Genomic DNA, 340,274 nt, shown 5'->3' on the forward strand with positions numbered 1-340,274 from the left:
CAACCCCCAGGAGCCGAAACTGAATTACTCAGTCCAACTCCCGGGGGTCAGTTCACCGCGAGGCATCCGTTGCGTGCGACCGGCCGCGCTGTCAACGCCTCGACGACCGCCCGACCCCCCGCCCAGGATGGGGGACGGGCCGCGGCCCGCGACCCGACCGCCCAGCGCACTGGAGGATGACATGACCGACGGCCCCATCGAGGAAGGCGCCACCGAGGCGACGCGCGAGGAGAAGATCCGCGGCATCCTCGCGCAGGTGCAGGAGGACGTGCGCATGGGTCACGCGGACGACGAGGAGGAGCTCCTGCGGCAGCGTCTCGGCGAGGCGGGCATCGGGGTCACCGAGGAGCAGCTGCGGCTCTACCTCGAGTGAGCCGCTCGAGCGCCGCCACCCGCCACCGCCACCGGGATCAGACGCCGACGTTCGCGTTGTCGCGGAAGAGATTGCCCGGGTCGACCTCGCGCTTGATCGCACGAAGCCGCTCGAGCGTCGCCGCGGGGAATGCGTGCGCGAGCAGCTCCGGACCCTGCTCGGTCTCGAAGCTCACATACGCGCCCGTCGAGTGCGGGGCGATGAGCGCGTCCCACTGCTCGCTCGTGCGCATCGCCCTGGTGCCGAACGCCGAGATCGAGAACTCGGCGTCACGGTGGGCGAACGCGGTCGCCTCCGCGGGCACGTCGTGCACCGCGCCGCCGACCGTACGCACCGAGAAGAAGTACGTCGCCCCCGAGTCGAGGAATCGCGCCGCGTCGGCCGCGAACTCGGGCGTGATGCGTCCGACCATGCCGGATCGGGTGAGGGGCTCGCCCTGCGCCGAGTGCGTCTGGTCGCTCGAGTTCGAGATCACCGCGCGATAGGTCGTCATGCGCACGTCCTGGTCGACGAGGTGCGCCGCGGCGGCGAGCGGCTGCAGACGCTCGATGACGACGTCGGGGTCGGCCGAGTCGATCATCGCCATGACCTGCGCGTAGCGGGGCTGTCCCGGACGGGCCCCGCCGATCAGCAGGAAGCTCGTGACGTCGCGTGGCGCGTCCACCATCCAGTCGCCCCAGGCCCGCAGGAACGCTGCCGTGTCACTCGCGTCGAACACGAGCTGCGCCCAGCCGACCTCGCCGACCTCGTCGACCTCGAACTCGAACGCCGTCGCGATGCCCATGTTGCCGCCTGCCCCGCGCATGGCCCAGAACAGATCGGGTCGCTCGTCGGCGCTCGCCCGCACGATCGAACCGTCGGCCAGCACGACCTCGACCGCGCGGAGATGGTCGATGGTGAGGCCGTGCTCGCGCACGAGCCATCCGATCCCGCCCGCGGTCGCGAGCCCGCCGACCCCGACGCCGCCGTAGTCGCCCGAGCTCAGCGCCCAGCCGTGCGGCTCGAGGAACGCGGCGACCTCCTTCCAGCGCGCGCCGGGTTCGATGCGGACCAGCCGCGCGCGCTCGTCGAGCACCGTCATCCCGCGGAGGCGCGAGAGGTCGATCACGAGCCCGCCGTCGTTCGTCGACCGCCCGCTGATGCCGTGGCCGCCGCTGCGGACGCCGAGCGGCACGTGCGTGTGGGTGCGCGCGAACGCGACCGCCTCGGCGACCTCGGCCGCGTCGGCCGGCCGGAGCACGAGGCCGGGCGTGCCGCCCCGCAGGTAGTTCGAACGCACCCGGGCGAACGCGGCGTCGCCCGGTTCGATCGCCTCGGCCGCGAGCGACGCGGGCACGGCGTCATAGTCGATGCCCTCGCGCCGCTTCGCGAGTGCGAGGCTCGATCGGGGTGCGCGCACCGGCGGCGCGCCCGTACCCACCTCGCGCTCGACCGCGTCGCGCAGCGCGGGCGCCACCTCGGCGGCGAACCGCTGCATCGTCGACGGGTCGTCGCTGGCCAGGATGAACGTGTCGACGCCGTCCTCGACCGCGAGCGGCAGCAGCTGCTCGACCCACTGCTCGGGCGGACCGTCGAGCATGCCGCCGCGGCGCGGGGCGAACCGGCCGCCGACGTTCAGCAGCCGGCGGATCTCGGCCGGGTTGCGGCCCGCCCGCACCGCGGCCTCGTCGATGACCGCGGCCGAGCGCGCGTACTCCCCCTCCTGCACGTACGCGAGGGAGGGCAGCCAGCCGTCGCCCGCGCGGCCGATGAGCCGCAGCATGCGCGGCTTGAGCGCGCCGATCCAGATCGGGATGTCGTGCGCGGGCGCCGGCCCCCGCTTCGCGCCGTCGACCCGGTGGTACTCGCCTTCGACCACGAACCGCTCTCGATTGCCGGCGTCCCACGTGCCGCGGATGATCTCAATGGCCTCGGCGAGCGCGTCGACGGCCTGTCCCGGGGTGAGCTTCCGGCCGCCGATCGCCTCGATCGCGTCCCAGAAGCCGCCCGCACCGATCGACAGGTCGAAGCGCCCGCCCGAGAGCAGGTCGAGACTCGCGGCCGCGCGCGCGAGCACCGCGGGCGGCCGCTGCAGCGGCACGTTGAGCACGTTGCCGGCGACGTGGATGCGCTCGGTGGCAGCGGCCACCCAGGTGAGCAGCGTCCACGTGTCGTGGAAGCGCGGCTGGTACGGGTGGTCCTGGAAGGTGACGAGGTCGAAGCCGGCCGCCTCGGCGACCTGCGCCAGGCGCACCGGAGTCTGCGGCGGGTCGTTGGCGGGCGTGATGAAGGTGCCGAACTGCAGGGGGCGTCCGTAGTGCATCGTGCTCCGATCGTGGGGTGCCTCTGATCGTGGGGTGCCTCAATCCTGCGCCGGATGCCTCGCCAGCGCAGATGCGAGGTAAGCTACTTACTCGAAGTTAGTGAAATGACGGTCCCAGATGTCCGGAGCGCACGCGTCCATCGACGAGCTCGCCCGGCACCGCAGCAGCACCCGCCTCCACGAGCTCGGACAGATCGACGAAGAAGCGTGCCGCAGGTTCACGGCGTCCGTCGAGTTCGCGGGCCGCAAGTGGAACGCGGCCATCCTGCTCGCCGGCGTGCGCGGCGCCCGCCGATTCTCGGAGTATCGCGCGCACATCGCGGGCATCTCCGACCGGCTGCTCGCCGCACGCCTGCGCGAGCTCGAGGGCGAAGGGCTCATCGAACGGCATGTGCGCGCAACGACCCCCGTCTCGGTCAGCTACACCCCGAGCTCACGCGCCATCCAGCTCATCGAGCTGCTGCAGCCGCTCGCCGAATGGGGACACGCGCAGGACACGGCCCGCGATCGCGCCGCATCGTCGGTCGAGTAGCGCGCGACGAAGTCGGGTCCCCCCGCTGGTCGAGTAGCGCGCGACGAACGAGCACGCGTATCGAGACCCGGTGAGGCGCCTCGAGAGCGGCCCACCGGGGTCTCGATACGCTCGCTGGCGCTCACTACTCGACCAACGGCGGGTCAGTGGGCGCGGTGGTCGACGAACTCGAGCCGCGGACCGCGGCGCGGACGGCCCGGCACGCGGGCGGCGAACAGCAATCGGATGACCCGGTAGCGGTGTCCCGCCCAGGGCGCGAGCACCTCGAGCATCTCGTCGTCGCTCATGTCTCGACCGGCGAGCGCGTGGCCGACATGGTTCGAGAGGTGGAAGTCGCCGACCGAGACCGCATCGGCGTCGCCCAGCGCGCGCTGGGCGACCTCGGCTGCGGTCCAGGGGCCGATGCCTGGGAAGAGCATGAGTCGCGCGGCCGCGGCCTCGGCCGGCATCCCGGCTGCGGCGTCGATCTTCGCGGCGAAGTGCGCCGCGTTCACGATCGTGCGTGCCCGCTTGGGGTCCACGTTCGCGCGATGCCACTCCCAGGTCGGCACCCTCGCCCAGGTCTCGGCGGCGGGCATGACGAACATGGGCCGCGGCACCGGCCCCGGCGCGGGGTCGCCGAACCGCTGCACGAGCCGACGCCAGGAGGCGTGCGCCTGCAGGGTGATGATCTTCTGCTCGAGGATGGCCGGCACGAGCGCCTCGAAGACGGCCGCCGTGCGCGGGATGCGCAGCCCAGGGTTGCGCCGGTGCGCGTCACGCAGCAGGTCGAGGCCGGGCTCGAACGTGGCCGGGTTGTCGCGGTCGCCCATCAGCTCGGGCGCCTGCGCCACGGCGAGCGCGGCACCGTCGCCCCACCCCTCGCAGCGCAGCACGCCCGGGTCGGGCTGCGTGAGCCGGATCGTCGCCGGGCCCGCGCTCGTGCGCGTGGTGCGCCACACGGCACCCGACGCGTCGGCGACATACGTGGGGTCGCCGGGCCCGCGGCGGAGGCTGCCGACGGTCTGGTGCAGATCGGTCGGATGCCTCGGCCGCCACTCGAGCGTGTGGGGGGCGTGCACCGGACAAGTGTGCACCGTACGGCCGACAGCGGGCTGTGCGCGCACCCGGGTACACCTGCTCCGAGGGCCGGTCAAGCCCCGTTCGGCGCCGGTCCCGGTTCCCTAGCGTGAGGCGGGCAACAGCACACTGAGGGGGCACATGTGACGATCTCGGCACCGGGAGCCGTTCGAACCGACGAGCGTTGGCCCATGCGGCCGCCCGAGGCACGGGGGGAGGTGAGCGAGCTCGTGCTGCAACGGCTGCTCGGCACGTCCGCGGCCGAGCTGGACCCGGCTGTCGCGGCTTCCGCTGCACGCCGCTCGTCGAGCATGCTCGAGGACGACGACGTGCAGCTCGCGCTGTTCCTGCTGTACGAGCTGCACTACGGCGGCATCGCCGGTGTCGCGGACGAACTCGAGTGGGAGCCGGGCGTGCTCGCCTTCCGGCGTGAGCTCGAGCGGGCGTACGAGGCCGAGCTGCGCGAGCTGATCCCGCAGCCGCACGCGACGCGTGACGTCCCCGAGGCGCTCGTCGCCCTCGTCGAGGCAGCCGACGATGGACCCGGGCTGTCGACCTGGGTCGAGCGCGACGCGACCGCCGAGCAGGTCCGCGAGGTCATGGTGCACCGTTCGATCTACACCCTCAAAGAGGCGGACCCGCACAGCTGGGCCATCCCTCGGCTGCACGGCCGGGCGAAGGCCGCACTGGTCGAGATCCAGGCCGACGAGTACGGCGGCGGCCGGCCCGACCGGCTGCACGCCGAGGTGTTCGCCAAGACCATGCGGACGATGGGGCTCGACGACCGGTACGGCGCGTACGCCGACCACGTTCCCGCACTGGTGTACTCCTCGATGAACCTGATGTCGATGTTCGGCCTGCACCGCCGCCTGCGCGGCGCGATCGCCGGCCACCTCGCCGCGTACGAGATGACCTCGTCGATCCCGTGCAAGGCGTACGCCGCGGGGCTGCGCCGGCTGGGGTTCGACGACGACGCGGTGGACTACTTCGACGAGCACGTCGAAGCCGACGCGGTGCACGAGCAGATCGCGGCGCGCGACCTCGGCGGCGGCCTCGCCGACGACGAGCCCGCACTCGCGGACGACGTGCTCTTCGGGGCATCCGCCTGCCTGACCGTCGACGGTCGCCTCTGGGGCAGCATCCGCTCGGCCTTCGAAGCCGGAGGCACCGCGCTGCGGAAGCCCGTGCCCGCCGCCGGGGAGGCGACGCCATGACGCGCGCGGAGGCGCCATCGGTGTTCGCGTGCCCGAACGGGCCGCTCATCGTGCGCGGCGAGGTCGAGATCCTCGACGAGCAGGGCGAGCCGGTCGATCCGCACCGGAAGACGGTCGCGCTCTGCCGGTGCGGGGCGTCCGCGATCCGCCCGTTCTGCGACGGCAGCCACAAGGTCATCGGATTCCGCACCATCCGGCCGGAGCGCACACCCGCGGTGGTGTTCGACACACCGGCATGAGCACGGGCGCGGCCCGTGCGCACGACTTCCTCGCGGCGCACGAACGGCAGCTCGCCGAGGACCTCATGCGCTGGGTGGCGATCCCGTCGGTCGCGGGCGACCCCGATCTCACCAAGGCGGTCACCTGGTCGGCGGCCGAGCTCGCCGCGCGCTGCCGCGAGGCCGGGTTCCCGCTCGTCGAGCTCTGGGCGCAGGGTGATGGGCACGCGGTCTTCGCCGAGTGGGTGACGGATGCCTCGCTGCCCACGGTGTTCGTCTACAGCCACCACGACGTGCGCGCGGTGAAGCACGAGCTGTGGCGTGAGACGGACCCGTTCACGCCCGTGGAACGCGGCGGTCGGGTGTTCGGCCGGGGCACCTCCGACGCCAAGGGCCAGGTGCTCGCGCACCTCTGGGGGCTGCGCGCGCACCTGGCGGCCACCGGGCGCGACGCGCCCGCGGTCAACCTGAGGTGGCTCATCGAGGGCGAGGAGGAGCTCGGATCGCCGAACCTCGCGGCGCTCCTCGACGAGCATCGCGACCGGATCGGCGGTGACCTCGTCGTGTTCACGGACACGATGCTGCTCGACGCCGACCATCCCGCGGTCAGCCTGTCGATCCGGGGCATGGTCGGCGCGACCCTGACCGTGTTCGGGCCTCAGCACGACGTGCACAGCGGTGCCGTGTCGGGCGCCGCACCCGACCCGACGCTCATCCTCGCCCGGACGCTCGCGGCGCTGTGCGGTGAGGACGGCCGGGTCACGCTCCCGGGGTTCTATGACGACGTGGAGCCGCATGAGGACCTGCGCGCGGAGCTCGCGGAGCTCCCCTTCGACGAGGCCGACTGGGTCGAACGCTCGCGGACCGACCGTATCGTCGGCGAGCCCGGGTACACGGTGCCCGAACGCCTCTGGATCCGCCCCGCGCTCGACGTCATCGAGATCCGCGCGGGCGACGTCGACGGCCGGCCGCGCGCGGTCATCCCGAGGTCGGCCACCGCATCGATCAGCGTCCGGCTGGTCGACGCGCAACGGCCCGAGAAGGTGGCGAACCAGCTCGACCGGTGGCTCGCCGAGCGGATGCCTCGCGACCAGTGGTCGCTCGAGGTGACCCTCGACACCGCGGGCCCGCCGTACCGAACCCCGCACGATCATCCCGCGGTGATCGCGCTCGCCGAGGCCATGGCGGAGGCGTGGGACGTGCCGGTCGCCGCGGTGGGTCGCATGGGCAACGGCGGCGGCGGCCCGGCCGACCTGCTCGCGCGCGTGGTCGGCGCGCCCGTCGTGTTCTTCGGCACGGGGCTCGTCGAGGACCACTGGCACGCGCCGGACGAGAGCGTGAGCCTCGAGATGCTCCGCAAGGGCGCCGCGTCCATCGCGGCCTGGCTCCCGAGGCTCGCCGAAGCGCTGCCCGCCCGGAGGTGAGGATCACGGCCACCACACGTTGGCGTGGACCCTGGTGCACACCATGGTGAGCCGGATCGCATCATCGCCGACCAGCCAGTTCCTCGCCGTGCCCCAGATCGCCGAGGCGGCGCCCTCGGGCCAGATCTGGTGGCCCGTATACCAGGCGTCGATCTTCCAGCTGCTGCGGACCATCTCGACGCCTTGCCCGATGTTCCACCCTTGCACGCCGGCACCCGCGTCGAGGTAGGGATGCGAGTCGGGGCATGCGGCACGCCACCCGGTCTCTTGATGCGCCGGGATGGTGCGGTCGAAGACGACCTGATAGTACCGATCCCCCGCGGTCCAGGCGTCGCCCTCGGCGGCACCGGCCGGTGCCGCCGAGGCGAGCACGGTGGTGAGCATGCCTCCGATGGCGGCCAGCACCACACCGGATCGGACCTGATCACGCACAGTCATAGTTTTAACATATCAGTACTTCGGAGGCGGCGAGCGGATCGCCCGCGCTACCGTGCGGCACGTGCGGTGTCAACGCGCTGTCGCGCGGCCGGCGGCCTTGCTTGGCTACCTCCGACGGCCGCACGGGCGAGGGGGCGGCCCGATCCGCGAGCGAGAGGCAGTGGCATGAGCGATCCCACCCCGAACGGGCGAGACCGCCGGCGACCGGAGTTCCGGCCGCGACGCGCGATCGTCACCGGAGCCGACTCGGGGATCGGCGAGGCGACTGCGGTGGCGCTCGCGCATGCGGGCATGGATGTAGGCATCACGTGGCACTCGGACGAGGAGGGCGCGAAGGACACGGCCCGCAAAGTGGAGGCCGCCGGGCGCCGCGCCGCGCTCGCTCGGCTCGACACCGCCGACCTCGAACAGTGCGCCGAGGTCGTCGACCGGCTGGTCGCCGATCTCGGCGGGCTCGACGTGTGCGTGGACAACGCGGGGCGAGGCATCCAGAAGCCGTTCCTCGACCTCACGCTGCAGGACTGGCGATCGGTGGTCGCGGTCGACCTCGACGGTGCGTTCCGCTGCATCCAGCGCGCGGCCCGCCATCTCGTCGACGGCGCGGCCGGCGGCCGGATCATCGCGGTCACGAGCGTGCACGAGCACCAGCCGATGGTGGGATCGTCCGCGTACGACGCCGCCAAGCACGGGCTCGGCGGGCTGGTGAAGTCGGTCGCGCTCGAGCTCGCGCCGCACGGCATCACGGTCAACGCGGTCGCGCCCGGCGAGATCGCGACCCCCATGACCGGCAATGAGGACGTCGACCCGCACACCGTCGACCGGCCCGGCATCCCGGCGGGGCGCCCCGGCGATGCACGCGAGGTCGCGGCGGTGATCGCATTCCTCGCGTCGCCGGCGGCGGCCTACGTGACCGGCGCCTCGATCGTCGTCGACGGTGGGATGCTGCAGATGGGGCCGCAGGCCGGTGCCGCCATCATGTCGGATGACTGGCGCTCGCTCGGCTGACGCGGCAAGCTTCGGATTTCACCGCGCACGGGTGGTTGTTCGCAACTTTATTGCGCGTCGAGCACAAACATCGCGCGTACTTTGCGTTTCTGGTGTGCTGTGCGACGCTGACGGGAACCGCCTGCATCGAGGAAGAGGACCACTGTGACCGTCACGGACCACGCCGCCGATCACGCCACGGACCACGCCGACGGCGATCCCAGCGCCCCGAGCCGGCCCGGTCATCCCGACCGGGAGCATCCGCCCGCGCGCATGCACGAGGTGACCGACGAGAACACGCACCTCGTCGACCTCGTGCTCGACTACTCCCGCCGCCGCATGCTCGACCCCGACACGCCACTCGACCGCCCCCTCCCCCCGATCGAGCTCGCCAGGCTCGCCGGGCGAACGATCCACGAAGAGGGCATCGGCGCCGAGCGCGCGGTCTCGGTGTTCGAGCACGTGCTTGCGCCCGCCTGCATCACGACCGACCACCCGCAGTACCTGTCGTTCATCCCGACCGCGCCGACCAAGGCCGCGATCGCGTTCGACCTCGTGGTGTCGGCGAGCGCGCTCTATGCGGGCTCGTGGCTCGAGGGCGCGGGCGCCGTGCACGCCGAGAACGAGGTGCTGACGTGGCTCGCGAACGAGTTCGGCCTGCCGGCCGGCGCCGGCGGCGTGTTCGTGCAGGGCGGCACGCTGGGCAACCTCTCCGCGCTCGTCGCCGCGCGCGAGGCCGCACGGCTCTCGGCCACCGAGGCTGGACGTGAGCATCCGCCGCGGTGGAAGGTCGTGTGCAGCGCCGAGGCGCACTCCTCGGTCGCGTCGGCGGCCCGGGTCATGGACGTCGACATCGTCACGGTCGCGCCGGACGCGGGCGGCGTGCTCCACGGCGACGCGGTGCGCGAGGCGCTCGACCAGCACGGAGCATCCGTCTTCGCGGTCGTCGCGACCGCCGGATCGACGAACTTCGGCATCGTCGACGACCTCGCCTCGATCGCCGTGCTCAAGGCCGACCACGAGTTCTGGCTGCACGTCGACGGCGCCTACGGCCTCTCGGCCATGCTGTCGCCGCTCGCCCGCGACCGGTTCGCGGGCGTCGAGCACGCCGACTCCGTGATCGTCGACCCCCACAAGTGGCTGTTCGCCCCGTTCGACGCGTGCGCGCTCATCTACCGCGACCCCGAGGCCGGACGCCGCGCGCACACCCAGCACGCCGAGTACCTCGACACGCTCACCGAGGCGAGCGAGTGGAGCCCGTCCGACTACGCCGCGCACCTCACCAGGCGAGCGCGCGGCCTGCCGCTCTGGTTCTCGCTCGCGACGTACGGTGCGGCCGCGTATCGCGAGGCGATCAGCGCGTCGATCCGGCTCGCCGCCGACATCGCCGACGAGATCGCACGCCGCCCGGGCCTCACGCTCGTGCGCGATCCGCAGCTCTCGATCGTGGTGTTCGAACGCGACGGATGGGCCAAGGCCGACTACGACGCGTGGTCGCGCCGGCTGCTCGACGAGCAGCGCGCGTTCGTCGTGCCGAGCTCGCACGCGGGACGCCCGAACACCCGGTTCGCGGTCATGAACCCGCGCACCACGTTCGAGCAGCTGACCGCCATCCTCGACACCATGGCGTGACGCCGCGCCCCACCCGACCCCGACCGCCCATCCCGTGCGTCCCCCACTTCCCCGATCTTTCCGCCGTCCGCGCCCTCCCCGCCCGATTCCTTGCGCAGGAAGCCAGGGACGCCACGCCGGCCCCGGCACGACCCTCGCGGCGTGTTGCCGAACTGTTCCTGAGCAAGGAATCCGGCCAGGACCGGGTGGCGCGGCGCGGCACGCGGCGCGGCCGACCGAGGCACGCGTGCGGGCGGAGCCGACCGCCCGGTTACGCTTGAGCCGTGCGGAATGAGCGGAGCGCCCGGGTCGCGCGCGGCAGCGCGATCGCGCTGTTCGCGACGTTCACGGCCTCGCTCGCGCACACACTCGGCGGCGGCATGCCGCCCGGCCTGCTCACCCTCGCGCTCGCGCTCGCGTTCTCGGTGCCGTTCGCGGTCGTCGCGGTCGGCCGCCGAACCGGCCTCGCACGCGCCGGGGTCGCGGCGCTCGGCGCGCAGCTCGCGCTGCACGCGCTCTACTCGCTGGGCACGACCGGCGCGACCGCGACGGCGTTGACGGATGCCTCGGGGCGGGCGCTCTCCCCCCACGCCCATGCGCATCACCACGTCCCGGCCGGCCTGCCGGCCTCCGGCGATGCCGCGACCGCCCTCGCCGTCCCGGGCGGGGAGGCGGCAGCGGGCGCCGTCGCGCATGCCGCCCACCCCGGCGTCTGGATGGTCGTCACCCACGCGGCCGCCGCCGTGCTCACGATCGCGTTCATCGCCGGCGCCGACCGGGTGCTGGCGGCCGTCGCGGCGTCGGCCCGAGGCATCCGTGTCGCCCTCGTGCTCACCCGTGCGCCGCTCGCGATCCGGCGCGCCCCCGCGCGCCCCGCGCCCGTCGGCGTTCGCCCGATCCGTGCCGCACGTGACCGGCATCTGCTCGCCACGCCCCGGCGCGGCCCTCCCGTGGTGATCGCGGCCGCCTGAGCGGCCACGCCGACCATCATCACCCCGCGCGGGCACGCCCGCGACCGGCGCCGCACTGCCGCGCCCGCACCGCGTGCCCGCGCACCATCCGAGAGCAGACGACATGACCACGCGCACTCGCGCCATCCACACCTCGCCCCGCAGCCACCGCGCCCGCCGCATGGGCCTCACCGCCACCGCCGCGCTCGGCGCGGGCGCCCTCCTCGCGCTCGGCGCACCGCTCGCCGCGTCCGCACACGTGGGCGTCGACCCGTCGAGCACCGCCGAGGGCTCGTACACCGTGCTGAGCTTCAGCGTCCCGCACGGCTGCGGCGCGAGCCCCACCACGAAGCTCACGTTCACCATGCCCGAGGGCGTCAACCGGGTCACCCCGACCGTCAACCCGAACTGGACGATCGAGAAGGTCGTCGAGGAGCTGCCCGAGCCGCTCCAGGACTCGCACGGCGCGAACCTCGTCGACCGCGACGCGCAGGTGGTCTACACGGCGGTCACGCCGCTGCCGGACGGGCTGCGCGACGTCATCGAGCTGTCGCTGCAGCTGCCGGCCGACACCGCGGGCGACACGCTCGTCTTCCCGGTGCTCCAGGAGTGCGTCGAGGGCTCGACCGACTGGAACGAGGTCGCGGAGGAGGGTGAGGCGGAGCCCGCGAGCCCGGCGCCGTCGATCGTCGTGACGGCGGCGACCGGCGACGCGCACGGGCACGGTGCCGCCGACACCGCTTCGGCCGGCGAGCACGGCGGCGGGGCGCACGGCGACGGTGAGCCGGGCGACGCCGGGTCCAGCGACGCCGCGCCGGACACGGGCGACGACCCGGTCGCGCGCTGGCTCGGCATCGGCGGCCTCGTCGTCGGAGCGGCGGGCGTCGTGTTCGCCGCCATCGCCTGGCGCCGCCCCGCCAAGCGCTGACCCGCGGCGGGCTGGCCCGCGGCGGGGCCCGCCTGCCCGCCCGATGCGCAACGGATGCCTCATCGCACACGCCTGCGATGAGGCATCCGTCGTCCCGGCGCCCTGCGCACGCTGGCCCGCTCCCCGCCCGCCACGCTGCGCACGCTCCGGTGTGCGCTTCCCGCCCGCCGCCCCGCACGCCCCGGCACGTTCTCCACCCCCGCCCCGGCACACCCCGGCCGCGCCCCACCCTCCGCCCCAGCGCGTTGGAGGTCGAAAAGTGTGTTGGAGGCCGAACCGGACGGCCCTCCATCACACTTTTCGACCTCCATCACACTTCTGGGGGCGGCGGGGCGGCGGGGCGGCGGGGCGGCGGGGCGGCGGGGCAGAGGGAATCGCCCCGCGTCAATGGGGCTCGCGCGTGTGGAGGGCGGGCTACGGTGGCGCTATGCGGCAGTCGGTGCTGATCGGCGGAGGGTCGCCGAGCCGGGGGATGCGCGCGCGGTGGGGAGTCCTCCTCGTGGCGGCGAGCGCGAGCCTCGCGCTCGCGGGCTGCGCGCCGGTCGCGCAGACGATGACGGATGCCGCGGCGCAGGGCCGCTCCGCCGTGGAGACCGCGAGCCTCGCGCTCGAGCTGGAACAGGACGGCCGGTCGATCTTCGGCGTCAGCTCGACGGCGTTCGACGATGCGCAACGCGAGCTCAGCGACGCCGCCACCACGGTCGACGAGGCGGATGTCTCGACCGAGGCCGACCGCGCGCTCCGCGCAGAGACCGCCGATGCGCTGCGCCTCGGGCTCGACGCGGTGAACGCCGCGCGCGAGAGCATGCGAGGCGTCACGGACCCCGATGCGGCCCTGCGGGAGCTCGACGAGGCATCCGCCCGGCTGGGTGCGCTCGTCGATGCGGGAGCCGGCGGATGAGCGCCGGGCAGGCCGGCGAGCCCGGCGCAAGCGCGGCGGGTCGGGCCAGCGGGCCGGGCCGTTCCAGCGGGCCAGGGGCGATGCCGGGTGCGTCCGGCAGCCTCGGCGATGCCAGCCGTCCCGGCGGGCCGGGCGCGACGCCGGGCGGGTCCGGCCGCCACGGCACGGCCGGCCGTTCGAACGCGCCGGGTACGACGCCAGGCGGGTCCGCCAGCCTTGGCCAGGCCACGGGCACGCCGGGCGGCAGGTCCGGCAGGAAGTCCGGCGGCAAGTCCGGCAGCCTCGGCGAGCCCGCGGGCACGTCGGGCGGGAAGTCCGGCGGCACGTCCGGCGGGAAGTCGGGCGGCAAGTCCGGCATCGCGAGCCTGTTCGCGGTCGCGCTCGGGATCCTGACCGCCATCGGCGGGTTCGTCGACATCGGCGACCTCGTGACGAACGCGGTGGTCGGCTCACGGTTCGGGCTCGGGCTCGTCTGGGTCGTGATCGTCGGGGTGATCGGCATCTGCGTGTACGCGCAGATGGCGGGACGCGTCGCGGCGGTGAGCGGCCGGGCGACGTTCGAGATCATCCGCGAACGGCTCGGGCCGCGCGCGGCCCTGGCGAACCTCACGGGGTCGTTCTTCATTAATCTGCTGACGGTCTGCGCCGAGATCGGCGGCATCGCGCTCACGCTGCAGCTCGCGTCGAGCCTGCCGCCGGCGCTCTGGATCCCGCTCGCCGCGTTCGGGGTGTGGATCGCGGTCTGGCGGGCGAAGTTCTCGTTCCTCGAGAACATCACGGGTCTCCTCGGGCTGTCGCTGACGGTGTTCGTGGTCGCGCTGTTCATGCGGCAGCCCGACTGGGGCGCGCTCGGCGGGCAGCTCGTGCCGCACGTGCCGCAGGGCGAGACGACCTGGACCTACCTCTTCTACGCGGTCGCGCTGTTCGGCGCCGCGATGACGCCGTACGAGGTCTTCTTCTTCTCGTCGGGCGCGATCGAGGATGGCTGGACCAAGAAGGATCTCGCACAGTCGAGAGCGAACGTGCTCGTCGGATTCCCGCTCGGCGGGCTGCTCTCGATCTCGATCGCCGCGTGCGCGGCCGTCGTGCTGCTGCCGCGCGACATCGAGGTCACGAGCCTCTCGCAGGTCGTGCTGCCGGTCGCCGACGCGGGCGGCGTGCTGCTGCTCTGCTTCGTGCTGGTCGGCGTGCTCGCGGCGACGTTCGGGGCCGCGCTCGAGACCACGCTGTCGTCGGGATATACGCTTGCGCAGTTCTTCGGCTGGTCGTGGGGCAAGTTCCGGCGGCCGGCGGATGCCTCGCGCTTCCACCTGTCGATGATCGTGTGCCTCATCGTGGCCGCCGGCATCCTCGCGACCGGCGTCGATCCGATCGCGGTGACGGAGTTCTCGGTCGTCTTCTCGGCTGTCGCGCTCCCCCTCACCTACCTGCCGATCCTGCTCATCGCCAACGATCGCCAGTACATGGGCGAGCATGTGAACGGCCGCGGCATGAACGCCATCGCGCTCGTGTATCTGGTGATCATCCTCGTCGCGTCGCTCGCGGCGATCCCGCTCATGATCGCGACGGGGGCGGGCGCATGAGTCCTCGGAATCGCGGGTGGGCGAACGGGCGCGGGGCCGATGAGCACGGGCGCGGGGCCGATGCGCGCGGGGCCCGCACGGAGCATCCGGCCGCCGGCCAGGTGCTCGATGCCGTGCTGCACCTGCTCGACCGGCAGGTGCTCGATCGCGATGGCACACCCATCACGACGGTCGACGACGTCGAGCTCACCGACATCGCGTTCGGCGAGCCGATCGACCACGACGCGGCGCCACCCGTGATCACGGACATCCTGACGGGCCCGGTGCTCGCGACGCGCATCTTCGGTGGCCGGCCGCCGGCGTCGCGGTGGGAGCGCATCCCCTGGCGTCTGGTCGCCGAGGTCGGCATCGTGGTGCGGCTGGGCAGCGTGGGCACCGGGCTCGATGCGGCGTGGACCGAGCGGTGGGTGCGCGACCGGATCATCCGCCGCATTCCAGGAGGTCGTCATGATCCTGGGTGACCTGCTCGGCCTGCCCGTGCGCGACGCGCGCGGCGAGCGGCTCGGCCACGTGATCGACGTGCGGTTCGTTATCGACGGCGTGCCTCGGGTGCCGCTCGCCGACGCGCGGCTCGCCGGCTTCGTCGTGTCCCCGCGGACGAAGTCGTCGTACTGGGGGTATGAACGGACCGAGGAGACGCGACCGGCGCTGATCGCGCGCTACCTGGCGTGGCGGCACCGCGGCACGTTCCTGGTGCCGTGGTCGTCGGTCGCGCGCCTCGAGACCGACGCCGTGCACCTGCTCGCCGATCACGAGGAGCTCGACCCGGCGCTGTGAGCAGCCCGCAGGTCGAGGAGCGAGCCCAGCGAGCGTATCGAGACCGGGTGAGTCGGTCTCGATACGCGTGCTCCTTCGTCGCTCGCTACTCGACCAGCGGAGGGGCGGCCAGGGGGCACCGTCGCTCGCTGCTCGACCGCGCGGGTCAGCGGGGGGCGAGGGCGGCGTCGAAGAGGGCGCGGGCGCGCGCCGCGACGGCGCGACGATCGGACTCGTCGGTGCGCGAGGTGAGGCCCGCGAGCATGGTGACGACGAGCAGGAGGTCGGAGGTCTCGATCTGTTCGCCCACGCGGCCCGCGGTGCGGCCGCGTTCGAGCGCGAGGTCGGCGATGCGTTCGAGCCGGGCGCCGAGGTGGGTGACCCGCTCATCGTCGCGATTCAGCCAGATCAGGTCGATGAGCGCGGTCGAGACGACCGCCTGCTCGGTGAGCGCGTCGAGCAGATCGTCGAGGGTCGCGTCGGGCGCGGCGACGGATGCCTCGAGGTGGTCGAGGTTCTCGTCGAACACCGCGAGCGCGAGCGACAACCGGTCGGGGAAGTGCCGGTACAGGCTGCCCTGCCCCACGCCCGCGCGCTTCGCGACCGCGTTGAACGGCGCCTGGAGGCCGTCGGCGGCGAACACCTCGCGTGCGGCCGCGATGAGTGCGCGGCGGTTCGCGGGCCCGGCGCTCGGCCCTCGGTTGGCCTTGCGGCCCGCCGATGCGGTCTTCCCCGGATCAGGCACGGGTGCTAGCGTACTACCGGACACCGATGTCCGGAGCTGCACCGCAGCCTCCACCGGCACAGAGAGGCATCCGCATGAGCGACCCGAAGACCCTCACCGGCGACGACTCGATCAAGACCTGGCTCGAACATCCCGTCGGCGGCCCGATCATCCGGGAGCTGCTCGCCCAGGCCGGCCAGAGCCCCGACGTGCTGCGACCCGTGAGCCGGCTCGCGCTCAAACGGCTCGTGAAGCTCAGCAAAGGCCAGTTCAGCCAGGAGATGGTGGACCAGCTCGTCGCGCGCGCCGCGGCGGGCGACGTCCCGGCCGGCGCAGGCGCCGCCGAAGCACCTGAGCCCGCGACCGAGGCGCCCGAGGGCACCGCCGTCGGCACGCCGGCCGCGGTGCCGGTGGCCGAGTGGACCGAGCGCATCGACCAGGGCCGGTTCGCCGGCACGACGACGATCGTGACCGGCGCGGGATCCGGCATCGGCCGGGCGACGGCCTCGAGGATCGCGCGCGAGGGCGGCCGCGTCATCGCGGTGGATGTCTCGCAGGAACGCCTCGACGAGTTCGCGTCCGAACACGCGGGGGCGGAGATCGTCACGCTCGTGGCCGACATCACCGACGACGCCAAGGTCGCCGAGATCGTGGCCGCGGCGGGCGGCCGCATCGACGGGCTCGCGAACATCGCCGGGATCATGGACGACATGACGCCGATCGGCGAGCTCAGCGACGCCGTGTGGAAGCGCGTGTTCGCCGTGAACGTCGACGGCACCATGAAGCTCATGCGCGCGGTCGTGCCCGTCATGCTCGCACAGGGCAAGGGCTCGATCGTGAACACCGCCTCGGAGGCCGCACTCCGCGGCTCCGCCGCGGGCGTCGCCTACACCGCCTCGAAGCACGCCGTCGTCGGGCTCACGAAGTCCACGGCATTCATGTACGGTCCGAGCGGCCTGCGCGTGAACGCGGTCGCGCCCGGCCCGACGATCACGAACATCGAGGCGACGTTCGCGTCGCCGCTCGGCGCCGAGCGCGTGCGTCAGGCGATGGCGATCCTGCCTGACGCGGCCGAGGCCGAGGCGCTCGCCGCGTCGATCACGTTCCTGCTCTCCGACGACGGCGTGAACGTCAACGGCGTCGTGCTCGCATCGGACGGCGGGTGGTCCGCGACGTAGCCGTTGGTCGAGTAGCGCAGCGTATCGAGTCCGGCACGGTGTCGGAGGTCCGTGCCATGCTGGGCGCATGTGCGGAAGATTCGTCGTCTCGCAGAAGGTCACCGATCTGACCGAGGTCTTCGACGCCGAAGACGACTTCCCCGACTGGGAGCCGCGATTCAGCCTCGCGCCGACCGACACCGTGCCCATCGTGCGTGAGCGCGCGAAGTCCGACACGGGCGAGTTCGTGCGGCGTCTCGAGCCCGCGGTGTGGAACTTCCATCCATCGTTCATGCGCGAGTCCAAACGCCCGCAGTTCAACACGCGCATCGAGACGGTCGCGACGAACGGGCTCTGGAAGGGCGCCTTCGCGTCCGGCCGGTGCATCGTGCCCATGCGCGGCTACTACGAGTGGACGGGCGAGCCCGGCTCGAAGCGTGCGCACTTCCTGCACGGACCGGACGAGCTGCTCGCCGCAGCGGGCATCGCGACGGCCCGCAAGCTCGACGACGGCTCGTGGCAGGTGTCGACCTCGATCATCACGCGCGAGGCGCGCGATGCGAGCGGCGAGATCCACGACCGCATGCCGGTCTACCTGCCACTCGACGAGATCGACCACTATCTCGACCCCACGAAGCTCGACGCGGGCGGCATGGCCGCGATGGTCGAGTTCCTGCACGAGGCATCCGACCGGGTCGCCCCGACCATCAGCGAGTACGAGGTCGACCCGCGCGTGAACAACCAGCGCCGCATCGACCCGCAGGATCCCACCCTCATCGAGCCGCTCGAGTCGTAGCGCGATGACCGTGCGCGCCATGCTGTTCGACATCGACGGGACCCTCGTCGACTCCAACTACCTGCACGTCGAAGCGTGGCAGCACGCGTTCGCCGAGCTGGGCGCGCCGACCGACGCGTGGCGCATCCACCGGGCCATCGGCGAGGACTCGGCACACCTGCTGCGATCGCTCGTCGGCGAGCGCGACGAAGCCTGGAACGCGCGCGCCCGAGCGCTGCACGCCGCGTTCTACGACGACCTTGCGCCGCGGTTGCGCGCGCTCCCGGGCGCGCGCGACCTGCTGCGAGCCGTGACCGAACGCGAGCTCCGGGCGGTGCTCGCGACCTCGGCACCCGAGGAGGAGTTCGCGCTGCTCCGGCGCACGCTCGATGCCGATCGCTGGATCTACGCACACACCTCGGCCGACGACGTCGACACGGCCAAGCCCGACCCCGAGGTCGTCGCCGTCGCACTCGACCGCGCCGGGGCGGAACCGGCTGAGGCGGTGTTCGTCGGCGACTCGACCTGGGACATGATCGCGGCCGGGCGCGCAGGCGTGCGCGCGTACGGCGTGCGCTCGGGCGGCGTCTCCGACAGCGAGCTGGTCGCCGCGGGCGCCGCCGCGGTGTACGACGACCCGGCCGACCTGCTCGAACACCTCGACGAGATCATCCGCTGATCGCCTGGGCGCGGGCCGGCGGGCCGCCCCGGTTCAGTGCTCGGCGCGCTGCGCCGCGCTCACGGCGCGGACCGCGTCACGGAGGTGCTCAAGCGCCGGCAATGCCGCGACCAGCGCCTCCCGTTCCCCCGATGAGAGCTCACGCGCAGCCTCGGCGAGACGCTTCGCGCTCGCCCGGTCGAACCGCGCGAGCCGTCGGACCGCGCGTTTCGAGGCCTGCACGTCGACGTACCGCCGATTCGTCTCGGCGACATGGCGCGTGATCAGCCCGTCGGCCTCGAGCGCCTTCAGCAGGTTGCTGACCGCCGGCCGGCTCAGGCCGAGCTCCGAGGCGAGCTCACCGGGGGGTCGCACCGCTCCCGGCGGGAGCGCGCGCAGCAGCTCGACCTGCGAATCGGGCAGCTCGGGCAGCCGCACATCGGTTCGAGCAAGCCGCACGAGCGCACGCCTGAGGGGCAGGATCGCACCGCTCAGGCGTGCAACGGCTTCGGCATCCAACGCGTCGGGTGCGTGGCGGGCCGGTTCGGGTTCGTGTTGGGCGGTCACGGGCGCCTCCCTACCTTCGCCCCCAGTTATCTCCCCAAAACCGTGCCGCGTCAAGAGCGCGTCACGACGCTGTGCGGGACTCGTGTGGTCGGCGTGCGAGGTTCCGACCGAGCAGGATGCCCAGGACGATCATCGTCACCGCCAGCGCACCGTGCAGCCAGTTGTCGGCGCTGTTCAGTGGCACGAAGTTGGCCGGGTGGTCTCCACTCAGGAACAGCCCGTACACGAGCAATGCGGCATAGACGACACCACCCCAGATGAGGTAGTTCTTCGAGGCGGCGAAGCCGGTGGCGGCCGCGAGCCCGACGAGGCCGTAGAGCAGGTGCACGATGTTGTGCAGGATCGACACTTGGAACACCCCGAGCAGCAGCGCCTGGGACTCGTGTCCCGCGAACTGGATCGTCTCGAGCTGCACGGTGAGACCCGGGATGAACCCGGCGATGCCGACGACGAGGAACACGATGCCGTAGACGAGGGCGACCTTCTGGACGGCGGTCTCCGCGTAGCGGGTGCGTCCGTCGGAACGAGCAGTGCTGTGCATGGCGACCTCCCGGTCAGGGTGAGTGCTCGGGGGGATAGTCGGGCGGCTCGGGCACGATGTGCAGGCCGGTCGAGCCGTTGGCCGTCTCCGCGAGCCGGTCGAGCCAGGCGCGGTTGATAGCCGGCGTCCGGCTTCCGTAGAACTTGTACACGATGGATGCGGCGGGGTGCACCCAGATGATGGTGCGCCCGTCGCCCGTGGAGACGTCGTCCTTCCAGGTGAAGTGGAAGGACTCGCCGCGGCGCAGCTTCGACCCGATGACGAGCTGCAGATGCGCGAGAACCCGGTCCTCGAAGTCCACGCGAACGGTGGAGTCGTAGACGAACTTCCCCATCACCGGACCCCCCTTCCGGTTGTCCCGATGCCGCCATTGTCGTCCCCCCGGGACAGTCCGCAACCCCCTTGCAGACCACCCGTCCGCGCGCAGGATCGGGTCCATGAGACGCCTGCACTACACCGGCGGTCACCTGATCACCGCCGACGCCGTCTGCAAGGCGACGCTGCGCTACGCTCGCGCGCTCGCCGAGGAGCGCACCTCGGACGTCGTCTCGATCCCGGTCCTGGGTGAGGGCGGCACCATCGCCAGCGCGCACCTGCTCCTGGGCCCCGCGAGCCAGCTCTATTCGGTTCCGGTCGGCGACGCGATCGACGAGTTCCCGGCATCGGGCGTCGTCGCCGAGCTCGAACGACGCACCCATCGGCTGCAACCGTCGCGGCCCGAGTGGCCGGATGAGATGGAGGACGTCCCCTCGGTCGACGACTTCATCTGAGGCGGCGGTGCGCCCCCTCAGCCCGCGACGTGGCTTTCGTCGTGCGGGGCACCGACGGGCTTCGACTCGGGCGAGCCGCGCTGCCTGAGGAAGATCGACAGCGCGATCATGCTGCCCACGGCGAGGAACTCCGACTGCCAGTTCTGCAGCGTGCGGTTCCAGAAGTCGGCCGACACCAGGTATTCGGCCCAGGTGGCCGCGGCCTGGCCGTGGTCGGCTTGGTCCTGGTTGTAGACGACGACGCCGGCGAGCGATTGCGCGAGCCACGACAGCACGAAGATCGTGCCCATGACGATCAGGAGCGAGTTCGAGAACAGCGTGTGCCGGAGCCCGCGCACCCTCGCCCACTTGGGCGAGTCCGGGCGTGCATGCTCTACTCGGACTGCCAGTTCTCGGCCACGTCGACGACGAAGTCGGACGAGGTGACGAACTGACCCCACGTCGTCGGAAGCAGCCCGTGCGCGAGCTGCTCCTCGTTGAAGACCGCGAGCCCGGCGAACGACTGGCCGAGCAGCGCGAGGGCGAAGATCACGCCGAACGCGATGCTGAGCCCGTGCTGCCTGAGCGCTCCGCGACGCATCCGGATCACCGCCCCAGCGCGACGATCGCGAACATGTAGATGAGGCCGCCGGCGATGACCGCCAGCCAGCCGGTGAACACCACTCGCATGGCCCGCCCCCGATCCGCGCCCTGCTCCCCCAGCGGGGCCCTCGACTCATCGTGGCGCGGGCGGCGCGTCCTCAGCAGGGGCTTGCGTCGCGGGCCCGATCACGGCAGCGACGAGGCGCTCGGCGAGTCCGGGCGACACGGCCGCGCGGGTCAGGACGCGGAAGACGAGCGCGCCGACGAGCGCCTCGATGATCTCGGGGATGGGTGCGTCGGCCCGCAGGTCGGATGCCTCGACGGCGGCTTCGAGCCTCGTGACGAGTGCCGAGCCCGCGAAGATGCTCTCGTCGAGCCGGCGCCCGACCTCGGCGTTCTCGCTCGCGGCGGCGACCAGCGAGCGCAGCAGGGCCTCGTTCCGCTCGTCGCCGATGAACCCGAGCACCTCGTCGAGCCAGGTCGTGAGGTCGGCGCGCACGTCCCCGGTGTCCGGCGGCAGGAATCGGTCCGGCATGAGCATGCCCTCGAGCAGGCACTCGGCGACGAGCGCGCCCTTCGACGGCCACCACCGGTAGATGGTCTGTTTGCCCACGCCGGCCTCGGCCGCGATGCCCTCCATCGTGAGGTGGTCGTAGCCGCGCTCGGCGAACTGGTGCACCGTTGCGTGCAGGATGGCGAGCCGCGCCGTCTCGCTCCGCGCCGCCCCGCGCCGTCCCTCCGCCATCCTCACATCCTATGTTCAGTCAACGAGACGATCCGTTGCGTATTCTTGTGCGCGGATCGCGGAGAAGCCCGGATCTCGGAGAGGACTGACGTGGCGGAACTGCTCTATCGACTCGGCACCTTCGCGGCGCGGCGCGCCTGGACCGTGATCGTCGCGTGGATCGGCATCCTCGCGATCGCGGGCATCGGCTTCGCGATCGGGTTCAAGGGGCTCGCCACGAGCTTCGACATCCCCGGCACCGCCTCCGGCGAGGTCACCGAAGAGCTCCAGGAACGGCTCCCCGATTTCAGCGGGGCATCCGGCACCGTCGTCTTCGAGACGACCGACGGCTCGGAGCTGACCGCCGACCAGCGCGCCGCGATCTCCGACCTCGTCGCCTCCGGCGACGACCTGCCCGACGTGGCGACCCTCGTCGACCCGTTCGAAGCCGATGCCGAGCGCGCCGCCCGCGAGCAGGAGCTGGCCGACGGCGCACAGCAGCTCGACGACGGCCGCGCCCAGCTCGACGCGGGCCAGGCCCAGCTCGACGCGGCGACCGCGCAGCTCGACGCGGGCCAAGCCCAGCTCGACGCCGCCCGTCAGCAGGCCGAGTCGGCGGGCGCCCCCGCCGCAGCGCTCGCGCCGCTCGACGCGCAGCAGGCGCAGCTCGACGCCGGTCGCGCCGAGCTCGCGGCCCAGCAGGCCACGCTCGACGCGAGCCGTGACGAGCTCGAGTCAGGCGCCGCGCAGCTCGAACAGGGCGAGGAGCTGCTCGGGCTCGCCGCCGGCATCGGCGTCGTCTCGGAGGACGGCTCGACCGCGCTCGTCAACGTCGCCTTCACCGAGCCGCGACTCGAGCTCCCCGAGGAGTCCAAGCAGGCCGTCATCGAGCACTTCGAGTCCGAGTCGATCGAGGGCGTCGAGGTGTCGTTCTCGACCGACATCGCGCAGGGCGTGCCGTCGCTGATCGGCATCGGCGAGATCGTCGGCGTCATCTTCGCCGCCGTCGTGCTGCTCGTCATGCTCGGCTCGATCCTCGCGGCATCGCTGCCGATCATGACCGCGCTCGTCGGCGTCGCGATCGCCGCACTCGGCAGCCTCGCCTTCTCGGGCGTCGTGCAGATGGCGTCCGTGACCCCGATCCTCGGCGTGATGCTCGGACTCGCGGTCGGCATCGACTACTCGCTGTTCATCATCAACCGCCATCGCAAGCAACTGCTGGAGGGCGCCGACGTGCACGAGTCGGTCGGCCTCGCGAACGGCACCGCCGGCAACGCCGTGGTGTTCGCCGGCACGACGGTGATCGTGGCCCTGCTCGCGCTCAACGTGACCGGCGTGCCGTTCCTCGGCCTGATGGGCACGGTCGGCGCCATCGGCGTGGCCATTGCGGTGCTCATCGCGGTCAGTCTCACGCCCGCCCTGCTCGGCCTCATCGGCGTGCGCGTGCTCGGCACGCGCGCTCGCGCGCGCATCGGCGAGGTGCACCACGAGGACACCAAGGCCAAGCCCATGTCGACCTGGCGGGCGGTGGTCACGGTCCTCGCGACCGCAGCCGCGCTGCTCACGATCGCGATCCCCGCGCTCTCGATGCGCGTCGGCCTGCCCGACGGTTCCTCGGAGCCGCACGAGTCGGCGTCGTATCAGGCCTTCGCGACCACGGAGGCGGCGTTCGGCGCGGGCGCCACGGGCCCGCTGCTCGTCACCGCGGCGCTCCCCGAGGGACTCGACGACGACGCCGTGCTCGAGACGCAGCTCGAGGTCGCGCAGACGATCTTCGACCAGGAGCACGTCACGGCCGTCGCGCCGATCGCGGTCTCCGACGACCACCGCCTCGCCGCATTCCAGGTGGTGCCCACCGAGGGCCCGAACAGCCCGTCGACCGAGCAGCTCGTCCGGGATCTCCGCGACCTGCCGGCGATCGACGGCGACATCACGCTCGGCGTCGCGGGCCAGGCCTCGATCAACATCGACATCTCCGAGAACCTGCTCGACGTGCTGCCGCTCTACCTCGCGGTCGTCGTGGGCCTGTCGCTGCTGATCATGATCCTGGTCTTCCGGTCGATCCTGGTGCCGCTCATCGCGACCGGCGGGTTCATCCTGTCGCTGTTCGCGACGTACGGCGCGACCGTCGCGCTGTTCCAATGGGGGTGGCTCGCCGAGCCGCTCGGCATCCAGACCGGGCCGATCCTGAGCTTCCTGCCCGTGATCCTCGTCGGCATCCTGTTCGGGCTCGCGATGGACTACCAGCTGTTCCTCGCCTCGGGCATGCGCGAGGCCTACGTGCACGGGGCTCCGGCACGACTCGCGGTCGTGCGCGGCTTCCGCGCCGGGCGTTCGGTCGTGATCGCCGCGGGACTCATCATGATCTCGGTGTTCGGCGGCTTCATCTTCGCCGAGTCGACCATGATCCGGTCGATCGGCTTCGGACTCGCGTTCGGCGTGCTGGTCGACGCGTTCGTGGTGCGCATGCTACTGATGCCCGCGGTCATGCACCTCCTCGGCCGCTCGGCCTGGTGGATCCCCAGGTGGCTCGACCGCATCATGCCGAACGTCGACGTCGAGGGCGCCGCCCTCGAGCGCCGCCACCACGCGACGCCGGTCGCCGAGCGCGAGCCGGCAGCGACGCACTAGCGAGCAGGCGGATGCCTCGCGGCCGGCGCCGGCCACGAGGCATCCGTCGTCTTGGTCTCGGCTCGATCAGCCGCGGCGGCCCGCCCGCTCCGCGAATCGGTCGAGCGCCTGCAAGACCTGCGGCGCGCGCCAGACCTGCCCGAGCTTGTGCTCGTTCTTCGGTTTCAGGATCCCGCGCTCGACGAGCCGACGGAGATGCGGATAGATGTTCGTCACGCCGATGCCGAGGTCTCGGGCGGCGACCGCCGCGGTGAAGACGGGTTGGCGAGACGCGTATCGGATCACGGCGTCCAGTTGAGACCCCGACCGCGGCGTCAGCTCGGCGAGCCAGCGCTCGTGCAATGCTCCGAGCTCGCCGAGGAGTTGAGTGGCGTTCGCGATGGCGTCCTCAACGGCGAGCGCGACCTGCTCGACGATCGGATCGACGTCGCCCGCGCGGTAGGACGTCAACGCGGCGTGATACGCGCTGACATCCGCGAGCAAGCCCGCGGAGACGGGCACGACCACCGCGCGCGTCACGTCTTTGTTGCGCAGCATCGCCTGGACGAGTGCCCGCCCCGTTCGCCCGTTCCCGTCGGTGAACGGATGAATCGTCTCGAACTGCGCGTGCGCGATCGCGGTCTGGATGAGGATCGGCAGGTCGTTGCGGCGGGCGAAGGCCATCACATCGTCCATCAGGGCCGGCACGCGTTCGAACGATGGAGCGACGAACTCGGCACCGATGGGAGTTCGGCCGTTCGTGCCGATCCAGACGGGCTCTGTTCGGAAGGCCCCGGGGGTGTGATTGCTCCCGGCCATCAGGACCCGGTGCATCTCGAGCACCGACGCGACGTCGAGGTCGGCCGCGAGCGCCAGCGCCGATCGCATCGCCTTGGTGTTGCCGACGATCTCGTTCGCGTTCCGTTGCGAGACCCGCTCGCCCATCGCGTCCGCGAGCTCGGCCGTCAGGATGGCGCGAGCGCTCGCCGTCAGGTGCTCGATCTGCGAGGAGGCGGCGGCCTCGGAGCGGAGCAGCAGCGGCGCGAAGCCGACCATCTGCTCACCGAATCCGGCATCGAAGCGCACGAGCGCGTTCTCCGCCGAGGCCGCGAGCGCGGCCACCGCTGAACTCGGCTTCGGTTCGAGGCCCCGGATGTCGGGCGGGACGGCGGCTTGGTACGTGCGCGTCCCGCTCACCTCTTCGCGGTCGTCACGGGCGGACGCGCCGAGATGCCGGCTCCGCCACTCGAGCGATTCCTGCGCGATGGAGGGCCATGAGGAGACGGGTGACGCTTCGCTCATGTCCGTCCCTCCAGGTTTCAGAACGCTTCTGGAGCATTTTATGAGAAACGGCGAGTTTTCATAAAATGCTCGCCGCGGATTATGAAAATCTGCACCAGGCCGCTCGCCCGGCCGCTTGCTCAGGAAGAAGCGACGGCGACGCGGCGCGGCGCAGCGCGCCGCGCCGGCGATCGGTGAGTTCTTCCTGAGCAGGGAATCGCGGCGGACGTGGCATGCGGTCAGGCGAGGCCCGCGCGGCGGGCGAGCACGGCGGCCTCCATACGGGAGGCGGCCGCGAGCTTCGCGAGCACGCGGGAGACGTGCGTCTTCGCGGTGGCCTCGCTGATGCCCAGTTCGCGGGCGAGCTCGGCGTTCGAGCGGCCCCGGCCGAGGGCTGAGAGCACGTCACGTTCGCGGTCGGTGAGCGAGTCGAGCCCGGGCACCGGCTCGGGGCCGGCCGGATCGGGAGTCGAGGCGAAACGGTCGAGCAGGCGCCTGGTGACCTCGGGCGCGAGCGCGCCCTCGCCGCGGGCGACCGCGAGCACGGCCTCGCGCATCGCGGGTCCGCTCGCGGACTTGAGCAGGAAGCCGGCCGCACCGGCGCGGACCGCGCCGAAGACCACCTCATCGAGGTCGAACGAGGTGAGCACGAGCACGTCGGCGAGCCCGTCGGCCACGATGGCCCTCGTCGCCTCGATGCCGTCGGTGCCCGGCATGCGCACGTCCATCAGCACCACGTCGGGGCGCAAGGCACGCGCGTTGCGGATCGCCGCAGCGCCGTCGGCCGCCTCACCCACCACCTCGATGCCGTCCCCGTCGAGCAGCAACCGGAGCCCCGCCCGGATCGCGGCGTGATCGTCGGCGAGCAGCACGCGCACGCTCGTGGGCTGCTCAGTCACGACATGCTCCTCGGCACGCGGGCGCGCACGAGCCATCCGTCGCCCGCGGGCCCCGCCTCGAGCACGCCGCCGAGCCGTTCGGCGCGCTCGCGCATGAGGTCGATCCCGTGGCCGGTGCCGCGCGACCCGGCCTGCCGCCGGCCTCCGGTCGAGGTCACCGTCACCTCGACCGCGTCGGATGCGTCGTCGAACCGGATCTCGACCTCGGAGCCCGGGGTGTGCCGAGCCGCGTTCGTGAGGCTCTCGCCGACGACGCGCGCGAGCGCCTGGTCGACCGCGGTCGGCACGACCGGCACGTGACCGACGAGCGAGGCGCGCACCCCGTCGGCGCCCGCGACGAGCTCGGGCAGCTCGGCGAGCCTCGGCGGGGCCACGAGCGGGTCGTCGCCCGTGCGCAGCACGACGATCATGGACCGCATCTCGTCGAGGCCCGCGACGCTCGCCGCGCGCACCGCGCGGAGGGCCGCACGGTCACGCTCACCGGACTCCGCCGCGAGCGCCGCCTCCGCGTTGATCGCGATGGCCGACAGGTTGCCCGCGATGACATCGTGCAGGTCACGCGCCATGCGCTCGCGCTCCTCGCGCACCGCCTCGTCGCGCTCCAGGGCGATCAGCCGCTCGGCATCGCGAGCCCGCGCCTCCGACACCGCGGCGAGCTCGCGGCTGCGCCGCACCGACATGCCCCACCAGTACGGTGTGCCGAGCAGCACGAAGGCCTGCAGCGCGAAGAACACGCTGTTCCTCAGGTCGTTGCCGGCCAGCATCGGTGCGATGAGCGCGGCCGCGACCACCAGCACGATGACGGCGAGCAGCACCCGCACCCGGCGTGGAGCGCCGTACAGGACCGCCGAATACAGCAGGTCGAAGAACACGAGCAGCATGCCGAGGCTGCCGCCCAGCACGCCGTCGGCGAGGAACAGCGCCGAACCCACGGCGAGCGCGGTGAACGGCAGCCGCCGCTTCACGAGCATGGCCGCCGACCCGAGCAGGATGGGCAGCAGGTGCCAGAGCGGGTCGATCGCCTGGACCCAGGGCGCATCGATCCAGAGGCCGCTGATGCCGAGCAGGGTCAGGCCGACCCCGGCGACCGCGGTGCCGAGCGCGGCGAACGCGTCGGGGTGGGCACGGTACGCACGCGCCGCACGCGCTCCAAGCCCATCCGCCGCCATGCCTCTCATCCCAGCACATCGCCGAGGGCGCGCGCTCCGTCGAACGATGTACGTCGCCCACGACGTTCGCCCGACGCGCAGCGCACGCTCGCGTACCGACGCTGGAACCATGACCATCGAACTCGGCCTCACGCTGGCTGCGCTCGCGCTCGTCGACAGCCTCAGCATCGGCACGCTGCTCATCCCCCTGTTCTTCCTCGTCGCGCCCGGCCGGGTGCGCGCGGGCCGCGTGCTGCTCTACCTGGGCACCATCGCGGTGTTCTACTTCGCGGTGGGCATCGCGCTCACCGCGGGCGCCGGCGTGATCGTCGAGGGCGCCGCGGGCGCGCTCGAGACTCCGGCGGCGCGCTGGCTGCAGCTCGTCATCGGCGGCGCGCTGCTCGCCGGCAGCTTCTTCATCGGCCGGAAGCAGCCGGCGGAGTCCCCGGCAGTGCGCGCGCGAGCCGCCGGCACGCGCGCGACGGTGAGTGACGCGAGGGTCGCCGCCACGTCGGGTGGCGAGACGGTCGGGCGCGAGACGGCCGGCGGCGAGACAGTCGGCGGCGGGTCGGATGACTCGGGCGCGACGCCGGCCGGACCGCGACGCCCCGGCCGGCTCGCGCGGTGGCGTGAGCGTGCGATGGGCGACGGCCCGCCCGCGATCGTCGTCGGCCTCGCGCTCGGCGCCGGGCTCATCGAGCTCGCGACGATGCTGCCGTACCTGGGTGCGGTCGGCATGATCACGGCCGCGGGACTTCCGCCCGAGGTGTGGATCGGCGTGCTCGCCGCCTACTGCGCGGTCATGATCGCGCCCGCGCTCGTCCTGCTCGCGGGTCGCGTCCTGGCACGGCGCCTCGTCGAACCCCCGCTCCGCCGCCTGGCGGGATGGCTCGAGCGGAACTCGGCGGAGAACACGGCGTGGATCGTCGGGATCGTGGGGTTCCTGGTCGCGCGGGATGCGGCGACGCAGCTCGGGCTCTTCTGATCGGGCTGCTGACCGGGCGCGGCTGCGACGAGGCATCCGTGGGTCTCGGTCCCGCTTCGCGGGGTCTCGATACGCTTCGCTACTCGACCAGCGGCGGGGCTGCGGTGACGCGATCGAGGAATGCGACCGTCTGCTCGAGCGCGGTGTGCGCCTCCTCGAACTGTGCGAGGTGGAACTGGTACTCGTGCGGCAGCGCGGGCTCGTGGTGCTCCGCCCAGAAGAGCGCCGTCACGTCGACGCCCGCCGCCGTGAGCGCGCGATGCATGGGCACCGACTGCAGCCAGGTGAGGCCGTCGCCGTTGCCACCAGTGATGAACGTCGCGGGGAAGTCCGCGGTCACGAACTCGAGGCTCGACATGAGGGTCGACTGGGCAGTGTCGGACCAGTTCTGCTCGCCCGTGTAGGCCCAGAGCGCGGTCTTGAACCCCCATCCGGCGAGGCCGCCGAGGTCGGCCATGCCCTGCAGGTCGTAGACGCCGCAGTTCAAGACGATTCCCGCGAGCTGGCTCGGCTCGATGGCGGGTTCGATGCCCGCGAGCGTCTCGTAGTCGGGATTGGTGATGAGCACGGCGAGCTGGCTCGCGAGCTGCGACCCCGCCGAGTCGCCGGCGAGCACGAGCCGGCCGGGATCGATGCCGAGCTCGTCGGCATGCTCGACGAGGTAGCCGAGCGCCTCGTTCAGCTGCCGGACCGCGGTCGGGTAGGTGGCTTCGGGCCCGACCGTGTAGTTCAGCCCGACGGTCGTGTACCCCTCGTTGGCGAGGATACGCAGGTAGGGGTCGACGTTCGCCTTCGAGCCCGAGATCCAGGCGCCGCCGTGCACCCAGACCACGGTCGGCAGCGGCTCGGTGCCCGCGCCGGGGCTGAACACGTCGAGCGTCGTGTCGGCGCCCGCCGACCCATCGGAGTACTGCACGTCGAGGTGCTCCGCGAGCGGGGTGTCGGGGACGTACGGCGTCATCTCCTCGACGGTCTGCGCGCCGCCCCGCTCGAACACGGCACGGATGAGCATCGCCGACGGCCACGGCGTCGACCGCAGGACGATCGCGACGACGACCGTGCCGAACACGATGATCGCGGCCGTCCAGCCGAGGCGGCGGCGGCCCCGTTCGGAGAGCCGGAGCCGGTGCCACCAGCGATGGCGCGTGCGGTTCTGCTCTCCGTCGGCCGAAGCGGTCACCGATGGTCCTCTCCCCTTGAAACGACAGACCGGCCTGAAACGACAGACCGGCCTCAGTTTGGCATGGCGGCGAACGGCCGGGTCCGCAACCCGGGCGGATGTCGCGGGCCGAGCGCATACTCGGACAGAGCCGGCATTTCGGATCAGAGCGGGAGGTGCGCGATGAGCGCGTGGACCGATGACGAGCTGCACCGGATCGGCGAGGCCGAGGAACTCCAGGTCGCGTCGTACCGAGCGGACGGATCGCTGCGACCGTACGTGACCATCTGGGTCGTGCGATCGGGCGACGACCTGTACGTGCGCTCGGCGTACGGCCCCGAGAACGGCTGGTTCCGCCGCGCGAAGGCGAGCCGCACCGGCCGAGTCCGGGCGGGCGGTGTCGAACGCGACGTCGCGTTCGTCGACGCCGACCCCGAGACGCACGCCGCACTCGACGCGGCCTACGAGGAGAAGTACCGTGCGCATCCGCCGCGGGTGGTGCAGACCGTGGTCGGCCCCGACGTCGTGGAGACCACATTCCGGCTCGCACCGGCCGACACCGCCTGACCCGGGCACGGGCCGGCGAAGCCCGGCTAGACGATGATGACGGGCTCGCCGTACGCGGCGAGCCTGTCGTCCAGCGCAGCCCAGAGCAGGAGGTGGGTGTCGAGCAGGAAGATCATTCCTCGCCCTCGAACGTCAGCCGGCCTTCGCAATGGCGATCAGGCCGGCCGGATGCCGGTCGCGCGCCGAGACGTAGATCTCACCGAGCTCCGGGTTCACCGAGACGCCGTAGACCTTGTTGCCGAACTCGTGGGCGCTCAACCGCTCGACGAGCGAGAGATCGGCGGTCGAGTACAGCGAGACGCCGCTGGCGTTGAACGTCGTCGACTGGTGGCCGGCGATGAGCAGTCCGGCCTCGGGATCGACGGCGAGCGAACGCAGGTCGGCGGACGCCATCGGGATGCTGCCGGTCAGCTCGAGCGTCGTGCCGTCGAGCACGCGCACACCCTCGGTCGAGCCGTCGCTGTCCGCGGTCCCCACGTACAGGCGGTTCGCGACGCCGTCCCACGCGATGCCGTGCGAGCGCCATGGCGAGCCCACGGTCGGCGTCATCGTGATCGGCGCCCCCGTCGTGGCATCCATCACCTCGACGCCGCCGTTCCGCGTCGCCCCGAAGACGCGCTTGCCCTCGAGATCGACGTCGAGACCGCGCACGTTCGCCTGGAAGGCGAACGGGCCACGCTTCAGCGCCCCGGTCGCGGCATCCATGACCAGCCAGTTCGCCGCGTACGCGACGTAGAGCTCACCGGATGCCTCGTCGAGGGCGACATCGCGCACGCCCTCGTCGGCGGCGGTCGGTGCCGGAACGTCGAGCGTCCGGACGAGCTCGTCGGTCGCGGGGTCGATCTCCCAGACCCGCGCCGGCCGCATCTCGTTGCCGACGAACAGGTGCCCGGACCGCGTGTCCACGACCGAGCCGACCGGGCGGTCGTCGGCCTCGGGCACGTCCGTGGCCGACGCGATCACGCCGAGCGGGCGAGCCGCCCATACGGGTGTGCCCGGGTCGGTCGGGTCCGTGGGATCCGTCGGGTCCGTGGGGTCGTCGAGCACCCGGACGCTGACCGTCACCGCAGCGCCGACGAGCTCCTCACCGGGCGGGTTGAGCCGGAAGTCGCGGTTCGAGACGAAGACCCGCTGACGTTCCTCGTCGACCGCGATGCCGTACCCGTCCTTGCCGTAGGCCGGGTCGGCGAAGTCGCCGAGCGTCGTGCCGGTCGAGAGGTCATGCACCGAGAAGCCGCCGGAGCCGGCGGTCGTGCCCGTGTACCCGACGTAGAGCAGCCCGTTCGTGGAGTCGATGTCGACCTGGCGCGGGTTGGGACGAGTCGCCTTGCCCCAGAGCTTCGCGTAGCCGTCGGTCGCGTCGAACGCCTCGATGTTGACGACGTCGGTCAGGTCGTGGAATTTCGTGCTCACGACCGTGCCGGAGGCGGGGTCCGCCGCGACGTAGTACGCATCGGCCGTGCCGTTGATGACACCCAGCGAGGCGCCCGTCTCGGCGTCGAGGACCTCGATGCCGCGCGACGGGATCGCGCCGTAGACGACACCCGCCTCGGGATCGACGTCGATCGAACGGTTCGACTCGATGAACGCGTACGGCCCGCGCACGACCTGACCGAACGTGTCGTCCGCGATCGAGACGACCACCCAGTTCCGGTTCTGCTGACCGACGTAGAGCAGGTCGCGCTCATCGTCGATACCCAGATCCCGGATGTTCTCGGGCAGCGCCATCTCACGCAGCACCGTGTCGGTCTCGGGATCCATCTCGAAGATCTTCCGGCTGTTCTGGTCGCCCAGGTACAGCACGTCACGTGACTGCGAGTACGCCACACCCGCCGCGAGGTTCGCGTTCTGCTCGTTCACCGAGGAGAGATGCCCCGCCGATTCGTAGGCGAGCTCCTCGGGCAGGACGCGCTCGCTCACGGTCACGGCCGCACCGACGAGCTCCTCACCGGGCGGGTTGAGCCGGAAGTCGCGGTTCGAGACGAAGACCCGCTGACGTTCCTCGTCGACCGCGATGCCGTACCCGTCCTTGCCGTAGGCCGGGTCGGCGAAGTCGCCGAGCGTCGTGCCGGTCGAGAGGTCATGCACCGAGAAGCCGCCGGAGCCGGCGGTCGTGCCCGTGTACCCGACGTAGAGCAGCCCGTTCGTGGAGTCGATGTCGACCTGGCGCGGGTTGGGACGAGTCGCCTTGCCCCAGAGCTTCGCGTAGCCGTCGGTCGCGTCGAACGCCTCGATGTTGACGACGTCGGTCAGGTCGTGGAATTTCGTGCTCACGACCGTGCCGGAGGCGGGGTCCGCCGCGACGTAGTACGCATCGGCCGTGCCGTTGATGACACCCAGCGAGGCGCCCGTCTCGGCGTCGAGGACCTCGATGCCGCGCGACGGGATCGCGCCGTAGACGACACCCGCCTCGGGATCGACGTCGATCGAACGGTTCGACTCGATGAACGCGTACGGCCCGCGCACGACCTGACCGAACGTGTCGTCCGCGATCGAGACGACCACCCAGTTCCGGTTCTGCTGACCGACGTAGAGCAGGTCGCGCTCATCGTCGATACCCAGATCCCGGATGTTCTCGGGCAGCGCCATCTCACGCAGCACCGTGTCGGTCTCGGGATCCATCTCGAAGATCTTCTGACTGTTCTGGTCGCCCAGGTACAGCACGTCGCGCGACTCCGAGTACGCCACACCCGCCGCGAGCCGGGCGTTCGACTGATTGACCGAGCCGAGCGACTTCACGACCTCGTAGTCGACCTCGCCGGTCGGCGTCTCGGGGCCCTCCGGGTCGTTCGGGTCGGGGTCGGGGTTGCCGCCGCAGCCGAGGCACGGCTGCACGGGACCCGGGTCGATCTCCTGCGGATCGACGCCATCGGTCACGAGCTTGCCCGAGGCATCCTTCGTGATGGTGACGCCGTCGAAGAACTCCCCGTCGGCCGTACGCGACTCGTACCGGAGGGTGCCGTCGGTGACGTCGACCAGCTGGTAGAACTGCTTGCCGCCGTCGAGCCGGCGCAGGTGGGCGTCGTTCTCGTTCCAGAGACGCGGACCGTACTCGTACAGCTTGACGCTCGCGCTCGAGCCGACGTACACCGGGCCGGTCGAGCTGAGCTCGGGGTCCGCGCCCGCAGGCAGGTTCTGCTCCGAGGCGAGCGTGTTGCCGCGGCCGTACGCGTGATCGTGGCCCTGCAGCACCAGGTCGACGTTGTACTGCTCGAGGATCGGGCCCCAGACCGTGCGGATGCCGAGGTTGTTGCGGCCCTCGTCGAGCGAGTACACCGGGTGGTGGAACAGCACGACGGTCCACGTGTTGGGGTTGTCGGCGAGCACCGCCTCGAGCCACTCGGCCTGGATCGACAGGCCCTCCTCGGAGGTGATGTTGCTGTTCAGGGAGATGAAGCGGACCCCCTCACGGTCGGTGAAGTAGACCGTGCCGGCGAGCTCCTCGTAGACGCCGCCCTCGCCCGACGGCCCATTGGCCGGGTACGGCAGCTGGGCGCGCCAGGTGCGCGAGAGTCCGCCGTCGTACTCGTGGTTGCCCGGCGTCGTGATGAGGTTCTGCGTGCCGAGCGAGTAGGAGAACGCGTCGAAGACCTCACCCCACTGGGCATCCGAGTTCGCGTCGTCGACGAGATCGCCGATCTGCACGACGACGTCGGCGTTCGGACGGTCGCGGAAGGCGTTGCGGAGGACTCGCGAGCCGTCGCTCAGGATGCCGTTCTGAATGTCGCCCAGGAAGATGAACGACGTGCTGCGGTCGGTCGCGCTCGCCGTCGCGAAGTCCTGCCACTCCGAGAAGTTCGTGCCGTCGCCGACGCGGTACATGTACTCCGTCCCGGCCTGCAGGCCGGTGATGGTGGCGGAGTGCAGGTTCTGCTCGTACCCGAGGTCGGTCGTCACGGAGGTGAAGGTCGCCTCCGCCTCGAGCACGCCCGACGGATACGGAGCCGGCGTCAGCGTGCGGTACTGCACCAGTCCGCGGTCGGTGTCGGCCGTCGTGCGCCAGGTCACCGTCTGCTGCGTGGTCGGGTCCGCGGCGGGCGTGAGCACGATCCGGTCCGGCAGGACCGACGGCGCCCAGCGTTCGGCGGGAGCGACCGGGGCGGCGACGGCCGCCGGCGCGGGAGCGGTCAGGATGCCTCCGCCGAGCAGCACGGCGCCGGCGAGCGCGCCCGCCGCGACGCGCCACGGCGCTCGCCGCCGGGTACGGGTGCTGGTCATCGGGATACGGCCTTTCGGGGGTTCGGTTCGGAAGGATGGGCGTCTCATGCGGCCTGACCGCCTCGACGCGTACGGACGACGAACGTGATGCCGGCCGCGGCGAGCAGCGCGCCGAGCGCGGCGAGGCCGCCACCGGCCCACCCGGTGTCGGCGAGTCCGCCGGCCGGTGACGGACCTGCAGGCCGGGTCACCAGGAGGGCGGCGCGCGCGATCGCACCTGAGCCGAGGCCCTCGACGACGATCTCGTGCTCACCTGGCACGGTGTCTCGGGGGATCCGCACCGTCGCCGTGAGCGCACCGGATGCATCCGCGCTCACCACCGCGAGTTGCGCGGGCTCGGAGTGCAGTTCGATCGACACGCGCTCCCCCGCCTCGAAGCCGGCACCACGAAGGGACAGCTCGGCGCCGGGTGCCGCCTGACCGGTGGACAAGGTCACGGTCGCTGCGGCCGGATCGGTCCCGGGGTCGGTTCCCGGGTCGGTCCCGGGATCGGTGCCCGGGTCGGTGCCGGGATCGGTGCCCGGGTCGGTGCCGGGATCGGTGCCGGGATCGGTGCCCGGGTCGGTGCCAGGGTCGGTTCCCGGGTCCGTGCCGGGATCGGTGCCCGGGTCCGTGCCGGGGTCGGTCTCGAAGCCCCAGCGTGTGGATCCCGGCCCGGAGGGCCACGCGTCGTCATCGCTGACGAGCTTCTCGCCCGAGGCATCCTTCTCGATCGTGAAGGCGTCGAAGAGCGCGCCGTCGACGGTGCGCGCCTCGACGTGCAGCTCGTCCGCGGTGACATCGACCGTCTGGAACAGCTGGACATCGCGGCCGACCACGCGCAGGTTCGCCTCGTTCGCGGTCCAGTTGTTCGCCTCGGCGGGGTCGGGCACGTACATCTTCGGCCCGGCGACGGAGACGAGGTAGACCGGGCCGGTGTGGCTGGTCTCGGCGTCGGCGCCTTCCGGCAGCTCCGCCTCGTTGGCGAGCAGGTTGCCTCGGCCGTACGCGTGATCGTGCCCCTGCACGACGAGGTCGACGTCGTACTGCTCGAACAGCGGCAGCCAGGCCTCGCGAAGCGCGGCGTTGTCCCGGCCGGACGTCACCGAGAAGATCGGGTGGTGGAACTCGACGACCGTCCACCGGTTCGGGTTCTCGGCGAGCATGCCCTCGAGCCACTCCGTCTGGGCGGCGAGGCTCGCCGGGTCGAAGCCCTGCGTGCTGTTGAGGGTGATGAAACGCACGCCCTGGTAGTCGACGGCGTACACCGTCTCGCCGAGGCCCGCGCCCTCCGGACCGTTGGCGGGGTACTCGAACTGGGCGTCCCAGTGCTCGGAGAGCTCGGGGCCCGGGTAGTACTCGTGGTTGCCGGTCGCGGCGATGACGTTCAGGTACTGGTTCGAGAACGCGGCGGCCTCATGCCACTCGCCCCATTCGGCGTCCGAGGTCTCGGTGTCGATGAGGTCGCCCGCGTGCACCACCGCACGGGCGTACGGTCGCGCCTCGAACGCCGCGCGGAAGGCGCGGGAGGTGTAGGCCTTGTTGTCGTTCTGCGCGTCGCCCTGGACGAGGAAGCTGAAGTTGCCGACCTCGTCCGCCGCGGTCGTGAACTCGAGCCACTCGCTCCAGGTCTCGCCGTCGCCGACGCGGTACAGGTACGTGGAGCCGGGCTCGAGCCCGTCGATCGTCGCCGAGTGGTGAGCGATCTCGTAGCCGTAGTTCGACTCGAAGCCGGTGGTCGTCGCCTCGACCGTGCGCGCCGCGCCGGGATCGACCGGATCGACGGTCAGGGCGGTGAGCTGGACGCGCGGCGCGGTGACGTCGCTCGCGGTCCGCCAGCTCACGCTCTGGCTCGTCATGGGCGTCGCCGTGGGAGTCAGGATGACCCGGTCGGGCACCGCGGAGGGAACGAAGACCGTCGCCGGCGACACCGCCGGCGGGTTGAGGCCGCCAGCGGCGACGGCGATCCCGCCGCCGAGGCAGGTGAGGCCGAGCACGGCGACCAGGCCGCCGGCGGCGAGCGCGGTTCCGCGCGCGAGGAACGTGGTTCGGAGCTTGCTCGCCATCGCGCGGCAGCACCTTTCGTCGGATGAACGGGGGTGGGGGGACGCGATCCGGAGCGAAGCAGCCGTATGCGCCGATGCGAACGTATCGATGACGGTCACGGCACGCCGGCCGCATCCGCGAACGGTCATCGACACTTCACCGGACGCGCCGGGCGTTCATCAGCCGGACACCCGCGGGCGCCCCCGTCCGCGCCGTGGACACCCCGCCCGACCGGCGGACCCGAGGGAACCTCGCTCTATCGGGGCGCCCTGTACACGACTACGATCCGGTGCTGTCCTGAGGTTCCGGCACGTTCGGAGGGTCGCCATGACCGCAGCAGCCGCACCCAGCACACCTCGAGCGCAGCTCCGGCGGGTCATCGCCCCGCTCGCGCTCGCGCAGTTCATCTGCAGCTTCGCCGGCTCGAACATGAACGTGATGATCAACGACATGAGCCGGGACCTCGACACGACCGTGCAGGGCATCCAGGTCAGCATCACGCTCTTCCTGCTCACCATGGCGGCGCTCATGATCCCGTGCGGCAAGCTCACCGACCTGTTCGGACGGAAGCGGCTCTTCATGCTGGGGCTCGCCGTGTACGGCCTCGGCGCACTCGTGAGCGCCGTGGCGCCCGGTCTCGGCGTGCTCATCATCGGCAACTCGATCCTCGAGGGCGTCGGCACGGCCCTGCTCATCCCGCCCGTCTACATCCTCACGACCGTGCTGCTGCCGGACATCCCCACGCGGGCTCTGGCGTTCGGCATCATCAGCGGCATGGGCGGCGTGGGCGCCGCAGCCGGGCCGCTCATCGGCGGGCTCATCGCGACGAGCATCAGCTGGCGAGCGGCGTTCGTGTTCCAGGCGCTCATCATCGTGGTGATCCTGCTGCTCAGCCGAAACCTCGAGGATCCGATCCCCGCCGACCCGAAGCGCCCGTTCGACACCGTCGGTGCAGTGCTGTCGGCGGCGGGCCTGATCGTCCTCGTGCTCGGCATCCTCGCGGCCGACAACAGCCTCGCGCTCATGGCGATCGGGCTCGTCGGCGGCGCCGCACTGCTCGCGGTGTTCTTCTGGTGGGTGGGCCGGCGGCAGCGGCACGGCAAGGAGGCCCTGCTCTCGCTCGAGCTCTTCCGCAACCGGACGTCGAACTTCGCACTGGTCACGCAGAACGTGCAGTGGCTCGTGCTCATGGGCTCGTCGTTCGTGGTGTCCGCGTACCTCCAGGTCGTGCACGGGTACAACGCGATCGAGACTGGGGTCATCTTCACCGCGGCGACCGTCGGACTGCTGCTCACCTCGGTGGCCGCCGGGCGGCTCGCGCGCACGTTCGCGCAGCGCACGCTGATCCTGGCCGGATTCGTGCTCACCGTCGGCGGCGTCGGCGTGCTGCTCTGGCTCGCCACGGCGAGCACGTCGGCCTGGTCGTACGCCCCGGGGCTCTTCCTGCTCGGCTCGGGCATCGGGCTCATGCTGACCCCGTCGGTCAACGTCGTGCAGTCGGCGTTCCCCGAACGGCTGCAGGGCGAGATCTCCGGCCTCTCGCGCAGCGTCTCGAACCTGGGGTCGTCGCTCGGCATGGCGATCGCCGGCACCATCCTCGTGGTCAACATCGCCGACGGCAGCCGCGCCTACGGCGACGCCATGATCTGGCTCGCCGCGATCAGCGTCATCGGTCTGATCGCCGCGCTCCTCCTGCCGCGCAAGGTCACCGCGGCGACGGACTGAGCCCCGAGGCATCCGCACCGCCCGCATCGCCCGCATCGCCCGCATCGCCCGCATCGCCCGCATCGCCCGCATCCGAAGAAAGGACGACACCATGGAGGACTTCCCCGAGATCGCCGACCACGGCATGATCGGCGACCTGCAATCGATCGCCCTCGTCTCGACGGATGGCACGATCGACTGGTTCTGCGCCCCGCGTTTCGACTCGCCGTCGGTCTTCGCGTCTCTGCTCGACCGCGAGCGCGGCGGGTTCTTCCGTATTCGAGCCGTGGGCGAGGGTGTGCGCGTCAAGCAGATGTACTTCCCCGACACCGCGGTGCTGATCACGCGCTTCATGAGCGACGACGGCGTCGGCGAGGTCATCGACTTCATGCCCGTCGCCGACGACCCGACGGTCGCCACCCCGAATCGGGTGATCGCGAGAGGCATCCGTGTCGTGCGTGGCGAGCTGACCTTCCGGATCGAGTGCCGCCCGCGTTTCGACTACGGGCGGCGGGCGCACACCGCGACCGTGACCGGTCACGGCGTGCGCTTCGAGGCGGGCGACCTGCACGCCGCCCTGCACGGGCTGCGACCCGACGCGCTCGACGGCGCCGACGTCGACGAGACGATCACCATGTCCGCGGGCGAGATCCGGCGCTTCGCGTTCGAGACCGAGCCGGCCGGGGCACCGCGCGAGCTCAGCGAGAACGAGGGGTCGGCCCGGTTCGCCGAGACGGTGGCGTTCTGGCGCGCCTGGCTCGCGCGCGGCACCTACCGCGGCCGGTGGCGCGAGGCGGTCGAACGGTCGGCCATGGTCCTGAAGCTGCTGCAGTACGCGCCGACCGGGGCGCTCGTGGCCGCGCCGACCGCGGCCCTGCCCGAGCAGCTCGGCGGCGTCCGCAACTGGGACTACCGGTTCACCTGGATCCGCGACTCGTCGTTCTCGGTGTACTCGCTGCTCGCGCTGGGGTACGTCGGCGAGGCCATCGCCTTCACCCGATGGATGGGCGATCGGGTGCTCGAACAGGCCGGCGACGGCTCGGGACCGTTGAAGATCATGTACCGCATCGACGGTTCCTCCGATCTCGAGGAGCTCACGCTCGACCACTTCGAGGGGTACGCGGGCTCACGTCCGGTGCACGTCGGCAACGGCGCAGCCGACCAGCTCCAGCTCGACATCTACGGTGAGGCCCTGGATGCCATCGCGATCGTCGACCGCGTGGCACCGCTCGGGCACCCCGGCTGGACCCAGCTGCTCGACATCCTCGACTGGCTCGCCGACCACTGGGACCAGCCCGACGAGGGCGTCTGGGAGACGCGCGGTGGCCGCCAAGCGTTCACGTACGGTCGCATCATGTGCTGGGTCGCGTTCGACCGGGCGATCAAGATGGCGCAGGAACGAGGGCGACCCGCACCCCTCGAACGCTGGATGGCCGCCCGGAACGCCATCTACGAGCAGGTGTTCACGCAGTGCTGGAACCCGAAGCGGCGCGCGTTCACGCAGCACCCCGACACCGAGGTCGTCGACGCCATCACGCTGCTCATGCCGCTCGTCGGCATGATCTCGCCGCACGATCCGATGTGGGTGTCGACGCTCGAGGCGATCGGTGAGGAGCTCGTGACCGACAGCCTCGTCTACCGGTACAACCCGTCGGCCTCGCCCGATGGACTGCCCGGCGAGGAGGGCACGTTCTCGCTGTGCACGTTCTTCTACGTCATGGCGCTCACCGACGCCGGCCGCCTCAACGAGGCCGAGTACGCCTTCGAGAAGATGCTGACGTACGGCAACCACGTCGGGCTGTACGCCGAGGAGATCAACCCGAACGGGTTGCAGCTCGGCAACTTCCCGCAGGCGTTCACGCACCTGGCGCTCATCAGAGCCGCCATCGACCTCGACACCGCGCTCGACCGCCGCGCGACGCATCCGGTCACCGCCGACATCGAGCAGTTCGCGCGAGCCGTCCGGCACGCCGCCGAGGCGACCGGTGGCGGCCAGCACGCGGCGGGCGCGTGAGCCGGAGCAGCCGGCTCAGCGCGGGCAGCCGGCTCAGCGCGACGGCGGCTCGGGCTCGCGGGCCTCGCCGACCGGGTGGTCGGGCACCTGAGCGCCCTGCGCCTCGAGCGCGCGGATGAGGGTGGCCGAGTCGTAGGGGCCGACGTGGCGGCGCGAGCCGATGAAGAACGTCGGCGTGGAGTGCAGGTCCATCATCTCGGCGTCGAGCTGGTCGTCCTCGACCCGGCGGACGACCTTGGGCGAGTGCAGGTCCTCGACGAATCGCTCGACGTCGAGACCCAGATCGCGTGCGTACTCGACGAGGTCGTCGGTCTGCAGCTCGCGCTGATTGGCGAAGAGCACGTGCCCCATCTCGAAGTACTTGCCCTGCCGGCCGGCGGCCTCGGCCGCCTGCGCGGCCTCCTTGGCGTGCGGATGCACCGACTCGAGCGGCAGATGCCGCCAGACGTAGCGGATGTCGTCGCCGAAGTGGGCGCGGACCGCGTCGATCGAGCCCGTGGCCCGGCTGCAGAACGGGCACTCGTAGTCGCCGTACTCGACGATCGTGTACGGCGCGTCCGGCCGGCCGCGCACGTGGTCGCGCTCGAGGTCGACGGGTCGGGCGAGCACGGCGCCGACCGCCACGGGCGGCGACAGCCGGTCGGCGACCACGAAGATGACCCAGCCGAGCGCGAACGCGATGACGGATGCCCCGAGCACGCCCACTCTCGCGAGGTCCTGCTGCTCGGGGTCGGGCAGGGCGATCGTCACGATGAACAGCGAGATGGTGAACCCGATGCCGGACAGCGCCGCACCGCCGGCGATGCGGGGCATCCCGAGACCCGGCGCGAGCCGCCCCTTGCCCATCGCCCGGATGAGCGCGGTCGCCCCGGCGATGCCGATGAACTTGCCCACCACGAGGCCCGCGACGACGCCCCAGGTGAGGGGCGAGCCCAACGCGGCGCCGAGCGTCTCGGGGTCGAGGTGGACGCCCGCGTTCGCGAGTGCGAAGAGCGGCAGGACCAGGAACGAGATGTACGGACCCCATGCGGCCTGCAGCCGGTCGTTGATCGACAGCGACTCGCGCAGACTCCGCGCGACCGCGGACGCGTACTTGGTGTTGGGCGATTCTCGGAACGCCTGGGTGAGCTCGGCGGTGCGTTCGACGTCGGTGCGTCTCGGCGGGAAGACGGGGATGAGCAGGGCGACCGCGACGCCCGCGAGCGTCGGGTGGATGCCGGCCTGGGCCACGGCGATCCAGAGCGCGATGCCGAGCACGGCGTACGCGATGCCCCGGCCGGCTCGGAGGAAACGGACGAGCGCGAGCGCGACCATGAGCACGGCGGCGATGACGAGCGGCAGCGGGTCGATGCCCGAGTTGTAGAAGACGCCGATCGCGAGCAGCGCGCCGACGTCGTCGACGACCGCGAGGGTGAGCAGGAATGTGCGCAGGCGCGCGGGGAACTTGGGTCCGATGATCGCGAGCGCACCGAGCAGGAACGCCGTGTCGGTCGAGATGACGACGCCCCAGGCCTGCGCCTCGCCGGTCGAGAACGTGAAGGCGACGAAGATCAGCGCCGGCACGATGAGCCCCGCGATCGCCGCGACGACCGGGACGATCGCGCGTGAACGATCGGTGAGGTCGCCGATCGTGAACTCCCGTTTGACCTCGAGCCCGACGACGAAGAAGAACAGCGTCATGATCGCGTCGTTCACGACCTGATGCAGCGACGCGCTCAGCTGGAGGTCGCCGAGCCCGATCTCGAGGTGCAGCTCCCAGAACGCCTCGTACGTCCAGCCCCACGGCGAGTTCGCCCACAGGATCGCGAGCAGCGTGAAGATGAGCAGCAGCGCCGCGGCCGGGCGATCACCGGATCCGAGGTGCTTCGCCTTGCGTACGCTGCGCTCGTGCGTCGTGGCGGAGGGGGCGCTCACGGATCACAGCTTAGGGGCCCTCAGGTTTCCGTTGGGTGACGAGTTTCAGCCTTCGAGGAGCAGGGACGAGACCAGCTCGTCGCGTCGCGAACGGATGTCTTCGGCGGCCCGCGTGCTGCCGTCGATCTCGCCCGGAAGCGAATCGGGGATCGACACCGCGGTCCAGACGGCGCCCGGGCCGAGTTGCGAACGGCACTGCGAGATCACCCCGTCGAAGACGACCGGGAATGAGACGTCGTCGAACTTGCCGGTGCGCGCGAGGACCGCCGCGTAGTCCACGACGGCGAGCGCGACCTCGTCGGTCGTCTCCAGCCGGTTTCCCTGGAACAACAAGATGTGCATGGATGCCTCCGCTTCGATGCTGCTCCGCGCTGCCGCGCTGCCGCGCGCGACCGCGGCGATGGACTGCCCAGCGAAGCCGAGGTGGCGTTCCGGTCAGACCTTGCGGATGCTCAACGCCTGCCAGCCCTCGGGTACCTGGGCGCGCGCCGCTTCGGTGGCGGTCGCCTCGTCGACGCCGTCGGCCTCGATGACCCGCACCTCGTGGGTGCTCGGATTCGTCGCAATGATCGTGACGAGCATGCGATGAGCGTAGGCGCCGCCACCGACGGCGGCCACCCACCGTCACGTGCACACGTCACACGACGACGCGAGCGGACCGAGGGCCCATGGCACGAACTCGTGACAGGGCGAGAGCCGGTCGTAGAGGGCTGATGACCGGCTCCCTGGGGGGTCCTGAACGTTTCTCTACGGCAGTGGCTCCTCTCCTCGATGGCTGGTGCGCCACCGTAGGCACCTCACCGCGGCGGATCCTAAGGGGTTGACAGGTCGCCGACGAGAAGTCAGCTGCTCGTCGCGGTCACTTCTCCAGGAAGGCGATGAGCGCCCGGTTCCACTCGTCGGGGTGGCTCACGTTCACCCCGTGCGGCGCGCCCGGGATCACGACGAGCTCGCTGCCCGGGATCGCCGCGTGCGTGCGCGCACCCGACCCCTCGACCGGGACGATCTCATCGCTGCCTCCGTGCAGCACGAGCGTCGGCACCGAGACGTTGGCCAGATCGCCGCGGAAGTCGGTCGTGCCGAACGCGGCCTGACAGGCCAGCGCCGCCGCTTTGCTGGCCTGCCTGCAGAGTCTGAGCGCGTCCTGTCGTTGCGCCTCGGTGACCTCGAGCACGCCGTCGACCGAGAAGAAGGCCGTCGTGAACCCGTCGTAGAAGGCCTCCTCGTCGCCCGTGAGCTGCGCGGCCATCTTCGCCGCCTCGGACGGGTCGAGGGGTCCGTCGGGGTTGTCCTCGGTGTGCAGCAGATAGGGCGGCACCGCCGACGCGAACACGGCGCTGCGGATGCGCTCGGGCCCGTATTTCGTGAAGGTCCTGGCCACCTCGCCGCCACCCATCGAGAACCCGACGAGGGTGACGTCGTCGAGGTCGAGCTCGGTCAGGAGGGTGTGCAGGTCCTCGGTGAGGGCGTCGTAGCTGTAGCCGGTGAGCGGCTTGTCGCTGCGACCGAACCCGCGTCGGTCGTACGTGATGACCCGGTAGCCGGCGGCCTCGAGGGCCGGCACCTGCGCGGCGAACGCCTCGCCCGACATCGGCCAGCCGTGGATCAGGACCACCGGGCGACCCGGGCCGCCCGTGTCGTCGACGTGCAGGTTCGTGTCCTTGAACAGCCCGTGGTGAGCGGTGATCTCGGTCATGTGCGTCCCATCTCGTGTGCGGTTCGACGTGTTCGTCGTGTTCGTCGTGTTCGACGGTACGCGGCCGATCCGCCGGCGCCACCGGGTTGCATTGCCAGGGGGTGCGGCGTGTACGCGGGACGACCATCGTGCGCAAGTCTGCTGCGGCGGCGTGCGGCCGAGCGGATGATGTGCGCGTGAACGTCTTCCTAGTCATCGCACTGCTGCTCGTGGTCGGCGGAGCCGCCGCCGCGGGGACGGTCTGGGTGCTCGAGCGGGCTCGCCGGATCGAGCCGGGGCGCGGAGACAAGGTCGAGCTGATCGGCATCGCGTGCGCGATCGCGGGGCTGCCGCTGCTCGCGGTCTCGCTCATCTATGCATTCGCGTGAGGCCGCTGAGCACGGCGGACCGGCGCTTGCCCGCCGAGGCGCTGCGCCCGCGGGCTCGCCGGGGCATACTTGCTCTGACGGCGGATGGTCCGCCGGGGGTGGACGCGGAGGGGTTCGGATGGCGTTCCGCAGCCTGCACACGCTCGAGACGTGGCTCGAGGAGTTCGGCACGCTGGGCTACCCGATCGGCGCTGAGATCAAGGTCATGCAGCAGGACGGCGCGAGCGGTGCGAACACCGGCCTCGTCGGGGTGACCCTGACCAGTGCCTCGACCGACACCTACATCCAGCCCGAGGCGGTCGGATCGTCGAGGTGGGTCGTCACGTTCGAGCCGCGCGACAGCGCCGTGGTGCTCGACCCGGCCGGCCTGCTGCACCTGTCATCCGAGCTCGCGACCATCTCCGCCCTGTGCGCCTTCCTGCAGGCCAAGTCGGCCGAGTTCGCCGGCGAAGACCTGGTCTGACCCCCGCGCGAGCGCGGCCGTCAGCCCTGCCCGGCGGAAGCATGAGCCGCGCCGGTGGTCGTCGTGGTGAGCGCGGACAGCGCCGACGCGAAGTCGGCCATCGCACGCGGGTCGCCGGCGTCGATCGCGGCGCTGAAGTCCCGATCGAATCGGGTGAGCGCGGACCACGGCTCGCCGGTGAGGTCGACGGCCACCGAGAGGCGGTTGACCCGGCGGTCCTGGGCATCGACCTCGCGCCGGACCGCCCCGCGTTCGGCGAGCCGGTCGACGAGGGTCGTCACTCCGGCCGAGGTGATGCCGAGGTAGTCCCGGAGCATGCTGGGCCTCGTGCCCGGATGATCGGCGATGAAGAGCAGCGCCCTCGCGTCGAGCTCACCGATCTGGAGCTCTTTACGAGCGGTGATGAGCGCGGCGGTCCTCGCCTGCATGTACTGCTGCAGAGCGGCCGCCAGCCCGGGTTCGGAGGATGCGTCGGCGCTCATGGAGACATCCTCTCGCGTTGACCGGGGCCGGGGCGAGCCTACCTCAGAAATTTAGCTAATTTCGCGAATTGTTAGAATTTTTAGCTAATCAGGCGTACCGTTGTCGGGGAGGGGACACCGAGCACCGACGATTCCGCTCACCGACCGCCGCGCTCACGCGTGGTTTCCCGCGAAGGAGTCACCATGGGAACGCTCTATTACGGCACCGGCTCGCACCCGGTCGAGATCGACGACCGACTGCTCGCGTATCTCAAGGTCGTGATCGCCGTGAAGCTGCGCCGCAACGAAGCCTTCACCCTGACCTGGAAGCACGGACCGGAGGCGGCGCCCGGTCGTTCGATGATCTGGCTCCAGCCCTCCATCCCCCTGCGCTTCGTCTTCGACGGCGAAGCCGCCGATCCGCTCAGCCGCGCCTACCTGGACGCCCTCGTCCAGCAGGCGAACTCCACGTCAGGGGTCACGGTCGACCTCGGCGATCCCGGAGCGGTGCCGGTCGCGCCCGCGAGACCCGCGCCGGTGCGCGAGCTGTCCGACGTGGCCTGAGCGCCACGCCGCGCCGCCGACCGCTCACCGCACGTCAACCGTCCGTTCACCGACGACCCCCGAGCCGGTCACCGCCGCCCGATTGCCTTGCCGAGACCCCCGTTCGCGCGTGTTCCCGCGCGCCTCATCTCGCAAGGAGTCTCGTGCATTCCCATGCCCTCTTCCGGCGCCGGACCGGCGCCGCGGCGCTCGCCGCGGCCGTCATCGCCGGCCTGATCGCCCTCCCGGCGCCGGCGTCCGCGGCCGATGAGGCCGATGCATCCGCCGCGGCCTCGAACCGGACCCTCGTCGACACCGCGTCGACCGACTGGCGCTACCACGACGCGCCCGCCGACCCCGCCGGCGACGGCCCGATCTACGCCTGGGCGGCCGCCGGCTACGACGACACGTCGTGGAAGCAGGCCAAGGGATCCTTCGGCGCGATCCGCGGCGCGCACGCACAGGTCGGCGGCAACGACGTCAACACGCTGCTCACGCAGTACAAGCCGGGCACCTCGACCAACGTCGAGACCTTCTTCTTCCGCACCGACGTCGCGATCACCGCCGACGAGATCGAGGCGGCCGAGGGCCTCGAGGCGACCGTCCGGTTCGACGACGCCCTCGCGGTGTTCGTCAACGGCGAGCGAGTCGTCGGATACGTCGACGAGCGCTTCGACGAGGCCCAGGGCAACATGCAGTACGTGGGCGACGGCGGCGGCTCGCCGATCGTGCGGTCGTTCACGATCGACCCCGCACTGCTGATCGAGGGCCACAACACGATCGCGGTCGCGCTCTACCAGGACCGCGCCTCGAGCTCGGACATCTACTTCGACTTCGAGGAGCTCGAGCTCGTCACGGGCGAGGGCTCCGGCGGGCCCGCGCCGCAGGACCCGGCGCGCGTCATCTCGACCGAGGCCACCGACTGGCGCTACCAGGACACGGGCGCCGACCCGGCCGGCACCGGCGAGCTCTTCTCGTGGACCGGCGCCGACTACGACGACTCGTCGTGGCCGACGGCCAAGGCCTCCTTCGGCGCGCTCCGCGGCGCGAAGGACCCGGTGAGCGGCAACGCCGTCAACACCCTGCTCACCCAGTACAAGCCGGGCACCTCGACGAACATCGAGACGTTCTTCTTCCGCACCGACATCGAGCTCACCGAGCAGCAGGTCGAAGACGGCATCCGGCTGCGCGGCACGGTGCGCTACGACGACGCCCTCGGCGTCTGGGTGAACGGCGAGAAGGTCGCCGGATTCCTCGACGACGACTTCGACCCCACCCTCGGCAACCTGCAGTACCTCGGCGCGAGCAACGGCTCGCCCGTCGTGAGCAGCCTCACGATCGACAACGAGGTGCTGCAGGCCGGCGAGAACACGGTCGCCGTCGCGCTGTACCAGGACCGCGCCTCGAGCTCGGACATCTTCTTCGACTTCGAGCAGCTCGACGTGATCCCGCCGCTCGACCCGAACGCCCCGATCACCGTGAGCGACGTCATCCTGAACGTCGGCGCGACCGAGGCCGAGCGCAATGTCGCCTGGTACGCGAGCCTTCCGGGCGCCGCGCGCGTCGAGATCGCGCCCGCCGCCGCCATGGCCGGCGACACCTTCCCCACGGACGGTGTGACCGCGTTCGAGTCGACGAGCGGCGAAGCCGCCGACGGCCAGTTCTGGCACCACGCCACCATCCCCGCACTCGCCGAGGACTCGGCGTACGTCTACCGCGTCGGCAACGAGCGGGGCTGGTCGCCCGTGTACGGCTTCGAGACCGCGGCCTTCGACGGCGACTTCGACTTCCTGTACGTCGGCGACGCCCAGATCGGGGCATCGGGCAACGCGACGCGCGACGCCGAGGGCTGGCTGGCCACGACCGAGCTCGCGAGCGAGATGTTCCCGGCCTCCGAGTTCCTGCTCTCGGGCGGCGACCAGGTCGAGCACGCGGGCGACGAGGACCAGTACACCGGATTCCTCGCACCCGAGCTTGTCCGTGAGATCCCCGTCGCGACGGTGAACGGCAACCACGACGTGGGCAGCACGGCGTACAACACGCACTTCAACATGCCGAACCTCGACCTGACCTACGGCGCTCCTGGATCGGCGAGCCAGTCCGGCGGCAACCACTGGTTCATCTACAAGGACGTGCTCGTCATCACGCTGAACTCGAACAACCGCGACAACGCGCGGCACGCCGAGTACGTGGAGAAGATCGTCGCCGAGCAGGGCGCGAACGCGACGTGGCGCGTCGTGACGTTCCACCACTCGATCTACAGCGTCGCGAACCACTCGCTCAGCGCCGACATCGTCGAGCGCCGCGAGCAGCTCTCGCCCGTGTTCACGGCCAACGACATCGACCTGGTGCTCATGGGCCACGACCACGTGTACACGCGCAGCTACCTCATGGACGGCCGCACCCCGGTGCAGGAGGTCGACACGAACGCCGAGCTCCACCCTCAGGCGGGCCAGGTGCTGTACCTGACGGGCAACTCCTCGAGCGGCAGCAAGTACTACAGCATCCGCGACACGGTCGACTTCGGCTACGACGCGGTCGCGCTGCAGGAGCGCGTGCCGAGCTTCATGAACATCGAGGTGACCGACGACGCGCTCACGGCGACGACCTACCGCACCACCGACCGCGGGGTCGTCGACCGCGTCGTGCTCCACCAGGTGGTCGAGCCCGACACTACGGCGCCGGTGCTGACCGTGCCCGAGACGACCGAGCTGACCGTCGGCGACGCGTTCGACGCGATGGCCGGCGTCTCGGCGATCGACGCCGTCGACGGCGACCTCACCGCCGGCATCACCGTGACGGGCACGGTCGACACGTCGGTCGCGGGCGTCACGACGCTCACCTACTCGGTGACGGATGCCTCGGGCAACACCGCGACCGCGACGCGCGTCGTGACCGTGGTCGAAGCATCCGTCGAGCCCGAGCCGGAGCCCGAGCCGGAGCCGCAGCCCGAGCCGGAGCCCGCGCCGATCGTGCCGGTGCCCGGCGACGCCCTGCCGGCGGAGCTGAAGACGCTCGAGGCGCTCGACGTGGATCGTGCCTCCGGCACGATCTCGGTGCGGGCCGGGGAGCAGTTCGTCGGCGAGCCGCTGACGTTCTTCGTCTACTCGGAGCCGCGGCAGCTCGCGACCGTGACGCCGGCGGCGGGCGGCGTGGTCACGATCGCGCTCCCGGCCGACCTCGCGGCCGGCACCCACCGCCTCGCGGCCTACACGGCCGACGGCCAGGTGACGCAGTGGCTCGAGTTCGCGTGGCCCGCAGCCGCGGGGACCGACCCCGGGGCCGGGGCAGGCACCGGAACCGGTGCGGACACCGGCGGCAACGGCGGCAACGCCGGTTCGGGGCTGGCCGACACCGGGTTCGACGCACCGGTGCTCCCGGCGCTCGCCGCCCTGCTCACCCTGCTGCTCGGCGCGGCCCTCATGATCCGCCGCCGCGCAGCACGCGCCTAGCGGTCACCTCCCATGGACGGCCCGGGCGGAGCGCACGCTCCCCCGGGCCGTCGGCGTTCGCCACGTCGGCCGGCCCGTCATGCTGGTGTGATGACCGACGCAGCCGACTCGCGCACGCCCAACGCCCCGATCGACGAGACGGACGGCCTCCGGCTGTGGAATGAGTACCGGGCCGCGCGGCCCGATCGGGCGGTCGACCCGGAGCCGCCGTCGATCGAGCGGTTCGGCGACCATGCGGAGCTGACCGACGAGCTGCTCGGGCTCGTGCTCGACGGCACCAAGACCGCCACGGCGTCGCTGGTCGCCGAGTTCGCACTCGAGGGTCAGCCGCTCCCCCGCATCGGGAGCCACTGGATCGCGTGCGATTCCGCCGGCCAGCCGCGGGTCGTGCTGCGAAGCACCGAGCTGCGTATCGGCCCGTTCACGAGCGTCGACGAGCGCTTCGCATACGACGAGGGCGAGGACGACCGCACGCTCGCCTCCTGGCGCGAAGGCCACCGACGCTATTGGACCCGAGTGGGCGACGCGCTCGGCTTCGAGTGGACCGAACGCCACGACATCGTCTTCGAACGCTTCGAGGTCGCCTGGCGCGCCGATTCCAGCACCCGGTGATGTCGTCCCGCCGGTAGGTGCCGATGCGATACACGGCGTGCGCGGGTACTCGCGGATACCGCCCGTGCACCGTGGTCGCGAAGGCGATCCACCGATGTCGGTGGGTACGTGGATACTGGTGCGCATGACGAACTCACCGCTCGACCGGCTGCACGCCGAGGTGGCTGAGCTCGCCGCCGAATGGGCGGCGGCGCTGCCCGCGTTCGGTGCGGCGTCCGCGGGTGGTGCGGGTGATGCGGGTGATGCGGGCGCAGCACGCAGAGCGGATGCCCCCGGCGCAGCCGGCGGGGCCGGCGCGGCCGGCAGGGTGGATGGCGGTCGGGCGGCTGGTGGTGTGCGCGGCGTCGACGTCGGCGCGGGTGGAAGTGGTGGGGGTCTGGGGTTCGAGGAGCTGAGTGGTCCGGGGCTGGTACGGGTGATCGAGCGGGCGGCGCAGGTCAAACGGATCGTGGACGCGTTCCTCGCCCATGCCAGCGCCGAGGTCGTGCGGCGGTCGGTGCCGGAGCTCGGTGCGGGCGGTTTGGCGAAACAGCACGGGCATGCCAGCCCGGTCCGGTTGATCGAGGCCGCGACCGGCGGTGCGGCTGGTGAAGCGGCCCGGCTGGTCGCGGTCGGTGAAGCGATCCAGGAACGGGAGTCGTTCACCGGGACGGTGCCGGCGAAGTTCCCGCACGTGCGCGCCGCGCTCGATACCGGGCGGTTGAGTGTGGATGCGGCGAACCTGATCACCGGGATGCTCCGCAGGGTCGAACTCCGCGCCGACCCCGACCGGGTGGGGTCGTACGAGCAGCGACTGGTCGAGATCGCGGCCGGGCAGCCATTGTCGCTCGTGCGACGCGCGGTCACCACCGCGCACGCCCAACTCGACACCGACAGCCTCGGCCCCGCCGATGAACGGTTGCACGCTGAGCGGTCGCTGACGTTCCGGGAAGACCCCGACGGCGTGTTCCACCTGCGGGGCCGGCTCGACCCGATCACCGCCGCACCGATCAAGGCCGCACTCGACGCGATGGTCAGCGACGCCCTCCGCCAACGCGGCTCCGGCCACACCACCACCATCACCGACGCCGGAATCGGCACCGGCACCGCGGTGGCTGCGGGTGGTGCCGGTGGTGCGGCTGCGACCGGTGGCGCAAGTGCTGCAGGTGGTGCGGCGGCCTCGGTCACACGCGCGAGTGCGACCGCGTTCGGTTCCGCCACGACCACTGGCACGGGCGCTGAGGCTGGGGCTGGGGCTGGCGTCGTTGCGGGGGCTGGGGCTGCGGCGAGGGCTGGGGCCGGAGCCGGAGCCGGGGCTGGGAGCGATACCGGGTCCGAGGGTGTGGGGCCGGTGGTTGAGGATCGGCGGTCGATCCCGCAGATCCGGGCCGACGCGCTCGCCGAACTCGCGAGGCACGCCCTGGGCTGCACCACCGCACCCGGATCCGTGCCCACCACCACGATCGTGGTCCGCATGAACCTCGACAACCTCCAAGACGAACTCGGTGTGGCCGAGATCGACGGCGTGGATCGGCCCATCGCGGCGAGCACGGTACGCAAGCTCGCCGCCGACGCCGAACTCATCCCCGCTGTCCTCGGCAGCGACAGCGTCCCGCTGGACCTCGGGCGCGGCACCCGACTGTTCAGCCGACACCAGCGGATGGCGTTGATGGAACGCGACGGCGGCTGCGCATCCTGCGGAGCGAACATCACCTACGCCCACGCCCACCACATCCGATGGTGGAGTCGGAGCGGCGCGACCGACCTGGCCAACGGAGTCATGCTCTGCTCGAACTGCCACCACCAGATCCACGACCACGGCTGGCAAGTCCGCATCGACAGGACAGACCGCCGCGGCCAGGTGTGGTTCATCCCACCCCCACACCTCGACCCCAACCAAACCCCACGACTCGGCGGCACAGCCCGCTTCAACCCACAACCCGAGCCAGAACCAGAACCCAGGCCCGCAACCGTCTTCCCGCGCCGCGACCGGAAGACAGGCTCGGAGACAAGAGTCGGACGCAGGCTCCCACGGCGCGGGCCACCGAGGCAGCAACACCAACACCAACACCAAGAGGAAGCAGACGCGCTTCAGGCGAGGGAGCCGAGCCAGATGCCGAGGAGGGCGAGTACGGTGCAGGCGACGAGGTTGCCCAGACCGTAGCCGAGGGCGGCGCCGTAGCGGCGTTCCTGAGCGAGGCGGACCGTCTCGACGCTCGCGGTGCTGAACGTCGTGTAGCCGCCCAGCAGGCCGACACCGACGATCGCGGTCACCTCCGGCGCGAGCCATCCGTTGCCCGCGATACCCGTCAGCAGACCGAGCGCGAACGATCCCGTGAGATTGATGAGCGCCGTGGCGACCGGGAACGCGCGCCGGCTCGACCCGGTGACGATGCCGCCGAGCACGAACCGCAGGGCGGCACCGACACCGCCCGCCGCCGCGACGGCGAGGAACAGCCAGGGCGTCACGCCGCCGCTCCCCGTCGGCGACCGATGACCCCGCCGGCGGCGATGCCGGCGACGCTCGCGACAGCCCCGAGCAGCACGGTGCCGAACGCATACGCCATCGCCCACCACGGCAGCCCGGCGGACGTCAGCTCGGCAGTCGCCGTCGCGAGTGCACTGTAGGTCGTGAACCCGCCGAGCACGCCCGTGCCGACGAACAGCCGCGCGCCGAGCCGTCGCCCGGTGTCCGGTCCCGAGCGCGCCAGCGTCTCGAGCAGCACTCCGAGCACGAAGGCGCCGACGACGTTGACGCCGAACGTGGCCACCGGGAACGCCTCGACCTCGGGCATGAGCAGCGTGACCCCGGCGCGCAGCGCGGTGCCGACCGTGCCACCGAACGCGACCAGGCCGACGTAGCGCCACTGCCGGTGCGCAGGTCGCGGGTCGCGCTCGGGCACGCGCCCCGTCCCATCGACCTGTGCCATCCGGTTAGCCTGTCACACCCGGAACCGTGGACCGAGGGCCGCACGAGCGCCGCTGAATCACGCGAACGGTCGCAGATGGTGAGTGTTGCCCCAGCGGACCCGCCATCTGCGATGGTGCGCTGGCGTGGGCAGCGCGAGCTGGGGATGGACGGATGCCCCGGTATCGCGCGCGCCGAGCAAGCCGACTGCGCGGAACACGTCGAAGCTCGCGACGGGCTCCCCCCTCTGGGTGCTGATCCAGCCCGGGTGGCCGCCGGCGTCGAGCCTGGCGAAGAGGTCCTCGAAGTCCACCCGTGCGCTACTCGACCGAGTGGCGCTACTCGACCGAGGGGCGCTACTCGATCGGCAGCGCCGCGCGGGGCACGTAGCGCATGGCGACGATGCCGTCGCCGAGGTCGTCGCGGCCCGCGGGCTCGAGGTCGAGCGGGGTCGTCAGACCCTCGAGCAGGTATGGGCCGCGGCCGGCGACGCGCGGGTGCACCACGAACTCGTACTCGTCGATCAAGCCGAGCTCGGCGAGCGCGGTCGGGAGGGCCACACCTCCGACGTAGAGCTCGTCGCCCGGCAGCTCCTTGAGCCGCCGCACGGCCTCACCGAGGTCGCCGCTGATGAGCTCGGCGTTCCAGTCGACCTGTTCGAGCGTGCTCGACACGACGTACTTCTTCGCCCCGTCGATCGTGCTCGCGAACGGCCGGGTCCAATCGGGCATGGCCTCGGACACCGGTGGCCGCCACGCCTCCTCCATCATCCGGTAGGTCACGCGCCCCAGGATCAGTGCATCGGCACGCGCCAGCGTGGCCGTCGCGTGCCGGTGCACGGCCTCGTTCCCGGTGCTCGCGCGATGATCCACGCAGCCGTCGAGCATGACGTTGATCGTGTACCTGAGCCGCCGCATGCCCGCAGCGTATCGCCGGACCGGGTCGGCGAACAGTCCCGGTCGACTCGGCGGGGCCTGGCGTGCGAGGCGCGCCCTCGCCAGACTGGTCGCGTGGCCGCACGCCCGACCCCCTGGGTACTGCACGTCGACCTCGACCAGTTCATCGCCGCGGTCGAGGTGCTTCGGCGCCCCGAGCTCGCGGGGAAGCCGGTGATCGTCGGCGGGCGCGGCGATCCGACCGAGCGCGCGGTCGTGTCGACCGCGTCGTACGAGGCGCGAGAGTTCGGCGTCGGGTCGGGCATGCCGCTGCGGATCGCCGCCCGCAAGGTGCCCGACGCGGTGATCCTGCCCGTCGACCACGACGCCTACACCGAGGCATCCGGCCGGGTGATGGCGACGCTGCGCGCCCAGCCGGGCGCGACCGTACAGGTGCTCGGCTGGGACGAGGCGTTCGTCGGGGTCGCGACCGACGACCCCGAACGCGACGCCCGGGCGCTCCAGCGCGACGTGCTCGAGCGGACCCGGCTGCACTGCAGCGTCGGCATCGGCGACACGCTCGTGCGGGCCAAGGTCGCGACCGGGTTCGGCAAACCGCGAGGCGTGTTCCGGCTCACGCGCGAGAACTGGCTCGACGTCATGGGCGAGCGTCCGACGATCGCGCTGTGGGGCGTCGGCGCGAAGGTGTCGAAGCGGCTCGCCGCGCTCGGCATCCGCACGGTCGCCGAGCTCGCGGCCGCGCCCGACGACGAGCTCGTCACGGAATTCGGTCCCCGCATGGGACCCTGGTATGCCGAGCTCGGACGCGGCGACGGAGCATCCGTCGTCGATGACACGCCCTGGGTGGCTCGCGGCCACAGCCGCGAGACGACCTACCAGCAGGATCTCACCGAGCCCGCGCAGGTCGAGTCGGCGCTGCGGCTGCTCGCCGAGGCGGTGCTGGCGGATGTCTCGGCCGAAGGCCGCCCCGTCGTCGGCCTCAACCTCAAGGTGCGGTACGCGCCGTTCATCACGAAGACGTTCAGCCGGAAGGTGCCGGCGACCTCGGACGGCGACGACGTCCTCGCCTGGTTCCTCGGCCTGGCGGCCGACCGCATCGAGCCGGGCCGCCCGATCCGCCTGCTCGGACTGAGAGCCGAGATGGCCATGCCCGACACCGGCGACGACGCAAGCCCCTGACGCCGTGGCCGAGGCGGCCTACGCTGACCGACGACCGCGGAGCAGCGAGCTGCGAGGAGGAGCGACATGACCGACACTTCAGACCGCGACGAACGGGACTTCGCCGACGACGACGCCGAACAGGCGCGCCTGCGCGCCGAGCATGACCGCGAGCTCGGCGTCGATCCGTTCTTCGAGGGCGCGGACATCACCGAGAGCGACGGCCCCGATCTCGAAGCGGGCGATGACCTCGACACGGGCGGCGGCCACCGCACGCCGCGCTGAGCACGCCGCGCTGAGCGGGCTCGGGTAGCGTCGGGCGCGTGGACGACGCGCTGCACCACCCGATCGTGGTCGACTTCCCGCTGCGCGGCGAGGGGTGGATGGCCGTCACGACGCCCGCGCACCGGGTGCCGAGTCACGGCACCGATCAGCTCGGGCAGCGGTACGCGTTCGACTTCGTGCGCGTCGACGACCGGCCGGGCGTGCACGTGCATCCGGCGAGCGCGTGGCGCACGGAGACGATCGGTGGCCGCACGCGCGAGTGCTACGCGTGGGGGCAACCCGTCCATGCGCCGTTCGACGCCGAAGTGGTCACGGCGTCTGATGGGATGGCCGAACGCGAGTGGGTCAATCCCGCGCGCGAGCTTTTCCGCGCGATGCGCACTGCCGCGACGTTCACGCCCGAGAAGCTGCCGGATGTCCTCGGCAACCACGTGGTGCTCAGGGCGACGGATGTCTCCGCGACGCGCGGCGGCGACCGCTCGGCCGGTGACGTGTTCGCGGGGTTCGCGCACCTCGCACCCGGCACCGTCGCCGTGACGGCCGGGCAGCGGCTGCGCGCTGGAGATCTGCTCGGACGCGTCGGCCACACCGGCAACTCGACGTCGCCGCACCTGCACTTCCAGCTCATGGACTCGGCCGACGTGCTCAACGCGAACGGTCTGCCCTGCGCGTTTCGCGGCTACGAGGTCGCGCGCGGCGGCGCGTGGCATCCGGTCGTCGACGGCGTGCCCGGGCGTCGCGAGCGGATCCGCTCGACCGGGCCCGCGAGCGGTCGCGCGTCACAATCGCCCCGCTGACCCCGTCTCCATTGGTACGGCGGCGGTGCCCGGCGCCGCCGCGTTGGAGGTCGAAAAGTGGGTCGGAACTCGCCCCTGCACGCCTTCCATCCCACTCGTCGGCTCGCATCACACTTTCGTGAGCGGTGGTGGGGGTGCGCAGCCGGGAGGGTGGCTGGGTGGTGGCGGAGCTGCCGCCTCCATCGAAAGTCGGGTCCTGCGGCCCACGCCCGGCCGGCGGCGCGGGCCGGGCGGTCGGCCGTGACAGAGTTGGGGGCGACCCCCAAAGAGAGTGAGTGCCAATGGAAACGCTGCGTGACGTCGTCGTCCTGCTCCACATCGTCGGATTCGCGATCACGTTCGGAGCGTGGGTCACCGAGGCGGCGACCCGGCGGTTCCGCACCAACCGCCTCATGGATCTCGGCCTCCTCATCTCCCTCGTCACGGGTCTCGCGCTCGCGGCACCGTGGCCGGCCGGCATCGAGCTCGACTACGCCAAGATCGGCGTGAAGTTCGCGATCCTGATCGCGCTCGGGGCGCTGATCGGCATCGGGAACGCGCGCCAGCGCAAGACGGGTGAGCGCGCGCCGACGGGCATCTTCTGGGCGATCGGCATCCTCTCGCTGGCGAACGCCGGCATCGCCGTCATCTGGTAGCGGCGGCGCCCGGTAGCCGCGGCGCCCGGTAGCCGCGGCGCCCGGTCGCGGCGTCGGCGGCTCGCGCCGTCATCTGGTGGTGACCGGGAGCAGGCGGCGAGAGGATGGGGGGATGACGCCCCAGCGCGAGTTGACCGAGCTCCTCGGTGTGACGCACCCCGTGGTCCTCGGGCCGTTCGGCGGTGCCTCGTCGGTGCCGCTGACCGCGGCCGTGAGCGAGCTCGGCGGTCTGGGGTCGTTCGGCCTCTACGGGTACGACGGCGACCGGATCCGCGAGGTCGGCGCGGCGCTCCGGGAGGCGACGGCCCGGCCGTTCGCCCTGAACCTGTGGCTGCCCATGCCCGAGCCCGCCCGTGATGGCGCGGCGGGGTTCGCGGAGGCGGCTGAGGCGGCGCGCCCCTTGTTCGAGGCGGTCGGGGCCGAGGTCCCCGCACGGCCGCCGGCTGAGCTGCTGCCGTCGTTCGAAGAGCAGTGGGAGGCGGTCGTGGCGGTGCGGCCGGCGGTCGCGAGCTTCATCTTCGGGGTGCCGCCGGCGCACGTGATCCGGGAGTGCCGCGACGCCGGCATCCGGGTGATCGGGTCGGCGACCACGCCGGCCGAGGCTCGCGCGCTGGCCGAGGCGGGTGTGGATGCGATCGTGGCCGCCGGGTTCGAGGCCGCGGGCCACCGGCCGTCGTTCCTCCACGAGGCCGAACGCTCGCTCGTCGGGACCTTCTCGCTCGTCCCGCAGGTGGTCGATGCGGTGGACGTGCCCGTGATCGCGACGGGTGGCATCGCGGACCGGCGCGGCGTGGCCGCGGCGGTCGCGCTGGGCGCGGCCGGCGTCCAGGCCGGCACCGCGTTCCTGCGCACCACGGAGTCGGCGATCGGCGACGCGTACCGGGCGGCGATCGCGGGCACCCCGCCGGATGCGACGGTGCTGACGCGCGCGATGAGCGGACGTCTCGCCCGCGGTGCTCGCAATGCGGCCGTCGCCCACCTCGAGGCGGCGGCCGCGATCGCCCCGTTCCCACTCCAGAACTGGCTGACCGGGCGATTCCGCACGCCCGCTGGGAAGGCAGGACGCGCCGACCTGCAATCGGTCTGGATGGGCCAGTCCGCCGCGCTCGCGGTGCACGATCGCGCCGCCGACGTGTTCGCCGAGCTCGTCGCCGGCCTTCCGGCCTGACCCAGCCCCCGCCGGTCGAGTAGCGCGCGAGGAACGAGCACGCGTATCGAGACCCCCCGCGAGGTGCGTTCGGGGCGAGCACCCGCCCTATCCGGAGACCTATATCCTCTTGGTGATGACCGTGTCGCGCCGAAGCCTGCTCGCGGTCATCGCGGTGGGTGCGGTGGGCGCCCTGGCCGCCTGCGAGACATCCGCCCCTCGAGCCGCGCCCGCGGACACTCCCGGCCCGATCCGTACCCGCCCCCGCCCCTCGGCTCCCGCACCGCCCACCCCCGTGGCAGCCGGAGCGCATCCCGCTCCGGCGCACCCCCAGCCCGACCCGGCCGCGGTCGCCGCGCACCACGCCGGCGCACGCCCGACGGCCTGGGGCACGGCGCTGCACGGCGTCCGTCCTTCGCTGCACGTCCCGTTCGAGGCCGACGGGCGCGCCCGGGTGGCGTGGACCTTCGACGCGTGCGGCGGGTCGGGCGGGGACGGCGTCGACCACGCGCTCCTCGACGGCCTCCGCGCGGCCGCGATCCCCGCGACGCTCTTCCTCAACGCGCGGTGGATCGACCGCCATCCGGGGCTCACGGCCGAGCTCGCCGCGGATCCGCTGTTCGCGCTCGCCAATCACGGCACCCGGCATCTGCCGCTGTCGGTGGACGGCGCGGAGGCCTACGGCATCCGAGGCACGGGCAGCGTCGAGGAGGCCGTCGGCGAGGTCTGGGGCAATCACGAGCTGCTCACCGAGGTGACCGGTGCGTCGCCCCGCTACTTCAGGTCGGGCACGGCGCACTACGACGATGTGGCCGTGCAGCTCGTCCACGATCTCGGCGAGCTTCCGATCGGCTTCACCGTCAACGGCGACGGCGGAGCCACCTATGATGCGGCCACGGTGCACGCCGAGCTGCTGCGGGCGAACCCGGGCGACATCGTCATCGCGCACATGAACCAGCCGCAGAGCGGCACCGCGCAGGGCGCGGTCTCGGCGGCGGCGGTCCTCAGGGATCGCGGCGTCGCGCTCGTGCATCTCGACCTGTAGCGCGAGGTCGGTCGCGGCGCGGTCAGGTCAGATTCCGGATGCCTCGGCGGACCGCTTCGCGGCAGCTGCGCGGCCCGGGTATGGCGAGACCCGGCGGCCCGCCTGCGTGAGCCCAGGTCGACATCACGCGGACCGGCTGCCGGACTCGGTTCGCGACGGGTGCTACTTCGCCACGGCCCCCGCTGAGGCATCCGTCTCGGCTGAGGCATCCGTCTCCGTCGATGCATCCGTCTCGGCCGAGGCATCCGTCGCCGTCGACCCGACCCGGCGCGGGTCGTGCGACCGCGCGACCCGGCGCCAGACCAGACCGCCGACGAGGATCACGACGATCCAGGAGAGCACGCCGGCGAGGCCGGCGAGCGGCTCGCTGCCCGTCAGGGCGGACACGAGCGGCGAGGTGCCGTCCCAGAGGCCGTGCAGCACGGCGACGCCGACGTAGGTGCCGATGACGCCGAAGGTGAGCCGGTACCGGCCGGTCTTCGACGCCGCGAAGAAGATGGCGGCGCCGAGCAGCGAGCTCCAGAGCACATGCCCGACCGGCTCGAACACGGCGCGCTGGATCGCGACCCAGCCGGCGGTGAACACGGGGTGCTCGCCGCCGTAGTTGCCGGCGATGTAGCCGATGGTCTCGAGCACCGAGAAGCCGACGCCGACCGCGCCGCCGACGAAGAGCCCGTTCCGCAGGGTCTTCGCGACGCGCCAGCCGAGGACGACCACGATCACGCCCTTCGAGAACTCCTCGACGAAGCCCGCGCCGAGCAGCGAGACCACGCCGTCGGGGCTGTCGCCCGGGTGCGGCTGCGGGATGAGAGCGACGAGGCTGTCGAGCGTGCCGCCCAGCGCGACCGCGAGGAACCCGCCGAACACGGCGATCACGATCAGGCGGCTCGGCCGGAGCGAGTCGCTCGGCAGGAGGCGGTGCGCCATCGCCCAGAGCACGGTCGCGGGCACGACGGCCGCGCCGAGCACGATCCAGACGTAGATGAGCACGCCGTTGTGGAGGAGGTGCAGCGGCACGAGGCCGATGTAGGCCCAGAGCGCGATGCCGCCGAGCAGCACCCAGAGGGTGCGGCTGCCGCGGTGCGAGATCTTCGCGGGCTTGGCGTGCCCGTGGCGCTTCGAGTGCCCGTGGTGCTCGGCGTGCGCCGAGTGCTTCGACTGCGCGGCGTCCGCAGTCGCATCGGCGGACTTCGTCGCCTCGGATGACGCGCTGACCATCGGTGTGTGCTCCCCGTTCGTGTGGATAAATCAGCTGACGATGGCAGGTCGCCCGCAACGACTCCTAATCACACGTATGGAAATACTCACCCCGCCGGCGGGCCGAATCCGTCGCGTGACGGATGCCTCGCCCGCCGGGCCCACGTAGCGTCGGCCCCGACGAGGAAGGAGCTCGAAATGTCCACGAACACCGACGCCCCCGCGCAGATCGCCGTCTGGCTCTTCGTCAGCGCGACCTTCGCCTTCGCCGCGACCTCGCTCTACCCGGAGGCGCCGATGTGGCTTCGCACCGCGTTCACGATTCTCGGGTTCGTTCTCGTGATCCTCGGCGGCGTGCGGCTCGGCCGCGAGCTGGGCGCGCGCCGGCGCCCGGCCGCGCCGACCCGCGGAGACGGCGACGCGGCCGACGGCTGACGGCTCACGGCTGCCGGCTGACGCAGCCGGCGCTCGGCTACTCGCCCGGCCGCCCGATGCTCAGCCAGCCGCCCGCGCCGCCCTGGCTGCGACCGCCCTGGCTGCGACCGCCGCCCGTGCCGGCGGCACCTCCGGCTTCCCCACGACGCATGGCCTCGATCTGCCGGTCGATGTCCGCCTGGGCCGAGACCGCGGCGAGCTGCCGCTCGATGTCCGCATCGGGGGCCGCCGTCAGGTCGGTCAGGGCGCCGCTCGCGAGGAGCTCGTCGGTCGCCGCGGCACGCGCCTGCATCTGCGCGACACGATCGCGGGCGCGATCGAGGCTCGAGCCGACGTCCTGGATCGAGGAGCTGAGCCCCGAGACCGCCTCGTTGGCCCGCACCTGCGCCTCGGACGCGGTGTAGGTGGCCTTGATGGTCTCCTTCTCGATCCGGAAGGCCGCGACCTGGTCGGTCAGACGCCGCTCCCGATCCTGCAGTTGCGCGGTCTGACGATCGAGCGCGGCGAACTGCTGCTGCAGGGTGGCGACCTGCCCCTCTATCATCGCGCGTCGTTCGAGCGCCGCGCGCGCCAGATCCTCGCGCCCCTGGGCCAGCGCTTCGGCCGCCTGCGTACCGAGACGCGGGTAGCGGGCGCCCATCTCCTCACCCTGCAGCTCGATGCGCTTCTTGGCGGTCGCGACCTCCGCGACCGCCTGGCGCACCTGCTGCAGCAGCTTGACCTGCTGGTCGTAACTGTCATCGAGGGTTTCGCGCGGGTCTTCGAGATGGTCGAGCGCCTTCGAGGTCTTGGCTCGGAAGATCGTCCGCATCCTCGACGCGTTGCCGTTGCTCATGGTCGGTTCCCCTTCTGTCGGGCTCTCGCACGGTGGGCGCGGCCTACGCCCGCCCCGTCGTCCCGGCGCGACCATCGCGTCGGTTGAGTCGCTGCAGCTCATCGATGCCGACGTGCAGCGCCGCCACCTCGCGGTCCAGGTCGGCGCCGAGCTCCGAGAGCGCGTCGTCGGAGGTGCCCGAGAGGCCGGAGGCGACCGCGTTCCGCACGCGGCGCACGAGCAGCTCGACCTGCTCGACGCGCACCCTCGCGGCCGGCAGCTCCTCGGCGAGCACGTTCGCGTCGGTCTCGCTCTCCATGAGCCGCAGCTGCAGGTCGAGTACGGATGCCTCGTGGCCGACGCGTCGGAACAACCGCGGCAGCTCGCCGCTGGGGCCGGCTCCGAGCGCGGCGAGGCCGACGGCCGCGCGCCCGCTGCGCACGGTCTCGTCGAGTCGCACCCGGAGCGCGAGCACGGTGCGCTGCGGTCCCCTCGCGACGCGCGCCCTCGCGCGCAGCGTCGCGCCGCCGACGGCCGGGCTCCGCCGGATCCGGCGCACCACGGATCTGAGGATGAGCACGACCCCCACGACCACGCCGATCGAGAGCAGCACGATGACGCCGAGCATGATCAGCACGAACTCGATACCGGTCACGGGGCACCACCCTCTCGGGATGCGACGGGCCACGTCGCTTCGCGCACGCGATATAACGCGTGTGCCGGTCAAGATACCCCTGATCGCGACGCTCCGGCACCCCCCGCGGCGACTTTCAGGCCAGACTCCGGGCGAGCCGTCCGTGCCCCGGCCGACGCGGCCGGCACGTCAGCCGACGTGCTGGCCTCGGAGGGCGTCGAGCAGGGCCGCGGGTGTCTGCGGGTCCGCGAGGGAGACGGCGAACTGCGTGTCCGACGTGGTGGTGACCACGAGGCCGGGGCCGGTGCGGAGCACGATGGCTGAGCGGCCCGGCATGATGCGATATCCCCACCCGCCCCATTCGCCAGGGCGGAGCTCGGTCGCCTGTGCGGAGCGCACCCGGTCGAGCGGGATGCGCTTGAGCGGGATCCCGAGCACGAGCGAGGTCACCCGGAGTCCGCGCCAGTCGACGCTGACCCGCAGGCGGATGAAGCTCGCGACGAGGACGAGCGCGACGGCCATGATGAGCAGGCCGAACGTCGCGCCCCCGGCTTCGCCGGCCACGAGCATCGGGACGTAGATGACCCCGGCGAGCACGACGAGGACGAGGCTCGCCCAGACGAAGATGTTGGCGGTGATCGTCCGGCTCCAGGCCCCGACCTCGGTGCTGCCGAGCTCGATCGGCTCGACCGGCTCAGCCGGCTCGGCGACCTCGAGGTGCGCGCGCGGTGCGACCGCGTACGGAATCGCACCGTAGAGGGCGCAGGCCAGGAAGGCGATGATCCATGGTCCGAGCACGGCGTCCTCGGCCGCGCCGGCCTGGATCGTGAGCCAGGTCGGCACGAGCCAGATCGTGACCGCGAGCCCCGCGGGCATCCCGATCCAGCACAGCGCGGCACGCTTCGCGCGCGCCGGCACCCGCTGGATCATCGCGGTGACGATGGCCGCGATCGCGGCGGCGCCGGTGACGCCGAGGGCGAACCAGAAGACGCCCATCGTGGGCAGGGTGTCGTCGGCGGCACCCGCATCCGACCAGTGCGAGGCCACCCGCTCGGGCAGCACGTCCTGCCAGGCGAGGAACGAGCCGAGCACCGCGACCGCCGGAAGCACGAGCAGCGCGACGGCGACGATCCAGCGCGTGCGGGCTCCGGCGTTCAGCACGCGCGCTCCACGAGCCCCGCGATCTCGCGCGGCGAGAGTCCGAGCTTCCGGGCCTCGACGGCCAGCTGTGCCGCCAGCTCGTTCACGCGCACCATCGCGCCGGTCGCCTCCGGGCGCACCCACGCGCCCCGTCCTTGCCGCATCTCGATGAGTCCTTCCTCGCGCAGGCGTGCATACGCCCGCAGCACCGTGTGCATGTTGACGTGCAACGCCCGGGCGAGCTCCCGCGCTGCCGGGAGCCGTTCACCCGGAGCGAGCTCGCCGGAGACCACACCGCCGCGCACCTGCGTCGCGATCTGGTCCGCGAGCGACAACGTGGAGGCGGAGTCGACGCGGAACAGCATGTTCGCAATGGTAGTAGAACAATGTGCGCGCCGGGCGCGCACGACTCGGCGCGCGCACCACACTCGACGAGCTGAGCGGATACCCCGGGGCATCCGCTCAGCTCGTGGACTCATCGCCCGACGTGGGCGACCGACTCAGCCGTCGAGCGCCTGCCAGCGGTTGAGGAACGTCGCGAGCTCCTCGCGCGACGACGTCGCACCCGGCCGGAACGTGTCCTTCACGGTCGTGAGCCGCTCGGCCGCGAGCCACTCGATGGCCCTGAAGTACGTCGACCCCACCGCGACATCGCTGAACGTCGCCGTCGCCGGAGCTGTGAACGACGGCGCCGATCCCCGGAACAGGAACGCCGCGAGGTGCTGGCGCTTGAGCGTGTCATCCGGACCGAACGAGCCGTTGCCGTACCCGAAGGCGACCCCGATGCTCGCGAGGTACTCGACCGCGGTGTACGCGGGGTGGTCGGCCGGAACGTCGGCGAACGTGGGCGCGGCGGGCGCCTCGAACGCCGGCGAGCCGGCGAGCCGGTACAGCGCGATCGCGGTCGTGGCCCGCGTCGCGGGCGCCTTCGGGTCGAAGCGCACGATGCCGTCGTCCCCGCGGACCCCGTCGATGACCCCGGCCGCACCGGCCCAGCGCACGTTCTCGGTGTGGCCGCCCGCGGTCAGGTCCGCGAACCTGGGCAGCACCGCGGCGGTCGCCTCCGACGTGGCCGACGCCGGCTCGGCCCCGGCGCGGGTCCCCGTGACGGTGACCGCGAGCGTCGCGCCCGCGAGGTCGTCGGCCGGCGTGAACTCGGCAGCCGTGGCGTCGGCGATGGGCGAGCCGTCGGCGAGCCACTGGTAGGCGAGCTCCGTGCCGTCGCCCCAGTCGCCGGCGGTGGCCGTGAGCGGCTGGCCGACCTGCGCGACGCCGTCGACCGTGGGTGTCGGCGCGGGCTCGGGCTCCGGCTCGGGTGCCGTGCGGGTCATGACCGCGTTGATGCCGGTGAACGCGCCGCCGTTCGGCGCCTCGAGCACGGTCGCGGTCTCCTGCGTCGGGGCGTTCTCCCAGTACTGCGTGACGTAGGGCTCGGCCGCGTCGCTCGTGTCCTCGAACTTGACGACGTAGTCGCCCGGCGGCAGGCCGCCCATGCCGAACGCGATGTCATCGCCGGCCCCGCCGAACAGCTCGGGTCGTGCCCAGACGCCCGGCGCGCGCTCGTAGAGCACCTGCGCGTACGCGCCGGTCGCGGGTCCGCCGTGCTCATCGATCACGGAGCCCGAGATGCTCACCCCGGGTGCGGTCTGCACGTCGACCCCCGTCGCGGCCTGCTCGGCCGAGACATCCACGACCGTCGCCTCGTCGCCGAAGTAGACGCCGCCGTGATAGGTCGTCGCCCACTGGCCGCTCGAGGAGCCGTACGAGACGACCGTGTACTCGCCGGGGGCGAGACCCGAGACCTCGTAGCCACCGGCCGCGTCCGAGCGGTCCGAGGTGACGCGCTGCCACGCGCCGGCCGAGTCCATGCGGAGCACGTCGAGGTAGGCCTCAGCCGCCGGCGCGCTGCCGTCCTCCGTGAGCTCGGTCAGCGTGCCCGAGAGGGCTCCGCCGGCGGTGAGGTTCGCGTCGATGCCGTCGACCAGGTCGCCGGGCTGCACCGCGAGCCGGGTCGCCGCGGCCTTCTCGCTCGCCTCCTGCCAGTACTGCTGCGCCCAGCCGCCCTCGAAGTCCGCGAACTCGACGACGTAGTCGCCGGCCTCGAGACCCCCGAGCCGGTACGTGCCGTCGGCGGCGGTCTCGGCGGTGACGGGCTCGACCCATCGATCCGACGATCCGTCGTACGTCGCGGTCACCGTGAGCCCCTCGACCGGTGCGCCGTCTCCGGCGACCGCGCCCTCGATGACACCACCCGCGTTCAGCTCGAAGTCGGCCGCGAACGACTGCCCGGCGGCGAGGTCGACGCGCGTGGCCGCCGCAGGGTCGTACGCGTCCTGCCAGTACTCGTCGACGAGCTCGGACTCGCTCCCCCAGCCGGGTCCGGCCTCGAACAGGTACTCGCCGGCGGGCAGGCCCGTGATCGTGTAGCTCCCGTCGGCGGCGACCGACGCGCCCCCGCGCGTCGAGGTCAGCTGATCCGAGAGGTAGGCGTAGACGTAGCCGCCCGCGACCGGCTCGCCGGCCTCGTCGATGACCCGGCCGGTCACGCTCGCGCCGACCTCGAGCGTGGGCTCGATGACCGCGGCCTCACCGGCCGTCACCGTGATGTCGGTCGCGCCCTCGAGCGCGTCGGCTCCCTCCCAGTACTCGGAGACGTACTGCGCCGTCGCCGCCTGCGGGTGGACCACGGCGCGGTACGTGCCGGGCTCGAGTCCCGCGATCGAGAAGCTGCCGTCGGCGGCGGTCCGGGCGTCGGTGCCGTCGGCCCAGAGCAGGTTCCAGCAGTCGCGCTGTGCGAACGGGTCGAAGTCGGGAGCGCAGTGGAAGAGCTGCACGAGCACGCCCTCGAGCGGGGCACCGGCCTCACCCGTCACGGTTCCGGCGATCGATCCGGTCGGCTCGGGCTCGGCCGCGAGCGCGGGCGAGCCGACGCCCGCGAGTCCGGCGGTCAGCGCGAACGCGCCGAGCGCCGCGAGGACCCGCCGCCGGCGCGGGGCCGGGGGCGATGGAGGCGTGAGGGAGTGCATGGGACGTCCTTCCGTACGAGTCGGGAATGGCACGCTCTTCACGCTATAAACGGAGAATCGTCTTCACCATGGGGAGGACTCCCCGTCTCAGCAGCCGATGAAGCCTGCAAGATTGGGTCATTCAGGCCTGCGAGATTTCGTCATTCGGTTGTGCGAGATTTGGTAGTTAAGACATGCGAAATTTGGTAGTTACGACCCGCGAGATTTGGTAGTTTAGACCAGTGTCCGACGCCGTCATTCCCATCCACGCTCGCCGAATCGAGACACTGCTCGGCGTTCTCGCGGCCGAGGAGCCGGTCATCGCGCTTCACGGCCCCCGTTCGGTCGGCAAGTCGACCGTGCTCAGGCGGTTCGCGGACGCGAATGGAGCGACGGTCATCGATCTCGACGATCCCGTGGTCAGGGACGCCGTCGCGGCAAGTCCTTCCATCGCGATCGACGCGGCCCCGCCGCTCTGCGTCGACGAATACCAGCACGTGCCTGATCTCCTCGACGCCCTCAAAGCACGCTTGAACCGCGATGGCGCGCAGCCCGGTACCGCGGTGCTCACCGGCTCCACTCGACAGGACGCGCTCCCGCGCACCGCGCAAGCACTCACGGGTCGGCTTCACAACCTGGTGATCTGGCCACTCTCGCAAGGTGAGCTCACTGGTACCCGTGAGGACCTCGTCACGAGCCTCCGTGACGCACCTGAGGCGACCGTCGCGCGTTGGCCCACCTCAGCGACCTCGCGAGGAGAGTACCTCGATCGGATCTGCGCGGGCGGGTTACCGCTCGCCGTGACGCGAGCCGAGCCGGCCCGAAACCGCTGGTTCGACGACTACATTCGCGCCTCGATTGAACGAGACGCGATGGAACTCGTACGGGTCCGAGAACGACATGTGCTCAACGATGTGCTCGGCCGGCTCGCGGGGCAGACCGCGCAAGTCCTCAATGTGAGCACCGCAGCGGCCGGTCTCGGCGTCGAACGCAAGACGGTCGAAGGGTACGTAAAGCTGCTCGAGGACCTCTTCCTGGTCACCCGCCTTCCCGCCTGGGGCAAGACGCTCAACGCCCGGGCGACCTCTCGCCCGAAGATTCATGTGGTCGATTCCGGCCTGGCGGCCCGGCTCCTGCGCCTCAGCCCGGCGAAGCTCGCTTCGCTCGACCCGACCGCACTCACCGAGTTCGGACATCTCCTCGAGACGTTCGTCGTGGGCGAGCTGCGCAAGCAGATCTCGTGGTTCGAAGAGCGGGTCATGAGCGGGCACTGGCGTCTCAGCGACGCGGACGAGATCGACTTCGTGATCGAGTTCGACGACGGAAGGGTGCTCGCGTTCGAGGTGAAGGCCGCCGAACGGGTCGCGGGCCGTGATTTCAAGGCCCTGCGCCTGCTGCGGGATGCGCTCGGATCACGCTTCATCGCGGGCATCGCCCTGAGCACCGGTCGCCGCTCATACAGCTACGAGGACCGCCTGCACGTCATGCCGATCGACCGTCTCTGGCGAACGAACGACCTGATGTCGGGTATGTCGATGGCGTGACGGGTGCCTGGCTCTCGCCGTCAAGCCCTGCCCGCATCCGCGGCGGCCGCCGTACGGTAGCGCCATGACCGGACGCGACGAACCCAACACGCAGGGCGATCCCGACGAGAACACCGAGGCGGACACCGCCTCCGGCGGTGCGCCCGAGCCGCCCGACACCACGGACGAGAACGACCGCCCCGTGGACAACCCTTCGGGCGGCTGAGGGTGGTGTGATGGAGGGGTGACTGCGCCCGAGAACGCCATTTCGCTCACCATCGCCGGAACACCCGATCTGCCCGGTGAGGTGCTGAAGTCGCTGTACCGCATCACCCGGCGCTCGACGGTCGAGCTGCGGCATGCGATCCGAGACGGCGAGCCCGTGTACGTCGCGGCACTGTTCGGCAACGACCACCTCGACGTCGTGCCGCGGCTCGAGAAGACCGCCGACTACCTCACCGGGCTGGGCCTCGGGTTCACGATCCACGAATGGCTCGACGGCGCACGCGAGGAGATCTCCGTCGAGACCATGCGCGCGATCATCGAGTCCGCGGACGGCAACGACGGTTAGTCCGGCTCCCGGTCGCCCGCTCGCGTCTCATCGCCCGGTCCGATGCGCACGCAGCAGCCGGGCGGGGCGGGCTCGAGCCACACCTCGCGATCCTCGTCGGCGCCGTCGGCGAGGCCCTGGACGAACGAGACGTTGGCCGCGCAGATGAGCGCGGTGTGGCGTGCGGCGAGCCGGTGGAACGGGCAGTTGGTCAGGCGCAGGCCGCCGTCGAGGTCGGGGGCGGGCTCGTATCCGAAGTCGTCGAGCACCTCGGTGAGCGATGGGGTCCCGTCGGCCAGCTCTCGACCCCTGGCGTGTGCGACGTCGGCCAGGCAGTCGCGGATCGGCGCACCGGTCCGGTCGGACACCTCGGCCGCCGTCGCGAGCAGATCGCCCGCGAGGTCGTAGCTGCGCGGTGGGATCGAGGCGCTCACCTCTTCGGCCGCCACCGAGTAGAACTTCGCCGGGCGGCCCGCCCCGGGTCCGCCGCGACCCGACCGGCGCGCGAAGCCCGTCGTGAGGACGCCGACGGCGACCAGGCGGTCGAGGTGGAACGCCACGGTCGACCGCGGCAGCCCGGTCTGCTCGGCCAGCTCGTCCCGGCCGAGCGGAGTCTCGCTCCGCCGGATCAGCCGGTAGAGCGTCAGCCGGCTCGGTTCGGCGAGCGCCGCGATGACCTCGGCATGATTCGCGGGCCCGGATGCTTCCATCTTCCGATTATCTCTAAAAATGTGGTTCTTGACAAAAGAATTCGAGCGGACGTACGCTCGCCTCAGATCGCTGGAGGCGGACATGTCATGGTCGAGTGAATCGGATGACGAACCCACCCTGAGGCTCGTGAACCCGCCCTCCGACGCCGCCGACGCGGCACGAGCCGGCGCCGCACCGGCTCGAGACGGCGGGGCCGCCGAAGCGGCGATCCGGCAGTTCCTCGGGGCGCTCGGGCGTGACCTCGCCGACCCGAACCTCACCGACACGCCCCGTCGTGTGGTCCAGGCGTTCGACGAACTGCTGAGCCGAGCACCGCTCGACCTGACCACGTTCCCGAACGACGAGGGCTACGGCGAGCTCGTGCTCGTCCGAGACATCCCCTTCGTCTCGCTGTGCGCGCATCACCTGCTGCCGTTCCGCGGCACCGTCCAGGTCGGATACCTGCCGACCGACCGCCTGCTCGGCCTCTCCAAGCTCGCCCGGGTGGTGGCGCACTTCGCACACGACCTGCAGCTGCAGGAACGGCTCACGGTGCAGATCGCCGACTTCCTCCAGGACGCGCTCGACGCCCGCGGCGTGGGCGTCGTCATCGAGGCCGAGCATCTGTGCATGTCGATCCGTGGCGTCCAGGCCGGCGGCGCGGTGACGCGCACCTCCCGGTTCACCGGCGCACTCGCCTCGACCGGACCAGCCCAGTTCGCCGGACCGGCGCACTTCGCCGGACCGGCGCAATTCGCCGGGACGCGGGCGATCTGACGACCCGATCGAAGGAGCAGCCGATGTCCACCTCGAATCCCGAGCACGTCGTCATCGTCGGTGCCGGCCTGGCCGGAGCGACCGCGGCGAAGACCCTCCGCGAGGAGGGCTTCGACCGAGGCATCCACCTGATCGGCGCCGAACGGCACGCCCCATACATCCGTCCGCCGCTGTCCAAGGGCTACCTCGCGGGGACCGAGGGTCGCGACTCGATCGACGTCGTGGACAGCGCCTGGTACCGCGAACACGACGTCGACCTGCAGACCGGCGCCCGCGTCGCGGCGCTGGACCGCGACAGCTCGCACGTGCGGCTCGAGTCGGGCGCGACGATCCGATACGACGCGCTGCTGCTCGCAACCGGGTCGACCCCGCGCCGCCTGCCGATTCCGGGCGCCGAGCTCGGGGGCGTCCACGTGCTGCGCACCGTGGACGACTGCGAGACCATCCGAGGCGTCATCGCCGAAGGCGGAACACGCGTCGTGCTGATCGGCTCGGGCTGGATCGGCATGGAGGTCGCCGCCACCGCACGCTCGCTCGGCAACGAGGTGACCGTGCTCGAACGCGACCCGGTTCCCCTCGCCGCGGCCCTCGGCGAGGAGCTCGGCCGGTACTTCGCCGACCTGCACCGCCGCAACGGTGTCAGCATCAGGCCGTCCGTCGCGGTCGACGCCATCGTCGGTGCGCACGGCACCGCCACCGGCGTGCGTATGGCGGACGGCGAGGTCGTGGCCGCCGACCTGGTGGTCGTCGGCGTCGGGGCCGTCCCCGCGATCGAGCTCGCCCGCGACGCCGGGCTCGCGGTCGATGGCGGCGTCCTGGTCGACGCCGCACTCCGCACGAGCGACCCGCGCATCTTCGCCGCGGGCGATATCGCCGCCGCCGAGCACCCGATCGCCGGCGTGCGACTGCGCAGCGAACACTGGGCGAACGCGCTCACGGGCGGTGCCGTGGCGGCACGGTCCATGCTCGGGCAAGCGGTCGTGCACGATGCGATCCCCTACTTCTATACCGACCAGTTCGACCTCGGCATGGAGTACGCCGGCTTCGCACCGCTGACCCGTGAGGCACGGATCGTGTACCGCGGTGACCCGTCGTCGGGCACCTTCGTCGCGTTCTGGATGCAGGGGCCGCGCGTCGTCGCGGGCATGAACGTGAACGTGTGGGACGTCAACGAGTCGATCCAGGCGCTGGTGCGGTCCGGCGCATCGGTCGACGAGCGGATGCTCCGCGACGAGTCCATCCCGCTGGACGACGTCGCCGACGTCGGCGAACTCGGAGAGGCACGGCCATGGACGCCGTCCGCGAGCTGAACGACGCAGGAGTCAGCATCTGGCTCGACGACCTCTCGCGCCCCCGCATCCGCTCGGGCGAGCTGAAGCATCTCGTCGGCCTCGGGCTGGGTGGGGTGACCACGAATCCGACGATCTTCGCCACCGCGTTCGCCGAGGGAGCCGACTATCGAGACCGGCTCGCCCGCCTCATCGAGGCCGGCGCGAGTGTCACGACCGCTGCCGTGACGCTCATGGCCGACGACTTGCGCGCGGCCTGCGATCTGCTCCGCCCCGTGCACGACCGGACCGGCGGCCTCGACGGCTGGGTCTCGATCGAGGTCAGCCCGACCGCGGCGCACGACGCGCGAGGCACGATCGCCGAGGCGCATCACCTGCGCGAGCTCGTCGGGCGCCCGAACGTCTTCGTGAAGATCCCGGCCACCACGGCCGGCATCGACGCGTTCGAGGCGTGCATCGCGGCCGGTCAGAGCATCAACGTGACCCTGATCTTCGGGCTCGACCGGTACCGCCAGGTGATCGACGCCTACCGAACGGGGCTGCAGCGGGCTCTCGCCGCAGGACTTCAGCTCAGGAGCATCCGCTCGGTGGCGTCGTTCTTCGTGTCGCGAGTCGACGTGGAGGTCGATCGCCGGCTCGCCTCGGCGACCGGCGACGGCACGGCCGATCTCGCGGGCCGGGCCGCGATCGCGAACGCGCGTCTCGCCTACGAGCTGTTCCAGCAGTCGCTGCGCGATCCGCGCTGGATCGAGCTCGCCGAGGCCGGCGCCCACGTGCAGCGCCCGCTCTGGGCGTCGACGGGCGTCAAGGATCCGAGTCTGCGCGACACCCGCTACGTCGAAACGCTCGTCGCTCCGGACACCGTGAGCACCATGCCGCAGAAGACGCTCGACGCCGTCCGCGACCACGGCGTCATCAGGCCCGGCGCCCTCGAGGACGGCATCGCCGACGCGCACGATGTGGCCGCGGCGCTCCAGGAGGTCGGCATCTCGCTCGAGGACGTCGCGACGACGCTGGAGGCGGCCGGGATCCGCACGTTCTCGGAATCGTGGGATCGCCTCATCGCCACCGCCGGGCGGCGGGATGGCGCGGCCGGTTGAGCTAGCCGACGTCAGGCCAATCACTGGTCAGGTACGCCTCCACGGCACGGTGCCGGAACGTGTACGGCTTGCCCCGATCGATGATCCCGCGAACCGAGTCGAGGCGCTGCGACGTCGGGCCTGCCGCAGTGGCCTTGTCGAAGCCCATGCCGGACGCGATGCGGGTCAGCGTCCGCTCACCCGGCGGCAGATCGGCCATCACCTGGACGAACTCGCGTTCTCGCCCAGGCAGCCTCGCGAGAATCCGTTCGACGTGGTTCGCGGCCTCCGACCTCGCGGCCTTCCAACCGTTCAAGACCTGCGACCGCGTGATGACGTCGCCCGTCCCGGCGTACCACGCGCGTTCTCCGGCGAGCTGGAACAGGAACGGCTCGCCGCGGCAGAGCTCGACGATCGCCGCCACCGCCTCCGGCTCCATGTGGATGCGGCTCAACACCCCGGCGCCCTCGTCCACCGGCCAGCCCTCGATGACGAACTGCTGCAGAGCGGTTGCCAGGTCGGCTTCTTCGAGCGCAGTGAGGGTGGTCGTCTTGAAGCGGCGCGCGAACGTCGCTCCCATATTCGCGCCGGCCAGGTCTGCGAAGTCGGGAAGACCCGTCAGATACACGGCGATCGGCAACGACCTGAGCACCCGGATGTTGCCGGGGGCCACGACCTCCTCCTCGTGCACGAGCGCGTCGCCGAGCGCGATCAGCAGTTGCGACAGTGCGTTCTTGTCGGTGATGTTCTGCACTTCGTCGACGTGGATCAGCACGACGGCGCCGTGTTTCATCGCCGCGCGACCGATCTCGACGAGCAGAGCGGTCAGCACGGTGAACGGCTCAGGACCGTCCTGCCGACGCATCGTCAGCGAGATTCCACTGACGGCGACGGCCTGCACGCTCTTCAGCGCGCTTCTGATCCGCTCTTCTCGCGCAGCGGCGAGGCCTGCGTCCTCGGCGAGCCTGAGCAGGGCGTCGGCGATCAGCTTCAATGGGTCGGCGCCCGACGGGATGCGCAGCTGCGGCGTCACCCAGTCCCCGGAGGCGGCCGCCTCACGGGCGATCCGCCGGACGAGCGTCGACTTTCCGAGCCCCGCCTCCCCGAGAATCGTCCGACCACGCTCGGGCAATCCCGCATTCCGACGAGGACGAACGATGTCGCGCCAATCGCTCAGTTGCTCGGTCCGGCCTGCCCAGACCGCCGGAACGCTGTCGGACCCAGGGCTGAATGGGCTATCGAGCGGGGTGCGCATCTTGATAACTTTATCAGGTTCCGTAGTCGGCGATAAAGTTATCACGAGCCTGCGTCCCGAGAACCCCGCCCGCAGCCGACAGAATCGGACCGGAGAAGTCGGGTGGATCGGCGCCTGCCTCGACGACAGTGGTCCTTCGAAGGGAGCGGTCATGATCGGGATCCTCAACCGGCTCGTCGACGAGATCGAGCAGCGCCTCGGCGAAGACCTCGACGTCGACGAGCTCGCCGCCTCGATGGGAACGACGGGCTATCACGCACGTCGCATGTTCTCGTCGCTGGCGGGCATGCCGGTGTCCGACTACGTGCGGCGGCGACGTATGACCGTCGCCGCCGCGGACGTCATCGGAGATGAGGATCTGCTCACGATCGCGGTGCGGTACGGGTACGGCTCGGTCGAAGCGTTCGGGCGAGCGTTCCGCGCCGTGCACGGCGCCCGTCACGGCGACGTCCGCCGGGACGGCGGCCCCCTTCGCAGTCAACCTCAACTCAGGTTCCGCCTGACCGTCGAAGGGAGCACCCCCGTGGATGCCCGAATCATCGAACGACCCGCCTTCCGTCTCATCGGCCACGCCGCACGCGTGCCGCTGATCCATGAGGGCGTCAACCCGCACATCCAGCGGCACATCACGTCGCTGCCCGTCTCCGAGCATGAGCGCCTCAAGCAGCTCAGCGACACCGAGCCGTCCGGACTGCTGCAGGTCAGCGCGGACGTCGACCCCGACTCGACCGAGGGCAGCGAGTTGACCTACCTGCACGGCGTGGCCGTCGAGGTCGCGTCAGTGCCTCCCGCCGACCTCGACGTCATCGACGTCGACGCGGGGCCGTGGGTGGTGTTCCGGACATCCGGCCCGCACCCTGCCGCCTTGCAGGGCGCGTATGCGGCGTCCGCGACGGACTGGTTCCCGTCGAACCCGTGGCGGCTCCGGCCTGGTCCGTCGATCGTCGCCGTGCTCGAGAAGTCACCGGATTTCAGCACCGCGACGTGCGAGCTCTGGTTCCCCGTCGAGCGCGCCTGAACCCGCGCGAGGCGTGGCACATCAGGGCACGACCGCTAGGAGCGCACCAGCCGTGCGATGGCCGCGCTGGCCTCCTTGATCTTCTGGTCGGCTTCGTCGCCGCCGGCGCGGGCCGCGTCGACCACGCAGTGCGTGAGGTGGTCGTCGAGGAGGCCGACGGCGACGGCGTCGAGGGCGCTCTTCAGCGCGCTGATCTGCGTGAGGATGTCGATGCAGTACTTCTCCTCGTCGACCATGCGAGAGATGCCGCGCGCCTGGCCTTCGATGCGTTTGAGCCGGTTGAGGTACCGCTCCTTGTCGGTGATGTATCCGTGGTGGGTGTGGTGCTCGTGCGTGTCGACGGTGGTCATGGGAGCGCTCCTTCGTGAGCAGAGGTTCAGGCGGTCGGGCGGGCGGTGCTGGCGAAGCCGCGGAGCCGGAGGCTGTTGCCGACGACGAACACGCTCGACAACGCCATCGCCGCGCCCGCGAGCATCGGGTTGAGCAGCCCGAGCGCCGCGACGGGTATGGCCGCGACGTTGTAGGCAAAGGCCCAGAATAGGTTGGACTTGATGGTGCCGAGCGTGCGGCGCGACAGGCGGATCGCGTCGACCGCACCGCGCAGGTCGCCGCGGACGAGCGTGAGGTCGGACGCCTCGATCGCGACATCCGTGCCCGAGCCCATGGCGAGACCGAGATCAGCCTGGGCGAGCGCGGGAGCGTCGTTGACGCCGTCACCGACCATCGCGACGACCTTGCCTTCCCGCTGAAGCCGAGCGACGACGTCGACCTTGTCGGCGGGGAGGACCTCGGCGATGACCTCGTCGATGCCGACCTCCGCCGCGATGCGCCGAGCGACGGTGTCGTTGTCGCCGGTCAGCAGCACCGGCGACAACCCGAGGGCTCTCATCTGGGAGACGGCCTCAGCGCTCGTGGGCCTGACCGTGTCGGCGACGACGAGGATGCCCCGCGCGGCACCGTCCCAGCCGACCGCGACCACGGTCTTGCCCTCGGCCTCGGCCCGGGCCTTGGCCGCAGCGGTCCCGGGAGTGAGCCGGAGCGCCCACTCGGCGAGCAGCGCTTCACGTCCGACCAGCACGGCGTGCCCGTCGACGACGCCCTGCACACCCTTCCCCTCCAGGTTGGTGAACCCTTCGACGTCGGGCAGGGTGCCGACCTCGGCGGCCGCGGCGGCCGCGATCGCCTGGGCGATGGGATGCTCCGACGCGTACTCGAGTGCGCCGGCCAACCGCAGCAGCTCGAGCCGGTCGGCGCCCGGCTCCACGATGACATCGGTCAGGGTCATCCGCCCGCTGGTGACGGTCCCCGTCTTGTCGAGCACGATCGTGTCGACCGTGCGGGTCGACTCGAGCACCTCGGGACCTTTGATCAGGATGCCGAGTTGCGCCCCCCGGCCGGTGCCGACCAGCAGCGCGGTCGGCGTGGCGAGGCCCAACGCACACGGGCACGCGATGACGAGGACGGCGACGGCGGCGGTGAAGGCGGCGGATGCGGGGAAGCCGGCTCCGAGCCAGGCGCCGAGGGTCGTGGCAGCGATGAGGATCACGATCGGCACGAACACGCCCGAGATCCGATCGGCGAGGCGCTGCACCTCGGCCTTCCCGGTCTGCGCGTCCTCGACGAGCTTCGCCATCTGCGCGAGCTGCGTGTCGGAGCCGACGCGCGTCGCGCGCACCACCAGCCGGCCGCCGGCGTTGACCGTGGCGCCCGTGACCGGGTCACCGGCGACGACCTCGACGGGCACCGACTCACCCGTGAGCATGGAGGCGTCGACGGCGGACGTCCCCGACACCACGACGGCGTCGGTCGCGATCTTCTCGCCGGGGCGCACGATGAACTCATCCCCCACCCGGAGGTCGTCGATCGGGATCTTGCCCTCGACGCCGTCGCGCAGCACCGACACGTCCTTCGCGCCCAGCTCGAGCAGCGCCCGCAGGGCGGCACCCGCCTGTCGCTTCGACCGCTTCTCGAAGTACCGTCCGGCGAGGATGAACACCGTGACGCCGGAGGCCACCTCGAGGTAGATGTTCGCCGAGCCGTCGGTGGGCGCGAGCGCGAACTCGAAGCCGTGGGTCATGCCCGGTGTGCCCGCGGTCCCGAAGAACAGGGCGTACAGCGACCAGGCGAACGCCGCGAGCGTGCCCATCGAGATGAGGGTGTCCATGGTCGCGGTGCCGTGACGGAGATTCGCCCACGCCGCCCGGTGAAACGGGAACGCGCCCCACACGACCACGGGTGCCGCGAGCGCGAGCGACGCCCACTGCCAATAGGTGAACTGCAGGGCCGGGATCATCGCCATCGCGATGACCGGGACCGAGAGCACGATCGACACGAGGAGCCGATCGCGCAGCGACGTCAGTTCCGGATCCGCGGCGCCGTCGGCGCCCGCCGGACCGTCGGCGTTCGTCTGCTTGGGGGCAGGGAGCACCGCGGTGTACCCGGTCTTCTCGACCTCGGCGATGAGCCGGGCGGGGTCATAGCCCAGCGGCACCGTCACCTTGGCCTTCTCGGTGGCGTAGTTGACCGTCGCCGCGACGCCGTCGAGCTTATTGAGCTTCTTCTCGATGCGCATGGCGCAGGATGCGCATGTCATCCCACCGATCTCGAGCTCGACGCTCGGCCCGGTCGGACTCGTCGCTTCCACCGTGCTCATCGTGCTCATCGTTCCTTCCATCGTCATCGCGCCGGGTCAGTGCCCGTGCGGCGCTTCCTCGTGCGGCGCTTCCTCGTGCGGTGCTTCGTGCGTCTTCGCGTCGTTCGACCCGTGGCCGGTCGCGTCGAGCACGAACTCGGCGGTGTGCACCTGCCCGCCGACCTGGAAGTCGAGGTAGAGCAGGTATCGGCCGGCGGTGGGGGCCTCCGCCATGAATGCGATCTCGGGCCCTGACGTGTCGCCCGGCTGCGGCTCGTCGCCGTCGGCGTGCACGTGCAGGTAGGCGAGGTCGCCGTCGCGGAGCGCGACGAGATGCCCGAACGCCCCGAGGTACGGCTCGAGGGCGGTGACGGGCTCGCCGTCGCGGCTGACCGAGATCGTCAGGTCGCTCATGCTGGCGGCGACCAGATCGCCGTCGATCGTCACGGTGTAGCCGTCGACCTCGTCGGTCTGCGTGACCTCGGCCGCGACGGGCCGATACTCGCCGGCCACCTGCACCGTGCGGGTCAGCGTCACGCCTTCGCCATCCCGGTCGCCGGGAGTGAAGTCGGCGTACAGGCGATACGTACCGGCGGCGTCCCACTCCCACGGAAGCGACCACGTGCCGGAGTCCGCTTCGAGTGCGGGGTGGACGTGCCGGAAGCCGGTGCCGTCGCTGCGGACGACGATGAGATGCAGGTCTTTCTCGTGAGCGACGGCGTACTCGGTGAGCGGCTCGCCCTGCGCCGTCATGATCTGAAAGCGCAGCTCGCCGGCTTGCCCGGTCACCGCTGGCGCGGTCACGGGCGAGAGGACGTAGCCGCCACTGGAGAGCGACACTCCCGCCGGAGCGCCAGAGGCGGTCGCCGTTCCCATGTTGGTGTTGCTCTCGTCCTTCATGGTCTCTCCCTCACTCGGGCCGCCCGCGGGGCCGCCCGACGGATCGCCGGGGACGGCCACGGCGGCAACGCCGAATGCGGCCGCGAACGCGACCACTGCCCCGGCGGAGAACAGGCCGAGCCGTCCCGCGGCGTTCATCAGACGCGAACGGCCGAGTAGCCGGCCTCGTCGACCGCCGCCAGGACGTCGGCATCGGCGACCGGCTGATCGGTGGTCACGACGAGCTTGCCGGTCTGCGCGCTCACCCGGATCTCCTGGACTCCTGCGACCTGACCGACCTCCTCGCGGACGGACATCTCGCAGTGACCGCACGTCATGCCCGTCACCTGGTACTCGGTCGTCGTCATTCCTGCTCCTTCGGTCGGTACCCCTACGGGGTATGTCCGTCCACCGTAACATATACCCCGATGGGGTATTCCCGCAGAGGGCGTTTCGCGCAGGACGAGACGGTACGAGTCGGCGGAAGCGGAGTGGCCCTCGCTCAGGCTCGGTCACGGTTCGGGCGTCGCCCACAGACCCGCGGGCGACTCGGCCACCGCGGCGAGCTCGTGAATCCACCGCTGGTTGAGGGCGGGCGATGCAGGCTCGGCGTAGACGATCTCGACGTGCGCGCGCTCAGTGATCCAAAAGGTCTCCGACCCGTCCCCGTCTTCGAGCGTCAGTGGAAACGGCTCGCCTCGCGCAAGCTTGTTCATGATCACGGGCTCGAGGTGAGCGAGAAGACGATCGTCCACCTCGACCACTCGTCCGGCGCCGTACCTCAGCTCACCCATGCGAGACCCTTCCCCTCCCGTGCACACTCTGCGTCTCGAGCGGGCCGACGAAAAGGGGGTTGCGTCTCCGCGTACTGCGTTGCACCGTCGTCTCACGAACGGATCAGCTGCGATCTCAAGGGCGACACGCGAAAGGAGTATCGTGCGTGCATGGGAACCCTGTTCTATGGAGAGACGGGCACCCCGATTCAGGTCGAGGATCGGACGTTGGCCCATCTGAAGGTCGCGATCATCACCAAACTGCGCCGCGGCGAGAGCTTCACACTGTCATGGGGTCGCACGGTCGACCATCCCGCCGGGCGTTCGACGATCTGGATGCATCCGACCATCCCGCTTCGGTTCATGTTCGACGAACTCGAGCGGCCGGACCTCAACCGGAGCTGGATCGACCAACTGATGCGCTCTGCGAACTCGACGGGTGGCATCCAACTCGTCGAAGAGGACATGACCGCGAAGCCCGCGGTGGACGAGAGAGAGGCATCGGCGACATGAACGACCGATCAGACGACCTGAAGTCCGACTCGGATCTCGCGATCGAGCGTGCTCTGGAGGCAGCGAATCTGCGTGCGGGCGATGCGCTCGGCACCTCGACCGGCGCAGTCCTCGACGATCGCGAACCTTCTGCGGTCGAGGCCGGTGACGTCAGCGCGGCGGTCGACGGCGACTGACCCTCAGTTCTGACGCAGGAGCTCGAGGAACTCGTCGGCCATGGCGAGCTGCTGTTCGAGCTTCGCGCGCCGGCTCACGGTCTCGTCCACGAAGTGCTGATACGAGGCCGCAATGGTGCCATCCGCGTGCCCTGCGCGACGGGCATCGATGATCTTCAACAGCTCGCTCATCTCTTCGAGCGAGAACCCGAGCGGCTTCATCCGACGGATGAGCATGAGCCGGTCGAAGTCCGACTCCGTGTACAGCCGGAACCCGCCCTCACTCCGCCCGGACGGCTTGAGGAGCCCGGTCTCGTCGTAGTGGCGGATGGTGCGCAGGGAGAGTCCGGTGCGTTCGGCGAGCTCGCCGATGTGCATGGTGGCGTCGCCGCTCATCCCGCTCCTCTCGAACTTCGCAAAACCTACCCTTACGTTAGGGTAGGGTTCTGAACGCCGGCTGATCAGCCGCACTGCCGTCTCACGGCCGCGCAATGGGGCGCCCCACGACACTCATCACCAGGCTCGTCGAGCCCCCCAACCCCGGGAGACCCTACATGGCTGCCGCCCAGAGCCCCGACACCACGCGGTATCGCGCGGAACCGTCAGTGCTCACCGCGCTTCGCACACCTCGAATCCTGACAAGGAGGTCCTCGCGGGCCTCGTCGTCGCGCTGGCGCTCATCCCCGAGGCGATCTCGTTCTCGATCATCGCGGGCGTCGACCCGCGGGTCGGGCTGTTCTCGTCGTTCGTCATGGCCGTCTCGATCGCGTTCCTCGGCGGCCGCCCCGCGATGATCAGCGCCGCGACCGGCGCGGTCGCGCTGGTCATCGCACCCGTGGCGCGCGAGTACGGCATGGACTACTTCATCGCCACCGTGATCCTCGCCGGAGTCTTCCAGCTCGCGCTCGGCGCACTCGGGGTGGCGAAACTCATGCGGTTCATTCCGCGCAGCGTCATGGTCGGCTTCGTCAACTCGCTCGCGATCCTGATCTTCACCGCCCAGATGCCGCACCTCATCGACGTGCCGTGGATGGTCTACCCGCTGGTGGCCGCCGGCCTCATCATCATGGTGCTCATGCCACGGGTGACCAAGGCCGTCCCCGCGCCGCTGGTCGCGATCGTGCTGGTCACCGCGGCGGTCGTCATCGCGGCGATCAACGTGCCGACCGTCGGCGACCAGGGTGAGCTGCCCAAGAGCCTGCCCGAGCTGTTCATCCCGAACGTGCCGCTCACGTGGGAGACGTTCACGATCATCGCCCCGTACGCGCTCGCGATGGCCCTGGTGGGTCTGCTCGAGTCGCTCATGACCGCGAAGCTCGTCGACGACGTCACCGACACCCACTCGAGGAAGACCCGTGAAGCGCTCGGCCAGGGCGCCGCGAACGTGCTCTCCGGGCTGTTCGGCGGCATGGGCGGCTGCGCCATGATCGGCCAGACCATGATCAACGTCAAGGTCTCCGGCGCGCGCACGAGGATCTCGACGTTCCTCGCCGGCGTGTTCCTCTTGATCCTCGTCGTCGTCCTCGGCGACCTCGTCGCGATCATCCCGATGGCCGCGCTGGTCGCGGTCATGATCATGGTCTCCGTCGCGACCTTCGACTGGCACTCGGTGCGCTGGTCGACGCTGAAGCGGATGCCGAAGAGCGAGACGACCGTGATGGTCGCCACCGTCGCGGTCGTGGTCGCCACGCACAATCTCGCGATCGGGGTGATCGTCGGCGTGATCGTCGCGATGGTCGCGTTCGCGCGTCGCGTCGCGCACTTCGCCACCGTCCAGCGCCGGGTCGAGCTCGACGAGCCCGTGCCCACCGCGTACTACACCGTGAACGGTGAGCTGTTCTTCGCCTCGTCGAACGACCTCACGACCCAGTTCGAGTACGCCGACGACCCCGACCGGATCGTGATCGACATGTCCGCCTCGCATGTCTGGGATGCCTCGACCGTCGCCGCCCTCGACGCGATCACCACCAAATACGAGCACCACGGCAAGCGTGCCGTCATCGTCGGCATGAACGAGGCCAGCACCGAACTGCACGGCCGGCTCGCCGGCACCCTCGGCGCCGGGCACTGAGCCCGGCCCGCACGAGGGCGCCGATGACGCGCCTCGATCGTCAGCCGACCGGCGTCGTGGCGAGCTCCCGAGCGCGACCGGCACGCTTCAGGGACTGCAACGCGACGGCGACGTCGGCGTGCTGCAGACCGGGAAGCCCGCCGATCGTCGACGAGATGAAGCCGTAGAGCGCGGCGTCCGACTCGAGCGCGACCTCGCCGCAGAGGTCGCGCTCCCCGGTGGTCGCCGAGATCATGAGCGTCGACGGATGCTCCGCCAGGAGCTCACCCGCGCGGCTCAGTTGCGTGGGGTTCACGCTCAGCGCCACGAACGCGTTGACGGGAAGTCCGATACGTTCGGGCTCGACGACGGTTCGCATGCGCAGCGCTCCCGCCGACATGAGGGACTCGACGCGTCGCCGCACCGTCACCGCGCTCGCGTCGCACCGTTCGGCCAGACGCTGCCAGCTGATGCGTCCGTCCTCACCGAGCGCCGCGGCGATCCGATGATCGAGGGCGTCCGTCTTGACCTGACGGTCCGGAAGCGGGTCGCTCCAGGGATCGAGGCGGTGCGCGCGCAGCTGCCCGACGACCTCGGCGGGCAACAGGTCCGGGAGCCAGCTGTGCGGCGTCGCGAACCGCCGGATCACCTGGTTGCTCCACACGGCGAGCACCCCGTCGAGGGCGGGCAGTCGCTCGAGGGTGATCGCGAGCAGATGGTCGTTCGAGGTGTAGCCGATCTCCGCGATGCAGTCCACGCTGCCCGTGACGAGCTTCACCGAACCGCACTCGGGCCACCCCGAGAGACGCTGCGCCGTTCGATGCGCCTCGCCGGGCCGGCAGCGTAGCCGGACGAACACCGAGCGCGTGCGGCCGGTCGCCTCGCCGTCGAGGACGCCGATGACGCGCACCGCGCCGGTGCTGAGCAAGCGCGCGACCCTCCGGCTCGCCGTGGCCTCCGACGTGAACACGGCATCGCTGATCTGCGCGTTCGTGGCACGCGGGTTGGCCAGGAGCGCCCCCGTGATGCGGCGATCGAGGTCATCCACGAACTGCACCTTACATTCATCAGCCTCGTTCCCAATGAAGTTTCCTTGCAACTTGAGCCGTCTCGACATCAAGATCGCTCGTCCCACGAAAGGATCGCTCGTACGGCCGGGCACTGGCGCCTCGCCGGATGCGCCGAGAGGCGCGTCGAACATGATTGGAGGAGTGACGCAGATGACCCGACTCACTAGGCCGCGGATCGCCGCATCGCTCGCGGCGATCGCCGCGCTTTCTCTCCTGGCCGGATGTACGGCGGGCGACTCCGACTCCGCCGGCGACGATCGCACCGTCGTCTTCTGGACCCCGCAGACGACTCCGGAGCGCCTTGCCGCGCAGGAGGAGATCGCCGCGGCGTTCACGGAGGCGAGCGGGATCGAGGTCGAAGTGGTGCCCATGGCCGGCGCCGACCAGGATCAGGCGCTCGTGACCGGCGCCGCGACCGGGGACGTCCCCGACGTCATCCTGCACGCGTCACCGCAGACGAGCGCGTGGACCTCGCAGGGCCTGCTCGACACCGCGGCCGCCACCCGGACCGTCGAGGAGCTCGGGATCGACACGTTCAACCAGAACGCGATCGACGCCGTCACCGTCGACGGCGAGATCGCCTCCGTCCCCTCAGACGGATGGACGCACGTCATCGCCTACCGCGCCGATCTGCTCGAGCAGGCCGGCGCCGAGGTGCCGACGAGTGTGACCGAGCTCGCCGACGTCGCGACCCAGGTCAAGGAGGAGCTGGGAATCACCGGCCTCGCGTTCGGGACCCAGGCCGGCACGGCCTCCGCGACCGAGGGCATCCAGTCCATCTTCCACAGCGCGGGCTGCGAGCTCGTGACCGACGGTGAGGTGACGATCGACTCCGATGCATGCGCTGACGCGGCCGAGCAGTTCCTGCGCCTACGCAACTCGTCGGTCGCCGGCGACTTCGACGTCACCAGCGCTCGCGCGGCGTACATGAACGGCGACGCGGCGATGCTGCTGTTCTCGACGCATATCCTCGATGAGCTGGCCGGCCTCGACGAGGCCACGCCGGCGACCTGCGCGGAGTGCGCGGACAACCCGGCCTTCCTCGCCGAGAACACCGAGTTCGTGACGGTGTTCGACGAGGAGAACCCGGCGCAGTTCGGGGCGATCCTCAGCTACGGCATCCCGACCGGCGCGAACACGGAGGCCGCACAGGAGTACATCGAGTACGTCCTGAGCACGGGGTACATCGACACCCTCGCCGTCGCCACCGAAGGCCGTGTCCCGCTGCGCAACGGCACCGCCGACAACCCCACGGAGTTCATCGACGCCTGGGGCGCGCAGGGCATCGGCCCGGCCCAGGAGCGCACCTCGGTCGACCTCTACGGCGAAGCGTTCGTCGAAGGCATCGCCGACGGCATCAACGCCGTCTCGCTGTGGGGCATGGGAACGCCCGACACCGTCCTGGCCGGCCTCGTGTCGAGCCAGGGGGTGCTCGCCGGGCAGATCGAACAGCTCTACAACGGGGCGTCGCCGGAAGAGGTCACCGCGGCGATGAAGGCCGCCGTCGAGGAGGTTCAGGCCGGCCTGTGAGTAGTGCAGCCATCCGTTCGCGCCGGGGGCGGGCGCTCACCCGCTCCCGACGCGACAACCGCAACGGGCTCCTGCTCACCGCCCCGACGTTCCTCGTCATCACGCTGGCCTCGCTCATCCCGCTCGTGCTCGTGGTGGTCTTCGCCTTCAGCGAGATCCGCCTGGTCGACATCCCGCAGCTCGGCACCGAGCCGATCGACTGGTCCCTCGACAACTTCCGCCGGGCGCTGTCGAACCCGTCGTTCTGGCAGGCGCTCGGCACCACGCTGCTGTACGCGTCGCTGACGATGGTCGGCTCGGTCGGCATCGGACTCGTGCTCGCCCTGGCCCTCCGCCGCCCGTTCCGGGGCCGGGGAGTCGTGCGCGCGCTGCTGCTGGTGCCGTACGTGCTGCCGATCATCGCCGCCGTCACGATCTGGCAGACCATGCTCAACCCCCAGTACGGGCTGGTGAACGCGGTCGGCCGGCAGTTCCTCGGCTGGGAGCAGCCGGTCGGGTTCCTGAACACCGCGACCACCGAGGTGTGGGGCATCCCGATCCCGCTCTCGTTGCTCGTCGTCGTCGTGTTCGAGATCTGGACCTCGGCGCCACTGTCGTTCCTGTTCATCACTGCTCGCCTCCAGGGCGTCTCGCCGAGCATCGAGGAGGCGGCGGCACTCGACGGGGCGAACGGGGCGCAGATCCTCACCCGCATCGTGATGCCCCAGCTGAAGGGCGTCATCCTGCTGCTGTGCCTGCTGCGGTTCATCTGGACCTTCCAGAGCTTCAGCGAGGTGTACCTGCTCACCGAGGGCGCCGGCGGCACCCAGGTCATGGCGCTGAAGGTCTACACCGAGCTGGTCACCCGCGCCGACATCGGGAGCGCCGCCGCATACGGGCTGCTCATGTCGGTCGTCCTGATCACCCTGCTCGCCGTGTACGTCGTGCTCTCACGGAGGAAGGTGGACGTCGAATGACCCGCCGGAGATCCCCCCTGCGGCCGAGACCCGCGGCCCGGGTCGTCCGAGTCGTCATCATCGTGCTCGCGCTGGTGTTCGCGCTCGGCCCGGTCCTGTACGGATTCCTGCTCTCGCTGCGCCCGTACTCGGCCGTCGTCCAGGATCCGCTCGATCTGATCCCGGCCCTCGACGAGATCGACCTCTCGGCGTACACGACCGCGATGCTCGATCCCTCGGAGGGCGGGTTCGGGCTCGGCCGCTTCGTGATCAACTCGCTCCTCGTCGCGGTGGGAACGGTGCTGCTGTCCATCCTCGTGTCGATTCTCGGCGCGTACGCCGCCGCGCGCCTGCGCTACCGGGGGCGCGGCGGGGTCAACGCCATCATCCTGGGCGTCTACCTCTTCCCCGGCATCGTGCTCTCGGTGCCCCTGTTCGTCCTGCTCGCGAAGGCCGGATTGACGGGCTCGCTGGTCGGGCTGTTCCTCGTCTACGTGGCCACGACGGTGCCGGTGTCCATCTACATGCTCCGCAACTACTTCCAGGCGCTCCCCGAGAGCGTCGAGGAGGCGGCGATCATGGACGGGGCGTCGCTGCCGCAGATGTTGCGCAGCGTCATCCTGCCCGTCGCGCTGCCCGGGGTGATCGCGACCGCGATCTACGTCTTCATGATCGCCTGGAACGAGTACTTCTACGCGCTGCTGTTCCTCGTGCAGGACCGGGCGCTGTGGACGGCACCGCTCGGCATTTCGCAGCTCAGCGACTTCAACGTGCCGGTCACCGTGCTCCTGGCGGGTGCGCTCGCCGTCACCGTCCCGGTGATCGTGCTGTTCTTCGTGGCGCAACGCTATCTCGTCGAAGGTCTCACTGCAGGAGCGGAGAAGTGATGCGACCGCAACGTCTGGTCATCATCGGGGCCGGTGGGCGAGGGCGCGACGCGTACGGTCGCTGGGCGCTCGACCACCCCGACCGGGCCCGCATCGTGGGCGTCGCCGACCTCTCGGCGATCCGCAGGGGTGCCCTCGCCGCCGAGGCGGGCGGCGCGGCCGAGTACGAAGACTGGCAGGACGCCGTGGCGGATCTTGGCCGCTTGCGGGCCGACGGCGTCGTCATCGCCGTGCCCGACGCGCTCCACGTCGACGTGGCCATCGCGGTCGCCGATGCCGGGCTGCCGTTCCTGCTCGAGAAGCCCGCGGCGCCCGACCTCGCCGAGCTCACGCGGCTCGCCGCCCACGTCCGGCAGGCCTCGTCGCGTCTCGCCGTGGGTCATGTGCTGCGCTTCACGCCGTTCTGGCGCAGCGTGAAACGGATCCTCGACTCTGGTGCGATCGGCCGTGCGATGACCCTCGAGGTGCGCGAGAACGTGGGCTTCTGGCATTTCGCGCACTCCTACGTCCGCGGCAACTGGCGGCGCAGCGCGAGCTCGGGCGCCATGGTGCTGACCAAGACGTCGCACGACCTCGACCTCATCCGGTGGCTCGCGGGCGACGCTCCCGACCGCGTCTACAGCATCGGCGAGCTGACCTGGTTCCGCCCCGAGAACGCGCCGCCCGGGGCACCCGGCTTCTGCCTCGACGGCTGCCCGGTCGCGGACAGCTGCCCGTTCTTCGCGCCCCGCTACTACGTCGACGCGCTCGCGGGCGTCTCGGGGCATCCGGTCCATCTGCTCGGCGGCGACCCCTCGCCGGAGGGCCGGCTCGCGGCCCTCCGGACCGGCGACTACGGTCGGTGCGTGTACCGCAGCGACAATGACGTCGCCGACCATCAGCAGACGACCATGATGTTCCCCGGCGGGCTGACCGCGACCTTGACAGCCTCGGCGTTCACCGCCGAGAACACGCGGAACGTCGTCATCACCGCATCCGCGGGTCAGCTCACCGGACACATGGAGAGTGGGGAGATCGTGGTCGATCTGTTCTCGCCGAGCGCGACGCTGCCGGACGGGCTTCCGGTGGCCGAGCACGAGGTCACGCGCAAGCCGCCGATGGGGCACGAGCGGCACACGCTGCGCGTGCGCCCGCCCGAGGACGACCTCGGCGACCATGCCGGCCACGCGGGCGGCGACGCAGGACTGATGTCGGCGTTCGTCGACGCGCTCGTCTCGGCGACCGTCGGAGAAGGCGAGCTCTCGTTCGACACCGCCCTCGACAGCCACCTGATCGCGTTCGCGGCCGAGCACTCGAGGGTGTCGGGGCACCCCATCGATTTCGCGTCGTGGGTCTCGCAGCTCGACATCGCCCCGACCGCCGACGCCGGCCGAGGGGCCGGCGCATGAGCGGCCCCGCGTTCGCCGATGCCGTCCGCGCGCTCATCTCGCGCTGCGGCGGTGACGCCGATCGAGTCGAGATCGTGCACCGCGCCGCGGAGCCGGGGGCCGCGGCGATCGGCTCCTTCGCGTCGCGCGGAGGCATCCTGACCCTCACCGGCACCGACGCCGTGGCTGCGGCGAGCGCGTTCGCGGCCTACCTGCGCCGGCACGGGCGACGCGTGACGTGGGAGGCGCCGGCGGTCGTGCCCCTCGGCGACTCGTGGCCCGACGCCCCCGAGACGACGCTGCGCACGGGGTTCGGCATCAGGTACCACCTGAATGTGGTCACCCACGGCTACTCCACACCGTTCTGGGACTGGGACCGCTGGGAGCGGGAGCTGGACTGGATGGCCCTGCACGGGGTGACCCATCCGCTCGTCCTCACGGCGTACGAGGTCGTCCTGCGCGAGGCGCTGGTCAGGTGCGGTGCCGACGCGCAGGAGGCGGACGACTGGATCGGCGGCGCACCGTTCGTGCCGTGGATGTCGATGGGCGGCATGCACGACTTCGGAGGTCCGCTCCCGGCACGGTGGGCTGAGCGCCGCGTGGAACTCGCCCGGCGGATCCTGCAGCGCGTCCGCGAGCTCGGCATGACGCCGGTGATCCCGGTCGCCGGCGGCCACGTCCCGGCCTCGCTCGCCGGACCCGATGGCGCCGAGATCGAGTGGCAGGGGTGGCGGACGCCCGTGCTCGATCCGGGTGGTGCCGCGTTCGCGCGGTTCGTCCGGACGTTCCTCGAGGTGCAGCAGGAGCTGCTGGGCGATCTCGGCGACGCGCCGGTGCTCGCGGTCGACCCGTACATCGAGTCGCTTCCGCCGAGCGGGGACGCCGAGGCGCTGGCGGCGGCCGGTGACGGCATCCACCTCGCGCTCACCGCCGTGCACCCGGAGGCGACGTGGTTGCTGCAGGGCTGGCCGTTCCACTACCACCGGCAGTTCTGGTCGCCTGAGCGCATCGAGGCGTACCTGTCACGGGTGCCGTTCGAGCGCCTCCTGCTCATCGATCTGTGGGGTGAGCATGCGCCGATGTGGCGCGATGGCATGCACGGCCGCCGTTGGATCTGGACCGCCGTGCACAACTTCGGGGGCCGGTTCGCGGTGTTCGGCGACGTCCGCGGCCTCGTCCGGGACCTCGACGAGCTGCGCGACGGCGCGCCCGAGCGATTGGAAGGGATCGGGCTCGCGCCCGAGGCGATCGAGAACAACGCGGTCTTCTACGAGCTGGCGGGCGACCTGGTCTGGGGCCACGTCGAGATCGACGAGTGGCTCGGCGAGTTCGCCGCCCAGCGGTACGGCGTCGACGACGAGGCCGCCCGCGAGGCGTGGCGCGTGCTGTCGAGGACGCTCTACGGCCCGGGTCGCACGCGCTCGATCCCCTCCCCCGTCATCGCGCGCCCCTGGCGGGCGACCGCGCCGTTCGCCGGTCAGCGTCTGGCCGGCGAGGCGCTGCCTGCCGAGCCGACCCGGATGTCAGCGAACATCGACGCCGAGAACGATCCATCGGTGCTGGGAGACCTGCCCGCGCTGGCGGGTGCCGCCCGGGCGCTGCTCGGGCTGCGCGACCGGGCCCCGCTCCGCGAGTCGCTCGAACGAGACGTCGTCGACCTGACCGGGCACATCCTCGCCCAGCGCATGCGGCTGCGCATCCGTGGCATCCTGACGGCGTATGCCGCCGGGGATGCCGCAGGCATCCGCGACCATGGCGCGCAGCTGACTGAGGACCTGCTCGAGCTCGACGGGCTGGTCGCGACCCGCTCCGACTCCCGCGCATCGACCTGGATCGCCGCGGCGCGGGCGTGGGGTGACACCGACGACGAAGCCGATGTGCTCGAGCGGGACGCCCGAAGTCTCGTCTCCGTGTGGGGACACCAGACGAGCGGGCTCCACGACTACTCGGGTCGCCACTGGTCGGGTCTCATCCGCGACCTCTACCTGCCCCGATGGACGGCCTGGGCCGACTGGCTCGCGGATGCGGCCGACCGCGACGCCGAACCCGATGAGGCCGTGCTGCAGGAGCGCATCGTCGCGATCGAGGAGTCCTGGCGAGCGGCGCGGGGCAGCGACGACGGATCGTCGATCGACCCGCTCGACGCCGCGGCGGGCATCCTGGATCGGATCGACCGGTGAGGAGCCCGCCGTGACCACGCGCCCGAACGTCCTGCTCATCGTGACCGACCAGCAGCGCTGGGACAGCCTGTCCTGCGAAGGCGGATACGTGCAGGCGGCGAATCTCGACCACATCGGGGCGGAGGGCACGCGCTTCCGCCGCGCGTACTCGGCCACACCGTCGTGCACGCCAGCGCGCGCGTCCCTCCTCACGGGCCGCGACCCGTGGAACACCGGCATCCTGGGCATGGGCGCCGGGCAACCGCCGCTCGCCGGGCTCACCGGCACGCTGCCCGAGCTCCTGGGCGAATCGGGCTACCAGACGCACGGCGTGGGCAAGATGCACTTCACTCCGCAACGGGCGAGGTTCGGGTTCGACGAGACCGTCATCGACGAGTCGCTGCGGGTGCAGGACGAGCGTTTCGTGTCGGACTACACCGCGTGGTTCGAGCAGCACGCGCCCGCCGACGTCCGGCAGGCCGACCACGGCATTGACGTCAACTCGTGGATGTCGCGACCGTTCCACGTCGCCGAGCACCTGCATCCGACGAACTGGACCGTGACGGAGTCCATCAGGTTCCTCGAGCGACGCGATCCGACGCGGCCGTTCTTCCTCATGACCTCGTTCGCCCGTCCGCACTCGCCGTACGATCCGCCGCCGTTCTACTACGAGCACTACGTCGCCCGCGGCCGGACGGGCGGTATCCCGGATGCCGCGGTGGGCGAGTGGGCGTCGATCCACGACGTGGACGATGACGACGCCGGCGATGTCAACGCCTGGCGCGGTCGGCGCAGTGACGACGAGGTGCGCGAGGCGCGGGCAGGCTACGCGGGACTCGTCCATCACATCGACCACCAGGTCGGCCGGCTCATGCGCGTCCTCCGCGACCGCAAGCTGGATGCCGACACGATGGTCGTGTTCGTGTCCGACCACGGCGACATGCTCGGCGACCACCACTTGTGGCGGAAGACATACGGCTACGAGGGGTCCGTGCACGTGCCGCTGCTCGTCCGGCTGCCCACCCGGATACGGCCGGCCGGCCGCGCCCGGACCGTCGACGAGCCGGTGTGCCTGCAGGACGTGATGCCGACGATCCTCGACGCCTGCGGCGTCGCCGTCCCGGCCGAGGTGGACGGGCGGAGCCTGCTTCCGCTCATCCGGCAGGACGGGGTGACGTGGCGCGACTGGGTGCACGGCGAGCACTCGACCTGCTACGACGCCTCTCAGGAGATGCAGTTCCTCACGGACGGCCGCTGGAAGTACATCTGGTTCCCCCGGAACGCCGCGGGGGCTCCGGCCGAGCAGCTGTTCGACCTCGAAGCCGACCCGTACGAACGCGTGGATCTCGCTGCGGACCCCGAGCACGGCGACGAGCTGCGGCGGTGGCGGGATCGGCTCGCCGACGAGCTCGCGCGCCGAGACGCCGGCCTCGTGGAGCATGGCGAACTCGTGCCGCAGCACGGCCGGCCGCCCCTCGTGTCGCCCGAGGCGGCGCAGCGCAGGGTGGGCATCGGGGCGTGAAGCGGGCCCGGCTGTCGCCGGGCCCGCGTTCCGCTCTCGTTCCGCTACTGCTGGTGCGCGCGGTGCCTGCGGCGCGCGATCAGCGCGGCCGCACCACCGAGCAGCAGGAGCACCAGGCCGATACCGAGGTACGGCAGCACATCAGCACCCGTGGCACCGAGCACCCCGGACGGCTGCGACGCGTTGTCGCTGCCGGGACCGGGGTCGCCCGGCGAGCCGGGTGTGCCGGGCTCGGTCGGCGTGCCGGGCTCCGTCGGCGTGCCGGGCTCGGTCGGCGTGCCGGGCTCGGTCGGCTGGGCGGGGACGACCGGGAGGCTCCAGGCGTTGACCCCGTCACCGGACTCGCCCGCCGACTCGGCGAACGAGGCCAGGACGAGCACGTCCTCACCGAGGGCTCCGTACGTCGTCTCATCGAGCGCGAGCTCGACGACTCCGGCACCCGCGCCCACCTCGGCCACGGTCGACGCGAGGAGGCGCCCGCCCATGTTCGGCGCCCACTGGGGCGCCGCGCCGTCGGACTCCGCGCACGCATCGAATCCGTCGGTGTCGCCGGGGCAGCTCGACGTCCAGACCGGGATGAACCGCGGGTCGCCCTTCCAGAGGAACATCCGGACGGTGCCGTCGGCCGCCGACTCGTAGGGCAGGCTCACCGCGGCGGCGTCGATCGAGACGTCACCGATGGTCAGCGCATCGCTCGGCTGCACACCCGACACCGTGCCACCCCTCACCGCGGACTGGTACACGGTCTGCGGCGACTCGACGCCCTGCAGGGCGGTGTCCGGAATGATCGCGGCGGGCGCCTCGGTCGACCGGTCGGCGGGCGGCTCGTACCCCGCGAGGTAGGCGTGTCCCCAGCGGTACGGCTCGGACTGCTGGCTGCCGAACGCGGACCAGGCGGTCCTCGTCTGGCCGATGAAGTCCTGCGTGTCCGAGTCGTACGGCGTCACGTTGAGGCCGAGGTACTGCGGGTCGACCTCGTTCTGGTCGAGGGTGCCCTGCGGGGTCGCCCCGGTCGGGCCGACCGCGGCGGGAAGATCCGCGAGCGGGATCTTCACCTCGATCTCGTAGGCGCCGCCCACGAACGCGCCGGCCTCGTCGCGCTTGACCTGGGCGGCGACCTTCACGCCGGGTGCGTTCGGCGCGTTCTCGACGGTGTCCGCGAGCGGCCCGGTCGAGAAGCCCTGGTGATTGTCCGCGTCACGCGACCAGCACGGCCCGTTCTCGCCGTTGCCGTTCGCCCCCTCGGCGTCATCCGTGAAGGGGAACATGCCGAGCTTGAACGTCGACGACGTGTCGATGGACTCACCGCGCGGGTCGAGCAGCAGCTCGACCGAGTCGACCAGCCAGTGCCCGAAGCACCGGTCGGGCGTCGCCGCAGCGCTCGCCACGTCGTCGACCACGCGGATGTGCGCGTAGAGGGCGTCGTCGAACCAGCCGAGGGTCGCGGTGCTGCCCGTGCCGCAGTCGACGCCGTCGGGCGCACACTCCGCGCCTTCCCATCGGGTGCCGATGCCGACCGCCGTGCCGGCGAGATCCGCACCCGAGCCGTCGACCACCGGGGCTGCGTCCAGTTCGGGGATCACGACGCTCGGCACCACGTACATGGTCATCGACTCTTCGGCCGTCCCCGCGGACGAGGTGGTCGTTGCGGTCACCGGCACGGTCCGGCTGCCCGGATCCGTGGGGTCGGTGTGCGTCACGATGAACTCGACGGTCGTCCGCTCGCCGGCGGCGAGCCCGGTGTACGGCTTCGCCGCCTCGTCGGCGACGAGACCGGCGGGCAGACCCAACGTGACGGTCCCGGACTGCGTGTCCGCGGAACGGTTGGTGACCTCGACCGGCACGGTCACGGACTCGCCCGCGCCGATGGTTCCGACGGCGTTCGAACGGCCGCCGACGAACACCTGGTTCGCCTGCGTCCACTCGTCGTACTCGGCCGCGGTCCCCCATCGCTCGAATCGGCCCTCGACCGGGGCGACGACCTCGACCCTGGTGTCGTTGTAGGCGGTGACGTCGCCACCGTCGAAGGTCGCCGCGAGCTTGTACCGCGTCGCGGCGGCGTCGGCGGCGGGCGTGATGGTGAAGGCCGCCTCGGTGGGCTCGCCGTCACCGATGCCGGTGACGCTCACCGGGTCGGAGACCGTCCAGCCCGCGGGGGCCACGAGAGAGACGTCGCCCCCGGCCAGCGCTCCGGCGCCGGACCGCAGCGCGACGGTGACCTCGAACGGCTCGCCCGCGGCCACGAAGTAGTCGGCGGGCTCGATCGCGACGGTCGAGCCGAGCGGCATCCCACCCGGGTCGGCGACGACGGCGCCGTACAGGACCGCGTCATCGTTCGCCGCTGCGTCCGCGCCGTTCGGCTGCATCGGCACGATCGACTGCGAGACGCCGTAGCGCTGGCACGTGGGGTCCCACAGCCTCTTCTGCATGACGCGCGCCTGCGTCGGGTGCGCGCGGCCGCCTTCGCGGCCGACCTGCGCCCACGTCTTCGCCGCGCCCGCCGGCTGACCGGCGAGGTTGCCCTCGGGCCAGGTGTACGGCGAGTCGTATCCCGTCCAGGTTCCGACGACGGTGAAGGGGTTCGCCGGGTCGGGCACGAAGCCGGTGTTGCAGTTGGGCTCGGCGATGCCGCCGGAGCCGGTCGTGAGTCCGCCGGCGAGGATCTTCTTGACCTGCCAGGGCTCGACCGCGCCCACGCCGGTGAGCTGCTCCGGGAAGCGTGCCGGGTCGGCGGCGGCGGCGGCCGCCTGCCAGACCATGCGGCCCTGTGCGTACTGGTGGTTGCCGTGCCCGACGGCGAGCGACGGGTTGCTCCCGACGAGGATCTCGGGCTGGGTCTCACGGATGATGCGCACCGTGCGGCGGAGCGTCTCCTCCTCGTCCCAGACCTGCGCGGTCAGCGGGGCCGAGGTGTTGTAGTAGAAGTCGACGCGGTCGAGGTTGAAGATGTCGACGGTGCCGGAACGGACGTGCGAGGTGCGGTCCTCGTTCTCGCGACGGAGGCCGAGGTCCGGCCCCGCCTCGGAACCGACCGAGTTCGAGCCGCCCTCGCCGCGCGTGGCCATGATGATGCCGCAGCGCACGCCATAGCGGTCGTGCCAGACGCCGCACGGCGTCGTGAACCCGGCGTCGTCGTCGGGGTGGGCCCAGATGCCCATGATGTCGATCTTCTCGCGCTCGGTCTGGGTGGCGACCGACGCCGGTCCCGCATCCCACCCTGGCTCGGCTTCCGCGGCGATGGCCGCGCCGGGCGCGATCAGCCCGGTGACGACGAGCACTGCCGCGAGCACCCCAGCGTGTCGCATCTTCATTCCGCCTCCTTGAGGTCGACGGCGCCCCCCGAAATGAGGTCACGCCGTACGTTTCGACCCAAGCTAGTGCGCAATTCGGTCACGAGCAAGCATTTCTGCGCAGCCGGTTCGATTAATATCGAGCGTTTTCGATCACGGCCGGATGCCTCGTGGGCTGCGCCGCACCGCGGCATCCGCCCGAAGCATCCGCCCGAGGCATCCGCCCCACCCAACCCAACTCAGGAACGACGGCGCGCCACGCGGCGCACGCACCCGCGACACGCCGAGCCGCCAGCCGAGGTTCCTGAGCACGAGCACCGGACACTCCGGCGCGCTCAGCACACCCGGCGGTCACGGCGCCGCCCGTCAGCGCCCCGCGGCCTCGGGCACCCGGGTCTGCCGGACGATGCGCACATCCGGTCGCACGGAGCGCTCGTCCAGCTCCGAAGCAGCGGCGGCGTCGACCAGCGCGAGCACGGACGGGTGCCGGTGCAACGCGGTCACGGGCACGGCCGAGGTCGGCTCGCGGGTCGCGAGGGCGGCCACCGCCTCGGCTTTGGCGGCGCCGGTCGCGACCAGCAGCGCCCGGCGCGATCGCAGGATCGTGCCGATGCCCTGAGTCATCGCGGTGCGTGGCACGGCCGCGAGATCGCCGTGGAAGAAGCGGGCGTTGTCGCGTCTGGTCTGCGCGGTCAGCTGTGCCACATGCGTGCCGCCGTCGAGCGGGGCGCCCGGCTCGTTGAACGCGATGTGCCCGTTGACGCCCACTCCGAGCAGCTGCAGGTCGATGCCGCCCGCGTCGGCGATCGCCGCGTCGTACTGTCCGGCGGCGGCCGAAAGGTCCTCCGCGTCGACGTCGGGCGCGTGCACACGCCCGGACGGGATTCCGACCCGATCGGTGATCGCGCGCCGGATGACGGCGGCGTAGCGCTCGGGGTGGTCCGTCGGGAGCCCCACGTATTCGTCGAGGATGAACACCCGGCTCGACGCCCACGGGCGGGGTTCGTCGGCGTGCCGGCGCGCGAGCTCGTCGTAGACGCGGTCCGGCGACGAGCCGGTCGCGAGGCCGAGCACGCAGGAGCCGCGGCGCACGACCGCGTCGATGGCGTCGGCGGCCGCCACGCCGACCGCCTCGGCGTCCGGCAGGACGTGCAGCTCGATCATTCGCGCACCGCTCCCTCGATCATGCCCTTGATGAAGTGCCGTTGCAGGAAGATGTAGAGCACCACGACGGGCAGCGCGACGAGCACCGCGCCCGCCGCGAGCAGCGCGGTCCCCTGCGTGTACTGCCCCTGGAAGAACGCCAGGCCCAGGGGCGCCGTCCGGACGTCCCCGTTCGGGGACATCACGAGCGGCACCAGGAACTCGTTCCAGGTCCACATGAAGGTCAGCAGCACGAGCGTGAGGATCGCCGGCCTGCCGATCGGCACGAGGATCTGCCACAGGATCCGGAAGGAGCCCGCGCCGTCGAGCCGAGCCGCCTCGATCATGGCACGGTTCGTCGTGCGGAAGTAGGTGCGCATCCAGTACGTGCCGAACGCGATCGACATGGCGATCTGCGGGAACGCCACGCCCCAGACGGTGTTCGTGAGGCCGACCGACCTGAAGTCGAAGTACAGCGGGACGATGATGGCCTCGGTGGGCACCATGATGCCGAGCAGGAAGATGTAGAAGAGCGGCGTCGCGAACCTGAATTTCATGGTGCCGAGCGCATACCCCGCGAGGATGGACGCCGTCACCGCGACCGCCACGACGATCGCCGCGACGATCACCGACGTGGTCATGTACTGCCCGAAGCGACCGATCTCCCACGCGTCGGGGAAGTTCTCCCAGTGGAAGATCCGACCCTCACGACCGACGGACGCGCTCTGCGGCCCGAAGGCCAGCGAGAGGATGACCCCGATGGGGCCGAGCACGACGAATGCGAACAGGATCAGGACGACGTAGTTCGCGCCCTTCTCGAGACCCGAGACCTTCACTTCTTGTCCCCGATCTGATTGACGACGAAGTTGATGGCGAACACGATGAGCGTCAGCGCGATGCCGACGGCGGTGGCCGCCCCGACCTCGCCCAGCTGGAACGCACGCCGGTACACCTCGTAGCTCGGGACCGTGGTCGACGTGCCGGGTCCGCCGCTCGTGGTCACGTAGATGAGGTCGAAGGTCTTCAGCGCCGCGACGATCGTGAGCGTCAGCGCGACCGTGATCTCACCGCGAACCGACGGCAACGTGATGGCGAAGAACTCGCGGAACGCGCCGGCGCCGTCGATGCGCGCCGCCTCGTAGAGCTCGCGCGGTACCCGGCTCATGCCGGCCATGAGCAGCACGGTCACGAGACCGAGCGAGACCCAGCTGCCGATGAGCCCCACGGCGGGCAGCGTGAAGGTGTAGTCGCCGAGCCATGGGCGCGTCCACGAGTCGAGGCCGACCATCCGGAGGAATCCGTTGAGCGGGCCGTCCGGTGCGTAGATCTGCCGCCAGGTGACGGCCACGACGACCATCGCGATGACCTGCGGCAGGAAGATGACGGTGCGGAAGAAGCCGAGCCCGCGTACCTGCGCGCGGGTGAGGACCGCCGCGAGCACCAGCCCGATGCACAACGGCAGCACGGCGTAGAAGAAGATCAGGATGAGCGCGTGACCGAACGCCTCACGCAGTTGCGGATCCTGCACGAGGGCGACGTAGTTGTCGAACCCGACGAACGTCGACGCCCCGAGCCCGTCCCACTCGAAGAACGAATACTGTGCCGCCCGGCCCAGCGGGAAGAGCATGAAGAGCCCGTAGAAGACGATCGCCGGCGCCAGGTAGGCCCACGGCAGCCAGGGTTTCGCCATCCGGCCGGAGCGCCGCGAGGCGCCCCGGCCGGTCGTGCTGGTGAGCGGATCAGCCATTCTGCGAGACGAACTCCGCATAGTCGGCCTCGAGCTGCTCGGTGAACGCGGTCGGGCTGAGCTGGCCGTCGAGCAGCCCCTGCAGCGCCTGTCCGAGCGTCTCGCCGAAGGTCGGCGTCGCGTAGTCGAGGTAGGGCAGCACGCTGCCGTTCTCCGTCACGTTGCCGAACTGGGTGAAGACATCGGCGAGCACGCCGGAGGCGGGCGCGAGCTCGGCCGTGCGGTTCACCGGGAGGTTGCCGGTCTCCGCGAGGATCTCCATCGCGTCATCGCTCGTGATGAAGTCGATGTACGCCGCGGCGACATCGGTGTTCTCGGCGGCCGACGTGATCGTGAAGGGCAGGCCGGTGCCACCGGTCGTCGCCGGCGATCCGGCATCCGTCGACGGCACGAAGAAGCCGACGTCCTCGCCCATCGCGTCCTCGAGGTCGGCCGCGAGCCACGAGCCGCCGATGAGGAAGACGCCGGTGCCATCGGCGAGCGCCTGCCAGGCGGCGTCGTAGTCGGTGCCGTTCACGCCCTCGTTGAAGTAGCCGTCGTTCACCCAGCCCTGCAGCGCCTCGGCGGCCGCCTCGTTCTCGGGCGTGCTCCAGCTCGCGCCGGGGTTGCCGAGACCGAGGTCGGTGATCACGCCGGCGTCGACGTAGTTGCCCTGCAGCGGGCCGAAGACGTGCCCGGCGGGCCACTGCTCGATGTTGCCGAGCTGCATAGGGGTCTCGCCCGCGGCCTTGGCCGCCGCGAGCGCGGCGTCGAAGGCCGCCCAGTCGGCCGGGACCTCGAGGCCGAGCGCGGCGAGCTTGGCCTTGGAGTAGAAGATGCCGACGACCTCGCCGACCTGAGGCAGGCCGTAGAGGTTGCCCTCGCCGAAGACGGTCGCGTCGTCGCTGTAGGTCGAATACTGCAGGATCGACGGCGAGTACCGGTCGAACCAGCCGTACAGGTCGGCGTAGTCGTCGAGCGGCCGGAGCTGGCCCGCCTCGACGAACGCGCCCATCGTGTTGCGGCCGTTGTTCGCCTGCACGACGTCCGGCGCGTCCTTGTCGGTGAGCGCGAGACGCAGCGTGGTGTTCAGGTCGTCGAACGCCTGCGAGTTGCGGTCGATGGTGACGTTCGGGTACTTCTCCTCGAACGCGGCGTTGAGCTGTTCCATCTGCTCGTTCTGGCCGCCGCGGACCTCCTGGTCCCAGACCGTCAGCGTGACGTCGCCGACGCCGGAGATGTCGGTGCTGATCTCACCGCCGGTCTCGGGGCGGTCGGCCTGGCCGGTGCCCGGGGCGCAGGCCGCGAGGCCCAGGAGGAGCGCGGCGCCGCCGGCGATGGCAGCGAACCGTGTGTGTCGGTGCATGGTGTCCCTTTCGGTTGTGCGTTGCAGGCTTCGGGTGCAGTCGAAGAGCGCAGCGTGGGTGGGGCGTGGTCAGTGGATGGGAAGCGGATGCGGGAATCGGAAGGTCGGTTCGGCTCGACGCGCCGGGCGCGGCGGCTCATCGGGGAGGATGTCGCCGAGGAAGCCGTAGCGACGCTGAAGTTCGCGGTCCCCGGTGGTCTGCGTGCGCTGCCACCAGTCGCCGATCTCCGCCCACCCCGGCGCCCCGAGGGAGCCACCGAGCTGTTGGACCGCGAGGCCCGAGCAGAGCGCGGAGAAGGCCAGACGCTGGTCGAGCGGCCAGTCGCGGAGCGTGCCGAGCACGAACGACGCCGCGAAGACGTCGCCCGCGCCGGTGGCGTCGAGGAGCTCGACGGGGACGGCGGGGACCTGCGCCTCTTCGCCGGTCGCGGAGTCGATCGCGACGGCGCCGTCGCCGCCGCACGTGACGACGACCAGCGGGACGCGCTCGGCGAGCCGTCGTGCCGCGGCCGCAGCGGAGTCGGTCCTCGTGTACGCGGTCGCCTCGCGCAGGTTCGGCGTGAACGCGTAGCAGGATGCGAGCGGGTCGAGGTCGTGCGGATCCCAGACGCCCGTGGAGTCCCAGCCGATGTCGGCGAAGATGCGGGTGCCGTGGTCGGCGGCGCGCTTCCACCACGCCGTGTCGAGCTCGCCGCGCATGCCGTTGAGATCGGCGATGCCCGCTCTGGCGCTGACCCCGTCGCGGAGCAGTTCGTCGGCCGGGACTGATCGCTCGCTGTCGTAGGTGATCATGCTGCGGTCGTCGTGCTCGGTGATCGACACCGTGAGGGCGGTGTTCACGCCCTCGAGTCGGCGAGCGGGGCCGAGGTCGACGCCCTCTTCGGTGAGCACGTCCCAGCACCATCGGCCGTAGGCGTCGTCGCCGAGCACCGCGGCGAGCGTGGGGCGGAGGCCCAGCCGGCCCGCCGCGACCGCGAGGTTGGCGATGCCGCCGGGGCTGGCGCCGAGCCCGCTCGTGCGCACCTCGGTCCCGGGCTGCGGGGTCGAGTCGAGCCCGGTGAAGATCAGGTCGAAGAAGACCTGCCCGGACAGCACGACATCGAACTCGGCGTCGGCTGGTTCGGTGTGCACGGCATTCCTCTCGGGGGCACTCGTCGGCGATGACTGCATTTGACAGAACATACTGCTAAATGATCGTTCGCGCGTCAAGCGTGCTCGAAGATGACTGATATGCTCGTGGACATGCTCACAGCGACGCGACAAGCCAGGATCCTGGATTCGCTCCGGGTCGACGGGGAAGTGACCGTCGAAGACCTCGCCGATCAGTTCGGCGTCTCGCTCTCCACCATCCGACGCGACCTGAACGCCCTCAGCGCCGAGGGACTGCTCCGTCGTGTTCGAGGCGGCGGCAGCATCGAGGCCGACAAGGTGCCGTTCAGCGACGTCCAGCGCCAGCAGCGCCCGGAGAAGTCGCGCATCGCCGTCCGCGCGGCCGAGCTCGTCGAGGACGGCGACGTCATCCTCATCGACATCGGGACCACGACCGCGCTGCTCGCGCGCGAGCTCCGCGGCCGGCGGATCACGGTGATCACCTCGAGCCTGGCCGTCATCGACGAGCTCCGAGACGACGACGCCGTCGAGCTCATCGTGCTCGGCGGCGTCGTGCGCGGCAACTACCACTCGATGGTCGGCGCGCTCACCGAGCAGGCGCTCGCACAGATCCGCGCGACCACGTGCTTCCTCGGCACGAGCGGTATCCGCCCCGACGGCACGATCGCCGACACGACGGGCATGGAGGTGCCGGTCAAGCGATCCATGATCGCGTCGTCGCAGCGCGCGGTCGTGCTCGCCGACGCGTCGAAGTTCCCGGGCGTCGGCCTGTTGAGTGTGTGCGGCCCGGAGGATCTCTGGGGCGTGGTGACGAATGAGGATGCAGACCCGGCGACGCTCGCCGTGCTGCGCGAGAACGACATCGAGGTGATGACGGCGTGAAACTGACCATCGTCGGAGGCGGCGGCTTCCGTGTGCCCCAGGTCTTCGAGGCGGTGTCCTCCGATGACGCCCCGGTGCGGATCGACGAACTGAGCCTCTTCGACGTCTCGGCCTCGCGGCTCGCGACCATCCGCTCGGTCATCGACCGGATGTCCGAGCAGACCAGGCACGTGCCGAAGCTCACCGTCACCGACGATCTCGCCGAGGCCCTCACGGGGGCGGACTTCGTCTTCAGCGCCGTGCGCATCGGCGGCACCGCGGGCCGCGTCGCCGACGAACGCACCGCGCTCGAGCTCGGCGTGCTCGGCCAGGAGACCGTCGGCCCCGGCGGTATCGCCTACGCGCTGCGAACCATCCCGTTCATGGTCAAGCTCGCCGAGGTGATCCGTGATGTCGCACCCGACGCCTGGGTGATCAACTTCACGAACCCCGCCGGCATGGTCACCGAGGCCATGCGGGCCGTGCTCGGCGACCGGGTGGTCGGCATCTGCGACACCCCCATCGGCCTCATGCGGCGCGCAGTCGCCGCCGCGACGGGTGACAGCTCGGCCGCGAACGCCGCCTCCCTGCACTTCGACTACGTCGGCCTGAACCATCTCGGGTGGCTGCGCAGCGTCGAGGTCGACGGCGTCGACCAGCTGCCGAAGCTGCTGCGCTCGGACACCGCCCTCACGACCATCGAAGAGGCGCGGCTGATGGGCTTCGACTGGGTGCGCGCCCTCGGGGCGCTGCCCAACGAGTACCTCTATTACTACTACTTCACGCGTGAGGCGACCGAACGCATCCGCTCGGCCGCGACCACGCGCGGTGAGTTCCTCGACCGCCAGCAGGCCGAGTTCTTCGCGGCCCCCGGCGCAGACCCGCTCGAGACCTGGCTGCGGACGCGCCACGAGCGCGAGTCGAGCTACATGGCCGAGAGTCGTGAGGTGAACGAGTCGCGGCACGCGACCGACGTCGACGGCGGCGGCTATCAGACGGTCGCGCTCGACCTCATGGCCGCGCTCGCGACCGGGCGCCCGTCGACCATGATCCTCAACGTGCGCAACGGCGACCTGGTCCCCGCGCTTCCCGCCGACTCGGTCGTCGAGGTCGGGTGCGTGGTCGACGGCGACGGCGTGCACCCGTGGCCGATCGCTCCCGTCGAGGGCGAGATGCTGGGGCTCATGGCGCAGGTGAAGTCGGCTGAGCGCCTCACGATCGAGGCGGCCAAGGTCGGCTCCAAGGACCTCGCCTGGCGCGCGTTCGCGGCGCATCCGCTGGTGGACTCGGTGAAGGTCGCCCGCGCGCTCGTCGACGGCTACAGCCAGCGCTTCGAATCCATCGGACGGCTTCTGGACTGACGGCGCACGCCGGGTGCCCGGCGGCTCGGGCGCCGGGTCGCCCGGGCGCCCGGCGGACTCCCCGGTGAGTAACATTGTCAGCACAAACTGACGGATGGAGTCGCGGGATGGGCCAAGCAGAGCACCGACTGCCTGACGAGCTCTTCCTCACCATCGACCGAGCGGGTCCGGTCCCCCTGTACTTCCAGATCGCGAAGTGCCTCGAACGGGCGATCACCGAAGGCAGCCTGCCCCCCGGTTCGCGCCTCGAGAACGAGCTCTCGCTCGCCGAGCGCCTCGGGTTCTCGCGGCCCACGATCCGGCGCGCGATCCAGGAGCTGGTCGACCGGGGTCTGCTCGTCCGCAGGCGGGGTGTCGGCACGCAGGTCGTGCACAGCCACGTGAACCGCAACGTCGAGCTCTCGAGCCTCTACGAGGACCTCGACGCCGACGCGCGCACACCGACCACGCGCGTGCTGTCCTCCGAGATCGTGCCGGCCGGCGAGCTCGCGGTCGAACAGCTCGGGGTCGAACCGGGCCGGCCGACCCTGCACATCAGACGGCTCCGGTATGCGGACGGCGTGCCGCTCGCGATCCTCGACAACATCCTCCCCGAGCCGTTCATCGCGTTCGACGAGCGTGCACTGACCGACCACGGCCTCTACCAGCTGCTCCGCTCGAGGGGCGTGACCCTGCGGGTCGCGAAGCAACGGATCGGCGCACGCCAGGCCACGGCCGAGGAGAGCCGGCTGCTCGACCTCGCCGAGGGCGCCGCGGTGCTCACCATGAGCCGCACCGCGTTCGACAACTCAGGACGCGCGGTCGAGTTCGGCCAGCACAGCTACCGTTCCGACCTGTACTCGTTCGAGGTCACGCTCGTCGATCGCTGAGCGAACGCAGAAACGCCAGCGACGCCCTGACGTCCTCGACCGGCCCGGTTCCCGCGGCCGGCTCGGCGGCGAGGATCGTGTCCTGTTCGAGCACGTACCATCCGTCGTAGCCGACGCCGTCGAGCGCGGCGACGATCGCCGCGACATCCACATCGCCGGCACCGAGCGGAACGTAGATGCCCTGCCGCACCGCCTCCGTGTAGGTCAGCTCGCCCGACCGCACCTGCTCGGCGAGGGCGGCCGAGACGTCCTTCGCGTGGACGTGCGCGATGCGATCGGCGTAGGTCTCCGCGAGCCACGCGGGATCGGTGCCGCCGATCAGCAGGTGCCCGGTGTCGAGGCAGATCGGCATGCTCGAGCCGTCGAGCACACGCAGCACCTCGTCGCGCCGCTCGATCAGCGTGCCGACGTGCGGATGCAGCGTGGGCCGGATGCCTCGTGACCGGGCCAGCTCGGCGACGCGGTCGAGATTCGCCAGCAGCGTGCGCCACTGCGCCTCGGTGAGCTCCGGACGCTCGTCGTAGCCGTCGGCGCCGGTCGCCGCGGCGAGCACGAGCGTGTCGCCGCCCGCCGCCTCGAACGCCTCCAGCTCTGCGGCGACGCCCGGAACCGGGTCGTGCCCGGGATCGTGCAGCACGACCGGCACGAAGGCGCCGACCGCCTGAAGGCCGGCCTCGCTGAGCACGCCGCTGCGCCGCGCAGGCTCCTCGGGAAGCCAGCCCTGGGGACCGAACTCGGTCGCGGTCATGCCGAGCTCGCGCATCTCGGCGAGCACCCGATCGGGTGCGAGCTGCACACCCCAGTCGGGCACTTCGCACACGCCCCAGCTGATCGGGGCACCGGCGATCCTCATCGCGTCTCCTCCTCCATACGCTGGCGTGCTGTACCGGACGACCGCACCTGCACCGGCTCGCCCGTCGCGGCGCTCTCCGACGCGGCATCGGCCAGGACGAGCGCCTCACGGCCGTCGAACAGGCCGGGCTGCGGCGCGGTGCCCGCCTGGATCGAGTCGATGAAGTGCGCGAGCTCGGCGCGGTACGCCTGCGCGTACCGATCGAGGAAGAAGGGCTGATACACCCCGGCGGCCGAGCCCGCTGCCGTGTTGGCGACCACCGACGTTCCCCGATGGTTCAGCGTCTCCAACGAGCCGAGCGGGCCGAACAGCTCGACCCGCTGGTCGTACCCGGCTGCGCTCGAGCGCGAGTTGATGATCGTCGCGATCGCGCCGTCCGCGGTCGTCAGCGTCGTGATCGCGCCGTCGAAGTCACCGAACTCGGCGAGCGCGGGATCGGCGCGCTGGCCGATCGCGCGCACCTCGACGATCTCGCCGCCGAGCGCACGCACGAGATCGAGGTCGTGGATCGCCATGTCGCGGAAGATCCCGCCGGACTGCGCCACGTAGCTGAGGGGCGGCGGCGCGGGGTCGCGGCTGATGATGGTCAGCTGTCGGACCGGTCCGATCTCGCCTGCGGCGGATCGAGCGCTGATCTCGGCGATGCCGGCGTCGAAGCGGCGGTTGAAGCCGACCATGACCCGGTGCTCGGAACCGCTGACGGCGGCGATGCACTCGTCGACGCGCGCGAGGTCGAGATCGACGGGCTTCTCGACCAGCACGGCCTTGCCGGCCGAGACGGCGGCGAGGATGTGGTCGACGTGGTACGGGGTCGGCGACCCGACGATGACGGCGTCGATGTCGTCGCCGAACGCCTCGGCGACCTCGGTCGTGGCGCGTGCCGCGTACCGCGCGGCCAAGCGTTCGGCGGCGCCGTCGACCGGGTCGGCGACGAGCGCGAGCCGGGCTTCGGGATGCGCCGCGATGCTCGCAGCGTGCACGGTTCCGATGCGGCCGGCGCCGATCAGGGCGAATGAGAGCACAGGTCAGCCTTTCTCGGTTGAGCTCGGCGCGTCGCCGAGGAGCGGTCGCTGCAGCACGCGCTGCTGCTCGTAGTCGGCCCGAGCGCGTCGCGTGCTGTCCAGGTCGGACACCTCGGCGACGGGGACATCCCACCAGCCGTTCCCGTCAGGGCCGTAGACCAGCGGGTCGCTCGCGACATGGATGACCGTGGTCCGGTCGGAGGCCTTCGCCGCGGCCATCGCCGCGGTGAGCCGGCCCGTGACGTCCGGGCCCGGCTCGACGTCGATGACGTCGACGCCGTAGCTCCGGGCGTTCGCCGCGAGGTCGATGGGCAGCACCTCGCCGTGTTCGAAGCTCTGGCTGGCCCGGTCGAACGAGCGGTACTTCGTGCCGAAGCGTTCCGACCCGACCGTCTCGGAGAGATGCCCGATCGACGCGTAGCCGTGGTTCTGGATGAGCACCACGATGAGCTTGATGCCCTCGGCGACCGCGGTGACCAGCTCCGAGTGCATCATGAGGTACGACCCGTCGCCGACCATGACGATCACGTCGCGGTCGGGCGCAGCGCGGCGGGCCCCGAGGCCGCCCGGGATCTCGTAGCCCATGCACGAGTAGGCGTACTCGACGTGGTAGCCGAGCGGGTCGCGGACGCGCCAGAGCTTATGCAGATCCCCGGGCAGCGAGCCCGCGGCCTGGACGACCACGTCGCGCGGATCGCTCGCGCGCTGCACGACGCCGATGATCTCGGGCTGGCCGGGCAGCTCGCGGCCGGTGGGTGCCAGTGAGGCATCCACCACCTCGTCCCACGCGGCCTTCCACCGGCGCACCTGTTCGGCGTACTCGGCCGGGATCCGGTACCGCTCCAGCTCGGCGGCGAGCGCGACGAGCGCTTCGCGCGCGTCGGCGACGACGGCGATCTGCGTGCCGTGCTTGTAGGCGTCGAACGCCGCGACATTGATGTTGACGAACCGCACATCCGGGTTCTGGAACGCGGTGCGGCTCGCGGTCGTGAAATCGCTGTACCGGGTACCGATGCCGATGACGACATCGGCCTCGGCCGCGGCACGGTTCGCCGCGGTGGTGCCGGTGGCGCCGACGGCACCGAGGTACTGCGGGTGGTCCCAGTCGAGCGCACCGCCGCCGGCCTGAGTCGTGCCGACGGGGATCCCGGTCGCCTCGACGAGGGCGCGCAGCTGCGTCTCGGCCGCCGAGTAGATCACGCCACCTCCGGCGATGATGAACGGATGCTTCGCGGCCGCGACGGCCGCGACCGCCCGCTCGAGCGCACCGCGCTCAGGAACGGGGCGGCGCAGATGCCACTCGCGCTCCTGCAGGAACTCGACGGGGACGTCGAGCGCTTCGGCCTGCACGTCCTCGGGGAGCGCGATGGTCACGGCGCCCGTCTCGGCCGGATCGGTGAGCACGCGCATCGCCGCGAGCGCGACCGAGTACAGCTGCTCGGGGCGCTGCACGCGGTCGAAGAACCGCGACAACGGGCGGAAGGCGTCGTTCACCGTGAGGCCGGTGTCGTGCGGCAGCTCGAGCTGTTGCAGGACGGGATCGGCGACGCGGGTCGCGAACGTGTCGCTCGGCAGCAGCAGTGCGGGCAGTCGGTTGGTGGTCGCGAGCGCCGCGCCGGTCAGCATGTTCGTCGCGCCGGGGCCGACAGATGCGGCGCTGGCCATCGTGCCGAGGCGGCGGCGCAGGCGTGCGTAGCCGACCGACTGGTGCACCATCGCCTGCTCGTTGCGGGCCTGGTGGTACGGCATGAGTCCGGGCTGCGTGGCGTTCAGCTGCATGAGCGCCTGTCCGACGCCCGCGACGTTGCCGTGCCCGAAGATGCCGAACGTGCCGGCGATCGTGCGCTCCCGATGGGCTCCGTCGACCGTCCACTGCCGGGCCAGGAACTCCACGAGCGCCTGGCTCACCGTCATCCGTCGTGTGGTCATGCCTGCCCCTTCCTGGGTGCTGCTCCGTACGGGAGCCGGGGGTCGATGTCCTGGTCGTCCCAGGTTCCGCGCACCCAGGCGTGCGCCGGGTGGTCGGAGATGTTCCAGACCCGCTCGGGGTCGGGGCCCGCCATCACATTGAGGTAGTAGAGGTCGTAGCCCGGGCTCGCCGCGCACGGACCGTGCCAGCCGTATGGGACCAGGGCGATGTCTCCCGGGCGCACCTCGACGAGGGTGTCGATCTCGCCGGCTTCCGACGAGGAGGTGCGCATGAGGCCGTACGGGTCGGCCTCGGGGGGCGCCTCGCGCCCCCGCTCGACCGCCGTCTCGAAGTAGTAGATCTCCTCGAGGCGGGACTCCGAGCCGGGCACGTGCACGTCGTGCTTGTGCGGCGGATACGAGGACCAGTTGTCAGCGGGGGTGAGCACCTCGCACACGATGAAGCGGTCGGCGTCGAGGAGGTCAGGGGTGCCGAAGTTGTGCACCTGCCGGCTCGACCGGCCCGCGCCCCTGAGCTCGACCGGCACCTCGTCGCGCGCGATGTGGCGCACGGGCTTCCGAACGGTGGCCGGCGCCTCGGCGACCGCGACGCGGCCGGGGCCGGTCAGGTCGGCGTGCGCACCGACGGGGAGATAGAGGACGTCGGTCGGGCCGTCGAAGACGGACTCCCGTCCGGCGAGCTCCACGGTCACCCACGCGCCGTCGCCGTCGAGGCCGGTCGCGCCGTCGCCGTCGAGCCGGTAGCGCACCGTGAACGAGCCGCGAAGCGGCACGATGAGCCGTTCGACGTCGCCCGCGGGCAGGGGAAGGGAGGTGCCGGCTTCGAGCTCGGCGACTCTGAGCCCCGTGTGCGCCCACCCGGGCGTCGAGGCATCCACCACCGACTCCCAGCCCTCGCGCGCGAGGGCGCCTCTCGGGAAGAACCAGTCGTCGGCCGGCGCGCGCGTCACGAGCGCGCCCCGTTCGGCTCGTCTGCGTGGTCCGGCCCGTGGACGATCGCGGCCGCCTGGTCGACCGCCGTGGCGACGTCGCCGTCGGCGGGGTAGAGCAGGGTGCGGCCCACCACGAGGCCGCGGACTCCGGGCAGCGTGAGCGCGTGCTCCCATCCGCGGTATGCGGCCTCGGGGTCGCCGTCGGGCTCGCCGCCGAGCAGCAGCGTCGGCAGGGTCGTGGCCGACATCACGCGCTCCATCTCGGGAACGACCGGCAGCTTCAACCAGGTGTACGCGGAGGACCGGCCGAGGCCGGAGGCGATCGCGACCGACCTGATGACCGCGTCGGCGGTCAGGTCGTTCACGACCCGCCCGTCGCGGCGACCACTGACGAACGGTTCGAGCATGATCGGCAGCTCCGCGCGTGCGGCCTCGTCGACCGCGCGGGCCGTCGCCTCGAGCGTGGCGAGCGTACCCGGGTCGTCGAGGTCGATGCGCAGGAGCGTCTTGGCGAAGTCGAGCCGGTCGCGGGTCATCGCCTCGACGTCGTAGGCGGTGAAGCGGTCGTCGAGCTCGAACGAGGCGCCGCGCAGCCCGCCGCGGTTCATCGAGCCGACGACGATCTTCCCGTCGAGTGCGCCGAGCAGCGCGAGGTCGTCGATGAGGTCGGGGGTCGCGAGCACGCCGTCGACGCCAGGGCGCGACAGCGCGAGCGCGAGCCGGTCGAGCAGGTCGTACCGGTCCGCCATGGCCATGGCGTCGGCGCCGACGCCGAGCGCACCACGGGCCGGGTGGTCGGCTGCGACGATGAAGAGGCGCCCGTCGCCTGAGAGCAACGGTCGGCGGATGCGTCGGCCGAGCGCCGCACGGATCTCACCGGGTCGTGCCGCCCTCACCTCGCGGAGGTGGGCGAAGGCGTCGTCGCCGAGGACGCGCTGCCGCTCAGCCGCGCGCACCGGCGGCCCCTTCGAGCACGGCGTCGACCTCGCTCGTGGTCGGCATCGCGGTCGAGCATTCGCGTCGGGAGGCGACGACCGCACCGGCCACATTGGCGAAGCGCAGGATCCGTTCGAGGCCCCAGCCTTCGAGCAGGCCGTGGCAGAACGCACCGCCGAACCCGTCGCCCGCGCCGAGCCCGTTCACCACGTCGACCGGGAAGGCGGGCACGACGACGGATTCGTCGCGCGTCTTCGCGAGCACCCCTTCGGGGCCCTGCTTGACGACCGCGAGCTCGACGCCGCGCTCGAGGAGCGCGTCGGCGGCCCGTTCGGGGTCGCGCTCACCGACGGCGATCTCGCACTCCTCGCGGTTCCCGATGGCGACCGTCACGAAGTCGAGCGCTCGGGCGACCTGCTCGGTCGCGTCAGCGGGTGACGCCCAGAACTCCCGCCGGTAGTCGAGGTCGAGGATGGTGTGCGGCCGACGGCCGCGCGCGGCCCAGGCCGCATGGTGTGCGCCGCGGCTCGGCTCTTCGGACAGCCCGGACACCGTCGCCCAGAAGATGCGGGCCGAGCGGATCGCGTCGAGGTCGAGGCTCTCGGCGGCGACGGTGAGGTCGGGCGCTTTGGGCTTGCGGTAGAAGTAGATCGGGAAGTCGTCGGGCGGGAAGATCTCGCAGAACGTCACCGGCGTGGCGTACTCGGTCGAGACGCCGACGTAGGCGTCGTCCACGCCGAGCCCCCGGAGCTCGCGTCGCAGGTAGCGCCCGAACGGGTCGTCGCCGACCGCCGAGACGAGCGCGGCCGACCGGCCGTGACGCGCGGCGGCGACCGTCACATTGGCGGCGCTGCCGCCGAGGTACTTGCCGAACGTCTCGACGTCCTCCAGCCCGAGGCCGTCCTGCAGGGGGTACAGATCCACCCCGAGCCGGCCGATCGCGATCAGATCCTTCGTCGCGGCCGCGTCGCTCATCGCTCTCCAGTGTCCTCGCCCGATGCCATCACGCTGCCACCCTAGCAAATGTCAGGACATTTGCACCTGCCCGAGTGGTCCACGTCAGGGCTGCGCGGCCGTTCGGGTCATCGACTCGAACGCAGCGGTGAACGCGTCGACGAATGCCCGGTCGTCGGCCAGGTCGCCGAACCAGTCGCGGTGTGCCAGGAAGCGCTGCGGATCTGCATCGGCGTCCGAGATCGCCGCAGCGACGAGGTCGTGATTGCGGTCGTCGAGCGAAGCCCCCGACGAGAGCACCTTCCGCGCGTGAGCCGCCCAGGCGGCGACGACGGCCGCCGCAGCGGGTGACGCCAGCCCCGCCGCGGACCGATCCCGGGCGACCGGGACCAGGAACTTCGGGATGCGGTCGCTCGCGTCCGTCGCGAGCCGGCGCAACGTGTCCCGGATGAACGGGTTCCCGAACCGTTCCATCAACTCCGACCGGTAGGCGGCCAGGTCGATGCCAGGGACCGCCGCGAGTGTCGGGGCGGCCTCGGCCCGCATGTACCGCTCGACGAGCTCGCGCACGTGTGGATCGGCTACGGCCTCGTGGACGTAGTCGTAGCCGGCGAGCAGGCCTGGGTACGCCATCGCCTGATGGCTGCCGTTCAACAGCCGCAGTTTCATTCGTTCGTACGGTTCGACGTCATCCACCACCTGGACGCCGACCTCTTCCCAGGCCGGTCGTCCGAGCGTGAACCGGTCCTCGATGACCCACTGCACGAAGGGCTCGCAGACCACGGGCCAGGCGTCGTCGATCCCGAACGCCGTGCGCACCAGCTCGCGTTCGGCGTCGGTCGTGACGGGCGTGATGCGGTCGACCATGCTGTTCGGGAAGGCCACCTCGTCGCGGATCCAGTTCGCGAACTCGGCGCCGTGCGCCAGGCCGGCGAACGCCACGAGCGCGCGACGCGCGACGTCGCCGTTTCCCAGGATGTTGTCGCATGAGACCACGGTGAATGGCGCGACGCCGCGCTCACGCCGCAGTTTGAGGCCGGCTGCGAGCACCCCGAACACCGTACGCGGTGAGCTCGAGGCGGCGTCGGCGACGATATCCGGGTTCGCGAGATCGAACTCGCCCGTGACGTCCGACGTGTGGTACCCACCCTCGGTGATGGTGAGCGAGACGATGCGGATCGTCGGCGAGGCGAGGGCCTCGAGCACCGCACGGGGGGAGTCGGGTGCGTGCAGATAGTCGATGATCGAGCCGATCCTGGTGCCCGCCATCGCTCCGTCGGCCGCCCGCTCGACCAGCGTGTAGGTGAAGTCCTGTGTGCGCAGCACCTCGCCCATTCGGGCGTCGCGGGCAAGGAGCCCGACGCCGACGATCCCCCAGTCGTCCGCTTCCCCGCGCCGGATGAGACGGTCGAGATACATCGCCTGGTGCGACCGGTGGAAGTTGCCGACGCCGAAGTGCAGGATGCCGGGCGTCACGCGACGGCGGTCGGGCGCGGGCAGCGCGCGGGCGGGCCCAGGGGCGGTGGTGGGCTGGTGCTCGCGGTCGGGCATCGCGCTCCTCGGATCGTGAATTGACAGGGACTCGGGTCCAGCGTACAAATGGTAAATCGTTTGTTCAAGCACAGATCGGCGTCAATGACGATGAACTTCGCCCCCCTCGGTTTCTTCGACCCACTCCCACGAGTGCTCGTCGCGGACGATTTCGACCACGGCGTGAGCGGATGGCTCGACCTCCGCCCGAACTTCGTCGCCCCCGGGTTCCGCGAGCATTCCGACGACATCGACCTGATCCACTGGGGCCCGACGATGCTCAGCTCGGCGACGTTCGCGTTCGGCGGCACGCACGGATCGGCGCAGGGCACGTACTCGCTCAAGATCTCCAGCCGCGCCGCAGCCGCTGCCCCCGACCAGCCGCCCGCTCCGGGGTCGATGGGGCTGTCGATCAAGCGCCTCGCGGTACCGGCGGACGTTCGCCGGCTGCGCGTCGAGACGCTCTTCGCCTACAAGGCCGAGCAGGATCGCCCCGGGCTGGGCGTCAACGACGTGCGCGCGTTCGGCATGTTCGTCGACCTCCAGGACGGCGAACACCGGTACATGCCGGGCGTCCGATACGTGAACGCGCTCGAAGGCCGACCCGTCAGGCGGTGGCAGTACTACAGCCGGACCGACGCCACCGACGCCGAGTGGAGCTACGGCGCCGACGGCTGGCACAAGGCGGGCATCGACCCGCAATGGTTCGGGCAGCGCTTCGCCGATGGCTCGACGGTCGCGACCTCGTGGTTCGACGACGGCGAGCAGCACCTGATCTACAACGAGTCCGACGACAAGCTCAACTGGACGCCGCTGTCGCTCACCGTCAACCTCGAGACCCGCAGCTACGAGGAGTTCCGCGTGGGCGGCCGGCGGTTCACCTTCCCCGCCGGTGCAGGCCCGACGCTCGCGCCGGCCTACAACGACATCGAGGGCCTGCTCAATCCGGTCTTCTTCGTGGAGGCCGACACCGCCCGGCGCGTGTCGCTCTTCCTCGACTCCGTGGTCATCTCGGCCGAGACGGGAGCACGGGCATGAAGCACTTCTCCACCTCCGTCGTCGAGTTGCGTCAGGACTTCGCCTCGGCCATCGAAACCCATCCCTTCGAGTGCGGATGGGCCGAGGAAGCCATCTTCTTCGTCGAAGTGCACGATGCGTCGCCGGGCACGACCATCACCCTCCGCGTCCAGCTGAGCCCCGACGGCATCCGCTGGCTCGACGAGGGCACGACGCTCGCCGTCGCCGACTCCGCATTCGTCCGGGTCACCCAGTTCGGCGGATTCCTCCGGCTCGTGGGAATCGCTACCACCGAGGACGGCCGGGAGACGCCCTGCGTGCTCTCCGTCCGGCTCGCCCTGAAAGGATAGGAAGAGAGAACGATGACGTTTCGAATCAACAAGGCCACGGTCGGCGCGACCGTCGGCACGGCGCTCGAGTGGTACGACTTCTCGCTCTATGCGACCGCCAGTGCATTGGTCTTTCCCGCCGTGTTCTTCCCGACACAGGACACGCTGACGGCGACGCTCGCGTCGTTCGCCACGTTCGCGGTGGGCTTCTTCGCCCGGCCGGTCGGCGGGGTGATCATCGGCAATCTCGGCGACCGGTACGGCCGCCGCCAGATGCTGTTCCTCACGCTGGTCCTCATGGGCATCTCGTCGACCCTGATCGGCCTGATTCCCGATGCGGCGACCATCGGCATCGCGGCGCCGATCCTGCTGATCGTGCTCCGTGTGCTGCAGGGCTTCGGTGCGGGCGGCGAGTATGCCGGCGCCACGTTGCTCGCAGCCGAGCACTCGTCCGACTCGTCGCGCGGATTGAACGCCGCGATCCCGGGCGCGGGCAACGCCGCGGGCGCCCTGCTGGCGACGGGTGTGCTGACCGTGCTGAACACGACGCTGCCCGAGGAGGCGTTCCTGAGCTGGGGCTGGCGCGTCGCATTCCTCGCGAGCATCCTGGTCTGCGTCGTCGGCATCATCATCCGGCTGAAGGTACCCGAGAGCCCGGAGTTCGCGGAGTCGAAGGCCCAGCGGGACGTTCCTCGGGTCGCGCTCACCGAGCTCTTCCGCTCAGCCGGCCGCCGGGTTCCGCTCGCCATGCTCGCGAGCATCGGGCCGAACGTCGCCAGCTACCTGCCGTCGGTGTACGCGCTCACGTACCTCGCGACGGTGGTCGGCGCGCCGGCCTGGATCGGCCTCACCGGCATCCTCATCGGCAATCTGCTCAAGCTGGTCACGATCCCGCTCGCGGGATGGATCTCCGACCGGGTCGGCCGCCGGCCGGTGTTCCTCGCGGGGGCCATCGGGGCGGCACTGCTGGTGTTCCCGTTCTTCTTCCTGCTGAACACGGGCACCCCCATCCTGGTGTGGATCGCGCTCGTGCTGATCTTCACGTTCTGCAACGACGCCATGCTCGCCGCGCAGTCCGGCTTCATGTCGGAGCTGTTCGATGTCCGGCACCGGTACACCGGCGTCACCTTCAGCCGCGAGATCACGGGCGCGCTCGTGGGCGGCACCCTGCCGTTCGTGGCGGCGGCGCTCACCTCGGCCGCCGACGGCGGCTTCTGGCTGGTCGCGCTGTACTGCACGCTGCTCATGGCGCTCGCCGCGATCGGCATGTTCTTCCTCCCGGAGACGCGGAAGCTCGTCGCCGACGCGTCGAAGACGGCCGCCGTCTCCGCATGAGCTCGTCGGGTCGGGGCGTCGGATTCGCCGACGCCCCGACCCGCCGTCATAGTTGAAGCATGGATGAATCGGCGGAACACGGGACACGAGGCTCCGTGTTCCGCCGATCCATCCGTCTCTCAGACGTCGCCGCCGACGCCAACGTCTCGGTCGCGCTGGTCTCCCGGGTGCTGAACGGCGATCCGAAGGCCCGGGCGACGGCCGAGACCAAGGCGCGCATCATCGAGGTAGCGAATCGGCTCGGCTACGTGCCGAACGTCGCGGCGAAGAGCCTGCGGAAGAGCAGGACCGGTCTGCTCGGCCTCGTCGTGCACGACCTCTCGAGCCCGATCTACCTGGAGCTGCTGCGCGGGGCGCGTGAGGCCGCGGCCGAGCGGAACTACTTCCTCGTGCTCGGCGACGTCGACGAGCTGCTGAGCGACGATGAGGCGTTCAACATCCTCGTCAACGGCAAACGCGTCGACGGGCTCGTCGTCCAGGGCGGCCACGGCGAGTTCGACCGCCGGGCCGTCGAGATCGCGCGCGCGCTTCCCACGGTCGTCGTGAACGCGCCGGCCGGCCCCGGCGAAGCCGGCATCTCCCATGTGTATCCGGATGAGCGCGCCGCCACCCGTCTGCTCACCGAGCACCTGCTCTCGCTCGGCCACACGCGGATCGGCCTGGTGTCGGGCCCGCGTGGATCGACGACGAATCTGCTCCGAGAAGCGGGGATGCGTTCGGCGCTGCACGAGGTCGGCTTCGAACTCCGCGAACAGGATTGCGTGTACGGCGAGTGGTCTGCCGACGGCGGCCGGGCAGGTGTCGGCGAGCTCGCCGGCCGGTGGGCCGGTGCGCCGGATCGCCCGACCGCACTCATTGCGGGCAATTCGCTCATCGGTATGGGCATCCTCGCCGGCGCTGCCGAGCTGGGCATCGCGGTGCCCCGTGACATCTCGGTCGCGGCCGTCCACGACACGTGGCTCAACGAGCACCTGGTTCCGGCGCTGACGACGGTCAGCCTGCCGCTGCATGAGATGGGCGTCGTCGCGGTTCGCCAGCTGCTGGCCGGATCGGACGAGGTCAGGGACATCCTGCTCGAGAACCCCCCGGTGCTCCACCCTCGCGCCTCGACCAGCGCCGAGGCCGCGGCACCGTCGGCGTAGCGATCGCCCGCGCCGGCACGCATCGACACACCTCGCCCCCTTGGTGCGCCGAACAGCCGATCGATGCCTGACCGTGCTGGATGAGCACGGCCCGGATCCGCTGCGCAGCCTCGAAGGCGGCCTGATCGTCGGGCATGCGCTCGACCGATCGGGCGGCCTCGGAAGAGGGTCGCGAATGGTCGCCCGACACGTTCGCGAACGACCATTCGCGACCCCACCCCGAGGCATCCGCAAAGATGAAGAAGACCCGGGTCGATGACCCGGCCGGACGTGCAGTTCCGATTACGCTTGCGTCGTGAAGCTTCACTCGAGGGCAAGATGAGCGGCTGCTCCGCCGGCTGCTCCGCCTGCTGCTCGGGCTGCGAGATGGGCTGATGTCTCCGCGGAAGGAACCCACCCCTCAGGTGTTGAGCATTCGGCCCTCGATCGGATCTGCGGAGTATCCGGCGCTCGCTGCGATCTGGCGTGGCGCCGTGGACGCGACGCACGACTTCCTTGCGGATGCGGATCGCGACGAGATCGAGGCCAGGTTGCAGTCCGACTACTTTCCGGCAGTCGTCATCTCAGTCGCAGAGCGTGACGGTCGACCGGTCGGATTCTCGGGCGTGCTCGACGGAACGCTGGAGATGCTGTTCGTCGATGCGAGGCAACGCGACAGCGGGATCGGCACAGCGCTTCTCACCCATGCGATCAGGGAACACGGCGTCACCACCGTCGATGTCAACGAGCAGAACGTCTCGGCTGCGGCCTTCTACGCTCACCGCGGATTCGAGGTCGTCGGTCGCAGCGAGACCGACGAGGCCGGTCGGCCGTACCCGTTGCTCCACATGAGGCTCAGCTCGCCGTCCTGACCACATTCCCGAAGCATCCGGAAAACGACGAAGGCCCCGATCTCTGAGATCGGGGCCTTCGAACCGCGGTGCGCAAGGGGGGAGTTGAACCCCCACGCCCTTTCGGGCACACGGACCTGAACCGTGCGCGTCTGCCTATTCCGCCACTTGCGCATACCGATTCGCACACTCAGGCGCGCATCAGCCAACCGAGACTAACATCTCGACTCGGGGATCGCCATTCGGCCCATCGTCCCCCAATCCTTCACCCTCCGGACTCGCACCAGGCGAGGCATCCGGAATACCATCGAAAACCTGGGTTCAGGTGCCCGGCCGACGTGCGATGAAAGGACCGCTCACGTGACCCACTCCCCCGCGACGCATGCGCCCGATCTGGGCGCGATCCGCGGCTGGCTGTTCGACCTCGATGGCGTGCTCACGCCGACCGCCGACGTCCACATGCACGCGTGGTCGCGCCTGTTCACGCCCGTGCTCGAGGCGGCGGGCGTCGCGCCGTACACCGACGCCGACTACTACGCCTACATCGACGGCAAGCCGCGCTACGACGGCGTGCGCTCGCTGCTCGCGAGCCGCGGCATCACCCTGCCCGAGGGCGATGTGACCGATGCGCCCGAGCTCGACACCGTGCACGGCCTCGGCAACCGCAAGAACGCCGCCTTCAACGCCACCCTCGCCGAAGAGGGCGTCGCCGCGTACCCGGCGAGCGTCGCGTTCCTCGACGCGGTCCAGGCGCGCGGATGCCTCGTGGCGGTCGTGTCGAGCTCGAAGAACGCGCCGTCCGTGCTGCTCGCCGCGGGGCTCGCCCCGCGGTTCGAGGTCGTCGTCGACGGTGCCGTGGCCGCGCGCGAGGGCATCCCCGGCAAGCCCGCGCCCGACACGTATCTCGCCGCGGCCGAGCGGCTCGGCCTCGACCCCGCGGTATGCGCGGTCGTCGAGGATGCCGAGTCGGGCGTGCGCGCGGGCGCTGCCGGCCCGTTCGGCGCGGTCGTCGGCGTCGACCGCGGGGCGGGCGCCGATGCGCTGCGCGCGCTGGGTGCCGACGTGGTCGTGCGGGAACTGGACGAGTTGATCCCCGCTCTCGGTCTCGATACGCGTCCTCCTTCGTCGGGCGCTACTCGACCAGCGGGAGACTCGTCGGGCGCTACTCGACCATCGGATGTACCAGCGGATGTTGAAGAGGAAGAGGCATGAAGTTCGCGGACACCGATCCCCTGAACCTGAGCCGATTCCCGAACGATGAGTGGGCGCTCGTCGAGACGGAGTTCGGGTTCGACGACCAGGGGCGCACCGAGACGCTGTTCGCCGTCGGCAACGGCTACCTCGGGTTGCGCGGCAATGTCGAGGAGGGCCGCGACGGGCATATGCACGGCACGTTCGTGAACGGCTTCCACGAGACGTGGCCGATCCGGCATGCCGAGGAGGCGTTCGGCTTCGCGCGCGTCGGCCAGACGATCGTGAACGCGCCCGACGCGAAGGTCATCCGCCTGTACGTCGACGACGAGCCGCTCGTCATGACGGAGGCGGAGATCCTGTCGTACGAGCGCCGGCTCGACTTCCGCACGGGCACGCTCAGCCGCTCGATCGAGTGGCGCACCCCGTCGGGCAAGCGCGTGCTGATTACGAGCCGGCGCATGACGAGCTTCACCGACCGGCATCTCGCGCTCATGGACTATGAGGTCGAGCTGCTCGACGCCGACGCGGCCATCACGATCTCGAGCCACATCCTGAACCGCCAGGACGGGCGCGACGAATACCGTTCGGGCGTCACCGAGGCGCCCGGCGAGTTCGACCCGCGGAAGGCCGAGACGTTCACCGAGCGGGTGCTGCAGCCGCGCGTGAAGCGGCACGGCGAAGGCCGCTACATGCTCGCCTACCAGACCACGAACTCGGGCATGGCGATCGCGGTCGGCGCGCAGCACTCGATCGAGACCGAGAACCCGTTCTCGGAGTCGGGTTCGATCGGCGACGACCTCGCGAAGCACATCTACAAGGTGCACGCGAGCCAGGGCGTGCCGATCCGCGTGACGAAGGCCGTGAGCTACCACACCGCCCGCAAAGTTCCGGCGCGCGAGCTCGTCGACCGCGCGGATCGCACGCTCGATCGCGCCGCGGAGCTCGGCGTGGCCGAGATCTTCGCGCAGCAGCGCGCGTGGCTCGACGACTACTGGACGAGGTCCGATGTCGAGGTGCCGGCTCAGGCGCAGCTGCAGCAGGCGATCCGCTGGAATCTGTTCCAGCTCGGCCAGGCGACCGCCCGCACCGACGGCGGCGGCGTGGCGGCGAAGGGCGTCTCGGGTTCGGGCTACGGCGGGCACTACTTCTGGGACTCCGAGATCTACGTGATGCCGTTCCTCAGCTACACCGCGCCGATCGTGGCGCGGAACGTGCTGCGGTTCCGGCAGAAGATGCTCGATGCGGCACGGGCGCGCGCCCTCGAGCTGAACCAGCTCGGCGCGCTGTTCCCGTGGCGCACGATCAACGGCCTCGAGTCCAGCGCGTACTACGCGGCGGGCACCGCGCAGTACCACATCGACGCCGACATCTCGTATGCGCTCATGCAGTATGTGCAGGCGACCGGCGACGAGGACTTCCTCGCGCGCGGCGCGATCGACATCCTGGTCGAGACGGCCCGGCTCTGGGAGGACCTCGGCTTCTGGCGTTCCAACGCGGACGACGTCTTCCACATCCACGGCGTGACCGGCCCCGACGAGTACACGACCGTCGTGAACGACAACCTGTACACGAACGTCATGGCCCGCGCGAACCTCGAGGCCGCCGCGAAGGCGGTCGACGAGCTGCAGGTGCACCAGCCCGACGAGTACCGTCGCCTGATCGAGCGGCTCGGCGTCACGCCGGCCGAGGTCGCGAGCTGGCGTCGGGCGGCCGCGCACATGCACATCCCGTTCGACGACAAGCTCGGCGTGCACCCGCAGGACGCGGCGTTCCTCGAGAAGGAGCTGTGGGACCTCGAGCACACGCCCGAGAACCGTCGCCCGCTGCTGCTGCACTATCACCCGCTGGTGATCTACCGCTTCCAGGTGCTGAAGCAGGCCGACGTCGTGCTCGCGCTGTTCCTGCAGGGCCACCGGTTCTCGATGGAGCAGAAGCTCGCCGACTTCGAGTACTACGACCCGCTGACGACGGGCGACTCGACGCTGTCGGCGGTCGTGCAGTCGATCATCGCGGCCGAGGTCGGCTACCACGAGCTCGCGCTCCGGTATTTCCGGGCCGCGCTGTTCGTCGACCTGGCCGATCTGCACCACAACGCCGCCGACGGCGTGCACGTCGCGTCGACGGGTGGCGTGTGGGCGGCGCTCGCGTTCGGCTTCGGCGGATTCCGCGACCACAACGGCCGGTTCACGTTCGACCCGCGGCTGCCCGACGGCTGGGAGTCGCTGACGTTCCGGGTGTCGCTGAAGGGCAGCCGGGTGCGCACGCGGGTCGAGCACGATGCGATCACGTTCACGGTCGAGACGGGCGATGGGGCGGATGTCTCGGTGCGCGGCCGCGCGGTCGAGATCCGGCCCGGGGCCGACGTGCGGGTACCGCTCGACGGGCAGGGTCCGCGCATCCTGGGCGCGCCGACCATGCGCGACGTCACGGGCATCAGGCGGGCCGACGGCACGCTGCTGACCGCGTCGATCCCGACCCTGTCACTCGACGTGGATGCGGCCGACTCGCCCATACCGGTCGACTGACGAGACTCGTTCTCAGCCCTTCGCGCTATTCTGTCGCGAAGTCATCACGGATATACCGATCGGGAGACACGTGGGCCTACTGGACAACTTCGAGAAGGGTCTCGAGCGCGCCGTCAACGGCGCGTTCGCGAAGACCTTCCGCTCGGGGCTGCAGCCGGTGGAGATCACCGCGGCACTCAAGCGCGAGATCGACACCAAGGCCGCCGTCGTGTCACGCGACCGCGTGCTGGTGCCCAACACGTTCACGGTGCGCATGGCACCGGAGGACCACGACCGGATGTCCCGCCTGGGCCCGGCGCTCATCGACGAGCTCGTCGACCTCGTGCAGAAGCATGCGGCGAGCCAGCGGTTCCAGTTCGCGGGCGGCATCTCGATCGCGTTGACGCCCGACGACAGCCTCTCGGTCGGCATGGTCCAGGTCGACTCGGCCAACACCAAGGGCGATGTGGCGTGGACGCCCGTGCTCGACGTGAACGGCCGGCGGTACCCCATCCTCAAGGGCCGCACGGTGATCGGCCGCGGCAGCGAGGCCGACGTCACGCTCGACGACACCGGCGCGTCGCGCCGCCACGCCGAGGTGCAGTGGGACGGCTCGCGCGCCCGCGTGCGCGACCTCGGTTCGACGAACGGCACCCAGCTGAACGGCTCGCCCGTGAAAGAGGCGGTGCTCGAGCCCGACTCGGTGATCACCATCGGCCGGTCGCGGATCGTGTTCCGGGTGCTGGCGCAGGCCAGCACCGAGACCGGGGGCCGGTCCGGTGGCGGGTCGCGCGGCGGCGACCTCGGCGGATTCTGGGGGCCGGCCTCGTGAGCGAACTGACCCTGCTCGTCCTCCAGCTCGGCTTCCTGCTGCTGCTGTGGGTCTTCGTCTTCTCCATCGTCTACGCGCTGCGCAGCGACCTCTTCGGTCAGCGGGTGCGCAAGTTCCCGGATGCCGCGACGGCGGCCGCCGCGCCGGCCCCCGCGCCGGCCGCGGCTGCTGCGCCGTCGGCGTTCCCGTCGTCGCAGGTCTCCTCGGCCCCGACCGAGGCCGTCAACCAGCCGCCCGTGGCATCCGACCACGCCTCGACCGACAACGCGACCCGCCTCGTGATCACGTCCGGCGCCAAGTCGGGCGCCGAGTTCCCGCTGGGCCGCGACGAGATCACCATCGGCCGTTCGAGCGACTCGGCGATCATCATCCGCGACGACTACACCTCGACCCACCACGCCCGGCTCATGCTGTGGAACGGCCGGTGGATGATCCAGGACCTCGACTCCACGAACGGTACGTTCCTCGACGGCTCCCGAGTGACCGTGCCGACGCCCGTTCCGCTCGGAGCCACGGTCAAAGTCGGAGCGACGACGTTCGAGCTGCGGCGGTAGCCGATGGCCTCGGTCAAAGCGAGCGCGGCCGTCTCGCATGTCGGACGGGTCCGCGCGAACAACCAGGACTCCGGGTATGCCGGTCGGCAGTTGTTCTTCGTCGCCGACGGCATGGGCGGGCACGCGGGTGGCGACGTGGCGAGCGCGATCGCGACGCACCGCATCGCCGAGTCCGACGTCGAGTATCCGAGCGCGGCGGAGGCGGCGTCCTCGCTCGAGGCCGCCCTGCTCGCCGCCAACCGCCGCATCACCGAGACCGTCGCCGACCATTCCGAGCTGACGGGCATGGGCACGACGGTCAGCGCGCTGCTCATCGACGGCGACCGGGCGGTCATCGCGCACATCGGCGACTCGCGAATCTATCTGCTGCGATCGGGTGAGCTCAGCCAGATCTCGACGGATCACACGTTCGTGCAGCGACTCGTCGACGCCGGCCGCATCACGGCCGAGGAGGCGATGGTGCACCCCCGCCGCTCGGTGCTCATGCGCGTGCTCGGCGACGTCGAGTCCTCGCCGGAGGTCGACACGATGGTGCTCGACACGAGGCCGGGCGACCGCTGGGTGCTCTGCTCCGACGGGCTCTCCGGCGTGGTGTCGTTCGACGAGCTGCACGAGCTGATCGCGGCCGACGCCGGCGCGAAGCAGATCGCCGACCGGCTCGTCAAGGCGTCGCTCGACGGCGGCGCACCCGACAACGTCACCGTGGTCGTCGTCGACATCGGCGAACCCGCCGCACCCGACACGCCGCCGCTCATCGTCGGATCCGCGGCCGCACCGCTGGCCTTCGGCCAGCCCGCGGAGCCCGCGCGCTCGCGCGGCATCTTCCTGACCCCGTTCCGCCCGCACCCGGTGCAGGAGACGCACTTCGAGCCCGACTCCGACGAGTTCTTCGACGAGCTCATCGAGGAGGACGCCAGACGCCGCAGGCGCCGCCGGTTCGTCTGGGGGTTCTGGATCGTGCTGCTGATCGGCGCGATCGTCGCCGCGTTCGTCCTCGGCTATCAGTGGACGCAGACCCGCTACTACGTGGGCGAGTCGAACGGCCGGGTGGCCGTGTACCAGGGCATCCAGCAAGACCTCGGGCCGATCTCGCTGCACGAGCTGCACAGCGAGACGAACATCGACGTCGCCGAGCTGCGCACCTACGACCAGCAGCGCGTGGCGCAGACGATCACGGCGGGCAGCCTCGCCGAGGCGCTGACCATCGTGCAGCGACTGGAGGAATCCCTTGAGTGACCGCGGACGAGGCCAGACCCCGCCGCGCGGCACCGCCGTGCGGTCGGATACGCCGCCCACGGGCGTGCGGCGTATCCGCCTGCCGCAGCGGCTGCGCAACCTCGAGGTGTGGCTGCTGCTCTTCGCGTGCGTGATCAACGCCGCCTCGATCACGCTCGTGCAGCTCGGCGCGCTCGGCACGATCGACACCCAGCTGATCCTGCTCGGCGTCGGCCTCTCGGTGCTCGTGTTCGGGCTGCACATCGCCATGCGGTTCGTCGCGCGCGACGCCGACCCGTTCCTGCTCCCGATCGCGACCGTGCTGAACGGGCTCGGCATCGCGATGATCTACCGCATCGACATCGCGAACGGCGACGCCGGCTGGGACAGCGCCGCGGTCCGGCAGATCGCGTGGAGCGCGATCGCGATCGTCTGCGCGATCGCGGCGATCCTCGTGATCCGCAACCACCGCGTGCTCTTCAGGTACACCTACGTCGCCGGCTTCGTCGCGATCGTGCTCCTGCTGCTCCCGCTCGTGCCCGGTCTCGGGCGCGAGGTCAGCGGCGCGCGGGTCTGGATCGGCTTCGGTGACTTCGCGACGTTCCAGCCGGGTGAGATCGCGAAGATCGCGCTCGCGGTGTTCTTCGCCGGATATCTCGTGCGCAACCGCGACTCGCTCTCCATGGTCGGCAAGCGGTTCCTCGGCATGCAGTTCCCCCGCGCGCGCGACCTCGGACCGCTGCTGATCGTCTGGGCGCTCTCGATGGCCGTGATCGTGTTCCAGCGCGACCTCGGCACGGCCCTGCTGTACTTCGGCCTGTTCCTCGTCATGCTGTACGTCGCGACGAGCCGGCTCTCGTGGGTCGTGCTCGGCCTCACCCTGTTCGTGGCGGGTGCGCTCATCGCGAGCCAAACCCTCGACTACGTGAACAACCGCTTCCAGAACTGGCTCGACCCGTTCGACCAGGAGCGGTACGGCGCCGCGTTCGGCGGGAGCTTCCAGCTCGTCCAAGGGCTGTTCGGCCTCGCGAACGGCGGCTTGATCGGCACCGGCTTGGGCGAGGGCCGCCCCGACATCACGCCGGTGCCGCAGAGCGACTACATCATCGCGTCGCTCGGCGAGGAGCTCGGCCTCGCCGGGATCTTCGCGATCCTCGGGCTGTACGTGCTGTTCGTGGCGCGCGGGTTCCGCATCGGGTTCGCCGGTCAGGACGACTTCGGCAAGCTGCTCGGCGTGGGCCTGTCGTTCACGCTCGCGCTGCAGGTGTTCATCGTCGTGGGCGGCGTCATGCGGGTCATCCCGCTGACCGGCCTGACGACCCCCTTCCTCGCGGCGGGCGGCTCGTCACTCGTGGCGAACTGGATCATCGTCGCGCTGCTCCTCCGGCTCTCCGACACGATCCGGAACCACCCGAGGCTGGTGATCGACGGATGAATCGCGAACTCAAGCGGGTCACCCTGGTCGTCCTGGTCATGTTCCTCACGCTCTTCGTCGCGTCGTCGATCATCCAGTACGCCCAGGCCGAGACGCTCGCGCAGGACCCGCGCAACTCCCGGACGCTCTACGAGAGCTACTCGGTCGAACGCGGCCCGATCCTCGTCGGCGGCGAGCCGATCGCCTTCTCGCAACCGTCCGACGACAACTACCAGTTCCAGCGCGTGTACGCGAACGGGCTGCTCTACGCGCCCGTGACCGGGTTCATCCCCGTCAACGGTGAGGCCACCGGCCTCGAGCGATCGATGAACTCGGTGCTCAGCGGTCAGTCGTCGAGCCAGTTCTTCGACTCGCTCAACCGGCTCATCTCCGGGCAGGACCCGATGGGGGCATCCGTCTCGGTCTCGATCGACCCGGTCGCGCAACAGGCCGCGTGGGACGCGCTCGGGGACTACACCGGCGCGGTCATCGTCACCGAGCCGGCCACCGGGCGCATCCTCGCGATGGTGACCAAGCCGACGTACGACCCGAACGCGCTCGCGGTGCACAGCGGTGCCGAGCTGCAGGCGAACTACGACGCACTCGTCGACGACCCGGGCAAGCCCCTCTTCAACCGGGCCACCGGCGGTGACATGAACCCGCCCGGGTCGGTGTTCAAGCTCGTCGTCACGGCCGCAGCCCTCGAGTCGGGCCAGTACACGCCAGAGAGCACCTTCCCGAACCCGGCGGCCTATACCCTTCCCGGGAGCAGCTCGGTCGTGCGCAACTCGAGCGGCGGCACGTGCGGCGGCGGCGAGGAGGTCACGCTCGCGGACGCGCTGCGACTGTCCTGCAACATCCCGTTCGCCGAGCTCGGCGTCCGACTCGGCGACGACGCCATCCGCGAGCAGGCCGAGAAGTTCGGCTTCAACTCCGAGTTCGAGATCCCGAACCTGACCGAGCCGAGCACCTACCCGCGCGCGCTCGACGACGCGCAGACCGCGCTCACCGCGTTCGGGCAGGGCGACGTGCGCGCGACCCCGCTGCAGATGGCGATGGTGTCCGCCGCGATCGCCAACGGCGGACGCGTGATGAACCCCGACCTCGTCGACGAGGTGACCGCACCCGACCTGAGCCCGCTCGAGCAGTTCGAGGCGTCCGAGTACGGGCGCGCGATCAGCGAGGAAACCGCCGCCACGATGGTCAGGATGATGGTCGACGGCGTCGAAAACGGGGCCGCGAGTAATGCAAGAATAGACGGCGTCAGCGTGGCCGGTAAGACGGGTACAGCGGAGAACGGCGAGAGCGATCCTTACACTCTCTGGTTCACCGGTTTTGCCCCCGCCGACGACCCTCAGTATGCGATCACGGTGCTCGTGGAGGATGGCGGGGGACAGGGTCAGGAGGGGTTCGGCAACGGTATCGCCGCACCCGTCGCACAACAGGTACTAGAGGCGGTGCTGAACAAATGAGACCGAGCGCGGGGCTCACCTTCGGAGGGCGCTACGAGCTGCAGTCCAGGATCGCCATCGGCGGCATGGGCGAGGTGTGGCAGGCGACCGACCTCGTCATCGGGCGACAGGTCGCGATCAAGATCCTCAAGGACGAGTACCTCGGCGACCCCGGCTTCCTCGAGCGCTTCCGCGCCGAGGCACGGCACGCGGCGCTCGTGAACCACGAGGGCATCGCGAACGTCTTCGACTACGGCGAGGAGGACGGCAGCGCCTACCTCGTCATGGAGCTCGTGCCCGGCGAGGCCCTGTCGACGATCCTCGAGCGCGAGCACGTGCTCTCGACCGACAAGGTGCTCGACATCGTGGCGCAGACCGCGGCGGCCCTGCAGGCCGCGCACGCGGCCGGCCTCGTGCACCGCGACATCAAGCCCGGCAACCTGCTCATCACACCCGACGGCCGGGTGAAGATCACCGACTTCGGCATCGCCCGCATCGCCGACCAGGTCCCGCTCACCGCGACCGGCCAGGTCATGGGCACCGTGCAGTACCTGTCGCCCGAGCAGGCGTCGGGCCACCCGGCGTCGCCCACGACCGACATCTACTCGCTCGGCATCGTCGCGTACGAGTGCCTCGCCGGGCGCCGCCCGTTCACGGGCGAGTCGCAGGTCGCGATCGCCATGGCGCAGATCAACGAGACGCCGCCCGACCTGCCGGTCACCGTCTCGGAGCCCGTGCGCAACCTCGTGTACGCGTGCATCGCGAAGAACCCGGCCGACCGGCCGCAGTCCGCGGCGCACCTCGCGCGCGCCGCGCAGGCCCTTCGACGCGGCGACGTGCAGGCGGCCACAGCCGCGGTGCCGGCCGTGCTCGGCGCGGCCGGGGCCACCGCGGCGACCATGCTCATGCCGTCGCAGCAGGGGCAGACCGCCGCGACCACGATCATGCCGAGCGCCGTCCCGAACGGCGAGGGCGAAGACGAGGCCGCCGAGGGCGAGGGCAAGAAGAAGCGCAGCCGCTGGACCTGGCCGCTCATCATCCTGATCGCGATCCTCGCGATCGTGCTGATCGGCACCATCATCGCGCTGCTCTCCAACCAGGGCGACACCCCCGACCCGAGCACGTCGCGCCCGGCGACGACGACCGCGCCGCCGGCCCCGAGCACCACCACGCCCCCGCCCACGACCGAGGCGCCGCAGACCATCCAGGTCGATCGCAACGCCTACCTGGGCATGAACATCGACCAGGCCGCGGCCGAGATCGAGGCGCTCGGCCTGCCGGTGAACCGGCAGGAGAGCGGCAAGGCGACCGAGGCTGGGCAGAACAACACCGTCAGCGACGTGAACCCGTCCGGCCCGGTCTCCCCCGGCACGACCATCACGCTGAGCTTCCTCGGTGCGCCCGACGCGCCGGCCGCGCCCTCCAGCGCGCCGACCGCGAACCCGACCACCGTCCCCGAGGGCGGCAGCGTCGCGGTGAGCTGGCCCGCGCAGACCTGCCCCGCCGGACCCGGGCTGAGCGGGTACCGCCTGATCGGGTCCGACGGGACGTCGCAGCCGATCGGTGCGCAGCAGACGAGCGCGAACCTCGCCCCGCAGACCGCCGGCGCGCTGCAGCTGACGTTCACCTACTTCTGCGGCCAGGTGGAGTCCCCCGCATCGCCCGCGACGACCGTGACCGTCACCGCGGGTGGCAACGGCGGCAACGGTGGCGGCGACGACGAGGAGTGACGACGCCCGAGATCCCCGCCCACCGACCCGAACCCGTTTCCGCGTGAAGACAGGAGCCGATGCACCGTGACTGATGAAGGACGTGTCCTCGCGGGCCGGTACCGCGTCGGCGCGCTCATCGGCCGCGGCGGGATGGCCGACGTGCACGTCGGGACCGACAGCCGGCTCGGCCGTCAGGTCGCGATCAAGATCCTGAAGCCGCAGCTCGCGACCGACCCGGCGTTCCGCATGCGGTTCCGTCAGGAGGCGCAGTCCGCGGCCCGCATGGCGCACCCGACGATCGTGCGCGTGTTCGACGCGGGTGAAGAGACCGTCGTCGACTCCAGCGGTCACGAGGTGCAGCTGCCCTTCATCGTCATGGAGCACGTCGACGGCCGGCTGCTGAAGGACATCGTGCACGAGGGGCCGCTCGAGCCGACCGCGGCCGTGCGCATCATCAACGGCGTGCTGACCGCGCTGGAGTACTCGCACCGGGCCGGCGTCGTGCACCGCGACATCAAGCCCGGCAACATCATGATCACCACCGCAGGCCAGGTGAAGGTCATGGACTTCGGGATCGCGCGCGCGGTCTCCGACTCGGCGACGACCGTCGCGCAGACGACCGCGATTCTCGGCACGGCCGCCTACTTCTCGCCCGAACAGGCGAAGGGCGAGACGGTCGACGCGCGCACCGACCTCTATTCGACCGGCGTCGTGCTCTTCGAGATGCTCACTGGTCGTCCGCCGTTCCGGGGCGACACGCCCGTCGCGGTCGCGTACCAGCACGTGAGCGAACGCCCGGTGAAGCCGAGCTCGATCAACTCGCGCGTCTCGCCCGCGCTCGACGCCGTCGTGCTGCACGCGCTCGACAAGGACCGGACCAGGCGGTACCAGTCCGCCGCCGAGTTCCGCGAAGAGGTCGACCTCGCCGCATCCGGGCGCCTTCCCGTGCGGCGCGAACCCGAAACCGCGACGGCGCTCTTCGGCAGCACCGCGACCGGATCGTTCTCCACGTCCGAGCTCGCCCTCCGCCAGCTCACCGACGACGACACGATGGTGCGCACCCAGCGTCGCCCGCCCGCGATCTGGATCTGGTCGGGCATCGTCGCGGTGATCGTCATCGTCGTCGCGGTCATGTACTGGGCGTTCAACCTGCAGCCGACCGACAGCGTGCCGTCGAACTCACGCGAGGTGCCCGTGCTCACGGGTCTGACGTACGAGCAGGCGGTCGATCAGCTGCAGCAGCTCACGCTGCCGGCGTCGCGCGTGGACGAGTCGCACGACACCGTCCCCGCGGGCGAGGTGATCCGCACCGATCCCCCCGCGGGCGAGATGGTCGCCACGTCGACGCCCATCACCGTGTACGTCTCGACTGGCAAGGTGCCCGTCGGCGTGCCCGACCTCACGAACATGCCGCTCGATCAAGCGAAGGCCGCCCTCGAGGCGGCAGGCCTCACGCCGGGAGTCGAGAACCGAGAAGGGTCCCCGCTCATTCCCGCCGACACGGTGCTCGGCACGTCGCCGGGCGCCGGCGAGCAGGTGCCCTCTGGCTCCTCGGTCGACCTGCGCATCTCGAGCGGCAACGTCACGCTGCCCGATCTCACCGGGCAGACCCTCGCGGCCGCGTCGGCGTACCTGCGCGCCGAAGACCTGCAGCTGAACCCGGTGCCCGAACCAGACCCGACGTGCGAAGAGCAGTCCGGGTCACCGGTCATCCGGCAGTCCCTGCCGCCGGGCGAGGTGCCGCAGAAGTCCGACGTCACCCTCGTCTACTGCTCGGGCTGACCCCGCTGGTCGAGGAGCGAGCGAGGAACGAGCACGCGTATCGAGACCCGGTGACCCGATCTCGAGACCGGCATGCGAGGTCTCGATACGCTCGCTGGCGCTCGCTACTCGACCAACGGGTCAGGCGGTCGCGCGCACGAGCGGGCTGAGCGAGCGGGACCGCTCGCGTGCTCCCGGCAGGCCGACGACCTCGAGCCAGTTGCCGAGCATGCGGTAGCCGCCCTCGGTCAGCACGGACTCGGGGTGGAACTGCACGCCGTAGATCGGGGCATCCTGATGCCGGAGCCCCATGATCACGCCGCCCTGCGTGCGGCTGGTGACCACCAGCTCGCCGGGCACGGTGCCGTCGACCACCGCGAGCGAGTGGTATCGCGTGGCGGTGAACGGCTGCGGCACACCCTCGTAGAACGGGCTGTCGTCGTGCTCGATGCGCGACGTCTTGCCGTGCATGAGCTCTTCGGCATTGGTCACGACCGCACCGAACGCCTCGGCGATGGCCTGGTGCCCGAGGCAGACACCGAGCAGCGGCTGCCCCGACGAGACGGCGGTCTCGACGATCGGGATCGACACGCCCGCGTCGGCGGGCTTGCCCGGCCCCGGTGAGATGAGCACGCCGTCGTAGTCGGCGATGCGTGCGGCGACGTCGGCGGTGGCGAACGAGTCGTTGCGCACGACCTCGGTCTCGGCACCGAGCTCTTGGAGGTAGCCGTTGAGCGTGTAGACGAAGCTGTCGTAGTTGTCGATGACGAGGACGCGGGTCATGTCTCCACCGTGACGTTGATCGGGTTCAGGATGCCGTCGACCCACGGGAACGCCCACGTGAACAGGGCGTAGACGGCCGCGGCGATCAGGATGAGCAGGAGCAGCAGCCGAAGCCACCACGGACCGGGGAGGACCCGCCAGAGTGCACCGTACATGTCATTGCCCCCAGGTCGCGACGGTCTCGGCGATCTCCGCCGGCGGGTTGGCTGCACCGGGCTGCCAGGACTCCAGCACGCCGTACGCGATGATGCGTTCGGCGGTCGACCAGAGCGGGTTGCAGCTCGTGAGCGTGATGATGCGGTCGGTCGGCTGCAGGTCCGGGTGGTGCGGCACTGGCGCGAGCACGTCGACGGTCTCGGGCGTCACGTACTCGAAGTCGCGGAAGCGGTACGTGTACCAGCCGTCTTTCGTCTGCACGTAGATCGCGTCGCCGAGCTGGAGCTGATCGATCTCGTGCATGCCGCCGCCGTAGGCGGAGCGGTGCGCGGCGATCGCGAAGTTGCCGACCGCGCCCGGCATGGCCGTGCCGGGATAGTGTCCGACGCCGAGCGTGAAGCTGTTCAGCACGTCGAGCCCGGTGCCCTCGGCGATATTCCGCTGCGAGCCCTCGCCGAAGCGCGGCACGTACATGACGGCGAACGTGTCGGCATTGCCGTAGGCCGTCGCGTCGACCACGGGCTCGCCCGGGTCCGGCGCGGCCGGCGGAGGCGGCGTATCACCGCGCTCCGCGCGGTCGTTCTCCATCCACTCGTTGCTGCGGTCGGATGCCGCGGTCGACTGCTGCCCCGCCATGATGGCGTCGTTCCACCAGAGCTGCCAGCCGAGGAAGAGCAGGATGAGGGCGCCGGCGGTGAGCAGCAGCTCCCCGAAGACACCGACCACGCTGACGCGGCGCCGGGGTCGCTCGGACCTTCGGCGGGCGCGACGCGACTCGGGGAGCGTCTCGGACATACGGGCGATTCTATCCGCGCGCGGTGACCGTTCTGCTGAGAATCGAACGCGCCGGAAGATGGCATGCTGGTGATGTGGGCGTACTGACCTATAACTTCATCCGCACGATCGAGATCGACGACCGTCCCCTCGCGCACCTGCGCAGTGTGATCTTCGCCAAGCTCCGGCGCGGCGAGTCGTTCTCGTACTCGTGGGAGAACCCCGTGGAACGCGGGAGCGGTCGAAGCTCGATCTGGTTCAGCCCGAACGTCGCCGTGACGTTCGAGTTCTTCGAGTCGCGCGAGATCCCGCTGAATCCGCACTGGATCCGCGCGCTGAGCAAGGCCGCGAACTCACCGGGCGGTCTGGTGCTCGTCCCAGAGCCCGAGGCGCCGGAGCGCGCGAAAGCCTAAGCCGGCGAACCGCCGGGGACCCGGGCGTCGGCATCGATCGGCTCGGGCACGATCACGAGGCCCGCGGCCGAGTTCGCGGCCTTCGTCAGCACCTGGACCCACGCCGCGTTGAGCCTGGGCGCACGGCCCCCGAAGTACTCGAACGCGATCGGGATGTGCGGTGCGAGCCAGATCGACGTGCGACCGAACGCGCTGCCGGACGATTCGGCCCACGTGAACGAGAAGCATTCGCCGCGACGGAGCTTGCTCCAGATCACGGACTGCAAGTGCGCGAGCACCCGGTCGTCGAACGAGACGGTGAGTTTGGAGTCGTACGTCAGGGTGCCCATCCCCAGCAGGATATCGCGCCCGCGGCAGGTCGTCCTGCGGGGCACCGGCGGCCCGCCGGCAGCCGAGGCCGCGGAGTATACGCCCGGATCCGCCCAAGTGTCCGATATTGTCAAGTACCCGAACTTGCTAGACCCTTGACAGGTGATGTTGGACGTTCCCCCGAATCCCGCCGACGAGCTCGCCGGTGAGCTCCGCCGCGCGTTCACCTCGGGCGAGCTGACCGCGTACTTCCAGCCGTTGTACGACCTCAAGACGCGCCACGTGGTGGCGCTCGAAGCGCTGTGCCGGTGGAACCACCCGGCACACGGCCTGCTGCTGCCCGACCGGTTCATCCAGGTGGCCGAGCATCACGGCCTGATCGCCGAGCTCGGGCACGTCATGCTCGTGGAGTCGGGCCGGCGGCTCGCGGAGTGGCACCGGCGGGGTCTCCGCGTCGGACTGTCGCTCAATGTGTCTCCGACCGAGCTGCGTCGCGAGTTCGCCGAGACCGTCCTCGACACGCTCGCCCGGCTCGAGCTGCCGCGCTGGGCGGTCACGATCGAGATCACCGAATCGCCCCGCCTGCAGGAGTCGCACGAGGAGCTGGAGACCTTGGACGCCCTGCTCGACGGCGGCGTCGGCGTCTCCATCGACGACTTCGGGGCCGGGCACACGTCGCTCGAGATCCTGCGGCGCCTGCGGTTCACCGAGGTGAAGATCGATCGGTCGCTCATGCACGACGACCGGCCGGCGACCGACGAGCTCGTCGGCGAATGCGTCGAGATCGCCCGTGAGCACGAAGCGTGCGTCGTCGCCGAAGGCGTCGAGACGGCCGAGCACTTCGCGCGTGCGTTGCGGTGGGGCTGCGACCGGGCGCAGGGCTTCTACTTCGCGCCGGCGCTGCCGGCCGAGCAGCTCGAGCCGATCCTCGCCGAGGCCTGAACCCGCGTCACCCGCGCCGGCGTTCGCCGGGGCATCCGTCGCCGTGCACGCGTGGCGGCCGTACGACGGCGCGGGTCAGAGCCCGAAGTCGTCGTCGACCTGCTCGGCGGACTTGGCGTCGGCATCGGCCGCGCCGTCGCCCACGTCGATCTGCGACCACGTGACCGGCATGCCCGGTGAGAAGAGGATGTCGATGCCGGGCCCGCCGCGCAGCGGCGGGATGTTGACGTACCCGCCTCCCTGGCGGATCGCCTCGAGGATCTGGCCCTTGAGTGCGGTCACGGGGTCGGGAAGGAAATAGTCGCGTCCGTCGACGGTCAGCCGGTGCACAATGCTCACCAGTCCAGGCTACCCCGCGTAGGATCGACGTGATGGGACACCTGCACTACGGCTCGCCGCCGACCTCGTTCGCACTGCCAGACCGGACGCTCGCACACATCGAGTTCGTGGTGCTCGCGAAGCTCCGCCGGAACGAGAGCTTCGCGCTCTCGATCGACGAGCCCTCGGGCGGTCGACAGCAGATCTGGATCAACACCGCCGCGACGCTGCGCTTCGAGTTCGAGGGGCCGGTGAGCGACATCAACCGGGTGTGGCTCGAAGAGCTCATCGACTCGGCCAACGCCGCGGCCGGCATGCGCATCACGCCCGAGCCCGAGCGCCCCGCCTGAGCCGGCGCCCCGCCTGAGCCGGCCCCGCGCCCCGGCCTTCAGGCCGAGACGCGGTTCCGACCGCCGCGCTTGGCGCGGTACATCGCGGCGTCCGCCGCCTCCAGCAGTCCGGCGCGCGGTGATCCCGGCTCCGCGATGACGAAGCCGCACGAGGCCGTGACGGTCAGCAGGACCCCGCCCACGACGATCGGATCCGCGACCGCCTGGACCATGCGCTCGGCGATCGCGCTCACGTCTTCGCCGAGGACCCCGTCGAGGAGCACGACGAACTCGTCGCCACCGAGGCGCACGACGACGTCCTGATCACGAGAGTGCGCCGTCAGGCGCTTGGCGACCTCGAGGATGACGGCGTCGCCGACGTCGTGGCCGTGCTCGTCGTTGACGCTCTTGAACTCGTCGAGATCGACGAACAGCAGGGCCTTGCCCTGCTCCCCCACGGGGCCGCGTGTCGCGAGCCGCTCGATCAGGTAGCGGCGATTGTGCAGTCCCGTGAGCGCATCGCGCATCGCGAGCTCGGCGAGCTGCGCCTCGGCTCGGCGCTGCAGCGCGATCTCGAGCTCGTGCCCGAGCTCTGCGGCTTCCTCCGGCACGGTGCCCCACGGCTCCGATCGGCCGCTGACCGTGCGCTCCCACGCCTCGAACGAGGTGCGCGGCGAGAGCTCGCTGGGGCGGTGCGCCATGCCGGGGTCGCCGAGCCAGCGGATCTCGCGTGACACCTCGCCGCGGACGAAGAGCAGCGCGTCGCCGGTGCCGGAGAGCTGGACGACGAGCAGGCCGGCGACGCCGGGCAAGAGCTGGGCGAGCTCGGGCCGGTCGGCGCTCACGCATTCGGACACGAGGGACTCGCCCTGGAGGCGATCCAGCACCCGCAGCAGATCGCCGACCGGCGGGACTCTGCCGCCGATCCGCGATATGCCGCCGATGCGGACGAGGACGCCGTCGGCGGGCACGAGGTCGAGCACCGTCTGCGACCCGCCGAGCAGTGCCGCCTGGATGTCGTCGGAGGCGTAGAGCGGTGCGAGCAGCGCGGCGCGGCGCTCGCGCACCTCGACCATGTGCTGCAGGCGCGCGATCTCACGCATCGAGGCGAGCTGCATCGAGACCTGCCCGGCGAGGACCTCGAGCGAGCGCCGGAGCAGCACGGGCAGTCGTCGCTCGGTCCGGTGCGCGCACGTGATCATGCCGACGAGCCGCCCGTTCTCGACGAGGCTGAGCGAGAACGTCGACGCCTGCCCCATGTTCTGCATGTACTGCAGGTGGTACGGGGACACGGCGCGCAGCTCGGCGTTCGAGAGGTCGATCGTGCGCGGGTCGCCCGAGATGGCGAGCAGCGGGATGCCCGGCTCCGTCGTGCTCGCGATCGCGCGCCCGAGCTTCGAGATGTACAGCGCGCGGGCCTGGGGCGGGATGTCGGATGACGGGAAGTGCAGCCCGAGATACGGTTCGAGGTCGGGGTGGCGGTCGTCGGCGACCACCTCGCCATGGCCGTCCTCGTGGAAGTGGTAGATCATGACCCGGTCGAAGCCCGTGATCTCCCGGATCAGCGTTGCGGCCCGCTCACGCAGCTCCGCGGCCGACGTCACCGACGACAGGCTCGTGATCGCCGAGACGACCGCGGTCCGTGCGTACTCGTTCCCCTCGGGCAGCGGCTCGATCTCCACGAGGGTGAGGTCGTCGACCCGGTGCACGATCGCGTCGCTGAGCACACCCTCCCAGGCCACGCGGACCGGGTCGATGGCGGCGCCCGTGCGCGCCGCGTATTCGAGCCCCGAGTCGGCGATCTCGGCGAACGGCCGACCGAGCCGGTCGCGCGCGTTCTCGCTCGCGACGACCACGACCTGGGTGGCGGCGTCGATGCCGAGCAGCGTGCCGTGCCCCTGGATCAGCCCGGGCGTTCGGATCGGCTCTTTGGCGCACTCTTCGAGCCGCCGTAGCTCGTCAGGATCGATGGCGAGTTCCGCCGGGTCCACAGGCGTCTCCGTCTGCCGGCCGAATCGGGGGAAGCCGGTCGATCCAGCTTAGGGCACCATCCTCCGCCCACAGCCGCCCGAACTGAACGGGAGTATCCGCTGTCGGCACGAAGCGCCCGCGAGCGGCCCGACTGGGCGGAGCGGGGCTGCTCGGCTAGAATCTCGGGCATGGCTCGTTCGAAGAACCCGAAACCCGCGCGCGAGGAGGTCGCCTCCAGCGAGGAGGCACCGAACCCGGTCTGGTACAAGCCGGTGATGTTCGGCTTCATGCTCCTCGGTCTCGCGTGGATCATCGTGTTCTACGTCAGCCAGGGCACCCTGCCCATCCAGGCCCTCGAGTCCTGGAACATCCTGATCGGCTTCGGCATCGCGTTCATCGGATTCCTGATGACGACCAGGTGGCGTTAGCGACGGGACGGCGAACGTTTCACGAACGGGCGGATGCTTCGGCATCCGCCCGTTCGTTTTCCCCAGTTCACCACACATGTGGAAAGCGGGAAGGCCCGGAATCTCAGGCCTTCCCGCAATGACACGGATGTGATTCTCCCCAGCGTGTGGAGAACCCTGTGGATAACTCGTCGGAACAGCTCGTCAGAACAGGTTGAGCACGTACCGGAGGCTCAGCACGATGAGCACCACGACGACGCCCGCGAGCAGCCCGATCTGCAGGCCCTGCTGATTCCGCTTCCGGGTCTCGACGAAGATGAATCCGACGAGCGCACCGACCACGAGGCCGCCGAGGTGCGCCTGCCACGCGATGTTCCAGCCGGGCACGAACCCGATGACGAGGTTGATGCCGAGCAGCACGAAGAGCTGGGTGGTCTGCCCGCCGAGCCTCCGCTGAATCACGAGGAACGCGCCCATGAGGCCGAAGATGGCTCCGGAGGCGCCAACGACCGGCACGTTCGGGTCGGCGAGCCAGAGCACGCCGACCGATCCGCCGAACCCGGCGATCAGATAGAGCGCGAGGAAGCGCCATCGCCCGAGCAGGCCTTCGAGCAGCTGTCCGAAGATCCACAGCGTGTACATGTTGAGCAGCACGTGGAAGGGCAGCGACGTCGAGTGCACGAACACCGTGGTCAGCATGCGCCACGGCTCGAGGTAGCCCGGGATCGAGTAGGCGCCGGCGTAGAACAGCCGTTCGGTGACCCCGAGACCGGGGATCAGCTGCAGCACGAAGACCGCGAGCGTGATGCCGATCAGCGTGTACGTGACGACCGGCGCTCCGCGCCGGCCGGCCGAGCGCATGCGGGTGAGCACCGCCGGCTTCGTGCGCGGCGCCGACGCGCGCTGCTCCTTCATGCACTCGGGGCAGATCACCCCGACGGCGCCGGGGGTCTGGCATTCACCGCAGATCGTGCGGCCGCACCGTTGGCAGAGCACGAAGCTCTGCCGATCGGGATGCCGGTAGCAGACCCCGTTCGAATCGCCGGCGGCGTCGCTCACGTGGCCGGTCAGCGGGACTCGACGGTCACACGCTCGATGACGATGTCCTCGAGCGGCTTGTCGCGTCCGTCGGTGGGTGCGGTGGCGAGCTTGTCGACGACGGCCTGGCTGGCCGCGTCGGTCACCTTGCCGAAGATCGTGTGCTTGCCCTGGAGCCAGGTCGTCGGCCCGACGGTGATGAAGAACTGCGAGCCGTTGGTCCCGCCGCCTGTGATGCGGTCGGGGCCGGCGTTGGCCATCGCGAGCACGTAGGGCTCGGTGAAGTCGAGCTCGGGGTTGATCTCGTCGTCGAACTGGTAGCCCGGCCCGCCGATGCCCTGACCGAGCGGGTCGCCGCCCTGGAGCATGAAGCCGGGGATGATGCGGTGGAAGATGATGCCGTCATAGAACGGCGCGGTCGACTTCTCACCCGTCGCGGGGTGCGTCCATTCGATGTCGCCGGTCGCGAGGCCGACGAAGTTCTTCACGGTCTTCGGCGCGTGGTTGCCGTAGAGCTCGACCTCGATGGGGCCGTGGTTGGTGTGCAGCGTGGCGACAGCGGTGGGAATCGGCATTCCCATATTGTGTCACGTGCGCGTTCGTCAACCGCCCCCCGCCATTCACGACTCCCACCTCGTTTCCAGACGGTTCGGTGGCAAGATGGAGGGACTCGCTGACAACGATGGAGGTCGGGATGAGCCTGTCACGCAAGCGCAAGAAGGAACTCAAGCGACTGCGCGCGAGTGCCGAAGAGCTCTGGGGCAACCAGCAGGTGGTCATCGACCACGCGAACCACGTCGCCCGCGAGGCGAGCCGCCAGCTCGGCCACCTCACGCGGGAAGAGGTCGTCCCGCGCGTGCGTACCGGCTACGAGGCCTACGTCCGGCCCGGCGTCGAGCAGGCGAAGGGCTACGCCCGGGCCGCGGGCGACACCGCCGAGCGGTCGCTCGGCACCGTGCTCGGCTCGCTGCTGTCGATCGGCGACCTCGCCAACGACGTGCGCGTGCGCCGTGCCGTCGGCCGCATCTCGCCGGCGGCGGTCGCCAAGGTCGAGAAGAAGAAGGGCCCCGGCTTCGGCTCGTACCTCGCCATCGGTGCGGGCATCGTGGCTGCGGCCGGCGTCGCCTACGCGGTCTGGCAGACGTTCCGCGCCGACGACGAGCTCTGGGTCGCCGATGACGAGCCCACGCCCTCGGGCGAGGCGAGCACCACCGCGCTGTAGGTCACCGCGCTGAGCGCGCTCAGCAGGCGACGACGTTGACCGCGAGACCGCCGCGGGAGGTCTCCTTGTACTTGTCGTGCATATCGGCGCCGGTCTCGCGCATGGTCGCGATCGCCTGATCGAGGGTCACATGATGCGTGCCGTCGCCGCGGAGGGCCATCCGTGCCGCATTGATCGCCTTCGTGCTGGCGATGGCGTTGCGTTCGATGCACGGGATCTGCACGAGCCCGCCGATCGGGTCGCAGGTCAGGCCGAGGTTGTGCTCGATGCCGATCTCGGCGGCGTTCTCGACCTGCGCCGGTGTCGCACCCAGCACCTCGGCGAGTCCCGCAGCCGCCATCGAACAGGCCGATCCGACCTCGCCCTGGCAGCCCACCTCGGCGCCTGAGATCGAGGCATTGGACTTGAAGAGGATGCCGATCGCGGCCGCGGTCAGCAGGAACCGGATGACCCCGTCGGCGTCGGCGCCGGGGATGAAGCGCGCGTAGTAGTGGAGCACCGCGGGGATGATGCCAGCTGCCCCGTTCGTCGGCGCCGTCACCACGCGTCCGCCCGAGGCGTTCTCCTCGTTGACGGCGAGCGCGAAGAGGTTCACCCACTCGAGCGCGTGCAGCGGGTCGTCGACCGGGCCGGCGTCTTCGCTCGATCGCAGGGCCGCGAACAGCCGGGGCGCACGGCGACGGACTTCGAGGCCGCCGGGCAGCACCCCGTCCGGCCGCGTGCAGCCGTTCTCGACGCACTCCTGCATGGCCGTCCAGATGCCGAGCAGCTCGGTACGCAGCTCGTCCTCGCTGCGAAGCGCGAGCTCGTTCCGCCACATCAGCTCGCTGATCGAGAGATCGTGGGCTGCGCAGAGGCGCAGCAGCTCCTCGGCACTGCTGAACGTGAACGGGACCGACGAATCGTCCGCACCGGCCGGCGCATCAAGTTCGGACTCGTCCACCACGAAGCCGCCGCCCACCGAATAGGAGGTGTGCTCGTGCAGCAGTTCGCCGGCCGCATCGCTCGCGGTGAAGGTCATCGCATTCGGATGGCCGGGAAGTGAGCGCCCGAGGTGCAGCGTGAGGTCTCGCGTCCAGTCGAATCGGATCTCGCGCGTCCCCGCGAGCCGGAGCAGGCCGTGATCACGCACCGAGGCGGCCCGCATCTGCGCTTGGTCGACGTCGACCGTCTCGGGCCGCTCGCCCAGCAGCCCGAGCACCACCGCGGTGTCGCTGCCATGACCGCGCCCGGTCGCGCCGAGCGAGCCGAAGAGCTCGACGTGCACGCGCGCGACCCGGTCGAGCACTCCGGTCGAGGCGAGCTCCAGCGCGAACGTGCGCGCGGCGCGCATCGGGCCGACCGTGTGCGACGAGGAGGGGCCGATCCCGATGGAGTACATGTCCAGCGCGCTCAGCATGGTCGCATCTTCCCCTTCATTGTGAAGCGGGTCTAACGTAACCACCGGTGTAGCGCGGGCGACAGGCCCGATCGCTCAAGTCGGCGTTCAGTTTTTCTTCAATAGAAGCTCAGTGTGCGTCCGGAGTGCGGTCGCCACCGCGTCGAGCTGCGCCGAATGCCGGCTGCTCGTGCGCCTGGCCAGGATGACTCCGCGCTCGCAGCGCGGTTCGATGGTCCGGGCCGCCACGTCGAATCGCGAATGACGGGTCTGCATGCCACTCACGAGCGCCACGCCGTCGAACGCCTCGACGAGCGCGAGGGTCACGGTGACATTGCTGCACCGGGCGACGATGTCGGGGACGAACCCGTAGCGTTCGCACAGCTGGTGCAGGTAGCTGTCGAACACCGACTGGCTGCCGTCGAGCACCCAGCGGGCGCTCTGCAGGTCCGCGATGCGGACGGTGGATCCCTCGACACCGGCTCGAGCGGCCGGCATGCAGAGCAGCAGCTCGTCGGTCGCGAGCAGCTCGGTGTCGACACCCGTCGAGTCCCACGGGTTGAGGTCGTCGATGACGGCGAGGTCGACGCTGCCGTCGCGCAGCGCGTTCAGACTCTGGCGGGGCTCCAGGTCGGAGATCTCGAGCGACAGCTCGGGGAAGCGCGCCCGGAGGTCGGCCACGACCGCGGGGACCACCGTCGCACAGAAGCTCGGAAACGCGCTGAGTCGCACCGTCCCCTGCAACGTGCTTCCGAACCGGCGCATGCTGACCGCGGCGGCCTCGGATACGGCAGCGATACGATCCGCGTGCCAGGTGAGCGCCGCGCCGGCCTCGGTCAGCGTGACCCGACGCCCTGCCCGGGCGATCAGCTCGACTCCCGCCTCGCGTTCGAGAATGGCGAGCTGCTGACTGACGGCCGACGTCGACATGAACAGGCTCTCAGCCGCTGCCGTCATGGTCTGGTGCCGCGCGAATGCGCGGAGAATCTCCAGCCTGCGCTGATCGAACACTTCGCCTCCGCATGGTCAGGCGCACGCGAGTGCGCACCGAGCGTTCACCGTACCCCGCGGCAGCCGAGGTCCACGAGTGAGTGGAACCGCTCAGCGTTCGCGGGAAATGGCGCGACACCGCATGTCGCGAAGTGTTCCACCCCGATCCGGAGGCATCCGCCCCCTACGCTGGCCCTGGCCCTGGCCGTGCGCGAGCCGCGCACGGCGGGCCGTCGGCGAAGGGAGCACGCATGCCGGTACGCCGACGCGCGCGCGTCGTCTGGACCGTCGCGATCTCGGTCACGGTCGTCGGACTGCTGGCCGCTGCGGCCGCGATCGTCGTGCCGTGGGTCATCGCCGAGACGGAGGCCCGGCCGGCCGACGGCCTCGAGGCGGTCGTGCTGGGCGCCGGCGACGAGGCGGTCGCGTTCACGCCCGCGAACGGATGGCTCGTGCATCCGCGATTCGCGTCCGACTCCACGATCGACCTGGTGGCCCCCGATCAGGCGCTCACGATCGAGCTCGAGCTCGTGCCCGACGCGCCGGATGCCGCGCTCGACCACCTCATCGAGGCCGCTGCGGACACGCCGGTCGGCGAGCACAGGGACGGCGGGGTGGATCCACGCACCGAGCGACTCGCCTCAGGGCTCGAGCTCCGCCACGTCCCGACCGAGCACGGACTGCTCGCCGTCGTCGCCGCGCCGTCGGGCAGCGTCGCCGTGACGGTTCGCGCGGGGCGCAGCGTCGAGCTCGCCGACTACCGGACGGCGCTCGCGGAGCTTCTCGAGACCGTGCGGGCCGACTGATGCGCCGGTACCCTCGCCCGGGGCATCCCGCGCGCGGCATCCGCCGCGTGGCATCCGCCCTGCTCGTCGCCGTGCTCGCCGGCGCGCTGGCCGCGTGCGCGATCCGGCCGAGCGACGCGGCGATCGGATCTTGGCGCCCGCCCGCCGCGGCGCCGCTGCCGGCGCTCAGCATCACCACGGAACCGCCGGCCGCCGCGCCCTGGCCGTATCCCGGCCAGCGGTTCCGGAACGACGAGGTCTCCATCCAGGCGCGCTTCGCGCTCCTGCCCGGAACGCACGCGTTCAATGATCGCGTCGACGAGCTCGTGCACGCCGCGGTCTCACAGGCCGAGACGCGGTCGGGCGGCACGTATCGCCCGCAGGTGTTCGAGCCCGGCGCGGGCCTCGGCGAGCGCGGCTGCGTCGACGGATCGGCCGGGTGGCCGGTCGAGGAGCTCCTCGTCGATCCGCGAACGGGTCCCGCCGACGGCACCGGGGTCGCTATCGTGTGCGAGGCCGTCGCGGCGTTCGGCTCGGTGGCGGCGCAGACGATCCGGACGGTCGTGGGGCCGTCGGCCGACGGCGCGGCATCCGACACCAGCGTCACCCTCTACGCGGATCTCGCGACCGGACGCGTGGTCGAGGGCCGCGAGCTCTGGGTCGCGGATGCGGCCCAGCGCATCTGGTCCGACGTCGTCGAGCGGATGCGTCGCGACGCCGGGGCCCTGAGCACGGCGCCGCTCGCCCAGCCCATCCCCGACCAGCTCGCCCTCGTCGACGCCGCACTCGCCCATCCGGTCGTCACTCCCGACGGCGGCATCGCGGTCCCCCTCCCGCCAGGCCTGACCGCGCCTGAGCTGATCGGGCTCGGTGTCGCGCCGACGACCGAGCCGGCCACCGTCGTGGTCGGCGGCGACCTGCTCACTGCCACGGCCTCCGAGACGGGGCTCGCGTTCGCCGGGATGGCCGGCGAACCGTTCGCGGGTTCGGCGGCGCGCCCCGCCGAGGGGGTCGACTGCACGCTCGTGGCCTGCGTCGCCCTGACCTATGACGACGGTCCGACCGGGCTGACCGGGCGCCTGCTCGACGATCTCGCCGAGCGCGGCGCGCCCGCCACGTTCTTCGTGCTGGGCGGCGCCGCCCGGTCCCGGGCCGAGGTGGTGCTCCGTGCGCTCGACGAGGGACACGAGATCGCGACGCACACCTGGAGCCATCCGCAGCTGCCGAAGCTCACGGCCGAAGAGATCGAGAAGGAGGTGCGGGGGTCCGCGAAGGCGATCAGCGACCTCACGGGCGTCCCGGTGACCATGTTCCGTCCGCCGTACGGCGAGGTCGACCAGGCGGTGCTGGATGCGGCGGGCCTGCCCGCCGTGCTGTGGGACGTCGACACGAACGACTGGCGCGGCCGGACGGTCGAGGAGCTGCACGCCACCGCTGTCGGCGGTTCCCGGCCGGGCAGCATCGTGCTGTTCCACGACACCACCGAGGCGTCGGTCGACGCCGCGGCCGGCATCGTCGACGGCCTCAGGGACCGCGGGTTCTCGCTCGTCACGGTGAGCCACCTGTTCGGCGGGCGGGTCCCGCCGGGCGCGCATCGAGCACGATGACGGATGCCTCGCTCAACCCCAATAATCATGCGTGCGCATACGCTGTTGCGCGAGCTGGGAAAACACCGATAGTGTCTCGTTCGGTCCGCTGAGTATCTGAGAGGAGTGATGACCGATGATTCGTTCACAGAACCCACACCACGGCCTCACCCTCCTCGGCGAGCACCTGACCGCTATCGCGGCCTGCTGACGCCCGAGCGTTCGCTCGGGGTCTCGCCGTTCGGCTGAGGAGCCGTCGGGCTGAAGCGCCGCCGGGCTGAAACGCCCCGTCTGCACGGGATCGGCGCTGACCGCCACTCCCCTGCCCCGCGGCATCCGATGCGTCGCCCTGCGACCCGACGATCGCCGCTCGCCGCCCTCCGTCACGCCCGCCTGCCCGGATTCGATCCGTCGCGCGCTCCGGCGGAGCATCCGTTCGATCACGCCACTCACCCGGGGCGCTGCAGCCTGCGCGCCCCACCCTCGAAGAAGAAGGAACCACCGTGAACACCACGATGACCGCACTCCCCGCGACCGCGGGGAGCACCGACCGCGTGCGACGACGAGCGCGCTTCGCGCGTGAGCGCCTCGCGATCCGCATCGGCCTGGCCCTGGTGGCCTGGGGCCGGCGGAACGATGAGCGCCTCACACACGAGGCCGTCGCGACCGCCCGCCGCAACGCCGCCACCGCCGCGGAACTGCGCGACACCACCTACACCGGTGTCGCCACGCTCACCCGGTCCAGCTGACGCGCATGAGCGCGACATCGGGACCCGTCACGAGTGGCCCTGTCCGAATCGGACGGGGCCACTCGCTCATCGCGCGTCAGGGCGACGCATCGGGTCCTCCGGCAGGAACACCGGCGGAAGGTCGTGCTGGTCGAGCACGAGCGAATGGTCACGGGCCGGCTCGCGCTCCTCGAACGTCGGCTGCGCGTGCTTCCGGCCGAGATACGTCGCCTCCCACTCGGCGAGCGCGGCGCGGTCAGCCGTACGACCGCCGGGGCGCGGCTTGCGGAACACCTTGAGGACCAGGCCGATCACGATGCCGCCCCACAGCACCGCGGCGAAGACGGGCAGCACGCGACCGACCGCCTCACCACCGACCGCGTAGGCCACGGCGAAGGCGACGACGGCGAGGGCGCCCAACGCGACCACCCATTTCATGTCGCACCTCCGCTCGCCGGACCGGGCCAGTGTAGACCCAGCGGCGACGCCGTGGAAACCGATCGGGTGCTTGCCCCCACCCGGGCACACCGCGGTCAGGCGGCCGGCGGCACGCCGTCGGCGGGCTCGGCGGAGTTCAGCCGCAGCGCGATGTCGACCAGGCCGACACGTGTCAGGTCGCGCACCTCGGCGAGGTCGAACCACCGCGCCTCATCGCTCGAGCCGCCCACTTCATTGCGCAGCTCCCCGCCGGTCACGTGCGCGCGGTAGACCACACGCATCGCATACAGGGGCGCCGCGGCGGTGTGCCGGCGCTCGGCGGGGATCACCATGGTGTCGATGCCGAGCAGGCGGTCGACGGATGCGTCGTAGCCGGTCTCCTCGAAGATCTCACGCCTGGCCGTGGCCACGGGATGCTCGTCTCCCTCGACACCGCCGCCCGGGAGGGTCCAGCCCGAACGACCGTGCTCGTTCCAGTGCGCGAGCAGAATCCGCTCACCGTCGATGATCACGCCGTACGCGGCGATGCGGATGTCCATCACGACACTGTACTCACCGCGGTGCGAACCTCACCGCCGTGCGCCGATCACGGCGCCGCGAGCTCGAGCGCTCTGAGACCGGCAAGGCTCACCATCGGGCGGTCGCCGCGCTCCACGACGACCACGAGCACCTCACCGCACGTCGCGCATCGCCCGACCGAACCCATCGCCGTGCGGTAGACCATGAGCTCGGCGACCGCGCCGCGCGCGCGACAGAACGCGCAGGACCCGAGCATCGCGGTGACGTCACCGCCGAACACCGCGGCCAGATCGCCCGCGAGTACGTTGCCGTCCAGATGCTGCATGCCGGGCCTCCCGATCATCATGCGCCTCCGAATCTCTCGGTACGGATTGCGTCCGGCGCGTGGCCGGCGGCGACGAGCCAGCGCGCCACGGTCTCGACGAACGGCGTCGGACCGCAGACGAAGACGCGTGGCGAGCGTTCGGCCGGCCACGTCAGGTCGGCGAGCAGCTCGGGCGTGAGCCGCCCCGGTTCGCGCGGCGATCCGGGCGGCGCCACACGCGTGAACACCACGTCGAGGTCGAGCCCGGCCGGGGGCGGCGTCGCCGCGAAGCCGGCGAGCTCATCGGCGAAGAAGACGTCGTCCGGGGTGCGCACCGAATAGAGCAGACGGAACGGCGTGGCATCCGCCGCACTCGCGTGCGCCATGGCCATCGCGAACAGCGGGACGATCCCCGACCCGCCCGCGATGAGCTGCACGGGTGCGAGCCCGGCGGCGGGCGAGCCCGCCGGAGCACCCGTCGGCGGCTGCCAGACGAAGTAGGCGCCGAGCGGGCCGTGCACCTCGAGCCGGTCGCCCGGGCGCAGGTCGCGCACCAGGAACGGCGACACCTCGCCCTCGGGCACCTCGGCGACCGCGAGCAGCACGCGCATGCCGGGGCCGGACGACGCGATCGAGTACGAGCGGCTCGCCTGGTACCCGTCATCGGCGGTCAGCCGCACATCGAGATGCGCTCCGGCCGCGTTGCCGGGCCAGGTCGGGATGTCGAGCACGATGCGGCGCGCCGTCGAAGTCTCATCGGCGACGGCCGCGACGGTCGCCGCGTGCCAGCCGGCCGGCGTCCGCCCGATCACCATGCGCGGAACCGCACGCGCGAGTCGGACGTCACCAGTAGCGCTCCTCGCGCCACGGATCGCCGTGCAGATGGTAGCCGTTCTGCTCCCAGAAGCCCGGGGCATCCGTCGGCATCATGGTGAGCCCGCGCAGCCACTTGGCGCTCTTCCAGAAGTAGAGGTGCGGCACGAGCAGGCGGGCCGGCCCGCCGTGCTCGGGATCGAGCGGCTCGCCGTCGGCCTCGAACGCGATCCACGCCTGGCCGTCAAGCAGCTCGTCGAGCGCCACATTGGTCGTGTACCCGCCATAGCTGTGCGCCATGACGTAGTCGAACGACGTCTCGATCTGCTCGAAGACCGTGTCGAGTGGCACCCCACGCCAGGCCATGCCGAGCTTCGACCAGTGCGTCACGCAGTGGATGTCGACCGTGATGTCCTCGACGCCGAGCGCCTGCATCTCGTCCCACGACCATTCGTGGTCGCCGGTCTCGGTGCGGACCGTGAAGCGCCACTCGTCGGTCGAGATGTCGGGCGTCGGACCGGCCGACAGCACGGGCCAGTCGCCGACCAGCGTCTGCCCCGGGGGTAACCGGTCATCCCGGTCACGTCCCCGGCCGGAGAACCCTCGCGTGACGAACGACATGGCGCACCCCTTCCGACTGGTGCACACGATACGACCGCACCGGTCGCGCTGTCACGTGTTCGCGTGCGGTCCGCGCGGGTTCTCCACAGTGCGCCGCCCTTCAGAGCGCGGCGTGCCGTGCGCCGCCTATCATCGGTTCGATGACGGTTCATGGGGTGCGCGAAGCGACACGCGACGACGAACTCGCCTGGATGCTCGGTGGCTCGCTGCTGGTCGGTGCCACGGTGCTTCCGCTCGTGCTGCAGCCCGTGGCCTTCGCGGTGGGCGGTTCATCCGTGCTTTGGGCCGCCATGCTCGCGGCGGCCCTGCTCATCCTCGCGTTCGGCGTTCGCGGAGCCGGGAGCATCACCGCACGGAGGCCGCTCGGCACGATCACCCTGACGGCGCTCGCCGTACTGAACGTGACCATGGCCGTCCTCTGGCTCACCCCAATGCTCGCGGCCGACCATCCGACCGCTGAGTACCTCGCGGTCACGGCGACCATCACGCAGGTCGACCTCGCGCTGCGCTTCGCTCTCGCACTGGTGGCCACCACCCAGATCGCCCGTGCCGGAGTCGTTCCGCGTCCTTGGAATCGGGCGCCGCTGTGGTGCCTGGCCGCCGTCACCGTCGCCTGGCTCATCCAGATCGTCGTGCGTCCCAGTGCGACGATGGACCCAGCGGCCCTCAGCTGGACGGTGACGCTCGGCGGCACGATCAGCAGCCTCGCCACGATCTTCCTCGGCGTGCTCGCGATCGCACTCGCCAATCGACACGCCGGAGCGCGCGGCGCGCGAACGGCGGGGGGCCTGGAGGCACACGCCCGCGCACACGACCGCTGAGCCGGGCTTGCGCGAGTGCACTCCGCGGCCGATACGCTCGCCGATGTGTGCACACGCATCTTCTGGAACACGAACGCGGTCGCGAAGACCGTCAGCCGGTGCCTGGACTGGGCCGTCGATGACGAGCCCGACCTCTGGTTCTTCCCGCGCGGGACGGCGCGGACCGGCGACGCCGGCGGCGGACCAGGACTGACGGATGTCTCGGGCACCGACACCGAACGCGTCGAGCACGCCCTGTCGTGGCAGAGCCGGTACTCGAGCGTCGGCGTGACCATGTGGCGGCTGGGCACGATCGACGGGCTCAACGAGCGCGGCCTGGCGGCACACACGCTCTATCTGAACCCGGAGGACGCCGAGTTCGAACCCGTCGACGACCGGCCGGCGGTCGCGCACATCCAGTGGGCGCAGTACGTGCTGGACCACTACGCGACCGTCGCCGAGGTCATCGCCGACCTCGACCGCGTGCGCATCGCGTCGCCGCGCATCCGCGGCGAGCTCATGGGCGCGCACCTCGCGATCGAGGATCCCACGGGCGACGCGGCGATCATCGAGCCCATCGGCGGACGGCTCGTCGTGCACCACGGCCCCCAGTACACGGTCATGAGCAATTCGCCGTCGCTCGATCAGCAGCTCGCGAACCTCGAACGGTACCGGCCGTTCGGCGGCGACCAATCCCCGCCCGGGGACATCTCCTCGCCCGACCGATTCGTGCGCGCCAACTACTTCCTGCGGTATCTGCCGGAGCCGGAGGACACCGCGCAGGCCGTGGCCGGCGTCTTCCAGCTCATCGAGAACGTCTCGGTGCCGTACGGCGCGCCGTACACCGATGGCAGCGTCTACCCCACCTGGTGGCACTCGGGCGCCGACCTCACCCACGGCGTCTACTACTTCGAGTCGACCCGGAGCCCGAGCGTGTTCTGGATCGACCTCGCCGGCCTGGCCGACCTCGCCGACACCGGCGAGGTCCTGCGACTCAACCCGCGCGACGTCTCACTCGTCGGCGACGAGACGACCCGCCTGAGGGAATCGGCCGCCTGATCACACGCCCTCGCTCCTTGCTCGTGGCTTCCCACAGCCAGGGCGGACCACGCCCCCGATGATCTACAATGAAGCACATGACCACCGTGGGAATCCGTGCGCTGAAGCAGAACGCCTCTGCCGTCGTCGCCGACGCGGCCGCCGGGGAGACGGTCACGATCACGGATCGTGGCCGACCGGTCGCACAGATCACGCCGATTCCGGCTTCACCGCTCGAGCGACTGCGCGCGTCCGGCGCAGCACGTCCGCCGCTGAGAGACATCAGAACGCTTCCGTCACCCGCACCGGGCCCGAGCATCTCGGCTGAACTCGCGGCGATGCGAGATGCCGAACGCTACTGATGGCCGCGTACTACGTCGATTCCTCAGCGCTCGTCAAACTCATCGTGCTCGAGAACGAGACGTCAGCCCTGCAGTCATGGATCGGCGAGTCTGATGCCGATCTGATCTCCTGCGATCTCGCACGCACAGAGGTGCTCCGCGCGACACGACGAGTCGGTGGCGACGTCGTCCTAGCGAAAGCCGTACTCGACTCGGTCGAACTCGTTGCGCTCGATCGGTCGATGTTCGACGCGGCCGGCCGCGTCGACCCCGAGATCCTTCGCACGCTGGACGCCGTACATCTCGTCGCAGCCCTCGCGCTGGGTGACGACCTTGCCGGCATGGTGACCTACGACGACCGGATGGCGTACGCCGCGATCACTCACGGGATCGCGACCCTCGCGCCGAGCTGACCGAACTCGTGGGCTGCACGATCGATCAGCCGTGACTCGCGGAGTATCCGTATTGCCTCGCCATACCAAAGGATCATCGCTGAGCGTTGGTATGGCTCGGCCCGGCCGTCGATCGACCAGGCCGTGGCTTCGGAGAGACCGAGGCGCCAGAGGCATCCGGACGTCGCAGTCGAACGCGAGCCGAGAAGCGCGCGCGACCCGAGAAGAGGAACTGTGGAGCCTGGGAGAATCGAACTCCCGACATCCTGCTTGCAAAGCAGGCGCTCTACCAACTGAGCTAAGGCCCCGCTGAGCGAATCGAATCGCCCGGGTGCTGGCGGACCAGCGTGTGGAGTTGTGCGTGGAGTGGGGATACGAGGACTTGAACCTCGGACCTCTTCGTTATCAGCGAAGCGCTCTAACCGCCTGAGCTATATCCCCGAATTTCGGCCGAAGGACAGCCTACCCGACCCGCCGCGATTCACCGAATCGAGGCCGGCCGGGCAGGCGACCGGCTAGTTGTTGGTGAAGCCGACGAGCAGGCCGCCGGTGATCTTCACGCTGAGGTTGTACAGCACGGCGATCACCGCGCCGAGCACGGTGGTCACGACGAGGTTGATCAGCGAGCCGACGACGGCGAAGCCCATCACGTTGCCGAGCGACAGGAACGACATCAGATCGGTGCCGCCGCCCGCGACGTCTTGCACGAGGCCGTTGACCAGGTTGAAGATGTCGGTCGAGTTCAGCACGGTCCAGATCAGGAACATCGCGACGATGTTGACGATCGCGAGGCACACGGCCACGAGGAACGACAGCTTCACCGTCGACCAGAAGTCGATGTAGACCAGGCGCAGGCGGACCTGCTTCGCCGGCGGCTTACGGTTCGACTTGCGGGCCAGCTTGTCGGCGACGCTACTCATGTATGGATCACTCCTCTTCCGCGGCGGTTACCGCATCGGGGTCGGTCCCCTCGGATTCGGCGACCTCCTCGACGAGGTTGCGCTCGGTGTTCTTGGCCACCGCGATGATTCGATCGTCGTTCGCGAACTTCGCGAACACAACCCCCATCGTGTCTCGGCCCTTCGCGGGCACTTCGGCGACGTCAGAGCGTACCACCTTGCCGCTGGCAAGAACCACGAGGACCTCGTCGCCGCTCGACGCGATGAGCGCGCCCGCGAGCTCGCCGCGCTCGTCGCTCAGCTTCGCGACCTTGATGCCCAGGCCGCCGCGCTGCTGCTTGCGGTACTCCTCGATGCGGGTGCGCTTCGCGTACCCGCCGTCGGTCACGGTGAACACGTAGGTATCGGTCGGGCTGAACCGCTGGCCGGATGCCTCGTCGGCACCGTTCTCGCCCGCAGACGCCGTCTCCGCCGGCGCCGCCTCGTCGGCGAGGGCGACGTCGACCGCGTCGGACGAGGCGACGACCGCGGCCTCGAGCAGCGAGTCGTCCCCGCGGAACGACATGCCCTTCACCCCCGACGTGGCCCGGCCCATAGGCCGGAGCGCCTCGTCGGTCGCCTCGAACCTGAGCGACATGCCCTTGCGCGACACGAGCAGGATCTCGTCCTGCTCGTCGGCGAGCATGGCCGAGACGAGCTCGTCGCCCTCGCGCAGGTTGATCGCGATGACGCCGCGCGAGCGGTTGGTGTCGTAGGCCGTGAGCTCGGTCTTCTTCACGAGCCCCTCGCGCGTCGCGAGCACGAGGTACTTCGCGACCTCGTAATCGCGGATGTCGAGGATCTCGGCGATCTGCTCGTCGGGCTGCAGCTCGAGCAGGTTGGCGACGTGCTGGCCCTTGGCGTCGCGGCCGCCCTCCTGCAGCTCGTACGTCTTCGCCCGGTACACCCGGCCCTGATTGGTGAAGAACAGCAGCCAATGATGCGTGGTCGTGACGAAGAAGTGGTCGACCACGTCGTCGGCGCGCAGCTGCGCGCCCTTCACACCGCGGCCGCCGCGGTGCTGCGACCGGTAGTTGTCGCTCCGCGTGCGCTTGACGTACCCGCCGCGCGTGACCGTCACGACCATCTCTTCCTCGGGGATGAGGTCTTCGATGGACATGTCGCCGTCGAAGCCCGGCAGGATGTGCGTGCGGCGCTCGTCGCCGAACCGGTCGGCGATGTCACGCAGCTCGTCGGCGATGATCGTGCGCTGGCGCGCCGGCGTCGCGAGGATGTCCTTGTAGTCGGCGATCTCGAGCTCGAGCTTCGCCGCGTCGTCCATGATCTTCTGGCGCTCGAGCGCGGCGAGGCGTCGCAGCTGCAGCTCGAGGATCGCCTTCGCCTGCAGCTCGTCGACGCCGAGCAGCTCCATGAGGCCCACGCGAGCCTCATCGGCGCTCGGCGAGCGGCGGATGAGCGCGATGACCTCGTCGAGGGCGTCGAGGGCCTTGAGGTAGCCGCGCAGGATGTGCGCGCGCGCCTCGGCCTCCTTGAGCCGGAACTCGGTGCGCCGCACGATGACGTCGATCTGGTGGTCGACCCAGTGCGAGATGAACCCGTCGATCGACAGCGTGCGCGGCACACCATCGACGATCGCGAGCATGTTCGCGCCGAAGTTCTCTTGCAGGCTGGTGTGCTTGTAGAGGTTGTTCAGCACGACCTTCGCGACCGCGTCGCGCTTCAACACGATGACGAGGCGCTGGCCGGTGCGGCCCGACGACTCGTCGCGGATGTCGGCGATGCCCGCGACCTTGCCGTCCTTCACCAGGTCGGCGATCTTGATCGCGAGGTTGTCGGGGTTCACCTGATAGGGCAGCTCGGTGACGACGAGCGAGGTGCGGCCCTCGATCTCCTCGACCGAGACGACCGCGCGCATCGTGATCGACCCGCGCCCCGTGCGGTACGCGTCTTGGATGCCCTTCGTGCCGAGGATCTGCGCGCCGGTCGGGAAGTCGGGGCCCTTGATGCGCTGCAGGAGAGCGACCTGCAGCTCCTCGCGCGTCGCCTCGGGGTGCTCGAGCGCCCACAGCGCGCCGTCGGCGACCTCGCGCAGGTTGTGCGGCGGGATGTTCGTCGCCATGCCGACCGCGATGCCGACCGAGCCGTTGACGAGCAGGTTCGGGAACCGGCTCGGCAGGACCGTCGGCTCCTGCGTGCGACCGTCGTAGTTGTCCTGGAAGTCGACGGTGTCTTCCTCGATGTCGCGCACCATCTCCAGAGCGAGCGGCGACATCTTGGTCTCGGTGTACCGGTGCGCAGCCGCGCCGTCATTCCCGGGCGAGCCGAAGTTGCCCTGCCCGAGCGCGAGCGGGTAGCGCAGCGACCACGGCTGCACGAGCCGCACGAGCGAGTCGTAGACCGCGCTGTCGCCGTGCGGGTGGAACTGTCCCATGACGTCGCCGATGACGCGCGTGCACTTCGAGAACGCCCGGTCGGGCCGGTACCCGCCGTCGTACATCGTGTAGATGACCCGGCGGTGCACGGGCTTCAGACCGTCGCGCACGTCGGGCAGCGCACGCCCGATGATGACGCTCATGGCGTAGTCGAGGTAGGACCGCTGCATCTCGAGCTGCAGATCCACCTGGTCGATCCGGCCGTGGATGCCGTAGTCCTCGGTGCCCGTCTCGTCTGTCATGTCGGGGATTCTCGTTTCCTGGAAAGGCTGGTCGCGATGAGGCCGGCTTCAGCCGGCCTTCGGCTGGTGAGCGGATGCCTCGGCCGAGGCATCCGCTCGCTAGATGTCGAGGAAGCGCACGTCTTTCGCGTTCTTCTGGATGAAGCTCCGGCGGCTCTCGACGTCGTCGCCCATGAGCGTGGTGAAGATCTCGTCGGCGGCCGCCGCGTCGTCCATCGTGACCTGCAGCAGCGTGCGCGTCTCGGGGTTCATGGTCGTGTCCCACAGCTCCTGGTGGTTCATCTCGCCGAGACCCTTGTAGCGCTGGATGCCGTTCTCCTTCGGGATCCGCTTGCCGGCCGCGAGGCCGGCGGCCATCAGCGCGTCGCGCTCCCGGTCGGAGTAGACGTACTCGTGGTCGGAGTTGGTCCACTTGAGCCGGTACAGCGGCGGCTGCGCGAGATACACGTAGCCCATCTCGATGAGCGGACGCATGTACCGGAACAGCAGCGTGAGCAGCAGCGTCGTGATGTGCTGGCCGTCGACGTCGGCGTCGGCCATGAGCACGACCTTGTGGTACCTGGCCTTCTCGGGATTGAAGTCCTCGCCGATGCCCGTGCCGAACGCCGTGATCATGGCCTGGATCTCGGAGTTGCCGAGCGCCCGGTCGAGCCGCGCCTTCTCGACGTTCAGGATCTTCCCGCGGAGCGGCAGGATGGCCTGGGTCTCGGGGTTTCGGCCGGTCTTCGCCGATCCGCCCGCCGAGTCGCCCTCGACGATGAAGATCTCCGAGATCGACGGGTCTTTACTCGTGCAGTCCGACAGCTTGCCCGGCATGCCCGTGGACTCGAGGAACCCCTTGCGCCGCGTGGCCTCACGCGCCTTCCGCGCGGCGACGCGCGCGGTCGCCGCCTGGATCGCCTTGCGGATGATCTCGCGCGCCTGCGTCGGGTTGCGGTCGAACCAGTCGCCGAGCTGATCGCCCGTGACGCGCTGCACGAACGACTTCGCCTCGGTGTTGCCGAGCTTGGTCTTCGTCTGGCCCTCGAACTGCGGCTCGGAGAGCTTGACCGAGATGACCGCCGTCAGCCCCTCGCGCACATCGTCGCCCGAGAGGTTGTCGTCCTTCTCCTTGAGGATGCCCTTCTCGCGCGCGTACCGGTTCACGAGCGTCGTGAGTGCCGCGCGGAAGCCCTCTTCGTGGGTGCCGCCCTCGTGCGTGTTGATCGTGTTGGCGTATGTGTGCACAGACTCGGTGTAGGCCGTCGTCCACTGCATGGCGACCTCGAGCGCGATCTTGCGGTCGCCGTCCTCGGACTCGAACGAGATGATCTCCTCGTTGACGAGATCGGACTTCTTCGCCTTGTTCAGGTACTCGACGTAGTCGACGAGGCCGCGCTCGTAGAGGAACGTGTCGGTGCGCGCGGCCTCGACCGTGGCATCCGTCTCGTTGTCCACATCGGCCGGGTCGGCCGGCTCGCCCGCGCGACGCTCGTCGGTGAGCGTGATGCGCAGCCCCTTGTTGAGGAACGCCATCTGCTGGAACCGGGTGCGCAGCGTCTCGTAGTCGAACTCGACGGTCTCGAAGATGTCGGGGCTCGGCCAGAACGTGATCGTCGTCCCGGTCTCCTCGCTCGCCTCGTCTTGCGACAGGGGCGCGTTGGGCACGCCGATGTTGAACGACTGACGCCACACGTGACCCTCGCGGCGCACCTCGGCCTCGAGCCGCGTCGACAGCGCGTTCACGACCGAGGAGCCGACGCCGTGCAGACCGCCGGACACCGCGTACCCGCCGCCGCCGAACTTCCCGCCCGCGTGCAGCACGGTGAGCACGACCTCGACGGTCGACCTGCCCTCGGTCTTGTGGATGCCCACGGGGATCCCGCGGCCGTTGTCGACGACGCGGACGCCGCCGTCGTGCAGGATCGTCACGTCGATCGCGTCGGCGTGACCCGCGAGCGCCTCGTCGACCGAGTTGTCGACGATCTCGTACACGAGGTGGTGGAGTCCACGTGGTCCGGTCGATCCGATGTACATGCCGGGCCGCTTGCGAACCGCTTCAAGGCCCTCGAGAACCTGGATCGCGTCGGCGCCGTATTCGGGCGCACCTGGGGCCTTCGTCGGTTCCGCTGTCATGGGTGAATCGGACTCCAAACCGTCGTTCTAGCGACGTTCGATCCTATCAAACCAAGCCCGGCCAACCGGGCTGAACGGCCCGTCAGACGAGAGTTCGTCACCCTCGCGACCGTTTTCGTCGTCTCAGCCGTAAGTATCGCGCGGACCGCGCCCTGGAACCGATCTGGGACCCCATTTCCACGTGGGGGCGTCCGGCCCCTGGAACCGGATCGTCTCGACGCCCGCGTTCGGGTACCGCTCGAGGATGCGCGCGACCAGCTGGGATCGCATCATGCGCAACTGCGTCGCCCACGCGGTCGATTCGCACCGGACCTGCAGCACGCCGCCCTCGATCGCGATCGGCTCGGAGTGCTCGGCCGTGTCCTCGCCGGCCACCTCGGCCCACGACGCCAGCAGATCGTGCTGCGAGAGCGGACCGCTCCAGCCGAGCTCGCTGGACAGGACGTCGATCGTGTCGCCGAGCGGTCTCGGATCGCGGCCGGGCGTGAACGGCTCACTGCCGGGACGGGGTTCGCGTCGGCGCGAGCGCACGCGGGGGCGGTCGGCGCCGAAGACCTCGCGGAAATGCTGGTAGACCCGCATGGGCTCGGACTGCTCAGCCACCGTCGGCCGCCCCCCCGCTCGCGCGGGCCTGCGGTGACACCGGCTCAGCCGGTGTCGGCGACGCCGCGGGTTCGGACTGCCCGGCCGGCACTGGCGGCTGGGCCGGCACAGGCGGCTCGGCCGGCTCGGCCGACGCCGCGGGTTCGACGATGCGACCGGCCTCGATGTGCACGATGGTCGCGGTGAGCGGCGCCGGGACGTCCTCGAGCACGGCCGCCGTGACCAGGACCTGCTCGAAGCCCGCGATCGCCGCAGCGAGTCGATCGCGCCGCAACCGATCGAGCTCGGCGAACACATCGTCGAGGACGAGCACGGGGTCGCCCGTCGACGAGTCCCGGCGGAGCAGCTCGGCCGACGCGAGCCGAAGCGCGAGCGCGAACGACCACGACTCGCCGTGGCTCGCGTAGCCCTTCGCCGGGAGTCCGTTGAGCAGCAACAGCACGTCGTCGCGGTGCGGGCCCGAGAGCGTGAGGCCGCGTTCGAGCTCACGACCCCGCAGCGCGCGGAGCGCCGCGGCGAACCGCTCGGCGGTCGGGCTGACGGATGCCTCGGCCGCCGGCGTTGCAGCACCGTCTCCGTCGGCGGCGGGGCCGCCGTCGGGATCGGCGCCGTCGGGATCCGCGCCGTCGATCGACAGCACGGGCCGCATCGACGGCGCGTGGTCGGCGTCGACGATGGACCGGTACGCCGCCGCCAGCGGCTCGGCGAGCTCGGCGACGAGCGCGAGCCGCTGGTCGATGAGCTCCGAGCCGAGTTCCACGAGACGTTCTTCCCAGATGTCGAGGGTGGGCAGCGCGTTCGCGGCAAGACCTCGCGCCCGTGCACTCTTCAGCAGCGTGTTCCGCTGCTTCAGCACACGCTCGTAGTCGCTCATGACGCCCGCGAGCCGGGGCGTACGCTGCACCAGCAGCTCGTCGAGCAGCCGCCGGCGCACCCCGGGCTCGCCGCGCACGATCGCCAGGTCCTCCGGGGCGAACAGCACCGAGTGCGCATACCGCGGAAGCTCGCGCGGCTTGACCGCCGAGCGATTGAGCTGCGCCCGGTTGGCTCCCTGGCGGTTCAGCTGCAGCTCGATCAGCAGCTGACGGTCGCCGTGCGCGAGCCGCGCACGGACGATCGCGGCATCGGCGCCTGCACGGATGAGCGCCTGATCGCCCGACACCCGGTGCGACCCGAGCGTCGCGAGATAGCCGATCGCCTCGACGAGGTTCGTCTTGCCCTGCCCGTTGCGGCCGACGAGCACCGTCGCACCCGGCCCGAGCTCGAGGTCGGCCGTCGCGTAGTTGCGATAGTCGGTCAGGGAGAGGCGGGCGACGTGCACGCGAACTCCTCTCTCGACCGGCCTGTCAACGCTACCCGGCCGCGCCGACATCGGCCCACCCGCCGGTCGACGCCCCGCTGGTCGAGCGTCCGCGCGACGGAGGAGCGCGCCACCCGCTGGTCGAGTAGCGAGCGAGGAACGAGCACGCGTATCGAGACCCGCGACCCCGTCCCGAGAGCGGTCCACCAGGTCTCGATACGCTCGCTGGCGCTCGCTACTCGACCGACGGTGAAGGCGTGCGGTCAGCGCAGGAGCAGGTTGGGCTGCAGCAGGTATCGGTAGGTGTCGCCGCCGGCCTGTTCACGCGAGGTCTGGCTCGTGATGAGCACCGGGCCCGGCTTGTTGGGGTTCTCGGTCTTCGTGAACGAGATGCGCACGAACTCGCTCGGGACCGCCGCGAGCCCGTCGAGCAGGAACTGCGGCTTGAGCGACACGACGGTCTCGTCGCCCGAGAGGATGGCGTCGATCGACTCGGAGGCCTGCGCCTGCTCGCTGCCGATCGCCTCGAGCGTGAGTCCCTCGGCGGTGAAGCTGTACCGGAGCGCCGCCTCACGCTCGAGCACGAGCGCCACGCGTCGCGTCGCCTCGATGAGCTCGGCCGTGTTCATGACCGCGTAGTTGTCGACGTTGTCGGGGAAGAGCCGGCGAACGGGTGGGAAGTTGCCCTTGATCAGCAGCGACGTGACCGTCTTCTTGTCGGCGCTGAACGCGATGAGCTCGCGATCGTCGCGGCTCGTGATCGCGACCTGGATCGTGCCGGAGTGCCCGAAGGTCTTGCCGACCTCTTGCAGCGTCCGGGCGGGCACGAGCGCGGCGAGTGTCTCGTCGGACGCGACGGCGCCGCCGTCCCACGCGATCTCGCGCACCGCGACGCGATACCGGTCGGTCGCGACCAGATTCAGGCTGTTCTCGCGGACCTCGAGCTGCACGCCCGTGATGACGGGCGTGACATCGTCACGGGACGCGGCGACCGCGACCTGTGCGACCGCACCCGCGAACTCGTCAGCCGGCACGACGCCCGACTGCTCGCCGATCTCGGGGATAGAGGGATATTCCTCGACCGGCATCGACAGCAGCGTGAAGTTCGCCGAGCCGCACGACACCGAGATGCGCGACTCCTCGGTCGCGATCCGCACGGGCGCGTTCGGAAGGCGGCCCGCGATCTCAGCGAGCAGCCGGCCGGAGACGAGCACGGTCCCCGGTTCTTCGACGTCGGCCTGGATCTCGGTCTGGCTGGAGACCTCGTAGTCGAACGAGGACAGGACGAGGCCGTCCTCGTTCGCCTGGATGAGCACGCCGGAGAGGATCGGGAGGGTCGTGCGCTGCGGCAGGAGTTTGACGGCGAAGGAGACGGCCTCACTGAAGACGTCGCGGTTGACCTGGAATCTCACGGTGCTCCCGTCGTGGAGGTGCTGATCGAACCCATGCTAGCGGCAGCGCTCCGGTTCGGTTCGGGTGTGATTCCGGCGCGGATCCGCTCAGGTTGCCGAGCGCCACATGAAATCACTTAAGTCTCTTAACGGCGTTAACCGTTGTGGAAACTGTGGATGGTGTTCGGAGATCGGCGGATCGACGCCGATCGCGGGCCCGTGGATCTGTGCACGGCGTGTGGAATCACGCATGCGCGCTCCGCTCCGAGGCATCCGTCATCGCGAGGTTGTGCACAGGCGCCAGCCGCTCGTCAACAGGCTCCAGGCGGTTGCTCGTTAACAATCCACAGCTTTTCCACACTTGTGGGGAACGGGCTGCCACGCGCCCGCAGGGGGCGTTTCGAGGCATCCGGACGCGCCGATCAGCGGAAGCGGGCGTTCTGCTTGATGCGCGCCGTGAGCTCGGTGACCTGGTTGTAGATCGAGCGGCGCTCCTTCATGAGCTCCGAGATCTTCTTGTTGGCGTACATGACCGTCGTGTGGTCGCGATTGCCGAACAGCTGCCCGATCTTCGGCAACGACAGGCTCGTGAGCTCACGGCAGAGGTACATGGCGATCTGCCGCGCCGTCGCCACCGCCTGCGAACGGCTCGACCCGTACAGGTCGTCGACCGTGAGCTTGAAGTAGTCCGCCGTCGCCGTGATGATGTCGACGGGAGCGATGACGTTGTCGCTGTCGTCGGTGATGAGGTCCTTCAGCACCGTCTGCACGAGCGGCATGTCGACCGGGGTGCGGTTCAGGCTCGCGAACGCCGTCACCCGGATCAGCGTGCCCTCGAGCTCGCGGATGTTGCTCGACACCTTCGACGCCATGTACTCGAGGATGTCGTCGGGCACCTGCAGACGCTCGGACTGCGCCTTCTTGCGGAGGATCGCGATGCGGGTCTCGAGGTCGGGCGCCTGCACGTCGGTGATCAGGCCCCACTCGAACCGGCTGCGCATGCGGTCCTCGAAGCCCGTCAGATGCTTCGGCGGCACATCGCTCGTGATCACGACCTGCTTGTTGTGATCGTGCAGGTTGTTGAACGTGTGGAAGAACGCTTCCTGCGTCTCCGCCTTGCCCTGCAAGAACTGGATGTCGTCGATGAGCAGGATGTCGACGTTGCGGTAGCGCTGCTGGAAGAGCGAGCCCCGGTTGTTCGCGATCGAGTTGATGAAGTCGTTCGTGAACTCTTCGGAGCTCACGTAGCGCACCCGGATGCCCGGGTACATGCTCATGGCGTAGTGACCGATGGCGTGCAGGAGGTGAGTCTTGCCCAGTCCGGAATCCCCGTAGATGAACAGCGGGTTATACGCCTTCGCAGGTGCCTCGGCGACCGCGACCGCCGCGGCATGCGCGAAACGGTTGGACTGGCCGATCACGAAGCTGTCGAACGAGTACTTCGGGTTCAGCCTGGCGTCGCGCGGACGGTCGGCGCCGGCCTGCTCGAACACCGCATGCGGGGTCTGGGGGAAGTCGGCCGCTTCCGGATAGTCGTCGCCGAACGCGCCCCCGGACGCATGCCCCGATCCCCCGCCGCCGGGGGTCTCGGGCAGGCGGGGCTCTTCGAGCTCGGGGTTCACGACGACGTAGAACGAGGTGACCGGGCTCGGGGACTCGATCACGCCCATCGCCTGGAGCAGCGGAACCCGCATGCGCTGGTTGAGCATGCTCGCGGTGAAATCGTTCGGCACCTCGAGGTAGAACGTGCCGGCGGCGATGCCCTTCGGCTCCACGAGGTTCAGGAACCCCTGCAGCATGGGGGTGATCGACTCGTCGCCCCCCAGCCGGTCCAGGACCGTCGCCCATGTCTCAGAGATGGGCTGTTCCGTCATCGTTCCCCGCAATCGTTCCGAACATTCCGCTGCATCGCCCGTCGATCCCGGCCATGGCCGTGGGCGTCACGAGGCAATTGTTCACAGTGTTATCCACGGCCTGTGGGCAGTCTGTTGGCAGATCCGCGGAAACCGCAGATTTGCGGGTGCCAGGCTGGGGATAACTGGTCTCAAACCGTAGCGAACCGAGGGCGGTCGCGACAAATGCCGATCGAGGGATCCAGCCGATTCGGGCGTGTCGTTCCACAGCCGATGCGCAGCCTCCTGCGATACTGTCGGACTCGATCCGCGTCCGAGCAGCGGCAGCGGGTTTGACCGCGCGCACGCGAGGCCGTAGGTTAAGTCAGTTGACCGCAGCCCAGCAGGGCACTGAAGTTTTCCCGCCGGCCGCACCTGTGACGCAGGTCGGAGTGGGATCTCGAACCGCCGGAGAAGAAGAATGAGCAAGCGTACCTTCCAGCCCAACAACCGCCGCCGGGCCAAGAAGCACGGCTTCCGCCTGCGTATGCGCACGCGCGCGGGTCGCGCGATCCTCTCGGCACGTCGCCGCAAGGGCCGCACCGAACTCTCCGCGTAAGTCTTCGGTGCTCGCCAAAGCCAACCGCATCACGAGCGCCGACGACTATCGCCGAGTCGTGCGCCGTGGTGCGAAGGTCGCCGGTGCCCACACCGTGAGCTACGTGCGCTCACGGGAGTCGGGCACCGACGCGCGCTTCGGCTTCATCGTCTCCAAGAAGGTCGGCACCGCCGTGCGGCGGAATCTGGTGCGTCGCCGGCTCAAGGCGGCCGGGCATGAGGTCATCGCCGACGGAGCGCGAGGATTCGACCTCGTCGTCCGCGCCCTGCCGTCTGCGGCCTCGGCCGAGTTCTCGTCGCTTCGAGACGAGGTCCGTCGTGCCGCGGTGCGCGGTGCTGCGCTTCCCCCGAGCCGTCCGGTCACCCCTCCCGAGGCGGCGGTCTCGAGGCGGAACGTTCGCGAAGAGGCATCCGGTGCGTGAATTCGTGAGCTTTCTGCTCCTGCTGCCGCGGAACGCGGCGGTGCTGGTGCTCCGGGCCTATCGGAAGCTGATCTCGCCGCTCTACGGCGACGTGTGCCGGTACTACCCCTCATGCTCCGCGTACGGGCTCGGTTCGGTGCAGCAACGAGGACTCGTCGTCGGGTCGGCCCTCACGCTGTGGCGCATCCTGCGATGCAATCCCTGGAGTCCAGGCGGGATCGACGACGTTCGCGCTGCGACTCATGAGCGTTACCGGATCACTCCGTTCGGTTGGGTGGTGCCCGCGGCATGGGCGCCGGCCGAGGCCGCACCCCTCCCCCAGTTCTCCGCCCACGTCCACCCCCGAAAGGCCTGAGCCCGCCAATGGACATCATCAGCATCATCCTCTGGCCCATCAAGTGGGTCATCGAGGTCATCCTCGTCGCGTTCCACTCGCTGTGGGACCTGATCGGACTCGACCCCGACGCCGGTGCGACCTGGGTGCTCTCGATCGTCGGCCTCGTCATCGTGGTGCGAGCCGCGCTCATCCCGATCTTCGTCCGGCAGATCAAGAGCCAGCGGCGCATGCTCGAGGTCGCACCGCAGCTGAAGAAGATCCAAGACAAGTACAAGGGCAAGAAGGACCAGTTCTCGCGCGAGGCGATGTCGCGCGAGACCATGGCGCTCTACAAGAAGACGGGCACCAACCCGCTCTCCTCCTGCCTCCCGCTGCTGCTGCAGATGCCGATCTTCTTCGGCCTGTTCTCGGTGCTCAACGATGCGCAGCACGACAAGGCCGGCGTCGGCCTGTTCACCCAGGACCTCGCGAACTCGTTCGCGAACGCCGAGTTCCTGGGTGCGCCGCTGAAGGGCACGTTCATCGGCGCCATCAACGGCGAGTACCCCTGGCAGGTCATGGTCGTCGCGGTCGTGATGATCGTGCTGATGACCGCTTCGCAGTTCATCACGCAGCTGCAGATCGTCTCCAAGAACATGTCGCCCGAGACCAAGGCGAGCCCCATGTTCCGGCAGCAGCGCATCCTGCTGTACCTGCTCCCCCTCGTGTTCGCGTTCTCGGGTGTCGCGTTCCCGATCGGCGTCATGTTCTACTGGCTCGTCTCCAACTTCTGGACGATGGGGCAGCAGTTCGTCGTCATCCGGAACATGCCGACGCCGGGCAGTGAGGCGGCGAAGGCGCGCGAGGCGCGACTCGCGAAGAAGGGCAAGCTCGTCGTCGAGCAGCCCGAGCAGCCGGCCGAAGAGATCAAGAAGCAGCCCACGCAGCGCCAGCAGCCCATCAGCAAGCAGCGCGCGAAGAAGCAGGGGAAGTAGCCATGACCGATGTGCAGCACGATGGTGAGCGCTCGCTCGCGCAGCTCGAAGAAGAGGGCGACATCGCCGCCGACTACATCGAGGAGCTGCTCGACATCTGCGATCTCGACGGCGACATCGACATCGATGCCCGCAACGGCCGCGCCTATGTCTCGGTGAACGCGAGCGACGGCGCGAACCTGACCGTGCTCTCGAAGCCCGAGACCGTGACCGCGCTCCAGGAGCTCGCGCGACTGGCCGTGCAGACGAAGACCGGGGCGTTCTCACGCCTCATCCTCGACATCGGTGGCTCACGCGACGCGCGGCGGAGTGAGCTGGGCGCGCTCGTCGCGCGCGCGGCCGAGCGTATCGATGCCGGTTCGGCGGAGGCCTCGCTTCCCCCGATGTCGTCCTACGAGCGCAAGCTCGTGCACGACCTGGTGGCGGAACGCGGCCTGCATTCGGAGTCTCGCGGTGAGGGCGCCGAGCGCTATACCGTGATCACCCGCGTCGGCTGAACGCGCGTTCGTTTCACGTGAAACCATGACCGATCGACTCGAACTCGAGCCGGAGCCCGAGGCTGCCGCGGCGCTCTTCGGCGAGCATCTCGCGAAGGGCCGTGCGTTCACCGAGGCGCTCGCGCGACACGGTGAAGAGCTCGGGCTCATCGGCCCATTGGAGCTGCCGCGCCTGTGGACGCGGCATGTGCTGAACTCGGCGCTCGTCGCGCCGCTGTTGCGGCCCGGTCGCGTGGGTGATGTCGGGTCGGGTGCCGGTCTGCCCGGCTTGGTCCTCGCGATTATTCGGCCGGATGTCTCGTTCTCGCTGATCGAGCCGATGGAACGCCGGGTGGCGTGGCTCGAGCGGCAGGTCGCCGAGCTCGAGCTCCCGAACGTCGAGGTGGTGCGAGCGCGTGCCGAAGACGCGAAGCTGCGCGGTCAACTCGACCAGGTCACGGCGCGTGCGGTGAGCGCGCTCCGCACGCTCATCCCGATCACCGCTCCCCTGCTCAAGCCAGGTGGTCAACTCGTCCTGATGAAGGGTGCGGGCGTCGACGGAGAGATCGGTTCGGCCGAGAAGGCCATGCGCAAGTTCCGGGTGCGAGATGGCGAGGTGCTCGTGCTGGGTGAAGGCCAGGTGAGCGAGGTCACGCGCGTCTTCCGCGCGACCGTCGGCTGAGTCCGACGGCGCAAGTGGGGTACGTCTCGCCCGGCGAGCGCGTGAAGACTCGCGAATTCGTCCGTTTCGCTTCGCTCAGCGTCATTCTGAGCGCTGAACGAGCGGGACCGATTCCACGAATTCGACACTCTCGGCGCACGCGCCGCCTGCATGCGAGGGCAGTTGTGCCTGCATCCGACATCGGCGGTACGCTCTCCGCGTGCGCATCGCGGTGTCGGGGACTCATGGGAGCGGCAAGAGCACCCTCATCGCCGACTTCGTCGAGAGGCACCCCGCACTTCGTGAGTGTGGCCGAACCGCACGAGTTCCTCGAGCGGGGAGCAGATGCCGAGCCGTCGAGTTTCGTGCGGCAATTCAGCGTGTCCACGGAGCTTGTCGCCGACGCGACGCTCGGCGGTGACGTCATCTTCGAACGGTCTCCACTGGACTTCGTCGCATATCTCACGAGTCTCGGGTCCCTTGGGCGCCCTTCACCGGCACCCTCGACGTTGGAAATGATGGTGGTCCGCGCCGGAGCGGCGCTTCGCGAGATCGATCTCTTGGTCGTCGTCGTGCTCGATCGCTACGTGCATCTGGCGCTCGACGAGGACGAGGACGCGGAGTTGCGAACCGAGATGAACGACCATCTCCTCGATCTCCTGAGCGATGTCCCGGGTGACGTGACGGTGCTGGAGATCGCGGGGCCGCGCGAACGGCGGACTCAGCAACTGAACGATGCGTATGAACGGATGAGTCCACCTTTCCGCCATGGTCGTTTCACGTGAAACGCGCGGGATCCGGCTGTTTCTGCGCGGTGCCGGGTATCGGACCGGTCCCGACGCGTTCTGCGCAACCCGCCTGGCCTGTACGTGCGGGGAAATGCCACCTTTCGCCCCAGCGTTTCACGTGAAACATGACGGGTATTGGCGCGGGCGCCTCCGCATTGTGGCGGGTGCGCGCGGTGCACCGCGAGGCGAAAGTCGATGTCGGGTCGGGCAGTTAGGCTGGTACTCCAAGTGGTGTCGGGTCGGTCATCCCGGCACCGATCGAGCAGACGAGTGCGGTTGGAGTCGGCATGGCGCAAGGCGGGGGTCGCGGATGGTTCCGCAGACGAACGCACTCCGACCCCGTCGAGCGCTCCGCCGAAGTCGACACGCCGGACACGGCCCCGTCCTCGGCCGATGGGGGGATCGAAGGAATCCCCGAACGTGATGCGTTCGCTGAGCTCGTGGTCGGTGGCGCGGGCCAGGGTTCGTCGGCGGCGGGTGACTCAGACGCTCGGGGCGAGCCGGGCGCCGTAGTGGCACCCGAAGCGCACTCCGCCCCTACTCCTCCGGCGGTGACAGCGCGGACCACGATCGATTGGGACGCCGCGACCGCGGCAGCGCTTGCGGACGACGGCGAAGAGGTCGCACCGACACCCGCGTCCAGCGCATCAGCCGATGGCTCGAGTGCGGGAAGCCGCATGATGCTGGACGAGATCATTCGCGAGATTGTCGGCGATGCTGCCGTGGAGACGGCGTCCTCGCTGCATCCGATCGCGACCGAGGCGGCCGGCCAGGTGCGAGCGCAACCCCAAGCACCCATTCTGAGCGAGCGCGGGGCGAGTCCGACGGATACGTCGATTGAGAGCACCCTCGCTGAGCAGGTTGCATCTGAGCCCGGCCTCGATCCCCAGTCCGCCCCCGCAGCTGAGGTCGCCCGCGAGTCCGAGCGCGAGCCCGCGTCCGTCCGCGAGCCCGCGTCCGTCCGCGAGCCCGCGTCCGTCCGCGAACCCGAATCCGAGCGCGAACCCGGCCCCTCCCCCGAACTCAAGACCCACGCCGCCCCGACGCCGGCGAGCGCAACGCGACCGGTCGCGCCCCCGCCGCTCGCGCCACCGACCTCTCCCGTTACCGTCTCGACGATCTCGTCCCACGCCACCCCTCAGACCTCGCCCACCCCCGACGATGTTTCACGTGAAACGCCGCCGCTCCACGGAGGAACTCCCCTGGCCGATGAACTCATGAACGAGACCCGACGCCGCATCGCGCTCGAGGAGGCCGTTCTCCCACTCCCCCAGACGACTCGAGTTTTCACGATCTCGAACCAGAAGGGCGGTGTCGGGAAGACCACGACGACCGTCAATCTCGCCGCGGCGCTCGCCCGCGCCGGCGCCAAGGTGCTCGTGATCGACATGGATCCCCAGGGCAACGCTTCGACGGCGCTGGGTGTCGATCACCGCTCGGAGCAGCAGAGCGTGTACGAGGTGCTGGTGCAGGACCTCCCGCTCGGGCCCATGATCCGGCCCTCGGCCGAGCACGAGCGGCTGGACTGCGTGCCCGCCACGATCCATCTCGCGGGTGCGGAGATCGAACTCGTCTCGCTCGTCGCCCGTGAACAGCGGCTCCGCCGCGCGCTCGACAGCCACCTCGCCTCGATGGACGAGCCGTACCATTACGTCTTGATCGACTGCCCGCCCTCGCTGGGCTTGCTGACCATCAATGCGTTCGTCGCCGCGCGCGAGGTGCTCATTCCGATCCAGTGCGAGTACTACGCCCTCGAAGGGCTCTCCCAGTTGCTCAGCAACATCGAGCTCATCGAGAAGCACCTCAACCCGAGCCTGCGGCTCTCGACGATCCTGCTGACGATGTACGACTCGCGGACGAATCTCGCCCAGCAGGTCGCCCAAGAGGTCCGCGAGCACTTCCCGGCGCAAACGCTCGGAACCATCATCCCCCGCTCAGTCCGCGTCTCGGAGGCGCCGAGCTACGGACAGAGCGTCATTTCGTACGACTACGGCTCGAGTGGATCGCTGTCGTATCGTGAAGCGGCCGCCGAGATCGCTCGTCGCGGCGCACCCGGCGAGGAGAAGAAGTAAATGGCAACCAAACGCACTGGCCTCGGGCGAGGGATCGGCGCGCTCATCCCGACCGGTGAGGATCGCGCCACCCGGCCGGTCGATGTGTTCTTCCCCGAGGTCGACCGGAGCGCGGCGGCCTCCGTCGCCGTTGCCGAGCAGCCCGCCGTCGAGGCGGACGAGCTCGTCACGGTACCCGGGGCACGGTTGGCGAGCCTCGACCCGAACGATATCGAGCCGAATGCGCAACAGCCGCGCAGCGTCTTCGATCCGGAGGACCTCGCCGAGCTCGTGCACAGCGTCCGGGAATTCGGTGTCCTGCAGCCGATCGTCGTTCGGCCCCACCCCGAGACACCCGGGAAGTACGAGCTCGTCATGGGCGAGCGCCGGCTTCGCGCGAGCAAGGCGGCTGGTCTCGACGCCATCCCGGCGGTGGTCAAGGACACCGCGAACGAGGCGATGCTCCGTGATGCCCTCCTCGAGAACCTCCACCGATCAGAGCTGAACCCTCTCGAAGAGGCCTCCGCCTACCAGCAGCTGCTCGGCGACTTCGGTATCACGCAGGAGGAGCTGGCGACCCGCATCGGCCGCTCGCGCCCGCAGATCTCCAACACGCTGCGTCTGTTGAAGCTGCCCGAGGCCGTCCAGCTTCGCGTGGCCGCGGGCGTGCTGACCGCGGGCCACGCCCGAGCCATCCTGATGATGCCAGACGCCGAGGCGATGCAGCGACTCGCTGACAAGATCGTCAACGAGGACCTCTCGGTGCGTCAGGCCGAGGCCATCGCGAGCGCCGAGCCCAAGCCGGGCAAGACCAAGCCCGCGGCCGGCAAGCGCCAGGAGTTCCTCGACGACCTCGCGGTCCGGCTCGGTGACCGGCTGAACACGCGCGTGAAGATCGCGCTCGGCGCTCGCAAGGGCTCGATCAGCATCGACTTCGCGACCGTACAGGACCTCCGCCGCATCCTCACCGACCTCGGCGAGGAGCTCGAGGGCGCCTGAACGGAACCGTGTCCCGGCTCGTGCCAGGCACACGTTCGCCCCGATGGAGCTCTGAGCTGGGGCATGCGTCCGGGTCTGAGCCGAAGAAAATACCCTCTGATCTGGGATAAGTCAGAACCAACGATCCAACGATCCAACTATCCACCGCGCCACAGGCCCACCAAACCACCGCCCTCCCCCGCGGATAGTGCACCACGATCCGAGTGGCCACACCGGGACTCGAGGCGCGCGTCGGTTAGGCGCATCTCGAGCACGCGCCGTCAGCCACGCGCCGTCAGCCACGCGCCGTGAGCCACGCGCACCAGCGAGGCTCAGTCGGCGTCCCCGGGCCCCCGGTCGGCAGCGACCAGCCGTGGCCCGTCAGCCGCGCGCTGCGGCCTGCCGGACGAGCGCGTCGTAGATCGCCGACGCGTCCTGCTCGGCTGCCTCGATCGCGAGCGGAACGAGCGACGTCTCGGTCAGCCCGGGGACGACGTTCGCCTCGAGGAACCACGGCGTACCCGACTGGTCGACGATGAAGTCCACGCGGGACAGATCGCGAAGCCCGAGCGTGCGATGGGCGGTGACGGCGGCCTCGGCGACCGCGGTGACCGCGGCGGTGTCGAGCCGGGCGGGCGCGAAGAAGGTCGTCTCACCCGCGTTGTAACGCGCCTGGAAGCTGTACACACCGTTCGTCGGCACGATCTCGACCGGCGGAAGCGCGGTCGGCCCGTCTCCAGAGTCGATGACCGTCACCGCGATCTCCGTGCCGAACACCCGTCGTTCGACGATGGCGACCTCGGCGTAGGTGAACGCCTCCACCATCGCGCGCGGCAGCTCCTCGGGCACGTCGACGATCGTGACGCCCTGCGCCGATCCTCCGGAACCAGGCTTGACCACGAGATCGCCCTGCAGCGCGGCGCGCACGACGCGCAGCACGCTCGAAGCACCGAGCTCCCGGAACGACTCGTGCGACAGCACGATCGAGTCCGGGACCGCGATGCCGGCGTCGCGCACGAGCGAGCTGGCGACCGGCTTCGACCAGGCACGACGCGCCGATGCCCCGGGCGAACCCACGGTCGGGACATCGAGCGCCGCGAGCAGGTCGAGCAGCGACCCGTCCTCGCCGCTCGAGCCATGCAGCGCGGGAAACAGCACGTCCGGTCGGTGCTCGGCGAGGAACGGAAGCAGACTCGCGTCGGGGTCGCGCAGGACGACACGGTGACCCGCGCGGACCAGTGCGTCGACGACGCGGCGCCCCGATCGCAGCGAGACATCGCGCTCGTGCGAGATGCCTCCCGCGAGCACGACGACGTCGAGTGCTCGGGCGGTGGTTTCACGTGAAACGTCGCCGCTTGCGGAGGCATCCGTCATCGAACCGGCCACCTCGGGCTCCGTAGCGTCCGTCTGCTCAGTGTTGCTCATGATCTGGGGCTCTCCGCTCATTCCGACTTCGCCGGGTGGGACGACCCGGTCACTTCAGATCCGATGGGGGCGCGGGCTCGATGCCCGGGGTGCTCGGCAATTGCAATGGGCCGGTGCCCGCGAACGTGTCGAGCAGGTCGAGCTCGCCGTTCACCACGGTCGCGAGCCGGCGCACGCCGAGCCGGATCGCGTCGGGTGTCGGGTAACAGAACGACAGACGCATCGCGTGACGACCCCGGCCGTCGGCGAAGAACGCGGTGCCGGGCGTGTAGGCCACGAGCTCGCGCACCGCCCTCGGCAGCATCTGCTTCGAGTCGAGCACATCGGGGAGGGTGACCCAGACGTAGAACCCGCCGTTCGGGTTCGTCCACGACAGCTGCGGCAGATACTCGTTCAGCGCGCCGATCATCGCGCCCTTGCGCTCGCGATAGACGCCGCGGAAGGTGTCGATCTGGCCGCGCCAGTCGGCGGTCGAGAGGTATTCGGAGACGACGAGCTGGCTGAACGACGACGGTGAGAGGATCGCCGACTCAGCGGCCAGGATCAGCTTCTCGCGGATGGCGTGCGGCGCGAGCGCCCAGCCCACCCGGAAGCCGGGCGCGAGGGTCTTCGAGAACGAGCCGAGGTAGATGACGCCCTCGGGGTCGAGCGCGCGCAGCGCGTTCGGTGCGGGCTCGTCGAAGTGCAGCAGCCCGTACGGGTTGTCCTCGAGCACGAGGATCTCGTTCTGGCGGCAGATCTCGAGGATCTCGGGCCGTCGTGCGGCCGAGAGCGTGACGCCGGCGGGATTGTGGAAGTTCGGGATGGTGTACAGGAACTTGATCCGGCGGCCCTGGCCCCGCAGGTGCGCGATCGTCTGCCGAAGCGCCTCCGGGATGAGCCCCTCGTCGTCCATCGCGACGTGCACGACCGACGCCTGATAGGAGCGGAACACGCCCATCGCGCCCACGTAGGAGGGCGCCTCGGCCAGTACGACATCGCCCGGGTCGAGGAAGAGTTTGGCGACGAAGTCGAGCGCCTGCTGCGAACCCGTCGACGTCACGACATCATCGACCGAGGCATCCCGGATGCCTTCGAGGCGCATCACGTCGAGGATGTGCTCGCGGAGCGCGGGCACGCCCGCTCCCCCGCCGTACTGCAGCGCGGTCGGCCCCTGTTCGCGCATGACGCGTTCCATGGACGACATCACGAGCTCCTGCGGGAGCGCGGAGACGTACGGCATGCCGCCGGCGAGCGAGACCACCTCGGGCCGCGACGCGACGGCGAACAGAGCTCGAACCTCGGATGCGGCGAAGCCGGCGGCTCGCTCGGCATAGTTCGCGTACCAGGGGTCGAGGTTGTTGCCGGTCCGCTGCGGGACGCCGTCGGTGGTCACATCACATCCATTCTGTCTCGGCTTCTCATGCTAGTCACCGCGTGGGGGCGGCCTCGGCGCATGACGGATGCCTCGTGCCGGGGCCATCCGTCGGTGCGCCTGTGCGCCAGACGCGAACGACCCGCCTGGCTGAGCCGGGCGGGTCGTTCGGTCTACGCTGCTGCCGGCTACGCGATGTAGGCGGCGAGGTCGGCCTCGAGGGCCGGCTTGGGCTTCGCGCCGACGACGGTCTTCACGACCTCGCCGGCCTGGAACACCTTGAACGCGGGGATCGCGGTGATCTGGTACTTCATCGCGAGGTTCGGGTTCTCGTCGACGTTGAGCTTCACGATGTCGAGCTTCTCGGCGTGCTCGGTCGCGATCTGGTCGAGGATCGGGCTCACCGCGCGGCACGGGCCGCACCACTCCGCCCAGAAGTCGACGACGACCGGCTTCTCGTTCTTGAGCACCTCCTGCTCGAAGGTGGCCTCGGTCACGGCACGTGCAGTCATTGCGTTCTCCTTTGGTGGACGAGTGGAAACGGTCGGTTGTCCGTGAGCGCGGGCGGCGCGTCAGCGCAGCGAGGCGAGCCGCTCGACGGCCTCGGCCTCGATCTCGGCCTCTTCGGGCGAGCTCGTGTCCGCGAGCGCGGCGAGGTAGTGCTCGGCGTCGAGCGCGGCGACCGTACCCGAGCCGGCCGCGGTGACGGCCTGACGGTAGTGCGGGTCGATGACGTCGCCCGCGGCGAACACGCCGGGCTCGGAGGTGCGCGACGAGCGCCCCTCGACCCAGATCGTGCCCTCGTGCGTGAGCTCGAGCTTGCCGTGCACGAGGTGGGTGCGCGGGTCGTTGCCGATCGCGACGAACAGGCCGTCGAGATCGAGCGCACGCACCTCATCGGAGACGGTGTCGCGCAGCGTCACGCCGGTGACCGCCTCGGTGCCGTGGATCTGCGTCACCTCGGCGTTCCAGATGAACTCGATCTTCTCGTTGTCGAACGCACGCTGCTGCATGATCTTCGAGGCCTTGAGCTGGTCGCGGCGGTGGATCACGTACACTTTGTCGGCGAACTTCGTGAGGAAGGTCGCCTCCTCCATGGCCGAGTCGCCGCCGCCCACGACCGCGATGGTCTTCTGCTTGAAGAAGAAGCCGTCGCACGTCGCGCACCACGAGAGCCCGTGGCCGGAGAGCACCTCTTCTTCGGGCAGACCCAGCTTGCGGTAGGCCGAACCGGTCGCGTAGACGATCGCGCTGGCCTCTTCGACGCCGCCGTTGCCGAGCTTGACCCGCTTGACCGGGCCGGCGAGCTCGAGCTCGACCACGTCGTCGTAGACGACCTCGGTGCCGAATCGCTCGGCCTGCTGCTGCATCTTGGCCATGAGGTCGGGGCCCATGATGCCCTCGGGGAAGCCCGGGAAGTTCTCGACCTCGGTGGTGTTCATCAGCTCACCGCCGATCTCGACCGAGCTGGCGATGAGCAGCGGCTTGAGCTCGGCACGCGCTGCATAGATCGCGGCGGTGAAGCCCGCAGGGCCGGACCCGATGATGATGATGTCGCGCAACCTGAACGCTCCCTTTGGCTTTCGTGCGTGCGGCACCCGGATTCCGGATGACACGCCATGGTCAACACAGTCTAGGTCTCGCCTATTCCGCCCCGCCTGAGCGTGACGCGAGGGTTGACGGATGCCTCGTGCCACCGCCCTGTGGAGGAACGCTGAGGCACCGCCCGCGGCCGGTCACTCGCGGCGGAGCCGGCGCACGAGCGGCTCGGCGAACCCGCGCAGCTCGGGCGAACGCAGCAGCCAGAGGCCCGCGAAGTACAGCACCGCCATGACCGCGCCGATGACGGCCATAGAGACGATCGCCGCGAAGATCCCGGAGAGGGCGAACCCGTCGGCGTCGGTGCCGCCGAGTGCGATGAGCAGCCCGATTCCGGCGGCGACCGGGACGACCAGTGCGGCGAGCGCGCGTACGAGCGCACGCGTGATGCGCCGCCCGTCCAGTGCCCCGAGCCGGCGTCGGAGCAGCACGAGGGCGACGATCAGCTGCACGGTGCCGGCGATGGTCGTCACGAGTGCGATGCCGAACACCACCTCGGAGGAGGGCAGCGCGATGCACGCGAGCGCGCCCGCGATGAACACCGACGCCTGCACGAGCGTGAAGAAGAACGGGGTCTTCGTGTCGTGCATGGAGTAGAAGGTGCGTTGCACGATGAACAGCACACTGAACCCCACGAGGCCGATCACGTACGCCATGATCACGTGTCCCATGGACCAGATCAGCGGCTCGACCGGTGTGAACACCCGCGCGAACGGGTAGGCGCAGACCATGAGCACCGCGGCCGCGACGAGCACGATCATCGTGATGCCGCGCACCGCGCTCGACAGGTCGGCTCGAACGCGATCGAGTGCGCCGACCGCCGCATGCTCGCTCATGCGGGTGAAGTACGCGGTCGCGATCGACACCGTGATGACCGAGTGCGGCAGCATGAAGATCAGCCATGCGGTCTGCTGCACCATGATCGACGCCTCGTCGGTCGAGTTGGCGGATACCCCGACCACCGAGGTCTCGACGAAGCCCGCGATCGTGCTGAGCAGGAGCATGCCGAAGGTCCAGCCGGCGAGTCCCGCCGTCGAGCGCAGGCCCACGCCCCGCCACCGGAAGTCAGGACGGTACCGCAGCCCGGCGCGGCGCCAGAAGACGAACAGGATGAGGGCCTGGGCCGCGACGCCGAGGGTGGCGCTGCCGGCGAGCAGGGCGATCATCGCCGGGCTCCAGTCGCCGGCCTCCCACGCCTTCCCGGTCGGATCGGCCCCGAACACCAGCGCGAACACGCCGAGCCCCGCCAGCGCGACCAGATTGTTCAGCACCGGCACCCAGGTGAACGGACCGAACACCCGCTTGGCGTTCAGCACCTCCCCCAACAACGAGTACATGCCGTAGAAGAAGATCTGCGGCAGGCACCAGTACCCGAAGGCGACGGCGAGCCAGAACACCTCGGGTTCCATGCGTGAGCCGATGAGCAGCGTCAGCAACGGGGTGAGCAGCGTGGCGATGGCCGCAGCACCGCCGAGGATCACGAGCCCGAGCGTGATGAGCTTGTTGATGTAGGCGGTGCCGCCGTCGGCGTGGGCGGCGGACCGCACGATCAGGGGTACGAGCACCGCGCTCAGCACTCCGCCGGCGACGACGACGCAGATCGTGTTGGGCAGCTGGTTCGCCGCGGCGAAGGCGTTCGCGCCGGCACCGCTCGCGCCGATCACCGCGGCGAGCAGCGCGGTCTTCACGAACCCGAGGATCCGGGAGACGATCGTGCCCGACGCCAGGAAGACGCTTGCGCGCCCGATGCGATCCTCAGCCATCGCGGCGGGGCCCCTCGGAGTCGATGTCGGTGGTGCCGTCGATACTCGCTGCATGCGGTTCAGAATACTGAGATCCACCGACATCGGCCGGCTGGGGCGGCTCGGCCGGGTCAGCCGGCTCGGCCGAGTCATCCGTCGGGTCACCGTCGGCCGGCTCGCGCGCGTCGGTCGCGCTCGCGTCCGCGGCGCGTTCGCGTCGCCGGCGGCGGATGTTCCGCCAGATGCCGACCCCGAAGAACACGACCACCACGACGCCCAAGATGAGCGCGCCGAGCCCCTCCCAGTCTGCCTGCACGTTCGCGGGGATCTGCACGGTCTGCCCGACCTTGACCCCATCGCGGGACCACAGCGACACCGAGAGCGTCACCTCGCCGTTGCCCACGCCCGCGGCGACGGGAACGATGACGTTGCTGCGGGAGTCGGCAGCGACCGTCGTCTCGACCCGCTCCTCGACGATCAGCCGGCCGTTGGAGGGCGCGACGTCGACGAAGACCGTCACAGGGTACGGCAGCAGGTTCTCGACCGTCGTCGGCACGCCGGTCTCGCTCGACAAGACATTCACGGGGCTGCTCTGCGCCACCGACACGGCGTCCACCGTCGCGGACTGGGTCGCGAGCCGCTCGCCGACCGCCGCCGACCATTCGGCGGGCTGCGGGATCCAGGCGACGTCGAACAGGGCGAGCAGCTGGCGTCGGGCGGGAGCGGTCAGCAGGGTCTCATCATCGAGCACGGTGGCGAACTCCTGCACCGCGGTCTCGCTCTCGAGCAGCCGGCTCAGCTGGCCCAGTCGCTCAGGGTTTTCGGGAGCGTCGACGAGTCCACGCTCGACCGGGGGCGCGCCGATCGCGTCAGAGAGGCTCGTCGGGTTCGACCATGGCCAGGAGGCGATGGCGTCGAGCGTCGCCGACACGCGCGCCGACTGCGTAGCGGCTCCGCGCTGGAACGTCGCGAGCAGCACTGCGTCGGTGGTGCCGGCCCGCATCGCGAGCTCGGCACCCAGACGCGACGCCGCTTCGCCCCACGCCACGTCGGAGCGGGCCGCGGCCGCCTCGCGAAGCGCATCGGTGAAGCGTGCATCGGCCATCACGGCGGACTCGCCGTCGACGGTCGAGGCGGCGTTCCGGTCGAGATCGCCCGCGTCGACGTTCGACGCGGAGAGGATGGTCGTGCTGTAGCCAGCGGCACGGAACGCCGCGAGGTCACCGGAAGCGACGGTCGCATCGGCAGGCCAGGCGAGGTCGGTGCGGGTGTAGGGCCACGCGAGAAGCTGCTCGGTGGTCGGCACCTGCGACGGCACGGCCGGCTCGGTCGGCTGGTCGGTCGCCGCCGGTGCGGCGTCCGTTCGGCGCTCATCCCCATCCTCGTCGCCGTCCGCAGACTGCTGGGCGATCCCGTCCGCGACCACGCCGTCGCTCTCGCCGTCATCGCCGTCGTCGCCGGTCTCCCCCGCGAAGTCGGCGGGATCGAGCACGTCGGTGAACGAGATCGGGGCCAGCGGCTCGAGCCCCAGCTGCGTCTGCGCCGCCAGGTCGGCGTCGGCGTAGGCGAGCGGGAACACCTCGTTCGAGACGCCCGCGAGCCGCTCCAGCCACGAGACCGCCGAGTCGGGAGCGCTGGTGCCCAGCGCTCGGATCGAGGCCACCAGGCGCGGATCGAGGGCGATGGCCACGGCCCGGTCGGCCACCGCGTCGAGCTGGCGGGTCAGCAGACCGGTCGGGCCGGTCCAGAGCTCGAGATCGTCGGCATCGATGAGTCCCTCGGTCTCCGCGGGAACGGTGAGGGCATACGCCATGGCGAGCTGGGGGCCCGGGCCGATCCCAGCCGACGTCGCGAACGCACCCGAGGTGATCGCGGTCGTCGCATCGTCTGCGGCGTACTCTGCGCCGAGTCCGATGACGGCGGCGCCCGCGGTATCGCCCAGGGCGCCCGCGGGCAGGGTGAACGAGACGACCTCGGAGACCCCGGCGGGCAGCGCGCGAGTCGCGACCTCGGCGACCTGCTCGGAAGGCGGTCGATCCCGCTCCTCGGCGGTGGCGGCGCCGATCCAGGCGTCGAGTGCGCTCTGATCGGCGATGGGAGCTGCGGCGCGCGTGAGCCGCACATGCCCGGCCGCGAGTGCGCCGCCAGTGCGGTTGTCGATCTCCACCTCGAGGGTGACGACCCCGGCGGGGTCGATCGTGGTTCCGATCGTCGGGGCGATGCTGAGGGCGACGACGGCGTCGGCCTCCGGCGCGGGAGCAGCGGCGGCGGTCGCGGTGCGTGCCGCCGAGGCATCCGTGCCCGTGATCGAGCCGAGCGCGTCGGGAAGGCCGCCCGCATTGGCGACCACCGGTGCGGCGAGTATCGCCGAGACGAGGCCGACGGCCGCAAGCCCGAGCCCGCGTCGGCCGGTGAAGTGTCGGCGGAGTCGACGCACGGGGGACGACTCGGCCAGCATGTTCGCGATTCTACGGCGTGGGGACTGAGCGGTCGCTCGACGACGCGGCGCCCGCCGAGCGTCGGACGACGTGCCCGCGGCCCGCCTAGCATTGGGGGCATGCACGACGTCGCCGCCGCCCTCGGCCGGCTTTCCGAGCTCGCGACCTCGCCGAGCGTGTCCCGGCTCGCAGCCGCATTCGACTCAGCAGGACACGAGCTCGCGCTCGTCGGCGGGCCGGTCCGCGACGCCTTCCTCGGGCGCGGCACCAACGACCTCGACTTCACGACGGACGCGAAGCCCGACGAGATCCTCGCGATCGTGAAGCCGATCGCCGACGCGCACTGGGACATCGGCCGCGCCTTCGGCACCATCGGCGCGAAGATCGCCGGCGAGACGGTCGAGATCACGACCTATCGCGCCGACCGCTACGACGGCGACTCACGCAAGCCCGAGGTGGTGTTCGGAGACTCGCTCGAGGGCGATCTGACCCGGCGTGACTTCACCGTGAACGCGATGGCGCTGCGATTGCCGCGTCTCGAGCTCGTCGATCCGTCGGGCGGCGTCGAAGACCTGATGGCGCGCGTGCTCCGGACCCCGTCGCGCCCCGAGGAGTCGTTCGGCGACGACCCGCTGCGGATGCTCCGGGCCGCGCGTTTCTCGGCACAGCTCGGGTTCGACGTCGACGAAGGCACGCGCGAGGCCATGTCGGCGCTTGCCGGTGAGATCGACCGGATCTCGGCCGAGCGCGTCCGCGACGAGCTGTCGAAGCTGCTGCTCACGGGCTCGCCCGTGCGAGGCCTCCGCCTGCTCGTCGACTCGGGCCTGGCAGACCGCGTCCTGCCCGAGGTGCCGGCGCTGCGACTCGAACGTGACGAACACCACCGGCATAAGGATGTGTACGAGCACAGCCTGACGGTGCTCGAGCAGGCCATCGACTACGAGACGTCGCGCGGGGTGCTCGACTCGCCCGACCTGATCGTGCGCCTCGCGGCGCTCCTGCACGACATCGGCAAGCCTGCGACGCGACGGCTCGAACGCGGCGGCGCGGTGACCTTCCACCACCATGACGTCGTCGGGGCGAAGCTGGCGAAGAAGCGGCTGCGCGCGCTGCGATTCGACAACGACACGATCGCGGCGGTCGCGCGCCTGATCGAGCTGCACCTGCGCTTCTTCGGCTACACCGAGGGCGCGTGGACCGACTCGGCCGTGCGCCGGTACGTGCGCGACGCGGGCGATCAGCTCGAGCGCCTGCACATCCTGTCGCGTGCCGACGTCACGACGCGCAACCGGCGGAAGGCCGACCACCTCGCCTTCGCCTACGACGACCTCGAGGAGCGCATCGCCGCGCTCGCCGAGGAGGAAGAGCTCGCCGCGGTCCGTCCCGAGCTCGACGGACAGCAGATCATGGCGCTGCTCGACGTACCGCCGGGCCCGGTCGTGGGTGAGGCGTACCGCTACCTGCTCGAGGTCCGCCTCGACGAAGGCCCGATCGGCGAGGACGCTGCGCGCGAGCGCCTCCTCGCCTGGTGGGCCTCCCGCGCCTGACCCGCCCGCCCACCCGCGGGTGTGACCGCTTCGCTCGAGTGTGACCGCCCGGACGATCACACTGGCACCGAAGGGCCACACTCGCGTTCCGCGCACTGCCGGTCGACCATCCCTCCACAGCGGAGCGCCTGGCGCTCGGAACTCCACATCTCTGGTGTGATGCCGCCTGGGCGATGCCGGCTCGCGCGACAGTTCGGCTCATGGATCAGCATCAGCAGCAGCACCGAATCCGACGTGTTCGGATCGAGCGCACCGCCCAGCTCGCGCTTCGCGGTGCATCGCCCCCCGGCCCCGAATATGTCCGTGCACGCCGCGGCCTCTATGTGGCTGCCGCGGATTGGCCGGCCGGTGACTTCGAGGCCACGCACTACGCGCGGATGCAGGCGGCGGAAGCTTCGATGCGAGCTCGGCCCGTGTTCTCACACACCTCCGCAGCGGTGATCTGGGGCATTCCGGTCGTGGGCCGCCTCGACGGGGTGCACGTGATGGCCGCGAGCTTGAGAGGCCGCCGGAGCCGACGAGGTATCGCCTGGCACAACCATGCCCTGAGGGAGGAGGAGATTTCAGAGTTCGGCGGGCACCTCGTGACGAGCCTCGAACGAACCCTTTGGGATCTCGCGACCTGGTGCCCGCGTCCGGCCGCGGTTGCGGCCCTCGACGCCGGAGTCCGACCGCGGCTCGAGACACCCCTCGGAGGTCCTGTCACCGGGATTCCGCTGAGGAGTTGATCGAGCGATTCACTGCTCGGCCACCCTCGAGAGGGAGCCGGATCGCGACGATGCTCGCGTCCTTCTGCGATGCGCGCGCCGAATCGCCCGGGGAGTCCGTGAGTCGCTGGAACCTGCATGCGCTCGGTTTCCCGCGTCCTGAACTGCAGGTTCCGTTTCGCCGCGACGACGGCGGTGCCGACATTGCCGATTTCGACTGGCCCGACCATGGGGTGTTCGGGGAGTTCGACGGCCGTGGGAAGTACCTCCGAGACGAGTACACCGGCGGCCGCTCGGCCGATGAGGTTGTCTGGAACGAGAAGCTTCGCGAAGACCGCATCAGGCTACATCGACCCCGTGCGGCGAGGTGGGACTGGTCGATCGCGATAAACCCGGACCGCCTCCGACGACGACTCGCCGCGGCCGGCCTCCCACTCGCACAGGATCGTCGAGTGTGACCACTCGGCGCCAGAGTTACCGCCGCACCGATCACATTCGCTCGTGGCGGTAACACTCGCCGGGGTGAGGGGTGGGTGGGTGGATGGATGGATGGGAGAGGGGTGGGTGGGGGGCGCGCGGGGCGTGGGTCGCGCCGGGGCCGGGGGTCGGGTAGACTACCAAGGTTGCCCGTGTGCCGCAGTCGCGGCCTCCACGAACGCAACGCACGACACCCTCCTGCTGCCGGGACCGACCCGGTGGCCGCTGAGTCCGAAGGAGGTGGGTACGTCATGCACCAATACGAGCTGATGGTCATCCTCGATCCCGAGATCGACGAGCGCACCGTTGCTCCCAGCCTGGACAAGTTCCTGAACGTCATCCGCAACGATGGCGGTTCGGTCGACAACGTCGACATCTGGGGACGTCGCCGGCTGGCCTACGAGATCAAGAAGAAGGCCGAGGGCATCTACGCCGTCGTCGACTTCACCGCGACCCCCGCGACCACCGCGGAGCTCGACCGCCAGCTGAACCTCAGCGAGGCCGTCATGCGCACCAAGGTGCTCCGCGCCGACGAGCACCTCGCGCAGGTCGCCGCGGCGAAGAAGGCCGACGAGGCGAAGGCAGCGAAGAAGGCTGCCGCCGCCGCGAAGAAGGACGCCTAAAGGCCATGGCCGGCGAGACCATCATCACTGTGGTGGGCAACCTCACCGCCGACCCCGAGCTGCGCTACACGCAGAACGGGCTCGCGGTCGCGAACTTCACGATCGCGTCCACGCCCCGCACGTTCGACCGCCAGGCGAACGAGTGGAAGGACGGCGAGGCCCTGTTCCTTCGCGCGAGCTGCTGGCGTGAGTTCGCCGAGCACGTCGCGGGTTCGCTGACGAAGGGCTCGCGCGTCATCGCGCAGGGTCGCCTCAAGCAGCGTTCCTACGAGACGAAGGAAGGCGAGAAGCGCACCAGCATGGAGCTCGAGATCGACGAGATCGGTCCCTCGCTCCGGTACGCGACCGCCCAGGTCACCCGCGCCCAGTCCAACCGCGGCGTCGGTGGCGGCGGTGGCGGCGGCTCCTACGGCGGCGGCGGCCAGTCCGACGACGCATGGGCGCCGAGCGCTCCCGCGCAGTCCGGCGGCTCGGGCGGCGGCGACGTGTGGAACACGCCAGGCACCAACTACGGCGACGACACGCCCTTCTAGGCCTCACGGCCCCGGGGCCTCACGGCCTCAGGACTGACGGCCCCAGGGCCGACGGCGATTGAGCGGATGCCTCGGACGAGACATCCCTCGCAACGAAACGTTTCTCAAGACAGGAAAGAACCATGGCTGGAAAGAGCAGCGGCGACCGCCGCAAGCCTCGCGGTGGCAAGGGCGCGAAGAACGCCGCCCCCGCGAAGTCCGTCAAGGTCGGCGTCATCGACTACAAGGATGTCGCGACCCTTCGGAAGTTCATCTCGGAGCGCGGGAAGATCCGTGCCCGTCGCATCACCGGTGTCTCCGTGCAGGAGCAGCGCCTCATCGCCCGCGCCGTGAAGAACGCGCGCGAGATGGCGCTCCTGCCCTACTCGGGCTCCGGCCGCTAAGGAGCACGAACATGGCAAAGGTCATTCTCACGCACGAAGTCACGGGTCTCGGTGAGGCCGGCGACGTGGTCGAGGTCAAGAACGGGTACGCCCGCAACTACCTCGTCCCGCAGGGTTTCGCGACCCCGTGGACCCGCGGCGGTCAGAAGCAGGTCGACCAGATCAAGGCCGCGCGTCAGTCGCGTGCGCTGCACTCCCTCGAGGACGCGCAGGCGCTGAAGGCGAAGCTCGAGGGCGGCAAGGTCAAGCTGACCGTCAAGGCCGGCCAGGGCGGCCGCCTCTTCGGCTCGGTCAAGACGGCGGATGTCGCGGCTGCGGTCGCGGCGGCCGGTCTCGGCGAGGTCGACAAGCGCAAGGTGGAGATCCCCACGCCGATCAAGGCGATCGGCGACCACGAGGCGACCGTGCGGCTGCACGACGACGTCTCGGCGACGATCACCCTGCAGGTGGTCGCGGCGAAGTAGTCTTCGCTCCACGAAGCGGCGACGGGCCTTCGGGTCCGTCGCCGCTTCGCGTGTCCGGCGCTCCGAGCGTCTGCGTTTCGTCGGTCGCTGGCCGGCCCCAAGCGTCGGAGGTTTTCCTCCGCATACACCTGCCGGACACCCGCGCGCAAGAGCATCGCTCGGGTTTTCCAGATGGTTGTGCACAGGTGGTTACACGGAATGAACCGAGAATCCAAGAAGTTTTCCCCCACAGGTGTGGAAACACAAAACTCCAGTTCAGCTCAGAATTCAAGCCGTGTAATTCACCGAATTTCCACAGTTCTCCACAGGGAGACTGCACATATTCCACGGCGTTTCGCGCAGTTTGTCCCCAGAGTTATCCACAGGCAGAGTTGTGTGTGGGCAGAAGCTTCCTTAGGGTGAATCCGCGCCTGGCGATCGCCCCCTCGCGGAGCCGTTCGAAGCCCCATGTCGGCCGTCCACGATAGGACTGACCACAGGGCCCAGACGTGCCCGCGTGTCCGAACACCCGCGTGTCCGAACACTCCTCGCGAAATCTCAGAAGGGCTTCAGTTGTCGATCGCTCACATCGGGATCGCCGAGCCGGCAGATGACGGCAACGCCCGCCGAGGGGAGCGCACGCCGCCGCACGACCTCCTCGCCGAGCAGAGCGCCCTCGGCGGCATGATGCTCTCGAAGGACGCCGTCGCCGACGTGATCGAGACCGTCCGCGGCGTCGACTTCTACGTGCCGAAGCACGAGGTCGTGTTCAACGCGATCCTCACGCTCTACTCGCACGGTGAGCCGACCGACGTCATCGCGGTCACCGACGAGCTGACGAAGTCGGGCGAGCTGCAGCGTGCGGGCGGCGTCGAGTACCTGCACACGCTGACGAGTCTTGTGCCGACCGCCGCCAACGCCGGGTACTACGCCTCGATCGTCGCCGAGCGCGCGTTGCTCCGCCGGCTGGTCGAGGCGGGCACCCGCATCGTGCAGATGGGGTACGCGGGCGAGGGCGAGGTCACCGAGCTCGTCAACAACGCCCAGGCCGAGATCTACGGCGTCACGGGCTCGGTCGAGACCGAGGATTACGTGCCGCTGACCGAGGCCGTCACACAGGCGATCGACGAGATCGAGGCCGCGAAGCACACCGACGGCAAGATGGTCGGCGTGCCGACGGGGTTCCACGATCTCGACGACCTCACAAACGGCTTCCACCCCGGGCAGATGATCATCGTGGCCGCGCGTCCCGCCATGGGAAAGTCGACGCTCGCGCTCGACTTCGCGCGTGCGGCATCCATCCACGCCGATCTGCCGACCATCGTGTTCTCGCTCGAGATGGGCAAGGCCGAGATCGCCATGCGGCTGCTCTCGGCCGAGGCATCCGTGCCCCTGCAGAACATGCGCAAGGGCACCGTCGACGGCCGCGACTGGACCACCATCGCCTCGACCCGTGGCCGCATCAACGATGCGCCGCTGTACCTCGACGACTCCCCCAACATGACGCTCGTCGAGATCCGCGCGAAGTGCCGTCGGCTCAAGCAGCGCGTCGGGCTCAAGATGGTCATCATCGACTACCTGCAGCTCATGACGAGCGGCAAGCGCGTCGAGAGCCGCCAGCAAGAGGTGTCCGAGTTCTCGCGTGCCCTGAAGCTGCTCGCGAAGGAGCTGCAGGTGCCGGTCATCGCGCTCTCGCAGCTGAACCGTGGCCCCGAGCAGCGCGCCGACAAGATGCCCGCCCTCTCCGACCTGCGTGAGTCGGGCTCGATCGAGCAGGACGCCGACATGGTGATCCTGCTGCACCGCGAGTCCGCCTACGAGCGTGACAGCCCGCGCGCGGGCGAGGCCGACCTCATCGTTGCCAAGCACCGAAACGGTCCGACGCGCACCATCACGGTCGCCTTCCACGGCCACTTCTCGCGCTTCGCCGACATGGTGCAGGGCTGACCCGGCCGGAGGCGATGTCGCCGGAGGCTCCGCTCCGGAAAGGTTCCTGAGCGCGGGCATAATGATCACGTGGGCAGTCGATTCGACGGTGACGCCGCGATCTCGGTGCGCCAACTTCTCGGGGTGCCGGCCCTGTCCCCGGCGACACTGCTCGCGGGGGAGGCAGGCCTCGACGCCGCGGTGACGTCGGTGCAGCTCGCTCCTGAGGGTCGGCGACGGTTCGCGATCGGCGAAGGCAGCGTCATCATCATCGACGGCGGCCGGATCAGTACCGACACCTATTTCCTCGATCTCGCTCTGCGCTGGTCGGCCGAGAGCCGTGCGTCGCTGGTGCTGGTCGCACGGCCCGGGAGCGAGGTGGGCCTTGCCCCTCGCCGGCTCTCCAAGCGGCTCGCGCTCCCGTTGGCGACCATCGACACCGACACGTTCGTGCTCGCCGACGTGCTGCGCACGGTCGTGACCGAGCCCGATCGCAAGCTCGCCGAACTCACGATCTCCGCGGTATCGGCCCTCAACCGCGTGAGTGCACGCGACGGCATCGAAGGTGCCCTGCGCGCGGTCGACGCGACGCTCGACGCGACCTCGTCGGTCGTCGGAATCGAAGGCGGAGTCATCGCGGGCGCCCAGCTCGTGGCTCCGCTCCCCGCTCGCGACCGACTCCACGTCTACACGATGACGACCGCCGAGCACGTGGCGCGCGCCGTCCAGCCCGTCACGCTCGCACTCAACGAGGCGCCGAGTTTCTGGCTCGTCACCGAGCGCAGCACCCCCACGGCGTACTGGCGGAAGGCCGCGGAACTTGTGCTGAAGGTCGCAAGCAGGTACATCGCGATCGCGCTCCTCACCGAGCGTCTGACACAGGAGCGCGATGCCCGGTACCGCCTGGGCGTGCTCGACACGATCATCGCGTCAGATCACATCGATGCCACCGTCGTGCATCAGGTCGGCGTGCTCGGCTGGCCCGTGGAGGGGTGGTGCTCGGCCGTGCACATCCAGCTCGGCGGAGATGCGGATCAGGTGCAGGTGCTCGCGCAGACGGCGGAAGTGCGCGCGGTGCTCCAGCGTGCTCGGCTCACCGGCGCCGTCATCGAACGCCCCGACGGGTGGACGACGTGGGGGTTTGACATCCTCGAGCCGAAGCCGGCCGCGTTCCGCGAACTCGCGCAGCGCCTGCGGCGAACGTTCGGAGAATACGTCGCACAGCGTGACGTGCCCCGCATCTCGATCGGGATCGGACGTCCGTACCACGGGCTCGCCGGATTGCGGACGAGTCTCGCCGAGGCGCGTGAAGCGGCGACGATCGCGCACGCCAGTGGTGCCAGGCTCGCCGTGCAGCACAGCGATGAGCTCGGGGTCGCGCGCATCCTGGTCGGTTGGTACACCTCGTCGGAGTTCGCTGAGTTCTCGCGGACGCTGCTGCGGCCGTTGCTCGAGCTCGAGGGCGGCGCTGAACTCGTCCGAACGCTCGAGGTCTTCTTGGACTCCGAGTCATCCCCCACGCTCACCGCCGATCTGCTCAGAGTCCACCGGAACACGATCATGAACCGACTGTCGAGGATCAAGGAGGCGCTCGCTGCCGACCTTCAGGACCCTGACGAGCGACTCGCGGTACAGCTCGCCTGTCGTGTGGTGAATCTCGGTGAACCGGACTGACGATGCGCACGCATGGGCTTTCTGCCCTGTTTGCGTCTCGTCTCTGGGCGATCCGCATCTACTAAGCGCTCTGCGCGCATCGTAGCTTCCTCTCAAGCTCGGGACGCCATGGTCCCGCAACCGAGAGGAACTCCATGTTGAACCCAGCGTTGCGCCGCATGTCGGCGCTGGCTGCCGGTGGTGTGCTCGCCGCAGCCGCCCTCACGGGATGTGCCATCACCCAGAGCGCCGGCCCGTCAGGCTCCGAGGACTCCCTGAAGATCGCGTTCCTGACCGCGAGTTCGGCCAACACCTGGCTCGCCGCCTCACTCGACGCGATGCAGGAGGAGGCCGAGGCCGAAGGCGTCGAGATCGTCGAGTTCGACGGGAAGTTCGAGCCAGGGCTCCAGCCTCGCCAGATTCAGGACGTCATCGCGGCCGGGACGTACGACGGCATCATCCTTGCGGCGATCGACGGCACGGGCGCGATCCCCGGCATCGAGGACGCTCTCGACGCCGGTCTCGAGGTCGTCATCCTCAATCAGGTCGTCGGCGACGCGCTGGACACCGCCGACCCCCAGGTCGAGGGTGTCGCCGCATCGGTCCTCGCTCCGCCGCAGGCCACCGGGGAACGCCTCGGAGAGCTCGCGCTCTCCGCGTGTGAAGGGACCGACCCCTGCCGCGTCGTCTACATGTACGGACTGCGCGGCACGCCCTACGACACCGCAGTGCGCACTGGGTTCGACAGCGTGATCGCCCAGCATCCCGCGATCGAGGTGATCGCCGAAGGCGAAGGCGGATTCCTCGGAACCGATGAGCCGCTCAAGGCGACACAGGACATCCTCCAGGCCCACCCTGGATTCGAGGTCTTCGTCGGCACGGGCGATCAGCACGTCCGGGGGGCCCTGCTGGCGTTCCAGGATGCCGGGGTCGACTCCGTCAAGACCATCGGAGTCGGCGCGTCGGAGCCGGCGATCGCGGCGATCGCCGACGGCACGTGGTTCGCGGATGTCGCGGGCGCTCCGAAGGACGAGGGCCGTGTCGCCTTCGCCGCGATCCTCGCCGCGATCCGCGACGGAGAGCACCTCGGCGGGATCGATGTCACCACCGAACTGCCGGATGGCGGACTCATCACGAGTGAGAACGTCGCCGACTTCAGGGCACAGTGGGCGGGTTGAGACGGTGACCGCCCTCGCCCCGCAGCTCTCGCTGGCCGGACTCTCGAAGTCCTTCGACGGAGCCCACGCGCTTCAGGACGTGTCCATCGAGATCCGTCCCGGCACGGTGCATGCGCTCATCGGAGAGAACGGGGCGGGGAAGTCCACCCTCGGCAAGATCGTGGCCGGCATCCATTCCGCGGATGCCGGCACGATCTCCGCCGATGGCGAGATCGTCCACTTCAGCTCTCCACGAGACGCGCTTCGCCACGGCATCACCATGGTGGCCCAGGAGATCGCGCTGGTCGGCACCCGCAGCGTCATCGAGAACGTGTACCTCGGATCGGAGCTCCACCGTGGGCCGTTCGTCCGCACCCGCGAGCTTCGCCGGGCGTACGAACGCCTCATCGATGAGGTCGGCATCCGACTGCCGGCGACCGCCCTCGTCGACGACCTGACGGTGGCCGATCAGCAGAAGGTCGAGATTCTCCGCGCGATCGCGCGACAGGCGAAGGTGATCGTGATGGATGAGCCGACGGCCCGCCTCGCGACCCACGAGGCCCTCGCACTCCGCTCGATCGTGAAGCGACTGCGCGATCGCGGAACCACCATCATCTACGTCTCCCATTTCCTCGAGGAGGTGCTCGACGTCTCGGACGAGATCACGATCCTCCGCGACGGAAGACGTGTCACCACCGGTCCCGCTCATGGACAGACGGCGACCGGACTGGTCGAGCAGATGATCGGCCGTTCCCTCGACTCGACGTTCCCTCCGAAGTCCCCACCCCCCGTCGAGGCAGCGGTGCGGCTGCGGGTCTCCGGTCTCGCGTCCCACGCGTTCGCAGGCGTCGATCTCGAGGTTCGCCGAGGCGAGATCGTTGCGATCACGGGCATGGTCGGATCCGGACGCAGCGAGGTGCTCCGAGCGATCTACGGTTCGGACCGCTCCCACGCCGGAACCGTCGAGCTCGACGGCGTCCCCCGCGATCGCCGCACACCCGGCCGTTCGATCCGTGCGGGCGTCTCCTTCGTCTCGGAGTCGCGCAAGACGGATGGGCTGATCCTCGACTTCGCCGTCCGCGACAACGTCTCGCTGCCGTCGCTCGCGCGATTCACTCGTGCCGGACTCGTGCGCCGCAAGGCGGAGGCGGCGGCCGTCGCCGAGACGACGAGTGCCGTCGGCGTGAAGCTCCAGGGGATCCTCGACACGGTCGGGACGCTCTCGGGAGGTAACCAGCAGAAGGTCATGTTCGCGAAGGCACTCCTCGGGGAGCCCGTCCTGCTCCTGGTGGACGAGCCGACGCGCGGGGTCGACGTCGGCGCGAAGCGCCAGATCTACGGCCTCCTCACGGAGCTCGCGCGTCGCGGCCTCGGCGTCCTCCTCGTCTCGTCCGAGATGGAGGAGGTCATCGGCCTCGCCCACCGGGTGGTCGTCATGCGCCGCGGTCGGCTCGCGGGGACGCTCGCCCACGACGAACTGACAGAACAGGGAATCGCGGCACTCGCCTTCGGCGAAGCCTCGACCCTCACCGACGAGGAGGTACACCCGTGAGCACGCTCGCTCCGGCCAAGCCCGGCAACTCCCGACTCACCGCGCTCACCCGATACGCGATCGTATGGGCGACCCTCGCACTGTTCGTGACGCTCGCCCTCACGACGCCGGGATTCTTCAGCGGGGCGAACCTGACCAACATCGTCCACCAGCAGGCCGCCCTGCTGATCGTCGTCGCGCCGCTCACCCTGACGCTGATCGCCGGAAGCTTCGACGTCAGTCTCTCCGCCATCTACGTCACGGCGCCACTCGTCGCGATCCAGGTGGGCAACGCGACCGGTTCTATCCCGCTGGCCGTCGTCGCCGGCATCGTGACCGGCATCCTGTGCGGAGTCCTCAACGGCGTGCTCGTCGTGGTGTTTCACATCAACTCGTTCCTTGCGACACTCGCCACGTCGTTCATCATCTTCGGGTTCGCCTACATCGCGAGCGAGCAGTCGATCTTGTCCCCCGCCGATCCCGCATTCCGTGAGCTCGCCACCACCCGCTGGTTGGGTGTCACGACCGCGACCTGGATGGCCGTCGGCGTCATCGCCGTCTTCTGGGTGATCCTGGCGCGCACACGCTACGGCCGCTATGTCTACGCAACGGGGGCCAACCGTGCGGCGGCGGAGCTCTCGGGCGTGCGCACGGGACTCATCATCGCCTCGACGTTCGTCGCGGTCGGTGCCGCGTCGGGATTCGCCGGCGTGGTGAACGCGTCCCAGAGCATGAGCGCACAGGCATCCGACAGCTTCACGTTCGTCTTCAGCGCGATCGCGGCCGTGGTGGTCGGCGGGACGTCGATCTCTGGCGGCTCAGGCGCCGTCTGGCGATCGGTCGTCGGCGCCGTGTTCATCGCCCTGCTCGGCAACGGGTTCAACCTCAATCAGGTCGACCCGATCCTTCAGCGCATCATCCTCGGCGTCGTGATCCTCCTCGCCGTCGGGATCGACGCAATGGGCCGGCACCGCCGGCAACACTGACCACGTCGAACCGAGAGCGGCCCCGACCCTCGAGGGATCGGGGCCCCTCGCACGCCAGGGAGGCAGTCAGGCGCGCGGCCCGACGCTCATGAGCGGCTCGACGGTGGCGCCGATGCCGACCCTCGCGTCAGTCAGACGAGTCGTCGAGGTGAGAACGCTGCGAGGGCCGCCTCGTCGCGGCCGCTGACGATCTCGGCGGCGAGCAGCTGGCCGGTGACCGGCGCGAGCGTCACGCCGAGCATCGCGTGACCGGTCGCGATCGACAACGTCTCCGACCCCGGCAGCCGTCCGATGAGCGGGAGTCCGTCAGGGGTCATGGGCCGGTCCGCGGCCCAGGGGGTCACGGCATCGGGGTCGAGGTCGGAGAAGGAGCGGCGGGCAGCGCGAAGGAGCTGCTCGGAGCGGTCGGTGCGGGTACGCCCCGGTGGGCCGAACTCCATGATCCCAGCGAACCGCAGCTTGGCGTCGAGCGGCGTCACAGCGACCTTGTCCTCGGGAAGGTAGATGGCATGACGTGGCGTGGCACCCGATGTCACCATGACGTCGATCCCGTAGCCACGCCCCGCCTGCACTGCGCTTCTCAGGCGGCGAATCCCGCGTATGCCCCCGCTCGCCGCCCCGGCCGCGACGATGACGTGGCGTGCGGCGAGCGTCTCGCCGTCGCTCAACGCGACGTCGGCGAAGCGACCGCGATCCTTCACTGAGGCGACGCGCGAGTGCGTCCGCACGTCGACCCCGAGCGACCTCACGCGCGCGGCGAGCGCGGATGCGAACGAGCCGGGGTCGATGTGCCGCTCGCGGTCGCACAGGATGCCGACCGCGAAGCGGTCGCGGAGGGCCGGCTCGAGCGCGGTGAGCTCCCCGCCTCGCACGACGCGCGGGGGCGGCGTGCCCCAGGTCTCCATGCGCTGAAGATCGGCGATGACCCTCGCCGCGGACGCCTCGGTGGTGAGCGCATAGAGTACGCCCGATCGGTGTTCCTCGAACTCCACGCCGTCCGCGCGTAGCCGATCGAACGCGTCGAACGTCCCGGCGTTCAGGGCGGCGAGTCGCTCGATTCCCTCGCGGTAGGGCCGTTCGCGGCATGCGGCGAGCATACGGACGAGGAACGCGATGTAGGCCGGGTCTGGTGAGACGGCGACGCCCAGCGGACTGTCGCCCCGCAGCAGCCATTTCAGTCCCAGGCGGATCGCTTGCGGCGACGGTACGGGCTCGCTCATGGAGGGGACCACCCAGCCGGCGTTGTGTGACGACGCTCCTCCGGCGGGCCCCGCTGCCGCTTCGAGCACGATGACGTCGCGGCCGAGCGACGCGAGGTGATAGGCGCAGGAGAGGCCGACGACGCCCCCGCCGATCACGACGTCACGTTTCGTGCTCACCACTCCACCGATCCGACGTCAGCGCCGCGGGCACGCCTGAGCAGCTCGTCGACGACGGCCGCATCCTGGATGCCTACACCCACGCTGCTGTAGACCGTGACCGTCCCGTGTTCGGCTCTCGCGGGGGCCCGTCCCGTGTAGATGTCGCCGATCTCGACGACGTCCTCCGCTGCGACGACGCCAGCGGCGATCGCGTCGGCGAGGTGTCCGCATTGCCGAATGGCGGTGTCCCGATGGTCCACGACCAGTCGCGCGCGCGAGAGGACCTCCCGGCCCACTTCGCGGCGATGAGGCGCGAAGGCCCCGATGCTGACGACGAGCGCGCCCGGTGACAGCCAGTCGCCGGCGACGACCGGGTCGAAGCTGTTCGTGCACAGGAAGGCGACGTCGGCGCCCTCGACGGCGAGTCGTGGGGAGGTCGGGACGACGATCTGCGCATCTCCCGTCTCGCGACGAAGCGACTCGCCGAGCGCGAGGGCACGGGAACGATCGGGCGACCATACGCGCACCTCCTGTGCTCCGAGATGCCGGAGCGCCGCGACGCCGTGACGCTCGCCCTGGATTCCGGAGCCGATGACCGCGACCCTACGGGGCCGGTCGACCAAGGCCCGCACCACGGCGACTGACGCCGCGACCGTCCGCAATGCCGTGAGTTCGTCGCCGTCGACGATGGCCACGGGGCGCCCCGTCTCGCCGTCCAGTGCGACGACGATCGAAGAGACGCTCGGCAGGCCGCGGGTCGCGTTCCCGGGCACCACGCTTCCGAACTTCGAGACCGCCGGCCCTCCGGCGCCCATGCGCGCGGCGTAGGAGAACACGACGCTGTTCGCGGCGCCGCGGAGGAGCACGCGCTCGCCGAGCTCAGCCCGGTCCTCGACCAGAGCGATGAAGCCCTGCTCCTGGGTGCGGACGACGTCCTCGAACGCGATCAGGCGGGCGATGTCGGAGGAGCGCAGGAGCAGGAGCGGAGATTCAGGCATGCGGTACTCCAATGATCTCGGTGCGATCGGGCGATTCGGTCCCATCCTGACCCGACCGACGACGGACGCGACTGTGCGCAACGCCCATACAAAACGCACCTCTGGGGCGCTCGGCCCAGTCAAGCGACTCGCCCGGGCGGCTAGCGTCAGTCGCATCAACCTCCTGAGGAAGGGCAGAACATGAGATTCATCGGCAAAGACGATCTCGATGACCTGACACTCGGTGCGACTCTGCTGGGCAACGGCGGAGGTGGCGATCCTTACCAGGCGCGCCTGATGGCGCTGCAGGCGATCGAGGACTTCGGTCCCATCCCGGTCGTCGAGCTCGACGAATTGAGCGATGACGCCCTGGTCGTCACCGTCGCAGTGCTCGGAGCACCCACCGTCATCATCGAGAAGATCCCGTCCGGCAAGCAGTACGTCGATGCCGTCAACGCACTCGGGTCCTACCTCGGAAAGCCGATCGCGGCGATTCTCCCCGTCGAGGTCGGCGGCATGAACACGCTCGTTCCCCTCATGGTCGCCGCCGAACTGGGTGTGCCGTGTGTGAACGCCGACGGCATGCGCCGGGCGTTCCCACAGATCGAGATGACCGTGTTCACGCTCGCGGGGCTGTCGGCATCCCCAATGGCCCTCGCCGACGAGCACGGCAATCAGGCGATCCTCGACACGACGACGAACCGCATGGGCGAGCGTCTCGTCCGCACCGCCGCCATGAACATGGGCCTGGCCAACGCCTTCGCCTCCTACCCGATGACGAAGTCGCAGGCTCAGACCGGCTCGATCCACGGGTCGATGACGTACTGCGCGGAGGTCGGCAGACGGCTCCGTGCCATTCAGGTCGGGACCGGCACGTGGGACGAGTTCTTCACATTCACCGAGGGCCGCACGATCTTCGAGGGGAAGATCGTCGACCTCGACCGTCGCACCACCACCGGCTTCGCCCGGGGCACCGTCGTGATCGAGGCGTTCGCCGATCAATCCCGCACCATGCGGATCGAGATCCAGAACGAGCTTCTGCTCGCCATCGAGGACGGCCGCACCGTGCTCACGCCTCCCGACCTCATCTGCATGCTCGATCACGAGACGGCCGAACCCATCACGACCGAACAACTCTCGTACGGTCAGCGCGTGCGGGTGCTCGGACTTCCGTGCGCGCCCGAATGGCACCGCCCCGGAATGCTCGATGTGGTCGGCCCGGCGGCGTTCGGCTACGACGTCGACTACGTCCCCTTCGAAGGAGTACGCGCATGAAGCTTCGCATCGGAATCGACGTCGGCGGCACCAACACGGACGCCGTCGTCGTCGACGAGCATGGCACCGTCGTCTCGGCGACGAAGTCCGCAACCACGCCCGACCCGTTCGACGGCATTCGCGAGTCGCTCTCGAAAGTGCTCGACGGCGTCGACTCGGCCGACATCGCACAGGCGATGCTCGGAACGACCCACCCGGCCAACGCCGTCATCCAGCGCAGGGACCTCGAGCGCGTCGGTGCGCTGCGCCTGGCCGCGCCCGCCTCGCTCGGCGTCCGCCCCGGCGCGGCATGGCCGGCGGATCTTCACGCCGCGATCATCGGACCGACTTCCATCATCCGTGGTGGGAACGAGTACGACGGAGGCGAGATCTCGCCGCTCGACGAGGATGCCGTCCGGGCGTTCGCGGCCGAGTGCGCCCGTGAAGTCGCCGCGATCTCGGTCTCGGCTCCGTTCTCGCCCGCAAGTCCCGACCACGAGCTGCGCGCTGCCGAGATCCTCGCTGAGGAGCTCGGCGCCGACTTCCCGGTGAGTCTCAGCCACAAGGTCGGCGCGCTCGGCCTCCTCGAGCGCGAGAACGCGACGATCCTCAATGCGTCTCTGCTCGGCGTCGCGCGGAATGTCGTCTCGGGGTTCCATGCCGCTCTCGCCGAGAACGGCCTCGACGTCGAGGCATTCCTGACGCAGAACGACGGCACGCTCATGTCCGCCGAAGAGGCCGTGCGCTTCCCAGTCCTCACCCTCGGTTCGGGCCCGACCAACTCCATGCGCGGCGCATGCTCGCTCGCGGGGCTCTCCGACGCCATGGTGATCGACATCGGCGGAACCTCGGCGGATGTCGGCATCCTGGTCGACGGATTCCCCCGCGAGTCGGCATCGGCCGTCGAGGTCGGCGGCGTCCGCACCAACTTCCGGATGCCCGACCTGATCTCGATCGGACTCGGCGGCGGGTCCGTCGTTCGCGGGACCGGTGCGGGTGTCACCGTCGGCCCCGATTCGGTGGGATACCGCGTGGTGACCGATGCGCTCGTGCGCGGCGGATCCACCCTCACGCTCTCGGACATCTCGAGCCGCGCCGGACGCCTCACCGGCTTCGGCGACGTCGACCTCGCGGCGCACGTCCCCGACGAGGTCGTCGCCCGGGCGCTGGCATGGGTCGACGAACAGATCGAGATCATGGTCGAGCGCATGAAGGCGAGCCGGCACATCCTCCCGCTCATCGCCGTGGGAGGCGGCTCGCACCTGGTCGCCGACCGTGTCGCCGGCGTGAGCGAGGTCGTGAGACCACCGCACCACGCCGTCGCCAACGCCTATGGCGCCGCGATCGCAGAGGCCTCGGGGAGCGTCGACCTCGTGTTCCGCTACGAAGAGCGCGGCCGTGAGGCGTGCCTCGAAGAGGCGCGGTGGGCTGCGATCGACGCGGCCGTCCGATCAGGCGCCGACCCGGCCACCGTACGCGTCACCTCACTCGTCGAGGTGCCCCTGACCTACGTCCCGGGTCAGGCATGCCGGGTCCAGGTCAAGGCCGCAGGAGCGCTGCTCAGATGACGATCGACCCCGACGGCCGGGAGATCTGGCTCGCCTACAACGCCGCCGAGAACGACCGCCACTTCGACCGCATGCTGGCGCTGGTGTCCCCGGACCTGACGGTGACGGTCAACGGCCGCCCGGCCGTGGCGTCGGCGGAGGAGGACGAGACGGCGATGCGGGCGCTGATCGCCGTATATCCGGACTACCGCCGCGAGGTCGAGGAAGTGATCGCGATCGATCACCGGGCGGTGGCACGCTGGCGGATGCGAGGCACGAGCAGCACCCGGTCCCAGTGGGACGACCTGGACGTCGCGGGATGCTCCGTGGTGACGTGTCGGGACGGCCGGATCGTCGATGCCGCGCTCTACTATGACGGCGCCGCCCTCGATCGAGTGCTCCACGAGGCGCGATCATGACCGCTCTGCCCGTCGCCGACAGCCACAATGATCTGCTGCTCGCCGTGCGGCATCTGCGCGAACGTGGACACGACGACCCGTTCGGCGCCGTCTGGCTGCCGCAGCTGCAAGCCGGAGGCGTGCGTGTCCAGGTGCTCCCGGTGTGCACCGAAGAGCAGTTCGTGGGTGAGGGGGCGCTGCGACGGGCTCTGCTCATGATCGAAGAGGCCCGAATCCTCGCCGATCGCCATTCGGATGCCGTCGCGATCGTCGAGACGGCGGCCGACCTGAACGACGCACTCGAGGGCGGTCGCATCGCCTTGGTGCTCGCGATCGAGGGCGCCGAGCCCGTCGGTCACAGCCTCGAGCTGCTCGCCACCTTCTACCGGGCGGGCGTGCGTATGGCGTCGCTGAGCTGGAACCGCCGCACGATGATGGCCGACGGCATCGCCGAGTCCGATACCGGCGGCCGCTTGACCTCGCTCGGCGCCGACGCGGTCCGATTCATGCAGCAGCTCGGCATGATCGTCGACGTATCTCACTTGTCCAAGGCGGGCTTCCACCACCTGGTGGAGGTCTCGGAGCGGCCCTTCGTGGCGTCCCACTCCTCCTGCGACGCGGTGCACGCGCATCCCCGCAATCTCGACGACGACCAATTGCGGGCCATCGCCGCCGCCGACGGACTCGTATGCGTCAACGCATTCGGTCCCTTCCTCGCCGAGGACGCCGAGATCGACGACTACCTCCGCCATGTGGAGCATGCGATCGGCGTCGTCGGCACAACACGGGTCGGCTTCGGCACGGACTTCATCGAAGACGTCGCGGAGACCGTCGACCCGATCTTCACGGGGCTGCTGATCGCTCCTGGTGACATCCCGCACACACGCGGCCTTCGGCGCCCTGCCGACTTCGTCGCCCTGACGACACGACTCTCCGAACGAGTTGGATCCGAACTGGCCCGGGCGGTCGCGTTCGAGAACCTGACGGCCTTCCTCCGCCGCGAGCTCCCGTAGCCCCGGCGCTGGTCGAGCTCGACCAGTGGATGCGCCGATCAGGTGGTCATCAGCATCCCGATGGCGGACACCGATCTCGAGGTCGCCGGACGTCGCTCCCGCATCGTTTGGACAACGGTTGCTGCACCGGGCAGCGAAATCCGGCCGTCGCGAGCCAGCATTGAGGGATGCGAAGGACCGCCGGACCGCGGCGGCGGGGCCAAGGTTGGGTCGCCGCCGGCGGCCTCGTCCTGCTCGGACTGTCGGGCTGTGCATTCCCGCCCGGCGTGTGCCCGGCGATCGGCTACCTCTCGAGTCTGGGAGTGGTCGTCGAGGGGCCGGCGGCAGCCGCGGTCGCCGAGCTCCAGGTCTGCTCGGAACAGGGCTGCGTCACGTCGGCCGCGGAGTCGCTGTCGACCGCCGCTCCCCTGTACACCGTGTCGCGCCTCGGCGAAGGCCGGTGGCGCGTGGATCTCGACCTCGATCTGCCGCGCGCGGTCAGCATCGAGGTCTTCGACGCCGACGGCACCTCGCTCGCCTCGACCGACGAGCAGCTCGACTGGCGCCGAATCGGCGGTTCGGCCGAGTGCGGCGGCCCGCACGAGACCGAGCCGGTCACGATCCGAGTCGGCTGATCCCTGACGACGAAGCCGAGACATCCGGAACCTTCTGCTATTCAGTGTTGCTATCTACCGGTACTCGTGCTTACTATGTACCGGTAATCAGTGATGCTGAGTAGATGAGGAGCCCGCGATGGGCAAGCAGGCAACGGAGATGCTGAAGGGCACGCTCGAAGGCATCGTCCTCGCGATCCTCAGCGCGAAGCCCACGTACGGCTACGAGATCACCGCGTGGCTCCGCGAGCAGGGCTTCACCGACATCGCCGAGGGCACCGTGTACGCGCTGCTCCTCAGGGTCGAGCAGCGCGGACTCGTCGACGTCGAGAAGGTCCCGTCCGAGAAGGGCCCGCCCCGCAAGGTGTTCTCGCTCAACGCCGCGGGCCGCGAGTACCTCGACGAGTTCTGGAGGACCTGGAGCTTCCTCGCCGACCGCATCGAACAGCTCCACCACGAACACCCCGACCACCAAGGAGAGCACTGACCATGGCCAGCAAGTGGATCGAAGCCCTGACCGGCTCGCTCGAGCAGAAGAAGCAGTTCCGCCAGGACAAGGCGCGCATCGACGGTCTCTCCGAGCCGTACGCCACCGGCGCGAAGGCGATGCACCGATACCTCATGTACTACGGCGGCATCGTCGACGGCGACACGCTGGTCACGATGTTCACCGACCTGGCGGACCTCTGGGAGCGCGCCGCCCTCGACGGGACGCCGGTCCGCGACCTCGTCGGCGAAGACCCGGTCGACTTCGTGGAGACCTTCGCCAAGGCGTACACGTCCAAGCAGTGGATCGACAAGGAGCGCGCACGTCTGATCGAGGCGATCGACGACGCCGAACGAAAGGAACGACCATGACCAGCGCAGCCACGCTCGAGCCGGCGATCCGCGTCCGGGGCATCGAGAAGTCCTTCCCCCAGAAGGCCGAGCCGCTCCGCGTGCTGCGCGGCGTCGACTTCGACGTCGACCGTGGCAGCATCTTCGCCCTGCTCGGCTCGAACGGCGCGGGCAAGACCACGCTCGTCCGCATCCTGTCGACCTTGCTCAATGCCGATGCCGGAACCGCGACGGTGCATGGCTTCGACGTCGCCGCCGACCCCGGCGACGTGCGCGAGTCGATCAGCCTGACGGGCCAGTTCGCCGCGGTCGACGAGGTGCTCACCGGACGCGAGAACCTCGTGCTCGTCGCGAAGCTCCGGCACCTCGATCACCCGGGCGCGATCGCCGACGACCTGCTCGCGCGCTTCGCGCTCACCGAGGCCGGCGGCCGCAAGGCGGCCACCTATTCGGGCGGCATGCGCCGTCGCCTCGACATCGCGATGAGCCTGATCGGCGACCCGCCCATCATCTTCCTGGACGAACCGACCACCGGCCTCGACCCGCAGGCGCGCATCGAGGTGTGGAACACGGTCAAGCAGCTCGCCGAGGGCGGCACCACCGTGCTGCTGACCACCCAGTACCTCGACGAGGCCGAGCAGCTCGCCGACCGGATCGCGATCCTGCACCGCGGCACCATCATCCAGAACGGCACACTCGCGGAGCTCAAGCAGCTCCTCCCGGCCGCGACGGTCGAGTACGTCGAGAAGCAGCCCACCCTCGAAGAGGTCTTCCTCGCGCTCATCGGCGACACGGCCGACACGGCCGATACGGCCGACACGGCAGAAACGGAACGATCATGACCACCCACGTCCTGGGCGACACCGGCGTCCTCACCGGCCGCTCGCTGCGGCACATCCTCCGTAGCCCCGACACGATCATCACCACGGCGGTCACACCGATCGCGCTGATGCTCCTGTTCGTCTATGTGCTCGGCGGTGCGATCAGCACCGGATCCAATGAGTCGTACATCGACTACATGCTCCCGGGCATCCTGCTCATCACGATCGCCTCGGGCGTCGCGTACACCTCGTACCGGCTGTTCCTCGACCTGCAGGGCGGCATCTTCGACCGCTTCCAGTCCATGCCGATCGCGAGGTCGAGCGTGCTCTGGGCGCACGTGCTCACGTCGGTGGTCGCGAACCTCGCGGCGATCGCGATCGTCATCGGCGTCGCGCTCATCATGGGGTTCCGCACCGGGGCGTCCGTGGGGGCCTGGCTCGCGGTCGCGGGAATTCTGATCCTGTTCACGCTCGCCCTGACCTGGCTCGCCGTGGTCGCGGGGCTCTCGGCGAAGACGGTCGACGGCGCGAGCGCGTTCAGCTACCCGCTGATCTTCCTGCCGTTCATCAGCTCGGCGTTCGTGCCGACCAAGACGATGCCGGCGCCGGTCGCCTGGTTCGCCGAGAACCAGCCGGTGACCTCGATCGTGAACAGCACCCGGGCGCTCTTCGCCGGGCAGCCGGTCGGCACCGACATCTGGATCGCGCTCGCCTGGCTCGTCGGCATCCTCGTGGTCGCGTACGGCTTCGCCATCGTCATCTATCGGCGCAAGTTCAGTTGAGCGCACCGGATGCCTCGCGGCCGAGCCGCACGAGCGACATCGCCCGCGTTCCCGGTCGGGGAACGCGGGCGGCACCGGCCCGGCACGGCACAGCCCGCACAACGGCACAGCCCGCACAACGGCACGGTGCGCCACCCGACCTCTCGACGACGAGGGACCGGGACCTGGGTCCCCGAGCCGACGCGTAGGATTGAGTCATCCCCGAACGAAAGAGGTCGCCGTGGCCGAAGCCCGTGCCGACGCCGTCGTGCGCGCGCCGTACTGGGCCGTCCCCGTCGCGCGGGGCGCGCTCGCCATCGTCCCCGCGGTCGTCATCACGTTCTCGCAAGACCACTCCCCTACGCTGGGCCTCGCCGTCTTCGGGGTCTGGGCGATCGTCTCCGGGCTCTTCACGGGCGCCGCGTCGCTGCGATTGATCGACGACCGGCTCATCCGAGCGCTGTTCGCGGTCATCGGCCTGCTCACGGCGATCGCCGGCCTGCTGGCCCTCATCACGCCCGCGAGCCTGGCCTTCCTCGTCGTACTCGTCATCTCGTGGGCGGCGATCACGGGCATCGCCGAGCTCATCGCCGGCCTGCGGGCGCGCGGCCGGACGACCGCCGCGCGCGACTGGGTGACGGTCGGCGCGGCCACCGCGCTCGCCGCGGTCGTGTTCCTCATCTTCCCCTTCGACTCGGTCAGCATCGTCGGCCTGTTCGGGGCGTACCTCGTGATCGTCGGGGTGCTGCTTGTGATCGGGGGCTTCTCGCTCAAATGGGGTGGCTCGGCTCGCGCGGCCGGCGCCCGCCCCGAGGCATCCGGATCGGAGCAGTCGTGACCCAGCAGCCCGAGGACCGGTATCAGCCCAGCCGCCGCGATCGGCTGCGGCCCGTGGAGTACGTCGGCGGCGCCGCGATCGCGGCGATCTTCGTCGGACTCATCACGCTCATGGTGACCCGCGACTGGACGCTCACGCTCATCGGCCTGGGCGGCGTGTTCATCGTCGTGCTCGTCGTCCTCGCGCTGCTGCAGATGGCGATCAAGCCGGATGCCTCGGAGCAGGCCGAGCTCGCCGAGCACGACGACCCCGAGAACCCGCCGGCTCCGCCGGCCGACCGCGGCCACTGACCCGGCGACGCACGGGCGCTGTCCGCGCTGTCGACCCGCGCCGTCCCCAGGTTTCGCGCGCCACCTCTGACCTATCGCGCCACCTACGCTGGCCGGCGCTGGCGCGAACGGTCAGAGCAGGCGCGACTGACGGAAATCGGCTGGCGCGGCGGCGGTGTCCCCCGGCCCCCAGATCAGCCCAGCGCGTCGACGAGCTCTGACGCGAGGCCGATGTAGCCGGCCGGGGTGAGCGCGAGCAGGCGCTGCTTCGCGTCGTCGCCGATCTCGAGCCCTTCGACGAACGCGGCGAGCTCTTCGCCGCCGACGCGCTTGCCGCGCGTGAGCTCCTTCAGCAGCGCGTACGGGTCGGCGATCGTCGACCGGCCGGCGACGACCTCGGCGCGGATGACCGTCTGGATCGCCTCGCCGAGCACCTCCCAGTTCGCATCGAGGTCGGCGAGCAGCAGCTCGCGGTCGAGGTCGATCTCGCCGAGGCCGCGCTGGATGTTGTCGAGCGCGAGCAGCGAGTGTCCGAACCCGACGCCGATGTTGCGCTGGGCGCTCGAGTCGGTGAGGTCGCGCTGCAGCCGGCTCGTGACGAGCGTGGCCGCGAGCGAGTCGAGCACGGCCGACGAGAGCTCGAGGTTCGCCTCGGCGTTCTCGAACCGGATCGGGTTGACCTTGTGCGGCATGGTCGACGAGCCCGTCGCACCCGCCGCGGGGACCTGCCGGAAGTAGCCGAGCGAGATGTACGTCCAGATGTCGGTCGCGAGGTTATGCAGTACGCGGTTCGCGTGCGAGATGCGACCGTAGAGCTCGGCCTGCCAGTCGTGCGACTCGATCTGGGTCGTGAGCGGGTTCCAGGTGAGGCCGAGCGACTCGACGAACTCGCGCGACAGCTCGGGCCACGAGACATCCGGAGCCGCGACGACGTGCGCCGAGAAGGTGCCCGTCGCGCCCGAGAACTTGCCGAGGAACTCGGTCGCCTGGATCTGCAGCTCGATGCGGCGCAGACGGTGCGCGAAGACCGCGAGCTCTTTGCCCATGGTCGTGGGGGTCGCGGGCTGCCCGTGCGTGCGCGAGAGCATCGACGCGTCACGGTGCTCGCGCGCGAGCGCGGCGAGCGCCTCGATGACGACCGTGAGCTTGGGCAGCCAGACCTCGCGCACGGCGTCGCGCACGGTGATCGCGTACGAGAGGTTGTTGATGTCTTCGCTCGTGCACGCGAAGTGCGTGAGCTCGGCGAGCTCGGTGAGTCCGCGCTCGGCGAGGCGGCGGCGCACGTAGTACTCGACGGCCTTCACGTCGTGGCGGGTGGTCGCCTCGAGCGTTGCGAGCTCGTCGATGTCGGACTGGCCGAAGTCGGTGACGATCTGGCGGAGCGCGGCCTTCTGGTCGGCGCTGAGCGGCGAGGTGCCGAAGAACCCGTGGTCGGTCTGCGTGATGAGCCACTCGACCTCGACCTGCACGCGGGCCCGGTTGAGCCCGGCCTCGGAGAGGTGCTCGCCGAGCTCGCCCACCGCCGCGCGGTAGCGTCCGTCGAGGGGGCTGAGCGGCTGGGGAGGCAGCGACATCTATCGGATTCCTTGTCTGAGAGCTGGTGCGAGTTGCCGGAACAGCGACTGCGTCGACCGCTCTATCATCCCAAGAACTCGATCGAAGGTTTCCGCGTCCGAGTAATACGGGTCAGGGACGTCTTGCAGGGGCGCGAGATCGCCGTCGAACTCGAGCAGCAGCCGCACCTTCTGCTGATCGAGCAGGCTGCGCGCCCAGTTGCGCAGGATCCGCGCCTGGCCGCGGTCGAACGCGACCACGAGGTCGAGCATCGGGAACCGGCCGGGATCGAACTGGCGCGCGCGGTGCGTCGAGCCGTCGTAGCCGGCGCGATCGAGCGCGTCCAGCGTCCGATGGTCGGCCCGCTCGCCGACGTGCCAGTCGCCGGTTGCGGCAGATTCGATCGCGAGGGCGCCCTCGAGCCCTTCGCGTTCGGCAAGGGACCGCAGCACGACGGCGGCCATCGGCGAACGGCAGATATTGCCCGTGCACACGAACGACACCCGGAACGGCTGCGCGGCGTCCCCCGCGGGTTCCGCTCGCGTCATTGCTCCATTCTGGCGAGATCGGGGCCGGTGCACCAGATGAGGGATCGTGCCACTCGTCCTCCACAGGCGCGTGGCTCACGCGCGTGACGCACAGATCGGGCGGATGCCTCGGCGCGAGGCCGTTCACCCGGCCACGATGTCCGGCATGCCGAATCCCCACGCCGCACTCGTCCCCGGGCCCGAAGCCGACCGGCTCGCGGCCGCGGCCGCGCGCTACCGCGACGAGCTCGACCAGCTCCTCGCCGAGGTGGAGGGCGGGCTGCGAGTCATGCTGCCGGGCGAACGATGTCTGACGTGGCGATCGAGGGCAGCTGACGGGTACGAGACGCGCCTGCGCGAGCTCGGCAGCGGCTTGCGCGCGGTCACGGTGGTGCTCGACGACGCGTGCGAGACGCAGCGGCGTCAGGCGACGCGACTCCGGGTGATCGCCGAGGCGCCGGTCGTGGGTGGCGGATGATGAGCGACGAGCTCACCGTGAGCGTCGGTGGCGGCACCCGGGTGGCGGTCGACGAGCTGTTCGCGGAGGCGGCCGCGCTCGGCGCACTCGAAGGGGCCTGCCTCGACTGGGCCGACCGTGCCGAGGCGATCCGCAACGGCCTCCAGTGCAGCGGTGTCGCCGACGCGCCGGGCGCGGCGGCATCCTGGGGCCGGGCCCGCGGGCTCAGCCAGGCCGGGTCGATCTTCAGTCAGGCCGCGCGCGAGACCGGCGCCATGCGCGAATCGCTCGTCGTCAGCGCCGAACGATACGGTCAGGCCGAGCGCACGGTGACCGCCATGTGGGAGGCGGGAGTGCGGTACGCGGGCGCGAACGCCGGACTCTTCGCGCTCGTCGCGCTGCCGTTCCTGATCGGTCCGGGGCTCGCGGCCGGCCGGGCCCTGGCGCAGGCCGCGGCGAACGGGGCGTGGAGCCCGAAGGCGACGGCCCGCACGCTGCTGTCCGATCCGCGGTTCGTCCGCCTGGTGCGCGCGGCGGGCGGCTCGGTCGACGAGCTGTTGCTCGGCCTGCGGGGCGTCCCCGCTCCGATCGCGATGCTCATCGGCGCCGGCCTCGGCGCGCCCGAGAACGCGTCGCTGCTGCTCGGTGCGGCCGGCGGGCTCGGGTTCTTCGGCAGCCGAGTGCTCGTCGACCGGGCGGTGACGGTCGGTCGGGCGCCGGTCCCGGGCGGCGACCGCGTGCCGCCGCCGGCGAGCGTCGGCGACCTCGCTCGACGCGTGCCATCGCCCGACGCGGGCGGCGCGCAGGTCAGGGTCGAGCGGTACGGATCGCAGGCAGCATCGAGATGGGTCGTGTACATCGGCGGCACCATGGACTTCTTACCGGTCGCGGGCGACGAGCCGTTCGACCTCACGAGCGACCTGCACGCGGTGGCCGACGGCTCGCGGCTCGACGGTTTCCGCGTCAGCGGGGCCGAGGCCGGCGCGGCCGAGCGTGCGGTCCGGCAGGCGCTCGCCGAGGCCGGCGCCCGGCCGGGCGATCCGATCCTGCCCGTCGGGCACTCGGCCGGCGGCATGATCACCGCCGCGCTGGCGCGCGATCCCGAACTCGACGTCGTCGCCGCGGTGAACCTCGGCGGCCCCGTGGCGAACATGGACCTCGGCGACGTGCGGGTGCTCTCGATCGAGCACGTCGATGACCTGGTTCCGGCACTGGGCGGGCCGCCGCATCCCTCACCCGGCTTGACGACCGTGACGCGCGAGGCGCTGCCCGGCGCGGCGACCGGCGAGGACCTCCTGCCCGCCCACGCGCTCTCGCGCTACCGTGAGACGGCCGAGCTGGTCGACCGGTCGAAGGCTCCCGAGCTTGCCGGGTTCGGCGACCTCATCCGTGACTTCGCGGGCGAAGATCCCGGGACCCGCTCGGATTGGCGCGCGACGCGGGTCAGCCCTGGGGTCAGCTCCGGCGAGGGCGCACGATGAGCCCGATCAGCCAGCTGAAGATGCCCAGCACCAGCGCGGCGAGCACTCCCCACCAGAAGCCTTCGACCTCGAGGCCGAAGCCCATGAGACCGCTGATCCAGTCGACGATGAGCAGGAGCAGCCCGTTCACGATGAACGAGATCAACCCGAGCGTGATCAGGTAGAGCGGGAAGGCCACGATCCGGATCGCGGTGCCGATGATCGCATTCACGAGGCCGAAGATCAGTGCGACCAGGAGGTAGGTCAACACGGTGCCGAGGGTCGTCTCCTCGTAGGGCACGACCTGGACGCCGGCGACGATCAACGTCGTGAGCCAGAGTGCGAACGCGATCACGAGGACCTTGATGATGAACCGCATGGTCCCACTCTGGCAGAGCGGACGGCCCGAATCACAGGGTGGACATCCGGCTCAGAAATCGGCATGGAGGGCGGACGATCGGTCGCGCGGGGCCACAGACGCGGGACACCCGCCCCGGGCGTTCGCCGGTACGGTTGAGGGCGTGACCGCTTCGGACCCCACGCCGGCACGCGTACGCCTGCGCCCAGAGATCGCCGCCCTGCCCGCCTACCGGCAGGGCCGGCCAGCCCCGGCCGACGGGTTCAAGCTGTCGAGCAACGAGAACCCGTTCGATCCGCTGCCCTCGGTCCGCCAGGCCGTCGCCGACGCCGCGGGAACCATCAACCGGTACCCCGACGCGAGCGCGCTCGCGCTCCGCGAGCGGCTCGGTGAGATCTACGGCGTCGGCGCCGACGAGGTGCTCGTGGGTGCGGGCTCCGTCTCGCTGCTCGCACAGCTCATCCAGGCCGCGGCCGGCCCGGGCGACGAGGTGGTCTACGCGTGGCGGTCGTTCGAGGCGTACCCCGGACTCGTGACGGTGTCGGGTGCGACGAGCGTGCAGGTGCCGAACCGCGCCGACCACGGGCACGAGCTCGACGACATGGCCGCCGCCGTCACCGACCGGACCCGGGTCGTCATCGTCTGCTCCCCCAACAACCCGACCGGCGTCGTCGTCACGGCCGACGAGTTCGAGGCGTTCATGCGCCGCGTGCCCGCCGACCTGCTCGTGCTGCTCGACGAGGCGTACATCGAGTTCGTGCGCGACGAGGCTGCCGTCGACGGGCGCGAACTGATCGGTCGATACCCGAACCTCGTCATCCTCCGGACGTTCTCGAAGGCGTACGGCCTGGCCGGGCTGCGCGTCGGCTACGCCATCGGCCCGGTCGCCGTGCTCGACGCGGCCCGGTCGACCGCGATCCCGCTGGGGGTCACGGCCGCGTCGACCGCCGGCGCGCTCGCGTCGCTCGAGCCGGCCGCCGAGGCCGAGCTGCTCGAACGCGTGAACACGATCGTCGAACGGCGCGACCGGCTCAGGGAGGCGCTCATCGCCGACGGCTGGCCCGTCCCCGCGGCGCAGGGCAACTTCCTGTGGCTGCCCACGGGCGAGGCGACGGAGACCACGGCGGAGGCGCTGTGGTCCGCCGGCGTGGTCGCCCGGCCGTTCCCCGGCGACGGCATCCGGGTCAGCGTGGGCGAGGAGTCGTCGGTGCAGGTCGTGATCGACGTGCTCGCCACGCTTGAGCGACCTGCCGCGCGGTAGCGGGCGGCGAGAGCGCGCGCGTCGCGCTGTAGCGAACCCTCAAAGCCTCCCGGCGGGAGCTTGTGTGGGACTTACAAGATCGCGTTCGGGCTGAGCGAGTACCGTGGAACGGTGGCAGCCCTCCAGCGAGAATTCTCCGCGCCGACCCTGCAGCTTCTGACCCACGAGGGCGAGCTGCGTCCCACGCCCGAGGCCGAGCAGTTCCTGCCGGTCGTCGAGGCGCTCGCCGACGCCGAGCTCGAGCAGTTCTACCGGGACATGACGATCTCGCGCCGCATCGACGTCGCCGGTGCGAACCTGCAGCGTCAGGGCCAGCTCGCGCTCTGGGTGCCGAGCCACGGCCAGGAGGCCGCGCAGGTCGGATCGGCGCGGGCCGCCCGCCCGCAGGACCACATCTTCCCGTCGTACCGCGAGCACATCGTCGGCATGATCCGGGGGCTCGACCCGGTCAAGATCCTCACGCTGCTGCGCGGGGCGACGCTCGGCGGCTGGGACCCGGCGGAGAACGGCAACTTCCACCTGTACACACTCGTCCTCGCGTCGCAGACCCTGCACGCGACCGGCTACGCGATGGGCCTCACCTTCGACGGCGCCACCGCCACCGGGCACCCAGAGACCGACGCGGCCGTGCTCGTGTACTACGGTGACGGGGCGACCTCGCAGGGCGACGCGAGCGAGGCGCTCGTGTTCGCGTCGAGCTACCAGACCCCACAGGTGTTCTTCGTGCAGAACAACCAGTGGGCGATCTCGGTGCCGGTCGCCCGGCAGTCGCGGAGCCCCCTCGCGCTGCGCGGCACGGGCTTCGGGATGCCCGGCCTGCGTATCGACGGCAACGACGTGCTCGTGAGCTACGCCGTGAGCCGGGTCGCGCTCGAAGAGGCGCGGTCGGGTCTCGGACCCAGCTTGATCGAGGCGGTCACCTATCGCATGGGCGCGCACACCACGGCTGACGATCCGACGAAGTACCGTACGCGCGAAGAAGAGTCGTACTGGGCCGAGCGCGACCCGATCACGCGCTACCGCACCTGGCTCGAGGGCCGTGGCGCGTCGGCGGCGTTCTTCGATGAGGTGGAGCAGGAGGCGCAGGACGTCGCCGCCGACCTTCGGCGTCGCGCGCTCGAAGCGCCGGCGCCCGCTCGCGAGAAGATGTTCGAGCATGTGTACGCCGAGACGCATCCGCTCATGCACGACCAGTACGCCTGGCTCGACGCGTTCGAGCGCGGCCTCGACGGAGGTGCAGCATGACCGATACATATGCCGAGACCGGAATGCAGACCGAGGAGACGCGCGTGGCGGATGCTTCGACGAATGAGCCGGCCGCGCACGCGCGTGGCGTCCGCGGCGTGCAGACGCTCTCGATGGCGAAGGCGATCACCGCCGGGCTGCGCGAAGCGCTGCTTGCCGACGACAAGGTGCTGCTCATGGGCGAGGACATCGGCGCGCTCGGCGGCGTCTTCCGGGTCACCGAGGGGCTGAAGGACGAGTTCGGCGAGGGACGCGTGCTCGACACCCCGCTCGCCGAGTCGGGCATCGTCGGCACCGCGATCGGCCTCGCGATGCGCGGGTACCGGCCGGTCCTCGAGATCCAGTTCGACGGATTCATCTTCCCGGCGTTCGACCAGATCACGACGCAGTTGTCCCGCCAGACGCTGCGCCACGACGGCACGCTCTCGATGCCGATCGTCATCCGGGTGCCGTACGGCGGGCACATCGGGTCGATCGAGCACCATCAGGAGAGCCCCGAGGCGTACTTCGCGCACACGCCGGGGCTGCGCGTGGTCAGCCCGTCGAACCCGCACGACGCCTACTGGATGATCCAAGAGGCGATCCGTTCGAACGACCCCGTGCTCTATTTCGAGCCCAAGAGCCGGTACTGGCCCAAGGGCCCGGTCGACCTCGATCACGCGGGACTTCCACTGCACTCGAGCCGGGTCATGCGGCAGGGCACGGATGTCACGGTCGTCGGTCACGGCGCCATGGTCGCGACGCTGTTGCAGGCCGCCGACATCGCGGCCGAGGAGGGCACGAGCCTCGAGGTCGTGGACCTGCGCAGCATCTCGCCGATCGACTACGGGCCGCTGCTCGAGTCGGTCGAGCGCACGGGGCGGCTCGTCGTGGCCCAGGAGGCCGCGGGCAACGCCAGCGTCGGCTCGGAGATCGCGGCGACGGTCGCCGAGCGCGCCTTCTACTCGCTCGAGGCACCGGTGCTCCGGGTGTCCGGGTTCGACACGCCGTTCCCGCCGGCCGCACTCGAGGCGGAGTTCCTGCCGAGTCCCGACCGCGTGCTCGAGGCGGTCGACCGGGCCCTGGCCTTCTGACCTCGGCGAGCCGCATACGGCGCATGGGATACATGTGGTGAAAGGGTGAAGGAATGAGCGAGATCCGGTTCCCCCTGCCCGACGTCGGCGAGGGCCTGACCGAGGCCGAGATCGTGCAGTGGCGCGTGGCCCCGGGCGACCGCATCGCCCTCGATCAGGTGTTCGTCGAGATCGAGACCGCCAAGTCCCTCGTCGAGCTGCCGAGCGCCTTCGAAGGCGTCGTCGCCGAACTCCTCGTCGAGGAGGGCGCGACCGTCGATGTGGGCACGCCGATCCTCGTCATCAGTACGGACGCCGACGAGCCGACCACGGGCGACGCCGCCGAGCCCGGTTCCGCCGCCGAGCCGGCTTCCGCCCCGGATCCGGCCGCCGCCGCGGACGGCGGCGGCGCGGTGCTCGTCGGCCATGGCAGCTCGGGCCCGGCCCAGAGCCGTCGACGTCGGCACGCCGCACCGGGCGCCGCGCATCAGAAGCTCGCGGCCACCGCGCCCGCGATCCCGCCGGTGGTCGAACAGGTCGTGCCGGTGACTCCGCCTGCGCCGACCGAAGGGACGCGACCCGCTCCCGCCGAGCGCCGGCCTGAACCGTCGCCGCCCGTCATCGCGAAGCCCCCGATCCGCAAGCTCGCGAAGGACCTCGGCGTGGACCTCGCGCGCGTGACGCCGACCGGCCCGATCGGCGATGTCACGCGTGAGGACGTGCTCCGCGACGCGACCCAGGCGAGCGTGTTCCGCAACATCCAGACCCCCGAGGCCCCCGCCGACCGCGAGAGCCGCATCCCCGTGAAGGGAGTGCGCAAGGCGATCGCGAGTGCGATGGTGCACAGTGCGTTCTCCGCACCGCACGTCTCGGTGTTCGTCGACGTCGACGCGACGCGCACCATGGAGTATGTCAAGCGGCTGAAGTCGTCGCCCGACTACGCGGGGGTCAAGGTCTCCCCCTTGCTCATCATGGCCAAGGCGATCATCTGGGCCGTGCGCCGGAACCCCACCGCGAACGCGCAGTGGACCGATCAGGAGATCATCGTCAAGCACTTCGTCAACCTCGGCATCGCGGCGGCGACGCCGCGCGGACTCATCGTGCCGAACGTGAAGGACGCGCAGGCGATGACGATGGTCGAGCTCGCGACGGCGCTCGAGCAGCTCACGCTCACGGCGCGAGAGGGCAAGACGCAGCCCGCCGAGATGCAGGGCGGGACGATCACGATCACGAACATCGGCGTGTTCGGCATGGACACCGGCACGCCCATCCTGAACCCGGGCGAGGTCGCGATCGTCGCGCTCGGCACGATCCGCCAGAAGCCCTGGGTCGTGGACGGTGAGGTGCGGCCGCGCTTCGTCACCACGATCGGCGGCTCGTTCGATCACCGTGTCGTCGACGGCGATGTGGCCAGCCGATTCCTCGCCGATGTGGCGTCGATCATCGAAGAACCGGCGCTGCTGCTCGAGTGAGGGCGCTCCCGGCTCAGAGCCGGCGCTCGTAGACCACGGCGTCGCCGTTGCGCGCGACCTCGGTCATGCCGGCCTTCAGGAGCGCGTGGCGTGCCGGCGTGTTGGCCAGGTCGGCCTCGGCGCGGGCGAGCGTCGCGCCGGCGGCCCGGATGATGGCGAGCGCCGCGGTCACGGCGTGCACCGCGAGGCCTTGCCCGCGGACCGCGGGCACGAGTCCGAAGGCGAACTCGACCGCGCCGTCCTCGGACGGGGCGAACAGGTTGACGCCGCCGATGGCGGCGCCGTGCGCCCCACGGCGCACGAGATAGGGGCCGAACGGGGCCGGGTCTCCCCCGGCGCGGACGGCAGCGACGTACTCGTCGATGAGCTCCGGCTCATCCACGAATGAATACCCGCCCTCCCAGCCGTCGTACGGGTCCACCTCGCCGGCGAGGATGCGCTCGGCGTCGGCGAGGGTGAACGGATGCAACGTGAGAGGGGACGTCGTCGACTCCACGTGCATCACCCTCTCACCTGCCCGAGCCGGACGCCAGTCCCCGCTCCTCGATGACGTGATGCGTCGCGGATGACCGGGCGAAATCTGAGTTTGACAATCATTCTCAAATAACTATCGTAGAGCGCATGCCTGAGATCCGTCCCGCCCGCTCCCTCCTCGCGCGTGCCCTCCTCGTGGGTGGTGTCGTCACCACCGCGGCCGTCGCCCTGAGCGGATGCGCGGGCGCGAGCGCCGAGCCCGACGGGGTCACCATCGTCGCCTCGACCACCCAGGTCGGCGACTTCACGCGCGAGCTCGTGGGGGAGCAGGCCGAGGTCACGCAGCTGCTGAGCGCGGGCCAGAGCGCGCACTCGTTCGACCCGTCGGCCGCGCAGCTCGCGGCCCTCGCGAGCGCGGACGCGCTCGTCGTCAACGGCGCGGGGCTCGAGTCGTGGGTCGAGGACGCCGTGAGCGCCTCGGGCTTCGACGGGGTGCTGATCGACGCGAGCGAGGGCATCGAGACCTACGGCACGCATTCGCACGGCGACGATCACGAGCACGCCGAAGGCGAGCACGACCACGCCGCCGAACACGAGCACGCCGAAGACGAGCACGCCGAGGACGAGCACGCCGAAGACACGGCCGCCGACGACCACGCGCACGACGACCACGCGCACGACGACCACGACCACGCGCACGGCAACCCGCACATCTGGACCGACCCGGCGCTCGCCGCGACGATGGTGCACACCATCGCGCACGGTCTGGCCGAGGTCGACGGCCTGGACGCCGCCGAGATCGAGACGAACGAGGCCGCGTACGAGGCGCAGCTCGACGCGCTCGACGCGTGGATCACCGAGAACATCGAGGCGGTCCCCGCGGAGCAGCGCCTGCTCGTGACGAACCACGACGCGTTCACCTACTTCCTCGACGCGTACGGCATCACGTTCGTGGGCAGCGTGATCCCGAGCTTCGACGACAACGCCGAGCCGAGCGCGGCGGAGATCGACGAGCTCGTCGCGCGTATCGCGGAGACCGGCGTGAAGGCGGTGTTCTCGGAAGGCTCCATCTCACCGAAGGCCGCGGAGACGATCGCGCGGGAGGCCGGTGTGACGGTGTACTCGGGTGACGACGCGCTCTACGGCGACTCGCTGGGGGTCGAAGGCACCGAGGGCGACACGTACCTCGGCAGCCAGATCCACAACGTGCGGCTCATCCTCGAGTCGTGGGGCGTCGCGGCTTCCCCGCTCCCTGCAGCACTGGAAAGATAGCGGTATGACCGATTCGCCCGTGCTGCGCGTCCGTGATGCCGCGTTCACGCACCCGGGCGGTCACGGCGTCGGGCGTCTGACCTTCGACGTCGCGCCGGGGGAGGCGGTCGCGCTCATCGGCCCGAACGGCGCCGGCAAGTCCACGCTGCTGAACGGCCTGCTCGGCCTCGTGCCCCGAACCGCGGGCACGGTCGAGTACGCCGGCTCGACATATGCCGCGCCGGGCATGATCGGTCTCCTGCCGCAGAGCGCGGACCTCGATCCCGACTTCCCGATCAATCTGCGCCAGGTCGTGATGCAGGGCCGGTACCGCCGACTCGGGCTTCTGCGCTGGCCCGGTCGACGCGACCGCGACGCGGTGCGCACGGCCCTCGAGACCGTCGGTCTGGCCGACCTCGCGGCGCGCCGATTCGGCGATCTCTCGGGCGGCCAGCGGCAACGCGGGCTCCTCGCCCGCGCGCTCGCGTCCGAGCCACAGCTGCTCCTCCTCGACGAGCCGTTCAACGGCCTCGACCAGCAGAACCGTGACGCGCTCGTGGAGACGTTGCGCACGCTCAAGCGCCGCGGCGTCGCCGTCATCGTCTCGACGCACGATCTCGACCTCGCGCGGCAGGTGTGCGACTCGGTCGTGCTCGTCAACCGCGAGCAGCTCGCCCACGGTCCGGTGGCCGATGTGCTCACGCTCGGCAACCTGCAGGCGTGCTTCGAGGGCACCGAGATCGAGATCGACGAGCACACGCTCGTCGTCCCCGGCCACGAGGGCCATTGAGTCATGAGGGGCAGCGATGAGCCTCGGTGAGGCGCTCTTCGGAGCGTTCGAACTGCCGTTCATGGCGCGTGCGCTGGGCGTCATGCTGGTGCTGGCCGTGGTCGCCGGGGTCGTCGGGGTGCTCGTGAACCTCCGCGGACTCGAGTTCATCAGCGACGGGCTCACCCACGCCGTCTTCCCGGGCCTGGCCATCGGGCTCGCCGTCGCGGGCACGGCGGGGCTCGTGCCCGGTGCGGCGATCGCGGCGCTCGCCGCCGCGGTCGTGCTGACCTGGCTCGGTCGTGCGGGTGTCGCGTCGGACGCCGCGATCGCGATCGTGCTCACCGCGACGTTCAGCGTGGGCGTGATCGTCGTGTCGAAGAGCTCGGACTACGCGGGCGAGCTCGAGGCACTGCTGTTCGGGCGCGTCCTGACGATCCCGCCCGCCGAGGTCCTCCCGCTCGTCGTCGTGAGCCTCGTCGCGCTCGCCGCCGTGCTGCTCACGATGAAGCAGCAGGTGTTCCGGGCGTTCGACGCGCGGGGGAGCCGGGCGTCCGGCGACCGCGCGTTCGCGCTCGACCTCACGCTGAACGCCGCCGTCGCGCTCGTGGTCGTCGCCGCGGCGAGCACGGTGGGCACGCTGCTCGTGCTCGCGCTGCTCATCGTCCCCGGCGCGGTCGCGCGCCTCGTGACCGACCGGCTCTGGTGGCTCTTCCCCGCAGCCGGCGTGTTCGCGGCGCTCGCGGCCTGGCTCGGCCTCTCGGCCGGGTATGCCGCGTCGGTCGGCCTGGGCGTCGACCTGCCGGCCGGCGCGACCATCGTGGCGGTCTTCGTGACGGGATACGCCATCGTGCTCGCGGGCGCCTGGGCGGCCGGTCGCGCGAACGTCGCGCGCGTGGCGCCTCGCGGGCGGATGCCTCGCCGCGTCGCGGCCGGCCCGGACCTCGCGGGGGAGGACCGGCGATGAGCTACTTCGAGCGGGCCATGCTCGCCGCGATCGTGATCGGCGCGGGAGCAGGATTCGTCGGCGCGCTGGTCGTGCTCAGGCGCCGCACGTTCTTCGCACAGGCGCTCACGCACGCGACCTATCCGGGCGCGGTGGCCGCAGCCGCGCTCGGCGTGAGCGTGCCGCTGGGTGCCGCCGTGGCATCCGTCGTCATCGTCGCGATCATGGCGGGCATCGCGCGCATCCGTCGCCAGGGTGCGCAGGTCGCCGCGGGCGTCGTGCTGACCGGCGGGTTCGCGGCCGGTGCGCTGTTGCAGGCCGCGATCCCCGGCCTCCCCGTGCGGCCCGAGGCGTTCCTGGTCGGGTCCATCCTGACCGTGACGGACGCCGACATCGCGCTCGCCGCGGTCGTCGCCGTCGTCGCGGTGCTCCTGGTCGCGGCGTTCGGCACCCGCGTCGTGTTCTCCACGTTCGACCCGGCGGGGTTCCGTGCCGCGGGCTTCCGCGAGTGGCCGATCGAGCTGCTCGTGCTCGCGCTGATCGCGGCGTCGGTCGTGAGCTCGCTGCCCGCAGTCGGTGCGATCCTCGCGATCGCGCTCATCGCGGCGCCCGCGGCCGCCGCACGCCTCGTCGTCACGAGCTACCGGGGCGTGCTGCTCGCCGCACCCGTCATCGGGGCCGCGTCGGGCATCGCGGGCGTGCTCGCGTCGCGTGCGTTCGCGATCGCCGCCGGACCGTCGATCGCGCTCGCGGCGACCGCATGCTTCGTGATCGCGCTGGGGGTTTCCAGGGTTCGGCGACTACCGTGGAGAGGACGTCCGATCCCCGTCGAGACCGCGGAAGAGGCACGGATCGCATGAAACGCAACACCTGGCAGCGGGAAGCCGTCCGAGAGGCCCTCGACGGCACCGAGGGATTCATCAGCGCGCAGGCGCTGCACTCGTCCCTGCACGCCAGCGGGTCGCCGATCGGCCTTGCGACCGTGTATCGCGCGCTCGGCGACCTCGCCTCGAGCGGCGACGCCGATTCGCTGCAGTCGCCCGACGGCGAGGCGCTCTACCGCGCGTGCAGCACGGGCCACCATCACCACCTGATCTGCCGCAACTGCGGGCTCACGGTCGAGATCAAGGCCGACGAGGTCGAGGACTGGGCCAAGCGCGTCGCGGGCGAGCACGGGTTCACGGGTGCCGCGCACGTCGTCGACGTCTTCGGACTCTGCGCGACCTGCACACAGGCCGCATAGCCTTCCGCCTCGCTACGTCGTATAGTGATATACGACGTGCGCCGCCTCGCTCGCTGCGCCCATTCCAGCCGGCAGGAGGCCGCCATGACCGTCATCACGCTCGAACAGACCAAGCGCCGCCGCACGCCAGGCCGTTCTCGCCGCGCGGCATTCGCCGCGCTCGCGATCGGGGCGACCGTGCTCGGTGCGCTCGCGTTTCCCGGTGCCGCGAACGCGGCACCGAACGACGCGACGATCTCATTCGGCGACGGCACGATCGTGGGCGGCGGCGTCGCCGCCGAGGTCCCCGTCACCGTCACGTGCGACCCGGCGGTGGCGCTGCAGCGCGCGGTGGGTCTCGAGATCCGTCAGGCGACGCCGGTCATCGTCACCGGCGAGCTCATCGGGCTGGTGTCGTGCACGGGCCGGCCCGTGACGGTGACGTTCCGGGTCTTCGCGACGCCCGCGGGGTTCCAGCCGGGCGTGGCGTGGGGTGCCGTCTTCACGCTGACGGACGACGAGACGGATGTGGTCGTCGTGGAGCACGAGCTGCAGCTCAACTGACGACGTCGAGCCGGCGCAAACGACGCTGCGCGCCCCGCTCACCCGCCCGCTCACCCGCCCGCTCACCCGCCCGTGCACTCGACCGCCGCCCCTTCCCGGGCGTATCGTCTGCCCTGATACCCGACCGGGGGAGGGGCCATGCTCAAAGACGACGAGCTCATTCCGACGTTCAGCCGAGCCGGCGAGGCGACGACGGCGCGCTACACCAAGATCCCAGAGGGCTCGATGCTGCCGGCTACCGCCTATCGCATCGTCCGCGACGAGACCATGCTCGACGGCAACGCGCGGTTGAACCTCGCGACGTTCGTCGGCACATGGATGGACGAGCACGCCGATCGGCTCTACCACGACTCGTTCGACAAGAACATGATCGACAAGGACGAGTACCCGGCGACCGCCTCGATCGAGGAGTACTGCTGGCGCATCCTCGCCGACCTGTGGAACGCCCCGAACCGCAACGATGTGATCGGCACGTCGACGATCGGCTCGTCCGAGGCGTGCATGCTCGGCGGGCTCGCGCTGAAGCGGCGCTGGCAGCACGCGCGCCGGGCGGCAGGCAAGTCGACCGAGAAGCCGAACCTCATCATGAGCTCGGCGGTCCAGGTCTGCTGGGAGAAGTTCTGCAACTACTTCGACGTGGAGATGCGGTTCATCCCGACGACCGAGGAGCATCCGCTGATGGACGGAACCGGGCTCGAGGACGTCGTCGACGAGCACACCATCGGCGTGGTCGCGCTCATGGGCGTGACGTACACGGGTGCGTACGAGCCGGTGGCCCAGATCGCCGCGAAGCTCGACGAGATCCAGGAGAAGACGGGCCTCGACATCCCGATGCACGTCGACGGTGCGTCGGGCGCGATGATCGCGCCATTCCTGCAGCCCGAGGTGCAGTGGGACTTCCGGGTGGAGCGGGTGCAGTCCATCAACACCTCTGGGCACAAGTTCGGGCTGGTGTATCCGGGCGTCGGCTGGGTCGTGTGGCGGTCGGCGTCCGCGCTGCCCGAGGATCTGGTGTTCAAGGTCAGCTATCTCGGCGGTGAGATGCCGACGTTCGCGCTGAACTTCTCGCGGCCGGGTGCTCAGGTGCTGCTGCAGTACTACCGGTTCCTGCGGCTCGGGCGTACGGGGTTCACCGAGATCCAGCAGGGCTGTCAGGACGTGGCGCGCTACCTGTCGCACGCGGTCGGCGAGCTCGACGCGTTCGAGCTGCTCACGGACGGCAGCGACATCCCCGTGTTCGCCTGGCGCCTGACGCCGGGCCATACCGACAACTGGACCCTGTATCACCTGTCGGAACGGCTGAGGATCCGCGGCTGGCTCGTCCCCGCGTACCCGCTCTCGGGCGACCTCTCGGATCAGACCGTCATGCGCATCGTGTGCCGCAACGGCCTCAGCCGCGACCTCGCCGAGGATCTGCTGCGCGACATCCGCACCGAGACGGCGTACCTCGACGAGCTCGACGCACCCATGCCGCATCCCGGCATCGGCCCGACGTTCCACCACTGAGTGCGGCGCGAACCAGCGATGACGCGCCCCGCCGTGTCGACGACGCGTCGGCTGCGCCGCGAGGCGTGGGGCTTCGCCGTCGGCTCGCTCTGCTTCTTCGTGGGCGCGCTGCCGCCGTATGCGGCGTGGCTCGGCGACGTGGGCGCGAATCTCACGTTCGTCATCGGGTCGGTCTTCTTCACGCTGGCCGCGTTCATCCAGCTCAGCCTGAGCGGGCGACGGATGCCTCGGCGGCAGATGAATCGCGCGGATCGAGCCGACTGGTGGGCCGCGGCGATCCAGTTCGCCGGGACGCTGCTGTTCAACCTGTCGACGGCCGTTGCGCTCGCCGCGGCGGTCGCCCGGCCGGAGGCGGTCGGGGCGGGATGGCGCCCCGATGCGTGGGGTTCGGTCGCCTTCCTCGTGTCGAGCACGCTCGCGGTGCTCGCGACGAAGGACCGGGGCCGGCTCTGGGATCCCGACGCGCGGACGTGGCACGGCACCTGGCTGAACCTCGCCGGCTCCGTCGCGTTCGGAGCGTCGGCGATCGGTGCCTACGTCATACCCGAGACCGGGGATCTCCTCAGCGAGTACTGGGCGAACCTCGGCACCCTGCTCGGCGCGGTCTGCTTCTTCACCGCGGCGGCGCTGTCGCGCAGGAACGTCGTCGAAGCGCGCCCGGACGATTCACTCCGGTGAATCGAAACCCCCGGTCAGCACCGCGGTATTCCGGTTCGGCTTGAGGCACCGTCAGGATTGTGGCTAGCGTTGACGACGGCCCTCACGGGCCACTGCCCTGTCCGCGGTCCCTGCAGAGACGGTCCCTACCGGCCTCGCGGGAGCGTATGGTTCCGCGCGTGGTACGCCGCCCCGATGGTGGCGTGCGCTGGACTCGGAGTTCGCCTGGTACGCATGATTCGCCGGCTTGAGCTTCGTGTCCCGGATCGCCTGAACCCGGCCTGAAACCAGGAGTGTCCGCGCGCCGCCCGCACCGCGTCGTGTCCGGATCCGCACTCCGTGGAGACGCCTGCCCGCATGCCCCGATCCACACCCGCACAGTCCACGTCCGCACCGTCCGCACCCGAAGAGCTCGACCACACCCCAGCCGACGCACCCCTTCAGCGTCCGCCGATTCCCGACGCCGACGGAGCCCCGACCGGATCGTCGGCCGCCGCACCCGCCATCGAGGTACGCGGCCTGACCAAGTTCTTCGGCCGCCGCCCCGCCGAGGCCCTCGCGCGGCTCCGCCGCGGAGCCACCCGCGACGAGATCGCGTCGCTCGGCACCGCGGCGGTCATCGACGCCGACTTCACGGTCGCCCAGGGCGAGATCTTCGTCGTCATGGGCCTGTCGGGCTCCGGCAAGTCGACGCTGATCCGCACCCTGAACGGCCTGCTCGAGCCGACCGCGGGGACCGTGTCGGTCATGGGCAAGACCATCACCGACATCCCGGCCAAGCAGCTGCGCACCGTGCGCCGCGACCACGTCTCCATGGTCTTCCAGCACTTCGCACTGCTGCCGCACCGCACGGTGCTCGACAACGCGGCGTACGGCCTCGAGATCCAGGGTGTGCCGCCCGCCGAGCGCCGGGAGCGCGCGATGCGCGTCATCGCCCGCGTCGGCCTCGCGGGTTGGGAGGACAAGCTCCCGTCCGAGCTGTCGGGCGGCATGCAGCAGCGCGTCGGCCTCGCCCGCGCGCTCGCCGCCGACACCGACGTCCTGCTCATGGACGAGGCCTTCTCGGCGCTCGACCCGCTCATCCGCCGCGAGATGCAGGAGCAGCTCGTCGAGCTGCAGCAGGAGCTCGGCAAGACGATCGTGTTCATCACGCACGACCTCAACGAGGCCATGTTCCTCGGCGACCGCATCGCGGTCATGCGCGACGGGCGCATCGTGCAGGTCGGCACCGCCGAGGAGATCCTGACGGATCCCGCGGACGACTACGTGGCGTCGTTCGTCGCGGACGTCGACCGCGCGCGTGTGCTCACCGCGGCGAACGTCATGGAGCCGCCGCGTGCGGTCATCGCCGCGTCGGCCGGGCCGCGTGCGGCCCTGCGGACGATGCGCGACCTGCAGACCTCGACGGTGTTCGTGGTGCGTTCGGGGCGCAAGCTCCTGGGCGTGGTGCACGACCGCGACGTGCTGAGGCTCGTGAAGCGGGGTGAGCGCTCGCTCGAGTCCGTCATCCGCACCGACCACGCGACCGTCGCGCCCGACCAGTACCTCTCGGACCTGCTCGAGAGCGCCGCGCTCAGCCCGATGTCGCTCGCCGTCGTCGACGAGCAGGGCCGCCTGCTCGGTGCGGTGCCGCGGGTCACGCTCCTCGCGGCGCTCGGCAACCTGTCGACCGACACGGCCGAGATCCAGGTCATCGAGCCGCCGGCGACGGTGCCCGTCGATGTGATCACCGAGACGCTCCGCGCGACGTCCGACCCCGAGGAGCCGGCCGCGGCCGTGCCCGGCTCGGCCGCGAACGAGGGAGGTGCCCGATGAACGGCTTCCGCCTTCCGCTCGGCGCATGGGCCGACGCATTCATCGACGTCCTGACCGACGCGCTCGCCGGCCTGTTCGCCGTGCTGCGCACGATCTTCCTCGGCTTCTACGACGCGGTCGACTGGGTGCTCTCGACGCCGCCGTTCTGGGCGGTCATCATCGTGATCGCCGCGATCGCCTGGTGGGCGAAGGGCTGGAAGCTCGCGCTCGGGTCGGTCATCGGCCTGACCGTCGTGCTCGGCGTGAACCAGTGGGACAACGCGATGGACACGCTCGCGCTGGTCCTCGTCGCGAGCACGATCGCGGTGATCATCGCGATCCCGGTCGGCATCCTGGCCGCGCGCAACACGCTCGCGTCGAACATCATCCGCCCGATCCTCGACTTCATGCAGACGATGCCGGCGTTCGTGTACCTGATCCCGGCGCTGATCCTGTTCCGTGTGGGCGTGGTGCCCGGCATCGTGGCGACGATCGTGTTCGCGATGGCGCCGGGCGTCCGGCTCACCGAGCTCGGCATCCGCGGCGTCGACAAGGAGGTGGTCGAGGCCGGTCAGGCGTTCGGCTCCTCGCCCGGACGCATCCTGCGCCAGATCCAGCTTCCGCTCGCGATGCCGTCGATCATGGCCGGCATCAACCAGGTCATCATGCTGTCGCTCTCGATGGTCGTCATCGCCGGCATGGTCGGAGCCGGCGGCCTGGGCGGCCAGGTGGTGCAGAGCCTCACGCGCATCGACGTCGCGCTGGGCTTCGAGGCGGGCCTGTCGGTCGTGATCCTCGCGGTCATCCTCGACCGGGTCACCGGCGCGTTCGGCGGCGGGTTGCGGCGCAAGCCCCGCACGTCGGCCAAGCCGAAGAGCACGGATGCCTCGAAGGCGACCGATCTCGCGGTCACCGACGACTCGGGGCTCGCGGTCAAGCACTCGGCCGTGAAGCACCCCACGAGCGTCTGACCCCACACGTGGGCGCCGGAGCATCCGTCGCCCGTTCGTCCGCGCCTCGCGCGCGGAACCATCCCCAACGCCCGTGCCCACAGCACACGGGAGGAAAGGAAACACCCATGAAGAAGAGACACCTCACCGGAGCGCTCGCGATGGGCGCCGCCGCGGCGCTCGCACTCGCCGGCTGCGCCGGCGCGGAGGCCGAGACCCTCGAGAACGGGGATCAGCAGGACCTCACCATCGCCGTGTTCAACGGCTGGGACGAAGGGATCGCCGCGAGCGAGCTCTGGAAGGCCATCCTCGAGGAGGAGGGCTACAACGTCGAGCTCGAGTACGCCGACGTGGCGCCCGTCTACCAGGGCCTCACCGACGACGACTACGACGTGGTGCTGGACACCTGGCTGCCGATCACGCACGCCGACTACATCGAGCAGTACGGCGACGACATGGTCGACCTCGGCGCCTGGAACGAGGACGCCGTGCTCACCATCGCGGTGAACGAGGACGCCCCGATCGACTCGCTCGAGGAGCTCGCGGCGAACGCGGACTACTTCGGCAACCGCCTCGTCGGCATCGAGCCGGGCTCGGGCCTGAACCGGGTCACGAGCGAGGAGGCCATCCCCGCCTATGGCCTCGAGGGCATGGAGTACCTGACCTCGTCGACGCCGGCCATGCTCTCCGAGCTCAAGGCCGCGACCGACGCGGGCGAGCCGATCGCCGTGACGCTCTGGCGTCCGCACTGGGCCTACGACGCGTTCCCGATCAAGGACCTCGAAGACCCCGAGGGCGTGATGGGCGACTCCGAGGGCATCCACTCGTTCGGCAGCAAGAGCTTCGAGGAGAACTTCCCGACGCTCGCCGGCTGGCTGAAGAACTTCACGATGGACTCGGAGACGCTGTACTCGCTCGAGAACGCGATGTTCAACGAGAACGACTCCGACGACTACGGCCCCATCGTGGAGCAGTGGATCTCGGAGAACCAGGAGTGGGTGGACTCGCTCACCAGCTGAGTCGGTCTGCAGTGAGAAGGGCGGATGCTCCCACGCGGGGCATCCGCCCTTCGCGTCTGACTAGCGTGTAGTAGAATACTGGCATGATGACGAAGAAGAACTCGTACGTTGCAGCCGCCCTGCTCGCGGTGGGGGTGTCCGTGCTGGGTGCCGGAGGTGTCGCGAACGCGCAGGACGCCGAGCCGTCGGCGACTCGAGTCGGCAACGACTGCTCCTGGACCCAGGTGATCATCGATCCCCTCAGGGACAAGCTGGGCCTGATCTGCCGGAGTCTCGAGCCGGGGTACGAGGCGCGAGCGATTGCTCGGCCCGCGCCGGGCGGCCCGATCATCAACGAGACGCCGTGGCTGCAGGTCGCGCCCGGGACGACCGAGAGCTGGGGCTACGGCACGGTCAAGGGGTACTGGCTCGAGGTCGAGTACCGGAAGATCGGCGGCTGACCGGCATCTGATAGACTCGACGTTTGGCTGGGCACTTCCACTGTCCAGACCGTGGACGACCTCCCCAGTATCTAGCCGGGCGACCGGTGGGGAACGTCTGCAGACAAGAGACCTTGGGAGGGGCATCCGCCCCTCGGTATTGGAGGAAACCAATGGCAGCAGTGTGCCAGGTGACCGGCGCCGTTCCCGGCTTCGGTCACAACATCTCGCACTCGCACCGTCGGACGAAGCGCCGCTTCGACCCGAACGTGCAGCGGAAGACGTACTTCGTTCCGTCGCTCCGCCGGAACATCACGATCAACGTGTCCGCCAAGGGCATCAAGGTCATCGACGCTCGTGGCATCGAGGCCGTCGTTCGTGACATGCAGGCTCGTGGGGTGAAGCTCTAATGGCGAAGCAGCAGGACATCCGTCCGATCATCAAGCTCCGGTCGACGGCCGGCACCGGGTTCACGTACGTGACCCGCAAGAACCGTCGCAACAACCCCGACCGTCTCGTGCTCAAGAAGTACGACCCGGTGATCCGCAAGCACGTCGACTTCCGAGAGGAGCGTTAGTCCATGGCCAAGAAGAGCAAGATCGCGCGCAACAACCAGCGCCAGGAGATCGTGGACCGCTACGCCGCGAAGCGACTCGAGCTGAAGAAGGCGCTCGTCGACCCGAACGGCACCGACGAGACCCGTGAGGCCGCCCGCGTCGGCCTGCAGAAGCTGCCCCGCGACGCGTCGCCGGTGCGTCTCCGCAACCGCGACGCCATCGACGGTCGCCCTCGCGGCAACCTCAGCAAGTTCGGCATCTCGCGTGTGCGATTCCGCGACATGGCGCACCGTGGCGAGCTGCCCGGCATCACCAAGTCGAGCTGGTAAGCACCGCGTTTCGAAAGGGCGTCCCTCCGGGGGCGCCCTTTCTGCGTTCCCGTCCTGCTTCCCGCGGCCGGTCGCACGGCGGCGAGTGTGGGCTGGGCAGTGTGATGGAGTGCCGAAAGTGGGTTGACGGCGTGCAGGACGGCCTTCCAGCCCACTTTTGGGACTCCATCACACTTCGCGCGGCCGACACGCCGGGTCGCGATCGGGCGAACGGCCCGGAAATCCGCGGAATTCCGCGGAACTCTGTTACATTCGAGGCGGCCTGATCGGCCCCGAGGCGGTGCAAGCCGTCTGTGGAACCACCAGAACAGCTGCCGACCGGCAGTAGACGTCCGAGGAGGACACTCAATGGCTGACAAGTCGCTGAACAAGACCGAGCTCGTCGCGAAGATCGCCGCGTCGACCGGGCAGAGCCAGGCCGCCGTCGACGCCGTGCTCGGCGGTCTCTTCGAGGCGCTGTCCGAGGCCGTGAGCTCGGGCACCAAGGTCTCGATCCCGGGCTGGCTCGCCGTCGAGCGCACCTCGCGCGCCGCCCGCACGGGCCGCAACCCGCAGACCGGTGCCACCATCGAGATCCCGGCCGGCTTCTCGGTCAAGGTCTCGGCGGGCTCGAAGCTCAAGGCTGCCGCCAAGTAAGTCTTGCGACTCGAGAAGGGCGGGCGGCGGAAGCCGCCCGCCCTTCGTCATGCCCGCCGCGCTCGCTGGTCGAGTAGCGAGCGAGGGACGAGCACGCGTATCGAGACCCGGTGGCCCGGTCTCGAGAGCGTGTCGCGTGGATCTCGATACGCGTCGCCACTTCGTGTCGGCGCTACTCGACCAGCGGGGGCGGGGGCGGTGCTCGACCGTCGGGGACTCACAGCCCGCTCGCCTAGGCTGGTTCGGTGCGTTCCGTCCGTGTGCTCGGCCCTGCCGTGCTGCTCGCCGTCGCCGTCATCGCGACGGTGATCGGTCTCGCCGTCGGCGGGGGAGCGGCGCCGTTCCAGCTCCAGGACCCGGGGCCGGTCGCTCGGTACGGGCTGCCCGTCGCGAAGCTCCTCGTGAACCTCGGGGCGGCCGGAATGATCGGCTCGCTGGTGCTCGCCGTCTGGGCGCTCAGCCCGAAGAAGCCCGAGTTCGACGCCGCGCTCGACGTTGCCGCGGCGTCGGCCGCGGTGATGACGGTCGCGAGCGCGGCGACCGGGCTGTTCACGTTCCTCGTCGTCACGGGCGAGCAGGTCGACCTGAGCGATGCGTTCGGGCAGAAGCTCGGCCAGTTCCTCACCACGATCGAGCTGGGGCAGGCGTGGCTCACGACCACGCTCGTCGCGGCCGCCGTCACCGTGCTGTGCTTCGCGGTGCGCAATCAGACCGCGCTCGTGTTCGTCGCCGTGCTCTCGGTCGTGAGCCTCGTGCCGATGGCTCAGCAGGGGCACGCCGCCGGCGCGGCAGGGCATGGCGCGGCGGTCACCGCGCTCGGCCTGCACCTCGTGTTCGCGGCCGCCTGGCTCGGCGGGCTGCTCACCCTCGTGCTGCTGAAGCCGCGGCTCGGCGCCGACCGCCTGCCGGTCGTGCTCGCCCGTTACTCGAGCGTCGCCCTCGTCTCCTTCATCGTGGTCGCGGTCTCGGGCTACGCGAGCGCCGCGCTGCGCCTCGGCGACTGGCCCGCGCTCACCACGCCGTATGGCGTGCTCGTCATCGCGAAGGTCGGCGCGCTGGTCGCGCTCGGCGTGTTCGGGGCGCTTCAGCGCCGGTTCCTGATCGGGCGGATGACCCGGGCCGCGGCCTCGGCCGAGGCATCCGCTGCCCGTGGTGACCGCGCGACCGGCGGGCGCGGGACCTTCTGGCTGCTCGTCGTGATCGAGCTCGCGTTCATGGGCCTCGCGTCCGGCGTGGCGGCGGCGCTGGCGCGCACCGCGACGCCCGTCTCCGAGGAGGTGCCGGGCGCGCTCGCGCGCACCCCGGCCGAGATCCTCACGGGCGAGCCGCTGCCGCTGGCACCCGAGTGGTGGCGGTACTTCACCGAGTGGAACCCGGACCTCATCTGGCTGTTCTTCGCCGGGTTCGGCATCTTCTTCTATCTGGCCGGGGTCTGGCGGCTCCGCCGCCGCGGCGACCGCTGGCCGGTCTACCGCACCGTGCTCTGGATCGCCGGCATGCTCGTGCTCGCGTACGTGACCAGCGGCGGCGTCAACGTCTACGAGCAGTACCTGTTCTCGGCGCACATGCTCGCGCACATGGTGCTCACGATGGGCATCCCGGTCCTGCTCGTCCCGGGTGCGCCCGTGACGCTCGCGGCGCGCGCGATCGCCGCACGCAAGGACGGCAGCCGGGGAGGTCGCGAGTGGATCCTGCTCGCGGTGCACTCGAGGTTCGCGCGGGTCATCGCGAACCCGATCGTCGCGGCCGTGCTCTTCGCCGGTTCGCTGTGGGTCTTCTACTACTCGCCGCTGTTCCGCTGGACGATGCTCGACCACATCGGTCACGAGTGGATGATCGCGCACTTCCTGATCACCGGGTACCTGTTCGTGCAGTCGCTGATCGGCATCGACCCCGTGCCGTACCGACTGCCGTACCCCTTCCGGCTGGTGCTGCTGCTCGGCACCATGGCGTTCCACGCGTTCTTCGGGCTCTCGATCATGATGAGCAGCGGGCTGCTGCTCGCCGACTGGTACGGGGCGATGGGCTGGGGCACCGATGCGCTCGCCGACCAGCAGGTCGGCGGCGGCATCGCGTGGTCGATCGGCGAGATCCCGACCGTCGCGCTCGCGATCACGGTCGCGATCCAGTGGTCGCGGAGCGACGAGAAGGAGACGAGACGACTCGACCGGCACGCGGACCGCACGGGCGACGCCGAGCTCGAGGAGTACAACGCGCGGCTGCAGGCGATTGCGCAGCACGATCGCGAGCGCGGCTGACCCGCCGCGCTCGGCCGGTCACTTCAGCTGCACCGAGATCGACCCGTCGGTCCTGATGCGTGCGTCGAGGGCGAGCGTGAACGTCTCGTCCTCCTCGAGCGTGTAGTAGTCGCCGTCGAACAGCGACTGCAGGTCGACCGAGAGGTGCGCGACGCCCGCGGTCGGCGGCATCTCGAACGCATCGTCGCCGGGCGTGAGCGACACGATCGGCGACGCCGAGATGCTCCAGGCCGGGTCGCCGACGACGCGGTCGTCGATGACCATGCCGAACGGGCAGTCCGTCGGCTGCAGCACGGGCTGGGTCGCGCAGGCCTCGAGGAACTGGTCGACCTGCGCCTGCACGCGCTCGGTGAACGCGGGCGTCGCCTGGGACGACACCGTGACGGACGTGCGTTCCGACGGCTCGACCGTGACCTCTTCGGGCTGCGCGGTGAGCAGCGTCGAGTCGTAGTCGAACTCGTACACGGCCGGCGCGATCGCGAGGTACGGCGCCGTCTGCGTGAAGGCCGCGAGCTCGTCGCCGCTCTTCCTGGCCCGGGTGTCGAGGGTCAGCGAGCCGACCATGAAGAACGGGTTGTGCGCCGCGGTGACGTCGATGACGGCCAGCGGGCTCCTGGCGAACTCCCACCGGTTGAGCACGCCGTAGAGCGGTGCGATGGGCTGCACCTCGAAGGTCGTCTCCACGATCCGGGACTCGAGCCGGTAGCTCGCCGTCACGACGTGCGTGCCGTCGTCGCGCGCCTCGTCGTCGATGATCGTGATGTCCTGCGGGCCCGAGCCGACGACGTTCGAGCGCAGCATCGCCGTCGAGACATCCGCCGGCAACCCCATCGCGTCCAGCTCCGCCTCGGAGAGCGCGACCCCGGGCGTCGTCGCGGCCGTCGTGATCTCGTCGTCGGCGATCGCCTCGAGGTAGCGCTCGACGAAGCTCGACGCGCCGTACAGGTTCTGATTGAGCGCGCCGAGCGCGGCGAAGAAGGCACCGGCGAGCAGCATGCCGATGCCGCTCCAGCCGAGCACGGCGAGCCACGACACCCGCCGTCCGCGCGCCCTGCGTCTCCCCATTCGGCCAGTCTATGTCGGGCGTGTGGACGACCCAGGTGGCCCCCGGGCGCGCAGCGTTACAGTGGATCGTGCCCGATGTGACCCTCACCCCCGAGCAGGCGGCGGTGTTCCACGCGATCGAGCACACGCGCGATCACGTCTTCGTCACGGGCCGCGCGGGCACGGGCAAGTCAACGCTCCTCACCCACCTGAACTGGAACACGCAGAAGCAGATCGTGATCTGCGCGCCCACGGGCGTCGCGGCCCTGAACGTCGGCGGCCAGACGATCCATTCGCTGTTCCGGCTGCCCATCGGGCTGATCGCCGACCATCGCATCGAGCAGAACGACGCCGTGCGCAAGATCCTGAACGCCATGGACACGCTCGTGATCGACGAGGTCTCCATGGTGAACGCCGACCTCATGGACGCCATGGACCGGTCGCTCCGGCAGGCGCGGCAGCGCGCGGCCGAGCCGTTCGGCGGCGTCCAGGTCGTGCTCTTCGGCGACCCGTACCAGCTCGCCCCCGTGCCGGGCGACGGTGAGGAGCGCCGCTACTTCGCCGACACCTACCCGTCGATGTGGTTCTTCGACGCGAACGTGTGGCGCGAGGCATCCTTACGCATCTTCGAGCTGGGCGAGGTGCACCGGCAGCACGACGACGCGTTCAAGCACATGCTGAACGCGGTGCGACATGGCATGGTGACCGCCGAGATCGCCGGCGTGCTGAACTCGACCGGCGCACGCCGGCCGCTTCCCGAGCAGGGCGCGATCACGCTCGCGACCCGGAACGACGCGGTGAACCGCATCAACCGCGCGCAGCTGCAGCGCCTGCCGGGCCGGTCGCTCACGAACGCCGCGGACGTCGCGGGCGACTTCGGCGGGCGCGCCTACCCGGCCGACGAACGGCTCGAGCTGAAGGTCGGCGCGCAGGTCATGTTCCTCCGGAACGACACCATGGTGCGTGGCGAAGGGCCCAGGTGGGTGAACGGGACCATCGGCACCGTGACCTCGCTCGACAAGGTCGTGCGCGTCGAGGTCGACGGGGTCCAGCACGAGGTCGAACCCGCGACGTGGGAGAAGTACAAGTACTCGTGGGATGCCGCGTCGAAGAAGCTCGAGCGCGAGGTCGTGGCCGAGTTCTCGCAGTTCCCGCTGCGTCTCGCGTGGGCGGTCACGATCCACAAGTCGCAGGGTGCGAGCTACGACACCGCGATCGTCGACCTCGGCTCGCGCGTGTTCAGCCCCGGGCAGACGTATGTCGCGCTCAGCCGCCTCACGAGCCTCGACGGGTTGTACCTCGCGCGGCCGCTCAGACCGAACGACATCATCGTCGACCCGAACGTCGAGCGATTCATGGCGGGCGCGGTGCGCGAGCTGGGCGCGCCGGCGGGTCAGCAGGCGTGAGGCGCCGGTCGGCGGATGTGGGGCACCGGTAGGCCGGTGTGGCTGCACCGAGGTCGCGGTGATCCGCACCGGGATCGCGCCGGTCCGGCGCGTTACAATCGCTACAGTGCACGGCTAGGGGGCTGAGTGGGCCGATCATCGGGTCGCCGCAAGGGGCGCGTCGCGGGAGCCGCAGGCGCTTTGGTCGTCGCGTTCGCGTTAGGCGGATGCACCGGCGGCACGATCGACCCGGGCGAGCACTTCGGCGCGGTCGACGAGACGATCGCCGGCGACACCGCGACCGCGCTGCAGCAGGTGCTCGACGACGCGGTCATCCTCAGCGGCTCGAGCGGCGGCCTCGCCGCGGTCGCGGCTCCGTGGGCGGGCGAGTGGCGCGGAGTGACGGGCTCGGTCGGATTCGACGAGGGTTCGCCCGCGGTCGAGCCCGAGCAGACATTCCACCTCGCGGGGGTGACCTCCGAGATCACGTGCCTGCTGCTGCTGAAGCTCGTCGACACCGGGGCCGTCGCGCTCGACGACCCGGTCGACGACTATGTGACCGACATCCCGGGGCTCGACGGCATCACGCTCGAGCACCTCTGCCGGCACACCTCGGGCCTCGCCGACTACTACCCCCAGCTTCGCGTGCACTTCATGCAGAACCCAGGACGCGTGTGGTCGCCGATCGAGCTCATCTCGAGCGCGCTCGCGGCGCCACGCACGGGCGCGCCCGGTCAGACGTACGCGTATTCGCGCACGAACCTGCTGCTGCTCGGGGTCGCGCTCGAGCGCACCACCGACCGCACGTGGTCCGATCTCGTGCGCGAGTACGTCGCCGGCCCCCTCGGGCTCACCGGCACGACGCTGCCCGCTCCATCGGTGCTCGAGCAGCCCGGCCTGATCGGTGCGTACGCGGCCCGGCCGGGGCCCGACGGCGCACCCGACTGCGCGGCGCGCCTCGACAGCTCGTTGCAGTCGAGCTCGATGGGCGGAGCGGCCGGCGGCGCCCGGTCGCAGCTCGATGACACCGTGCGCCTCAGTCAGGCGCTCGCCTCGGGCGTGCTGCTCACCGAGCACACCGCGCGCGAGCAGTGGACGACTGCGGCGGTGCCGGGCGCCGACCCGTGGGTCTCGCAGGGCATCGGGGGCATGGCGTACGGGCCGCTGCGCGGGTTGGCGTCCGAGGCGACGGGCGCATTGACCGCAGCGTTCACCGACCCGGGCACGGGGCTGACCGTGGTCGTCGCGCTCAACAACTCGAGCTCGGGCCAGGACTTCGTGCGAGAGACGGCGTTCGCGCTCGCGTCGATCGCCTCGAAGACCGCGGCGGTGTCCGGCGAGACGCAGCCCCTGGTCGAACTTCCCTGGTCGGTCGACCAGGCGAAGCAGCGCATGCAGGAGCTCTCGCGCTGCGCACTCCCACCCGCGGAAGGCTGACGGAAGGCGATGACATGTGCCGGTGGCTTGCATATTGGGGAGAGCCGATCCGGCCCGCCCTCCTGATCCTCGAGCCGCGGCACTCGCTCGTGGCGCAGTCCCTGAACTCCCCCCTCGGCGCCGAGACCGTGAACGGCGACGGCTTCGGTGTGGGCTGGTACCCCGACGAGACCGCCGCGGGCGTCATGCCCGCGCTGTTCCACAGCATCGAGCCCGCGTGGCACGACGAGAACCTGCGCGAGCTCACGTGGGCGATCGAGTCGCCGCTGTTCTTCGCGCACGTGCGCGCGGCGGCGGGGCCGCCGATCCAGCAGACCAACTGCCATCCGTTCCGGTACGGAAACTGGCTGTTCATGCACAACGGCGCCATCGCCGGGTTCTCGCAGATGCGCCGGGACCTCATGATCCAGCTCGAGCCGAAGCTGTTCCCGCACGTGAAGGGCACGACCGACTCGGAGGTGGTCTTCCACCTGGCCATCACGTTCGGACTCGAGCAGGATCCGATCGGCGCGATGGGGCGCGCGCTGCGCGAGATCGAACGGGTCGCCGGGACCTACGGCATCGAGAACCCCGTGCAGGGGTCGTTCGCGGTCTCGGACGGTGAGACGATCTGGGCGTTCCGCTACTCGACGGCGCACCGGTCGCGCACGCTGTTCCACTCGGCCGACATGCGCGCACTGCAGGAGATGTACCCCGAGGTGCCGCAGCTGCGCGCCTTCGACGTGACCGCCCGGGTGATCGTCTCCGAGCCGTTGACCGATCTTCCCGGGGCGTTCATCGAGGTGCCCGAGTCGACGGTGCTCGTGCTCGACCGCGAGGGCTCGCACCACGAGGACTTCCTGGCCGCGGTGGTGTGACGGCACGGGCCGCCGGCGTGAGCGGCGGGTGCGGGACGCGTGTGGCCGCAAGTGTGAGGTATCCTAGGATATTACGTGCCTGAAAGGATTCCTCACATGAAGCTCACCCCGCTGCGCGCCGGCCTCGTCGGCGCCGCACTCGTGGCCTGCGGGCTGCTCGTCACGCCGGTCGCGGCCGGTGCCGCCCCGGCGGCGGATCCGGGGGTCGACACGGTCGACGTGTCGGCGACCGAGGCTGCCGAGGCGACCGACTACTGGACGCCCGAGCGCATGCGGACCGCGATCCCGGCCGACTCGCTGGTGGTCGACGCCGGCGTGGCGATGCTCTCGACCGAGGTCGAGACGGGTGCCCCGGTGACCTATGCAGGTGTCGACGCGGGTGTCGACGCAGGCGCCTCGTCCGAGCGCCCGACGGCCGCCCCGGGCGTGGGCAAGGTGTTCTTCGTGAAGGGCGACCGGCGGTATGTCTGCTCGGGCAACTCGGTCGGCTCGGGCAACGGCAGCGTGGTCGCGACCGCCGGGCACTGCGTGCACGGCGGGGGCTACGGCGAGTCGTTCGTGAGCCAGTGGGTCTTCGTCCCGGCGTACCACGAGGGCGCGGCGCCCTACGGCATCTGGTCGGCGACCGGGTTCTCGGTGTCCGAGCAGTGGTCGGTGAACAAGGACTATTCGTACGACACCGGCTTCGTACGGGTCGGCAAGGTCGACGACCGCACCCTCGCGCAGGCCGCGGGTGCCTCGCCGATCGCCTTCAACCAGGCGCGCGGCCTGGACTACACGGCGTTCGGCTACCCCGCCGCGCCGCCGTTCGACGGGCAGACGGTGAAGTCGTGCACCGGCACCGCAACGCCCGACCCGTATTACGAGACCCAGTCGCAGGGCATCCCGTGCGACATGACGCCCGGCTCCTCGGGCGGCCCGTGGTTCCTCGCCTCCGGCGCGCAGAACTCGGTGAACAGCTACGGCTACAGCACGGTCGCCGACCGGATGTTCGGCCCGTACTTCGGCTCGGTGGCCCAGAGCGCCTACGTCACCGCCGCGTCCTGACCGATCGCCTGACGGTGCGGCACGGTTGCCGCGCCGTCAGGCGTCGCCGTGCATCCAGGGGGTGTAGCTGATGCCGACCAGTGTGCCTTCGGGGCTCATGAGACGTGAGGTGGTCTGACCCCAGGGTTCGTCGTGCGCCTCGGTGAGGATCTCGTGGCCTGCGGCGCGCAGCTCGTCGACGGCGTCGGCTACCGCGGCGGGGGAGCCGACGTCGAACTCGACCCAGTTCTGCGGCACCGGTCGGCCGGCGGGCCACTCCGGCGTGCCGAACGTCGCCTCGGCGGCCTGCGCCAGCGGCCAGATCGCGAACGCCTTGACCCCCGGCAACCGCTCGGTGTGGAAGTACCCGGGCGCAGCCTCTGCGAACTCGATGCCGAGCGCCCCCTGCCAGAAGTCGAGCGAGGTCGAGTCCGCACTGCCGATCGGGCCGAAGCCCGCAACGAAGGAGATGTCCATGCGGGCAGTCTCGCGCGAAGCGCCGACATCGGCCAGTGAGCGGCCCTTTGTGCTCGTTGGGGACGGGTCAGCGGCGGCGCGCCGCCGTGGCATCCGTTCGGTGCAGGAGGAGTTCGGCCTCGCGCTGGGCCGCATCCGCCGTGATCTGGCCGCGCTCGAAGCGCTGACGCAGACTCACGAGCGCCAGGCGGAGACGGCCGGAGGCGGCGGCGTCGAAGCGCTCGAGGCGGCGAAGCCGCCGGTCGATCTCGAGGAAGGCCAGCACGGCCTCCCGCTCGGCGGTGTGCGGTGCCCGCAGGGCGAGGTGCGACATCGAGTTCCCCTTTGAACCGGTCATGTCAGTGTTTCCAGGGTCAAGCGTCGGTCCTGGCGTCACCGAAATCAAGTCCCTCGACGCGATCGCCACGGGATGTTCCGTCAGCGCGGTCACGCTGGGCAATCAGACGTCATCGCACGTTCATGGAAGGCCAGTCGTCCACAGCAGGCGCGGTGCGAACGCGGTCGCGCGCCGCGACTACGTGTCAAGCAGCGCTAGTACGCGTCGAGCAGACTGGGCGGCACGTCCACGGGCGCTGAGGCCGCGGGAGCGACCGCGGTGCGGGTCAGGGCGCGGAGCCGCTCCAGAAGCTCCCCCAGATAGAACTCCTTGCTCCCCGCCGCGAGGGCGTAGTCGGCCGGCGCGTTCGCGCTGAACTGACGATGCATCGCCAAGACCCGTTTCACGAGCGGCTTCAGGCGGTGCGCCAGGGCCGTCGCCCCGAACGGACCCTCGGAGCGACGGAGATGCGTGTACACCGCGGTGATGGCCTCAGGTGGCACGCCGTGCGTCCGGTAGAGCCAGGCACGAAAGCCGGTCAATGTCTGCCCGTCGTACTCGATCGTGTGCTTCCCGACGTATCCCAGACCGTCCTGCTCCAGGGTTCGGATCGTGCGCTCGATCAGTCGGTCGGTCGACGTGTTCAGGGCGGCCATGGGCGCGGCGTCCATCTGTGCGACCAGCTCGGTCCATCCCCTGACGATCGCGGCCGAGTGCAGGCCGGGCGCCGGCTCAGCAGCGAACGTCGCCATCTCGGTCGCGAGGCTCGCCGCGGTTCGAGATCCCGCTCCGCCGCCCGCGGCATGCGCCGCGCCCGCCGCGCCCGCCGCGCCCGCCGGCCGGAACATCTGCCGGATCCACGACGCGGCCCGCGTCAGCCGAGCCCAGTTCAAGAACACGGATGCTCCGACCCCGAAGGAGATGAGCGAGTCCAGACCCCAGGCGAGGTCGGACTCGAAGAACTCCCGGGCAGCAGGGTCGATCGTTGCCCGTGCGGTGTCGGTCTGCGCGACGAGGGCCCCGATGCTCACCGCGACCGAGTATCCGGAGGCGAGCCCCCCGCCCACGGCGATCGCGACGCCGAACCAGCCGAGCGCCGTCCCGCCGGTCGTGATCGACGCGGCCCCGATTACAAGGGTGAGCACGAGGCCCAGTCCGAGCATGGCGATATGGCCCCCGTCGGGGGCCGCACTGCGGCCGCTCGGGTCGACGTTCATGATCGGGTTGAGGTCGGCGAACGCATACCGGTTGTGCCGGTCGGCGTCATCGCGGGTCGTGAACTGCCGCGTCGACGGATCATAGGTGCGGGTGCGCAGGTGCTGGCGGCCGGTCGCATCGGTGTACTCGCCCGCGAAGCCGAACGGGTCGCGTTCGAGCCCGCGCTTCGCGGCCGCGTCGTCGGTCGCGGTGCCGTAATCGTCATACGCGACCCGTCGGATCGTGCGGCCGGCGCCGTCGGTCGTCTCGATGACGTTGCCGTGCCGGTCGGTGCCGTAGTAGCTCGTCGCGTCGCCACCGTCGGCCTGCAGGATCGTGCGGGCGTGGCGGCCGAGACCGTACAGGTAGGTCGCGCTGCCCTGCTCGCCCGCGCCGCCGCCCGTGTGCGTCTCGGCCAGCAGGGTGTCGCCATTCCAGTAGAACCCGACGGCCTCCGTGGTCGCTCCTGCTCCGCCGGCGCGGGTCGTCGTGACGCTCCGCCGGGTGCCGTCGGCCCAGTAGTCGATGCCGATGGTCGAGCCGTCGGGACCTGCCTCGGCGACGGGCCGATCGGCCGCGTCGTACTCGTACCGGGTGCCGTCGAGACCGAGCCGCAGATTGCCCGCAGCATCCCAGACCTGCTCCCGGCGCACCGCCTCGTCGTGCGCGGTCTGCTCGGTGCTCACGCGCGCGACGAGCTCGCCTCGCGCGCCGTACTCGAAGTCGCGAGCGGCGACCAGCTCGGCCGTGGTGCCGGGCGAGGTCGTCGTGGTCTCGGCGAGCACATCTCCCGCGGCCGACAGGTCGTAGGCCGTCTCCCGTGTGACGACTTCCGGCGCGGCGCTCGCGTCGCGCAGCGTCGAGCGGATGAGCCGATCGTGCGCGTCGTACTCGTACTCGGTCGTCGTGGAACGCCCGTCGCGCTCGCCGGAGGCGAGCGGGATCCGGTCGCGCCGGCGCACCGGCCGGCCGATCGCGTCGAAGGTCGTGCGTGCCGTGTTCCCGAGCGGGTCGGTGCGTGCGAGCACCCCGCCGTGCACGAGCGAGGTCACCTCCGTGGTCGACACCTGGGCCGGGCTGCCGGCTGCCGTGGTCTCCGTCGTCGCGGCGGTGCCGCCGGCGACGTCGACCGAGCGGTCCCAGGTCGTGGTCGCCGGGGGCTGCGGCGAACCGTCCGCCGCGAACTCCCGGCGCGCGGACACGAAGCCGTCGTCGCGAACCTCGAACTCGGCACGCGCGACGACCGCCATGGCGCCGGCGGGTGCGCCCTCCGAGGTCTCGACGGCGACCACGGCGGCGCGGTCGGCACGCAGCGTGCTGCGCGTGAGCCGCCGGTGCCCGTCGGGCGCGGTCAGCGTCTCGGCGACCGGGAGGCCGATCGGCAGGAGCGACCCGGTCGGCACGGTCTCGTCGTACTCGACCGTGGTCACGGCTCCGTCGAGGGCCGTGTGTTCGAGCAACCGCCCTCGCGCATCGAACCCGAAGGTCTCGCTCGCGGTGCGTTCCCCGCCGGCTCGGTCGTGGAACGTGATCGTCGCCTCGTTCGGGCGCGACCAGTTCCCGGGCGGTGCAGCAGAAGCACCACCGCCACCGTCCGCCGCGTCCGGGTAGCCGAACGTCTGCTCGTGGACCACATGCGCACCGGCCGCCGAGGCCGCGACGGTGGCGCGATGGACGAGCAGGTGCCGGCTGGAGTACTCCGACACCACCCGGGTCGCGCCGTCCGAGAGCACCGATCGGTAGCTGAACCGCGGGTCGGCCGACCCGGGCAGTGCCGCGTCGCCCGCGTGGCGTGGCCAGCCGGTCGACAGCCCGCCGTCCGGGCCGGGCTCCCAGTCTCGCCGGGAGAGCTCGGCGCCGGACCCGTCGGTCGTCCTCACGCTCGACACCCGCGCGACCGCATCGGCGTGCATCCGCCACGTCACCCGGGTGATCCCGCCAGAGACGCCCGAGACCGCCGAGACGAGGCCCGATCGGTCGTAGCCGAGCGAGATGCGGCCTCCCGAGGCATCCGTGACCGACGCGACGCGCCCATCGTCGAGATCGAGCCGCCATGCCGAGCCCGCGGACTCGGAACCGGGCGCGAGGCTCGCGCCCGGCCGCACGACGACACGCCCCGGCTCGGAGGTCGAGTCGACCGTGGTGACCATGCCGTCGGGGTCGATCACCCCCGTCAGCCGCTGGCCGGCCGAGTCGTGCCACGCCCAGTCCGTGCGCCGGCCGAACCGGTCGAGGTGCGCCACCGGATCGCCCGTCGCGTTGAAATACGTCACGGCACCGCCGAGCTCATGCAGCGCGTACGCGTACTCGATCCGCGTCGGGAACCCGGGGAGCTCGACCCCGCGGCCGGGCAGCGCGCCGCGCACCTGTGCGAAGACCACGTCTTCGACGTCGTATCCCGCCAGCCCTGACGGGTGGGTCGCGTCGGCCGGGAACCTCCCGCCGGTGGCCGGATGCACCGCGACGCCGCCGGCCGTCTCGACCCGGCTCAGCCCCCACGTCCAGCCGGCGCCGAGTTCGGAGCGATCCTCAGCCAGGCCCCGCGAATCCCACGACAGGGCGAGCCCACCGACCGGAACCGTGAAGCGGAACGCGCCCACCCGCTCGTCGATCGTGCCCTCGAGCCCGTCGCCCAGCGAGAATCCGCCGACGACGGACGCCGGGGGATCGGCCGGCCCCTCGGCGTCCGCGGCCGTCAGCGACCCGGTCACCAGTGCGGCACTCGCCACCGCGGCGGCGATGCCCCCGAGCCGCGGTCGACGGAATCCCCGGAACACGATCACCACGACCTCCTAGATCATGCAGCCGGCACGCCGGACGGCGTCGACCGGCGTCAGCATAGTAATATTCCCTCGCGTTGTCGATGGAATGACGCGACGCGGGCTCGCCCGCGGTCGGCGCGGCGCGGCGAGTTTGACACTGGGTGGGGCCACCGGTCACTGTGTTCATGGCGCGTCCACGACGCGCACGTCAGGCGCGCATGACGGATGCCCCGTCGATGCCCGCGTCACGTACGAATCCGCCGTCTCGGCTGTCGCTCGTCGGCGCCCGTCAGATGCACCTCATCGCAGGTCAGGAGCACGATGTCCTCACCCAGACCGGCGGTGCTCCCGCTCATCCTGCTCGGGCTCGGGGCCGGGTACCTCTCCGGTCTCTTCGGCGTCGGGGGCGGCATCGTCGTCGTGCCCATGCTGCTCGCGCTCGGGCTCGACCAACGGCTCGCCGCGGGGACCTCGGTCGCCGCGATCCTGCCCACCTCGATCGTCGGCGCGGTCGGGTACGCCATCTCGGGCAACGTCGACTGGCTCGCGGGGCTCATGCTCGCGATCGGCATCGTGGCCGGTGCGCAGCTCGGCACCTACCTGCTCGCGAGGCTGCCGAAGGACGTGCTGTTCTGGATGTTCGTCGCGTTCCTCGCGGTCGTCATCGTGAACCTCTGGCTCGCGGTTCCGCAGCGCGACGCCGAGATCGCCATCGACGTCTGGGCGGGGGCGGCGCTCGTGCTCACCGGGCTCGTCACGGGCATCCTGTCGGGACTCCTCGGCGTCGGGGGCGGCATCATCGTCGTGCCCATCCTCATGTTCTTCTTCGGGGCGAGCGACCTCGTCGCGAAGGGCACCTCGCTGCTCATGATGGTGCCGGGGTCGATCTCGGCGACGATCGGCAACACCCGCCGGCGCAACGTGGATCTGCGGGCGGCCGGAGTCGTCGGCCTCGCGGCCTGCGTCGCATCCCCGCTCGGACTGCTGACCGCGACCGCGATCTCGCCGTTCTGGTCCAACGTCACGTTCTCGGTGCTGCTGACCGGGATCTGCGTGCAGCTGGTCGTCAAGCACATCCGGTCGCGGCGCGCGCGCTGATCCCGCGGGGGCGCGCCCTCGCTGCTCGGGTGAGGTTTCTCGCGCACGAGTCGTGAGGTTTCCGTCGCCCTCCTGTCCGCGTTCCCGGACTGAAACGAAGCCGCAATCCGCGCCGGCACGAGACGCGCGACGCCGGCGGCGTGGCGTGTGGTGCTTGTCACCAGCTTCCCGACGGCGCAACGCCGGCCGAGACGCCTGAGGGGTCGGGGCCTTCACAAGTTCCTTACATGCGATTCCTTACGATCGTTGACCTCGTATTCACCCGGAGCATATTGCCACTACGCTTTCTCCTACCGTGGTCGTCGATCAGTACCTCGTACACCGGGCTCGCCTTGGAGATGTCTTCGTGCTCAGTGCCGAAGTCGAGGGCGAACAATTGTTCGCCGCGGTGAGCGTGCCCTCGTGGCACGAGCGAATGCCCAATCACCAAGGATCACTCCCGGAGCTCATCGTGCTCGAGATCCTCCGGCAATGCGGCTATCTCATGGCGCACTCAGCGCTGGGGATGCCCGGCGACTGGCACCTCGTCACCACCGCACTCGCGCTGGAATGGCGCGCGACTCCACCGACCGTGAGGGCAGATGTCGATTTCACCTGCACGGTCACTGGCCGCGTGCGCGAAGGAGACGGCGGCCACTTGGCGTTCCACGCGGAGCTGCTGTCTCACGGCGACATGATCGCGACCGGAGAACTGGAGGCTCGGTGTCTTGCTCCCCGTCACTACGCGGCGATCCGCGGATTTGCGGAGCGTGCGTCCCGATCTCACGCCAACCTGGACGCTCCGACGCACGACGGCGTGTCCGGGCCCGGTCGACCGGTGCGCTGGAATGATCAAGACCGCTTCCTTTTCAATCGCCGGGGGGATCATGTCGTGTCGATGGCGCTGGTCGACGCGGTGCTCGCCGACGCGGCTAGTTCGAGCACTTCCGGGAACGTCTCGATTCGAATGGAGTTTCTGAGGTTCGCGGAGCAGTCGGCGGCCATTCTGCTTGAACGCGAGACGCTGGGCACGATCGGTCAAGACCTGTGGCTGCTCCGACAAGCGGGACAGGTGATCGCTCGGGCCGTCACGCGCCCGGTGGTATGAGTGTTCCGGCCGAAGGGTTGGATAGGGGGTGCAGAATGCTCCAACCGAGCCGGGACGCGAGCTCGGCCATCGGTTGTGCCGGTCGCACGACGATCGCGTGGCCGACCGATTTCAGCATCGGCAGATCGGACACGTCGTCGCCGTAGGCGAAGCAGTCAGCAAGGTCAGCGTGGTCCCGAAGAGCAATCGCTTGAACGGCCTCAGCTTTGGTCTTCGCCAGTATGATCCGGGATGCCTCACCTGTGAGGGTGTCCTCGTCCGGTTCGAGCTCGAGGTCGGAGCACACGATTGCCTCGGCATCGAGTTCGAAGTCGCGGGCGAGTGGGAGTAGACATGGGAGCCACGATCCCGAGATGAGGACCACCCGGTCGCCGTGATCGCGATGCGCGACGAGGCGAGTCACCGCTTCGGGGATCTGCCGATGTTTCCCGATCTGCTCGTACCATTCATTGCCCCAGGTCATCAGCCGAGACCAGGACTGACCGGCGAAGAGCCGGAAGCAGTCCGCAGTCAACGCTCTCCGGTCCGCATAGGCCGGCGCGCGACGCTCCAGCTCGAGCATTTCCTCGACGAGCAGCGGGTCGTCCACCAGGTCCAAGATGAACCTCGAAAAGCTCGCAATCGTGAACCCCTTGAGAAGCGCGTCGTCCACGTCGAAGAACGCATTGTTCGGAATGGGTCCGGATCTCCCTTCAGAGACAGACGTGTACTAGGATCTGGGGGAACATGAGCATAACGCAGTTATCGGCGTAAGCTCGTGGAAAGTGAATTCTCATGAGCCCCGCGACGCACTCCAAGGCTGCTCGCACCAGACAGCGGATCATCATCGCCGCCGCGCAAGCGGTGAATGAGAGCACGTTCGATCGGACCTCGCTCGCGGAGATCGCAACCCGTGCGGGCCTGACGACCGGTGCATTTTACTTCCACTTCAGGTCGAAGGAAGCGGTCGCTCATGCAGTCATCGAATCGCAGAACGCATATTCCCAGACCAAGGCGATGGCGACGTTGCAGTCAGGGCTCCCCACCCTTGAGACCACGCTGAGAGTGTCCGCGGACTTCACGTACGACATCCTGCGCGATCCCCTAGTGAGGGCGGGCGCTCGGCTCACCAGCGAAGTCATCGCGTTCGATCGTCCGCCAATGGCCACATTCGATGGCTGGATCGCCTTCAATGAAATGCTGCTCAACACCGGAATGAGCGAGGGGGTTGTCGCGCCCGACCTCGATGTGAGACGAACCGCGGAGTTCATCGTCGGCGGCTACACGGGGCACTACATCTTCTCGACCTTGCTTCATGACCTTCGCGCTCTGCCGGAACGCATCTTGACGATGTGGGAAGTCTTCATCCGGGCGTACGTGATCCGCGACCAGGAGCATTGGCTGGAACGGGCCGATGAGCTCTTTCGCGGACGCCCCGTTCCCGCCTTGTTGACCATCGATGAGGCGATCGAAGTGCATCTGGGGTCAGCGTAGGAGTCGATCGAAACGTCGGATCACGTCGGCCGCAGCAGTCGCCGGCGATTCGCGATTCCGGCCGTCCGATGCCTAATTGTCCTGAGCGATTTCACCGAAGGGGTTGAAATTCTGGCGACTAGTATCCATACTAGAAAAAAGTATCGGTAATGATTTTTGGAGTGGTCATGACTGTAGACGCCGCATTTCCCGAGCCCGGGCGGATCGTCTCTCGCTCTCGTACCGTTGTCGATCAGGTGCACGAGTTGATGCTCGACGCCATCGCCTCGGGAGAATTGGTCGCCGGAGATGACGTGCACGACCAGGAGTGGGCCGAGCGGCTCAATGTGTCCCGCACTCCGATCCGTGAGGCGATCAAGCGCCTTGAAGGGCACGGCGTGATCGACATCGCCGCGGCCAGATATACCCGCATCATCTCGTTCACACCCGAGACCGCACGTCTGGAAGCCCAAAGCTGGGCAACGGTGCATCTCGCGATCGCCAGCTCCCTGTGCGGTGCAACCGACCGTGCGGCCATCTCGAAACTCCGCGCCTTGCGGGGCCGTGTCTACAAGGCAGGTGCGGCGCGCAGGCCTGCCGCGAGCTTCGCGTTCTTCACGCACCTGCGCACGGAGGCTGCGAGCTTCGCCATGCGACTCGCGGCGACCGCCGCCTCATACCGTCTCGTACTCGCTCAGCCCCTTCTGCATGAGCATCACGACGCCGACCTCGCGCTGACTGCCAGCCTCATCACGGCACTCCAGAAGAACGCACCCGGGCCCCTGCACGCCGCCTTCGCGAACTGGGCCGAAGCGGCCACCCGCGCTGAACCGATGATGCGGGCGTCGGCCTGAACTCAGAGGTGCGGTCGGGTCAGTACTCGAGCCCTCCATCGAACGAGTCGAGACCGATGAACCTCGCCGCATCCCCTGCGTCTGCCGTGAGCCGGGAAATGCGCTCGAAGACCCGATCCGCGGCCTCATGCGCCGCCGGCTGTTCCGCCGGGTGCAGCACACCGACCACGAACGCGGTCGAAAGCGGCCTGATCAGGGACGCGACCCTGGCGGGGTTCGACGATGCACCCCCGAACCACGCGCCCACGACGAGCGAGGTCGCCAGCGCCCCGAGCGGCTTCACGTCGATCGTGTAGCCCGAGCTCGGCGGTGCACCGCCCTCGATCACCTTCGTCGCCAGCTCGGCCCACGGGGCGAAGAGCTCGGACGCCTCGCCGATGGTTCGATCGACCGCGAGCCGCGCTGCGGCGCGAACCAGCTCATCGTTCGCCAGCAGTGCGCTGAGCGAGGCCAGGAAGCCGAGCAGGCGCTCGACGGACGACGAGCCGTTCGACGCGACCTCATCGGCCATCGCCTGCACGCGCGGCAACTGCGCCGTGAGGATGGCCCCCGCGAGCTCGATCTTCGAATCGAAGTAGTGGTAGAACGCACCGGTCGTCAGGCCCGCCGCATCGCAGACGACCGCGAGGGAAGCCCTGGCATAGCCGACCCGCTCGAACTCGCGGGCCGCGGCAACGACGAGCTGGTCGCGAGTCTGCTTGCGATAGCGCGACTGTCGACCGGTGCTGAATGAGTGGTAGTTCGTCCCCACATGGGGATTCTATGTCGAGATGACAGACGAATGCAATATTGATACGCAAAGTATTAACGAAGTTACCTCGCGTGGGGAATGCAATACTGATGTGCGAAACGCTAGACTCCATTACGTGAATCCAGCCGCCGCAGACTTCAACGGCGCCGTCGCGTTCGAGCTCCGCGTGGCGCGGCAGGACTCCGGCCTGACCATCGAAGAGATGGTTCACCGGTCGGCGCTCAACCGGAGCACGATGCTGCGATATCTCTACAATCAGCGGGCGATCCCGATCCCCGCGTTGTATCAGATCGCGCACGCTCTCCAGGTCCCGCCCGACGAGATCCTGGCTCGCGCCGCACGGCGGCCGCTCGCAGAGCGGCTCGCCGCCGACGGCAGGGTCTGATCAGGCTCGTGCCTCCCAGCCTCGTGTCTCTCAGACTCTCCGCATCGCCCGGTGCGCGATGTCGTCTTCGAAGAACCGGTCGCCCTCGGCGACGAAGCCGAAGCCGGCGTACCAGTCGAGGAGATGCTCCTGGGCGTCGAGCACGATCGGCAGGCCGGCACCGACCCGCTCGCACCGGTCGATCGCGGCTCGCATGATCGCCGATGCGACGCCGCGGCCGCGCGCCTCGGGTGCGGTCGCGACACGGCCGATCCGTAGCGCATCGGCCTCGCGGAGCAGGCGGGCGGTCGCGAGGACGAGTCCGTCCTCCTCGGCCCACAGGAGCTCGGCACCGGGCTCGATGTCCCGCCCGTCGATCTCGGGATAGGCAGCACGCTGCTCGACGACGAACACCGAGACCCGCAGCCAGAGCAGCCGATACAGGGTCTCGGGTTCGATCTCGGCGACGGCGGCGTGGTGCAGAGCGAGGGCCATGCGGGCCAGCCTAGGGCGCGCCCCGGTGAGCTGCGTCGCGGCGCCGACCGCGGGCGAGGTGCTGCGCGCCGAGGCCGATGGCCAATCCGAGTGCCAGGCCCGCCAGGTCGGCCACGACGTCCCAGACGTCGCCGGCGCGTTCCGGCAGCAGGAGATGCTGCAGCGCCTCCGAGGCGAACGCGTGCACCGCCAGCACTGCCGCGAGCCAGACGACGCGGGCCCCGGCGAGCACGCCGAGCACGGCGGGCACGAGGAAGATCCCGGCGTGCACGAGCTTGTCGAACCCCGGGATCCCCGGACCGCTCGGCGCCGACGGCACATACAGCACGACGAGCTGCACCACGATCGCGAAGCCGAAGGCGACCCAGAGCGCGAGGCGGGCCCGGTTGGTCATCCTCCGATGCTGCCACGTCGACCGTGACAACACCGTGCCGCCGATGTGATCCTGTGTGAATCGCTGTTACACTCTCGGTCGCAGTACCTATGGAGGTGGCCTGTGATCCCAGACCAGCGGCGAGAAGAGCTGCTCCGTCTGCTGCGCGAGTCGACGGTGCTCTCGGTGCGCGAGCTCACCGAGCGTCTGGGCGTCTCGCACATGACCGTCCGGCGCGACATCGACGTGCTCGAGCGTGCGGGCCGCGCCTACTCCGTCCAGGGCGGGGTCCGGCTCGCGAGCCACCTCGGCGCGGAGCCGTCCCGGCTCGACAAGGAGGCCGTCGACATCGGCCACAAGCGTGCGATGGCGCGCGCGGCCGCCGACCTCGTGGCCGACGACATGACCGTCTATCTCGACGCCGGCACGACGATCCTCAGCATGGTGCCGCACCTCGTCGCCCGCCGCCGCCTCACCATCGTGACCAACGATTTCAGCACGCTCGACGCGCTCGCCGACGCCGAGCAGTTCGAGGTCATCCACACCGGTGGCCTGCTCGACCACCGGAACCGCTCCTCGGTCGGCCGGCTCGCGGCCGCGACGCTCCGGCAGCTGAACGTCGACATCGCGTTCATCAGCTCGAGCAGCTGGGATGCCAATCGCGGCGTGACCACGCCCCACGAGGCGAAGGTCGACGTCAAGCGCACCGCGATGGAGATGTCGGCGTCCCGCGTGCTGGTGGCCGGCAGCGTCAAGTACGGGCTCTTCGCCACGCATCGCGTCGCAGACCTGCGGGAGTTCGACACCGTGCTGACCGATGACGGCCTGCCGATCGGCGCAGCCGCCGGCATCAAGGACCGGGGTGTCGAGCTCGTCCTCGCGACGACCGACGAGGACGACGCGACGACCCCGGCCACGGGGCCCGGCGCGCCCGGCGACTCCGAGCCGCCTGCGCCCGCCGCGGCCTCACTCGCCGGCTGACCCGGCGCTCCCGACTCCGCCGCCGCCCTCGGCGCCGTTGCCGGCCGAGCCGCCTCCGGCCGAGCCGCCGCCGGCTTCGCCACCATCGCCGTCCCAGCACGAGTCGTAGCGGTCGGCCAGCTCACGCGCCTGTGCGTCGGTCAGCGGCGTGAACTCCTGCGACCCGAGCCGCATGAGCACCTCGGCCGCGGCCTCGAGCTCGATCGCGGCATCGACCGCGCGCGCGACCGAGTCGGCGGCGACGATCGAGCCGTGGTTCTGCAGCAACGCAGCCCGGAACTCGAACGTGCGCAGCTCGATCTGGTTCGCGAGCTCGCTCGAGCCGGGTGCCGCGTAGGGGATGAGCGGAGTCTGGCCGACTCGCATGACGAAGTAGGGCGTGATGGGCGGCAGGGCGCTGAGGTCCGAGTGCGGCGGCAGGCATGACGCGGCGACCGCGGCGGCGGAGTGCAGGTGCACGACCGCGCGGGTGCGGTCGGACTTGCGGTAGAACGCCAGGTGCAGCGGTGCTTCCTTCGTGGGTCGCGGCCCGGCGAGGTGCGTGCCGTCGAGCGCGAGCTCCGAGAGGCCTGCGGGCGTGAGCGTGGCCATGCTCGCGCCCGTCGCCGAGAGGTAGACCCGGTCGCCGAACCGCACGCTCACGTTGCCCGAGGTGCCGGGGCTGAGCCCGAGCGCGGCGAGCTCGTGTGCCGCCTCGACGAGGTCGTCGATCGCGGCGGTCGTGGTGGCGATGGTGGTCATGCGAGGCGCCTCCAGGCGTCCAGGAACACGTCGTCGTGTCCGAAGTTGCCCGACTTCAGGGCCAGGGCGATGGTCGCGGGGCCGCCGGATGTGCGTGCGGTCCCGAACGTCCAGGCGAGGCCGGGACTGATCGGTTCGCCGACCGCGAGCTCGCCGACGCCGAGCGCGTTGACGACGGCCCCCGACGTCTCGCCGCCCGCGATGATGAACCGTCGGATCCCGGCGTCCGCGAACCTGCGGGCGAGCTCGCCGAACGCCGCCTCGAGCGCGGCGGCCCGTGCGGAGCCGGATTCGGTCGTGGCATCCACGCGCCCGCCGGTCTCCTCGGGTGCGATCACCGGCGTGGAAGCAGGGTCGTGGGCGAGGCATCCGCTCGCCCAGTCGAACGCGCGCTCGACGCTCGCGTCGAGCGCGTCGACGTCGAGCCGGTGCACGGGCAAGCCCGCGGCGACGGCGTGCGCGAGCTGGGTGCGGGTCGCGGCCGAGGCGCTGCCGGCGAGGACGACGCCCGGGCCGGTGCGGAGCGCTTCGGGTGCGGGCGTCGCGCCCCGGTCGGTCGGCCCGGTCATGCCGAGCGCGAGACCCGATCCCCCGGTGATGACGGATGCCTCGGCGGTGGCCTCGGCGATGATGCCGAGGTCGTGGTCGTCGATCGCGTCGACGACGGCGTATCGCACGCCGCGGCCTCCGAGCTCGGCCAGCGCGGCCTGCACGGCCGGCGCGCCCCGTCGCACGGTCGGGAGCGGGATCAGTGCGACCCGCGAAGGCGTCTGCTGCTGCAGGACGCGGACGAGGTCGGGGTCGGTCATGGGCGTGAGCGGATGCGTCGCGAGCGAGCTCTCGCTCAGCAGCACGTCGCCGACGAAGAGGTGCCCGAGGTACAGCGTCCGGCCGTTGTCGGGGAAGCTCGGGACGACCACGGTCGTCGTCGCCCCGAGCCGGTCGACGACGAGGTCGCAGACCGGGCCGATGTTGCCCTTCGGCGTGGAGTCGAAGGTCGAGCAGTACTTGACGTAGAAGCGGTCGGCGCCGGCCGTGCGCAGCGCGTCGAGCGATGCGCCGCTCTCGGCGAGGGCCTGCTCGACGGGCGCCGTGCGGGTCTTCAGTGCGACCACGACGGCGTCGGCGTCGTCCGCGCCATCGAGCGGCCCCGACGGAACGCCGACATGCAGCCGGGTACGGAAGCCGCGCGAGACGAGGTTCGCGGCGAGGTCGACCGCGCCGGTGACGTCGTCGGCGATCGCTCCGAGCATGCGGGCTCCGTTCTCTTGCTGCGGTCCGGTCGAGCTGGACGATGTGAGAACATGTTACACACTGTTCGGAAATGTTATTCTGCCGGTGCGGTCATCGTCCAACCGCCGAATCCAGGAAAGAGCCCCCACGTGAACTCCCCTCGACCGACCACGTCGGCCATCCGGGTCGCCCTCACCGGCGCAGCGGGCGGCTTCGGACGAACGGTGCTCCTGGCGCTTCGTGACCACGCGTCGCAGCGGGCCGCGGTGCTCTGCGATCTCGACCTCGCGTCGGCCGCCAGGCAGCTCGACGAGCTCGGCTACGCCCGAGACCAGGTCGTGGAATGCGCCACGGCCGACGCGGTGACGGCCGCGGTCGACGCCGGCCGGATCGCGCTCGTCGCGTCGACCGACCTGCTCGTCCCCGAGGCCTACGACGTCCTCGTCGAGGCCACGGGCGCCGTGCGCGTCAGCGTGCGCGCGGCACTCGACGCGATCGACGCCGCACGGCCGGTCGTGCTCGCCAGCAAGGAGACGGAGTCGCTCTTCGGGCGGCTGCTCGCCGAACGGGCCGCCGACCGGGGCGTCGTCTCGACGACCGGCGCCGGCGACCAGCCGGCGAACCTCGTCGCGCTGCTCGGCTGGGCCGAGCGGCTCGGACTGCGGGTCGTCGCCGCCGGGAAGTCGAGCGAGTACGACCTCGTCTTCGACCGCGCGGCGGGAACGGCCTCGGTGCTCGACCACACGATCGACGCACCGGCGCTCGGCGCGCACTGGGACCTCGGCGACGACCTCGCAGCCACCCTCGCCGCGCGCCGCGAGGCGGTGCGCGACCTGAAGCTGGGGGCGGCGGCCGACTACTGCGAGATCGCCGTCGTCGCGAACCTCACCGGGCTCGCGGTCGACACCCCTGAGATGCATTACCCCATCGTGCGGTACCGCGAGCTGGCCGACGTGCTCCGCCCGCGCTCCGCGGGAGGCATCCTCACCGGCGAAGCCGTCCTCGACGTCTTCACGCTCCTGCGCGAGCCGGGCGAGGCGAGCTTCGCGGGCGGCGAGTTCATCGTCGTGCGCTGCCCCGATCCCGAGGTGGCGCGCGTGCTGGCGCAGAAGGGGCACGTCGTCAGCGCGAGCGGCGACCACCTGTGCATCGGGCTGCCCTTCCACCTCATGGGGCTCGAGATCCCCGGCACGATCGCCGACGCCGTGGCCGGCATCCCCGTCGCCGCGCCCAGCGCGCGGCGTACGACCATGGTCGCGACGGTCGCCCGGCCGCTCACCGCCGGGTTCGAGTTCCGCGTCGCCGGCCACCATCACGAGATCGACGGCACCACGCCAGCGCTCGTGCCCGCCGCCGAGGCCGGCGACACGGCCGTGCCCTATTACCTGCTCGACGGTGCGCAGCTGCGCCGCGACGTCCCGGCCGGAACCCGCATCGGCTTCGACGACGTGGCGGGCATCGACGCGACGCTGCTCGAGCTCGCCGCGCTCGAACGCACGCCCAGACCAGTCCGAACCCACGAAGGAGTGTCATGACCGTCACCGCCCGAGTCCTCGTCGACCCCAGCTTCTCGCTCGGCGAGATCGACCCGCGGATCTACGGATCGTTCGTCGAGCACATGGGCCGGTGCGTCTACGACGGGATCTACGATCCCGAGCACGCGACCGCCGACGAGGACGGCTTCCGGCAGGACGTCGCCGAGCTCGTGCGCGAGCTCGGGCCGACGATCCTCCGCTATCCCGGCGGCAACTTCGTCTCCGGGTACCGCTGGGAGGACGGGGTCGGTCCGCGCGAGGACCGGCCCGTGCGACGCGAGCTCGCGTGGAAGAGCATCGAACCCAACCTGGTCGGCACGAACGAGTTCATGCGGTACTGCCAGCGCCTCGGGATCGAGCCCATGATGGCGGTCAATCTCGGCACGCGGGGCATCGAAGCGGCCACCGCGCTCGTCGAGTACACGACGCTGCCCGGCGGCACCTACTGGTCCGACCTGCGCCGGTCGCACGGCGTCGAGGACCCGTGGGACGTGCGGGTGTGGTGCCTGGGCAATGAGATGGACGGCCCGTGGCAGCTGGGGCACAAGACCGCGTACGAGTACGGGCGGCTCGCCGCCGAGACCGCGGTCGCGCTGCGCCGGGTGAACCCGAACCTCGAGCTCGTCGCGTGCGGCACGTCGAAGCCCATCATGCCCACGTTCGGATCGTGGGAGGCCGAGGTGCTCGAGCAGAGCTACGCCCACGTCGACTACCTGTCGATGCACATGTACGTCGATCCCGACCTGACCGATGACGTGCCGACGCTGCTCGCCGCGGGCGTCGAGATCGACGCCTACATCGACGCCGTGATCGCGAGCGCCGACTTCGCCCGCGCGCGCGGACGGCACAGCAAGGTCATGCCGCTCTCGTTCGACGAGTGGAACGTCTGGTACAACTCGCGTCCCCGCGAGATCGGCGTGTGGCCCTTCGCGCCCGAGCTGATCGGCGACATCTACACGTTCGCCGACGCCCTCGTCGTCGGCAGCTTCATCAACTCGATCCTGCGCCGGTCGGACCGGGTGCGCATGGCGTGCCTCGCGCAGCTGGTCAACGTCATCGCCCCGATCCGCACCGAGCCCGGCGGCGGGCCCGCCTGGCGGCAGTCCACGTTCTACCCGTTCGCGCTCGCAAGCCGGTTCGGGCGCGGCGAGTCCCTCCGGGTCGGGCTCACCAGCGAGCGTCACGACACCTCGCGACACGAGGACGTGCCCGCACTGGACGTCGCGGCAGTGCACGATCCCGAGAGCGGCGCCGTGACGTTCTTCGTGGTGAACCGCGACCTCGAGCGCAGCATCCCGCTCGAGCTGGCCACGGGCGGCTTCGCCCGGCTCGGAGCGGGGGCGACGGTCGAGCACACGACGCTCACGGGACCCTCGGCGGCCGCGACGAACAGCGCCGCCGCGCCCGAGACGATCGCCCCGCGAACCGCGCCGTCACGGGCGTGGGAGGGCGCGCCGGTCGAGATCCCCGCCATGTCCTGGAACATGATCCGGCTCATCCCCGGCACAGGAAGTCACATCTAGGTATCAAGAATTCACACTTGATGTGAATTCTTGATATGCTCCCCATCGTCGCGACCGACGCCCATGCGGTCGCACCATCTGCTTCAAGGAGGAATCACATGGCTGTCCACGTCTCCCGAACGGCGCGCCGTTGGCTCGGCGTCGGCGTCGCGGCCCTGACCGCCGCCGGCCTCGTCGCCTGCAGCCCCGGCGCGTCCGATGGCGGCGCCGACGAGAACGGCGTCACCACCGTCACGCTCTGGTCCTGGTACCCCGAGGTCCAGCAGATCGTCGACGTCTTCAACGAAAGCCACGACGACGTCCAGATCGACCTCGTGAACGCGGGCGTCGGCGAAGACGCCTACGCCAAGCTGCGGACCGCGCTCGAGTCCGGGACCGGCGCGCCCGACGTGATCCAGATGGAGCTCAGCGAGCTGCCGAGCTTCCAGGTCATGAGCGGCCTGCTCGACATCTCCGAGTACGGTGCGAGCGAGGTCGAGGGCGACTACCCCGAGTGGGTCTGGGACCAGGTCTCGCAGGACGGTGCCGTCTACGCGATCCCCGTCGACGCGGGCCCCATCGCGCAGTTCTACCGCGCCGACCTCTACGAGCAGTACGGACTGCAGCCCGCGACGACGTGGGACGAGTACCGCGCCAACGCGGAGGCCCTGAAGGCGGCGAACCCCGCGCTGTACCTCTCCGACTTCCAGGTCGGGAACGCGTCGAACCTCGTCGGGCTCATCCAGCAGGCCGGCGGTCAGCCGTACGGCTACGACTTCGACAGCCCCGAAGAGGTCACCATCGACTTCGACAGCGACGTCACGCGCAAGGTGCTGAACTACTGGGGCGACATGATCGCCGCGGGCCTCATCGACGACGCGGCCTACCACTCGACCGAGTGGGACAGCGGCATCGCCGCCGGCACCTACCTGACCACGGTCGAGGCCGCCTGGCGGCCGGGCTACCTCGGCAACGTCGCCTCGGCGACCGCCGGCAACTGGCGGGTCGCGCCCATGCCCCAGTGGCAGGCCGGCGACAACCTGCAGGGCAACCACGGCGGGTCGACGTTCGCCGTGACGAGCCAGACCGAGAAGCCCGAGGCATCCGCTCAGGTCGCCATCGAGCTGCTGGGCTCGGAGGAGCCCTGGGAGGTGGGCATCGAAGAGGCCTTCCTGTTCCCCGTGTTCAACCCGGTCGCCGAGTCCGACGCGTTCCTCGAGCGCCCCTACCCGTTCTTCGGCGACCAGGCCGCGAACGAGGTGTTCGTGCCCGCGGCGCAGTCCGTGAGCCCGCTCGAGTTCACGCCCTTCGACTCGTTCGCGAAGTCGACGATCAACGAGCAGGTCGCCTCGGCGATCGCCGGGGACCAGACGATGGACGAGGCCGCCGCCGAGATCCAGCGGATCCTCGTCGACTACGCCGAGTCGGTCGGGCTGACCGTCACCGAAGGCTGATCACCTCCGCCCGGCGCCGCAAGCGCGGCGCCGGGCGGCTGACCCGAGGAGAGTCATGACCAACGTCATCACCGCGGAAGTGGTCGAGGACGCCGCGGAGGCCGCGGACACCCCGCCCGCGAAGCGGGCCAGACGGCGGATGAGCCAGGACGAACGGCGAGGCCGGTTCGGCTGGGTGCTGCTCGCCCCGTTCGCCGTGACCTTCGTGCTGTTCCTGATCGTGCCGTTGGTCTACGCCCTGTGGCTCAGCCTGCACTCGCGCTCGATCACGGGCGCGCAGAACTGGGCCGGCTTCGACAACTACCTCCGCGCGTTCTCGGACCCGTCGTTCCTCGGCGGGCTCGGGCGCGTGCTCCTGTTCGGCGTGCTGCAGGCCCCGATCATGCTGGTCCTCGCGCTGGTCCTCGCCCTCATGCTCGACGCGGTCACGACCCGGCTGTCGCGGGTCTCGCGCATCGTCGCGTTCATGCCGTACGCCGTGCCCGCCGTCATCGGCGTGCTGATGTGGGGCTTCCTCTACAGCCCGCAGCTCGGGCCGGCCGCCATCCTGACCACCCTCTTCGGCGATGCGGCGCCCGACTTCCTCGGCGCGAACCTCGTGCTGTACTCGCTCGTCAACGTCGTCACCTGGCAGATGACCGGCTACAACATGATCATCATCTATGCCGCGCTCCAGGGGTTGCCGCGCGACATCTACGAGGCCGCCCGCCTCGACGGCGCGGGCGGCTGGAAGCTCGCGACCCAGATCAAGCTGCCCCTCGTGGCCCCCGCCGTGGTGCTGTCGACCGTGTTCACGATCATCGGCACGCTGCAGCTGTTCTCGGAGCCCAAGGTCATGCAGTCCACGCGACCCGACGCGGTCCCCGCCGACTTCACGCCCAACATGTACGCGTACAACCAGGCGTTCGCCTACGGACAGTTCAACTACGCGGCCACGATCTCGTTCGTGCTCGGCATCGTGATCATCATCGGCTCGTACGTCTTCCTGTTCATCACCCGCCGAAGGAGCGGACTCAATGACTGACCTCGCGTCGCGCCGGCGCCAGCGCCGGCAGCCCATGAGCCTCGGCCGCATCGGCCTCATCCTCGGCTTCGTGGTCACGATCGTCTACTTCTTCCTGCCGTTCTGGTGGCTCCTCGTGGCCTCCACCAAGACGACCGGCGGGCTGTTCTCGAGCCCCTCGCTCTGGTTCGCCGACGGGTTCGCGTTCTTCGACAACATCGCGCGCACCTTCTCGTATCAGAACGGGATCTTCTTCACCTGGATCGGCAACACCGTCATCTACTCGGTGACCTCGGCCGTGGGCGCGACGCTGCTCGCCACGATGGGCGGCTACGCGTTCGCGAAGTACCGCTTCAAGGGACGCAAGATCTCGTTCGCGATCCTGCTGGGCGCGGTCATGATCCCGAACACGGTGCTCGTGCTGCCGACCTACATGATCATGTCGAGCCTCGGGCTCGTGAACACCATGTGGGCCGTCATCCTGCCCGGCCTGCTCAACCCGCTCGGCGTCTACCTCGTGCGCATCTACGCCCAGGACGCGGTGCCCGACGAGGTCATCGAGTCGGCCCGCATCGACGGCGCGGGCGAGTTCCGCATCCTCGGCCAGATCGCGCTGCCCATGCTGCGGCCCGCCATCGCGACCGTGCTGTTGTTCTCGCTCGTCGCGACCTGGAACAACTTCTTCCTGCCGCTCGTGATGATCTCGGACAACCGGCTCTACCCGCTGACCGTCGGGCTGAACAACTGGCGTGCGCTCGCGACGATCGACGGCAGCGCCGGTCAGGACCTCTACCCGTTGCTGATCATGGGCTCGCTGCTCGCGGTCGTGCCGCTCGTCATCGCATTCCTCGCCATGCAGCGGCAGTGGCAGAGCGGGCTGGCGCTCGGCGCGGTGAAGTAGCCGGGAAGCCGGGAAGCCGGCGGCCGGGCGTGCGGCTCAGCGCACGCGGCGCCCCGCCGACCACACGGCCTCGACCGTGAGGTCGTCGGTGAGGAGCACGGCGTCGGCCGCGTACCCGGCGTCGAGCCGGCCGAGGTCGTGGGCCCGGCCGATCGTCTCGGCCGGTACCGCGGTCAGTGCGGCGACCGCGACGTCGAGCGGGATGCCGCACTCGATCACGGCGCGGCGGAGCGCCTCGTCCTGGGTGAGGGTCGAACCCGCGATCGACCCGGTCTCGACGACGCGCGCGACGCCGTCGAGCACCTCGACGTCGAGCGAGCCGAGCCGGTACGAACCGTCGGCCGAGCCCGTCGCGGCCATGGCGTCGGTGATGAGCGCCACCCGGCCCGGCGCCCCCTGGAACGCGAGCTTCACCACGTCGGGGTGCACGTGCACGCCGTCGTTGATCACCTCGAGCGTGACGTGCGGCGCGTGCATGGCCGCGACCACCGGACCGGGCTGCCGATGGTGGATGCCGCGCATGCCGTTGAAGGCATGTGTGAGGATCGATGCACCGGCGTCGAACGCCCGGAGCGCGAGCGCGTAGTCGGCCCCGGTGTGGCCGACGGCGACGGCGACGCCGGCATCGGTGAACCTGCGGAGCGCGGCGAAGCCGCGGTCGTGCTCAGGTGCGAGGGTCACCTGGCGCAGCGTGCCGACGGATGCCTCGAGCAGCATGTTCACCGCGGCGTCGTCGGGTGCGCGCAGCACGGCGGGGTCGTGCGCTCCGCGGAACTCCCCGTCGAGGAACGGACCCTCGAGGTGGGCGCCGAGCACGCGCGGGTCACGCGCCGCGACCCGCGCGATCGCCTCGAGCCGCGGAACCAGTGCCTCGACCGGCGCGGACACCAGCGAGCAGACGGTACGGGTCGTGCCGTGCGCAGTGTGGACGTCGAGCACGGTCTCGATGGCCGCCTCGCCGTCGTCGGCGGCTGCGCCGCCCGCGCCGTGGCAGTGCAGGTCGATGAACCCCGGGACGAGGGTTCGGTCCGAGGCGTCGATCACCGAGGCATCCGGATCGAGCGCCTCGCGCCAGCCGTCCTGCGTGCCACGCGCGACCACCCGCTCGCCCTCGAACCGTACCCACGCATCGGGGACGGTCTCGTCGGCGCCGACCAGGCGGGCGGAGTGGACGATCGTCGAATGCGTGGGGATCACGTCCGCCACGATACCCGCCCGTCGGCACGCGAATATCGGACGTGTTCGTCCGTTCTGAGTACCATGTCGTCATCGGGTGGGGTGCCGGGTGCTTCGGCTCCGAGCAGCGGGCGAAGAGGTGACCGGCGTGGACGTCCTGTGGATCGTGCTCGGCGTCACCCTGCTGCTGATCACCCTCCTCGACACCTTCCTCGCGGTGCTGAACTATGACGAGGCGGGCCTGTTCGTCAACCGGTTCGTCCGCTGGCAGTGGCTCGCCCTCCGCGCGATCACCCGTCGCGTCGGTCGCCGGTGGCGGCCGCTCGTGCTCCGCCAGGTCACGGGAGTCCTGCTGGTCCTCACGATCCTGTGGTGGGTCACCGGGATCGTGCTCGGCTTCACGCTCATCTATCTCGGCGCCATGGGCCTCGGCGCCTTCCAGATCTCGTCAGGCGTGACGCCGAACCTGCTCGGCGCGTTCTACCTGAGCCTCGGGCAGTTCAGTACCGTCGGCGTCGACAACATCGACCCGGGTACGGCGATCCTGAACCTGCTGACCGTGAGCGAAGCCCTCATCAGCGTGATCCTGCTGTCGTTCATCATCACGTTCCTCGGCAGCGTCTACGGGACCATCCAGTCGCTGCGCGCCTTCTCGGCGAACTTCTTCCGCGCCGGGCGCGGCATCGGAGACCCGGTCGACACCCTCGCGCCGTTCTTCCCGGACGGCCGGTCGCGCGGCCTCGACGGCCAGCTGAACGCCATCCTCGGCTCGCTCCAGACGTACGCCGACGGTGTCGCGCAGAACCGGGCCGCGTACTACTTCCAGAGCGGACGTGACCAGTTCTCGCTGCCCTTCTCGCTCTACATGACGGCCGGCGTCATCGCCGGACTGCGCTGGGGCCTGCCGACCGGCAGTGATCCGGCGAAGGAGCCCGCGCTCGTCCGGCTCACCGAGGCGTTCGACGACTTCCGATTGCGGCTGCAGCGGGTCGTCGGCTGGACCACGGGCCCGGGCCCTGGCGCCGTGACCGCGACGCGCTTCGCGGACGCCGTCACCGTCTTCGGTGCGCCCGAATCCCGTGCTGGCATCGATCCGTGGGTGCTCGCGTTCCTCGCGCTGGACCGCCGGATGGCCGAGCTCACGAAGTCCGACGCGCCGATGGACGTCGACGACGCCTACCGGCGCTACCGTGCGTGGCTTCCCTTCGCGTTCGAGGCGCAGGCGTTCGTCTCGGCGGTGAGCCGCGACCTCGACTACCAGCCCGTCTACCGCGGGGTCGCGATCACGCCCGACGGGATCCCCCTCGACGACGCGGGCCAGGCGGGCGGCGAGAGCGCGGCGGGCGGCGAGAGCGCGACGGGCGGCGAGAGCGCGACGGGCGGGGCGGATGCCTCGGCCGCAGCGGCCCGGACGCCGGCCGGTGCGAGCCTCGGCCCCGGCGACCGGCGGCGAAGCACCGGCCTGCGGGCCTGGCTGCGCCGGCGGCTGCTCTTCACCGACCCGGGATCCGTGCGACTGGCCTTCGCGACGCGCACCCTGATCGCGGTGGCCGCGGCGATCGGGGTCGTCGTGCCGCTCGCGCTCGCGACCGGGTCGGAGCCGGTCGGCGGCGGCGTGTTCGCCGGGCTCGTCGCGTTGTTCTCGGCGCCCGTCACCATCAGCGGCAGCATCCGCGCCGGGCGATGGGCCGCCGCCGTCGCCGTCGTCCCGGCAGCGGTCGGCGTCGTCGCCGGCGTGTTCGTGCCGCACGACCCGGTGTGGACGATCCTCGCGCTCGCCGTGGTGGCGGCGCTCGCCGCCTGGGTGCGCCGCTTCGGGGTGCGCGTGGGCGGCCTCGGGCAGCTGGCCTTCGTGACCTACTACTACACCGTGGTGCTCGACATCGACGCGACCCAGCTGCTCGGCGCACTCGTCGTCGCGGGCGTGGGGCTCGCGTGCACCTGGGTCGTCAACCTCGTGCCCGGTCCGAGCGCGCGGCGGCGGATCGTCGGCGGAACGGCCGCGCTCGTCGAGCGCGCGCTCCCCCTGCTCGAGACCATGGCCGACGTCGTCTCGACCGGGCGTCAGGACCGCCGCATCGTGAAGACGCTGCGCGCGGAGCAGACCGCCCTCCTGCGGACGGCGAACGTGCTGAGCGGGCAGCTCGACGAGGAGCAGCTCGCCGGTGTCTCGATCGTGCGAGCGCGGGCGCTCCGCACCCGGGTGTTCGGCGTGCAGCTCGCGGCGGAGAACCTCGCCACCCTGCTGCCGGTCGCCGCAAGCCTCGCCATCACGGTCGAGGAGCGTTCGCGGCTCGTCGCCGAGCTGCTCGCATTGCGACAGCATCTCGCGACGTTCCGCCCCGAGCGCGTCGCGGGGAGCGGTCGCCCGGCCGGAGCGGATTCGATGGGGACCCGCGACGGGCTGACGCTGCCCGACGACTGGCCGGCGGATGCCCGGCGAATCCTCGCCGCGGTGATCGACCTGCGTGCGGCGACCGATCGCCTGCACCGCGCTCAGGTCGACGACGACGAGGTGCTCGCGGCCGAGCATCGCCGCCTGGACGGAGCCGCGGCGCCGCTCGCCGACGCCGACGCGGGTCCGGGTGCGGAGGCACGCCGTGCCGCGCGCGACGCGGCCGCGTCGGCGGCCGGCCGTCAGGCGGTCCAGGCCGGCGTCGCCACGGGGCTCGCCCTGTTCCTCGGGAGCCTCGTGTCCGCGAGCCATCAGCTCTGGGCGGCGATGCCGGCGTTCCAGGTGCTGAGCGGGTCGGACGGTGAGACCCGGCTCAAGGGCGTGCAGCGGATCCTCGCCACGGTCCTCGGTGCCGCGGTCGGATTCGGTCTGGCGCTGCTCACCGGTCACAACCCGGCCGTCGCGATCCCGCTGCTCGTCGTGAGCGTGTTCGTCATGTCCTTCGTGCGCGCGGTCTCGTCGGCGTGGACCTCGTTCTGGCAGACCGTCATCCTCGCGACCGTGTACGACCTGCTCGGCCGGCTCGGCCCCGAGACGTTGCCGGTGCGCGTCGTCGAGACCACGATCGGCGCCGTGGTCGCGATCCTCGTCGCCGCGTTCGTCCTGCCGACCCGCACGCGCGCCCGCGTGCTGCTCGGTCTGAGCGATGCCGTGCGGCGCGCGGGCGCCCTCGCCGACGGCCTGCTCGCCCGCGCCGTGGGCGCGGCCGGGCCCGCGCCGGCGGCCATGGCCGCGGACGGTCGCGAGCTGGTGCATCAGCTCGACGAGCTCGAGCTGGTCGCCCGTCCGATGCGCCACGGCCCGGGGTCCCTGCAGTCGACGGGCGTCGAGGCGCAGCTCACGTCGCTGTGGTCGGTGCTGTCCTTCGAACAGCGCATCGCCGAGGAGCTGGCGCGGCTCGGGGCCACGTCGTCCTGGTCGGCCGAGTGGCGTCGGGTCGCGCAGGCGACCGCCGAGAACTTCGCGGCCGTGCGCGCGGTGCTCGCGGGCGATCTGCCGCGGCGGGTGCATTCGGCCGACGAGTTCGACCTGGCGCTCGACCCGCGGACGCCGGACGAGGAGCGCGAGCTCGCGCTCCTCGTCGCACGCCTCAACGAGGCGCTGCTGTCGCTGCTCGAGGCGATCCGGCCCGGGACCGTCGGCGCGATGACGGAGCCGGCGGTGGGCCGGGTGGCGGCGAACCGATGACGACGGGCGAGCGATTTCCCACGAGGCATCCGAAATCGCCCGCCGCTCTGCCAGGATGAACCTAAATGAGTGGGCCGCCTCCGTTCGGAGCGCACTCTGGAGCCGATGATGCAGGAGCCGATATGGACCTCTCCCCGCGCGAGATCGACAAACTCTACGTCTATCAAGTGGCGGAGCTGGCACGACGACGACGCGATCGCGGCACCAAGCTCAACATCAGCGAGGCGCAGGCCCTGGTGACCGAGGCCATCCTCGAAGGCGCTCGCGACGGACGCACCGTGGCCGAATGCATGGAGCTCGGCAAGAAGGTGGTCACCGTCGACGAATGCATGACCGGCGTCCGAGAGCGCATCGCACTGCTGCAGGTCGAGGCGACCTTCCCCGACGGCACCAAGCTGGTCTCCTGCCACGACCCGATCGGTGGCTGAGCAGATGCCAGCGGCCGGCCCGGCACCGCTCGTGGTGCTCGTGGGCGGCCATGAAAGCGCGCAGGGCGCCGACCTGACGCGACTCGAACCGCTGCTGGACGGCGCAGTGGCGACGGCACCGGGTCGCGGCCTGCACAACCTCGTCTCCACAGCCCTCGACGCGGGCCGGACCGTCGTGGTGCTGCCGATGACGTTCGGCCGCAACCCGACCATGGTGGCCGACACCGCCAAGACGCTCAGATGGCTCGCCGCGACCCACGCCGGCCGGATCGCGCTCGCCGCGCCCTTCGGCCAGTCCGACCACCTCACCGCGTGGCTCCGCACCGCGGCGAACGCCGCGAAGCGCAGCGACCCCGACACCGCGCTGCTCATCGTCGCGCCGCCCTCCAATCCGTTCGACGAGGCCGAGCTGCACCGGATCGCGTACCTCGTCGCGACCCATGGCGCACTCACCGAAGTCGGCGTCGCGATCGCCGACGACGCCGATGCGCTCGCCGCGGGCGTCGACCGGCTACGGCGCATCGGCGCCGAGCGAATCGTGACCGTTCCGGCGGGATTCGCCGCGCAGCTCGACACGTCGGCCGCGGAGTTCTCGGGTCCGCTCATGAGCGACGCGAGCATCGCACGCGTGATCCGAACCCGGGTCCACGACGCCCTCGAGGCGCTCGACGCCGGATACGACGGCATCGACGACGGGCTCGCCGCCGATCACGGCCACGGCTATGCGCACTCGCACGCGTTCGAGGAGAGCCAGGGCGGCGGCGCGGGTGGGCATTCGCACGGCCACTCGCAGTCGCACGGCCATTCGCACTCCCACGACCATTCGCACTCCCACGACCACGTCCGAGCACACGAGCACCACCACTGACCCCGGATCCGGAGGAACAGCATGGTCAGCAGGAAGCCCAAGTATCTGCACGGCACCGACACGATCGAGATCAATGCCGGTCGCGCATCGACGACCCTGAAGGTCACGAACACGGGCGATCGACCCATCCAGGTCGGGTCGCATTTCCACTTCTTCGAGGTGAATCCCGCCATGCGATTCGAGCGTGAGCAGGCGTGGGGCATGCATCTCGACATCCCCGCGGGAACGGGCGTCCGATTCGAGCCCGGAGAGACGAAGCAGGTGCCGCTCGTCGCGTACGCGGGCGCGCGCCACCTGACCGGCTTCAACGGCCTCGTCGACGGCGGGCTGGATGCTCCGCACACCAAGGTTCGCGCGCTCGCGCTGCTGGAAGAGCGCGGGTTCCAGAACGGTGCGCCCGACGCCGCGGTCGGTCCAGCCGGTTCGCCCGGCCCGTCCGCGAGCACGACGACGAAGGAGCACTGAGATGGCGGTCATCTCCCGGAAGCAGTACACCGATCTCTTCGGTCCGACCGTCGGCGATCGCGTCCAGCTGGCCGACACCAACCTCGTGATCGAGATCGAGAAGGACTACGCGTCGGACAGCTACGGCGACGAGGTCGTCTACGGCGGCGGCAAGTCCGCGCGGGATGGCATGGCGGCCGACCCGCAGGCGAGCCAGTCGCAGGGTGCACTCGACCTCGTCATCACCAATGCCGTCGTGATGGACCCGATGATCGGGATCGTGAAGGCCGACATCGGCGTCAAGGACGGCCTGATCGTGGGCATCGGCAAGTCGGGCAACCCGCAGACGCAGCACGGCGTCGATCCGAAGCTGATCGTGGGACCCGGCACCGAGGTGATCGCCGGTGAGCACCTCATCGCGACCGCCGGGGCCATGGATTCGCACGTGCACTTCATCTCGCCGCAGCAGGCCTACTCGGCCCTGTCGAACGGCATCACGACGCTGTTCGGCGGCGGCACCGGTCCGACCGACGGCACCAACGGCACGACCTGCACGCCGGGTGCGTGGAACATCCACCGCATGCTCGAGGCCTTCGACGAGCTTCCCGTCAACGTCGGCATCCACGGCAAGGGCAACGGCTCGCTGCCGCAGGCGCTCGTCGAGCAGATCGAGGCCGGCGCGGGCGGCCTCAAGGTCCACGAGGACTGGGGCGCGACCCCGGCCGCGCTGAGCCAGGCGCTCAGCGTCGCCGACGAGTACGACGTCCAGGTCGCCATCCACACCGACAGCCTCAACGAGGCCGGGTTCGTCGAGAACACGATCGACGCGATCGACGGCCGCACCATCCACACGTTCCACACCGAGGGCGCCGGCGGCGGTCACGCCCCGGACATCATGAAGATGGCCGGGCAGCCCAACGTGCTGCCGTCGTCGACCAATCCGACCCTGCCGTACACGGTCAACTCGATCGACGAGCTGCTCGACATGGTCATGGTCTGCCACCACCTCTCGTACGACAGCCCGGAAGACGTCGCCTTCGCCGACTCGCGCGTGCGCGCCGAGACCATCTCGGCGGAGACGGTGCTGCACGACCTCGGCGTCATCTCGATGTTCTCCTCGGACTCGCAGGCGATGGGCCGCATCGGCGAGTCGGTGACTCGCGCGTTCCAGACCGCGCACCACTGCAAGGACCAGCGCGGAAAGCTGCCGGAGGACGCCGAGTCCAATGACAACTTCCGGGTGCTGCGCTACCTCGCGAAGGTCACGATCAACCCGGCCATCGCACACGGCGTCTCCGACTACGTCGGCTCGCTCGAGCCGGGCAAGATGGCCGACATCGTGCTCTGGCCGATCGACACGTTCGGCGCGAAGCCCAAGCTCGTCATCAAGGGCGGGCTCATCAACTGGGCGCTGATGGGCGACCCGAACGCGTCGCTGCCGACACCCCAGCCCGTGTACTTCCGCCCGATGTTCGGCGCGCTCGGGCAGGCGATGCACCGGACCCGCGCGACGTTCGTCTCGAAGGTCTCGATCGAGAAGGGCGTTCCCGAGCAGCTCGGCCTGAAGAGCCGGATCCTGCCGGTCACGGGCACGCGTTCGATCGGGAAAGAGGACATGATCCGGAACGATGCGACGCCCGTCATCGACGTCGACCCCGAGACGTACAAGGTGACCGTCGACGGGGTGCCAGCGCACATCGAGCCGGCCCAGACGCTGCCGCTGACCCAGCTGTTCTACCTGGTGTAACCGGTCGACATGGAACCCCTGGTCACGGCCGGATCGTCCGGTGCCGATGCGGCGGTCGCGAGGCTGCTCGTCAGCCTCCAGCTCAGCGACTCGGCGTTCCCGAGCGGCTTCTACACGATGTCGCACGGGCTCGAGGGGTTCCATCAGGCCGGCCTGGTGTCGCGCGCGACGGTCGGCGACCTGCTCGCGGACGTGCTGGTCGCCTCGGTCGGGCCCGGGGATGCCACCGCGCTCGCGCGCGCACACGAGGCCGCGTCGGTGCGCGACTGGGACGCGGTGGCCGAGCTGGATCGCGTCCTCTTCGCCTCGAAGCTCAACGCCGAGCTGCGACTCGCGAGCGTGCGGAGCGGCCGACAGCTCGCGGACATCGCGGCGGAGACGTTCGCGGGTTCGCGCGGCGCCGACGACATCGCCGAGTGGGCGGGCCGGGTCAAGCGTAAGACGGTGCCGGGCTGCCAGCCGGTCGTGACGGCGGTCTGCTACGCCGCCGCGGGCGTGTCGACGGCCGAGGCCGTGGCCTCCGACCTGTTCGCCTTCGCGGTGAGCTTCGTCGGTGCCGCGCTGCGCCTGAGGCTCGCCGACCATCGCAGCAGCCAGGTGCTGCTTCGGGAGATGCATCCGGTCATCGAACGCGTCGTCGCCGACGCGCTCGCGCGGCCGGCGGCCGACATCGGCGGGTTCGCACCCGTCGGCGACATCATGTCGGCCGGTCACGAGCGCGCGGAGGCGCGCCTGTTCACGAGTTGATGAACACGGTTCACAGTGTGCTCCGTTCAGAATCCTGAACGGCCGGAAGAGGGAGAGAACGACATGGCCGACAACGTCTTGCGCGTGGGGATCGGCGGCCCGGTGGGGTCGGGGAAGACCGCGCTCACGGAGGCGCTGGTACCGATCTTCATCGCCGCCGGCCGCACCCCCGGCGTCATCACGAATGACATCTACACGCAGGAGGACGCGCACCATGTGCGGCGCGAGCTTGCGGGGATCCTCGACCCCGAACGCGTCGTCGGCGTCGAGACCGGTGCGTGCCCGCACACGGCCGTCCGTGACGACCCGACGATGAACCTCGCGGCGGGCGAGGAGATGCTCGAACGGTTCCCCGACATCGACACGCTGATCTACGAGTCGGGCGGCGACAACCTCACGCTGACGTTCTCGCCCGCGCTCGCCGACGTGTTCGTGTTCGTGCTCGACACGTCGGAGGGCGAGAAGATGCCGCGCAAGCGCGGCCCGGGCATCACCGAGAGCGACATCCTCGTCATCAACAAGATCGACATTGCCCAGTACGTCCGCACCGACCTCGGCGTGATGGAGCGCGATGCGCACGCGGTGCGCGGCGGCAAGCCCGTCGTGTTGACGAACTCGCTCGACGGCACCGGCGTGCAGGAGCTGTTCGACGCGATCCTGACGCACTGGCGGGCGTCGAAGGGCGAGCTCGTCGCGTGACGGGGTCGCCCGTGGTGCTGCACGGCGGTCCGCGACTGCAACCGGCGCACTTCGAACCCGAGCGGGTGCCGCGCGCGGTCGCCGACTTCGGGACCCGGCCCGACACGCTGCCGGTGGGTGCGCCCGGGAAGGTCGGCATCCTCGAGCTGGACTTCGCGGTGCGCGGGCGCGATGGTGAGGAGCGGACCGAGCTCGTCGGGCACTTCCAGAAGGCGCCGATGCAGATCATGCGCCCGCTCTACTACGACCCGCTCCGCCCCGACATGCCGTTCACCTACGTCATGACGACGGGCGGCGGCATCCTCCACAACGATCGCCAGCGCATGGACCTGACGTTCGGCCCCGGGACGTCCGCGCACGTCACGACGCAGGCGCACACCAAGGTCTACCGGATGGAGTCGGGCTACGCGACCTCGCTCGTCAACCTCGAGCTCGCGGCCGGCGCGTACGTCGAGTATCTGCCCGATCCACTGATCCCGTATGTCGACTCGCGCTTCTACCAGCGCACGGCCGTGACGCTCGACCCCGACGCGACGCTCGTCACCGGCGAGACCATCTACGCGGGCCGGCTCAGCCGGGGCGAACGGCACCGGTACGCCGCATACGCGAGCGACTTCGAGGTGCGGCGGCCGGGTGGGGCGGATGCCTCGGGTGGGGCGGATGCCTCGGGGGTGCCGGTGGCGTTCGACCGCATCCGGCTCGTGCCTCGCGACGGGCGCGTCGGCGGCGACGCGGTGCTCGGCGGCCGTGACGTGGTCACCACGCTGTACGTGTTCACCACGGCTCTGCCGGCCCGCGAGGTCGCTGAGGTGCTGCACTCCGCCACGGCCGAGGTCGTCGGGCGCTGCGATGACCCGAGTGCGCGGTTCGGGGTGAGCGCGCTGCCTGGCGACGCGGGTGCCTGGTTGCGATTCGTCGGCGACGACACGATCACCTCTGCCGCCGTGCACCGGGCGGCCGCGGCCGCCGCGCACGAACTGCTCACGGGGCTTCCGGCGCCCACGATCAGGAAGTAGCGGCGGACGATGGGCGGCACGAGGCATCCGGACCCGACGACCACCTGGCACCAGTGGGCGCTCGGGGCGCTGCGCGGGCCGTCTCAGATCTTCTTCCAGCAGAACGTCGTGACGGGCGCGCTCGTGCTCATCGCGTTCGTCATCGCCGACTGGCGGATGGGGGTGCTCGCGCTCATCGGCGCGGTCGGGGGGATGCTCGGCGGGCGAGCGGTGGGGTTCCCGCCGTCGAGCGTGGCGTCGGGCATGCAGTCGTTCTGCGGAACGCTCGTCGGGGCCGCGGTGTTCGCGGCGCTCGGCGGTGACGCGTGGTGGTCGTATGTGCTCGCGTTCGCCGGCGGTCTCGCGACCGGGCCCGTGACCTGGCTCGTGGACGCGCTGTTCACGAGGACCCGGCTCGCGGTCTTCTCGCTGCCCTCCACGACGGCGCCGTTCGTGATCGTCGCCACGGTGGTCGTGCTGGCGACGCTGCCGCTCGCGGTGGACGCCGGCCCGTCGGACCTTCCCGATGAGCCGGTCGCGGCGTTCTTCCTCTCGATCCTGACCAACGTGTCGCAGGTCGTCCTCGTCGACCACCCGCTGTCGGGTGCGGTGATCCTCATCGGCCTGTTCATCGCGAGCCGGCCGGTGGGGCTCGCGGCGCTGCTCGGCAGCGTGCTGGGCTCCGCGACGGCGGTCGCACTCGGGGAGTCGTGGAGCGAGGTCGCGAACGGACTGACGAACTACTCGGGCGTGCTCACGGCGATCGCGCTGACCGTCACGTTCCTCACGAGCTCGGCCGCGTCGTGGCTGTACGCCCTCCCGTGGATCGTCGTCACCGCGGTGGTGACCCTCTTCATGCACCGCGCCGGGCTCGAGACCTACACCTGGCCCTACATCCTCACAACCTGGGCGGCGCTCATCGTCGCCCACTCCGTCCGCGCGCTCAGGCGCGCCTGACCGTGCCGAGCGGGATGAGCTCGAACGATTGAACTTCGCAGCGGTAGATGAATACGAGAATCCAGGATACGAGGCTCGTGCCGTCCTGACACTCGGGGGCGATGACGGGAGCCCACCTCGGAAGTGGGTGACGCCTTGGCTGAACACGGCACCCGGCTCGGTCCAGACCAGTCTCACGGTTCACCGCGAAGTGACTGACGTCCATGTGGAGTATCGCCGCATCGCGGGATGACCCTCGGCGCCCGCACGGGGCGAGTGATTCGTTCGGGGATCCCTCAGCGGCGCACGCGAAAGCGCAGGTGAAGCACACGGTTGCCCTGTCGGGGTCTTCCAGCAGGTGCTGCGAGTCGACGGAGCCGAAGTAGCACTTCGGAGTCCATCACATTTCGTGCGCCCTGGGTGGTCTCGGTTGAGAGAAATCCGGGCTCCGCGCCGCGTTCAGGCCCGGCGGGCGCTGAGACGGTACTGCATCTGGACGCGGTGGCCGGGGGCGACGCCGTAGCGGCGGTCGAGGTCCATGATCTCTGGGAGCTCGGTGACCTCGACGTGGACGAAGCCGGCGGTGGCGATCAGGTCGGCGGCGCGGCCGATGTCGTCCCCCTCGGCGAGCGGCAGCGCCGCGACCGCCGAGTCGTCGTATGCGTGCCGGAAGTCCCGGTCGCGGTCGGTCGCGTCCAGACCGTCGTGGGCGGCGCTCACACCATCGGGGTACCAGAGGGAATCGATCGCGACGAGGCATCCGCCTGGCCGAAGCAGCGCGTGCCAGTTGGCGAGCGCGATGCTCGGCTCGCGCAGGGTCCACAGCACGTAGCGCGCGGTGATGGCGTCGAAGGATCCGGGTGGGAACGGCGGGGCCACGGCATCCGCGCGCAGGAACTCCGGGCCGTCCGCGAGACCAACGGATTTCCGCCGCGCCTCGGCCAACATGCCCTCGGCGAGGTCCACACCGGTGACCCGGTGTCCGGCGGCCGCGAGCAGCAGCGCGACGTTCCCGCTCCCCGTGCCGACGTCGAGGACCTGGGCCGGCGCCGGCGGCAACGCCGCCGCCCAGACCTCGGTCCACACTTCGGCCGCGCCCGGCCGGGACTGGCGCTCGGTCTGGCTCAGGTCATAGGCCGACGCGTGCGCGCTCCAGTACTCGTTCATGCGGTGCTGATCAACGCCGTTCGGCATGCGACTCCTCATGTACGGGGAACAGATCCGGCGGCAACGCGCGCTCGTGCTCATGGTCGGGCGCGTGCGCGTGGGTCGGCGCGCGGAACAGCAGCTGCAGCCGCCCGTCGCCGGCCCGCACGGGCTCGATGTGGATGCCGTAGACCGGTTCGAGCACGCGCGGATCGAGCACGTCCTCGGTCGCGCCCGCCGCCGCGACCCGTCCGCGGTGCAGGAGTAGCAGTCGGTCGCAGTACCGGGCCGCGAGATTGAGGTCGTGCAGGACGACGATCGTGCAGACGCCGAGGGATCGCACGAGATCCAGCATCTCGTGCTGGAAGTGGATGTCGAGGTGGTTCGTCGGCTCGTCCAGGAGCAGATGCGTGGCGTCCTGTGCGAGGGCGCGGGCGATCAGCACCCGTTGCTTCTCCCCGCCCGAGAGGCCGCCGAACTCACGGCCGGCGAGATGGTCGGCGCCGACGCGGCGCAGCGCCTCGGCGGCGACGTGCACGTCGCCCGCGGACTGCCGGCGAATCGTCCCGAGGTGCGGAGTTCTGCCGAGCATGACGATCTCGGAGACCGTGAGGGGGAGCTCGTGGTGCGCCTCCTGCACGACCACGGCGACGGCTCGTGCGACGTCGCGCGGCCGGAGCCCGCGGATGCTCCGGCCATCGATCTGCACGGACCCGGCGTCCGGTGCGAGCGCCCGGTAGAGCGTCCGCAGCAGCGTGGTCTTGCCGCTGCCGTTGGGGCCGATCAGCCCGACGACCTCGCCGTCGCGCGCCCTGAGCGCCACGTCGCGCAGCACCTCGGCGTCGCCGAAGGCGAGCTGCACTCCCTCGGCGGTGATCATGATCCGGTGCCGAACCGTTCGACGATCCGCTCGAGCCCGGTCACGGCGAGCGGCGACGGCGGCTCGGTGAAGTTGAACAGCTGGATCAAGACCTGCTCACCCTGCAGCGCGCGCAGCGCGCCGCTGCCGGGCAGGTCGTCCACGGCGCCCCGCACGCCCGCCTCGTCACCCTGGTACAGCAGGATCAGCACGTCCGGGTCGCGGTCGATGAGCTCTTCGATGCTCACCTCGAACACCCGGTCGGCGGCGTCGGCGAACACGTTCTCGAAGCCCGCGGCCTCGAGTTGCGGCTGTGCCATCGAGGCGCGCCCGTACGCGTAGAGCGGGCCGCCCCCGACCGACGGATACAGCACGGCCGCGGTGCGCCCCGAGGCATCCGCCGTCGTGGTCTCGACCGCGGTGACACGCGCGCGGAGCTCGGCCGCGAGGGACTCGGCCTGCGCGGTCCGGTCGAAGATCCGGCCGTAGGTGCTCACCTGGTCGTAGAGGGTCTCGAACGAGGCGTCGCCGACGCCCGATGGGCAGTACACCGGCTGGATGAGCGTGTTCGTCCCGGCGTCGCGCAGGCTCTCGCGCGTGACGCCCTCCGGCAGGCCGAGCGCCACGTCGGCCTGCTGCGCGACGACGATCTCGGCCGACATGGTGAGGTGACCGGCGGCGTCGATGTCCTCGGAGAGCGCCGGGATCGCGTCGATCCGCGAGCTGAGCTCGTCGTCGTAGTAGTCGGGGTCGAACGTCCCGGCGCGGGCGACGACGCGGTCGAGGACGCCGAGTCCGTCGAGGATCGTCACGGGCGCGGTCTCGAGGAGCGCGACCCGTTCGGGCGCGGCGTCGAACACGACCTCCTCGCCGCAGTTGTCGACCGTCAGCGGGTAGGTCGTGCCGGTACCGGCGTCGGTTCCGGTACCGGCGTCGGTTCCGGATGCCTCCGGCACGGCCGCCTCGGTCGGCGCGCACGCGGCCAGGGCGATGAGCACCAAAGCGCCGGTGGCGATGGCGGGAAGTCGAAGGTTCACGAGGGCTCTTCTTTCGCGCTCAGCGGGCGTACATGCGGCGGACCAGGAACAACAGGAACGGGGCGCCGACGATCGCCGTGAGCACGCCGATCGGCAGCTCGCGCGGCTGCATGAGCGTGCGGGCGAGCGCGTCGGCCCAGATCAGGAAGATCGCGCCGAGCAACGCCGTGACCGGGAGCATCCGTCGATGCACCGAGCCGACCAGCCGGCGAGCGAGATGCGGGATGACCAGGCCCACGAAGCCGATCGCGCCCGCGGCGGCGACCGCGACGCCCGTGCACAGCGAGACGATCGCGAGCAGCGCGATACGCGTGCGGTCCGGCGAGACGCCGAGCGTCAGCGCCGTCTCGTCCCCGGCGGCGATCGCGTCGAGCGATCTCCCGCTCAGCATGAGCGCGATCAAGGTTGCGGCCACGACCAGCACCGCGATCGCGAGCACCGGGTCCCAGCGCGCGAGGCCGAGCGAGCCGAGCAGCCAGAACATGACCGACCGCGAGCCCTCGGCCGAGTCGGACGCGAAGATCAGGAAGCTCGTCGCGGCCGAGAGTGCGTACCCGACCGCGACCCCCGCGAGCAGGAGCCTGATCGACGTGATCGCGCCCGCGGCGCGCGCGATCACGAAGACCAGCATGGATGCCGCGAACGCACCGAGGAACGCGCTCGCCGGAAGCGCGTACTCGCCGATGCCGGCGCCCACGCCGAAGAGGATCGCGCCTGCGGCCCCGGTCGACGCGCCGCCCGAGATGCCGAGGACGTACGGGTCGGCGAGGACGTTGCGGACCATCGCCTGCAGTGCCGCGCCGCACAGGGCCAGCCCGGCGCCGACCGCGACGCCGAGCAGGATGCGCGGGATGCGGACGTTCCAGATGATGGCGTCGTCCGAGGCGGACCAGGTCGGTGTCGCCGGAATCCCGGCGAGGTGATGCGTGACGATCTGCACGATGGTCTCGGGGGCCACCGGGACCGGGCCGATGCCGGCGGTGACCACCGCGGAGGCCAGCAGGACGACCGCCAGACCGAGGGTCCACCAGCCCGCGCGTCGTCGTGCGGCGTGCTCGGCGTCGACGAACGCGACCTTCGGCCGTGCCGCCTGGTGTTCCGCCGTCGTCACCCAGTCTCCCGCCATCCCCGACCGTTGCGACAATATCGCATCTGCGGATCCGGTTCGATAGGTTCCGTCGCGTCAGCGCGTTGGGGCTGGCACGATGAAAGCATGCCCCTCGACTCCGGCGCTCAGGAGCACGCGCGTCTCCACGCCTCGGCCGGCGAAGCGACCGTGGACGCCGCGATCAGGGCGCTCCGCGAACGCGGCGAGCGGGTGACCGGCCCTCGCCGCGCGGTCCTGACCGTCCTGGCCGAGCACGCCGATCACCTCACGGCCGAGGAGGTCGCCGCCCTGCTGGAGCCGCGTGGCGTGCATCGGGCGACCGTGTATCGGACGCTCGATCTGCTCGCCGGCTCGGGCGTGGTCGCGCACCGTCATGCCGCCGGCGGCGCGACCCGCTACCACCTCGCCGCCATGGCCACCGGCCAGGAGCATCTGCACGGCCACTGCCTCAGGTGCGACGGGGTGATCGTGCTGCCCGTCGACGCGTTCGATCAGGCCGTCGCGGCGCTCCACGCCACGACGGGGTTCCGCCTCGATGCCGAGCAGAGCACGTTCTCGGGAGTGTGCGGCGACTGCGCGGCCGGCTGACCGCGATCAGGGTCAGGTCGTCCGCGTTCCGGCCGCCTCCGACTCGAGGTTCCAGAACGCGTCCTCGGCGCCCATCAGGTGCGGTCGCCCCGGCCGAGCGCGTGTGCACGTTGTTCTATCAGTGTTCGGATGTCGGCTCCGGTGACTACAAGTACATCAGATGATGCCGTCTTGCCTCAGAGGGCCACGCTCGCCGTGGGTAGGATGAGGCTTGGCCGATGAGGAGGTTTCGTGCCCACGCCGCTCGAGACTCTGGTCACGCGACTTGTCGCCCTCGCCACCGTCGAGGAGGGCACGACCGCGCGCCGGCTGCCGCCCGAGCGCGAGCTGGGCGAGGCGCTCGGCATGAGCCGCGGCATGCTCCGTGAGCAGCTCGCGGTGCTCGAACGCCTCGGATTCCTGCACCGGACGCAGGGCCGGGGCACGTACATCGACACGCCCGGCGACGACTTCGTGCGCAGCTACTTCGCGATCGCGCGCGAGCTCGGCTATCTGACGGACGATCAGTTCGCCGAGTCACGGATGCTCCTCGAGGAGGCCCTGGCCGAGGCGGCCGCGACCCGGGCGACTCCCGACGACGTCGCCCACCTCCGCGTGCTCGTCGACCGCATGGTCGATGCCACCCGGGCGGGCGACCACGAGGCGGCGTTCGAAGCCGACGTGGCCTTCCACCGGCACCTGCAGGCCATGGTCGACAACCCGGTGCTGCATCTCATGCACGAGGGGCTCAGCCATGTCCTTCGCGAGACCATCCGGGTGCGCCGGCTCGAGGCGGTAGCCGTCGAGCAGCCCGATGACAACGGGGTGTTGCGCACCGACAGCGTGCACTATCCCGTGGTTGAGGCCATCGAGGCGCGCGATCCGGAGGCGGCGCGCGCGGCGATGCGTCAGCACTTCGAGAACTGGATCCGGGTGACTGTCGCCGGTCGATGACCGGCGACGGAGACGCGGTCCGGTGAGCGCCGGCCGGCGGCAACTTCGGGCGGCTTCCGCCGAGGCATCCGCACATTGGTCTAACCAATCTTGACACCGCCGCCGGACGCGCCTAACCTGATGGCCGGATTGGTTCAACCAATCAGGAAGCCTGTCAACGATTCGTGGAAACCAATGGAGGTCGATCCCACATGACCGAGCGTCTTCCCGCCCTCACGTTCGTCGGCATCGGCGCGATCGGGCTGCCCATGGCCGAGCGGCTCGCCGCCGCGGGGTATGACGTCACCGGAGTCGACCCGTTCCCGGCGGCTCGCGAGCGGGCTGCCGCCGCGGGGATCCAGGCCGTCGAAGCGATCGGGGGCGCACCGGCCGCCGAGCTCGTCGTCGTCATGGTGGCCACCCCCGCGCACCTCGACGAGCTCGTCGACCAGGCGCTCGCGGCCGATGCCGCTGCCGGGCGCACCTGGGTCGTCATGAGCACGGTCGGCCCCGACGCGGTCACCGCCGCCGCCGAGCGGCTCACCGCGGCCGGCGCCCGCGTCGTCGACGCACCCGTCACCGGCGGCGTCGCCCGCGCCCGTACCGGCTCGCTCACCATCTTCGCGTCCGGCGACGCCGCCGACCTCGCGACGGTGACCCCCGCGCTCGCGCACCTCGGCACCGCTCGCCTCGTCGGCGACCAGCTCGGCCAGGGACAGAGCATCAAGGTCGTCAACCAGCATCTCTGCGCCGTGCACATCGTCGCCGCAGCCGAGGCGCTCTCGCTCGCCGAAGACCTCGGGCTCGAGCCCGCGCAGGTGCTCCCGTTGCTCGAATCCGGCGCCGCCGGCTCATGGATGTTGTCCGACCGGGGCCCGCGCATGCTCGAGGGCACCGACGTCGAGGTCACCAGCCAGATCAACATCTTCGTCAAGGACTCGGGACTCGTGTTCGACGCGGCGCGAGCCGTCGGCGCCGAGACCCCCATCCTCGACCTCGCGCGCGACCGCTACCTCGCCGCGCAGGCGGCCGGCCTCGGCACGCGCGACGACTCGCGTGTCATCGAGACCTACCGCCGCCCGTCTCCCGAAGCAGGCCGGGCCACCGAGGCCTGAGCCGGCGCACCGTACCTCGAAACACCCCTGTTCAAGGAGGAACACCACATGTCAGCAGGCACCACCCGCGCCGCGAAGCCGCAGCGCGACAACCCGGCCAAGGTGTCCATCGCCTCGATGATCGGCACCGCCGTCGAGGCGTACGACTTCTTCATCTACGGCACCGCCGCCGCGGCGTACTTCGGCACCGTCTTCTTCCACGCCGACGACCCGATCGTCGGGGTGCTGCAGTCGTTCGCGGTGCTCGCGGTCGGCTTCTTCTTCCGCCCGCTGGGCGGCTACCTGGCGGGCCACTACGGCGACCGCATCGGCCGGAAGACGATCCTCATCGCCTCGCTCATCGTCATGGGCGCCGCGACGTTCCTCGTCGGCCTGCTGCCCACCTATGACATGGTCGGCGTGTTCGCGCCGATCCTGCTCCTCCTGTTGCGGGCGATCCAGGGCGTCGGCTTCGGCGCCGAGTGGGGCGGCGCGGTGCTCATGGCCGTCGAGCACGCGCCCGAGCGACGGCGCGGGTTCTTCGGCTCGGTCCCGCAGATCGGCATCCCGGCCGGGCTCCTGCTCGCCAACGGGACGTTCCTGTTGTCGACCGCGCTGTTCGAGGGCGACTGGGTGTGGCGCGTGCCGTTCCTGCTCTCGATCGTCATGGTCGCCATCGGCATGTACATCCGCCTCGGCGTCACGGAGTCGCCTGAGTTCGAGAAGATGAAGGCCGCCGGCGAGATCCACAAGGCGCCGGCGCTCGAGGTGATGAAGCGGGACTGGCGCCTGATCCTCCGCGTCATCGGCCTTCGCCTCGCCGAGACCGGCGGCTACTACGTGACGACGAGCTTCGTCCTCTCCTACGTCGGCCTCGCCGCGATCAGCGAGACCCAGTACGTGCTCTGGGGCACGCTCATCGGCTCGGCGCTCGGACTCGTCTCGCACCTCCTCTACGGTGCGCTGAGCGACCGGATCGGCCGGAAGCGCGTCTTCCTGATCGGCTCGATCTTCACCATCGCGTTCGGCATCCCGATGTTCCTGCTCATCAACACCGGTGCGGTGATCATGGTCATCGTCGCCGTGGCGGTCAGCCTGCTGTTCAGCCACGACCCGATCTTCGCGGTCGAGTCCAGCTGGTTCAGCGAGCTGTTCTCGCGCGACGTGCGCTCGTCGGGCATCTCGCTCGGCTACAACGGCGCCTCCATCGTCGCCGGTGCGCTGCCCTTCCTCGCGACCGCGCTGTACGCCTGGGTCGGCTGGATGGGCCCGGCGCTGCTGTTCGTCGCGCTGGGGGTGATCTCGACGGCCACCGCCGCGATCACCCGCGAGACCGCGCCCGTCAAGGTCGGCTTCACCACCGACGCCGCGAGCGACGCGGCCCACTCGACCCCGGCGCCGGAGCGCGCCGCCGCCCGCTAGGAGGACCACGTCCGTGACCGACACATTCGTGACCACCACGATCCCGACGGCCTCCGGCCGCACCGCCCCGACCACGTTCGCCGCCCGCGTGGCCCGCATCCGCGAGGGCGCACAGCGAGTGCGCCTCAACGCCCTGCACATGGGCGAGGTCCAGGGTCAGGGTTACGTCGGGCAGGCGCTCGGCGCGGCCGACGTGCTGGCCGCGGTCTACCTCGATCAGCTCAGGTACCGGGCGGATGACCCGCACTGGGAGGACCGCGATCGATTCCTGCTGTCGACCGGACACTACGCGATCGCCCTGTATGCTGCGCTCGCCGAGGCAGGCATCATCACGCTCGAGGAGCTCGACACGTACGGCTCAGACGACTCGCGGCTGCCCATGTCGGGCATGGCGAGCTACACGCCGGGCATGGAGATCTCGGGCGGTTCGCTCGGCCACGGTCTGACGGTCGCGGTCGGCATGGCGCTCGGGCTACGGCACCAGGGGAGCGACTCGCGCGTGATCAACTTCCTGTCCGACGGCGAGCTCAATGAGGGCTCGACCTGGGAGGCGGCCATGAGCGCGGCCTCCCACCGGCTCGGCAATCTCACCGCGATCGTCGACATGAACGCGCTGCAGGCCGACGGGCCCACCGCGAACGTGCTGTCGATCGAGCCGGCCGAGGAACGGTGGGCCGCGTTCGGCTGGCGAACGCAGCGCGTCGACGGCAACGACCCGGCGGCTGTGCTGGCGGCGTTCGACGCGATCGACGACCGCGAGTCCGTGGGCGCGCCGCAGGTCATCCTGTTCGACGTAAAGGTCGGCCGCGGGGTCCCGCTCCTGGAGGACCGCGAGAAGAACCACTTCATGCGCATCGACGAACACGAGTGGGCGACCTGCCGCGAGCAGCTCATCGCCGGCTACGAGGGAGCCGCCGCCGAAGAGGCATCCGCCACCGGCGAGCGAGCCGCCACCGAAGAGGCATCCGTCATCGTCGAGGCATCCGTCGCCGGCGAGGCGACCGAGGGAGCAGTCAAGTGAGCACGACCACCGTCAGCACGCCCGCGAAGCCGAGGCTGAAGACCTCGGCGATGATCGCCTCGTTCGCCGACCCCGGCCAGAAGACGGCGCCCGCGCCGTTCGGTCATGCGCTCGCGGCGCTCGCCGAGACCGACCAGCGGATCGTCGGTCTGAGCGCCGATCTCGCGAAGTACACCGACATGCACATCTTCCGGGAGGCGCACCCCGACCGCTTCTTCCAGATGGGCATGGCCGAGCAGCTGCTGTTCGGCGCGGCGGCGGGCATGGCCGAGGTCGGTCTCGTGCCGTTCGCCTCGACGTACTCGGTGTTCGCGGCGCGTCGCGCCTACGACTTCATCTGCCTCGACATCGCCGAGCCGAACCTGAATGTGAACATCGTCGGCGGTCTGCCCGGGCTCACGACCGGGTACGGGCCGAGCCACCAGGCGACCGAGGACGTGGCGATCTTCCGTGGCATGCCGAACCTCACGATCGTCGATCCGTGCGACTCGGTCGACCTCGCCGCGGCGGTGCCGCAGCTGGCCGCATCCGACGGCCCGACCTATCTGCGCCTGCTGCGCGGCAACGTGCCGACCGTGCTCGACGAGTACGACTACGAGTTCGAGCTCGGCAAGGCGAAGGTCGTGCGCCCCGGCGCCGACGTCGTGTTCGTCTCGAGCGGGCTCATGACGATGCGCGCGCTGCAGGCCGCGGAGCGCCTCGCGGCGCACAGGGTGGATGTCTCGGTCGTGCACGCTCCGACCCTGAAGCCGTTCGACGAGGAGACGGTCGTGCGCGAGCTCGACACGCCCCGCCTCGCGGTGACGCTCGAGAACCACACGGTCGTCGGCGGACTGTTCGAGACGGTCGCCTCAGCGCTCGTGCGTCGTGGCGTCGCAGCCAAGGTGACGCCGGTCGCGCTTCCCGACGCGTTCCTCGACGCGGGTGCGCTGCCGACCCTGCACGAGCGCTACGGCCTCGCGACGGAGGTCATCGTGCAGAAGGTGCTGGCCGAGCTCGGCTGATCCTGCTCAGCGCGTCCAGATCTGCAGGCACCGGGCCATGATGCGGAACGGCAGCGACTGGGCCTGGGTCTGATCGACCGTGCCGGCGAGGTGCACGCCGAGCTCTGGGCAGGTGAACAGCCAGGTCCCGGTCGAGCCGGAATGGCCGACGAGGGTCACGGGACCGACCTTCGGCAGCATGAGCCGGTTGACGGTGAAGAACATGGTGCCGAGGCCGTACCCGAGGACCGGGGCGTTGCGCAGCCGGTTGCGGCGCTCGGTCAGCAGGTGCCGGGTCTCGGGATCGTGGAACGGTTCGCCGGCCGTGAGGGCGCGTTCGAACGCGATCAGGTCGGCGGTGGTGCTGAACAGGTCGTGGCTGGCCGCCATCGTCGCGGGCAGGCTCACAGGTCGCCGCCCGACGTAGAGCGGCCAGGGCGCGGGCGCGCTCTGGTCGGCCGGGCGGGTCGACGGATGCCACGTGCGGGTCAATCCCAGCGGCTCCGTGATGCGCGTGCCGAGCAGGTCGGCGAACGGGGTCGACGTGACGTGCTCGAGGATCCGGATGAGCAGCTGGAAGCCGGTGTCGGAGTACTGCGCCTTCTGCCGTCGCGCGGCGAGGTCCTGCGGGTCGAAGTGCGGGTGCTGCTGTGCGCGGGTGATCTCGAGGACGTCGTCGAAGCCCCAGGCCTGGTCGTCGCCGGCGCGCAGCCGGCGGTAGAGGCTCGGTCCGCCACGGCGTCGCTCGAAGAAGTCCGGCAGCCCCGAGGTGTGGCTCGCGAGGTGGCGAACGGTGATCTCGGGGGTGCGGTCCACCCTGCCGCGGACGTGCAGCCCGGTGGTGATGGATGCGGGCAGGTAGGCGGTGATGGGGGCATCGAGGTCGAGCTCGCCGCGCTCGTGCGCCTGCAGCACGAGCGTGATGATGAACCGTTTCGTGATCGACGCGGTGAAGAACGGGGAGTTCGGGCCGAGCTCCCGTGGGCCCGTGCCATCCGAGTCGGTGGCCGCGGGGCCCGCCGCAGGCCCGGCCCCGCCGAACCAGCGTCGCTGCCCATCGAGGCTCGTCACCGCGAGATTGACGTGATGCTGACGGGACGGCGCGCTCACGCGCTGCACGAGCCGGCGCAGGCGGGCATCGACCTCGGCGGGCGTCCGGTTGCCGGGGCCGGCGGTGACGAGTGCTGGCGAGCTCATGAGGTCTCCCTTCGTGTCGGGCGGCATACGATATGCCTCGTAGATATGTCTAGTGGATATATCTACGAGGGTCAATGGGATAGGCTCGCGTGATGGCGCACGTGATCCTCGGCCTGCTCCTCATCACGCCGCAGAGCCTGTACGGCCTGATCAAGAACTTCGAGGCGGGCGTCGCGCTGTTCTACAGCGCCAGCGCCGGCAGCATCAAGCGCGCCATCGACGGCCTGCTGGGGCGCGGACTCATCGAGGTCGCGAGCGTCGAGCCGGGCGGACGCGGCAAGAAGATCTACCGCGTGACCGACGCCGGCCGGCGGGAGTTCCACGACTGGATGACCGGCGAGCTCACCGGGACCGACCTCGAAGCCGCCGCGCTTCCGCGCCTCTTCTTCCTCGGCCTGCTCGACGAGCCTGAGCGCGTCGCCGTGCTCGAGCGCATCCGGCAGCGTGCGGCCGATGACGTCGCCAAGCTCACCGCGCTCGGGTCGCAGCTCGATGCGATCGACGTTCCCGCCGAGTTCCGCGCCGTGTTCGCCTACCAGCGCGCCACCCTCGACTACGGGATCGCCTCAGGCGAGCACGCCCTCGCCTGGTTCGGCGAGCTCGGCGCCCGAGCCGAGGACCGACCGGCGCATGGGCTGCCCGGCCGGTGACCCCATGGCGGCGCCGCGCCGGCTCACGAACGGCATCAAGGTCGGGTGACGTGCCGGCGGATCAGCACCACGAGCTTGCGTGGATCAACGGGACCGCGACGAAGGCGACCGGCTTCGGCGACGCGGACGAGATCGTGCAAGCGACGTGCAGCGTCGAGTCGTGCGCCGATCAGCGTCGAGTCGCCCAGCCGCCACCCGCCGATCGCATCCGCACCGTGGTGATCGACGATGTGCAGGAGATTGCTGAGGTCGATGACGTCCTTCTGTGCCGCGCGGTCGGCCCAGCTGTAGGCCTTGAGGATGACCGCGATCTCGACGCTCGGCACCATGAGCTGAAAGTCGAGCTCGTCGCTGTTGCGAAGCAGAGCGTGCACCTGCAGGCGGAGACTCCTGTGCAGAGCCAGCGCGAGTCCCGGTACCGCATCGTAGGCCCGACCGCCTTCGATCTGCGGCCTGAACGTTCCGTCGCGGGATGGGATCAGGACGTCGATCGTTGGCTGGGGCGTCGGCGAGTCGGTCTTCACGTAGCGGTTGCCGGAGTTGGCGACGTAGCCCGCTGCCGTAAGCTCGCGGTGCAAGACGCCTGAGGCGGCGAGCTCGACGGGGATGCCGGCATCGGTGTCGCCGGTGTGCCGCTCCACCAGACCGCGCGAGGGGAATGCAGCGGCGAGCAGGGCGACCATGTGGCCACCGACGACCGCCGTGCCATCGTGGTGCGCGAGCGTCGCTGAAATGTCGCGGAGCGACTCGATCGCCGCGTCATCTCCGGTACCCGCCGAGACGAGGGTCGCGCTGAGCATCAGCTGGTCACCGTCCTCATGACGGCATCGGCGGCCTCGGCTTCGTCACCGGTCGTGCCGGTCCTGCGGATGTCTCGGGCGACGATCACCGGATCGGCGATGCCGGGTCGGTCGAACGCGGCGGCGGTCCTGGAGATGCTGCGGTCAGCCGGGATGGTCAGCTCGAGCGTGTAGTCGTTCGGTGTCGCGAGCGCGAAGCCCAGTCGATCGGGAGCGACCTCGCCCTCCGTGTACAGCACCACGTGCTCGGGGACTCGCCACGCGCTGATGCGACGCGCGGCGAGGTCGCCGGACAGGAGCACATTCGCCGTTCCTGCGATGATCTCGTACTGCCGTTCGAGGGCAGCATCGTGCCACCAGTGTGTGGTGATTCCTCCCGCGCCCGGATAGTCGTCCATCGCCACGAGGAACAGCGCTTCCGGATCAGTCGTCTCCCAGCCGTCTCGCGTGCGGATCGCGAGATCTCCGAGTTGCTCGAGTGCGTACGAGACGGCCGGCTGCGTGATACCGAGCTGCTCCGCGAGCGCGCGCTGAGTGAATCGCCGACCGGAGAGCAGTATGCGCGCGACGGCGAATCGCCCGTATGGTCGAGGCCCTTTCGTCGAAGGGCGGGCACGTTCGGGTGCGCTCGCGCTTCCGAGATCGCGCCCACCGACCCACGTCGCCTCGGGTGACACGACGGCGAGTTGTGGATGGGTTCGCGCTGCGGCCTCGAGCGCCGGGGACACGCGGTCCACGACGTAGAGCACGAGCTGGTCGGCAGGGAGTGCGGTGAGGTCCGCTCTGAGTGCAGCGGGTGCTGGGCCGCGCTTCGCGTTGCGCACGGTCATGAGTCGGCCCTCACTCGTGCGGAGAAGAGATGGGCCGATCGGGCGTACGTCGACCCCGGCCGCGATGAGCTGCGTAAGTGCTTCACCAACTTCCATCATCCCTCCTCGATATAAGAGTAGCGCGAAATTGCGTTTTTCACTTATATCGCTGGGAGTTCACGTCTCGATGTGTGGCCGCGGCGCGCGCGCCGGCGAGTTCGCGGGGTGCCGCGCCCTGGGGACCCCGCGGGCCTGACCGCCTGCGCCTCGCCTTGCCTCATGGAGCCGTGCAATGTATACATAAGGAGGTGTTTGTCGGCAGAAACTGCGACATCCTGCGGTTTCTGTATACCGACGGCGAACCCGTCCGAGACATCCGGAAAGGACCACCGTGCTCACACACGCCCTCCGCACCTACCGAAGCGATGAGGAATTGGCTCGCGAGGACCAACTCGCCTGGAAGATCGCGCAGGTCGCCGCCGACCCGGTCCCCGTCGATGAAGACGTGACCGAGATGATCGTGAACCGCGTGATCGACAACGCCGCCGTCGCGGCGGCCTCGCTCTCCCGCGCCCCCGTCACGTCCGCGCGAGGCCAGGCGTGCGCGCATCCCGCGACGCCCGGCGCCACGGTGTTCGGCATCACCGACCGGACCTCGCCCGAGTGGGCGGCGTGGGCCAACGGCGTTGCCGTGCGCGAGCTCGACTTCCACGACACCTTCCTCGCGGCCGAGTACTCGCACCCGGGCGACAACATCCCCCCGATCCTCGCCGTCGCCCAGCACACGGGAGCCGACGGCGCGGCGCTCGTGCGCGGCATCGCCACCGGCTACGAGATCCAGATCGACCTCGCCAAGGCGATCAGCCTGCACCGGCACAAGATCGACCACGTCGCCCACCTCGGCCCATCCGCGGCCGCGGGCATCGGGACACTGCTGGGGCTCGCCCCCGAGGTGATCTACCAGGCCATCGGCCAGGCGCTGCACACGACGACCGCCACGCGCCAGTCGCGCAAGGGCGAGATCTCCACGTGGAAGGCGCACGCGCCCGCCTTCGCCGGCAAGCTCGCGGTCGAGGCGGTCGACCGGGCCATCCGCGGCCAGACCTCGCCGTCGCCGATCTGGGAAGGTGAGGACGGCGTCATCGCCTGGCTGCTCGACGGCGTCGACGGGCGATACGAGGTGCCGCTGCCCGCTCCCGGCGAGTCGAAGCGCGCGATCCTCGACAGCTACACCAAGGAGCACTCGGCCGAGTACCAGGCGCAGGCCTGGATCGACCTGGCCCGCAAGCTGCACCGGGAGCGTCCGGAGATCGCCGACCCCGAGCGGGTCGCGTCGATCGTGCTCGAGACCAGCCACCACACGCACTACGTGATCGGCTCGGGTGCGGGCGACCCGCAGAAGTACGACCCGACCGCGTCGCGCGAGACGCTCGATCACTCGATCCCGTACATCTTCACCGTCGCGCTGCAGGACGGCGGCTTCGACCACGTCGGCTCCTACCTCCCGGAGCGCGCGGCGCGACCCGACACCGTGGCGCTCTGGCAGAAGGTCACGACCGTCGAGGACGCGGAGTGGACCCGCCGGTACCACTCGCTGGACCCCAAGGAGCAGGCGTTCGGCGGTGCGATCGTGGTGACGTTCACCGACGGTTCGACCTTCCGCGACGAGATCGCGGTCGCCGATGCGCACCCGCTCGGTGCTCGCCCGTTCGCCCGCGCCGACTACGTGCGCAAGTTCCGCACGCTGGCCGACGGCGTCCTCGAGGCCGCCGAGATCGAGCGTTTCCTCGGCCTCGCCGAGCGACTCCCCGAGCTGACGGCGGCCGAGGTCGGCGAGCTCAACATCGTCGCCGGGTCGCTCCCGGTGGCCCCGAAGGGACTCTTCTGATGCTGCAATCGACGATTCCGCCGCACGAGAAGCGCGCGGCCTTCCGCGCGGCGCTCGCGAGCGGGCGGACGCTGCGGATGCCCGGCGCGTTCAACCCGCTGTCGGCCCAGCTGATCGAGGACAAGGGCTTCGAGGGCGTCTACATCTCGGGCGCCGTGCTGTCGGCCGACCTCGGCCTGCCCGACATCGGGCTCACGACGCTCACCGAGGTGGCGGCGCGAGCCGGTCAGATCGCGCGGGTGACCGACCTGCCCGCGCTCGTCGACGCCGACACGGGCTTCGGCGAGCCCATGAACGTGGCCCGCACGGTGCAGACCCTAGAGGACGCCGGCGTGGCCGGTCTGCACATCGAAGACCAGGTCAACCCGAAGCGCTGCGGTCACCTCGACGGCAAGGAGGTCGTCGACGAGACGACCGCGCTCAAGCGGATCCGTGCCGCCGTCGAGGGTCGCCGCGACCCGAACTTCCTCATCATGGCGCGCACCGACATCCGGGGCGTCGAGGGGCTCCAGGCTGCGACGGACCGCGCCAAGGCCCTCGTCGACGCCGGCGCCGACGCGATCTTCCCCGAGGCCATGTCGAGCCTCGAGGAGTTCGCCGCGGTGCGGGCGGCGGTCGACGTGCCGATCCTCGCCAACATGACGGAGTTCGGCAAGAGCGAGCTCTTCACCGTCGAGCAGCTCGCGGGCGTCGGGATCAATCTCGTGATCTTCCCGGTCTCGCTGCTGCGCCTCGCCATGGGTGCTGCCGAACGCGGCCTCGACCGGCTCGCGGCCGAGGGCTCGCTCGCGTCGTCCGTGCCCGAGATGCAGACCCGCGCGCGGCTCTACGAGCTGCTCGACTACTCCGGCTACTCGTCCTTCGACGACGGCATCTTCACCTTCGACCTACGAAACAACAGGAGCGAGGCATGACCGACCAGATCGAGATCAAGAAAGGGCTCGCCGGTGTCACAGTCGACACCACCGCGGTCTCCAAGGTGAACCCCGAGACGAACTCCCTGCTCTACCGCGGTTACCCGGTGCAGGAGCTCGCCGCGGAGAAGAGCTTCGAGGAGGTCGCGTACCTGCTCTGGTACGGCGAGCTGCCGAACGAGCGCGAGCTCGCGCAATTCACGACGACCGAGCGTTCGCGCCGGGCCCTCGACGACAACGTCAAGCAGGTCATCGACGGGCTGTCGCGCGACACACACCCCATGGACGTCGTGCGCACCGCCGTGAGCGTCATCGGCGCCGACGACCCCCAGGCCTGGGACAGCGAGCCCGACCAGATCCTCGACAAGGCGCTCACGCTGTTCGCCAAGCTGCCGGCGATCGTCGCCTACGACCAGCGCCGGCGACAGGGCCTGCCCGTCGTCCCCGCGCGCGACGACCTGGGCTACGCCGCGAACTTCCTCTACATGACGTTCGGCACCGAGCCCGACGAGGTCGTCCGCAAGGCCTTCGACGTCTCCGCGACGCTGTACGCCGAGCACTCGTTCAACGCGTCGACCTTCACGGCTCGCGTCGTCACCTCGACGCTCTCGGACTACTACTCGGCGATCACGGCCGCCATCGGTGCGCTCAAGGGCCCGCTCCACGGCGGCGCCAACGAGGCCGTGCTGCACGTCTTCGACGAGATCGGCAGCGCCGACCGGGCGGAGGCGTGGCTCGAGACCGCGCTGGCCGAGAAGCGGAAGATCATGGGCTTCGGCCACCGCGTGTACAAGCACGGCGACTCGCGCGTGCCCACGATGAAGGCGTCGCTCGACACGCTCATCGAGCACTACGACCGGCCCGACGTGCTCGCGCTGTACGACGCGCTCAACGATGCGATGCAGGCGCGGAAGGCCATCCAGCCGAACCTGGATTACCCCTCGGGGCCCGCGTACCACCTGATCGGGTTCGACACCGAGCAGTTCACGCCGATCTTCGTCGCCTCACGCGTGACGGGGTGGACCGCGCACATCCTCGAGCAGCGCGCCTCGAATGCGCTCATCCGGCCGCTGAGCGCATACGTCGGCCCCGACGAGCGCCACGTCTGACGCGTCACCCGCCGACGAGATCCCTCTGACGCGACGCCGGCCGGGCCCCCTCCCCGGCCGGCGTCGTTCACGTCCGGCGTCGTTCACGTCCGGCGCAGTGCCGAGCCGCCCTCGTTCCTGATCCGCGCGCTCAGGGTGTGCGCGTGCCCGAGCAGGATCCGGCCGAGCGCGGCGAGCCGCGCGGGCGCGAACCGGAAGTCGACGCCCGTGATGCTGAGCGCGAACTCGGGCGCTCCGGTCCTGCCGAACACCGCGGCTCCGAGCCCGTAACTGCCCTCGACGATGAGACCCGGGTTCAGCGCGAAGCCGCGCGCCCTGGTCTCCGCGAGTCGTGCGCGGAGCGGCGCCTCCGCGTGGGCCTCGCCCCAGGCGTCGCCCAGTTCCGGATGCCTCGTGAGGTAGCCGTCCACATCGTGATCGGGGAGGAATGCGAGGATGACGAGCCCCGCGGACGCGATGCCGAGCGGGAAGCGCACGCCCTCGGCCAGCACGAACGAGCGGATCGGGAAGCTCCCCTCCTCGCGCAGCAGGCAGACCGTCTCGTCGCCGCGCCGCACCGAGAGGAACGCGCTCTCCTCGGTCGCGACGGCGAGCGAGCGGACGATGTCGCGTGCGAGCTCCGTGATGTCGAACCGCGTGGCGGCCACCGCACCCATCAGGTAGAGCTCGGGGCCGGGCATCCACCGCCCCGAAAGCTCGTCGTGGTCGACGAGGCCTTCACGGCGGAGCGCGGCGAGCAGGCGGTGCGCCGTGGGCCGCGTCAGCCCGGTGCGCTGGGCGAGCTCGGCCGCCGTGGCGCCCGTCGCGCCCGCAGCCGTCACCTGACGGAGCAGCGCGGCCGCCCTCGCCACCGCCTGTGCGCCGGGCACCACCGTCGAGCTGTCCACGATATGGACTCTATGACCGGCTTCTTCCACATGGCAAGATCGTGCGTGCGAGGCATCCGCCCGGGACGCGAGCATAGGTCTCGCCGGCCCGACCAGGCCGCGCGAGGTGCGACGAGGAGGTTGATCGCCGATGATCGACAAGGCGTTCGCGACGGCCGCCGAGGCCGTCGCCGATATCGGCGACGGGGCGTCGCTAGCGGTCGGCGGGTTCGGCCTCTCGGGCAACCCGATGACGCTGATCGAGGCGCTGCTGCAGCAGGGCACCCGCGAGCTGTCGATCGTGTCGAACAACTGCGGCGTCGACGACTGGGGGCTCGGCGTGCTGCTCGCCGCCGGACGCATCCGGAAGATGACATCGTCGTACGTCGGTGAGAACAAGGAGTTCGAGCGGCAGTACCTGTCCGGCGAGCTCGAGCTGGAGCTCACGCCCCAGGGCACGCTCGCCGAGAAGCTCCGGGCCGGCGGCTCGGGGATCGCCGCGTTCTTCACCCAGACCGGCGTCGGCACGCAGGTCGCCGAGGGCGGGCTGCCCCGCCGGTATGGGCCCGACGGGTCGGTCGCCGTCGCCTCGGACCCCAAACCCGTGCAGACGTTCACGGTGCGCGGCGAGGCGCGGGAGTTCGTGCTCGAAGAGGCGATCACGACCGACTTCGCCCTCGTGCACGCGCTGGCCGGCGACCGCCACGGCAACCTCGTCTTCAATAAGGCCGCTCGCAACTTCAATCCGCTCGCGGCGATGGCCGGCCGCGTGTGCATCGCCCAGGTCGAGCGGCTGCTCGAGCCGGGCGAGATCGATCCGGACCGGGTGCACCTGCCGGGCGTCTTCGTCCACCGTGTCGTCGAGGTCGGCCCCGACATCGAGAAACGGATCGAACGCCGAACCGTGTCCGCCGAGGCATCCGCACCCGCCCCCGCACCCGAGGGAGTCTGAGATGGCGCTCGACCGCAACCAGATGGCCGCGCGCGCCGCGCGCGAGCTCGCCGACGGCTCGTACGTGAACCTCGGCATCGGGCTGCCGACGCTCGTGCCGAACTTCGTCTCGCCCGGCGTGACGGTCTCGCTGCAGTCCGAGAACGGGATCCTCGGCGTCGGGCCGTACCCCGCCGAGGATGCCGTCGACCCCGACCTCATCAATGCCGGCAAGGAGACCGTCACGACGCTGCCCGGTGCGTCGTTCTTCGACTCGGCGATGAGCTTCGGCATGATCCGCGGCGGCAAGATCGATGTCGCCATCCTCGGCGCCATGCAGGTGTCGGCGACCGGCGACCTCGCGAACTGGATGATCCCGGGAAAGATGGTGAAGGGACCCGGCGGGGCCATGGACCTCGTGCACGGTGCAGGCCAGGTCGTCGTGCTCATGGAGCACGTCGCGCGAGACGGCTCGGCCAAGATCGTCGACGAGTGCACGCTGCCGCTCACCGGCCGCGGCGTGGTCGACCGGATCATCACCGACCTCGCCGTCATCGACGTCACCGAGTCGGGCCTCGTCCTCGTCGAGGTGGCCCCGGGGGTCACCGTCGACGAGGTCGTCGCGGCGACCGAGCCGCCGCTCGCGATCGCCGACGACCTGCGGGTCGCGGCGGGCTGACGGGTGGTGCTCGCACGCGTGAGCGCAGACCGTCACCGGAGCGCCGAAGGCCGGTTCCACCTGGTATGCCGGCCGTGGACGCGTGCGTAGTACGCCATCCCGAGCAACGAGACCGCGCTGAGGGCGGCATACATCCCCGGATACCCGACCAGGGCGACGAGCACGCCATCCACGAGCGGACCCAGTCCCACGCCGAGATCGAGCGCGAGGAAGAACGTCGAGGTCGCGAGCGCGACCCGGCCCTGGCCCGCGAGGGTCACCGTGATCGACTGCATGGTCGGCATGAGCACGCCGAAGCCGAAGCCGACCAGCACCGCCGAGACCGGGACGACCCAGCCCTCGACGCCGAGGACGAGGATGCCGATCCCGGCCGCGAGACATCCCAGGAGCGGGTACACGACCGCGTTGTCACCGAGCCGATCCTGGATGCGGCCGACGAACAGCCGGCCGACGAGCACGACCGCGGCGTAGACGGCGAAGTACGTGCCGCCCACGACCGCTCCGGTGACGTTCACGGAGTAGGGGTTGATGAAGCTCAGCACGCCTGAGAACGCGACACCCGCCACGAACATCAGCGCGGCGGCCGGAAGCGCCGCGCGTTCGACGAAGGTCCAGATGCTCCAGTTGCGCAGGGCGACCCGATCCGCGTCCGTGATCCCGCGTTCAGGCACCCGCAAGAACAGGGCACCGACGAGCGCCACCGCAGCGCTGCACGCCGACGCGACGAAGAGCGACGGGAATCCGGCGATTCCGATCAGCGCCGTACCGAGCGCCGGTCCGACCGCGGACCCGAGGGTCGTCGAGATGCCGTAATACCCGGCGCCTTCGCCCCGCCTCGTGGCGGGGATGAGCGCGAACGCGCCCGTCGTCACGGCGGTGCTCGCAGCCCCGAACACGACGCCGTTGAGGCCTTGCAGGACCATGAGCACCCATAGGTGTTCGACGACCGACTGCGCGAGCGCCAGCGCGATGCACGCGCCGAGGCAGACGAGCAACGTGCGCCGGCGCCCGGCGACGTCGAGGAACTTTCCTCCGACGAGGCGGGCGATCACCGAGCCGACGACGAATGCCCCGGACACGACGCCGGCGACGAACTCGTCGGCGAGGAACCCCTCGAGCGCGTAGAGCGCCATCGTGGTGATCATCAGGTAGAAGATCACCACGATGCAGAAGTTCACCCCGATCGCGAGGAGGTACCGTCGGCTCCACAGCGGCTCGGGCCGCGCCGACGCGGCGAGCGGATCGGTCACCTCGCGACCGCCACCCCGGAGGAGGGCATATCAGGACCGGCGCAGGGATGCCGACCCGGTCGTGTCGCGGCCGCGACTTCCGGGCGTCGTCTGAATGGGGTCGCCGTACCAGGTCATCCCCTCGGGCATGTCGTCCTTCTTCCACTCGACCGCCTGCCAGTCGGGGTCGAAGATCTGGTAGCCGCCCGAGTACAGCTCGACCCGGTGGTCGGATCCGGGATCGTGAACGTACAGGTACATGGCCTGACCGATGCCGTGCTTACCCGGTCCGACCCCGTACGCGACGTCGTGGTCGCGGAGGATGTCGGCGGCGGTGAGCACGTCGGAGAAGTTCTCGAGGTTGAACGCGACGTGGTGCATCTGCGCCGTCTTCTCCATCATGTTGGCCACGATGGCGATGTCGTGCATCTGCGAGGTCACCGACATCCACGAGGCCAGCAGGGTGGTCGTGTCGGGGATGTTCGCGTACTCGCGTCGCTTGAACCCGAGCGCGCGCGAGAGCCACGCTTCGGCCTGGTTGATGTTGCCCGGACTGGTCTGCACGTTGAAGTGGTCGATGCGCCGCACCCCGAGGCCCCGGCGTTTCGATGAGTTGGTGGGCAGCTTCGACCGGAGGGACGGGTCCGCCGTGTCGGTGGACTCCATGTCGTGGTAGAGCTCGATCGGGTGGCCACCCCAGGGCATGAGGAACCGCACGGCGGTGCCGCGTCCGAGCTCGGTTCCAGCGGGAACCTCGAGGACCTCGATCTCCTGCTCGAGCAGCTCGTCGTGAAAACGCTCGACGTCTTCCGCTCGGTGCACGCGGAAGCTGAACGAGTTGACGAGGGCCTCGGCCTGCTCGGTGAGCACGAGCGAGTGGTGATGCAGCTCTTGGTAGCCGCGCAGGTAGGCGATGCCCGGTTGCTCCGCGACGAGCTCCATCCCGAGGATGTCCCGGAAGAAGCCGAGCGAGGCGTTCAGGTCCTTCGTGCCGAGATTGATGGCTCCGGTCTTGGCGATGCGCGGGCCCGGATCGTAGCGATCTGCGTGAATCGACATCTTCGTCTGTCTCCTTGGTGACGTGGCTGGGGGGTCAGCGCGCAGGATCGGGCGCGGCGGTGAGATCGAGGGCGACGTCGGCGAGCATGTCCTCCTGGCCCCCGATGAGTTTGCGCCGACCCACCTCGACGAGGAGCGCTCTGGCATCGAGTCCGTGTTCGGCGGCGACGCGTTCAGCGTGCCGGAGGAAGCTCGAGTAGACGCCGGCGTACCCGACGGTGAGGGTCTCGCGATCCACCTGAACGGGTCGGTCCTGGAGTGGGCGGACGAGGTCGTCTGCGGCATCCTGCAGCGCGAAGACATCGGCGGCGACGTCGAAGCCCTCGAGCTGAGCGACGGCGGTGAATGCCTCGATCGGCGTGTTCCCGGCGCCCGCACCGTGCCCGGCGAGCGAGGCATCGACCCGGAAGGCGCCCTCCTCGACGGCCGCGACCGAGTTCGCGACCGCGAGCGAGAGGTTCTGGTGCGCGTGGATGCCGATCTGCGTGCGTGGGTCGAGCACATCGCGGTAGGCGCGGATGCGGTCGCGAACGCCGCCGACGGTGAGCCGGCCTGCGGAGTCGGTGACGTACACGCACGCGGCCCCGTACGATTCCATGAGCTTGGCCTGCCGAGCCAGCTCGGCCGGCTCGATCAGGTGCGCCATCATGAGGAAGCCCGAGACATCCATCCCCCATTCGCGTGCGGCGGCGATGTGCTGCGCCGCGACGTCGGCTTCGGTGCAGTGCGTGGCGACGCGGACGGAGCGCACGCCGTGTTCGAACGCGGCGCGCAGATCGGCGAGCACGCCCACGCCGGGCAGCAGCAGGGTCGTGAGCACCGCGTGCTGCACTTCCTCGGCGGCCGCGTCGATCCACTCCAGGTCCGTGCTCGACCCGGGGCCGTAGGTGAGGCTCGAGCCGCCCAGGCCATCGCCGTGGGTCACCTCGATCGCGTCGACACCGGCCCGGTCGAGCGCCCGTACGATGCTGCGGACGCGATCGGTGCTCACCTGGTGTCGCATGGCGTGCATGCCATCGCGCAGCGTGACGTCCTGCAGGTAGACCTTCCGATTCGCCATCTCAGCGCCCTTCCTTCGCGAGACGCTCGCCCACCCTGAGGGCGGCCGACGTCATGATGTCGAGGTTCCCCGCGTAGGCGGGCAGGTAGTGGGCGGCGCCCTCGACCTCGAGGAACACGCTCACCTTGGTGTACGCCTCCCGACGCGCACCTTCCGGCACGACCGGGTCGGCTTCCGGCCCCGCATCCGCGAACTGCACGGCGTGCTTGAGCCGGTACCCGGGCACGTATTCGGCCACGGCGGCCACCATCCGTTCGACGGAGGCGGCAACGGCGTCGCGCTGCTCCGGATCGAGCCTCGGGGTGAGCGTGAGCACGGTGTCTCGCATGATCATCGGCGGGTCGGCCGGGTTGAGGATGATGATGGCCTTGCCACGCGCGGCCCCGCCGACCTGTTCGATGGCGCGGGCGGTCGTCTCGGTGAACTCGTCGATGTTGGCGCGCGTACCCGGTCCCGCAGAGCGCGACGACACCGACGCGACGATCTCGGCGTAGGCGACCGGGACCACCTGGTTCACGGCCGCCACGATCGGGATGGTCGCCTGACCTCCGCACGTCACCATGTTGACGTTCGCGCTGCCGAGGTGCTCGTCGAGGTTCACGGGCGGCACGATGAACGGGCCGAGGGCAGCCGGGGTGAGGTCGACCAGACGCTTCCCGTGGGGCGCGAGACGTTCGGCGTTGGCACGGTGCGCGCCCGCAGAGGTCGCGTCGAACACGATCGCGATCTCGTCGAACTGCGGCGAGGCGATGAGCCCCTCGATGCCTTCGGACGTGGTCTCGAAGCCGAGTCGCGCCGCCCGGGCCAGACCGTCGGAAGCCGGGTCGATCCCGACGAGGACGGCCATCTCGAGCACGTCGGACAGCCGGTGCACCTTGAACATGAGGTCGGTGCCGATGTTGCCGGAGCCGATGATGGCGACTTTCGTCATGCTGGAGTTCCTCCCGTGGTCGCGGACACATGTCCGATCTGGCTGATCCCGGCCGTGATGCGCATCCCCGGCCGTAGGGGGACCATCGGCCCGAGTGCACCGGAGAGGATCACCTCGCCGGCTCTGAGCGGCCGGCCCTGCCCGGCGGCCGTGCGCGCCACCCAGACGAGCGCCTCGACCGGGTCGCCGAGACAGGCGGAGCCGCGCCCGGTCGAAACCACCTCACCGTCGACGCTCATGCTCATCTCCACCTCCCGGAGGTCGACCCGGCGCGGGTCGACGGCGCCGTCGCCGAGGAGGTAGAGGCCGCTGGAAGCGTTGTCGGCGACCGTGTCGAACAGCGAGATGCGCCAGTCGGCGATGCGGCTGTCGACGATCTCGAGCGCGGGGGTCGCGTACTCGACCGAGTCGAGCACGGAATCGCGGTCGAGCGCGTCGACGTCGTGGTCGAGCACGAAGGCGATCTCGGCTTCGATCTTCGGCTGGATGAGACGCCCCAGGTCGATCGGCGAGCCCGGCCGTACCTCCATGTCGGCGAGGAGCAGGCCGAAATCCGGTTGATCCACCCCGAGCTGAGCGCGTACCGCGTGAGCCGTGAGTCCGACCTTGTGACCGACGAGCGGGTTGTCGTCCGTCTCGCGCGGTCCCATGACGAGGCCCTGCACCCGGTAGGCCTCCTCGAGGGTGCGGATGCCGGGGCTGATCGGCTCGATCGGCGTTCGCGTCTCGAGTGCGGTGCGAAGGGCGTGCGCGATGCGTGCGGCGCGTTCGTCGGTCATTTCACCGCCGCCTTTCTCACCGGCGTGCGGCGGTGTGTGCGGGTCGCGACGGCGGGCCGCACAGGTGCGCTGGGAGCGGGCGTCTCGGGCGACTCCGGCCGGAGGTGGGCTGCGGCGGCGACCGCGTGGAGCATCCGTCCGACGTTCTGGGCGGTGCCGGCTGCCGCGATGAACCGGTCGGGGCGGAGCACGAGCGCCGCGGTGGGACGTTGGTCGAACCAGCGCTTGATGCGCCCGTCCACGTCGCCCGCGACGACCGTGCCGGGCGAGGTGGCCCCGACGAGCTGGGTGACCGGACGCAGCGAGATGACGGCTGCGTCGAGGCGTCGCACGAGCTCCCGCGCCTCGGGACTGAGATGCGCGTGCGGATCGCCGCCCCAGACGAGAACGGCCCAGCGGTATCCGATCAGGTCGTCGAGCCGCACCTCGTCGCCCTCGACCGTGCGTACCGTGGGCTGGATGAACTGGGTGCCGACCGGCGAGGGAACCCCCGTGAAGCTCCGGAACGAGGTGAGCAGCCCTTTCCCACGCAGTTCGGCCCGCGCCGCGCCGGGGGTGTGGTCGATCGGGTCGACGACGACGCCGCGGGTGTAGCGCGGCATGGGCTTGTACTTCATCTGCACGAAGTACGACTTGATGGACGGGACGAGGGCGAGCGTCGACGCCGCCGAATCGCGAAGGGCTGCGACCAGGCGATTCGTCGGCCTGATGAAGCGACCGAACGCGACGGAGATGTCGATCATGGCTTTCGCGTGCGGGCGGCGCTCGACCGTGTACGTGTCGAGGAGCGCGTCCTCCGACTCGCCGCGCACGACCGCGGCGAGCTTCCATGCGAGGTTGGTCGAATCCCGCATCCCGCTGTTCCAGCCCTGACCCTGCCAGACCGGCATGAGGTGGGCGGCATCGCCGGCGAGCAGGATGCGACCCTGGCGAAACGTGCTCGCGATGCGTGAGTGGTGCGTGTAGACGCGACGACGGAGCACGGCGACCTGCTTCGGGTTCGGGAGGTGGGGCGCGAGCAGGCGCGCGATGAACGCATCGTCGGCAGCGAGCTCGTCGGGCTCGTCGTCGAAGAGCATGAACTCGAAGCGGCGCAGGGCATGTGGCAGTGCGAGCGAGACGTATGGCCGGCGCGGATCGCCTCCGACGAACACGTTGGGAGCGCCGAGGGGGTCGTTCTCCATGTCGATGACGATCCATCGCGTCGACGGCGACTGGCCGTCGAACCCCACCCCGAGATGCTTGCGGGTGAGGCTGCGCCCGCCGTCCGCGCCAACGAGGTAGGCACTCCGGTACGTGATCTCTTCATGGTCGCCCGTGTGCACGGTGACGTCGACGTGGCTGCCGTGATCGACGATCGCGGCAGCACGACGGTCGAAGTCGACGGCCACGTGCGGAAAGCGGCTGAGCCCGTCGTAGAGCGCGCGATCGACGGCGGGCTGCACGAAGGCGTTGCGCCGCGACCATCCGAACTCGACCGCGGCCGGTGCGATCTCGGCGAGGATCCGCCCACGTCCATTGACGAGCCGCATGATGTGGTTCGGCGTCGTGTGGGGCAACACGTCCTGGATGAGGCCCATCGTCTGAATGGAGCGCAGCGATTCGTCGTCGATGCCGACGCCGCGCGGGTAGTCGATGAGATCCGGCAGGGCTTCGACGACGTTGACCCGCACGCCGCGGAGTCCCAGGAGGTTGGCGATCGACAGGCCGACGGGGCCTGCGCCCACGATCGTGACGTCGGCCTCGCGCAGCTCGCGAGCAGACGGGTGCGTCATCGTTGACCTTTCCAGTGCTCATTTAGTGAACATTTCAGTTCACATGTTGCGATACGTGGACGCTATCGTTCGGAAACGGCCACGTCAACCACGCGATCGGGCGATCGCCGGCCCGACGCGGGCACGCCAGACGTCGGCCGCCTCAGCGGTGGACGAGGCGCCGGTTCAGACCAGGTTCGAAAGCGTGTCGGCGAGCCGCGTGGCCGACGCGAGTGCCGGTTCCACCGAGGCATCCAAGACCTCGGGCCGGTTGCTCACGATGTTGATGCAGCAGGGCATGCTCCCGCCCATGAGCGGCACCGCGAGGCCATGCAGGTTCGGCTCGATCTCACCGAAGGTTCTCGCATAGCCGACCTCGCGCACCGTGCGCAGCCGCTCGGAGTCCTCGTCGCGGGGCGGCTCCAGCGCGCGGAGCGCGACTCCCGCCGCACCGCGATCGACCACGTGCCGGTCACCCACCTGGAACCCCATGCGGAAGCCCTGCCGCGCCGACTCGAAGACGGCGAGCGCCACCGCATCGTCGCCCTCGCGGACGAACAGCGAGACGGTTGCCCCCACCCGCTCGGCGAGTGCCACGAGCTCGGGTCGCACGGCGGCGCGCAGCGCGGTCAGCCCGCCCTCAGCGAGTCGGATGAGTCCCACCGCGCCACGGAATCGGCCGTCGAGACCGCGGGCGATGAGCCCGGCGTCGGAAAGCGCCGCCAGGATGCGATACGCGATCGACCGGTGCACCTCGAGCTGTTCGGCGAGTTCGCTTATGCTCATGCCGTTGGGCGATTGTGCAACGGCTTGCAGTGCTCGGAGCCCCCGCATCAGCGTCTGCGCACCGAGCGGTGCGGCCGTCGTTGCCTCGTCTCGCGCGGTCACGAGACGATGATATTGGCCGAAGGTGGGAACACCCGTCGCCTGCTCACGCGGCCTCCCGGTCCAGGAAGTCCGTGAGCAGGGCGTTGAACCGCCGCCACTGCTCCCACTGCGGCCAGTGTCCTGCGTCTTCGATCAGCTCGAACCGTCCCCCGGGAATGCGCTCGGCCATATGCAATCCGGCGCCCGCCGGCCCGGAGGGATCGTCGCTGGTCCAGACCACCAACGTGGGCACGGCGATCGACTCCAACTCGGCATCCGTGATGAGATTCCGCGCCCGGACCTCCGGGTCCTGGAGGCAGAGGATATGGCGCATCGAGTCCGCGAACCCCTCCCGCGAGTAGATGGCCCGGCGGATATCGACGAGCTCGTCGGTGACCGAGTCCGCCCGCGCCATGAGCCACTCCAGCCGCGATCGCACGCGCTCGGGACTGGGGTCGTCGGCGGCGGCCTGACTGAGGTCTCGGATGCGCGCCATCACCTCGGGGCGCGCCATCGTGCCTCCCGGCGTGTTCAGGACCAGACGCTCGACCCGGTCCGGATGCTCCGCAGCGAACTTCACCGCGATCCATCCGCCGAGCGACTCACCCGAGAGATGCGCGCGCTCGACGTCATAGACCTCCATGAGCGCCGCCAGGTGTGCGACGTACTCGGGCAGCTCGAGATCGTGGTCGGTGAGCGTCGTGTAGCCGTGGCCCGGGTAGTCGTAGGCGATCACGCGTCGGTTCCGGGCGAGGGCGGCGATGTTGCGGGTGTAGGCCTCGAGATGACCCCCGGTGCCCGGCAGCAGGAACAATGTCTCATCCCCCTCGCCCGCCACCAGGCAGCGCGTCCGCCAGCCCGCCGCGTCCACGTACTCCACCCGGTGCGCGACCGCACCCAGCTCACCCCATGCGGTCGCTCGCGGCGTGTTCTTCCCGCTCATCGCATTCTCCTTCCTCATGCCGTGGCCCCCTCTCCGAGGTAGATCTCCCGGAAGATCGACCAGTCCTTCACATCCGCCACCCGGCTGTCGAGCACGACCCGGCCGTGGTCCAGCACGGCGACGGTGTCGGCGATCGACAGCGAGTTGTCAACGAGCTGCTCAACGAGCACCACGCACAGCCCCTCGTCCCTGAGGCGTGCGATCTCGCCGAACACCTCCTGCACGATCGCGGGCGCGAGGCCCGCCGAGGGCTCGTCGAGCAGCAGGACCCTGGGGTCGAGCATGAGCGCCTGTGCGATGGCGAGCATCTGCTGCTGACCTCCCGAGAGGAGGCCCGCCGGAAGGTTGCGCTTCTCGCCGAGAATCGGGAAGCGCTCATAGGCCGCGTCGATCCCGGCGGCGATGAAGCCTCGGCGCCGCCGGTGCACATAGCCGCCGATTCGGAGGTTCTCCTCGACGGTCCTCGCTCGGAAGATGCGTTTGCCCTCCTGGACGAGCGCGATCCCGGAGCGCGCGCGGGCGTAGGCCGGACCGCTGAGCGGTGCGCCGTCGAAGCTCACGTCGCCGCTCGAGGCGATGAGCCCCGCGATCGCCGCGAGCAGCGTGGTCTTGCCCGCTCCGTTCCGCCCGAGCACGGCGCTGATCTCACCGGCTCCGCACTCCAGGCCCACGTCTCTGAGGACCTGGATCTGGCCGTACCCGGCCGACAACGCACTGATGGAGAGCCCGCTCATCACTGCTCCTTCGTCAGCGCGGCGCCGAGGTAGACCTCGGTGACGCGCGGGTCGTTGCGCACATGGCCGGCGGTGCCCGACGACACGATCCGCCCGGTGTCGAGGACGTAGACGTGGTCGGCGACGGACATCACCATCTCGAAGTTGTGCTCGACGAGCACGATCGTCGCTCCGGATGCCCGCAATTTGCGAATGAGATTGGCAAGCTCCTCGACCTCGCTCTCATCCAGGCCCGAGGCCGGTTCGTCGAGCAGGATGAGCTTGGCATCCGCCGCGAGCGCGCGGGCCACCTCGAGCAGCCGCCGCGTGCCGAGGGGAAGCGCTGCGGCGTCCACATCGGCGAGATGGGCGATGTCGAGCAAGGCGAGCAGCTCGAGGGCTTCGCGTCGATGACGACGGAGCGTCTTGCGGTAGCCGGGCAGCCGAAGCACGGAGGCCGCCATCGAGACGCCGTGTGCGGATTGCATCGCGATCGCCACCGTCTCCGCGGCGGTCAGCCCCTTCGGGATGACCGGGGTCTGGAACGTGCGCGCCACTCCACGGCGGGCCACCTGGTGCGGATGCAACGAAGCGAGGTCCTGGCCGCCGAGCCGGATGGCCCCGGAGGTCGGGCGGTAGAAGCCCGAGACGATGTTCAGCAGCGTCGTCTTCCCCGACCCGTTGGGCCCGATGAGACCGGTCACGGTGCCGGCTTCGAACGTCATCGACACGTCGTCGAGGGCGGTGTTGCCGCCGAACCGTTTGACCAGGTGCTCCACCTCGAGCGACTCTCCCCGCAACCGGGAGATCAGCTCGTCCGAGGGCACGGCGGCCGCCGCATCGGGCAGGACCTCGTCGCGCACGAGGTAGCGGCGCACCAGGTTCCGGCACAGCTGTGCGATCCCGCCCGAGAAGAACAGCGCACCGAGCAGCAGCAGGAGTCCGAAGATGATGAGTGAGAACTGCTGCACCCCGGTGGCGCGCAGCGGGCCGATCACCATGATGACGGCGCCGATGATCGCCCCGTAGATGCTCGCACTGCCGCCGATGATGCTTCCGGCGAGGATGACGATCGCCATCGAGAGCCCGAACGAGGTCGGCGAGATGTAACCGTCCTGGTAGGCGAACAGTGCGCCGGCCGCTCCCGCCGGGAACGCCCCGATGAGATATGCCGTCAGCTTCAGGCGCGTCACCGAGAACCCGAGCGATCGGGCGAGCACCGGGCTCTCGTGCATGACCCGAACGGCGTGCCCGTGCGGCGAGACGATGAAGTTACGGATGGCCGCGAAGAACACGATCGTGACGATCACGACGAGCGTGAAGTACCCGCTGGCCGAGAGCCTCGCGCCGAAGAGCACGGGAAGCGGAATGCCCGACAGCCCCGAGGGTCCGCCGAGCTGCTCGGTGAGCAGCGTCACGACGTCGGGCACCAGCAGAACGAGGAAGAATGTCACCATCGCCATCGACCACGACCCGAGCCGTAGGCCGGGGATTCCGGTGAGCAGGCCCACGACCCCCGCCGCGAGGAGTGCGACGACGAAGGTCAGCGACAGGTCGAACTGCTGGATGGCGAGGTAGGCCGCCGTGTAGGCGCCGATCGCATACAGCGCCGACTGGCCGAGCGCGAGCTCGCCGCTGTAGCCGAACGTCACGTTGAGCCCAAGCACCAGCAGGGCCAGCAGACAGATCGAGACGATGATCCTGAGGACCGCGGGAGCCGCACCGAATAGCGGCAGTGCGAGCACGATGAGTGCGCCCGCGAGTGGCAGGATCCAGAACGGCGCGGTCAGGTACCGGCGCAGGCTGATGCGCATCAGACGACCCTCTCCTGTGCTTTGCCTCGCGAGAAGAGGCCGTGGGGCAGGATGAGCAGCACGAGCAGCAGCATCACGAACACCGTGATGTTCTGCCACTCGCTGCCGAGGTAGCGCGCCGCGAACATCTCGAGCACTCCGACGATGCTGCCCGCGAGGAGCGCACCGAGGAAGCTGCCGAACCCGCCGAGCGCGAGCACGAGGAATGCCTTCACGGCCAGCCCCTCGCCGAGATGGTAGGTGGCGTAGGTTTTGCTGGCCACGAGCGGTGCGACCGCGCCGACGAGCGCGCCCGCGAGCGCGAACGCGCCGGTCGAGAGCCAGCGCACGTTGATGCCGCGCAGCATGGCGGCATCACGGTCCTCGGAGGTGGCGAGCGCGGTGAGGCCGATCGAGGTGCGCGTGCTGAGCAGCCAGGTCCCGAGTCCGGCCACGAGCGCCACGACGATGAGCGCGATCTCGCCCATCGTGACCCGCCCCCCGAGCACCTCGAGCACACCGAACTCTTTCAGGTAGGGCACGCTGCGGGGTTCGGAGCCCCAGACGAGCAGCGCGATACCGGAGAGGATCACGCCGACGCCGAGCGTCGTCACGAGTTCGTTGTGGCTTCCCGTGCTCGCGAGTCGCCGGACCGCGACGATCTCCTCGATCGCCCCGATGAGGGCTCCGACGATCGTGCAGATGACGATCGAGGGGATGAGCGGGATGCCGAACTTCGCGGAGGCCTCGACCGCGATGAACGTGCAGATCATGAGGATGTACGCCTGGGCGAAATTGAAGACCCGCGTGCCGATGAAGACGATGTTGTAGGCGATGGCGACGAGCGCGTACACGGCGCCGATCGAGAGACCGGCCCAGAGGGTGGTGACCATTGGTGTCCTTCGTGTTCACGGTGAGCGGGAGCTGCCGGCCGCGGAGTGCGGCCGGCAGCACGCCGATCACTCGATCGACTCGATCGTTCCCTCCACCACCGGGCCAGGCCGGACGACGATGTAGGCGTCGGTGCTCAGGTTCCGGAAGTGGTTGTCCGTCGTGTAGCTGCGGAACTCGGGGTGGGTGATGTAAGGCGTCTCCCCCTCGTACGGTTCGAGGTTCACGAGCGCGTCGGCGACGGACGGGGCATCCTTCGCGTCCGCCTGCTCGACCGCCTGCTTCACCACATGGACCGCATCCCATTGCAGGGCATAGAGCTGCATGAGCTGATCGAAGGAGCTTCCGCGCTTCTCGAGCTCGCCCGTGAGGTAGGCGAACGCCTCGGTGCCTTCGACCTCGCGCTGCGGGGTGTTGATGGGGAACACGCGCAGGTACAGGTTGTTCCAGTCCTCTTCCCCGCTGATGAGGGCGAGGTTGTTCCCGTTGCCGAGGCCTCCGTCGCCATAGGTGACGATGTCCCAGCCGAGCTTGGTGCGGCTCTCGAGTGCGTACCCGGCGGCCGTGCCGTATCCCTGGATGATGAGGGTGTCTGGGTCGGTCGCCTGGAGCCGCTGCAGCTGCGCGGTCATGTCGAGGTCGGCCGGAGCGTAGCTCTCCTGGACGAGCTCCAGACCCTCGGCCGCGAACACCTCCGAGAACGCCTCCGCGATGCTCTGCCCGAGGGCGTCGTTGGCTCCCAGGTAGGCGACCTTCTCGTAGCCCTCCTCGGTGAACAGCTCGACCGCCGCCTCGGGGTCGAGCGCGACCACCGGGTTGGTCCCGAACGCGTACGGGAACGTCGCAGGGTCGTTGATCTCGTTCGCATAGGTGTTGCTGATCGAGAGCACCTCGTTGCGCGTCAGGAGTGGCAGCATCGCGAGCGACACCGCGCTCGAGACGCCGTGGACGACCATGTCGGGCTTCGCCTCGTCGAGCTGCTCCTGGAGGAGGGTCACGGCTTTCGTCGGATCGAGCTGATCGTCGGCGATGATGAGCTCGATCTGTTCGCCGTTGATGCCGCCTTCGGCGTTGATGCGATCGACGGCGATCTCGAGCCCTTCCTGCTGGGCCTTGGAGGAGCCGGCGAGTGGCCCCGTGAGCGAGAGGCTCGCGTAGATGGTGAAGGTGCCGCCGCCATCGTCGCCGGAATCGCCGCCTTCGGCGGGATCGCCTGCTGCGCACCCGGTGAGGGCCAGCGCCGCTGCTGCGGTGAGGGCGAGTGCCGGCCCCCAGATCTTTGAAACCACGTTGTTTCCTTCCGATCGAACGGACTTGCGCGTCGTCGCGCAAAGGACCCTCAGAGGTGCGAGGGGGCCGAGGACGTCATACGCAGATGGCCTCGTCGGCCTTGACAGCATGACGCACCCGGAGCACACTCGTCAATATATGCACGAATGTGTTCGAAAAGTGACATCCGCACTGGCCGAACTGATCCCGGAGCGAAGGAGCACCGATGCCCGCAGTCGCGCACGAGCCATTCGATGAGGAGACCGACGTCATCGTCGTCGGCTCCGGGGCAGGCGGCCTCAGCGCGGCCGCGATCGCCGCGGAAGGCGGCGCATCGGTCATCGTGCTCGAGAAGGCCGGGATCATCGGCGGGACGACACGGAAGTCCGCCGCGGCACTGTGGATCCCCGGCAATCGGTACCTGCGCGACGCGGGCATCGAGGATCGCGCCGAAGACGTCATCCGATTCCTCGCGCGCCTCGGCCGACCAGCACTCTATGATCCGGAAGCGCCACGGTTCGGGCTCCCGGAATGGGAGTACGAGATGCTCGCGGCGTTCTGTGCGCACGCACCGACGGCCCAGGATGAGCTGGAGCGCATCGGGGCGATGTGGCTCGCGCCCTCCCCGTTCGGCATCTCGGACTATCAGGGCCACCGTGCCGAGAATCTGCATCCGGTGGGACGGACCCTCTACGAAGCACAGACGCTCGGCGCGGCCGATGGCGGCCAGGTGCTCGTCGATCGGCTCGCCGCGGGCGCTCGGAGGCACGGGGCTGAGATCCGCGTCGAGCACGAGGTGCGTGCCGTCGTCGAAGACGACGAGCGTGCCGTCGTCGGGGTCGTCGTCGAGGGGCCCTCCGGCGTGCGGCGCATCCGGGCGCGTGCGGGGGTGATCTTCGCCAGCGGTGGATTCACGCACAATCCGGAGTACCGACTGCAATTCCTCAATGGCCCGTTCATGGGTGGGTGCGCCGCGCCGACGAACACCGGCGACTTCCTGCGCATCGGGCTCGACCTGGGCGTCCAGCTGGGGGACCTCTCTGAGGCCTGGACGGTCGCGATCAACACCGAGCGCATGGAGCGCGAGCCCGACACGTTCATGTCGAGCTTCTACGTGCTGGGCGACGGCATGGTCCAGGTCAATCGTGCCGGAAAGCGCGCCGTCAATGAGAAGGCGCCGTACAACGAGCATGGCCGCGTCATGTCCGACTGGGATCCGGTGAAGCTGCGCTACCCGAACATGCCGCTGATCGCCATCTGGGACGAGCACGTCGCCGCGCGCTGGGGCATCGACCGCTTCGGCAACCCGGTTCCCGCCCCCGGCGCCGACCCGTACTGGGTCGTATCGGGTGACTCGCTCGACGCGCTGGCCGCCGCGATCGACGGAAAGCTTGCCGAGCTCGGCGGCCGGGTCGGTCATGCCCGCCTCGACGAGGACTTCGTCGGCAACCTGCAGGTCACCCTCGACCGCTACGGCGACTTCGCGGACGCGGGTGTCGACGAGGACTTCGGCCGCGGCGACACCGAGTTCGAGCGGTACGTGAGCGCTCGCTTCGGCGATGGCGACGGGCCGAACCCGCTCATGCGTCGCCTGGCCACCTCGGGTCGTCTCTACGCCGCCGTGCTCGCGCTCGGCACCCTCGACACCAAGGGAGGTCCGCGCACGACGCCGCAGCGTGAGGTGCTCCGAACCGACGGGCGGGTCGTACCTGGCCTGTACGCAGTGGGCAATTGCGCGGCGTCGGCAACCGGTCAGGGGTATCCCGGCGCCGGCGCCACGCTCGGTCCGATCGTGACCGAAGGGTATCTGGCTGCCACACAGGTTCTCGCGCGCGTGGGTCGGGTCGGGGTCGATGCCTGACGCGCAGTGGGACGTGCTCGTCGTCGGGTCGGGTGCGGCAGGCTTGTGCGCGGCGATCGAAGCCCATGACGCGGGGGCGTCCGTCCTGGTGCTCGAGGCATCGGCCGAACCGGGCGGATCGTCTCGGATGTCAGGCGGCATGATCCTCGCTGCGGGCACTGAACTTCAGCGCCGGCACGGCATCGTCGACACCGCTGACGCGTTCTACCACGACTACCTGCTGCACACGCAGTGGAAGGTGCGCCCGGGGTGCGCCCGCCGTATCGCCGACGAGTCCGCCGAGGCGATCACGTGGCTCGAGCGGCACGGCGTCGAGTTCTACGACTTCCTGTCCGACGCAGGCTACGACGGGGTCCCTCGTACGCATAGCGCCGTCGGTCGCGGGGCGGGCATCATCGACCCGCTGCTCGACCGCGTACGCGAACGCGGGATCGAGATCCGCTGTGACGCACGCGTCACGCGGCTGCTGGATCGGGACGGTCACGTCGTGGGCGTTTCGACCGGCGACGGTGAGATCCTCGCGTCGTCGGTCGTGCTCGCGACCGGCGGGTTCGGCGCCGACCCCGAGCGTGTCCGCGAGCTCATCCCGGCGACCCGACGTGCCGGTGACGAGCTCTGGTACATCGGCGCCGATGGAGCCCAGGGCGACGCGCTGACGTTCGCCCGCGAGCTCGACGTGCCGGTGGTCGGCCACGGTCGCGGGGTCGTCATGACGACGCCGGGCTTCACGACCGAGGCGTTCGAGGGATATCTCCCGGGCTGGATGCTGCTCGTCAACCGGGCCGGGCTGCGGTTCTGCGACGAGTCGCTGCCCTACGGGCTCATGGACGGGCTCGTGCGCGAACAGGGTGATGAGGCCTGGGTGGTGTTCGACCACGCTGCCAAGGAGGCGGCCGCGCCGGGTGCGCCCGCCGAGTACCGGCTGCAGATCCCCTCCCTGCCGGGCCGGCCGAGCCCGAACTGGAACCGCGAGATCATCGACGCGCAAGTGTCCGCGGGGCGGGTGGCCCGTGCGGAGACCATCGAGCAGCTCGGCGCCGACCTCGGCCTTCCCGGTGCGACCCTGGCAGGAACCGTGCATCGGTACAACGAGGGCGCCGCGCGGGCGGAAGACCCCGACTTCGGCAAACGGGGAGAGTTCATGCGCCCGATCGGCACCGCGCCGTTCTACGGCGCCCGAATGAGTCTCGCGACGGTCTGCCTCACCTCGGTGGGGCCGGCCATCGACGGCGACGGACGCGTCATCGGCCGGTCGGGTGCACCGGTCGGCGGCCTGCTCGCCGCGGGCGAGTGCACGGGCGGCACGCTGGGCGATCGCTATGTGGGCACGGGGAACTCATGGACCAATTGCGTCGTGTTCGGCCGCATCGCCGGGCGGACCGCCGCCGGGGCCTGAGGCGGATCCCTCCGAGCGTGCGCGTTCGAGGCTATGGTTGGGGGCATGGCCGCCCCGTTCAGCTCCCGCGTCGCGTCGTCGATGACGCGCGGGCGCGACGTGGTGTGCCCGCCCGGCCTCGCCTGCCACGGTGAGGTCCTGATCCTCCTTCCCTCACGACGCGCTCCTCCACCCCGGTGATCATTCCCACTTTCACCGCTCGGAGCGTGTCGCATACTGCGATGCGCTCTTTTTGTTTGCAAGGAGAGCCCCATGGCCCAGGACGTGAAGCGCGCGCTCGAGGAGCAGCGACGCGAGTATCACCGCATCATCAACGAGCTGCCGCCGGTGCATGTCGACCCGGTCGCCGCGCAGCAGGCGCACGCCGCGCGCACCGCGATGGCCGAGATCGACGGCGCGCTGCACCGGATCGTCGACGGGACCTACGGGCTGTGCACCTCGTGCCGGGAGCCGATCCCGTCCGCCCGGCTCGAGGCGCGACCGCACACCGAGCACTGCGTCCCGTGCCAGGAGGCCGCGGGAAGGTGATGGCAGCGGGGCGGAGCGGCGCACCCCCGTCAGCTCCGCTCCGCCGCGGCCATCCCGTCCATCGCGGTCGCGAGCACGATGGCCGCCATCGCCTCGGCGTCGACCTGGCCGCCGGGCCGATACCACTCGGTGAGTGAGTTGACCATGCCGAAGATCAGGCGGGTCGCCACGGCGGCGTCCACGTCGTCGCGAAGCAGCCGCTCGGCCTGTGCCGTGCTCACGACCTCGGTGACGCGGTGGTCGAACACGCGCCGGCGTTCGAGCGCGGCGACCTCGACGGGGCTGTTGCCGCGTACGCGCAGCAGCAGCGTGACGTAGGGGAGCTTCTCGATCAGGACGACGACCGCGCCGCGGATCACGTGACCGAGTCGCGATGCGGCTGAGCCGGTCTGCGCCGCGGGCTGCTCGAGCACCTGCTCGAGACCGGTGAGGGCTTCGTCGAGCGCGAGGGCGAGCAGCTGCTCCTTGGACTCGAAGTGGTGGTAGAGCGCGGACTTGGTCAGCCCGAGGCGTTCGGCGAGATCGGCGACGGATGTCGCGTCGTAGCCCTTCTCGATGAAGAGCTGGACCGCGACGTCGAGCACCTGGGCGCGATCGTAGCCCGGCCGACCCCGTTTCGCCCGGTCGGGGGCGGATTCGGAGGGCGCCTGCGAAGCGATGCTCATCACGACCTTTCCACAGCTCGCTGGTCTCGATCGAGCTGGATGCATCACTCAGTCTGCCGCAAGGCTTTGCGCTCGGGCGCATTCCATGGCATATTACTGACCGATCGGTGAGGAAATCTGACCGACGGCGATCATCGCTCGTGGATGAGAGGTTGACGATGCCCGAAGCATTCCTGGTCGGCGGGGTCCGCACACCGGTCGGCCGGTACGGCGGCCGGCTCGCCGGTTCGCGTCCCGACGATCTGGCGGCACTCGTCGTCCGCGAGGCGGTGGCCCGCTCGGGCGTCCCGCACGAGGTGATCGACGAGATCATCTTCGGTGCGGCCAATCAGGCCGGCGAGGACAACCGGAACGTCGCGCGCATGGCCGCGTTGCTCGCCGGGCTCCCCGACACCCTGCCCGGCATCACGGTCAACCGGCTCTGCGCCTCGGGCATGTCGGCCGTCGCGATGGCCGGCCAGGCGATCCGCGCGGGCGACGCCGAGGTCATGCTGGCGGGCGGGGTCGAGTCGATGACCCGGGCGCCCTGGGTGCAGGCCAAGCCCGAACGCCCGTGGGCCAAGCCGGGCGAGGCGTTCGACACGTCGATCGGCTGGCGATTCGCCAACCCGGTGCTCGTCGCGCGTGACAAGGCGACCTACTCGATGCCCGAGACCGCGGAGGAGGTCGCGCGCGTCGACGGCATCACCCGCGACGACGCCGACGCGTTCGCGCTCCGCAGCCACCAGCGTGCGCTCGCGGCGATCGACGCCGGCCGGTTCGCCGACGAGATCGTCGCCGTGCCGACGGCGAAGGGCGACGTCGACACCGATGAGGGTCCCCGCCCGGGGACCTCGCTCGAGGTGCTGGCCGGGCTGCGCCCGGTCGTTCGGGGCGGATCGGTCGTCACGGCCGGCAACTCGAGCTCGCTCAACGACGGTGCCTCGGCGATCCTGGTCGCCGGCGAATCCGCGATCGAGCAGCACGGGCTCGTGCCCCGCGCGCGGATCGTGAGCGCAGCCTCGGCCGCACTCGCACCCGAGATCATGGGGCTCGGGCCGGTCCCGGCCACCGAGAAGGCCCTCGCCAAGGCGGGGCTCACGGTCGGCGACCTGGGCGCCGTCGAGCTGAACGAGGCGTTCGCGACGCAATCGATCGCGTCGATGCGACGACTCGGCCTCGACCCGGAGACCGTCAACGCCGACGGTGGGGCGATCGCCCTGGGGCATCCGCTGGGGTCGAGTGGAAGCCGCCTGCTGGTGACGCTGCTCGGACGCATGGAGCGCGAGGGCGTGCGGTACGGCCTTGCGACCATGTGCGTGGGCGTCGGGCAGGGCACCGCGATGATCCTGGAGCGGGTCGATGCCTGAATCACAGTCGATGCCGGAGCCGACGCCGGAGCCGACGCCGGAGCCGCAGTCCATGTCTGAGACGCTCCGCGTCGAGCGGCTCTCCGACCGGGTGGTCGTGACCCTCGACCGCCCCGACGTGCGCAACGCCATCGACCAGCAGACGATCGATGCGCTGCACGAGATCTGCGCCGAGCTCGAGGCGACGCCGCGCACGCTCATCATCACGGGCGCGGGCGGGGTGTTCGCCTCTGGCGCCGACATCGGGCAGCTCCGTGACCGCACGGCGGAGGATGCCCGCAAGGGCATCAACTCGACCGCGTTCCGTCGCGTCCGGCTGCTGCCGATGCCGGTGATCGCCGCGATCGACGGGTATGCCCTCGGCGGCGGCGCCGAGCTCGCGTACGCCGCCGACCTCCGGATCGGCACGCCGAGTGTGAAGATCGGCAATCCCGAGACCGGCCTCGGCATCATCGCCGCGGCCGGGGCCACCTGGCGGCTGCCGCAGATCGTCGGCGAGGCCCGCGCGGCCGAGCTGCTGTACACGGGCCGGGCGCTGACCGCCGACGAAGCGCTCGAGTGGGGACTGCTCTCGGCGATTCATCCGGCCGATGAGCTGATGCCCGCCGCGCATGCCATCGCCGATCGGATCGCCGCGAACGATCCGCTCGCCACGCGGTACACCAAGCGCGCCCTGCTCGCACCGGCCGACGCGCACCCGGAGATCGAGCTCGACCTGCAGGCCGAGCTGTTCGAGTCGTCCGAGAAGCACCGCCGCATGACGGCGTTCCTCGAGAGGAAAAAGCGATGAGCGATCCGGAACATTCAGCCCAGCCCATCCCCGAACTCGTCGGCGTGATCGGCGGCGGCCGCATGGGCGCCGGGATCGCGCACGCGTTCGTGCTGGCCGGTTCCCGGGTCACCATCGTCGAGCGCGACGACGCAGCCGCTGCCGCGGCCGCCGAACGCGTGCACGCGAGCCTGGCCCGTTCGGTCGAGAAGGGGGCGACCGGCCGGCCGCTCGACGCACTCTCGGCCGCGGTCTCGACGGCCACCGACGTCGACGCGCTCGGCGCGTGCGGCCTCGTGGTCGAGGCCGTCTTCGAGGACCGGCAGGTCAAGGTGGAGACGCTGCGACGCGCCGAGCGGGCGCTCGCGCCGGGTGCGGTGCTCGCGAGCAACACCTCGTCGATCTCGATCGATGATCTCGCGTCGGCGCTCGAGCGGCCGGGCGACTTCCTCGGCCTGCACTTCTTCAATCCCGTGCCGGCCTCGTCGCTGGTCGAGATCGTGATCGGGTCCGCCACGGGCGCGGATCTGGAGCCTCGCGCCCGCGAGTGGGTCGCGGCGCTCGGCAAGGCGCCGGTGGTGGTGCGGGATGCTCCGGGCTTCGCGTCGAGCCGGCTCGGCGTCGCGCTCGCGCTCGAGGCGATCCGGATGGTCGAGGAGGAGGTCGCGAGCGCGGCCGATATCGACACGGCGATGGAGCAGGGCTATCGGCACCCGGTCGGCCCGCTGCGCACGACCGACCTCGTCGGGCTGGACGTCCGGCTCGGCATCGCGGAGGAGCTGCACGCCAAGCTCGGCGCGCGGTTCGAGCCGCCGGAACTATTGCGGCGACTGGTCGCCGAGGGCCGGCTCGGTCGCAAGAGCGGCCGCGGATTCTACGAATGGGATGACTGACGTATGGCCGGCGTCGAGGGCCGGCTCGGCCGCAAGAGCGGCCGAGGATTCTACGAATGGAGCGAACGATGACCGACATCCTCCCCAGCTACCTGCAGGGCCGGTGGTGGTCGCCATCGTCGGATGCGGACGCCGTCGACGTGCGGGATGCCTCGACCGGTGAGCTCGTCACGCGGGTCAGCACGGACGGCATCGACCTCGCCGGCGCGCTCGAGTACGCGCGCGGGGTCGGCCAGCGCAGCCTCGGCGCCCTGACGTTCCACCAGCGCGCGGTGCTGTTGAAGCAGTTCGCGCTCGCGCTCAGCGCGCGGAAGGACGAGCTGTACGAGCTCTCGAAGCGTTCCGGATCCACCCAGCGCGACTCGCTCAGCGATGTCGACGGCGGCATCGGCGTGCTGTTCACGTACTCGTCGAAGGGTCGCCGCGAGCTGCCGAACTCGCAGGTCTACGTCGACGGCGCTCCTGAGCCCCTGTCGAAGGACGGCAGTTTCCTCGGGCAGCACGTGTACACGCGCCTGCCGGGCGTCGCGGTGCAGATCAACGCGTTCAACTTCCCCATGTGGGGTGCGCTCGAGAAGTTCGCGCCCGCGTTCCTCGCGGGCGTGCCGACGGTCGTGAAGCCCGCGACGCCCACGGCCTACATCGCCGAGGCGTGGGTGCGCATCCTCGTGGAGTCCGGGCTACTGCCTGACGGCTCGCTCCAGCTCGTGTCGGGGAGCCTGCCGGGGCTGTTCGAGCAGCTTCGACTCGGCGACCTCGTCGGCTTCACGGGCAGTGCCTCGACCGCTGAGCGGCTCAAGGCGCAGTGCCCGGACGGCGTGCGCTTCACCCGGGAGACGGACTCGATCAACGCCTCGGTGCTCGGCCTCGACGCGACCCCGGGCACGCCCGAGTTCGACGCGTACGTCAAGCAGCTCCTGGTCGAGCTGACCACGAAGGCCGGGCAGAAGTGCACCGCCATCCGCCGCGCGATCGTGCCCGCGGGCACCGCCGACGCCTTCGTCGACGCCGTGCGCGAGAAGATCGCCGAGCGCGTCGTGATCGGCGACCCGCACGCCGAGGGTGTCACGATGGGGCCGCTGGTGTCGGTCGAGCAGCGTGACGAGGTGCTGGGTCAGGTCGGCAAGCTGCAGGCCGCGGGCGGGCGCATCCTGCTCGGCTCGACCGACGCGCCCGAGGTGACGCTGGCCGACGGCTCGACCGGGCCCGCGCCCGACGGCGCGTTCGTCGCACCCATGCTGATCGGGTTCGACGATGCGGCCGCCGACGCGGTGCACACGGTCGAGGCCTTCGGGCCGGTCGCGAGCGTGCTGACCTACGACTCGCTCGAGGAGGCCGCGGAGCTCGTCGGTCGCGGCGGGGGATCGCTCGTGACGAGCGTCGCGACGCACGATTCGGCCGTCGCGGTCGAGCTGCTGCGCGGCATCGGCGCGTACAACGGCCGCGTGCTGTTCCTCAGCCGGGAGAACGCCCGCACCTCGACAGGGCACGGCTCGCCGGTTCCGCACCTGGTGCACGGTGGCCCCGGACGCGCGGGCGGCAGCGAGGAGCTCGGCGGCATCCGCGCCGTGCTGCACTACATGCAGCGCACGGCCGTGCAGGGCTCGCCCGAGATGCTGACCGCGCTCACCGGCGTCTGGCATGCGGGCGCGGCGGCCGAGGCGAGCGGGACGCATCCGTTCCGCAAGTCGCTCGCCGAGCTGCGCATCGGCGACCAGGTCCGCTCCGAGCAGCGCGAGGTCACGCTCGCCGACATCGAGACGTTCGCCGAGTTCACCGGGGACACGTTCTACGCCCACATGGATGAGGAGGCCGCTGCCGCGAATCCCTTCTTCCCGGGTCGGGTCGCGCACGGCTACCTGCTCGTGTCGTGGGCTGCCGGCTTGTTCGTCGACCCGGCGCCGGGCCCCGTGCTCGCCAACTACGGCCTCGAGAACCTGCGGTTCCTCACGCCCGTCTCACCCGGCGACCGCATTCGCGTCACGCTCACCGCCAAGGAGATCACGCCCCGCGAGACGGACGAGTACGGCGAGGTGCGCTGGGATGCCGTGATCCACAACCAGGAGGACGAGGTCATCGCGCAGTACGACGTGCTCACGCTCGTCGCGAAGCATGGGGCGGATGCCTCGGCGGAGGTCTCGTCGCCGGTCACCGCCGAGGCGGTGACCACGTGACCATCCCGCTGCGTCGGATGATGCAGCGGGACCGGGCCTCGACCGCCCTGGGGATGCGGGTCGAGCTGGACGAGCCGGGCGAGTCCGTCGTCAGCATGGTCGTGCGCGACGACATGCTCAATGGGTTCGACATCACGCACGGCGGGCTGGTGTTCGCGCTCGCGGACACCGCGTTCGCGATCGCGTGCAACGAGGACGAGCACGTCACGGTGGCCGCGGGTGCGGACATCGTCTTCCTGAAGTCGACGCGGGCCGGGCAGGTGCTGACGGCCCGTGCGGTGCGCCGGGCGCGGAACGGGCGGAGCGGGGTCTACGACGTCACCGTGACCGATGAGGCGGGCGACGTGGTCGCCGAGTTCCGGGGCCGCTCGCTCACGACCGATCGGATTCTGCCCGCCTGATTGCGGCCCACCCGCACGCGAGTTACACTAACTGAACGATCGGTCTGTAATAACGATCGTCTGGAAAGGAGCCGACATGACCGCCGCACCCGACCTGACCGCCGTCACCGCGGCCGATCTGGAAGGCCAGCACAGCCCGGAAGGCCAGCACAGCCTGGAAGGCCAGCGCACGTTCGACGCGCTCATCGACGCCGACCAGCGCATCGAGCCGCGCGACTGGATGCCCGAGGCCTACCGCCGCACGCTCATCCGCCAGATCTCGCAGCACGCGCACTCCGAGATCATCGGCATGCAGCCCGAGGGCAACTGGATCACCCGGGCGCCGAGCCTCAAGCGCAAGGCGATCCTCATGGCGAAGGTGCAGGATGAGGCGGGTCACGGCCTGTACCTCTACTCGGCCGCGCAGACCCTCGGCATCACGCGCGACGAGATGACCCAGCAGCTCATCGACGGCAAGGCCAAGTACTCGTCGATCTTCAACTACCCGACGCCGACGTGGGCCGACATGGGCGCGATCGGATGGCTCGTCGACGGTGCCGCGATCTGCAACCAGGTGCCGCTCTGCCGTGCCTCGTACGGGCCGTACGGCCGGGCGATGGTGCGCATCTGCAAAGAGGAGTCGTTCCATCAGCGCCAGGGCTTCGAGATCCTGCTGACCCTCATGCAGGGCACCGAGGCGCAGCGGGCCATGGCGCAGGACGCGATCGACCGCTGGTACTGGCCGAGCCTCATGATGTTCGGCCCGCCCGACGACCAGTCGCCCAACTCGGCGCAGTCCACGGCGTGGAAGATCAAGCGGTTCTCGAACGACGAGCTGCGTCAGCGCTTCGTCGGCATGCTGGTGCCGCAGGCCGAGGCGCTCGGCATCACGCTGCCCGACCCGAACCTGCGCTGGAACGACGAGACCGGGCAGTACGACATGAGCGAGATCGACTGGACCGAGTTCTTCGAGGTGCTCGCGGGCCGCGGCCCGCTGAACACCGAGCGCATCCGCAACCGGCGGAATGCGCACGAAGAGGGCGCCTGGGTGCGCGAAGCCGCGGCCGCGTATGCGAGCAAGCAGGCGCAGAGGGCGGTGGCGGCATGACCTCCCCCGGAGCATCCGATCGCGAGACCTGGCCGCTCTACGAGGTGTTCGTGCGCGCCAATCGCGGTCTGAGCCACGTGCACGCCGGCTCGCTGCACGCGCCCGACGCCGAGCTCGCGCTCCGCAACGCGCGCGACCTCTACACCCGGCGCGGTGAGGGCACGTCGGTGTGGGTCGTCCCGGCCGACGCGATCACGACGAGCGACCCCGACTCGAAGGGCGCGTTCTTCGAGTCGCCGGCCGGCAAGAACTACCGCCACGCGGTGTACTACACCGCGTCCGAGGGGGTGCCGCACCTGTGAGCGCGCCCGCCCAGACTGAGTTCGATCCGCACGGCGACCCGCACGGCGATCTGCACGGCGACGTCACCGTCGACCGGGTCGAGCTGTCGGCCGAGCTGGCCGGCGCGGAAGGCCGCGCGGCCAGCGCCGATGTCGCGGAGTATGCGCTGCGGCTCGGCGACGACGCGCTCATCCTCGCGCAGCAGCTGTCGCGGTGGATCGCCCGGGGACCGGAGCTCGAAGAGGATCTCGCGCTCGCGAACATCGCCCTCGACGTGCTGGGGCATGCGCGGTCGCTGCTGCGCTACGCGGGCACCTTCGACGGCCGGTCGGAGGACGACCTGGCGTACTTCCGCGACGAGTCCGAGTTCCGTTCCGCGTGGCTCTTCGAGCAGCCCAATGGCGACTTCGCCCAGACGATCGCGCGTCAGCTCGTGGCATCCGTCTACCTGTTCGAGCTGTACTCCAACCTGCGGGACTCGAGCGATGAGACGTTCGCGGCGATCGCCGCGAAGTCGGTCAAGGAGGTTGAGTACCACCGCGACCACGCCGTGCAGTGGACGCTTCGCCTCGCGGGCGGCACCGACGAGTCGCGCACCCGGATCATCCGCGCGATCGGCGACGTCTGGCCCTACGTCGACGAGCTGTTCCGCGACGACGACCTGATCGACCGGCTCGAGGGCGTCGCGGCGCGCCCGTCGGCGCTGCGCGCCGGGTTCGACGCCGTGATCGACGCGGTGTTCGCCGAGGCCGGGCTCGAGGTCCCGGCGGGGCAGCCCTCATCGGCCGGCGGCCGGTCGGGCACGCACTTCCCGACGCTCGGCTTCCTGCTCGCGGAGATGCAGGTCCTCGCGCGCCAGCATCCGGGGGCGACCTGGTGAGCGGCACGGATGCCTCGCGGCGGGCCTGGGAGCTCGCGGCCGCGGTCTGCGATCCCGAGGTGCCGGTCCTCACGATCGAGGATCTCGGCATCCTGCGCGACGTCGAGGTCGACGCGGGCCACGTGACCGTCACGATCACGCCGACGTACTCGGGCTGCCCGGCGATGGCGACGATCCGCGACGACGTGACGCTCGCGCTGACCGCGGCGGGGTACGACGACGTCGAGGTGAAGATGACGCTGTCGCCCGCGTGGACCACCGACTGGATGTCCGAGGACGGCAAGCAGAAGCTCACCCGATACGGGATCGCGCCGCCCACGGGCACGCGTCCGGCCGGCCCGATCCGGCTGCAGCTCGGCGTGCGCTGCCCGCGCTGCGGGTCGCTCGACACGCGTGAGGTGTCGCGGTTCGGCTCGACGTCGTGCAAGTCGCTGTACGAGTGCCGGGCGTGCCTCGAACCCTTCGATCACTTCAAGGTGCACTGATGGAATTCCAAGAGGAGACCGCTGAGGCGTTCCTGCGCAGCACGGTCGGCGGCCGGCCGGCGGCCGGTCGCAAGCGCGCCCGGTTCCACCCCCTCGACGTCGCCGCGGTGCGGCCGCTCACGGCGGACTCCGTCGAGGTGACGTTCGACGTCCCCGAGCACCTGCACGAGGAGTATCAGTACCTGCCCGGGCAGTACGTGGCGCTCCGCGCCGAGCTCGACGGGCATGAGGTGCGGCGATCCTACTCGCTGTGCCGTCCGCCCGTGCCGGGCTCGGTCAGCGTCGCGATCAAGCGCGATCTCGGCGGCCGCTTCTCGACGTGGGCGCAGACCGAGCTGCGGCCGGGCATGGCGCTCGACGTGATGAGCCCGCAGGGCACGTTCACGTCCTCGCTGAGCGCGCTCGACGGCACGCACGTCGCCGGCATCGCCGCGGGATCGGGGATCACGCCCGTGATGGCGCTCGCGTCGACGATCCTGTCGCGGTCGGCGACCGCGCAGTTCACGCTCGTCTACACGAACCGTTCGACGCTCGACGTGATGTTCCTCGAGGAGCTCGCCGATCTCAAGGACCGGTACCCCACGCGCCTGGCGGTGCATCACGTGCTCTCGCGCGAGCAGCGTTCGGCGCCCGTGCTCTCCGGCCGGATCGACGCCGAGAAGCTGCGCACGATCCTCGACGCGCTCGTGCTGCCCGAGACCATCGACGAGTGGTTCCTGTGCGGACCGTTCGAGCTCGTGCAGCTCTGCCGTGACACGCTCGAGGAGATCGGCGTGGCGAGGGATCACGTGCGCTACGAGCTGTTCACGACGGGCGCCGACAACCGGCCGGAGGGCAACAGCGGCCGGCCCGTCGTGGTGCGGGCCGACGAGCCGGTCTTCACGGTCGAGTTCACGCTCGACGGCCAGAGCGGCTCGGTCGAGAGCCCGGTGAGTGCGCGCGAGTCGATCCTCAACGCCGCACTGCGCGTCCGTCCAGATGTGCCGTTCGCGTGCGCGGGCGGCGTGTGCGGCACGTGTCGCGCCCGGATCGTCTCGGGCGCCGTGAACATGAGCGAGAACTATGCGCTCGAGCCGGACGAGCTCGAGCGCGGGTACGTCCTCACCTGCCAGTCCCACCCGACCTCCGACCGGGTGGTCGTGGACTACGACGTCTAAGGAGCCCCAGTGATCGACCTGCGCATCGACGATGCTGTCGCCTACGTCACGCTGAACAACCCGGGCAAGCTCAACGCCCTCGACGAGGGAGCCGTGCGTGAGCTCGGCGACGCGTACGCCGAGGCTGAGCGCGCGGGCGTGCGTGCGCTCGTGCTTCGCGGTGAGGGGCGCGCGTTCTGCGCGGGCCGCGATATCGCCGACGTCGACCCGCGTGACGACGACGTCATGGGCTATCTCGATGGGCTGGTCACGCCCGTGCTCAAGCGGATGTCGGCGTTCCCGGCGCCGACGTTCGCTGCGGCGCACGGCGCGTGCCTCGGCGTGGGTCTCGGGCTGCTGATCGCCACCGACGTCGTCTATGTGGCGGAGAACGCGAAGATCGGCTCGCCGTTCGCGGCGCTCGGCGCGACGCTCGACTCGGGCGGTCACGCGCTGTTCTTCGAACGTCTCGGGGCGCACAAGACGCTCGACCTCATCTATACGGGGCGGTTGATGAGCGGCACCGAGGCGGTCACCGCCGGCCTGTTCTCCGCGGCGTATCCGGCCGACGAGGTCGGTGCGGCCGTCGAGGCGGCGGCCACGAAGGCGGCGGATGGCGCGACCGCGGCGTTCCTCGCGAGCAAACGCCTGATCGCGGAGCTCCGCGACGAGCGCCTCGGCCTCTGGGCGTCGATGTCGGCTGAGAACGCCGCGCAGGCCGCTCTGTGCGACACCTCCGACTACCGTGAGGGCTTCGCGGCGTTCCAGGAGAAGCGCACGCCGACGTTTACCGGGGTGTGACCGGCTCGCTCGGAGGTTCGAGACCCTCTCGATTCCCCGCGTTATAAGAAGGAGCGTATTATAAGTTTATAAGAAAGAGCGCCACTATCGCGATGACGGCGACACCGGCAGGAGGCACCATGCCCAACCCGTTCACCCCGGGATTCGGAACGCCACCAACGGTCTTGTACGGGCGGGACACGGAGATGGCGCTCATCGATCGCACCTCATTCACCCTCGGCGCTCGACGACCCGCGCACAGTCGCGCCACGATCATCACGGGCAATCGCGGTATCGGCAAGACCACGCTACTGACGGCCACGGTGCGCCGGGCCGAGGCCATGGGCATTCCGGTGTTGCGGGTCGGCGCCAAGCGGGGGTTCCTGAACGATGTCCACTACGCCGTCGACTGGCTCATCGATGAGCTGCACCGGAGGCCGAATCTCTCCCTCGCGGAGATCAATATCGGGCTCACCGCATTCGGTGTCGGGATCCCCGGTGCGAAACTCACGCGTTCCAAACGGGCGACCGACGCGCACGCACGTCCGTTCGGCGCCTCGATTCGGGCGCTCATCGATCTCCTGCTGAAGCGGAAGATGCCCGGGCTGATGATCGTCATCGACGAGATGAACTTCAAGCATGCCCGCGACGCGACCCTCGAGCAGATCATCTCGTTCTCGAGCGCCTACCAATCGCTCATCGAAGACGAGCTGCCGGTTGCCGTCGTCCTCTCGGGCCTGCCGATTCCGATCGAACGGGCGCGCCGAAATCAGCACATCTCGTTCCTCACGCGCGCCCAGGAGATCAGGCTCGATGAGTTCACGTACGCCGAGAGCATGGAGGTCATCCGGGCGATCGCGCGCGCATCCGACACCTCGATCGCCGAGCCGGCGATCGAGGCCATGGCGGCATTGAGTCGTGGCAATACCTACATGATCCAGGAGATCGGATATCTCGCGTATGAGCACGCGAACGGCGGGCCTGTGAGCCTCGAAGATGTGCTCGCGGTGCGCTCGGCGTTCCTGGAGACGGTGATCGGCTCCGTCGCAGGTGTCGCGTACGACGAGCTGACGGCGAAACAGCGGCTGATCATCCGAACGATCGCCGGGAATCCGGAGATCACGCCGAAGGAGATGGCGCAGGTGCTCAACACCCGCGAGACCGGCCTGCCCGCGTACCGAAAGGATCTGGTCGACGCGGGGATCCTGGTAGCGGACCCCGGTGTCCGCGGGCGTTTCATCATCGCCTTCCCATACATGCGCGAGTACGCGCTCTCGCTCGAAATCGAACGTGCCGACGAGCGTGCATACGATCGGGTCACTGGCTTCCCCGAGGTGTAGCCCAGGGGTCAGCGCCTCCGGTTCGCGTCGTCGACGAGCTCGCCCTGCAGGAGCGCGACGTGCAGCGCTGGGCGGACCGACCTTCAATCGCCGCCGTCCGGCACGCTCGCGTAATCCTCGAAGATGAGGAACGTGCGTGAAGTGTTGACGCCGTCGAGCGATTGCATGCGCTCGAGCACGATGCGGCGCAGGTCGCGGTTGTCGCGCGCGCGGACGAGGACGAGCACGTCGAACTCGCCGCCGACGAGTGCGACGTGCTCGACCTCGGGGAGGGCGAGGAGCTGGGTGCGCAGCTCCTGCCAGCGTTCCTGGTCGACCCACAGCGCCACGTACGCCGAGGTGTGGAAGCCCTCGCTGACGGGGTCGGTCTGCACGCGGTAGCCCACGATGACGCCGGCATCCGTCATGCGTTTGACGCGCGCGTACGCGTTGGCGCGCGACACGGCCGCCTCGCGCGCGACCTCGTTGACCGAGGTGCGCGCGTCGCGGCGCAGCACGTGCAGGATGCGGCGGTCGACATCGTCCAGCGAATGAGACATCCGCTCTCCCTTCGGTGAGCCGCGCCGAGACGATGCGGTACAAATAACTCGGAATCACGCAGTTCATCTCGCAATCTAGCCCACAGCTGGTCATTTTGTACCGAAGTGTCCCAATCTTGGAATGTCTCGTCTATCCCGACGATGTGGTGACCCCAAGGAGACGCTGTGACCCTGACCGCCGAGATGCTGCTGCCGCGCGAGGTGCCCGTCTCCCTCATCGACGCCGACGGCACCGCGCACGCCGACGACACGTACGACCGGCCCGACGACGATGCGCTGCTCGAGGCGTACCGGGCGCTGGTCGTGGGCCGCCGCATCAACGAGCAGTGCTACGCGCTCGTGCGTCAGGGCCGACTCGCGGTGTATCCGTCCTCGCACGGCCAGGAGGCGTGCCAGGTCGCCGCGTCCCTCGTGCTCGACGACCAGGACTGGCTCTTCCCCACCTATCGCGACTCGGTGTCGGTGATCGCCCGCGGCGTGAGCCCCGCCGAGACGCTCGTGCTGCTGCGCGGCGACTGGCACTCGGGCTACGACCCCCAAAAGTACCGGGTCGCGCCGCAGTCGACGCCGCTCGCGACGCAGCTGCTGCACGCCGCGGGGCTCGCGCACGCGGCCAAGCTGCGTGGCGAGCCGACCGTGGTGATGGCGTTGTGCGGCGACGGCGCGACCAGCGAGGGCGACTTCCATGAGGCGCTGAACTTCGCCGCGGTCTACCGCGTGCCCGTCGTGTTCTTCGTGCAGAACAACGAGTTCGCCATCTCGGTGCCGCTGTCGCGGCAGACCGCGGCGCCGTCGCTCGCGCACAAAGCGATCGGGTACGGCATGCCGGGCCAGCGCGTCGACGGCAACGACGTCGCGGCCGTGCTCAGCGTGCTCCGCGAGGCCGTCGACCGGGCTCGCGCCGGTGAGGGCCCCTCGCTCGTCGAGGCCCACACGTACCGCATGCAGGCCCACACGAACGCCGATGACGACACGCGCTACCGCGAGCGGGACGAGGTCGCGGCCTGGGTCGCGCGCGACCCGCTCTCGCGGACGCGCACCTACCTGCAGGGTGCCGGCGTGCTCGACGAGACGATCGAGCAGGACATCCGGGATGCCTCTGAGGAGGCCGCCGCGGCGCTGCGCGACGCGATGAACACCGAGGTCGTGCCCGACCCGGAAGACCTGTTCAGATACGTGTTCAGCGAGCGTCCGCCGCGCCTCGAGCGCCAGTGGCAGCAGCTGCGCGACGAGCTCGACCGGGCTGATCAGTTGGACCGCACTGATGGGTCAGGCCACGCCGACCGCACCGAGGGGAGCCACCGATGACGCTGCTGGACGTACGCGAGGACACGGCCGCTGCGAGCACGGTCGAGACCCTGACGATGGCGGGCGCCCTCAATCGCGCGCTCGCCGACGCGATGACGGCCGACGACGGCGTCGTCGTGTTCGGTGAGGACGTCGGCGCGCTGGGTGGTGTGTTCCGCATCACCGACGGGCTCACGTCGCGGTTCGGCGAGGAGCGCTGTTTCGACACCCCGCTCGCCGAGTCGGGCATCGTGGGCACCGCGATCGGCATGGCGATGAATGGTCTGCGCCCGGTCGTCGAGATGCAGTTCGACGCGTTCGCCTATCCGGCGTTCGAGCAGGTGGTGAGCCACGCGGCCAAGCTCGCGAATCGCACGCGCGGCGCGCTTCGGGTCCCCATGGTGATCCGGGTGCCGTTCGGCGGGGGCATCGGCGGTGTCGAGCACCACTGCGACTCGTCGGAGGCGTATTACGCGCACACGGCCGGCCTCACGGTGGTCTGCCCGTCGACGCCGCAGGACGCGTACAGCCTGCTGCGCGCGGCGATCCAGAGCCCCGACCCCGTGGTGTTCCTGGAGCCGAAGAAGCTGTACTGGACCAAGGGCGAAGTGGACGTCACGCGCACGGCCGAGCTCGGCCGTGCGCAGGTGGTGCGCGAGGGCACCGACGTCACGGTGATCAGCTACGGCACGTCGGTCGGGGTCGCGCTCGACGCGGCGGCCGTCGCGGAAGGCGAGGGCCGGAGCATCCAGGTCGTCGACGTCCGCACCCTCACGCCGTGCGACGACGAGACCATCTTCGCGGCCGTGCGCAGCACGGGCCGCGCGGTCGTGGTGGCGGAGGCCTCCGGGTTCGCGAGCGTCGCGTCCGAGCTCGCGGCCGGCATCGGCGAGCACTGCTTCGAGTTCCTGGCCGCGCCGGTGCGCCGGGTCACGGGCTTCGATGTGCCGTTCGCGCCGCCGAAGCTCGAGCACTACTTCCTGCCCGACGTCGACCGTGTCCTCGATGCCGTCGACACCCTCAATTGGGACGACGAATGAGCGCGACGACGAACGTGCAGCAGTTCCGCCTCCCCGACCTCGGCGAGGGGCTCACCGAGGCCGCGCTCGTGCAGTGGCTCGTCGCGGTCGGTGACGTCGTCACCGTCGACCAGGCCGTTGCGGAGGTCGAGACGGCCAAGAGCGTCGTCGAACTGCCGACCCCGTATGCCGGCGTGGTCACCGCGCTGAACGGTGAGCCCGGCGATGTGATCGCGGTCGGCACGCCGGTGCTCGACATCGGCGCCGAGGGCGCCGCGTCGGCGACCGGGTCGGATGCCGGCGCCGAAGGCGCGGCCGGGGGCATGACCGGGAACGTGGCCGACGGCGTCGGCGAGGACGTCACCGAGCTGGAGGCGTACCGGCAGGAGGAGCGAGCCGGATCCGGCTCCGGCAACGTCCTCATCGGGTACGGCACGTCGGCGGATGCCTCGCCGGCACGCCGTCGCCGCCGCGCCGCGGGCCCTGCGGGTGCGGCCCGTCCGACGGCGGGGTCGTCGGTGGTGCGGCCGAACGGGTCTGCCGCGTCGGCGCTGTCTGGTTTGGCACCGTCTGGTTCGGCGGTGTCCGCGTCGGCACCGTCTGGTTTGGCACCGTCTGGTTCGTCGCTGTCGGCTTCGGCACCGTCCACGTCGGCTCCCGAGGGGTCGTCGCCGCTGGTTCCGTCAGCGGGCACACCGGCCGAGCTGGGCGGCGGCTCCGGCTCCCGTCGGGTCCTCGCGGTGCGCTCGCCGCTCGTCCGGCGGCTCGCGCGCGACCTGGGCGTCGACCTTCATGCGGTGGCCGGATCCGGCTCGGACGGGGTGATCACCCGCGCCGATGTCATGCGCGCTGCCGACGGCGCGGCGGCGGGTGCGGCCGCCGGGGCATCTGCAGGATCCGGGGCATCCGTGGTGTCTGAAACATCGGTGGCGGCCGGGACATCCGTCGCGAGGCCGTTGCAGGTGCTGACCCGTGAGCCGCTCTCGATGTTGCGGCGCACCGTCGGTGCGAAGCTGAGCGCGAGCCGGTCCGAGATCCCCGAGGCGACCGTCTGGGTCGACGTCGATGCGACCGAGCTGTGGAACCTGCGCCCGCGCATGACCCGCGGCGGCGCGAAGCCGCCCTCGCTCACGGCACTCATCGCGCGGTTCGTGGTGCTCGCCCTCGGCGAGTTTCCCTTGCTCGCGTCGCAGCTCACCCCGGCGGCGGACGAGCTGGTCACGTTCGACGGCGTGAACCTGGGCATCGCGGCCGATACCGAGCGCGGCCTCATGGTGCCGCATATCGCGCGTGCCGACCGCCTCTCGGTGCAGGAGCTCGACACCGAGCTGCGCACGCTCGCCGAGGCGGCGCGGCTCGGCCGTACCGCGCCGGAGCGTCTCCGCGGTTCGACGTTCACGCTCAACAACTACGGCTCGTTCGGTGTGGACGGGTCTGCCGCGATCATCAACCACCCCGAGGTCGCGATCCTCGGGATTGGCCGCATCATCGAGAAGCCGTGGGTGGTCGACGGCGCGGTCGTCCCGCGGCGTATCGCGCAGCTCTCGCTCGTGTTCGACCACCGCGTGTGCGACGGCGGCTACGCCGCCGGATTCCTTCGCCACGTCGCAGGATCGATCGAGGACCCCCTCGCGCTGTATGCCGAGCTGTGACACGGCGAGCTCGGCGACGTTGAGCTGGGCGACGGCGGCCCTGCCCGCCGCGTTCGAGCCGCCTGCCGCTGACGCCTTGGGCTGTCGTTGAGGTCTTGGGTTGTCGTTGAGGTCTTGGGTTGTCGTTGAGGTCTTGGGTTGTCGTTGAGGCCTTGGGTTGCCGTTGAGGTCTTGGGTTGCCGCTGGACGTCTTGGACTGCCGCTGCCTGGACGCTTCGGCGGTCCTGATGTCCTGCGGTGCTGGACGCCTCTACGGCACTGACGCGTCGGCCTCTTGGCTCCTTGACGCCTTGCCTCGGCACCTTGACGGCTTGGGAGCCCTGGAGCCCTGGAGCCCTGGAGCCCTGGGGGCCTGGGAGCCCTGGGGCCCTGACGGACTCTGACAGCCCCTGACGCTGACATCAGGACGTTCCTGAGACCTCCGCCCGCAAGGCGCGCCCGCTCACGACGAGTCGATGCCCCCTCTCCGGCTTCGCCCGGCCATTACGAGTGAGCCGCGGAGAGCCTCCGTGCGGATCATTGCTCCTCCCGGTTGTGGAAAACTCGAACGCAAGTTCGATCATAGTGATATTCTGTCGGCATGCAAAACAGTATTCCACCACCCGCCGACATTCCACCGCCGCCCGACGATGCCGCATCGACCGGTGAGAATTCGCCTGCCGGCATTCGAGCGCACGGCGGGCTCGCGGTGTCCGAGGATGCACGGGATGAGCTGGCTGCGTTGGTGGCGGCGTCTGCCGGGCTTCGGCGTGCGATGTCGCGGCTCGAGGCGAAGCGGCTCATGTCGGTTCACGCGGCGATCCAGTTCGCGGTGGATCGGGCGGATGCGTTCGTGGCCCCCCACGTCGGCCGTGCTGCTCGTCGTGACCTGGCCCGTCGCGCGGTGGTGGCTGAGCTTGCGGTGGCCTGGCGGGTCTCGGAGTACAGCATGCAGCGGCTGGTGAGTGATGCGTACGTGCTCTGCACGGTGCTGCCGGCGACGCTCGCGGCGATGCGCGAGGGCGAGCTCGATGGCGCCCATGCGCGGGTGATCGCCGACGCGGTGCGCGGGCTCGACGCCGATTCGGGTGTGATTGCGGCCGCTGACGTCGAGCTCGCCGGTCTGGGGCGGGAGATGACCCCGGCCGAGCTTCGGCATGCCGCCAAACGGGTGCTCGAACGCCTTCAGGCCGACACCCTCGCGCAGCGTCACGCGCGTGCGTTCGCCGAGCGTGCGGTGCAGCTCGAATCGGCGCGGGACGGCATGGCGTGGCTCGCGATTCAGATGCGTGCCGCCGACGCGTTGCTGATCAGGGATCGGTTGCAGCAGGCGGTTCGGGTCGCCCGTGCCGACGGCACCGAAACGCGCACGAGTGCGCAACTCGAGGCCGACCTCGCCCGCGATCTCCTCTTGCATGCGACGCCCGCGCCGCGCGACGTCCTCGGCGTGACCGCGCGAGCCGGGGCCACCGGTTCTGTTCCCCGTCGGCCGGGTGTTGTGGGCTCTGTGCCCGATGGGCCGGGTGTTGTGGGCTCCGTGCCCGGTGGGCCGGGTGTTGTGGGCTCTGTGCCCGATGGGCCGGGTGTTGTGGGCTCTGTGCCCGGTGGGCCGGGTGTTGTGGGTTCTGCTCCCACTCGGCCGGGTGTTGTGGGTTCTGCTCCCACTCGACCGGGTGTTGTGGGTTCTGTGCCAGGTGGGCTGGGTGAGGCCGGGTCTGCCGCTCGGCCGGGTGCCGCCGGGCACGATGTTGACCGGTCGTGCGTACCGGGCGGTGAACGCGTGGTGTCGGTCGGTTCGGCGATCCGGCCGACGGTTCACGTCACGGTGCCCGTGCTCACCCTGCTCGGGCTGGATGAGGCACCAGCGGACCTCGACGGGTACGGCCCGATCGATGCCGAGACCGCACGTGAGCTCGCCGCGCAGGCTCCATCGTTCACGCGGCTGCTCACGCACCCGATCACGGGAACGGTGCTCGACGTCGATCGCGGCTCGTACCGGGTGCCGGCCGACTTGCGGAAGTGGCTGCAGGTCCGGGACGGCGCCTGCAGGTTCCCCGGGTGTACTCGTCGCGCGGCACGATGCGAAGCCGACCACAGCCAAGACTGGGCCCACGAAGGTACGACCGCGCACGACAACCTGGCGCACCTCTGCGCGCCCCATCACCATCTCAAACACGAGACCGCCTGGTCTGTGAAGCACCTCGAGGGCGGCACGCTCGAGTGGACCTCGTTGACCGGTCAGGTGTACCGCACCACTCCCGAAGGCGACCTCCGATTCGGGCCTGATCACCGCGACGCAGAAATGGACGACGATGGCGACCGCGCTGCGGAGCGCGGCCCAGAACGGGCGGCCGACCCATCCTGCGACGCCGGAGCACATCCGGGGTCACCGGGGCGATCCAGAGGTCGCCGCCGCCCGCCGGCCACGTACGCCACGAACCCGATGTTCTGAGCGGATGCATGGTGAGGTACGGGCTGAGCGAATGCGTCACGTGCTGAATTGAGGTGTGGGCCTCAAGGTATGGGTCACGTGCTGAATGAGTGCGCCTTCCGACCGCGACCCTGAGCGCGAGCGCGATGTTTTGAACGGGCAGATGATGTCCGGGAGCGGGTGTACTCGGCGAAGCGGGCGAGTGGATCAGGGGTAATTCGGGCAGGGCGAGTGGGGCGGGACGAGCCGGGCAGGGCGAGTGGGGCACGGCGACTGGGACAGGGCGAGTGGGACAGGGCGAGTGGGGCGGGACGAGGCGGGCGGGACGAGCCGGGCAGGGCGAGTGGGGCAGGGCGAGTGGGGCGGGACGAGCCGGGCAGGGCGAGTGGGGCAGGGCGAGTGGACTGGGACGAGTGAGGCAGGACGAAGTGAGGCAGGACGAAGTGGGGCGGGACGAAGTGGGCCCGGACAGGTGGGCCAGGACAGGTGGGCAGGACGGCTGGGCCCGGACGGGTGAGCCAGGATGAGCAGGCGAATCGGGGCAGTCGAGGAGCCGGCGGAGACGTCGTGCCGAGTGAAGCGGGAGCCGCCGGAGTAGAAGGCGTGTTCGGCGCAGAGCCGGCCCCTGCAGCGCCCGCAGGCCCCCGCATTCTGGGGCCCGAGCGGCTCCCGGACGCGCCGGACCTGCCTGCTAGGCTCGACCCCGATGGCCAACCGACCAGCACGTACTCCGGCGCTCGAAGAGGAGATGTCGAGGACGACGTTACGCACGCGGACCGCGATCATCGACGCTGCCCTGGAGATCTGGCCGGCGGCACCGCGAGCCTCGCTGAACGACATCGCCGAGCGTGCCGGGGTCGGCCGCAGCACCCTCCATCGGCACTTCATCGACCGCGACGATCTGCGGATCAGCCTCGGCCGGCACGTGCGGGATCTCGCCGTCGCCGCGATCGACCGCGCCGACCCATCCTTCGGCCCGCCCCCAGCGGCGCTTCGCCGCATCGTCGACGGACTGCTCGACGTCGGCCCGGGGCTCGTGTGGTTGCACGAGCACGTGGACATCCGCAACTATCCCGAGCTTCGCGCCGAACTCATCGAGGGCCTGGACGAACTGGACCAGCTGCTCGAGTCCGCGCGCCAGCCCGGCGACACCAGCCCGCCCGAGTGGCGGAGCCGGATCTTCTGGGAGGTGCTGCGCGTCGGGGCGAAGTTCGTCCAAGACGGCGCGACGCGCCAGCACGCCGTCGAGATGATCCTGTTCACGCTGACGCGCGGCACCTTCGCCGACGACGCCTGACCGGGCGGTGCGCTCGCGACCGCGACTGCACGACGAAGTACACGCCCACCGTGAGCGTGGTCAGCAGTCCGCCGGCGACGACCACGAGCCATCCGGCCGTGAGCCCGCCCTCCTCGATGAGCAACGACTGGAACAGCGGCTGCACCGCGAGGCCCGCGAACCCAGCGAGACCCGACCAGGCACTGATCGCACCGATCTTCGCCACGTTCGCGTACTGGATGAGGAGCACCGCACCGACCGGGAAGCTGCCCAGCGCGACAGCGCCGAGCACCACGACCGCCGTCCAGAAGAACCACTCGCCGATCGCGGGCGACACCATCAGCATCGCCCCGCCGATCGCGGTCAACACCCCCGCGGCAGCCAGGAGCGTCATGCCGTGGACGTTCCGCATGAGACGGAGCCACACGAATCGCGAGACGACGCTCGTCGTCGCGGCCACCACCATGCCGAGCCCGGCGACCCCGACCCCCAGGCCGAGCTGGTCGATCGCGAACGACGGCAGATACGCGCCGAGGCTCGAGAACGCCCCGATGAAGAAGAACGAGATCGGCAACAGCCACCAGACCACCGGGTGATGGCGATCGCGAGGCGCGGGGACCGGCGCCGGTGCTGACGGCGACGCGGGTTCGACTGCGCCACCCGCGCCGTCTACGCCACCCGCGCCAGCCGTCGCATCCGCAGCCCCCGCGGCCCCCGCCGCACGATCGAGCCGGGGCGTCCGCGCCAGATACCAGCCGCCGCAGACCGTCATGGCGACACTGACCCCGACCCACAGCCAAATGATCGTCCGCCACTCGATCACCTCGGCGAGGCCGCCGAAGCTCAACCCGACGAGCACAGCGCTCAACTGCACACCCAGCGACTTCCAGCCGACCGCGACCGCATGCTGGCGAGCCGGCAGGTAGAGCGCGATCATGCGATTCGTGAGCGGCAGGCCGATCGTCATGCAGACTCCGACGGCGATGCATACGAGCAGCAGGTCCATCTCGTTGCGCGCGAGCGCGAACGACGCGAAGGCGGCGATGGCGAGCGCCGCCTGCACGGGCAGCAGGACCTTCGGCGCGACGTGGTCCACGAGCCATCCGCTCGCCGGCGACGCGATGCCGGCCGCGATGAACATCGCGGACGCGAGCGAACCGATCGCGGCCACCGGCACGCCGAGTTCGGCGTTGAAGGCCCAGCCGAGCTGGCCCAGCACGAACTCGCCGATGGTGCCGACGACGCCGACCGACAGCGCGAGCATGATCAGCGGGACGAGCCTGCCGCCCGTCGGCACGGCGGCCTTGGCTTTCCTCGGCGCGACGACCTCGTCAGCCGCACCGTCCGCCCGTGTCACTCCGACAGCATCGACGCGTCGACGAGCTCGTGATATTTGCGGTCGTGATAGACCAGCGGGCGCCGCCGGTCGGTGATGGATGCCTCGACGGGCTCGACGTGCACGAAGAAGCTCGACCCCACGGGCAGGCTGCCGAGCACCCGGGCGCGCACCCAGGTGCCGTGGATGGGCAGGACGGGCTCCCCGGTGGGGAGCGTCCTCCAGTTCAGGCCCTCGAACCGGTCGATGCCCGAGACGGCGAACTTCCGCGAGATCGCGACGTCGTCGACGTCGAGGAAGTGGACGACCACCGAGGATGCCTCGGCGAGGGCCGGCCAGCTCGACGAGGTCTGCATGATGGAGAAGCCCACGACGGCGGGGCTGGCCGAGATCGAGATGACCGAGGTCGCCGTGAAGCCCACCGGCCGGCCGTCGAGATCGCGCAGGGTGATCACCGCGACCGGGCCGGGGTGGTTGCGGAACACGGCGCGGAACTCCTCTACGCCGAACGTGTCGACTCGAGCGTCGGTGATCGTCATCGCGTGCTCCCCTCCAATTCGGCATCGAACTGATGATGCATCGACGCTACCACAAAATCGAGACAGTAACGTCTCAATTTGAGAATATACAGTTCCGCCGGGGCCTCGCCTCGGTGGCGGGGCCCCGGCGGAGGCGGTCGGTTCGGCGCGTTGTGCGGTCTACGAGGCTCGGACGTACGACGCGGGCCGTTCGAGGCCGAGGTGGTCGCGCAGCGTGCTGCCCTCGTACTCCTCCCTGAAGTACCCGCGCTCACGCAGCTCCGGCACGAGGAGGTCGCAGATGCGGCGCATGCCGTCGGGCATGTCCGGGGCGTTGAGGCTGAAGCCGTCGCAGGCGCGCCCCTCGAACCACGCGACCATCTCATCCGCGATCCGGCTCGGGGTGCCCACCATCGAGAGGTGCGACATCGATCGCGCACTCGTCACGAGCAGCTCGCGCAGCGTGTAGCGGTCGTCCTGGCTGAACCGGCGGTGCAGGTGGTAGCGCGAGCCGTGCACCGGGTCGTCGCTCCACCGGTCGTCGGGGATCCGCTCGTCGAGATCGATGTCGGAGAGGTCGATCTCGTGGCTCGCGCTGAACTGCTTGCGACCGTGCTCCAGGTCGATGAACTGCGCCATGTGCTCCGAGAGCTCCTTCGCCTCCTGCTCGGTCTCGCCGATGATCGGCAGGAGCCCGGGCAGGATCTTCGCGTGCTCGGGATTGCGACCGGCCTCACGCACGCGGCGCTTGAACTCGCCGTAGAACTTCTCGGCTTCCGCGCGCACCGGTTGCGCCGTGTAGACCAGTTCGGCGACGGATGCCCCGAATGCGAGGCCCGTCGGCGATGAACCCGCCTGCGCCATGACGGGGAAGCCCTGCGGCGAGCGCCGGATGTTCGTCGGGCCCTCGACCTTGAAGAACTCGCCCTCATGGTCGATCCGCCGGATCCGATCGGCCGCGGCCCACGACCCGCCCTCGCGATCGACCACGACCGCGTCGTCGCTCCAGCTGTCCCACAGCTGCTTCGTCACCGCGACGAACTCGGCCGCGCGCCGGTACCGGACCTCCGGGTCGGGCATCTCATCGAGCCCGAAGTTCCGGTTGCCGGCCCAGGACGTGACGATGTTCCAGCCGATACGTCCACCGCTGAGGTTGTCGAGGTTCGCGAGCTGGCGCGCCACGTTGTAGGGCTCGGAGAACGAGGTGGTGATGGTCCCCACGAGTCCGATCTTCGAGGTCATCGCCGCCAGCGCCCCGAGCGTGCCGATCGGCTCGTACGCCGTCAGGGTGGGATTCGGTCCGGGCACCTCGCCCGGGTACACGGCGTCGCCGAAGAATGCGGCGTCCAGTTTCGCCGCCTCGGCCATCCGGGTCAGCTCGACGACGTACTCGAGCTGCCCGATCTCTTCCGCACGACTGTTCGGAAGTCGCCAGGTGCCGGCGTGGAAGCCGCCGACCAGCATGAACGCCGTGAGCGCCATGTGCTCGTTTCTTGGCATGGTTGTCCTTTCATAGGTGGATCGGATGGGTGCGGAAGGCGCGCTCGAACGTCGGGGAGCGGTGACGCTCCTCGCTGACGGATATCGGGTCCGGGATGTGCCAGAGGGCGGGGTGGGTGAGAGGACGGGGTGGGGGTCGCCTCGCGACCCCCACCGTCGTCAGTCGAGCGTGAGCGCGGTCCAATCCACGAGGGTGTACGCGTGGGCGAACTCGTCGAGGTTGCCCCACTTGCCCTCGCGCATGACGCCGCGCGGCTGCTCTTCGGCCAGCGGCAGCGTGTGCAGCAGCTGCTCGGCGCGTCGCTCGGCGGTCGAGAGGAACTCGGCGCGCTGCGCCCGGTCGGCGACCTCAGCGGCACCCGCGAACGCCGCATCCAGCTCCGCGTCGCACATGCCGGTCGCGTTCAGGAACGCCACGTTGTCCGGGTTGCAGACGTAGAGACGCGAGACGCCGAGGTTCGGATCCGCGTAGGACGCGAAGCCCATCACGGCGATGTCGAAGTCGTGAGTGGTGAACGTCGTCTCGGTGAAGATGTTCAGGTCCTCCTGGACGAGGTTCGCGCGGATTCCGATCGCCTCGAGGTTCGACTTGATCATCTCGGCCGTCGAGGCGAACGTCGGCAGGCCGCCGGCGTAGTTGATGTCGAGCTCGAAACGCGACCCGTCGGCTCCGATCGGATAGCCGAGCTCGTCGAGCTCAGCCGCTGCGGCCTCCGGATCGAACGGCACGTCGACGGTGAAGTCGACCTCCGGGTCGACCGCCCACTCCATGGCCGCCGGGATCGGCCCGCGGGCCGGGATCGCCGAGCCCGAGAACGCACTCTCGGCGATCGCGTCGCGGTCGATGGCCGAGAGCACGGCGTGCCGGACGCCGGGATCGGCGAGCTCGCCCTCGCGGACGTTGAGGAACGCCGTCATCACGCTCGGTGCGGCCTTCGAGGTGGTCACGAAGAACTCCTCGTCGGACAGGCTCGACACCTGCGCCTGATCGGTGAAGAACGGCGAGATCCGATCCACGTCACCGCCGCGCAGCGCGAGCATGCGGGCGTTGTTGTCCGGGATGATCGTGAACACGATCGTGTCCGCGGCACCCGCCTCCTGCCAGTAGTCCGGGTACTTGGTGACCGTGATGCGCTCGCCGGCGTTGAACTCGTTGAACTGGTACGGACCGGTGCCGACCGGTGCCATGTTCGCCGGGTTCACCGTGATGTCGGTGCCCTCGTAGAGGTGCTTCGGGATCATGTACTGGTTCGTCAGCGCCTCGAGCACGGGCGCGAACGGCTCGCTCAGCGTCAGCACCACCGTGTGCTCGTCGGTCGCCTCGACCGACGCCACCTTGTCGGTCAGCTGCGGGCCGAGCGGGTTCAGCGGGATGACCTCCTCGAGGTTGAACTTCACGTCCTCGGCCGTGAACGGCTCGCCGTCGTGCCAGGTGACGCCTTCGCGCAGGTGCAGCGTGTACACCATCCCGTCCTCGCTGATCTCCCACGACTCGGCGAGCTCGGGGATGATCTCGAACGTGGCGTCCTGACCGACCAGGTGCTCGAACACCGCGCCCGCCACGGCATTAGTGGTGATGTCCGTCGCGAGCTGGGGGTTCAGGTGCGGCGGGTTGGTGCCGACGGCCTCCACGAAGACGGCCGAGGAGCCGTCTCCACCGCCGCCATCCGTGTTGCCGGAGCAGGCGGCGAGCGTGAGCACGGCCGCCATTCCGGCCGCCAGCAGGCCGGCGGTGCGGGCTTTCCGTGAAGCCCGCCAATCCTTCGTTGCAGCGTTCCGATTCCTCATTGAATGGATCCTTTCGATTGCAGAACAGATCGTTCGAGCGACGGTGCCGGCGCTCGAGGTGCGGCCGCGTGCCGCACGCCTGCCGGGGGTGTCAGCGGGCGAGAGCTGCATCCAGGTCGGGTGCAGCGTCGAGCAGCGCACGGGTGTACTCGTGCTTCGGTGCCTCGAAGATCGCGTCCTTGGGGCCCTCCTCCACGACCTCCCCGTTGCGCATCACGTAGACGTAGGTGGCGACCTTCTTGACGACCGGGAGGTCATGCGTGATCAGCACGTACCCCACGCCGAGGTCCTGGCGCACCTCGTTCATCAGGTTCAGGACGCCGGCCTTGACCGCGACGTCCAGCGCCGAGACCGCCTCATCGGCGATGATCAGCTTCGGCCGCAGCACGATCGCGCGCGCGATGAGCACGCGCTGGCGCTGCCCGCCGCTGAGCTCGTGCGGGAACCGGTCGAGATACGTCGCCGGCGGGTTCAACCCGACCTGGGCGAGCACCTCGATCGCCGTCTGCTCGACCTCCCGCGCGCGCGTCGCGATCCGGTGGAACCGGATCACCTCGGTGAGGGACTGCCTGATCGTCTTGCGGGGGTTCAGCGAGCCGGACGGATCCTGCAGCACGCACTGCACCGCCCGGCGGTAGGCCTGCTTCTCCGCACGCGTCATCGCCCTGAGGTCACGCCCGTCGAGCGTGATGGAGCCGTCCCCGGGGTCGCGTTCGATCAGGTCGAGGAGCATCCGGGCGAGCGTGCTCTTGCCGCTGCCGCTCTCACCGACGATCGCGACGAAGTCGCCGGGTTCGACGGCCACGCTCACGCGGTTGACCGCGACGACGCCGTGCTTCGCCTTGCCGAACGTCTTCGAGACGTCCCTCGCTTCGAGCCTCATCGAAGTTCTCCGATCCCCGCGGTCTCGAGCGACGCCGAGTAGGAATAGAGCTCGTCCGAGTCGTCGGACAGGCTGCGGACGCTGCGCAGCAGACCCTGCGTGTACGGCTTGGCCGGATTCGTGAAGACCTGCTCCGTCGGGCCGTCCTCGACGTTGTAGCCGGCGTACATGACGTAGACCCGTTCGCACATCTCGGCGACCACCGCGAGGTCGTGCGAGATCATGATCAGCGACGTCCCGAGCTCGGCGACGCTGCGGCTGAGCGACTCGAGCACGTGCTGCTGCACCGTGACGTCGAGCGCCGTCGTCGGCTCGTCGGCGAGGATGATCTCCGGGCGCTTGGCCAGCGCGATCGCGATCAGCACGCGCTGGCGCATGCCACCGCTGAGCTCGAACGGGAACTTCCGGGCCACCCGGTCGACGTCCTTCAGGCCCGCGAGCTCCATGTACGCGTAGATCTCGTCCCGCGCGGTACGCGCCTGTCGTGCCGAGCCTCGGCGCGAGGCATCCGCCGGCCGATAGGCCTCGGCCACCTGCGCCCCGACACGCATGGTGGGATTCAGGTAGCTCAGCGGGTCCTGGAAGATCATCGAGACCCGGGAACGCCGCACCTCCTGCCAGTCCCGCCGGCTCGCGCCGATCATCTCCTTGCCGCTCATCCGGATGGAGCCCGCGACCTCGACGCGCCGAGAGAGCGGGAGGAGCCCCGCGACCGCGCGCCCCGTCACGCTCTTGCCCGATCCGGACTCGCCGACGATGCCGACCCGCTCACCCGGGTTCAGATGGAAGCTGACACGTTTGACCGCGTGCACATCGGACTTCGGCCCGGTGGGCAGGCGCACGCTCAGGTCGGTGACCTCGAGCAGGGGCGTGGTGCTGGTTGTCTCGCGAGTCATGGTGCTGGGGGCGGTCATTGCTTCACCCGGCCGATCGTGGGGTTGAGGATGTCGTTGAGCGTGTCACCGAGGATGTTCGTGGACAGCACGACCACGAAGATCGCGAGTCCGGGGAAGACGGTGAGCCACCACGCGGTCTGCATGTAGGGCTGCGCCGCGTTCAGCAGTGCACCCCAGCTCGGCACGTTCGCATCGCCGAGACCGAGGAAGGCGAGGCCGGACTCGAGCAGGATCGCCCGGCCCACGGTCATCGTGGTGGCCACGAGCACCGGGGGCATGACGTTGGGCAGCACGTCGGAGACGAACACCCGAAGCGATCCGAACCCCACCGCACGCGCCGACTCGACATAGCCGAGCTCGGACACGCGCAGCGTCTCGGCTCGCACGATGCGCGCCACCTGCGGCCACATGGTCATGCTCAGGATCAGGATGATCACGATCATGTTCGTGCCGAGCAGGGCCGCGGCGACGAGCGCGAGGATGATGCCGGGGACGACCTGGAAGAACTCCGAGACCTTCATCAGCAGGGTGTCGGCGAACCCGCCGTAGTAGCCCGCCATCCCGCCGATGACGATCGCGAGGGTCAGGCAGAGGATCGCGACGCTGACCCCGACGAGCAACGACACCTGGCCGCCCTGCAGGACCCGGGCGAAGAGGTCGCGGCCGAGATGGTCGGTGCCCATCAGATGCTCGGCGGAAGGCGGCTGCAGCTTCGGGTACTGCGCACTCGAGGGCGAGAGCGCGAAGAACGGGCCCACGAAGCACGCGATCGTGACGATCGCGAGCACGAGACCGAACACGATCGTCGACGGCCGCCGCAGGAAGCGCAGCGTGAGGGACCGGGAGCCGCGATCGCGACGGGACCGGACGTTGTCCAGATTGATGCGCACGGTTCCCGTCGAGACGATCGGCTGCGTTTTCGGACGCTCCTGCTGCCGCTCCTGCTGATCGATGCCGGTCATGGTCGCACCCCTGCCTCTCGACGGAATCGGGCTCGCACCCGTGGATCGACGAGCCCGTACGCGACGTCGGTGAGAATGTTGATGATGACGACCGTCACGGTCACGATGAGCAGGATCCCCATCACGACCATGTTCTCGCTGCGCTGGATCGAGTCGTACATGAGCAGCCCCATGCCCGGCCAGCCGAAGACCTTCTCGATGAGGACCGATCCGGCGATCGTGAACCCGAGGCTGTAGCCGATGACGCTGACCATGGGCAGCATCGAGTTGAGGATGCCGTGCTTGCGCAGGACCTCGTGGGCGCTGAGCCCCTTGGAGCGGGCCGTGTCGATGTAGTCCTGGCCGAGCACCTCGATCATGCTCGCGCGCATGATGCGCACCTTGAACGCGGTCTCCGCGAGTGCCAGCGACGCGACCGGCAGGATCAGGTGCGGAATGGAGAGGCCCGACGACGTGTACGAGGTCATGCCCTGCGATGGCAGCCAGCCGAGGTTGACCGAGAAGAGCAGGATCAGCAGGAGCGCGACCCAGAACGCCGGCAGGGAGAACCCCGCGATCGCGGCGTACGAGATCGCACCGTCGAGTGCCTTCGAGCGGGTCCGCGCGGCGACCGCGCCGAGCAGGATGCCGAGGATCGAGGAGATGACGAGCGCCGGCAGCGTGAGCAGCAGCGTGTTGCCGAGCCGCCCGAGGATCAGTTCGGAGACGGGCTGCATCGTGGCGAACGAGTAGCCGAGGTTGCCAGTGAGGATGTTGCCGACGTACGCGAAGAAGCGTTCCCAGACCGGCCGGTCGAGACCGAACTGCTCGGTCATCTGCCGCCGGAACTCCTCACTGACCGGCACCTGCCCGACGAGCGCCTGGATGGGATCGCCGGGCGCCGCCTCGAGCAGCAGGAACATGATCAGGATGACCACGAAGATCAGGACGAGCGACGACCCGAGGAGCTTCGCGTAGTGCTGCAGCGCCCTCATGCGGGCAGACGCTCGTGGTCGCCCAGCGGGGTCGTCGGAACGATCGCACTCCACGGTGAATGCATGGTCTCACTCTCTGGTCCACCGACAAGGAGGATCAGACCACCCGAGCCGCGCCGCCCGATCCATCGTGTCCGATTATGGGTGATAAGTGACCCAATTTGGAACCCCAAAGTCGAATTACGTCAGACCCGCCCAGAAGATCGCGGCTCAGGGGAGCTTAGTCGCCGGGCCGCCTGGGTGAACCGGGCGAGCGATCGCCCGAACTCCTCGATCCAGGCGGGAGTGCCGTTCCGCGGCCACGCCGCGGCGAGCGTGAACGAGAGCGGCGCGCCCGAGCTGTCCTGCACGAGCCGGGAGCCGAGGTCGAACCCGCGCAGCGAGACCGAGTCCGCGAACACGCCGACGCCGAGGCCGGCGTCGGCGAGCGCGGCAAGCGTCTGGCCCACCTGCGACCGGTACCGGATCTCCGGGAAGACGCCCGAAGCCTCGCACTCTTGGCTGAACAGCCGTGCCGCGATGAACCCCTCCGTGTTCATGACGATGGGATGGTCGCTGAGCTCGTCGATCGTCACCGTGGGCTCGCCGGTGTCGAGCGGATGCCCCGGCGGGAAGTAGGCGCGTACGCCGGCCTCGGCGACCACGGCCGAGTCGAGGCCGACGCCGGCCGGAAGGGCCACGATCGCGAGGTCGCACTCGCCCGCGGCGAGCCGTTCCCGCAGCGCGACGGATCCGTCCTCGATGACCTCGATGCGCACCTCGGGGTGCGCGGGGATCCACTGGGTCAGGAACGGCGCGAGGTACGACCCGGCCGCCGTCGCCGCGGCGCCGAGTCGAAGCGAGCTGCGCCCACCGCCCTTCAGCTCGGCACGCAGGTCGGTGATCTGGGCGCCGAGCCGCCGCGCGTGTTCGAGCATGGTCTGCCCGGCGGCGGTGAGCACTGCGCCGCGTGGGCCGCGATCGAGCAGAAGCTCGCCGAACGCACCCTCGAGCCGCGCGACGGCCCGCGTGACCGAGGGCTGTGACGTGTACATGCGCTCCGCGGCGGCCCGGAAACTGCCCGTGCGAGCGATGGAGACGAAGATCTGAAGGTCACGGAAGCTGACATCCAGAGATTCAGTATTCGAATCACTCATGTCCTCAGTTGTAATGCATTCGTCACGAATCCCGCGTACGTTGCTGAACAATCTGTCCTCTCAACGCTGAGGAGCGTAGGCATGAGCCCCACCCGCACCACCCTGATCACCAATGGACGCGTCGTCACACCCGGCGGCATCGTCGAGGCGGACGTCGCGATCGCCGACGGCCGGATCGTCGGACTGCACGAGCCCGGCACGGCTCCCGAGGCGGCCACGGTGATCGACGCGACCGGGCTCACGGTGGCTCCGGGCTTCGTCGACATGCACAGCCACCACCGCGAGCCCGGCTTCACGCACAAGGAGGACATCCGTTCGGTGACGGCCGCGTGCGCCGCGGGCGGTGTGACCACCACCGTGGCGATGCCGAACGTCTTCCCGCCGCCCAACACCGCCGAGGTACTCGGCGACATGTTCGGCCTGTACGAGCGCTCGGCGATCGTCAACTGGAACGTCAACCCGGCCGGCACCATCGTGGAGGAGATCCCTCGGCTGGCCGAGATGGGCATCGCCGCGTTCAAGGTCTTCATGGTCGTCGACACCGGGCGCGACTACCCGCACATGCCCGGCATCGGCGTGCATGACCACGGCAAGCTGCTCGAGATCATGGAGACCTGCGCCGCTGCGGACATCCCGCTGATGGTGCATCCGCACGACCAGGCCCTCATGGACCACATCGAGGCCCAGTACTGGGAGCGCGGCGAGCGCGACGCGCTCGCCTACGCCAAGGCGTACGCGGCGCACGACGGACTCATCTGGGAGACGGCGATCGCGACCCTGCTGCGGATGCAGGCCGCGACCGGCGTCCACCTGCACCTGCTGCACGTCCAGACGGCCGGATCGGTCGAGCTCATCCGCCAGGCGAAGGCGCGCGGGCAGAAGGTCACCGCCGAGATCAACCCGTGGGCGCTGTTCCTCGGCAACGAGTGGGAGAACATCGAGCGCCTCGGCTCGTACGCGCTGTCGTACTGGGTCCCGGGGTCCAACGTCGAGCCGCTGTGGGAGGCGCTGCGCGACGGCACCATCGACATCATCGCGACCGATCACGCGCCGCACACGCGCGAGGAGAAGGAGGTCGGCTGGCAGGACGGCTGGAAGGCGCACACCGGGACGCCCTCGACCCAGTTCTACTCCCGCATGTTCCTGGATGCGGCCCACCGGGGCCTGATCTCGCTCGAGCGGGTGGTGGATGCCGCGGCCACCGCCCCGGCGCGGCTGTTCCGCCTGCACGGCAAGGGCGAGATCCAGGTCGGCGCCGACGCCGACCTGGTGCTGATCGACACCGAACGCACCGAGACCGTCACCGACGACGAGGTGCTGAGCAAGATCGGCTACACGCCCTACGCCGGCCAGACCTACACGGGCCTGCCGGTCCGCACCCTCGTGGGCGGCGTCACGGTCTTCGAGGACGGCGTGGTCATCGGCGAGCCGGGAACCGGCACGCAGAGCCGCAGCGTGCGCGCGGGGGTGAAGGTATGACCGCGACGGTGTCCAGAGCGGCGGCCCCGCCGGCCGAACGGCGGAGCGGGCTGCGGTCGTTCGGCGGCTGGCTCGGGGGCGCGACCCGGGGCGCCTCGACGCTTCGGCTCGTGCTCTCGCTCACGCTCTTCTTCGTGCTCTGGCAGCTGATCGCGACCTACGTCATCGACAACCGGCTGCTGATCGTGCCGCCCACCGAGGTCTTCACCGCGCTCGGCGAGGAGATCGGCTCCGGGATCTTCTGGACGCACTTCAGCACGACGATGCTCGAGCTCGCGATCGCCTTCCCGATCGCGGTCGCGGGCGGATTCGCGATCGGGGCGATCCTCGCGGCGAGCAAGCCGGTCCGGCAGACCCTGGACCCGATGCTCACCGCGCTGTACTCGCTGCCGATCGTGGCTCTCGCGCCGCTGTTCACGGCCGGGCTCGGCTTCGGCATCGCGAGCAAGATCGCGATCATCATCCTGATGGCGATCTTCCCGGTCATCACGAACACCGATGCGGGCCTCCGCAGCGCGGACTCCGCGCTGGTCGAGACGTCCCGGTCGTTCCGTGCGACCCGGCTGCAGACCCTCAAGACCGTGACGCTCCCGCATTCGGTGCCGTTCATCATCAGCGGCATCCGGGTCGCGTTCGCGCGTGCGCTCGTCGGCGTGATCGTCGCCGAGTTCTTCGGCGCGATCGCCGGATTCGGGTTCGCGATCGCCGCCGCGGCCCAGTCGTACCAGACCGCCCGCCTCCTGGGCTACGTGGTCGTCCTCGGCGCCGTCGGCCTGCTCGCATCCATCGCCCTCACCGCGCTCGAACGGCGGCTGGCCCCCTGGAGGGAAGACTGACATGACCACCACGACCGCAACGACCGCAACGACCGCGACACAGGCCGGCCGCATCCTGATCGAGAACGTCGGCCTCACCTTCACCCCGCCGCGCCGCCCGCCCGTCACCGCGCTCGAGGGCGTCGACCTCGACATCCAGCCCGGCGAGTTCGTGTGCGTCGTCGGCGCATCCGGCTCGGGGAAGTCGACCCTGCTGCGCGTGATCGACGGCATGCTCCCCGCGACGACCGGGCGCGTGAGCGTCGGCGGCCGGGTCGTCGACGGTCCGGGCGACGACCAGGCGATGGTGTTCCAGAGCGACAACCTGCTGCCCTGGTCCACCGTCGAGGACAACGTCGCGTACGGGCTGCGCCTCGCCGGGATGAGCAAGAAGGAGTCCCGGCGCAGGGCCGCCGTGCAGCTCGAACGGGTCGGCCTGGCGCGCACCGCCAAGCAGTACCCGCGCCAGCTCTCGGGCGGCATGCGCCAGCGCGTCAACATCGCCCGCGCGCTGGCCGTCGACCCGCAGGTGCTCCTGCTCGACGAGCCGTTCGCCGCGCTGGACGCGCAGACCCGGGAGATCATGTCCTCGGAGCTGCTCGGCATCTGGTCCGCCGACCAGAAGACGGTGGTGTTCATCACGCACCAGATCGACGAAGCGGTCTATCTCGCCGACCGCGTCGTCGTGCTCTCGGCGCACCCGGGCACGATCCGCGAGATCGTGCGCGTGCCGTTCGAGCGCCCGCGCGACCTGCACCTCAAGCGGACCCCCGAGTTCGGCGCGATCGTCGACCACATCTGGTCGCTCATCGAGGACGAGGTCAGGAACAGCCTCGGCATCGGACCAGGCGAGTGACCCGCCTCACCGTCTCACCAAGATTCACCACAGCAAGACCAAGATTCACCACAGCAAAGGAGAACAGATGAACCGCCGTCTCATCCGCGCGGGAGCCATCGTGGCTGCCGTGACCCTCGGCCTCGCGGCCTGCTCAGCCGGTTCGAGCGAGGCCGGCACCGACGCAGGCGACGCCGCATCGGCCGACCTGCTCCCCGTGAGCGTCGCCGTCCTCGGCCCCGGATCGCTGCAGTGGCTGCACGCCATCGCTGTCGACGAGGGGTTCTACGAGGACCACGGTGTCGAGGTCGAGTCCATCCAGGTGCAGAACTCCGGCGCGCTCGTCCAGGCGGTGGCGTCCGGCTCCGCGAACACGGGCATCGCGCTCGGCGACAACGTCATCAAGGCGGTCGACGAGGGCGCACCGGTCGCGATCACGGGCGCGCTCATCCAGAAGCCGGCGCTCCGGCTGTACGGCGGAGCCGGGGTGAGCGAGATCGGCGACCTCGCCGGCGCCCAGGTCACGGCGGGTGCGACCGAGGGCGGCACGTTCGACCTCATGGTCTACATGCTCCAGGAGGCCGGCGTGCCCACCGACGGCCTCGTGCCCGTCGCCATCCCCAACTCCAGCGACCGCGTGGTCGCGCTGGAGAACGGGCAGGTGAGCGGCGCACTGCTCATCCCGCCGTTCGACTCCACGGCGGAGGCCGCCGGCGCCGTCGAGCTCGGCTGGTACGACGACTTCTGGCTGGAGACCCCGTCGATCGTGAACACCGACTGGGCCGAGGCGAACCCGGAGGCCGCGGCCGGCTTCACCCGGGGCCTCGCCGACGCCGCGGCGTTCTTCGCCGACCCGGCCAACGAGGAGGCCGTCGTGCAGACGCTCATCGACTACGCGTCGGTCGAGGCGTCGGCCGCGCAGGACGCGTACGAGTTCATCTTCTCCAACGAGATCTTCAGCCCGGACCTGTCCTTCCCCGAGGAGGCGCTCACCAACGTGGCGCGCATCAGCGCCGAGGCGAACGGCACCGAGCTCGGCGACTTCGACCCGGCGCTGTACTCCGACCTCAGCTACCTGGAGAACTGACCTGACTGACCGGGGCGTGTCGCGCCCCGGTGCGCCACGCTGAGATGGCGGATGCCTCGAGCACACGTGTGCCCGAGGCATCCGCCGTCGTGGCCGAGGTGACCCGGCGTCGTCCTCCGCCCGCGCGCACCGCGCGGGCGGAGCCGTTCGTCCCAATAGGGTGAGGTGGACGGTTGTGAGGTGACGATGGAGCCCGAAGGGTCTGTGCCAGACGCGGCACTGCGCGCGGAGCGCCCCGTGCGTTCGGCACAGCTGAAGATGTCGGACGTCGCCCGCATCGCGGGGGTCTCGACCCAGACCGTCTCCCGGGCGTTGAACAACGCGGGCCGGATCAGCCCGGAGACTCGCGCCCGTGTGCTGAAGGTCGTCGAAGATCTCGGGTATCACCGGAACGTCGCGGCGCGCACCCTCGTCAACCGCCGCTCCGGCATCGTCGGCATCATCGTCTCCGACACCGATCAGTACGCTCCCCGGCTCACGATGCTCGCCGTCGAGTCGGCGCTCCGGGCGCACGGGTACGGGGTCTCGCTGATCTCGTACGACCACGGTGAGCTCGGCCAAGCGCGAGCGGCCATGCTGCAGAGTGCCGCGCAGGGCGTCGAGGCGATCCTGCTGCTCGGAGCCTGGCCGATCGAGATCAGCGAGCGGGATCGCGACGAGATCGGGGTGCCGATCGTCTCGGTCCGCGGAGATCGGCACGACGACCCCTTCAGCGTGGGCATCGACCAGGTCGCCGGCGCACGGCTGGCCACGGAGTATCTCCTCGCACGCGGCCACGAGACCGTCGTTCACGTGGCCGGGCCCGAGGACTGGCTGGACTCGGTGCTCCGCGAACAGGGCTGGCGGGACACGCTCCGCGATGCCGGCCGGCCGATTCCGCCGGTGCGCTGGCGGGGCGACTGGACGGCGCGGAGCGGGTACGAGATCGGCACGGCGTTCATCTCGTCGGGCGGGCAGGGCTCGGCACTGTTCGTCGCGAACGATCAGATGGCGATGGGGGTGTGTCGTGCGCTCATCGAGCACGGCGTCTCGGTGCCGGGCGACATCAGCGTGGTGGGGTTCGACGACCTCCCCGAGGCGGGGTACTACTCACCGCCGCTCACCACCGTGCGTCAGAACCTGTCCGCGCTGGGCGAGCGGGCCGCGGATCTCGCGCTCTCGCTCCGCTCCGGGAACGGTGGCAATCAGGAGGGGCTCATCGTCCCCGAGCTGGTCGTGGATCGGCGCTTGAGCGGCACCTGACTCTCGCAATTGCGTTATCGCTAACGCATCAACTATGGTGAACTCTCGACAGCTGCGTTATCGCTAACGCACAGGCCCGAAGGAGAGTCACATGCAGTTGCACCACAGCGCGAAAAAGCTCACGGTCGGCCTCGTCGGCACGGCATTGGCGGTCGCCGCCCTCACCGGGTGCTCCCGAGGCGGGGAAGCCGACACGGGCACCGTCGTCGGCTTCGCTCAGCAGAGCAATGCCGTGTCGTACCGCATCAACCAGACCGATTCGATCAAGGGCGAAGGCGACGAGCGCGGCTACACGGTGGTCAGCACCGACGCGCAGGACGACACCGCCAAGCAGGTCTCCGACGTCGAGGACCTCGTGTCGCAGGGCGTCGACTACCTCGTGCTCTCGCCCCGCGAGTTCGACGGACTCACCGCAGGCCTCCTGGCCGCCCGCGACGCGGGCATCCCCGTCATCCTGGTGGACCGTGAGGCCGAGGGCGTCGCCGGTGAGGACTTCGTCACGTACATCGGGTCCGACTACGTCTGGGAAGGGCAGCAGGCCGGCGAGTGGGTCGTCGAGCACACGGGCGGCGAGGCGCGCGTGGTCGAGCTCGCCGGCACGCCCGGGGCGTCGTCCGCCCGCGACCGCTCGGCAGGCTTCCATGAGGCGGTCGAGCAGGCCCCGGGGATCGAGATCATCGCCTCGCAGACCGCCGAGTTCTCGCGCGCCGAGGCGCAGCAGGTCATGGACAACCTGCTCGCAGCCAACCGCGACTCGATCGACGTCGTCTATGCCCACAACGACGAGATGGCGCTCGGCGCGGCGCTGGCCATCGAAGCGGCCGGGCTCGAGCCCGGGGTCGACATCAAGATCATCGGCATCGACGGTCAGAAGGACGCCTTCGCCGCGATCCAGGAGGGACGCCTCTCGGCGACCGTCTTCAGCAGCCCGTACTACGGCCCCGCCGTGTTCGACGTCATCGACGACCTGGTCGCGGGCAAGGAGGTCGAGACGAAGATCGTGCTCGACGGGTACGTCGTCGACGCCGACAATGTCGACGAGAAGCTCGACGAGGCGTACTGAGCCCCACCATGGCTGACATCCAGCGCGCCGCCGGACATGGCGAGGTCGTCCTCGCCATGTCCGGCATCACCAAGACCTTTCCCGGCGTCCGGGCTCTCACGGACGTGTCGCTCGAGCTGAAGCGCGGCGAAGTGCACGCCCTCATGGGCGAGAACGGTGCGGGGAAGTCCACGTTGCTCAAGATCCTGAGCGGTCTGTATCAGCCGGACCGAGGGGCGGTGATCTCGCTCGACGGTGAGGATGTGTCGTTCAAGCGCCCCCGAGACGCCCAGAACGCCGGCATCAGCACGATCTACCAGGAACTCGATCTGGTCCCGCAACTCCCGACCTACGAGAACATCTTCATCGGCCGCGAGCCGCGTCGCTTCGGCGCCGTCAGCCACCGCCGGATGATCCGCGACGCCCGCGCGTTGTTCGACCGGCTCGGCGTCGCCGTCGACGTGCGGAAGGACCTCGGCGAGCAGTCGCCCGCGGTGCAACAGCTCACGTCGATCGCCCGGGCGCTCGAGCTCCGCGCCAAGGTCGTCGTCATGGACGAGGCGACCTCGTCCCTCGACGCCGATGAGACCGAGCTGCTCTTCCGCATCGTCCGGGAGCTCAAGTCCAGTGGCGTGGCTGTCGTGTTCGTCTCGCATCGGTTGAGCGAGGTCTACGAGATCTGCGACCGGATCACGCTGCTTCGCGACGGCGAGCTCGTCGGCACGTTCCAGACGGCTGAGCTGTCCGAGTACGACCTCGTCACGAAGATGGTGGGGCACCCGGTCGATCCCGAGGAGCGCCACCCGATGCACGCCGGCGACACCGCGGTGGTGCTCGAGGGAGAGGGGATCACGACGAGCACCCTCGACCACGTCTCGCTCGCGCTGCGCTCGGGTGAGGTCACGGGCCTCGCGGGCCTGCTCGGCTCGGGTCGCACGGAGGTCGCGCGGGCGCTCTTCGGCGCAGACCCGATCACCGCCGGCGACGTCCGGATGCGCGCGACGGGACACCCGAAACGCTGGAGCATCCGGCGCGCGATCCGCGACGGGATCGCCTACACGCCCGAGGAGCGACGGAGCGACGGGATCTTCCCGAACATGTCGGTGCTCGACAACATCACCATCGCCGCGCTGAAGGAGGTGAGCACGTGGGGCGTGATCAACTCGCGGAAGCAGCGTCGTCTCGCCCAGTCGTACGTCGAACGGTTCCGGATCAAGACGCCGACCCTGGAGCATCCGATCTCGAAGCTGAGCGGCGGGAACCAGCAGAAAGCCATCCTCGCCCGCTGGCTCGCCACGAACCCGACGGTGCTCATGCTCGACGAGCCCACACGCGGGATCGACGTGGGAGCGAAGGCCGAGGTCGAGAGGCTCATCCGGGAGCTGGCCGGCGCCGGGATCGCGGTGCTGTTCATCTCCTCGGAGCTGCCTGAGCTGCTTCGGAACAGCACCCGGATCGTCGTCCTCCGGGATGGCGCGATCATCCGGCGGGTGAACGCCGAAGACGCCGACCAGGAGCTCATCATGGCCGCGATCGCCGGCAGCGATGAGCCGCAGCACGCCCCATCGGAGAGGGATCTGACATGACCACGATGACCATGTCGAGACTCGCGGCGCTGCCGCAGCGACACAGCGCGGCCGTCGCCGTCGTGCTCGTGCTGGCGCTGAACCTCGTGGTGACGCCCAACTTCCTCTCCACCGCGACGCTCTGGAACATCGTGATCCAGTCGAGCACGGTCCTGCTCGTGGCACTCGGCATCACGCTGACGATCGCCACGGGCGGCATCGACCTCACCGTCGGATCGATGATGGCGTTGACCGCGGCGCTCACCGCGGTGCTCGCGCCGGTGAACCCGGTCGCGGCGCCGCTGATCGCCATCGCCGCGGCGCTCGCGCTCGGCGCGCTGAACGGCATTCTGGTCTCGGAGCTGCGCATCCAACCGCTGATCCTCACGCTCGCAGGCATGCTGATGATCCGGGGTCTGGCGCAGGTCGTGACCGACGGCCGCGTCGTCCCCGTGACCGGATTCGTGTCGGACTTCGCCGCATGGCGACTCCCGGGCGGCGTGCCGAGCCAGCTGCTGGTCTCCGTGATCGCCGCGGGCGCGGTGTTCTTCCTCGTGAAGCGCACCACCTTCGGCACCTACATCGAAGCCGTGGGCGACAGCCCTCGTGCCGCCAAGATGGCGGGCCTGCCGACTCGTGCCGTGCTGCCGGGCGTGTACATGGCGTCGGCCCTGCTGGCCGGCATCGCCGGCCTCATGCAGGCCGGACGCCTCGCCGCGGCCGACCCGACCAACATCGGCAACGCCATCCACCTCGACGCGATCGCGGCCGTCGCGATCGGCGGCGCCAACCTGCTCGGCGGGCGGCCCAACGTCGGAGGCACGATCCTCGGGGTGCTGCTGCTTCAGCTGATCGACGTGATGCTGACGATGAACAACATCCCGTACGCGTTCTCGCTCGTGCTGAAAGCGCTCATCATCGTCGGCGCCGTATATCTGCAGCTCGTCAGGAGGCGATCATGAACCGCCACATCGCCTCAGGGCTTCGCTGGGCCGGCACCCACCGCGCATGGGTCGCGCTGATCGCGCTGGTGATCTTCGCGAGCATCGCCTTCGAGCCGTTCCTCACGCAGACCAACCTGCTCAACGTCGTGCGGCAGGCGAGCATCGTCGGCCTGCTCGCCGCGGGCATGACGTTCGTGATCATCACCCGGGGGATCGACCTCTCGGTCGGCTCGATCCTCGCATTGAGCGGCATCACGTTCGCGGCGTGCGCGCCGGCGGGCCTGGCGGTCGCCGTGCTCGCGGCGCTGGGTGTCGGGCTCGCGGCGGGGCTGATCAACGCGTTCCTGATCGTCCGTCTCAACATCGACCCGTTCGTCGCGACCATCGCCTCGATGTTCGGATTCCGCGGCGCCGCGCTGCTGCTGACCGGCGAGGAGCCCGTGCGGATCGACGCCGGCCTGGTCGACGCGTTCTTCGTCGGACGCTCGAGCGTGCTCGGAATCCCGATCCCGGTCCTCGTGCTGGTGCTCGTGTTCGCCGGGCTGTCGTGGGCGTCCCGGTACACCCGGATCGGTCGAGTCGTCTACGCGCTCGGCGGCAACGCCGCCGGGTCGCAGATGATGGGCCTGCCCGTCGCCCGCGCGAAGACCCTCGTCTACGCCCTCTCCGGAGTCCTGGCCGGGATGGCGGGGATCATCCTCGCCTCTCGTCTCGGTTCGGGACAGCCGACCGCCGGCGACATGTACGACCTCTCGGCCATCGCCGCCGTCGTCATCGGCGGCACGCTGCTCTCGGGCGGTGCCGGGCGGTTGAGCGGGACGCTCGCCGGCGTGCTGCTGATCGCGACCATCGCGAACGTGTTCAACCTCCAGGGCCAGTTGAGCACCTGGTGGCAGAACGCGCTGAACGGGGCGATCCTGCTCGCGCTCATCGTCATCCAGGCGGCGATCTCCCAACGGCGGACGGGTCACCGACCCCGCGGAATCCCCATGATCCCCACACGTTCTGCCGCGACGCCGGCAGAGCAACCCAGCGATCCAGAAACACGCAAGGAGAACAGTGAACAGCATCGATAAGCTCCGCGAGACGGTCGGCGCCCAGGGCGGTTGGCGGAAGCTCGTCAACAACCCCGTGCTCGGCGACGACGAGGACTTCCGTTTCGACAACCACGTCCTCCGCACCGAGCAGGGCTACCGGATGTACTTCTCCTGGCGGAAGCACTACGCCATCGCGATGACCGAGAGCGAAGACGGCGTCAACTGGAGCGAACCGCGGCTGGTCGTCGAGCCTCGGCCGGAGACGGGCTGGGAGGACGACATCAACCGTCCGGCGGTCGTCTACCGTGACGGCACCTATCACATGTGGTACTCGGGACAGACCGCCGGCCGCACCTTCGCCTCAGAGACGTGGACCGAGGCGTACCTGGAGGCCTCATCCAACACGCTCGGCACGTCGGCGATCGGGTATGCCACGAGCTCCGACGGCATCTCCTGGACGCGCCGGGACACGCCCGTGCTGAGCGCGGCTCCCGAGTGGGAGCAGCAGTCGCTCATGTGCCCGACCGTGTTCTGGAGCGAGGACGAGGGCGTCTACAAGATGTGGTACTCCGGCGGAGGCTGGTTCGAGCCCAACGCGATCGGGCACGCGGTGAGCCCCGACGGCATCACCTGGACGCGGGTCTCCGACGCTCCCGTCTTCGGTCCGAACCCGAACGAGCTCTGGGAGCGCGAACGGATCGCCGGGGCGCACGTGATGGTCCACGACGGCTGGCACTACCTCTTCTACATCGGATACGAGGACATGTTCAAAGCCCGGATCGGTCTCGCGCGCTCTCGCGACGGGATCTCGGGCTGGGAGCGACACCCGGCGAACCCGATCCTGTCCGCCGGCATCCCGGGAGCCTGGGACTCCGAGTCGATCTACAAGCCGTTCGTGCTCTTCGAGGAGGATCGCGATCGCTGGATCATGTGGTTCAACGCCCGGAAGGGCACGACCGAACGGATCGGAGTCGCCATCCACGACGGTCGCGACCTGGGCTTCGGCGAGTAGGGCACGAGCCCTCGAGCCACGATCGGCCACGATCGGACTTCGGATGTCTCGGGCACACGTGTGCCCGAGGCATCCGTCGTGTCATCCACGTGCCCCGCGAATGGGGGTGACGATTTCTCATCGGTAAAGCGGACTCGATACTCTCATCTTTGGTCGAGTGAGAGGGAGGGCCGGTGGTGGAGCCGAGCGAGCCGGGTCTTCCCGTCCGCAGCCGGCTCCGCCGCGCCGTCAATGACGGGCGGTTCCGCCAGGTCGCGCGCCTGGTGCAAGACCAGTTCATCGAGGTCTGGTACGGCGTCCCGCCGGACGAGCTTCGCCGCGCGCTCGAGGTGGTCCCGCCGTGGTTGCGTGCGCGCTACCCGGTCGCCGACTACCTGTTCCAGCTCGTGGGCGGCGGGATCCCGACCGGAGATCGAACGCTGCACGCGTCCCCATCCGGGGCATCCGACGTCTCTGAGGCGCGCGCGAACGCCGCCTCGGCGCCGCTGCTCGGCGCCATCTCGGTGTTGCAGCTGCGCCTGCAGGGCCGCCTGCAGGAGGCGCTGCAGGCGCTCGACCGGACCGAGCGTTCGCTTCAGATCGGGAACGCGCTCGTCGACTCGACCCGCGGGTGGGAGCTGTTCGCCGCCGTGCAGGCGGGGAATACGACGCTGCTCGCGGGCTCCCTCTCCCGGGCGCGGGCGACCTTCACGCGCGGGCAGTTCACTCCCGCTTCGGCCGAGCTGATGCACCTCAGCAGGGATTGCTCGATCAAGCTCGCGCTCATCGAGGGGCTGTTCGGGGATCGAACGCAGGCGGCCGAAGAGTTGCGTCGAGCCGAGCGGCTGCCGCCCACCGACAGCTGGATCGAGCCCGTGCTCGACGCGTCACTCGTGCTCGCGCGGGCGGTGCTCGGCCGCGACGAGGGCGCGCTGGACACGCTCGAGCTGCGGGCCGTCGGCGAGATGTGGCCGTTCTACGTCCTCGTCGAGTATGGGCGGCTCATCGAACGCGGCGGGCAGGTCGCGGCCATGAGCTTCCTGCGCACGCTCGTCGACGCGAGGCTTCCCGGAAGCGCAGGCGACGGGTTCCCCGGCAGTGTGCTCCCGGTCCTGCTCGCAAGATCGAGACTCGCGGTCGGCGATCCGGCCGGCGCGAAGCGCGTGCTCAAGACCGCCGACCCGAAGCTGTGCCTCACGGCCCTGGCTGCGGCCGAGGTCGCGTTGAGCTTCGGGCAGGCCGACGAGGTCCACCGGCTCCTGCTCAGCGAGTCGGCGCCCTGGGACGACTTCCGGCAGCTCGACGCCGAGCGCAGGGCCATCGCCGCCGCCGCGTACTCGCTGGGCGGCGACGCCGAGGCGGCCGAGGCGCTGCTGGCGCCGGTCGGCGGCGCCGAGGCGGCGGTCTCGGGCTCGCGGGTGTCCGAGCGCGTCCGCCGGGTGCTGACGGCGGGCCCGCTCGTCGCCGCGATGGAACCGGATGCCTCGCGGCCCGCCGCGTTGACGCAACGCGAACGCGAGGTCCTGGCGCTCCTCGTCCGCGGCGCGAGACGAGATCGCCGCGGAGCTGTACGTCTCGATCAACACCGTCAAGTCGCAGGTGCGCAGCCTCTACCGCAAGCTCGGCGTCTCCAGCCGCGACGAGGCCGTGCGGCAGGCGCACCTGCGCGGGCTCGGGGTGTGAGGTGGTCTGGTGGCGGCGGGCGGCGTGAGTCGCCCGACGCGGGCGGCCGCAGCGCTCATTCGAACGTCTCGAGGATGTCTTCCAGCCGCCCGACTGCGGTGCCCTTGTACGGCGGCTCGACGTCGGTGAACGAGTAGTGGAACGCGTCGCGGTCGGGGTCGGTTCGGGTGAGGAAGCCCGCGTACTCGGGGTTGGAGATCTATGGTGAACAAGGCGAGCATTGGCGATGTGTTCGTCGTCCCCGTCGGCGATGGCCGCGCGGGAGTTGGTCAGGTCGTCGCGAGGTACGGCGGCGCGTACTACTTTGCAATCTTTGAAGTCGTGTTGCCCTTGGAGGATGCGCGCCAAAATGCCCGCGAGGCGTTGGAGCGGCCAGTCCTCTTCCTGGCGCTCTCGATGGACGCGAAGCTGTACGCCGGCCATTGGACAGTCGTCGACCACGCGACTGTCGCCGAGGGTCTGCCGCTGCCTGCGTACAAAGTTTCAGTTGGCACACCCGACAATGTCATGGTTGTCGATTTCTCGGGTAGTCGCAGCCGCCCCGCGAGCGAGGCTGAGGCGGAGGTGCTGCCGTATCGGGATACGGTTGCGCCGGTTCGCCTAGAGAAGGCCTTACGTGCCTGGCTCGGGCTGGACCCATGGCTCGAGGCGTTCGATGAACTCAAGCCAGCCGGTCGCGTGACAACTGCTGACCTCTTCCATTGACACGCTCTCCGTCGACACAACCGGGTCTGCTGCACCGAAAGGTGACAGTTTGACCTGCCCCACGAAAAGGGTTCCAGTTTCGGTGGCTAACTGGTGGCCTGATC

329 protein-coding genes, 3 tRNA genes and 2 pseudogenes are annotated in these 340,274 nt (G+C 70.2%); 203 read left to right on the top strand and 131 right to left on the bottom strand.

Going from position 1 to position 340,274, the window contains the following annotated elements; translation table 11 throughout:
• Positions 1-181: 181 nt before the first annotated feature.
• Positions 182-373, top strand: coding sequence for a hypothetical protein (locus RH864_RS04835; protein WP_310516395.1), 192 nt, complete (start codon positions 182-184; stop codon positions 371-373).
• Positions 374-410: 37 nt separating this feature from the next.
• On the opposite strand, the gene RH864_RS04840 is transcribed toward RH864_RS04835, so the two are convergent.
• Complete coding sequence (locus RH864_RS04840) at positions 411-2,675, bottom strand: LLM class flavin-dependent oxidoreductase (RefSeq protein WP_310516396.1); 2,265 nt, start codon at positions 2,673-2,675, stop codon at positions 411-413.
• A 118-nt stretch (positions 2,676-2,793) separates the two neighbouring features.
• Between RH864_RS04840 and RH864_RS04845 the strand changes: the two genes are divergently transcribed.
• Complete coding sequence (locus RH864_RS04845) at positions 2,794-3,207, top strand: winged helix-turn-helix transcriptional regulator (protein ID WP_310516397.1); 414 nt, start codon at positions 2,794-2,796, stop codon at positions 3,205-3,207.
• Between the two features lie 143 nt (positions 3,208-3,350).
• Here RH864_RS04845 and RH864_RS04850 read toward each other — a convergent pair whose 3' ends face one another.
• Positions 3,351-4,268: a DNA-3-methyladenine glycosylase family protein gene (locus RH864_RS04850; protein ID WP_310516398.1), complete on the bottom strand. Its 918-nt coding sequence runs from the start codon at positions 4,266-4,268 to the stop codon at positions 3,351-3,353.
• Positions 4,269-4,457: 189 nt separating this feature from the next.
• Between RH864_RS04850 and RH864_RS04855 the strand changes: the two genes are divergently transcribed.
• From RH864_RS04855 to RH864_RS04865, 3 genes are read left to right on the top strand one after another with little or no spacing between them, the layout of a single operon-like run.
• Positions 4,458-5,480 carry an iron-containing redox enzyme family protein gene (locus tag RH864_RS04855; RefSeq protein ID WP_310516399.1) on the top strand — a complete coding sequence of 341 codons (1,023 nt, stop codon included), beginning with the start codon at positions 4,458-4,460 and terminating at the stop codon, positions 5,478-5,480.
• Entirely contained in the window at positions 5,477-5,719 is a 243-nt protein-coding gene (locus tag RH864_RS04860; protein WP_310516400.1) for a CDGSH iron-sulfur domain-containing protein, read from the top strand. The genes RH864_RS04855 and RH864_RS04860 overlap by 4 nt, the downstream gene beginning before the upstream one ends.
• Positions 5,716-7,122 (top strand): M20/M25/M40 family metallo-hydrolase, encoded by a 1,407-nt coding sequence (locus RH864_RS04865; RefSeq protein WP_310516401.1) that lies wholly within the window; start codon positions 5,716-5,718, stop codon positions 7,120-7,122. The genes RH864_RS04860 and RH864_RS04865 overlap by 4 nt, the downstream gene beginning before the upstream one ends.
• Positions 7,123-7,125: 3 nt before the next feature.
• Here the strand turns inward: RH864_RS04865 and RH864_RS04870 are convergent, their stop codons facing one another.
• Positions 7,126-7,560, bottom strand: a complete 435-nt coding sequence (locus RH864_RS04870) for a hypothetical protein (RefSeq protein WP_310516402.1) — start codon at positions 7,558-7,560, stop codon at positions 7,126-7,128.
• Positions 7,561-7,725: 165 nt separating this feature from the next.
• Between RH864_RS04870 and RH864_RS04875 the strand changes: the two genes are divergently transcribed.
• The 8 genes from RH864_RS04875 to RH864_RS04910 all read left to right on the top strand — a co-directional run bounded on the left by RH864_RS04875 (position 7,726) and on the right by RH864_RS04910 (position 15,294).
• Positions 7,726-8,565 (top strand): SDR family oxidoreductase, encoded by an 840-nt coding sequence (locus RH864_RS04875; RefSeq protein WP_310516403.1) that lies wholly within the window; start codon positions 7,726-7,728, stop codon positions 8,563-8,565.
• A 252-nt stretch (positions 8,566-8,817) separates the two neighbouring features.
• The gene (locus RH864_RS04880) at positions 8,818-10,176 is read left to right on the top strand and encodes a pyridoxal phosphate-dependent decarboxylase family protein (protein ID WP_310516704.1); all 1,359 of its coding nucleotides are present in this window, start codon (positions 8,818-8,820) and stop codon (positions 10,174-10,176) included.
• Positions 10,177-10,439: 263 nt separating this feature from the next.
• The gene (locus RH864_RS04885; RefSeq protein ID WP_310516404.1) at positions 10,440-11,126 is read left to right on the top strand and encodes a hypothetical protein; all 687 of its coding nucleotides are present in this window, start codon (positions 10,440-10,442) and stop codon (positions 11,124-11,126) included.
• 103 nt (positions 11,127-11,229) lie between these two features.
• On the top strand, positions 11,230-12,033 hold the full coding sequence (locus RH864_RS04890; protein ID WP_310516405.1) for a YcnI family copper-binding membrane protein: 804 nt from the start codon (positions 11,230-11,232) through the stop codon (positions 12,031-12,033).
• A gap of 427 nt (positions 12,034-12,460) precedes the next feature.
• Positions 12,461-12,934 carry a hypothetical protein gene (locus tag RH864_RS04895; RefSeq protein WP_310516406.1) on the top strand — a complete coding sequence of 158 codons (474 nt, stop codon included), beginning with the start codon at positions 12,461-12,463 and terminating at the stop codon, positions 12,932-12,934.
• Between the two features lie 356 nt (positions 12,935-13,290).
• A complete protein-coding gene (locus RH864_RS04900; RefSeq protein WP_310516705.1) occupies positions 13,291-14,517 on the top strand; it encodes an Nramp family divalent metal transporter in 1,227 nt (408 codons plus the stop codon).
• Entirely contained in the window at positions 14,514-14,978 is a 465-nt protein-coding gene (locus RH864_RS04905; RefSeq protein ID WP_310516407.1) for a hypothetical protein, read from the top strand. The genes RH864_RS04900 and RH864_RS04905 overlap by 4 nt, the downstream gene beginning before the upstream one ends.
• Positions 14,965-15,294, top strand: coding sequence for a PRC-barrel domain-containing protein (locus RH864_RS04910; RefSeq protein ID WP_310516408.1), 330 nt, complete (start codon positions 14,965-14,967; stop codon positions 15,292-15,294). Before RH864_RS04905 ends, RH864_RS04910 begins: the two co-directional genes overlap by 14 nt.
• Before the next feature lie 145 nt (positions 15,295-15,439).
• Here RH864_RS04910 and RH864_RS04915 read toward each other — a convergent pair whose 3' ends face one another.
• Complete coding sequence (locus tag RH864_RS04915) at positions 15,440-16,018, bottom strand: TetR/AcrR family transcriptional regulator (RefSeq protein WP_310516409.1); 579 nt, start codon at positions 16,016-16,018, stop codon at positions 15,440-15,442.
• Positions 16,019-16,092: 74 nt separating this feature from the next.
• On the opposite strand from RH864_RS04915, the gene RH864_RS04920 reads away from it, so the two are divergent.
• From RH864_RS04920 to RH864_RS04930, 3 genes are all read left to right on the top strand, one after another.
• Positions 16,093-17,175, top strand: a complete 1,083-nt coding sequence (locus tag RH864_RS04920; protein WP_310516410.1) for an SDR family NAD(P)-dependent oxidoreductase — start codon at positions 16,093-16,095, stop codon at positions 17,173-17,175.
• A gap of 67 nt (positions 17,176-17,242) precedes the next feature.
• Complete coding sequence (locus RH864_RS04925) at positions 17,243-17,950, top strand: SOS response-associated peptidase (RefSeq protein ID WP_310516411.1); 708 nt, start codon at positions 17,243-17,245, stop codon at positions 17,948-17,950.
• A 4-nt stretch (positions 17,951-17,954) separates the two neighbouring features.
• Positions 17,955-18,608 carry an HAD family hydrolase gene (locus RH864_RS04930; RefSeq protein WP_310516412.1) on the top strand — a complete coding sequence of 218 codons (654 nt, stop codon included), beginning with the start codon at positions 17,955-17,957 and terminating at the stop codon, positions 18,606-18,608.
• A gap of 33 nt (positions 18,609-18,641) precedes the next feature.
• Here the strand turns inward: RH864_RS04930 and RH864_RS04935 are convergent, their stop codons facing one another.
• The 3 genes from RH864_RS04935 to RH864_RS04945 all read right to left on the bottom strand — a co-directional run bounded on the left by RH864_RS04935 (position 18,642) and on the right by RH864_RS04945 (position 20,029).
• Positions 18,642-19,154 (bottom strand): MarR family winged helix-turn-helix transcriptional regulator, encoded by a 513-nt coding sequence (locus RH864_RS04935; protein ID WP_310516413.1) that lies wholly within the window; start codon positions 19,152-19,154, stop codon positions 18,642-18,644.
• A gap of 61 nt (positions 19,155-19,215) precedes the next feature.
• Positions 19,216-19,695, bottom strand: a complete 480-nt coding sequence (locus tag RH864_RS04940) for a DUF4383 domain-containing protein (protein WP_310516414.1) — start codon at positions 19,693-19,695, stop codon at positions 19,216-19,218.
• 13 nt (positions 19,696-19,708) lie between these two features.
• Positions 19,709-20,029, bottom strand: a complete 321-nt coding sequence (locus tag RH864_RS04945; protein WP_310516706.1) for a DUF7882 family protein — start codon at positions 20,027-20,029, stop codon at positions 19,709-19,711.
• 103 nt (positions 20,030-20,132) lie between these two features.
• Here RH864_RS04945 and RH864_RS04950 point away from each other — a divergent pair, with 103 nt between their 5' ends.
• On the top strand, positions 20,133-20,465 hold the full coding sequence (locus RH864_RS04950) for a hypothetical protein (protein ID WP_310516415.1): 333 nt from the start codon (positions 20,133-20,135) through the stop codon (positions 20,463-20,465).
• A 17-nt stretch (positions 20,466-20,482) separates the two neighbouring features.
• Here the strand turns inward: RH864_RS04950 and RH864_RS04955 are convergent.
• Positions 20,483-21,045, bottom strand: a pseudogene (locus RH864_RS04955) (DUF6766 family protein).
• Between the two features lie 135 nt (positions 21,046-21,180).
• Complete coding sequence (locus RH864_RS04960; protein WP_310516416.1) at positions 21,181-21,792, bottom strand: TetR/AcrR family transcriptional regulator; 612 nt, start codon at positions 21,790-21,792, stop codon at positions 21,181-21,183.
• A 90-nt stretch (positions 21,793-21,882) separates the two neighbouring features.
• On the opposite strand from RH864_RS04960, the gene RH864_RS04965 reads away from it, so the two are divergent.
• Positions 21,883-24,402 carry an MMPL family transporter gene (locus tag RH864_RS04965; protein WP_310516417.1) on the top strand — a complete coding sequence of 840 codons (2,520 nt, stop codon included), beginning with the start codon at positions 21,883-21,885 and terminating at the stop codon, positions 24,400-24,402.
• A gap of 66 nt (positions 24,403-24,468) precedes the next feature.
• Here RH864_RS04965 and RH864_RS04970 read toward each other — a convergent pair whose 3' ends face one another.
• From RH864_RS04970 to RH864_RS04980, 3 genes are all read right to left on the bottom strand, one after another.
• Positions 24,469-25,683, bottom strand: coding sequence for a Fic family protein (locus RH864_RS04970; RefSeq protein WP_310516418.1), 1,215 nt, complete (start codon positions 25,681-25,683; stop codon positions 24,469-24,471).
• A 218-nt stretch (positions 25,684-25,901) separates the two neighbouring features.
• Positions 25,902-26,561 carry a response regulator transcription factor gene (locus RH864_RS04975; protein ID WP_310516419.1) on the bottom strand — a complete coding sequence of 220 codons (660 nt, stop codon included), beginning with the start codon at positions 26,559-26,561 and terminating at the stop codon, positions 25,902-25,904.
• The gene (locus tag RH864_RS04980; RefSeq protein WP_310516420.1) at positions 26,558-27,730 is read right to left on the bottom strand and encodes a sensor histidine kinase; all 1,173 of its coding nucleotides are present in this window, start codon (positions 27,728-27,730) and stop codon (positions 26,558-26,560) included. Before RH864_RS04980 ends, RH864_RS04975 begins: the two co-directional genes overlap by 4 nt.
• A 109-nt stretch (positions 27,731-27,839) precedes the next feature.
• Here RH864_RS04980 and RH864_RS04985 point away from each other — a divergent pair, with 109 nt between their 5' ends.
• Positions 27,840-28,694 (top strand): GAP family protein, encoded by an 855-nt coding sequence (locus RH864_RS04985; RefSeq protein ID WP_310516421.1) that lies wholly within the window; start codon positions 27,840-27,842, stop codon positions 28,692-28,694.
• A gap of 79 nt (positions 28,695-28,773) precedes the next feature.
• Here RH864_RS04985 and RH864_RS04990 read toward each other — a convergent pair whose 3' ends face one another.
• Complete coding sequence (locus RH864_RS04990) at positions 28,774-29,874, bottom strand: alpha/beta hydrolase (protein ID WP_310516422.1); 1,101 nt, start codon at positions 29,872-29,874, stop codon at positions 28,774-28,776.
• Positions 29,875-30,036: 162 nt separating this feature from the next.
• Here RH864_RS04990 and RH864_RS04995 point away from each other — a divergent pair, with 162 nt between their 5' ends.
• Positions 30,037-30,420: a DUF2255 family protein gene (locus RH864_RS04995; RefSeq protein WP_310516423.1), complete on the top strand. Its 384-nt coding sequence runs from the start codon at positions 30,037-30,039 to the stop codon at positions 30,418-30,420.
• Between the two features lie 132 nt (positions 30,421-30,552).
• On the opposite strand, the gene RH864_RS05000 is transcribed toward RH864_RS04995, so the two are convergent.
• Both RH864_RS05000 and RH864_RS05005 read right to left on the bottom strand, forming a co-directional pair.
• Positions 30,553-34,638, bottom strand: coding sequence for a metallophosphoesterase (locus tag RH864_RS05000; protein WP_310516424.1), 4,086 nt, complete (start codon positions 34,636-34,638; stop codon positions 30,553-30,555).
• 44 nt (positions 34,639-34,682) lie between these two features.
• Complete coding sequence (locus RH864_RS05005) at positions 34,683-36,683, bottom strand: fibronectin type III domain-containing protein (RefSeq protein ID WP_310516425.1); 2,001 nt, start codon at positions 36,681-36,683, stop codon at positions 34,683-34,685.
• Between the two features lie 307 nt (positions 36,684-36,990).
• Here RH864_RS05005 and RH864_RS05010 point away from each other — a divergent pair, with 307 nt between their 5' ends.
• Entirely contained in the window at positions 36,991-38,388 is a 1,398-nt protein-coding gene (locus tag RH864_RS05010; RefSeq protein ID WP_310516426.1) for an MFS transporter, read from the top strand.
• A gap of 91 nt (positions 38,389-38,479) precedes the next feature.
• Positions 38,480-40,381: a glycoside hydrolase family 15 protein gene (locus RH864_RS05015; protein WP_310516427.1), complete on the top strand. Its 1,902-nt coding sequence runs from the start codon at positions 38,480-38,482 to the stop codon at positions 40,379-40,381.
• Between the two features lie 33 nt (positions 40,382-40,414).
• On the opposite strand, the gene nhaA is transcribed toward RH864_RS05015, so the two are convergent.
• The 4 genes from nhaA to RH864_RS05035 form a co-directional block, all read right to left on the bottom strand.
• A complete protein-coding gene (nhaA, locus tag RH864_RS05020) occupies positions 40,415-42,295 on the bottom strand; it encodes a Na+/H+ antiporter NhaA (RefSeq protein WP_310516428.1) in 1,881 nt (626 codons plus the stop codon).
• 45 nt (positions 42,296-42,340) lie between these two features.
• Positions 42,341-42,637, bottom strand: coding sequence for a hypothetical protein (locus RH864_RS05025; RefSeq protein WP_310516429.1), 297 nt, complete (start codon positions 42,635-42,637; stop codon positions 42,341-42,343).
• 93 nt (positions 42,638-42,730) lie between these two features.
• Positions 42,731-42,877: a hypothetical protein gene (locus RH864_RS05030; protein ID WP_310516430.1), complete on the bottom strand. Its 147-nt coding sequence runs from the start codon at positions 42,875-42,877 to the stop codon at positions 42,731-42,733.
• Positions 42,878-43,154: 277 nt separating this feature from the next.
• A complete protein-coding gene (locus RH864_RS05035) occupies positions 43,155-43,991 on the bottom strand; it encodes an alpha/beta fold hydrolase (protein ID WP_310516431.1) in 837 nt (278 codons plus the stop codon).
• Between the two features lie 176 nt (positions 43,992-44,167).
• On the opposite strand from RH864_RS05035, the gene RH864_RS05040 reads away from it, so the two are divergent.
• On the top strand, positions 44,168-44,359 hold the full coding sequence (locus tag RH864_RS05040) for a hypothetical protein (protein ID WP_310516432.1): 192 nt from the start codon (positions 44,168-44,170) through the stop codon (positions 44,357-44,359).
• A 118-nt stretch (positions 44,360-44,477) separates the two neighbouring features.
• Positions 44,478-44,822, top strand: a complete 345-nt coding sequence (locus RH864_RS05045; protein ID WP_310516433.1) for a hypothetical protein — start codon at positions 44,478-44,480, stop codon at positions 44,820-44,822.
• Positions 44,823-44,842: 20 nt separating this feature from the next.
• Here RH864_RS05045 and RH864_RS05050 read toward each other — a convergent pair whose 3' ends face one another.
• Positions 44,843-45,304, bottom strand: coding sequence for a MarR family winged helix-turn-helix transcriptional regulator (locus RH864_RS05050; protein ID WP_310516434.1), 462 nt, complete (start codon positions 45,302-45,304; stop codon positions 44,843-44,845).
• A 183-nt stretch (positions 45,305-45,487) separates the two neighbouring features.
• On the opposite strand from RH864_RS05050, the gene RH864_RS05055 reads away from it, so the two are divergent.
• The 4 genes from RH864_RS05055 (at position 45,488) to RH864_RS05070 (ending at position 52,033) form a co-directional block, all read left to right on the top strand.
• The gene (locus tag RH864_RS05055; protein ID WP_310516435.1) at positions 45,488-45,847 is read left to right on the top strand and encodes a DUF7882 family protein; all 360 of its coding nucleotides are present in this window, start codon (positions 45,488-45,490) and stop codon (positions 45,845-45,847) included.
• Between the two features lie 143 nt (positions 45,848-45,990).
• Positions 45,991-49,278: an immunoglobulin-like domain-containing protein gene (locus RH864_RS05060; RefSeq protein WP_310516436.1), complete on the top strand. Its 3,288-nt coding sequence runs from the start codon at positions 45,991-45,993 to the stop codon at positions 49,276-49,278.
• 90 nt (positions 49,279-49,368) lie between these two features.
• Positions 49,369-49,890 carry an ASCH domain-containing protein gene (locus RH864_RS05065; RefSeq protein ID WP_310516437.1) on the top strand — a complete coding sequence of 174 codons (522 nt, stop codon included), beginning with the start codon at positions 49,369-49,371 and terminating at the stop codon, positions 49,888-49,890.
• Between the two features lie 37 nt (positions 49,891-49,927).
• Positions 49,928-52,033, top strand: a complete 2,106-nt coding sequence (locus RH864_RS05070; RefSeq protein ID WP_310516438.1) for an HNH endonuclease — start codon at positions 49,928-49,930, stop codon at positions 52,031-52,033.
• On the opposite strand, the gene crcB is transcribed toward RH864_RS05070, so the two are convergent.
• Genes crcB through RH864_RS05090 form a run of 4 tightly spaced genes read right to left on the bottom strand, consistent with a single transcriptional unit; the run spans position 51,961 to position 53,694 of the window.
• The gene (gene crcB, locus RH864_RS05075; protein WP_310516439.1) at positions 51,961-52,338 is read right to left on the bottom strand and encodes a fluoride efflux transporter CrcB; all 378 of its coding nucleotides are present in this window, start codon (positions 52,336-52,338) and stop codon (positions 51,961-51,963) included. The two genes, RH864_RS05070 and crcB, sit on opposite strands and share 73 nt — an antisense overlap.
• Positions 52,335-52,799 (bottom strand): fluoride efflux transporter FluC, encoded by a 465-nt coding sequence (locus RH864_RS05080; RefSeq protein ID WP_310516440.1) that lies wholly within the window; start codon positions 52,797-52,799, stop codon positions 52,335-52,337. Before RH864_RS05080 ends, crcB begins: the two co-directional genes overlap by 4 nt.
• 57 nt (positions 52,800-52,856) lie before the next feature.
• Complete coding sequence (locus RH864_RS05085) at positions 52,857-53,090, bottom strand: hypothetical protein (protein ID WP_310516441.1); 234 nt, start codon at positions 53,088-53,090, stop codon at positions 52,857-52,859.
• Positions 53,091-53,133: 43 nt separating this feature from the next.
• Positions 53,134-53,694, bottom strand: coding sequence for a dihydrofolate reductase family protein (locus tag RH864_RS05090; protein WP_310516442.1), 561 nt, complete (start codon positions 53,692-53,694; stop codon positions 53,134-53,136).
• A gap of 93 nt (positions 53,695-53,787) precedes the next feature.
• On the opposite strand from RH864_RS05090, the gene RH864_RS05095 reads away from it, so the two are divergent.
• The 6 genes from RH864_RS05095 (at position 53,788) to RH864_RS05120 (ending at position 58,740) form a co-directional block, all read left to right on the top strand.
• Positions 53,788-54,852: a DNA polymerase IV gene (locus RH864_RS05095; RefSeq protein WP_310516443.1), complete on the top strand. Its 1,065-nt coding sequence runs from the start codon at positions 53,788-53,790 to the stop codon at positions 54,850-54,852.
• Positions 54,853-54,918: 66 nt separating this feature from the next.
• Entirely contained in the window at positions 54,919-55,116 is a 198-nt protein-coding gene (locus tag RH864_RS05100; protein ID WP_310516444.1) for a hypothetical protein, read from the top strand.
• A gap of 38 nt (positions 55,117-55,154) precedes the next feature.
• The gene (locus RH864_RS05105; protein ID WP_310516445.1) at positions 55,155-55,913 is read left to right on the top strand and encodes a M23 family metallopeptidase; all 759 of its coding nucleotides are present in this window, start codon (positions 55,155-55,157) and stop codon (positions 55,911-55,913) included.
• A 281-nt stretch (positions 55,914-56,194) separates the two neighbouring features.
• A complete protein-coding gene (locus tag RH864_RS05110; RefSeq protein WP_310516446.1) occupies positions 56,195-56,548 on the top strand; it encodes a Fe-S protein in 354 nt (117 codons plus the stop codon).
• Between the two features lie 112 nt (positions 56,549-56,660).
• Positions 56,661-57,716, top strand: a complete 1,056-nt coding sequence (locus RH864_RS05115) for an NAD(P)H-dependent flavin oxidoreductase (RefSeq protein WP_310516447.1) — start codon at positions 56,661-56,663, stop codon at positions 57,714-57,716.
• A 115-nt stretch (positions 57,717-57,831) separates the two neighbouring features.
• Positions 57,832-58,740: a polysaccharide deacetylase family protein gene (locus RH864_RS05120; RefSeq protein ID WP_310516448.1), complete on the top strand. Its 909-nt coding sequence runs from the start codon at positions 57,832-57,834 to the stop codon at positions 58,738-58,740.
• A gap of 162 nt (positions 58,741-58,902) precedes the next feature.
• Here RH864_RS05120 and RH864_RS05125 read toward each other — a convergent pair whose 3' ends face one another.
• Complete coding sequence (locus tag RH864_RS05125; RefSeq protein WP_310516449.1) at positions 58,903-59,958, bottom strand: PrsW family intramembrane metalloprotease; 1,056 nt, start codon at positions 59,956-59,958, stop codon at positions 58,903-58,905.
• A 177-nt stretch (positions 59,959-60,135) separates the two neighbouring features.
• Between RH864_RS05125 and RH864_RS05130 the strand changes: the two genes are divergently transcribed.
• Entirely contained in the window at positions 60,136-60,372 is a 237-nt protein-coding gene (locus RH864_RS05130) for a hypothetical protein (protein WP_310516450.1), read from the top strand.
• A gap of 37 nt (positions 60,373-60,409) precedes the next feature.
• Here the strand turns inward: RH864_RS05130 and RH864_RS05135 are convergent, their stop codons facing one another.
• The 5 genes from RH864_RS05135 to RH864_RS05155 all read right to left on the bottom strand — a co-directional run bounded on the left by RH864_RS05135 (position 60,410) and on the right by RH864_RS05155 (position 65,986).
• Positions 60,410-61,207, bottom strand: a complete 798-nt coding sequence (locus tag RH864_RS05135; RefSeq protein ID WP_310516451.1) for a PspA/IM30 family protein — start codon at positions 61,205-61,207, stop codon at positions 60,410-60,412.
• A gap of 43 nt (positions 61,208-61,250) precedes the next feature.
• Positions 61,251-61,841 carry a hypothetical protein gene (locus RH864_RS05140; RefSeq protein WP_310516452.1) on the bottom strand — a complete coding sequence of 197 codons (591 nt, stop codon included), beginning with the start codon at positions 61,839-61,841 and terminating at the stop codon, positions 61,251-61,253.
• Positions 61,842-62,009: 168 nt separating this feature from the next.
• Complete coding sequence (locus tag RH864_RS05145) at positions 62,010-62,981, bottom strand: SdpI family protein (RefSeq protein ID WP_310516453.1); 972 nt, start codon at positions 62,979-62,981, stop codon at positions 62,010-62,012.
• Positions 62,975-63,325 (bottom strand): GntR family transcriptional regulator, encoded by a 351-nt coding sequence (locus tag RH864_RS05150; RefSeq protein WP_310516454.1) that lies wholly within the window; start codon positions 63,323-63,325, stop codon positions 62,975-62,977. The genes RH864_RS05145 and RH864_RS05150 overlap by 7 nt, the downstream gene beginning before the upstream one ends.
• Positions 63,326-63,460: 135 nt before the next feature.
• Complete coding sequence (locus RH864_RS05155; protein ID WP_310516455.1) at positions 63,461-65,986, bottom strand: carboxypeptidase regulatory-like domain-containing protein; 2,526 nt, start codon at positions 65,984-65,986, stop codon at positions 63,461-63,463.
• 221 nt (positions 65,987-66,207) lie between these two features.
• Between RH864_RS05155 and RH864_RS05160 the strand changes: the two genes are divergently transcribed.
• From RH864_RS05160 to RH864_RS05170, 3 genes are all read left to right on the top strand, one after another.
• Complete coding sequence (locus RH864_RS05160) at positions 66,208-67,509, top strand: ATP-binding protein (RefSeq protein ID WP_310516456.1); 1,302 nt, start codon at positions 66,208-66,210, stop codon at positions 67,507-67,509.
• A 64-nt stretch (positions 67,510-67,573) separates the two neighbouring features.
• Entirely contained in the window at positions 67,574-67,714 is a 141-nt protein-coding gene (locus tag RH864_RS05165) for a hypothetical protein (RefSeq protein ID WP_310516457.1), read from the top strand.
• An 18-nt stretch (positions 67,715-67,732) separates the two neighbouring features.
• Entirely contained in the window at positions 67,733-68,059 is a 327-nt protein-coding gene (locus RH864_RS05170; RefSeq protein ID WP_310516458.1) for a hypothetical protein, read from the top strand.
• Here RH864_RS05170 and RH864_RS05175 read toward each other — a convergent pair.
• Complete coding sequence (locus RH864_RS05175) at positions 68,056-68,748, bottom strand: helix-turn-helix transcriptional regulator (RefSeq protein WP_310516459.1); 693 nt, start codon at positions 68,746-68,748, stop codon at positions 68,056-68,058. The genes RH864_RS05170 and RH864_RS05175 overlap by 4 nt on opposite strands.
• Positions 68,749-68,830: 82 nt before the next feature.
• Here RH864_RS05175 and folE point away from each other — a divergent pair, with 82 nt between their 5' ends.
• From folE to tal, 3 genes are read left to right on the top strand one after another with little or no spacing between them, the layout of a single operon-like run.
• Positions 68,831-69,505 carry a GTP cyclohydrolase I gene (gene folE, locus RH864_RS05180; protein WP_310516460.1) on the top strand — a complete coding sequence of 225 codons (675 nt, stop codon included), beginning with the start codon at positions 68,831-68,833 and terminating at the stop codon, positions 69,503-69,505.
• Positions 69,506-69,528: 23 nt separating this feature from the next.
• Complete coding sequence (locus tag RH864_RS05185) at positions 69,529-70,815, top strand: NAD(P)/FAD-dependent oxidoreductase (protein WP_310516461.1); 1,287 nt, start codon at positions 69,529-69,531, stop codon at positions 70,813-70,815.
• Positions 70,794-71,894 carry a transaldolase gene (gene tal, locus RH864_RS05190; protein WP_310516462.1) on the top strand — a complete coding sequence of 367 codons (1,101 nt, stop codon included), beginning with the start codon at positions 70,794-70,796 and terminating at the stop codon, positions 71,892-71,894. Before RH864_RS05185 ends, tal begins: the two co-directional genes overlap by 22 nt.
• Position 71,895: 1 nt before the next feature.
• Here the strand turns inward: tal and RH864_RS05195 are convergent, their stop codons facing one another.
• Positions 71,896-73,128, bottom strand: a complete 1,233-nt coding sequence (locus tag RH864_RS05195; RefSeq protein WP_310516463.1) for an ATP-binding protein — start codon at positions 73,126-73,128, stop codon at positions 71,896-71,898.
• A gap of 151 nt (positions 73,129-73,279) precedes the next feature.
• Here RH864_RS05195 and RH864_RS05200 point away from each other — a divergent pair, with 151 nt between their 5' ends.
• Complete coding sequence (locus RH864_RS05200) at positions 73,280-74,146, top strand: AraC family transcriptional regulator (RefSeq protein WP_310516464.1); 867 nt, start codon at positions 73,280-73,282, stop codon at positions 74,144-74,146.
• Positions 74,147-74,181: 35 nt separating this feature from the next.
• Here RH864_RS05200 and RH864_RS05205 read toward each other — a convergent pair whose 3' ends face one another.
• The 5 genes from RH864_RS05205 to RH864_RS05225 form a co-directional block, all read right to left on the bottom strand.
• Positions 74,182-74,496 carry a metal-sensitive transcriptional regulator gene (locus RH864_RS05205; RefSeq protein WP_310516465.1) on the bottom strand — a complete coding sequence of 105 codons (315 nt, stop codon included), beginning with the start codon at positions 74,494-74,496 and terminating at the stop codon, positions 74,182-74,184.
• A 26-nt stretch (positions 74,497-74,522) separates the two neighbouring features.
• The gene (locus tag RH864_RS05210) at positions 74,523-76,799 is read right to left on the bottom strand and encodes a heavy metal translocating P-type ATPase (RefSeq protein WP_396129944.1); all 2,277 of its coding nucleotides are present in this window, start codon (positions 76,797-76,799) and stop codon (positions 74,523-74,525) included.
• Between the two features lie 36 nt (positions 76,800-76,835).
• The gene (locus RH864_RS05215) at positions 76,836-77,816 is read right to left on the bottom strand and encodes a heavy-metal-associated domain-containing protein (RefSeq protein WP_310516467.1); all 981 of its coding nucleotides are present in this window, start codon (positions 77,814-77,816) and stop codon (positions 76,836-76,838) included.
• Positions 77,816-78,025: a heavy-metal-associated domain-containing protein gene (locus RH864_RS05220; protein WP_310516468.1), complete on the bottom strand. Its 210-nt coding sequence runs from the start codon at positions 78,023-78,025 to the stop codon at positions 77,816-77,818. Before RH864_RS05220 ends, RH864_RS05215 begins: the two co-directional genes overlap by 1 nt.
• A 144-nt stretch (positions 78,026-78,169) precedes the next feature.
• Positions 78,170-78,451, bottom strand: a complete 282-nt coding sequence (locus tag RH864_RS05225) for a DUF7882 family protein (RefSeq protein WP_310516469.1) — start codon at positions 78,449-78,451, stop codon at positions 78,170-78,172.
• Positions 78,452-78,601: 150 nt separating this feature from the next.
• On the opposite strand from RH864_RS05225, the gene RH864_RS05230 reads away from it, so the two are divergent.
• Both RH864_RS05230 and RH864_RS05235 read left to right on the top strand, forming a co-directional pair.
• Positions 78,602-78,943, top strand: a complete 342-nt coding sequence (locus tag RH864_RS05230) for a DUF7882 family protein (RefSeq protein ID WP_310516470.1) — start codon at positions 78,602-78,604, stop codon at positions 78,941-78,943.
• Positions 78,940-79,119: a hypothetical protein gene (locus tag RH864_RS05235; protein ID WP_310516471.1), complete on the top strand. Its 180-nt coding sequence runs from the start codon at positions 78,940-78,942 to the stop codon at positions 79,117-79,119. Before RH864_RS05230 ends, RH864_RS05235 begins: the two co-directional genes overlap by 4 nt.
• Positions 79,120-79,122: 3 nt before the next feature.
• On the opposite strand, the gene RH864_RS05240 is transcribed toward RH864_RS05235, so the two are convergent.
• Entirely contained in the window at positions 79,123-79,494 is a 372-nt protein-coding gene (locus tag RH864_RS05240) for a MerR family transcriptional regulator (protein WP_310516472.1), read from the bottom strand.
• Positions 79,495-79,652: 158 nt separating this feature from the next.
• On the opposite strand from RH864_RS05240, the pseudogene RH864_RS05245 reads away from it, so the two are divergent.
• Positions 79,653-81,169: pseudogene (locus RH864_RS05245) on the top strand (SulP family inorganic anion transporter).
• 40 nt (positions 81,170-81,209) lie between these two features.
• Here RH864_RS05245 and RH864_RS05250 read toward each other — a convergent pair.
• The gene (locus tag RH864_RS05250) at positions 81,210-82,196 is read right to left on the bottom strand and encodes an Lrp/AsnC family transcriptional regulator (RefSeq protein ID WP_310516473.1); all 987 of its coding nucleotides are present in this window, start codon (positions 82,194-82,196) and stop codon (positions 81,210-81,212) included.
• A 172-nt stretch (positions 82,197-82,368) separates the two neighbouring features.
• On the opposite strand from RH864_RS05250, the gene RH864_RS05255 reads away from it, so the two are divergent.
• From RH864_RS05255 to RH864_RS05280, 6 genes are read left to right on the top strand one after another with little or no spacing between them, the layout of a single operon-like run.
• Positions 82,369-83,748, top strand: a complete 1,380-nt coding sequence (locus tag RH864_RS05255) for an ABC transporter substrate-binding protein (protein ID WP_310516474.1) — start codon at positions 82,369-82,371, stop codon at positions 83,746-83,748.
• The gene (locus tag RH864_RS05260) at positions 83,745-84,704 is read left to right on the top strand and encodes a carbohydrate ABC transporter permease (protein WP_310516475.1); all 960 of its coding nucleotides are present in this window, start codon (positions 83,745-83,747) and stop codon (positions 84,702-84,704) included. Before RH864_RS05255 ends, RH864_RS05260 begins: the two co-directional genes overlap by 4 nt.
• On the top strand, positions 84,701-85,570 hold the full coding sequence (locus RH864_RS05265) for a carbohydrate ABC transporter permease (protein ID WP_310516476.1): 870 nt from the start codon (positions 84,701-84,703) through the stop codon (positions 85,568-85,570). The genes RH864_RS05260 and RH864_RS05265 overlap by 4 nt, the downstream gene beginning before the upstream one ends.
• The gene (locus tag RH864_RS05270; RefSeq protein ID WP_310516477.1) at positions 85,570-86,958 is read left to right on the top strand and encodes a Gfo/Idh/MocA family protein; all 1,389 of its coding nucleotides are present in this window, start codon (positions 85,570-85,572) and stop codon (positions 86,956-86,958) included. The genes RH864_RS05265 and RH864_RS05270 overlap by 1 nt, the downstream gene beginning before the upstream one ends.
• Complete coding sequence (locus RH864_RS05275; protein ID WP_310516478.1) at positions 86,955-89,117, top strand: alpha-N-acetylglucosaminidase; 2,163 nt, start codon at positions 86,955-86,957, stop codon at positions 89,115-89,117. The genes RH864_RS05270 and RH864_RS05275 overlap by 4 nt, the downstream gene beginning before the upstream one ends.
• A gap of 10 nt (positions 89,118-89,127) precedes the next feature.
• Complete coding sequence (locus RH864_RS05280) at positions 89,128-90,618, top strand: arylsulfatase (protein WP_310516479.1); 1,491 nt, start codon at positions 89,128-89,130, stop codon at positions 90,616-90,618.
• A gap of 44 nt (positions 90,619-90,662) precedes the next feature.
• Here RH864_RS05280 and RH864_RS05285 read toward each other — a convergent pair whose 3' ends face one another.
• The 6 genes from RH864_RS05285 to RH864_RS05310 form a co-directional block, all read right to left on the bottom strand.
• On the bottom strand, positions 90,663-93,929 hold the full coding sequence (locus tag RH864_RS05285; protein WP_310516480.1) for a PIG-L family deacetylase: 3,267 nt from the start codon (positions 93,927-93,929) through the stop codon (positions 90,663-90,665).
• Between the two features lie 345 nt (positions 93,930-94,274).
• Entirely contained in the window at positions 94,275-95,072 is a 798-nt protein-coding gene (locus tag RH864_RS05290) for a glucosamine-6-phosphate deaminase (protein ID WP_310516481.1), read from the bottom strand.
• Entirely contained in the window at positions 95,069-95,887 is an 819-nt protein-coding gene (locus RH864_RS05295) for a carbohydrate ABC transporter permease (protein WP_310516482.1), read from the bottom strand. Before RH864_RS05295 ends, RH864_RS05290 begins: the two co-directional genes overlap by 4 nt.
• Positions 95,884-96,798 (bottom strand): carbohydrate ABC transporter permease, encoded by a 915-nt coding sequence (locus RH864_RS05300; protein ID WP_396129945.1) that lies wholly within the window; start codon positions 96,796-96,798, stop codon positions 95,884-95,886. The genes RH864_RS05295 and RH864_RS05300 overlap by 4 nt, the downstream gene beginning before the upstream one ends.
• Complete coding sequence (locus RH864_RS05305) at positions 96,791-98,143, bottom strand: ABC transporter substrate-binding protein (RefSeq protein ID WP_310516483.1); 1,353 nt, start codon at positions 98,141-98,143, stop codon at positions 96,791-96,793. The genes RH864_RS05300 and RH864_RS05305 overlap by 8 nt, the downstream gene beginning before the upstream one ends.
• 69 nt (positions 98,144-98,212) lie before the next feature.
• Complete coding sequence (locus tag RH864_RS05310) at positions 98,213-99,274, bottom strand: carbohydrate kinase family protein (RefSeq protein ID WP_310516484.1); 1,062 nt, start codon at positions 99,272-99,274, stop codon at positions 98,213-98,215.
• A gap of 111 nt (positions 99,275-99,385) precedes the next feature.
• Here RH864_RS05310 and RH864_RS05315 point away from each other — a divergent pair, with 111 nt between their 5' ends.
• The 3 genes from RH864_RS05315 (at position 99,386) to RH864_RS05325 (ending at position 102,344) form a co-directional block, all read left to right on the top strand.
• A complete protein-coding gene (locus RH864_RS05315; RefSeq protein WP_310516485.1) occupies positions 99,386-100,135 on the top strand; it encodes a DeoR/GlpR family DNA-binding transcription regulator in 750 nt (249 codons plus the stop codon).
• Positions 100,132-101,475 carry a 6-phospho-beta-glucosidase gene (locus RH864_RS05320; protein WP_310516486.1) on the top strand — a complete coding sequence of 448 codons (1,344 nt, stop codon included), beginning with the start codon at positions 100,132-100,134 and terminating at the stop codon, positions 101,473-101,475. The genes RH864_RS05315 and RH864_RS05320 overlap by 4 nt, the downstream gene beginning before the upstream one ends.
• A 107-nt stretch (positions 101,476-101,582) precedes the next feature.
• Entirely contained in the window at positions 101,583-102,344 is a 762-nt protein-coding gene (locus RH864_RS05325) for a GntR family transcriptional regulator (RefSeq protein WP_310516487.1), read from the top strand.
• On the opposite strand, the gene RH864_RS05330 is transcribed toward RH864_RS05325, so the two are convergent.
• The 7 genes from RH864_RS05330 to RH864_RS05360 form a co-directional block, all read right to left on the bottom strand.
• The gene (locus tag RH864_RS05330; RefSeq protein WP_310516488.1) at positions 102,325-103,197 is read right to left on the bottom strand and encodes a TIM barrel protein; all 873 of its coding nucleotides are present in this window, start codon (positions 103,195-103,197) and stop codon (positions 102,325-102,327) included. The genes RH864_RS05325 and RH864_RS05330 overlap by 20 nt on opposite strands.
• Positions 103,194-104,219, bottom strand: coding sequence for an inositol 2-dehydrogenase (iolG, locus tag RH864_RS05335; RefSeq protein ID WP_310516489.1), 1,026 nt, complete (start codon positions 104,217-104,219; stop codon positions 103,194-103,196). The genes RH864_RS05330 and iolG overlap by 4 nt, the downstream gene beginning before the upstream one ends.
• Before the next feature lie 3 nt (positions 104,220-104,222).
• Positions 104,223-106,148: a 3D-(3,5/4)-trihydroxycyclohexane-1,2-dione acylhydrolase (decyclizing) gene (gene iolD / locus RH864_RS05340; protein ID WP_310516490.1), complete on the bottom strand. Its 1,926-nt coding sequence runs from the start codon at positions 106,146-106,148 to the stop codon at positions 104,223-104,225.
• Complete coding sequence (iolB, locus tag RH864_RS05345; protein ID WP_310516491.1) at positions 106,145-107,098, bottom strand: 5-deoxy-glucuronate isomerase; 954 nt, start codon at positions 107,096-107,098, stop codon at positions 106,145-106,147. Before iolB ends, iolD begins: the two co-directional genes overlap by 4 nt.
• Positions 107,095-108,036: a class I fructose-bisphosphate aldolase gene (locus RH864_RS05350; protein ID WP_310516492.1), complete on the bottom strand. Its 942-nt coding sequence runs from the start codon at positions 108,034-108,036 to the stop codon at positions 107,095-107,097. Before RH864_RS05350 ends, iolB begins: the two co-directional genes overlap by 4 nt.
• Positions 108,023-108,991, bottom strand: coding sequence for a 5-dehydro-2-deoxygluconokinase (gene iolC / locus RH864_RS05355; protein ID WP_310516493.1), 969 nt, complete (start codon positions 108,989-108,991; stop codon positions 108,023-108,025). The genes RH864_RS05350 and iolC overlap by 14 nt, the downstream gene beginning before the upstream one ends.
• Positions 108,992-109,075: 84 nt before the next feature.
• On the bottom strand, positions 109,076-110,521 hold the full coding sequence (locus RH864_RS05360) for a mannitol dehydrogenase family protein (protein WP_310516494.1): 1,446 nt from the start codon (positions 110,519-110,521) through the stop codon (positions 109,076-109,078).
• Positions 110,522-110,611: 90 nt separating this feature from the next.
• Here RH864_RS05360 and RH864_RS05365 point away from each other — a divergent pair, with 90 nt between their 5' ends.
• From RH864_RS05365 to RH864_RS05385, 5 genes are all read left to right on the top strand, one after another.
• Positions 110,612-111,538 carry a DUF6772 family protein gene (locus RH864_RS05365; protein ID WP_310516495.1) on the top strand — a complete coding sequence of 309 codons (927 nt, stop codon included), beginning with the start codon at positions 110,612-110,614 and terminating at the stop codon, positions 111,536-111,538.
• Positions 111,535-111,867: a hypothetical protein gene (locus RH864_RS05370; protein ID WP_310516496.1), complete on the top strand. Its 333-nt coding sequence runs from the start codon at positions 111,535-111,537 to the stop codon at positions 111,865-111,867. Before RH864_RS05365 ends, RH864_RS05370 begins: the two co-directional genes overlap by 4 nt.
• A gap of 12 nt (positions 111,868-111,879) precedes the next feature.
• A complete protein-coding gene (locus RH864_RS05375) occupies positions 111,880-113,181 on the top strand; it encodes an MFS transporter (RefSeq protein WP_310516497.1) in 1,302 nt (433 codons plus the stop codon).
• Between the two features lie 95 nt (positions 113,182-113,276).
• Positions 113,277-114,323: a LacI family DNA-binding transcriptional regulator gene (locus tag RH864_RS05380; RefSeq protein WP_310516498.1), complete on the top strand. Its 1,047-nt coding sequence runs from the start codon at positions 113,277-113,279 to the stop codon at positions 114,321-114,323.
• Between the two features lie 374 nt (positions 114,324-114,697).
• The gene (locus RH864_RS05385; RefSeq protein ID WP_310516499.1) at positions 114,698-115,174 is read left to right on the top strand and encodes an acetyltransferase; all 477 of its coding nucleotides are present in this window, start codon (positions 114,698-114,700) and stop codon (positions 115,172-115,174) included.
• Between the two features lie 69 nt (positions 115,175-115,243).
• Here the strand turns inward: RH864_RS05385 and RH864_RS05390 are convergent.
• Positions 115,244-115,327: transfer RNA gene (locus tag RH864_RS05390), tRNA-Leu, on the bottom strand.
• A gap of 186 nt (positions 115,328-115,513) precedes the next feature.
• On the opposite strand from RH864_RS05390, the gene RH864_RS05395 reads away from it, so the two are divergent.
• The 9 genes from RH864_RS05395 to pknB all read left to right on the top strand — a co-directional run bounded on the left by RH864_RS05395 (position 115,514) and on the right by pknB (position 127,811).
• A complete protein-coding gene (locus RH864_RS05395; RefSeq protein ID WP_310516500.1) occupies positions 115,514-116,365 on the top strand; it encodes an HAD family hydrolase in 852 nt (283 codons plus the stop codon).
• Positions 116,362-118,872, top strand: coding sequence for a glycoside hydrolase family 65 protein (locus RH864_RS05400; RefSeq protein WP_310516501.1), 2,511 nt, complete (start codon positions 116,362-116,364; stop codon positions 118,870-118,872). The genes RH864_RS05395 and RH864_RS05400 overlap by 4 nt, the downstream gene beginning before the upstream one ends.
• A gap of 70 nt (positions 118,873-118,942) precedes the next feature.
• The gene (locus tag RH864_RS05405; RefSeq protein WP_310516502.1) at positions 118,943-119,683 is read left to right on the top strand and encodes a DUF3662 and FHA domain-containing protein; all 741 of its coding nucleotides are present in this window, start codon (positions 118,943-118,945) and stop codon (positions 119,681-119,683) included.
• On the top strand, positions 119,680-120,237 hold the full coding sequence (locus tag RH864_RS05410) for an FHA domain-containing protein FhaB/FipA (RefSeq protein WP_310516503.1): 558 nt from the start codon (positions 119,680-119,682) through the stop codon (positions 120,235-120,237). The genes RH864_RS05405 and RH864_RS05410 overlap by 4 nt, the downstream gene beginning before the upstream one ends.
• Before the next feature lie 3 nt (positions 120,238-120,240).
• Entirely contained in the window at positions 120,241-121,473 is a 1,233-nt protein-coding gene (locus tag RH864_RS05415) for a PP2C family protein-serine/threonine phosphatase (protein WP_310516504.1), read from the top strand.
• Entirely contained in the window at positions 121,466-122,887 is a 1,422-nt protein-coding gene (locus RH864_RS05420) for an FtsW/RodA/SpoVE family cell cycle protein (RefSeq protein ID WP_396129946.1), read from the top strand. Before RH864_RS05415 ends, RH864_RS05420 begins: the two co-directional genes overlap by 8 nt.
• Positions 122,884-124,338, top strand: coding sequence for a peptidoglycan D,D-transpeptidase FtsI family protein (locus RH864_RS05425; RefSeq protein WP_310516505.1), 1,455 nt, complete (start codon positions 122,884-122,886; stop codon positions 124,336-124,338). The genes RH864_RS05420 and RH864_RS05425 overlap by 4 nt, the downstream gene beginning before the upstream one ends.
• Positions 124,335-126,047 carry a serine/threonine-protein kinase gene (locus RH864_RS05430; RefSeq protein ID WP_310516506.1) on the top strand — a complete coding sequence of 571 codons (1,713 nt, stop codon included), beginning with the start codon at positions 124,335-124,337 and terminating at the stop codon, positions 126,045-126,047. The genes RH864_RS05425 and RH864_RS05430 overlap by 4 nt, the downstream gene beginning before the upstream one ends.
• Positions 126,048-126,113: 66 nt before the next feature.
• The gene (gene pknB / locus RH864_RS05435) at positions 126,114-127,811 is read left to right on the top strand and encodes a Stk1 family PASTA domain-containing Ser/Thr kinase (protein ID WP_310516507.1); all 1,698 of its coding nucleotides are present in this window, start codon (positions 126,114-126,116) and stop codon (positions 127,809-127,811) included.
• A gap of 120 nt (positions 127,812-127,931) precedes the next feature.
• Here the strand turns inward: pknB and RH864_RS05440 are convergent, their stop codons facing one another.
• From RH864_RS05440 to RH864_RS05450, 3 genes are read right to left on the bottom strand one after another with little or no spacing between them, the layout of a single operon-like run.
• Positions 127,932-128,573, bottom strand: a complete 642-nt coding sequence (locus tag RH864_RS05440; protein WP_310516508.1) for an anthranilate synthase component II — start codon at positions 128,571-128,573, stop codon at positions 127,932-127,934.
• A complete protein-coding gene (locus RH864_RS05445) occupies positions 128,570-128,728 on the bottom strand; it encodes a hypothetical protein (RefSeq protein WP_310516509.1) in 159 nt (52 codons plus the stop codon). Before RH864_RS05445 ends, RH864_RS05440 begins: the two co-directional genes overlap by 4 nt.
• Before the next feature lies 1 nt (position 128,729).
• A complete protein-coding gene (locus RH864_RS05450; RefSeq protein WP_310516510.1) occupies positions 128,730-129,524 on the bottom strand; it encodes a class E sortase in 795 nt (264 codons plus the stop codon).
• Positions 129,525-129,598: 74 nt separating this feature from the next.
• On the opposite strand from RH864_RS05450, the gene RH864_RS05455 reads away from it, so the two are divergent.
• A complete protein-coding gene (locus RH864_RS05455; RefSeq protein ID WP_310516511.1) occupies positions 129,599-129,916 on the top strand; it encodes a DUF7882 family protein in 318 nt (105 codons plus the stop codon).
• On the opposite strand, the gene RH864_RS05460 is transcribed toward RH864_RS05455, so the two are convergent.
• Positions 129,913-130,245, bottom strand: coding sequence for a DUF7882 family protein (locus RH864_RS05460; RefSeq protein ID WP_310516512.1), 333 nt, complete (start codon positions 130,243-130,245; stop codon positions 129,913-129,915). The genes RH864_RS05455 and RH864_RS05460 overlap by 4 nt on opposite strands.
• 145 nt (positions 130,246-130,390) lie before the next feature.
• On the opposite strand from RH864_RS05460, the gene RH864_RS05465 reads away from it, so the two are divergent.
• Positions 130,391-131,167 carry an EAL domain-containing protein gene (locus RH864_RS05465; protein ID WP_310516513.1) on the top strand — a complete coding sequence of 259 codons (777 nt, stop codon included), beginning with the start codon at positions 130,391-130,393 and terminating at the stop codon, positions 131,165-131,167.
• Between the two features lie 75 nt (positions 131,168-131,242).
• On the opposite strand, the gene RH864_RS05470 is transcribed toward RH864_RS05465, so the two are convergent.
• Positions 131,243-131,506: a hypothetical protein gene (locus RH864_RS05470; protein ID WP_310516514.1), complete on the bottom strand. Its 264-nt coding sequence runs from the start codon at positions 131,504-131,506 to the stop codon at positions 131,243-131,245.
• Between the two features lie 32 nt (positions 131,507-131,538).
• Between RH864_RS05470 and RH864_RS05475 the strand changes: the two genes are divergently transcribed.
• Positions 131,539-131,835 (top strand): DUF7882 family protein, encoded by a 297-nt coding sequence (locus tag RH864_RS05475; RefSeq protein ID WP_310516515.1) that lies wholly within the window; start codon positions 131,539-131,541, stop codon positions 131,833-131,835.
• A 38-nt stretch (positions 131,836-131,873) separates the two neighbouring features.
• Here RH864_RS05475 and RH864_RS05480 read toward each other — a convergent pair whose 3' ends face one another.
• The gene (locus RH864_RS05480) at positions 131,874-133,805 is read right to left on the bottom strand and encodes a bifunctional diguanylate cyclase/phosphodiesterase (protein ID WP_310516516.1); all 1,932 of its coding nucleotides are present in this window, start codon (positions 133,803-133,805) and stop codon (positions 131,874-131,876) included.
• A 168-nt stretch (positions 133,806-133,973) separates the two neighbouring features.
• Here RH864_RS05480 and RH864_RS05485 point away from each other — a divergent pair, with 168 nt between their 5' ends.
• On the top strand, positions 133,974-134,213 hold the full coding sequence (locus RH864_RS05485; protein ID WP_310516517.1) for a cell division protein CrgA: 240 nt from the start codon (positions 133,974-133,976) through the stop codon (positions 134,211-134,213).
• Between the two features lie 183 nt (positions 134,214-134,396).
• On the opposite strand, the gene RH864_RS05490 is transcribed toward RH864_RS05485, so the two are convergent.
• Entirely contained in the window at positions 134,397-135,107 is a 711-nt protein-coding gene (locus tag RH864_RS05490) for a rhomboid family intramembrane serine protease (protein WP_310516518.1), read from the bottom strand.
• A gap of 152 nt (positions 135,108-135,259) precedes the next feature.
• On the bottom strand, positions 135,260-135,805 hold the full coding sequence (locus RH864_RS05495; RefSeq protein WP_310516519.1) for a peptidylprolyl isomerase: 546 nt from the start codon (positions 135,803-135,805) through the stop codon (positions 135,260-135,262).
• Positions 135,806-135,924: 119 nt separating this feature from the next.
• On the opposite strand from RH864_RS05495, the gene RH864_RS05500 reads away from it, so the two are divergent.
• Positions 135,925-136,452 (top strand): hypothetical protein, encoded by a 528-nt coding sequence (locus RH864_RS05500; RefSeq protein WP_310516520.1) that lies wholly within the window; start codon positions 135,925-135,927, stop codon positions 136,450-136,452.
• A gap of 19 nt (positions 136,453-136,471) precedes the next feature.
• Here the strand turns inward: RH864_RS05500 and RH864_RS05505 are convergent, their stop codons facing one another.
• Positions 136,472-137,851: an L-serine ammonia-lyase gene (locus tag RH864_RS05505; protein WP_310516521.1), complete on the bottom strand. Its 1,380-nt coding sequence runs from the start codon at positions 137,849-137,851 to the stop codon at positions 136,472-136,474.
• An 87-nt stretch (positions 137,852-137,938) separates the two neighbouring features.
• Positions 137,939-138,841: a LysR family transcriptional regulator gene (locus tag RH864_RS05510; protein WP_310516522.1), complete on the bottom strand. Its 903-nt coding sequence runs from the start codon at positions 138,839-138,841 to the stop codon at positions 137,939-137,941.
• A 230-nt stretch (positions 138,842-139,071) separates the two neighbouring features.
• Here RH864_RS05510 and RH864_RS05515 point away from each other — a divergent pair, with 230 nt between their 5' ends.
• The 3 genes from RH864_RS05515 (at position 139,072) to RH864_RS05525 (ending at position 141,940) form a co-directional block, all read left to right on the top strand.
• Positions 139,072-139,626 carry a hypothetical protein gene (locus tag RH864_RS05515; RefSeq protein ID WP_310516523.1) on the top strand — a complete coding sequence of 185 codons (555 nt, stop codon included), beginning with the start codon at positions 139,072-139,074 and terminating at the stop codon, positions 139,624-139,626.
• Positions 139,626-141,212 (top strand): polysaccharide deacetylase family protein, encoded by a 1,587-nt coding sequence (locus RH864_RS05520; protein ID WP_310516524.1) that lies wholly within the window; start codon positions 139,626-139,628, stop codon positions 141,210-141,212. The genes RH864_RS05515 and RH864_RS05520 overlap by 1 nt, the downstream gene beginning before the upstream one ends.
• 482 nt (positions 141,213-141,694) lie before the next feature.
• Complete coding sequence (locus tag RH864_RS05525) at positions 141,695-141,940, top strand: hypothetical protein (protein WP_310516525.1); 246 nt, start codon at positions 141,695-141,697, stop codon at positions 141,938-141,940.
• A gap of 66 nt (positions 141,941-142,006) precedes the next feature.
• Here RH864_RS05525 and RH864_RS05530 read toward each other — a convergent pair whose 3' ends face one another.
• The 5 genes from RH864_RS05530 to RH864_RS05550 all read right to left on the bottom strand — a co-directional run bounded on the left by RH864_RS05530 (position 142,007) and on the right by RH864_RS05550 (position 144,614).
• Positions 142,007-142,357, bottom strand: a complete 351-nt coding sequence (locus RH864_RS05530) for a hypothetical protein (protein WP_310516526.1) — start codon at positions 142,355-142,357, stop codon at positions 142,007-142,009.
• 95 nt (positions 142,358-142,452) lie between these two features.
• Complete coding sequence (locus RH864_RS05535) at positions 142,453-142,896, bottom strand: NUDIX hydrolase (RefSeq protein WP_310516527.1); 444 nt, start codon at positions 142,894-142,896, stop codon at positions 142,453-142,455.
• 47 nt (positions 142,897-142,943) lie between these two features.
• Positions 142,944-143,219 carry a DUF6510 family protein gene (locus RH864_RS05540; RefSeq protein WP_310516528.1) on the bottom strand — a complete coding sequence of 92 codons (276 nt, stop codon included), beginning with the start codon at positions 143,217-143,219 and terminating at the stop codon, positions 142,944-142,946.
• Positions 143,219-143,995: an FAD-binding oxidoreductase gene (locus RH864_RS05545; protein ID WP_310516529.1), complete on the bottom strand. Its 777-nt coding sequence runs from the start codon at positions 143,993-143,995 to the stop codon at positions 143,219-143,221. The genes RH864_RS05540 and RH864_RS05545 overlap by 1 nt, the downstream gene beginning before the upstream one ends.
• A 28-nt stretch (positions 143,996-144,023) precedes the next feature.
• Positions 144,024-144,614, bottom strand: a complete 591-nt coding sequence (locus tag RH864_RS05550) for a molybdopterin-dependent oxidoreductase (RefSeq protein WP_310516530.1) — start codon at positions 144,612-144,614, stop codon at positions 144,024-144,026.
• A gap of 140 nt (positions 144,615-144,754) precedes the next feature.
• On the opposite strand from RH864_RS05550, the gene RH864_RS05555 reads away from it, so the two are divergent.
• The 4 genes from RH864_RS05555 to RH864_RS05570 all read left to right on the top strand — a co-directional run bounded on the left by RH864_RS05555 (position 144,755) and on the right by RH864_RS05570 (position 147,206).
• Positions 144,755-145,435 (top strand): hypothetical protein, encoded by a 681-nt coding sequence (locus tag RH864_RS05555; protein ID WP_310516531.1) that lies wholly within the window; start codon positions 144,755-144,757, stop codon positions 145,433-145,435.
• Positions 145,436-145,480: 45 nt separating this feature from the next.
• The gene (locus RH864_RS05560) at positions 145,481-146,473 is read left to right on the top strand and encodes a linear amide C-N hydrolase (protein WP_310516532.1); all 993 of its coding nucleotides are present in this window, start codon (positions 145,481-145,483) and stop codon (positions 146,471-146,473) included.
• Positions 146,474-146,550: 77 nt separating this feature from the next.
• Entirely contained in the window at positions 146,551-146,814 is a 264-nt protein-coding gene (locus RH864_RS05565) for a type II toxin-antitoxin system Phd/YefM family antitoxin (protein ID WP_310516533.1), read from the top strand.
• On the top strand, positions 146,814-147,206 hold the full coding sequence (locus RH864_RS05570; RefSeq protein WP_310516534.1) for a type II toxin-antitoxin system VapC family toxin: 393 nt from the start codon (positions 146,814-146,816) through the stop codon (positions 147,204-147,206). Before RH864_RS05565 ends, RH864_RS05570 begins: the two co-directional genes overlap by 1 nt.
• Before the next feature lie 214 nt (positions 147,207-147,420).
• Here the strand turns inward: RH864_RS05570 and RH864_RS05575 are convergent.
• The 9 genes from RH864_RS05575 to dnaA form a co-directional block, all read right to left on the bottom strand.
• Positions 147,421-147,493, bottom strand: a tRNA-Ala gene (locus tag RH864_RS05575).
• Between the two features lie 59 nt (positions 147,494-147,552).
• Positions 147,553-147,626 (bottom strand) — tRNA-Ile (locus RH864_RS05580).
• Positions 147,627-147,700: 74 nt separating this feature from the next.
• Entirely contained in the window at positions 147,701-148,105 is a 405-nt protein-coding gene (locus RH864_RS05585; protein WP_310516535.1) for a DUF3566 domain-containing protein, read from the bottom strand.
• Positions 148,106-148,112: 7 nt separating this feature from the next.
• Positions 148,113-150,758 (bottom strand): DNA gyrase subunit A, encoded by a 2,646-nt coding sequence (gene gyrA / locus RH864_RS05590; RefSeq protein WP_310516536.1) that lies wholly within the window; start codon positions 150,756-150,758, stop codon positions 148,113-148,115.
• A gap of 99 nt (positions 150,759-150,857) precedes the next feature.
• The gene (gene gyrB, locus RH864_RS05595) at positions 150,858-152,873 is read right to left on the bottom strand and encodes a DNA topoisomerase (ATP-hydrolyzing) subunit B (protein ID WP_310516537.1); all 2,016 of its coding nucleotides are present in this window, start codon (positions 152,871-152,873) and stop codon (positions 150,858-150,860) included.
• Positions 152,874-152,996: 123 nt separating this feature from the next.
• Positions 152,997-153,455, bottom strand: coding sequence for a DUF721 domain-containing protein (locus tag RH864_RS05600; RefSeq protein WP_396129948.1), 459 nt, complete (start codon positions 153,453-153,455; stop codon positions 152,997-152,999).
• A 13-nt stretch (positions 153,456-153,468) separates the two neighbouring features.
• Positions 153,469-154,797, bottom strand: coding sequence for a DNA replication/repair protein RecF (recF, locus tag RH864_RS05605; protein WP_310516539.1), 1,329 nt, complete (start codon positions 154,795-154,797; stop codon positions 153,469-153,471).
• Between the two features lie 242 nt (positions 154,798-155,039).
• On the bottom strand, positions 155,040-156,188 hold the full coding sequence (gene dnaN / locus RH864_RS05610) for a DNA polymerase III subunit beta (RefSeq protein ID WP_310516540.1): 1,149 nt from the start codon (positions 156,186-156,188) through the stop codon (positions 155,040-155,042).
• A gap of 401 nt (positions 156,189-156,589) precedes the next feature.
• On the bottom strand, positions 156,590-158,041 hold the full coding sequence (gene dnaA, locus RH864_RS05615; protein ID WP_310516541.1) for a chromosomal replication initiator protein DnaA: 1,452 nt from the start codon (positions 158,039-158,041) through the stop codon (positions 156,590-156,592).
• Between the two features lie 439 nt (positions 158,042-158,480).
• Between dnaA and rpmH the strand changes: the two genes are divergently transcribed.
• The 9 genes from rpmH (at position 158,481) to RH864_RS05660 (ending at position 165,325) form a co-directional block, all read left to right on the top strand.
• On the top strand, positions 158,481-158,618 hold the full coding sequence (gene rpmH, locus RH864_RS05620; protein ID WP_153683454.1) for a 50S ribosomal protein L34: 138 nt from the start codon (positions 158,481-158,483) through the stop codon (positions 158,616-158,618).
• A 7-nt stretch (positions 158,619-158,625) separates the two neighbouring features.
• A complete protein-coding gene (rnpA, locus tag RH864_RS05625; protein WP_310516542.1) occupies positions 158,626-159,039 on the top strand; it encodes a ribonuclease P protein component in 414 nt (137 codons plus the stop codon).
• A complete protein-coding gene (gene yidD / locus RH864_RS05630; protein WP_310516543.1) occupies positions 159,032-159,394 on the top strand; it encodes a membrane protein insertion efficiency factor YidD in 363 nt (120 codons plus the stop codon). Before rnpA ends, yidD begins: the two co-directional genes overlap by 8 nt.
• Before the next feature lie 8 nt (positions 159,395-159,402).
• Positions 159,403-160,350: a membrane protein insertase YidC gene (gene yidC, locus RH864_RS05635; protein WP_310516544.1), complete on the top strand. Its 948-nt coding sequence runs from the start codon at positions 159,403-159,405 to the stop codon at positions 160,348-160,350.
• A gap of 2 nt (positions 160,351-160,352) precedes the next feature.
• Complete coding sequence (locus RH864_RS05640; RefSeq protein ID WP_310516545.1) at positions 160,353-160,847, top strand: Jag family protein; 495 nt, start codon at positions 160,353-160,355, stop codon at positions 160,845-160,847.
• 25 nt (positions 160,848-160,872) lie between these two features.
• Positions 160,873-161,508, top strand: a complete 636-nt coding sequence (gene rsmG, locus RH864_RS05645) for a 16S rRNA (guanine(527)-N(7))-methyltransferase RsmG (protein WP_310516546.1) — start codon at positions 160,873-160,875, stop codon at positions 161,506-161,508.
• A gap of 281 nt (positions 161,509-161,789) precedes the next feature.
• The gene (locus RH864_RS05650; RefSeq protein ID WP_310516547.1) at positions 161,790-162,272 is read left to right on the top strand and encodes a hypothetical protein; all 483 of its coding nucleotides are present in this window, start codon (positions 161,790-161,792) and stop codon (positions 162,270-162,272) included.
• Between the two features lie 1,220 nt (positions 162,273-163,492).
• On the top strand, positions 163,493-164,347 hold the full coding sequence (locus RH864_RS05655) for a ParA family protein (RefSeq protein WP_310516709.1): 855 nt from the start codon (positions 163,493-163,495) through the stop codon (positions 164,345-164,347).
• Positions 164,348-165,325 (top strand): ParB/RepB/Spo0J family partition protein, encoded by a 978-nt coding sequence (locus RH864_RS05660; RefSeq protein ID WP_310516548.1) that lies wholly within the window; start codon positions 164,348-164,350, stop codon positions 165,323-165,325. It abuts the gene before it with no gap.
• A gap of 360 nt (positions 165,326-165,685) precedes the next feature.
• On the opposite strand, the gene RH864_RS05665 is transcribed toward RH864_RS05660, so the two are convergent.
• From RH864_RS05665 to RH864_RS05690, 6 genes are all read right to left on the bottom strand, one after another.
• Positions 165,686-166,678, bottom strand: a complete 993-nt coding sequence (locus RH864_RS05665; RefSeq protein ID WP_396129949.1) for a D-alanine--D-alanine ligase family protein — start codon at positions 166,676-166,678, stop codon at positions 165,686-165,688.
• Positions 166,679-166,778: 100 nt separating this feature from the next.
• On the bottom strand, positions 166,779-168,104 hold the full coding sequence (locus RH864_RS05670; protein WP_310516550.1) for an aminotransferase-like domain-containing protein: 1,326 nt from the start codon (positions 168,102-168,104) through the stop codon (positions 166,779-166,781).
• Between the two features lie 167 nt (positions 168,105-168,271).
• The gene (gene trxA, locus RH864_RS05675; protein WP_310516551.1) at positions 168,272-168,595 is read right to left on the bottom strand and encodes a thioredoxin; all 324 of its coding nucleotides are present in this window, start codon (positions 168,593-168,595) and stop codon (positions 168,272-168,274) included.
• 60 nt (positions 168,596-168,655) lie between these two features.
• Entirely contained in the window at positions 168,656-169,645 is a 990-nt protein-coding gene (gene trxB / locus RH864_RS05680; protein ID WP_310516552.1) for a thioredoxin-disulfide reductase, read from the bottom strand.
• 174 nt (positions 169,646-169,819) lie between these two features.
• Complete coding sequence (murJ, locus tag RH864_RS05685) at positions 169,820-171,445, bottom strand: murein biosynthesis integral membrane protein MurJ (RefSeq protein ID WP_310516553.1); 1,626 nt, start codon at positions 171,443-171,445, stop codon at positions 169,820-169,822.
• Complete coding sequence (locus RH864_RS05690) at positions 171,438-173,882, bottom strand: DUF6049 family protein (RefSeq protein WP_310516554.1); 2,445 nt, start codon at positions 173,880-173,882, stop codon at positions 171,438-171,440. Before RH864_RS05690 ends, murJ begins: the two co-directional genes overlap by 8 nt.
• A gap of 99 nt (positions 173,883-173,981) precedes the next feature.
• Between RH864_RS05690 and RH864_RS05695 the strand changes: the two genes are divergently transcribed.
• The 12 genes from RH864_RS05695 to RH864_RS05750 all read left to right on the top strand — a co-directional run bounded on the left by RH864_RS05695 (position 173,982) and on the right by RH864_RS05750 (position 185,828).
• Positions 173,982-175,409: a CCA tRNA nucleotidyltransferase gene (locus tag RH864_RS05695; RefSeq protein ID WP_310516555.1), complete on the top strand. Its 1,428-nt coding sequence runs from the start codon at positions 173,982-173,984 to the stop codon at positions 175,407-175,409.
• Positions 175,410-175,609: 200 nt separating this feature from the next.
• A complete protein-coding gene (locus RH864_RS05700) occupies positions 175,610-176,137 on the top strand; it encodes a hypothetical protein (protein ID WP_310516556.1) in 528 nt (175 codons plus the stop codon).
• A gap of 50 nt (positions 176,138-176,187) precedes the next feature.
• On the top strand, positions 176,188-176,574 hold the full coding sequence (locus RH864_RS05705) for a hypothetical protein (RefSeq protein WP_310516557.1): 387 nt from the start codon (positions 176,188-176,190) through the stop codon (positions 176,572-176,574).
• 270 nt (positions 176,575-176,844) lie between these two features.
• The gene (rpsF, locus tag RH864_RS05710) at positions 176,845-177,216 is read left to right on the top strand and encodes a 30S ribosomal protein S6 (RefSeq protein ID WP_310516558.1); all 372 of its coding nucleotides are present in this window, start codon (positions 176,845-176,847) and stop codon (positions 177,214-177,216) included.
• A 5-nt stretch (positions 177,217-177,221) separates the two neighbouring features.
• Positions 177,222-177,749, top strand: coding sequence for a single-stranded DNA-binding protein (locus tag RH864_RS05715; protein WP_310516559.1), 528 nt, complete (start codon positions 177,222-177,224; stop codon positions 177,747-177,749).
• A 122-nt stretch (positions 177,750-177,871) separates the two neighbouring features.
• Positions 177,872-178,132 carry a 30S ribosomal protein S18 gene (gene rpsR / locus RH864_RS05720; RefSeq protein WP_067947514.1) on the top strand — a complete coding sequence of 87 codons (261 nt, stop codon included), beginning with the start codon at positions 177,872-177,874 and terminating at the stop codon, positions 178,130-178,132.
• A gap of 11 nt (positions 178,133-178,143) precedes the next feature.
• Positions 178,144-178,596, top strand: coding sequence for a 50S ribosomal protein L9 (gene rplI / locus RH864_RS05725; protein ID WP_310516560.1), 453 nt, complete (start codon positions 178,144-178,146; stop codon positions 178,594-178,596).
• A gap of 552 nt (positions 178,597-179,148) precedes the next feature.
• Positions 179,149-180,522: a replicative DNA helicase gene (gene dnaB / locus RH864_RS05730; RefSeq protein ID WP_310516561.1), complete on the top strand. Its 1,374-nt coding sequence runs from the start codon at positions 179,149-179,151 to the stop codon at positions 180,520-180,522.
• A 69-nt stretch (positions 180,523-180,591) separates the two neighbouring features.
• Entirely contained in the window at positions 180,592-182,175 is a 1,584-nt protein-coding gene (locus RH864_RS05735) for a PucR family transcriptional regulator (RefSeq protein ID WP_310516562.1), read from the top strand.
• A 134-nt stretch (positions 182,176-182,309) separates the two neighbouring features.
• A complete protein-coding gene (locus tag RH864_RS05740) occupies positions 182,310-183,332 on the top strand; it encodes a sugar ABC transporter substrate-binding protein (RefSeq protein ID WP_310516563.1) in 1,023 nt (340 codons plus the stop codon).
• A gap of 4 nt (positions 183,333-183,336) precedes the next feature.
• The gene (locus RH864_RS05745) at positions 183,337-184,863 is read left to right on the top strand and encodes a sugar ABC transporter ATP-binding protein (RefSeq protein WP_310516564.1); all 1,527 of its coding nucleotides are present in this window, start codon (positions 183,337-183,339) and stop codon (positions 184,861-184,863) included.
• On the top strand, positions 184,860-185,828 hold the full coding sequence (locus tag RH864_RS05750; RefSeq protein WP_310516565.1) for an ABC transporter permease: 969 nt from the start codon (positions 184,860-184,862) through the stop codon (positions 185,826-185,828). Before RH864_RS05745 ends, RH864_RS05750 begins: the two co-directional genes overlap by 4 nt.
• Before the next feature lie 131 nt (positions 185,829-185,959).
• On the opposite strand, the gene RH864_RS05755 is transcribed toward RH864_RS05750, so the two are convergent.
• Both RH864_RS05755 and RH864_RS05760 read right to left on the bottom strand, forming a co-directional pair.
• Positions 185,960-187,207 (bottom strand): NAD(P)/FAD-dependent oxidoreductase, encoded by a 1,248-nt coding sequence (locus tag RH864_RS05755; RefSeq protein ID WP_310516566.1) that lies wholly within the window; start codon positions 187,205-187,207, stop codon positions 185,960-185,962.
• Positions 187,204-188,187 (bottom strand): ornithine cyclodeaminase family protein, encoded by a 984-nt coding sequence (locus tag RH864_RS05760; RefSeq protein ID WP_310516567.1) that lies wholly within the window; start codon positions 188,185-188,187, stop codon positions 187,204-187,206. Before RH864_RS05760 ends, RH864_RS05755 begins: the two co-directional genes overlap by 4 nt.
• A 180-nt stretch (positions 188,188-188,367) precedes the next feature.
• Between RH864_RS05760 and RH864_RS05765 the strand changes: the two genes are divergently transcribed.
• The 11 genes from RH864_RS05765 (at position 188,368) to RH864_RS05815 (ending at position 196,518) form a co-directional block, all read left to right on the top strand.
• Positions 188,368-189,441 carry a DUF917 domain-containing protein gene (locus tag RH864_RS05765; RefSeq protein ID WP_310516568.1) on the top strand — a complete coding sequence of 358 codons (1,074 nt, stop codon included), beginning with the start codon at positions 188,368-188,370 and terminating at the stop codon, positions 189,439-189,441.
• On the top strand, positions 189,438-190,988 hold the full coding sequence (locus RH864_RS05770; protein ID WP_310516569.1) for a hydantoinase/oxoprolinase family protein: 1,551 nt from the start codon (positions 189,438-189,440) through the stop codon (positions 190,986-190,988). The genes RH864_RS05765 and RH864_RS05770 overlap by 4 nt, the downstream gene beginning before the upstream one ends.
• Positions 190,985-191,386 carry a nuclear transport factor 2 family protein gene (locus RH864_RS05775; protein ID WP_310516570.1) on the top strand — a complete coding sequence of 134 codons (402 nt, stop codon included), beginning with the start codon at positions 190,985-190,987 and terminating at the stop codon, positions 191,384-191,386. Before RH864_RS05770 ends, RH864_RS05775 begins: the two co-directional genes overlap by 4 nt.
• A complete protein-coding gene (locus RH864_RS05780) occupies positions 191,383-192,378 on the top strand; it encodes a dipeptidase (RefSeq protein WP_310516571.1) in 996 nt (331 codons plus the stop codon). The genes RH864_RS05775 and RH864_RS05780 overlap by 4 nt, the downstream gene beginning before the upstream one ends.
• A 167-nt stretch (positions 192,379-192,545) precedes the next feature.
• On the top strand, positions 192,546-192,992 hold the full coding sequence (locus tag RH864_RS05785) for a hypothetical protein (protein ID WP_310516572.1): 447 nt from the start codon (positions 192,546-192,548) through the stop codon (positions 192,990-192,992).
• Between the two features lie 118 nt (positions 192,993-193,110).
• On the top strand, positions 193,111-193,458 hold the full coding sequence (locus RH864_RS05790; protein ID WP_310516573.1) for a PadR family transcriptional regulator: 348 nt from the start codon (positions 193,111-193,113) through the stop codon (positions 193,456-193,458).
• A 2-nt stretch (positions 193,459-193,460) separates the two neighbouring features.
• Positions 193,461-193,829, top strand: coding sequence for a DUF1048 domain-containing protein (locus RH864_RS05795; RefSeq protein WP_310516574.1), 369 nt, complete (start codon positions 193,461-193,463; stop codon positions 193,827-193,829).
• Entirely contained in the window at positions 193,826-194,650 is an 825-nt protein-coding gene (locus tag RH864_RS05800) for an ABC transporter ATP-binding protein (RefSeq protein ID WP_310516575.1), read from the top strand. Before RH864_RS05795 ends, RH864_RS05800 begins: the two co-directional genes overlap by 4 nt.
• Complete coding sequence (locus RH864_RS05805; RefSeq protein ID WP_310516576.1) at positions 194,647-195,411, top strand: ABC transporter permease; 765 nt, start codon at positions 194,647-194,649, stop codon at positions 195,409-195,411. Before RH864_RS05800 ends, RH864_RS05805 begins: the two co-directional genes overlap by 4 nt.
• A gap of 220 nt (positions 195,412-195,631) precedes the next feature.
• Positions 195,632-196,228 (top strand): HdeD family acid-resistance protein, encoded by a 597-nt coding sequence (locus RH864_RS05810; RefSeq protein ID WP_310516577.1) that lies wholly within the window; start codon positions 195,632-195,634, stop codon positions 196,226-196,228.
• The gene (locus tag RH864_RS05815) at positions 196,225-196,518 is read left to right on the top strand and encodes a hypothetical protein (RefSeq protein ID WP_310516578.1); all 294 of its coding nucleotides are present in this window, start codon (positions 196,225-196,227) and stop codon (positions 196,516-196,518) included. Before RH864_RS05810 ends, RH864_RS05815 begins: the two co-directional genes overlap by 4 nt.
• A gap of 173 nt (positions 196,519-196,691) precedes the next feature.
• On the opposite strand, the gene purB is transcribed toward RH864_RS05815, so the two are convergent.
• Both purB and RH864_RS05825 read right to left on the bottom strand, forming a co-directional pair.
• The gene (purB, locus tag RH864_RS05820) at positions 196,692-198,071 is read right to left on the bottom strand and encodes an adenylosuccinate lyase (protein ID WP_310516579.1); all 1,380 of its coding nucleotides are present in this window, start codon (positions 198,069-198,071) and stop codon (positions 196,692-196,694) included.
• On the bottom strand, positions 198,072-198,599 hold the full coding sequence (locus tag RH864_RS05825) for a low molecular weight protein-tyrosine-phosphatase (RefSeq protein ID WP_310516580.1): 528 nt from the start codon (positions 198,597-198,599) through the stop codon (positions 198,072-198,074).
• A gap of 145 nt (positions 198,600-198,744) precedes the next feature.
• On the opposite strand from RH864_RS05825, the gene RH864_RS05830 reads away from it, so the two are divergent.
• The gene (locus tag RH864_RS05830; RefSeq protein ID WP_310516581.1) at positions 198,745-199,056 is read left to right on the top strand and encodes a hypothetical protein; all 312 of its coding nucleotides are present in this window, start codon (positions 198,745-198,747) and stop codon (positions 199,054-199,056) included.
• Entirely contained in the window at positions 199,056-200,516 is a 1,461-nt protein-coding gene (locus RH864_RS05835; protein WP_310516582.1) for an alpha/beta fold hydrolase, read from the top strand. The genes RH864_RS05830 and RH864_RS05835 overlap by 1 nt, the downstream gene beginning before the upstream one ends.
• Here the strand turns inward: RH864_RS05835 and RH864_RS05840 are convergent.
• Positions 200,491-200,874 carry a phage holin family protein gene (locus RH864_RS05840; protein WP_310516583.1) on the bottom strand — a complete coding sequence of 128 codons (384 nt, stop codon included), beginning with the start codon at positions 200,872-200,874 and terminating at the stop codon, positions 200,491-200,493. The two genes, RH864_RS05835 and RH864_RS05840, sit on opposite strands and share 26 nt — an antisense overlap.
• Before the next feature lie 142 nt (positions 200,875-201,016).
• On the opposite strand from RH864_RS05840, the gene RH864_RS05845 reads away from it, so the two are divergent.
• The 4 genes from RH864_RS05845 (at position 201,017) to RH864_RS05860 (ending at position 205,883) form a co-directional block, all read left to right on the top strand.
• The gene (locus RH864_RS05845; protein ID WP_310516584.1) at positions 201,017-202,114 is read left to right on the top strand and encodes a histidinol-phosphate transaminase; all 1,098 of its coding nucleotides are present in this window, start codon (positions 201,017-201,019) and stop codon (positions 202,112-202,114) included.
• A gap of 111 nt (positions 202,115-202,225) precedes the next feature.
• Entirely contained in the window at positions 202,226-203,359 is a 1,134-nt protein-coding gene (locus RH864_RS05850; protein ID WP_310516585.1) for a thiamine pyrophosphate-dependent dehydrogenase E1 component subunit alpha, read from the top strand.
• Between the two features lie 113 nt (positions 203,360-203,472).
• Positions 203,473-204,432 (top strand): alpha-ketoacid dehydrogenase subunit beta, encoded by a 960-nt coding sequence (locus RH864_RS05855; RefSeq protein ID WP_310516710.1) that lies wholly within the window; start codon positions 203,473-203,475, stop codon positions 204,430-204,432.
• Positions 204,433-204,485: 53 nt separating this feature from the next.
• On the top strand, positions 204,486-205,883 hold the full coding sequence (locus RH864_RS05860) for a dihydrolipoamide acetyltransferase family protein (protein ID WP_310516586.1): 1,398 nt from the start codon (positions 204,486-204,488) through the stop codon (positions 205,881-205,883).
• 13 nt (positions 205,884-205,896) lie between these two features.
• On the opposite strand, the gene RH864_RS05865 is transcribed toward RH864_RS05860, so the two are convergent.
• On the bottom strand, positions 205,897-206,379 hold the full coding sequence (locus tag RH864_RS05865; protein ID WP_310516587.1) for a GNAT family N-acetyltransferase: 483 nt from the start codon (positions 206,377-206,379) through the stop codon (positions 205,897-205,899).
• Between the two features lie 125 nt (positions 206,380-206,504).
• On the opposite strand from RH864_RS05865, the gene RH864_RS05870 reads away from it, so the two are divergent.
• From RH864_RS05870 to RH864_RS05950, 17 genes are all read left to right on the top strand, one after another.
• A complete protein-coding gene (locus RH864_RS05870; RefSeq protein ID WP_310516588.1) occupies positions 206,505-207,629 on the top strand; it encodes a metal ABC transporter substrate-binding protein in 1,125 nt (374 codons plus the stop codon).
• Positions 207,630-207,633: 4 nt separating this feature from the next.
• Positions 207,634-208,398 (top strand): metal ABC transporter ATP-binding protein, encoded by a 765-nt coding sequence (locus RH864_RS05875; protein ID WP_310516589.1) that lies wholly within the window; start codon positions 207,634-207,636, stop codon positions 208,396-208,398.
• A gap of 16 nt (positions 208,399-208,414) precedes the next feature.
• Entirely contained in the window at positions 208,415-209,344 is a 930-nt protein-coding gene (locus tag RH864_RS05880; protein ID WP_310516590.1) for a metal ABC transporter permease, read from the top strand.
• Positions 209,341-210,183: a metal ABC transporter permease gene (locus RH864_RS05885; protein ID WP_310516591.1), complete on the top strand. Its 843-nt coding sequence runs from the start codon at positions 209,341-209,343 to the stop codon at positions 210,181-210,183. Before RH864_RS05880 ends, RH864_RS05885 begins: the two co-directional genes overlap by 4 nt.
• Entirely contained in the window at positions 210,180-210,566 is a 387-nt protein-coding gene (locus tag RH864_RS05890) for a Fur family transcriptional regulator (protein ID WP_310516592.1), read from the top strand. The genes RH864_RS05885 and RH864_RS05890 overlap by 4 nt, the downstream gene beginning before the upstream one ends.
• 84 nt (positions 210,567-210,650) lie before the next feature.
• Positions 210,651-211,109, top strand: a complete 459-nt coding sequence (locus tag RH864_RS05895; RefSeq protein WP_310516593.1) for a hypothetical protein — start codon at positions 210,651-210,653, stop codon at positions 211,107-211,109.
• Positions 211,110-211,247: 138 nt separating this feature from the next.
• Positions 211,248-212,615, top strand: coding sequence for a glutamate decarboxylase (locus RH864_RS05900; protein WP_310516594.1), 1,368 nt, complete (start codon positions 211,248-211,250; stop codon positions 212,613-212,615).
• A 33-nt stretch (positions 212,616-212,648) separates the two neighbouring features.
• The gene (locus RH864_RS05905) at positions 212,649-213,293 is read left to right on the top strand and encodes a YrhK family protein (protein WP_310516595.1); all 645 of its coding nucleotides are present in this window, start codon (positions 212,649-212,651) and stop codon (positions 213,291-213,293) included.
• A gap of 336 nt (positions 213,294-213,629) precedes the next feature.
• Positions 213,630-215,087, top strand: coding sequence for a quaternary amine ABC transporter ATP-binding protein (locus tag RH864_RS05910; RefSeq protein ID WP_310516596.1), 1,458 nt, complete (start codon positions 213,630-213,632; stop codon positions 215,085-215,087).
• Entirely contained in the window at positions 215,084-216,037 is a 954-nt protein-coding gene (locus RH864_RS05915; protein WP_310516597.1) for an ABC transporter permease, read from the top strand. Before RH864_RS05910 ends, RH864_RS05915 begins: the two co-directional genes overlap by 4 nt.
• Before the next feature lie 107 nt (positions 216,038-216,144).
• Positions 216,145-217,035, top strand: coding sequence for a glycine betaine ABC transporter substrate-binding protein (locus RH864_RS05920; RefSeq protein WP_310516598.1), 891 nt, complete (start codon positions 216,145-216,147; stop codon positions 217,033-217,035).
• An 83-nt stretch (positions 217,036-217,118) separates the two neighbouring features.
• Complete coding sequence (locus RH864_RS05925) at positions 217,119-217,475, top strand: hypothetical protein (RefSeq protein WP_310516599.1); 357 nt, start codon at positions 217,119-217,121, stop codon at positions 217,473-217,475.
• 152 nt (positions 217,476-217,627) lie between these two features.
• Positions 217,628-217,864, top strand: a complete 237-nt coding sequence (gene rpmB, locus RH864_RS05930; RefSeq protein ID WP_310516600.1) for a 50S ribosomal protein L28 — start codon at positions 217,628-217,630, stop codon at positions 217,862-217,864.
• On the top strand, positions 217,864-218,031 hold the full coding sequence (gene rpmG / locus RH864_RS05935) for a 50S ribosomal protein L33 (RefSeq protein ID WP_067880809.1): 168 nt from the start codon (positions 217,864-217,866) through the stop codon (positions 218,029-218,031). The genes rpmB and rpmG overlap by 1 nt, the downstream gene beginning before the upstream one ends.
• A 3-nt stretch (positions 218,032-218,034) precedes the next feature.
• Complete coding sequence (rpsN, locus tag RH864_RS05940) at positions 218,035-218,340, top strand: 30S ribosomal protein S14 (RefSeq protein ID WP_310516601.1); 306 nt, start codon at positions 218,035-218,037, stop codon at positions 218,338-218,340.
• 348 nt (positions 218,341-218,688) lie between these two features.
• Entirely contained in the window at positions 218,689-218,976 is a 288-nt protein-coding gene (locus RH864_RS05945; RefSeq protein ID WP_308797997.1) for an HU family DNA-binding protein, read from the top strand.
• A 422-nt stretch (positions 218,977-219,398) separates the two neighbouring features.
• Positions 219,399-221,234 (top strand): cytochrome c oxidase assembly protein, encoded by a 1,836-nt coding sequence (locus RH864_RS05950; RefSeq protein WP_310516711.1) that lies wholly within the window; start codon positions 219,399-219,401, stop codon positions 221,232-221,234.
• An 18-nt stretch (positions 221,235-221,252) separates the two neighbouring features.
• On the opposite strand, the gene RH864_RS05955 is transcribed toward RH864_RS05950, so the two are convergent.
• Complete coding sequence (locus RH864_RS05955) at positions 221,253-222,299, bottom strand: hypothetical protein (RefSeq protein ID WP_310516602.1); 1,047 nt, start codon at positions 222,297-222,299, stop codon at positions 221,253-221,255.
• 65 nt (positions 222,300-222,364) lie between these two features.
• Here RH864_RS05955 and RH864_RS05960 point away from each other — a divergent pair, with 65 nt between their 5' ends.
• The 4 genes from RH864_RS05960 (at position 222,365) to RH864_RS05975 (ending at position 227,004) form a co-directional block, all read left to right on the top strand.
• Complete coding sequence (locus tag RH864_RS05960) at positions 222,365-223,684, top strand: ATP-dependent DNA helicase (protein ID WP_396129950.1); 1,320 nt, start codon at positions 222,365-222,367, stop codon at positions 223,682-223,684.
• 126 nt (positions 223,685-223,810) lie between these two features.
• Positions 223,811-225,100 carry a serine hydrolase domain-containing protein gene (locus tag RH864_RS05965; protein ID WP_310516604.1) on the top strand — a complete coding sequence of 430 codons (1,290 nt, stop codon included), beginning with the start codon at positions 223,811-223,813 and terminating at the stop codon, positions 225,098-225,100.
• Between the two features lie 14 nt (positions 225,101-225,114).
• Positions 225,115-225,957 (top strand): class II glutamine amidotransferase, encoded by an 843-nt coding sequence (locus tag RH864_RS05970; protein WP_310516605.1) that lies wholly within the window; start codon positions 225,115-225,117, stop codon positions 225,955-225,957.
• Positions 225,958-226,053: 96 nt separating this feature from the next.
• Positions 226,054-227,004, top strand: coding sequence for a trypsin-like serine peptidase (locus tag RH864_RS05975; RefSeq protein WP_310516606.1), 951 nt, complete (start codon positions 226,054-226,056; stop codon positions 227,002-227,004).
• 36 nt (positions 227,005-227,040) lie between these two features.
• Here RH864_RS05975 and RH864_RS05980 read toward each other — a convergent pair whose 3' ends face one another.
• From RH864_RS05980 to RH864_RS05990, 3 genes are all read right to left on the bottom strand, one after another.
• Positions 227,041-227,460: a VOC family protein gene (locus tag RH864_RS05980; RefSeq protein ID WP_310516607.1), complete on the bottom strand. Its 420-nt coding sequence runs from the start codon at positions 227,458-227,460 to the stop codon at positions 227,041-227,043.
• A gap of 67 nt (positions 227,461-227,527) precedes the next feature.
• Entirely contained in the window at positions 227,528-227,890 is a 363-nt protein-coding gene (locus tag RH864_RS05985; RefSeq protein WP_310516608.1) for a hypothetical protein, read from the bottom strand.
• Between the two features lie 101 nt (positions 227,891-227,991).
• The gene (locus tag RH864_RS05990) at positions 227,992-231,756 is read right to left on the bottom strand and encodes an RHS repeat domain-containing protein (RefSeq protein ID WP_310516609.1); all 3,765 of its coding nucleotides are present in this window, start codon (positions 231,754-231,756) and stop codon (positions 227,992-227,994) included.
• A 300-nt stretch (positions 231,757-232,056) separates the two neighbouring features.
• Between RH864_RS05990 and RH864_RS05995 the strand changes: the two genes are divergently transcribed.
• Together RH864_RS05995 and RH864_RS06000 are read left to right on the top strand one after the other, a co-directional pair.
• Positions 232,057-232,833, top strand: coding sequence for a sulfite exporter TauE/SafE family protein (locus RH864_RS05995; RefSeq protein WP_310516610.1), 777 nt, complete (start codon positions 232,057-232,059; stop codon positions 232,831-232,833).
• 295 nt (positions 232,834-233,128) lie between these two features.
• Positions 233,129-233,920, top strand: coding sequence for an AfsA-related hotdog domain-containing protein (locus RH864_RS06000; RefSeq protein WP_310516611.1), 792 nt, complete (start codon positions 233,129-233,131; stop codon positions 233,918-233,920).
• On the opposite strand, the gene RH864_RS06005 is transcribed toward RH864_RS06000, so the two are convergent.
• Positions 233,901-234,572 (bottom strand): HAD family hydrolase, encoded by a 672-nt coding sequence (locus RH864_RS06005; protein ID WP_310516612.1) that lies wholly within the window; start codon positions 234,570-234,572, stop codon positions 233,901-233,903. The two genes, RH864_RS06000 and RH864_RS06005, sit on opposite strands and share 20 nt — an antisense overlap.
• A gap of 122 nt (positions 234,573-234,694) precedes the next feature.
• Here RH864_RS06005 and RH864_RS06010 point away from each other — a divergent pair, with 122 nt between their 5' ends.
• Both RH864_RS06010 and RH864_RS06015 read left to right on the top strand, forming a co-directional pair.
• Positions 234,695-235,393 carry a ScbR family autoregulator-binding transcription factor gene (locus tag RH864_RS06010; RefSeq protein WP_310516613.1) on the top strand — a complete coding sequence of 233 codons (699 nt, stop codon included), beginning with the start codon at positions 234,695-234,697 and terminating at the stop codon, positions 235,391-235,393.
• 167 nt (positions 235,394-235,560) lie between these two features.
• The gene (locus RH864_RS06015) at positions 235,561-236,226 is read left to right on the top strand and encodes a GntR family transcriptional regulator (RefSeq protein WP_310516614.1); all 666 of its coding nucleotides are present in this window, start codon (positions 235,561-235,563) and stop codon (positions 236,224-236,226) included.
• 19 nt (positions 236,227-236,245) lie between these two features.
• Here RH864_RS06015 and RH864_RS06020 read toward each other — a convergent pair whose 3' ends face one another.
• Complete coding sequence (locus tag RH864_RS06020) at positions 236,246-236,977, bottom strand: TetR/AcrR family transcriptional regulator (protein ID WP_310516615.1); 732 nt, start codon at positions 236,975-236,977, stop codon at positions 236,246-236,248.
• Positions 236,978-237,092: 115 nt separating this feature from the next.
• Here RH864_RS06020 and RH864_RS06025 point away from each other — a divergent pair, with 115 nt between their 5' ends.
• Positions 237,093-237,362, top strand: a complete 270-nt coding sequence (locus RH864_RS06025) for a helix-turn-helix domain-containing protein (protein ID WP_310516616.1) — start codon at positions 237,093-237,095, stop codon at positions 237,360-237,362.
• Positions 237,363-237,392: 30 nt separating this feature from the next.
• On the opposite strand, the gene RH864_RS06030 is transcribed toward RH864_RS06025, so the two are convergent.
• Positions 237,393-237,836, bottom strand: coding sequence for a GNAT family N-acetyltransferase (locus RH864_RS06030; RefSeq protein WP_310516617.1), 444 nt, complete (start codon positions 237,834-237,836; stop codon positions 237,393-237,395).
• Between the two features lie 10 nt (positions 237,837-237,846).
• Entirely contained in the window at positions 237,847-238,230 is a 384-nt protein-coding gene (locus tag RH864_RS06035; RefSeq protein ID WP_310516618.1) for a VanZ family protein, read from the bottom strand.
• Between the two features lie 102 nt (positions 238,231-238,332).
• Between RH864_RS06035 and RH864_RS06040 the strand changes: the two genes are divergently transcribed.
• Positions 238,333-239,190, top strand: a complete 858-nt coding sequence (locus RH864_RS06040) for a DeoR/GlpR family DNA-binding transcription regulator (protein WP_310516619.1) — start codon at positions 238,333-238,335, stop codon at positions 239,188-239,190.
• Here the strand turns inward: RH864_RS06040 and RH864_RS06045 are convergent.
• Positions 239,176-239,931 (bottom strand): class II aldolase/adducin family protein, encoded by a 756-nt coding sequence (locus tag RH864_RS06045; RefSeq protein ID WP_310516620.1) that lies wholly within the window; start codon positions 239,929-239,931, stop codon positions 239,176-239,178. The genes RH864_RS06040 and RH864_RS06045 overlap by 15 nt on opposite strands.
• The gene (gene otnK / locus RH864_RS06050; RefSeq protein ID WP_310516621.1) at positions 239,928-241,184 is read right to left on the bottom strand and encodes a 3-oxo-tetronate kinase; all 1,257 of its coding nucleotides are present in this window, start codon (positions 241,182-241,184) and stop codon (positions 239,928-239,930) included. Before otnK ends, RH864_RS06045 begins: the two co-directional genes overlap by 4 nt.
• A 129-nt stretch (positions 241,185-241,313) precedes the next feature.
• On the opposite strand from otnK, the gene RH864_RS06055 reads away from it, so the two are divergent.
• From RH864_RS06055 to RH864_RS06075, 5 genes are all read left to right on the top strand, one after another.
• Positions 241,314-242,699 carry a homoserine dehydrogenase gene (locus RH864_RS06055; protein WP_310516622.1) on the top strand — a complete coding sequence of 462 codons (1,386 nt, stop codon included), beginning with the start codon at positions 241,314-241,316 and terminating at the stop codon, positions 242,697-242,699.
• Positions 242,696-244,222, top strand: coding sequence for an arabinosylfuranosidase ArfA (gene arfA / locus RH864_RS06060; RefSeq protein ID WP_310516623.1), 1,527 nt, complete (start codon positions 242,696-242,698; stop codon positions 244,220-244,222). The genes RH864_RS06055 and arfA overlap by 4 nt, the downstream gene beginning before the upstream one ends.
• 98 nt (positions 244,223-244,320) lie before the next feature.
• Complete coding sequence (locus RH864_RS06065; protein WP_310516624.1) at positions 244,321-245,655, top strand: ABC transporter substrate-binding protein; 1,335 nt, start codon at positions 244,321-244,323, stop codon at positions 245,653-245,655.
• Positions 245,656-245,710: 55 nt separating this feature from the next.
• The gene (locus tag RH864_RS06070) at positions 245,711-246,679 is read left to right on the top strand and encodes a carbohydrate ABC transporter permease (RefSeq protein ID WP_310516625.1); all 969 of its coding nucleotides are present in this window, start codon (positions 245,711-245,713) and stop codon (positions 246,677-246,679) included.
• The gene (locus tag RH864_RS06075; protein ID WP_310516626.1) at positions 246,672-247,559 is read left to right on the top strand and encodes a carbohydrate ABC transporter permease; all 888 of its coding nucleotides are present in this window, start codon (positions 246,672-246,674) and stop codon (positions 247,557-247,559) included. The genes RH864_RS06070 and RH864_RS06075 overlap by 8 nt, the downstream gene beginning before the upstream one ends.
• 36 nt (positions 247,560-247,595) lie before the next feature.
• Here the strand turns inward: RH864_RS06075 and RH864_RS06080 are convergent, their stop codons facing one another.
• The gene (locus RH864_RS06080) at positions 247,596-248,756 is read right to left on the bottom strand and encodes an N-acetylglucosamine-6-phosphate deacetylase (protein WP_396129947.1); all 1,161 of its coding nucleotides are present in this window, start codon (positions 248,754-248,756) and stop codon (positions 247,596-247,598) included.
• Between the two features lie 127 nt (positions 248,757-248,883).
• On the opposite strand from RH864_RS06080, the gene RH864_RS06085 reads away from it, so the two are divergent.
• The 9 genes from RH864_RS06085 (at position 248,884) to RH864_RS06125 (ending at position 259,263) form a co-directional block, all read left to right on the top strand.
• Positions 248,884-252,378, top strand: a complete 3,495-nt coding sequence (locus RH864_RS06085) for an FUSC family protein (protein WP_310516627.1) — start codon at positions 248,884-248,886, stop codon at positions 252,376-252,378.
• Between the two features lie 122 nt (positions 252,379-252,500).
• A complete protein-coding gene (locus RH864_RS06090) occupies positions 252,501-252,806 on the top strand; it encodes an urease subunit gamma (protein WP_310516628.1) in 306 nt (101 codons plus the stop codon).
• Entirely contained in the window at positions 252,799-253,674 is an 876-nt protein-coding gene (locus RH864_RS06095) for a sirohydrochlorin chelatase (protein ID WP_310516629.1), read from the top strand. Before RH864_RS06090 ends, RH864_RS06095 begins: the two co-directional genes overlap by 8 nt.
• 21 nt (positions 253,675-253,695) lie before the next feature.
• Complete coding sequence (locus RH864_RS06100; RefSeq protein WP_310516630.1) at positions 253,696-254,139, top strand: urease subunit beta; 444 nt, start codon at positions 253,696-253,698, stop codon at positions 254,137-254,139.
• Between the two features lies 1 nt (position 254,140).
• Positions 254,141-255,865, top strand: coding sequence for an urease subunit alpha (gene ureC, locus RH864_RS06105; RefSeq protein WP_310516631.1), 1,725 nt, complete (start codon positions 254,141-254,143; stop codon positions 255,863-255,865).
• A gap of 9 nt (positions 255,866-255,874) precedes the next feature.
• Positions 255,875-256,612: an urease accessory protein UreF gene (locus RH864_RS06110; protein ID WP_310516632.1), complete on the top strand. Its 738-nt coding sequence runs from the start codon at positions 255,875-255,877 to the stop codon at positions 256,610-256,612.
• Between the two features lie 63 nt (positions 256,613-256,675).
• Positions 256,676-257,311: an urease accessory protein UreG gene (gene ureG, locus RH864_RS06115; protein WP_310516633.1), complete on the top strand. Its 636-nt coding sequence runs from the start codon at positions 256,676-256,678 to the stop codon at positions 257,309-257,311.
• Positions 257,308-258,327, top strand: coding sequence for an urease accessory protein UreD (locus RH864_RS06120; protein ID WP_310516634.1), 1,020 nt, complete (start codon positions 257,308-257,310; stop codon positions 258,325-258,327). The genes ureG and RH864_RS06120 overlap by 4 nt, the downstream gene beginning before the upstream one ends.
• 9 nt (positions 258,328-258,336) lie before the next feature.
• Complete coding sequence (locus RH864_RS06125; RefSeq protein ID WP_310516635.1) at positions 258,337-259,263, top strand: urea transporter; 927 nt, start codon at positions 258,337-258,339, stop codon at positions 259,261-259,263.
• Between the two features lie 438 nt (positions 259,264-259,701).
• Here RH864_RS06125 and RH864_RS06130 read toward each other — a convergent pair whose 3' ends face one another.
• From RH864_RS06130 to RH864_RS06145, 4 genes are read right to left on the bottom strand one after another with little or no spacing between them, the layout of a single operon-like run.
• The gene (locus RH864_RS06130) at positions 259,702-260,436 is read right to left on the bottom strand and encodes a class I SAM-dependent methyltransferase (RefSeq protein ID WP_310516636.1); all 735 of its coding nucleotides are present in this window, start codon (positions 260,434-260,436) and stop codon (positions 259,702-259,704) included.
• On the bottom strand, positions 260,420-261,268 hold the full coding sequence (locus RH864_RS06135) for an ABC transporter ATP-binding protein (protein ID WP_310516637.1): 849 nt from the start codon (positions 261,266-261,268) through the stop codon (positions 260,420-260,422). Before RH864_RS06135 ends, RH864_RS06130 begins: the two co-directional genes overlap by 17 nt.
• Positions 261,265-262,284 carry an ABC transporter substrate-binding protein gene (locus RH864_RS06140; RefSeq protein WP_310516638.1) on the bottom strand — a complete coding sequence of 340 codons (1,020 nt, stop codon included), beginning with the start codon at positions 262,282-262,284 and terminating at the stop codon, positions 261,265-261,267. Before RH864_RS06140 ends, RH864_RS06135 begins: the two co-directional genes overlap by 4 nt.
• Before the next feature lie 19 nt (positions 262,285-262,303).
• A complete protein-coding gene (locus RH864_RS06145) occupies positions 262,304-263,410 on the bottom strand; it encodes a FecCD family ABC transporter permease (protein ID WP_310516639.1) in 1,107 nt (368 codons plus the stop codon).
• An 87-nt stretch (positions 263,411-263,497) separates the two neighbouring features.
• On the opposite strand from RH864_RS06145, the gene RH864_RS06150 reads away from it, so the two are divergent.
• The 6 genes from RH864_RS06150 (at position 263,498) to RH864_RS06175 (ending at position 269,433) form a co-directional block, all read left to right on the top strand.
• Positions 263,498-263,980 (top strand): Fur family transcriptional regulator, encoded by a 483-nt coding sequence (locus RH864_RS06150; RefSeq protein WP_310516640.1) that lies wholly within the window; start codon positions 263,498-263,500, stop codon positions 263,978-263,980.
• A 231-nt stretch (positions 263,981-264,211) separates the two neighbouring features.
• On the top strand, positions 264,212-264,913 hold the full coding sequence (locus RH864_RS06155) for a FadR/GntR family transcriptional regulator (RefSeq protein ID WP_310516641.1): 702 nt from the start codon (positions 264,212-264,214) through the stop codon (positions 264,911-264,913).
• 191 nt (positions 264,914-265,104) lie between these two features.
• The gene (locus RH864_RS06160) at positions 265,105-266,007 is read left to right on the top strand and encodes an NAD(P)-dependent oxidoreductase (protein ID WP_310516642.1); all 903 of its coding nucleotides are present in this window, start codon (positions 265,105-265,107) and stop codon (positions 266,005-266,007) included.
• A 48-nt stretch (positions 266,008-266,055) separates the two neighbouring features.
• Entirely contained in the window at positions 266,056-267,408 is a 1,353-nt protein-coding gene (locus tag RH864_RS06165) for an MFS transporter (protein WP_310516643.1), read from the top strand.
• An 88-nt stretch (positions 267,409-267,496) separates the two neighbouring features.
• Complete coding sequence (locus RH864_RS06170) at positions 267,497-268,429, top strand: transketolase (protein ID WP_310516713.1); 933 nt, start codon at positions 267,497-267,499, stop codon at positions 268,427-268,429.
• Between the two features lie 50 nt (positions 268,430-268,479).
• Positions 268,480-269,433, top strand: a complete 954-nt coding sequence (locus tag RH864_RS06175; RefSeq protein WP_310516714.1) for a transketolase family protein — start codon at positions 268,480-268,482, stop codon at positions 269,431-269,433.
• A gap of 6 nt (positions 269,434-269,439) precedes the next feature.
• Here RH864_RS06175 and RH864_RS06180 read toward each other — a convergent pair whose 3' ends face one another.
• Positions 269,440-270,609, bottom strand: a complete 1,170-nt coding sequence (locus RH864_RS06180; protein WP_310516644.1) for a serine hydrolase domain-containing protein — start codon at positions 270,607-270,609, stop codon at positions 269,440-269,442.
• A gap of 92 nt (positions 270,610-270,701) precedes the next feature.
• Between RH864_RS06180 and RH864_RS06185 the strand changes: the two genes are divergently transcribed.
• Positions 270,702-271,259, top strand: a complete 558-nt coding sequence (locus tag RH864_RS06185) for a PadR family transcriptional regulator (RefSeq protein WP_310516645.1) — start codon at positions 270,702-270,704, stop codon at positions 271,257-271,259.
• A gap of 35 nt (positions 271,260-271,294) precedes the next feature.
• Here RH864_RS06185 and RH864_RS06190 read toward each other — a convergent pair whose 3' ends face one another.
• Positions 271,295-271,942: a hypothetical protein gene (locus RH864_RS06190; protein ID WP_310516646.1), complete on the bottom strand. Its 648-nt coding sequence runs from the start codon at positions 271,940-271,942 to the stop codon at positions 271,295-271,297.
• Positions 271,943-272,058: 116 nt separating this feature from the next.
• On the bottom strand, positions 272,059-272,889 hold the full coding sequence (locus RH864_RS06195; RefSeq protein ID WP_310516647.1) for a hypothetical protein: 831 nt from the start codon (positions 272,887-272,889) through the stop codon (positions 272,059-272,061).
• 370 nt (positions 272,890-273,259) lie between these two features.
• Here RH864_RS06195 and RH864_RS06200 point away from each other — a divergent pair, with 370 nt between their 5' ends.
• The 3 genes from RH864_RS06200 to RH864_RS06210 are packed head-to-tail and all read left to right on the top strand — an operon-like array spanning position 273,260 to position 276,779.
• Entirely contained in the window at positions 273,260-274,756 is a 1,497-nt protein-coding gene (locus RH864_RS06200) for an MmgE/PrpD family protein (RefSeq protein WP_310516648.1), read from the top strand.
• The gene (gene prpB, locus RH864_RS06205; RefSeq protein WP_310516649.1) at positions 274,756-275,670 is read left to right on the top strand and encodes a methylisocitrate lyase; all 915 of its coding nucleotides are present in this window, start codon (positions 274,756-274,758) and stop codon (positions 275,668-275,670) included. Before RH864_RS06200 ends, prpB begins: the two co-directional genes overlap by 1 nt.
• Positions 275,667-276,779 carry a bifunctional 2-methylcitrate synthase/citrate synthase gene (locus tag RH864_RS06210; RefSeq protein WP_310516650.1) on the top strand — a complete coding sequence of 371 codons (1,113 nt, stop codon included), beginning with the start codon at positions 275,667-275,669 and terminating at the stop codon, positions 276,777-276,779. The genes prpB and RH864_RS06210 overlap by 4 nt, the downstream gene beginning before the upstream one ends.
• A gap of 83 nt (positions 276,780-276,862) precedes the next feature.
• On the opposite strand, the gene RH864_RS06215 is transcribed toward RH864_RS06210, so the two are convergent.
• Positions 276,863-277,666, bottom strand: a complete 804-nt coding sequence (locus RH864_RS06215; protein ID WP_310516651.1) for an IclR family transcriptional regulator — start codon at positions 277,664-277,666, stop codon at positions 276,863-276,865.
• A gap of 130 nt (positions 277,667-277,796) precedes the next feature.
• Between RH864_RS06215 and RH864_RS06220 the strand changes: the two genes are divergently transcribed.
• Complete coding sequence (locus tag RH864_RS06220; RefSeq protein ID WP_310516652.1) at positions 277,797-278,597, top strand: CoA transferase subunit A; 801 nt, start codon at positions 277,797-277,799, stop codon at positions 278,595-278,597.
• Position 278,598: 1 nt separating this feature from the next.
• Positions 278,599-279,255: a CoA transferase subunit B gene (locus RH864_RS06225; RefSeq protein WP_310516653.1), complete on the top strand. Its 657-nt coding sequence runs from the start codon at positions 278,599-278,601 to the stop codon at positions 279,253-279,255.
• Positions 279,256-279,287: 32 nt separating this feature from the next.
• Here the strand turns inward: RH864_RS06225 and RH864_RS06230 are convergent, their stop codons facing one another.
• The 12 genes from RH864_RS06230 to RH864_RS06285 all read right to left on the bottom strand — a co-directional run bounded on the left by RH864_RS06230 (position 279,288) and on the right by RH864_RS06285 (position 292,563).
• The gene (locus RH864_RS06230; protein ID WP_310516654.1) at positions 279,288-280,505 is read right to left on the bottom strand and encodes an MFS transporter; all 1,218 of its coding nucleotides are present in this window, start codon (positions 280,503-280,505) and stop codon (positions 279,288-279,290) included.
• 30 nt (positions 280,506-280,535) lie between these two features.
• Positions 280,536-281,543 carry a VOC family protein gene (locus RH864_RS06235; protein ID WP_310516655.1) on the bottom strand — a complete coding sequence of 336 codons (1,008 nt, stop codon included), beginning with the start codon at positions 281,541-281,543 and terminating at the stop codon, positions 280,536-280,538.
• A 34-nt stretch (positions 281,544-281,577) separates the two neighbouring features.
• On the bottom strand, positions 281,578-282,603 hold the full coding sequence (gene dmpG / locus RH864_RS06240; protein WP_310516656.1) for a 4-hydroxy-2-oxovalerate aldolase: 1,026 nt from the start codon (positions 282,601-282,603) through the stop codon (positions 281,578-281,580).
• A 1-nt stretch (position 282,604) separates the two neighbouring features.
• Positions 282,605-283,534, bottom strand: coding sequence for an acetaldehyde dehydrogenase (acetylating) (locus tag RH864_RS06245; protein WP_310516657.1), 930 nt, complete (start codon positions 283,532-283,534; stop codon positions 282,605-282,607).
• Positions 283,531-284,313 carry a 2-keto-4-pentenoate hydratase gene (locus tag RH864_RS06250; protein ID WP_310516658.1) on the bottom strand — a complete coding sequence of 261 codons (783 nt, stop codon included), beginning with the start codon at positions 284,311-284,313 and terminating at the stop codon, positions 283,531-283,533. Before RH864_RS06250 ends, RH864_RS06245 begins: the two co-directional genes overlap by 4 nt.
• A complete protein-coding gene (locus RH864_RS06255; protein ID WP_310516659.1) occupies positions 284,310-286,088 on the bottom strand; it encodes a bifunctional 3-(3-hydroxy-phenyl)propionate/3-hydroxycinnamic acid hydroxylase in 1,779 nt (592 codons plus the stop codon). The genes RH864_RS06250 and RH864_RS06255 overlap by 4 nt, the downstream gene beginning before the upstream one ends.
• A 165-nt stretch (positions 286,089-286,253) precedes the next feature.
• A complete protein-coding gene (locus RH864_RS06260; RefSeq protein ID WP_310516715.1) occupies positions 286,254-286,901 on the bottom strand; it encodes an IclR family transcriptional regulator in 648 nt (215 codons plus the stop codon).
• Positions 286,902-286,998: 97 nt separating this feature from the next.
• Entirely contained in the window at positions 286,999-287,877 is an 879-nt protein-coding gene (locus tag RH864_RS06265) for an alpha/beta fold hydrolase (protein WP_310516660.1), read from the bottom strand.
• A gap of 14 nt (positions 287,878-287,891) precedes the next feature.
• Positions 287,892-288,611 carry an ABC transporter ATP-binding protein gene (locus RH864_RS06270; RefSeq protein WP_310516661.1) on the bottom strand — a complete coding sequence of 240 codons (720 nt, stop codon included), beginning with the start codon at positions 288,609-288,611 and terminating at the stop codon, positions 287,892-287,894.
• Complete coding sequence (locus RH864_RS06275; RefSeq protein ID WP_310516662.1) at positions 288,611-290,404, bottom strand: branched-chain amino acid ABC transporter ATP-binding protein/permease; 1,794 nt, start codon at positions 290,402-290,404, stop codon at positions 288,611-288,613. Before RH864_RS06275 ends, RH864_RS06270 begins: the two co-directional genes overlap by 1 nt.
• A complete protein-coding gene (locus tag RH864_RS06280) occupies positions 290,404-291,276 on the bottom strand; it encodes a branched-chain amino acid ABC transporter permease (RefSeq protein ID WP_310516663.1) in 873 nt (290 codons plus the stop codon). The genes RH864_RS06275 and RH864_RS06280 overlap by 1 nt, the downstream gene beginning before the upstream one ends.
• A gap of 66 nt (positions 291,277-291,342) precedes the next feature.
• Positions 291,343-292,563 carry an ABC transporter substrate-binding protein gene (locus tag RH864_RS06285; protein ID WP_310516664.1) on the bottom strand — a complete coding sequence of 407 codons (1,221 nt, stop codon included), beginning with the start codon at positions 292,561-292,563 and terminating at the stop codon, positions 291,343-291,345.
• Positions 292,564-292,769: 206 nt separating this feature from the next.
• Here RH864_RS06285 and RH864_RS06290 point away from each other — a divergent pair, with 206 nt between their 5' ends.
• From RH864_RS06290 to RH864_RS06300, 3 genes are all read left to right on the top strand, one after another.
• Positions 292,770-294,404 carry an FAD-dependent oxidoreductase gene (locus tag RH864_RS06290; RefSeq protein ID WP_310516665.1) on the top strand — a complete coding sequence of 545 codons (1,635 nt, stop codon included), beginning with the start codon at positions 292,770-292,772 and terminating at the stop codon, positions 294,402-294,404.
• Entirely contained in the window at positions 294,397-295,800 is a 1,404-nt protein-coding gene (locus tag RH864_RS06295) for an FAD-dependent oxidoreductase (RefSeq protein ID WP_310516666.1), read from the top strand. The genes RH864_RS06290 and RH864_RS06295 overlap by 8 nt, the downstream gene beginning before the upstream one ends.
• Positions 295,801-296,052: 252 nt before the next feature.
• On the top strand, positions 296,053-296,328 hold the full coding sequence (locus tag RH864_RS06300; RefSeq protein WP_310516667.1) for a TraR/DksA family transcriptional regulator: 276 nt from the start codon (positions 296,053-296,055) through the stop codon (positions 296,326-296,328).
• A 29-nt stretch (positions 296,329-296,357) separates the two neighbouring features.
• Here RH864_RS06300 and RH864_RS06305 read toward each other — a convergent pair whose 3' ends face one another.
• Positions 296,358-296,993 carry a TetR/AcrR family transcriptional regulator gene (locus RH864_RS06305; protein WP_310516668.1) on the bottom strand — a complete coding sequence of 212 codons (636 nt, stop codon included), beginning with the start codon at positions 296,991-296,993 and terminating at the stop codon, positions 296,358-296,360.
• Positions 296,994-297,151: 158 nt separating this feature from the next.
• Here RH864_RS06305 and RH864_RS06310 point away from each other — a divergent pair, with 158 nt between their 5' ends.
• The 12 genes from RH864_RS06310 to RH864_RS06365 all read left to right on the top strand — a co-directional run bounded on the left by RH864_RS06310 (position 297,152) and on the right by RH864_RS06365 (position 308,569).
• On the top strand, positions 297,152-298,342 hold the full coding sequence (locus RH864_RS06310; protein WP_310516669.1) for a thiolase family protein: 1,191 nt from the start codon (positions 297,152-297,154) through the stop codon (positions 298,340-298,342).
• Between the two features lie 52 nt (positions 298,343-298,394).
• Entirely contained in the window at positions 298,395-299,132 is a 738-nt protein-coding gene (locus tag RH864_RS06315; protein WP_310516670.1) for an enoyl-CoA hydratase/isomerase family protein, read from the top strand.
• The gene (locus RH864_RS06320; protein WP_310516671.1) at positions 299,129-300,004 is read left to right on the top strand and encodes a 3-hydroxyacyl-CoA dehydrogenase family protein; all 876 of its coding nucleotides are present in this window, start codon (positions 299,129-299,131) and stop codon (positions 300,002-300,004) included. Before RH864_RS06315 ends, RH864_RS06320 begins: the two co-directional genes overlap by 4 nt.
• A gap of 68 nt (positions 300,005-300,072) precedes the next feature.
• On the top strand, positions 300,073-302,178 hold the full coding sequence (gene paaZ / locus RH864_RS06325) for a phenylacetic acid degradation bifunctional protein PaaZ (protein ID WP_310516672.1): 2,106 nt from the start codon (positions 300,073-300,075) through the stop codon (positions 302,176-302,178).
• Positions 302,179-302,180: 2 nt separating this feature from the next.
• Entirely contained in the window at positions 302,181-302,579 is a 399-nt protein-coding gene (gene paaI / locus RH864_RS06330) for a hydroxyphenylacetyl-CoA thioesterase PaaI (protein ID WP_310516716.1), read from the top strand.
• A 76-nt stretch (positions 302,580-302,655) separates the two neighbouring features.
• On the top strand, positions 302,656-303,666 hold the full coding sequence (paaA, locus tag RH864_RS06335; RefSeq protein ID WP_310516673.1) for a 1,2-phenylacetyl-CoA epoxidase subunit PaaA: 1,011 nt from the start codon (positions 302,656-302,658) through the stop codon (positions 303,664-303,666).
• Positions 303,663-303,968 carry a 1,2-phenylacetyl-CoA epoxidase subunit PaaB gene (gene paaB, locus RH864_RS06340; protein WP_310516674.1) on the top strand — a complete coding sequence of 102 codons (306 nt, stop codon included), beginning with the start codon at positions 303,663-303,665 and terminating at the stop codon, positions 303,966-303,968. Before paaA ends, paaB begins: the two co-directional genes overlap by 4 nt.
• The gene (gene paaC, locus RH864_RS06345; RefSeq protein WP_310516675.1) at positions 303,965-304,828 is read left to right on the top strand and encodes a 1,2-phenylacetyl-CoA epoxidase subunit PaaC; all 864 of its coding nucleotides are present in this window, start codon (positions 303,965-303,967) and stop codon (positions 304,826-304,828) included. Before paaB ends, paaC begins: the two co-directional genes overlap by 4 nt.
• Entirely contained in the window at positions 304,822-305,313 is a 492-nt protein-coding gene (gene paaD, locus RH864_RS06350; RefSeq protein ID WP_310516717.1) for a 1,2-phenylacetyl-CoA epoxidase subunit PaaD, read from the top strand. Before paaC ends, paaD begins: the two co-directional genes overlap by 7 nt.
• Complete coding sequence (paaE, locus tag RH864_RS06355; protein ID WP_310516676.1) at positions 305,313-306,470, top strand: 1,2-phenylacetyl-CoA epoxidase subunit PaaE; 1,158 nt, start codon at positions 305,313-305,315, stop codon at positions 306,468-306,470. Before paaD ends, paaE begins: the two co-directional genes overlap by 1 nt.
• A 9-nt stretch (positions 306,471-306,479) precedes the next feature.
• Entirely contained in the window at positions 306,480-307,250 is a 771-nt protein-coding gene (locus RH864_RS06360; RefSeq protein WP_310516677.1) for an enoyl-CoA hydratase/isomerase family protein, read from the top strand.
• A 119-nt stretch (positions 307,251-307,369) separates the two neighbouring features.
• The gene (locus RH864_RS06365; protein WP_310516678.1) at positions 307,370-308,569 is read left to right on the top strand and encodes an ATP-binding protein; all 1,200 of its coding nucleotides are present in this window, start codon (positions 307,370-307,372) and stop codon (positions 308,567-308,569) included.
• Positions 308,570-308,652: 83 nt separating this feature from the next.
• On the opposite strand, the gene RH864_RS06370 is transcribed toward RH864_RS06365, so the two are convergent.
• A complete protein-coding gene (locus RH864_RS06370) occupies positions 308,653-309,108 on the bottom strand; it encodes an Lrp/AsnC family transcriptional regulator (protein ID WP_310516679.1) in 456 nt (151 codons plus the stop codon).
• Positions 309,109-309,291: 183 nt separating this feature from the next.
• Between RH864_RS06370 and pdhA the strand changes: the two genes are divergently transcribed.
• From pdhA to RH864_RS06395, 5 genes are all read left to right on the top strand, one after another.
• Entirely contained in the window at positions 309,292-310,416 is a 1,125-nt protein-coding gene (gene pdhA / locus RH864_RS06375; RefSeq protein WP_310516718.1) for a pyruvate dehydrogenase (acetyl-transferring) E1 component subunit alpha, read from the top strand.
• On the top strand, positions 310,413-311,435 hold the full coding sequence (locus RH864_RS06380; RefSeq protein ID WP_310516680.1) for an alpha-ketoacid dehydrogenase subunit beta: 1,023 nt from the start codon (positions 310,413-310,415) through the stop codon (positions 311,433-311,435). The genes pdhA and RH864_RS06380 overlap by 4 nt, the downstream gene beginning before the upstream one ends.
• Positions 311,432-313,066: a dihydrolipoamide acetyltransferase family protein gene (locus tag RH864_RS06385; RefSeq protein WP_310516681.1), complete on the top strand. Its 1,635-nt coding sequence runs from the start codon at positions 311,432-311,434 to the stop codon at positions 313,064-313,066. The genes RH864_RS06380 and RH864_RS06385 overlap by 4 nt, the downstream gene beginning before the upstream one ends.
• Positions 313,067-313,646: 580 nt before the next feature.
• Entirely contained in the window at positions 313,647-315,497 is a 1,851-nt protein-coding gene (locus RH864_RS06390) for an HNH endonuclease signature motif containing protein (protein ID WP_310516682.1), read from the top strand.
• A 685-nt stretch (positions 315,498-316,182) separates the two neighbouring features.
• The gene (locus RH864_RS06395; protein ID WP_310516683.1) at positions 316,183-316,773 is read left to right on the top strand and encodes a TetR/AcrR family transcriptional regulator; all 591 of its coding nucleotides are present in this window, start codon (positions 316,183-316,185) and stop codon (positions 316,771-316,773) included.
• On the opposite strand, the gene RH864_RS06400 is transcribed toward RH864_RS06395, so the two are convergent.
• The 9 genes from RH864_RS06400 to RH864_RS06440 form a co-directional block, all read right to left on the bottom strand.
• Positions 316,736-318,109: an MFS transporter gene (locus tag RH864_RS06400; protein WP_310516684.1), complete on the bottom strand. Its 1,374-nt coding sequence runs from the start codon at positions 318,107-318,109 to the stop codon at positions 316,736-316,738. The genes RH864_RS06395 and RH864_RS06400 overlap by 38 nt on opposite strands.
• Complete coding sequence (locus tag RH864_RS06405) at positions 318,106-318,627, bottom strand: flavin reductase family protein (protein ID WP_310516685.1); 522 nt, start codon at positions 318,625-318,627, stop codon at positions 318,106-318,108. Before RH864_RS06405 ends, RH864_RS06400 begins: the two co-directional genes overlap by 4 nt.
• Positions 318,628-318,786: 159 nt before the next feature.
• Positions 318,787-320,106: an NtaA/DmoA family FMN-dependent monooxygenase gene (locus tag RH864_RS06410; protein WP_310516686.1), complete on the bottom strand. Its 1,320-nt coding sequence runs from the start codon at positions 320,104-320,106 to the stop codon at positions 318,787-318,789.
• Positions 320,107-320,265: 159 nt separating this feature from the next.
• Entirely contained in the window at positions 320,266-321,894 is a 1,629-nt protein-coding gene (locus RH864_RS06415; protein ID WP_310516687.1) for an ABC transporter substrate-binding protein, read from the bottom strand.
• Positions 321,895-321,985: 91 nt separating this feature from the next.
• Complete coding sequence (locus tag RH864_RS06420) at positions 321,986-322,777, bottom strand: ABC transporter ATP-binding protein (protein ID WP_310516688.1); 792 nt, start codon at positions 322,775-322,777, stop codon at positions 321,986-321,988.
• Positions 322,774-323,673, bottom strand: a complete 900-nt coding sequence (locus RH864_RS06425; RefSeq protein WP_310516689.1) for an ABC transporter ATP-binding protein — start codon at positions 323,671-323,673, stop codon at positions 322,774-322,776. The genes RH864_RS06420 and RH864_RS06425 overlap by 4 nt, the downstream gene beginning before the upstream one ends.
• Before the next feature lie 14 nt (positions 323,674-323,687).
• Positions 323,688-324,635: an ABC transporter permease gene (locus tag RH864_RS06430; RefSeq protein WP_310516690.1), complete on the bottom strand. Its 948-nt coding sequence runs from the start codon at positions 324,633-324,635 to the stop codon at positions 323,688-323,690.
• A complete protein-coding gene (locus RH864_RS06435) occupies positions 324,632-325,609 on the bottom strand; it encodes an ABC transporter permease (RefSeq protein ID WP_310516691.1) in 978 nt (325 codons plus the stop codon). Before RH864_RS06435 ends, RH864_RS06430 begins: the two co-directional genes overlap by 4 nt.
• A gap of 185 nt (positions 325,610-325,794) precedes the next feature.
• Positions 325,795-326,745: a LysR family transcriptional regulator gene (locus RH864_RS06440; RefSeq protein WP_310516692.1), complete on the bottom strand. Its 951-nt coding sequence runs from the start codon at positions 326,743-326,745 to the stop codon at positions 325,795-325,797.
• A gap of 81 nt (positions 326,746-326,826) precedes the next feature.
• Here RH864_RS06440 and RH864_RS06445 point away from each other — a divergent pair, with 81 nt between their 5' ends.
• From RH864_RS06445 to RH864_RS06500, 12 genes are all read left to right on the top strand, one after another.
• Entirely contained in the window at positions 326,827-328,224 is a 1,398-nt protein-coding gene (locus tag RH864_RS06445) for a dihydroorotase (protein WP_310516693.1), read from the top strand.
• Positions 328,221-329,060 (top strand): ABC transporter permease, encoded by an 840-nt coding sequence (locus tag RH864_RS06450; protein WP_310516694.1) that lies wholly within the window; start codon positions 328,221-328,223, stop codon positions 329,058-329,060. Before RH864_RS06445 ends, RH864_RS06450 begins: the two co-directional genes overlap by 4 nt.
• 1 nt (position 329,061) lies before the next feature.
• Positions 329,062-329,895 (top strand): ABC transporter ATP-binding protein, encoded by an 834-nt coding sequence (locus tag RH864_RS06455; RefSeq protein WP_310516695.1) that lies wholly within the window; start codon positions 329,062-329,064, stop codon positions 329,893-329,895.
• A 67-nt stretch (positions 329,896-329,962) separates the two neighbouring features.
• Positions 329,963-330,961: an ABC transporter substrate-binding protein gene (locus tag RH864_RS06460; RefSeq protein ID WP_310516696.1), complete on the top strand. Its 999-nt coding sequence runs from the start codon at positions 329,963-329,965 to the stop codon at positions 330,959-330,961.
• A gap of 237 nt (positions 330,962-331,198) precedes the next feature.
• The gene (locus RH864_RS06465) at positions 331,199-332,203 is read left to right on the top strand and encodes a LacI family DNA-binding transcriptional regulator (RefSeq protein WP_310516697.1); all 1,005 of its coding nucleotides are present in this window, start codon (positions 331,199-331,201) and stop codon (positions 332,201-332,203) included.
• 91 nt (positions 332,204-332,294) lie between these two features.
• A complete protein-coding gene (locus tag RH864_RS06470) occupies positions 332,295-333,266 on the top strand; it encodes an ABC transporter substrate-binding protein (protein WP_310516698.1) in 972 nt (323 codons plus the stop codon).
• Between the two features lie 8 nt (positions 333,267-333,274).
• Positions 333,275-334,831 carry a sugar ABC transporter ATP-binding protein gene (locus tag RH864_RS06475; protein WP_310516699.1) on the top strand — a complete coding sequence of 519 codons (1,557 nt, stop codon included), beginning with the start codon at positions 333,275-333,277 and terminating at the stop codon, positions 334,829-334,831.
• Positions 334,828-335,772, top strand: coding sequence for an ABC transporter permease (locus tag RH864_RS06480; protein WP_310516700.1), 945 nt, complete (start codon positions 334,828-334,830; stop codon positions 335,770-335,772). The genes RH864_RS06475 and RH864_RS06480 overlap by 4 nt, the downstream gene beginning before the upstream one ends.
• Entirely contained in the window at positions 335,769-336,830 is a 1,062-nt protein-coding gene (locus RH864_RS06485; RefSeq protein WP_310516701.1) for an ABC transporter permease, read from the top strand. Before RH864_RS06480 ends, RH864_RS06485 begins: the two co-directional genes overlap by 4 nt.
• Positions 336,814-337,803: a family 43 glycosylhydrolase gene (locus RH864_RS06490; RefSeq protein WP_310516702.1), complete on the top strand. Its 990-nt coding sequence runs from the start codon at positions 336,814-336,816 to the stop codon at positions 337,801-337,803. The genes RH864_RS06485 and RH864_RS06490 overlap by 17 nt, the downstream gene beginning before the upstream one ends.
• 173 nt (positions 337,804-337,976) lie before the next feature.
• Complete coding sequence (locus RH864_RS19250; RefSeq protein WP_449224131.1) at positions 337,977-339,602, top strand: hypothetical protein; 1,626 nt, start codon at positions 337,977-337,979, stop codon at positions 339,600-339,602.
• Between the two features lie 64 nt (positions 339,603-339,666).
• On the top strand, positions 339,667-340,170 hold the full coding sequence (locus RH864_RS06500) for an Imm26 family immunity protein (RefSeq protein ID WP_310516703.1): 504 nt from the start codon (positions 339,667-339,669) through the stop codon (positions 340,168-340,170).
• Positions 340,171-340,274: the final 104 nt, after the last annotated feature.

The organism is Agromyces aerolatus (assembly GCF_031432255.1).
GTDB lineage: Bacteria > Actinomycetota > Actinomycetes > Actinomycetales > Microbacteriaceae > Agromyces.

Bases quoted from the DNA above. Each gene is read 5' to 3' on its own strand.
- RH864_RS04835 (WP_310516395.1), top strand. From the start codon at position 182: ATGACCGACGGCCCCATCGAGGAAGGCGCCACCGAGGCGACGCGCGAG.
- RH864_RS04840 (WP_310516396.1), bottom strand. From the start codon at position 2,675: ATGCACTACGGACGCCCCCTGCAGTTCGGCACCTTCATCACGCCCGCC.
- RH864_RS04845 (WP_310516397.1), top strand. From the start codon at position 2,794: ATGTCCGGAGCGCACGCGTCCATCGACGAGCTCGCCCGGCACCGCAGC.
- RH864_RS04855 (WP_310516399.1), top strand. From the start codon at position 4,458: ATGCGGCCGCCCGAGGCACGGGGGGAGGTGAGCGAGCTCGTGCTGCAA.
- RH864_RS04860 (WP_310516400.1), top strand. From the start codon at position 5,477: ATGACGCGCGCGGAGGCGCCATCGGTGTTCGCGTGCCCGAACGGGCCG.
- RH864_RS04865 (WP_310516401.1), top strand. From the start codon at position 5,716: ATGAGCACGGGCGCGGCCCGTGCGCACGACTTCCTCGCGGCGCACGAA.
- RH864_RS04870 (WP_310516402.1), bottom strand. From the start codon at position 7,560: ATGACTGTGCGTGATCAGGTCCGATCCGGTGTGGTGCTGGCCGCCATC.
- RH864_RS04875 (WP_310516403.1), top strand. From the start codon at position 7,726: ATGAGCGATCCCACCCCGAACGGGCGAGACCGCCGGCGACCGGAGTTC.
- RH864_RS04880 (WP_310516704.1), top strand. From the start codon at position 8,818: ATGCACGAGGTGACCGACGAGAACACGCACCTCGTCGACCTCGTGCTC.
- RH864_RS04890 (WP_310516405.1), top strand. From the start codon at position 11,230: ATGACCACGCGCACTCGCGCCATCCACACCTCGCCCCGCAGCCACCGC.
- RH864_RS04895 (WP_310516406.1), top strand. From the start codon at position 12,461: ATGCGGCAGTCGGTGCTGATCGGCGGAGGGTCGCCGAGCCGGGGGATG.
- RH864_RS04905 (WP_310516407.1), top strand. From the start codon at position 14,514: ATGAGTCCTCGGAATCGCGGGTGGGCGAACGGGCGCGGGGCCGATGAG.
- RH864_RS04910 (WP_310516408.1), top strand. From the start codon at position 14,965: ATGATCCTGGGTGACCTGCTCGGCCTGCCCGTGCGCGACGCGCGCGGC.
- RH864_RS04920 (WP_310516410.1), top strand. From the start codon at position 16,093: ATGAGCGACCCGAAGACCCTCACCGGCGACGACTCGATCAAGACCTGG.
- RH864_RS04925 (WP_310516411.1), top strand. From the start codon at position 17,243: ATGTGCGGAAGATTCGTCGTCTCGCAGAAGGTCACCGATCTGACCGAG.
- RH864_RS04930 (WP_310516412.1), top strand. From the start codon at position 17,955: ATGACCGTGCGCGCCATGCTGTTCGACATCGACGGGACCCTCGTCGAC.
- RH864_RS04940 (WP_310516414.1), bottom strand. From the start codon at position 19,695: ATGCACAGCACTGCTCGTTCCGACGGACGCACCCGCTACGCGGAGACC.
- RH864_RS04945 (WP_310516706.1), bottom strand. From the start codon at position 20,029: ATGGGGAAGTTCGTCTACGACTCCACCGTTCGCGTGGACTTCGAGGAC.
- RH864_RS04950 (WP_310516415.1), top strand. From the start codon at position 20,133: ATGAGACGCCTGCACTACACCGGCGGTCACCTGATCACCGCCGACGCC.
- RH864_RS04960 (WP_310516416.1), bottom strand. From the start codon at position 21,792: ATGGCGGAGGGACGGCGCGGGGCGGCGCGGAGCGAGACGGCGCGGCTC.
- RH864_RS04970 (WP_310516418.1), bottom strand. From the start codon at position 25,683: ATGAGCGAAGCGTCACCCGTCTCCTCATGGCCCTCCATCGCGCAGGAA.
- RH864_RS04980 (WP_310516420.1), bottom strand. From the start codon at position 27,730: ATGGCGGCGGATGGGCTTGGAGCGCGTGCGGCGCGTGCGTACCGTGCC.
- RH864_RS04985 (WP_310516421.1), top strand. From the start codon at position 27,840: ATGACCATCGAACTCGGCCTCACGCTGGCTGCGCTCGCGCTCGTCGAC.
- RH864_RS04995 (WP_310516423.1), top strand. From the start codon at position 30,037: ATGAGCGCGTGGACCGATGACGAGCTGCACCGGATCGGCGAGGCCGAG.
- RH864_RS05000 (WP_310516424.1), bottom strand. From the start codon at position 34,638: ATGACCAGCACCCGTACCCGGCGGCGAGCGCCGTGGCGCGTCGCGGCG.
- RH864_RS05005 (WP_310516425.1), bottom strand. From the start codon at position 36,683: ATGGCGAGCAAGCTCCGAACCACGTTCCTCGCGCGCGGAACCGCGCTC.
- RH864_RS05010 (WP_310516426.1), top strand. From the start codon at position 36,991: ATGACCGCAGCAGCCGCACCCAGCACACCTCGAGCGCAGCTCCGGCGG.
- RH864_RS05015 (WP_310516427.1), top strand. From the start codon at position 38,480: ATGGAGGACTTCCCCGAGATCGCCGACCACGGCATGATCGGCGACCTG.
- RH864_RS05025 (WP_310516429.1), bottom strand. From the start codon at position 42,637: ATGCACATCTTGTTGTTCCAGGGAAACCGGCTGGAGACGACCGACGAG.
- RH864_RS05030 (WP_310516430.1), bottom strand. From the start codon at position 42,877: ATGCTCGTCACGATCATTGCGACGAATCCGAGCACCCACGAGGTGCGG.
- RH864_RS05035 (WP_310516431.1), bottom strand. From the start codon at position 43,991: ATGACCGAGATCACCGCTCACCACGGGCTGTTCAAGGACACGAACCTG.
- RH864_RS05045 (WP_310516433.1), top strand. From the start codon at position 44,478: ATGGCGTTCCGCAGCCTGCACACGCTCGAGACGTGGCTCGAGGAGTTC.
- RH864_RS05050 (WP_310516434.1), bottom strand. From the start codon at position 45,304: ATGAGCGCCGACGCATCCTCCGAACCCGGGCTGGCGGCCGCTCTGCAG.
- RH864_RS05055 (WP_310516435.1), top strand. From the start codon at position 45,488: ATGGGAACGCTCTATTACGGCACCGGCTCGCACCCGGTCGAGATCGAC.
- RH864_RS05065 (WP_310516437.1), top strand. From the start codon at position 49,369: ATGACCGACGCAGCCGACTCGCGCACGCCCAACGCCCCGATCGACGAG.
- RH864_RS05080 (WP_310516440.1), bottom strand. From the start codon at position 52,799: ATGGCACAGGTCGATGGGACGGGGCGCGTGCCCGAGCGCGACCCGCGA.
- RH864_RS05090 (WP_310516442.1), bottom strand. From the start codon at position 53,694: ATGCGGCGGCTCAGGTACACGATCAACGTCATGCTCGACGGCTGCGTG.
- RH864_RS05100 (WP_310516444.1), top strand. From the start codon at position 54,919: ATGACCGACACTTCAGACCGCGACGAACGGGACTTCGCCGACGACGAC.
- RH864_RS05110 (WP_310516446.1), top strand. From the start codon at position 56,195: ATGGAAACGCTGCGTGACGTCGTCGTCCTGCTCCACATCGTCGGATTC.
- RH864_RS05115 (WP_310516447.1), top strand. From the start codon at position 56,661: ATGACGCCCCAGCGCGAGTTGACCGAGCTCCTCGGTGTGACGCACCCC.
- RH864_RS05120 (WP_310516448.1), top strand. From the start codon at position 57,832: ATGACCGTGTCGCGCCGAAGCCTGCTCGCGGTCATCGCGGTGGGTGCG.
- RH864_RS05125 (WP_310516449.1), bottom strand. From the start codon at position 59,958: ATGGTCAGCGCGTCATCCGAGGCGACGAAGTCCGCCGATGCGACTGCG.
- RH864_RS05130 (WP_310516450.1), top strand. From the start codon at position 60,136: ATGTCCACGAACACCGACGCCCCCGCGCAGATCGCCGTCTGGCTCTTC.
- RH864_RS05135 (WP_310516451.1), bottom strand. From the start codon at position 61,207: ATGAGCAACGGCAACGCGTCGAGGATGCGGACGATCTTCCGAGCCAAG.
- RH864_RS05150 (WP_310516454.1), bottom strand. From the start codon at position 63,325: ATGCTGTTCCGCGTCGACTCCGCCTCCACGTTGTCGCTCGCGGACCAG.
- RH864_RS05155 (WP_310516455.1), bottom strand. From the start codon at position 65,986: ATGCACTCCCTCACGCCTCCATCGCCCCCGGCCCCGCGCCGGCGGCGG.
- RH864_RS05165 (WP_310516457.1), top strand. From the start codon at position 67,574: ATGACCGGACGCGACGAACCCAACACGCAGGGCGATCCCGACGAGAAC.
- RH864_RS05175 (WP_310516459.1), bottom strand. From the start codon at position 68,748: ATGGAAGCATCCGGGCCCGCGAATCATGCCGAGGTCATCGCGGCGCTC.
- folE (WP_310516460.1), top strand. From the start codon at position 68,831: ATGTCATGGTCGAGTGAATCGGATGACGAACCCACCCTGAGGCTCGTG.
- RH864_RS05185 (WP_310516461.1), top strand. From the start codon at position 69,529: ATGTCCACCTCGAATCCCGAGCACGTCGTCATCGTCGGTGCCGGCCTG.
- tal (WP_310516462.1), top strand. From the start codon at position 70,794: ATGGACGCCGTCCGCGAGCTGAACGACGCAGGAGTCAGCATCTGGCTC.
- RH864_RS05195 (WP_310516463.1), bottom strand. From the start codon at position 73,128: ATGCGCACCCCGCTCGATAGCCCATTCAGCCCTGGGTCCGACAGCGTT.
- RH864_RS05200 (WP_310516464.1), top strand. From the start codon at position 73,280: ATGATCGGGATCCTCAACCGGCTCGTCGACGAGATCGAGCAGCGCCTC.
- RH864_RS05205 (WP_310516465.1), bottom strand. From the start codon at position 74,496: ATGACCACCGTCGACACGCACGAGCACCACACCCACCACGGATACATC.
- RH864_RS05210 (WP_396129944.1), bottom strand. From the start codon at position 76,799: ATGAGCACGGTGGAAGCGACGAGTCCGACCGGGCCGAGCGTCGAGCTC.
- RH864_RS05215 (WP_310516467.1), bottom strand. From the start codon at position 77,816: ATGAACGCCGCGGGACGGCTCGGCCTGTTCTCCGCCGGGGCAGTGGTC.
- RH864_RS05220 (WP_310516468.1), bottom strand. From the start codon at position 78,025: ATGACGACGACCGAGTACCAGGTGACGGGCATGACGTGCGGTCACTGC.
- RH864_RS05225 (WP_310516469.1), bottom strand. From the start codon at position 78,451: ATGGGTGAGCTGAGGTACGGCGCCGGACGAGTGGTCGAGGTGGACGAT.
- RH864_RS05230 (WP_310516470.1), top strand. From the start codon at position 78,602: ATGGGAACCCTGTTCTATGGAGAGACGGGCACCCCGATTCAGGTCGAG.
- RH864_RS05235 (WP_310516471.1), top strand. From the start codon at position 78,940: ATGAACGACCGATCAGACGACCTGAAGTCCGACTCGGATCTCGCGATC.
- RH864_RS05240 (WP_310516472.1), bottom strand. From the start codon at position 79,494: ATGAGCGGCGACGCCACCATGCACATCGGCGAGCTCGCCGAACGCACC.
- RH864_RS05255 (WP_310516474.1), top strand. From the start codon at position 82,369: ATGACCCGACTCACTAGGCCGCGGATCGCCGCATCGCTCGCGGCGATC.
- RH864_RS05265 (WP_310516476.1), top strand. From the start codon at position 84,701: ATGACCCGCCGGAGATCCCCCCTGCGGCCGAGACCCGCGGCCCGGGTC.
- RH864_RS05270 (WP_310516477.1), top strand. From the start codon at position 85,570: ATGCGACCGCAACGTCTGGTCATCATCGGGGCCGGTGGGCGAGGGCGC.
- RH864_RS05275 (WP_310516478.1), top strand. From the start codon at position 86,955: ATGAGCGGCCCCGCGTTCGCCGATGCCGTCCGCGCGCTCATCTCGCGC.
- RH864_RS05285 (WP_310516480.1), bottom strand. From the start codon at position 93,929: ATGAAGATGCGACACGCTGGGGTGCTCGCGGCAGTGCTCGTCGTCACC.
- RH864_RS05290 (WP_310516481.1), bottom strand. From the start codon at position 95,072: ATGATCGAGCTGCACGTCCTGCCGGACGCCGAGGCGGTCGGCGTGGCG.
- RH864_RS05300 (WP_396129945.1), bottom strand. From the start codon at position 96,798: ATGGCTGATCCGCTCACCAGCACGACCGGCCGGGGCGCCTCGCGGCGC.
- RH864_RS05305 (WP_310516483.1), bottom strand. From the start codon at position 98,143: ATGCACCGACACACACGGTTCGCTGCCATCGCCGGCGGCGCCGCGCTC.
- RH864_RS05315 (WP_310516485.1), top strand. From the start codon at position 99,386: ATGCTCACAGCGACGCGACAAGCCAGGATCCTGGATTCGCTCCGGGTC.
- RH864_RS05325 (WP_310516487.1), top strand. From the start codon at position 101,583: ATGGGCCAAGCAGAGCACCGACTGCCTGACGAGCTCTTCCTCACCATC.
- RH864_RS05330 (WP_310516488.1), bottom strand. From the start codon at position 103,197: ATGAGGATCGCCGGTGCCCCGATCAGCTGGGGCGTGTGCGAAGTGCCC.
- iolD (WP_310516490.1), bottom strand. From the start codon at position 106,148: ATGACCACACGACGGATGACGGTGAGCCAGGCGCTCGTGGAGTTCCTG.
- iolC (WP_310516493.1), bottom strand. From the start codon at position 108,991: ATGAGCGACGCGGCCGCGACGAAGGATCTGATCGCGATCGGCCGGCTC.
- RH864_RS05360 (WP_310516494.1), bottom strand. From the start codon at position 110,521: ATGCCCGACCGCGAGCACCAGCCCACCACCGCCCCTGGGCCCGCCCGC.
- RH864_RS05365 (WP_310516495.1), top strand. From the start codon at position 110,612: ATGAACTTCGCCCCCCTCGGTTTCTTCGACCCACTCCCACGAGTGCTC.
- RH864_RS05370 (WP_310516496.1), top strand. From the start codon at position 111,535: ATGAAGCACTTCTCCACCTCCGTCGTCGAGTTGCGTCAGGACTTCGCC.
- RH864_RS05375 (WP_310516497.1), top strand. From the start codon at position 111,880: ATGACGTTTCGAATCAACAAGGCCACGGTCGGCGCGACCGTCGGCACG.
- RH864_RS05385 (WP_310516499.1), top strand. From the start codon at position 114,698: ATGTCTCCGCGGAAGGAACCCACCCCTCAGGTGTTGAGCATTCGGCCC.
- RH864_RS05400 (WP_310516501.1), top strand. From the start codon at position 116,362: ATGAAGTTCGCGGACACCGATCCCCTGAACCTGAGCCGATTCCCGAAC.
- RH864_RS05415 (WP_310516504.1), top strand. From the start codon at position 120,241: ATGGCCTCGGTCAAAGCGAGCGCGGCCGTCTCGCATGTCGGACGGGTC.
- RH864_RS05425 (WP_310516505.1), top strand. From the start codon at position 122,884: ATGAATCGCGAACTCAAGCGGGTCACCCTGGTCGTCCTGGTCATGTTC.
- RH864_RS05430 (WP_310516506.1), top strand. From the start codon at position 124,335: ATGAGACCGAGCGCGGGGCTCACCTTCGGAGGGCGCTACGAGCTGCAG.
- RH864_RS05440 (WP_310516508.1), bottom strand. From the start codon at position 128,573: ATGACCCGCGTCCTCGTCATCGACAACTACGACAGCTTCGTCTACACG.
- RH864_RS05445 (WP_310516509.1), bottom strand. From the start codon at position 128,728: ATGTACGGTGCACTCTGGCGGGTCCTCCCCGGTCCGTGGTGGCTTCGG.
- RH864_RS05450 (WP_310516510.1), bottom strand. From the start codon at position 129,524: ATGTCCGAGACGCTCCCCGAGTCGCGTCGCGCCCGCCGAAGGTCCGAG.
- RH864_RS05460 (WP_310516512.1), bottom strand. From the start codon at position 130,245: ATGGGCACCCTGACGTACGACTCCAAACTCACCGTCTCGTTCGACGAC.
- RH864_RS05465 (WP_310516513.1), top strand. From the start codon at position 130,391: ATGTTGGACGTTCCCCCGAATCCCGCCGACGAGCTCGCCGGTGAGCTC.
- RH864_RS05475 (WP_310516515.1), top strand. From the start codon at position 131,539: ATGGGACACCTGCACTACGGCTCGCCGCCGACCTCGTTCGCACTGCCA.
- RH864_RS05485 (WP_310516517.1), top strand. From the start codon at position 133,974: ATGGCTCGTTCGAAGAACCCGAAACCCGCGCGCGAGGAGGTCGCCTCC.
- RH864_RS05490 (WP_310516518.1), bottom strand. From the start codon at position 135,107: ATGAAGGAGCAGCGCGCGTCGGCGCCGCGCACGAAGCCGGCGGTGCTC.
- RH864_RS05495 (WP_310516519.1), bottom strand. From the start codon at position 135,805: ATGCCGATTCCCACCGCTGTCGCCACGCTGCACACCAACCACGGCCCC.
- RH864_RS05500 (WP_310516520.1), top strand. From the start codon at position 135,925: ATGAGCCTGTCACGCAAGCGCAAGAAGGAACTCAAGCGACTGCGCGCG.
- RH864_RS05505 (WP_310516521.1), bottom strand. From the start codon at position 137,851: ATGCTGAGCGCGCTGGACATGTACTCCATCGGGATCGGCCCCTCCTCG.
- RH864_RS05515 (WP_310516523.1), top strand. From the start codon at position 139,072: ATGCCGGTACGCCGACGCGCGCGCGTCGTCTGGACCGTCGCGATCTCG.
- RH864_RS05520 (WP_310516524.1), top strand. From the start codon at position 139,626: ATGCGCCGGTACCCTCGCCCGGGGCATCCCGCGCGCGGCATCCGCCGC.
- RH864_RS05530 (WP_310516526.1), bottom strand. From the start codon at position 142,357: ATGAAATGGGTGGTCGCGTTGGGCGCCCTCGCCGTCGTCGCCTTCGCC.
- RH864_RS05535 (WP_310516527.1), bottom strand. From the start codon at position 142,896: ATGGACATCCGCATCGCCGCGTACGGCGTGATCATCGACGGTGAGCGG.
- RH864_RS05540 (WP_310516528.1), bottom strand. From the start codon at position 143,219: ATGATCGGGAGGCCCGGCATGCAGCATCTGGACGGCAACGTACTCGCG.
- RH864_RS05545 (WP_310516529.1), bottom strand. From the start codon at position 143,995: ATGGTGATCGGGCGGACGCCGGCCGGCTGGCACGCGGCGACCGTCGCG.
- RH864_RS05550 (WP_310516530.1), bottom strand. From the start codon at position 144,614: ATGTCGTTCGTCACGCGAGGGTTCTCCGGCCGGGGACGTGACCGGGAT.
- RH864_RS05555 (WP_310516531.1), top strand. From the start codon at position 144,755: ATGACGGTTCATGGGGTGCGCGAAGCGACACGCGACGACGAACTCGCC.
- RH864_RS05565 (WP_310516533.1), top strand. From the start codon at position 146,551: ATGACCACCGTGGGAATCCGTGCGCTGAAGCAGAACGCCTCTGCCGTC.
- RH864_RS05570 (WP_310516534.1), top strand. From the start codon at position 146,814: ATGGCCGCGTACTACGTCGATTCCTCAGCGCTCGTCAAACTCATCGTG.
- RH864_RS05585 (WP_310516535.1), bottom strand. From the start codon at position 148,105: ATGAGTAGCGTCGCCGACAAGCTGGCCCGCAAGTCGAACCGTAAGCCG.
- gyrA (WP_310516536.1), bottom strand. From the start codon at position 150,758: ATGACAGACGAGACGGGCACCGAGGACTACGGCATCCACGGCCGGATC.
- gyrB (WP_310516537.1), bottom strand. From the start codon at position 152,873: ATGACAGCGGAACCGACGAAGGCCCCAGGTGCGCCCGAATACGGCGCC.
- RH864_RS05600 (WP_396129948.1), bottom strand. From the start codon at position 153,455: ATGCGGGTCTACCAGCATTTCCGCGAGGTCTTCGGCGCCGACCGCCCC.
- dnaA (WP_310516541.1), bottom strand. From the start codon at position 158,041: ATGACGGAACAGCCCATCTCTGAGACATGGGCGACGGTCCTGGACCGG.
- rpmH (WP_153683454.1), top strand. From the start codon at position 158,481: ATGAGCAAGCGTACCTTCCAGCCCAACAACCGCCGCCGGGCCAAGAAG.
- yidC (WP_310516544.1), top strand. From the start codon at position 159,403: ATGGACATCATCAGCATCATCCTCTGGCCCATCAAGTGGGTCATCGAG.
- RH864_RS05640 (WP_310516545.1), top strand. From the start codon at position 160,353: ATGACCGATGTGCAGCACGATGGTGAGCGCTCGCTCGCGCAGCTCGAA.
- rsmG (WP_310516546.1), top strand. From the start codon at position 160,873: ATGACCGATCGACTCGAACTCGAGCCGGAGCCCGAGGCTGCCGCGGCG.
- RH864_RS05655 (WP_310516709.1), top strand. From the start codon at position 163,493: ATGAACGAGACCCGACGCCGCATCGCGCTCGAGGAGGCCGTTCTCCCA.
- RH864_RS05660 (WP_310516548.1), top strand. From the start codon at position 164,348: ATGGCAACCAAACGCACTGGCCTCGGGCGAGGGATCGGCGCGCTCATC.
- RH864_RS05665 (WP_396129949.1), bottom strand. From the start codon at position 166,678: ATGACGGATGCCTCCGCAAGCGGCGACGTTTCACGTGAAACCACCGCC.
- trxA (WP_310516551.1), bottom strand. From the start codon at position 168,595: ATGACTGCACGTGCCGTGACCGAGGCCACCTTCGAGCAGGAGGTGCTC.
- murJ (WP_310516553.1), bottom strand. From the start codon at position 171,445: ATGGCTGAGGATCGCATCGGGCGCGCAAGCGTCTTCCTGGCGTCGGGC.
- RH864_RS05690 (WP_310516554.1), bottom strand. From the start codon at position 173,882: ATGCTGGCCGAGTCGTCCCCCGTGCGTCGACTCCGCCGACACTTCACC.
- RH864_RS05695 (WP_310516555.1), top strand. From the start codon at position 173,982: ATGCACGACGTCGCCGCCGCCCTCGGCCGGCTTTCCGAGCTCGCGACC.
- RH864_RS05700 (WP_310516556.1), top strand. From the start codon at position 175,610: ATGGATCAGCATCAGCAGCAGCACCGAATCCGACGTGTTCGGATCGAG.
- RH864_RS05705 (WP_310516557.1), top strand. From the start codon at position 176,188: ATGCTCGCGTCCTTCTGCGATGCGCGCGCCGAATCGCCCGGGGAGTCC.
- rpsF (WP_310516558.1), top strand. From the start codon at position 176,845: ATGCACCAATACGAGCTGATGGTCATCCTCGATCCCGAGATCGACGAG.
- RH864_RS05715 (WP_310516559.1), top strand. From the start codon at position 177,222: ATGGCCGGCGAGACCATCATCACTGTGGTGGGCAACCTCACCGCCGAC.
- rpsR (WP_067947514.1), top strand. From the start codon at position 177,872: ATGGCTGGAAAGAGCAGCGGCGACCGCCGCAAGCCTCGCGGTGGCAAG.
- rplI (WP_310516560.1), top strand. From the start codon at position 178,144: ATGGCAAAGGTCATTCTCACGCACGAAGTCACGGGTCTCGGTGAGGCC.
- RH864_RS05740 (WP_310516563.1), top strand. From the start codon at position 182,310: ATGTTGAACCCAGCGTTGCGCCGCATGTCGGCGCTGGCTGCCGGTGGT.
- RH864_RS05760 (WP_310516567.1), bottom strand. From the start codon at position 188,187: ATGCCTGAATCTCCGCTCCTGCTCCTGCGCTCCTCCGACATCGCCCGC.
- RH864_RS05765 (WP_310516568.1), top strand. From the start codon at position 188,368: ATGAGATTCATCGGCAAAGACGATCTCGATGACCTGACACTCGGTGCG.
- RH864_RS05770 (WP_310516569.1), top strand. From the start codon at position 189,438: ATGAAGCTTCGCATCGGAATCGACGTCGGCGGCACCAACACGGACGCC.
- RH864_RS05775 (WP_310516570.1), top strand. From the start codon at position 190,985: ATGACGATCGACCCCGACGGCCGGGAGATCTGGCTCGCCTACAACGCC.
- RH864_RS05780 (WP_310516571.1), top strand. From the start codon at position 191,383: ATGACCGCTCTGCCCGTCGCCGACAGCCACAATGATCTGCTGCTCGCC.
- RH864_RS05785 (WP_310516572.1), top strand. From the start codon at position 192,546: ATGCGAAGGACCGCCGGACCGCGGCGGCGGGGCCAAGGTTGGGTCGCC.
- RH864_RS05790 (WP_310516573.1), top strand. From the start codon at position 193,111: ATGGGCAAGCAGGCAACGGAGATGCTGAAGGGCACGCTCGAAGGCATC.
- RH864_RS05795 (WP_310516574.1), top strand. From the start codon at position 193,461: ATGGCCAGCAAGTGGATCGAAGCCCTGACCGGCTCGCTCGAGCAGAAG.
- RH864_RS05800 (WP_310516575.1), top strand. From the start codon at position 193,826: ATGACCAGCGCAGCCACGCTCGAGCCGGCGATCCGCGTCCGGGGCATC.
- RH864_RS05805 (WP_310516576.1), top strand. From the start codon at position 194,647: ATGACCACCCACGTCCTGGGCGACACCGGCGTCCTCACCGGCCGCTCG.
- purB (WP_310516579.1), bottom strand. From the start codon at position 198,071: ATGTCGCTGCCTCCCCAGCCGCTCAGCCCCCTCGACGGACGCTACCGC.
- RH864_RS05825 (WP_310516580.1), bottom strand. From the start codon at position 198,599: ATGACGCGAGCGGAACCCGCGGGGGACGCCGCGCAGCCGTTCCGGGTG.
- RH864_RS05830 (WP_310516581.1), top strand. From the start codon at position 198,745: ATGCCGAATCCCCACGCCGCACTCGTCCCCGGGCCCGAAGCCGACCGG.
- RH864_RS05835 (WP_310516582.1), top strand. From the start codon at position 199,056: ATGAGCGACGAGCTCACCGTGAGCGTCGGTGGCGGCACCCGGGTGGCG.
- RH864_RS05840 (WP_310516583.1), bottom strand. From the start codon at position 200,874: ATGCGGTTCATCATCAAGGTCCTCGTGATCGCGTTCGCACTCTGGCTC.
- RH864_RS05855 (WP_310516710.1), top strand. From the start codon at position 203,473: ATGGCGAAGGCGATCACCGCCGGGCTGCGCGAAGCGCTGCTTGCCGAC.
- RH864_RS05860 (WP_310516586.1), top strand. From the start codon at position 204,486: ATGAGCGAGATCCGGTTCCCCCTGCCCGACGTCGGCGAGGGCCTGACC.
- RH864_RS05870 (WP_310516588.1), top strand. From the start codon at position 206,505: ATGCCTGAGATCCGTCCCGCCCGCTCCCTCCTCGCGCGTGCCCTCCTC.
- RH864_RS05875 (WP_310516589.1), top strand. From the start codon at position 207,634: ATGACCGATTCGCCCGTGCTGCGCGTCCGTGATGCCGCGTTCACGCAC.
- RH864_RS05880 (WP_310516590.1), top strand. From the start codon at position 208,415: ATGAGCCTCGGTGAGGCGCTCTTCGGAGCGTTCGAACTGCCGTTCATG.
- RH864_RS05885 (WP_310516591.1), top strand. From the start codon at position 209,341: ATGAGCTACTTCGAGCGGGCCATGCTCGCCGCGATCGTGATCGGCGCG.
- RH864_RS05890 (WP_310516592.1), top strand. From the start codon at position 210,180: ATGAAACGCAACACCTGGCAGCGGGAAGCCGTCCGAGAGGCCCTCGAC.
- RH864_RS05895 (WP_310516593.1), top strand. From the start codon at position 210,651: ATGACCGTCATCACGCTCGAACAGACCAAGCGCCGCCGCACGCCAGGC.
- RH864_RS05900 (WP_310516594.1), top strand. From the start codon at position 211,248: ATGCTCAAAGACGACGAGCTCATTCCGACGTTCAGCCGAGCCGGCGAG.
- RH864_RS05910 (WP_310516596.1), top strand. From the start codon at position 213,630: ATGCCCCGATCCACACCCGCACAGTCCACGTCCGCACCGTCCGCACCC.
- RH864_RS05915 (WP_310516597.1), top strand. From the start codon at position 215,084: ATGAACGGCTTCCGCCTTCCGCTCGGCGCATGGGCCGACGCATTCATC.
- RH864_RS05920 (WP_310516598.1), top strand. From the start codon at position 216,145: ATGAAGAAGAGACACCTCACCGGAGCGCTCGCGATGGGCGCCGCCGCG.
- RH864_RS05925 (WP_310516599.1), top strand. From the start codon at position 217,119: ATGATGACGAAGAAGAACTCGTACGTTGCAGCCGCCCTGCTCGCGGTG.
- rpmB (WP_310516600.1), top strand. From the start codon at position 217,628: ATGGCAGCAGTGTGCCAGGTGACCGGCGCCGTTCCCGGCTTCGGTCAC.
- rpmG (WP_067880809.1), top strand. From the start codon at position 217,864: ATGGCGAAGCAGCAGGACATCCGTCCGATCATCAAGCTCCGGTCGACG.
- rpsN (WP_310516601.1), top strand. From the start codon at position 218,035: ATGGCCAAGAAGAGCAAGATCGCGCGCAACAACCAGCGCCAGGAGATC.
- RH864_RS05945 (WP_308797997.1), top strand. From the start codon at position 218,689: ATGGCTGACAAGTCGCTGAACAAGACCGAGCTCGTCGCGAAGATCGCC.
- RH864_RS05950 (WP_310516711.1), top strand. From the start codon at position 219,399: ATGATCGGCTCGCTGGTGCTCGCCGTCTGGGCGCTCAGCCCGAAGAAG.
- RH864_RS05955 (WP_310516602.1), bottom strand. From the start codon at position 222,299: ATGGGGAGACGCAGGGCGCGCGGACGGCGGGTGTCGTGGCTCGCCGTG.
- RH864_RS05970 (WP_310516605.1), top strand. From the start codon at position 225,115: ATGTGCCGGTGGCTTGCATATTGGGGAGAGCCGATCCGGCCCGCCCTC.
- RH864_RS05975 (WP_310516606.1), top strand. From the start codon at position 226,054: ATGAAGCTCACCCCGCTGCGCGCCGGCCTCGTCGGCGCCGCACTCGTG.
- RH864_RS05980 (WP_310516607.1), bottom strand. From the start codon at position 227,460: ATGGACATCTCCTTCGTTGCGGGCTTCGGCCCGATCGGCAGTGCGGAC.
- RH864_RS05995 (WP_310516610.1), top strand. From the start codon at position 232,057: ATGTCCTCACCCAGACCGGCGGTGCTCCCGCTCATCCTGCTCGGGCTC.
- RH864_RS06010 (WP_310516613.1), top strand. From the start codon at position 234,695: ATGAGCCCCGCGACGCACTCCAAGGCTGCTCGCACCAGACAGCGGATC.
- RH864_RS06015 (WP_310516614.1), top strand. From the start codon at position 235,561: ATGACTGTAGACGCCGCATTTCCCGAGCCCGGGCGGATCGTCTCTCGC.
- RH864_RS06030 (WP_310516617.1), bottom strand. From the start codon at position 237,836: ATGGCCCTCGCTCTGCACCACGCCGCCGTCGCCGAGATCGAACCCGAG.
- RH864_RS06035 (WP_310516618.1), bottom strand. From the start codon at position 238,230: ATGACCAACCGGGCCCGCCTCGCGCTCTGGGTCGCCTTCGGCTTCGCG.
- RH864_RS06045 (WP_310516620.1), bottom strand. From the start codon at position 239,931: ATGACCACCATCGCCACCACGACCGCCGCGATCGACGACCTCGTCGAG.
- otnK (WP_310516621.1), bottom strand. From the start codon at position 241,184: ATGCTCGGAGCGATCGCCGACGACGTCACCGGCGCGGTCGACCTCGCC.
- arfA (WP_310516623.1), top strand. From the start codon at position 242,696: ATGACCGTCACCGCCCGAGTCCTCGTCGACCCCAGCTTCTCGCTCGGC.
- RH864_RS06065 (WP_310516624.1), top strand. From the start codon at position 244,321: ATGGCTGTCCACGTCTCCCGAACGGCGCGCCGTTGGCTCGGCGTCGGC.
- RH864_RS06070 (WP_310516625.1), top strand. From the start codon at position 245,711: ATGACCAACGTCATCACCGCGGAAGTGGTCGAGGACGCCGCGGAGGCC.
- RH864_RS06075 (WP_310516626.1), top strand. From the start codon at position 246,672: ATGACTGACCTCGCGTCGCGCCGGCGCCAGCGCCGGCAGCCCATGAGC.
- RH864_RS06090 (WP_310516628.1), top strand. From the start codon at position 252,501: ATGGACCTCTCCCCGCGCGAGATCGACAAACTCTACGTCTATCAAGTG.
- RH864_RS06100 (WP_310516630.1), top strand. From the start codon at position 253,696: ATGGTCAGCAGGAAGCCCAAGTATCTGCACGGCACCGACACGATCGAG.
- ureC (WP_310516631.1), top strand. From the start codon at position 254,141: ATGGCGGTCATCTCCCGGAAGCAGTACACCGATCTCTTCGGTCCGACC.
- RH864_RS06110 (WP_310516632.1), top strand. From the start codon at position 255,875: ATGGAACCCCTGGTCACGGCCGGATCGTCCGGTGCCGATGCGGCGGTC.
- ureG (WP_310516633.1), top strand. From the start codon at position 256,676: ATGGCCGACAACGTCTTGCGCGTGGGGATCGGCGGCCCGGTGGGGTCG.
- RH864_RS06125 (WP_310516635.1), top strand. From the start codon at position 258,337: ATGGGCGGCACGAGGCATCCGGACCCGACGACCACCTGGCACCAGTGG.
- RH864_RS06130 (WP_310516636.1), bottom strand. From the start codon at position 260,436: ATGCCGAACGGCGTTGATCAGCACCGCATGAACGAGTACTGGAGCGCG.
- RH864_RS06135 (WP_310516637.1), bottom strand. From the start codon at position 261,268: ATGATCACCGCCGAGGGAGTGCAGCTCGCCTTCGGCGACGCCGAGGTG.
- RH864_RS06145 (WP_310516639.1), bottom strand. From the start codon at position 263,410: ATGGCGGGAGACTGGGTGACGACGGCGGAACACCAGGCGGCACGGCCG.
- RH864_RS06150 (WP_310516640.1), top strand. From the start codon at position 263,498: ATGCCCCTCGACTCCGGCGCTCAGGAGCACGCGCGTCTCCACGCCTCG.
- RH864_RS06160 (WP_310516642.1), top strand. From the start codon at position 265,105: ATGACCGAGCGTCTTCCCGCCCTCACGTTCGTCGGCATCGGCGCGATC.
- RH864_RS06165 (WP_310516643.1), top strand. From the start codon at position 266,056: ATGTCAGCAGGCACCACCCGCGCCGCGAAGCCGCAGCGCGACAACCCG.
- RH864_RS06175 (WP_310516714.1), top strand. From the start codon at position 268,480: ATGATCGCCTCGTTCGCCGACCCCGGCCAGAAGACGGCGCCCGCGCCG.
- RH864_RS06180 (WP_310516644.1), bottom strand. From the start codon at position 270,609: ATGAGCTCGCCAGCACTCGTCACCGCCGGCCCCGGCAACCGGACGCCC.
- RH864_RS06185 (WP_310516645.1), top strand. From the start codon at position 270,702: ATGGCGCACGTGATCCTCGGCCTGCTCCTCATCACGCCGCAGAGCCTG.
- RH864_RS06190 (WP_310516646.1), bottom strand. From the start codon at position 271,942: ATGGTCGCCCTGCTCGCCGCTGCATTCCCCTCGCGCGGTCTGGTGGAG.
- RH864_RS06195 (WP_310516647.1), bottom strand. From the start codon at position 272,889: ATGACCGTGCGCAACGCGAAGCGCGGCCCAGCACCCGCTGCACTCAGA.
- prpB (WP_310516649.1), top strand. From the start codon at position 274,756: ATGCTGCAATCGACGATTCCGCCGCACGAGAAGCGCGCGGCCTTCCGC.
- RH864_RS06210 (WP_310516650.1), top strand. From the start codon at position 275,667: ATGACCGACCAGATCGAGATCAAGAAAGGGCTCGCCGGTGTCACAGTC.
- RH864_RS06220 (WP_310516652.1), top strand. From the start codon at position 277,797: ATGATCGACAAGGCGTTCGCGACGGCCGCCGAGGCCGTCGCCGATATC.
- RH864_RS06225 (WP_310516653.1), top strand. From the start codon at position 278,599: ATGGCGCTCGACCGCAACCAGATGGCCGCGCGCGCCGCGCGCGAGCTC.
- RH864_RS06235 (WP_310516655.1), bottom strand. From the start codon at position 281,543: ATGTCGATTCACGCAGATCGCTACGATCCGGGCCCGCGCATCGCCAAG.
- dmpG (WP_310516656.1), bottom strand. From the start codon at position 282,603: ATGGCGAATCGGAAGGTCTACCTGCAGGACGTCACGCTGCGCGATGGC.
- RH864_RS06245 (WP_310516657.1), bottom strand. From the start codon at position 283,534: ATGACGAAAGTCGCCATCATCGGCTCCGGCAACATCGGCACCGACCTC.
- RH864_RS06250 (WP_310516658.1), bottom strand. From the start codon at position 284,313: ATGACCGACGAACGCGCCGCACGCATCGCGCACGCCCTTCGCACCGCA.
- RH864_RS06255 (WP_310516659.1), bottom strand. From the start codon at position 286,088: ATGACGCACCCGTCTGCTCGCGAGCTGCGCGAGGCCGACGTCACGATC.
- RH864_RS06260 (WP_310516715.1), bottom strand. From the start codon at position 286,901: ATGCGGGGGCTCCGAGCACTGCAAGCCGTTGCACAATCGCCCAACGGC.
- RH864_RS06265 (WP_310516660.1), bottom strand. From the start codon at position 287,877: ATGAGCGGGAAGAACACGCCGCGAGCGACCGCATGGGGTGAGCTGGGT.
- RH864_RS06270 (WP_310516661.1), bottom strand. From the start codon at position 288,611: ATGAGCGGGCTCTCCATCAGTGCGTTGTCGGCCGGGTACGGCCAGATC.
- RH864_RS06275 (WP_310516662.1), bottom strand. From the start codon at position 290,404: ATGCGCATCAGCCTGCGCCGGTACCTGACCGCGCCGTTCTGGATCCTG.
- RH864_RS06280 (WP_310516663.1), bottom strand. From the start codon at position 291,276: ATGGTCACCACCCTCTGGGCCGGTCTCTCGATCGGCGCCGTGTACGCG.
- RH864_RS06290 (WP_310516665.1), top strand. From the start codon at position 292,770: ATGCCCGCAGTCGCGCACGAGCCATTCGATGAGGAGACCGACGTCATC.
- RH864_RS06295 (WP_310516666.1), top strand. From the start codon at position 294,397: ATGCCTGACGCGCAGTGGGACGTGCTCGTCGTCGGGTCGGGTGCGGCA.
- RH864_RS06300 (WP_310516667.1), top strand. From the start codon at position 296,053: ATGGCCCAGGACGTGAAGCGCGCGCTCGAGGAGCAGCGACGCGAGTAT.
- RH864_RS06305 (WP_310516668.1), bottom strand. From the start codon at position 296,993: ATGAGCATCGCTTCGCAGGCGCCCTCCGAATCCGCCCCCGACCGGGCG.
- RH864_RS06310 (WP_310516669.1), top strand. From the start codon at position 297,152: ATGCCCGAAGCATTCCTGGTCGGCGGGGTCCGCACACCGGTCGGCCGG.
- RH864_RS06315 (WP_310516670.1), top strand. From the start codon at position 298,395: ATGTCTGAGACGCTCCGCGTCGAGCGGCTCTCCGACCGGGTGGTCGTG.
- RH864_RS06320 (WP_310516671.1), top strand. From the start codon at position 299,129: ATGAGCGATCCGGAACATTCAGCCCAGCCCATCCCCGAACTCGTCGGC.
- paaZ (WP_310516672.1), top strand. From the start codon at position 300,073: ATGACCGACATCCTCCCCAGCTACCTGCAGGGCCGGTGGTGGTCGCCA.
- paaA (WP_310516673.1), top strand. From the start codon at position 302,656: ATGACCGCCGCACCCGACCTGACCGCCGTCACCGCGGCCGATCTGGAA.
- paaB (WP_310516674.1), top strand. From the start codon at position 303,663: ATGACCTCCCCCGGAGCATCCGATCGCGAGACCTGGCCGCTCTACGAG.
- paaE (WP_310516676.1), top strand. From the start codon at position 305,313: ATGGAATTCCAAGAGGAGACCGCTGAGGCGTTCCTGCGCAGCACGGTC.
- RH864_RS06365 (WP_310516678.1), top strand. From the start codon at position 307,370: ATGCCCAACCCGTTCACCCCGGGATTCGGAACGCCACCAACGGTCTTG.
- RH864_RS06370 (WP_310516679.1), bottom strand. From the start codon at position 309,108: ATGTCTCATTCGCTGGACGATGTCGACCGCCGCATCCTGCACGTGCTG.
- pdhA (WP_310516718.1), top strand. From the start codon at position 309,292: ATGCTGCTGCCGCGCGAGGTGCCCGTCTCCCTCATCGACGCCGACGGC.
- RH864_RS06380 (WP_310516680.1), top strand. From the start codon at position 310,413: ATGACGCTGCTGGACGTACGCGAGGACACGGCCGCTGCGAGCACGGTC.
- RH864_RS06385 (WP_310516681.1), top strand. From the start codon at position 311,432: ATGAGCGCGACGACGAACGTGCAGCAGTTCCGCCTCCCCGACCTCGGC.
- RH864_RS06390 (WP_310516682.1), top strand. From the start codon at position 313,647: ATGCAAAACAGTATTCCACCACCCGCCGACATTCCACCGCCGCCCGAC.
- RH864_RS06395 (WP_310516683.1), top strand. From the start codon at position 316,183: ATGGCCAACCGACCAGCACGTACTCCGGCGCTCGAAGAGGAGATGTCG.
- RH864_RS06405 (WP_310516685.1), bottom strand. From the start codon at position 318,627: ATGACGATCACCGACGCTCGAGTCGACACGTTCGGCGTAGAGGAGTTC.
- RH864_RS06410 (WP_310516686.1), bottom strand. From the start codon at position 320,106: ATGCCAAGAAACGAGCACATGGCGCTCACGGCGTTCATGCTGGTCGGC.
- RH864_RS06415 (WP_310516687.1), bottom strand. From the start codon at position 321,894: ATGAGGAATCGGAACGCTGCAACGAAGGATTGGCGGGCTTCACGGAAA.
- RH864_RS06420 (WP_310516688.1), bottom strand. From the start codon at position 322,777: ATGAGGCTCGAAGCGAGGGACGTCTCGAAGACGTTCGGCAAGGCGAAG.
- RH864_RS06425 (WP_310516689.1), bottom strand. From the start codon at position 323,673: ATGACTCGCGAGACAACCAGCACCACGCCCCTGCTCGAGGTCACCGAC.
- RH864_RS06430 (WP_310516690.1), bottom strand. From the start codon at position 324,635: ATGACCGGCATCGATCAGCAGGAGCGGCAGCAGGAGCGTCCGAAAACG.
- RH864_RS06435 (WP_310516691.1), bottom strand. From the start codon at position 325,609: ATGAGGGCGCTGCAGCACTACGCGAAGCTCCTCGGGTCGTCGCTCGTC.
- RH864_RS06440 (WP_310516692.1), bottom strand. From the start codon at position 326,745: ATGAGTGATTCGAATACTGAATCTCTGGATGTCAGCTTCCGTGACCTT.
- RH864_RS06445 (WP_310516693.1), top strand. From the start codon at position 326,827: ATGAGCCCCACCCGCACCACCCTGATCACCAATGGACGCGTCGTCACA.
- RH864_RS06450 (WP_310516694.1), top strand. From the start codon at position 328,221: ATGACCGCGACGGTGTCCAGAGCGGCGGCCCCGCCGGCCGAACGGCGG.
- RH864_RS06455 (WP_310516695.1), top strand. From the start codon at position 329,062: ATGACCACCACGACCGCAACGACCGCAACGACCGCGACACAGGCCGGC.
- RH864_RS06460 (WP_310516696.1), top strand. From the start codon at position 329,963: ATGAACCGCCGTCTCATCCGCGCGGGAGCCATCGTGGCTGCCGTGACC.
- RH864_RS06470 (WP_310516698.1), top strand. From the start codon at position 332,295: ATGCAGTTGCACCACAGCGCGAAAAAGCTCACGGTCGGCCTCGTCGGC.
- RH864_RS06475 (WP_310516699.1), top strand. From the start codon at position 333,275: ATGGCTGACATCCAGCGCGCCGCCGGACATGGCGAGGTCGTCCTCGCC.
- RH864_RS06480 (WP_310516700.1), top strand. From the start codon at position 334,828: ATGACCACGATGACCATGTCGAGACTCGCGGCGCTGCCGCAGCGACAC.
- RH864_RS06485 (WP_310516701.1), top strand. From the start codon at position 335,769: ATGAACCGCCACATCGCCTCAGGGCTTCGCTGGGCCGGCACCCACCGC.
- RH864_RS06500 (WP_310516703.1), top strand. From the start codon at position 339,667: ATGGTGAACAAGGCGAGCATTGGCGATGTGTTCGTCGTCCCCGTCGGC.